At 62.7% G+C, this 454,643-nt stretch carries 402 protein-coding genes, 5 tRNA genes and 6 pseudogenes (1 of these 413 only partly in view); 211 read left to right on the top strand and 202 right to left on the bottom strand.

Annotation, left to right across the window (positions count from 1 at the left end):
* Window positions 1-1,709: the 5' portion of a PAS domain S-box protein gene (locus tag ACIPZB_RS02860; protein ID WP_400638922.1), read on the bottom strand. 679 nt of this gene lie to the left of the window's left edge; only the first 1,709 of its 2,388 coding nucleotides appear in the window; it begins with the start codon at window positions 1,707-1,709; its stop codon lies off the left edge, out of view.
* A 95-nt stretch (window positions 1,710-1,804) separates the two neighbouring features.
* On the opposite strand from ACIPZB_RS02860, the gene ACIPZB_RS02855 reads away from it, so the two are divergent.
* Window positions 1,805-2,803: an alpha/beta hydrolase family protein gene (locus ACIPZB_RS02855; RefSeq protein WP_400638921.1), complete on the top strand. Its 999-nt coding sequence runs from the start codon at window positions 1,805-1,807 to the stop codon at window positions 2,801-2,803.
* 113 nt (window positions 2,804-2,916) lie between these two features.
* Here ACIPZB_RS02855 and ACIPZB_RS02850 read toward each other — a convergent pair whose 3' ends face one another.
* From ACIPZB_RS02850 to ACIPZB_RS02840, 3 genes are read right to left on the bottom strand one after another with little or no spacing between them, the layout of a single operon-like run.
* Window positions 2,917-3,681 carry a TerB family tellurite resistance protein gene (locus ACIPZB_RS02850; RefSeq protein WP_400638920.1) on the bottom strand — a complete coding sequence of 255 codons (765 nt, stop codon included), beginning with the start codon at window positions 3,679-3,681 and terminating at the stop codon, window positions 2,917-2,919.
* A 1-nt stretch (window position 3,682) separates the two neighbouring features.
* On the bottom strand, window positions 3,683-4,354 hold the full coding sequence (murU, locus tag ACIPZB_RS02845) for an N-acetylmuramate alpha-1-phosphate uridylyltransferase MurU (protein ID WP_400638919.1): 672 nt from the start codon (window positions 4,352-4,354) through the stop codon (window positions 3,683-3,685).
* Entirely contained in the window at window positions 4,351-5,370 is a 1,020-nt protein-coding gene (locus tag ACIPZB_RS02840; protein WP_400638918.1) for an aminoglycoside phosphotransferase family protein, read from the bottom strand. The genes murU and ACIPZB_RS02840 overlap by 4 nt, the downstream gene beginning before the upstream one ends.
* A gap of 130 nt (window positions 5,371-5,500) precedes the next feature.
* On the opposite strand from ACIPZB_RS02840, the gene ACIPZB_RS02835 reads away from it, so the two are divergent.
* The 11 genes from ACIPZB_RS02835 to ACIPZB_RS02785 all read left to right on the top strand — a co-directional run bounded on the left by ACIPZB_RS02835 (window position 5,501) and on the right by ACIPZB_RS02785 (window position 19,512).
* Window positions 5,501-8,311, top strand: a complete 2,811-nt coding sequence (locus ACIPZB_RS02835; protein WP_400638917.1) for an LPS-assembly protein LptD — start codon at window positions 5,501-5,503, stop codon at window positions 8,309-8,311.
* Window positions 8,292-9,611, top strand: coding sequence for a peptidylprolyl isomerase (locus ACIPZB_RS02830; protein WP_400638916.1), 1,320 nt, complete (start codon window positions 8,292-8,294; stop codon window positions 9,609-9,611). The genes ACIPZB_RS02835 and ACIPZB_RS02830 overlap by 20 nt, the downstream gene beginning before the upstream one ends.
* On the top strand, window positions 9,608-10,597 hold the full coding sequence (gene pdxA, locus ACIPZB_RS02825) for a 4-hydroxythreonine-4-phosphate dehydrogenase PdxA (protein WP_400638915.1): 990 nt from the start codon (window positions 9,608-9,610) through the stop codon (window positions 10,595-10,597). The genes ACIPZB_RS02830 and pdxA overlap by 4 nt, the downstream gene beginning before the upstream one ends.
* Window positions 10,594-11,394: a 16S rRNA (adenine(1518)-N(6)/adenine(1519)-N(6))-dimethyltransferase RsmA gene (gene rsmA, locus ACIPZB_RS02820; RefSeq protein WP_400638914.1), complete on the top strand. Its 801-nt coding sequence runs from the start codon at window positions 10,594-10,596 to the stop codon at window positions 11,392-11,394. Before pdxA ends, rsmA begins: the two co-directional genes overlap by 4 nt.
* Window positions 11,395-11,571: 177 nt before the next feature.
* Window positions 11,572-11,952 carry a Co2+/Mg2+ efflux protein ApaG gene (apaG, locus tag ACIPZB_RS02815; RefSeq protein ID WP_008091198.1) on the top strand — a complete coding sequence of 127 codons (381 nt, stop codon included), beginning with the start codon at window positions 11,572-11,574 and terminating at the stop codon, window positions 11,950-11,952.
* On the top strand, window positions 11,952-12,818 hold the full coding sequence (locus tag ACIPZB_RS02810; protein ID WP_400638913.1) for a symmetrical bis(5'-nucleosyl)-tetraphosphatase: 867 nt from the start codon (window positions 11,952-11,954) through the stop codon (window positions 12,816-12,818). Before apaG ends, ACIPZB_RS02810 begins: the two co-directional genes overlap by 1 nt.
* Before the next feature lie 14 nt (window positions 12,819-12,832).
* On the top strand, window positions 12,833-13,162 hold the full coding sequence (gene glpE / locus ACIPZB_RS02805; RefSeq protein ID WP_400638912.1) for a thiosulfate sulfurtransferase GlpE: 330 nt from the start codon (window positions 12,833-12,835) through the stop codon (window positions 13,160-13,162).
* Window positions 13,163-13,445: 283 nt separating this feature from the next.
* Window positions 13,446-15,368 (top strand): PrkA family serine protein kinase, encoded by a 1,923-nt coding sequence (locus tag ACIPZB_RS02800; RefSeq protein WP_400638911.1) that lies wholly within the window; start codon window positions 13,446-13,448, stop codon window positions 15,366-15,368.
* 131 nt (window positions 15,369-15,499) lie between these two features.
* Window positions 15,500-16,771: a YeaH/YhbH family protein gene (locus ACIPZB_RS02795; RefSeq protein ID WP_008091189.1), complete on the top strand. Its 1,272-nt coding sequence runs from the start codon at window positions 15,500-15,502 to the stop codon at window positions 16,769-16,771.
* Window positions 16,768-18,336, top strand: a complete 1,569-nt coding sequence (locus tag ACIPZB_RS02790) for a SpoVR family protein (protein WP_400638910.1) — start codon at window positions 16,768-16,770, stop codon at window positions 18,334-18,336. Before ACIPZB_RS02795 ends, ACIPZB_RS02790 begins: the two co-directional genes overlap by 4 nt.
* A gap of 60 nt (window positions 18,337-18,396) precedes the next feature.
* Window positions 18,397-19,512 (top strand): multifunctional CCA addition/repair protein, encoded by a 1,116-nt coding sequence (locus ACIPZB_RS02785; protein ID WP_400638909.1) that lies wholly within the window; start codon window positions 18,397-18,399, stop codon window positions 19,510-19,512.
* Between the two features lie 150 nt (window positions 19,513-19,662).
* Here the strand turns inward: ACIPZB_RS02785 and folK are convergent, their stop codons facing one another.
* Entirely contained in the window at window positions 19,663-20,172 is a 510-nt protein-coding gene (gene folK, locus ACIPZB_RS02780; protein ID WP_400638908.1) for a 2-amino-4-hydroxy-6-hydroxymethyldihydropteridine diphosphokinase, read from the bottom strand.
* Entirely contained in the window at window positions 20,163-20,519 is a 357-nt protein-coding gene (gene folB, locus ACIPZB_RS02775) for a dihydroneopterin aldolase (RefSeq protein WP_400638907.1), read from the bottom strand. The genes folK and folB overlap by 10 nt, the downstream gene beginning before the upstream one ends.
* Window positions 20,520-20,593: 74 nt before the next feature.
* Between folB and plsY the strand changes: the two genes are divergently transcribed.
* Window positions 20,594-21,163 carry a glycerol-3-phosphate 1-O-acyltransferase PlsY gene (gene plsY / locus ACIPZB_RS02770; RefSeq protein ID WP_400638906.1) on the top strand — a complete coding sequence of 190 codons (570 nt, stop codon included), beginning with the start codon at window positions 20,594-20,596 and terminating at the stop codon, window positions 21,161-21,163.
* 6 nt (window positions 21,164-21,169) lie between these two features.
* On the opposite strand, the gene tsaD is transcribed toward plsY, so the two are convergent.
* Entirely contained in the window at window positions 21,170-22,195 is a 1,026-nt protein-coding gene (gene tsaD / locus ACIPZB_RS02765; protein WP_400638905.1) for a tRNA (adenosine(37)-N6)-threonylcarbamoyltransferase complex transferase subunit TsaD, read from the bottom strand.
* Between the two features lie 204 nt (window positions 22,196-22,399).
* Here tsaD and rpsU point away from each other — a divergent pair, with 204 nt between their 5' ends.
* From rpsU to ACIPZB_RS02735, 6 genes are all read left to right on the top strand, one after another.
* On the top strand, window positions 22,400-22,615 hold the full coding sequence (rpsU, locus tag ACIPZB_RS02760; RefSeq protein WP_003255575.1) for a 30S ribosomal protein S21: 216 nt from the start codon (window positions 22,400-22,402) through the stop codon (window positions 22,613-22,615).
* Window positions 22,616-22,910: 295 nt separating this feature from the next.
* Window positions 22,911-24,893 (top strand): DNA primase, encoded by a 1,983-nt coding sequence (dnaG, locus tag ACIPZB_RS02755; protein WP_400638904.1) that lies wholly within the window; start codon window positions 22,911-22,913, stop codon window positions 24,891-24,893.
* Between the two features lie 67 nt (window positions 24,894-24,960).
* Window positions 24,961-26,811, top strand: a complete 1,851-nt coding sequence (gene rpoD / locus ACIPZB_RS02750; RefSeq protein WP_400638903.1) for an RNA polymerase sigma factor RpoD — start codon at window positions 24,961-24,963, stop codon at window positions 26,809-26,811.
* 125 nt (window positions 26,812-26,936) lie between these two features.
* Window positions 26,937-30,680, top strand: a complete 3,744-nt coding sequence (locus ACIPZB_RS02745) for an EAL domain-containing protein (RefSeq protein ID WP_400638902.1) — start codon at window positions 26,937-26,939, stop codon at window positions 30,678-30,680.
* 16 nt (window positions 30,681-30,696) lie between these two features.
* Window positions 30,697-30,773: transfer RNA gene (locus ACIPZB_RS02740), tRNA-Ile, on the top strand.
* Between the two features lie 207 nt (window positions 30,774-30,980).
* Window positions 30,981-31,679 carry a hypothetical protein gene (locus ACIPZB_RS02735; RefSeq protein ID WP_400638901.1) on the top strand — a complete coding sequence of 233 codons (699 nt, stop codon included), beginning with the start codon at window positions 30,981-30,983 and terminating at the stop codon, window positions 31,677-31,679.
* Window positions 31,680-31,770: 91 nt separating this feature from the next.
* Here ACIPZB_RS02735 and ACIPZB_RS02730 read toward each other — a convergent pair whose 3' ends face one another.
* The 8 genes from ACIPZB_RS02730 to ACIPZB_RS02695 all read right to left on the bottom strand — a co-directional run bounded on the left by ACIPZB_RS02730 (window position 31,771) and on the right by ACIPZB_RS02695 (window position 37,982).
* Window positions 31,771-32,412: a DUF6998 domain-containing protein gene (locus ACIPZB_RS02730; RefSeq protein ID WP_400638900.1), complete on the bottom strand. Its 642-nt coding sequence runs from the start codon at window positions 32,410-32,412 to the stop codon at window positions 31,771-31,773.
* Window positions 32,413-32,427: 15 nt separating this feature from the next.
* Complete coding sequence (locus tag ACIPZB_RS02725; RefSeq protein ID WP_400638899.1) at window positions 32,428-32,937, bottom strand: hypothetical protein; 510 nt, start codon at window positions 32,935-32,937, stop codon at window positions 32,428-32,430.
* Between the two features lie 408 nt (window positions 32,938-33,345).
* Window positions 33,346-34,572 carry a tyrosine-type recombinase/integrase gene (locus ACIPZB_RS02720; RefSeq protein ID WP_400638898.1) on the bottom strand — a complete coding sequence of 409 codons (1,227 nt, stop codon included), beginning with the start codon at window positions 34,570-34,572 and terminating at the stop codon, window positions 33,346-33,348.
* A 411-nt stretch (window positions 34,573-34,983) separates the two neighbouring features.
* Entirely contained in the window at window positions 34,984-35,601 is a 618-nt protein-coding gene (locus ACIPZB_RS02715) for a hypothetical protein (protein WP_400638897.1), read from the bottom strand.
* A complete protein-coding gene (locus tag ACIPZB_RS02710; protein ID WP_400638896.1) occupies window positions 35,591-35,809 on the bottom strand; it encodes a hypothetical protein in 219 nt (72 codons plus the stop codon). The genes ACIPZB_RS02715 and ACIPZB_RS02710 overlap by 11 nt, the downstream gene beginning before the upstream one ends.
* A 113-nt stretch (window positions 35,810-35,922) precedes the next feature.
* On the bottom strand, window positions 35,923-36,141 hold the full coding sequence (locus ACIPZB_RS02705; RefSeq protein WP_400638895.1) for a hypothetical protein: 219 nt from the start codon (window positions 36,139-36,141) through the stop codon (window positions 35,923-35,925).
* A gap of 102 nt (window positions 36,142-36,243) precedes the next feature.
* The gene (locus ACIPZB_RS02700; protein WP_400638894.1) at window positions 36,244-36,669 is read right to left on the bottom strand and encodes a hypothetical protein; all 426 of its coding nucleotides are present in this window, start codon (window positions 36,667-36,669) and stop codon (window positions 36,244-36,246) included.
* The gene (locus tag ACIPZB_RS02695) at window positions 36,666-37,982 is read right to left on the bottom strand and encodes a tyrosine-type recombinase/integrase (RefSeq protein ID WP_400638893.1); all 1,317 of its coding nucleotides are present in this window, start codon (window positions 37,980-37,982) and stop codon (window positions 36,666-36,668) included. The genes ACIPZB_RS02700 and ACIPZB_RS02695 overlap by 4 nt, the downstream gene beginning before the upstream one ends.
* Before the next feature lie 127 nt (window positions 37,983-38,109).
* Between ACIPZB_RS02695 and ACIPZB_RS02690 the strand changes: the two genes are divergently transcribed.
* Window positions 38,110-38,184 (top strand) — tRNA-Ser (locus ACIPZB_RS02690).
* Window positions 38,185-38,632: 448 nt separating this feature from the next.
* A complete protein-coding gene (locus tag ACIPZB_RS02685; RefSeq protein WP_400638892.1) occupies window positions 38,633-41,515 on the top strand; it encodes an Eco57I restriction-modification methylase domain-containing protein in 2,883 nt (960 codons plus the stop codon).
* 59 nt (window positions 41,516-41,574) lie between these two features.
* Here the strand turns inward: ACIPZB_RS02685 and ACIPZB_RS02680 are convergent, their stop codons facing one another.
* Window positions 41,575-42,093: a serine acetyltransferase gene (locus ACIPZB_RS02680; RefSeq protein ID WP_400638950.1), complete on the bottom strand. Its 519-nt coding sequence runs from the start codon at window positions 42,091-42,093 to the stop codon at window positions 41,575-41,577.
* A gap of 150 nt (window positions 42,094-42,243) precedes the next feature.
* Between ACIPZB_RS02680 and ACIPZB_RS02675 the strand changes: the two genes are divergently transcribed.
* The 10 genes from ACIPZB_RS02675 (at window position 42,244) to ACIPZB_RS02630 (ending at window position 53,148) form a co-directional block, all read left to right on the top strand.
* Window positions 42,244-42,705 (top strand): Lrp/AsnC family transcriptional regulator, encoded by a 462-nt coding sequence (locus tag ACIPZB_RS02675; protein ID WP_008091161.1) that lies wholly within the window; start codon window positions 42,244-42,246, stop codon window positions 42,703-42,705.
* Between the two features lie 179 nt (window positions 42,706-42,884).
* Complete coding sequence (locus ACIPZB_RS02670) at window positions 42,885-44,567, top strand: flavin monoamine oxidase family protein (RefSeq protein WP_400638891.1); 1,683 nt, start codon at window positions 42,885-42,887, stop codon at window positions 44,565-44,567.
* Window positions 44,568-44,581: 14 nt separating this feature from the next.
* Window positions 44,582-45,376, top strand: a complete 795-nt coding sequence (locus ACIPZB_RS02665) for a carbon-nitrogen hydrolase family protein (RefSeq protein WP_400638890.1) — start codon at window positions 44,582-44,584, stop codon at window positions 45,374-45,376.
* A 169-nt stretch (window positions 45,377-45,545) separates the two neighbouring features.
* Window positions 45,546-47,834 carry a pyrroloquinoline quinone biosynthesis protein PqqF gene (gene pqqF, locus ACIPZB_RS02660; protein WP_400638889.1) on the top strand — a complete coding sequence of 763 codons (2,289 nt, stop codon included), beginning with the start codon at window positions 45,546-45,548 and terminating at the stop codon, window positions 47,832-47,834.
* Between the two features lie 158 nt (window positions 47,835-47,992).
* On the top strand, window positions 47,993-48,064 hold the full coding sequence (pqqA, locus tag ACIPZB_RS02655; RefSeq protein ID WP_003243383.1) for a pyrroloquinoline quinone precursor peptide PqqA: 72 nt from the start codon (window positions 47,993-47,995) through the stop codon (window positions 48,062-48,064).
* A gap of 80 nt (window positions 48,065-48,144) precedes the next feature.
* Window positions 48,145-49,056: a pyrroloquinoline quinone biosynthesis protein PqqB gene (gene pqqB, locus ACIPZB_RS02650; RefSeq protein WP_400638888.1), complete on the top strand. Its 912-nt coding sequence runs from the start codon at window positions 48,145-48,147 to the stop codon at window positions 49,054-49,056.
* Between the two features lie 155 nt (window positions 49,057-49,211).
* A complete protein-coding gene (pqqC, locus tag ACIPZB_RS02645; RefSeq protein ID WP_400638887.1) occupies window positions 49,212-49,967 on the top strand; it encodes a pyrroloquinoline-quinone synthase PqqC in 756 nt (251 codons plus the stop codon).
* Window positions 49,964-50,239, top strand: coding sequence for a pyrroloquinoline quinone biosynthesis peptide chaperone PqqD (gene pqqD / locus ACIPZB_RS02640; protein WP_400638886.1), 276 nt, complete (start codon window positions 49,964-49,966; stop codon window positions 50,237-50,239). Before pqqC ends, pqqD begins: the two co-directional genes overlap by 4 nt.
* A complete protein-coding gene (gene pqqE, locus ACIPZB_RS02635) occupies window positions 50,211-51,359 on the top strand; it encodes a pyrroloquinoline quinone biosynthesis protein PqqE (RefSeq protein ID WP_008091148.1) in 1,149 nt (382 codons plus the stop codon). The genes pqqD and pqqE overlap by 29 nt, the downstream gene beginning before the upstream one ends.
* Entirely contained in the window at window positions 51,325-53,148 is a 1,824-nt protein-coding gene (locus tag ACIPZB_RS02630) for a prolyl oligopeptidase family serine peptidase (protein ID WP_400638885.1), read from the top strand. Before pqqE ends, ACIPZB_RS02630 begins: the two co-directional genes overlap by 35 nt.
* A 206-nt stretch (window positions 53,149-53,354) precedes the next feature.
* Here ACIPZB_RS02630 and ACIPZB_RS02625 read toward each other — a convergent pair whose 3' ends face one another.
* Window positions 53,355-53,513 (bottom strand): YqaE/Pmp3 family membrane protein, encoded by a 159-nt coding sequence (locus ACIPZB_RS02625; RefSeq protein WP_008095322.1) that lies wholly within the window; start codon window positions 53,511-53,513, stop codon window positions 53,355-53,357.
* Window positions 53,514-53,652: 139 nt separating this feature from the next.
* Entirely contained in the window at window positions 53,653-54,933 is a 1,281-nt protein-coding gene (locus ACIPZB_RS02620; RefSeq protein WP_400638884.1) for an aspartate aminotransferase family protein, read from the bottom strand.
* A 211-nt stretch (window positions 54,934-55,144) separates the two neighbouring features.
* Here ACIPZB_RS02620 and ACIPZB_RS02615 point away from each other — a divergent pair, with 211 nt between their 5' ends.
* Window positions 55,145-56,068, top strand: coding sequence for a LysR family transcriptional regulator (locus ACIPZB_RS02615; RefSeq protein ID WP_400638883.1), 924 nt, complete (start codon window positions 55,145-55,147; stop codon window positions 56,066-56,068).
* A gap of 230 nt (window positions 56,069-56,298) precedes the next feature.
* Here ACIPZB_RS02615 and ACIPZB_RS02610 read toward each other — a convergent pair whose 3' ends face one another.
* The 10 genes from ACIPZB_RS02610 to bioB form a co-directional block, all read right to left on the bottom strand.
* Window positions 56,299-58,077: an acyl-CoA dehydrogenase C-terminal domain-containing protein gene (locus ACIPZB_RS02610; protein ID WP_400638882.1), complete on the bottom strand. Its 1,779-nt coding sequence runs from the start codon at window positions 58,075-58,077 to the stop codon at window positions 56,299-56,301.
* A 126-nt stretch (window positions 58,078-58,203) separates the two neighbouring features.
* Complete coding sequence (locus ACIPZB_RS02605) at window positions 58,204-59,487, bottom strand: diguanylate cyclase (RefSeq protein WP_400638881.1); 1,284 nt, start codon at window positions 59,485-59,487, stop codon at window positions 58,204-58,206.
* A 225-nt stretch (window positions 59,488-59,712) separates the two neighbouring features.
* Complete coding sequence (locus ACIPZB_RS02600) at window positions 59,713-61,845, bottom strand: cytochrome-c peroxidase (protein WP_400638880.1); 2,133 nt, start codon at window positions 61,843-61,845, stop codon at window positions 59,713-59,715.
* Between the two features lie 634 nt (window positions 61,846-62,479).
* Window positions 62,480-64,285 (bottom strand): phenylacyl-CoA dehydrogenase, encoded by a 1,806-nt coding sequence (locus ACIPZB_RS02595; protein WP_008095332.1) that lies wholly within the window; start codon window positions 64,283-64,285, stop codon window positions 62,480-62,482.
* Between the two features lie 305 nt (window positions 64,286-64,590).
* A complete protein-coding gene (locus tag ACIPZB_RS02590; RefSeq protein ID WP_008095334.1) occupies window positions 64,591-64,887 on the bottom strand; it encodes a hypothetical protein in 297 nt (98 codons plus the stop codon).
* A gap of 117 nt (window positions 64,888-65,004) precedes the next feature.
* Complete coding sequence (gene bioD, locus ACIPZB_RS02585) at window positions 65,005-65,685, bottom strand: dethiobiotin synthase (RefSeq protein WP_008095337.1); 681 nt, start codon at window positions 65,683-65,685, stop codon at window positions 65,005-65,007.
* Between the two features lie 10 nt (window positions 65,686-65,695).
* On the bottom strand, window positions 65,696-66,514 hold the full coding sequence (gene bioC / locus ACIPZB_RS02580) for a malonyl-ACP O-methyltransferase BioC (protein ID WP_400638879.1): 819 nt from the start codon (window positions 66,512-66,514) through the stop codon (window positions 65,696-65,698).
* The gene (locus tag ACIPZB_RS02575; RefSeq protein WP_400638878.1) at window positions 66,507-67,235 is read right to left on the bottom strand and encodes an alpha/beta fold hydrolase; all 729 of its coding nucleotides are present in this window, start codon (window positions 67,233-67,235) and stop codon (window positions 66,507-66,509) included. Before ACIPZB_RS02575 ends, bioC begins: the two co-directional genes overlap by 8 nt.
* Complete coding sequence (bioF, locus tag ACIPZB_RS02570; protein WP_400638877.1) at window positions 67,228-68,400, bottom strand: 8-amino-7-oxononanoate synthase; 1,173 nt, start codon at window positions 68,398-68,400, stop codon at window positions 67,228-67,230. The genes ACIPZB_RS02575 and bioF overlap by 8 nt, the downstream gene beginning before the upstream one ends.
* A 1-nt stretch (window position 68,401) precedes the next feature.
* On the bottom strand, window positions 68,402-69,460 hold the full coding sequence (gene bioB / locus ACIPZB_RS02565; RefSeq protein ID WP_008095345.1) for a biotin synthase BioB: 1,059 nt from the start codon (window positions 69,458-69,460) through the stop codon (window positions 68,402-68,404).
* Between the two features lie 89 nt (window positions 69,461-69,549).
* Between bioB and ACIPZB_RS02560 the strand changes: the two genes are divergently transcribed.
* From ACIPZB_RS02560 to rarD, 4 genes are all read left to right on the top strand, one after another.
* Window positions 69,550-70,287, top strand: coding sequence for a ComF family protein (locus ACIPZB_RS02560; protein WP_400638876.1), 738 nt, complete (start codon window positions 69,550-69,552; stop codon window positions 70,285-70,287).
* A 26-nt stretch (window positions 70,288-70,313) separates the two neighbouring features.
* On the top strand, window positions 70,314-71,078 hold the full coding sequence (locus ACIPZB_RS02555) for a TOBE domain-containing protein (protein ID WP_400638875.1): 765 nt from the start codon (window positions 70,314-70,316) through the stop codon (window positions 71,076-71,078).
* A gap of 139 nt (window positions 71,079-71,217) precedes the next feature.
* A complete protein-coding gene (locus ACIPZB_RS02550) occupies window positions 71,218-72,192 on the top strand; it encodes a serine/threonine protein kinase (RefSeq protein WP_400638874.1) in 975 nt (324 codons plus the stop codon).
* Window positions 72,193-72,256: 64 nt separating this feature from the next.
* Window positions 72,257-73,144, top strand: coding sequence for an EamA family transporter RarD (gene rarD, locus ACIPZB_RS02545; RefSeq protein ID WP_400638873.1), 888 nt, complete (start codon window positions 72,257-72,259; stop codon window positions 73,142-73,144).
* 383 nt (window positions 73,145-73,527) lie between these two features.
* On the opposite strand, the gene ACIPZB_RS02540 is transcribed toward rarD, so the two are convergent.
* Entirely contained in the window at window positions 73,528-74,046 is a 519-nt protein-coding gene (locus ACIPZB_RS02540; RefSeq protein WP_008095353.1) for a glycine cleavage system protein R, read from the bottom strand.
* Between the two features lie 456 nt (window positions 74,047-74,502).
* Between ACIPZB_RS02540 and ACIPZB_RS02535 the strand changes: the two genes are divergently transcribed.
* Window positions 74,503-76,680: a malate synthase G gene (locus tag ACIPZB_RS02535; RefSeq protein ID WP_400638872.1), complete on the top strand. Its 2,178-nt coding sequence runs from the start codon at window positions 74,503-74,505 to the stop codon at window positions 76,678-76,680.
* Window positions 76,681-76,808: 128 nt separating this feature from the next.
* Here the strand turns inward: ACIPZB_RS02535 and ACIPZB_RS02530 are convergent, their stop codons facing one another.
* The gene (locus ACIPZB_RS02530; protein WP_400638871.1) at window positions 76,809-77,252 is read right to left on the bottom strand and encodes a response regulator; all 444 of its coding nucleotides are present in this window, start codon (window positions 77,250-77,252) and stop codon (window positions 76,809-76,811) included.
* 190 nt (window positions 77,253-77,442) lie between these two features.
* On the opposite strand from ACIPZB_RS02530, the gene ACIPZB_RS02525 reads away from it, so the two are divergent.
* The 8 genes from ACIPZB_RS02525 (at window position 77,443) to ACIPZB_RS02490 (ending at window position 88,696) form a co-directional block, all read left to right on the top strand.
* A complete protein-coding gene (locus tag ACIPZB_RS02525; RefSeq protein ID WP_400638870.1) occupies window positions 77,443-79,380 on the top strand; it encodes a putative nucleotidyltransferase substrate binding domain-containing protein in 1,938 nt (645 codons plus the stop codon).
* Window positions 79,377-80,087 (top strand): PolC-type DNA polymerase III, encoded by a 711-nt coding sequence (locus ACIPZB_RS02520; protein WP_400638869.1) that lies wholly within the window; start codon window positions 79,377-79,379, stop codon window positions 80,085-80,087. Before ACIPZB_RS02525 ends, ACIPZB_RS02520 begins: the two co-directional genes overlap by 4 nt.
* A gap of 227 nt (window positions 80,088-80,314) precedes the next feature.
* Complete coding sequence (locus tag ACIPZB_RS02515; protein ID WP_400638868.1) at window positions 80,315-80,833, top strand: RNA polymerase sigma factor; 519 nt, start codon at window positions 80,315-80,317, stop codon at window positions 80,831-80,833.
* Window positions 80,830-81,786, top strand: coding sequence for a FecR domain-containing protein (locus ACIPZB_RS02510; RefSeq protein ID WP_400638867.1), 957 nt, complete (start codon window positions 80,830-80,832; stop codon window positions 81,784-81,786). The genes ACIPZB_RS02515 and ACIPZB_RS02510 overlap by 4 nt, the downstream gene beginning before the upstream one ends.
* A 220-nt stretch (window positions 81,787-82,006) precedes the next feature.
* Window positions 82,007-84,439, top strand: coding sequence for a TonB-dependent siderophore receptor (locus ACIPZB_RS02505; RefSeq protein ID WP_400638866.1), 2,433 nt, complete (start codon window positions 82,007-82,009; stop codon window positions 84,437-84,439).
* Between the two features lie 82 nt (window positions 84,440-84,521).
* A complete protein-coding gene (locus ACIPZB_RS02500) occupies window positions 84,522-85,634 on the top strand; it encodes a PepSY-associated TM helix domain-containing protein (RefSeq protein ID WP_400638865.1) in 1,113 nt (370 codons plus the stop codon).
* A complete protein-coding gene (locus tag ACIPZB_RS02495) occupies window positions 85,631-85,810 on the top strand; it encodes a hypothetical protein (RefSeq protein ID WP_400638864.1) in 180 nt (59 codons plus the stop codon). Before ACIPZB_RS02500 ends, ACIPZB_RS02495 begins: the two co-directional genes overlap by 4 nt.
* Window positions 85,811-85,882: 72 nt before the next feature.
* Window positions 85,883-88,696, top strand: coding sequence for a dermonecrotic toxin domain-containing protein (locus ACIPZB_RS02490; RefSeq protein WP_400638863.1), 2,814 nt, complete (start codon window positions 85,883-85,885; stop codon window positions 88,694-88,696).
* A gap of 102 nt (window positions 88,697-88,798) precedes the next feature.
* Here ACIPZB_RS02490 and ACIPZB_RS02485 read toward each other — a convergent pair whose 3' ends face one another.
* The 8 genes from ACIPZB_RS02485 to glnE form a co-directional block, all read right to left on the bottom strand.
* Entirely contained in the window at window positions 88,799-90,238 is a 1,440-nt protein-coding gene (locus ACIPZB_RS02485) for a lipopolysaccharide kinase InaA family protein (protein WP_400638862.1), read from the bottom strand.
* Entirely contained in the window at window positions 90,238-90,990 is a 753-nt protein-coding gene (locus ACIPZB_RS02480; protein WP_400638861.1) for a lipopolysaccharide kinase InaA family protein, read from the bottom strand. The genes ACIPZB_RS02485 and ACIPZB_RS02480 overlap by 1 nt, the downstream gene beginning before the upstream one ends.
* Window positions 90,987-91,721: a lipopolysaccharide kinase InaA family protein gene (locus ACIPZB_RS02475; RefSeq protein WP_400638860.1), complete on the bottom strand. Its 735-nt coding sequence runs from the start codon at window positions 91,719-91,721 to the stop codon at window positions 90,987-90,989. The genes ACIPZB_RS02480 and ACIPZB_RS02475 overlap by 4 nt, the downstream gene beginning before the upstream one ends.
* Window positions 91,721-92,527, bottom strand: a complete 807-nt coding sequence (rfaP, locus tag ACIPZB_RS02470) for a lipopolysaccharide core heptose(I) kinase RfaP (RefSeq protein ID WP_008095931.1) — start codon at window positions 92,525-92,527, stop codon at window positions 91,721-91,723. Before rfaP ends, ACIPZB_RS02475 begins: the two co-directional genes overlap by 1 nt.
* Complete coding sequence (locus ACIPZB_RS02465) at window positions 92,524-93,648, bottom strand: glycosyltransferase family 4 protein (protein ID WP_400638859.1); 1,125 nt, start codon at window positions 93,646-93,648, stop codon at window positions 92,524-92,526. Before ACIPZB_RS02465 ends, rfaP begins: the two co-directional genes overlap by 4 nt.
* Window positions 93,648-94,706, bottom strand: coding sequence for a lipopolysaccharide heptosyltransferase I (gene waaC / locus ACIPZB_RS02460; RefSeq protein WP_400638858.1), 1,059 nt, complete (start codon window positions 94,704-94,706; stop codon window positions 93,648-93,650). The genes ACIPZB_RS02465 and waaC overlap by 1 nt, the downstream gene beginning before the upstream one ends.
* Window positions 94,707-95,756, bottom strand: coding sequence for a lipopolysaccharide heptosyltransferase II (gene waaF, locus ACIPZB_RS02455; protein WP_400638857.1), 1,050 nt, complete (start codon window positions 95,754-95,756; stop codon window positions 94,707-94,709).
* 227 nt (window positions 95,757-95,983) lie between these two features.
* Window positions 95,984-98,917, bottom strand: coding sequence for a bifunctional [glutamate--ammonia ligase]-adenylyl-L-tyrosine phosphorylase/[glutamate--ammonia-ligase] adenylyltransferase (glnE, locus tag ACIPZB_RS02450; RefSeq protein ID WP_400638856.1), 2,934 nt, complete (start codon window positions 98,915-98,917; stop codon window positions 95,984-95,986).
* A gap of 383 nt (window positions 98,918-99,300) precedes the next feature.
* On the opposite strand from glnE, the gene aceE reads away from it, so the two are divergent.
* The 5 genes from aceE (at window position 99,301) to ACIPZB_RS02425 (ending at window position 108,016) form a co-directional block, all read left to right on the top strand.
* Entirely contained in the window at window positions 99,301-101,946 is a 2,646-nt protein-coding gene (gene aceE, locus ACIPZB_RS02445; RefSeq protein WP_400638855.1) for a pyruvate dehydrogenase (acetyl-transferring), homodimeric type, read from the top strand.
* A gap of 13 nt (window positions 101,947-101,959) precedes the next feature.
* A complete protein-coding gene (aceF, locus tag ACIPZB_RS02440) occupies window positions 101,960-103,597 on the top strand; it encodes a dihydrolipoyllysine-residue acetyltransferase (RefSeq protein WP_400638854.1) in 1,638 nt (545 codons plus the stop codon).
* A 276-nt stretch (window positions 103,598-103,873) separates the two neighbouring features.
* Window positions 103,874-106,555 carry a putative bifunctional diguanylate cyclase/phosphodiesterase gene (locus tag ACIPZB_RS02435; RefSeq protein ID WP_400638853.1) on the top strand — a complete coding sequence of 894 codons (2,682 nt, stop codon included), beginning with the start codon at window positions 103,874-103,876 and terminating at the stop codon, window positions 106,553-106,555.
* A gap of 165 nt (window positions 106,556-106,720) precedes the next feature.
* A complete protein-coding gene (msrA, locus tag ACIPZB_RS02430) occupies window positions 106,721-107,389 on the top strand; it encodes a peptide-methionine (S)-S-oxide reductase MsrA (protein WP_008095919.1) in 669 nt (222 codons plus the stop codon).
* Between the two features lie 3 nt (window positions 107,390-107,392).
* Window positions 107,393-108,016, top strand: coding sequence for a glutathione S-transferase (locus ACIPZB_RS02425; RefSeq protein WP_400638852.1), 624 nt, complete (start codon window positions 107,393-107,395; stop codon window positions 108,014-108,016).
* A 153-nt stretch (window positions 108,017-108,169) separates the two neighbouring features.
* Here ACIPZB_RS02425 and ACIPZB_RS02420 read toward each other — a convergent pair whose 3' ends face one another.
* The gene (locus ACIPZB_RS02420) at window positions 108,170-108,670 is read right to left on the bottom strand and encodes an ATP-dependent zinc protease (protein WP_008095917.1); all 501 of its coding nucleotides are present in this window, start codon (window positions 108,668-108,670) and stop codon (window positions 108,170-108,172) included.
* A gap of 182 nt (window positions 108,671-108,852) precedes the next feature.
* Between ACIPZB_RS02420 and ACIPZB_RS02415 the strand changes: the two genes are divergently transcribed.
* Together ACIPZB_RS02415 and ACIPZB_RS02410 are read left to right on the top strand one after the other, a co-directional pair.
* A complete protein-coding gene (locus ACIPZB_RS02415) occupies window positions 108,853-109,740 on the top strand; it encodes an acyltransferase (RefSeq protein ID WP_400638851.1) in 888 nt (295 codons plus the stop codon).
* A gap of 233 nt (window positions 109,741-109,973) precedes the next feature.
* Window positions 109,974-111,326 (top strand): APC family permease, encoded by a 1,353-nt coding sequence (locus tag ACIPZB_RS02410; protein WP_400638850.1) that lies wholly within the window; start codon window positions 109,974-109,976, stop codon window positions 111,324-111,326.
* A gap of 139 nt (window positions 111,327-111,465) precedes the next feature.
* Here the strand turns inward: ACIPZB_RS02410 and ACIPZB_RS02405 are convergent, their stop codons facing one another.
* The gene (locus ACIPZB_RS02405; RefSeq protein WP_400638849.1) at window positions 111,466-112,041 is read right to left on the bottom strand and encodes a DUF2780 domain-containing protein; all 576 of its coding nucleotides are present in this window, start codon (window positions 112,039-112,041) and stop codon (window positions 111,466-111,468) included.
* A 198-nt stretch (window positions 112,042-112,239) separates the two neighbouring features.
* Between ACIPZB_RS02405 and ACIPZB_RS02400 the strand changes: the two genes are divergently transcribed.
* The 3 genes from ACIPZB_RS02400 to ACIPZB_RS02390 all read left to right on the top strand — a co-directional run bounded on the left by ACIPZB_RS02400 (window position 112,240) and on the right by ACIPZB_RS02390 (window position 113,845).
* Window positions 112,240-112,989, top strand: coding sequence for an RHS repeat-associated core domain-containing protein (locus ACIPZB_RS02400; RefSeq protein ID WP_400638848.1), 750 nt, complete (start codon window positions 112,240-112,242; stop codon window positions 112,987-112,989).
* 296 nt (window positions 112,990-113,285) lie between these two features.
* Window positions 113,286-113,549, top strand: a complete 264-nt coding sequence (locus tag ACIPZB_RS02395) for a DUF3077 domain-containing protein (RefSeq protein WP_400638847.1) — start codon at window positions 113,286-113,288, stop codon at window positions 113,547-113,549.
* An 89-nt stretch (window positions 113,550-113,638) separates the two neighbouring features.
* Window positions 113,639-113,845, top strand: coding sequence for a hypothetical protein (locus tag ACIPZB_RS02390; protein WP_400638846.1), 207 nt, complete (start codon window positions 113,639-113,641; stop codon window positions 113,843-113,845).
* A 24-nt stretch (window positions 113,846-113,869) separates the two neighbouring features.
* On the opposite strand, the gene fdhA is transcribed toward ACIPZB_RS02390, so the two are convergent.
* The 7 genes from fdhA to ACIPZB_RS02355 all read right to left on the bottom strand — a co-directional run bounded on the left by fdhA (window position 113,870) and on the right by ACIPZB_RS02355 (window position 122,909).
* Window positions 113,870-115,069 carry a formaldehyde dehydrogenase, glutathione-independent gene (gene fdhA, locus ACIPZB_RS02385; RefSeq protein WP_008095899.1) on the bottom strand — a complete coding sequence of 400 codons (1,200 nt, stop codon included), beginning with the start codon at window positions 115,067-115,069 and terminating at the stop codon, window positions 113,870-113,872.
* Between the two features lie 268 nt (window positions 115,070-115,337).
* Window positions 115,338-116,195, bottom strand: coding sequence for a formyltetrahydrofolate deformylase (gene purU, locus ACIPZB_RS02380; protein WP_400638845.1), 858 nt, complete (start codon window positions 116,193-116,195; stop codon window positions 115,338-115,340).
* A 12-nt stretch (window positions 116,196-116,207) separates the two neighbouring features.
* Window positions 116,208-116,840: a sarcosine oxidase subunit gamma gene (locus ACIPZB_RS02375; protein WP_400638844.1), complete on the bottom strand. Its 633-nt coding sequence runs from the start codon at window positions 116,838-116,840 to the stop codon at window positions 116,208-116,210.
* A gap of 185 nt (window positions 116,841-117,025) precedes the next feature.
* Window positions 117,026-120,043, bottom strand: a complete 3,018-nt coding sequence (locus tag ACIPZB_RS02370; RefSeq protein WP_400638843.1) for a sarcosine oxidase subunit alpha — start codon at window positions 120,041-120,043, stop codon at window positions 117,026-117,028.
* Window positions 120,040-120,375 (bottom strand): sarcosine oxidase subunit delta, encoded by a 336-nt coding sequence (locus ACIPZB_RS02365; protein WP_400638842.1) that lies wholly within the window; start codon window positions 120,373-120,375, stop codon window positions 120,040-120,042. The genes ACIPZB_RS02370 and ACIPZB_RS02365 overlap by 4 nt, the downstream gene beginning before the upstream one ends.
* 14 nt (window positions 120,376-120,389) lie before the next feature.
* A complete protein-coding gene (locus ACIPZB_RS02360; RefSeq protein ID WP_008089646.1) occupies window positions 120,390-121,640 on the bottom strand; it encodes a sarcosine oxidase subunit beta family protein in 1,251 nt (416 codons plus the stop codon).
* Window positions 121,641-121,655: 15 nt separating this feature from the next.
* Window positions 121,656-122,909, bottom strand: a complete 1,254-nt coding sequence (locus ACIPZB_RS02355; RefSeq protein ID WP_008089648.1) for a serine hydroxymethyltransferase — start codon at window positions 122,907-122,909, stop codon at window positions 121,656-121,658.
* 324 nt (window positions 122,910-123,233) lie between these two features.
* Between ACIPZB_RS02355 and ACIPZB_RS02350 the strand changes: the two genes are divergently transcribed.
* On the top strand, window positions 123,234-124,274 hold the full coding sequence (locus ACIPZB_RS02350; RefSeq protein ID WP_400638841.1) for a low specificity L-threonine aldolase: 1,041 nt from the start codon (window positions 123,234-123,236) through the stop codon (window positions 124,272-124,274).
* 107 nt (window positions 124,275-124,381) lie between these two features.
* Here the strand turns inward: ACIPZB_RS02350 and ACIPZB_RS02345 are convergent, their stop codons facing one another.
* The 4 genes and pseudogenes from ACIPZB_RS02345 to ACIPZB_RS02330 all read right to left on the bottom strand — a co-directional run bounded on the left by ACIPZB_RS02345 (window position 124,382) and on the right by ACIPZB_RS02330 (window position 127,028).
* Complete coding sequence (locus ACIPZB_RS02345) at window positions 124,382-125,110, bottom strand: methyl-accepting chemotaxis protein (protein WP_400638949.1); 729 nt, start codon at window positions 125,108-125,110, stop codon at window positions 124,382-124,384.
* 135 nt (window positions 125,111-125,245) lie between these two features.
* Window positions 125,246-126,274: pseudogene (locus ACIPZB_RS02340) on the bottom strand (cache domain-containing protein); the annotation flags it as partial.
* Between the two features lie 224 nt (window positions 126,275-126,498).
* Window positions 126,499-126,801 carry a cell division protein ZapA gene (locus tag ACIPZB_RS02335; RefSeq protein ID WP_008089653.1) on the bottom strand — a complete coding sequence of 101 codons (303 nt, stop codon included), beginning with the start codon at window positions 126,799-126,801 and terminating at the stop codon, window positions 126,499-126,501.
* A complete protein-coding gene (locus ACIPZB_RS02330; protein WP_400638840.1) occupies window positions 126,798-127,028 on the bottom strand; it encodes a hypothetical protein in 231 nt (76 codons plus the stop codon). Before ACIPZB_RS02330 ends, ACIPZB_RS02335 begins: the two co-directional genes overlap by 4 nt.
* A gap of 253 nt (window positions 127,029-127,281) precedes the next feature.
* Between ACIPZB_RS02330 and ACIPZB_RS02325 the strand changes: the two are divergent.
* A pseudogene (locus ACIPZB_RS02325) lies at window positions 127,282-127,776 on the top strand (MCP four helix bundle domain-containing protein); the annotation flags it as partial.
* 75 nt (window positions 127,777-127,851) lie between these two features.
* A complete protein-coding gene (locus ACIPZB_RS02320) occupies window positions 127,852-128,907 on the top strand; it encodes a methyl-accepting chemotaxis protein (RefSeq protein WP_400638948.1) in 1,056 nt (351 codons plus the stop codon).
* 125 nt (window positions 128,908-129,032) lie between these two features.
* Here the strand turns inward: ACIPZB_RS02320 and gbcB are convergent, their stop codons facing one another.
* Window positions 129,033-130,133, bottom strand: a complete 1,101-nt coding sequence (gene gbcB / locus ACIPZB_RS02315) for a glycine-betaine demethylase subunit GbcB (RefSeq protein ID WP_400638839.1) — start codon at window positions 130,131-130,133, stop codon at window positions 129,033-129,035.
* 294 nt (window positions 130,134-130,427) lie between these two features.
* Here gbcB and gbcA point away from each other — a divergent pair, with 294 nt between their 5' ends.
* The gene (gbcA, locus tag ACIPZB_RS02310; RefSeq protein ID WP_400638838.1) at window positions 130,428-131,720 is read left to right on the top strand and encodes a glycine-betaine demethylase subunit GbcA; all 1,293 of its coding nucleotides are present in this window, start codon (window positions 130,428-130,430) and stop codon (window positions 131,718-131,720) included.
* A 30-nt stretch (window positions 131,721-131,750) separates the two neighbouring features.
* Here the strand turns inward: gbcA and ACIPZB_RS02305 are convergent, their stop codons facing one another.
* The 7 genes from ACIPZB_RS02305 to ACIPZB_RS02275 form a co-directional block, all read right to left on the bottom strand.
* Window positions 131,751-132,644, bottom strand: a complete 894-nt coding sequence (locus tag ACIPZB_RS02305; RefSeq protein WP_400638837.1) for an RHS repeat-associated core domain-containing protein — start codon at window positions 132,642-132,644, stop codon at window positions 131,751-131,753.
* Between the two features lie 640 nt (window positions 132,645-133,284).
* A complete protein-coding gene (locus ACIPZB_RS02300) occupies window positions 133,285-134,055 on the bottom strand; it encodes an electron transfer flavoprotein subunit beta (protein ID WP_400638836.1) in 771 nt (256 codons plus the stop codon).
* A 10-nt stretch (window positions 134,056-134,065) separates the two neighbouring features.
* Complete coding sequence (locus ACIPZB_RS02295) at window positions 134,066-135,298, bottom strand: electron transfer flavoprotein subunit alpha/FixB family protein (protein WP_400638835.1); 1,233 nt, start codon at window positions 135,296-135,298, stop codon at window positions 134,066-134,068.
* Entirely contained in the window at window positions 135,298-137,250 is a 1,953-nt protein-coding gene (gene dgcB, locus ACIPZB_RS02290) for a dimethylglycine demethylation protein DgcB (RefSeq protein WP_400638834.1), read from the bottom strand. The genes ACIPZB_RS02295 and dgcB overlap by 1 nt, the downstream gene beginning before the upstream one ends.
* 209 nt (window positions 137,251-137,459) lie before the next feature.
* Complete coding sequence (gene dgcA, locus ACIPZB_RS02285; protein WP_400638833.1) at window positions 137,460-139,520, bottom strand: dimethylglycine demethylation protein DgcA; 2,061 nt, start codon at window positions 139,518-139,520, stop codon at window positions 137,460-137,462.
* 15 nt (window positions 139,521-139,535) lie between these two features.
* Window positions 139,536-140,066: a DUF5943 domain-containing protein gene (locus ACIPZB_RS02280; RefSeq protein ID WP_008091518.1), complete on the bottom strand. Its 531-nt coding sequence runs from the start codon at window positions 140,064-140,066 to the stop codon at window positions 139,536-139,538.
* 77 nt (window positions 140,067-140,143) lie between these two features.
* On the bottom strand, window positions 140,144-141,121 hold the full coding sequence (locus ACIPZB_RS02275) for a dipeptidase (protein ID WP_400638832.1): 978 nt from the start codon (window positions 141,119-141,121) through the stop codon (window positions 140,144-140,146).
* Window positions 141,122-141,407: 286 nt separating this feature from the next.
* Between ACIPZB_RS02275 and ACIPZB_RS02270 the strand changes: the two genes are divergently transcribed.
* A complete protein-coding gene (locus tag ACIPZB_RS02270) occupies window positions 141,408-141,809 on the top strand; it encodes a lysozyme inhibitor LprI family protein (protein WP_400638831.1) in 402 nt (133 codons plus the stop codon).
* A gap of 151 nt (window positions 141,810-141,960) precedes the next feature.
* Here ACIPZB_RS02270 and ACIPZB_RS02265 read toward each other — a convergent pair whose 3' ends face one another.
* Window positions 141,961-142,905: a GlxA family transcriptional regulator gene (locus ACIPZB_RS02265; protein WP_400638830.1), complete on the bottom strand. Its 945-nt coding sequence runs from the start codon at window positions 142,903-142,905 to the stop codon at window positions 141,961-141,963.
* Between the two features lie 146 nt (window positions 142,906-143,051).
* On the opposite strand from ACIPZB_RS02265, the gene choX reads away from it, so the two are divergent.
* The 7 genes from choX (at window position 143,052) to ACIPZB_RS02230 (ending at window position 148,967) form a co-directional block, all read left to right on the top strand.
* Entirely contained in the window at window positions 143,052-143,996 is a 945-nt protein-coding gene (gene choX, locus ACIPZB_RS02260) for a choline ABC transporter substrate-binding protein (protein WP_400638829.1), read from the top strand.
* Between the two features lie 121 nt (window positions 143,997-144,117).
* Window positions 144,118-145,002 carry a 3-keto-5-aminohexanoate cleavage protein gene (locus ACIPZB_RS02255; RefSeq protein WP_008091510.1) on the top strand — a complete coding sequence of 295 codons (885 nt, stop codon included), beginning with the start codon at window positions 144,118-144,120 and terminating at the stop codon, window positions 145,000-145,002.
* Window positions 145,003-145,020: 18 nt separating this feature from the next.
* Window positions 145,021-145,986: an L-carnitine dehydrogenase gene (locus ACIPZB_RS02250; protein ID WP_400638828.1), complete on the top strand. Its 966-nt coding sequence runs from the start codon at window positions 145,021-145,023 to the stop codon at window positions 145,984-145,986.
* Window positions 145,987-145,996: 10 nt separating this feature from the next.
* Window positions 145,997-146,473, top strand: a complete 477-nt coding sequence (locus tag ACIPZB_RS02245; protein ID WP_400638827.1) for a thioesterase family protein — start codon at window positions 145,997-145,999, stop codon at window positions 146,471-146,473.
* 274 nt (window positions 146,474-146,747) lie between these two features.
* Entirely contained in the window at window positions 146,748-147,005 is a 258-nt protein-coding gene (locus tag ACIPZB_RS02240) for a hypothetical protein (RefSeq protein ID WP_400638826.1), read from the top strand.
* 400 nt (window positions 147,006-147,405) lie between these two features.
* Window positions 147,406-148,653 (top strand): DUF6861 domain-containing protein, encoded by a 1,248-nt coding sequence (locus ACIPZB_RS02235; RefSeq protein WP_400638825.1) that lies wholly within the window; start codon window positions 147,406-147,408, stop codon window positions 148,651-148,653.
* Entirely contained in the window at window positions 148,653-148,967 is a 315-nt protein-coding gene (locus ACIPZB_RS02230) for a DUF3630 family protein (RefSeq protein WP_400638824.1), read from the top strand. The genes ACIPZB_RS02235 and ACIPZB_RS02230 overlap by 1 nt, the downstream gene beginning before the upstream one ends.
* Before the next feature lie 61 nt (window positions 148,968-149,028).
* Here ACIPZB_RS02230 and ACIPZB_RS02225 read toward each other — a convergent pair whose 3' ends face one another.
* Both ACIPZB_RS02225 and ACIPZB_RS02220 read right to left on the bottom strand, forming a co-directional pair.
* Window positions 149,029-150,135: a GlxA family transcriptional regulator gene (locus ACIPZB_RS02225; protein ID WP_400638823.1), complete on the bottom strand. Its 1,107-nt coding sequence runs from the start codon at window positions 150,133-150,135 to the stop codon at window positions 149,029-149,031.
* A gap of 493 nt (window positions 150,136-150,628) precedes the next feature.
* A complete protein-coding gene (locus tag ACIPZB_RS02220) occupies window positions 150,629-152,005 on the bottom strand; it encodes an L-serine ammonia-lyase (protein ID WP_400638822.1) in 1,377 nt (458 codons plus the stop codon).
* Between the two features lie 442 nt (window positions 152,006-152,447).
* Between ACIPZB_RS02220 and ACIPZB_RS02215 the strand changes: the two genes are divergently transcribed.
* The 3 genes from ACIPZB_RS02215 to choV all read left to right on the top strand — a co-directional run bounded on the left by ACIPZB_RS02215 (window position 152,448) and on the right by choV (window position 155,501).
* Window positions 152,448-153,395, top strand: a complete 948-nt coding sequence (locus ACIPZB_RS02215; protein ID WP_400638821.1) for a choline ABC transporter substrate-binding protein — start codon at window positions 152,448-152,450, stop codon at window positions 153,393-153,395.
* 82 nt (window positions 153,396-153,477) lie between these two features.
* A complete protein-coding gene (gene choW, locus ACIPZB_RS02210) occupies window positions 153,478-154,326 on the top strand; it encodes a choline ABC transporter permease subunit (protein WP_171817228.1) in 849 nt (282 codons plus the stop codon).
* Window positions 154,323-155,501, top strand: coding sequence for a choline ABC transporter ATP-binding protein (gene choV, locus ACIPZB_RS02205; protein WP_400638820.1), 1,179 nt, complete (start codon window positions 154,323-154,325; stop codon window positions 155,499-155,501). Before choW ends, choV begins: the two co-directional genes overlap by 4 nt.
* Before the next feature lie 126 nt (window positions 155,502-155,627).
* Here the strand turns inward: choV and hisF are convergent, their stop codons facing one another.
* Genes hisF through hisB form a run of 5 tightly spaced genes read right to left on the bottom strand, consistent with a single transcriptional unit; the run spans window position 155,628 to window position 158,667 of the window.
* Window positions 155,628-156,398 carry an imidazole glycerol phosphate synthase subunit HisF gene (gene hisF, locus ACIPZB_RS02200; protein ID WP_008091498.1) on the bottom strand — a complete coding sequence of 257 codons (771 nt, stop codon included), beginning with the start codon at window positions 156,396-156,398 and terminating at the stop codon, window positions 155,628-155,630.
* A 10-nt stretch (window positions 156,399-156,408) separates the two neighbouring features.
* The gene (gene hisA / locus ACIPZB_RS02195) at window positions 156,409-157,146 is read right to left on the bottom strand and encodes a 1-(5-phosphoribosyl)-5-[(5-phosphoribosylamino)methylideneamino]imidazole-4-carboxamide isomerase (protein WP_003255731.1); all 738 of its coding nucleotides are present in this window, start codon (window positions 157,144-157,146) and stop codon (window positions 156,409-156,411) included.
* Between the two features lie 27 nt (window positions 157,147-157,173).
* A complete protein-coding gene (locus tag ACIPZB_RS02190; protein WP_008091494.1) occupies window positions 157,174-157,434 on the bottom strand; it encodes a DUF2164 domain-containing protein in 261 nt (86 codons plus the stop codon).
* Window positions 157,435-158,073 (bottom strand): imidazole glycerol phosphate synthase subunit HisH, encoded by a 639-nt coding sequence (gene hisH, locus ACIPZB_RS02185; protein ID WP_400638819.1) that lies wholly within the window; start codon window positions 158,071-158,073, stop codon window positions 157,435-157,437. It abuts the gene before it with no gap.
* A complete protein-coding gene (gene hisB / locus ACIPZB_RS02180; protein ID WP_008091492.1) occupies window positions 158,074-158,667 on the bottom strand; it encodes an imidazoleglycerol-phosphate dehydratase HisB in 594 nt (197 codons plus the stop codon).
* Window positions 158,668-159,030: 363 nt separating this feature from the next.
* Between hisB and ACIPZB_RS02175 the strand changes: the two genes are divergently transcribed.
* From ACIPZB_RS02175 to ACIPZB_RS02160, 4 genes are all read left to right on the top strand, one after another.
* Window positions 159,031-161,262 (top strand): AsmA family protein, encoded by a 2,232-nt coding sequence (locus ACIPZB_RS02175; RefSeq protein WP_400638818.1) that lies wholly within the window; start codon window positions 159,031-159,033, stop codon window positions 161,260-161,262.
* Window positions 161,259-162,326 carry an A/G-specific adenine glycosylase gene (mutY, locus tag ACIPZB_RS02170; RefSeq protein ID WP_400638817.1) on the top strand — a complete coding sequence of 356 codons (1,068 nt, stop codon included), beginning with the start codon at window positions 161,259-161,261 and terminating at the stop codon, window positions 162,324-162,326. Before ACIPZB_RS02175 ends, mutY begins: the two co-directional genes overlap by 4 nt.
* Complete coding sequence (locus ACIPZB_RS02165; RefSeq protein ID WP_400638816.1) at window positions 162,323-162,595, top strand: oxidative damage protection protein; 273 nt, start codon at window positions 162,323-162,325, stop codon at window positions 162,593-162,595. The genes mutY and ACIPZB_RS02165 overlap by 4 nt, the downstream gene beginning before the upstream one ends.
* Before the next feature lie 90 nt (window positions 162,596-162,685).
* Window positions 162,686-162,761 (top strand) — tRNA-Phe (locus ACIPZB_RS02160).
* 148 nt (window positions 162,762-162,909) lie between these two features.
* Here ACIPZB_RS02160 and ACIPZB_RS02155 read toward each other — a convergent pair.
* Window positions 162,910-163,203 (bottom strand): addiction module antidote protein, encoded by a 294-nt coding sequence (locus ACIPZB_RS02155; RefSeq protein WP_008091487.1) that lies wholly within the window; start codon window positions 163,201-163,203, stop codon window positions 162,910-162,912.
* A gap of 244 nt (window positions 163,204-163,447) precedes the next feature.
* Between ACIPZB_RS02155 and ppk2 the strand changes: the two genes are divergently transcribed.
* Both ppk2 and ACIPZB_RS02145 read left to right on the top strand, forming a co-directional pair.
* A complete protein-coding gene (ppk2, locus tag ACIPZB_RS02150) occupies window positions 163,448-164,437 on the top strand; it encodes a polyphosphate kinase 2 (RefSeq protein ID WP_400638815.1) in 990 nt (329 codons plus the stop codon).
* Window positions 164,438-164,590: 153 nt separating this feature from the next.
* On the top strand, window positions 164,591-165,034 hold the full coding sequence (locus ACIPZB_RS02145; RefSeq protein WP_008091483.1) for a hypothetical protein: 444 nt from the start codon (window positions 164,591-164,593) through the stop codon (window positions 165,032-165,034).
* 169 nt (window positions 165,035-165,203) lie between these two features.
* Here ACIPZB_RS02145 and gabP read toward each other — a convergent pair whose 3' ends face one another.
* Window positions 165,204-166,589 (bottom strand): GABA permease, encoded by a 1,386-nt coding sequence (gabP, locus tag ACIPZB_RS02140; RefSeq protein WP_400638814.1) that lies wholly within the window; start codon window positions 166,587-166,589, stop codon window positions 165,204-165,206.
* A gap of 651 nt (window positions 166,590-167,240) precedes the next feature.
* Between gabP and ACIPZB_RS02135 the strand changes: the two genes are divergently transcribed.
* From ACIPZB_RS02135 to ACIPZB_RS02115, 5 genes are all read left to right on the top strand, one after another.
* Window positions 167,241-168,014 (top strand): ABC transporter ATP-binding protein, encoded by a 774-nt coding sequence (locus tag ACIPZB_RS02135; RefSeq protein WP_008091479.1) that lies wholly within the window; start codon window positions 167,241-167,243, stop codon window positions 168,012-168,014.
* A 13-nt stretch (window positions 168,015-168,027) separates the two neighbouring features.
* The gene (locus tag ACIPZB_RS02130; RefSeq protein ID WP_008091477.1) at window positions 168,028-168,789 is read left to right on the top strand and encodes an ABC transporter substrate-binding protein; all 762 of its coding nucleotides are present in this window, start codon (window positions 168,028-168,030) and stop codon (window positions 168,787-168,789) included.
* Between the two features lie 55 nt (window positions 168,790-168,844).
* The gene (locus ACIPZB_RS02125) at window positions 168,845-169,537 is read left to right on the top strand and encodes an ABC transporter permease (protein WP_400638813.1); all 693 of its coding nucleotides are present in this window, start codon (window positions 168,845-168,847) and stop codon (window positions 169,535-169,537) included.
* A complete protein-coding gene (locus ACIPZB_RS02120; RefSeq protein ID WP_400638812.1) occupies window positions 169,537-170,226 on the top strand; it encodes an ABC transporter permease in 690 nt (229 codons plus the stop codon). Before ACIPZB_RS02125 ends, ACIPZB_RS02120 begins: the two co-directional genes overlap by 1 nt.
* Window positions 170,227-170,354: 128 nt before the next feature.
* Entirely contained in the window at window positions 170,355-171,560 is a 1,206-nt protein-coding gene (locus tag ACIPZB_RS02115; protein WP_400638811.1) for a methyltransferase, read from the top strand.
* A 218-nt stretch (window positions 171,561-171,778) separates the two neighbouring features.
* Here the strand turns inward: ACIPZB_RS02115 and ACIPZB_RS02110 are convergent, their stop codons facing one another.
* On the bottom strand, window positions 171,779-172,051 hold the full coding sequence (locus ACIPZB_RS02110; protein ID WP_400638810.1) for a DUF3077 domain-containing protein: 273 nt from the start codon (window positions 172,049-172,051) through the stop codon (window positions 171,779-171,781).
* A gap of 4 nt (window positions 172,052-172,055) precedes the next feature.
* Window positions 172,056-172,325 (bottom strand): hypothetical protein, encoded by a 270-nt coding sequence (locus ACIPZB_RS02105; RefSeq protein ID WP_400638809.1) that lies wholly within the window; start codon window positions 172,323-172,325, stop codon window positions 172,056-172,058.
* 576 nt (window positions 172,326-172,901) lie between these two features.
* Here ACIPZB_RS02105 and ACIPZB_RS02100 point away from each other — a divergent pair.
* From ACIPZB_RS02100 to ACIPZB_RS02070, 7 genes are all read left to right on the top strand, one after another.
* Window positions 172,902-173,153: a hypothetical protein gene (locus ACIPZB_RS02100; RefSeq protein WP_400638808.1), complete on the top strand. Its 252-nt coding sequence runs from the start codon at window positions 172,902-172,904 to the stop codon at window positions 173,151-173,153.
* 98 nt (window positions 173,154-173,251) lie between these two features.
* Window positions 173,252-173,327 (top strand) — tRNA-Thr (locus ACIPZB_RS02095).
* 163 nt (window positions 173,328-173,490) lie between these two features.
* The gene (locus tag ACIPZB_RS02090) at window positions 173,491-174,810 is read left to right on the top strand and encodes a tyrosine-type recombinase/integrase (RefSeq protein WP_400638807.1); all 1,320 of its coding nucleotides are present in this window, start codon (window positions 173,491-173,493) and stop codon (window positions 174,808-174,810) included.
* Window positions 174,811-175,737: 927 nt separating this feature from the next.
* Window positions 175,738-176,718 carry an integrase domain-containing protein gene (locus tag ACIPZB_RS02085; protein WP_173881352.1) on the top strand — a complete coding sequence of 327 codons (981 nt, stop codon included), beginning with the start codon at window positions 175,738-175,740 and terminating at the stop codon, window positions 176,716-176,718.
* Complete coding sequence (locus tag ACIPZB_RS02080) at window positions 176,715-176,990, top strand: hypothetical protein (RefSeq protein WP_173879240.1); 276 nt, start codon at window positions 176,715-176,717, stop codon at window positions 176,988-176,990. Before ACIPZB_RS02085 ends, ACIPZB_RS02080 begins: the two co-directional genes overlap by 4 nt.
* A gap of 144 nt (window positions 176,991-177,134) precedes the next feature.
* Entirely contained in the window at window positions 177,135-177,701 is a 567-nt protein-coding gene (locus ACIPZB_RS02075; RefSeq protein ID WP_173879237.1) for a Pycsar system effector family protein, read from the top strand.
* Window positions 177,702-177,712: 11 nt separating this feature from the next.
* Entirely contained in the window at window positions 177,713-179,107 is a 1,395-nt protein-coding gene (locus tag ACIPZB_RS02070; RefSeq protein ID WP_400638806.1) for a hypothetical protein, read from the top strand.
* Between the two features lie 843 nt (window positions 179,108-179,950).
* Here ACIPZB_RS02070 and ACIPZB_RS02065 read toward each other — a convergent pair.
* The 3 genes from ACIPZB_RS02065 to ACIPZB_RS02055 form a co-directional block, all read right to left on the bottom strand.
* On the bottom strand, window positions 179,951-180,673 hold the full coding sequence (locus ACIPZB_RS02065; protein ID WP_400638805.1) for an anaerobic ribonucleoside-triphosphate reductase activating protein: 723 nt from the start codon (window positions 180,671-180,673) through the stop codon (window positions 179,951-179,953).
* Between the two features lie 162 nt (window positions 180,674-180,835).
* Window positions 180,836-180,985, bottom strand: coding sequence for an anaerobic ribonucleoside-triphosphate reductase (nrdD, locus tag ACIPZB_RS02060; protein ID WP_008091449.1), 150 nt, complete (start codon window positions 180,983-180,985; stop codon window positions 180,836-180,838).
* Complete coding sequence (locus tag ACIPZB_RS02055; RefSeq protein ID WP_400638804.1) at window positions 180,960-182,711, bottom strand: ribonucleoside triphosphate reductase; 1,752 nt, start codon at window positions 182,709-182,711, stop codon at window positions 180,960-180,962. Before ACIPZB_RS02055 ends, nrdD begins: the two co-directional genes overlap by 26 nt.
* Before the next feature lie 226 nt (window positions 182,712-182,937).
* Here ACIPZB_RS02055 and ACIPZB_RS02050 point away from each other — a divergent pair, with 226 nt between their 5' ends.
* The 3 genes and pseudogenes from ACIPZB_RS02050 (at window position 182,938) to ACIPZB_RS02040 (ending at window position 185,490) form a co-directional block, all read left to right on the top strand.
* Window positions 182,938-183,153, top strand: a complete 216-nt coding sequence (locus ACIPZB_RS02050) for a DUF3079 domain-containing protein (RefSeq protein ID WP_400638803.1) — start codon at window positions 182,938-182,940, stop codon at window positions 183,151-183,153.
* A 153-nt stretch (window positions 183,154-183,306) separates the two neighbouring features.
* A pseudogene (locus tag ACIPZB_RS02045) lies at window positions 183,307-183,621 on the top strand (winged helix-turn-helix domain-containing protein); the annotation flags it as partial.
* A 207-nt stretch (window positions 183,622-183,828) separates the two neighbouring features.
* Window positions 183,829-185,490, top strand: coding sequence for an FMN-binding glutamate synthase family protein (locus tag ACIPZB_RS02040; RefSeq protein ID WP_400638802.1), 1,662 nt, complete (start codon window positions 183,829-183,831; stop codon window positions 185,488-185,490).
* Window positions 185,491-185,598: 108 nt separating this feature from the next.
* Here ACIPZB_RS02040 and ACIPZB_RS02035 read toward each other — a convergent pair whose 3' ends face one another.
* Entirely contained in the window at window positions 185,599-186,918 is a 1,320-nt protein-coding gene (locus ACIPZB_RS02035) for an OprD family porin (RefSeq protein ID WP_400638801.1), read from the bottom strand.
* A gap of 459 nt (window positions 186,919-187,377) precedes the next feature.
* Here ACIPZB_RS02035 and ACIPZB_RS02030 point away from each other — a divergent pair, with 459 nt between their 5' ends.
* Window positions 187,378-189,480: a TonB-dependent receptor gene (locus ACIPZB_RS02030; protein WP_400638800.1), complete on the top strand. Its 2,103-nt coding sequence runs from the start codon at window positions 187,378-187,380 to the stop codon at window positions 189,478-189,480.
* Window positions 189,481-189,664: 184 nt separating this feature from the next.
* Here ACIPZB_RS02030 and ACIPZB_RS02025 read toward each other — a convergent pair whose 3' ends face one another.
* From ACIPZB_RS02025 to ACIPZB_RS02015, 3 genes are all read right to left on the bottom strand, one after another.
* Window positions 189,665-189,862, bottom strand: coding sequence for a hypothetical protein (locus tag ACIPZB_RS02025; protein ID WP_400638799.1), 198 nt, complete (start codon window positions 189,860-189,862; stop codon window positions 189,665-189,667).
* Window positions 189,863-190,046: 184 nt separating this feature from the next.
* On the bottom strand, window positions 190,047-191,153 hold the full coding sequence (gene aguA / locus ACIPZB_RS02020) for an agmatine deiminase (RefSeq protein ID WP_400638798.1): 1,107 nt from the start codon (window positions 191,151-191,153) through the stop codon (window positions 190,047-190,049).
* Window positions 191,154-191,293: 140 nt separating this feature from the next.
* Window positions 191,294-194,194: an aminotransferase gene (locus tag ACIPZB_RS02015; protein WP_400638797.1), complete on the bottom strand. Its 2,901-nt coding sequence runs from the start codon at window positions 194,192-194,194 to the stop codon at window positions 191,294-191,296.
* Between the two features lie 191 nt (window positions 194,195-194,385).
* Here ACIPZB_RS02015 and rfbC point away from each other — a divergent pair, with 191 nt between their 5' ends.
* Genes rfbC through ACIPZB_RS01990 form a run of 5 tightly spaced genes read left to right on the top strand, consistent with a single transcriptional unit; the run spans window position 194,386 to window position 199,499 of the window.
* Entirely contained in the window at window positions 194,386-194,931 is a 546-nt protein-coding gene (gene rfbC / locus ACIPZB_RS02010) for a dTDP-4-dehydrorhamnose 3,5-epimerase (protein ID WP_400638796.1), read from the top strand.
* Window positions 194,928-195,788, top strand: a complete 861-nt coding sequence (gene rfbD, locus ACIPZB_RS02005) for a dTDP-4-dehydrorhamnose reductase (RefSeq protein WP_400638795.1) — start codon at window positions 194,928-194,930, stop codon at window positions 195,786-195,788. The genes rfbC and rfbD overlap by 4 nt, the downstream gene beginning before the upstream one ends.
* A 38-nt stretch (window positions 195,789-195,826) precedes the next feature.
* Window positions 195,827-197,641, top strand: coding sequence for an ATP-binding protein (locus tag ACIPZB_RS02000; RefSeq protein WP_400638794.1), 1,815 nt, complete (start codon window positions 195,827-195,829; stop codon window positions 197,639-197,641).
* The gene (locus ACIPZB_RS01995; RefSeq protein ID WP_400638793.1) at window positions 197,638-199,047 is read left to right on the top strand and encodes a sigma-54-dependent transcriptional regulator; all 1,410 of its coding nucleotides are present in this window, start codon (window positions 197,638-197,640) and stop codon (window positions 199,045-199,047) included. The genes ACIPZB_RS02000 and ACIPZB_RS01995 overlap by 4 nt, the downstream gene beginning before the upstream one ends.
* Window positions 199,044-199,499, top strand: coding sequence for a YiiD C-terminal domain-containing protein (locus ACIPZB_RS01990; protein ID WP_400638792.1), 456 nt, complete (start codon window positions 199,044-199,046; stop codon window positions 199,497-199,499). The genes ACIPZB_RS01995 and ACIPZB_RS01990 overlap by 4 nt, the downstream gene beginning before the upstream one ends.
* Before the next feature lie 114 nt (window positions 199,500-199,613).
* Here the strand turns inward: ACIPZB_RS01990 and cysQ are convergent, their stop codons facing one another.
* A complete protein-coding gene (gene cysQ, locus ACIPZB_RS01985; protein ID WP_400638791.1) occupies window positions 199,614-200,441 on the bottom strand; it encodes a 3'(2'),5'-bisphosphate nucleotidase CysQ in 828 nt (275 codons plus the stop codon).
* Window positions 200,438-201,004, bottom strand: coding sequence for an ADP compounds hydrolase NudE (gene nudE, locus ACIPZB_RS01980; RefSeq protein WP_015268611.1), 567 nt, complete (start codon window positions 201,002-201,004; stop codon window positions 200,438-200,440). Before nudE ends, cysQ begins: the two co-directional genes overlap by 4 nt.
* A 64-nt stretch (window positions 201,005-201,068) precedes the next feature.
* On the opposite strand from nudE, the gene yrfG reads away from it, so the two are divergent.
* On the top strand, window positions 201,069-201,731 hold the full coding sequence (gene yrfG, locus ACIPZB_RS01975) for a GMP/IMP nucleotidase (protein ID WP_400638790.1): 663 nt from the start codon (window positions 201,069-201,071) through the stop codon (window positions 201,729-201,731).
* A 90-nt stretch (window positions 201,732-201,821) separates the two neighbouring features.
* Here yrfG and lysM read toward each other — a convergent pair whose 3' ends face one another.
* The gene (gene lysM, locus ACIPZB_RS01970) at window positions 201,822-202,262 is read right to left on the bottom strand and encodes a peptidoglycan-binding protein LysM (RefSeq protein WP_400638789.1); all 441 of its coding nucleotides are present in this window, start codon (window positions 202,260-202,262) and stop codon (window positions 201,822-201,824) included.
* 174 nt (window positions 202,263-202,436) lie between these two features.
* Between lysM and fdhD the strand changes: the two genes are divergently transcribed.
* The 3 genes from fdhD to ACIPZB_RS01955 all read left to right on the top strand — a co-directional run bounded on the left by fdhD (window position 202,437) and on the right by ACIPZB_RS01955 (window position 206,413).
* Window positions 202,437-203,267, top strand: a complete 831-nt coding sequence (gene fdhD / locus ACIPZB_RS01965) for a formate dehydrogenase accessory sulfurtransferase FdhD (protein ID WP_400638788.1) — start codon at window positions 202,437-202,439, stop codon at window positions 203,265-203,267.
* Between the two features lie 5 nt (window positions 203,268-203,272).
* The gene (locus ACIPZB_RS01960; protein ID WP_400638787.1) at window positions 203,273-205,618 is read left to right on the top strand and encodes an FdhF/YdeP family oxidoreductase; all 2,346 of its coding nucleotides are present in this window, start codon (window positions 203,273-203,275) and stop codon (window positions 205,616-205,618) included.
* Between the two features lie 315 nt (window positions 205,619-205,933).
* Window positions 205,934-206,413 carry a glycine zipper domain-containing protein gene (locus ACIPZB_RS01955; RefSeq protein WP_008098994.1) on the top strand — a complete coding sequence of 160 codons (480 nt, stop codon included), beginning with the start codon at window positions 205,934-205,936 and terminating at the stop codon, window positions 206,411-206,413.
* Between the two features lie 54 nt (window positions 206,414-206,467).
* Here the strand turns inward: ACIPZB_RS01955 and ACIPZB_RS01950 are convergent, their stop codons facing one another.
* Complete coding sequence (locus ACIPZB_RS01950) at window positions 206,468-206,908, bottom strand: acyl-CoA thioesterase (RefSeq protein WP_400638786.1); 441 nt, start codon at window positions 206,906-206,908, stop codon at window positions 206,468-206,470.
* A 123-nt stretch (window positions 206,909-207,031) separates the two neighbouring features.
* Between ACIPZB_RS01950 and ACIPZB_RS01945 the strand changes: the two genes are divergently transcribed.
* Both ACIPZB_RS01945 and ACIPZB_RS01940 read left to right on the top strand, forming a co-directional pair.
* Complete coding sequence (locus tag ACIPZB_RS01945) at window positions 207,032-207,475, top strand: hypothetical protein (protein WP_400638785.1); 444 nt, start codon at window positions 207,032-207,034, stop codon at window positions 207,473-207,475.
* Window positions 207,475-207,747, top strand: coding sequence for a type II toxin-antitoxin system RelE/ParE family toxin (locus ACIPZB_RS01940; RefSeq protein WP_400638784.1), 273 nt, complete (start codon window positions 207,475-207,477; stop codon window positions 207,745-207,747). Before ACIPZB_RS01945 ends, ACIPZB_RS01940 begins: the two co-directional genes overlap by 1 nt.
* Window positions 207,748-207,800: 53 nt before the next feature.
* Here ACIPZB_RS01940 and ACIPZB_RS01935 read toward each other — a convergent pair whose 3' ends face one another.
* From ACIPZB_RS01935 to ACIPZB_RS01925, 3 genes are all read right to left on the bottom strand, one after another.
* On the bottom strand, window positions 207,801-209,342 hold the full coding sequence (locus tag ACIPZB_RS01935) for a phosphoenolpyruvate carboxykinase (RefSeq protein ID WP_400638783.1): 1,542 nt from the start codon (window positions 209,340-209,342) through the stop codon (window positions 207,801-207,803).
* A gap of 179 nt (window positions 209,343-209,521) precedes the next feature.
* Window positions 209,522-210,421 (bottom strand): Hsp33 family molecular chaperone HslO, encoded by a 900-nt coding sequence (gene hslO, locus ACIPZB_RS01930; RefSeq protein ID WP_400638782.1) that lies wholly within the window; start codon window positions 210,419-210,421, stop codon window positions 209,522-209,524.
* 282 nt (window positions 210,422-210,703) lie between these two features.
* A complete protein-coding gene (locus tag ACIPZB_RS01925; RefSeq protein ID WP_400638781.1) occupies window positions 210,704-211,105 on the bottom strand; it encodes an RNA-binding S4 domain-containing protein in 402 nt (133 codons plus the stop codon).
* 109 nt (window positions 211,106-211,214) lie between these two features.
* Here ACIPZB_RS01925 and ACIPZB_RS01920 point away from each other — a divergent pair, with 109 nt between their 5' ends.
* A complete protein-coding gene (locus ACIPZB_RS01920) occupies window positions 211,215-211,697 on the top strand; it encodes an ATP-dependent zinc protease (protein WP_400638780.1) in 483 nt (160 codons plus the stop codon).
* A complete protein-coding gene (gene rimK, locus ACIPZB_RS01915; RefSeq protein ID WP_008099005.1) occupies window positions 211,694-212,599 on the top strand; it encodes a 30S ribosomal protein S6--L-glutamate ligase in 906 nt (301 codons plus the stop codon). The genes ACIPZB_RS01920 and rimK overlap by 4 nt, the downstream gene beginning before the upstream one ends.
* A 133-nt stretch (window positions 212,600-212,732) precedes the next feature.
* Here rimK and ACIPZB_RS01910 read toward each other — a convergent pair whose 3' ends face one another.
* Both ACIPZB_RS01910 and ompR read right to left on the bottom strand, forming a co-directional pair.
* Window positions 212,733-214,046, bottom strand: coding sequence for an ATP-binding protein (locus ACIPZB_RS01910; protein ID WP_400638779.1), 1,314 nt, complete (start codon window positions 214,044-214,046; stop codon window positions 212,733-212,735).
* A 13-nt stretch (window positions 214,047-214,059) separates the two neighbouring features.
* Window positions 214,060-214,800 (bottom strand): two-component system response regulator OmpR, encoded by a 741-nt coding sequence (gene ompR / locus ACIPZB_RS01905; protein WP_008099008.1) that lies wholly within the window; start codon window positions 214,798-214,800, stop codon window positions 214,060-214,062.
* A 183-nt stretch (window positions 214,801-214,983) separates the two neighbouring features.
* On the opposite strand from ompR, the gene ACIPZB_RS01900 reads away from it, so the two are divergent.
* From ACIPZB_RS01900 to ACIPZB_RS01880, 5 genes are all read left to right on the top strand, one after another.
* Entirely contained in the window at window positions 214,984-217,308 is a 2,325-nt protein-coding gene (locus tag ACIPZB_RS01900) for a Tex family protein (protein WP_400638778.1), read from the top strand.
* Window positions 217,308-217,691: a PaaI family thioesterase gene (locus ACIPZB_RS01895; protein WP_400638777.1), complete on the top strand. Its 384-nt coding sequence runs from the start codon at window positions 217,308-217,310 to the stop codon at window positions 217,689-217,691. Before ACIPZB_RS01900 ends, ACIPZB_RS01895 begins: the two co-directional genes overlap by 1 nt.
* Window positions 217,692-217,936: 245 nt before the next feature.
* Window positions 217,937-219,529 (top strand): glutamate--cysteine ligase, encoded by a 1,593-nt coding sequence (gene gshA, locus ACIPZB_RS01890; RefSeq protein WP_400638776.1) that lies wholly within the window; start codon window positions 217,937-217,939, stop codon window positions 219,527-219,529.
* Complete coding sequence (locus ACIPZB_RS01885) at window positions 219,529-220,164, top strand: TetR/AcrR family transcriptional regulator (protein ID WP_400638775.1); 636 nt, start codon at window positions 219,529-219,531, stop codon at window positions 220,162-220,164. Before gshA ends, ACIPZB_RS01885 begins: the two co-directional genes overlap by 1 nt.
* An 85-nt stretch (window positions 220,165-220,249) precedes the next feature.
* Entirely contained in the window at window positions 220,250-225,721 is a 5,472-nt protein-coding gene (locus ACIPZB_RS01880) for a dermonecrotic toxin domain-containing protein (RefSeq protein WP_400638774.1), read from the top strand.
* Window positions 225,722-225,767: 46 nt separating this feature from the next.
* On the opposite strand, the gene ACIPZB_RS01875 is transcribed toward ACIPZB_RS01880, so the two are convergent.
* From ACIPZB_RS01875 to ACIPZB_RS01845, 7 genes are all read right to left on the bottom strand, one after another.
* On the bottom strand, window positions 225,768-225,983 hold the full coding sequence (locus ACIPZB_RS01875) for a molybdopterin-binding protein (RefSeq protein ID WP_008095172.1): 216 nt from the start codon (window positions 225,981-225,983) through the stop codon (window positions 225,768-225,770).
* A 43-nt stretch (window positions 225,984-226,026) separates the two neighbouring features.
* Window positions 226,027-226,839: an aliphatic sulfonates ABC transporter ATP-binding protein gene (gene ssuB / locus ACIPZB_RS01870; protein ID WP_400638773.1), complete on the bottom strand. Its 813-nt coding sequence runs from the start codon at window positions 226,837-226,839 to the stop codon at window positions 226,027-226,029.
* A complete protein-coding gene (gene ssuC / locus ACIPZB_RS01865; protein WP_400638772.1) occupies window positions 226,836-227,633 on the bottom strand; it encodes an aliphatic sulfonate ABC transporter permease SsuC in 798 nt (265 codons plus the stop codon). The genes ssuB and ssuC overlap by 4 nt, the downstream gene beginning before the upstream one ends.
* Window positions 227,634-227,643: 10 nt before the next feature.
* Window positions 227,644-228,792: an FMNH2-dependent alkanesulfonate monooxygenase gene (ssuD, locus tag ACIPZB_RS01860; protein ID WP_400638771.1), complete on the bottom strand. Its 1,149-nt coding sequence runs from the start codon at window positions 228,790-228,792 to the stop codon at window positions 227,644-227,646.
* A gap of 60 nt (window positions 228,793-228,852) precedes the next feature.
* Window positions 228,853-229,818, bottom strand: coding sequence for a sulfonate ABC transporter substrate-binding protein (locus ACIPZB_RS01855; RefSeq protein WP_008095164.1), 966 nt, complete (start codon window positions 229,816-229,818; stop codon window positions 228,853-228,855).
* Window positions 229,819-230,158: 340 nt separating this feature from the next.
* A complete protein-coding gene (locus tag ACIPZB_RS01850) occupies window positions 230,159-230,797 on the bottom strand; it encodes a peroxiredoxin (protein WP_400638770.1) in 639 nt (212 codons plus the stop codon).
* A gap of 168 nt (window positions 230,798-230,965) precedes the next feature.
* Window positions 230,966-232,297, bottom strand: coding sequence for an OprD family outer membrane porin (locus ACIPZB_RS01845; protein ID WP_400638769.1), 1,332 nt, complete (start codon window positions 232,295-232,297; stop codon window positions 230,966-230,968).
* A 503-nt stretch (window positions 232,298-232,800) separates the two neighbouring features.
* Here ACIPZB_RS01845 and tauA point away from each other — a divergent pair.
* From tauA to tauD, 4 genes are read left to right on the top strand one after another with little or no spacing between them, the layout of a single operon-like run.
* Window positions 232,801-233,772, top strand: coding sequence for a taurine ABC transporter substrate-binding protein (gene tauA / locus ACIPZB_RS01840; RefSeq protein WP_400638768.1), 972 nt, complete (start codon window positions 232,801-232,803; stop codon window positions 233,770-233,772).
* A gap of 19 nt (window positions 233,773-233,791) precedes the next feature.
* Entirely contained in the window at window positions 233,792-234,580 is a 789-nt protein-coding gene (tauB, locus tag ACIPZB_RS01835) for a taurine ABC transporter ATP-binding subunit (RefSeq protein ID WP_400638767.1), read from the top strand.
* Window positions 234,577-235,416, top strand: coding sequence for a taurine ABC transporter permease TauC (gene tauC, locus ACIPZB_RS01830; RefSeq protein ID WP_400638766.1), 840 nt, complete (start codon window positions 234,577-234,579; stop codon window positions 235,414-235,416). The genes tauB and tauC overlap by 4 nt, the downstream gene beginning before the upstream one ends.
* Before the next feature lie 47 nt (window positions 235,417-235,463).
* A complete protein-coding gene (tauD, locus tag ACIPZB_RS01825; RefSeq protein ID WP_400638765.1) occupies window positions 235,464-236,297 on the top strand; it encodes a taurine dioxygenase in 834 nt (277 codons plus the stop codon).
* A 107-nt stretch (window positions 236,298-236,404) separates the two neighbouring features.
* Here the strand turns inward: tauD and betT are convergent, their stop codons facing one another.
* Both betT and epsC read right to left on the bottom strand, forming a co-directional pair.
* A complete protein-coding gene (gene betT, locus ACIPZB_RS01820) occupies window positions 236,405-238,366 on the bottom strand; it encodes a choline transporter BetT (RefSeq protein ID WP_400638947.1) in 1,962 nt (653 codons plus the stop codon).
* A 309-nt stretch (window positions 238,367-238,675) separates the two neighbouring features.
* A complete protein-coding gene (gene epsC / locus ACIPZB_RS01815; protein WP_008094852.1) occupies window positions 238,676-239,608 on the bottom strand; it encodes a serine O-acetyltransferase EpsC in 933 nt (310 codons plus the stop codon).
* Window positions 239,609-239,878: 270 nt separating this feature from the next.
* On the opposite strand from epsC, the gene tcyJ reads away from it, so the two are divergent.
* The 9 genes from tcyJ (at window position 239,879) to ACIPZB_RS01770 (ending at window position 248,836) form a co-directional block, all read left to right on the top strand.
* The gene (gene tcyJ / locus ACIPZB_RS01810; RefSeq protein ID WP_400638764.1) at window positions 239,879-240,673 is read left to right on the top strand and encodes a cystine ABC transporter substrate-binding protein; all 795 of its coding nucleotides are present in this window, start codon (window positions 239,879-239,881) and stop codon (window positions 240,671-240,673) included.
* Window positions 240,670-241,338, top strand: a complete 669-nt coding sequence (gene tcyL, locus ACIPZB_RS01805) for a cystine ABC transporter permease (RefSeq protein WP_400638763.1) — start codon at window positions 240,670-240,672, stop codon at window positions 241,336-241,338. The genes tcyJ and tcyL overlap by 4 nt, the downstream gene beginning before the upstream one ends.
* A gap of 2 nt (window positions 241,339-241,340) precedes the next feature.
* Window positions 241,341-242,099 carry an L-cystine ABC transporter ATP-binding protein TcyN gene (gene tcyN, locus ACIPZB_RS01800; protein ID WP_400638762.1) on the top strand — a complete coding sequence of 253 codons (759 nt, stop codon included), beginning with the start codon at window positions 241,341-241,343 and terminating at the stop codon, window positions 242,097-242,099.
* Between the two features lie 259 nt (window positions 242,100-242,358).
* Window positions 242,359-243,600, top strand: a complete 1,242-nt coding sequence (locus ACIPZB_RS01795; protein WP_400638761.1) for an SfnB family sulfur acquisition oxidoreductase — start codon at window positions 242,359-242,361, stop codon at window positions 243,598-243,600.
* A 131-nt stretch (window positions 243,601-243,731) separates the two neighbouring features.
* Window positions 243,732-244,913: an SfnB family sulfur acquisition oxidoreductase gene (locus tag ACIPZB_RS01790; RefSeq protein ID WP_400638760.1), complete on the top strand. Its 1,182-nt coding sequence runs from the start codon at window positions 243,732-243,734 to the stop codon at window positions 244,911-244,913.
* On the top strand, window positions 244,913-246,298 hold the full coding sequence (locus tag ACIPZB_RS01785) for an LLM class flavin-dependent oxidoreductase (RefSeq protein ID WP_400638759.1): 1,386 nt from the start codon (window positions 244,913-244,915) through the stop codon (window positions 246,296-246,298). The genes ACIPZB_RS01790 and ACIPZB_RS01785 overlap by 1 nt, the downstream gene beginning before the upstream one ends.
* Window positions 246,291-247,091, top strand: a complete 801-nt coding sequence (locus ACIPZB_RS01780; protein WP_400638758.1) for a MetQ/NlpA family ABC transporter substrate-binding protein — start codon at window positions 246,291-246,293, stop codon at window positions 247,089-247,091. Before ACIPZB_RS01785 ends, ACIPZB_RS01780 begins: the two co-directional genes overlap by 8 nt.
* Window position 247,092: 1 nt before the next feature.
* Window positions 247,093-248,202 carry a methionine ABC transporter ATP-binding protein gene (locus ACIPZB_RS01775; RefSeq protein ID WP_400638757.1) on the top strand — a complete coding sequence of 370 codons (1,110 nt, stop codon included), beginning with the start codon at window positions 247,093-247,095 and terminating at the stop codon, window positions 248,200-248,202.
* Complete coding sequence (locus ACIPZB_RS01770; RefSeq protein ID WP_008096606.1) at window positions 248,192-248,836, top strand: methionine ABC transporter permease; 645 nt, start codon at window positions 248,192-248,194, stop codon at window positions 248,834-248,836. The genes ACIPZB_RS01775 and ACIPZB_RS01770 overlap by 11 nt, the downstream gene beginning before the upstream one ends.
* Window positions 248,837-248,947: 111 nt before the next feature.
* Here ACIPZB_RS01770 and dibA read toward each other — a convergent pair whose 3' ends face one another.
* Complete coding sequence (gene dibA / locus ACIPZB_RS01765) at window positions 248,948-250,843, bottom strand: phosphodiesterase DibA (protein WP_400638756.1); 1,896 nt, start codon at window positions 250,841-250,843, stop codon at window positions 248,948-248,950.
* A 147-nt stretch (window positions 250,844-250,990) separates the two neighbouring features.
* Between dibA and desA the strand changes: the two genes are divergently transcribed.
* Window positions 250,991-252,175 (top strand): delta-9 fatty acid desaturase DesA, encoded by a 1,185-nt coding sequence (gene desA, locus ACIPZB_RS01760; RefSeq protein WP_400638755.1) that lies wholly within the window; start codon window positions 250,991-250,993, stop codon window positions 252,173-252,175.
* Between the two features lie 141 nt (window positions 252,176-252,316).
* Window positions 252,317-253,303 (top strand): GGDEF domain-containing protein, encoded by a 987-nt coding sequence (locus ACIPZB_RS01755; protein WP_400638946.1) that lies wholly within the window; start codon window positions 252,317-252,319, stop codon window positions 253,301-253,303.
* 112 nt (window positions 253,304-253,415) lie between these two features.
* Here ACIPZB_RS01755 and ACIPZB_RS01750 read toward each other — a convergent pair whose 3' ends face one another.
* The 5 genes from ACIPZB_RS01750 to ACIPZB_RS01730 all read right to left on the bottom strand — a co-directional run bounded on the left by ACIPZB_RS01750 (window position 253,416) and on the right by ACIPZB_RS01730 (window position 262,101).
* Entirely contained in the window at window positions 253,416-254,660 is a 1,245-nt protein-coding gene (locus ACIPZB_RS01750) for an HDOD domain-containing protein (RefSeq protein ID WP_400638754.1), read from the bottom strand.
* Between the two features lie 136 nt (window positions 254,661-254,796).
* Window positions 254,797-256,074 (bottom strand): 4-aminobutyrate--2-oxoglutarate transaminase, encoded by a 1,278-nt coding sequence (gene gabT / locus ACIPZB_RS01745; protein ID WP_400638753.1) that lies wholly within the window; start codon window positions 256,072-256,074, stop codon window positions 254,797-254,799.
* A gap of 178 nt (window positions 256,075-256,252) precedes the next feature.
* A complete protein-coding gene (gene gabD / locus ACIPZB_RS01740) occupies window positions 256,253-257,695 on the bottom strand; it encodes an NADP-dependent succinate-semialdehyde dehydrogenase (protein WP_400638752.1) in 1,443 nt (480 codons plus the stop codon).
* Window positions 257,696-258,034: 339 nt separating this feature from the next.
* Window positions 258,035-259,711 (bottom strand): aryl-sulfate sulfotransferase, encoded by a 1,677-nt coding sequence (locus ACIPZB_RS01735; RefSeq protein WP_400638751.1) that lies wholly within the window; start codon window positions 259,709-259,711, stop codon window positions 258,035-258,037.
* A 17-nt stretch (window positions 259,712-259,728) separates the two neighbouring features.
* Window positions 259,729-262,101, bottom strand: a complete 2,373-nt coding sequence (locus ACIPZB_RS01730; protein ID WP_400638750.1) for a TonB-dependent receptor — start codon at window positions 262,099-262,101, stop codon at window positions 259,729-259,731.
* 156 nt (window positions 262,102-262,257) lie between these two features.
* Here ACIPZB_RS01730 and ACIPZB_RS01725 point away from each other — a divergent pair, with 156 nt between their 5' ends.
* Window positions 262,258-263,166, top strand: coding sequence for a LysR family transcriptional regulator (locus ACIPZB_RS01725; protein ID WP_400638749.1), 909 nt, complete (start codon window positions 262,258-262,260; stop codon window positions 263,164-263,166).
* Between the two features lie 113 nt (window positions 263,167-263,279).
* Here the strand turns inward: ACIPZB_RS01725 and ACIPZB_RS01720 are convergent, their stop codons facing one another.
* Together ACIPZB_RS01720 and ACIPZB_RS01715 are read right to left on the bottom strand one after the other, a co-directional pair.
* Window positions 263,280-264,185: a TauD/TfdA dioxygenase family protein gene (locus ACIPZB_RS01720; RefSeq protein ID WP_400638748.1), complete on the bottom strand. Its 906-nt coding sequence runs from the start codon at window positions 264,183-264,185 to the stop codon at window positions 263,280-263,282.
* 37 nt (window positions 264,186-264,222) lie between these two features.
* On the bottom strand, window positions 264,223-265,266 hold the full coding sequence (locus ACIPZB_RS01715; RefSeq protein WP_400638747.1) for an ABC transporter substrate-binding protein: 1,044 nt from the start codon (window positions 265,264-265,266) through the stop codon (window positions 264,223-264,225).
* Window positions 265,267-265,563: 297 nt separating this feature from the next.
* Between ACIPZB_RS01715 and ACIPZB_RS01710 the strand changes: the two genes are divergently transcribed.
* Both ACIPZB_RS01710 and ACIPZB_RS01705 read left to right on the top strand, forming a co-directional pair.
* Window positions 265,564-267,162, top strand: coding sequence for an ABC transporter permease (locus ACIPZB_RS01710; protein ID WP_400638746.1), 1,599 nt, complete (start codon window positions 265,564-265,566; stop codon window positions 267,160-267,162).
* Complete coding sequence (locus ACIPZB_RS01705; RefSeq protein WP_400638745.1) at window positions 267,159-268,022, top strand: ABC transporter ATP-binding protein; 864 nt, start codon at window positions 267,159-267,161, stop codon at window positions 268,020-268,022. Before ACIPZB_RS01710 ends, ACIPZB_RS01705 begins: the two co-directional genes overlap by 4 nt.
* A gap of 156 nt (window positions 268,023-268,178) precedes the next feature.
* Here the strand turns inward: ACIPZB_RS01705 and ACIPZB_RS01700 are convergent, their stop codons facing one another.
* From ACIPZB_RS01700 to ACIPZB_RS01680, 5 genes are all read right to left on the bottom strand, one after another.
* Entirely contained in the window at window positions 268,179-268,454 is a 276-nt protein-coding gene (locus ACIPZB_RS01700; RefSeq protein ID WP_400638744.1) for a DUF971 domain-containing protein, read from the bottom strand.
* Window positions 268,454-269,419 carry a HEAT repeat domain-containing protein gene (locus ACIPZB_RS01695; protein ID WP_400638743.1) on the bottom strand — a complete coding sequence of 322 codons (966 nt, stop codon included), beginning with the start codon at window positions 269,417-269,419 and terminating at the stop codon, window positions 268,454-268,456. Before ACIPZB_RS01695 ends, ACIPZB_RS01700 begins: the two co-directional genes overlap by 1 nt.
* A 24-nt stretch (window positions 269,420-269,443) precedes the next feature.
* Window positions 269,444-269,689 carry a ferredoxin family protein gene (locus ACIPZB_RS01690; protein ID WP_400638742.1) on the bottom strand — a complete coding sequence of 82 codons (246 nt, stop codon included), beginning with the start codon at window positions 269,687-269,689 and terminating at the stop codon, window positions 269,444-269,446.
* A 132-nt stretch (window positions 269,690-269,821) separates the two neighbouring features.
* Window positions 269,822-271,546 carry a fumarate reductase/succinate dehydrogenase flavoprotein subunit gene (locus ACIPZB_RS01685; RefSeq protein ID WP_400638741.1) on the bottom strand — a complete coding sequence of 575 codons (1,725 nt, stop codon included), beginning with the start codon at window positions 271,544-271,546 and terminating at the stop codon, window positions 269,822-269,824.
* The gene (locus ACIPZB_RS01680) at window positions 271,543-272,292 is read right to left on the bottom strand and encodes a GntR family transcriptional regulator (RefSeq protein WP_008096638.1); all 750 of its coding nucleotides are present in this window, start codon (window positions 272,290-272,292) and stop codon (window positions 271,543-271,545) included. The genes ACIPZB_RS01685 and ACIPZB_RS01680 overlap by 4 nt, the downstream gene beginning before the upstream one ends.
* Before the next feature lie 231 nt (window positions 272,293-272,523).
* On the opposite strand from ACIPZB_RS01680, the gene ACIPZB_RS01675 reads away from it, so the two are divergent.
* Together ACIPZB_RS01675 and ACIPZB_RS01670 are read left to right on the top strand one after the other, a co-directional pair.
* A tRNA-Arg gene (locus ACIPZB_RS01675) sits at window positions 272,524-272,600 on the top strand.
* Between the two features lie 133 nt (window positions 272,601-272,733).
* Complete coding sequence (locus tag ACIPZB_RS01670) at window positions 272,734-274,461, top strand: dipeptidase (protein ID WP_400638740.1); 1,728 nt, start codon at window positions 272,734-272,736, stop codon at window positions 274,459-274,461.
* A 113-nt stretch (window positions 274,462-274,574) separates the two neighbouring features.
* Here the strand turns inward: ACIPZB_RS01670 and ACIPZB_RS01665 are convergent, their stop codons facing one another.
* The 3 genes from ACIPZB_RS01665 to ACIPZB_RS01655 are packed head-to-tail and all read right to left on the bottom strand — an operon-like array spanning window position 274,575 to window position 278,569.
* Entirely contained in the window at window positions 274,575-275,408 is an 834-nt protein-coding gene (locus ACIPZB_RS01665; protein WP_400638739.1) for a hypothetical protein, read from the bottom strand.
* Window positions 275,405-277,006, bottom strand: coding sequence for a hypothetical protein (locus tag ACIPZB_RS01660; protein ID WP_400638738.1), 1,602 nt, complete (start codon window positions 277,004-277,006; stop codon window positions 275,405-275,407). Before ACIPZB_RS01660 ends, ACIPZB_RS01665 begins: the two co-directional genes overlap by 4 nt.
* A gap of 21 nt (window positions 277,007-277,027) precedes the next feature.
* Complete coding sequence (locus ACIPZB_RS01655; protein WP_400638737.1) at window positions 277,028-278,569, bottom strand: OmpA family protein; 1,542 nt, start codon at window positions 278,567-278,569, stop codon at window positions 277,028-277,030.
* Between the two features lie 249 nt (window positions 278,570-278,818).
* On the opposite strand from ACIPZB_RS01655, the gene ACIPZB_RS01650 reads away from it, so the two are divergent.
* Window positions 278,819-279,256 carry a CBS domain-containing protein gene (locus tag ACIPZB_RS01650; RefSeq protein WP_400638736.1) on the top strand — a complete coding sequence of 146 codons (438 nt, stop codon included), beginning with the start codon at window positions 278,819-278,821 and terminating at the stop codon, window positions 279,254-279,256.
* 7 nt (window positions 279,257-279,263) lie between these two features.
* Here ACIPZB_RS01650 and ACIPZB_RS01645 read toward each other — a convergent pair whose 3' ends face one another.
* From ACIPZB_RS01645 to ACIPZB_RS01635, 3 genes are all read right to left on the bottom strand, one after another.
* Window positions 279,264-279,902 (bottom strand): NADH:ubiquinone oxidoreductase subunit N, encoded by a 639-nt coding sequence (locus tag ACIPZB_RS01645; protein WP_400638735.1) that lies wholly within the window; start codon window positions 279,900-279,902, stop codon window positions 279,264-279,266.
* A gap of 72 nt (window positions 279,903-279,974) precedes the next feature.
* Entirely contained in the window at window positions 279,975-280,217 is a 243-nt protein-coding gene (locus tag ACIPZB_RS01640; protein ID WP_400638734.1) for a DUF2789 domain-containing protein, read from the bottom strand.
* Window positions 280,218-280,279: 62 nt separating this feature from the next.
* Window positions 280,280-280,738 (bottom strand): aminoacyl-tRNA deacylase, encoded by a 459-nt coding sequence (locus tag ACIPZB_RS01635; RefSeq protein WP_008099435.1) that lies wholly within the window; start codon window positions 280,736-280,738, stop codon window positions 280,280-280,282.
* A 97-nt stretch (window positions 280,739-280,835) separates the two neighbouring features.
* On the opposite strand from ACIPZB_RS01635, the gene ACIPZB_RS01630 reads away from it, so the two are divergent.
* Both ACIPZB_RS01630 and ACIPZB_RS01625 read left to right on the top strand, forming a co-directional pair.
* Window positions 280,836-282,182, top strand: a complete 1,347-nt coding sequence (locus ACIPZB_RS01630; protein WP_400638733.1) for a nodulation protein NfeD — start codon at window positions 280,836-280,838, stop codon at window positions 282,180-282,182.
* Between the two features lie 2 nt (window positions 282,183-282,184).
* Window positions 282,185-282,937: a slipin family protein gene (locus ACIPZB_RS01625; protein ID WP_043274085.1), complete on the top strand. Its 753-nt coding sequence runs from the start codon at window positions 282,185-282,187 to the stop codon at window positions 282,935-282,937.
* A 114-nt stretch (window positions 282,938-283,051) separates the two neighbouring features.
* On the opposite strand, the gene ACIPZB_RS01620 is transcribed toward ACIPZB_RS01625, so the two are convergent.
* Both ACIPZB_RS01620 and ACIPZB_RS01615 read right to left on the bottom strand, forming a co-directional pair.
* A complete protein-coding gene (locus ACIPZB_RS01620; protein ID WP_400638732.1) occupies window positions 283,052-283,684 on the bottom strand; it encodes a LysE family transporter in 633 nt (210 codons plus the stop codon).
* 196 nt (window positions 283,685-283,880) lie between these two features.
* The gene (locus tag ACIPZB_RS01615) at window positions 283,881-285,791 is read right to left on the bottom strand and encodes an ATP-binding cassette domain-containing protein (RefSeq protein ID WP_400638731.1); all 1,911 of its coding nucleotides are present in this window, start codon (window positions 285,789-285,791) and stop codon (window positions 283,881-283,883) included.
* A gap of 50 nt (window positions 285,792-285,841) precedes the next feature.
* Between ACIPZB_RS01615 and ACIPZB_RS01610 the strand changes: the two genes are divergently transcribed.
* Window positions 285,842-286,324, top strand: a complete 483-nt coding sequence (locus ACIPZB_RS01610; protein ID WP_400638945.1) for a TIGR02444 family protein — start codon at window positions 285,842-285,844, stop codon at window positions 286,322-286,324.
* On the opposite strand, the gene ACIPZB_RS01605 is transcribed toward ACIPZB_RS01610, so the two are convergent.
* A complete protein-coding gene (locus tag ACIPZB_RS01605; RefSeq protein WP_400638730.1) occupies window positions 286,300-287,379 on the bottom strand; it encodes an AlgP family protein in 1,080 nt (359 codons plus the stop codon). The two genes, ACIPZB_RS01610 and ACIPZB_RS01605, sit on opposite strands and share 25 nt — an antisense overlap.
* Before the next feature lie 223 nt (window positions 287,380-287,602).
* Here ACIPZB_RS01605 and ACIPZB_RS01600 point away from each other — a divergent pair, with 223 nt between their 5' ends.
* A complete protein-coding gene (locus ACIPZB_RS01600; protein WP_400638729.1) occupies window positions 287,603-288,268 on the top strand; it encodes an FKBP-type peptidyl-prolyl cis-trans isomerase in 666 nt (221 codons plus the stop codon).
* Between the two features lie 8 nt (window positions 288,269-288,276).
* Here the strand turns inward: ACIPZB_RS01600 and rsd are convergent, their stop codons facing one another.
* From rsd to ACIPZB_RS01565, 7 genes are all read right to left on the bottom strand, one after another.
* Window positions 288,277-288,747, bottom strand: coding sequence for a sigma D regulator (gene rsd / locus ACIPZB_RS01595; RefSeq protein WP_400638728.1), 471 nt, complete (start codon window positions 288,745-288,747; stop codon window positions 288,277-288,279).
* A gap of 230 nt (window positions 288,748-288,977) precedes the next feature.
* Complete coding sequence (locus tag ACIPZB_RS01590) at window positions 288,978-289,481, bottom strand: disulfide bond formation protein B (RefSeq protein ID WP_400638727.1); 504 nt, start codon at window positions 289,479-289,481, stop codon at window positions 288,978-288,980.
* 222 nt (window positions 289,482-289,703) lie between these two features.
* Window positions 289,704-290,942, bottom strand: coding sequence for a heme biosynthesis protein HemY (locus ACIPZB_RS01585; protein ID WP_400638726.1), 1,239 nt, complete (start codon window positions 290,940-290,942; stop codon window positions 289,704-289,706).
* The gene (locus ACIPZB_RS01580) at window positions 290,939-292,039 is read right to left on the bottom strand and encodes a uroporphyrinogen-III C-methyltransferase (RefSeq protein WP_400638725.1); all 1,101 of its coding nucleotides are present in this window, start codon (window positions 292,037-292,039) and stop codon (window positions 290,939-290,941) included. Before ACIPZB_RS01580 ends, ACIPZB_RS01585 begins: the two co-directional genes overlap by 4 nt.
* A gap of 45 nt (window positions 292,040-292,084) precedes the next feature.
* A complete protein-coding gene (locus ACIPZB_RS01575; RefSeq protein WP_400638724.1) occupies window positions 292,085-292,852 on the bottom strand; it encodes a uroporphyrinogen-III synthase in 768 nt (255 codons plus the stop codon).
* Window positions 292,849-293,790, bottom strand: a complete 942-nt coding sequence (gene hemC / locus ACIPZB_RS01570) for a hydroxymethylbilane synthase (RefSeq protein ID WP_400638723.1) — start codon at window positions 293,788-293,790, stop codon at window positions 292,849-292,851. Before hemC ends, ACIPZB_RS01575 begins: the two co-directional genes overlap by 4 nt.
* Window positions 293,791-293,978: 188 nt before the next feature.
* A complete protein-coding gene (locus ACIPZB_RS01565; RefSeq protein ID WP_008099465.1) occupies window positions 293,979-294,722 on the bottom strand; it encodes a LytTR family DNA-binding domain-containing protein in 744 nt (247 codons plus the stop codon).
* 309 nt (window positions 294,723-295,031) lie between these two features.
* Between ACIPZB_RS01565 and argH the strand changes: the two genes are divergently transcribed.
* Window positions 295,032-296,426: an argininosuccinate lyase gene (gene argH / locus ACIPZB_RS01560; RefSeq protein WP_008099466.1), complete on the top strand. Its 1,395-nt coding sequence runs from the start codon at window positions 295,032-295,034 to the stop codon at window positions 296,424-296,426.
* Window positions 296,427-296,545: 119 nt separating this feature from the next.
* On the opposite strand, the gene ACIPZB_RS01555 is transcribed toward argH, so the two are convergent.
* Window positions 296,546-297,208, bottom strand: coding sequence for a glutathione S-transferase (locus tag ACIPZB_RS01555; RefSeq protein WP_400638722.1), 663 nt, complete (start codon window positions 297,206-297,208; stop codon window positions 296,546-296,548).
* Window positions 297,209-297,319: 111 nt separating this feature from the next.
* On the opposite strand from ACIPZB_RS01555, the gene ACIPZB_RS01550 reads away from it, so the two are divergent.
* The 3 genes from ACIPZB_RS01550 (at window position 297,320) to ACIPZB_RS01540 (ending at window position 300,994) form a co-directional block, all read left to right on the top strand.
* The gene (locus ACIPZB_RS01550) at window positions 297,320-297,622 is read left to right on the top strand and encodes a hypothetical protein (RefSeq protein WP_008090823.1); all 303 of its coding nucleotides are present in this window, start codon (window positions 297,320-297,322) and stop codon (window positions 297,620-297,622) included.
* 69 nt (window positions 297,623-297,691) lie between these two features.
* Window positions 297,692-297,937: a TIGR02647 family protein gene (locus ACIPZB_RS01545; protein ID WP_400638721.1), complete on the top strand. Its 246-nt coding sequence runs from the start codon at window positions 297,692-297,694 to the stop codon at window positions 297,935-297,937.
* A gap of 192 nt (window positions 297,938-298,129) precedes the next feature.
* Window positions 298,130-300,994: a class I adenylate cyclase gene (locus tag ACIPZB_RS01540; protein ID WP_400638720.1), complete on the top strand. Its 2,865-nt coding sequence runs from the start codon at window positions 298,130-298,132 to the stop codon at window positions 300,992-300,994.
* A gap of 1 nt (window position 300,995) precedes the next feature.
* Here ACIPZB_RS01540 and rnk read toward each other — a convergent pair whose 3' ends face one another.
* The 3 genes from rnk to cyaY form a co-directional block, all read right to left on the bottom strand.
* The gene (rnk, locus tag ACIPZB_RS01535) at window positions 300,996-301,406 is read right to left on the bottom strand and encodes a nucleoside diphosphate kinase regulator (protein ID WP_008097797.1); all 411 of its coding nucleotides are present in this window, start codon (window positions 301,404-301,406) and stop codon (window positions 300,996-300,998) included.
* A 132-nt stretch (window positions 301,407-301,538) separates the two neighbouring features.
* Complete coding sequence (locus ACIPZB_RS01530) at window positions 301,539-301,751, bottom strand: DUF1289 domain-containing protein (protein WP_008097795.1); 213 nt, start codon at window positions 301,749-301,751, stop codon at window positions 301,539-301,541.
* A 1-nt stretch (window position 301,752) separates the two neighbouring features.
* Entirely contained in the window at window positions 301,753-302,085 is a 333-nt protein-coding gene (gene cyaY / locus ACIPZB_RS01525; protein ID WP_400638719.1) for an iron donor protein CyaY, read from the bottom strand.
* 188 nt (window positions 302,086-302,273) lie between these two features.
* Here cyaY and ACIPZB_RS01520 point away from each other — a divergent pair, with 188 nt between their 5' ends.
* From ACIPZB_RS01520 to ACIPZB_RS01495, 6 genes are read left to right on the top strand one after another with little or no spacing between them, the layout of a single operon-like run.
* Window positions 302,274-302,477: a lipoprotein gene (locus ACIPZB_RS01520; RefSeq protein ID WP_400638718.1), complete on the top strand. Its 204-nt coding sequence runs from the start codon at window positions 302,274-302,276 to the stop codon at window positions 302,475-302,477.
* A gap of 9 nt (window positions 302,478-302,486) precedes the next feature.
* Window positions 302,487-303,734 (top strand): diaminopimelate decarboxylase, encoded by a 1,248-nt coding sequence (gene lysA, locus ACIPZB_RS01515; protein ID WP_400638717.1) that lies wholly within the window; start codon window positions 302,487-302,489, stop codon window positions 303,732-303,734.
* 4 nt (window positions 303,735-303,738) lie between these two features.
* Entirely contained in the window at window positions 303,739-304,569 is an 831-nt protein-coding gene (gene dapF, locus ACIPZB_RS01510) for a diaminopimelate epimerase (protein ID WP_008097788.1), read from the top strand.
* A gap of 13 nt (window positions 304,570-304,582) precedes the next feature.
* Window positions 304,583-305,293, top strand: a complete 711-nt coding sequence (locus ACIPZB_RS01505) for a DUF484 family protein (RefSeq protein ID WP_008097786.1) — start codon at window positions 304,583-304,585, stop codon at window positions 305,291-305,293.
* Complete coding sequence (gene xerC, locus ACIPZB_RS01500; protein ID WP_400638716.1) at window positions 305,293-306,192, top strand: tyrosine recombinase XerC; 900 nt, start codon at window positions 305,293-305,295, stop codon at window positions 306,190-306,192. The genes ACIPZB_RS01505 and xerC overlap by 1 nt, the downstream gene beginning before the upstream one ends.
* A complete protein-coding gene (locus tag ACIPZB_RS01495) occupies window positions 306,189-306,884 on the top strand; it encodes an HAD family hydrolase (protein ID WP_400638715.1) in 696 nt (231 codons plus the stop codon). The genes xerC and ACIPZB_RS01495 overlap by 4 nt, the downstream gene beginning before the upstream one ends.
* A 137-nt stretch (window positions 306,885-307,021) precedes the next feature.
* Here ACIPZB_RS01495 and sutA read toward each other — a convergent pair whose 3' ends face one another.
* From sutA to glnK, 3 genes are all read right to left on the bottom strand, one after another.
* Window positions 307,022-307,351, bottom strand: coding sequence for a transcriptional regulator SutA (gene sutA, locus ACIPZB_RS01490; protein WP_008091863.1), 330 nt, complete (start codon window positions 307,349-307,351; stop codon window positions 307,022-307,024).
* A gap of 428 nt (window positions 307,352-307,779) precedes the next feature.
* The gene (locus ACIPZB_RS01485; RefSeq protein ID WP_008091864.1) at window positions 307,780-309,111 is read right to left on the bottom strand and encodes an ammonium transporter; all 1,332 of its coding nucleotides are present in this window, start codon (window positions 309,109-309,111) and stop codon (window positions 307,780-307,782) included.
* Between the two features lie 47 nt (window positions 309,112-309,158).
* The gene (glnK, locus tag ACIPZB_RS01480) at window positions 309,159-309,497 is read right to left on the bottom strand and encodes a P-II family nitrogen regulator (RefSeq protein ID WP_002555808.1); all 339 of its coding nucleotides are present in this window, start codon (window positions 309,495-309,497) and stop codon (window positions 309,159-309,161) included.
* A gap of 364 nt (window positions 309,498-309,861) precedes the next feature.
* Between glnK and ACIPZB_RS01475 the strand changes: the two genes are divergently transcribed.
* Window positions 309,862-310,125: an accessory factor UbiK family protein gene (locus tag ACIPZB_RS01475; RefSeq protein ID WP_008091866.1), complete on the top strand. Its 264-nt coding sequence runs from the start codon at window positions 309,862-309,864 to the stop codon at window positions 310,123-310,125.
* A gap of 28 nt (window positions 310,126-310,153) precedes the next feature.
* Window positions 310,154-310,582 (top strand): molybdopterin-binding protein, encoded by a 429-nt coding sequence (locus ACIPZB_RS01470; protein WP_400638714.1) that lies wholly within the window; start codon window positions 310,154-310,156, stop codon window positions 310,580-310,582.
* An 11-nt stretch (window positions 310,583-310,593) separates the two neighbouring features.
* Here the strand turns inward: ACIPZB_RS01470 and ACIPZB_RS01465 are convergent, their stop codons facing one another.
* A complete protein-coding gene (locus ACIPZB_RS01465) occupies window positions 310,594-312,618 on the bottom strand; it encodes a DUF4034 domain-containing protein (protein ID WP_400638713.1) in 2,025 nt (674 codons plus the stop codon).
* 255 nt (window positions 312,619-312,873) lie between these two features.
* On the opposite strand from ACIPZB_RS01465, the gene ACIPZB_RS01460 reads away from it, so the two are divergent.
* On the top strand, window positions 312,874-314,364 hold the full coding sequence (locus tag ACIPZB_RS01460; protein ID WP_400638712.1) for a YifB family Mg chelatase-like AAA ATPase: 1,491 nt from the start codon (window positions 312,874-312,876) through the stop codon (window positions 314,362-314,364).
* A gap of 123 nt (window positions 314,365-314,487) precedes the next feature.
* Window positions 314,488-316,275: a monovalent cation:proton antiporter-2 (CPA2) family protein gene (locus tag ACIPZB_RS01455; RefSeq protein ID WP_400638711.1), complete on the top strand. Its 1,788-nt coding sequence runs from the start codon at window positions 314,488-314,490 to the stop codon at window positions 316,273-316,275.
* 3 nt (window positions 316,276-316,278) lie between these two features.
* Here the strand turns inward: ACIPZB_RS01455 and ACIPZB_RS01450 are convergent, their stop codons facing one another.
* The 3 genes and pseudogenes from ACIPZB_RS01450 to ycaC (ACIPZB_RS01440) all read right to left on the bottom strand — a co-directional run bounded on the left by ACIPZB_RS01450 (window position 316,279) and on the right by ycaC (ACIPZB_RS01440) (window position 317,659).
* A complete protein-coding gene (locus tag ACIPZB_RS01450; protein WP_400638944.1) occupies window positions 316,279-316,563 on the bottom strand; it encodes a HigA family addiction module antitoxin in 285 nt (94 codons plus the stop codon).
* A 13-nt stretch (window positions 316,564-316,576) separates the two neighbouring features.
* A pseudogene (locus tag ACIPZB_RS01445) lies at window positions 316,577-316,738 on the bottom strand (type II toxin-antitoxin system RelE/ParE family toxin); the annotation flags it as partial.
* A gap of 291 nt (window positions 316,739-317,029) precedes the next feature.
* Entirely contained in the window at window positions 317,030-317,659 is a 630-nt protein-coding gene (ycaC, locus tag ACIPZB_RS01440; protein ID WP_400638710.1) for an isochorismate family cysteine hydrolase YcaC, read from the bottom strand.
* Between the two features lie 134 nt (window positions 317,660-317,793).
* On the opposite strand from ycaC (ACIPZB_RS01440), the gene ACIPZB_RS01435 reads away from it, so the two are divergent.
* A complete protein-coding gene (locus ACIPZB_RS01435; protein WP_008090523.1) occupies window positions 317,794-318,705 on the top strand; it encodes a LysR substrate-binding domain-containing protein in 912 nt (303 codons plus the stop codon).
* Window positions 318,706-318,842: 137 nt separating this feature from the next.
* On the opposite strand, the gene ACIPZB_RS01430 is transcribed toward ACIPZB_RS01435, so the two are convergent.
* From ACIPZB_RS01430 to ycaC (ACIPZB_RS01420), 3 genes are all read right to left on the bottom strand, one after another.
* Entirely contained in the window at window positions 318,843-320,684 is a 1,842-nt protein-coding gene (locus ACIPZB_RS01430; protein WP_400638943.1) for an amidohydrolase, read from the bottom strand.
* 276 nt (window positions 320,685-320,960) lie between these two features.
* A complete protein-coding gene (locus ACIPZB_RS01425) occupies window positions 320,961-321,251 on the bottom strand; it encodes a hypothetical protein (RefSeq protein ID WP_400638709.1) in 291 nt (96 codons plus the stop codon).
* Window positions 321,252-321,368: 117 nt separating this feature from the next.
* Entirely contained in the window at window positions 321,369-321,998 is a 630-nt protein-coding gene (gene ycaC, locus ACIPZB_RS01420; protein WP_400638708.1) for an isochorismate family cysteine hydrolase YcaC, read from the bottom strand.
* A gap of 352 nt (window positions 321,999-322,350) precedes the next feature.
* Here ycaC (ACIPZB_RS01420) and ACIPZB_RS01415 point away from each other — a divergent pair, with 352 nt between their 5' ends.
* The 5 genes from ACIPZB_RS01415 to ACIPZB_RS01395 all read left to right on the top strand — a co-directional run bounded on the left by ACIPZB_RS01415 (window position 322,351) and on the right by ACIPZB_RS01395 (window position 326,517).
* Complete coding sequence (locus ACIPZB_RS01415) at window positions 322,351-323,142, top strand: transcriptional regulator (RefSeq protein ID WP_400638707.1); 792 nt, start codon at window positions 322,351-322,353, stop codon at window positions 323,140-323,142.
* Entirely contained in the window at window positions 323,142-323,621 is a 480-nt protein-coding gene (locus tag ACIPZB_RS01410) for a hypothetical protein (RefSeq protein WP_400638706.1), read from the top strand. Before ACIPZB_RS01415 ends, ACIPZB_RS01410 begins: the two co-directional genes overlap by 1 nt.
* Window positions 323,622-323,732: 111 nt before the next feature.
* Complete coding sequence (locus ACIPZB_RS01405) at window positions 323,733-324,416, top strand: DUF3313 domain-containing protein (protein WP_400638705.1); 684 nt, start codon at window positions 323,733-323,735, stop codon at window positions 324,414-324,416.
* A 40-nt stretch (window positions 324,417-324,456) separates the two neighbouring features.
* Window positions 324,457-324,957, top strand: coding sequence for an outer membrane beta-barrel protein (locus ACIPZB_RS01400; protein ID WP_400638704.1), 501 nt, complete (start codon window positions 324,457-324,459; stop codon window positions 324,955-324,957).
* A 132-nt stretch (window positions 324,958-325,089) separates the two neighbouring features.
* Window positions 325,090-326,517 carry a mechanosensitive ion channel domain-containing protein gene (locus tag ACIPZB_RS01395; RefSeq protein ID WP_400638703.1) on the top strand — a complete coding sequence of 476 codons (1,428 nt, stop codon included), beginning with the start codon at window positions 325,090-325,092 and terminating at the stop codon, window positions 326,515-326,517.
* Between the two features lie 98 nt (window positions 326,518-326,615).
* Here the strand turns inward: ACIPZB_RS01395 and ACIPZB_RS01390 are convergent, their stop codons facing one another.
* Entirely contained in the window at window positions 326,616-327,902 is a 1,287-nt protein-coding gene (locus tag ACIPZB_RS01390; protein ID WP_400638702.1) for an NAD(P)/FAD-dependent oxidoreductase, read from the bottom strand.
* Between the two features lie 141 nt (window positions 327,903-328,043).
* Window positions 328,044-329,534, bottom strand: coding sequence for an aldehyde dehydrogenase family protein (locus ACIPZB_RS01385; protein ID WP_400638701.1), 1,491 nt, complete (start codon window positions 329,532-329,534; stop codon window positions 328,044-328,046).
* 136 nt (window positions 329,535-329,670) lie between these two features.
* On the opposite strand from ACIPZB_RS01385, the gene ACIPZB_RS01380 reads away from it, so the two are divergent.
* A complete protein-coding gene (locus ACIPZB_RS01380) occupies window positions 329,671-330,561 on the top strand; it encodes a LysR family transcriptional regulator (protein ID WP_400638700.1) in 891 nt (296 codons plus the stop codon).
* Window positions 330,562-330,768: 207 nt separating this feature from the next.
* Window positions 330,769-332,163: a VOC family protein gene (locus tag ACIPZB_RS01375; RefSeq protein WP_400638699.1), complete on the top strand. Its 1,395-nt coding sequence runs from the start codon at window positions 330,769-330,771 to the stop codon at window positions 332,161-332,163.
* Between the two features lie 120 nt (window positions 332,164-332,283).
* On the opposite strand, the gene ACIPZB_RS01370 is transcribed toward ACIPZB_RS01375, so the two are convergent.
* Window positions 332,284-333,210 (bottom strand): LysR substrate-binding domain-containing protein, encoded by a 927-nt coding sequence (locus tag ACIPZB_RS01370; protein WP_400638698.1) that lies wholly within the window; start codon window positions 333,208-333,210, stop codon window positions 332,284-332,286.
* A 156-nt stretch (window positions 333,211-333,366) separates the two neighbouring features.
* Between ACIPZB_RS01370 and ACIPZB_RS01365 the strand changes: the two genes are divergently transcribed.
* Window positions 333,367-334,755, top strand: a complete 1,389-nt coding sequence (locus ACIPZB_RS01365; protein WP_008100441.1) for a NorM family multidrug efflux MATE transporter — start codon at window positions 333,367-333,369, stop codon at window positions 334,753-334,755.
* 99 nt (window positions 334,756-334,854) lie between these two features.
* Here the strand turns inward: ACIPZB_RS01365 and ACIPZB_RS01360 are convergent, their stop codons facing one another.
* Window positions 334,855-336,522 carry a putative bifunctional diguanylate cyclase/phosphodiesterase gene (locus ACIPZB_RS01360; RefSeq protein WP_400638697.1) on the bottom strand — a complete coding sequence of 556 codons (1,668 nt, stop codon included), beginning with the start codon at window positions 336,520-336,522 and terminating at the stop codon, window positions 334,855-334,857.
* Between the two features lie 295 nt (window positions 336,523-336,817).
* Between ACIPZB_RS01360 and rep the strand changes: the two genes are divergently transcribed.
* Window positions 336,818-338,827 (top strand): DNA helicase Rep, encoded by a 2,010-nt coding sequence (rep, locus tag ACIPZB_RS01355; protein ID WP_317660358.1) that lies wholly within the window; start codon window positions 336,818-336,820, stop codon window positions 338,825-338,827.
* Window positions 338,828-338,898: 71 nt separating this feature from the next.
* The gene (locus ACIPZB_RS01350) at window positions 338,899-339,471 is read left to right on the top strand and encodes a xanthine phosphoribosyltransferase (RefSeq protein ID WP_008092892.1); all 573 of its coding nucleotides are present in this window, start codon (window positions 338,899-338,901) and stop codon (window positions 339,469-339,471) included.
* 120 nt (window positions 339,472-339,591) lie between these two features.
* On the opposite strand, the gene ACIPZB_RS01345 is transcribed toward ACIPZB_RS01350, so the two are convergent.
* The 5 genes from ACIPZB_RS01345 to dadA form a co-directional block, all read right to left on the bottom strand.
* Window positions 339,592-341,451: an acetyl-CoA hydrolase/transferase C-terminal domain-containing protein gene (locus ACIPZB_RS01345; RefSeq protein ID WP_400638696.1), complete on the bottom strand. Its 1,860-nt coding sequence runs from the start codon at window positions 341,449-341,451 to the stop codon at window positions 339,592-339,594.
* 227 nt (window positions 341,452-341,678) lie between these two features.
* Window positions 341,679-342,083, bottom strand: coding sequence for a cytochrome c5 family protein (locus ACIPZB_RS01340; RefSeq protein ID WP_043274129.1), 405 nt, complete (start codon window positions 342,081-342,083; stop codon window positions 341,679-341,681).
* Between the two features lie 154 nt (window positions 342,084-342,237).
* On the bottom strand, window positions 342,238-342,786 hold the full coding sequence (locus tag ACIPZB_RS01335) for a cupin domain-containing protein (protein WP_008101177.1): 549 nt from the start codon (window positions 342,784-342,786) through the stop codon (window positions 342,238-342,240).
* A 110-nt stretch (window positions 342,787-342,896) separates the two neighbouring features.
* Entirely contained in the window at window positions 342,897-343,970 is a 1,074-nt protein-coding gene (alr, locus tag ACIPZB_RS01330) for an alanine racemase (RefSeq protein ID WP_043274130.1), read from the bottom strand.
* 113 nt (window positions 343,971-344,083) lie between these two features.
* On the bottom strand, window positions 344,084-345,388 hold the full coding sequence (dadA, locus tag ACIPZB_RS01325; RefSeq protein WP_400638695.1) for a D-amino acid dehydrogenase: 1,305 nt from the start codon (window positions 345,386-345,388) through the stop codon (window positions 344,084-344,086).
* A gap of 156 nt (window positions 345,389-345,544) precedes the next feature.
* On the opposite strand from dadA, the gene dadR reads away from it, so the two are divergent.
* The gene (gene dadR, locus ACIPZB_RS01320; RefSeq protein ID WP_003258963.1) at window positions 345,545-346,033 is read left to right on the top strand and encodes a transcriptional regulator DadR; all 489 of its coding nucleotides are present in this window, start codon (window positions 345,545-345,547) and stop codon (window positions 346,031-346,033) included.
* A 2-nt stretch (window positions 346,034-346,035) separates the two neighbouring features.
* On the opposite strand, the gene ACIPZB_RS01315 is transcribed toward dadR, so the two are convergent.
* Window positions 346,036-346,389 carry a YkgJ family cysteine cluster protein gene (locus ACIPZB_RS01315; protein ID WP_008098240.1) on the bottom strand — a complete coding sequence of 118 codons (354 nt, stop codon included), beginning with the start codon at window positions 346,387-346,389 and terminating at the stop codon, window positions 346,036-346,038.
* Between the two features lie 167 nt (window positions 346,390-346,556).
* Here ACIPZB_RS01315 and ACIPZB_RS01310 point away from each other — a divergent pair, with 167 nt between their 5' ends.
* Window positions 346,557-347,849 carry an NAD(P)/FAD-dependent oxidoreductase gene (locus ACIPZB_RS01310; protein WP_400638694.1) on the top strand — a complete coding sequence of 431 codons (1,293 nt, stop codon included), beginning with the start codon at window positions 346,557-346,559 and terminating at the stop codon, window positions 347,847-347,849.
* A gap of 116 nt (window positions 347,850-347,965) precedes the next feature.
* Here ACIPZB_RS01310 and ACIPZB_RS01305 read toward each other — a convergent pair whose 3' ends face one another.
* Window positions 347,966-348,196, bottom strand: coding sequence for a DUF1127 domain-containing protein (locus ACIPZB_RS01305; protein ID WP_400638693.1), 231 nt, complete (start codon window positions 348,194-348,196; stop codon window positions 347,966-347,968).
* Between the two features lie 178 nt (window positions 348,197-348,374).
* On the opposite strand from ACIPZB_RS01305, the gene ACIPZB_RS01300 reads away from it, so the two are divergent.
* Window positions 348,375-349,805: a PLP-dependent aminotransferase family protein gene (locus ACIPZB_RS01300; RefSeq protein WP_400638692.1), complete on the top strand. Its 1,431-nt coding sequence runs from the start codon at window positions 348,375-348,377 to the stop codon at window positions 349,803-349,805.
* A gap of 59 nt (window positions 349,806-349,864) precedes the next feature.
* Window positions 349,865-351,415 carry a phospholipase D family protein gene (locus tag ACIPZB_RS01295; protein ID WP_400638691.1) on the top strand — a complete coding sequence of 517 codons (1,551 nt, stop codon included), beginning with the start codon at window positions 349,865-349,867 and terminating at the stop codon, window positions 351,413-351,415.
* A 103-nt stretch (window positions 351,416-351,518) separates the two neighbouring features.
* On the opposite strand, the gene ACIPZB_RS01290 is transcribed toward ACIPZB_RS01295, so the two are convergent.
* Entirely contained in the window at window positions 351,519-352,658 is a 1,140-nt protein-coding gene (locus tag ACIPZB_RS01290) for an MFS transporter (RefSeq protein WP_400638690.1), read from the bottom strand.
* 184 nt (window positions 352,659-352,842) lie between these two features.
* Window positions 352,843-354,336: an aldehyde dehydrogenase gene (locus tag ACIPZB_RS01285; protein ID WP_400638689.1), complete on the bottom strand. Its 1,494-nt coding sequence runs from the start codon at window positions 354,334-354,336 to the stop codon at window positions 352,843-352,845.
* A gap of 196 nt (window positions 354,337-354,532) precedes the next feature.
* Here ACIPZB_RS01285 and ACIPZB_RS01280 point away from each other — a divergent pair, with 196 nt between their 5' ends.
* Window positions 354,533-354,892, top strand: a complete 360-nt coding sequence (locus ACIPZB_RS01280; RefSeq protein WP_008091526.1) for a cupin domain-containing protein — start codon at window positions 354,533-354,535, stop codon at window positions 354,890-354,892.
* Window positions 354,893-354,998: 106 nt separating this feature from the next.
* The gene (locus ACIPZB_RS01275) at window positions 354,999-355,202 is read left to right on the top strand and encodes a hypothetical protein (protein WP_400638688.1); all 204 of its coding nucleotides are present in this window, start codon (window positions 354,999-355,001) and stop codon (window positions 355,200-355,202) included.
* Window positions 355,203-355,285: 83 nt separating this feature from the next.
* On the opposite strand, the gene rpmG is transcribed toward ACIPZB_RS01275, so the two are convergent.
* Both rpmG and rpmB read right to left on the bottom strand, forming a co-directional pair.
* Window positions 355,286-355,441 carry a 50S ribosomal protein L33 gene (gene rpmG, locus ACIPZB_RS01270; protein ID WP_003253507.1) on the bottom strand — a complete coding sequence of 52 codons (156 nt, stop codon included), beginning with the start codon at window positions 355,439-355,441 and terminating at the stop codon, window positions 355,286-355,288.
* Window positions 355,442-355,451: 10 nt separating this feature from the next.
* A complete protein-coding gene (gene rpmB, locus ACIPZB_RS01265; protein ID WP_008091535.1) occupies window positions 355,452-355,688 on the bottom strand; it encodes a 50S ribosomal protein L28 in 237 nt (78 codons plus the stop codon).
* 360 nt (window positions 355,689-356,048) lie between these two features.
* Here rpmB and ACIPZB_RS01260 point away from each other — a divergent pair, with 360 nt between their 5' ends.
* Complete coding sequence (locus ACIPZB_RS01260; protein WP_400638687.1) at window positions 356,049-357,638, top strand: ABC transporter substrate-binding protein; 1,590 nt, start codon at window positions 356,049-356,051, stop codon at window positions 357,636-357,638.
* Between the two features lie 130 nt (window positions 357,639-357,768).
* Here the strand turns inward: ACIPZB_RS01260 and radC are convergent, their stop codons facing one another.
* The gene (gene radC, locus ACIPZB_RS01255; RefSeq protein WP_400638686.1) at window positions 357,769-358,449 is read right to left on the bottom strand and encodes a DNA repair protein RadC; all 681 of its coding nucleotides are present in this window, start codon (window positions 358,447-358,449) and stop codon (window positions 357,769-357,771) included.
* Window positions 358,450-358,578: 129 nt separating this feature from the next.
* Between radC and coaBC the strand changes: the two genes are divergently transcribed.
* The 4 genes and pseudogenes from coaBC (at window position 358,579) to argB (ending at window position 362,695) form a co-directional block, all read left to right on the top strand.
* Window positions 358,579-359,790 carry a bifunctional phosphopantothenoylcysteine decarboxylase/phosphopantothenate--cysteine ligase CoaBC gene (gene coaBC / locus ACIPZB_RS01250; protein WP_400638685.1) on the top strand — a complete coding sequence of 404 codons (1,212 nt, stop codon included), beginning with the start codon at window positions 358,579-358,581 and terminating at the stop codon, window positions 359,788-359,790.
* Window positions 359,791-359,795: 5 nt separating this feature from the next.
* Window positions 359,796-360,251 carry a dUTP diphosphatase gene (dut, locus tag ACIPZB_RS01245; protein WP_400638684.1) on the top strand — a complete coding sequence of 152 codons (456 nt, stop codon included), beginning with the start codon at window positions 359,796-359,798 and terminating at the stop codon, window positions 360,249-360,251.
* A 131-nt stretch (window positions 360,252-360,382) separates the two neighbouring features.
* Window positions 360,383-361,759: pseudogene (locus tag ACIPZB_RS01240) on the top strand (phosphomannomutase/phosphoglucomutase); the annotation flags it as partial.
* Window positions 361,760-361,789: 30 nt separating this feature from the next.
* The gene (gene argB / locus ACIPZB_RS01235; protein ID WP_008091578.1) at window positions 361,790-362,695 is read left to right on the top strand and encodes an acetylglutamate kinase; all 906 of its coding nucleotides are present in this window, start codon (window positions 361,790-361,792) and stop codon (window positions 362,693-362,695) included.
* Between the two features lie 145 nt (window positions 362,696-362,840).
* Here the strand turns inward: argB and pyrE are convergent, their stop codons facing one another.
* Window positions 362,841-363,482 carry an orotate phosphoribosyltransferase gene (pyrE, locus tag ACIPZB_RS01230; RefSeq protein WP_008091580.1) on the bottom strand — a complete coding sequence of 214 codons (642 nt, stop codon included), beginning with the start codon at window positions 363,480-363,482 and terminating at the stop codon, window positions 362,841-362,843.
* Between the two features lie 80 nt (window positions 363,483-363,562).
* Here pyrE and ACIPZB_RS01225 point away from each other — a divergent pair, with 80 nt between their 5' ends.
* The gene (locus ACIPZB_RS01225) at window positions 363,563-364,342 is read left to right on the top strand and encodes an exodeoxyribonuclease III (protein WP_008091582.1); all 780 of its coding nucleotides are present in this window, start codon (window positions 363,563-363,565) and stop codon (window positions 364,340-364,342) included.
* Between the two features lie 123 nt (window positions 364,343-364,465).
* Here ACIPZB_RS01225 and ACIPZB_RS01220 read toward each other — a convergent pair whose 3' ends face one another.
* Window positions 364,466-364,834: a DUF4870 domain-containing protein gene (locus tag ACIPZB_RS01220; RefSeq protein ID WP_008091583.1), complete on the bottom strand. Its 369-nt coding sequence runs from the start codon at window positions 364,832-364,834 to the stop codon at window positions 364,466-364,468.
* A gap of 23 nt (window positions 364,835-364,857) precedes the next feature.
* Complete coding sequence (gene rph / locus ACIPZB_RS01215; protein WP_008091585.1) at window positions 364,858-365,580, bottom strand: ribonuclease PH; 723 nt, start codon at window positions 365,578-365,580, stop codon at window positions 364,858-364,860.
* Window positions 365,581-365,807: 227 nt separating this feature from the next.
* On the opposite strand from rph, the gene ACIPZB_RS01210 reads away from it, so the two are divergent.
* Window positions 365,808-366,671, top strand: a complete 864-nt coding sequence (locus tag ACIPZB_RS01210; RefSeq protein WP_400638683.1) for a YicC/YloC family endoribonuclease — start codon at window positions 365,808-365,810, stop codon at window positions 366,669-366,671.
* Between the two features lie 13 nt (window positions 366,672-366,684).
* Entirely contained in the window at window positions 366,685-367,305 is a 621-nt protein-coding gene (gmk, locus tag ACIPZB_RS01205; RefSeq protein WP_400638682.1) for a guanylate kinase, read from the top strand.
* 109 nt (window positions 367,306-367,414) lie between these two features.
* Here gmk and ACIPZB_RS01200 read toward each other — a convergent pair whose 3' ends face one another.
* From ACIPZB_RS01200 to ACIPZB_RS01190, 3 genes are all read right to left on the bottom strand, one after another.
* Window positions 367,415-368,953: an APC family permease gene (locus ACIPZB_RS01200; RefSeq protein ID WP_400638681.1), complete on the bottom strand. Its 1,539-nt coding sequence runs from the start codon at window positions 368,951-368,953 to the stop codon at window positions 367,415-367,417.
* An 84-nt stretch (window positions 368,954-369,037) separates the two neighbouring features.
* Window positions 369,038-369,817 (bottom strand): gamma-glutamyl-gamma-aminobutyrate hydrolase family protein, encoded by a 780-nt coding sequence (locus tag ACIPZB_RS01195; RefSeq protein WP_400638680.1) that lies wholly within the window; start codon window positions 369,815-369,817, stop codon window positions 369,038-369,040.
* 4 nt (window positions 369,818-369,821) lie between these two features.
* Window positions 369,822-371,165, bottom strand: a complete 1,344-nt coding sequence (locus ACIPZB_RS01190) for a glutamine synthetase family protein (RefSeq protein WP_400638942.1) — start codon at window positions 371,163-371,165, stop codon at window positions 369,822-369,824.
* Window positions 371,166-371,410: 245 nt separating this feature from the next.
* Between ACIPZB_RS01190 and ACIPZB_RS01185 the strand changes: the two genes are divergently transcribed.
* From ACIPZB_RS01185 to ACIPZB_RS01165, 5 genes are all read left to right on the top strand, one after another.
* Window positions 371,411-372,283: a LysR family transcriptional regulator gene (locus ACIPZB_RS01185; RefSeq protein ID WP_400638679.1), complete on the top strand. Its 873-nt coding sequence runs from the start codon at window positions 371,411-371,413 to the stop codon at window positions 372,281-372,283.
* Window positions 372,284-372,558: 275 nt separating this feature from the next.
* Window positions 372,559-372,822 carry a DNA-directed RNA polymerase subunit omega gene (gene rpoZ / locus ACIPZB_RS01180; RefSeq protein WP_008091595.1) on the top strand — a complete coding sequence of 88 codons (264 nt, stop codon included), beginning with the start codon at window positions 372,559-372,561 and terminating at the stop codon, window positions 372,820-372,822.
* 59 nt (window positions 372,823-372,881) lie between these two features.
* Window positions 372,882-374,990, top strand: a complete 2,109-nt coding sequence (gene spoT, locus ACIPZB_RS01175) for a bifunctional GTP diphosphokinase/guanosine-3',5'-bis pyrophosphate 3'-pyrophosphohydrolase (RefSeq protein ID WP_008091596.1) — start codon at window positions 372,882-372,884, stop codon at window positions 374,988-374,990.
* A gap of 23 nt (window positions 374,991-375,013) precedes the next feature.
* Window positions 375,014-375,394, top strand: coding sequence for a RidA family protein (locus tag ACIPZB_RS01170; protein WP_003253379.1), 381 nt, complete (start codon window positions 375,014-375,016; stop codon window positions 375,392-375,394).
* Window positions 375,395-375,449: 55 nt separating this feature from the next.
* On the top strand, window positions 375,450-376,172 hold the full coding sequence (locus ACIPZB_RS01165) for a hypothetical protein (RefSeq protein ID WP_400638678.1): 723 nt from the start codon (window positions 375,450-375,452) through the stop codon (window positions 376,170-376,172).
* Between the two features lie 125 nt (window positions 376,173-376,297).
* On the opposite strand, the gene ACIPZB_RS01160 is transcribed toward ACIPZB_RS01165, so the two are convergent.
* The gene (locus ACIPZB_RS01160; protein ID WP_400638677.1) at window positions 376,298-377,155 is read right to left on the bottom strand and encodes an NAD-dependent epimerase/dehydratase family protein; all 858 of its coding nucleotides are present in this window, start codon (window positions 377,153-377,155) and stop codon (window positions 376,298-376,300) included.
* A 190-nt stretch (window positions 377,156-377,345) separates the two neighbouring features.
* On the opposite strand from ACIPZB_RS01160, the gene exbB reads away from it, so the two are divergent.
* The 6 genes from exbB (at window position 377,346) to ACIPZB_RS01130 (ending at window position 384,065) form a co-directional block, all read left to right on the top strand.
* The gene (exbB, locus tag ACIPZB_RS01155) at window positions 377,346-378,317 is read left to right on the top strand and encodes a tonB-system energizer ExbB (protein ID WP_400638676.1); all 972 of its coding nucleotides are present in this window, start codon (window positions 377,346-377,348) and stop codon (window positions 378,315-378,317) included.
* A 3-nt stretch (window positions 378,318-378,320) separates the two neighbouring features.
* Window positions 378,321-378,749 carry a TonB system transport protein ExbD gene (exbD, locus tag ACIPZB_RS01150; RefSeq protein WP_008091608.1) on the top strand — a complete coding sequence of 143 codons (429 nt, stop codon included), beginning with the start codon at window positions 378,321-378,323 and terminating at the stop codon, window positions 378,747-378,749.
* Window positions 378,746-379,480 (top strand): energy transducer TonB, encoded by a 735-nt coding sequence (locus ACIPZB_RS01145; protein ID WP_008091610.1) that lies wholly within the window; start codon window positions 378,746-378,748, stop codon window positions 379,478-379,480. The genes exbD and ACIPZB_RS01145 overlap by 4 nt, the downstream gene beginning before the upstream one ends.
* A gap of 94 nt (window positions 379,481-379,574) precedes the next feature.
* Window positions 379,575-380,501 carry a LysR substrate-binding domain-containing protein gene (locus ACIPZB_RS01140; protein ID WP_400638675.1) on the top strand — a complete coding sequence of 309 codons (927 nt, stop codon included), beginning with the start codon at window positions 379,575-379,577 and terminating at the stop codon, window positions 380,499-380,501.
* A 3-nt stretch (window positions 380,502-380,504) separates the two neighbouring features.
* A complete protein-coding gene (gene recG / locus ACIPZB_RS01135; protein ID WP_400638674.1) occupies window positions 380,505-382,583 on the top strand; it encodes an ATP-dependent DNA helicase RecG in 2,079 nt (692 codons plus the stop codon).
* A gap of 78 nt (window positions 382,584-382,661) precedes the next feature.
* Window positions 382,662-384,065: an HDOD domain-containing protein gene (locus ACIPZB_RS01130; RefSeq protein ID WP_400638673.1), complete on the top strand. Its 1,404-nt coding sequence runs from the start codon at window positions 382,662-382,664 to the stop codon at window positions 384,063-384,065.
* Between the two features lie 119 nt (window positions 384,066-384,184).
* Here the strand turns inward: ACIPZB_RS01130 and ACIPZB_RS01125 are convergent, their stop codons facing one another.
* The 4 genes from ACIPZB_RS01125 to ACIPZB_RS01110 all read right to left on the bottom strand — a co-directional run bounded on the left by ACIPZB_RS01125 (window position 384,185) and on the right by ACIPZB_RS01110 (window position 386,550).
* The gene (locus ACIPZB_RS01125; RefSeq protein WP_400638672.1) at window positions 384,185-384,559 is read right to left on the bottom strand and encodes a helicase; all 375 of its coding nucleotides are present in this window, start codon (window positions 384,557-384,559) and stop codon (window positions 384,185-384,187) included.
* 148 nt (window positions 384,560-384,707) lie between these two features.
* Window positions 384,708-385,007 (bottom strand): HU family DNA-binding protein, encoded by a 300-nt coding sequence (locus ACIPZB_RS01120; protein ID WP_008091621.1) that lies wholly within the window; start codon window positions 385,005-385,007, stop codon window positions 384,708-384,710.
* 188 nt (window positions 385,008-385,195) lie between these two features.
* The gene (locus ACIPZB_RS01115) at window positions 385,196-386,344 is read right to left on the bottom strand and encodes an NAD(P)/FAD-dependent oxidoreductase (protein WP_400638671.1); all 1,149 of its coding nucleotides are present in this window, start codon (window positions 386,342-386,344) and stop codon (window positions 385,196-385,198) included.
* Between the two features lie 38 nt (window positions 386,345-386,382).
* Window positions 386,383-386,550, bottom strand: a complete 168-nt coding sequence (locus ACIPZB_RS01110) for a rubredoxin (RefSeq protein ID WP_008091623.1) — start codon at window positions 386,548-386,550, stop codon at window positions 386,383-386,385.
* A gap of 130 nt (window positions 386,551-386,680) precedes the next feature.
* On the opposite strand from ACIPZB_RS01110, the gene ACIPZB_RS01105 reads away from it, so the two are divergent.
* Complete coding sequence (locus ACIPZB_RS01105; RefSeq protein ID WP_400638670.1) at window positions 386,681-387,238, top strand: chorismate--pyruvate lyase family protein; 558 nt, start codon at window positions 386,681-386,683, stop codon at window positions 387,236-387,238.
* Window positions 387,238-388,128: a 4-hydroxybenzoate octaprenyltransferase gene (ubiA, locus tag ACIPZB_RS01100; RefSeq protein WP_400638669.1), complete on the top strand. Its 891-nt coding sequence runs from the start codon at window positions 387,238-387,240 to the stop codon at window positions 388,126-388,128. Before ACIPZB_RS01105 ends, ubiA begins: the two co-directional genes overlap by 1 nt.
* A 112-nt stretch (window positions 388,129-388,240) precedes the next feature.
* Here ubiA and ACIPZB_RS01095 read toward each other — a convergent pair whose 3' ends face one another.
* Window positions 388,241-388,612: a hypothetical protein gene (locus ACIPZB_RS01095; protein ID WP_043273100.1), complete on the bottom strand. Its 372-nt coding sequence runs from the start codon at window positions 388,610-388,612 to the stop codon at window positions 388,241-388,243.
* 174 nt (window positions 388,613-388,786) lie between these two features.
* Here ACIPZB_RS01095 and phoB point away from each other — a divergent pair, with 174 nt between their 5' ends.
* The 3 genes from phoB to ACIPZB_RS01080 all read left to right on the top strand — a co-directional run bounded on the left by phoB (window position 388,787) and on the right by ACIPZB_RS01080 (window position 392,401).
* On the top strand, window positions 388,787-389,476 hold the full coding sequence (gene phoB, locus ACIPZB_RS01090) for a phosphate regulon transcriptional regulator PhoB (protein ID WP_008091627.1): 690 nt from the start codon (window positions 388,787-388,789) through the stop codon (window positions 389,474-389,476).
* A 47-nt stretch (window positions 389,477-389,523) separates the two neighbouring features.
* Complete coding sequence (gene phoR / locus ACIPZB_RS01085; RefSeq protein ID WP_400638668.1) at window positions 389,524-390,831, top strand: phosphate regulon sensor histidine kinase PhoR; 1,308 nt, start codon at window positions 389,524-389,526, stop codon at window positions 390,829-390,831.
* Window positions 390,832-391,060: 229 nt separating this feature from the next.
* Entirely contained in the window at window positions 391,061-392,401 is a 1,341-nt protein-coding gene (locus tag ACIPZB_RS01080) for a hemolysin family protein (protein WP_400638667.1), read from the top strand.
* Between the two features lie 6 nt (window positions 392,402-392,407).
* On the opposite strand, the gene ACIPZB_RS01075 is transcribed toward ACIPZB_RS01080, so the two are convergent.
* From ACIPZB_RS01075 to ACIPZB_RS01040, 8 genes are all read right to left on the bottom strand, one after another.
* Window positions 392,408-393,310, bottom strand: a complete 903-nt coding sequence (locus ACIPZB_RS01075; RefSeq protein ID WP_400638666.1) for a M23 family metallopeptidase — start codon at window positions 393,308-393,310, stop codon at window positions 392,408-392,410.
* A gap of 170 nt (window positions 393,311-393,480) precedes the next feature.
* Window positions 393,481-394,368 (bottom strand): response regulator, encoded by an 888-nt coding sequence (locus tag ACIPZB_RS01070; RefSeq protein ID WP_400638665.1) that lies wholly within the window; start codon window positions 394,366-394,368, stop codon window positions 393,481-393,483.
* 93 nt (window positions 394,369-394,461) lie between these two features.
* Complete coding sequence (gene phoU / locus ACIPZB_RS01065; protein WP_008097227.1) at window positions 394,462-395,232, bottom strand: phosphate signaling complex protein PhoU; 771 nt, start codon at window positions 395,230-395,232, stop codon at window positions 394,462-394,464.
* A 63-nt stretch (window positions 395,233-395,295) separates the two neighbouring features.
* Window positions 395,296-396,129, bottom strand: a complete 834-nt coding sequence (pstB, locus tag ACIPZB_RS01060; protein ID WP_400638664.1) for a phosphate ABC transporter ATP-binding protein PstB — start codon at window positions 396,127-396,129, stop codon at window positions 395,296-395,298.
* Between the two features lie 72 nt (window positions 396,130-396,201).
* Window positions 396,202-397,872 (bottom strand): phosphate ABC transporter permease PstA, encoded by a 1,671-nt coding sequence (gene pstA / locus ACIPZB_RS01055; RefSeq protein WP_400638663.1) that lies wholly within the window; start codon window positions 397,870-397,872, stop codon window positions 396,202-396,204.
* Window positions 397,873-397,889: 17 nt separating this feature from the next.
* Window positions 397,890-400,178 carry a phosphate ABC transporter permease gene (locus ACIPZB_RS01050; protein ID WP_400638662.1) on the bottom strand — a complete coding sequence of 763 codons (2,289 nt, stop codon included), beginning with the start codon at window positions 400,176-400,178 and terminating at the stop codon, window positions 397,890-397,892.
* Window positions 400,179-400,317: 139 nt separating this feature from the next.
* A complete protein-coding gene (locus ACIPZB_RS01045; RefSeq protein WP_400638661.1) occupies window positions 400,318-401,316 on the bottom strand; it encodes a phosphate ABC transporter substrate-binding protein PstS in 999 nt (332 codons plus the stop codon).
* A gap of 247 nt (window positions 401,317-401,563) precedes the next feature.
* A complete protein-coding gene (locus tag ACIPZB_RS01040; RefSeq protein ID WP_400638660.1) occupies window positions 401,564-402,853 on the bottom strand; it encodes an MFS transporter in 1,290 nt (429 codons plus the stop codon).
* A gap of 355 nt (window positions 402,854-403,208) precedes the next feature.
* Between ACIPZB_RS01040 and ACIPZB_RS01035 the strand changes: the two genes are divergently transcribed.
* Window positions 403,209-403,607, top strand: coding sequence for an acyl-CoA thioesterase (locus tag ACIPZB_RS01035; RefSeq protein WP_003253317.1), 399 nt, complete (start codon window positions 403,209-403,211; stop codon window positions 403,605-403,607).
* 71 nt (window positions 403,608-403,678) lie between these two features.
* Window positions 403,679-404,575, top strand: a complete 897-nt coding sequence (locus ACIPZB_RS01030) for a D-hexose-6-phosphate mutarotase (RefSeq protein WP_400638659.1) — start codon at window positions 403,679-403,681, stop codon at window positions 404,573-404,575.
* Between the two features lie 125 nt (window positions 404,576-404,700).
* Here the strand turns inward: ACIPZB_RS01030 and ACIPZB_RS01025 are convergent, their stop codons facing one another.
* From ACIPZB_RS01025 to ACIPZB_RS01005, 5 genes are all read right to left on the bottom strand, one after another.
* Window positions 404,701-405,234, bottom strand: coding sequence for a DUF3299 domain-containing protein (locus ACIPZB_RS01025; RefSeq protein ID WP_400638658.1), 534 nt, complete (start codon window positions 405,232-405,234; stop codon window positions 404,701-404,703).
* Between the two features lie 48 nt (window positions 405,235-405,282).
* Window positions 405,283-405,528 (bottom strand): GlsB/YeaQ/YmgE family stress response membrane protein, encoded by a 246-nt coding sequence (locus tag ACIPZB_RS01020; RefSeq protein ID WP_400638657.1) that lies wholly within the window; start codon window positions 405,526-405,528, stop codon window positions 405,283-405,285.
* A 108-nt stretch (window positions 405,529-405,636) separates the two neighbouring features.
* Complete coding sequence (locus ACIPZB_RS01015; RefSeq protein ID WP_400638656.1) at window positions 405,637-406,719, bottom strand: 5-(carboxyamino)imidazole ribonucleotide synthase; 1,083 nt, start codon at window positions 406,717-406,719, stop codon at window positions 405,637-405,639.
* Between the two features lie 10 nt (window positions 406,720-406,729).
* Complete coding sequence (gene purE / locus ACIPZB_RS01010; RefSeq protein ID WP_003253304.1) at window positions 406,730-407,221, bottom strand: 5-(carboxyamino)imidazole ribonucleotide mutase; 492 nt, start codon at window positions 407,219-407,221, stop codon at window positions 406,730-406,732.
* A 231-nt stretch (window positions 407,222-407,452) separates the two neighbouring features.
* On the bottom strand, window positions 407,453-408,367 hold the full coding sequence (locus ACIPZB_RS01005; protein ID WP_008097252.1) for a LysR substrate-binding domain-containing protein: 915 nt from the start codon (window positions 408,365-408,367) through the stop codon (window positions 407,453-407,455).
* Window positions 408,368-408,549: 182 nt separating this feature from the next.
* Between ACIPZB_RS01005 and aspA the strand changes: the two genes are divergently transcribed.
* The 4 genes from aspA to ACIPZB_RS00985 all read left to right on the top strand — a co-directional run bounded on the left by aspA (window position 408,550) and on the right by ACIPZB_RS00985 (window position 413,485).
* Window positions 408,550-409,974, top strand: coding sequence for an aspartate ammonia-lyase (gene aspA / locus ACIPZB_RS01000; protein WP_043273933.1), 1,425 nt, complete (start codon window positions 408,550-408,552; stop codon window positions 409,972-409,974).
* A gap of 157 nt (window positions 409,975-410,131) precedes the next feature.
* Entirely contained in the window at window positions 410,132-411,124 is a 993-nt protein-coding gene (locus ACIPZB_RS00995; protein WP_400638655.1) for an AraC family transcriptional regulator, read from the top strand.
* A 214-nt stretch (window positions 411,125-411,338) separates the two neighbouring features.
* Window positions 411,339-412,382 (top strand): histone deacetylase family protein, encoded by a 1,044-nt coding sequence (locus ACIPZB_RS00990; RefSeq protein WP_400638654.1) that lies wholly within the window; start codon window positions 411,339-411,341, stop codon window positions 412,380-412,382.
* Window positions 412,382-413,485: a polyamine ABC transporter substrate-binding protein gene (locus ACIPZB_RS00985; RefSeq protein WP_400638653.1), complete on the top strand. Its 1,104-nt coding sequence runs from the start codon at window positions 412,382-412,384 to the stop codon at window positions 413,483-413,485. Before ACIPZB_RS00990 ends, ACIPZB_RS00985 begins: the two co-directional genes overlap by 1 nt.
* Window positions 413,486-413,620: 135 nt before the next feature.
* Here ACIPZB_RS00985 and ACIPZB_RS00980 read toward each other — a convergent pair whose 3' ends face one another.
* Window positions 413,621-415,147, bottom strand: a complete 1,527-nt coding sequence (locus ACIPZB_RS00980; protein WP_400638652.1) for a PLP-dependent aminotransferase family protein — start codon at window positions 415,145-415,147, stop codon at window positions 413,621-413,623.
* A 90-nt stretch (window positions 415,148-415,237) separates the two neighbouring features.
* Between ACIPZB_RS00980 and ACIPZB_RS00975 the strand changes: the two genes are divergently transcribed.
* From ACIPZB_RS00975 to ACIPZB_RS00965, 3 genes are read left to right on the top strand one after another with little or no spacing between them, the layout of a single operon-like run.
* Complete coding sequence (locus tag ACIPZB_RS00975) at window positions 415,238-415,867, top strand: FMN-binding negative transcriptional regulator (protein ID WP_400638651.1); 630 nt, start codon at window positions 415,238-415,240, stop codon at window positions 415,865-415,867.
* A gap of 12 nt (window positions 415,868-415,879) precedes the next feature.
* Window positions 415,880-416,326 (top strand): GNAT family N-acetyltransferase, encoded by a 447-nt coding sequence (locus ACIPZB_RS00970; RefSeq protein ID WP_400638650.1) that lies wholly within the window; start codon window positions 415,880-415,882, stop codon window positions 416,324-416,326.
* 7 nt (window positions 416,327-416,333) lie between these two features.
* On the top strand, window positions 416,334-417,005 hold the full coding sequence (locus tag ACIPZB_RS00965) for a GNAT family N-acetyltransferase (protein WP_400638649.1): 672 nt from the start codon (window positions 416,334-416,336) through the stop codon (window positions 417,003-417,005).
* Between the two features lie 184 nt (window positions 417,006-417,189).
* On the opposite strand, the gene oadA is transcribed toward ACIPZB_RS00965, so the two are convergent.
* Window positions 417,190-419,001, bottom strand: a complete 1,812-nt coding sequence (gene oadA / locus ACIPZB_RS00960) for a sodium-extruding oxaloacetate decarboxylase subunit alpha (RefSeq protein ID WP_008098225.1) — start codon at window positions 418,999-419,001, stop codon at window positions 417,190-417,192.
* An 11-nt stretch (window positions 419,002-419,012) separates the two neighbouring features.
* Window positions 419,013-420,428: an acetyl-CoA carboxylase biotin carboxylase subunit gene (locus tag ACIPZB_RS00955; protein ID WP_008098223.1), complete on the bottom strand. Its 1,416-nt coding sequence runs from the start codon at window positions 420,426-420,428 to the stop codon at window positions 419,013-419,015.
* 188 nt (window positions 420,429-420,616) lie between these two features.
* Here ACIPZB_RS00955 and ACIPZB_RS00950 point away from each other — a divergent pair, with 188 nt between their 5' ends.
* Entirely contained in the window at window positions 420,617-421,579 is a 963-nt protein-coding gene (locus ACIPZB_RS00950; RefSeq protein WP_008098222.1) for a LysR family transcriptional regulator, read from the top strand.
* On the opposite strand, the gene ACIPZB_RS00945 is transcribed toward ACIPZB_RS00950, so the two are convergent.
* Together ACIPZB_RS00945 and hexR are read right to left on the bottom strand one after the other, a co-directional pair.
* Window positions 421,521-421,739, bottom strand: a complete 219-nt coding sequence (locus ACIPZB_RS00945) for a PA3496 family putative envelope integrity protein (RefSeq protein WP_008098220.1) — start codon at window positions 421,737-421,739, stop codon at window positions 421,521-421,523. The genes ACIPZB_RS00950 and ACIPZB_RS00945 overlap by 59 nt on opposite strands.
* Window positions 421,740-421,988: 249 nt before the next feature.
* On the bottom strand, window positions 421,989-422,855 hold the full coding sequence (hexR, locus tag ACIPZB_RS00940; protein ID WP_008092286.1) for a transcriptional regulator HexR: 867 nt from the start codon (window positions 422,853-422,855) through the stop codon (window positions 421,989-421,991).
* Window positions 422,856-422,958: 103 nt separating this feature from the next.
* On the opposite strand from hexR, the gene zwf reads away from it, so the two are divergent.
* From zwf to ACIPZB_RS00915, 5 genes are all read left to right on the top strand, one after another.
* Window positions 422,959-424,401 (top strand): glucose-6-phosphate dehydrogenase, encoded by a 1,443-nt coding sequence (gene zwf / locus ACIPZB_RS00935; RefSeq protein ID WP_400638648.1) that lies wholly within the window; start codon window positions 422,959-422,961, stop codon window positions 424,399-424,401.
* Between the two features lie 87 nt (window positions 424,402-424,488).
* Window positions 424,489-424,806, top strand: coding sequence for a hypothetical protein (locus ACIPZB_RS00930; protein ID WP_400638647.1), 318 nt, complete (start codon window positions 424,489-424,491; stop codon window positions 424,804-424,806).
* Window positions 424,807-424,945: 139 nt separating this feature from the next.
* On the top strand, window positions 424,946-427,129 hold the full coding sequence (gene uvrD / locus ACIPZB_RS00925) for a DNA helicase II (RefSeq protein WP_400638646.1): 2,184 nt from the start codon (window positions 424,946-424,948) through the stop codon (window positions 427,127-427,129).
* A gap of 164 nt (window positions 427,130-427,293) precedes the next feature.
* Window positions 427,294-428,148, top strand: coding sequence for a Tim44 domain-containing protein (locus ACIPZB_RS00920; RefSeq protein WP_008092267.1), 855 nt, complete (start codon window positions 427,294-427,296; stop codon window positions 428,146-428,148).
* Between the two features lie 114 nt (window positions 428,149-428,262).
* Complete coding sequence (locus ACIPZB_RS00915; protein ID WP_400638645.1) at window positions 428,263-428,670, top strand: SMI1/KNR4 family protein; 408 nt, start codon at window positions 428,263-428,265, stop codon at window positions 428,668-428,670.
* 135 nt (window positions 428,671-428,805) lie between these two features.
* On the opposite strand, the gene ACIPZB_RS00910 is transcribed toward ACIPZB_RS00915, so the two are convergent.
* Window positions 428,806-430,566: a cation:proton antiporter gene (locus ACIPZB_RS00910; RefSeq protein WP_400638644.1), complete on the bottom strand. Its 1,761-nt coding sequence runs from the start codon at window positions 430,564-430,566 to the stop codon at window positions 428,806-428,808.
* 343 nt (window positions 430,567-430,909) lie between these two features.
* Here ACIPZB_RS00910 and ACIPZB_RS00905 point away from each other — a divergent pair, with 343 nt between their 5' ends.
* Window positions 430,910-431,395: an acyl-CoA thioesterase gene (locus tag ACIPZB_RS00905; RefSeq protein WP_008092263.1), complete on the top strand. Its 486-nt coding sequence runs from the start codon at window positions 430,910-430,912 to the stop codon at window positions 431,393-431,395.
* Here the strand turns inward: ACIPZB_RS00905 and pdxY are convergent.
* Window positions 431,392-432,264, bottom strand: a complete 873-nt coding sequence (gene pdxY / locus ACIPZB_RS00900; protein ID WP_400638643.1) for a pyridoxal kinase PdxY — start codon at window positions 432,262-432,264, stop codon at window positions 431,392-431,394. The two genes, ACIPZB_RS00905 and pdxY, sit on opposite strands and share 4 nt — an antisense overlap.
* Before the next feature lie 120 nt (window positions 432,265-432,384).
* Between pdxY and ACIPZB_RS00895 the strand changes: the two genes are divergently transcribed.
* On the top strand, window positions 432,385-432,777 hold the full coding sequence (locus ACIPZB_RS00895) for a DUF3301 domain-containing protein (RefSeq protein WP_400638642.1): 393 nt from the start codon (window positions 432,385-432,387) through the stop codon (window positions 432,775-432,777).
* Here ACIPZB_RS00895 and ACIPZB_RS00890 read toward each other — a convergent pair whose 3' ends face one another.
* Both ACIPZB_RS00890 and zigA read right to left on the bottom strand, forming a co-directional pair.
* A complete protein-coding gene (locus ACIPZB_RS00890; protein ID WP_400638641.1) occupies window positions 432,778-433,755 on the bottom strand; it encodes a CobW family GTP-binding protein in 978 nt (325 codons plus the stop codon).
* 102 nt (window positions 433,756-433,857) lie between these two features.
* Entirely contained in the window at window positions 433,858-435,048 is a 1,191-nt protein-coding gene (gene zigA / locus ACIPZB_RS00885; RefSeq protein WP_400638640.1) for a zinc metallochaperone GTPase ZigA, read from the bottom strand.
* 137 nt (window positions 435,049-435,185) lie between these two features.
* On the opposite strand from zigA, the gene folE2 reads away from it, so the two are divergent.
* On the top strand, window positions 435,186-436,073 hold the full coding sequence (gene folE2, locus ACIPZB_RS00880) for a GTP cyclohydrolase FolE2 (RefSeq protein WP_400638639.1): 888 nt from the start codon (window positions 435,186-435,188) through the stop codon (window positions 436,071-436,073).
* 3 nt (window positions 436,074-436,076) lie between these two features.
* On the opposite strand, the gene ACIPZB_RS00875 is transcribed toward folE2, so the two are convergent.
* Entirely contained in the window at window positions 436,077-436,604 is a 528-nt protein-coding gene (locus ACIPZB_RS00875) for a DUF3617 domain-containing protein (RefSeq protein ID WP_400638638.1), read from the bottom strand.
* A gap of 131 nt (window positions 436,605-436,735) precedes the next feature.
* On the opposite strand from ACIPZB_RS00875, the gene cls reads away from it, so the two are divergent.
* Window positions 436,736-438,175, top strand: a complete 1,440-nt coding sequence (gene cls, locus ACIPZB_RS00870; RefSeq protein ID WP_400638637.1) for a cardiolipin synthase — start codon at window positions 436,736-436,738, stop codon at window positions 438,173-438,175.
* 39 nt (window positions 438,176-438,214) lie between these two features.
* Here the strand turns inward: cls and cfaB are convergent, their stop codons facing one another.
* A complete protein-coding gene (gene cfaB / locus ACIPZB_RS00865; protein WP_400638636.1) occupies window positions 438,215-439,399 on the bottom strand; it encodes a C17 cyclopropane fatty acid synthase CfaB in 1,185 nt (394 codons plus the stop codon).
* Between the two features lie 202 nt (window positions 439,400-439,601).
* Between cfaB and lpdA the strand changes: the two genes are divergently transcribed.
* Window positions 439,602-441,002 carry a dihydrolipoyl dehydrogenase gene (gene lpdA, locus ACIPZB_RS00860; protein WP_400638635.1) on the top strand — a complete coding sequence of 467 codons (1,401 nt, stop codon included), beginning with the start codon at window positions 439,602-439,604 and terminating at the stop codon, window positions 441,000-441,002.
* A 104-nt stretch (window positions 441,003-441,106) separates the two neighbouring features.
* Window positions 441,107-442,156, top strand: coding sequence for an ABC transporter substrate-binding protein (locus ACIPZB_RS00855; RefSeq protein ID WP_400638634.1), 1,050 nt, complete (start codon window positions 441,107-441,109; stop codon window positions 442,154-442,156).
* Here ACIPZB_RS00855 and ACIPZB_RS00850 read toward each other — a convergent pair.
* The 11 genes and pseudogenes from ACIPZB_RS00850 to ACIPZB_RS00800 all read right to left on the bottom strand — a co-directional run.
* Complete coding sequence (locus ACIPZB_RS00850; protein ID WP_400638633.1) at window positions 442,117-442,665, bottom strand: histidine phosphatase family protein; 549 nt, start codon at window positions 442,663-442,665, stop codon at window positions 442,117-442,119. The genes ACIPZB_RS00855 and ACIPZB_RS00850 overlap by 40 nt on opposite strands.
* A gap of 38 nt (window positions 442,666-442,703) precedes the next feature.
* The gene (metE, locus tag ACIPZB_RS00845; protein WP_400638632.1) at window positions 442,704-444,992 is read right to left on the bottom strand and encodes a 5-methyltetrahydropteroyltriglutamate--homocysteine S-methyltransferase; all 2,289 of its coding nucleotides are present in this window, start codon (window positions 444,990-444,992) and stop codon (window positions 442,704-442,706) included.
* A gap of 261 nt (window positions 444,993-445,253) precedes the next feature.
* Window positions 445,254-446,192: a hypothetical protein gene (locus tag ACIPZB_RS00840; RefSeq protein WP_400638631.1), complete on the bottom strand. Its 939-nt coding sequence runs from the start codon at window positions 446,190-446,192 to the stop codon at window positions 445,254-445,256.
* A gap of 71 nt (window positions 446,193-446,263) precedes the next feature.
* Window positions 446,264-446,584: a DUF4870 family protein gene (locus tag ACIPZB_RS00835; RefSeq protein WP_400638630.1), complete on the bottom strand. Its 321-nt coding sequence runs from the start codon at window positions 446,582-446,584 to the stop codon at window positions 446,264-446,266.
* Window positions 446,585-447,010: 426 nt separating this feature from the next.
* Window positions 447,011-448,846: a glutamine--fructose-6-phosphate transaminase (isomerizing) gene (glmS, locus tag ACIPZB_RS00830; RefSeq protein ID WP_400638629.1), complete on the bottom strand. Its 1,836-nt coding sequence runs from the start codon at window positions 448,844-448,846 to the stop codon at window positions 447,011-447,013.
* A 2-nt stretch (window positions 448,847-448,848) separates the two neighbouring features.
* On the bottom strand, window positions 448,849-449,625 hold the full coding sequence (locus ACIPZB_RS00825; protein ID WP_400638628.1) for a DeoR/GlpR family DNA-binding transcription regulator: 777 nt from the start codon (window positions 449,623-449,625) through the stop codon (window positions 448,849-448,851).
* 251 nt (window positions 449,626-449,876) lie between these two features.
* A complete protein-coding gene (gene glmU, locus ACIPZB_RS00820; RefSeq protein WP_400638627.1) occupies window positions 449,877-451,244 on the bottom strand; it encodes a bifunctional UDP-N-acetylglucosamine diphosphorylase/glucosamine-1-phosphate N-acetyltransferase GlmU in 1,368 nt (455 codons plus the stop codon).
* A gap of 122 nt (window positions 451,245-451,366) precedes the next feature.
* Complete coding sequence (locus tag ACIPZB_RS00815) at window positions 451,367-451,786, bottom strand: F0F1 ATP synthase subunit epsilon (protein ID WP_008092237.1); 420 nt, start codon at window positions 451,784-451,786, stop codon at window positions 451,367-451,369.
* Window positions 451,787-451,829: 43 nt separating this feature from the next.
* Window positions 451,830-453,206 (bottom strand): F0F1 ATP synthase subunit beta, encoded by a 1,377-nt coding sequence (gene atpD, locus ACIPZB_RS00810; RefSeq protein WP_008092236.1) that lies wholly within the window; start codon window positions 453,204-453,206, stop codon window positions 451,830-451,832.
* Window positions 453,207-453,233: 27 nt separating this feature from the next.
* The gene (atpG, locus tag ACIPZB_RS00805) at window positions 453,234-454,094 is read right to left on the bottom strand and encodes a F0F1 ATP synthase subunit gamma (protein WP_008092234.1); all 861 of its coding nucleotides are present in this window, start codon (window positions 454,092-454,094) and stop codon (window positions 453,234-453,236) included.
* Between the two features lie 48 nt (window positions 454,095-454,142).
* Window positions 454,143-454,610, bottom strand: a pseudogene (locus ACIPZB_RS00800) (F0F1 ATP synthase subunit alpha); the annotation flags it as partial.
* Between the last annotated feature and the right edge of the window lie 33 nt (window positions 454,611-454,643).

Raw genomic sequence — 454,643 nt, 5'->3', positions numbered from 1 at the left:
TGGGTGATGTCCCAGACCACACCGTCCCAGACCACCCGGCCGTTGGCCAGGCGCCGGGCTTTGGCCTTGATGTCAGCCCAGCGCTGTTCGCCGTCGCGGGTCAGGATACGCCCCTGCCAGGACCAGTCCTGGCCACTGGCAATGGCCAGGTCCTGCACCTGGTGGTAGTTGGCCCGATCTTCGGGGTGGACCAGGTTACGCAAGCCCATCTGCGGGTGCTGGATCTGCGCGGGGGTGTAGCCGACCAGCGCCTCGCTGCCCTCACTGATGTAGGGGAATTCCGGGTCTCCTTCGGCGGGAGCAGGCTCCAGGCGAAACACCAGGCCTGGCACATTGCCAGCAATCCCCTTCAACCGCGCATCACTCTCACGCAACGCTGCCAGCGCGCGGTGGCGCTCGGTCACATCGGCGAGATAGACCACCAGGTACTCGGCATCGCGAAAGCGCAGGAAGCTCAGCGACAGCTCCACCGGCAGCAGGCTGCCATCGGCACGCAGGCAGTGAGTCTCGAACTGCCGCACACCACCTTCGCCGGTACGCGCGCCTTTCCACAACTGCAGCCAGCGGTCCATGCCGAGGTTGGGCTCGAAGTCGATCAATGGGCGTTCGAGCAACTCGGCCTCGGCATAACCGAGCATGCGTTCCACGGCATGATTGGCGTAGCGCACATGGCTGTCCCAGTTGACCCAGAGGATACCCACCGTGCTCTGGTCAATGGCGAACTGGCTCAGGCGCAGCGCCTCTTCGCGCACCTGCCGCTCGCTCAGGTTCTCCCTTGCTGCCAGCAGACTGCGCTCGAGCTGCCGCTGCTGACGGCGCTGCCAGACCATGGTGGCAAGCGCACACAGCAGCAACATGCCGAACAGCAAGGCGAGGTTCTGCCAGAAGCCGGTCGAATCACTCAGGCGCGGGTATCTGGGTTGCAACCAGCGTTGGTGAAGCTGCTCCAGTTCCTTGGCCGGCATGGCCTGCAGGCCACGCTCGAGCACATCGGCGAGCATCGGCCAGTCACGGCGCGAACCGACCCGCAGCAACTGCGGCAGGCCAATGTCGCCGGCCACCACCAGCTCGCTGAACTCGCTCTCTCGCGACAGCCGGCTGAGTTGGGCCTCGTCGAGTACCGCAAAGCTGGCCTGACCGCCGACCACCAACTGCAAGGCCTCGCGCTCGCTAGGCACGCCCTGCAGGTTGAGGTTGCCGTAATTGCCACGCAGGTAGTCGGCCAGCACGCTGGGCATGCGCACTGCCACACGCTCGTCGGCTTCGAGTTTTTCCAACTCCACGGCCATTGCCCCGGTGCGTGGCCCCACCACCAGTTGCGGCACACGCATGTACGGATCGCTGAACAGCCACAGGCGCAAGCTGGCCGGGGTCTGGGTCAGGCCGGGGGCGAAATCGATTTCGCCCGCCTGCAGGGCGTGCTCAAGGCTGGCCTGGTCGGCGAAGTTGCGCCAGGTCAGGTCCAGCTGGAGCGCCCCGGCCAATCCGTTCACCAACTCGACATTGGCACCGTAAAGCTGCTGCAGGCGGCGATCGAACTGGGCATAGGGCGCTTGCAGCACCACGCCGACGCGCAGGCTGCGGTGACTCTCCAGCCATTGCTGTTGGGCGGGTTCGAGGACCACCGCTGGCGCCACTTCCGGCCTTGCCAAGGCGATCAAGGGCAGCCACAGGCAGCCGATAACCCACAGGAGACGCAATCGCTTCATTCACACGCTCGTCTTGGCAAGGGCGGCCATGCAGCATGGCCGTCACGGGCAAATACTATTAGGCTGCCGGTACTATTCCGGCCTTGGGTTGATTCATGTTCACACTTTATCGCACGACGCTGGCAATGTGCTGCCTGGCCTCGCTCCTGCCCCTCGGCGCCCTGGCCGCCGACGGTGAAAAACCACCCGCGGCCGCCGAAGCTGCCGCCGCCCCCGCCCCGCGGCCACCCCTGCTCGAACGTAGCCAGGAAGATGCACAGGCGCTGGAGCGCCTGGTGCCCAAGGCCGAGCAACAGACCCTGCAGGCTGGCAACGAAAGTTTCCTGGCGCTGTGGAAGCCGGCCAACGACAGCGACCCGCAAGGCGCCGTGATCATCGTCCCAGGGGCCGGTGAAAACGCCGACTGGCCCAACGCGGTCGGCCCATTGCGACGCAAGTTCCCCGATATCGGCTGGCACAGCTTGAGCGTGAGCCTGCCCGACTTGTTGGCCGACAGCCCGCAAGCACGGATCGAAAGCAAGCCGGTAGCCGAGGTGCAGGAAGACCAGGGTGAAATAGCCCCGGCCAAGGACACGCCTGCAGACGCCAACGCCAATATTGCCCAGGCCACGGCGGCCGATACCGACACCGCGCAAAGCACCGACGCCGAGCAGGCCAGCGAGCAGAATGACCAGGCTGATGCCGAGCGCATCTTCGCGCGCCTGGACGCCGCCGTGGCCTATGCCCAGCAGCACAACGCACGCAGCATCGTGCTGATCGGCCATGGCAGCGGTGCGTACTGGGCGGCGCGCTACCTGAGCGAAAAGCAGCCAGCACAGGTGCAGAAGCTGGTGATGGTCGCCGCGCAGACGCCCGCACGGGTCGAGCATGACCTGGAAAGCCTGGCACCTACCCTCAAGGTACCGGCTGCCGACCTCTACTACGCAACCCGCAGCACCGACCGCAAGGCTGCCGAGCTGCGCCTGCAGGCCAGCAAGCGGCAGAAGGACAGCCAGTACAAGCAACTCTCCTTGATTGCCATGCCGGGTAACAAGGAGGCCGAGCAAGAGCAGCTGTTCCGCCGCGTGCGCGGGTGGATGGCACCGCAGGAATAAATTGCGCGGTCTGTACTGGCCCTATCGCCGGCAAGCCGGCTCCCACAGGAGTACCCACAGGCTTCAAGCCCTGCGCAGTACCTGTGGGAGCCGGCTTGCCGGCGATAGGACCCTCAAAGACCCCGTCGCTTGCGGATCAAGGCATAGGCCTGATGCAACTCACGCGTCCGCTCGGTCGCCTCGCGCACCTGCACCTCACTCGCCCCGCTCCCGGCCAGCTTGTCCGGATGGTGCCGGCTGACCAAGCGGCGATACGCCTGCTTGACCCGGTCGCCGTCGGTGTCGGCCTCTACCCCCAACAGCCGCAGCGCCGCCGCATAGGTCATCACGTCCGGGCTCACAGGGGCCTTGCGTGGCTCGTATTCCAGCGACATGGCCTGCACCTGCCGCCGGCTGAGGCCCAGCTTCTGCCCCCAGTCCAGGAGTAAATCACGCTCATGCTGGCCGGCCTTGCCGTCCGCCCAGGCCATGCGCCAGCACGCGCGCAGGGTGCCCTCCGCCGCATGTGGCTGCAGGCGAATGCGGCGTAGGTGCCCGTTCAACCGGTCCTTGCCCGCCTTGCCCCGGTTGAATGCGGCGATCGCACGCAGCCGCTGCGCCTCGGCCAGGTCCAGGCGCACCATTTCCTGCCGGGCCTGCCGGATATGCTGCTCGGCTACCCGCCCATCGCTCTTGGCCAACCGTCCGAGCAGCACGAACAGCAACTCCTCATCACCCAGGGCCGGGCGACCGCCCAGCCGTTCGCGCATGTCTTCCCAACCCTGCACCCGCAGGCGTCGGTCCATGGCCTGACCCAGCAGCCCCCCGAGCAGCGCACCGGGAATGCTGGCAACTGCGAATCCCGCGCCCAGCCCGATCACAGTGCCTGGCCACCACATCTCAAGCGCGCTCGCCGATCAGGCGCTCGGCCTCGGCCAGGCGCTCCAGGGTGCCGACATCGACCCAGTTCCCGCAGTAATGCTCGCCAGTGACCTGACCCGCCCGCATGGCCTGGCGCAACAACGGCGCCAGCTTGAAGGCGCCTGCCTGGCAGCCTTCGAACAAGGCCGGATGCAGTACCGACAGGCCGCTGAAGGTGAGGGTGCCGGGCGCATCGTCGCCATCCACTACGTGCTCCCCCTGCAGGCGGAAATCGCCACGCCCGTGGTGGCCTGGGTTGTCGACCAGCACCAGGTGCGCAAGCCCCTGCAGCGGCGCCTGCAGGCGGGTGAAATCGTAGTCGGTCCAGACATCGCCATTGACCAGCAGGAACGGCGCCTCGCCCAGGAGGGGCAACGCCTTGAAGATCCCGCCCCCGGTCTCCAGCGGCTCGCCCTCTGGTGAGTAGTGAATGCTCAGGCCAAAACGGCTGCCATCGCCCAGGTGGTCCTCGATCTGCTGGCCAAGCCAGGCATGGTTGATCACCACCTCGGTAACACCGGCGCCCGCCAGGGCGCGCAAGTGGTACTCGATCAGCGGCTGACCGGCAACCGGCACCAGGGGTTTGGGGGTGTGCAGGGTGAGCGGACGCATGCGCTCGCCCTTGCCTGCTGCCAGGATCATCGCTTTCATGCAGGTACTCCGGCCTTGAGCTCGGCGATCAGCTGACCCAGTTCCGCAAGCTCCGGACGGCGGCTGACCACTTCCTCTATATAGGCGAAGAAACGCGGCACGTCCGCCAGGTAACGCGGCTTGCCGTCGCGGTGGCAGATGCGGGCGAAGATGCCGATAACCTTCAGGTGGCGCTGCACGCCCATCAGGTCACTGGCGCGCTGGAAGTCTTCGAATGCCGGCTGCACCGGGATACCGGCGGCTTGCGCCTGGTCCCAGTAGTTGCGCAACCAGCCTTCGACTCGGGCCTGTGGCCAGCTGAGGAAAGCGTCCTTGAACAGGCAGGTGATGTCGTAGGTGACAGGGCCGTAGACCGCGTCCTGGAAATCCAGCACGCCGGGATTGGGTGCGCTCTGCATCAGGTTGCGCGGCATGTAGTCGCGGTGCACCAGCACCTTGGGCTGGGCCAGGGCGCTGTCGATCAGCAACTGGCTGGTGCGTTGCCAGGCAGCCTTCTGCTCGTCGGTAAAAACCTTGCCGAGCTCGCGACCCACGTACCATTCAGGGAACAGCTCGACTTCACGGCGCAGCAGCGCGTCGTCGTAGCTGGGCAGCGGCGCATCCATCGGCAGGCGCTGGAAGGCCAGCAGCGCATCGATGGCGTCGGCGAACAGTGGATCGGCGTTTTCGGCGTCGATGATGTCGAGGTAGGTCTGATGACCCAGGTCACCCAGCAGCAGGAAGCCGCGCTCAAGGTCCTGTGCGTGAATCTGCGGTACATGCACCCCCGCCCCGGCCAGCAGATGGTCGATGGCGACGAATGGTCGGCAGTTTTCCTGGGGGGGCGGTGCATCCATGATCACGAAGCTGCGGCCCGCGCCCTGCCAGCGGAAGTAACGGCGGAAGCTGGCGTCGCTGCTGGCGGCGGTCAGGCTGCCTTCAGGCACCTCGCCCCAGGCGTTACGGCGGAAAAGTTCATTGAGCTGCTCATCGAGCCAGACAGTCAGTTGTTGCAGGCGTGCATCGTGTTCAGGCATTACAAGGGTCTCCGACGGCCCTAGCCGTCAAGCGGGTCATGCTTTATTATCCAGCATCTTTTTCAGACCATCGAGAGGCGTGCGGCCCCACACGCGGGCAGATGGCACGCAGGAAGCCCGGACTAATAAGATGGCATTGAAATCCCCCGCGTTTCGTAGAAAGTTTCCGTTGCTGGTGACCGGCGGTCTGCTGGCCCTGCAACCTCTTGCCACCCCTTATGTGGTGGCAGCCGAGCAGTTCGACTGCCAAGTGTCCGCCTCCGGTGGTTGGGACTGCAAGCCCAAGTCCCCAGTGAACAACCTGCCCCCGCGCCCCGTACACGACGGTGCTGCGCTCACATCCGGCACCGAAGCACCGTCGGCAGAGACCGAAAGCGCTGAAAAGCCGATGCTGGTCACCGAAAGCAAGGGCCGTGGCCTGAAGTCGCGCAGCGAAGACTACAGCCACCTGGACTGGGTCCCGCGTGAAAAGCTCACCGCAGCCCAGTTGGCCGAAACCGGCCCGTACTGCGGGGGCGCGTACGTCGAGCCGACCCGTCCAGGCATGGCCGACACCACGCCGAAGGACGAATCGCCGACCTACATCAATGCCAAGGTGTCCAAGTACCAGCAGGAGCAGCAGATCGCGACCCTCGCCGGTGACGTGGTCATGCGCCAGGGCAGCATGCAAGTCGAGGCCGACGAGGCCAACCTGTACCAGAGCGAAAACCGCGGCGAGCTCAAGGGCAACGTCAAGATCCGCGACAACGGCTCGCTGGTGGTAGGTGACGAGGCGCAGATCCAGCTCGATACCGGCGAAGCCCAGGTCGACAACGCCGAATACGTGATGCACAAGTCGCATATTCGCGGTAACGCCCTGTACGCCAAGCGTGGCGAAAACGCCATCATCCGCCTCAAGGACGGTACGTACACCACCTGCGAACCGGGCAGCAACGCCTGGCAGCTGAAGGGCAACAACATCACCTTGAACCCAGCTACCGGCTTCGGTACCGCGACCAACGTCACCCTGCGGGTCAAGGATTTCCCGGTGTTCTATACACCGTACATCTACTTCCCGATCGACGACCGTCGCCAGTCCGGCTTCCTGCCGCCGTCGTTCAGCAGCACCAGCGATACCGGCTTCATGCTGGTCACGCCGTACTACTTCAACCTGGCGCCGAACTATGACGCCACGTTGTATCCGCGCTACATGGCCAAACGCGGCCTGTTGATGGAAGGCGAGTTCCGCTACCTGACCAAGTCCAGCGAGGGTCAGTTCGGCGGCGGGTACCTGAACGACAAGGACGACGATCGCAAAGACCAGACTGACTACGAAGATCAGCGCTGGATGGTCAACTGGCAGCACAAAGGTGGCTTGGACGAGCGCCTGATGACCGAGGTTGATTACACCGCTATCAGCGATCCGTTCTACTTCCAGGATCTTGAGACCGATCAGATCGGCGTCGAAAGTCATGACTTCCTGAACCAACAGGCTGCCCTGACCTGGCGTGGCGACACCTACACCGCTCGCCTGAATGCGCATGCCTACGAGATGGCGACCATCTCGCAGATCACGCCATACGACAAGCTGCCGCAACTCACCGTAGATGGCACCTTGCCTTTCAACCCAGGCGGCCTGCAATTCGGCTACCAAACTGAAGCCGTGCGCTTCGACCGAGACTTGAAAGACGACTTCGTCACCGATGAAGATGGCAACCCAGACTTCACCGCAGGTGCCGCTGGCCGTCGCCTCGACGAAAACCTCTTCGGCGTCGCCCGTGCAAACGGCAATCGTCTCAACGTCGCTCCGTCCATGAGTTTGCCGATGACTGCCAGCTACGGCTACATCACGCCGAAGCTCAAGTACATGTACACCCATTACGATCTGGACCTGGACAGCAAAGGCAAGAGCGACATTGCGGGTGCAACTGCCGCCACCCGTGATCTGTTCGGCGACTTCGACAGCAGCATCAGTCGCGACATCCCGGTCTTCAGCGTTGACAGTGGTCTTTACTTCGACCGCAATACCTCGTTGTTTGGCAACAGCTACCGCCAGACCCTCGAACCGCGCCTGTACTACCTCTATGTCCCGTACAAGGACCAGATGGACATCCCGCTGTTCGACACCAGCGAAAACCTGTTCAACTTCGACTCGCTGTTCCGCGACAATCGCTTCAGCGGCACCGACCGTATCGGCGACGAGAACAAGCTGTCGCTCGGCGTGACCAGCCGCTGGATCGAAGACAACGGCTTCGAACGGCAGAACATCAGCCTCGGCCAGGCTTACTACTTCAAGGACCGCAAGGTCCAGCTGCCAGGCATCGACTACCGCACCCGCCAGGATGCGCAGTCCGACGTCTCGCCATACGCGCTGCTGTACAACTACTACTTCAACCGCGACTGGCGCTTCAATTCGGACTTCAACTGGGACCCGGACAGCCGCAGCACCCGCTCGGGCAGCGCGATGTTCCACTACCAGCCTGAAGACAACCCGAACAAGGTGGTCAACCTCGGCTATCGCTACCGTAACGACACCATCGCCTACGACTCCACCACCGGTACGTGGAAAGTGGGTGGCGGTGACTACGGCACGCCGGGCGATCCGAACTACATCAAGGATTACTACAAGATCCAGCAGCACGACTTCTCGGTCATCTGGCCGCTCGTGCCGCAATGGAGCGTGATCGCCCGCTGGCAGCATGACTACAACCGCAACCGCACCCTGGAAGCCATGGGCGGTTTCGAATACGACAACTGCTGCTGGAAACTGCGCCTGATCAACCGTTACTGGCTCGACTACGACGACTTCAGCCAGGCCACCCCGCAGAACGAAAAAGGCGACCATGGCATCTTCCTGCAAATCGTGCTGAAAGGCCTCGGTGGCGTGGTAGGCAACAAGGTCGAATCTTTCCTCGACGAAGGCATTCAAGGTTACCGTACACGTGAAGACCAAGCTTATTGATCGTCTGCGCCCAGCGTTGCTGGGTGCGGTGTTGCTCAGTGGTGTGGCGCATGCCGCACCGCAACCCCTGGACCGCGTCGTGGCCATCGTCGATAACGACGTGGTCATGCAAAGCCAACTGGACCAACGCGTGCACGAAGTGCAGCAAACCATCGCCAAGCGCGGCGGCGGTGTTCCGCCGACCGGCGCACTGGAACAGCAGGTACTGGAACGTCTGATCGTCGAGAACCTGCAGCTGCAGATTGGCGAACGCTCCGGCATTCGCATCACCGACGAGGAACTGAACCAGGCCATGGGCACCATTGCCCAGCGTAACGGCATGTCGATGGATCAGTTCCGCGCCGCGCTGGCCCACGACGGCCTGTCGTTCGACGACGCTCGCGAGCAGGTCAAGCGCGAAATGATCATCAGCCGCGTGCGCCAGCGCCGTGTGGCCGAGCGTATCCAGGTGTCCGAACAGGAAGTGAAGAACTTCCTGAACTCCGACCTTGGCAAGATGCAGATGTCGGAAGAGTACCGCCTGGCCAACATCCTCATCCCGACCCCGGAAGCGGCCAACTCCGAAGCCATCCAGGCTGCGGCGCGCCAGGTCGGCGATGTCTACCAGCAGCTCAAGCAGGGTGCCGACTTCGGCCAGATGGCCATTGCCCGCTCAGCCAGCGAGAACGCCCTGGAAGGCGGCGAAATGGGCTGGCGTAAAGCCGGACAACTGCCACCGGACTTCGCCAAGCTGCTCAGCAGCATGGCCGTTGGTGACATCACCCAGCCAATCCGCATTCCCAACGGTTTCATCATCCTCAAGCTCGAAGAGAAGCGCGGGGGCGGTGAGAGCGTGCTGCGCGATGAAGTGCATGTGCGCCATATCCTGATCAAACCAAGCGAAATTCGTAGCGAAGCCGCGACCGAGCAACTGGCCGAGCGCCTGTATGATCGGATCAACAACGGCGAAGACTTCGCCGAGTTGGCGAAAAGCTTCTCCGAAGACCCGGGTTCTGCCCTCAACGGCGGCGACCTGAACTGGGTCGACCCGAACAGCCTGGTGCCTGAGTTCCGCGAGCAGATGTCCAACGCCCAGCAAGGCGTGGTGACCAAGCCGTTCAAGACTCAGTACGGCTGGCATGTATTGGAAGTGCTGGGCCGCCGCGCCACCGACAGCACCGAACAGGCCCGCGAACAACAAGCCCTGAACGTGCTGCGTAACCGCAAATACGACGAAGAGCTGCAGACCTGGCTGCGCCAGATCCGCGACGAAGCCTACGTTGAAATCAAGCTGCCTGGCGCCGACCAGGTCGCACAGTGAAGCCCCTGCGCTTCGCCGTCACACCCGGCGAACCAGCCGGCATAGGTCCCGACCTGTGCCTGCTGCTCGCCGTCGACGCCCAGCCACACCCCCTGATCGCCATCACCAGCCGTGACCTGCTCGCCGAGCGGGCCACGCAGCTGGGGCTGGCCGTCAACCTGTTGCCGGTGCTGCCGGGCCAATGGCCCGATCAGCCCGCACCCGCGGGAAGCCTTTATGTGTGGGACACCCCGCTGGCGGCACCCGTGGTGGCTGGTCAGCTGAACCAGGCCAATGCTGCCTTCGTCCTGCAAACCTTGACCCGTGCAGGTTCAGGCTGCATGAACGGCGATTTCGCGGGCATGATCACCGCCCCGGTGCACAAGGGTGTGATCAACGAAAGCGGCATCGCCTTTTCCGGCCATACCGAATTCCTTGCCGACCTGACCCACACGACCCAGGTCGTGATGATGCTGGCGACCCACGGCCTGCGCGTGGCCCTCGTGACCACGCACCTGCCGCTTCGGGACATCGCGGACGCCATCACCCCGGAGCGCGTGGAACGAGTAACGCGCATCCTGCATGCCGACATGCGCGACAAGTTCGGCATCGCCAACCCACGCATTCTGGTCTGCGGGCTCAACCCGCATGCCGGTGAAGGCGGCCACCTTGGCCGCGAAGAAATCGACATCATCGAGCCGACACTGGCCCGCTTGCGCAGCGAAGGCATTGACCTGCGCGGCCCGCTACCGGCCGATACCCTGTTTACCCCCAAATATCTGGAGCACTGCGACGCAGTGCTGGCGATGTACCATGACCAGGGCCTGCCCGTACTCAAGTACAAAGGCTTTGGTGCCGCGGTCAACGTGACCCTGGGCCTGCCGATCATCCGTACCTCGGTCGATCACGGCACCGCCCTGGACCTTGCCGGCACCGGCAAAGTCGACACCGGCAGCCTGCGCGTCGCCCTGGAAACCGCCTACCAGATGGCCGAGAACCGACCATGAACGAGCATTACCAACACCGGGCGCGCAAGCGCTTCGGCCAGAACTTCCTGCACGATGCGGGTATCATCGACCGCATCCTGCGGGCAATCAACGCCAAGACCGGCGAACACCTGCTGGAAATCGGCCCAGGCCAAGGCGCCCTCACCGAAGGGCTGCTGGGCAGTGGTGCACAGCTTGACGTAGTGGAACTGGACAAAGACCTGGTGCCGATCCTTCAGCACAAGTTCGCAGGCCGCGACAACTTCCGCCTGCACCAGGGCGATGCCCTGAAGTTCGACTTCAACCAGCTGGGCGTGCCAGCACGCAGCCTGAAAGTGGTTGGCAACCTGCCCTACAACATTTCCACGCCGCTGATTTTCCACCTGCTGAGCCATGCCGGGCTGATCCGCGACATGCACTTCATGTTGCAGAAGGAAGTGGTCGAGCGCATGGCCGCAGGCCCGGGTGGTGGCGACTGGGGTCGGCTGTCGATCATGGTTCAGTACCACTGCCGAGTCGAACACCTGTTCAACGTCGGCCCAGGCGCGTTCAACCCGCCGCCGAAGGTGGATTCGGCCATCGTGCGCCTGGTGCCCCATGAAGTGCTGCCGTACCCGGCCAAGGATCATCTGCTGCTCGAGCGCGTGGTTCGCGAAGCCTTCAACCAGCGCCGCAAGACCCTGCGCAACACGCTCAAGGGCCTGCTCGACAGCCAGGCCATCGAAGCCGCCGGCGTCGATGGCAGCCTGAGGCCTGAACAGCTGGACCTGGCCGCCTTCGTGCGCCTGGCCGACCAGCTGGCTGATCAGCAAGCCTGATTCAAGCTGTACCGGCCTATCGCCGGCAAGCCGGCTCCCACTCACCCAAGCGCTGTGGCGCTCCCTGTGGGAGCCGGCTTGCCGGCGACAGGGCCATAACAGGCACTTCACCTCCCCCTCCCCAATAGCCTAGACTGCATGGATCGCCGTATCCGCGTGCTTGCTCAAGGCCTTTGCATGTCCGACCCTCGCTATCAGATCGACGTCAGCGTCGTGACCCGCTACCTCAAAGAACAATCCGACCCCGAAAGCAGTCGTTTCGCCTTCGCCTACACCATCACCGTGCAGAACAACGGCTCGGTCACCGCCAAATTGATGTCCCGCCACTGGCTGATCACCAATGGTGACGGCGAAGTCGAAGAAGTGCGCGGAGCCGGTGTAGTGGGTCAGCAACCAACCATAGAACCCGGTCAGAGCCACACTTACAGCAGCGGTGCGGTTATCAGCACCCGTGTAGGCACCATGCAGGGCAGCTACCAGATGTTTGCCGAAGACGGTAAGCGCTTCGACGCCGAGATCGTGCCCTTCCGCCTGGCGGTCCCGGGAGCCCTGCACTGATGGCCACCTACGCCGTCGGTGACCTTCAAGGCTGCCTGCAGCCGCTGAAATGCCTGCTCGAACGGGTCGACTTCAACCCGGCGGTCGATCGTCTATGGCTGGTCGGTGACCTGGTGAACCGCGGCCCCGAGTCGTTGGAAACCCTGCGTTACCTCTACTCGATTCGCCAGTCGCTGGTCTGCGTACTCGGCAACCACGACCTGCACCTGCTGGCAGCCTGGCACAACGTCGAGCGCCTGAAGAAAAGCGACACCCTGCGCGAAATCATCGAAGCACCTGATGCCGACTTGCTGTTCGACTGGCTGCGCCAACAGAAGCTGTTGCACTACGACGAGCCACGCGGCATCGCCCTTGTACATGCCGGTCTTCCACCCCAGTGGACCCTGGGCAAGGCACTGGAGCTGGCAGCCGAAGTGGAAGACGCGCTACGTGATGACGGGCGCCTGAAACTCTACCTGGATGGCATGTACGGCAACGAACCCAACAAATGGAGCAAGAACCTCAGCGGCATCGAACGCCTGAGGGTCATTACCAATTATCTGACCCGCATGCGCTTCTGTACCGCCGAAGGCAAACTTGACCTCAAGAGCAAGGAAGGTGTGGGTACCGCACCCAAGGGTTACAAACCCTGGTACGCCCACAAAGACCGCCGCTCCCGCCACGTGAAGATCATCTTCGGCCACTGGGCCGCGCTCGAAGGGCGCGTCGATGAGCCCGGAGTGATTGCCTTGGACACGGGGTGTGTGTGGGGCGGCGCCATGACCCTGTACAACGTCGACAGCGGTGAGTACCACCGCTGCGAATGCGCCGACGACGGCAACCTGCGCCCGCCGGCACAACCCGTTAAACTCACCGATCACCCCTGAAGGAAGCCGTACCCATGAGCGAATTCAAACGCATCCCTCCCGAGCAGGCCCTGGCCCTGCGCGCGCAAGGTGCGGTCGTCGTCGACATTCGCGACCCGCAAGCCTTTGCCGCCGGCCACATCACCGGCGCCAAGCACCTGGATAACCACTCGGTCGCCGACTTCATCCGCAATGCCGACCTGGATGCCCCTACCCTGGTGGTCTGCTACCACGGCAATTCCAGCCAGAGCGCGGCTGCCTACCTGGTAGGCCAGGGCTTTTCGGACGTGTACAGCGTCGATGGCGGCTTCGAACTGTGGCGCGCCACCTACCCCACGGAAACCGCCCAAGGCGCTGCGGAATAATTTTTTCATCTTACTGCAGCCCGCGCCCCACGCGGGCTTGCGCCTAACCTGACGAACGGTCACCGGCAACTTCTCCGCCGCTTCCCCTTGACCTTGCGGATAACCAACTATTCTTAAGCGCAGGCCATCCAAAAAAAGGGGAGAGCCGGTACACCGGCGTGCGGGTCATCGGTAAGCGTTACAGGGTGTTCTGGGGGGTATACAGCAATCGGCGAGTCCGGTTGCATGCCAGCATCAGCTGACTGATCCGGCGTCGTCTCCACGTATCGAGCGAGGTGACGTCATGAGTATTTTTAGCCACTTCCAACAACGTTTTGAGTCTACGCGCCAGGAAGAACTTTCGCTGCAGGAGTACCTCGAGCTGTGCAAAGAGGATCGCAGTGCCTACGCATCGGCAGCTGAACGGCTGTTGCTGGCCATCGGTGAGCCGGAACTGATCGACACCTCAAGCAACTCCAGATTGTCGCGAATCTTCTCCAACAAAGTGATCCGCCGGTATCCGGCCTTTGCCGACTTCCATGGCATGGAAGAGTGCATCGACCAGATCGTCTCCTACTTCCGCCATGCCGCCCAAGGCCTGGAAGAGAAGAAACAGATCCTCTACCTGCTGGGCCCGGTAGGCGGCGGTAAATCGTCGCTGGCCGAGAAACTCAAGCAGCTGATGGAAAAGGTACCCTTCTACGCGATCAAGGATTCGCCCGTATTCGAGTCGCCGCTGGGCCTGTTCAATGCCACTGAAGATGGTGCCATTCTCGAAGAAGAGTACGGCATCTCGCGACGCTACCTGAACACCATCATGTCGCCATGGGCCACCAAGCGCCTGCAGGAGTACGGCGGTGACATCAGCAAGTTCAAGGTGGTCAAGCTTTACCCCTCGATCCTCAACCAGATCGCCATCGCCAAGACCGAGCCGGGTGACGAGAACAACCAGGACATCTCCGCCCTGGTCGGCAAGGTGGATATCCGCAAACTCGAGGAATTCCCGCAGAACGACGCCGACGCCTACAGCTACTCGGGCGCGCTGTGCCGGGCCAACCAGGGCCTGATGGAATTCGTCGAGATGTTCAAGGCGCCGATCAAGGTCCTGCACCCACTGCTCACCGCCACCCAGGAAGGCAACTACAACAGTACCGAAGGCCTGGGCGCGATCCCCTACTCCGGGATCCTGCTGGCTCACTCCAACGAATCGGAGTGGCACACCTTCCGCAACAACAAGAACAACGAGGCGTTCATCGACCGGATCTATATCGTCAAGGTGCCGTACTGCCTGCGCGTCAGCGACGAGATCAAGATCTACGACAAGCTGCTGGTCAACAGTTCGCTGGCCAAGGCCCACTGCGCGCCAGACACGCTCAAGATGCTCGCCCAGTTCACCGTGCTCTCGCGCCTCAAAGAGCCGGAGAACTCCAACATCTATTCGAAGATGCGCGTCTATGATGGCGAGAACCTCAAGGACACCGATCCGAAAGCCAAGTCGATTCAGGAGTACCGCGACGCCGCCGGTGTCGACGAGGGCATGAACGGCCTGTCGACCCGCTTCGCCTTCAAGATCCTCTCCAAGGTGTTCAACTTCGACCCGCACGAGGTGGCCGCGAACCCGGTGCACCTGCTGTATGTGCTGGAACAGCAGATCGAACAGGAGCAGTTCCCGGCCGAAGTGCGCGAGCGTTACCTGCGCTACCTGAAAGAGTACCTGGCACCGCGTTACATCGAGTTCATCGGCAAAGAAATCCAGACCGCCTACCTCGAGTCGTATAGCGAGTACGGCCAGAACATCTTCGACCGCTATGTGCTGTACGCCGACTTCTGGATCCAGGACCAGGAATACCGCGACCCTGAAACCGGCGAGATCCTCAACCGCATCGCCCTCAACGAAGAGCTGGAGAAGATCGAGAAACCGGCCGGTATCAGCAATCCGAAGGATTTCCGTAACGAGATCGTCAACTTCGTACTGCGTGCCCGCGCCAACAACAATGGCAAGAACCCGAGCTGGCTGAGTTACGAGAAGCTGCGCGTGGTGATCGAGAAGAAAATGTTCTCCAACACCGAAGACCTGCTGCCGGTCATCAGCTTCAACGCCAAGGCCAGCAAGGAAGACCAACAGAAGCACAACGACTTCGTCACGCGGATGGTGGAGCGTGGCTACACCGACAAACAGGTGCGCCTGCTGTCGGAATGGTACCTGCGGGTCAGGAAATCGCAATAAAGCGGCAAGCTACACGCCGTGCGCCCGCGGCTGGCTTGCCAGCCACGGGCTGCGGTGGCTGCTTTGCTGCATTGCACGTGCAGCAGCTCGTAGCTTGAAGCGTGCAGCTGTTCCCAGCTACCGGAGGGACCATGAGCTACGTTATCGACCGACGCCTGAACGGCAAGAACAAGAGCACGGTAAACCGCCAGCGTTTCTTGCGGCGTTACCGTGAACACATCAAGAAAGCCGTCGAAGAGGCCGTGAGCCGCCGCTCCATCATGGACATGGAACATGGCGAACAGATCAGCATTCCGGGACGGGACATCGATGAACCGGTGCTGCACCATGGCCGCGGCGGCAAGCAGACCATCGTGCATCCGGGCAACAAGGAATTCACCGCTGGTGAGCACATCCCCCGACCTCAGGGCGGCGGCGGTGGAGGCGGCCGTGGCAAGGCCGGCAATTCCGGCGAGGGCATGGACGATTTTGTCTTCCAGATCACCCAGGAAGAGTTCCTCGAATTCATGTTCGAAGACCTCGAACTGCCCAACCTGGTCAAGCGCCACCTGACCGGTGCCGACACTTTCAAGACCGTGCGCGCGGGGATCGCCAACGAAGGCAACCCGTCACGTATCAACATCGTACGTACCCTGCGCTCGGCTCACGCCCGGCGTATCGCCCTGACCGGCAGCAGCCGCGCGCTGTTGCGTGAGGCGCAGAAGGAGCTGGCCCGCCTCAAGGTGGAAGAGCCAGACAACTTCACCGACATCCAGGAGACCGAGCAGGAGATAGAGCGGCTCAAGGCGCGCATCAATCGCCTGCCCTTCCTTGATACCTTCGACCTCAAGTACAACCTGCTGGTCAAGCAACCCAACCCCAGCTCCAAGGCGGTGATGTTCTGCCTGATGGACGTGTCCGGCTCGATGACCCAAGCCACCAAGGACATCGCCAAGCGCTTTTTCATCCTCTTGTACCTGTTCCTCAAGCGCAATTACGACCGCATCGAAGTGGTGTTCATCCGCCACCACACCAGTGCGCGCGAAGTCGACGAGGAAGAGTTCTTCTACTCCCGGGAAACCGGCGGCACCATCGTCTCCAGCGCATTGAAAATGATGCAGGAGATCATGGCCGAGCGTTACCCGGCCAGCGATTGGAACATCTACGCCGCCCAGGCTTCCGACGGCGACAACTGGAACGATGACTCGCCGATTTGCCGCGAGATCCTCTCCAAGCAGATCATGCCGCACGTGCAGTACTACACTTACGTCGAGATCACCCCGCGTGAGCATCAGGCGCTGTGGTACGAGTACGAGCGAATCGGCGAGTCCTTTCCCGATACCTTCGCCCAGCAGCAGTTGGTTTCGGCCGGCGATATCTACCCGGTCTTCCGTGAACTCTTCCAGCGCAGGTTAGCCACATGACCGCCAGAGCACAGAGACGCCAACCCATTTCCACGGGGTCCGAGTGGACGTTCGAGCTGATCCAGACCTACGACCGGGAAATCAGCCGCCTGGCCGAACGTTATGCCCTGGACACCTATCCCAACCAGATCGAAGTGATCACTGCCGAACAGATGATGGATGCCTACGCATCCGTCGGCATGCCGCTGGGCTATCACCACTGGTCCTACGGCAAGCAGTTCCTCAGTACCGAGAAGTCCTACAGTCGCGGCCAAATGGGCCTGGCTTACGAAATCGTGATCAACTCGGATCCCTGCATCGCCTACCTGATGGAAGAAAACACCATGTGCATGCAGGCACTGGTGATCGCACATGCCTGCTACGGCCACAACAGCTTCTTCAAGGGCAATTACCTGTTCCGCACCTGGACTGACGCCAGCTCGATCATCGACTACCTGGTGTTCGCCAAGCAGTACATTGCCCAGTGCGAGGAGCGCCATGGCATCGATGCCGTCGAAGACCTGATCGACTCTTGCCATGCGTTGATGAACTACGGCGTAGACCGCTACAAGCGCCCCTACCCTATTTCAGCCGAGGAAGAACGGCGCCGCCAGAAGGAGCGTGAAGAGCACCTGCAAAAGCAGATCAACGACCTATGGCGCACCATTCCCAAGAGTGCGGAAAAAGGAGGCGAGCGCGATGATGCACGCTTCCCCGCCGAACCTCAGGAAAACATTCTCTATTTCATCGAAAAACATGCACCTTTGCTGGAGCCTTGGCAACGTGAAGTGGTGCGTATCGTGCGCAAGATCGCGCAGTACTTCTACCCGCAGCGCCAAACCCAGGTGATGAACGAGGGGTGGGCCACGTTCTGGCATTACACCCTGATGAACGACCTCTACGATGAAGGCTTGGTAACCGATGGTTTCATCATGGAGTTCCTCCAATCGCATACCAGCGTGGTGTTCCAGCCGGGCTTCGACAGCCCTTACTACAACGGTATCAACCCATACGCACTGGGTTTCGCGATGTACACCGACATCCGCCGGATGTGCGAAAACCCGACCGAGGAGGACCGCCACTGGTTCCCCGACATCGCCGGCAGTGACTGGCTGTCGACCATCAAGTTCGCCATGAGCAGCTTCAAGGATGAAAGCTTCATCCTGCAGTACCTGTCACCCAAAGTGATCCGCGACCTCAAGCTGTTCAGCATCCTCGACGACGACCAACGCGACGACCTGCTAGTACCGGCCATCCACGACGAAGCAGGCTACCGCACTATCCGCGAGCAACTGGCCTCCCAGTACAACCTTGGCAACCGCGAACCCAACGTGCAGATCTGGAGCATCGACCGCCGGGGTGACCGCTCCCTGACCTTGCGCCACCAGCAGCACAACCGCAAACCGCTGGGCGACTCCACCGAGGAAGTACTCAAGCACCTGCACCGGCTGTGGGGCTTCGATATCCACCTGGAGACCGTGCAGGGCGACCAGGTGGTCAAGACCCATCACATGCCACCGCGTGGCGAGCACGGCGAAGGCGGCGATTATGGCCGCATGGACCTGGCCGTCATTCATCATCTCTAGCCGCAAAGCACCGCCATTGCTGCCGACAGGGTATCCTGTGGGCAGTAATGGAGGCTGCACATGCACATCTACAAAGTCGGCGGCGCGGTCCGTGACCGCCTGCTCGGACGCCCGGTCAGTGATATCGATTGGCTGGTGGTCGGCGCTACCGTCGAAGAAATGCACGCCAAGGGCTATCGCCCGGTAGGTGCTGATTTCCCGGTTTTCCTGCATCCCAAGACGGGCGAGGAGTATGCCCTTGCCCGCACCGAGCGCAAGAGCGGACGCGGTTATGGGGGTTTCACCTTCCATGCCAGCCCGGACGTAACGCTCGAAGAAGACCTGATTCGACGTGACCTGACCATCAATGCAATGGCTGAAGACGACCACGGTAACGTCATCGACCCCTACCATGGCCAGGTCGATCTTGAGCAGCGTATTCTGCGCCACGTTTCACCGGCGTTCGCCGAAGATCCCCTCCGAGTACTGCGCGTAGCACGCTTTGCCGCTCGCTATGCGCCGCTCGGTTTCAGGGTCGCGGACGAAACCCTTGCGCTGATGCGTCAGATCAGTGCTTCCGGCGAGCTGCAGGCGTTGACCGCCGAGCGCAGCTGGAAGGAGATCGAGCGTGCATTGATGGAGGACCAGCCACAAGTATTCATCCAGGTACTGCGCGATTGTGCAGCCCTGCGCGAGCTGATGCCTGAGATCGAGGCCGGGACGGCTTCGCTGAGCGCGCTCGTCCTGGCTGCCAAGCACCATCAACCCCTGCACGTGCGCTGGGCCTGCCTGCTGTGCGGTCTGCAACCGGCTGCGATCAAGGCGCTCAACCAGCGCTTCAAGGCCCCGCGCGAATGCCAGGAGCTGGCCATGCTGGCAGGCGAGTTTGGTGAACGCAGCCAAGGCGCCTTTGAATTGGAGCCAGAGGCTCTACTGGAGTTGTTGCAGAAGTTCGACGTGTATCGGCGACCACAGCGGTTCGAGGACTTCATAGCCACGTGTGAAATGGATGCGCGGGGGCACGGCGCGCAAAGTTACCCACAGGGCGACTACTTGCGTGGCGCAGCGACGGCAGCCAGGGAAGTGGATGTGAAGCCCTTTGTGGCCGCGGGGCTGACCGGGCAGCAATTGGGAGAGGCGCTCAAGCAGGAACGGCTCAGAGCGCTGCAGGCCTACAAACACGCCCCAAAGCCCTGAAGCTTGCACGAGCCCTGTGGGAGCCGGCTTGCCGGCGATGAGGCCGGAACAGGCACAACACAACCGCCTTGAGTAGCCTGTTCGGACCCTATCGCCGGCAAGCCGGCTCCCACAGACCGTTTTCAATGCTTGTGGTGTGCCCCGCTCCATTCAAGCCGGGGTCAGCTGCAACCCGCGCCACTCGAACGCAACAGGCGCCAGCACCTGCTCGATGCGCGCTTCCTGCCACAACTGCGCCATGCGCTTTCCCGCCCCCGGATGCACCAGCTCAGGTGCCAGCAATGCCAAGGGCCACAGCACAAAGGCATTCTGCAGGATCTCGGCCCTGGGCAACACCAACCCATCGTAGGTACCGTGCAGATCGTCATACATCAGCACATCGATATCCAGCGGCAAACCCTTGCGATCCGGGGCATATCGGCCGTTGTCAGCCTCGATGAACTTGAGGCGGCGGTCCAGCTCCATCAGCGGCAGGTCGGTCTTGCCCGTCACCACGAAGTTGATGAACGGGCCACTCTTGATCCCTACCGCCTGGCTCTCGAAGGCCGGAGAACAGCGCATGTCAGTGAGTATGGCGGCCAAGGCATCGAGCCCGGCGCACAGGTGCCTGTGGCGGTCGATATTGCTGCCAAGGCCCAGGTAAACCGTGCTCAAAGGCATCCGCGCTCGATCTCCACACCAACACCACCGCGGGCTGCGGGGACTGCGCCCGGCTTGGTCAGCTTCAGCCGTACCCAAGGGATGTGGAATTCTTCCATCAGCGTCGCCACCAAGCGTTCGGCAAAGGTTTCCACCAGCTCGAAGCGCGCCTGCTCGGCAAAGGCCTGGATACGCGACGAAACGCTGGCGTAGTCCAACGCCAGGCTCAGATCATCTCCAGCCGCAGCTGGGCGATTGTCCCAGGCGAAACTCAGGTCCAGGCGCAGGCACTGGCGAATATCCCGTTCCCAGTCATAGGCACCAATGACGGTGTCGACTTCCAGGCCTTCGATGAACACTCTGTCCAAGCACTTCTCTCCACAGCACGACAAGGGCGACTGGCGCCGTTAGAATCAGGGCGTCCTCGCCCGGAATAGTTAGCATGTTTTGGTTACTGGCGCTGCTTGCCTACCTGCTCGGCTCACTGTCCTTCGCCATCGTCCTCAGCCGCCTTTCGGGCAGCCCGGACCCGCGTTCCAGCGGTTCGGGCAATGCCGGCGCCACCAACATGCTACGCCTGGCAGGCCGCAAGCTGGCGATCCTGACCTTGCTCGGTGACCTGTGCAAGGGCTTGTTGCCGGTGTTGCTCGCGCGCCTGGTCGGGCTCGACTTGCAGGAACAAGCCTGGGTCGGCATCTGCGCGGTACTCGGTCACCTGTTCCCAGTGTACTTCCACTTCCAGGGCGGCAAGGGCGTGGCCACTGCAGCCGGCATGCTCATGGGCCTGTACTTCCCTGCCGCGCTGCTGGCCATCGGTGCCTGGCTGCTGACCTTCTACCTCACCCGCACCAGTTCGCTGGCAGCGCTGATCGCCACGCCTCTGACCCTGCCATTGCTGGCCTGGCGCGAGCCTGAGGCCTTGCTGCCGATCAGCGTGCTCACACTGATGATCGTCTGGCGCCACCGCAACAACCTGCGCGACCTGTTCGCCGGACGCGAGCGGCACTTCTGACGCCCTTCACAGCGGGGGCAACTGCTCCATCGGCCAGCGCGCCTGCACGCTGATCGCCAGGTCTTGCTGCTGCCCGGCCAACAAGCGCTGGCAGCCGGCATAGGCGATCATCGCGCCGTTGTCGGTGCAGAACTGGGGGCGAGCGTAGTACACGTTGCCTTTGATACCGGCGAGCATGTCCTCCAGGGATGCACGCAACGCCTTGTTGGCGCTCACACCACCGGCGATCACCAGGCGCTTGAGGCCTGTCTGCTTCAGGGCGCGCTTGCACTTGATGGTCAGAGTCTCCACCACCGCCTGCTGGAACGCCAGGGACACGTCGCAACGGGTTTGCTCATTGTCGTCGCCAGCATTGCGGCACTGTTGCCAGGTGTTGAGGGCGAATGTCTTGAGGCCACTGAAGCTGAACTCAAGGCCCGGGCGATCGGTCATCGGCCGCGGGAACACGAAGCGTCCAGGCACACCCTGTTCGGCCAGGCGAGCGATTTCCGGGCCGCCGGGGTAATTCAGGCCCATCAGCTTGGCAGTCTTGTCGAATGCCTCACCAGCGGCGTCGTCGAGGCTCTCGCCCAGCAGCTCGTACTGGCCGATTCCATCGACGCGCACCAGCTGGGTATGCCCGCCAGACACCAACAAAGCGACGAACGGAAACTGCGGAGGGTTTTCCTCCAGCATCGGCGCCAGTAAATGACCTTCCATATGGTGCACACCGATCGCCGGGATATCCCAGGCGAACGCCAGGGCCTGGGCGCACGAGGCGCCGACCAGCAACGCCCCGACCAGGCCAGGACCCGCGGTGTAGGCGATGGCGTCGATCTCGGTGGCCACGCAGCCGGCCTCGTCCAATACCTGACGGATCAGCGGCAACATGCGTTTGACATGGTCCCGCGACGCAAGCTCGGGCACGACCCCGCCAAACACACGGTGCAGGTCAATTTGGCTGAACAGCGCATCGGCTAACAAACCGCGCTCACTGTCGTATAATGCGACGCCGGTTTCGTCGCAGGATGTTTCCAATCCCAGTACTAGCATGGGCTCGTCCCTTGTGGGGGCTGATTTCGAAGCCGCGCATGATAGTCCCCGTGCCGGGTGCCGACCAGCGGTTTTCGATCAGAGGCTTTGCATTCCGGCGTGCTAAGGGTTAACATCCGCAACCCTTGAAAACCGACGTTCTCCAGCACACCTTTGTTTTGCCAGGAGCACGTCTACCCCGGTAATGAATTAAGGTAGCCCTGGATGCCAGCCGTCAAAGTTAAAGAGAACGAACCCTTCGACGTAGCTCTGCGTCGTTTCAAGCGCTCCTGCGAAAAAGCCGGTGTACTGGCTGAAGTTCGTAGCCGCGAGTTTTACGAGAAGCCGACCGCAGAGCGTAAGCGCAAAGCAGCTGCTGCTGTTAAGCGTCACGCCAAGAAAGTTCAGCGCGAACAGCGCCGCGCCGTTCGTCTGTACTAATACAGACGTTCAACGCAAAGCTTCTGCCCTGCCCGGCTCACCGCCGGGCCGATGGCAGCGGTTTGTTTCAACCTTGAGCAGCTAGCCCAAGGCGTCCGCCGCAACTCGTAGTGGACAACCGCTTCAACGCGTCAGTACTGGTCTTCGACCAGCCGTGCACGTCCTGACTGACGAGCCCCCGGCAACTTTGGTGGCTACCGACGAGCACACATTCCCTCGCACTTCCCCTAGCAGCACTCCCCCCAACCGGCGCGCTAGCGATTAGACTTGCCAGTTGCCAGATGACGAGACTGCCATGGCCGGGCTGATTCCCCAAAGCTTCATTGACGACCTGATCAACCGCCTCGACATCGTCGACGTGGTGAGTTCACGTGTCCAGCTGAAAAAGACCGGCAAGAACTACTCCGCCTGCTGCCCGTTCCACAAGGAGAAGACCCCCTCCTTCACGGTCAGCCCGGACAAGCAGTTCTATTACTGCTTTGGCTGCGGTGCCGGCGGTAACGCCCTGGGCTTCGTCATGGACCACGACAACCTGGACTTTCCCCAGGCCGTCGAGGAACTGGCGCGCGCCGCCGGCATGGAAGTACCTCGCGAGGAGGGTCGACGCGGGCAGAAACCGCGCCAGCCAACCGACTCGCCGCTCTACCCCCTGCTGGATGCCGCCGCCGAATTCTACCGCCAGGCGCTGCGCAGCCACCCCACCCGCAAAGCAGCGGTGGAGTACCTCAAGGGCCGTGGCCTGTCAGGCGAAATCGCCCGCGACTTCGGCCTGGGCTTCGCCCCGCCGGGCTGGGACAACCTGCTCAAGCACCTGGGCGCCGACACCCTGCAACAGAAGGTGATGATCGATGCCGGCCTGTTGATCGAGAACGCCGAAAGCGGCAAGCGCTACGACCGCTTCCGCGATCGGGTGATGTTCCCGATCCGCGACAGCCGCGGGCGCATCATCGCCTTTGGTGGCCGGGTGCTCGGCGACGACAAGCCCAAGTACCTCAACTCGCCGGAAACCCCGGTGTTCCACAAGGGCCAGGAGCTCTACGGGTTATACGAGGCACGCAAGCACAACCGAAACCTCGACGAGATCATCGTCGTCGAAGGCTACATGGACGTCATCGCTCTGGCCCAGCAGGGCCTGCGCAACGCTGTGGCCACCCTCGGCACCGCGACCAGCGAAGAACACCTCAAGCGCCTGTTCCGCGTGGTGCCCAGCGTGCTGTTCTGTTTCGACGGCGACCAGGCCGGGCGCAAGGCGGCATGGCGCGCCCTCGAATCGGCCCTGCCGGCCCTGCAGGACGGGCGTCGGGCGCGCTTTCTGTTCCTGCCCGAAGGCGAAGACCCCGACAGCCTGGTGCGCGCCGAAGGCACCGATGCCTTCATGGCACGCATCAATCAGCACGCCCAACCTCTGGCTGACTACTTTTTCGAGCAGTTGAGCGTCGAGGCCGACCCTCGTTCGCTGGAAGGCAAGGCGCATATGGCGACCCTGGCCGCACCGTTGATCGAAAAAATTCCCGGCGCCAACCTGCGCCAGTTGATGCGCAATCGCCTGAAGGAAATCACCGGCCTCGATCCGCAGCAGGTCGAGCAGCTGGCCCAACACGCCCCCGCCGCCAGCAGCGTGCCGGACTATGACCCCGGCTTCGACTACGACGCGATGGCCAGCTACACCCCGGACTACGGCGACATGCCGGTGCACGACTACGCCCCGGCGCAGCAGGAACAGCAGTGGAAGCCGAACAAGGGTGGCGGCAAGAAACCGTGGAGCGACAAGCCCTGGGACAAGAACCGCAAAGGTGGCAAGCCGTGGCAACAGCGCGACGAAGCGCCGCCACGCACCCCAGCGCCGGTGGAACCGCCGACCCTGGCCGCCCTGCGCACCTTGCTGCACCACCCGCTGCTGGCCGGCAAAGTCGAGGACGCCAGCCATTTTGCCGACGAAGAACACCTTTACAGCCAGCTGCTGGTGGCATTGATCGAAGCCGCTCAGAAAAATCCTGGACTAAGCTCAATGCAGCTGATTGCACGCTGGCACGGCACCGAACAAGGTCGCCTGTTGCGGGCCTTGGCAGAAAAGGAATGGCTGATCGTAGCCGACAACCTTGAACAACAGTTTTTCGACACTATAACTAGCTTGTCCGCCCGCCAACGCGAGCGCAGCCTGGAACAACTGCTCAGAAAAGCACGTCAAAGCGAATTGACCGGCGAGGAAAAATCACAGCTTCTCGCCCTGCTGAGCCGGAATGTTCCCGCACAAACGCCGACCTCATCTGGCGCGTGAGGCCCATGCTCGGGTATAATCCTCGGCTTGTTTTTTGCCCGCCAAGACCTTCAGTGGATAGGGTGTTATGTCCGGAAAAGCGCAACAGCAGTCTCGTATCAAAGAGTTGATCACCCGCGGTCGTGAGCAGGGCTACCTGACTTACGCGGAGGTCAACGACCACCTGCCTGAGGATATTTCAGATCCGGAACAGGTGGAAGACATCATCCGCATGATCAACGACATGGGGATCAACGTATTCGAGAGTGCTCCGGATGCGGATGCCCTTCTGTTGGCGGAAGCCGACACCGACGAAGCCGCGGCCGAAGAAGCCGCTGCTGCGTTGGCGGCAGTTGAAACCGATATCGGCCGCACGACCGACCCGGTGCGCATGTACATGCGCGAAATGGGTACCGTCGAGCTGCTGACCCGCGAAGGCGAAATCGAAATCGCCAAGCGTATCGAGGAAGGCATTCGCGAGGTGATGGGTGCCATCGCCCACTTCCCGGGTACTGTCGACTATATCCTCGGCGAATATGACCGCGTCACCACCGAAGGTGGCCGTCTGTCGGATGTTCTCAGCGGTTACATCGACCCTGACGACAACATCGCCGCCCCGACCGAAGAGGTGCCGATTCCTGGTGCCAAGGCCGCGGCTGCGAAGGAAGAGTCCGACGACGAAGAAGAAAGCGAAGAAAGCAGTGATGACGAGGAAGAGGCCGAAAGCGGTCCGGACCCAGTCGTCGCAGCCCAGCGTTTCGGTGCAGTCTCCGACCAGCTCGCTGTCACCCTCAAGGTGCTGAAAAAGCATGGCCGCAGCCATGCCGAAAGCATCGGTGCCATGCAGGCACTGGCCGATCTGTTCATGCCGATCAAGCTGGTGCCCAAGCAGTTCGACGTACTGGTAGAGCGTGTACGTGATGCCCTGAGTCGCCTGCGTCAGCAAGAGCGCGCGATCATGCAACTGTGCGTCCGTGATGCGCGCATGCCGCGTGCCGACTTCCTGCGCCTGTTCCCGAGCAACGAAACCGACCAGACCTGGAGCGGTGACCTGGCCAAGCGCAGCACCAAGTGGGCAGCCGCCCTGGGTGAAAAGGACGCCGCCATCGTTGCTTGCCAGCAGAAGCTGATCGACCTCGAGACCGAGACCGGCCTGACTGTCGCCGAGATCAAGGAAATCAACCGTCGCATGTCCATCGGTGAGGCGAAAGCCCGCCGCGCCAAGAAGGAAATGGTCGAGGCGAACCTGCGTCTGGTGATCTCCATCGCCAAGAAGTACACCAACCGCGGCCTGCAGTTCCTCGACCTGATCCAGGAAGGCAACATCGGCCTGATGAAGGCGGTGGACAAGTTCGAATACCGTCGCGGCTACAAGTTCTCGACCTACGCCACCTGGTGGATCCGCCAGGCGATCACCCGCTCGATCGCCGACCAGGCGCGCACCATCCGTATCCCGGTGCACATGATCGAGACGATCAACAAGCTCAACCGAATTTCCCGCCAGATGCTGCAGGAAATGGGCCGTGAACCGACCCCGGAAGAGCTCGGTGAGCGCATGGAAATGCCTGAGGACAAGATCCGCAAGGTATTGAAGATCGCCAAAGAGCCGATCTCCATGGAAACACCGATCGGTGACGACGAAGATTCGCACCTGGGCGACTTCATCGAGGACTCGACCATGCAGTCCCCGATCGACGTGGCCACGGTCGAAAGCCTCAAGGAAGCGACCCGCGACGTGCTCTCGGGCCTGACCGCACGTGAAGCCAAAGTGCTGCGCATGCGTTTCGGTATCGACATGAACACCGACCACACCCTCGAAGAGGTGGGCAAGCAGTTTGACGTGACCCGTGAGCGGATCCGTCAGATCGAAGCGAAGGCGTTGCGCAAGTTGCGCCACCCGACTCGCAGCGAGCATCTGCGCTCCTTCCTCGACGAGTGATGACGAACCCCGGCCCAGGCCGGGGTTTTTCTTTTGGGATAAAGGCTCGTCGTGGCCACTCGCTACCCCACCGGGCCAAATGCCCGTCTACACTCGACTTCAGACCACCTGAATGCGAGGCCGATATGCCGCCGATGCCGGCCATTCTGTTGCTGCTCCTGACCCTGTGGAACACAACGGCCGGCGCCCTGACCCTGACAGACGAGGAAAAAACCTGGCTTGCTGCCCACCCGCAGCTGAAGCTGGGCGTCGACGCCTCATGGCCACCATTCGAGTTTCGTGACCAGGAGGGCCGGTACCAGGGATTGGCCGCCGATTACATCGCCTTGCTCCAGGAACGCCTGAGTGTATCGCTCAAGCCGGTCGAGCCCAGCAGCTGGACCGAGGTCCTCCAGCAGGCGCGGGAAAACCGCATCGACCTGTTGCCTGGCATCATGTCTACGCCGGAGCGCCAAGGCTACCTGGCCTTCACCCGCCCCTACCTGGACTTCCCGATCGTCATCCTGGCCCATGATGGCGGCCCGCAACCACGCACCCTGAAGGACCTTTACGGCCTGAAGATCGCCGTGGTGGAAAACTACGCCCCCCACGAGCTGCTGCGCACCCATCACCCCGACCTGAACCTCGTGGCCATGCCCAATGTCAGCTCGACCCTGCAGGCACTGGCCACCGACGAAGTGGATGCGGTAGTCGGCGACCTCGCTTCGAGCATCTGGAGCCTGCGCCAGCTCAAGCTCGACGGCTTGTACGTCAGCGGCGAAACACCCTATCGCTACCAATTGGCCATGGCCGCTCCGCGCGACAAGAAGATATTGGTCGGCATCCTCGACAAGGTCATGGCCGACATGTCCAGCGACGAAATCAACCAGATCCAGCAACGCTGGGTCGGCAACGTGGTAGACCAGCGCAGCTTCTGGCGCGACGTGCTGATGTACGGCCTGCCCGCCGTCCTGCTGCTGGTGGCCATTCTGGCCGTGGTCATCCGCATCAACCGCCGGCTCAGCTCGGAGATTTCCCGGCGCATCGCGCTGGAACAGGAGCTGCGCAGCAGCGAGTACCACTACCGGGGCCTGATCGAGAGCCTGTCGGCGATCGCCTGGGAAGCCGACGCCAACGATTTCACCTACAGCTACGTGTCGCCCCATGCCGAAGACTTGCTCGGCTATCCCTTGCACGATTGGCTCAAAGCCGGCTTCTGGCGCAGCATCCTGCACCCCGAGGACGCGTTGTGGGCCCAGGCCTTCTGCGAAAGCGAAACGGCTGCCGGGCGCGACCACAGCCTCGATTACCGGGTGATTGGCGCCGACGGCCAGGCCCTTTGGGTGCGCAATATCGTCAGCATGATCGAACACGGCCACCGGCCGGTGATGCGCGGGCTGATGATCGATATCAGCGAAACCAAGCGCACCGAGGACGCCCTGCGCCTGTCCGAGCAGAAGTTCGCCTCGGTGTTCCAGCAATGCCCCGATATTCTGCTGATCGCCCGCCATAGCGACGGCTGCCTGCTGGAAGTCAACGAAGCCTTCGAAGAACAGATCGGCCTTAGCCCAAGCCAGGTCATAGGCCGTACCGCGACCGAGCTGGATCTCTGGGGCGAGCGAGGGGCCGGCCCAAACCTGCTCGAGCGCCTGCATCAGGGCGGCATCCGCAATCTGGAAATGAGCTACCGCCGCAGCAATGGCCAGCTGTTCATCGGCCTGACTTCTGCAGAAACCTTCGAACTGGACGGCACCTTGGCCTTCGTCGTGGCGGTGCGTGACATCAGTCAGCTGAAAGAAACCCAGCAACAATTGCAAATTTCCGAAGAGAAGTTCGCCAAGGCCTTCCATGCCTCCCCCGACGGTCTGTTGCTGTCGCGTCAGAGCGATGGCTTGCTGGTCGAGGTCAACGAAGGCTTCTGTCGCCTGACCGGCTATGAACTCAATCCCTCGATCGACCAGACATCTTTCGACCTGGGGATCTGGGTCGACCTCAATGAACGCAAGCGCATGATCGACCAACTGGCCCGCGATGGCTTCGTGCGCGATTTCAGCTGCCATATCCGCCGCAGCGACGGGCAGATACGCCTGTGCGAGCTGTCCGCAAGGCCTCTTCCGATTGGCGGGGTCGATTGCATGCTGACCATCGCCCGCGACATTACCGAGCGCCACCTGATGCAAGAGAAATTGCAGCTGGCTGCCACCGTGTTCGAAAACACGGCCGAAGGTGTGCTGATCACCGACATCGACCAGCGCATCAGTGCCGTCAACCGCGCGTTCAGCGAAATCACCGGCTACAGCGAAATCGAGGCACTCGGGCAAACCCCGCGCTTAATCTCCTCCGGCCAGCATGACAGCGCCTTCTACGCCGCCATGTGGCACCAGCTCACCGCCGAGGGCCACTGGCAGGGCGAGATCTACAACAAACGCAAGAACGGCGAGTTGTACCCAAGCTGGCTGACCATCAGCGCCGTGCGTAACAACGAGCGCGCCATCACTCACTTCGTCGCCGTGTTCGCCGACATTTCCAGCCTCAAGCACGCCCAGGCCAAGCTCGACTACCAAGCCCACCACGATCCGCTCACAGGCTTGCCCAACCGTGCCCTGTTCGAGAACCGCCTGCAGGCCGTGCTCACCTGTTCGCAGACCTCCAACCGCCAGGGCGCCGTGCTGTTCCTCGACCTCGACCGCTTCAAGCACATCAACGACAGCCTCGGTCATCCCGTCGGCGACCTGCTGCTCAAAGGCATCGCGCAGCGCCTCAAGGAGCAGGTGCGCGACGTCGACACCGTGGCCCGCCTGGGCGGCGACGAGTTCATCATCCTGCTGCCTGGACTGCACAGGCCCAGCGATGCCAGCGCCATCGCCAACAAGCTGCTGGCCTGCTTCAGCGCCCCCTTCCAGGCCGGCGAGCACGAGTTCTTCACCAGCGCCAGTATCGGTATCAGCCTCTACCCGCAGGACGGCACCGACGTTGCCACGCTGATCCGCAACGCCGACGCCGCCATGTACCGCTCCAAGGCCAAAGGCCGCAACCGCGTCGAAGCCTACACCCGCGACCTCACCGCCCAGGCCAGTGAACGCATTGCCCTGGAGCACGAATTGCGCCGGGCCATCGAGCGCAACGAAATGAGCTTGAGCTATCAGCCCAAGCTCAGCCTCAAGACCCAGGCCCTGGTCGGCGCCGAAGCACTGATCCGCTGGAGTCATCCCACCTTCGGCGAGGTGCCTCCTGAGCATTTCATTCATCTCGCCGAAGAGAACGGCACCATTCTGCAAATTGGCGATTGGGTACTGGAGCAGGCCTGTCGGCAGATGCATCACTGGAAGATGGACTACCAGGCCTTCGGCCCGCTGTCGATCAACCTCGCCGGGGCGCAACTGCGCCACGGCGGCCTGGCCAAACGCATCGAGCAGCTGCTCAAGACTTACCAGCTCAAGGCTGGCGACCTGCAACTTGAGATCACCGAGAACTTCATCATGAGCCAGGCCGAGGAAGCCCTGGCCGTGCTGCACCAGCTCAAGCAGCTGGGCGTGCAGTTGGCCATCGATGACTTCGGCACGGGATACTCGTCGCTCAGCTACCTCAAGCGCCTGCCGCTGGACATCCTCAAGATCGACAAGTCGTTCATTCGCGGGCTTCCCGATGATCCACACGATGCCGCCATTGCCCGCGCCATCATCGCCCTGGGCCGCAGCATGCAATTGACCATCATTGCCGAGGGGGTGGAAAACCAGGCGCAGCAACGGTTCCTGGCTGCCGAAGGGTGCGAGCAGATCCAGGGGTACATCGTCAGCCTGCCGCTGCCGCCGGAGGAGTTTGCCGCTAGCTTTCTTCGCATAGCACTATCCGATCTTTCGGATGGCACGCTTTCGAAACCCTCGTTATAATCCGGGCGCTTACTGAGGGCCTATAGCTCAGTCGGTTAGAGCAGAGGACTCATAATCCTTTGGTCCACGGTTCGAGTCCGTGTGGGCCCACCAATAGAATCAATAACTTAGGCCAGCCATTGCGGCTGGCCTTTGTTGCTTATGGCGTCTTTGTAAGCACTTTGTAAGCATCCGGCGTAAAAGAAAACGATGCTAATAACCATACATGGCACATGCTTGCTTTTTTATAACCGCGCATGAATGCTCGCGCAGCACACCGAAAATGCCCGCGCCGTCGCTCATCACTAGTTAGGCGTCCTGATGAAGAACTTTTTTCTCGCTGCAGCGAAACTCGCCACCAGCATCTTCCTTGCGGGTTTGGCACTCACAATCGTGATCGCGATTTTCTTTTGGGGAACCAAAAGCTACGAGAAAAGCCAGGCGAAGCAGTACGAGACCATCAGGGAATGGTCTGAAGACCTCACCGCGAATCTCGGTTTTAAGATTCAGGTCAAGACAAAGGTAGTGTCCAATCAGCTTTTGCTATCCATGAATGTCGTCGGATATCCCGCCTACCTATCAGACCCTCGCCTAGCCGAACGAAACGAGAGGGCACAGATCATTGTCCACTTCGTCGACCAGGATGGTTTCAGAGTCTTCAGCAGGCCAATCGGGCTTTCCGCGTTTAGTTACGTCGTAGGCGCGAAGGGCGAGAAAATTGGCCTTCAGGCTCAACTGCAAGAATATGTCTCGGTTGAGGACTACAAGAGATTTGAGCATTTTCAGGTCGAATGGACCTTAGAAACACAGGCCCCGCCAGCACCTGCGCCTACACCTGCACCCGTCGCACAGAAGGAAAAGCGCCTCCTTGATCACTGCGCGCCAAACCTCTCGCGTGCGGAACGGCTTAAGCGACTGTCAATGCATGGAGAGCTACGGGAAACAGGCTCCGGCTCTTACTCTGCAGGGTTTCGGTCCGTGATCTTCTTATCCGATGGAACACTGCTGAGCTGCCATTGACGAGCTTCTTGCGGTGGCTCGAACCGCCACGGCATGAGCGTCCAGCGGGCCGATGTCTGGCAGGGCGAACTCGATGGCCAGCTGATAAAAATCAGTCCGCTTTGCGTACCTGCTTGCGGCCAGGCACTTTGACGCTGTGGTGCCTTGCCCATCGACGCGACTCAGCATTGACGTTGCCTGGATGTAGGTCCGGCCGGTGGGTCATCACATCAGCCAAGGTGAACGGCAGGCCACGAGCGTGCAGTTCGTCACATGCCGCCCACACCTGGCCGCACAGCGACTGAGGGCGAGGCGGTTTGATTACCCATTCCTCCTTGGGGATCAAGCGGCTGAGAGCCAGGCTATTCCCCTTCGACATTATCGCCTTAGCTTCCAATGCCTTAGCGTCGTACAGGACATTCAGCTCGGCCGTTTCCGGATTCAAGTGAACGATCACCATACGGTCCACCAGGTGCCAAGTTGCTTTGCGGAAGTGGATCATCTGCCAACAGTCCAGGCTAGTGACAGTCTTCACGCTAACACGCTCGCCGCTCGAGCTGAGCACGTCGTATCCGGCCTGATTGACTTGCTTGGCCATGGTGCCGCCGAGGGCCAAAGCCGCATATAACTCGCCCATGCGGCCGGTCAGGTCCGTCAGCTCGCCCAGCGGGAAGCCCCAAGACAGCTCCTCGAGGAGCCGGGCTTGGCGGTCACGGAGAGCAGCTTGCAGATGTTGGCGTGTTGGAGTGGTCACCGCGTTGACCTCTTCTTAGAATTGCGGCCCGATGCATTGGCCATTGAGCATTGTTCCGTAGCAACGAGCCACCGGCTGGCCAATGGTCGAACCATGGCAAGCGCCATTCACCACAGCGCCGATGCATTGGCTGGCGTCATACACCGGCTGGCCGTTTGGCGCCCGCCCTGGGGCTTTTGTATAGCCTTGTCCGGGCGTGAGGGTCTGCTCCGGGGCCGACGCGCCGACCTGCCTGTCGTAGTAGTGCGGGTCAGACGCCCAGCGCACAAATTCAGAATTCAGCACACTGGCGCAGCCACTCAGCAGCGCCAGTGCCGTCAGCATCAGCAGGGTCTTCATGTGTGAAAGGCGCGGTCCCCCGCACCACCTCCGGTCAGTTTGCCGTCCACCGGGGAAGTCGGTGATGATGCCATCATCGACCTCGATCTGGACCTTGACCTTGATCTCGATCAAATCGACCGGCGCGGCATAACGGCGCGACCAGGATGGACCCAGTGACACCGACCACCATGACAAGGTGAGCACCGTGATCCTCGACCGGGAAAGCCGCGATTCCCCGCCGCTTTTCTCGCAAGTGCCTGATTTGGTGAGAAATATGACAGCAGGATAAATACGATATCGGTTCAGAAACGCCCCTTAGCGCGGGCTGGCGATAATTTATCGCTATTCGGGCTCCTTTCGCTGACCGACCAAACCCGCGCCGCAGAGCCGTATATCGCCAAGTTAGAAATTTAACGCCTTGGAGGTGGCAGCCCCTCCCGCCAACTACCCTGCATCTGCCGTCCTAGACCGCCATTGCCCTTTTCCACCGCGCCACCCGCACGGAAAAGCTTGTTGGCAAAACCTTCGAAAAACCCGCGAAAAACACACCACTTTACCGCCGCCACCCTGCTTTCCCTGGCGCAGCCGTCTAGCTCGGAACACTCCAAACGGTCAGGTTATTTCCACTTCTAAAACACCGGCCAGCAGGCCAGCAAGTTCCAGACCGGCGCCCCCGGCATTGCCGGCACCCTGCCAGAGTGCCATCGCCTCTCGCTTCTGCCTGGACAGGTCCGCCTGCACATAGGTGGCCGAAAGACCCGGCATCGCGTGATTAAGCAGCAGTTCCGCAACTAGGTAGTCCACGCCCAGCAGCGCCCACCCCGCCCGTGCCAGCTTGCGCAGGTCATGGCTGGACCATCCTCCACCACTCACCGCCCGGATACACTCCTGCGCCGCCGATGACGACAACGGCTGCCCCCGATCCCCTGGGAACAGGAAGACACTGTGCTTCCACGCCTGAACGCCCTGATACCAGCCCAGCAGAGCCACCAGCGCAGGCGACAGCGGCAACTCCAACCGCGTCCGAGTCTTCGTCCTCTCCGCCGGTATCACCCAGACCGCCGCGCCCAGGTCGAAGTCCGACCAGCGGGCACGCCGCGTTTCCCCCACTCTCGCCCCGGTGGCCAGCATCAGCAGCGGCAGCAGTGCGGAGCTCGGCTTACTCGGGAGCAGTGCTACCAGCTCAGCCGCCAGCGCCGGCACGTCCTTCGGCAACAAACGAGCTTCTTTCGGCTTCAACGGACCCAAGCCGAAGTCGCTGACCTTCACTCCCTCCAAGGGATTGCTGGGCAGCAGACGCAACGCCTGCGCTGCGTGAATGGCCGCAACTAACATTCGGTAGCCGTGCACCACCGTGGCCGGCGCCAAGATCCGGCGCATCGGTTGTATCAGCAGCCGATCCACCAACTCCCGGTCGAGCGTGGCCAACAGCACAGGCCCCAGACGCGGTAGCAACCAATTGCCGACCATCGAGCGATAGCCTGCCTTGCGACTCCCCGACACCATCCGGTCATTCAGCAGCCGATTCAGATGCCAGGCCAGCAGATCGCCCACCGTGAGCAACGCCCCGCTCATCCTGGTCGGTTGCGCCCCGCCAGCCCGCGCCGAGCGGATAGCCGGCAAGGCGTCCTGGAAATCATTCCAGGTCATCACCGGCCAGTTGCCGGCCTTCTTCCACTTGCCGTCATGCCGCACATCCCAGGTACCTTGCCGGCGGTCCTGGCGGAATCGCAGGCGCACCCCCGGATACCTCGCATCGCGCAAGTCGCGCACGTCCTCATCTGCCGCCGCGCGCCTGATCGCTGCATCACTGAACTCGATGTATCGCGTCTCACCCATCGCACACCTCACCACCTGACCGACCAACTTAGCAGCCAGCCCGATCACGACCACGCCGCACGTACGCTTCTACCTGATCACCTTCGGCCTGCCGGTGAAGATGATGACGACACCTGCGACGTCGACTTCGACCTGGCGGTGAAGATACCCCGACGCCACCTTCGACCTCGCGGTGAAGACACCTTCGACGTCACCTTCGACCTCGCGGTGAAGGTACCCTCGACGCCACCTTCGACCTCGCGGTGAAGACACCTTCGACGTCACCTTCGACCTCGCGGTGAAGGTACCCTCGACGCCACCTTCGACCTCGCGGTGAAGACACCTTCGACGTCACCTTCAACCTGGCGGTGAAGACACCTTCGACCTGATGGGCAGCAGCATGCGGATTTTCTGGCGCCGCCCTCAAAACAGCTATTCACTGGTCAACCTGCTTTTGACTTCAGCAGTCGTGTCATCGTTTTCGAGCTTATTGGTGGGAATTAAGGCAACGCGGACAGCATTACCAGATAACCCTGTACGCTCTTGTACCCCCTCAATCTGAAGCCCTAGAGAAGAATTTAGAGTCGACGCGGTAAAGCTTTTTTCTTCTCTTTTCTTCTCTTCTCTTCTCTGGTCACGCTTTTCGGCGCAATTTGTCCGCACCTTGTCCGCAAGCTGTCCGATTCCAACGCGGACAGAATCAGACTTGCGAGATGCGCGCTTTCGCTCACTATCATTAGCCCGGCGCTTGGCAGATTTTCCGTTGTGAGTATCAAAGCTAGGCATTGCAAGGCCACCTCCTTCACATTCGACCAGCCAATCAACGGCGACCATTGCCGCTGAAAACCCAGACCAGCCAAGTACACCATCGAGAACTTTCAAGCTGTAGCCGGTGAGCACCCCGTCAACCGAATGCGTGTCGAATACGCACCAGGTTGCATGGAGCGCACCGACCACCCGCAATCTGTCCGCTTTCAATGCGGACACCATGCTGAACACTTTCGGGTGTGTCTGAAGGTCAACCCGCATCTTTATCCAGTCACCCGCCATGGCTCATCCCACCATTGTTGTGGAAGATGAAAGTGCTGTGCGGATGCGCCGCCGACAGAAGCATGTCGCCATCGGAGAGCAGGACGAAGAAGCCCGTTGGATGGCCCGGCTTGTCGCCCAATGCAAGGAAGCGAGTGATCTTCCCGGCAGGGCTCTGAACGTCATCGCTTGGCCTGTAGTGATCCTGATATCGGTCTGGGGTATTCATCACGAAGTATCCGAAGACTGGGTCGAATACCGGTAAAGGTGCGACGATGGACGCGCCCACCACTGAGGCAATCCAGTGCCGGGCACAGCCGGACGCCCTTACGTCCGGCTTTTTTATACGCGCAGGTTTTCTGGGCGGATGGCCTCCAGCAGCTCGCGGACGGCAGCCGTCGGCCATGCCAAGCGCCCGGCAATGCGAATGCACTTCACAGGGCCATCGTTGCGAACGGCCCAATTCCGCAGGGTCTGCGGCTGGCGGTTGAGGTAGTAGGCGGCTTCCGCCGTGGTGAGACTCGGACGTTCGATGGCGTCCAGGGACTTGAAAGTGTTCATGTACTGCTCCCGTTAGTACCGAATAATCCGGTGTACGGGTTCAACATTATTCACACACTCAGCGCCAAGTCACGGACACCCACTCCCGCAAGTGACTGTCCACTAAATGCCTTTCTTCAGCCGCGCCTTCTTACGATTGAGTGTTCGGACTACAGTGTCAGTATCTCGATCATCGGCACTGCCCTGCTCTCCCTCTACTTCGCCGTGATCCTTCAGCCGCTTCATGAGCTTCTGTCTATTCCTGCGGCGTAATTCTCGCAACGCAGACAGCAAGTCCGGCCCGGCGGGATCATCCACCAGTAAATTCAACAGCGTCTGCATGGCCTCGCTCTCGTCTTGGTTGATAGGTACCTCGTCGATCAACTTCCCATAGAATGAATCCCACAAGTCGTTCAGGCTTTCGATTGACCGAAACGGCTCAAGGCTTGGATGCAGTGTTCCATCAGCCTCAAGCGGCAACCTGAACTCATCAATTCCGGCACGCGCAACTTTCAACCGCATAGTGATGTATCGCTGCGCCTCGCTCATTGCACAGCCCTCAATCGCGACCCCTCGATGACAGGCAGCGGCACGCCGGCCTGCTCCAGCATCCACACCTCGAAACGCTCATGGTGCAGGCGCAACAGGTCGAGGGGGCGCACCTTGTAGTGCCGTTCCTGGGTCGCGCTCGGCTTATGTCCACCGATCTGTGCAATGACCCCGGAGGGTAACTCCAGCCACTCGGACAGGCTCACGAACGAACGGCGCAGATCGTGAGGCGTGACCTCGACTCCCGCCACGCTACAGGCACGGTCGAGTGCGTGGTTCACTTCAGAGATGCGCCCGGATTTGCTGGTGGGGCTGGAGAAGACCCATTGATTGCGCGTCGGCAGGCCGGTAAGCAGACGCTCGACATAGGGGGTCAACGGGATTGTCCGCGTGCCGTCGCGGCCACCCTTGCTGGCATCCTTGTCGCGGATCGTCAGGCTCGACCACTTCCAATCAATGTCTGACCACTTCAGGTCCAGCAGCTCACCCGGCCTTGAGCCGATCAGCAGCAGGGATTGCAGGTAGGCGGCGATAACGGGGTTATCCAGGCCGCGCACCGCAGCGAACCAGGCTGGTAACTGTTCCTTCAGTAGGCAGCCCTGCTTGGCTTCAGCCCGGCCCAACCTTTCCCTGGCACGCTTGGTGATGGCCTGGTCGCCAGCCACCACCGCCCGATACTCAGGCTCATCTGCAGCCCAGCGTAGGAACGCCTTCAGGCAGCGCATCGCTAGCCTTGCTCGGGTGGGCCGCGTGGCGCCCTCCTTCGTCGCCCAGCGTTCCAGGGCTTCGCCGCTCAATTCCGATAAGGGAAGCAGCATCAGTGCGTGCAGCGGCCCGGCCACCGTCTTTCCGGCACCTCGTTTGCGCTTCTCGCCACCGGCCTGTGCCAGTTTCAGATGGTCCTGGTAATGGGTATCACCCCAATGTGGTTGGCGGTCCTTCAGGTAGTTGGCCCAAGCCTGTCCCAACGTGACCGCCTCCAGCCGGGCCTGCTCCGATGCGGCAGCGGCTGCGGCCTCGTTGTCTTTCTTCAACTGGCGGGGATCACGGCCCGCGTCCAGTTCAGCCTGAAACCGACGAGCCACGACTTCCGCATCGGCAATGCTTTTTCCTGGCCAGTCACCAATGGTGATGCGGACCACCTTGCCCAAGTAGCGGCCTTGCCAGATGAACGCCTTCTTTCCCGCCGTTACACGGACGGCCAGCCCTGCCTGCGAAGCACTCCAATAGAAGTCCTGTCCGCCGACAACGGCCGGTGGCAACAGGTCATTGATGCGCTTCACCGTCAACGAGAATCGCTTGCTCTGCCCCATAACCACCCCGAATCTTTGTAAGCACTTTGTAAGCATCCGGTCGAAATTTTGCGGTATACCGGCGAATACTTCAAGCTCAAAAACACCAATGAATACTGGGCAGAAACCCTTAATCCATCAACGCTTCGGGATGATCTGGGATGACAAATTATGAGGACTCATAATCCTTTGGTCCACGGTTCGAGTCCGTGTGGGCCCACCATCAAATCAGGAGCTGCAGCGCTGCTGCAGTTTCGAGATTGCCTCATCAGATTCAGCGCTCGATAGCGCAGCTTGCCTCCCTGGCCATGCGCCTTCAGGCGCTTGATGCCCCGCGCTGGCATTCCCCTCAGCTGAACGTGCCGCGTACCAAACGCTTGCACCGCCACTAGCCTGACAAACTCGCAGAAATCTTCCAGGTCGCCCTGGTACGCCGGCGCGTGCCCGACCTGTCGAGGCTGGCGAACCACTCGACCGCTACCAATCGCCACGCTGGAAATACAGTTTCGGTCAGGTCGTGTCTTAGACAATAATGCTGCAGCGCTGGCAGTCGCCCTAAGAGCACCTGCCCATCATTTTCTGAAGTAGCTGAGTCTATCTCGAACACATCAAGGCGGCCTCACCCACAAAAGTAACCGAGGACCACCAACGCGTTAAGGAAGAAACCTGACATGGCCGTACCCGAAAAGCTGAGAGAACTGGTTTCACTGTATGAAGAAAACAGAACGGAATACCGCTCAGGTAAATTCAATGAAACACAGGCAAGAATCCAGTTCATCAATCCGCTGTTCGAGCTTCTGGGCTGGGATGTCAGCAACAAGAACGAGTACGCCGAGCTTTACAAAGATGTCGTTCACGAAGACGCGGTAAAAATAGGCGGAAGAACCAAGGCGCCCGATTACTCGTTTAGAATTGGTGGCGCGAGAAAATTCTTTCTCGAAGCGAAGAAGCCTGCAGTCCCGGTCACAGACGACATACCCTCAGCCTACCAACTCCGGCGTTACGGTTGGAGCGCCAAGCTTCCTCTATCGGTACTGTCCAATTTTGAAGACCTTGCCATTTACGATTGCCGCATCAAGCCGGAGCCCTCGGACAAGGCTAGCAAGGCACGCGTCAAGATCTACCACTTCAAAGACTACGTAGAGCACTGGGACGAAATCTATTCCATCTTGTCCAAGGAGTCCGTTCTCAGAGGCTCTTTCGATAAATTCTCCAACGACGCCCGCAAGAAAAGAGGCACGGCACAGGTAGATGATGCGTTCCTGGATGATATCGAGTCATGGCGAGAAGCCCTGGCCAAAAACATCTTCCAGCGAAACAAGACGCTCAGCATTCGAGAACTCAATACCGCCGTCCAACGAACGATAGATAGAATCGTCTTCCTGCGGATCGCTGAAGACCGCGGCATCGAGCCCTACGGAACCCTCGGCAATCTCAAAGGCACCAAGAACATCTACGCCGCGCTCTGTGATCTTTTTCGCAAAGCGGACGCTCGCTACAACTCCGGCCTCTTTCACTTTGATGAAGCAGACGGCTCCCAGGAAACACTCGATAACTTCACGCTAACCTTAAAAATTGATGATAAAGTCCTGCACGAAATCATCAAAGGACTTTACTATCCCGACAGCCCCTATGTGTTCAGCGTTTTGTCTGCGGACATCCTTGGGCAAGTCTATGAGCAATTCCTTGGCAAGGTAATAAGCCATAGCAAGAACGCCATTACGATCACGGAAAAGCCGGAAGTCAAAAAGGCCGGCGGGGTCTATTACACCCCCTCGTACATTGCCGAGTTCATCGTCGAAAACACCATTGGAAAATGGGTAAGCGGTCGCACCCCCAACCAAGTGTCTGGCAATGATGCGAGAGTCAAGGATTCTGCGCCCTTACGGATCATCGACCCCGCGTGTGGCTCTGGCTCCTTTCTCATCGTCGCCTACCAGTACCTGTTGAATTGGTACTGCACGAAATATGTAGAAGAAAACGCAGAAAAACACGCCAAAGGCAGAGATCCTAAGCTCTACTATGCGGCGGGCGGTGAGTGGCGCCTCACCATTGCGGAAAAAAGACGCATCCTGACCACGCATATCTTTGGCGTGGACATTGACCCACAGGCCGTAGAGGTCACCAAGCTGTCCCTCCTGTTGAAGGTGCTTGAGGGTGAGAACGGCGACGTCGTTTCCAGCCAGATGGACCTTTTCAAAATGCGCGTACTTCCCGACCTCGGGAAAAACATAAAGTGCGGAAATTCTCTTATCGGTGACGACTTCTACGAGCTTTTCGACGCCGACAGCTTGTCACTGGACGAACGACTGTCAGTCAACACGTTCAACTGGGACAGGGAGTTCTTCAAAGGATTCAAAGGGAAATTCGATATTCTAATCGGAAACCCTCCGTACCTTTACTCGTCTGCCGGCGAGAACAAGAAATATTTTTCAGAACACTACAAATATTCCCAATACCAAACCGACTTCTATCAGTACTTTATCGAGAAATCCTACGCGCTTGTCAAAGATAACGGTGTCATCTCTTACATCGTCCCAGACTCGTGGCTAAACTCTTCGAACTTTAGCAACCTTCGCAAGCTCATGGTTGAAGTCAACGGCGTCAACACGCTGGTGTTCTTCGACTACCTGGTCTTCAAGTCAGCCAGTATCGAAAACACAATCTTCATCGGCTCTCCGGCCCAGAGCAATTCAATTTCTGTCGTTCGATCATCGGCACCTGGCGTGTTTACTGACTACGCTGTCCTTGATACCTCGAAGGTCATAGCGCGAGGTATCATTGACCCCCGGTACACCGAAGCGGACGAGAAAATCATAGCCAAGGTGGACACGTTCTCTCCCGCCAGCGAGCGGTATGATATCAACCGCGGCCTGCACGCTTATCGCACCGACGGTTATGGGAAATCCGTCTATCAAGACGGCCCCCAAACAAGAGCTGATAAAGATAATCGCTCTTATCATTCCGAAGTCAAACTTAACGACACCTACCTGCCAGAAATTCGCGGCCGGGATGTCGGTTTTTTTGATTATTGCTACAGCGGAAGCTTCATTTCATACGGCGACTGGCTGGCCGAACCGCGCCCAGAGCGGTTCATGAGAGAACCCAAAGTCGTTCTCAGGAAGACACTTGGCAGAAGGCTATCTTGCGCGATTATTGAAGAGCCCGCTGCTGTGGACCAGGCACTGTATATCGCTATTTCCAAAAACAGTTCGGCAGACGATCTGAAGCTGCTTGCCGGCCTGGCAGGGAGTACGTTCGGCGCGTGGTACATCCGTACAAAGTATGCGATCTATGACCGCCTGCACCCCTGGTACACGAAAAAGAATCTTGCCGATTTCCCCATTCCGGAATCGACTTCATCGATCATCTCTGTCTATGAAAAGATCACTTCCAAGCGCGCCAGATTCAAGGAGTCAAAGCTTGAGCAGGAGCGAAACCTGCTTCTCGCGGACATTGAACGGCTTGAGACTTCCCTGGATGACGCCGTCTTCAATGCCTATGGCCTGACAGACAGCGAGAAAGCGGTCGTACTGTCAGGGGCTCTCGATTAAGGAAACCTTGCACATGACAAAGCCGTGCGAATGCGCGGCTTTTCTATTTCCGCCCAGATCTACTCTTTGCTGCGCAGCGTGGTTTGCCGAGGGTTGTAGAACGTGCTGTTGGCTGGGATGTCACGGGTTACCAGCGACATGGCGCCGATGACCACATTGTCTCCGATGTTGATGTGATCGGCGATGATGCAACTGTTGGCCCCCAGGCTGACGTTGTCGCCTATGTGCAGCGCGTAGTGTTCCAGGCCAAGGGTCTTGATCCCGATCGAGCAGTTCTGGCGGACGAAGAAATTGCGGCCAATGGTCACGTGCCGGGTAATTACCACGCCCGGCAAGTGGGCTATGCGCAGGCCGGGTGCGATCTGCGCACCAATGTCGATGTCCACGGCGTACTTCAGGTTCAAGCGCTGCTGCATGCGCCGGGCATGGCTACGGGCCAGGCCGCCGCGGGCGTCGAGGTATTGCGCCAGGCGGAAAGCGAAGAGATAGCGAAGTTTATTGTCCATGCGTGCACGTCGCAGAACATTGAACAACAGGCTGATGCGGCGTCCGGGCCCTTTCTTGTTGGAGACTTCCATCCTCCAACATTCGAGCAGGTCGGCGAACTTCACACCGGGACTCCACTGAAACGGTTCATTATGATGCCGCATAATTGGCCGTTATGCACTCGGCCTTGCCCTGTTCCCCTATGGCTGGCTAGGCTAGCCAGCCCACTGCAGAGACTCGCCATGCCGGATTCGCGCCCCATCACCCTCGACGAAATCGACCGCCAGTTGATCGCACTGCTACAGATCAACGCCCGCGAGAGCGTTGCCACCCTGGCACGCCAGCTGGGCATCGCCCGCACCACCGTCAACTCGCGCCTGGCGCGGCTGGAAAAGGGCAAGGTCATCACCGGCTATGGCGTGCGCCTGGGCCAGCGCCTGATCGGTGGCGGCCTGCAAGCCTACGTCGGGATCAAGGTGCAGCCGCGTTCCGGCAAGGAAGTGGTGCGCCGCTTGAGTGGCATGGGGCAAGTGCAGCAGCTGTGCGCGGTGAGTGGCGAGTTCGATTATGTGGCCTGGTTGCGCAGCGATACGCCAGAGCAGCTGGACCAGTTGCTGGACCAGATTGGCAGTGTCGAGGGCGTCGAGAAGACCACCACGTCGATCATTCTGAGCAGCAAGGTCGATCGCGGCCAGCCGGCCTAGCTCGCTCCTTTGGCGGAATCGTCAAGATCGATCGAACCTTCGTCGTTATGACGAAACAACTTACATTCAGCCATCACTCTGCATCTTAATTACGAACATCCCTCTTCATAAAATGACCCCCAGGCATCTCCTATACTCAGGCTCCGCCCTTCGCGCAGCCGCTCTGGCAAGGTCACTTCATGAACAAGAACAACCGCCACCCCGCCGACGGCAAGAAACCCATCACCATCTTCGGCCCGGACTTCCCTTTCGCCTTCGACGACTGGCTGGAGCACCCTGCCGGCCTGGGCAGCATTCCCGCCGAGCGCCACGGTGAAGAAGTTGCCATTGTCGGTGCCGGCATCGCGGGCCTGGTAGCCGCCTACGAGCTGATGAAGCTGGGCCTGAAACCCGTGGTGTACGAGGCGTCGAAGTTGGGTGGCAGGCTGCGCTCCCAAGCCTTCAACGGCACCGACGGCATCATCGCCGAGCTCGGCGGCATGCGCTTCCCGGTCTCCTCCACCGCTTTCTATCACTATGTAGACAAGCTGGGCCTGGAAACCAAGCCCTTCCCCAACCCGCTGACCCCTGCCTCGGGCAGCACGGTAATCGACCTGGAAGGCCAGACCTACTACGCCGAAAAGGCCAGTGACCTGCCCGAACTGTTCCACGAAGTGGCCGACGCCTGGGCCGATGCGCTGGAAAGCGGTGGCCAGTTCGCCGAGATCCAGCAGGCAATCCGCGACCGCGACGTAACGCGCCTGAAGGCACTGTGGAACAAGCTGGTGCCGCTGTGGGACGACCGCACTTTCTACGACTTCGTCGCCACCTCGCGCTCGTTCGCCAAGCTCAGCTTCCAGCACCGCGAGGTATTCGGCCAGGTCGGCTTCGGTACCGGCGGCTGGGATTCGGACTTCCCCAACTCGATGCTGGAAATCTTCCGCGTGGTGATGACCAACTGCGACGATCACCAGCACCTGATCGTCGGTGGCGTCGAACAGGTGCCGCAAGGCATCTGGCGCCATGTGCCAGAGCGCTGCAGCCACTGGCCCGAGGGCACCAGCCTCAGCTCGCTGCATGGCGGCGCGCCGCGCACCGGCGTCAAGCGCATCGCCCGTGCCGCCGATGGACGCCTGGCGGTCACCGACAACTGGGGCGACACCCGCCACTATGGCGCTGTCCTTGCCACCTGCCAGAGCTGGCTGCTGACCACCCAGATCGACTGCGAAGAATCCCTGTTCTCGCAGAAAATGTGGATGGCCCTGGACCGCACCCGCTACATGCAGTCGTCGAAGACGTTCGTCATGGTCGACCGGCCGTTCTGGAAGGACAAGGACCCGCAAACCGGGCGCGACCTGATGAGCATGACCCTCACCGACCGCCTGACCCGCGGTACCTACCTGTTCGACAACGGTGACGACAAACCGGGGGTGATCTGCCTGTCCTACGCGTGGATGAGCGACGCCCTGAAGATGCTGCCGCACCCGGTGGAAAAACGCGTGCAGCTGGCCCTGGATGCACTGAAGAAGATCTACCCGAAGACCGACATCGCCGGGCACATCATCGGCGACCCGATCACCATTTCCTGGGAAGCCGACCCGCACTTCCTCGGCGCCTTCAAGGGCGCACTGCCAGGCCATTACCGTTACAACCAGCGCATGTACGCACACTTCATGCAACAGGACATGCCCGCCGAGCAGCGTGGCATGTTCATCGCCGGCGACGATGTGTCATGGACCCCGGCCTGGGTCGAAGGCGCGGTGCAGACTTCGCTGAACGCGGTGTGGGGTATCATGAATCACTTCGGTGGCCAGACCCACCCGGACAACCCTGGCCCGGGCGATGTGTTCGACGAGATCGGGCCTATCGCCCTGGCCGATTGAGACAAGGAGGCAGCATGCGCATCGCTCTGTTCCAGGGCGCACCCAACCCGCTGGACGTGCCCGGCAACCTGCAACGGCTGCGCCACCAGGCGCAACGGGCGGCCGAGCGCGGCGCCCAGCTGCTGGTGTGCCCGGAAATGTTCCTGAGCGGCTACAACATCGGCCTGGAGCAGGTCGAGCGTCTGGCCGAGGCCGCGGATGGTCCTTCGGCCATGGACGTGGTGGAGATCGCCCAGGCCCACCGCATCGCCATCGTCTATGGCTACCCGGAGCGCGCCGAGGATGGCGCCTTGTACAACAGCGTGCAGTTGATCGATGCCCATGGCCGCAGCCTGTGCAATTACCGCAAGACGCACCTGTTCGGTGAGCTGGACCGCTCGATGTTCAGCGCCGGCGCCGACCACTTCCCGGTCGTCGAACTGGAAGGCTGGAAGGTCGGGCTGTTGATCTGCTACGACATCGAGTTCCCGGAGAATGCCAGGCGCCTGGCGCTGGCAGGCGCCGAGCTGATTCTGGTGCCGACGGCGAACATGACGCCCTACGATTTCGTCTGCCAGGTGACCGTGCGCTCGCGGGCGCAGGAGAACCAGTGCTACCTGGTGTATGCCAACTACTGCGGGGCGGAAGGCGAGATCCAGTACTGCGGGCAGAGCAGCATCATCGGACCGGATGGCAGCCTGCTGGCGATGGCCGGGCGCGATGAGTGCCAGTTGCTGGCGGAACTGGAGCATGAGCGGGTGGTACAGGGGCGCGAAGCGTTTCCCTACCTGACAGATCTGCGCCAGGAGCTGCATTGGCATAACGCCTGACGGCCCTATCGCCGGCAAGCCGGCTCCCACAAAGACCGCGCTGCTCTGCTCTCCTGTGGGAGCAACTTTCTAAAAGCTGATGCGATTCCTGTGGGAGCCGGCTTTCCGGCGATGAGGCCGGGCCTGCCAGTACAAATGGGTTAGCATGAACACCTGCCCCGGAGTTCCCATGCCTGACGCCACCCGCCATCTCACCCTCGCCAACGGCCTGCGTCTCACCCTGCGCCACACCCCGCACCTCACGCGTGCGGCGGCGGCATTGCGGGTGCATGCCGGCAGCCACGATGCGCCGCCCAAATGGCCTGGCCTGGCCCATTTCCTCGAACACCTCTTCTTCCTAGGCACGCCTCGCTTTCCGCTGGCCGATGGCCTGATGCGCTACGTCCAGGCCCTGGGTGGCCAGGTCAACGCCAGCACCCGCGAGCGCACCACCGACTTCTTCTTCGAGGTGCCGCCCGCCGCCCTGGACGGTGGACTGCAGCGCCTGTGCCAGATGCTTGCCGAACCCGACCTGACCATCGATCGCCAGCGCCGCGAGCGGGAAGTGATCCACGCCGAATTCATCGCCTGGTCGCGCAACCCGCAGGCCCAGCAGCAGTTCGCGTTGTTGCAATCGGTGGGTGCAAACCATCCGCTGCGTGGATTTCATGCCGGCAACCGCTACACGCTGGCCTTGCAGGATCCTGCCTTTCAGCGGGCTCTCGCCGGTTTCCATGAACGCTTCTATCGAGGCGGGCAAATCACCTTGAGCCTCTGCGGCCCGCAAACGCTGGACGCGCTCGAACAGCTTGGCCGGCAAGCCGCCAGCCTGTTCGCGCCTGGAGAGCCTGTAGCGCAGTTGCCACCGCCCGCTTTATCGACAACACCGACTACACAAGTCTTTGCCCATGACCACCTGCCCAATGGCGCCGAACAGGCACTGGAATTGCTACTTGCCTGCCTGAGCGACAACAGGCCAGGCGGCTGGCTCGACGCACTTCGGCTGCGAGGCCGGCTGCAAGGGTTCAAGGCGCAAATGCTGTACGGCTTCGCCGGGCAAGTGCTCTGGCACATCGACTTGCAGCCAAGTCCAGACGCCAGCGCCGATGAAGCCTGGGCCTTGCTACACGGCTGGTTCGGGTTCCTTCGCCAGCTTGACCCGGCGCAGCTCAATGCCGAGTTCAGGCTCTTGCAGCAGCGCCGTGAACGCAGCGCCAGCCCGCTGGAGTTGGCCCGCCGAGACAGTGCAGGCCAACCGTTCGCGGCGCTGGATAGCCAAGCTCTGCACGCGCTGCAGTCGCTACTCGCACAATTGCCGTGCCGCGAACAGGGGCAATGGCAACTGCCCGCCATCGATCCGCTGCTGCTGGACGCACTGCCTGCTGCCAAGGCATACCCTCTGCCCGCAGCTGTTGCGTTCTGCGACCAACTGCCTGCGGCGCGCCAGTACGCAGCGCTTTACTTGCGCTGGCATATACCTTCAGCACTGCGCCTGCCTCTGCACGCCGCGCTGGAACGCGCCCTGCGCCCTCTGCAGCAGCGTTGTGAGCGCGCCTCATTGCAGTTGCAATTCAGCGCCGCAGGCGAGTATTGGCAACTGCGCTGCGCCGGGCATCCGGCTGCGGTGATTCGCGCTGTAGAACTGGCACTGGCCAGCTTGCGCGTACCTTCACCAGACAGTTGGGACACGCCAGTGAATCAGGCCCCTGCCTTGATCCCGATCAGAGCACTGCTTGAGCGACTGCCTGATGCCGTACTGGGTACCGCCGCCGAACCCGCGCCCGCCGGCACCCTCGGGCAACAGGTACTCGAAGACGCATGGCAACACAGCCGCTGGCATGGGCTGTCCGTGGGCTTCGACCAGACCGCCCGCGATGCGCTTGGCGCCGTACTGCAAGGCTGCCCTGGCCATGCTGGCAAGCCGGACGCTTCGCCCGCGTGGCAGGGCCATCGCTGGCACCACGCCCAGGTCCCCGGCAACGAACATGCGCTTCTGCTGTTCTGCCCGCTGCCGGCTCGGCAGCAAGCCTGCGGCCGCCTGCTGGCCCAGCTGCTGCAGGGGCCGGTGTACCAACGTCTAAGGGTCGAGCTGCAACTCGGCTACGCGGTGTTCAGTACCTTCCGTCAGATCGAGGGCGTGGGCGGCCTGTTGTTCGGTGTGCAGTCGCCACACACCCGCCACGGTGAAATCATCGACCATCTGTGGACCTTGCTGCGCCAGGGCGTGACGCTCGACCCAAGCGCCCGCCAAGTACTGGCCGAGCAATTCGATGCAGCCGCCATGGCCAACGACGATCTCGCGCAATGGCTGTGGCAGACGCACCTCGCAGTACAGGACGACGAGCTGGCATCGCTGCGCGCGTCTATTCTGAGCACGCACCAGACAGATCTGGACGAGCTGCTTGATGCGATGCTCGACGAGCAATCCCCTTGGCTCTGCCTGGCCAATTCAGCCGCGGTGGCAGGACCCTGGCGCTAGGATTATTACATCGGCTGCAAGAGCGCTTTTCGAAGAATTAACCTTCCGGTACAAATTTTTCTTGTAAGATAGCGCAATCCCAGCCAATGGAACCTCCTGCGCAAGGTGGCATCCCAACAAGTAGCTGATCATCCCAACCCATTCGGAAGGAGTCTCCCATGTGGACCAAACCTGCATACACTGACCTGCGTATCGGCTTCGAAGTGACCATGTATTTCGCCAACCGCTAAGCCTTGCTTGCGGCTCGACGCCTCGGCCCGCCGGGGCGTCGTCGTTTTTCAGATATGCTTTTCGGATAAAGAGCCAAGCCATGTACATCCAGATTCTCGGCTCCGCCGCCGGCGGCGGTTTCCCCCAGTGGAACTGCAACTGCGTCAACTGCAAGGGCTATCGCGATGGCACCCTGCGCGCCACGGCACGCACCCAGTCGTCCATCGCCTTGTCCGACGACGGCGAGCACTGGATCTTGTGCAATGCCTCGCCCGACATCCGCGCCCAGCTCCAGGCCTTCGCGCCCATGCAGCCGGCGCGTGCCCTGCGCGACACCGGCATCGACGCCATCGTGCTGCTCGACAGCCAGATCGACCACACCACGGGCCTGCTCAGCCTGCGCGAAGGCTGCCCGCACCAGGTCTGGTGCACTGACATGGTCCATCAGGACCTGAGCACCGGCTTCCCGCTGTTCACTATGCTCAGCCACTGGAACGGTGGCCTGCAGTGGAACCGCATCGAACTCGAAGGCAGCTTCGTCATTCCGGCCTGCCCCAACTTGAGGTTCACGCCCTTCCCCCTGCGCAGCGCCGCGCCACCCTACTCACCGCACCGCTTCGACCCGCACCCGGGCGACAACCTTGGCCTGTTGGTCGAGGACACGCGCAGCGGTGGCAAGCTGTTCTACGCACCCGGCCTCGGCCAGGTCGATGACAAGCTGCTGGCGATGATGCACGGCGCGGATTGCCTGCTGGTCGATGGCACGCTGTGGGAAGACGACGAAATGCAGCGCCGCGGTGTCGGTACCCGCACTGGCCGCGAAATGGGCCACCTGGCGCAGAACGGCCCTGGTGGCATGCTCGAAGTGCTGGACGGTTTTGCGCACCAGCGCAAGGTGCTTATTCACATCAACAACACCAACCCGATTCTTGACGAAGACTCTCCAGAGCGCGCCGAAGTGGTCCGCCGCGGGGTGGAAGTCGCCTACGATGGCATGAGCATCGAGTTGTAATGCACGCGGTACCTGTAGGAGCTGGCTTGCCAGCGATGAGGCCAGCCTGGACAGTGAAGATACCAGGCAAGGGCTTCGCCCTTGATCGCCGGCAAGCCGGCTCCCACAGGTTGCTGCTCCCGCGAGGCATTTTCTGTTCTACAGGAGCCAGCTGAATGAACGACGCACTGCCACTGTCCCCGGCCGAATTCGAACAGGCCCTGCGCGCCAAGGGCGCCTACTACCACATTCACCACCCGTACCACGTGGCGATGTACGAAGGCCGCGCCAGCCGCGAGCAGATCCAGGGCTGGGTAGCCAACCGTTTCTACTACCAGGTCAACATCCCGATGAAGGATGCCGCGATCCTGGCCAACTGCCCGGACCGCGAAATCCGCCGCGAGTGGATCCAGCGCCTGCTCGACCACGACGGCGCGCCAGGCGAGGATGGCGGTATCGAGGCCTGGCTGCGCCTGGGCCAGGCCGTGGGCCTCGACCCGGACCAGCTGCGCTCCCAGGAGCTGGTGCTGCCCGGCGTGCGCTTCGCCGTCGACGCCTACGTAAACTTCGCCCGCCGCGCCAGCTGGCAGGAAGCGGCCAGCAGCTCGCTGACCGAGCTGTTCGCCCCGCAGATCCACCAGTCGCGCCTGGACAGCTGGCCGCAGCATTACCCGTGGATCGACCCCGCCGGCTACGAGTACTTCCGCACCCGTCTGGGCCAGGCCCGGCGTGATGTGGAACACGGCTTGGCGATCACCCTGCAGCACTACACCACGCGGGCAGGTCAGGAGCGTATGCTGGAAATCCTGCAGTTCAAGCTCGATATCCTCTGGAGCATGCTCGATGCCATGAGCATGGCCTACGAGCTGAACCGCCCGCCTTACCATTCCGTCACCCAGGAACGGGTGTGGCACAAAGGAATCGTCCTATGAGTCTTGATCGCAAACAGGTGCCGAACTGGCGCCCCGGCTATCGCTTCCAGTACGAGCCGGCGCAAAAAGGCCATGTGCTGCTGTACCCCGAGGGCATGATCAAGCTCAACGACAGCGCCGGCCTGATCGGCGGCCTGATCGACGGAAAACGCGACGTGGCGGCGATCATTGCTGAACTCGAACAACAATTCCCTGGTGTGCCCGAGGTCGCCGACGACATCGAGCAATTCATGGAGGTGGCCCGTGCCGAACACTGGATCACCCTCGCCTGAGGTGCCGGTCGGCCTGCCGCTGTGGCTGCTGGCCGAGCTGACCTATCGCTGCCCGCTGCAGTGCCCGTACTGCTCCAACCCGCTGGACTTCGCCGAGCAGGGCAAGGAGCTGACGACCGCGCAATGGTTCAAGGTCATGGCCGAGGCACGCGAAATGGGCGCCGCGCAGATCGGCTTTTCCGGCGGCGAGCCGCTGGTGCGCCAGGACCTTGCCGAGCTGATTGCCGAGGCCCGGCGGCTGGGCTACTACACCAACCTGATCACCTCGGGCATCGGCCTCACCGAAGCGCGCATTGCCGCCTTCAAGGAGGCCGGCCTGGACCATATCCAGATCAGCTTCCAGGCCAGCGACGAGCAGGTGAACAACCTGCTGGCCGGCTCGAAGAAAGCCTTTGCGCAGAAACTGGAGATGGCCCGTGCGGTGAAGGCCCACGGCTACCCGATGGTGCTCAACTTCGTCACCCATCGGCACAACATCGACAAGATCGACCGCATCATCGAACTGTGCATCGCCCTGGACGCCGACTTCGTCGAGCTTGCCACCTGCCAGTTCTATGGCTGGGCGCACCTCAATCGCCTGGGCCTGCTGCCAACCCGTGAGCAACTCGAGCGCGCCGAGCGCATTACCAACGAGTACCGGGCGAAGCTCAAGGCCGAGGACAACCCGTGCAAGCTGATCTTCGTCACCCCGGACTACTACGAAGAGCGCCCCAAGGCCTGCATGAATGGCTGGGGCAGCCTGTTCCTGACCATCACCCCGGACGGTACCGCCCTGCCCTGTCACGGCGCCCGGCAGTTGCCGGTGCAGTTCCCCAACGTGCGCGACCATGACCTGCGGCACATCTGGTACGACTCGTTCGGCTTCAACCGTTTCCGTGGCTATGACTGGATGCCCGAGCCCTGCCGCTCGTGCGACGAGAAGGAAAAGGACTTCGGCGGCTGCCGTTGCCAGGCCTTCATGCTCACCGGCGATGCCAGCAAGGCCGACCCGGTGTGCGCCAAGTCGGCCGACCACGGCATCATCCTCAAGGCCCGCGAGGAGGCGCAAACCGCCGAGCTCGCCATTGAACAGATGACCTTCCGCAATGAACGCAACTCCCGTGTCATCGCCCGCGGCTGAATTCAGCGCCGCTCAGGCCGTCGCCGCCGGCACCGACTTCGCCGAGCTCAAGGTCAGTGACCAAGGGCTGTTCTGGAACGAGTTCCGCCCGGCCGACGGCGCCTGCCGGGTCTGGCGCTGGCACGGACAACAGGCCAGTTGCCTGACGCCAGACGGCTTCAGTGTACGCAGCCGGGTCTACGAATACGGCGGCGGCAGTTTCTGCCTGGGTGGCGACGGGCTGCTGTTCGTCAACGAACAGGACCAGCAGGTCTATACCCAGCCACTGGAAGGCGGCGCCCCCCGCGCACTGACAGGCGATAGCGCCAGCCGCTACGGCGATGTGCAGTGGCACAGCGGCAAGGTGCTGGCCGTGCAAGAGCGCCATGGGCAGTCGGTGCAGCACCGTCTGGTCGCTTTCGACGAACGCACCTTGGAGGTACTTGCCGAGGGCGCCGACTTCTATGCCTCGCCCACCTTGAGCGGCGATGGCCAACGCCTGGCCTGGATCGAGTGGGACCGCCCGGCACAGCCCTGGACGGTCACGCGGCTGATGTGCCGAGCACGTGATACCGAAGGCAACTGGGGACAGGCGCGCTGCATTGCAGCGGCTGACGAATCCCTGCAGCAACCGCGCTTCGACGCTGCAGGCCAGTTGTACTGCCTGTCCGATCGCAATGGTTTCTGGCAGCCGTGGGGTGAAATCGACGGTCACTGGCAAGCCTTGCCTGCAGAGCCTGCGGACCATGCCGCCGCGCCCTGGCAGCTTGGCGCCTGCACCTGGCTGGCACTGGGGCCGCAAGCCTACCTGGCCAGCTGGTTCGAAGACGGCTTTGGCCAGTTGGGGATGCGTACCACTGATGGCCGGATGGAACGCTACGCCAGCGCCTATACCCGCTTTCGCAGCCTGGCCATGGATGGTGAACACCTCTACGCCATCGCCGCATCGCCCATCAGCCCGCCCGCCGTCATCGCCATCGAGCGCGCCAGCCACGAGGTGCGCATCCTGGCAGGCGGCGCCGACGTTTTACCGGCAGCCTGCATCAGCCTGCCCAAGCCGATCCACTACGACAGCGGCGGCGAAATTGCCCATGGATTCTTCTACCCGCCAGCTCGCGCGCAGGGCCCAGCGCCGCTGGTGGTGTTCATCCACGGCGGTCCGACTTCCGCCTGCTACCCAGTACTCGACCCGCGCATTCAGTATTGGACCCAGCGGGGTTTTGCGGTTGCCGACCTGAACTACCGCGGCAGCACCGGCTATGGCCGTGCGTATCGCCAGGCGCTGCACCTGCGTTGGGGTGAAAGCGATGTGCAAGATGCCTGCGCTGCCGTCGAGCACCTGGCTGCGCAAGGCTTGATCGACCGGCACAAGGCCTTCATTCGCGGCGGCAGCGCAGGCGGTTACACCACCCTGTGTGCCCTGGCTTTCCAGAATGTGTTCCGTGCAGGTGCAAGCTTGTACGGCGTCAGCGATCCCATTGCCCTGGGCCGTGCCACGCACAAGTTCGAAGGCGATTACCTGGACTGGCTGATCGGTGATCCGCAGCACGATGCCGAGCGCTATCGCCAGCGCACCCCGCTGTTGCATGCAGCGCAGATCAACGTGCCGGTGATCTTCTTCCAGGGCGAACTGGATGCCGTGGTGGTGCCGGAACAGACACGCTCGATGCTGGAAGCGTTACGGGCCAACGGCATCGAGGCCGAAGGGCACTTCTATGCGCAGGAGCGGCATGGCTTGCGCAAGGCCGAGAACCTGGCGCATGCGCTGGAGGAAGAGTGGAAGTTCTATTGCCAGGTGTTGGGACAGTAACGGCCAATCGCCGGCAAGCCGGCTCCCACAGAAGAGCGCAATACTCAAGGACTGTGAGATCCCTGTGAGAGCCTACTCCCACAGAAGAGCGCAACACTCAAGAACTGTGGGATTGCTGTGGGAGCCTGCTCCCACAGAAGCGTACAACACTCAAGAACTGTGGGATCCCTGTGGGAGCCGGCTTGCCGGCGATGAGGCCCTGCAGGCTAGCGCTTGGCGATGATGTACACCGCATGCACGATGCCCGGAATGTACCCCAGCAAGGTCAGCAGAATGTTCAGCCAGAACGCCCCACCGAACCCCACCTGCAGGAACACGCCCAGCGGCGGGAGGATGATGGCGATGATGATGCGTACGAAGTCCATGCGAGTCTCTCCTCAAAGGGTCTAAACAGAGACTAGCCGCGCCAGACAGAGGTTCCACAGGCAAAAAAAAACGCCCCTGGCCAAATGAAACAGGCCAAGGGCGATGCGCAGAAACGCCAGACGGTTCGTTGAATTCGTGTTACGCCGATACTTCGCGGCGGGCATGCTGTTGCGCATGCAGGCGGGTAAAGGCCCGGGCCAGGCGCAGCAGCATCTCTTCGATGTTGCCCTTGCTCACGGTCAGTGCCGGCGAAAAGCGCACCACATCCGCTTGCGGCGCATTGAGCAGCAGGCCTTCGTGCAAGGCCGCCTGAACCAGGTCATGGGCCAGGTTTTCCTGCAGCTGCAAGGCCCAGAGCAGGCCCTGGCCGCGCACCTCGCCCTGGCCATAGCGACCGGCCAGGCGGCTCAGGCCATCGCGCAGGTGGCGGCCACTGTCCTGCACATGCTCGAAGAAGCCCGGCTCCAGCACGGTGTCGAGCACCGCCAGGCCCGCTGCGCTCATCAGCGCATTGCCGTGGTGGCTGCCCTCCAGCTCACCGGGCTCGGCACAGCAGGCACTGCCACGGGCCAGCAGGGCGGCCAGTGGTACGCCGCCACCCAGGCCCTTGCCCAAGGTGATGATGTCGGCGCGCACACCATAGGTTTCCTCGGCCAGCAGCGCGCCACAGCGGCCGATGCCGGTCTGCACCTCGTCGAGGATCAGCAGGATGCCCAGCTCGCGGCACAACGTTTCGACACCCTGCAGGTACGCTTTGGTCGCCGGGATGACACCTGCCTCACCCTGAATCGGTTCGAGCATGATCGCCACCGTGCGCGAGTCGACTTGCGCATGCAGCGCCGCCAGGTCGTTGAATGGCACCTTGCTGAAACCGGGCAGTCCAGGTTCGCAACGGTTGCACGGCAGCGGGTCGGATGCCGAAAGCGCGCCCAGGCTGCGGCCATGACAGCCCTGGCTGGCGGTGATGATGTGATAGGCCCCGTTGCGGTGCCGCTGGCCCCACTTGCGCGCCAGCTTGATCGCCCCTTCACAGGCTTCGGCACCGCTGTTGAGCAGGTAAGCCTGCTCGCTGCCGGTGCTCTCGCAGAGGCGATCGACCAAAGCCAGCAGGCCGCGGTTGTGGTAACCGGCGCCCGGGTTGATCAACGCCTGGGCCTGATTGCCCAGTGCCTTGACCAGCACGCTGGGGCTATGGCCAAGGCTGTTGACCGCACAACCCTGGGTGAAATCCAGGTAGGCGCGCCCTTCGTTATCCCACAACCACGAACCCTGGCCACGCACGAATACGTGATCGGCACGCGCGCTGCCTGGCATCAGGCGCTCGCGAGACGGTGCCGGGGCGTCTGCTTCGATCACCGGCGCACGCATAGGCTCGGCAACCGCGGCAGGGGCCGAGCGGCGCAGGTTGAACAGGTTCATCAGGGCTCCAACCAATCACGGTAAAGGGCGGCCAGGGTCCGGTCTTGCTGCCGGCACTTGATAATTTTGCCTTGCCTATCAAAAGTGTTTTTCAAACGGGGTAACAATCCAGCCAATGCTCGCTGTAACCCGTTGCAATGCCGCGATAGACTAGGCTTCGGCAGCGCTTGCGGCCATTCCGTTTTTCCAGCTTTTTCGATAAGTGTTAGTTATGGATTTTCGCCAACTGCGTTATTTCGTCGCGGTGTATGAAGAAGGCCATGTCGGCCGCGCTGCCGAACGCCTGTCATTGTCTCAGCCGGCACTCTCGCAACAGATTCGCCAGCTCGAACACAGCCTCGACCTGAGCCTGTTCGAACGCAGCAACAAACGGCTGCTGCCCACCCTGGCGGCGCACACCTTGTACAACCATGCGCTGCCCTTGCTCGACGGGCTGCAACGGGCCCATGAGGCGATGCGCAACTTCAAGGGACAGTCACTGCGCACGCTGGCCATCGGCGTGCTGCAAACGGTACGGCCGAGCCTGGTGCCGCAGTTGCTGGAGCGGGTGCGCAAGGCTCAGCCGCACCTTGTGGTGCAGATCTATGAACTGTCGGGGCTGGAGATCGAGCGGCGCCTGCTCAATGGCAGCCTGGACATCGGCATCAGCTACCTGCCTCCGCGCCAGCCCGGCCTGCACGGCATGCTGCTGTACGAGGACGAGCTGCAGCTGGTCATCCCGGATACTCATCCATTGAAGGACTTCAAAAAGGTATCCATCCGTCAGGCCGCAGAGTTGCCCATGCTCATGCTGGGCGAGGAATTCCAGATCCGCCAGATCTGGAAGGAGCAGCTGGCCAGCCAGGGCCGCCGACCTCAGGTTCAGGCAGAAATGAACAATATGGCGGGGATTCTCGACAGCCTGGCCCACACCGCGTTGGCCACGATCCTGCCCGGGCGGGCCAAGGATGCCGCCGAAGATGACCAAGGGCTGCTGTGGAAGCCGTTGAGCGAACCACGCGTTCCGCTCAAGGTTGGCCTGGTGTTCCGTGACGCCCAGCGTCAGCAGGCTTCGGTGGAGTTGCTGCGCAATCTGCTGGAGGAAGAAGCCGATGCCAGGCCGCTGGGCACCTCGCCGCTGGATGTGCTTGGCTAAAACACGCGCACAAAGAAAACCCCGCCTAAGCGGGGTTCTCCAGACTGTTTCCCTGTGACATCCCTATCGCCCCGCCACCCTGGCAGGAAATCCTTCGTTGTCCCTGTTCTGTCCTTTGCGCTTCCTGCGCAACGTCCATGTAAGAAAGAGTAACTGTGGATCCAATCTGGGGCCAGTGGCGAAAAGTCACCACGTCATGTAGGAAAAAGCTTACATGCGGCCTTCAGCAATCAGAATTGCTCGGCGTCCAGCAGGTACAGCGACTCGCTCCCCGCCTTCACCGACGCCACCAGCGAGGTCACGCGCGGCAACAAGCGGGCGAAATAGAACCGCGCAGTGCCCAGCTTGGCCGAGTAGAACGCCTCATCGCCCTCGCCCGCCTTGGCTGCCCGCGCCATCAACGCCCACATGTAGGCATAGGCGACATAACCGAAGGCATTCAGATAGTCGACCGACGCAGCGCCGATTTCATTCGGGTTGCCCTTGGCCTGCTCCAGCACCCATTCAGTCAGCCCGTCGAGCTGGTCCAGGTAGGCCGCCAGCGGTTTGGCAAACTCGTCCAGCTCGCTGCCGGCAGTGGCAATGAACTGGCGGATTTCACCCGAGAACAGCCGGTAGTACGCACCACCGCTGGCTACCACCTTGCGCCCCATCAGGTCCAAGGCCTGGATACCGTTGGTGCCTTCGTAGATCTGGGTAATGCGCACGTCGCGCACCAGTTGCTCCTGGCCCCACTCGCGAATGTAGCCGTGGCCGCCGAATACCTGCTGGCCATGCACCGTGCACTCCAGCCCCTGGTCGGTGAGGAACGCCTTGGCCACCGGCGTCAGCAGCGCCACCAATTCTTCGCTGCGTTTGCGCGTGGTGGGGTCTTCGCTGTACTTGGCACTGTCCAGCTGCATCGCCACGTAGGTGGAGAAGGCGCGGCCCCCCTCGATCTGGGCTTTCATGGTGAGCAGCATGCGGCGCACGTCAGGGTGCACGATGATCGGGTCGGCGACCTTGTCCTTGGCCTGGGGGCCAACAGGAGCGCGGCTCTGCAAGCGGTCGCGGGCGTATTCCACGGCGTTCTGGTAGGAACGTTCCGCCGTGGCCAGGCCCTGGATGCCAACACCCAGACGCTCGTAGTTCATCATGGTGAACATCGCGGCCAGGCCCTTGTTCGGCTCGCCGACGATGTAGCCCACGGCCTCATCGAAGTTCATCACACAGGTGGCCGACGCCTGGATACCCATCTTGTGCTCGATCGAGCCGCAATTGGCCGGGTTGCGCGCACCGAGGCTGCCGTCCTCATTGACCAGGAACTTCGGCACCAGGAACAGCGAAATGCCCTTGGGACCTGCCGGTGCGTCCGGCAGCTTGGCCAGCACCAGGTGGATGATGTTCTCGGTCAGGTCGTGCTCACCGCCGGTGATGAAGATCTTGGTGCCGCTGACCTTGTAGCTGCCATCGGCCTGGGGCTCGGCCTTGGTGCGGATGATGCCCAGGTCGGTACCGGCATGGGGCTCGGTCAGGCACATGGAACCGGCCCACACGCCGGCATACATGTTCGGCAGGTACTTTTCCTTGAGTGCCTCGCTGGCGTGGGCGTTGATCGACAGACAGGCACCCGCGGTCAGCATCGGGTACAGGCCGAAGGCCAGGCTCGACGCATTGACCATTTCCTCGACCTGCGCGGAGATTGCCTTGGGCATGCCCATGCCGCCGAACAGCGGGTCACCGCCCACACCTACCCAACCGCCTTCGGCGTAGGTCTTGTAGGCCTCGATGAAACCAGCGGGCGTGCGCACGGCGCCATTGTCCCAGTGGCAGCCTTCTTCGTCGCCGGCGCGGCTGAGCGGAGCAATGCTTTTGCTGGTGACCTTGCCGGCCTCTTCCAGGACGGCCATGGCGGTGTCGGCATCGACCGCCTCGGCCAGCTCGGGCAGTTGTGCCCACTGCTCGGCCACGTTGAAGACTTCATTCAGAACGAAGCGCATGTCGCGCAATGGTGCTTTGTAGTCCGCCATGACAACCTCTCGCTAGTCGGGGTCGGGGGCGGTCCGAAGGGACCGCGGCTCGGGGTTGAAATCAAGTGTAACCGAACAACTTTTTAGAGACATAGGGTCATCAAGCGACCAATAAGTCATTTTCGGTCACGCAGTTCGTACCGCCCCACGCTGCGATTGTTGCCCATGAACCATGACGCAATTACGCCCGGCACCCTTGGCACTGTAGAGGGCCTGGTCGGCGGACTTGAGCACTTCCTCCGGGTTCCGGTGCTCGGCCTGGCGCTCCGCCACGCCGATGCTGATGGTCACCGACACCGTTCCGCCGCCGCTGCCAGCGCGGCGTTGACGCCCCGCCGAGTCGTCCTGCGGGCGGTTGTTCTGGTCGCGCAACTGCATGGCATAGTTGGCGATCATCTCGCGCACCGCTTCCACATGCGGCACGCATTCCTCTGCGGTCTTGCCCGCGAATACCAGGGCGAACTCCTCACCGCCATAGCGATAGGCACGCCCGCCTCCGGTAATTTTCGACAAGCGGCTGGCGACCAGGCGCAGCACCTGGTCGCCCACGTCGTGGCCGTGGGTGTCGTTGAATTTCTTGAAGTGGTCGACGTCGGTCATGGCGATCACATAATTGCGCCCCAGACGTTGCATGCGCTCATTCAAGGCGCGGCGCCCCGGCAGCCCTGTGAGCTCGTCACGGAAGGCCATCTGGTAGGCCTCATGGGATACCGCGGCAGCGATCATCAGCATCACCTGGCTGCACATGATGTTCAGGGTGAACGGCAGGATGAACGTCTTGGGCAGCATCCAGAAAATACCCACCAGGCCGATCAGCTGGGCGGCGTGCAAGGGCCTCGGCTCGCGCAGGTATTGCACCACCAGCAGGATGAAGACACCGACGAACAGCGGATAGACCATCTGGATCAGGCTCATCCACTGGCCATGCAGCGATGGCCAGCGGATCTCGGCCAACCAGGCCAGCAAGGCGTCGGGGAAACTCTGCTCCAACGCCACCGCGACGCTGCCAACCGCGAACAGCACGGCGAACCGGGCAAGCAGGTCCTGGGCAAGGTGGGTTCGCTCCTGCCAGGCACCGAACAGACCGAACAAGGCCGGTAACAGCAGGCAGACGAGGTGGAAGATCACCGCCGCGTCTTCCCGCACCCGTCCATTGTCGCGGTAATAATCGGTCTGGGTATCGAGCAGGAAATAAGCGATGTACACCGTGACCATCAGAAACAGTTCGCGCTGGCGACGGTATACGGCGCAATAAGCACCACCCAGCAATAGCACCAACGTGGGCAATACGTTGAACAGTGAAGTGAAGAAGACGTTGAGGTCTCTTACGTAAGCCGCCGCAAGCCCTGCCAGCAACAGAAACAACGAAGGCAGAAAGTGGCTAGCGCGTACAGCGTTTGGACGAAACAAGGGTAATCTCCAACCCGGCAGATCAATAATGGCATTGTGCCTCCACTTCATCGGCAGCGCACATGAATAGATGAGGACAAAGGTGATTAACGGCCGCAGGGGCGGAGGGCTTGAGCTTTTCTTGCAACTGGACCTCAGGGCTCGCGCTGCGTACCAAAGCATGAAAACCCGCCTACCACTGTGGGTAGGCGGGTTTTCATCACACGCCAGTGATGCAATGTGTCGTTACAAGTCGTTGTTGAATGGCAGCAGTGGTCCCTGCAGAGCGGAGCGACCTTCGGCCCCCACGGCATTGAGTTGGAAAATGGCGTCCTGCGCTGGCCGAGAGGGGGACGTCGAACCCTGCGCGACGGAGTTCTCATCGCCCTTCTCACCCTGTGGCAGCATCAGTGAGGGGTGATCGAACGGTGCCCGTTCCCACGCGACGCGCGGATCAAGCAAGCCGACCTCCATGAACTTGACCAGTGCATCCACTTCCTCCGGGGTCAGGTTCAGCGGGGTCATGTCCGGGTCAAGGTTGGAGCCGTTGTGCTGATTGACGGCCGGATGTTCGAAACCGCTGGTGTTGCTGGCGTCTTCGCCACGCCGGTCGCCGCCGCGGTTGTAGAACTCCATGACCTGTTGCAGCGTTGCCCGGCTGCCGTTGTGGAAATACGGCCCGGTCAACGCAATGTTACGCAGCGTCGGGGTCTTGAAGGCGCCATCGACCGAGTCGCGGAAACCGACACTGGGCTTGAGTGTCGCGTCGCAAGGGACCGCTGCGCTCAGCGGCGCCTCGAACGTGCAGACATCGACATCCAGTGGGTCAGGGATATTCCCGCCTTGCAGCAGCGTGTTGTATTGACGGGTGAACGACAATGGATTGCCCCAGGCGTCCGAAGCGCCCAGCGCCAGGTCTTCCGAGGTCGGGCGCACTCCGGTGTTGTAGAAACCGTTGTCGTAGAGCGTGGTCAGGCCGTCCGCCATGACCATGCGCTCGATGCGCTCACGAGGCTCGAACAGCAGCCGGCTGCCCGCATTGGTCAACTCCGCGCCACCATGGCAGGCAACACACTTGCCCTTGCCCAGGAACAGCTCCATGCCTTTCACCTGCTGAGCGTTCATGGCGCTGAGGTTGCCCTGCAGATAGGCATCCAGCGGTGCCTGGTCGGAGATCAACGTGGCCTCGTACATCTGAATCGCCAGCCCGAAGAACAGCGAGAAGTTCGCTTCCATCTGGCTGTAGGGCTGACCGCCCAGCGATACCTGTTGCGTGGCATTCCACAGGCGCGGCTGGAATGCGTTCTTGATCAGTTCGCGATAGGTCGGCCGGCGGGCACTGGAGACGGGCCCGAGCACCGAATCGGTGGGCGAGATTTTTTGCCCCCTGAGCATCATGGTATCGAGCATGCGCCGACCAATGTCAGCGAAGGTACGCCCGCCACAGGACATTTCCACCGCGCTGCCGGGAGGCCCCACGGCTTGCGAGGCCGCCGAGGCATCCTTGAGGGCCAGTCGTGCCTTGACTGCCACGCCACTGCGATCATTGGTCACGAAGATTGCGGCGTCCGGGTCGCGATTGCCGAACGGCGAGAAGCCGTTGAACACGTTATTGGCCCGACCATCCCAGAAGTTGCGGACGTTGAAGGCCGCATTGATGACCGAAGGCGCATTGCGCCCGGTGCTGCGCCGCACGTTGATACCGCCCACCTGGAAAATTCCGTCAGGTTGCCGTGTGCACTGGTCGAAGCGCGATTGCCGGGGTTTGACGAAGTTGGCCTCGATCACGCCTTGTGAGCCGATGACGTCATCCGTGGAATAGACAATCATCGAGTTGCGATCCAGAGGATTGGTCAGCACGTGAGTCGGGAAGTCCCCTTTTTTCAATGTGTAGTTCGGGCCGCCCTTGCCACCGGAGCGGGTGGCGTAGCTGGGCACGTCGCCAGGAATATCGGCGGCCGTGAAAGGCTTGTTGAAGATCGATGCAACGTTCGCATTGGTATTGGCCTGGCCGGGGTTGATCTGGTTGGTGACCCGGTGATCGACACCCGCGTGGTAATGGCAGGAAGCGCAGGCGGTGGTGCCGTCACTGCCGATCGCCATGTCCCAGAACAAGGCCTTGCCCAACGTGATTGCTGCCACGCGATTGGTCACGTAGTCGGACATGAGGTCGACCTTGCGACCATCCTCGGTACCAGAAGGATCCGGCGGGATCATGCCACGCAGTGAGTTCAGACTGGGGACTTCCGGCGCTGGCGCAGGGGGCTCGGCCGGGTCCGCGGCCCGTACGCTCATGAACGGCAAGCCGACAGCGGCGAGGGTCATCGCTATCGCGCAGGCCAGGCGGGGGATTCGCAACGTTCTCAGATATTCAGCCATGATGAACTTCCCGATTCAGCACGGAGTAGCCAGCTCCGTTATTTGCCTGTGTCGAGATGAACTCATCTGCTATCCATCTTGCAGCTTGCAGCTTCACCCACTTCAACTGAACGTTGTTTGGGCAGCGCAAGGCCTCGCTGGCAAGGTAATCTCTTGGCTCAGGTTATTTTCAAAACCGATCGTTCACGCACGCAGTGCGCTTAATGCCAACATAGCTGTAACAAAGTATTTCAGCTGAAAAAATCAGTATTTTTTTATACCGACTCATTCACGGGATCATGTCAATAAATTCTGACAACCCCGCTTCCTCAATTCCGGTGTTAGTTCCCCACCACTATTGGGTGCCATTCCCCGAAACCCCTTTAGCCAGCGCTCACAGAGGGCAAGCGAGCGCCGAAAATAGAAGCTTCAAGAATTTGGCAATGTAATTGCTAACTCATACTGATCGACAATCAATAGTTGGAGCCAGCCTGAACCCTGACTCAGATGTAATTCAATAAACATGAATAACTGCACGTGCGCGCAAGTTGTACTGCGTCAGCATTGGCTATTGGATTTTCCCTGCGCCATTTTGAAATCCCCAAAAAAAACGCCGCTCACTAGGAGCGGCGTTTTTTGAGTACTTCACTCGGGCTTAATAACCCAGCGAGAAGTCCTCTTCCTTCATGTCCATCAGGTTATTGGCACCCGACAGCATGGTCGCCACATGCGTACGGGTACGTGGCAGGATGCGCTGGAAGTAGAAGCGCGCGGTCTGCAGCTTGGCGGTGTAGAACGCCTCCTCGCTGGTGCCGGCGGCCAGTTTCTCGGCAGCCAGGCGGGCGATGTCGGCCCAGAAGTAGGCCAGGCAGGCATAACCGGAATACATCAGGTAGTCCACCGAAGCGGCGCCCACTTCTTCGCGGTCTTTCATCGCTGCCATGCCGACCTTCATGGTCAACTCACCCCACTCCTTGTTCAGCGCGGCCAAGGGTTCGACGAACTCCTTGAGTGCATCGACGCCTTCCTGGGCCTGGCAGAACTTGTGCACGATCTTGGTGAAACCCTTGAGCGCTTCGCCCTGGGTCATCAGCACTTTACGGCCAAGCAGGTCGAGTGCCTGGATACCCGTGGTGCCCTCGTACAGCATGGAGATACGGCTGTCGCGCACGTTCTGCTCCATGCCCCACTCGGCGATGAAGCCGTGGCCACCGTAGATCTGCACGCCATGGTTGGCAGCTTCGAAACCGACTTCGGTCATGAAGGCCTTGGCGATCGGAGTCAGGAAGGCCAGCAGGGCGTCGGCCTTCTTGCGCTCTTCCTCGTCCTGGCTGTACTTGACGATGTCCACCTGCTTGGCGGTGAAGTACACCATCGCGCGGTTGCCCTCGGCGAAGGCTTTCATGGTCAGCAGCATGCGACGCACGTCCGGGTGGACGATGATCGGGTCGGCGGCCTTGTCTGGCGCTTTCGGGCCGGTCAGGGAACGCATCTGCAGGCGGTCACGGGCGTATTTCAAGCCACCCTGGAAGGCCACCTCGGCGTGTGCCAGGCCCTGCAGTGCGGTGCCCAGACGCGCGGTGTTCATGAAGGTGAACATGCAGTTCAGGCCCTTGTTGGCTGGGCCGATCAGGTAGCCGGTGGCGCTGTCGAAGTTCATCACGCAGGTGGCGTTGCCGTGGATGCCCATCTTGTGCTCGAGGGAGCCACAGCTCACGCCGTTGCGCTCACCCACACCGCCTTCGGCGTTGGGCAGGAACTTCGGCACGATGAACAGCGAGATGCCCTTGGTGCCAGCGGGTGCATCAGGCAGGCGGGCCAGGACGATATGGACGATGTTATCGGCCATGTCGTGCTCACCAGCGGAAATGAAAATCTTGGTGCCGGACACTTTGTACGAACCGTCGGCTTGCGGCTCGGCCTTGGTACGCAGCATGCCCAGGTCGGTGCCGCAGTGTGGTTCGGTCAGGCACATGGTGCCGGTCCACTCACCGCTGACCAGCTTGGTCAGGTAGGTGTGCTGCTGCTCTTCGGTGCCGTGGGCCGAGATGGTGTTCATCGCGCCATGGGACAGGCCCGGGTACATGCCCCACGACCAGTTGGCGCCGCCGACCATTTCGCTCAGGGCCAGGCCCAGCGACTCCGGCAGACCTTGGCCACCATGGGCGACGTCGTGCGCCAGGCTCGGCCAGCCACCTTCGACGAACTGCTCGTAGGCTTGCTTGAAGCCGGTCGGCGTTTTCACGCCCGATTCGCTCCAGGTGCAACCTTCCAGGTCGCCGACACGGTTCAGCGGGGCCAGCACCTGCTCACAGAACTTCGCGCCTTCTTCGAGGATCGCGTCGACCATGTCGGGCGTGGCGTCCTGGCAACCCGGCAGGCTCTGATAGTGCGCCTCGTAGCCGAGCAGCTCGTCGCGGACGAAACGAATATCACGCAAGGGGGCTTTGTAATCAGGCATTGCGATGAACCTCTGTGATGAGTTCGGTAGGGAGACCGCTGATACCGACCAGCTCTTGGTGGCTTTCGGTCAAACAGTTGTTTGAAACTAACGTTTAGTACGACTGGAGTCAAGGAGGGGCAGTGGTGTCATTAACGCCACGAAAAATGGCATTCATGCCATTTCAGAAAAACGGGTGCTCAAAATGACTGTGGGAGCGGACTTGCCCCGCGAATGCGCCAGTCCAGACAGCATGAAGTTGTCTGGACTGGCGCATTCGCGGGGCAAGCCTGCTCCCACAAAGGGTGTCCGCCGTGCTTTCGAAATCAGGCGTAGGTGTCGATGAAGCGACCGAGCATTTCGTCGGACGCCTTGGCGACCTTCGTGCCGAGTTCGGCTTCGGTCTTGCCCAAGGCCAGCTGCACGGTGCTGGTGGCCAGGTCCATCTGCTGGCTGCGATCGACAGCTCGCAGGCGTTCGGCCTGAAAGTCGCTGGACTGGCTGGTGGCGGCTCGCTCGACGGTGGTGCTGGCGATCTGGCCGGCGGCCTGGTCGATTCGGTTCTGACCCGTGTGGATGGCGCTGAGGCCGGCGTAGTAGGCGGAGTTGCCGGTGATTTCCATGTCAGTACTCCAGTAACGCTGGATTGAAACAGACTGAATTAAAGCAGGCCAAGGCCAAAAAGGCCCGTTTAAATCCCTAATGGCCTAGTGCTAGCTGATAGACCAGGGTGATGCCTGCTAATCCAGCAAGTCCAGCTGCAGGTGCTCCGCCACCGCATCCGCCGTGGCCACCTTGAGCCTGGGCACACGCCCAAGGCAGGGTGCCGGCAGGCGTTCCGCCAGGCTGGCAAGGTTCTCTTCGAGTCTTGAAGTACGCGGCTCGATGATGTTGGCCACCCAGCCCGCCAGTTGCAGCCCATCGCGCGCGATCGCCTCGGCACTGAGCAAGGCATGGTTGATGCAGCCCAGGCGCACGCCCACGACCAGGATCACCGGCAGCTTCAGGGCAATCGCCAGGTCGGAGAGGTTGGCATGATTGGACAAGGGCACCCGCCAGCCCCCCGCGCCTTCGACCAGGGTGAAATCCGCCCCTTGGTCCAGTACATAGCGCATCGCGTTCAGCAGGGCCGGCACTTCCAGCACCACACCGGCCTCGCGTGCGGCCACGTGGGGCGCAATGCCGGGCTCGAAGGCAAAAGGGTTGACCGCTTCATACTCAAGCTTCAGCGTGCTTTCGTCGATCAAGGCCTGGGCATCGGCATTGCGCAGGCCTTTGGCGGTGACCGTGCAGCCGGAGGCCACCGGTTTGGCCCCCAGGGTGCTCAGGCCCTGCAGCCGTGCCGCATGCAGCAGCCCTGCCGCGATGGTGGTCTTGCCAACATCCGTGTCGGTGCCGGCGATGAAATAGGCTTGGCTCATGTCACTCCTCTCATGCCCGTGGCTTGCGCATCACACCATAGACCACCTGGTAGGTGGCTGGCAGCCCTTGGGGCTTACGAAACGCCTCGTATGCCTGCAGCAAACCTTGCATGCGGGCGCGCCCGGTCAGCCCGGAAGGCCGCCCTGGGTTGAGATTGTGGGCGCCCAGCGCCTTGAGTTCATGGGTCAGGCTGCGCACATCCGGGTAATGCAGCACATGCGCCCGTCGCTGCAGGCCGACCTGCTCGAAACCACTGGCCGCGCACAGGCGCTGATAGTCCTCGAACTGGCGGAAGCGGTTCACATGCACCATGCCATCCACTGCCTGCCAACTGGCACGCAACTCATCGAGCGTGCCGACACACAGGCTGCTGAAGGCCAGCACGCCACCGGGTCGCAACACCCGTTGGGCCTCGTTCAATACGCTGGCGAACTGACCGCACCACTGCACCGCCAGGCTGGAAAACACCAGGTCGACACTGGCATCGCGCAGCGGCAAGCGCTCGGCATCCCCGGCCACGTGATAGGCAGCGCCAGCCTGTTCGCCGCGGGCATGGCGCAACATGCCTTCGGCGATATCCACCGCCACACCGCTGGCAGACGCGAAGCGCTCGGCCAGCACCCGGCTGAAGTGGCCGGTGCCACTGCCCAGGTCGAGCCAGCGCGAGGGCGCCAGGTCGTCCGGCAGCTGCTCCAGCAGGCTCACGCCCACCGCGCGCTGCAGGGCCGCCACGCTGTCGTAGCTGGACGCCGCACGGGAAAACGAGGCGGCCACCTGGCGCTTGTCCGGCAGCGCACCGGGCAGGGTTGGACGGGAAAGGTCAGTCATCGCCACTCTCATGCAGGAAACTCTTGATGCCCGCCGCCAGCTCCTGAGGATATTCCAGCAGGAAGGCGTGGGAACTGTCTTCGACCAGACCGACTTCAATGTCGGGTAGCAGCTCGCTGAGGGCCTTGGCCGCTTCGGCCGGCACCAGCGCATCGCTGCCGGCGAACAGGTGCAGCTGCGGCCCGCCGTAGGCCTGCAACGCTTCACGGGTATCCAGCTTGGCCAGTACTTCAAGCCCGGTAGCCAGGTACAGCGGATCGGTATCCGGCACACCGACGCCCAGCTGGCGCAACAGCGTGCGCGGTTGTTGCGCGCCGTCGCTGCACAAGCTGCGAAAACGCTTGAGGGTCACCGACGCATGACTGCGGCAACCATCCAGGAAGGTGCCGAAGGTATCTTCGGCCATGCCAGGCCAGCCCGGGCGAGCCACGAAACAGGGGTTGCTGGCCAGGGTCAGCAACCCGCAACAATGGTCGCCACGCTTGCGCGCCAGCTCGCTGGCAAGCATGCCACCGAACGACCAGCCACCCAGCCAGGTATCGGAAGGCAGTTTGCGGTCAAGGTGGTCTACCCAGGCTTGTACATCGGCGTCGGCCAGCTCCGGCAGCGGCATCAGCTCGACCTGCAGGCGCGCATCCTGCGCCCGCAGGCTGGCGGCCAGCGGCTCCAGTGCGGCGGTGCCCAGCCCCCAGCCAGGCAGAAGGATCAGTCGGTTACGCATCGGCGGCCTCCAGCTGTGGATAACACTCGGCCAATGCATTCAACAATAGCTGTACCTGCGCCTCGCTGTGCGCAGCGCTCAGGGTCACGCGCAGGCGTGCGCTGCCGACAGGTACGGTGGGCGGGCGGATCGCGGTAACCAGAAGGCCACGCTCGCGCAGCATTCGCGACAGCCGCAGGGCCTGCGCACTGTCGCCAATCAGGATCGGCTGGATCGGCGTCGGGCTGTCCAGCAGTTGCAGTCCGATCTGCTCGGCGCCTTCGCGGAACTGCTGAATCAACGCAGCCAGGTGCTCACGCCGCCAGGTTTCGCGGCGCAGCAGCTCCAGGCTCTTGAGCGTGGCACAGGCCAGTGCGGGCGGCTGACTGGTGGTGTAGATGTAGGGCCGGGCGAATTGCACCAGCGCCTCGATCAGCTCTTCGCTGCCGGCGACGAAGGCACCTGAGGTGCCGCACGCCTTGCCCAAGGTGCCGATCAGCACCGGCACGTCATCGATGCCCAGGCCGTAGTGTTCGACGATACCGCCACCCTGAGCGCCCAAGGTGCCCACACCGTGAGCGTCGTCGACCATCAGCCAGGCACCGCGCGAGCGCGCGACCTTGGCCAGTGCCGGCAGGTCAGCGAGGTCGCCGTCCATGCTGAACACCCCGTCGGTCACCACCAGTGTGTTGCCGACAGCTTTGTCCAGACGGCTGGCCAGGCTGGCCGCATCGTTGTGCAGGTAGCGGCTGAAGCGCGCACCGCTGAGCAGGCCACCATCGAGCAAGGACGCGTGGTTCAGGCGGTCCTGGAGCACGGTGTCGCCCTGCCCCACCAAAGCGGTGATGGCACCGAGGTTGGCCATGTAGCCGGTGGAAAAAAGCAGGGCGCGCGGGCGGCCGGTCAATTCGGCCAGCGCCTCTTCGACAGCATGGTGCGGCGTGCTGTGGCCAATCACCAGGTGCGAGGCCCCACCACCGACACCCCAGCGCTCGGCGCCGGCCTGCCAGGCGGCAATGACCTCGGGATGGTTGGCAAGGCCCAGGTAGTCATTGCTGCAGAAGGCCAACAACGGCTGGCCGTCGACCACCACTTGCGGCCTCTGCGGGGTTTCCAGCAACGGCCGCTGCCGATACAGGTCTGCGGCGCGCCGTTCGGCCAGGCGCGCCGCCAGATCGAAGGCCATCTCAGGCAGACGCAGCGTCGTAGAACAGCTCGCTGCTGCGTTGCTCGACCAGCGCCTGCTCGATGGCGGCCTGGTGCACTTCGTCGGCATGCTCTTCGCGTGCTTCGGGCTTGATGCCCAGGCGAGCGAACAACTGCATGTCCTTGTCGGCCTGCGGGTTGGCGGTGGTCAGCAGCTTTTCGCCGTAGAAGATCGAGTTGGCACCGGCCATGAAGGCCAGGGCCTGCATCTGCTCGTTCATCTGCTCGCGGCCGGCGGACAGCCGAACGTGGGACTTGGGCATGAGGATGCGCGCCACTGCCAGCATGCGGATGAAATCGAACGGGTCGACATCTTCTTCCTCGGCCAACGGCGTGCCGGCTACCTTCACCAGCATGTTGATCGGTACCGATTCCGGGTGCTCGGGCAGGTTGGCCAGCTGGATCAGCAGGCCGGCGCGGTCATCGAGCGATTCGCCCATGCCCAGGATGCCGCCGGAGCAGATCTTCATCCCGGCATCACGGACGTAGGCCAGGGTCTGCAGGCGTTCGCTGTAGGTACGGGTGGTGATGATGCTGCCGTAGAACTCCGGCGAGGTATCGAGGTTGTGGTTGTAGTAGTCCAGGCCGGCCTGGGCCAGGGCCGCGGTCTGCTCCTGGTCGAGCTTGCCGAGGGTCATGCAGGTTTCCAGGCCCATGGCCTTCACCCCTTTGACCATCTCCAGCACGTAGGGCATGTCCTTGGCGGACGGATGCTTCCAGGCGGCGCCCATGCAGAAGCGGGTAGAGCCGATGGCCTTGGCCCGTGCGGCTTCTTCCAGCACCTTCTGCACTTCCATCAACTTCTGCTTTTCCAGCCCGGTGTTGTAGTGGCCGGACTGCGGACAATATTTGCAATCTTCGGGACAGGCGCCGGTCTTGATCGACAGCAGCGTCGAAACCTGTACTCGGTTCGGGTCGAAGTGCGCGCGGTGCACCGTCTGCGCCTGGAACAGCAAGTCGTTGAACGGTTGCTGGAACAGTGCCTTGACCTCAGGCAGAGACCAGTCGTGACGTGTTGTTGCAGTTGTGCTGGCGCTCATCGGCGTTTCCTTGTTTAGGCTGTAGCTGGCGCCGAGGCACAAGTGCCCGCCAGCGCATCACGGATAGCTCGCATAGTCATTGAAGGCCTATGAACTGTCAACCATGGTTAAAGTCTCTGGTTTACAAGTGTACGAATATTGATCACTCATGTTCGCTCTGCAACGAACCGGCCGAGCAGCCCTACCCGCTGTGTGGCGCTTGCGAGCACGAGTTGCCCTGGCTGGATGAATACTGCCTGCGCTGCGCACTCCCCTTGCCGATGGCCGGCCTCACCTGCGGCCAATGCAGCCGCCGCGCGCCCGCCTTCGATCAGGTCATCGCACCCTGGCACTACGGGTTTCCGCTGGACACGCTGGTCAGCCGCTTCAAGCACGACAGCCAATGGCCGGTGGGCCGCCTGATGGCCGAACTGCTGAGCCTGAACCTGCGCCATCGTTTTCAGGAAGGCCTGTTGAAGCCCGCCTTGTTGTTGCCTGTACCGCTGGCCAGGCGTCGGCTGCGCGAGCGCGGCTTCAACCAGGCCGGCATGCTGGCGCGCTGGCTGTCGAAAGGCTTGGGCATCCGTTGCAACGAGCGGTTGTTGCTGCGTACACGCGAGACGCCTGCCCAGCAAAGCCTGGATGCCAGGGCGCGCCGACGCAATCTGCGCCAGGCTTTCGCGCTGGCCGATGAGGTATCGCTCGCAGGCATGCACGTGGCCGTGGTCGATGACGTGCTGACCACCGGCGCCACCGCGCAGGCCATCGCCCAGCTGTTGCGCCGGGCCGGGGCAGGCCGGATCGATGTGTATTGCCTGGCACGCACGGCAAAACCGGGGCAAGCTTGACGGGTCAGTCCCAGATAGGCGCCATCATGTCCCTGCCCGCCCTGCTCACCCAACACATTGCCCGCCGCCCCCAGCGCATCGCCTTGCTGCAGCACGTCGCCGATCAAGGCTCGATCACCCGCGCCGCCAAGGCCGCCGGTATCAGCTACAAGGCCGCCTGGGACGCCATCGACGAACTCAACAACCTGGCAAGCCAACCCCTGGTCGAGCGCAGCACCGGCGGCCGCGGTGGTGGTGGTGCACGGCTGTCGGCCGAAGGCGAGCGCGTGCTGCGCCTGTATCAACGCCTGCAGAACCTGCAGGCACAGCTGCTGGAAGCTGCCGAAGAATCCAGCGACCTCGACTTGCTCGGGCGCCTGATGCTGCGCACCAGCGCCCGCAATCAGCTGCAAGGCCAGGTCAGCGGTCTGCGCCGGGAAGGCCGGCATGATCGGGTGAGCCTGGCCCTGGGCGGCGGGCTGGAGATCGACGCGTTGATCACCCATGACAGCACCGAGCGCCTGGAGCTGACACTGGGCACCGTGGTGGTGGCGCTGCTCAAGGCGGGCTGGGTGCAATTGCTGGGCGTACGCGACGACGCCGAAGCAGGTAGCAATGTGCTCAAGGCGACCGTCGAAGAGGTACTTGAAGACGGGCATGAACCCAGTGAAGTGCGCTTGGCGCTGAGCAACGGGCAGACGCTGTATGCCTTTGCCGAGGTGCAGTGGCTTGTGGAGCACCCCCTGCAGGCGGGGAGCGAGGTGCGTGTGCAGTTCCATCCCTCCAGCGTACTGCTGGGGGTACCCGTTTAGTCTGGCCGCGCTTCGCGCGGTTCGTGGGGCAAGCCCGCTCCCACAGGTACACACGGCGGGGATCCGGTAGGAGCGGGCTTGTCCCGCGAAGGGGCCGGCACTGATACCATGAGCCCTTGCAGCCCACCCCGGAGCACTCATGTCGCACCCCTTCTCCACCCTCACCCCCGACCTGGTTCTGGACGCCGTGGAAAGCCTCGGCTTTCTCAGCGACGCCCGCGTCCTCGCGCTGAACAGCTATGAGAACCGCGTCTACCAAGTAGGCATCGAGGATGCGCAGCCACTGATCGCCAAGTTCTACCGCCCGGGCCGCTGGAGCGACGCAGCGATCCTCGAAGAGCACCGCTTCAGCGCCGAACTCGCCGACCTCGAAGTCCCCGTGGTCGCCCCGCTGCAGCACGAAGGACAGACCTTGTTCGAGCACCAGGGTTTTCGCTTCACCCTGTTCCCCCGTCGTGGCGGGCACGCACCGGAACCCGGCAACCTCGACCAGCTCTACCGCCTCGGCCAACTGCTTGGCCGCCTGCACGCCGTGGGCGCGGCACGCCCGTTCGAACACCGTGAGGCATTGGCTGTGGACAACTTCGGCCACGCCTCGTTGGCCACCTTGCTCGACGGCGGCTTCGTCCCCAAAGACCTGCTGCCAGCGTTCGAGTCCGTAGCCCGCGACCTGCTCAAGCGCGTCGAAGACGCCTACGCCCGCACGCCCCACAAGGTCATCCGCCTGCATGGCGACCTGCACCCCGGCAACCTGATGCACCGCGACGAGGTCTACCACGTCGTCGACCTCGATGACTGCCGCATGGGCCCGGCAGTGCAGGACTTGTGGATGATGCTCGCCGGCAGCCGCGAAGAGCGCATGGGACAACTGGCAGAGCTGATCGATGGCTACAACGAGTTTCACGATTTCGATCCGCGCGAGTTGGCCCTGATCGAGCCGCTGCGCGCCCTGCGCCAGTTGCACTACAGCGCCTGGCTGGCGCGGCGCTGGGACGACCCGGCGTTCCCGCCGAGCTTCCCGTGGTTCGGTCAGCCACGTTATTGGGGCGACCAGATTCTCGCCCTGCGCGAACAACTGGCCGCGCTGGATGAACAACCGCTGAAATTGTTCTAGAAGCGCGCCTCGCTCTGTCTACAATAGGCGTCGCTTCAATTAGCTTCCTAAGCAAGGATTCTGCATGCACGCCGCAAACCCGCGCCACGGGTACATCCTGGGCCTTGGTGCCTACATCATCTGGGGCTTGTTCCCGCTGTACTTCAAAGCCATTCAGAACGTTCCCTCGGTGGAGATCATTGTCCACCGGGTGCTCTGGTCAGCCCTGTTCGGCTCCCTGCTGCTGCTGGTGTGGAAACACCCTGGCTGGTGGCGCGAGCTGCGCGAAAACCCGCAGCGGCTGGCCATCCTCGCCCTCAGCGGGTCGCTGATCGCCGGCAACTGGCTGACTTACGTGTGGTCGGTGAACAACGGTCGCATGCTTGAGGCCAGCCTCGGCTACTACATCAACCCACTGGTGAACGTGCTGCTGGGCATGCTGTTGCTGGGTGAGCGCCTGCGCCGCCTGCAATGGGTGGCCGTGGGCATGGCGGCGCTCGGTGTGGCGCAACAGGTATGGCAGGTTGGCAGCTTGCCGTGGGTATCGCTGGCGCTGGCGCTGAGCTTCGGCTTCTACGGCCTGATCCGCAAAAAGGCGCCGGTCGCGGCGCTGCCTGGGCTGGTGGTGGAAACCTGGATGCTGGTCCCGCTGGCGCTGGGCTGGCTGTTGTTGAACCCCACCGCAATGAGCGCCCAGCCGGCGTTCTACAGCAGCAGTGAGGCGCTATGGCTGATGGCTGCAGGGCCGGTGACGCTGGTGCCGCTGGTGTGCTTCAACGCTGCGGCGCGTCACCTGCCCTACACCACTTTGGGCTTCTTGCAGTACCTGGCGCCTACCTTGGTGCTGATGCAGGCGGTATGGCTGTTCGACGAGCACTTGTCACCCAGCAGCCTGGTGGCGTTCGTGTGCATTTGGGCCGGCCTGGCGCTGTACAGCGTCGATGCGTGGCTGAGTCTGCGCAAGCGAGCCTGATCAAAAAACGATCAGAACTGTGCAGGCCACGTCGTTCGTGGCCTGCACAGAGATCTCCAAAGGTTATCCACACCCTCGTCCCCGTGGTTTGTGCACAAGCCACTGAAAACTGGGTGTTTTTTGCTCAAATCGCGGGAGGGCTCGGCCTTGTTGGGCTGGCGAGGTGCGCCCCCAGCTTATCCACAGGGCCGTCCCCGTTATATCGGGATAAAACTCGGGGCCGCTTCGCGCCCCAATCGCCGGCAAGCCGGCTCCCACATTGCTCGCGGCGCTGCTCAACCTTGTGGGAGCAACTGTCTTGCTCAATTTCTAAAAGCTGGCGCGATTCCTGTGGGAGCTGGCTTGCCAGCGATGGGGCGCGAAGCGGCCCCGGCAATCCAGGGTCAATCTTCCGGCCGCAGCTTCAACTCCACCATCAAGTCATCTGCCAGGCTCTCCAACTTCTGCTGCAGCTCATCCAGCGACAAGGTCAGCGGCAGCGCCAGCAAGGCATCGGCATGGAACAACGGCTCACTGCTCATCGGTGCGGGGCGCACCTCGGTGGTGAAGCGCTCCAGGTTCACGCCGTGGTCAGCCAGCAAACGGGTGATATCACGCACGATCCCTGGCCGGTCATTGCCCACCAGCTCCATCGCGATGGGCTTCCAGGTGCAGGAGGGTTCGATGCCGCTTTCGGCGATCAACACCCGAATACTGTACTGGCTCAGCGCCTGCAGCGACTTCACCAGCTCATCGTAATTCTCCGCCGGCACCGCCACCCGCAAGATCCCGGCGAACTGCCCGGCCATGCGCGACATGCGGCTCTCCAGCCAGTTACCGTTATGGTCGGCAATGCACTGGGCAATGCGTTCGACCTGGCCGGCCTTGTCAGGGGCAATCACGGTCAGTACAAGATGATCCACAGGGCCTTCCTCTGCGTCAGGTCGCCTGAAACGGCGAAAATACGGGGGATCGACTCAGTATAGGCAAGGCGCGGCAACCTGCCGCAGGACAGTTCGCAGAACTAATCGTGTACTGTTTCAAGATTTATCTGGAACAATCCACCGGTTTTTTGCGAACATAGCCACTCCCAGCGTGACCCGACGCGACCACACGGTCGCAGAGCGGCGCTTTGAGTCTGATGTTTACCTGCCTGCTGCTTCATGTAGTATGCGCTGGCGCGGACTACAAAACGTCGTTTCGATGTCTGCCAAGGCGCCTGTGAAAATACGCCAACCGCCCGCCAGCCTGTCTGGCGAGCCGCACCCAGCCGCGCTCGTGGATGACGAGAGCAAGCACTGGTGCCGTGTTTAGAGAAGCGCTACAGGCTTAATACAGAAGAGCGAAAGCGAAATAGCTGAGCAGAGGTGAGGCAAGCAATGACTGGATACGTTCAAGTCGGTGGCCTTCAGGTCGCCAAGGCCCTGTACGACTTCGTCAACAACGAAGCGATCCCTGGAACTGGCGTCAAAGCCGATGCGTTCTGGGCCGGGGCAGAAAAGATCATCAACGACCTCGCCCCAAAGAACAAAGCCCTGCTCGCCAAGCGCGACGAGCTGCAGGCCAAGATCGACGCCTGGCACCAGGCGCGAAAAGGCCAGGCCCATGACGCCGTAGCCTACAAAAGCTTCCTCCAGGAAATCGGCTACCTGCTGCCGCAAGTCGAAGACTTCCAGGCCACCACTCAGAACGTGGACGAAGAAATCGCCCGCATGGCCGGCCCGCAGCTGGTGGTGCCGGTGATGAACGCCCGCTTCGCCCTGAACGCCGCCAACGCCCGCTGGGGCTCGCTGTACGACGCGCTGTACGGCACCGACGCCATCAGCGATGAAGGCGGCGCGGAAAAAGGCCAAGGCTACAACAAGGTGCGTGGCGACAAGGTCATCGCCTTCGCCCGCGCCTTCCTCGACGAAGCCGCGCCACTGGCGGCCGGCTCGCACGTCGACTCCACCGCTTACCGCATCGAAGGCGGCAAGCTGGTTGTCACCCTCAAGGGCGGCAGCAACAGCGGCCTGCGTGACGATGCCCAGCTGATCGGCTTCCATGGCGACGCCGCCGCACCGACCGCCGTGCTGCTCAAGCACAACGGCCTGCACTTCGAAATCCAGGTCGACGCCAGCACCCCGGTCGGCAGCACCGACGCTGCTGGCGTCAAAGACATCCTGATGGAATCGGCCCTGACCACCATCATGGACTGCGAAGACTCGGTCGCCGCCGTCGATGCCGACGACAAGGTCATCGTCTACCGCAACTGGCTGGGCCTGATGAAAGGCGACCTGGCCGAAAGCGTGAGCAAAGGCGGCAAGACCTTCACCCGCACCATGAACCCGGACCGCGAGTACGCAGCGCCCAATGGCGGCAGCGTTACCCTGCACGGTCGTTCGCTGCTGTTCGTGCGCAACGTGGGTCACCTGATGACCAACCCGGCGATCCTCGACGCCCAAGGCAACGAAATCCCCGAAGGTATCCAGGACGGCCTGTTCACCAACCTGATCGCCCTGCACAACCTCAATGGCAACACCAGCCGCAAGAACACTCGCACCGGCAGCGTGTACATCGTCAAGCCGAAGATGCACGGCCCCGAAGAAGTGGCGTTCGCCGCCGAGATCTTCAGCCGCGTCGAAGACCTGCTGGGCATGCCGCGCAACACCGTCAAGGTCGGCATCATGGACGAGGAGCGCCGTACCACGGTCAACCTCAAGGCCTGCATCAAGTCGGCCGCCGAGCGCGTGGTGTTCATCAACACCGGCTTCCTCGACCGTACCGGTGACGAGATCCACACCTCCATGGAAGCCGGCGCCGTGGTGCGCAAGGGCGCCATGAAGAACGAGAAGTGGATCGGCGCCTACGAGAACAACAACGTCGACGTCGGCCTGGCCACCGGCCTGCAAGGCCGTGCGCAGATCGGCAAGGGCATGTGGGCCATGCCGGACCTGATGGCTGCCATGCTCGAGCAGAAGATCGCTCACCCGCTGGCCGGCGCCAACACCGCCTGGGTACCGTCGCCAACCGCCGCCACCCTGCACGCCCTGCATTACCACAAGGTCGACGTGCAGGCGCGTCAGCGCGAACTGGCGTCGCGCGTGCCAGCTTCGGTGGACGATATCCTGACCATCCCGCTGGCTGCCGACACCAACTGGTCGGCCGACGAGATCCGCAACGAGCTGGACAACAACGCCCAGGGCATCCTGGGTTACGTGGTGCGTTGGATCGACCAGGGCGTCGGTTGCTCGAAGGTGCCGGACATCAACGATGTCGGCCTGATGGAAGACCGCGCCACCCTGCGTATCTCGGCCCAGCTGCTGGCCAACTGGCTGCGCCACGGCGTGGTCAGCCAGGAGCAGGTGCTGGAAAGCCTCAAGCGCATGGCTGCGGTGGTCGACAAGCAGAACGCTGGTGACGCCCTGTACCGTCCGATGGCGCCGAACTTCGACGACAACGTCGCGTTCCAGGCGGCTGTGGAGCTGGTGGTCGAGGGTGCCCAGCAGCCGAACGGTTATACCGAGCCGGTGCTGCACCGTCGTCGTCGCGAGTTCAAGGCGCGTAACGGCCTGTAAATTGTAGGGGGCTGTTCTGGCCCTATCGCCGGCAAGCCGGCTCCCACAGGTAAAACACAAGCCCTAAGGCTGGTGCTGCACCTGTGGGAGCCGGCTTGCCGGCGATAGGGCCAGAGCAGGCACCCACACTATTCGAGCTTCAACTCCTTCTTCACCAGCCCCAGCAACTTGCCCAGGTCCACCGGCTTGAGCAGGAAATCCACCACTCCCAGGTGCATCACGTCCACCGCCTCCTTCACATCGGTGTCGCCCGACACCACGATGATCGACAACGCCGCCCGCTCCGACTCACGAATCTGCCGGATCAGCTCCAGGCCATCCTTGGGCTCCATGCGCAGGTCGGTGATCATCAACGCAATGCGCGGCTCGTAGTGCAGCTTGAACATCGCCTCCTGCGCGCCATCGGCCACCATGCTGTCGATGCCCCTGCTCTTGAGGTACAAGCTCAAGGCCCCGCTGTTCACCGGGTTGTCATCGACCACCAGCACCACAGGTTTCGGCGCAACCGGCGCACTCACCACGGCCAAAGCTTCACGTTCGGCTTCACTCAGGATGTCGTCATGCTCAACCATGGTCGTCTCGTCAAAAAAATAGCCCGCTCAGTCGGTAGGACCGCACCTTGCGAAATTGATCACAGCCCGCTCATAGACTTACGTCCAATGGGCACCACACGGCCGCCAGCCGACCATGGGGGCCGAGAACAACAAGGCCGGCACCTATATATAGATATATATAGTTCGGCGTAGCGATACGGTCAGTTTCATGAGCAAAAAGGACGCCTACAGCCAGGCGGGCAGGACAGCCGTCCTGCAGAACATCCAGGGTACCCTGCAGTTTCTGCAGCGCTTCCCACCGTTCAACCAGATGGAGCACAGCCACCTGGGCTTTCTGGTGGAACAGTGCCAGCTGCGTTTCTACGCCAGCGGCGAAAGCATCCTCAAACCCGTGGATGGCCCGGTCGAGCACTTCTACATCGTCAAGCAGGGGCGCGTGGTCGGCGAACGCCAGCACCTGGTCAAGCCGGGCGTGGAAACCACCTTCGAGATCACCAGCGGCGAATGCTTCCCGCTGGCCGCCCTGCTCGGCGAGCGCGCTACCCGTACCGAGCACCTCGCCGGTGAAGACACCTTCTGCCTGCAATTGAACAAGGCAGCCTTCATCCGCCTGTTCTCGATGTCGGATGTGTTTCGAGATTTTGCGCTGCGCGGCGTCAGCAGCCTGCTCGACCAGATCAACCAGCAAGTGCGCCAACGTGCAGTGGAAACCCTCGGCACCCAGTATTCGCTGAACACACCGCTGGGCGAACTGGCCATGCGTCACCCCGTGGTCTGCGCCCCGGATACGCCGCTGCGCGAGGCCGTGCGGCTGATGCACGAGCATCAGGTCGGCAGCATCGTGGTGGTCGACCCGCAGCGCTACCCGGTGGGCATCTTCACCTTGCGCGACCTGCGCCAGGTGGTGGCAGCGGCCGACGCCGACCTCGGTGCGCCGATCGACCGGCACATGACCGCCCAGCCGTTCTACCTCAGCCCGCAAGCCAGTGCCTTCGACGCGGCCATGGCCATGACCGAGCGGCACATCGCCCACGTCTGCCTGGTGGACCACCAGCGCCTGTGCGGCGTGGTTTCCGAACGCGACTTGTTTTCCCTGCAACGGGTCGACCTGGTGCACCTGGCGCGCACCATCCGCCATGCGCCGCGCCTGGACACACTGGTATCGCTGCGGGGCGAAATCGGTCAACTGGTCGAACGCATGCTCGCCCACGGCGCCTCCTCGACCCAGATCACCCAGATCATCACCCTGCTCAACGACCACACGGTCTGCCGGGTGATTGAACTGGCATTGGCCGAGCGCGGCGACCCCGGCGTACCCTTCAGCTGGCTGTGCTTTGGCAGCGAAGGCCGGCGCGAGCAGACGCTGCACACCGACCAGGACAACGGCATCCTGTTCGAAGCCCGCGACAGCGCCGAAGCCGAGAGCATCCGCGCCCGCCTGCTGCCACTGGCCCAATACATCAACCAGTGCCTGGCCCAGTGCGGCTTCACCCTGTGCAAAGGCAATGTCATGGCCGGCAACCCCGAGCTGTGCCTGTCGCGCGCCGAATGGACACGGCGCTTCGCCGGCTTCATCCGCGAAGCAAGCCCGGAAAACCTGCTGGGTTCGAGCATCTACTTCGACCTGCGTGTGGTCTGGGGCGACGAACAGGGCTGCGAGCAGCTGCGCCAGAGCCTGCTCGAACAGGTGGCCGACAACCGTATCTTCCAGCGCATGCTGGCCGACAATGCCCTGCGCCAGCGGCCACCGGTAGGCCGTTTGCGCGACTTCGTGCTGACCCGCCAGGGCAACGACAAGGCCGCCACCCTCGACCTCAAGGTCCAGGGCCTGACGCCCTTCGTCGATGGCGCCCGCTTGTTGGCGCTGGCCAATGGCATTGGCGCCTGCAACACCTTGGAGCGCCTGCGCCAGCTGGTCGACAAAGGCGTCATCGAAGCACTCGATGGCGCAGCCTATGAAGAGGCCTACCACTTCATCCAGCAAACCCGCATGCAGCAACACCAACGCCAGAGCCGCGACAACCTGCCGTATTCCAACCGTCTCGACCCGGACAGCCTCAACCACCTGGATCGGCGCATCCTGCGCGAGTCCCTGCGCCAGGCCCAGCGCCTGCAGAGCAGCCTGGCCCTGCGGTACCAGCTATGAGCCTGTTCGCCTGGCTGCGCCCTGCCGCTGTGCCGCTGGACGACGCCCTGCGTGAGCGCCTTGCGCGCCTTCCCAGGCCTGCGCCGTTGGGCGTCTGTTCCTTGCGCGAACAACGCTGGGTCGTCCTCGACCTGGAAACCAGCGGCTTGAACCCCAGCCGCGATCAGGTGTTGTCGATTGGTGCCGTTGCCATCGAAGACGGGGCCATCGACTTTTCCCAACAGTTCGAGCGCACCCTGCACCGTCCGACGCAGAAGACCAACGCCAGCGTACTGATCCATGGCCTGGGGCCGAGTGCCCTGGCTGCCGGGTGCGACCCGGCCGAAGCCTTGCTCGATCTGCTCGAATTCATCGGCGCCAGCCCGGTGCTGGCCTTCCACGCACCGTTCGACCAACGCATGCTGGCCCGGGCACTCAAGCAGAGCCTTGGCTACCGGCTGCAGCAGCACTTTCTCGATGTGGCCGAACTGGCCCCGATGCTCAACCCCGATACCGTACTGCGCGAAGCCGGGCTGGACGATTGGGTCGCCCGTTTTGACCTGCACATCGAAGAGCGCCACCACGCCAGTGCCGATGCCCAGGTGACGGCGGAGCTGGCACTGATCCTGCTGAGCCAGGCCCGCCGTCAGCAGCTGGACAGCCCGTTGCAACTGGAACAGCGCTTGCGCGGATGGCGGCGGCGCAAGGCGCAGAGTCACGGCCTTTAGGCCCTATCGCCGGCAAGCCGGCTCCCACAGGTACGCCACCGCCCTCAAGGCCTGCGTTGTGCCTGTGGGAGCCGGCTTGCCGGCGATAGGGCCAGCACTGACAACCTCAATTTTCAGCCCCTGCATGCTGGCATTCCGATAAGCGTCCATTGCACGCCACCCCCCGCCTCTGCAACAATCGCGAATAATTATCGTTAGTTAATGCATACGTTCCGGGGGGACGCTGCGTGTCTTCAGCACAAAGCCCACATGCCGATCTGGTCGGTGCGCTGTATCGCGACCATCGCGGCTGGCTGCTCGCCTGGCTGCAGCGCAGCATGGCCTGCCGCCAGCGTGCCGAAGACCTGAGCCAGGACACCTTCGTGCGCCTGCTCGGCCGCGCACAGCTGGATACCCCCCGCGAGCCCCGCGCCTTCCTCGCTGCCGTGGCCAAGGGCCTGATGTTCGACCACTTCCGCCGTGCGGCGCTGGAACAGGCCTACCTGGCCGAACTGGCCCGTTTGCCGGAAGCCGAACATCCCTCCCCGGAAATCCAGCACCTGATCCTCGAAGACCTCAAGGCCATCGACCGTCTGCTCGGCAAGCTGTCGAGCAAGGCCCGCGCGGCCTTCCTGCATAACCGCCTGGACGGCATGGGCCATGCCGAGATCGCCGAGCGCCTGGGGGTTTCAGTATCGCGAGTGCGCCAATACATCGCTCAAGGCATGCGCCAATGCTATATCGCTCTGTACGGGGAGCCGACGTGAACGGCTCACCGGTTTCGTCCCGCGTCCTTGAAGCCGCCATCGCCTGGAAAATGAGCCTGGACGACGGCAGTGGCACGCACGATGAACGCAACGAATTCATGCGCTGGCACGCCGCCAGCGAAGAACACGCCCGCGCCTGGCGCCAGCTTGGCGCCCTCGACCAACGCGTCAGTGCCGCCGCCGGCCCGGCCCGCCAGGCACTGCTGCAATCGCGCGCCGGCCTGCGCCGGCGCATCGCCAAGACCGGCAGCGGATTGGCCGGCATGCTGCTGCTCGGCTCGCTATTGGCCTGGGTCGGCGGGCCATCGCTGTCGCCCAGCTACTGGCTGGCCGACCAGCGCACCGCCACCGGCGAGCTGCGGACCTTGCGCCTGGAAGACGGCACGCTGCTAAGCCTCAACAGCCACACGGCGGTCGACATCGATTACCAGGGCGATCAACGCGTACTGGTTCTGCACCAGGGTGAAATTTCGGTCGAAACCGGCCACCTGGACCCTCGCCCGTTGCTGGTACGCACCGACGATGGCCGCCTGCGCCCACTGGGCACACGCTTCCTGGTGCGCCGCGAAGATCGCGGCACGCGCCTGGAGGTGCTGCAGGCCTCGGTCGCCGCCATGCCGCTGAACAGTGGTGACGAGCAGATACTGCGCGAAGGCCAGCAAGTGCTGATGAGCTCCAATGGCCTGGGCCAGGTCGACCCGGTGCAGGCCGGTGCCGATGCCTGGACCCGCGGCATGCTGGTGGTGGACAACGTGCGCCTGGCCGACTTGCTGGCCAAGCTGGGCGAGTACCGCAGCGGGCACCTGGGCGTGGCCGATGAAGTCGCCAATCTGCGGGTCACAGGCAGTTTCCCGCTGACCGACACCGACCTGGCACTGGCCTCGCTGGTGCCGGCGTTGCCGGTGAAGATCGAGCGGCATGCGCCGTGGTGGGTGACCGTAGTTCCCAAGTAAAACCGTGTTGGCTTCATCGCCGGCAAGCCGGCTCCCACAGGGAAAGCACAGCTCTTGAGAGCAGTGACCTACCCGTGGGAGCCGGCTTGCCGGCGATAGGGCCAGAGCAGGCTGCAACCAAACCCAAACAATTCTCACTTTTTTTCAGATTACCCCTGTCACTTCACAAATCTCGCTCGGCAAGGAAGCAGAAAGCACTTATCCGTCGAGGAGCCGCTGCATGTCCCGCGCTGTTGATCGTTTCCTGCGTCCCAGCCTGATGGCCCTGGCCATCGCCGTGGCCGCACCATTGGCCAGCCCTGCCCTGTTCGCCGCCGAGCAATCGACGCCGCGCGCCTACAAGCTACCGGCCGGACCATTGGCCAACACCCTGAACCAGATCGCCAGCCAGTCGGGCATTGCCCTGGCCATCGATCCGGCATTGGTCAGTGGCCGCCAATCGGCGCCGGTCAACGGCCAGTACGACGGCCTCGGTGCGCTGCAAGCGGCCCTGCGCGGCACTGGATTGCAACTGGAGCAGAGCAGCGTCGGCAGCTATAGCCTGGTGGCGACCCCAGAAGGGACACTGGCGCTGCCGGAAACCACGATCGACGCCAACTCCAGCTACGAAAGCGCCTGGGGCCCCGTCGAGGGCTACACCGCAAAGCGCACGGCCGCAGGCACAAAAACCGATACCGCACTCGTCGAAGTGCCGCGCTCGATCTCCGTTGCCACCCGCCAGCAGATGAGCGACCGCGGCGTGCACAGCCTGGACGATGCCGTGCGCTACATGCCGGGGATCGTCTCCGCCAGCTTCGGCAGCGACACCCGTTATGACTGGATGCGGGTACGTGGCTTCGAACCGACCCAGTTCCTCGACGGCCTGCCGCTGCCGCGCGGTGTCTACGCCAACCCCAAGGCCGAAACCTGGAACCTTGACCGCCTGGCCCTGCTGCGCGGCCCGGCGTCCTCGGTCTATGGCCAGACCCCGCCCGGCGGCCTGCTGGACATGGTCAGCCGCCGCCCGCAGGCCGAAAGCGCCAACGAAATCCAACTGCAGTATGGCAGCGACAACCACCGCCAGATCAACTTCGCCAGCACCGGCAAGCTCGACGAGGAGGGCCAGTTCCTGTACAGCCTCAGCGGCGTGGTCCGTGATGGCGGCACGCAGATCGACCACATCGACGACAAGCGCTACAACATCGCCCCGAGCCTGACCTGGAATATCGACGAAGACACCTCGCTGACCTTCCTGACCCAGTTCACCCGCGACGATACCGGCGTCACCAGCCAGTTCCGGCCGATCCAGGGCACCAAGATCGACATGCCGTTCGGCGACATCTCGCACCACAAGAACCTCGGTGACCCCGACTACGATTTCTACGACCGCACCTACTACGCGCTGGGCTACGCCTTCGAACACCGCATCAACGACGTGTGGCAGTTCCGCCAGAACCTGCGCTATACCAAGTCGGACCTGGAGTTCCAGACGGTCACCGTCAACAGCTACCTGCCTGAGTTCGGCATGGTGGTGGACGACGAAGGCAATGTCGGTCGCGGCACCACCAACGTCGATGAAGACATCAGCCAGTTCGCGGTCGACAACAACTTCCAGGCTGATTTCGCCACCGGCGCCGTCAACCACACCCTGTTGCTCGGCCTGGACCACCAGCGCAGCAACACCAATTACCTGGCTATCTTCGGCTCGGCGCCGCCAATCAACGTCAACCACCCGGAATACGGCCTGCCGATCACCCGCCCGCCCCGCTCCGATGCGTTCTACGACTACAACCAGAAGACCTACCAGACCGGCCTGTACGTCCAGGACCAGATGGCCCTCGACAACTGGCGCCTGACCCTGGGCGGGCGTGAAGACTGGGTGCATACCGGCACCAAGTTCTTCAACAAGGGTGATGCCACCAACACTCAACGCGACAGCAATTTCAGCGGCAACGCGGCGATCAGCTACGTCTTCGATTCCGGCTTCGTGCCGTACCTGTCCTATGCCGAGTCCTTCCAGCCGGCCAGCAATGCCAGCGTAGACCCACAAGAGTCGTTTAAACCGACCGAAGGCAAGCAGTGGGAGCTGGGCATCAAGTACCAGCCGCCAGGCTCCAACACCTTGCTGTCGGCTGCCATCTATGACCTGACGCAGAAAAACGTCTCGGTCACCAACAACGTTGGCAACGTCACCGTCACCAGCCAGACCGGCGAAGTGAAAGTCCACGGCCTGGAGCTTGAAGCCGTGTCCGACGTCACCGACAACCTGAAGGTGATCGCGGCCTACACCCTGGCCAAGTCGGAAGTGCAGGACGGCCAGTACAAAGGCAACCGTCTGCAACTGATGCCCAACCAGCAAGCCTCGCTGTGGGCCGACTACACCTGGCACACGGGTGTGCTCGACGGCTTCGGTGTCGGCGCCGGCGCACGCTACACCGGTAATACCTACGGCGACCAGGCCAATACCTACCTGGGCAAGGCCGACGCCTACACCGTCTTCGACGCGTCCGTGCATTACGACCTGGGCCGCCTGGACAACAGCCTCAAGGGCGCATCGGTGGCGGTCAACGCCACCAACCTGTTGAACAAGGACTACATCTCCACCTGCGACGCGTTCTACTGCTACTACGGAGACCTGCGCAGCGTCGTCGCGAGCGCCACCTACAAGTGGTAAGCGTGTGACGTTGTGAGATTGCCGACCAAGCCGTCCCCCGTGGACGGCTTTGGTCTTTCTGAACATCGAGAAACAAAATGTAATGAAAAGCCCAACCATCCGCCGCTGGTCGGTGATCCACACCTGGAGCAGCCTGGTCTGCACCCTGTTCATGCTGTTGCTGGCCCTCACCGGCCTGCCACTGATCTTCCATCACGAACTGGAACACCTGCTCGGCGATGCCCCCGAGCTGCGCGAGCTGCCGGCGGCCACGCCCCACCTTGACCTGCAGCAGTTGGTGGTCAAGGCCGAACAGCACCGTCCTGGCGAGGTGATGCAGTACTTCGGCTTCGATGAAGACGAACCCAACGGCGTGATGGCGATCACCGCCGCCACCGCCGGCACCGAGCCCAACTCATCGCACACCTTCATGCTCGACGCGCGCACCGGCGAAGCCGTGGCCATGCCAGCCGCCAACGGTGGTTTCATGATGATCATGCTGCGGCTGCATGTGGACATGTTCGCCGGCCTGCCCGGCAAATTGCTGCTGGCCTTCATGGGTGTGCTGTTCGTCGTGGCGATCGTTTCCGGCACGGTGCTGTACGCACCGTTCATGCGCCGCCTGGACTTCGCCACGGTGCGCCACGACAAGTCCCGGCGCCTGCGCTGGCTCGACCTGCACAACCTGATCGGCGTGGTGACCCTGGCCTGGGCACTGACGGTAGGCGTCACGGGCGTGATCAGCGCCCTCTCCGACCTGGTCATCGCCGCCTGGCGCAACGACAGCCTGGCCGCCATGGTCGAGCCGTACCGCGATGCCCCGCCACTCACTGAACGCGCGCCGGCCACCCACTTGCTGGCCATCGCCGAGCAGGCCGCGCCCGGCATGCGCCCGGACTTCATCGCCTTCCCCGGCACACGCTTCTCCAGCGAGCATCACTATGCGGTGTTCATGAAAGGCGCCACGCACCTGACCTCGCACCTGCTGACGCCGGTCCTGATCGATGCACAGACTTTGGCAGTAACCGCCGTCGGCGAGCGCCCTTGGTACATGGACGCCATGGGCCTGTCGCAGCCGCTGCACTTCGGTGACTATGGCGGGCGGCCGATGCAGATTCTCTGGGCAGTGCTCGATGTATTGACCATCATCGTCCTCGCCAGTGGCCTTTACCTGTGGTGGGGCAAGCGGCGAAAAGGCAAGGGAGGCCGACCATGAGCCACCGTTCACAATCCACCTCGCGCCTGTTCACCTGGCCACTGCTGATAGCACTGCTGGGCGCCGTCGGGCTGTTCGCCGCGCTGCTCGGCGACGGTGGCTGGGACGTGCTGGCCTGGGTCGGGCTCGGCATTCCCGCACTGCTCAGCGCACGGGCTCTGTTCAGGCGCAGCTGAGGTAGCGGGCTAGCACCTGACAGGCGCCAGGCGTTTTCAGCATGGGCGACCTTGTCATCAGGACCAGCCCGCATGCGCCCTCTCGAACAACTCGAACGGATCGATCAACAGATCCGTGATCTACTGAAAAATCTCCCGGTACCACAGACCGACGATGCAGCCACACGCTCTCGCCTGCATGGCGACCTGGCCAGTTTCTGGAGCACACCGGACGGCGAAGGCCTGACGCCCCGGCAACACCTGCTGCGGCTGCGTAATGCCCAACTGGTCGCCGAAGCCCGGCTGCGCCTGGATGACCAGACCCTGACCGACGAGCAGGCCGCGCTGCTATACACCTGCCTCGCCTTTCCCCTGGCCGGTCAGCGCAGGCATTTGCCATTGGGCCAATGCTCGCAGGTGTACCGCATACTGATCGAAGGCTTTCATCCCAACTGGCGCAGTTACCTGCCAGGCACGCTGGTCGTCATCGGCGGTACCGAAGAAGGCCGGATGCTCACCGAGCAAGCCACGACAGGGCCGGTGCTGCTCTGTAGCCTGACCCAAGGCATCGAAGCGTTCGACACCCTCGCAGAGCTTCATCGGGAGCTGTGTGAAAGGCTCGAAGACCCCTTGCAGAGCCAGTCGCTGTTACGCCTCTACAGCGATGCCACTCAGGCCGAGCGTGCCCGCCAGGCACAGCGCCTGCGTTATGACTGGTACGCCGACAGCCTGCTCGAAGCGCAGATCGACGTGGTCATCGATGCCCAGCGCCAACGCTGCAACGACCCGAACCTTTGGCTCGACGCTACCCGCGAGCGGATGAACGCCGCCATGGCGCTGGATCGCGACATCGACAGCCAGGCCTTGGTGCGCACGCGTTACTCGCTACTGCTGGAAAAGAACCTCCCCAATTGGCTGCGCAATGCCGGCACTCAAGGGCTGAGTCACATCATGCAAACCATGCAGGAACTGGTGGTAGCAGCCGAGCGAGCGGCGGCTCCTGGCATTCTCGACATCCGGGCGTTCACCCAGCAACACAGCCTGCTCGCCTGGGCCAGAGCGCGCCTGGGTGAGCGCTTGCGCAGCGACCTGGGCATCGACAGCCCACCCGAACAGATTGAGGTCAGCGTGGTCCGCACGCGGCGAACCGGGGCCATACTGCATCCGTTCGCCACCTCGTCCTATATCGCCTACCACGGCTTGCAGCGGGTGGGCGATGAAATGATCGAAATGGTCAAGGAGACCCAATCGCTGGACCAACTGGCCCTGCGCAACTTGCCCTGGTTCGATACCGACTATTGGCTGACCGCACAGGTGACACACCGTCAGGGCAAGGCGCTGCCGCCTGAATTGTCGGCGGCTTATGTGAAGGGCCTGATCAGGGACCTGAACGTGGGTGGCAGTTACAGAGACTTCCTGCAAACCCAGCTGATCACGTCCAGGGCTGGCAAGTGGCGGTTGCGCAATCATGCCCTGGTCAACCGTGCGCGCCTGCGTGCCGAAGCGGCCAAGGCCCGTTATGCCGGGCACTTCGGCGACGACCCCTTCGAACATGGCTATCAATGGGCGAACGCCGTGATCGATTATCCGCACAACGCATTGCGTCCACTGGTGGCCGGCTATGCGATCAAGGTCCGGCAACTGCGCATCATGGGGCATACGCTGCAAGGCGTGCTCTTGATCAACACCACCGCCCAGCGCTCCTCCAGTTGCGTGTTGTACACCCCGGATGCACCGGACCGCAGGGCTTGGCGCCGATTCCGCAACACTCGCGAGCTACTGCGCACCCTACGCCAGCAGCCCCCTCTGAGCGACTACGTCGTCCAGCGTTTGCCGCTGCTGCCTGCCGCGCACGTAAGGCGCTTGTTGAGCAAAGGCAAGCTCAGCACATCCCTGAGAACCCCGGAGATCGAAGACGACCTGTTCTATGCCTGCTACATGGCCGAAGCCCGTGCCATGCTGGCCGATGCCGATGCCAACAGCAGGACGACCCGGGAAGTCGACGCGCAGTCGGTCCTCGACCTGTCCTGGCGCCTGCTCGACTTCATCAGCCTGCTGCTGCCCAGCCGGGCCTTGCTGGCCCTGTCCGTCGGGCGTATGACCATCGATATCTGGGACGGCGTCAACGCGTTCAAGCAGGATGATGCAGAAGGCGTGCTACGCCATGCCTACAACGCCCTCAGCCATGCCAACGACGCTGCCATCAGCTACGCCGGCTCCGGCTTGCTGCGACGCACCCTGCGCGGCATGCCCAGGCAACCGCCGTTACCCTTGCCCAAACGCTTCGAGGTGCAGGTGGATGTCAGCACCCTGCGCTACCGCATCGATGGCATCTACGGCGAAGGGGTGTACGAGCAGGTTTCGCCGTTTGGAGGGATGTCGCAGTATTTCGTCAAGGACAAGGACAACCGTCACTACAAGGTCAGCTTCGATGGCCAGCGCTGGCGGGCCATCGACCCCGAACAGCCGGATGCCTACTTGCAGCAGCCGGTAAGGCGCAGGGCCGATGGCCAATGGGTGATCGACTCACCGCTGCTCTGGCATGACGGGCTGCCGGATATGCAGCAGTTGCTCGATGGCTGCTACCTGAGCGAGGCGCTCGATGGTGTGCCGCTGGAAATGGAGCGAGGGCTGCATGAGGCTGAGGGGCAGTTGTACCTGCAGTTGCGCAAGGGGCAATTGCCGGTGCGTCGGCACCTGTTGCCGGATCGTTTGCATCTACCCATCCCGGCAGCACAGGAGGCGGGGGTGGTGCCTTGGGCGGTGTTGCGCTGGGAAGCGGGCAAGTGGCTGATACGCGTGCGCCAGGCCGGGCGCAGCAGCGGGTGGTTGCCATTGCCGGATGTATCACTGCCGCTTGGCTCAAAGACAGCGATCCGCCTGTGGGAGCCGGCTTGCCGGCGATGAGGCCGGGGCAGGCAAACCTGGACAGTCTGTACAGGCCCTATCGCCGGCAAGCCGGCTCCCACCGGGATCGCAGATACTCCCACAAGGATTTGTGTGTGCTCGCTAGTCCAGCTTCGGCAGCAACCTGTCGAGCCGCTGGTGCAAGGCGCTAGCACTCGGCCAGTTGCGCAGCAGCCGTGCCCGGTCCCGGGCATAGGCCGGCGCAAAGCTCAGCTGGGTGGCATGCTGGCACATGGCGTCGAGGTCGATCAGCGACCACTGGCCGTTCTGCCAGAACAGGTTATGGCCCTTGAAGTCGCCGTGGCTGATGCGCTCGCGGATCAGCTGCTGCATCACGTGCACCAGGGCATCGACCTGCTCCTCAGGCGCATCACCGTTTTCCACATAAGGCGCGAAGCACGCCGTCAGGTCCGGGCCATCGGCAAATTCGGTGACCAGGAAAGCCCGGCTGCGCAGGCCCATGACGCGCTGCTCCAGCACCGCCAACGGGCGCGGCGTGGCGATGTCGAGAAACTCCAGACGGTGCCCTTCGATCCAGGAATGCCAGGCGCGGCTGGGGCGCCAGAAGCGCTTGAACCAGTGCGCGGTGTTCTTGATGTTGTAGCGTTTGAGCACCAGGGTGCGACCGCCCACCTCGATGCGCGCCACACTGGCCGCACCGCCAGTCTTGTACAGGTGGCCCTGGTCGATCAGCGCATCGGCCTGCTCCAGTACCGGCAGCATGGCCTCGACTTCGCCACGGCGAATCGCGCGCAAACCGGACAGGCTGCGCTCGACGCTGAAGAGGGTGCATTCGCGACCGGCCTTTTCCAGGTAATCCTTCAGGCGCCAGTTGCGCACCTTGTCCACCTGCTTCTGCAGCGCTTCCATCGGCAGCGCATGCTCGGCGTTGGCCAGCAGGTAATGCACCAGCAGCTCTTCGATGAACGGCTCCAGGCGCTTGGGCAACTGGGCGAAGAACACGCCGAGGTTTTCCAGCACGCGCGGGCGCGACAACTGCTGGCCCGGCGTTTCGGCCTTGATGCCGGCGCCGTCGATCAGGTACAGATTGCCGCCGTGACGCAGCAGGTTGTCCAGGTGCAGGTCTTCCTGCCACAGGCCCTTGGCGTGCATCTGCGCGACGGCGGTCAGCGCTTCGCCGAGCACCAGGTGCTGCTCGTCCGCCAGTACCGGCAGGCCCTCTACCGCTGCCCAGGCATCGGCCAGGCTTTCGGCACCGTCAAGGAACTCGAACAACAGCCAGCCACCCTCGCCTTCCTTCAGGCCATCGGCCAGCAGCTTCGGTGTGGTCAGTCCTTGTTCGGCCAGCAGCTTCACCCCTTCCAACTCACGCTGGAAATGGCGCGCGGCGTTACTGCCCACCAACAGCTTGGCCAGCACCGGTGTGCCACGCCAGACGCCGGCGCCCACATAACGCTGGCCTGGCAATACGCGCAGTAGGCTGAGCAGTTGCAGGTCGGCGCTGCCGGCGGCATCGGCCAGGGTCACGGACAAGGGCAGCGATGGGCTGCGCCCGGTGGCTTTCAATTCAGACAAACGCATCAGCGGGCCTCTTTTTCACGACGGCGTTGCGTCAGGCGTTGCAGCCAGTTTTCGACCTGGGCGCCCTCGGCGGGCTGTACCAGGTAGGCGGCCAGCAGCTGGCGCACGTCCGCCTCGCTCCAGGCGCGAGCGCGACGCAGCAGCGGCTCCAGGTCCTTGAGCCGGTCACGCATGCCGAACAGCAGCGGCCGGGTCTTTTCCAGGTCGATCAGTTGGGCGTCCCAGCCGTCACGGCGACGACGCAGGAAGATGTGCTTGGGGTAGAAGCAGCCATGCACCTGGCCGGCGCCGTGCAGCGTGCGCGCCAGCAGGCCGCAGGCCTGGAGGATACCGCCACGCTCGGCCTCGGCCAGCTGCGGCCACTGGGCCAGCAGGCTTTCCAGGTCGCTCCAGTCGTCCAGCGCGCGGGTCAGCAGAATCGCCCGGTGCTGGCCGTCCTGCTTGCGCTCACCGTAGAACACCGCCTGCAGGGCCGGGATCTGCAGCTTCTGGTAACGGCTGATGTTGCGGAACTCGCGGGCGAAGGTCGGTTCGCCGAAAGGTCGGTGCAGGGTACGGGTCAGGTAGTCGCACTGGCGCTTGAGGTAGTAGCCTTTGCCTTCGAGCTCCAGGCGAAACACGCTGCTCCAGCCGCCACGGCCGGTATTGGGTTCGTCCACGGCATCGAGCTGCAGCGCCCACAGCGCCTCGAAGTCGTTGAGGCCATGGCGCTTGAGCAGCGCGAGGTCCGCGCTGGCCAGGTAATCGGTCATTCCCTTCCCTCGAAGAAACTCAGCACCTGGCGAATGCGCCGCTTGTCGCGCACGGTCAGGCGCTGGCGCCCGCGGTACTGCAGGTAGAAACGCAGACGCTGGGTCGCCGACAGGTGATATTTGGCGACCTTGTCCAGGCACGCCAGGTCCTTGATCATCCGGTGGCGCCACATGAAGCCACGCCAGAAGTCGCCGGTCGGGCAGTCGATGAAGAATAGCGTGCCCAGGTCGTCGACCAGCAGGTTGCGCCACTTCAGGTCGTTGTGGGCAAAGCGATGTTCGTGCATGACCCGGGTGTATCGCGCCAGCTGATGAGTGACATGCTTGACCCAGTGGCGGTCGGCCAGACGTGGGTCGTTGCGCTCGGCCAGCGCCGACAAGTCTTCGGTGTTCGGCAGCTCGCGGGTGATCATCGCGCCACGGCCAAAGGCCAGGCCTTTGCGTTCCAGGCCCCAGGCGACCACTTCGGCGGTGGGGATGCCCCACTTGGCGAACTGCTTGAGGTTCTGCCATTCAGCCTTGATCCGCGGCCGGCCCAGGTAGCGGCGCATGTGCTTGCCGGCACCGGTGTAGCGCTTGACGTAATAGTGGACGCCGCCACGCTCGACACGGATGACCTCGCTGAGCGGGTCGTGGGTCAGGCGCTCGCCCTGCAGGGCGAACACCGCATCGAGACTGCCGAAGTCCGCCGCCAGCTGCTCATAGCCCGGCGCCAGTGTCCAACCCGCCATCAGAGTGCATCCCCATAGCGTTGCTTGCGGTCGTAGAGTTTCTGCGCCTTGCGTTCGAGCCAGGCGAGCAGCGCCGCCTCGTCGACGAGGATCTGGCGCAGCGGGCGCTGGAAGTACCCGCGCAGGAAGCGCAGCTTGTCACGCTGGGTCAGGCCGATGTCCAGCGCCGAGAAGTACAGCGCGGCCAGGTCCTTGTCACGCCAGCGGCGGCTGATTTTCGCCCGGGTCTGGGCACGGTGCAGGTCGATGACCGACAGTTTGAAGTCATCCGCCGTCACCGGGCGGTCGGTGTGCAGGAGGAAGTGGCAGATGTAGCAGTCGCGGTGGTTGACCCCGGCGCGGTGCATGCCGCCGGTCATCTTCGCCACTTCGCCGATCAGCGCACGCTTGAGGCGCGGCTCGGGCGGCTGCTTGACCCAGTCGAGGCTGAAGTCTTCCAGGCTGACGGTCGGCGCCAGCTCCTCGGTGACGATGAACGAATGCTGGGTCGCCGGGTTGCTGCCGCGCTCGCCATAGGCGACCGCCGTCATGGTCGGCACGCCAACCTCATGCAGGCGCTGGATGGCCTGCCACTCCTGACCAGCACCGAGCACCGGCAGCTTGGCGGTGAGCAGGTTCTTGAAGATCTCGCCCCAACCGATGCCGCGGTGGATCTTGACGAAGAAACCTTCGCCTTCGACCACAGTACGCAGCGTGCGGCGCCCTTCCAGCTCGCGGTAGACCTCCCCTTGCAGCGCTTCCACGGCCTCGAAGGCATCACGCCCGGCCCACAGGCGCTTGAAGGGTTCGGCCAGTATCAACTTCATGCGGTCTCCTGCCCCAGGATCACGTCGGCAGCATGCTGCGGCATGCTGTACAGGTCAGCGGTCTCGGCAAAGGCCAGGCCGTTGCGCGACCACTCTGCACGCGTCTGCGGCTCTTCGAGCATGCGCTGCAGGTAGCGGTTGAGCTGCTCCTGCTCGAACGGCTCATCCAGCACCAGGCCGCAGTCGGCCTCGGCGATGTAATGGGCGTAGCCACAGACCTTGGACACCAGCACCGGCAGGCCGGCGACCAGGGCTTCGAGCAGCACCGTGCCGGTGTTCTCGTTGTAGGCCGGGTGGATCAGCAGATCGGCACCGAGCAGGAAGCGCGGGATGTCGCTGCGACCCTTGAGGAACTGCACCTGATCGCCCAGGCCCAAGGTGGCGCTCTGCAGCTGGAAGACCTTGGGGTCGTCCTGGCCGATGACCATCAGCCTGGTGCGCTTGCGCAGCTCTGATGGCAGCGCGGCCAGGGCCTTGAGGCTGCGGTCCACGCCCTTGGTCTTGAAGCCCGAGCCGATCTGCACCAGCAGCATGTCCTCATCGCCCAGGTTGAATTCCTTGCGAAACTCGGCGCGGATCTCGGCGGCATTGGCCGGCGCGCGGCGGTCCTGGGAAATGCCCGGCGGCAGCAGGTGGAAGCGCTCGACCGGCGTGCCGTAGTGCTTGATGAACAGCGGTTGCTGCACCTCGGAAATCATCAGCACTTCGGTATGTGCATCCTTGGCGAACACGGCCCGCTCGTACTCGGCAAAGTGCCGGTAGCGGCCCCAGCGCCGGTACAAACCGCCGCGCAGGGTCTGGGCCTTGTCCTCGAAGCAGCCGTCGGCGGCGTAGTACACGTCCAGCCCCGGCATCTTGTTGAAACCCACCAGCCGGTCGACCGGGCGCTTGGCCAGGTCTGCCGCCATCCAGGCGCTGAGCTTCTCGTTGCGGCGGTGGTTGAACAGCGCCTTTACTGGCGCCACCAGCACCTCGAAGCCCGGCGGAATATCACCCTCCCAGATCAGCGTGTAGACGCGAATCTGGTGGCCCCGCTTCTGGCACTCCAGGGCAATGCGCATGAAATCGCGCTGCAGCCCGCCGAAGGGGAAATATTTGTAAAGCACGAAAGCCAGTTGCATCAACGGACATCCTCAGCCAGCAGCAGCGCGCTCAAGCGGCTCGCCACATGCTCGGGATTCAGGCGAGTGAAGCACAATGGCCACTCGCGTTTGAGATCGAACCGGCGCAAATCGTCGGCGCTCGGTTTATAGGTGCACTTTTTCTGCAGGCACGGCGCGCAAGGGAAGTCGCTGGCCTGGTGGACCTGGACGCGGCCGTAGGCGCCGGTCAGACCCGGGTTGGTCGGGCCGAACAGCGAAATGGTCGGCACATCCAGCGCCGCGGCCAGGTGGCCCAGGCCAGTGTCCACCGCCACGCAAGCCTTGGCCGCTGCCAGCACGCGAGCGACGCCGGCAAGGTTCAATTTGGGCAGTACTTCACAGTTGTTCAAGCCCTGGGCGATGCGCTCGGCACGTGCCTTCTCGGCTGGGTTGCCCCACGGCAGGCGCACCTGCAGCTTGCGCCGGCCCAGGCGTTCGGCCAGTTCGCGCCAGTAGGCTTCGGGCCAGTGCTTGGTCGCCCAGGTGGTGCCATGCAGGAACACCACGTAGGGCGCAGCCGGTGGCAGCTGCAGGCGGTCGAGGTCCAGGCCGTAGTTGCCGATGCCTTCCGGCAAGTCGTAGGCCAGGGCCATGGCGAACAGTTGGCGCACGCGTTCCACCGCGTGCTGGCCGACCGCGACCGACAGGCGCCGGTCATAGAAGCGGCTGGCCAGGCCTTCGCGCGCCGAGAAGCGGTCGAGCCCGGCCACCGGCGCCTTGACGTAGCGGGTCAGCCAGGCCGACTTGACCAGGCCCTGTGCGTCGATCACCAGGTCGTACTTGTGCTCGCGCAGGCGTTGCTTGAAGGCCTTCCACTCACCGCTCTTGAGGGTCTGCCAGAGGTTCTTGCGCCAACGCCGAATGGCCACCGGGATGACCCGGTCGACCGCCGGATGCCAGCTGGGGATTTCGGCGAAGCCCTCTTCCACCACCCAGTCGAAGCGAATGCCGGGGATGGCATGGGCAGCATCGGTGAGCGCCGGCAGCGTGTGGATCACGTCGCCCAGCGACGAGGTCTTGATGATCAGTACCCGCACTTAGTCGACCTCGGCCACGGTATCGATCAGGTTCGGCCCGCCCAGGTTGTACAGCGCCGCGATCACCTTGCCAGGCTCCAGCAAACGCAGGCAGTTGTAGTGGCCAAAGCGGCAGGTACGGTCGAAGCACGGGCTGCATTCGATGCCCGTGCGCACGATCTCCACCTGCTCTGCCAGCGGTGGCGTGAAGCCTGGGGAAGTCGAGCCGTACACAGCGACCAGCGGGCGGTTCAGCGCTGCGGCCACGTGCATCAGGCCAGAGTCGTTGGACACCACGGCATTGGCGCAGGACATCAGGTCGATGGCCTCGGCCAACGAGGTTTCACCCGCCAGGTTGTAGGATTCTTCACGCAAGCCCGGGATCAGCCGGTCACGGATCTGCTCACCGACAGGGTGATCGTTCTTCGAACCGAACAGCCACACCTGCCAGCCTCGACGAATCATGGCATCGGCCACTTCGGCATAGTGCTCGGCGGGCCAGCGCTTGGCCTCGCCGAATTCGGCGCCTGGGCACAGCGCCAGCACCGGGCGGTCCAGTTCGAGGCCGAACTTGGCCATGGCGGCCTCGCGGCTCGGCGCCTCGATCTGCAGGCTGGGCCGTGGATAGGGCTGCGGCAGCTCGGCGTCCGGCGCGTAGGCCAGGGCCATGAAGCGCTCGATCATCAGCGGGTAGCGTGCCTTGTCCAGCTTGCGCACATCGTTGAGCAAACCAAACCGCATTTCGCCACGCCAACCGGTGCGCTTCGGGATACCGGCGAAGAACGGCACCAGCGCCGACTTCAGCGAGTTGGGCAGCAGGATCGCCTGGTCGTACTGGCCGGCCAGGGACTTGCCGATGCGCCGGCGCGTGGCCAGCTCCAGCGCACCGTGGCCGAGCGGGAAGCTCAAGGCCTGGCGTACCTCGGGCATGCGCTCAAGGATCGGCCGACTCCACTCGGGGGCCAGCACGTCGATCACGCAGTCGGGGTGCTGCTGTTTCAGGCACTGGAACAGGGTCTGCGCCATTACCATGTCGCCGACCCAGCTGGGGCCAATGATCAGTATTCTCATGCTTAGTCCAGAAACGCTCGGGGAGGCTACAGGCTGCGCTACAGCCTGGCCTCCCCTCTTTATATTCAGGCTATGTGGCGGACAGTGTACCACCGGTGGTGGGACATGGACCTTTGGGGCTGCTTTGCAGCCCTTTCGCGACACAAGGCCGCTCCTACAGAGTGAATGCAATCTCCTGTAGGAGCGGCCTTGTGTCGCGAAAGAGCCGCAAAGCGGCCCCAACAATCTCAAGTCAGCCCAAGCTCACCCCAGATCCGCCGCACCTCGCGGCGTTCATCGGCAAACAGCGTCGCGTCGATCACCCCCGCCTCCTTCTGCAAGGCCTGGCGGTGTGAAGCAGAACGAAACGCCTTGTACACCTCGCGCAGCAGGATCGTATCGCTGGCCGGCATCAACGCGGCCTGCTCCAGCTCTTCCAGAATGCGGATGTTATCGGTCCATCGAAGAATGGCCGGATGGTCGTGGGACCAGGCCAAAGCGGCGTATTGCACCATAAATTCGATATCGACGATACCGCCGGCATCCTGCTTGATATCGAACGCCATACCGTTGTCGAAAGCGTTGCTGGCAGTGCCAGCGGCCGTCGCCTTGGTGCCCAGGTTGTCGCGCATCTTGGCGCGCATCTCGCTGACTTCGCTGCGCAGCTTGTCGAGGTCGCGGGGCTGGCCCAGCACCTTGGCGCGCACACTTTCGAATGCCGTGGTCAGCTGCTTGCAGCCCACCAGCACCCGGGCCCGCACCAAGGCCTGATGTTCCCAGGTCCAAGCTTCGTTCTGCTGGTAACGCTCGAACGCGCCCAACGAACTGACCAGCAGGCCCGACGCGCCGGAGGGGCGCAGGCGCATGTCGACGTCGTACAGCTGGCCAGAGTTGGTCTGGGTGGTCAGCAGGTGGATGATGCGCTGGCCAAGGCGGGTGAAGAACTGTGCGCTGTCGATCGGTTTGGCGCCGTCGGTTTCGGCCTGCGGGTCGCCGTCATGGATGAACACCAGGTCCAGGTCCGAGCCATGGCCCAGCTCCAGGCCGCCCACCTTGCCGTAGCCGATGATGATGAACCCCGGGTCGCACAGGCTGCCGTCGCTGCGCTTGGGCTGGCCATGGCGGGACACAGTCTGGCGCCAGGCCAGGGCCAGCACCTGGTCGAGGATGGCCTCGGCCAGCCAGGTGAGGTAGTCGCTGACCTTCATCAACCGCAGGTTGCCGCTGATTTCCGAGGCGGCCACACGCAGGCTGTGGGCCAGCTTGAAGTGGCGCAGCGCCTCCATCTGTTGCTCAAGGTCGTCCTCGGGGATGCGCGTCAGTCGTTCGCGCAATTCGGCCGCCAGTTCCGGCGCCATCGGCGGGCTGAACAGCCGGCCTTCATTGAGCAGTTCATCGAGCAGCAACGGGTAGCGGGCGATCTGCTCGGCAATCCACGGGCTGGCGGCGCACAAGGTCAACAGGCGGCGCAAGGCGCTGGGGTTTTCGGTCAGCAGCACCAGATAGGCAGAACGCCGTGCCACGGCCTCGACCAGCGGCAGTACCCGCTCCAGTACCAGGTCCGGGTTCTCGTGCTCCACGGCCTGGGCCAGCAGCCGAGGGATAAAGGCATCCAGGCGCTCACGGCCGATGCGCTGCATCGAGCGCAACTGCGGGCTGCCATGCAACCCGGCCAGGCGCCGCAAGGCTTCGGCGGGTTTCTTGAAACCGGCCTCCTGCAGCTGCCGGCAAGCGGCTTCTTCATCTTGTGCCTGCTCCCACAGCGGCGACCACTCGCCGCCGACCACCAGTTCGCCTTCGCCGTCTTCGTCATCCGGGTCGGCGATCACCTGGCGGAAGTGCCAGTCGACACGGCCACGCCAGTGCATCAGATGGTCATGGAAACTCTGCCAGTCGGCATAACCGAGCATGTAGGCCACCCGCGCGCGATCAAGTTCGCTGTCCGGCAGCATTTGCGTCTGGCGGTCGGCAATGGCCTGGATGGCATGCTCGGTGTAACGCAGGAATTCATACCCCTCGCGCAGCTCGAGCACCACCGCCGTCGGCAGGTAGCCCTGGCCCTCCAGGGTCGCCAGCACCTTGAGCAAAGGCCGTTGCTGCAGGCTCAGGTCGCGTCCGCCATGGATCAGCTGGAAGGCCTGGGCGATGAACTCCACCTCACGGATGCCGCCGGCACCCAGCTTGATGTTGTCGGCCATGCCCTTGCGCCGGACCTCCTGCTGGATCAGCTGCTTCATGGTGCGCAGCGCCTCGATGGCCGAGAAGTCCAGGTAGCGGCGGTAGACGAACGGGCGCAGCATGCCCTGCAGCTGCGCCCCCGCGTCATGGTCGCCCGCCACTACCCGCGCCTTGATCATGGCGTAGCGCTCCCAGTCACGGCCCTGGTCCTGGTAGTACTGCTCCAGGGCGTTGAAGCTGAGCACCAGCGAACCGGCCGAGCCATAGGGGCGCAGGCGCATATCGACGCGGAACACGAAGCCATCGACGGTCACCGGGTCCAGCGCCTTGATCAGCCGCTGGCCCAGGCGGGTGAAAAACTCCTGGTTGTCCAGCGAGCGCTTGACCCCTTCGGTTTCGCCGCCTTCGGGGAAGGCGAAGATCAGGTCGATGTCCGACGACAGGTTCAGCTCCACCGCCCCCAGCTTGCCCATGCCCAGCACCACCATATGTTGCGGCTGGCCGCTGCGGTGGCCGATCGGCGTACCGAACTGCTGGCAATGGCGCGGGTACAGCCATTGATAGGCTTCGTCGATGGCCGCATCGGCCAGGTCGGACAGGTCGCGGCAGGTTTCGCCGAGCTCGGCCTGGCGGGTGATGTCGCGCCAGATGATGCGCAGTTGCAGGCGGTTGCGCTCGCGACGCAGGTTGCGCGCCAGCTCCTCTTCGCTCTGCGCTGCCTGTGCCGCGGCGGCGATGTGCGCGCGCAGCTCGCCCCCTACATAGCGGCGGTCCAGCTCACCGCTGGCCACCAGCGCAAACAGCATGGCCGGCTCGCGCTGGGCAAGGCCCAGGACGAAGTCGCTGGCCGCCGCCACCTGGTCGAATTGCTGCCGGTGGACCGGGCTCCAGGCCGTCAGGTCAAGTTCGGGGTGGCCAGCCAGCGCATCGAGCAGAAACTGCTGATTACGCGCGACCAGCGGTTGCAGGGTGGCAGGCAGTTCGAGCGGCAAAGGCAGGCGCATGGACTATCCTTGATCGGCGTGAATGAGAGGGTTGAATGCGGCCAAGAGGAAGCTGGACCACGGTTGGACTGTCGTACAAAAGTTGGAAATAGCTGAAAAAAACGAATCATTGGCATCAAACATCAAGAATCACCCGTTCGCGACACAACGCCAACCAACATGAACGTTTTTCCTCACAAGCCAAGGTGCGACCAAACGTCGCATTTGTGTAGTATTACTACTACCCCGCCCGTGTAAAAGCATGAAATACGAAAGCAAATGTAGTAAAACTACACGCCGCCGGTGCACACTCCGGTAATCCAAGAATTCACGACGTCTGCCCATAAGGCCAGTCGCAAACTCAGGCCCCCGATTCTGGTGGCCTTTCCGCCCTGGAGCAAGCCATGCAAGACCTCGATCCAATCGAAACCCAGGAATGGCTGGATGCCCTGGAGTCGGTCCTCGACAAAGAAGGCGAAGACCGCGCTCATTACCTGATGACCCGCATGGGCGAGCTGGCCACCCGTAGTGGCTCCCAGCTGCCATACGCAATCACCACGCCATACCGCAACACCATCCCCGTCACCCACGAAGCACGCATGCCTGGCGACCTGTTCATGGAACGCCGCATTCGCTCGATGGTGCGTTGGAACGCGCTGGCCATGGTGATGCGCACCAACCTGAAGGACTCGGACCTGGGTGGCCACATCTCCAGCTTCGCCTCCAGTGCCACCCTGTACGACATCGGCTTCAACTACTTCTTCCAGGCCCCGACCGAAGAACACGGCGGCGACCTGATCTTCTTCCAGGGCCACGCTTCGCCAGGCGTCTACGCCCGTGCCTTCATGGAAGGCCGCATCAACGAAGACCAGATGAACAACTTCCGTCAGGAAGTGGACGGCAAAGGCCTGTCTTCGTACCCGCACCCATGGCTGATGCCTGACTTCTGGCAGTTCCCGACCGTTTCCATGGGTCTGGGCCCGATCCAGGCGATCTACCAGGCGCGCTTCATGAAGTACCTGGAAGCCCGTGGCTTCATCCCGGCCGGCAAGCAGAAGGTCTGGTGCTTCATGGGCGACGGCGAGTGCGACGAGCCGGAATCCCTGGGCGCGATCGCCCTGGCCGGCCGCGAGAAGCTGGACAACCTGATCTTCGTCATCAACTGCAACCTGCAGCGCCTCGACGGCCCGGTTCGCGGCAACGGCAAGATCATCCAGGAACTCGAAGGCGTGTTCCGTGGCGGTGGCTGGAACGTCAACAAGGTCGTCTGGGGCCGTTTCTGGGACCCACTGTTCGCCAAGGACACCAACGGTGCCCTGCAGCGTCGCATGGACGAAGTCATCGACGGCGAGTACCAGAACTACAAAGCCAAAGACGGCGCCTACGTGCGTCAGCACTTCTTCAACACCCCAGAGCTCAAGGCCATGGTCGAAGACCTGTCCGACGACGAGATCTGGAAGCTCAACCGTGGCGGCCACGACCCGTACAAGGTCTATGCGGCCTACCACCAGGCGGTCAACCACAAAGACCAGCCGACCGTCATCCTGGCCAAGACCATCAAGGGTTACGGTACCGGTGCCGGCGAAGCCAAGAACACCGCGCACAACACCAAGAAGGTCGACGTCGACAGCCTGCGTCACTTCCGTGACCGCTTCGACATCCCGGTCAAGGACAGCGAGCTCGAGAACCTGCCGTTCTTCAAGCCCGAAGAAGGTTCCGCCGAAGCCAAGTACCTGGCCGAGCGCCGTTCCGCACTGGGTGGCTTCGTGCCACAGCGCCGCGCGAAGAGCTTCAGCGTGCCGACCCCGCCACTGGAAACCCTGAAGGCGATCCTGGACGGTTCGGGCGACCGCGAAATCTCCACCACCATGGCCTTCGTGCGGATCCTCGCGCAGCTGGTCAAGGACAAGGAAATCGGCCAGCGCATCGTTCCGATCATCCCGGACGAAGCCCGTACCTTCGGTATGGAAGGCATGTTCCGCCAGCTGGGCATCTACTCGTCGGTCGGCCAGCTCTACGAGCCAGTCGATAAAGACCAGGTGATGTTCTACCGCGAAGACAAGAAGGGCCAGATCCTCGAGGAAGGCATCAACGAAGCCGGCGCCATGTCGTCGTTCATCGCTGCCGGTACCTCGTACAGCTGCCACAACCAGCCGATGCTGCCGTTCTACATCTTCTACTCGATGTTCGGCTTCCAGCGTATCGGTGACCTGGCCTGGGCCGCTGGCGACAGCCGCACCCGTGGCTTCCTGATCGGCGGTACCGCCGGCCGTACCACCCTCAACGGTGAAGGCCTGCAGCACGAAGACGGTCACAGCCACATGATGGCGGGCACCATCCCGAACTGCCGCACCTATGATCCGACCTACGGCTACGAGCTGGCGGTGATCATCCAGGACGGCATGAAGAAGATGACCGAAGAGCAACAGGACATCTTCTACTACATCACCGTGATGAACGAATCCTACCAGCAGCCAGCCATGCCGGCCGGTGTCGAGGAAGGCATCATCAAGGGCATGTACCTGCTCGAGGACGACACTCGCGAAGCCGCGCACCACGTTCAGCTGATGGGCTCCGGCACCATCCTGCGCGAAGTTCGCGAAGCGGCGAAGATCCTGCGTGAAGAGTTCAACGTCGGTGCCGACGTGTGGAGCGTCACCAGCTTCAACGAACTGCGCCGCGACGGCCTGGCCGTGGAACGCGCCAACCGCCTGAAGCCTGGCCAGAAGCCAGAGCAGACCTACGTCGAGCAGTGCCTGGCTGGCCGCAAAGGCCCGGTTGTTGCCTCTACCGACTACATGAAGCTGTTCGCCGAGCAGATCCGTCAGTGGGTGCCGAGCAAAGAGTTCAAAGTCCTGGGTACCGATGGTTACGGTCGCAGCGACAGCCGCAAGAAGCTGCGTCACTTCTTCGAAGTCGACCGCCACTTCGTGGTGCTGGCTGCCCTGGAAGCCTTGGCTGACCGTGGCGAGATCGAACCGAAAGTGGTGGCTGACGCTATCGTCAAGTTCGGCATCGATCCGGACAAGCGCAACCCACTGGACTGCTGAGGAGTATTTTTAAGTGAGCGAACTCATTCGCGTACCTGACATCGGCAGCGGTGAAGGTGAAATCATCGAGCTGTTCGTCAAGGTCGGTGACCGTATCGAGGCCGACCAGAGCCTGCTGACCCTGGAGTCCGACAAGGCCTCCATGGAGATCCCGGCGCCCAAGGCCGGTGTCATCAAGGAACTGAAGGTCAAGCTGGGCGACCGCCTGAAAGAAGGCGACGAACTGCTGGTGCTGGAAGCCGAGGGCGCCGCTGCGGCGCCCGAGGCTCCGGCCGCGGCACCTGCCCAGGCTGCCGCACCGGCTCCGGCTGCTGAAGCTGCCCCTGCTGCCGCCCCGGCTGCAGCACCTGCCGCTGCCAGCGTGCAGGACATCCACGTGCCGGATATCGGTTCGTCGGGCAAGGCCAAGATCATCGAAGTGCTGGTCAAGGTCGGCGATACCGTCGAAGCCGACCAGTCGCTGATCACCCTGGAGTCCGACAAGGCCTCCATGGAGATCCCGTCGCCTGCTGCTGGCGTGGTCGAAGAAGTCCTGTGCAAGCTCGAAGATGAAGTCGGCACTGGCGACCTGATCTTCAAGCTCAAAGTCGCTGGCGCTGCCCCGGCTGCAGCACCGGCTCCGGCCGCTGCTGCACCTGCCAAGGCTGAAGCTGCTCCGGCTGCCGCACCTGCTGCTGCTCCGGCTGCCGCTGCGCCTGCTCCGGTTGCCACCGCACCGGCTGCCGGCAACAACGCCAAGGTTCACGCCGGCCCGGCGGTTCGCCAACTGGCCCGTGAATTCGGTGTCGAGCTGGGCGCGGTTGCCGCTACCGGCCCGCACGGCCGCATCCTGAAAGAAGACGTGCAGGTCTACGTCAAAGCGATGATGCAGAAGGCCAAGGAAGCACCGGCAGCCGCCGGCGCAACCGGCGGCGCTGGCATCCCGCCGATCCCGGCCGTGGACTTCAGCAAGTTCGGTGAAGTGGAAGAAGTGGCCCTGACCCGCCTGATGCAGGTCGGTGCCAACAACCTGCACCGCAGCTGGCTGAACGTGCCGCACGTGACCCAGTTCGACTCCGCCGACATCACCGAGCTGGAAGCCTTCCGCGTAGCGCAGAAGGCCGTGGCCGAGAAGGCTGGCGTCAAGCTGACCGTGCTGCCACTGCTGCTCAAGGCCTGCGCCTTCCTGCTCAAGGAACTGCCGGACTTCAACAGCTCGCTGGCGCCAAGCGGCAAGGCCATCATCCGCAAGAAGTACGTGCACATCGGCTTTGCCGTGGACACCCCGGACGGCCTGCTGGTCCCTGTGATCAAGAACGTCGACCAGAAGAGCCTGCTGCAACTGGCTGCCGAAGCCGCGGCCCTGGCCGAGAAGGCGCGCACCAAGAAGCTGTCGGCCGACGACATGCAGGGCGCCTGCTTCACCATCTCCAGCCTCGGCCACATTGGCGGCACCGGCTTCACGCCGATCGTCAACGCGCCTGAGGTGGCGATCCTCGGTGTGTCCAAGGCCACCATGCAGCCGGTCTGGGATGGCAAGGCCTTCCAGCCGAAGCTGATGCTGCCGCTGTCGCTGTCCTATGATCACCGCGTGATCAACGGCGCTGCCGCCGCGCGCTTCACCAAGCGCCTGGGCGACGTGCTGGGCGATATCCGCACCATGCTGCTGTAACACGCAGCCAACCTGCCTTCCTTCGGGGAGGCAGGTACCTTTTTCGAGCTGCCACGCTCGTACCTCAACCCCGTCGATTGGCGGGGCTTTTTTTTGCCTGCAAGGGCCTCATCGCCGGCTTGCCGGCGATTGGGCCCGAACTACAGTTTCCCGCCCCGCCGCCGAAAACATACACATGACACGCCACATGGCCGCTTGCCAGCCCTGGGGACATGATGCAACCTTGCCAGATGCGCCGCCGCCCAGGCCGCGTCTCCCTCTTCAAGCGAGTCTTCGATGAAAAGCCAACCCGATGCCGCCAGCCGTGTGGCGGCCGAGGTCGTCACGCAGCTTCCCGTGCCCTCGCGGCTCGGCATGCTGCGTTTCGAAAGGCTCAACGAAGCGACCTGGGCGATGCTCTACCTCGACCCCGCCTGCGAGCGCCAGTTCGGGCTGCCAGCCTCCGAGCTGTGCGCGCTGATCGACGCGCCGTATGCCAGCCTCATGGAACCGGAAGCGCGCTACCGGCTGCACGACGAAATCCAGCTGCAGCTCAACCGCCGCAGCTATTACCGTGTGCGCTACACCTTGCACGCACAGTCACGCACCCTACGCATACTGGAGGCCGGCGAAGCGTTCAAGCAGCACAACCGCCAGCTGCTGCGCGGGTTTCTCACGGTGCTCGATGACGAAGACGCGGAGCTGGAAGCCAACGACCTCGAATCACGCAACAACCGCCTCGAACTGGCCCTGCAACTCAACCAGCGCGCCCAGCAAGAGCAGCTCGAACACCTGGAGCGCGTGCGCGGCCAGCAGGACCTGATCCTGCGTCTGGCCCGCCAACGCTACAGCGCCGAGAACTCGCTGCTGGAAGCCGCGCAGTTGATCACCCGCAGTGCCTGCGAAATCTACAAAGTCGACAGCGCCAGCATCTGGCACCTGGAAGAGCAGCGCCTGGAGCCGATCAGCGCCTGGCTGCGCAACGAGCAGATCCATCGCCTGCCCGACCCTATCGACGCCAGCCGCTTTCCCGACTACCTGGAAGCCCTGCACGCCAGCCGCGCCATCGATGCGCACAACGCCAACCACGATCCGCGTACCCGTGAACTGGCCGAGAGCCTGTACGCCGACAACAACGCCATGCTCGACGCCAGTATCCGTGTCGATGGCCAGGTGGTTGGCGTGCTGTGCCTGGAGCAGACCGGCCAGCCGCGCACCTGGCAATCGGATGAAATCGCCTTCGCCGGCGAGCTGGCCGACCAGTTCGCCCAGGTCATCACCAACCACAACCGGCGCACCGCCGCCAGCGCCCTGCACCTGTTCCAGCGCGCCGTGGAGCAGAGCGCCAGCGCGTTCCTGCTGGTCAACCGCGATGGCGTGGTGGAATACGTCAACCCCAGCTTCACGGCGATCACCCAGTACAGCACCGAGGAGGTCCAGGGCCACCACCTGGCCGAGCTGCCAGCGCTGGAAAACCTCAGCGAACTGCTGTTCGATTCGCCGTCGAGCCTGGCCATGGGCAACAGCTGGCAAGGCGAGTTCAAGAGCCGGCGCAAGAACCTCGAACCGTACTGGGGCCAGCTGTCGATCTCCAAGGTCTACGGCGACAACCGCGAGCTGACCCACTACATCGGCATCTACGAAGACGTCACCCAGACCAAGCTGGCCCAGCAGCGCATCGAGCGCCTGGCCTACACCGACAACCTGACCAACCTGGGCAACCGCCCAGCGTTCATCCGCAGCCTCGACGAGCGCTTCGCCCGCGAAGGCGACAGCTCGACCTGCCTGCTGCTGGTGGACATCGACAACTTCAAGCGGATCAACGACAGCCTCGGCCACCAGACCGGCGACAAACTGTTGATCAGCCTGGCCCGGCGCCTGCGCAACAGCCTCAGCGCCAGTGGCGTGCTGGCCCGTTTCGCCAGCAACGAATTCGCCGTGCTGCTCGACGACACCAGCCTGGAAGACGGCCAGGGCGTGGCGCTGCAACTGCTGCGCACCCTCGACAAGCCGATGTTCGTCGACAACCAGTTGATCAACGTGACCGCTTCGGTGGGCCTGGCCTGCGCGCCGCTGCACGGCAGCGACCCGACCACCCTGATGAAGAACGCAGGCCTGGCCTTGCACAAGGCCAAGGCCAACGGCAAGCATCAGGTGCAGGTGTTCACCGAAGTGCTCAATGCCGAGGCCAGCTACAAGCTGTTCGTCGAGAACAACCTGCGCCGCGCCCTGACCCAGAACGAACTGGAGGTGTTCTACCAGCCCAAGCTGTGCCTGCGCAGCGGTCGCCTGCTGGGCCTGGAGGCGCTGCTGCGCTGGAACCACCCCGAGCGCGGCATGATCCGCCCCGACCAGTTCATCAGCGTGGCCGAGGAAACCGGCCTGATCATCCCCATCGGCAAGTGGGTGGTCCGCCAGGCGTGCTGCATGAGCCAGCAACTGCGCGAGGCCGGCATGGGCAACCTGCACGTGGCCATCAACCTCTCGCCCAAGCAGTTTTCCGACCCTGACCTGGTGGCGTCGATCGGCACGATCCTCAAGGAAGAAGCCCTGCCCCCGCACCTGCTGGAGCTGGAGCTGACCGAAGGCCTGCTGCTGGAGGCCAGCGAAGACACCCACCGCCAGCTCGACGAGCTCAAGGCCCTGGGCCTGACCCTGGCCATGGACGACTTCGGCACGGGTTATTCGTCGCTGAGCTACCTGAAGAAGTTTCCGATCGACATCATCAAGATCGACCGCAGCTTCATCAACGAGATCCCCGACAACCAGGACGACATGGAGATCACCTCGGCGGTGGTGGCCATGGCCCACAACCTCAAGCTCAAGGTGGTGGCCGAAGGGATCGAGACGCCGGAGCAGTTGGCGTTCCTGCGTCGGCACCGCTGCGACGTGGGCCAGGGCTACCTGTTCGACCGGCCGATTCCGGGGCGTGAGCTGGCGGAAAAACTCAAGCGCTATCCGCGCGGTCCAATGGACTGACAGCTGCGTTAACCTCGGGCACTATAGAGTCCATTCGGGCCTCATCGCCGGCAAGCCGGCTCCCACAGGTGCCCCACATTGCTCAAGCCCTGTGGTGTACCTGTGGGAGCCGGCTTGCCGGCGATGGCCCCAACACCTATCCAACTGACATACAGAGGAACGGCCATGGTCCTGCGTTCGGAAATCCTGGTGAACAAAAACGTCATGCCAACCGCCGAGCAAGCCCTGCCCGGCCGCGAAACCCCGATGACCCTGCCCGAGTTCCACTACGTGTTCGAAGGCACCCCGCTGCTCGGCCCGTTCTTCGAAGGCAGCATCGACTTCGCCATCTTCGGCCTGGGCTGCTTCTGGGGCGCCGAGCGCCGTTTCTGGCAGCGTGAAGGCGTGGTCAGCACCGTGGTCGGCTATGCCGGCGGCTTCACCCCCAACCCCACCTACGAAGAAGTCTGCTCGGGCCTGACCGGCCACACCGAAGTGGTGCTGGTGGTGTTCGACAAGGACCGGGTCAGCTACCGCGAGCTGCTGGCGATGTTCTGGGAGCTGCACAACCCGACCCAAGGCATGCGCCAGGGCAACGACATCGGCACCCAGTACCGCTCGGCCATCTTCTGCACCTCGCCGCAGCAGCTCGAAGAAGCCCAGGCCAGCCGCGACGCCTTCCAGGCCGAGCTGAGCAAGGCCGGCTTTGGCGAGATCACCACCGAGATCGACCAGGCACCGACCGTGTACTTCGCCGAGGCCTACCACCAGCAGTACCTGGCCAAGAACCCAGACGGCTACTGCGGCATCGGCGGCACCGGCGTGTGCCTGCCGCCCAGCCTGCAAGGCAACTGAGCCATGGCCACGATGACCCTGTTCCACTCGCCGTTGTCGCCGTTCGTGCGCAAGGTCATGGTGGTGCTGCACGAGACCGGCCAGCTTGACCGCGTGGCCCTGCAGCCGGTGAACATCAGCCCGGTCAGCGGTGACGAGCAGCTCAACCGGGGCAACCCGATCGGCAAGATCCCGGCCCTGCGCCTGGAAGACGGCACCGTGCTGCACGACAGCCGGGTGATCTGCGAGTACCTCGACCTGCAGCATGTCGGCCTGCCGCTGCTGCCCCGCGAGGGCTCGGCGCGCTGGCGGCGCATGGCCCTGATGTCGCAGGCCGATGCGATCATGGACGCGGCAGTGTCGTCGCGCTATGAAAGCTTCTTGCGACCGGAGGACAAACGCTGGGATGGCTGGCTGGAGGCGCAGGGCGAGAAGATCCGGCGCAGCCTCGCCAACCTGGAGCAGGAGCACCTGGCGGAGCTGATTTCGGGGTTTGATCTGGTTGCGATTGGCGTGGCCTGTGCGCTGGGGTATCTGGACCTGCGCCAGCCTGAGTTTGGCTGGCGGGAGCGCCAGCCAGGGTTGGCTGCCTGGTATGCCGAGGTGAGCAAGCGGCCGTCGATGGTCGCCACGGCACCGGTGGCCTGACAGACCGCTATCGCCGGCAAGCCGGCTCCCACAGGTTCCCCGCAGTCCTTGAACTGCGCGCTGTACCTGTGGGAGCAACTCAACTTCTAAAAGCTGACGCGATCCCTGTGGGAGCCGGCTTGCCGGCGATAGGGCCGGTACAGCCTAAAACCATCAGCAGTCAGGCTTGCCCGCGGTAAACCGCTTCGCCGGGTTCACCGCCGCCTTGAACTCGCGCAGCGCCTTGGCCCCCACCAGCAGCGGATAGTTGAAGCTGCTGCGGTCCACCAGGTTCACCTCCACGGTGCGCTTCTCATCCCCCAGGCACAGCTCCAGGTCGACCACCGGACGCTGCGAAAGCTCCGGCGCATCGCCCTCCTCCTCTTCGTCGGAGCGGTTCTTGATCTTGCTGATGCGCGCCAGCTTGTGCTCGTAGACCTTGCCGTCGGCATCCTTGGTCGCCAGGCGGAAGCGCACCCAGTCGTCGCCGTCACGGGTAAAACGCTCGATATCCTTGGCCGACAGCGATGCGGTGTAGGCACCGGTATCCATCTTGGCTTTCAGCGTTTCGCCAAGCTCAGGCAAGGCAATGTTCTCGTAACGACCATAGATTGTCGGCTCGGCAGCCATGACCGGCAGCGCCAGCAGCGATAACAGGGCAAGCATGGATTTCACAGGGCAGGCTTCCTTGTAAGGGTTCAGTGCTTAGACTGCACGGGCAGGATAGGTTCGCTGATACAAGGCTAAACAACATAATGTGAAACATTTGTCCCCGTCGCAGGCAATTGCACATTTGGCGTAGGACGCAGCCCTGCTTATCATTGCCACCTGCTTACTTTCACAACACGAGTTTCCTTATGCGTCGCCTGTTCACTGGCATTCTCACGACCACCCTGCTGCTGCTCAACACTGTGGTGTTGATCTGCCCGCTGCTGGTCTTCGCCCTGCTCAAACTGGTCCTGCCGGGCCGTGGGCGTGACTACGCCTCGTGGGCGGTGATGTGGGTGGCCGAAACCTGGTCGGAAATCGACAAGGCCATTTTCGCCCTGTGCATCCCGACCCAGTGGGATATCCGCGGCGTCGAGAACCTGCGCAAGGACACCTCGTACCTGGCCGTCAGCAACCACCAGACCTGGGTCGACATCCCGGCGCTGATCGAGAGCCTCAACCGGCGCACGCCGTTCTTCAAGTTCTTCCTCAAGAAGGAACTGATCTGGGTGCCGCTGCTGGGCCTGGCCTGGTGGGGGCTGGATTACCCGTTCATGAAGCGCTACAGCAAAGCGTTTCTGGACAAGCACCCCGAACTCAAGGGCAAGGACCTGGAGATCACCAAGGCCGCCTGCGAGCTGTTCAAGCGCCAGCCGGTGACCGTGGTCAACTACCTGGAAGGCACGCGCTTCACCGAGGCCAAGCACCGGGAACAACAATCACCTTATCGCTACCTGCTCAAGCCCAAGGCGGGCGGCGTGGCGTTCGTGCTGGCGGCGCTGGGCGAGCAGCTCGATGCGCTGCTGGACGTGACCATCGTCTATCCCGGCAACCAGGCGCCAGGCTTCTGGGCCCTGCTCAACGGCAGCATCAGTCGGGTGATTATCGACATTCGCGTGCGTGAACTGGACCCGGCCTTGTGGGCGGGGGATTACGAGAATGATCCGGCCTTCCGCCAGACTGTGCAGGCCTGGGTGAATCAGGTGTGGGAGGAGAAGGATCAGCGGATCGAGCAGTTGCGCTCGGAAATGCGTTGACCTGATCGGGCCCTATCGCCGGCAAGCCGGCTCCCACAAGTACACCACCGCTCTCAAGGCCTGCGCCATACCTGTGGGAGCCGGCTTGCCGGCGATAGGGCCCTGATACACACCCACTAATCCCCATTAAAACCCTGACTAATAGTCAACATTAGGAATACTTCTTTGTCACACCCCACCTAAGTGGATAAAAATCGATCAAAGCACAACTACAAAAAAGCCTGGATCGATCAATGGCCAACCCACCTAGCTCCGCCCCGCCCCAACTTCGCCGTGTCCTCGGCCTGCCCGCCCTGGTGTTCTTCGGCCTGGTCTACATGGTCCCGCTGACCATCTTCACCACCTACGGCATCGTCACCGAGCTCACCGGTGGCCGCACCGCCGGCGCCTACTTGGTTACCCTCGTGGCCATGCTGTTCACCGCCGCATCCTACAGTTTCATGGTCAAGCGCTTCCCGGTCGCAGGCTCGGCGTACTCCTATACCAACATGGCCTTCGGCCAGAACGTCGGCTTCCTGGCAGGCTGGTCGCTGCTGCTCGACTACCTGTTCCTGCCGATGATCAACTACCTGCTGATCGGCCTGTTCCTCAACATCGCCTTCCCGGCGGTGCCCGCCTGGGCCTTCGTGCTCGCCTCCATCGCCCTGGTGACCGTGCTCAACGTGGTCGGCATCAACTCGGTGGCCAAGACCAGCAACCTGATCGTCGGCGCGCAGATCGTGTTCATCGGCGTGTTCGTGGCGCTGTCGTGGCAGACCCTGGGCAACGGCCAGCCAATCGACTGGCTGACGCCGCTGCGCGGTGATGGCAGCGCACCCGGCTTCGGCCCGCTGATGGCTGGCGCTGCGGTACTGTGCCTGTCGTTCCTGGGTTTCGACGCTGTTTCCACCCTGGCCGAGGAAAGCCGCGACGCCCGCCGCGACGTGCCGCGTGCCATCATTCTCACCACCCTGTTCGCCGGCCTGCTGTTCACCGTGCTGGCCTATGTGAGCCAGCTGGTGCTGCCGGGCAGCACCTTCGCCAACGCCGATGCCGCCGCCAACGAAGTGATGTTCAAGGCTGGCGGGCAGTTCCTGGCCAACTTCTTCACCGCCGCCTATGTCGCTGGCAGCCTGGGTTCGGCACTGGCCTCCCAAGCAGCGGTGTCGCGCATTCTCTACACCATGGGGCGTGACCGGGTGCTGCCGCAGCGTACCTTCGGCCACCTGTCGCCACGCCTCGGCACGCCGGTGTTCGCCATTCTGCTGGTGTCGGCGTTTTCGCTGCTGGCGCTGGTGATCGACCTGTCCACCCTCGCCTCGCTGATCAGCTTTGGCGCGCTGGTGGCGTTCTCGGCGGTGAACCTGGCGGTGGTGAAGACCCACCTGATGGACGATAGCGCACAGCGCAACCTCAAAGGCCTGCTGTGCTATGGCGCGGTGCCGCTGGTGGGGTTGAGCCTGACGCTGTGGCTGTGGACCAGCCTGTCGGCGCTGACCTTGGTGATTGGACTGTGCTGGTTCGCGCTAGGGCTTGCGTATCTGGCGGTACTGACTGCCGGCTTCCGTCGCCCGGTAAGCTTGGTGGACTTCTCCGAAGCCGCCTGACTGGAAATGTGTGCTGGCTGCACCGGCCTCATCGCCGGCAAGCCGGCTCCCACAGGTACCCCACAGAGCTTGAATGCTGTGCTGTACCTGTGGGAGCCGGCTTGCCGGCGATAGGGCCAGCAGTGTCCCTACAGGACCCTCAGACCGAAGGCTGAGCCAGCGGCGCCGGCGTAGTCCACAGGCTACCCAGATTCTGCAACAACGACCCGGCAATCCCCTGTTGCCCCAGGTACTGCAGAATCAACGGCGCAAACTGGCCGATCATCCCGGTGTCCATCCCCAACGCCTTGAACGCAGTGTCCAGGTCGTTGCGGTTCTCGACGTTGTTGCCCAGGGCATTGCTCAGCGCCGACTGGCTTTCGCTGTTCTTGCCCAGCAACTCGCCCAGGCCACTCAAGCCGCCCAGCGCGTTGGCGCCCGACAGCAGGTCGAGGCCGGGCACGGCCTTGGTCAGCTGGCCATAGTCCTCGCTGCTCAGGTTATTGCGCGCCAGGCCCAGCATGGCCCCTGCCCCGCCCACGGCCTGCTCGGGGGTGATCTTCAATTCGCTCCCCAGGGTATTGAGCAGATTGGCCTGCCCCTCGGGCGCCTGCACCTGGCCCTGCTGGTTTTGGTTCTGCATGGCCGACACGGCGTTGGCGGCGTCGCTGAGGTTGAAGGCGAACACCGGGCTTGCGGCCAGGGTCATCAGGGTTGCCAGGGTGAATGCTTTCATTGGGAGGGACCTCGTGGGCCGGGATGGCCGGGGAAACGAGGCATTCGACTCGGCGTTCGGGGGTTTGTTCCGGGCCGGTTGTCGAGACTATCAAGCGGTCCCAGACAGGCGCATCGACCTGTTATTTCTACCAGTAGCAGCATGCGCCAGGTGTCGAGATACTGATGCCCATTTCAGCGCATCAAGCAGGCCAAGCCAATGAAGAAGGATGCTGATTCCACCCGTCAACCACATTCATATGCCTATACATCGTATGGCTATGCAAACAATGTAGCCGAGCACGAAAACCTGCTGGCGTTCAACGGACAGCACCGTGATACCTCAACGGGCGTCTACATGCTTGGCAATGGTCATCGTTGCTACAACCCTACGCTGCAGAGATTTCAATCCCCGGATGAATTGAGCCCGTTTGATGCAGGCGGCATCAATGCATATGCCTACTGCAATGGCGACCCGATAAACATGATAGACCCATCGGGACAGTCCGCCTTTAGTAGTTTAATCAAGGGCATATTAAACGCACTCCATTTACGGAAAAAAGGGGCGTCTAAATACCCGCAACACAGTGCATCACCAGCCCGCTCAGAAACATTTCTGGCTACCAATCATCGCTCTGAAGCGCCACTTAGTCGCTCTACACCAAGTTTGCCGGCTTATACAGAAGACGTACCATCCGGTCACACCACACAAGAAACCTCAAGAGCAATGACAGATGAACAGGCAAAAGTACAATCTCAAAAACTAGATCAAAAAGCCAAGAAATACGAAACAGCTGCCAATCAACAATGGCTTTTCCAAGTCTATGGGAAACAAATAAAAGGGGAAAAAGTAAACGCTAGAGATTTAGAGCGCATTAAAAAAATCAGAACAGCGCAGAAAAATCTAGAGGACAAAGCGCGTTTCATCAGAAATCACAAGCAGCAACCACCACCAAAATATCGGAAATGAATAAAACATCTAAACCTTTGAAAACCTATGGCTCTGCCTTCATGGCATCTATGCATGCGCTTGAGGCACTGCGGGCTCTTCTTGAGACCGCGCTGATCCAGGCGCAGATGCCAGTGGTGCCGCGGACTCTGCATTAGGGTTCAAGCTGTGTGTTGTCTGGTCTGGCCTCATCGCCGGCAAGCCGGCTCCCACAGGGATAGCCACTGGCCTCAGGTCCTGCGCAGGACATTGTGGGAGCCGGCTTGCCGGCGATAGGGCCAGGCCTGGCAATAAAGAACTTTCAGGGAGATCAAACAATGACCACCGAAGACACCAAGACCACCGTAGGCAAGACCTTCTTCTTCCAAGCCGAAGGCCAAACCCAACCGCTGTTCTGCATCGCCCCAGGCATCCCCTGCCAAAGCGCCCGCGAACAAGCCTCGGAGCTAATGGGCTACGTGCGCGACATGACCCTCACAGGCTTGATGGAAGGCGACCAGCAACTGATCTGGGCCTCCCACTACCTCAGCGCCATGGCCAAGGCGCTGCTGGATGACGCCGAGTTGGGAATGATGCACTGATACCCGGTACCTGATATTTCTGCCAGTTTCATAATCCCTGCAACTGTTCAGAATGAACGTACTCAACACCACTGCAGGGGACCGAAGCCATGAGCAACTCATTGTTCTTCTACCAAGGTGACAAGCTCATCACCGTAAAACAGGGTGATCAGCATCGCAGCATCTTCCGCCATGCGGACATGCCGCTGGCCGAGCAGCAATCGGACGACCCAGCGGGCAACGGGCTGCTGGTAACCGACGACAAGGGTTCTGTGCTGCAAGTATTGGACGCCGATAAAAACGAAGCCCCTCAATAGAGGGGCTTCTTCATTTCAATCACTTCACGCCGCACTGAAGGTCTTGTGCGGATCGATCACAAACTTCTTCGGCACACCCGCATCGAACTCACCATAGCCTTCCGGTGCCTGGTCGAGGCTGATCACTTGCACGCCCACCACTTCGGCGATGTTGATGCGATCCCACATGATCGCCTGCATCAGCTGACGGTTGTACTTCATGGTCGGGGTCTGGCCGGTGTGGAAGCTGTGCGATTTCGCCCAGCCCAGGCCAAAGCGAATGCTCAGCGCGCCGATCTTGGCAGCAGCATCGACCGCGCCCGGGTCTTCGGTCACGTACAGGCCAGGAATACCGATGTTGCCGGCAACGCGGGTCACCTGCATCAGCGAGTTCAGCACGGTAGCCGGGGCCTCGTGCTTGGCGCCTTCATGACCATGACCACGGGCTTCGAAGCCTACGGCATCGACGGCACAATCCACTTCAGGCTCACCGAGGATATCGATGATCTGCTCGTGCAGCGGGGTGTCCTTGGACAGGTCGACCACTTCGAAGCCCTGGGACTTGGCGTGTGCCAGGCGCAATGGGTTGAGGTCGCCGACGATGACGCAGGCAGCGCCCAACAAGCGGGCCGAGGCAGCCGCGGCCAGGCCGACCGGGCCGGCGCCCGCGACGTAAACGGTGCTGCCTGGGCCAACGCCGGCCGTCACGGCACCGTGGTAACCGGTTGGCAGGATATCGGACAGGCAGGTCAGGTCACGGATCTTCTCCATGGCCTTGTCGCGATCCGGCAGTTTCAGCAGGTTGAAGTCGGCGTAGGGCACCAGCACGTACTCGGCCTGGCCGCCGGTCCAGTCGCCCATGTCGACATAACCGTAGGCACCACCGGCGCGGGCCGGGTTGACGGTGAGGCAGACGCCGGTGTGCATCTCTTTGCACGAGCGGCAGCGGCCGCAGGCGACGTTGAACGGTACGGACACCAGGTCACCGATCTTCAGGCGTTCGACGTCACGCCCCATCTCGACGATTTCACCGGTGATTTCGTGGCCCAGCACCAGGCCGACCTGGGCAGTGGTGCGGCCGCGGACCATGTGCTGGTCGGAGCCGCAGATGTTGGTGGAGACCACCTTGAGGATGACGCCGTGTTCGATCTTCTTGCCGCGCGGGTCCTGCATTTTCGGGTAGTCGATCTTCTGTACTTCGACCTTGCCAGCGCCGAGATACACCACTCCACGATTGCCAGACATGCTCTTACCTCGCTTGATTTGTATTTATGCAGCGTTGGTTGAAGCGCCGCCATCCGTGGGCGGCATGGGGTACTGGGATGCAGGGAATTGTGGGCCTGATGGGGGATGTCGCAGTGACTGGAAACGACAGGGAGATGCCTTTTTACGGCAGGGGAAAAGGGGTTGGGCCAATCGCCGGCAAGCCGGCTCCCACAGGTACTGCGCCAGACTTGAGGCCTGTGGGGTACCTGTGGGAGCCGGCTTGCCGGCGATGAGGCCCGAGCGTTCGCTACAGAACCACAGTCCGATTGGCGTTAAGAAACACCCGCCGCTCGATGTGATACCCCACCGCCCGCGCCAGGGTCAGGCATTCGATATCCCGCCCCTTGGCAATCAAGTCTTCCGGATAGTGGCTGTGGTCCACCACCTCGACCCCCTGGGCAATGATCGGCCCTTCGTCGAGGTCGTTGTTGATGTAGTGCGCCGTGGCGCCGACCATCTTCACGCCCTTGTTGTACGCCTGGTGATAAGGCTTGGCGCCCTTGAACCCCGGCAGCAACGAGTGGTGAATGTTGATCGCCCAGCCATCCAGGCGCCGGCACAGCTCGGGCGACAGCACCTGCATGTAGCGGGCAAGGATCACCAACTCGGCGCCGCTTTCCTCGATCACCTGCAGCACCTTGCGCTCTTGCCCGGCCTTGTCCTTGGGGTCGAGGGCGAAGTGGTAGTAGGGAATCTTGTGCCACTGCGCCAGCGGCTCCAGGTCTGGGTGGTTGGACACCACCGCAACCACGTCCATCGACAGCTGGCCGATGCGCTGGCGATACAGCAGGTCGTTCAGGCAGTGGTCGGCCTTGGACACCATGATCACCACCTTGGGGCGGTGATTCGGCGCGGTCAGCTCGAAGGCCATGCCGAACGCTTCGCTGCGCTCGCCGAGGCCGGCACGAAAGCCCGCCTCGTCGAAATCGTCCGGCTGGCGGAATTCGACGCGAATGAAGAAGCGCCCCGACTGCCGGTCATCGAAGGAATGGTGCTCGGTGACGTAGCAGCGCTGCTCGAAGAGGTAACGCGTCACCACGTCGACGGTGCCGAGCATGCTCGGGCAGTCGGCGGTGAGAATCCAGGTATCCGGTGCCCGACTCATGTCATGTTCTCCTTAGGCCTCGATGCTCAGGCCGTACTCGGCCGAAGCGTCTTGCAGCCACAGCCACCAGTAGTCGGCGAAGCTGCGGCGAATCACCAGCTCCCAGGTGTCTTCGGCGGTGCGGCGGATCACCAGTTGCGACTTGGCGAACACGGTGCCCACGGCCTTGCCCACCGGGAAGTTGTTCGGATGAACATCATAGCTGGTGGATTTCATCAGCACTTCGCGCACGTTCGGGCCGCGCAGTTCCAGCAGGCTTTGCCCGCCGCTGACGTTGACCACCTGGATGTGCTTGCCTTCGAGGGCCGCGCGCAGCTTCTGTTCGACGGCGAACTCCTGGCCACCGGGGACGATCAGCAACCACTCGTCCGGCCCCATCCATTGCAGCGAGATCTCACTGTTGGCGACCACGGTCAGGGCCACCGGCAGCTCCAGGCCCAGGGCCTTGTGCACGCCTGCGGCGAACTCTGGGTCATGGCCGTCGCCACGCAGGGTCAGGTGACCGAGGAACTTCTTCTCGCGCAGGGTCACGCCTGCGTTCTTGCGGCCTTTGCCAACCAGGCTGGCCAGGTCGGCGTGGTGCAGTGGCGACTGGGCCTTGGCCTCGGCGCCGGGGTTTTGCTGGAAGACGTTGATAGCGCTCATTTCTAACCTGCCTTGAATTCTTGGTCGTCGAAGCGATGCAGACATCTGTCTTGTGGGGCCTTTGCCGGCCTCATCGCTGGCAAGCCAGCTCCCACAGGTACAGCATCAGCCTTCAGAACTGCATCGATCCTGTGGGAGCCGGCTTGCCGGCGATGGGGCCAGCCGGCTCACCACAGGGCCCGGAGTCAAACGTTCTGCCGCTCACCCTTCGGATCGAAGAACACCGAAGAAACGATCTCTGCCTCGATCACGCTGCCATCCGCCTGGGGCGAGAACACGCGCTCGCCCATGCGCTTGAGGCCGCCCTTGACCACGCCCATGGCGAACGAATAGCCCAGGGAGTTGGCCGCGTAGCTGGAGGTGACGTGGCCGACCATGTCCATCGGGATCGGCTGTTTCGGGTCGAACACCAGCTGGGCGCCTTCGGGCAGCCACTGGGTCGGGTCTACCGGTTTCAGGCCGACCAGTTGCTTGCGGTTCTCGCGCACGCAGTCTTCGCGGTTCATGCCACGCAGGCCGATCCACGAGAACGGCTTGTTGCGACCCACGCACCAGCTCATGTTGAGGTCGTCCGGGGTCATCGAGCCGTCGGTGTCCTGGCCGACGATGATGAAGCCCTTCTCGGCACGCAGTACGTGCATGGTCTCGGTGCCATACGGGGTCAGGTTGTACTGCTTGCCTGCCGCGATGACTTTTTCCAGCACGCCCATGGCGTAGTTGGCTTGCACGTTCACTTCGTAGGACAGCTCACCGGTGAACGAGATACGGAACACCCGGGCCGGTACACCAGCCACGGTGCCTTCCTTCCAGGTCATGAACGGGAAGGCGTCCTTGTCCAGGTCGATGTCGTCGGTCAGCTCGCTGAGCAGCTTGCGGCTGTTCGGGCCAGACAGGGTCAAGGTGGCCCAGTGGTCGGTGACCGAGGTGAAGTACACCTTCATTTCCGGCCATTCGGTCTGGTGGTACAGCTCCAGCCACTGCAGCACGCGGGCGGCGCCGCCGGTGGTGGTGGTCATGTAGAAATGGTTGTCGCCGACGCAGGCGGTCACGCCGTCGTCGAAGACCATGCCGTCTTCCTTGCACATCAGGCCGTAGCGGGCCTTGCCCACGTCGAGCTTGGTCCAGGCGTTGCTGTAGATGCGGTTGAGGAACTCGCGGGCATCCGGGCCCTGGATGTCGATCTTGCCCAGGGTCGAGGCGTCGAGCAGGCCCACGCTGTCGCGCACGGCCTTGCATTCACGGGCCACGGCGCTGTGGATGTCTTCACCAGCTTTGGGGAAGTACCACGGGCGCTTCCACTGGCCGACGTCTTCGAACTCGGCGCCGTTCTTCACATGCCAGGCATGCAGGGCGGTGAAGCGCACCGGCTCGAACAGGTGACCACAGTGGCGGCCGGCAACGGCGCCGAAGGTCACCGGGGTGTAGTTCGGGCGGAACATGGTGGTGCCCATTTCCGGAATGGTGATGCCAATCGAACGCGCGGCAATCGCCAGACCGTTGATGTTGCCCAGCTTGCCCTGGTCGGTGCCGAAGCCCAGCGCGGTGTAGCGCTTGACGTGCTCGACCGACTCGAAGCCTTCACGGGTAGCCAGTTCGATGCCGGCGGCGGTCACGTCGTTCTGCTGGTCGACGAACTGCTTCGGCCCCTTGCTGCCCTTGTCGTGCGGCACCTGGAACAGCGCCACGGTGGCCTCTTCCTTGCGTGCGACGGTTTTCGGCAGGGTGCCGGTGCTGGCCTTGAAGCCGGCCTCGGTGGCTGCGCGAACGCCGCCTTCGAAGCCATCGGCGATCACGTCGCCCAGGGCGTACACGCCGTTGATACCGCCCACGCATTCGCGCTTCTGCGGTGCATCACCCGGCACGAAGCCGAGGATGTCGTCACGCCAGACCGGGCGACCGCCCAGGTGCGAGGCCAGGTGAACGATCGGGCTGTAGCCGCCGGAGGTCGCGATCAGGTCGCACTCGAGGGTTTCGCCGGGGCTGGTGACTTTGTGTGCCTGCACATCGATGGCGGCCACGCGGGCGCCGGTGACGTGCTTGCTGCCCTTGGCCTCGACCACGGCGCTGGAGGTGAGGATGCGGATGCCCTTGGCACGGGCTTCCTCGACCAGCGAACCACGCGGGTTGTGGCGAGCGTCGGCAATGGCGACCACTTGCAGGCCAGCGTCATGCCAGTCCAGCGCGGCGCGGTAGGCGTGGTCGTTGTTGGTCGACAGCACCAGCTTGCGGCCCGGTGCCACGCCGTAACGGCGCACGTAGGTGGACACGGCGCCGGCCAGCATGTTGCCCGGCACGTCGTTGTTGCCGTAGACCAGCGGGCGCTCGTGGGCGCCGGCAGCCAGTACCACGCGCTTGGCGCGGACACGGTGCACGCGGTGGCGCACCTGGCCGATCGGTGCGCGGTCGCCGAGGTGGTCGGTCAGGCGCTCGTGGATGGTCAGGAAGTTGTGGTCGTGGTAGCCGTTGACCGTGGCACGTGGCAGCAGGGTCACTTCCGGCAGGCTGGCCAGCTCTTTGACCACGGCGTTCACCCAGTCAGCGGCGGGTTTGCCGTCGAGGGTTTCGCGGCTGTCGAGCAGGCTGCCGCCGAACTCTTCCTGTTCGTCGGCCAGGATCACCCGGGCACCGCTGCGCGCAGCAGCCAGTGCGGCGGCCAGGCCCGCAGGGCCGGCACCGACGATCAGCACGTCGCAGTGCTGGTTCATGTAGTCGTAGCTGTCCGGGTCGTTCTGCAGCGGCGCACGGCCAAGGCCTGCGGCCTTGCGGATGTACTTCTCGTAAGTCATCCAGAACGATTTCGGGTACATGAAGGTTTTGTAGTAGAAGCCCGGCGGCATCATGCTGCCGCCGACCTTGCCAAGGATGCCCATGACGTCGTTGTTGACGTTCGGCCAGCCGTTGGTGCTGGTGGCGACCAGGCCTGCGTACAGGGCCTGCTGGGTAGCGCGCACGTTGGGGATCTGGGTGGATTCGCTGGAGCCGATCTGCAGGATGGCGTTCGGCTCTTCGGTTCCGGCGGCGATGATGCCGCGTGGGCGCGAGTACTTGAAGCTGCGGCCGACGATGTCGACGCCGTTGGCCAGCAGCGCGGCGGCCAGGCTGTCACCGGCATAACCCTGGTAGGTCTTGCCGTTGAAGGTGAAGTTCAGGACCTTGCTGCGGTCGATACGGCCGCCGCTGGCGAGGCGATAGGTCTGGCTCATACTTTTTCCCCTTGGCCTTTGACGGTCGACGGTGCGCTGCTGGGCTTGCCGCCTGCGGTCACTTGCGGCTTCTCGCCAACCTTGTAGGTTTCCAGAATCTCGTAGGTCACGGTGTCGCGGGTGACGTTGAAGTACTGACGGCAGCCGGCAACGTGGTCCCACAATTCATGGTGAATACCGCGCGGGTTGTCGCGGAAGAACATGTAGGTGCCCCACTCCTCGTCGGAGCAGGCGTTGGGGTCCAGCGGGCGGGCGATGTGCGCCTGGCCAGAGGCGTGGAACTCTTCTTCGGAGCGCAGCTCGCCGCAGTGGGGACAGAAAATATGCAACATGACGGTGGCTCCGGTTAGTGGGCGACGGCGGCGGCGCCGTGTTCGTCGATCAGTGCGCCGTTGTAGAAACGGTCCATGGAGAACGGCGCAGCCAGCGGGTGCATCTCGCCCTTGGCAAGGCTGGCGGCGAAGACGTTGCCCGAGCCCGGGGTGGCCTTGAAGCCGCCGGTGCCCCAGCCGCAGTTGAAGAACATGTTCTTGACCGGGGTCTTGGAGATGATCGGGCAGGCGTCCGGCGAGGTGTCGACGATGCCGCCCCACTGACGGTTCATGCGCACGCGCGACAGGTTCGGGAACATCTCGACGATGGCCTGCAGGGTGTGCTCGATCACCGGGTACGAACCGCGCTGGCCGTAGCCGACCCAGCCGTCGATACCGGCGCCGATCACCAGGTCGCCCTTGTCGGACTGGCTGATGTAGCCGTGCACGGCGTTGGACATGATCACGGAGTCGATGATCGGCTTGATCGGCTCGGATACCAGTGCTTGCAGCGGGTGCGATTCCAGCGGCAGGCGGAAGCCGGCCAGCTTGGCCATGTGCCCGGAGTTGCCGGCGGTGACCACGCCGACGCGCTTGGCACCGATGAAGCCTTTGTTGGTTTCCACACCGATGACCGCGCCGTTTTCCTTGCGAAAACCGATCACTTCGGTCTGCTGGATCAGGTCAACGCCCAGGGCGTCGGCGGCACGGGCGTAACCCCAGGCCACGGCGTCGTGACGGGCGACGCCACCCCGGCGCTGAACGGTAGCGCCGAGGATCGGGTAACGGGTGTTCTTCGAGCAGTCCAGGTACGGGATTTCGGCCGCGACCTGGGCGGTGTTGAGCAGCTCGCCATCGACGCCATTGAGGCGGTTGGCGGAGACGCGGCGCTCGGAATCACGGATGTCCTGCAGGGTGTGGCACAGGTTGTAGACGCCGCGCTGGGAGAACATCACGTTGTAGTTGATGTCCTGGGACAGGCCTTCCCACAGTTTCATGGCGTGCTCGTAAAGCTGCGCCGACTCGTCCCACAGGTAGTTGGAACGCACGATGGTGGTATTACGGGCGGTGTTGCCGCCGCCCAGGTAACCCTTCTCGATCACCGCGACGTTGGTGATGCCGTGTTCCTTGGCCAGGTAGTAGGCCGTGGCCAGGCCGTGGCCGCCACCGCCGACGATGACCACGTCGTAGACCTTTTTCGGGGTCGGCGTGCGCCACATGCGCTGCCAGTTTTCGTGGTGGCTGAGGGAGTGCTTGAAAAGGCCGAAGCCCGAGTAACGTTGCATGGTCGTCTGCTCCACTCAGCGGTAAACAGGGAAGTCGGCGCACAGGGCCGAGACGTTCTTCGCCACATCGGCTTCGACGTCGGCGTCACCGAGGTTGTCGAGGATGTCGCAGATCCAGCCGGCCAGGGCTACGCACTGGGCGACCTTGAAGCCGCGGGTGGTGACGGCCGGGGTACCGATGCGCAGGCCCGAGGTGACGAACGGCGACTGCGGGTCGTTCGGCACGGCGTTCTTGTTGACGGTGATGTGCGCGCGGCCCAGGGCGGCGTCGGCATCTTTGCCGGTCAGGCCCTGACGGATCAGGCTGACCAGGAACAGGTGGTTGTCGGTGCCGCCGGATACCACGTCGTAGCCACGGTCGATGAATACCTGGGCCATGGCCTGGGCGTTTTCGATGACTTGTTTCTGATAGCTCTTGAACTCAGGCTCCAGCGCTTCCTTGAAGCACACCGCCTTGGCAGCGATCACGTGCATCAAAGGGCCGCCCTGGGCGCCGGGGAACACGGCAGCGTTGAGCTTCTTCTCGATCTCTTCGTTCGACTTGGCCAGGATCAGGCCGCCACGCGGGCCGCGCAGGGTCTTGTGGGTGGTGGTGGTGACCACGTCGGCGAACGGAATCGGGTTCGGGTACAGGCCGGCGGCGACCAGGCCAGCCACGTGGGCCATGTCGACGAACAGCAGCGCGCCTACCTTGTCGGCGATGGCGCGAAAGCGTGGGAAGTCGAGGGTCTTGGAGTAGGCCGAGAAGCCGGCGACGATCATCTTCGGCTTGTGCTCGACGGCCAGGCGCTCGACTTCGTCGTAGTCGATCAGGCCGGTGTCGGTATTGATGCCGTACTGCACGGCGTTATAGAGCTTGCCCGAGGACGACACCTTGGCGCCGTGGGTCAGGTGGCCGCCGTGGGCCAGGCTCATGCCCAGGATGGTGTCGCCGGCCTGCAGCAGGGCCAGGTACACCGCGCCGTTGGCCGAGGAGCCGGAGTGCGGCTGGACGTTGGCGTAGTCGGCGCCGAACAGCTGCTTGGCGCGCTCGATGGCCAGCGCCTCGACCTTGTCGACGTGCTCGCAGCCGCCGTAGTAGCGCTTGCCTGGGTAGCCTTCGGCGTATTTGTTGGTGAGGCCGCTGCCTTGGGCCTGCATCACGCGCTTGCTGGTGTAGTTCTCCGAGGCGATCAGCTCGATGTGATCTTCCTGGCGTTGTTCTTCGGCATTCATCGCCGCCAGCAGTGCGTCGTCATAACCCTGGATCTGGTCTTGCTTGCTGAACATCTTGTTTCTCCCGGCAGCGATCAGTTCTTGTCTTCAAGGCACTGTGGCCCTTTGTGGCGATGGTATGACTGGCCGGGGTGGGTCAGATGCCTGCGCACGCCTTGCAATGGCGCGTTTACGACATTGGCTCACCGGCTACCCAAATCCTTGTAGGAGCGGCCTTGTGTCGCGAAAGGGTCGCAAAGCGGCCCCAGCCTCCAGCGGCGTCACCTGAACCCTTGGGGCTGCTGCGCAGCCCGTTCGCGACGCAAGGCCGCTCCTACATAGGCAACCGTTTCAGCAATGGTTTAGAGTGCTGTTCTGCGTCGTTCAAAGGACAGTGCCATGACAGACAAGAGCCAACAATTCGCCAGCGACAACTACTCCGGCATCTGCCCCGAAGCCTGGGCCGCCATGGCCAAGGCCAACCAGGGCCACGACCGCGCCTACGGCGACGACCAGTGGACCGAGCGTGCGTCGGAATACTTCCGCAAGCTGTTCGAAACCGACTGCGAAGTGTTCTTCGCCTTCAACGGCACCGCCGCCAACTCACTGGCCCTGGCCTCGCTGTGCCAGAGCTACCACAGCGTGATCTGCTCCGAGACCGCCCACGTCGAAACCGACGAGTGCGGCGCGCCGGAGTTCTTCTCCAACGGTTCCAAGCTGCTGACCGCGCCCAGCGTGAACGGCAAGCTGACACCCGAGTCGATTCGCGAAGTGGCGCTCAAGCGCCAGGACATCCACTACCCCAAGCCGCGCGTGGTGACCATCACCCAGGCCACCGAAGTGGGCACCGTGTACCGCCCCGACGAGCTCAAGGCCATCAGCGCCACCTGCAAGGAGCTGGGCCTGAACCTGCATATGGATGGCGCACGCTTCAGCAATGCCTGCTCGTTCCTCGGCTGCAGCCCGGCCGAGCTGACCTGGAAGGCCGGCATCGACGTGCTGTGCTTTGGCGGCACCAAGAACGGCATGGCGGTCGGTGAGGCGATCCTGTTCTTCAATCGCGAGCTGGCCGAGGACTTCGACTACCGCTGCAAGCAGGCCGGGCAATTGGCCTCGAAGATGCGTTTCCTGTCTGCGCCGTGGGTGGGGCTGCTGGAAGAAGGTGCCTGGTTGCGCCATGGCGCGCACGCCAACCATTGCGCGCAGTTGCTGGCGTCGTTGGTGAGTGATTTGCCGGGGGTGGAGCTGATGTTCCCGGTGGAGGCCAACGGGGTGTTTCTGCAGATGCCGGAACAGGCGATCGAAGCACTGCGCGGCAGGGGCTGGCGGTTCTATACCTTCATTGGTAGCGGTGGGGCGCGGTTCATGTGCTCGTGGGATACCGAAGAAGCGCGGGTGCGTGAGCTGGCGGCGGACATCCGCGCCATCATCGGCGCCTGACAGATCGCTATCGCCGGCAAGCCGTCTCCCACAGGTACAGCGCCAGCCTCGAAGGCAGCGCAATTACCTGTGGGAGCCGGCTTGCCGGCGATAGGACCACCACCGATCTAAAGCCTGAACCCTCCCATCTGCCGCGCCAGATCATCAGCCAACCCACGCAATGCCCGGCACTCCTCCCGACACCCCTGCACCTCCGCCGCCGTCTCCCGCGCCAAATCCGAAATCCCCTGCACCGTCCGATTGATCTCCTCGGTCACCGCCGACTGCTCTTCAGTCGCCGTCGCCACCTGGTGGTTCATGTCGCTGATGTGCTCCACCTGATCCGTAATCGCCCCCAACGATGTCCCGGTACGCTGGCTGAACGCCACTCCACTGCCGGTCGCCTGCTGCCCCGCCTGCATCGAGGTCACCGCCGAACCCGCCCCTTGCTTGAGCCGCTGGATCATCTGCTGCACCTCATCGGTGGACAGCTGCGTGCGCCGGGCCAGGGTGCGGACCTCATCGGCCACCACCGCGAAACCTCGCCCCATCTCCCCTGCCCGCGCGGCCTCGATGGCGGCATTCAGCGCCAGCAGGTTGGTCTGCTCGGAAATACTGCGGATCACCGCCAACACTTCATCAATGGAAGCGACTTCATCGGCCAGCTGGCTCACCGCATCAGCCGCCTTGCCGATATCTCCCGACATGCCTTCGATCCCCTGAATCGACCGCCGCACCACGTCACGCGCCTGCAGGGCTTCGTCACGTGCCGATTGCGAAGCCTGTGCGGCATCGCCGGCATTGCGCGCAATTTCCTGCACGGTCAGGCCCATTTCATGCACGGCCGTGGCGACCATCTCGGTCATTTCCTGCTGCCGACCGGAGCGCTCGGCGGTGTTGTCCACCACCTGAGTCACCTGCTCGACCGCACGGTGCAGGCGCTCGGTGGTGCGCAGCACGTCGCCGATCAGCCCACGCTGGCTGTCGAGAAAACGGTTGAAGCCTCGGGCCAGGTCGCCCAGTTCGTCCTGACGAGCATCATCCAGGCGATGGCTGAGATCGCCCGCGCCGCTGCCAATCTCTACCAGGGCCGCGGTGACTCGGCGAATCGGCTTCACCAACCCGCGCGCCAGCACGACCACCAGCAACAGTGAGAGCAGCGCGACCCCACCGCCAATCAGGGTGGTCAGCCATAGGGCCTGGTTCATCTGTGCGTAGATCTGCGCCTCGGGCACCTCGGCGACCAAGGTCCAGTTCAGGTCGCGCAAGGGCAGGCTCAGGGCCAGGTAATCTTCGCCATCGCGCTGGAAGCGGCTACTGCGCAGGCCGTGGTCGCCACTGAGCAGCGCCTTGGCGGCGTTGGCGTCGAGCTGTTCGACCAGTTGGCGCTTGCCGCTGAAGGTCGGGTCGGGATGCACCTGGATCAGCCCGTCGTTTCGCACCAGGTACACCTTGCCGCGCTCGCCGAAGCTGAAGTCATGGATCAGCTTCGACAGCTCGCTCATGCGCAGGCCCATGCCCGCCACGCCCACCAGCTTGCCGTCTTTTTCCACGCGGTAATCGATGAACAGCGCCAGCTCACCGGTGGAGCCGTCGATGTCGATGTTGACCAGGCGCTGGGCACCACTGTCGATATAGCCGTAGAACCAGCTGTCCTTGGGGTTGTCGCGGCTGAGGGTGCGATCGAGGCCTTTTTCGTTGTAGTAGTGGCCGCTGTCGGTGGCGGCGAACATCGTGGTGAAGGCCTGGTTGCGCGCCCTGGCGGCCTCCAGGTACTCGATGAAAGGGGCCCGCTGGGCAGGGTCTTCACCCGCCGCCAACCAGTCGCGCAGCAGGGTATTACCGGCAATGTCGGCTGCGGCTACCAACGGTTGACCGAGCATGCGCTCGATATCGTTGCGGATGGCCTCGACGCTGGCCGGGAGCGCTGTGTCGAGCAGATAACGTTCGGTCAGGCGGTTGAGCGCCACCGTGAAAATCACCACCACCACCAGGATGCTCGCCAGCAGGGCGGCGCCCATGCTCGCGATCAACTGCCACTGGATGCTTTTACGCCAGATACGCATGCCCCGCTCCCCGTAATTATTGTTTTACGGGAAGTGTATACACTTGAGTATCCAGTTATTCCAGTGACTTGGGACAACCAGAAACAACTGTGGGAGCGGGCTTGCCCGCGAATGCATGGGTGAATTCACCATCGCATTCGCGGGCAAGCCCGCTCCCACAAGGGTTCGCAGGGTACGTCCTATTGTTCGGCGATGGTCCGAACGATAGCGTCCACCGTGGCGTCGATCTGCGCCTGGGTCCGCTCAAGCGTCTGCTGGTGTTCCTTTTGCAGTTCGACCTGCTTGGAACACAAGTTGAGCGCGGCCAGTACCAGCAGCTTGTCGCCGATCAGGCTCGGGTACTGACGCTTGGTCTCGGCCAGGGCGGTGTTGAGCATCCGCACCGCCTGCGCCAGGGTTTCTTCCTGGCCTTCGGGCGCCTTGATCGAATAGTCGCTGCCGAGGATCGATACGACATTGATCGGCTGCGCTTGCAGTCTCATGCGCCGACGACACCCGCACTGGCGCGGTCAACCAGCGCCTGGATGCGCGCAGCGGTAGCGCCGTTCTTCTCTTCCTGCTCCATCAGCGACAGCTGCAGGGTTTCGTTCTCTTCCTTGGCCTGGGCCAGTTCCTGGCCGAGGGCGGCGTTCTGCTCGGTGAGTTGAGCGTTTTTCTGCATCAGGTCGCTGACCAGTTGCTCGATTTGATTCAGGGATGCTTCAAGCATGGGGATATCTCGGGTTGTTGCAAAGGGCGCACACGATAAAGAAAAGTGTCAGCCATCGCCATTAAATATCGGATTCATAAGGCTTCTGCCTGCCAGATTGACAGGGTAAGTGGCACCTTGTTCCGACTTGGATCAACCGCCGGTCAGGTAAATCGATAGCTGGCTCACAATTTTTCCCGCGCGCGCTCAAGACTGCCCGGTCACGACCGATAGACCAGTACGTCTTATTTTGTCGCACGGATTTCTTCGCCCCATGTCTCTACGCAACATGAATATCGCCCCGCGTGCGCTGCTCGGGTTCGCCCTGATCAGCCTGCTGATGCTCGGCCTCGGCATTTTCTCGCTCATGCAGATGGGCAACATCCGACAGGCCGGTGTGGCCATCGAGAACGTCAGCGTCCCCAGTATCAAGACCCTGGACGAACTGACCGCGCTGAACCTGCGCCTGCGCACCCTCTCCTACCGCCTGCTGCTCAACCGCGAGCCGGACGTGCAGCGCGACACCCTCAGCCTGCTGGACCAGCGCAACGCCCAGATCGACCGCGCCCGCCAGGCCTACCTGCCGATGATCGGTGCCGCCGACGAGCAAGCAGCCTTCGACCAGTACACTCAGTTGCTCAACCAGTACCGCCAGCTGGAAGCCCGCATGCGCAGCCTGAACCAGGCTGGCCGCACCGACGAACTGCGTGACCTGCTCAACCGCGACCTGCTGGCCAACTCCGAGCAGATCAACAAGGTCATGGACACCCTGGTGCAGATCAACACCGCCCAGACCCGCCAGACCAACGAAACCGCCGCCAGCCAGTACGCTGCGACGTTTGCCTTGGTGATCGGCTTGCTGATTGCCGCCACCGTGCTGACCTTCCTCTGCGCCTTCCTGCTCACCCGCAGCATCGTCAAGCCGATCGAAGAAGCGCTCAAGGCCGCCGAACAGGTCGCCGACGGTGACCTGACCCACCTCATCCGTGCCGAAGGCACCGACGAAGCCGCCCGCCTGCTGCGCGCCATGGCCCGCATGCAAGACAAGCTGCGCGACACCCTGCAGTTGATCGCCGGCTCCGCCACCCAGCTGGCCTCGGCCGCCGAAGAGCTCAATTGCGTCACCGACGTGAGCGCCCGTGGCCTGCAGCAGCAGAACAACGAAATCGAGCAGGCCGCCACTGCGGTCACCGAAATGACCAGCGCCGTGGAAGAAGTGGCGCGCAATGCCGTGAGCACTTCCGAAGCCTCTGGCGAAGCCAGCCGTTCGGCCGGCGATGGCCGCGACCTGGTGATGGAAACCGTGGGCGCCATCGAGCGCATGAGTGGCGACGTGCAAGCCACCGCGCAGTTGATCACGCACCTGGCCGAGCAGTCGCGCGATATCGGCAAAGTACTCGATGTGATTCGTGGCCTGGCCGACCAGACCAACCTGCTGGCGCTCAATGCCGCCATCGAAGCCGCGCGTGCCGGTGAGGCGGGGCGCGGGTTTGCCGTGGTTGCGGATGAAGTGCGCGCGTTGGCCCATCGCACCCAGCAGTCGACCAGCGAAATCGAGCGGATGATCAGCAGCATCCAGGGCGGGACCGAACAAGCCGTGGAGTCGATGCGCACCAGCACCGAACGGGCCGACTCGACCTTGAACATCGCCCGCGGCGCGGGGTTGGCGCTGGACAGCATTGCCGGGGCGGTGGCGCAGATCAACGAGCGCAACCTGGTGATTGCCAGTGCGGCGGAGGAGCAGGCTCAGGTGGCGCGGGAAGTGGACCGCAACCTGGTGAACATCAATGACCTGTCGGTGCAGAGCGCGACTGGGGCGCATCAGACCAGTGCGGCGAGTGCGGAGCTGTCGCGGTTGGCTGTGGACCTCAATGGCCTGGTGGCCCGTTTCCGCACCTGATGATGCTGGGGCCGCTTTGCGGCCCATTCGCGACACAAGGCCGCTCCTACAAAGATCACGCGGTCACCTGTAGGAGCGGCCTTGTGTCGCGAAAGGGCTGCAAAGCAGCCCCATGCCTTCGCAGATCAATAATCGATCCGCACATCCCCCTTGGGCACCGAGCAGCAAGACAGGATGTACCCCTCGGCCTCATCTTCTTCAGTAATCCCGCCGTTGTGCTCCATCTCCACCTCGCCCCCCAGCTTGAGCACCTTGCACGTACCGCAAATGCCCATGCCGCAAGCTTTCGGAATCATCAGCCCGACCTTCGCCGCCGCCGCATGCACGGTCTCGCCCGGGGCGATGCGGATGCTCTTCTCGCTGCCAATGAACTCCACAAGGTTCAGGTCCGACGCAGCCACTTCCGGTGCGTCAGCAGCCTGCTCGGCATGCTCCACAGCGTCGGCCTTGGCTTCCGCCGGCGTCGCGCCGAACGACTCCTCGTGGTAGTTCTTCATGTCGAAACCGACCGCTTCGAGCATGCGCTTGACCGCCGTCATGTACGGCGTCGGGCCGCAGCAGAACACCGTGCGCTCCATGTAGTCGGGCGCAATCAGCTCCATCAGCCGCTGGTTCAGGTAGCCGCGATACCCCGCCCAAGGCTCGCCCAGGCCGTGCTTCTCGCAAATGATGTGCAAGCTGAAGTTGGGGATGCGCGAGGCCATCTGCTCCAACTCGCGGTGGTAGATGATGTCCTTCGGCGAACGGGCGCTGTGCACGAATACCATGTCGACATTGGCATTGGTGTCGTAGAACCAGCGCGCCATGGACATCACCGGGGTGATACCGACGCCACCCGAGAGGTACAGCACCTTGCCCGCCGGGAAGTCGATGGCGTTGAACAGACCCACCGGGCCATGCACCGGCAGCTCGGCGCCTTCGTGCATGGTGTCGTGGAGGAAGTTCGACACCAGCCCGCCGGGCACGCGCTTGACGGTGATCGAGAAGCTGTAGGGCACCGACGGCGAACTGGAGATGGTGTACGAGCGCATCACCGGCTTGCCTTCGATCTCCAGCTCCAGGGTGACGAACTGTCCTGGCTTGAAGAAGAACATGATCGGCTGGTCGGCCATGAAGCAGAAGGTGCGAACGTCCCAGGTCTCCTGGATGACCTTGACGCAGCGCACGATGTGGCGGCCGTTGGCCCAGGTCTGGGTAGTGACCGGATTGAGGAAGGTATCGGACATGTTCTTCTCCAGCGGCCGACAATTGGCCTTTTTATGGCTGGGATAATGCGCAAGCTGAACGCGACGTACATTCCTGCCTGCGACATCGGCGTGCTTATCGCGACCAGCCCCGTGCTACAAGGGCTGGCGCGTCGTAATTCAAATCGGCCATGTCGCCCATGGATACGGTTCGCGCCGCCTTCGGACGCACACTCCTCGGCAAATAAACACGCTGTTTCTCGAAGACAGCCTTGCGGCACCACAACAACGATTAGCCACCTTTTGCCGGCCGTACACGGCCCCGAGGAATACACGATGGACGTCACCGCAACCCTGAGCCTGGGCGATCCACTGGAACCTGCACGCAAGGCCACCGCCGAGATGCTGCAGACCCGCGAGCGCACCTACTCGCTGCCCCAGCCGTTCTACACCGACGAGCGTCTGTTTCAGATCGACATGCAGGAGATCTTCCAAAAGGAATGGCTGATCGCCGGCATGACCTGCGAGATCCCGGCAAAAGGCAACTACATCACCCTGCAGATCGGCAAGAACCCGATCCTCGTGGTGCGCGGTGCCGAAGGTAAGGTGCATGCCTTCCACAACGTCTGTCGCCACCGCGGCTCGCGCCTGTGCGTCAGTGAGAAAGGCAAGGTGGCCAAGCTGGTGTGCCATTACCACCAGTGGACCTACGAGCTGGACGGCCGCCTGTTGTTCGCCGGCACCGAGATGGGCGCCGACTTCGACATGAAGGCGTACGGCCTGAAGCCGGTGAACGTGAAAGTAGCCGGTGGCTACATTTTCATCAGCCTGGCGGAAAACCCGCCCGCCATCGACGAGTTCCTGGCCACCCTGGAACACTACATGGAACCGTACGACATGGAGAACACCAAGGTGGCGGTGCAAACCACCTTGATGGAAAAGGCCAACTGGAAGCTGGTACTGGAAAACAACCGCGAGTGCTACCACTGCAGCGGTTCGCACCCTGAGCTGCTGCAAACCCTGCTGGAGTGGGACGACACCAACGATCCGCGCGCCAGCCAGGAATTCAAGGACCACGTGGCCGCCTCGGCCGCCGCCTGGGAAGCCGAGAAGATCCCGTACCTGCACAAGAGCCACGGCCTGCGCAACCGCATCGTGCGCATGCCGCTGCTCAAGGGCACGGTATCGATGACCATGGACGGCAAGCAGGCCTGCCAGAAGCTGATGGGCCGCATCCAGAACCCGGACCTGGGCTCGATGCGCATCCTGCACCTGCCGCACTCGTGGAACCACTGCATGGGCGATCACATGATCGTCTTCACCGTGTGGCCAATCAGCGCCCAGGAAACCATGGTCACCACCAAGTGGCTGGTGCACAAGGATGCCGTCGAAGGCGTCGACTACGACCCGGAGCGCATGCGCAAGGTGTGGGATGCGACCAACGACCAGGACCGTCGCCTGGCTGAAGAGAACCAACGCGGGATCAACTCCACGGCGTACCAGCCGGGACCGTACTCGAAGACTTATGAGTTTGGTGTGGTGAACTTCATCGACTGGTATAGCGAGCGTGTGCTGGCCAACCTGGGGGCGGAGCCGGCGTCGTATTTGAAGGAAGTGCAGGCTCAGTAATCAAGACGTCGTCTGACACGGGTTTCCGTGTCAGACGGAGTATCTGCGGGAAACGGAGTTTTCCCGGGTGACGGAGTTCCTGCGGCGTATGTCTGGCATTGGGATAGAGGTCGGTCCTGGATTACCCGATCGTTGCCAAGCTCGGTACGCTTCCCCCGCTGTATAGGCGAGCCTGCCTGCATATTGCTGTGCTTGCCTACCCACGTAGCTCAGCGCCTCACCTGCCATCCTCAGGCCGGTCACTTCCACGAACGTACCGAATACGACGCTGCTCGCCGGTACGCCGGCCGACCCCATCAACTGCCAGGTCTCTTTCATGGCGTTGAAGTTGCCCATAAGGCCACCAACGATGTTCCCTCCAGCGTTACCTACACCTAACCCGTTACCAACGGTCAACGCGCCAACAGCCCATCCGCTCGAAGCGCCCTCTAGCAGATTGCCCGCAACACCGGTTACCGAGGTTCCCAAGAACGCCACGTTGCTGATGCGATTCGAAAGAGGCGTGGGCGTATAGGGTGACTCTGAATTAAATTGATTCTGCAAGCGTGATACCTCATTTCTTGCGGTTCTGGCGATCGCCCCTAAGCCGGTAACCGTACCTGAAAGAGCTCCCAGCAAGCGCTGCCAGAATTGCGCCCCCGGATCGATCCTATTGACCGGATCCCCGCCGCAGTATGCGTACGTATTCACTCCCCCTCGATCAAAAGGACTGAGGCTATCAGGACTCATGAATCGCATCAGGGTCGGGCTATAGAAGCGATGGCCGTTGCCTAAGGGATAATTGCCCGTGAGCGGATCACGACGCTGACCACAAAACTCTAGCGACGGTACTGGGGTAGCTTGCATGAACCCATAGGGTGAATAAGCCTGCAGACCCGGCAACACGGAACGCTGTAGATCAGTCGTCAGCAAGTAAGTAGCCATAGGTTATCCACAGCACGTGACTCGTGTGCATACCGTAGCGCTGACTGGCCGGACTGCCTACTGACAAAAATATCAGGCTAACCTTTGATCATTATTTGATCAGATCCGGCAAGGCACCATGTCTGTTGACCTGTAGCGGACTCCGTACACCTTATCCACAGAGACACCAACAGAGATTGTGAGCAACTGATTACAGCTCAGTCTTCAGGCTGTGGGTAACCCACCCAACGGCCTGATTTCCATAGATCAAGAGGATGGAAAGAAGGATTGAGCGTTTTTTGATCGAATTGGTGCAAGCCCTGATATTCGTGGCTTACAGCAGCTACCGAACATATTATCCACAGAGGCGCTAACAGCGATTGTGGGAAACTTTAACCCGTCTGGGCCGGAGGACTGGGCAAGCACGTGCGAGGGGACTGGTCATTTTTCGCTCAAAAGCTTGCAGGCCTTGGCAGACGGCGGCTGTAGCGATGGATGAACACTTTATCCACACCTTGGCGAACAGATTCGGTGGGCAAAGTTTGTCTGCACCGGCCTCATCGCCGGCAAGCCGGCTGCCACAAGTAAGATATTCACAATACTTGAGACTTGTGCAGGACCCTGTGGGAGCCGGCTTGCCGGCGATGAGGCCGCGACAGATTCAACGCAACACCCCCTCCTCCACCAGCAGCTTGAGAATCGCCTCGGCGCCCTCCTGTGGAGAAACATCCTTCAATACCTTGCCCCCCCCGCCACTGGCCTTGGCCGTCGCCGCCTTCATCCGGTCGGCACCGCTCTTGGCCTTGATCACCTTGAGCCGCTTGGGCCGTGGCCGCGCGGGCTGCAGCTCGGCTTCGGCCAGCAGATCATCCTCGACGATCGCCACATTGCGCGCCGCCAGCACACCCCGGCGCGCCGGCCCAAACGCACTCTGACGCGGCTTGGGCGCCGCGTTATCCACAGTCGCCAGGAACGGCAGCCGCACCTTCAGCCGCCGCCGTTGCCCACGGGGCAGCGCCTGCAGGACCTGGGCGCAGCCGTTTTCGATCGACTCCACTTCGGCCAGCCCCACCACCAGCGGCCAGCCAAGCTTCTCGGCCAGCAGGAACGGCAGCATGCCCGAACCTTCACCGGTTTCGGCCTGGCTACCGGTCAGGACCAACTGGGCACCGGCATCGCGCAAGTAGTCACCCAGCACAGCCAGTACATCCGCGCCAGCCGGCTGCTCCAGCACGTCGAGATGATCCAGACCCATGCCCAGGTAAGCCCGCAGCGCCTCTTCCCGCGGGTCGCCGGCATGCACCACCTGCAAGTTATCCCCAGCCAGCTGCAAGCCCAGCTCCACCGCACGCGCATCCTGCTCGGCGCGGCGGGCGCGGCCGGAACTGGGGTGGGCACTGATGGAAACCAGGCTGATGACTTTCGTACTCATGCTCATGCCCTTATGCCGCGTCGCGCTGGCCGCCACTGCGGAAATTATCCACAGCCTCGATCAGTGCCTGGAGAATCGCCGAACTGTCGCCAATCACCGACAGGTCGGCCCGTTTGATCATGTCGCAGCCCGGGTCCATATTGATCGCCACCACCTTGTCGCAGGCGCCGATGCCCTGCAGGTGCTGGATCGCGCCAGAGATACCCACAGCCACGTAGACCCGTGCCGTGACCCAGGTGCCGGTAGCACCGACCTGGCGGTTGCGCGGCATGAAGCCGTCGTCCACCGCCACCCGCGAGGCGCCTTCGGTGGCGCCAAGGGCCGCCGTGGCCTTGTGGTAGAGGTCCCAGTCCTTCACCCCGTTACCGCCCGAGACGATGAACTCCGCCTCGGCCATGGCGATGGTGGCCGGGTCGACGGCGACCGCGCCGAGGTCTTCGATGCGCGACAGGCTGCGCGCCACGCTTGTGGACAACTCCACCGGCAGCGCCTCATGACGGGTTTCACTGACCGGCTGGGCGCACTCTGCAGCGCCCAGGATCAAGCGTGGCACCGCACGCTGCAGGTCTTGCTGACCGGCACCGGCACGACCGATGCACTGGCCGTCCTTGACCTGCCAGACCCGCGTCGCCGGGCGCTCGCCCAGCGCGGCGCCAAGCCGACGGCCCAGTTCGCCGCCGCCGCTGCGGCTGTCGGGTAACAGCCAGTGGCGCGGGGTGAACTGGTTATCCACAGCCCGCAGGCCCTGGACAAGCTGCTCCGGTGCATAACCTTCGAAAGCTTCGCCTTCGATGACCAGCAAGCGGTCGACGCCGGCTGTGGAAAAGTTGTTTTCCTTGTGCTCGCCAAACACCACGGCCAGTACGGCGCCGTCGCTGCCGGCCAGGCTGTGGGCCAGGCCGAGCAGATCGCGGTCGTGGCTGCTCAAGCGGCCGCCGACCATGTCCGGCACCACGGCGATGTAGAACGCCGGCGCTGGCACCTGGTGCAGCGGCAATTGCACTTGCGCTGCCGCGCTGCGCCGCCCACCGACCCCGGTGCCCTGCTGGGCGCCGCTGCGGTCGATACGCTTGATGCCGTTGGGGCCGATGAAACCGGCGGCGATGGCATGGGGGTTCTTGCGCAGCAGGCCGTTGGGGCCCATCCAGCGGGTTTGTTGCGTCTGCATCGCCGCATGCAGCGGATGCAGACGGTTACGGGCGATCCACTCGGCGCGTGGGTCGCGGCGGATGATGTCGCTCATCAGTGCACCTCCGCAGGTTCACGTATGACCGTTGGCGACTTTGCGGTCGCGGCGGTTTCCTCTTCGATCAGCACATCGGCGACCAGCTCGGCGAGGTCCTTGATCTGTGGGCGCGGTTCGACCACGCCTTCAAGCATCGCGGTGCACTGCGGGCAGCCCACGGCCACCAGCTCCGCCTCGGTTTCGCGAATGTCGTCCATGCGCATGTCGGGAATACGTTGCTTGCCCGGGATGTCGGTGATCGGCGCACCGCCGCCACCGCCGCAGCAACGGGAACGGAAGCCCGAACGCTGCATCTCGCGCACTTCGATTCCCAGCGCCTTGAGCACTTCGCGCGGGGCTTCGTATTCGCCGTTGTAACGGCCCAGGTAGCAAGGGTCGTGGTAGGTGACGATGCCACCCTTGTGCTGCCCGAGGTTGAGCTTCTTGGCCGCGATCAGTTCGGCGATATAGGTGCTGTGGTGCTGCACCTGGTAATTGCCACCCAGGGCGCCGTACTCGTTCTTCAGCACATGGAAGCTGTGCGGGTCGCAGGTCACGATGCGCTGGAACTGGTACTTGGCCAGGGTCTGGATATTGCGTTTGGCCAGTTGCTGGAAGGTCGCTTCATCGCCCAGGCGCCGTGCCACGTCGCCACTGTCGCGTTCTTCAAGGCCGAGCACGGCGAAGTCCACGCCGGAGGCCTTGAGCACTTTGACGAACGAACGCAGGGTGCGCTGGTTGCGCATGTCGAAGGCACCGTCGCCCACCCAGAACAGCACCTCTGTGGTCTTCACCTCCGACAGCAACTGCAGGTTGAGGTCGGCGGCCCAGTTCATCCGCCCGCCAGGAGCGAAACCGCCCGGGTTGTCGGTGGCGATCAGGTTGTCCAGTACCTCGGCGCCCTTGTTCGGGGTCGCGCCCTTTTCAAGGGTGAGATGGCGGCGCATGTCGACGATGGCATCGACGTGCTCGATCATCATCGGGCATTCCTCGACGCAGGCACGGCAAGTGGTGCACGACCACAGCGTCTCGGCGTCGACCAGGCCGTTGACAATTGGCTGGTGCGGGCTGCCGCCGTGCTCGCCGATCGGCTTGCCTGGGTACGGGCTGCCGGCGAACTGCGCATCAGTGCCACCGGCCAGGCCGATGACCATGTCCTGGATGAGCTTTTTCGGGTTCAGCGGTTGGCCGGCGGCGTACGCCGGGCACATGGCTTCACATTTGCCGCACTGCACGCAGGCATCGAAGCCGAGCAGCTGGTTCCAGGTGAAGTCCACCGGTTTTTCCACACCCAGCGGCGCGTTCGGGTCTTCCAGGTCCAGCGGCTTGAGGCCGGTGGAGCGGCCGCCGCCGAAGCGTTCGGCGCGGCGGTGCCAGGCCAGGTGCAGGGCACCGGCGAAGGCGTGTTTCATCGGGCCGCCCCAGGTCATGCCGAAGAACAATTCCGACACGCCCCACAGCACGCCCAGGCCCAGCACGGCGACCATCACCCAGCCACCGGTGTTGGCCGGCAGGATGCCTGCGACCGGCAAGGTGGCGATGAAGAAGCTTGCCGCGAATACCAGCAGGCTTTTCGGCAGGCGCATCCACGGGCCCTTGGACAGGCGCGAGGGCGGATTCAGGCGGCGTTTGAAGACGAAGATGGCACCGCTGAACATGATGACCGTGGCCACCAGCAAGGCGTAGCCGAGGATCTTGCTCTGCAGGCCGAAGCCGTGCACCAGGATCGCCAGCACGGCCGACAGCACGAAGCCGCCCGCGGTGGCCACGTGGGTCTTGGACATGTACTTGTCGCGCTCGACAACATGGTGCAGGTCCACCAGGTAGCGACGCGGCATCGCCAGCAGGCCGCCGAGCAGGTTGACCTGCGATGGCCGGCCACGTCGCCACATGCGCACCCGGCGCAGGGCGCCGAGCACCGCCAGGCCAAGGGCAGCGAACAGCAGGATGGGTAGAAGGGTGTTCAACATGGGAGGCTCCCACAACAACAGCTGAATTCTTGCGCCGTCTCAAAGGCGGCGCGGACCCCTGTAGGAGCGGCCTTGTGTCGCGAAAGGGCTGCGCAGCGGCCCCAAAAATCTGTGCTGCTGCGAAGATCTTGGGGCCGCTTCGCGACCCTTTCGCGACACAAGGCCGCTCCTACAGGGGGGCCAGTCCCGTCTCTAGAGAGGCGGAGCGATCAGAAATCCTTGCACAGGCGCAAGGCGTCGTAGATCGCCGCATGCACGTTGCGCTGGGCCACGCAGTCGCCGATGCGGTACAGCAGGTAGCCCTCGCCCGGCTGGCTGAGGATCGGCTGCGGCTTGATGGCGAACAGCGCCTCCACGTCGATCTGGCCCTTGTTGCGCGAACCGTCCTTCAGCGCGTAGTACAGCTGCTCGTCAGGACGCACGCCGTTCTCCACCACCACCTGGTCGACCACGCGTTCTTCCTTGGCGCCGGTGTACTCGTTCTCGAGCACCGCCACCAGCTTGTCGCCCTCGCGGTAGACCTTCTCCAGCATCATGTCGCCGGTCATGATCACTTCTTTGGGGTACATGCTGCGGTAGTAGGTCGGGAAGGTCGTGCCGCCCATCGCCACGCCCGGCTTGATGTCGTCGGTGACGATCTCGACCTGGCTGCCCTTGTCTGCCAGGAAGTCCGCGGTCGACATGCCGGTGAACTCGCAGATGGTGTCGTACACCAGCACGTTCTTGCCCGGTGCGACCTTGCCGTCGAGTACGTCCCAGCTGCTCACCACCAGCCCTTCGGCGGCGCCCCAATGCTCGTTCTGCTCGACGAACGGATGGCCGCCCACCGCCAGCACGATGATGTCCGGGCGCAGGTCCTGGATGGTCGCCACGTCGGCGGCGGTACCCAGGCGCAGGTCGACTTTCAGGCGGGCGAACTCCAGTTGGTACCAGCGGGTGATGCCGGCGATCTGGTCACGCTGCGGTGCCTTGGCGGCGATGGTGATCTGCCCGCCGATCTGTTCCTTCTTCTCGAACACGGTCACGTCGTGGCCACGCTCGGCGGCCACGCGGGCGGCCTCCATGCCGGCAGGGCCGGCACCGACCACCACCACCTTGCGCTTGGCTCCGGTGGTCTTTTCGATGATGTGCGGCACACCCATGTATTCACGGGAGGTCGCGGCGTTCTGGATGCACAGCACATCCAGGCCCTGGTACTGGCGGTCGATGCAGTAGTTGGCACCGACGCACTGCTTGATCTGGTCGACCTGGCCCATCTTGATCTTGGCGATCAGGTGCGGGTCGGCGATGTGCGCGCGGGTCATGCCGACCATGTCCACGTAGCCGCCTTCGAGGATGCGCGTGGCCTGGTTCGGGTCCTTGATGTTCTGCGCGTGCAGCACCGGGACCTTGACCACTTCCTTGATGCCGGCCGCCAGGTGCAGGAACGGCTCCGGCGGGTAGCTCATGTTGGGGATGACGTTGGCCAGGGTGTTGTGGGTGTCGCAACCCGAGCCGACCACGCCGAGGAAGTCGATCATGCCGGTCGCGTCGTAGTAGGCGGCGATCTGCTTCATGTCCTCGTGGCTGAGGCCATCGGGGTGGAATTCGTCACCGCAGATGCGCATGCCCACGCAGAAGTCGTCACCGACCTCGGCACGCACGGCCTTGAGCACTTCCAGGCCGAACTTCATGCGGCCTTCGAAGGTGCCGCCCCATTCGTCGGTACGCTTGTTGACCCGTGGGCTCCAGAACTGGTCGATCATGTGCTGGTGCACGGCCGACAGCTCGACGCCGTCCAGGCCGCCTTCTTTGGCACGGCGCGCGGCTTGCGCGTAGTTGCCGATCACGCGCCAGATCTCTTCCACCTCGATGGTCTTGCAGGTGGCGCGGTGTACCGGTTCGCGGATACCCGACGGCGACATCAGGGTCGGCCAGTTGAAGCCGTCCCAGCGCGAGCGACGGCCCATGTGGGTAATCTGGATCATGATCTTGGCGCCATGCTTGTGCATGGCGTCGGCCAGGTTCTGGAAGTGCGGGATGATGCGGTCGGTCGACAGGTTGACCGACGCCCACCACTCCTGCGGGCTGTCGATGGCCACCACCGACGAGCCGCCGCAGATCGCCAGGCCGATGCCGCCCTTGGCTTTCTCTTCGTAATACTTCACATAGCGGTCGGTAGTCATGCCGCCGTCAGTGGCGTAGACCTCGGCGTGCGCGGTGCTGAGCACGCGGTTGCGGATGGTCAGTTTGCCGATCTGGATCGGCTGGAACATTGCTTCGAATGCCATGACGCTCTCTCCGGCTTACAACGGCTTGGTAACGAACAGGCCATCTTCGTGGCCTTCTTCCGACCCGCCATAGACCTGCTCGGCCACGGTGCGGATCTTGCTGCCGCGGGCAGCGAGAATCTGGTCCATGGCACCGGCGAACCAGCCGGTGAACATGTAGTCGACCTTGCGCCCGCACTTGCCATACACGTAGACGAAGGCCGAGTGCTTGAGCTTGACGCTGCAGGTGCCCTTGTCGAGGTCGATGTCCTGGATCTCGAACAGGCCCCAGCCACGTTGCGACAGGCGCTTCATGTAGTGCTCGAACACCGCCACACCTTCAAGGCCGTGGCACTCGGCTTCTTTCTCGCACCAGTGCCAGGCCGACTTGTAGCCGGCCTTGTAGAGGATCTCGGCGTAGGCGTCGGCGCCCAGCACTTCCTCGATGCCGATGTGGTTGTTGACGAAGAAATGGCGCGGCACATACAGCATCGGCAGGGCGTCGCTGGTCCAGACACCGGTCTCGCTGTCGACTTCGATTGGCAATTGCGGGGCGATCTTGGCCATGGAAACTCAACTCCATAAAAATTTTCATGTGGGTGCCCCGGCGTTGCTGGCAGGGGCTATCAGGCTTGGAGAGCGGCTTACTCGCCCCAGACGTCCTTGAGGACGTTGACCCAGTTCTCGCCCATGATCTTGCGCACTACACGCTCGGAGTGGCCGCGCTTGAGCAGGGTTTCGGTGAGGTTGGGGAACTCGCCGACAGTGCGGATGCCCAGCGGGTTGATGATCTTGCCGAAGTTGGTCAGGCGTCGGGCGTAGCCCTTGTCGTGGGTCAGGTACTCGAAGAAGTCCTGGCCATGGCCCTGGGTGAAGTCGGTGCCGATGCCGATGGCGTCTTCACCGACGATGTTCATGGTGTATTCGATGGCTTCGGCGTAGTCGTCGATGGTCGAGTCGATGCCCTTGGCCAGGAACGGCGCGAACATGGTCACGCCAACGAAGCCGCCGTGGTCGGCGATGAACTTCAGTTCTGCGTCCGACTTGTTGCGCGGGTGCTCCTTCAGGCCCGAGGGCAAACAGTGGGAGTAGCACACCGGTTTTTTCGATTCGAGGATGACTTCTTCGGAGGTCTTGGAGCCGACGTGGGACAGGTCGCACATGATGCCCACGCGGTTCATCTCGGCGACGATCTCGCGGCCGAAGCCCGACAGGCCGCCGTCACGCTCGTAGCAGCCGGTGCCGACCAGGTTCTGGGTGTTGTAGCACATCTGCACGATGCCCACGCCCAGCTGCTTGAACACGTCGACGTAGCCGATCTGGTCTTCGAAGGCATGGGCGTTCTGGAAGCCGAAGAGGATGCCGGTCTTGCCCAGTTCCTTGGCCTTGCGGATGTCGGCGGTGGTGCGCACCGGCATCACCAGGTCGCCGTTCTCGCGGATCAGCTTCTGGCTGGCGGCGATGTTGTCGACGGTAGCCTTGAAGCCTTCCCAGACCGACACCGTGCAGTTGGCCGCGGTCAGCCCGCCTTTGCGCATGTCTTCGAACAGTTCGCGGTTCCATTTGGCGATGATCAGGCCGTCGATGACGATGCTGTCGGCGTGAAGTTCGGCTGGGCTCATCAGGCTGTCCCCTTTTTATTCAGTTGGGCTGCGCCAAACCTTCTGCCGGCGCTTTGGGGCCAGCATATGCCTGCGGCTGGAAGCGCCCCGATGCAAAAACGACAGGGGGTTTGCCGAAAGCGTCAATGCGCGACATCAGGCCGTCTGGCCCGCCGTTCGGGGATGAGAGACAGTCTCGATAACGACTTGCGCAGGTCCTACATGAACATTTCTTCAGGAAGCTATCGTCTTGCCTTTGGCTGAGCGAGAATCCCAGCCATTCGTCAGTCTGTTAAGGGGAAAACGGATGAAATCAATGGCATGGCTGGTACTGCTGGCCGTCGTCGGTGGGGCGCAGGCTGGTGAGGAAGAAAGCACGCCTTGCGACAACGTTGAAAGCGACCAGCAGACTTACGCCTGCGCGGCGTTCAACAAGCAGACTGCCGAACGTGAGTTGAAGTCGGCCTATGACGACTTGATCCAGCGTATTCGCGACCAGTATGCCGACGAGGCGGATCAGGCCACGTCGCTCACGGGGCGCATGGATGCGGCCGAGAAGCTGTGGACGCAGTTGCGCGATGCCGACTGCAAGGTCGAGACTTATGCCGAGAAGCCGGGCAGCAAGGCCTTTGAAGCGGCGTGGAATACCTGCGTGGCGCAGCGTAGCGATGATCGCTCGGAATATCTGCAGACCATCGGGCAGCAATAAGTGCCGCTATCGCCTGTAGGAGCGGCCTTGTGTCGCGAAAGGGCCGCGCAGCGGCCCCAAGATCTTCGCAGCAGCACAGATTTTGGGGCCGCTGCGCGGCCCTTTCGCGACTCAAGGCCGCTCCTACAAGCCAGGATACGGTTGAATACCCTCAAACCGCCCGCGCCAACCGATCTTCCCGCGGACACCGCTCAAACCGCACCCGATAACACCGGGTGAAATACGACGCCGACTCGAACCCGCACGCCACCGCCACCTCCAGCACGCTCATGTCGGTCTGGCGCAACAGCTGTCGCGCCTTGTCCAGCCTCAGGCGCAGATAAAAACCGCTGGGCGTGTCCCCCAGATGCAGGCGAAACAGCCGCTCCAACTGCCGCCGGGTCACCTGCACCGCATCGGCCAGCACCTGGGTATTGAGCGGCTGCTCGATATTGCGCTCCATCTCGCCAATCACCTTCACCAGCTTCTTGTTGCTGATGCCATAGCGGCTGGCGATCTGCATGCGCTGATGGTCCTGGCGTGGGCGGATGCGCCCGAGCACGAACTGCTCCGACACCTGCACCGCCAGTTCGCTGCCATGGGCCTGGGCGATCAGGTCGAGCATCAGGTCGATCGAGGCGGTGCCGCCGGCACAGGTGATGCGCCGACGGTCGATCTCGAACAGCTCCTGGGTCGCCTGCAGCCGCGGGTAGCGCTCCTTGAAGGCGTCCAGCGCCTCCCAGTGCAACGTCGCCCGGTAGCCGTCGAGCAAACCCGCCTCGGCCAGCAGCATGGCCCCGGTGTCGATACCGCCGAGGATCACCCCGTCATGGTCGAAGCGGCGCAGGCCTTGCTGCAGCGCAGGACCGAAGTGCACCAGCGGGTCGAACCCTGCCACCACCAGCAACATGCGCCCGGGCGCCTCCTGCGCCAGCGCGCCATCGGCGTTCACCGACATGCCATTGCTCGCCTGCACCGGGCCACCGTCCAGGCTGAGCACGCGCCAGCGGTACAACGGGCCGCGAAAACGATTGGCTACGCGCAGTGGCTCCAGGGCGCTGATGAAGCCCATGGCGGAAAAGCCCGGCAGCAATAAAAAGTGGATGGTGTCCGGCATCGAATGCTCCACAGTGGAGGTGGTCGCTTGCGTGCAATTGTTGGTCGCCAGGGTGCGAATTTCCACCCCGCCAGCGGCGTAGCGTATCCACACGGTCCGCAGAGGCCGCCCACCATAACAATATGCACTGCCGATGGAGAGCCACCATGCACAGCTTGATCCGCCGCAGCCTGTTGTCCCTTGCCTTGAGCAGCATCGTCGCTACCCCGCTTTTCGCCGCAGAACCCGCGGCTTGCAAGAACGTGCGCCTGGGCGTGGTCAACTGGACCGACGTCATCGCCACCAGCGCCATGGCCCAGGTGCTGCTCGACGGCCTGGGTTACCAGACCAAACAGACCAGCGCCTCGCAGCAGATCATCTTCGCCGGCATCCGCGACAAACGCCTGGACATGTTCCTGGGTTACTGGAACCCGATCATGACCCAGACCATCACTCCGTTCATCGATGCCCAGCAGGTCAAGGTGCTCGACAAGCCGAGCCTGGAGGATGCCCGGGCCACCCTGGCGGTGCCGAAGTACCTGTATGACAAGGGCCTGAAGACCTTCGCCGACATTCACAAGTTCGAGAAGGAGCTGGGCGGCAAGATCTATGGCATCGAGCCCGGTTCCGGTGCCAACACCCAGATCAAGGCGATGATCACCAAGAACCAGTTCGACCTGGGCAAGTTCCAGCTGGTCGAGTCCAGCGAAGCCGGCATGCTCGCCGCCGTCGACCGCTCGGTGCGGCGCAAGGAAGCGGTGGTGTTCTTCGGCTGGGCGCCGCACCCGATGAACGTGAACATCGACATGGCCTACCTGGGTGAAAGCCAGGATGCCCTGGGGCCTGACGAAGGCCGTGCCACGGTATGGACGGTTACCGCCCCGGACTATGCCGACCGCTGCCCCAACGCCCACCGCCTGCTGGCCAACCTGAACTTCAGCGCCGAGGACGAGAGCCGGATGATGCAGCCGCTGCTCGATCACAAGGACGCCCTGGAGTCGGCCCGCCAATGGCTCAAGGACCACCCCGAGGACAAGGCCCGCTGGCTTGAGGGTGTGACCACCTTCGATGGCAAGCCTGCTGCGGACAACCTCAAGCTCACCGCCAACTGACAGGGCCTCATCGCCGGCAAGCCGGCTCCCACAGGGATATCGCTCACCAGGGTTCACCACGAACCCTGTGGGAGCCGGCTTGCCGGCGATAGGGCCACCACAGACACCACAAGGAACCGCCATGAACCACGACGTCATCATCACCTGCGCCCTCACCGGCGCCGGCGACACAGTCGCCAAGAGCCACCTGGTCCCCGTCACCCCCAAGCAGATCGCCGAATCCGCCGTCGAAGCCGCCAAGGCCGGCGCCACCGTGGTCCACTGCCACGTCCGCGACCCGCAGACCGGCCGCTTCAGCCGCGACGTGAACCTCTACCGCGAGGTCATGGAGCGTATCCGCGAAGCCGACGTCGACGTCATCGTCAACCTCACCGCCGGCATGGGCGGCGACCTGGAAATCGGCCCGGGCGAAACCCCCATGGAATTCGGCCCAGGCACCGACCTGATCGGCCCGCTGGAGCGCCTGGCTCACGTTGAAGCGCTGCTGCCGGAAATCTGCACCCTGGACTGCGGCACCCTCAACTTCGGCGACGGCAACGCCATCTACGTTTCCACCCCCGCGCAACTGCGCGCCGGTGCCAAGCGCATCACCGAACTGGGCGTGAAGGCCGAGCTGGAAATCTTCGACACCGGCCACCTGTGGTTCGCCAAGCAGATGATGAAAGAAGGCCTGCTCGAAGACCCGCTGTTCCAGCTGTGCCTGGGCATCCCGTGGGGCGCGCCGGCCGACACCACCACCATGAAGGCGATGGTCGACAACCTGCCGGCCAATGTCACCTGGGCCGGCTTCGGTATCGGTCGCATGCAGATGCCGATGGCCGCACAAGCGGTGCTGCTCGGCGGCAACGTGCGGGTCGGCCTGGAAGACAACCTGTACCTGGACCGTGGCGTGCTGGCCAGCAACGGCCAGCTGGTGGAACGCGCGGCCGAGATCATCACCCGCATGGGTGGCCGCGTCCTGTCCCCGGCAGAAGGTCGGGAAAAAATGAACCTCAAGCGCCGCTGATCCCTTCAGGAGCCCGATATGCACTTCATCACCGAGATCAAGACCTTCGCCGCCCTGGGTAGCGGCGTGATCGGCAGCGGCTGGGTCGCCCGCGCCCTGGCCCACGGCCTGGACGTGGTCGCCTGGGACCCTGCACCGGGTGCCGAGCAGGCGCTGCGCAAGCGCATCGCCAATGCCTGGCCTGCGCTGGAGAAACAAGGCCTGGCACCTGGCGCGGCGCAGGACCGTCTGAAATTCGTGGCCACCATCGAGGAATGTGTTCGCGACGCCGACTTCATCCAGGAAAGCGCGCCAGAGCGCCTGGACCTCAAGCTTGACCTGCATGCGAAGATCAGCGCCGCCGCCAAGCCCAACGCCATTATCGGCTCCAGCACCTCAGGCCTTTTGCCCAGCGAATTCTACGAGTCGGCCACCCACCCCGAACGCTGCGTGGTCGGCCACCCGTTCAACCCGGTGTACCTGCTGCCGCTGGTGGAGATCGTCGGCGGTAACCGTACCGCCCCCGAAGCCATCGAGGCAGCAAAGACCATCTACACCGCGCTGGGCATGCGCCCACTGCACGTGCGCAAGGAAGTCCCAGGGTTCATTGCCGACCGCTTGCTCGAAGCCCTGTGGCGCGAGGCGCTGCACCTGGTCAACGACGGTGTCGCCACCACGGGTGAAATCGACGATGCCATCCGCTTCGGCGCCGGCCTGCGCTGGTCGTTCATGGGCACCTTCCTCACCTACACGCTGGCCGGTGGCGATGCTGGCATGCGCCACTTCATGTCGCAGTTCGGCCCGGCGCTGAAGCTGCCCTGGACCTACCTGCCGGCCCCCGAGCTGACCGACAAGCTGATCGACGATGTGGTGGACGGCACCTCGGAGCAACTGGGCGACCGCAGCATCGCCGCGCTGGAGCGCTATCGTGATGACACCCTGCTGGCCGTACTGGAAGCCGTGAAAACCAGCAAGGCCAGCCACGGGATGTCATTCAGCGACTGAGGAGACCGCGATGCCCGCACTGATCACCTACCGCACCCCAGTCCATGAGGACTGGGTCGACTACAACGGGCATCTGCGCGATGCCTTCTACCTGCTGATCTTCAGCTACGCCACCGATGCGCTGATGGAGCGCATCGGCCTGGATGCCGACAGCAGGGGGCAGACTGGGCAGTCGCTATTCACCCTGGAAGCCCATATCAACTACCTGCACGAAGTGAAGCTGGGCACCGAAGTGTGGGTGCAGACGCAAATCATCGGCTTCGATCGCAAGCGCCTGCAGGTCTATCACAGCTTGCACCGGCAAGGGGTCGGCGACGCGCTGGCGGTCAGCGAGCAGATGCTGCTGCATGTCGACCTGGCGGGCCCGAAAGCGGCACCGTTCAGTGAGCGCAGCGCCGGGTTGCTGCAGGCACTGGTCGATAGCCAGCACGATCTGCAAGTACCTGAATACGTCGGACGAGTGATTGCCCTCCCCCCCGCTAAATAAACGGCAGGCAAAAAAATGGCCCCGGAAAGCCGTGAGCATCCGGGGCCAAGAGAGCGAGCAACATCCACTGTGCGTGAGCGAGGGTGACCAAACCCTCTAGTACCGTGAATGGCTTCAGTGTGCTGGCTTCTCAGGCCAGGGATTTAGCCGGGAACGACCTGTTCTTAGCCAAAGCAGCCATGGCGACAATCTGTGGTTGCGGGGCTGTCGTGCGCGTCACAGAATCGGTCGTGAATCAAGCAGCACTCTCTTCGCGATAAAAGGGACAACAGCCATGATGCATGCGGATTTGATTGATCAGGACGACCTGGCAGGCCACCTGCGCGCGCGCGGTTTCGACATCCCCGCCGGGGCCTCTGCCGAGCAGGCCTGCGAGGCGGTGGTACGCGGGCTGACCGAGCCCAATGCCCGTGCGCTCAAGGGCATGGTCGAACAGATGTATACCGGCAGCGCGACGATTCTGCCGGCGGTACGCCAGGCCATCGACAAGCAACTGCTGCCGGCGTTGGCGCAGTTCAACAAGCGCGTCTGACGCCTGTTTTTGAAATGAATTGATCGGCCCCATCGCGGGCAAGCCCGCCCCTACAATTACACCACCGTATTTGTAGGAACGGGCTTGCCCGCGATGGGCCGAAACTGATTCAGATTCTCACGCCCTCCAACCCGGCGTTGCTGCCTCACTGATATTCGCCCAGACAGGCAATACGATTAGTGATGCAAGCACATACGCTGCCTCTGCGACGATAGCCAGCTTCATACAAAGGCCACTATCAGCGATACGATGTGTACCGGCCTGTCAGACGACTCAGCCAGGCCACATAAACTAGTATTCATCCAGTGAAAGCCTTCACCCGCAAGGAGGTACGGGTAAACGATCAAGACGAGCGAAGATATTTACGCTGCGCAAGTACACTACAGGGACACAAAATTAAATGGATATTTTGCGACATGTTCCAACATGGGATGAAATCGAGCGAAACCTGAATGTAAGACTTGGCGAATTAAACCAAAGCATTTTGGCATCTTGGCACGAAAGCAGCCAAAGCTGGAATGGGTTTACGCGTCACGTATCCAATCAATTCGATCAAGCCTACGGAAACTTAGGCGGTGATCGAATCAACGCGGTGCGCCAAGCCCTTTATCGTGCGGAACCAATTTTCATAGGAAGAGTCAGGCAGCATTGGTCCACCCTTCATATAGACCAGATAATCGAAGTACTTCGAAAACTGGCAAAAGAAGTATCGTTAATTTTAGGTGGCAGCATTGCAATAGGCTCGATCATAGGAGGCGCCACTGGCTCTTTGGCTTTTGGTGCGGGCGCCGCCCCTGGTGCAATTGCAGGAGGGGCAATTGGTTTTGAAATTGGCAATCTCATACTTCTAAGCTTAGGCTTGTCGGCAATTGCAGAGTATTTTCTCACGGGAATACCGAAGTGTCTTGCCACACTGCAAGATGGTATCATTACTGCCTGGCGCTCTGAAGATGGAGTTCCTGGCGGGCTCGATCCCACCGGTGGTTCTGCAGCTCGTAGAGAACAGATGGTTAATCGTGCTGCCGACCAACTGGCGAGAGGCCAAGAGCAACTGGTCCAATTGCTACTCACTGCGATAGTTACGTACCTGTTACGCGGAACTGTCAAGGACGGTATTTCAAACAGCATGGAAGCAGTGACTGCTCGGAGCCTGAAATTCAGAGCTGAAGTAAAAAATAAAGAGCTAGTCCGTTGGTTGGACAAGAACCAGGCAGCGCTATTGGCGCACCCAGAGCTTCAACCACCATCCAGCGGGCTGCCCACGGCATCAGTGCTACCAAGGAAACCAGATAACCCGAAATGGGACAATGTTCGCTTCAGAGTCGATGGAGATTTTGGAAACCTTCCGGCGCTGCGGCAAATGTATGTCAGAGAGGTATTTGAGTTACAACAGCAGGTAAGTGCGATGAAGGCATCCGGCGCCACTTCTAAAGCAATCGCAGAATTTGCCTACTCTTCACGCACGACCCTCAAGCTCAAGTACAGAGAATTCACACCGCCCGACTTACTCAAAGTTATTGATGAGCGCAACATGGGGAAATACGGTGACAAGATTGGACCGACATTCGAATGGCTTGTGATAAAAGGCAAATCATTTGATCAAATCATCGAGAGTGCAACCCGCTCTGGCGGTGGAGACCTATTTTAATGAGTAGTCTAAAACTGGATGCCTTGGATGTAGAAATAATGCACTCTGGGCGAGCGTGCCTGAACCTGACCTCATGCATAGACTGGGAGGACTTTCCGAGCTACGCAAATGCAGTGCTGGACGTGCTCAATGGTAACATTGAAAAACGATCGGACTCGGTGGATGTGAGGATCTGGGAGGTAACTATCGAGAAAGAGAAGTTTCACCTTACCTTTGATGACTTCCCCGTTATGGTATCACTCGAGGCGATCACACCCAGAGGCGACATGTTAATTGTCGACTTCAAAAGCAAGCTGTCAAAAGTGTCGGTTTAGCAAGGCTCCCTAGCCTTCTCCCCCACAGGTATCTGCAATACCTGTGGGGGCCGGTGCTGTTTCAGAGCCTCACACTGGCAAAGGTCGACTCATTGCGCGCCTGGCTCAGCGCCGCCATCGGCCCGCTGTGCGGTGACAAGGCCATGGCCTGAGGAATCGGCATCATCGCCACCTGCTGCGCGGTGTTGGAACCGACACGCTCATCCCGCGGCGGAATGCCGAAATACTCGCGGTAGCACTTGGAGAAGTGCGGCGTGGACACAAAGCCGCACACCGACGCCACCTCGATGATCGACATCGGCGTCTGCTTGAGCAGCTGCCGCGCGCGGATCAGGCGCAGTTTCAGGTAATAGCGTGACGGCGAGCAGTGCAGGTACTTCTGGAACAGCCGCTCAAGCTGACGCCGCGAGACCGAGACGTACACCGCCAGCTCGTCCAGGTCGATCGGCTCCTCGAGGTTGGCCTCCATCAGCGCGACGATCTCCTGCAGCTTCGGCTGGTTGGTGCCGAGCATGTGCTTGAGCGGCACGCGCTGGTGGTCCTGCTCGTTGCGAATGCGCTCGTAGACGAACATCTCGGAGATCGCCGCCGACAGCTCGCGGCCGTGATCACGGCTGATCAGGTGCAGCATCATGTCCAGCGGCGCGGTGCCGCCGGAGCTGGTGAAGCGGTTGCGGTCGAGGGTGAACAGGCGGGTACTCATGTTCACCCGCGGGAAGGCCTCCTGCATCGCGGCCAGGCATTCCCAGTGCACGCTGCAGTCGAAGCCGTCGAGCAAGCCGGCACAGGCCAGCGCCCAGCTACCGGTGCACACCGCGCCAAGGCGACGTGACTGGCGGGCCTGAGCCTGCAGCCAGGTGACGTGCTCACGGGTGACCGAACGCTGAATGCCAACGCCACCACAGACGATCACGGTGTCCATGGGCGGTGCATTGCTGATGGCTGCATCCGGGGTGATCTGCAGGCCATCGCTGGCCCACACCTGGCCACCGTCGACCGTCAGGGTGTGCCAGCGATACAGCTCGCGCCCGGACAACTGGTTGGCCATGCGCAGCGGCTCGACGGCCGATGCGAGGGAAATGAGGGTGAAGTTGTCCAATAGAAGAAACCCGATGGACTGGGGTGCTGTGCGGTTCTGGGTTGGATTCCCGGAGGTGTACGACGTCATCGCGATTTCTCCTCACACAAATGCTGGGTGTGCCTCAGGCGGGCACTGATTTCTTGTTATGACCCCTCGGTCATTTTCCGAGGGTTTTGCCAATCTCAACGCAAACGCCGTGCCTAAAATTGAACGGCCATCCAAAAAAAACCAAAAACGACGCATTCATTCGGCAATTCCGGGGGTTGTAGTCGAGTGGGTCGACTTGCGCAAACACCCGGGCCAGCGCCTCTGCGTGTAACGGCTGAGCAATTCGGTGACAGGCGCAGTGCAGGTTGCCCAGAAACGACACTCTTGAGTGTCACCGACAACGCCCACACCGATCGCGACATCCGACAGCCGGCAGTGCTCCAGAACAGGGCGCCACCGAGTGTAGTGCCCCTTTTAGGAATGCGGCGGCTCTATCGCCGGCAAGCCGGCTCCCACAGGAACCCCACAGAGCCTGAGCGTTGTGCATTCCCTGTGGGAGCCGGCTTGCCGGCGATGGGGCCAGCCCAGGCTGTCAGCATTCGATGGCGCTGACCGCCAGGCCACCGCGCGAGGTCTCTTTGTACTTGTCGTGCATGTCGGCACCGGTGTCGCGCATGGTGCGGATCACCTGGTCGAGGGAAATGAAGTGCTCGCCGTCGCCCCGCAGGGCCATCTGCACGGCGTTGATCGCTTTAACCGCAGCAATCGCATTGCGCTCGATGCATGGCACCTGAACCAACCCGCCAACCGGGTCGCAGGTTAGCCCCAGGTTATGCTCCAGGGCGATCTCGGCGGCGTTTTCCACCTGTGCCGGCGTTGCGCCCAGTACTTCGGCAAGACCCGCCGCCGCCATGGCGCACGCCGAGCCGACCTCACCTTGGCAACCAACCTCGGCACCGGAAATCGACGCGTTCTTCTTGCACAGAATGCCCACGGCGGCAGCGCCGAGGAAGAAGTCGACCACGCTGGAGTCGTCCACCACATCGCTGAAGCGCATGTAGTAGTGCAGCACCGCCGGGATGATGCCGGCCGCGCCGTTGGTGGGCGCGGTGACCATACGCCCGCCGGCGGCGTTCTCTTCGTTGACCGCCAGGGCGAACAGGTTGACCCACTCCATGGCGCTCATGGTCGAGCCGATCACGTTGGGTTTGCCGATCTCTTGCAGGCTGCGGTGCAACTTGGCAGCGCGGCGACGCACATTCAGCCCGCCAGGGAGCGTGCCTTCATACTTGAGGCCGTTGTTGACGCATTCCTGCATGGCGCCCCACAGCTTGTGCAAGCCTGCGTGGATCTCCTCCTCGCTGCGCCAGACCTTCTCGTTGGCCATCATCAATTGCGACACGCTGAGGTCGTTTTGCTTGCACAGGCGCAGCAGCTCGGCGGCACTGTTGAAATCGTAGGGCAGCACCGTCTGGTCAGCATCCAGCACGCCACTGGCGGCCTGGGCGGCATCGACCACGAAACCGCCGCCCACCGAGTAATAGGTGTCGCGGTGCAGCTCGCCCTGCTCGCCTTCGGCAACCAGAGTCATGGCGTTGGGGTGGTACGGCAGGTTCTCGTCCAGCAGGCGCATGTCGCGGGCCCAGACGAATTCGATGGGCAGGCGGCCGTCCAGCAGCAGGGTGTCGGTTTCACGCAGGTCGGCGATGCGCGGGATGATCTGGGTCGGGTCGATGGCGTCCGGCCATTCGCCCATCAGGCCCATGATGGTGGCGTTGTCGGTGCCATGGCCGATGCCGGTGGCCGAGAGCGAGCCGTACAGCTGCACCTCGACCCGTTTCACCCGCTCCAGCTCGCCGCGTTCGCGCAGGCCCTGAACGAACAGGGCACCGGCACGCATGGGGCCGACGGTGTGGGAGCTGGAGGGACCGACACCGATCTTGAACAGGTCGAACACGCTGATGGCCATTGTCGCTTCACCTCTTGCTGGGCTTGTCTCTGCGCGCCATGCGCAGGGCGGGGCAACTGCTAGGCTGAAGCTGCGAGCCGCCACGAATGCACGCATCATCGGGGTTTTGCCGCCCTCTTCGCCGTCTGCAACCGACGTACTTTTGTCCAGCAGCGCCGCGCTGTTTTGCGCCGTCTGCGCGCCGCTTTCCAGCGCTCTGGTGACGCAAAAACGCGGCCGCGGAGGTGGAAAAATCCATATGCGACATCGCCCGTACTGGATACGACCCGTTGCGTACTGGTTACGACCCCACCAGTAGGCGTAAGCCCTGTGCTGGAGGATTATCGAAAGCGACTCGTATTGCACGGCCTCGCAACCTGCCCTCTGCAGGCCTGGTCGACCGGACCCTGAGAAAGCCCGGCGACCCTCGCGAACCCGAAGATAAAATCACAGGAGTCCATCCATGAAAGGTTCACCCTCGCTGTTGCTGGTTGCGTTGCTCTCAGCACCGTTGCTGGCCCAGGCCGCCGAACCCGAGCAGTGCCAGACGGTACGCTTCTCGGACGTCGGCTGGACCGACATCACCGTGACCACCGCAACCACCAGCGTCGTGCTCGAAGCCCTGGGTTACAAGACCCACACCACCATGATCTCGGTACCGGTGACCTACAAGTCGCTGGCCACCGGCAAGGACCTGGACGTGTTTCTCGGCAACTGGATGCCGACCATGGAGAACGACATCAAGCAGTACCGCGATGCCGGCACGGTCGAGACGGTTCGCGCCAACCTGGAAAACGCCAAGTACACCTTGGCCGTGCCCCAGGCGCTGTATGACAAGGGCCTGAAGGATTTCGCCGACATTCCCAAGTTCAAGAAGGAACTGGACAGCAAGATCTACGGCATCGAGCCCGGCAACGACGGCAACCGCACCATCCAGAGCATGATCGACAAGAACGCCTTCGGCCTGAAGGACGCCGGCTTCAAGATCGTGCAGTCGAGCGAGGCTGGCATGCTGTCGCAGGTCGACCGGGCGCAGAAACGCGGCGAAGCCATCGTGTTCCTGGGCTGGGAACCGCACCCGATGAACACCCGTTTCAAGATGCAGTACCTCACCGGTGGGGATGATTTCTTCGGCCCCGAATTCGGCAAGGCCACCGTTCTCACCAACACCCGCAAGGGCTACGTGAACGAATGCAGCAACGTTGGCCAGTTGCTGAAGAACCTGTCGTTCGAGCTCAAGGATGAAAGCACCATGATGGGCTATGTCCTGGACGACAAGATGAAGCCCGACGACGCCGCCAGGAAATGGCTCAAGGCCAACCCCGGCAAGCTGGACACCTGGCTGGCCGGCGTTACTACCGTGGATGGCAAACCCGGCCTTGAGGCGGCCAAGGCCAAACTGACGCAATAACGCAAGACGCTATGGCAACACCGCGGGGCGGGCCCATGCCCGCCTCGGACTGATTTCAATCATTTGCAGGTGGAAGCTCGCTATCATGCTTATCGATCAGAAAATACCCCTGGGGCAGTACATCGCCTCATTCGTCGAATGGTTGACCCAGAACGGCGCCAGCTACTTCGACGCCATTGCGCAAGGCCTGGAATTCATGATCCATGGCGTCACCAGTGCCCTTACCTGGTTCAACCCGTTCGTACTGATTGCCTTGTTTGCCGCCCTCGCGCACCTGATTCAGCGCAAATGGGCACTGACCGTATTCGTCGCCCTCTCCTTCCTGCTGATCCTCAACCTGGGGTACTGGCAGGAAACCATGGAAACCCTGGCGCAGGTCACCTTCGCCACGGTGGTCTGCGTGGCCATCGGCGTGCCGTTGGGCATCCTCGCCGCGCACAAGCCGTTGTTCTATACCGCCATGCGCCCGGTGCTCGACCTGATGCAGACGGTGCCGACCTTCGTTTACCTGATCCCCACCCTGACCCTGTTCGGCCTGGGTGTGGTGCCGGGGCTGATCTCCACGGTGGTGTTCGCCATCGCCGCGCCGATTCGCCTCACTTACCTGGGCATCTGCGACGTACCGCAGGAGCTGCTGGACGCCGGCAAGGCCTTTGGCTGCTCGCGGCGCCAGTTGCTGACCCGTATCGAACTGCCCCATGCCATGCCGAGCATCGCTGCGGGCGTCACCCAGTGCATCATGCTGTCGCTGTCGATGGTGGTGATCGCCGCCCTGGTCGGCGCCGACGGCCTGGGCAAACCCGTGGTCAACGCACTGAACACCGCCGATATCTCCCTGGGCTTCGAAGCGGGCCTGGCGATCGTGCTGCTGGCGATCATGCTCGACCGTATCTGCAAGCAACCGGAATTGCCGGTAAGGGGTGAGGCATGAGCATCATTCGCTTCGAAGACGTCGACGTCATCTTCTCCAACAAGCCGCGCGAAGCGCTGGCGCTGCTCGACCAGGGCAAGACCCGCGAACAGATCCTCAAGCAGACCGGCCTGGTGGTGGGTGTCGAAAAGGCCAACCTGGACATCAACAAGGGCGAGATCTGCGTGCTGATGGGCCTGTCCGGTTCGGGCAAGTCGAGCCTGCTGCGCTGCATCAACGGTCTCAACACCGTGAGCCGCGGCAAGCTGTTCGTCGAGCACGAAGGCAAGCACATCGACATTGCCCACTGCACCCCGGCAGAGCTGAAGATGATGCGCACCAAGCGCATCGCCATGGTGTTCCAGAAGTTCGCCCTGATGCCTTGGCTGACCGTTCGCGAAAACATCAGCTTTGGCCTGGAAATGCAGGGCCGCCCGGAGAAAGAGCGGCGCAAGCTGGTCGATGAGAAACTGGAGCTGGTGGGCCTGACCCAGTGGCGCAATAAAAAGCCGGACGAGCTGTCCGGCGGCATGCAGCAGCGCGTGGGCCTGGCCCGGGCGCTGGCGATGGATGCCGACATCCTGCTGATGGACGAGCCGTTCTCGGCCCTCGACCCGCTGATCCGCCAGGGCCTGCAGGATGAGTTGCTGACCCTGCAGAGCAAGCTGAACAAGACCATCGTGTTCGTCAGCCATGACCTCGATGAAGCGCTGAAACTGGGCAGCCGTATCGCCATCATGAAGGACGGGCGGATCATCCAGTACAGCAAGCCTGAAGAGATCGTGCTCAACCCGGCTGACGAGTATGTGCGGACCTTCGTGGCCCACACCAACCCGCTGAACGTGTTGTGCGGCCGCAGCCTGATGCGCACGCTGGACAACTGCAAGCGGATCAATGGCTCGGTGTGCCTGGACCCGAGTATCGACTCGTGGCTGGACCTGGGCGAAGGCGGCTCGCTCAAGCGCGCGCGGCAGGGGCAGAACGGGCTGGATTTGCAGAACTGGGCGCCGGGGGAGGATGTGGACCTGCTGGAGCGTCGACCGACGCTGGTGAATGCCGATATCGGCATGCGCGAAGCGCTGCGGATTCGTTATCAGACGGGCAACAAGCTGGTGCTGCAGGATAACGACAAGGTGGTGGGGATTTTGGGGGATACCGAGCTTTACCACGCACTGCTTGGCAAGAATCACGGGTGAAGCTATTGGGGCCGCTTTGCGGCCCATCGCTGGCAAGCCAGCTCCCACATTGACCGCGTTGTACACAGGACCATTGTGGGAGCCGGCTTGCCGGCGATGGGCTGCAAAGCAGCCCCAATCAATCGATCAGCGAACCACGATCCCGCGCGAAGCCATGTAGGCCTTGGCTTCAGGCACCGTGTACTCACCAAAGTGGAAGATACTCGCCGCCAGCACTGCACTGGCATGCCCTTCCAGAATCCCGTCCGCCAGGTGCTGCAGGTTACCCACACCCCCCGAAGCAATCACCGGAATCCCCAACGCATCGCTGATGGCCCGGGTAACCCCCAGGTCGAAGCCGTTCTTCATGCCGTCCTGGTCCATGCTGGTCAGCAGGATCTCACCGGCACCCAGGCCTTCCATCTTCTTCGCCCACTCCACCGCATCCAGCCCGGTTGGCTTGCGCCCGCCGTGGGTGAAGATCTCCCAGCGCGGTGTTTCACCCGGCCCGGACACCTTCTTGGCATCGATGGCAACCACGATGCACTGCGAACCGAAACGGTCCGCCGCCTCACCCACGAACTCCGGGTTGAACACCGCGGCCGTGTTGATCGAGACCTTGTCGGCACCGGCATTGAGCAAGTTGCGGATGTCCTGCACGGTGCGCACGCCACCGCCCACGGTCAGCGGGATGAACACCTGGCTGGCCATGCGCTCGACGGTATGCAGCGTGGTGTCGCGGCCATCGACGCTGGCAGTGATGTCGAGGAAAGTGATTTCGTCGGCACCTTGCTCGTTGTAGCGACGGGCGATTTCCACCGGGTCGCCGGCATCACGGATGTTCTCGAACTTGACGCCCTTGACCACCCGGCCGTTGTCCACGTCCAGGCAAGGGATGATGCGCTTGGCCAGTGCCATGGTTCAGTCCTCAGCCTTGGTAGTTGTCGCAGAAGGCCTGGGCCTCGGCGACATCGAGGGTGCCTTCGTAGATGGCACGGCCGGTGATGGCGCCGATGATGCCCGGGGCCTTGGCGTCCAGCAGGGCCTTGATGTCGCCCAGGTTGTGGATGCCACCGGAAGCGATCACAGGAATGCGGGTGGCTTCGGCCAGTGCTTTGGTGAATGGCACATTGCAGCCTTGCATCATCCCGTCCTTGGCGATGTCGGTGTAAACGATCGCCGAGACGCCATCGGCCTCGAAACGCTTGGCCAGGTCGATGACCTGCACCGAGCTCACTTCAGCCCAGCCGTCGGTGGCGACGAAACCGTCCTTGGCGTCCAGGCCGACGATGACCTTGCCCGGGAAGGCCTTGCAGGCTTCGGCAACGAACTCAGGCTGCTTGACCGCCTTGGTGCCGATGATCACGTAGCTGACGCCAGCCTTGACGTAGTGTTCGATGGTTTCCAGCGAACGGATGCCGCCGCCGATCTGGATCGGCAGGTTCGGGTAGCGCTTGGCGATGGCAGTGACTACCTCACCGTTGACCGGCTGGCCCTCGAAGGCGCCGTTGAGGTCGACCAGGTGCAGGCGGCGGCAGCCACCCTCGACCCACTTGGCGGCCATGCTCACCGGGTCGTCGGAAAATACCGTGGAGTCTTCCATGCGGCCCTGGCGCAGGCGCACGCAGGCACCGTCCTTCAGATCGATAGCGGGGATAATCAGCATCTTGGGAACCTGTCTATTTGTTGGGTTTCAGGGCTTCTCGAGTGCCCACAGGTCGCTTTCGATGCTCTCGAACCGCTCCTTGAGGTGCAGCTGAACATCGGCAATCGCCCTGTTGTAGTAATGGGGTGCAATCTCTTTGCTGAACACGTCGAGGACCTCGGCCACTTCGAACGACCCCAGTTGCAACTCGAAACGGTCTTCGAGAAAACGCTTGAGGGTATCGAGCGCCTCGCGCTCCTGTTCGGGGGCCAGGGTGATGACCGGGGCCTTGGTCTTCGACCTGCTCATTTACCAGCGACCGTCCCAGGCGACGAAGTTCTGCAGCAGCTGCAGGCCATGGGTATGGCTCTTCTCCGGGTGGAACTGCACGGCAAAACGCGAACCTTCGGCCAGCGCAGCGGCGAAGTCGACGCCGTAGTGGCCGCGACCGACCACCTGGCCCGGCTTGCCGGCATTGATGTAGTAGCTGTGCACGAAGTAGAAGCGCGCACGCTCCGGGATGTCGTGCCACAGCGGGTGGTCGATGGTCTGGCTGACCTCGTTCCAACCCATGTGCGGCACTTTCAAGTGCTCGCCGTCTTCTTGCAGACCCTTGCCGAAGAAGCGCACCTGGCCGGGGAACAGGCCGATGCAGTCGACGCCATCGTTCTCTTCGCTGTGGTCAAGCAAGGCTTGCATGCCCACGCAGATACCGAGGAACGGACGGTCCTGGCTGACTTCGCGGACCAGGCTGTCGAAGCCCAGGCGGCGGATCTCGGCCATGCAGTCGCGAATCGCGCCGACGCCTGGGAACACCACGCGGTCAGCCTCGCGGATTACCGCGGCGTCGCTGGTGACCAGCACCTTGCCGGCGCCGACGTGCTCCAGCGCCTTGGCCACCGAGTGCAGGTTGCCCATGCCATAGTCGATTACGGCTACCGTCTGCATTTACAGGCATCCCTTGGTGGATGGCATCTGCCCGGCCATCCGCTCGTCCAGGGTCACGGCCATGCGCAGGGCGCGGCCGAAGGCCTTGAACACGGTTTCGATCTGGTGGTGGGTGTTGTGACCACGCAGGTTGTCGATGTGCAGGGACACCAGGGCGTGGTTGACGAAGCCCTGGAAGAACTCCTGGAACAGGTCGACATCGAAGCCACCGACCGTGGCGCGGGTGAAGGGCACGTGCATCTGCAGGCCCGGGCGACCGGAAAAGTCGATGACCACGCGCGACAGGGCTTCATCCAGCGGCACGTAGGCGTGGCCGTAGCGGAAGATGCCTTTCTTGTCGCCAATGGCCTGGGCAAATGCCTGGCCCAGGGTAATACCGACGTCTTCGACGGTATGGTGATCGTCGATATGCAGGTCACCCTTGCATTCGATATCCAGATCGATCAGCCCATGGCGGGCGATCTGGTCGAGCATGTGTTCAAGGAAAGGCACGCCGATATCGAATCGAGCCTTGCCACTGCCATCGAGGTTGATCGAGCACTTGACCTGGGTTTCCAGGGTATTGCGCTCGACGGAAGCCTTACGTTCGACCATCACCAGCTCCGCAAAATCATTGGGCGAAAAGGGCTCCATTATAGGCCCAGAACGCTCAAGCTTGGAACGCGGATGACATATGGCAATGCACGGGGCTGCTTTGCAGCCCGATCGCCGGCAAGCCGGCTCCCACAAATACCCCACTGTTCTCAAGGGCAATGGAGCAACCTGTGGGAGCCGGCTTGCCGGCGATAGGGCCATTACGGCCTGCGCGGAACTGTCAAAACCCAGACTGTCGAAACCAGCACTACCTGATCCATTAGTAGGAAATGCCCTGTATCTCTTGTCGGATTCTCAGGGCCCACCCCGGCGGCGCTATACTCAGCCGCTTGAAATTCAAAAACGGACTACAAGGACTCGCCCATGAAAGCGTTCGGCAAAATCCTGGGACTGGGGCTTCTCGGGTTGCTGCTGATCATCGTGGCACTGGGCTTTGCCCTGACCCACCTCTTCGATCCCAACGACTACAAAGACGAGATCCGCCAGTTGGCGCGCGACAAGGCCCATGTCGAGCTGACCCTCAACGGCGATATCGGCTGGAGCCTGTTCCCCTGGCTGGGCCTGGAGCTGCATGAGGCCAGCATCGCCACATTGAACAAACCCACCGAACCGTTTGCCGACCTGCAGATGCTCGGCCTGTCGGTACGCGTGCTGCCCTTGCTGCGCCGCGAAATACAGATGAGCGACGTGCGCGTCGAGGGCCTGAACCTGAACCTGACCCGCGACGAGCAGGGCCATGGCAACTGGCAAGACATCGGCAAGCCGCTGCCGCCACAGGGTGGTGCCACCGCCAACGCACCTGCACCCGCTGAGCAACCCGCCGCGCCGTCGGACGGCGGCACCGAACGCACACTCAAGCTCGACATCGACAGCCTGACCGTGAACAACGCCCAGGTGCAGTACACCGATGCCCAGAGCGGCAAGAGCTACAGCGCCGAAAGCATCCAGCTGAGCACAGGCCCCGTGCATGAGGGCGCGAACATCGCGCTCAAGGCCAGCGCCTTCCTCGGTGCCAGCCAACCGAGCCTCAAGGCCCGTACCGAACTGACCGGCGAGCTGCGCTTCGACCGCAAGCTCAAGCGCTACAACTTCGAAGACATGCGCCTGTCGGGCGAGACCTCGGGCGAGCCAACCGGCGGCAAGACCGTAACCTTCGCTGCCCAGGGCCAGCTGCTGGTCGACATGGCGGCCAACGTTGCCTCGTGGAACGGCCTGAAGATCTCGGCCAACCAACTGCGCGCACTCGGCGAGCTGAACCTGCGCGACCTGGACAAGGAGCCGCAGCTCAGCGGTGGCCTGTCGATCGCCCAGTTCAACCTGCGCACCTTCCTCGACAGCGTCGGCCACCCCCTGCCCGCCACCAACGACCCGGCCGCCTTCGCCAAGCTGGAGCTGGTGACCCGCCTGCAGGGCTCGCCGAACAGCCTGACCCTGGCTGACCTTGCGGTAAAACTGGACGACAGCACCTTCACCGGCCGCGTGGCCGTGGAAGACTTCGCCAAACAGGCCCTGCGCCTGCAGCTCAAAGGCGACAAGTTCGATGCCGACCGCTACCTGCTGGCCAAGAGCGAAGAGGCCAAGGGCGCCACGGCCGCGCGCCAGAGCGAAGTGCAGCAGCAAGAGGCCAGCGCCGTGGCCAGCCCAGGCAACTCGCCGCTGCCAAACGCCCCGACCCAGGTGGCCTGGAGCAATGACAAGCTGCTGCCGGTGGACCGCCTGCGGGTGCTTGACCTGCAAGCCGACCTGTCCTTCGGCTCGCTGACCCTGGACAAGCTGCCAATCAGCGACGCCCAGCTGCAAGCCACCGCCCAGGGTGGCCTGGTAACCCTGCAAAGCCTGCGCGGCGGCCTCTACAACGGCAGCTTCGACGCCAAGGGCAGCGTCGACGTGCGCCCAGCGGTGCCGCAGGTTGGCGTGAACACCAAGATCACCCGCGTGCCGGTTGAACACTTCATCAAAAGCGAAGGCAAGGAGCAGACCCCGCCGGTCAAAGGCCTGCTGACCCTGACCAGCGATCTGACCGCGACCGGTAACAGCCAGAAGGCACTGGTCGACACACTCAACGGCAAGGCAAACTTCACCATCAATGATGGCGTGCTGGTCAACGCCAACCTGGAGCAGCAGCTGTGCCAGGCCATCGCCACCCTCAACCGCAAGACCCTCAGCGGTGAACCGCGTGGCAAGGACACTCCGTTCGAAGAGCTGCGCGGCAGCCTGGTGGTGCGCAACGGCGTGGCCAGCAACCCCGACCTCAAGGCACGTATCCCCGGCCTGACCGTCAATGGCCATGGCGACCTCGACCTGCGCGTGCTGGGCATGGACTACAACGTCGGCGTGCTCGTCGAGGGTGACCAGCGCGCCATGCCCGACCCGGCTTGCCAGGTCAACGAACGCTATGTCGGCGTCGAACTGCCGCTGCGCTGCCGCGGCCCGCTGGAGCTTGGCGCCAAGGCCTGCCGCCTGGACCAGGACGGCCTGGGCAAGGTCGCGGCGAAGCTGGCCGGCAACCGCCTGCAAGACAAGATCGATGAAAAACTCGGAGACAAAGTGAGTCCAGAACTGAAAGAAACGCTCAAGGGGCTGTTCAAACGATGAACCCTGAGCAGTTCTCCAGCGCCGTGCTGGCCTGGTACGACCAGCACGGCCGCCACGACCTGCCCTGGCAGCAGGGCATCACCCCGTATCGGGTGTGGGTGTCGGAAATCATGCTGCAGCAGACCCAGGTCAGCACCGTGCTCAATTACTTCGACCGCTTCATGCAGGCCCTGCCGACCGTGCAGGCGCTGGCCGAGGCGCCGGAGGATGAAGTGCTGCACCTGTGGACCGGCCTGGGTTACTACACCCGTGCGCGCAACCTGCAGAAGGCCGCGAAAATGGTCGTCGAGCAGTATGGCGGCGAGTTCCCGCGCAGTGTCGAGCAGCTCACCGAGTTGCCCGGCATCGGTCGTTCCACTGCCGGGGCCATCGCCAGCATCAGCATGGGCATCCGTGCGCCGATCCTCGACGGCAACGTCAAGCGCGTGCTGGCCCGCTACACCGCCCAGGCCGGCTACCCCGGCGAGCCCAAGGTGGCCAACCAGCTGTGGGCCACGGCCGAACGCTTCACCCCGCAGCAGCGCGCTAACCACTACACCCAGGCGATGATGGACATGGGTGCCACGCTGTGCACCCGCAGCAAACCCAGCTGCCTGATCTGCCCGCTGCAGCGTGGCTGCGAAGCGCACCTGCATGGCGAGGAAACCCGCTACCCCGAGCCCAAGCCACGCAAGGCGCTGCCACAACGGCGCACGCTGATGCCGCTGCTGGCCAACCACGAAGGCGCGATCCTGCTGTACCGCCGTCCTTCCAGCGGCCTGTGGGGCGGGCTGTGGAGCCTGCCCGAGCTGGATGACATCGAGCAGCTCGACGACCTCGCCTACCAGCACGGCCTGCGCCTGGCCGACAGCCGTGCGCTGGACGGCCTGACCCACACCTTCAGCCATTTCCAGCTGACCATCGAGCCATGGCTGGTGCGGGTCGACCCGGTCGGCACGCACGTGGCCGAGGCCGACTGGCTCTGGTATAACCTCGCCACCCCGCCGCGCCTGGGCCTCGCCGCCCCGGTCAAGAAGCTGCTCAAACGCGCGGCCGACGAACTGATTTCAGGAGACGCCCGATGACCCGCACCGTGATGTGCCGCAAGTACAAAGAAGAATTGCCAGGCCTGGAGCGCGCCCCTTTCCCCGGCGCCAAGGGCCAGGACATCTACGATCACATCTCGCAGCAAGCCTGGGCCGACTGGCAGAAGCACCAGACCATGCTGATCAACGAAAAGCGCCTGAACATGATGAACGCCGAGGACCGCAAGTTCCTCCAGGGCGAGATGGAGAAGTTTTTCGCCGGCGAAGAGTACGCCCAGGCGGAAGGCTACGTTCCACCAGCCGAATGACCCCAGAAATCGTAAGCGACGGAATTAATTTAAAATTTTTTCAAAAAGTCGTTGACGAGCGGTCTGGAAATCTATTTAATTCACCTCGTCGCCCAGATAGCTCAGTCGGTAGAGCAGAGGATTGAAAATCCTCGTGTCGGCGGTTCGACTCCGTCTCTGGGCACCACCTTCAAGCTTCTGGTGGTTGCAAAGTTACCCGAAGCGACAACAAGAAACCCGCCTAGTGCGGGTTTTTTGTTGTCTGTCACTTTTGCATCGAGAACAGCAGATCCCTGACTGAGATCTACTGCCTCCCGATATGCCTACCCCGCCACTCAGGGGCGTACGACTTCAGCGTGCAGCTTCACTCCGAGCGCAGCCATGACCTTCATGATAGTGGCCAAGCTGGGATTACCCTCCGCAGACAACGCCTTGTACAGCCCTTCACGTGTCAGGCCAGTGTCGCGCGCCAACTGAGCCATCCCACGCGCACGTGCGATATCGCCCAAGGCGGCAGCGAGCAATGCCGGATCATTTTCTTCAAGGCAGGCCTCTAGGTACAAGACCATGTCTTCTTCGGTCTTTAAGTGGTCTGCGGCATCCCACTTGCTCAGTTTGATATCAGTCATGGTGGCCTCCTAAAGCTTGCGTGCCAGCGAACTACCTTTTGTAGTTATCGGTTTGGATTAAAGTACGCCTGCGAAAAATGTGAACCATGGTTCACATCAGCTCAATCCACACCTGTTTCAAACTGTTTATGCATACCCTGCCACACCCCACCAATACCCCCCATCTTGACCAGCATCAAAAAGCCATCCCTCGCTCGACTCCACAATTGCAGGCGGACACTCGAACCCCCTCGCAAGGACCTCCATGAGCGAAGAATCCCCCCTCCTTCTCCCCGCCCCCGACTCACCCTCGACCAGCGCCTCACCCACCCCACGCGCTCGCCGCACCCGCCAGCGCAAGCCTGAAGCCAGCATCATCCAGGTCAGCCAGCAACCTGCCGCGCTCGAAGTCGCCAGCGCGCCCAGAGGCAGCCGCGAGGACAGCACCCGGGCTCGCTTGCCGGCCTGCTACCCGTACCCTACCCGCATGTGCCGCCAGGAATACGACAAGGCCAAGCATGCGCTGCAGATCGAGCTGCTCAAGGTACAAAGCTGGGTCAAGGAGACCGGCCAGCGCGTGGTCATCATGTTCGAGGGGCGGGATGCCGCAGGCAAGGGCGGCACCATCAAGCGCTTCATGGAGCACCTGAATCCGCGTGGCGCGCGGGTCGTGGCGCTGGAGAAGCCTTCCGATCAGGAACGAGGCCAATGGTACTTCCAGCGCTATATCCAGCACCTGCCCACGGCGGGTGAAATGGTCTTCTTCGACCGCTCCTGGTACAACCGCGCCGGGGTCGAGAAGGTGATGGAGTTCTGCACGCCGCTGCAGTACCTGGAGTTCATGCGCCAGGCGCCAGACCTGGAACGCATGCTGTGCAACAGCGGCATCCTGATGTTCAAGTATTGGTTCTCGGTGACCCGCGAAGAACAACTGCGCCGTTTCATCTCGCGCCGCGACGACCCGCTCAAGCACTGGAAGCTTTCGCCCATCGACATCAAGTCCCTGGATAAATGGCAGGACTACACCGCAGCCAAGGAAGCGATGTTCTTCCATACCGATACCGCAGCTGCGCCGTGGACGGTGGTCAAGTCGGATGACAAGAAGCGGGCACGGATCAACTGCATCCGGCATTTTCTGCATTCGCTGGACTATCCGGGCAAGGACCACAGCGTGGCGCATGCGCCGGATGAGTTGTTGGTTGGGCGGGCATCGCATGGGTTCGAGGAGGATGAAACGCCTGCGCCTGGCCGTTGAAATGTTGGGGCTGCTGCGCAGCCCATCGCCGGCAAGCCGGCTCCCACATAATCCCTGTGGGAGCCGGCTTGCCGGCGATGGGCCGCACTTGGGTTTTGCAGGCAACTGCGCTTCAATACGCGCACTTTTCAGACACACCCAAGGATTCGCCCCATGGCCACCAGCACCAAGCAACAGAAACGCGCCAAACGCGCCGCCAGCAAGGCCAAGCAGAACCGTATGGTCCGTAGCGGCCAGGCAGTCAAGGCCAGCGCCGGCGACAGCGCCAGCATTGAACAGGTCTTCAACAAGGCCATGGAGTCGGACAGCTACAAGGAGCTGTTCGAGAAGATGAAAGCGGCGCAGGAGACCAGCCTGGTCGCGATGATTTCGGTGTTCCTGGTCGACCCGCTGCTGGCACTGGTGCTCAAGGGGCACAAGGAAGAGCACGCCACCGACTACATCGTGCTGGTGTTCAACGCCTACCGCACGTGGCTGGATGGCGCTGACGAAGACACCACCATGGCCTGGCTGGAGAGCGACGAGTTCCAGGAGGCCTATATCGCAGCCTCGGAGCTGGTGGCCAAGCAGCAGCAACAGCAGAAGCAGTTTGGCTGAGGCCTCACGGGCCCTATCGCCGGCAAGCCGGCTCCCACAGGGATTTGCCCTGGCCTGAAGCGGGTGGGGTACCTGTGGGAGCCGGCTTGCCGGCGATAGGGCCGGTTCAGACAAACAAAAAGGCCGCGCCCTTCACAGGACGCGGCCTTTTCATTGCAGCCAGCGCGGATCAGTTATCCAGCGCCACCCGCCCAGCAGCTTCACGCTTGCGATGCACCAGCAAGCCCGCCGCCACCACACCAATGCTCAGCAGCGCAGTCGCGATGATCTCGGCACGGTGATCTTCCCGCAGCGCCATCACCACCAGAATGGCAACGATGAAGGCGATGGTTGCCCAGGTCAGCCCCGGGAACAGCCACATCTTGAAGTCGATCTTCTCGCCACGTGCCTCACGCTGGCTGCGCATGCGCAGCTGCGAAATGGCAATCACCAGGTACACCAACAGCGCGATCGCGCCGGAGCTGGCCAGCAGGAACTCGAACACCTGGGCCGGCGCCACATAGTTGGCGAACACGCAGAGGAACGCCGCCGCGGTCGACAGCAGCACCGCCACATGCGGGGTAGCCGCCTTGGTGGTGCGCTGGGCAATCGCCGGGGCATCACCACGCTTGCTCAGCGAGAACAGCATGCGCGACGAGGTGTACAGCGCCGAGTTCAGGCAGCTGGTCACAGCGATCAGCACGACGATGTCGACGATCAGCTTGGCATTCGGCACGCCGATACGGCTCAGCACGGTCTGGTAGGAACCGGTCTCGGCCAGCGCCGGGTCATTCCATGGCACCAGGGCCACGACCAGGAAGATCGACACCAGGTAGAACAGGCAGATACGCCAGATCACCGAGTTGGTGGCGCGGCTGATCTGCTTGCCCGGGTCTTTCGATTCGGCGGCAGCGATGGTGACGATCTCGGTACCCATGAACGAGAACATGGTGGTCAGCATCGCTGCCAGCACAGCGCCCAGACCGTTAGGCATGAAGCCCTGGGTGTCGAACAGGTGGCTGGCACCGCTGACCTGGCTGTTCGGTACGAAGCCGAACATGGCGGCGCAGCCAACCACGATGAAGCCAATGATCGCCAGCACCTTGAGCAGGGCGAACCAGAACTCGAATTCACCGTAGTTCTTCACGCTGCACAGGTTGGTCGCCGTCAGCGCCAAGGTAATCAGCAGGGAGAAGGCCCACAGGTCGACCGCCGGGAACCAGGCATGCAGGATCGCTGCAGCCGCGTTGGCTTCCAACGGGATGACCAGCACCCAGAACCACCAGTACAGCCAGCCAATGGTGAAACCGGCCCAGCGGCCAATGGAGCGGTCGGCATAAGTAGAGAACGAACCGGTATCCGGCGAAGCGATCGCCATCTCACCGAGCATGCGCATCACCAACACCACCAGGGTGCCCGCGGCAGCATAGGCCAGCAGCACGGCAGGGCCGGCGGCGGCAATGGCGTGGCCGGAACCAACGAACAGACCGGCGCCGATGACGCCAGCAATAGACAGCATGGTTACATGCCGTTGTTTGAGCCCCTGAGCGAGGTCATTGGAATTGTTACCGCTCATGAAAACTACCTTTGTAAGGAGTGGACCACCCGACTGAATACGAAGCGCGCCTGGGGTTGATTTAGGCGTCGCTGCAATCGGCGGATTCCATAGGGCAATAAGCGGGCCATGTGCTGAATGCATTCGTCAGATAAATCTGGCGACCCGTAAAGGGCGCGGCTTGCAGGCCATTCGGCCAATAGCTGGCCGAATGGTCGCCAAATCCACAAACAAACGTAGGATTACGGAAATACCCACTTACAAACGCACCAAAGGTGCCCCTCGGTAACACCTTTGCACTATTGCAAAGCAGAAAAAGTGCAACCTTTGGTACAACCTTAGACCTCATCGACCCTATCGCGGCTGAAGCCGCTCCTACAGGCGCCAGCGTTGTCTGTAGAAGCGGCTTTAGCCGCGATAGGGTCAAAACCGCTTCCCAGCCTTGCCCAAAGCTGGCACCATCGCGCCTTTTTTCATCAAGGCTCTGGGGCTGGGCGAGACCTTCGCGGACATCGGCGCGACGTTGCGCTGCAGCGATGCGACAAACTGCCCCGGCATTGCCCCGAGCCCCCTGCGACCCTGTTGGCCGCCCTGATGCCGCTATGCTAGCTTGGCGCACGCCAGGAAGGCCGCCAACAGCTGGGAACGCACCCGAACACATGAGGACCGCACATGGCCCAGGCCACGCCCGCGCTGGAAATCCGCAATCTGCACAAACGCTACGGCGAGCAGGAAATTCTCAAGGGCATTTCGCTGACCGCACGTGACGGTGACGTGATCTCCATCCTGGGATCGTCCGGCTCCGGCAAGTCCACCTTGCTGCGCTGCATCAACCTGCTGGAAAACCCGCACCAGGGCGAAATCCTCGTCGCTGGCGAAGCCCTCAAGCTCAAGGCCGCCAGAAACGGCGACCTGATCGCTGCCGACAACCGCCAGATCAACCGCCTGCGCAGCGAAATCGGCTTCGTCTTCCAGAACTTCAACCTGTGGCCGCACATGTCGATCCTCGACAACATCATCGAGGCCCCGCGCCGCGTGCTCGGCCAGAGCAAGGCCGAAGCCATCGAAGCCGCCGAGGCGTTGCTGAACAAGGTCGGCATCTACGACAAACGCCACAGCTACCCCGCCCAGCTTTCCGGTGGCCAGCAGCAGCGTGCTGCCATCGCCCGCACCTTGGCCATGCGGCCTAAAGTGATCCTGTTCGACGAGCCAACCTCGGCGCTCGATCCGGAAATGGTCCAGGAAGTGCTAAACGTTATCCGCGCACTGGCCGAAGAAGGCCGTACCATGCTGCTGGTGACGCACGAGATGAACTTTGCCCGCCATGTGTCCAGTGAAGTGGTCTTCCTGCACCAGGGCCTGGTTGAAGAGCAGGGATCGCCGCAGCAGGTCTTCGAGAACCCGACCTCGGCGCGTTGCAAGCAATTCATGTCCAGCCACCGCTAACGGAGCAACACGAATGCAGACCTACAAGAAATTCCTCCTGGCAGCTGCCGCCACGCTGGTGATGTCGGCCAATGCCATGGCCGCAGAGAAACTGCGCATGGGTATCGAAGCCGCCTACCCACCGTTCAACAACAAGGATGCCAGCGGCCAAGTCGTCGGCTTCGACAAGGACATCGGTGACGCCCTGTGCGCCAAGATGAAGGTCGAATGCGAAGTCGTCACCTCTGACTGGGACGGCATCATCCCGGCCCTGAACGCGAAGAAATTCGACTTCCTGATCTCCTCGCTGTCGATCACCGACGAGCGCAAGCAGGCCGTTGATTTCACCGATCCGTACTACTCGAACAAGCAGCAGTTCATCGCGCCGAAGAACGTCGACTTCAAGACCGACGATAAATCCCTCGAGGGCAAGACCATCGGCACCCAGCGCGCCACCCAGGCTGCGACCTGGCTGGACGATCACGGCGGCATGGACGGCAAATTCAAGGTCAACCTGTACGACGGCCAGGAAAACGCCTACCTGGACCTGACCTCCGGCCGCCTCGACGCCATCCTCGCCGACAAATACGCCAACTACGACTGGCTGAAGTCCGAGGCCGGCAAGAACTACGAGTTCAAAGGTGAGCCGGTCAACGACAGCGACAAGGTCGGCATCGCCGTTCGCAAGGGCGACGATGAGCTACGCAACAAGCTCAATGCCGCTCTGAAGGAAATTGTCGCCGACGGCACCTACAAGAAGATCAACGACAAGTACTTCCCGTTCAGCATCTATTGATTCGCCCCGACCGGTACGCCCTTGCGGCGTGCCGGTCCCTAGAACGACCCTGCCCATGAATATCGACCTGCACGGATTCGGTCCGGCCCTGGCGGCTGGCACCCTGATGACCGTAAAACTGGCGCTCTGCGCCTTGCTGCTGGGGCTGGTCCTGGGCCTGCTCGGCGCCTTGGCCAAGACTTCCTCGATCAAGCCACTGCAATGGCTTGGCGGCTTCTACTCGACCCTGGTTCGCGGCGTGCCCGAACTGCTGTGGGTGCTGCTCATCTATTTCGGCACCGTCGGGCTGATGAACAGCCTCGGCGCAGCCTTCAACATGCCTGGCCTGGAACTCAGTGCCTTCGCTGCCGGCGTGATTGCCCTTGGCTTGTGCTTTGGTGCCTATGCCACCGAAGTATTCCGTGGCGCCATCCTGGCTATCCCCAAAGGCCACCGTGAGGCCGGCCTGGCGCTGGGCCTGTCGAAGGCGCGCATCCTGTCGCGGATCATCCTGCCGCAGATGTGGCGCATCGCCCTGCCCGGCCTTGGCAACCTGTTCATGATCCTGATGAAGGACACCGCGCTGGTCTCGGTGATCGGCCTGGAAGAAATCATGCGCCACGCGCAGATCGGCGTGACCGTGACCAAGGAGCCATTCACCTTCTATATGGTCGCCGCCTGCATCTACCTGAGCCTGACCATCGTTGCCATGACCGGCATGCACTTCATGGAAAAACGCGCCGCTCGCGGCTTTGCGAGGGCCGAATAATGAATTGGGAAGTGATCATCAAGTGGCTGCCACGCCTGGCCCAGGGTGCCACCCTGACCTTGGAGCTGGTAGCCATCGCGGTCGTCGCCGGGTTGATCCTGGCCATCCCGCTGGGTATCGCCCGCTCCTCGCGGCACTGGTACGTGCGCGCCCTGCCCTACGGCTACATCTTCTTCTTCCGCGGCACGCCGCTGCTGGTGCAGCTGTTTCTGGTCTACTACGGCCTGGCGCAGTTCGACCTGGTGCGTTCGAGCAGCCTGTGGCCGTACCTGCGCGATCCGTTCTGGTGCACCGTGCTGACCATGACCCTGCACACCGCCGCCTACATCGCCGAGATCCTGCGCGGTGCGCTGCAGGCCATCCCCAAGGGTGAGATCGAGGCCGCCCGGGCGCTGGGCATGTCGCGTGGCAAGACGCTGTTCTACATCATGCTGCCACGTGCGGCGCGCATCGGCTTGCCGGCCTACAGCAACGAAGTGATCCTGATGCTCAAGGCCAGCGCCCTGGCCAGTACCGTGACCCTGCTGGAACTGACCGGCATGGCGCGAACCATCATTGCCCGGACCTACCTGCCGGTGGAGATCTTCTTCGCTGCGGGCGTGTTCTACCTGGTGATCTCGTTCGTGCTGGTGCAAGGCTTCAAGCTGCTGGAGCGCTGGTTGCGCGTGGATGCCTCCCAGGGCCGTTGAGACCGCACTGACTTCATCGCCGGCAAGCCGGCTCCCACAGGTACAGCACAGTGTTTGAATCTGTGGTGTACCTGTGGGAGCCGGCTTGCCGGCGATAGGGCCCTCCAACTCACCCAATACCTGAACCCATGCCCCCTTTCCTCCACAGCCACCACCTAAGCGACCGCTTCCAGGCCCTCGATCAGTTCCTGACCGAGCACCAACACCTGTGGAAACCCCGCCCCTTCACCGCCCTGCGCCTTGACTGGGAAACCCAATACCCCGAGCTCGCCGCCCACCTGCGCCAATGCCCCCTGGCCGACGCCGAAGCAGCCCTCAACCCGCAAGACCTCCCTGCGCCCTTCCCGCAACTGGCCCAGCAAGCCCAGCAGCTATCGGCCGTGGGCGACCTGCCCGACATCGGCCTACCGCCTGCCGGGCACCGCCTCGACGTCAACGTCCCAGGCCGCAAATGGCAGCAGATCGAAGCCTTCAGCCGTCGCCTGAGCTTTGGCCAGCAAACCCACCACTGGCTGGACTGGTGCTCGGGCAAAGGCCACCTCGGCCGTCGCCTGCTGCAGCCCGGCCAGCAATTGACCTGCCTGGAATACGACGCCGAACTGGTCAGCGCCGGCCAGGCCCTGAGTGACCATCACCACCTGCCGGCCACCCACGTGCACCAGGACGTCTTAGCCGCCGACAGCGCCCGCCACCTGGGCCGCGACAAGAGCGTGGTGGCCCTGCACGCCTGCGGCGACCTCCACGTACACCTGCTGCGCACCGCCAGCCAGCAAGGCTGCCGCCATCTGGCCGTGGCCCCGTGCTGCTATAACCGCATCCAGAGCGAGCACTACCAGCCGTTATCCACAGCCGCGCAGCGCTCACCCCTGCAGCTGTCGCTGCTCGACCTTGGCCTGCCGCTGAGCGAAACCGTCACCGCCGGCGGCCGGGTTCGCCACCAGCGCGACTGCTCGATGGCCCGACGCCTGGGCTTCGACTTGCTGCAGCGCCAGCAGCGCCAGTGCGATGAATACCTGCCCACCCCTTCCTTGCCCACTGCCTGGCTGCACAAGCCGTTCGAACAGTACTGCCGCGACCTGGCCGAGCTGCGCGGGCTTGAACTGACCTCTACCCCAGACTGGGCAGCCATTGAAGCTGCTGGTTGGCAGCGCCTGGCCGAAGTGCGCAACCTCGAACGGTTGCGCAACCTGTTTCGCCGGCCGCTGGAATTGTGGCTGGTGCTGGATCGCGCCCTGTTCCTCGAAGAACAGGGCTACAGCGTTCGCGTTGGCACGTTCTGCGACTATCCACTGACGCCGCGCAACCTCCTTTTGCTTGCCGAACGCGACCGTTAGCCGCAGGACAACCTGTGGATAAGTCTGTGAACAAGCTTTTGATGACTGCATCAAGCCGAGCGCTATTTAAAGCCGCTCGGTTATTCCCTCAGGTGCTTCAAGCCCAGTAAAAACAGGCGTTTGCGCAAAGACCAGCGGTGTTGCCCGTCGGCATGCCTTTCGCGCAAGCAGGTCATGCCTCTTGTGCATAAGCTTTTCTTGTGCATGGACGCAGGGCCTCAATGCAGGCGGTTCTTGGCCATCTCGATATCGTTCATCAAGGCCTTGGCCAACGCACTGAGATAGTCGGCTGCTCCCAGCAACTTGTGGTCATCTTCCATATCGCCTTCGCGGACCAGGTGCTTGATGTAGCCCAGCAGTATCGAAACCTGCTCGTAGGCATCGTCCAAGGGAATGCCTGGTTGTACGCGCAGCAGGTCGATGGGCGGGTTGCCGACCTCAAGGAAGGTTTCAACGCCCGCTGTCAGGAGGGCTGTGGGTTTGCCGTTCATGGTTCTACTCCCCTTCCTTGTCAGCGTTTATCCGCACTAGCGCATGCTCGGCCAGTACCCGTGCCGAATCGGTCGCGTGCGCAGCGTTGCCGAGGATGTTCAGACCGGGTTCGCCGGCGTGGAGGTGGCAGTACTCGTCGAGGGTGTCTGCGACACCGCCTAGCAGCTCGCAGGCGTAAACCAGGGCGTCGGGTGGGGTGATGTCGCTGTGGATGGAAAAGAAGGGGGAGTTGAGGATTTTATGGCGGGGTGGATCGGGGACGATCTTCTTCATGGCAGTAGCTCCAATTAGAACTGCCACAGTGACCTTTCTCACGGATCAAGGCGGCAGCCAGTACACGGGGTGAGAAAACCGAGGGAGCTACAAAGCTCGGCCAGACCGAAGTCTGCCCGTGTACGGCTGCCATAACAGCAAGCTCAGTAACTCCATAGCGGGTTCTCACACCCGGTCACCAGGAATTGGCGACCCCGGAACCGTATCCCTGGGCCACTCCCCCGCCAACAGTGAAACTTCGCTAGCGTGCGTAGGATAATTCGCTTTGTGATCTTTCCTGAAGCATTTGGTTTCAGGTTCAGAATCGCCTTACAGGCTGATGGCCCTATCGCCGGCAAGCCGGCTCCCACAGGTACAACACAAGCCTTGAGAGCGGTGCAATACCTGTGGGAGCCGGCTTGCCGGCGATGAGGCCAGAACAGCCACCCCAGCACAAAAGCGTTACACCCGCGCCCACATCACCGGTGTATCATCCGCAACCCAAATCATCAGAAAGCTACGTCGCACGCTGCCCCCAGCCTCGCGACCGTCTGGCGTTGCGCCAGAACCGACAATGGCCCACCGGACTAACCCATCGTGACCCACGCCAAACCCCTGATCCTCCTGGCCTGCACCCTGGCCCTGGGCGCCTGCGCCAGCGGCCCCACCAAGCCCCACGGCAGCAACCTGGACTGGAACACCCCCGGCATGCAGCTGGGCGGCGACAACGGCCTGCCCCTGCGCGCCGTCGAAAGCCCTTGCCGCAAGCGCGGCTGCGACAACGACAAGCTGTTTTTCAACCCCGCCAAGACCGAGCCGAACGTCAATACCATCCACCGCGGCTGGTAGGAAAATTCCCCTTTCAGACCGGTGACTTAGCTCATTTGCGCACAATCGAAAGGAAGTGGTTTACAGGCGCCAACCGATCGCTATAATGACGCCCCATTGCCGGTATAGCTCAGATGGTAGAGCAACTGACTTGTAATCAGTAGGTCCCGGGTTCGATTCCTGGTGCCGGCACCATTCAAGGTTCCATAGAAAGCTTTCAAAATCTCTGGAACCCCCGAAAAACCCGCCTTCTGGCGGTTTTTTTTGTTTTGGCGTTCCGTCGGATTCCGAGGGTAGCCAGCGATAATAAGGGTAGTTTTAAGGATAGAGGTCCGTTTCGATATCGGAGACTACCCTTATGGCCCGCACAACTGCCCCGCTCACAGACACCGCCTGTCGCACAGCAAAGCCCAGAGAGCGCGAATACAAGCTCTTCGACGGCGACGGTCTTTACCTGCTTGTGCAACCCAACGGCCGCAAAGGCTGGCGGCTCAGGTACGTGAAACCCGATGGCCGAGAAGGCCTGACCGCCCTCGGCAGCTATCCGGTGGTCGGGCTGGGCGACGCACGCCGCAAGCGCTTCGAGATCAAGCAGCAGCTCGCCAACGGCATAGATCCTATCCAGTACAAACAACAAACCAAGACTCAGGCCGTGATCAACGGCCGGACCTTCGAAAGCGTTGCGCTCGACTGGCACGCGAGCATGGTGCCCAAGTGGGCGCCTGGCCACGCCAAGACAGTGCTCAGCCGATTGAAAACTCACGTATTCCCTTTGATCGGTGCCAGAGCAATCGTTGAGTTGGACACCCACGACCTCATGCAGCCACTGGAAGCCGTGACGAAGCGCGGCACCATCGACGTGGCGCTCAGGATCAAGAACTACCTGCAAAGCATCATGCGCGAAGCCAAACGGCTGCGACTGATCACGGCGAACCCGGCTCACGATCTCGATGGCTCGATCAAGACACCACGGGTAACTCACCGACCTGCACTACCCCTATCGCGGCTCCCAGAGCTATTGGCATGCATCGAGGACTACAGAGGTCGCCCGCTCACGCGCCTCACGGTGATGCTGTCCTTGCATGTATTCGTACGCTCCAGTGAACTGCGCTTCGCCCGTTGGAATGAGTTCGACCTCAAGCGCGGAATCTGGGAGATCCCCGACACCCGCCCGGCACTAGACGGCGTGCCGTTTTCCACAAGGGGTACGAAGATGGCCGGGGACATTCACGTTGTACCCTTATCGCCGCAGGCAGTGGCCTTGCTTAAGCAGATCCACGCGATCACCGGCAAGTTCGAGCTGGTGTTCGCGGGGGATGCCAAACCGTGGAAACCGATGTCCGAGAACACGGTGAATGCAGCGCTCAGGACGATGGGCTACGACACCAAGGTGGATATCTGCGGCCACGGGTTCCGAGCCATGGCGTGCAGTGCGCTGGTCGAGTCCGGGCTGTGGTCGGAGACGGCTATCGAGCGGCAGATGAGCCACAAGGAACGCAACAACGTGCGCGCCGCCTATACCCACAAGGCCGAGTTCCTCGAAGAGCGCCGGATGATCATGACCTGGTGGAGCCGGTTTCTGGAGGAAAACCGCGAGGACCATGTGACGCCGCATGAGTTTGCCAAGCAGACGGGCGAGAACGTCACGCGCCTGCGCAGTGCCAAGAGGACCGAGTAACCCGCCGCACCACCACCTCAAACTCGCTATGAAGTTACCCACAGCACCCCATGAAGCTCCTCCGCGCGGGTCCATTCAAACGGGGCTGCAAAGCCGCCCCGTTTGAATGGACCATACCTAAGAAAAAAAGCTGGCACAGTGTAAGTCTGTGGAAAACCACAGATGTCCACCGGGGGATAGTTTTATCCACAGGCGCTAAATCCCTGAAATCGCTTTGCTTGACGAACATTGTCCACAGGCGTAGACCGGGAGTTGCAATCGCTGTCGATGACAGCACCCCAGGTGATCCGAACCTTAAAGGTCACGCCGCTCTGGCGGTGGTTCTCCCCAAGGGCGATTCGCATCCGGCAGCTCGCCCGGTCACTACCCATGTGATGGATGCTCTTACACATATGACGCTCGTGCGCCAGATACACCGTACCTCGCTGCCCAGCAGCAACCTATCCGCTTGGCCGACTACTGCGCCAACCTGTGCCCGTCTCTTTCTCTGGAAAGAGACGGGCACTTCTAGCACTGCTGCAGCCCCGATCGCACATGGCTTTGCGGCATTCCCCCTCGTGACAATCGGCGTGACAAACGCCGATGTCACCAGCAACAGCCATGTAGATGATGGTGCCGCAGACCAAGGAATGGACTGCACCTGACTGACAGTCAGGCATGCCCCGGTCATCGCATTGCTGCTTGCACATGGCTCAGGATCTTCAGGCTCTGGTCTCGTCAGCCAGTGCTGCCTCCACCCGCCCACCGGTAACGGTGCTCAGGAGGCCAGATCATGAGATGTCCTTGCTCCCGGACGTAAGGAGCCGCCAGTCCCGCGTAGAGCACATTCCCCACAGGTCGCAGGGGCCTTGATCCCTGATAACACTCAGCATTCTTGGCGGGATGACGTGGGGCGAGGATCGGAGAACGGTAGATGAGGTGACTGATATGGCATTGGTGGGTAGACGCAATGGTCGTAATTTCGGCTACGGCAGGCAATTGAGTTACGCAGGACCTCAGGCGCTGAAAGACATGTTCTGCGGCGGTCATTACGGCACGGTCAAGGCACACTGTGATCGGTGGCAGGCATTCGTGAAGTGGTGCCGCTCCGAACAGGGACCCGGTATCAATGACTCGCGACAAATCGATCGAAAGGTGCTGGCCGCCTATGCGGCGTATCTGCGTGGTGCGGTTGAGCGCGGTGACCTCGCCATCAGCACCGCACAAAACCGGCTATCCAGCGTTAACAGGACCATGGCAGCGCTTCGCGGTGATCAGTACGTGAAATTGCCCAACCCGAGCAAGGCGTTGGGTATGCAGCGCAGCGGGGTTCGTCACTCGGTGCCGCAGGGACAAGATCGCGAACAGGTTAAACAGATCGTCGATGCGCTTTGCCGGCATCATCAGCTACGAGCCGCTGCGATTGTTCTGTTGGCGCGAGCCACCGGTATGCGCTTGCGTGAGGCCATCTTGGCTGACTTGCCACGGCTAAGCCGTGAGGCTAACAACCTAGGCAAGATCAATATTCAGGATGGCACCAAAGGCGGCCGCGCCGGTGCCTCGGCGCCACGTTGGATAACCGTGGACGATCATATTCGTGGTGCACTTGAGTTTGCACGGCAGATTTCGCCTGCGGGTAGCCGTAACCTGATTGCGCCACATGAAAGCTACCTGAATGTTCTGCAAGAAATCATCCGCCCTGCACGGGGCATCCTGCAGGCACACAACCTCAAAGGCTTCCATGAGCTACGAGCGGCGTACGCGTGTGAGCGCTATGAGCAAGTCACCCAACACCGCGCGCCTATCAACGGTGGCCTACGTCGCGAGATAGATAAGACCCTTGATCGTGAGGCTCGTAGACAAATCAGCTACGAGCTGGGGCACGGGCGGATCGACGTGGTCGCGGCCTACATAGGTGGCCGGACATGAGTAAGCCATTCGATATGGAGTTGTTTTTAGCTGGCGTTCTGACCGGGTCGCACGCGACGCGGCAACGCCATATACGCCAGGCGAAAATCATCCAGGCTGCAATTGCAGATCGCTGGCAGCAAGACACACCTTGGGCTTGGCAAAGAAAAAATTTGGCATGGTTTATCGAACATCGCATGCGTCAACACAGCGACGCTACGCGATATTACTACTTGCTGACTGTCCGGCTGCTTGCTCGACGTTTAGGAACGTCATGGATTTTCAATCTCTGAAGCAGCGGATTAGTCAAGAGAGGAATACCCGTTAACCATCGGTAGACGTGGTGATGGCGTTGAGCTATTGTCGCTACAGCTTCGGTGTATTCTATGTATTACTGCTCTTATACCTAACCTCCCAGTTATATCATAGGGAAATCCATGACTGATTGTAAGCAGCAAGGTGATGACTTGAGCAAGGTAATAGAGCAAAAGATAAAAAACCAGTTTGAGGTAATCAAACGGATAGATGTCTACATTGGCACTACCAACACCAAATGTACGATTATCATGTCTTACTGCGCTGCAGTAATTGCGCTGATATTTGCTCTGCTTGGTAAGCTGGTAGTGGCAAATACAACCCCGATTATCGTATGCATTTGCTTGTTTGGTTGTTTTAGCTTGATTGCCGCTATTACCTGCATGCTAATGGCGTGTTTTACTATATTCCCCGTGACATTTAGTAGCCCTGATAAAAACAGAGGGGAGTCACTAATTTTTTATGGCGATATCGCAGGCACTAAAAACGGTTCTACTGGTTACGCTAAACGAATCATTGAAGTCACTGACGAAGACTATCTGAATGACTTGAGTGGCCAAGTATTTACTTTGGCGAAAATTGTCGATCGAAAATTTTGGCTCATTCAAAAATTATCTGTTGTCCTGTGTGTTCATTTTGCGTGCATCTCCGTATTTCTTGTGGCTTTTATTATTAAGTCATTTTCGTAGAGGGATCTGTGTTGAAGAGAAGTATTTCAAGAGAGTCTTTTGCCCGAATGTTGGATTCGGAAATAAAGAAGAGCAATAAAAAGAAGTCTTTCGCAATGGATGCTGCGCTGGGTCGCGCATCCATGGAAAGCTTGAATGAACATATTGAAAAGTCACTTGCCACATCAGATGCTTTTGATCAAGAATCAATTCAGCAGGATATTCGCACTTCATTTAAAAGGGACGGAGTTAACCAAAGTAAAATTGGAACTCACCCTGATTTTGTACACCTCGCGGAAACTGATGACCAAGAGAATCATTACATTTGCTCACTTTTTCTGGACATAAAAAACTCAACAAGGCTTACTTTTATATATGAACTTCATGAAGTCGTAGCTATCAAGAATACGATTTTAAAAGCTGCAGCTGAAACCGTGAGGGCCATGGACGGGCATGTTCATCGGTTTATGGGAGACGCCTTGCTAGCCTTTTTTGGAGGTAAAGCACAGGATAAAGACGACAGCATAATTAACGCTATTAACTGCGTTTCGGTTCTTGAGTCCTTGATGACGGGAACCATCATTCCTGTCCTTGAGCAAAAATATGTTCAGAATCCCAAGGCAGATTATTTGGGTTTTCGCATTGGTTTGGACTACGGCTCTCACGATGACGTGTTGTGGGCGTCTTACGGATTTAGAGGCGTTTACGAAGTAACTCCAACATCTTTCTTTGTGGATGTTGCAGCCAAACTTCAAGGTATCGCGGGTAAGAATAAGTCGATGCTTGGTCGAAGTATCATGGAAGAAATCGATCTCCCTGAGGATTACACAAGAATCAGAACTCGCACGCAAAAAAATAAAGACGGCGAGATAGAAACTATCTCTCTGCCGAATCTCCCTAAGTCATATACGGATGGAGAAGGACGGGTTCACACATACAAGGTGAGAGAGCTAAATCATGCTAAATATAGGGATTTGCTTCCATTTGCAACTGAACTAAAAGAATCGCATCCAAACTCGATGGTGGTGTCATGCCCTGGCATATCATTTAAGTGCTTCATTGTAGAAGGCAATACTTTGGTTGAGTATCCGTCGGTTTCAAGAATGCTTGACAAAAACCTCAGCCTTAAATTCAAAGTTACATTTGACAAGTCGGTCCACGCCAACCAAGACTTCCCTCTTGAACTGAAATTGACGAAGCGAAATTATGGTACAGAAGCTCAACTGAAAGGGCAGCGAGGGACTTTCCCCATTACAAAAACTTCAGTCATTAAAGACAACAACTATTTAACAAGTTTCTTTAGGGCTGACCCTCAAATCCATACGGATTCAACAGCGTATCGCGGGCTGCACACCATGGAAGCTGTGGTAACTGATGTCAAGGGAGATGTTATATTTAAAGACATTATTGGAGTATATATCAGATAGCTTTTGAGCGGCCTTTCCGAGTAATTTTGTTATTGGTTTTTGCTTGGTGTACGAGCTCAATCCAGGGCCGTTTTTGATCGACATTTACCTACGCCAAGCTCAGCGTGGGGCACGCCTGATGCCCCCGCAACCGTCCGGCGATTAACGAAGGGTTCGCAGTCATCTATCGACCATATGTTCAAAATCCGTTTTGTGCCGCCATCTCAATCATCAGGCGACTGCCAAAGGATAGTTTTAGGGATAGACTGAAAAATAATTCAGAAAAAATACATACAAATCATGTATTAAACCCACGCTTCGACTCCTGGTGCCGCACCATACGCAGTACCAAAAAAGGCTCACCGAAAGGTGGGCCTTTTTTGTTTTCAGTGTCCCGTCCTGAATCAGGCAGCTTTCGGCCCTAACGTCCCCCAGACTAAACAGGCCAGTGCCGATGTGCGCGGCACCGGTCCACAAGCACTGGCCGCGCTCCCCACAGGGCAAATTTGATTGGTGACCCGCCAGCCGCCAATAGAGTTTTCCTACGCAACTGCCGGAAATCGGTAACTTGTCCTCAATGAATCAAGGACTGCAGGATTCACAGCTTCAAGCTTGGGCCTATCATGAAGTGCGAGAACCTTGCAAATCCTACTACCCCCAAATAAGCTCTCACGCAATATACCCGCCATGCCTATGGTTGCTTCGGCAGCTAAGCACAAATTGTGCGGGTTTTTTATGCCCGGCAGCTTCGCATGAAGCCCTTCGACAAACCGGCCATTGATATGCAGGCCATGGGATTCCCCTTAAGCTGGAAAGAGGACCCATTCTGGCAATTGCTCGACTGATTCGATGGATCCTTGGTTCTCATGCTTCACGCAACTCAAACCACTCGAACAGTTGCCCCAGGTACTGCCAAGTGCTCTCTGCGTCAGCCGGCTGCGACGCATAACCTAGTCCGCCATCAAGCATCCGCCCCGCCCGCGCCAACTGCACCACAAACCTGCGCACCCCCACCCCCGCCAAGCGCTCACCCAATCGCTGCACCTGCTGCAGATCGAACAGCCCCCAATGCACCGTAGTACGGCACTCGTACTCCACCCCACTGGCCAGCAGCAACTCCAGGCTCGTCCAATTGGCCCGCCCACTGCCGCGCACGCCGGTGATCAGCTGGCAATCCTCTTCCAGCGCCTTGACGTCCAGGCCCACCCAATCGCAATACGGCAGCACCCGGCTCAACGAACGGGGGCGGATACCTGCGGTGTGAAGGCCGACCTTGAAGCCTCGCTCGCGGACCGCCTGCATGGCTGCAGGGAGTGCGGGTTGCAGCGTGGCTTCGCCGCCGCTGAATACCACGGCCTGCAACAGGCCCTGGCGGCGTTCGAGCAGGTCGGTCACGTCTTGCCAGGGTACGCCGGGCTCGGTGCCACGGTGGGTGAGCTCGGGGTTGTGGCAGTAGCGACAGCGCCAGGCGCAGCCTTGGCAGAACACCACGCAGGCGAGGTGGTCGGGGTAGTCGAGGGTGGTCAGGGGTTGCAGGCCGCCGATACGCAGGGCGCTGGCTTGGGATTTGGGGTTGGGGGTTGGCATGGGCGCTCCTGGGCAGGGAGGGAGAGCTGTGTTGCCTGGGCTGGCCTCATCGCCGGCAAGCCGGCTCCCGCAGGGAAATCACAGGCCTTGAATTCAGCGCTGTACCTGTGGGAGCTGGCTTGCCAGCGATGAGGCCAATTCAGGCAACGCAGAAACCGGCCATTAGCGCTGCTCGCGGAAATGTCGGCGCTCTTGGTGCTCGGACTGTTTGCCTGGGTTGAACGCGGCTACGGGGCGGTGATAGCCCATCACCCGCGTCCATACTTCGCAACGCTGGCGTTTTTCTTCAGGCAGTGGCTGGTTTGCATTCATGCTCATGCTCCTTTTGTGCGCTCAACAGCGCTTCATCACAACGCGGGCAAAACGCGTGTTCCCCCGCCAGGTAACCGTGCACCGGGCAGATCGAGAAGGTCGGTGTCACGGTCAGGTACGGCAAACGGAAGCGGCTCAGCGCACTGCGGACCAACTGCTTGCAGGCCTGGATCGATGAAATGCGTTCGGCCATGTACAGATGCAGCACGGTGCCGCCGGTGTATTTGCACTGCAGGGCGTCCTGCAGCTCCAGCGCTTCGAACGGGTCGTCGGTAAAACCCACCGGCAACTGCGAGGAGTTGGTGTAGTACGGCGCCTCGGGCGTGCCGGCCTGGAGCATGCCGGGGAAGCGTTTGCGGTCTTCGCGGGCGAAGCGGTAGGTGGTGCCTTCGGCTGGGGTGGCTTCGAGGTTGTAGAGGTGACCGCTGCGTTCCTGGAAGGTCACCAGGCGGGCGCGTACATGGTCGAGCACGGCCAGGGCGAAGGCCCTGCCTGCCTCGCTGTGCAAGCCTTCGCGGTCGCCGGTGTAGTTGCGCAGCATCTCGTGCAGGCCGTTCACGCCAATGGTCGAGAAGTGATTGCGCAGGGTCCCGAGGTAACGCCGGGTATAGGGGAACAGGCCGTTGTCCATGTAGCGCTGGATCACTTCGCGCTTGCGCTCCAGGCTTTCGAAGGCCAGTTCCAGCAGCGTGTCCAGGCGCGCGTACAAACCCACCGGGTCGCCGGGATACAGGTAGCCAAGGCGCGCGCAGTTGAGCGTGACCACGCCCAGCGAACCGGTCTGCTCGGCGGAGCCGAACAGGCCGTTGCCGCGCTTGAGCAGCTCACGCACATCCAGCTGCAGGCGGCAGCACATCGAGCGCACCTGGTTGGGCTGCATGTCGGAATTGAGGAAGTTCTGGAAGTACGGCAGGCCGTAGCGGGCCGTCATTTCGAACAGGCGCTGGGCGTTGTCGCTGTCCCAGGGGAAATCGTGGGTGATGTTGTAGGTCGGGATCGGGAAGGTGAACACCCGGCCCTTGGCGTCGCCGGCCATCATCACATCGATGTAGGCGCGGTTGAGCAGGTCCATTTCCCGTTGCAGCTCACCATAGGCAAAGGGCATATCCTCGCCGCCGATGACCGGAATCTGCTCGCGCAGGTCCTCGGGGCAGACCCAGTCGAAGGTCAGGTTGGTGAAGGGGGTCTGGCTGCCCCAGCGCGACGGCACGTTGAGGTTGTAGATGAACTCCTGCAACGCCTGGCGTACCTGCGGGTAATCGAGCTGGTCCTTGCGCACGAAGGGCGCGAGGTAAGTGTCGAACGAGCTGAACGCCTGGGCCCCCGCCCATTCGTTCTGCAGCGTACCGAGGAAGTTGACCATTTGCCCGAGGGCGCTGGTGAGGTGCTTGGGTGGCCCTGCCTCGACTCGGCCGTGCACACCATTGAAACCCTCGTGCAACAGAGTGCGCAGTGACCAGCCGGCGCAGTAACCGGCGAGCATGTCGAGGTCGTGCAGGTGGAGATCACCCTCACGGTGCGCTTCGCCAATGTCGGCGCGGTAGATCTCGTCGAGCCAGTAGTTGGCGGTGACCTTGCCGGACACGTTGAGCACCAAGCCGCCCAGCGAATAGCCCTGGTTGGCGTTGGCCTGCACGCGCCAATCCTGGCGCGACAGGTATTCGTTCATGGCCCCCGCCACGTCGATCGATCGTCCTCCGTGCGAACGGTCTTGCTCCCTCTCCATCTGGCCTCCAAGACACATCATCTAGTAGTAATTTGAGCTTTAACTACTATATGTTGTGCCGCCAACGGCAAACTGACCCATATCAAGGGTTTTAGCCACTACTGGCACCCGCCTCTGAACGACAGGGCGCAGCCTGAGCCCGTTGCAGCAAAGCTTGATTTCGATCAAGCCTGGCGGGGGTAGCGGGCATAGTCTGGAGGCACAAGGCGACTGCTGGAGGCCTGCCATGGCCAAGAAATTTCCCCTCAACCCCAGTCACCCCGAGCGCATTTGCTGGGGTTGCGACCTGTACTGCCCGGCCAAGGCGCTGGCCTGCGGCAACGGCGCGGACCGAACCATGCACCCGGTGGAGTTGTTTGGAGAGGATTGGGACAGCCTGGGTGAGCATCTGCAGGGTGAAACGGTTGGGACGACTACCAAAACCCCGAACACTCATTTGTGAATCTTTCGTATTTGCAGATGATTTTTTGTTACGATAGCCGGCATACCCTCCACGACCTCCCTGCCGGTGTTTTACCCGATGAGCACGACCTTGCCGGTCGTTGTCGATGACGACCACATTAAACCCCAATGCCAGGATGCTCCTGCCGAAGTACAGCGCTTTGCAGGCTTCACCCTGGAGCAGTCCACCCGCCAACTCACCCGTCCCGACGGCGTGTCGCTGACCCTGCCCCGCTCCGACTACCAAGTGCTGTGCGAACTGCTGGCGGCCAGCAACCGTGTGGTATCACGCGATCGATTGACGCGCAGCGCGTTCGGCCGCGAACACCTCCCCGACGACCGCTCGGTGGACATGTGCATCAGTCGCCTGCGCCAGCAACTGCGCCGTGCACCCGGCGCAGACGTGCAGATACTCACCCTGCGCAACGAAGGCTACCTGCTGAGCATCGGCTGCGCCGAGGTCGGATAGGGCTGCTTTGCAGCCCATCGCCGGCAAGCCGGCTCCCACAGGGACAGCGCAAGTCTTGAAGCCTGTGGTGAACCTGTGGGAGCCGGCTTGCCGGCGATGAGGCCAGCAGCAGCACCGCAGCCGTAATAGTGTTTTACCGATTCGCCTGGTTTTCCGACGGTCCAGTTTGCCTATCCTTGACCCGGTCATCCTGTCTGCGATGGACCCATGAAACACTCTCTACCCAGCCGCTACGCCTGCCTGGCCCTCTGCCTGCTCTTCACCTTCGCCAGCCTGCCGCTACTCGCCCAGCACGCCTGGCTCTGGCCACTCACCGTGGTCACCGCTCTGCTCAGCCTGGTCGGCCTCAACGACCTGCGCCAGAGCCACCACGCCGTGCGGCGCAACTACCCGATCCTGGGCAACATCCGCTACCTGATCGAAACCATTCGCCCGGAAATCCGCCAGTACCTGATCGAAGGCGACGACGACAAGCTGCCCTTCTCCCGCTCGCAGCGCTCGTTGGTCTACGCCCGGGCCAAGAACGAGAGCGCCGAGAAAGCCTTCGGCACGCTCAACGATGCCTACAAACCCGGCTTCGAGTTCATCAGCCATTCGATGCTGCCAGTGGCAATCCCAGACCCGGCGTCGTTCCGCATCGCCATCGGCGGGCCGAAGTGCCGCCAGCCCTACTCGGCGTCGATCTTCAATATCTCGGCCATGAGCTTCGGCGCCCTGAGCGCCAACGCCATCGCCGCACTCAACCAGGGCGCGCGCCTGGGCCGTTTCGCTCACGACACCGGGGAAGGCAGCATCAGCCCTTACCACCGCGAACATGGCGGCGACCTGATCTGGGAAATCGGCAGTGGTTACTTCGGCTGCCGTACCGATGACGGGCGTTTCGACGCGCGACGCTTCGCCGCCCAGGCCAGCGACCCGCAGGTGAAGATGATCGAGATCAAGCTCAGCCAAGGCGCCAAGCCGGGCCACGGCGGCATCCTGCCGGGGCACAAGGTGAGCGAGGAAATCGCCACCACACGCGGCGTGCGTGTGGGTGAGGACTGCATCTCGCCCGCCGCGCACAGCGCATTTCGCACGCCGGTGGAGCTGCTGCATTTCGTCGCCAGCCTGCGCGAGCTGTCCGGTGGCAAGCCGGTGGGTTTCAAGTTCTGCCTGGGCCATCCGTGGGAATTCATGGGCATCGCCAAGGCCATGCTGGCCACCGGTATCACCCCGGACTTCATCGTCGTCGATGGCAAGGAAGGCGGTACGGGCGCGGCGCCGCGCGAGTTCAGCGACAACATGGGCGTGCCCATGCGTGAAGGCCTGATGTTCGTGCACAACACCCTGGTGGGCTTGAACCTGCGTTCGAGCATCCGCATCGGCGCGGCGGGCAAGATCGTCAGTGCCTTCGATATCGCCAGCGCGCTGGCCCTCGGTGCCGACTGGGTGAATTCGGCGCGCGGTTTCATGTTCGCCATCGGTTGCATCCAGTCGCAGAGCTGCCACACCAACAAGTGCCCGACCGGCGTGGCGACCCAGGACCCGTTGCGCCAGCGCGCGCTGGTGGTGCCGGACAAGGCCCAGCGGGTTGCCAGCTTCCACCGCAATACCCTGCATGCCTTGGCCGAGATGCTGGCTGCAGCCGGCCTGGAGCATCCGTCGGAGCTCAAGCCCAAGCACTTGGCGCGGCGCATCAGTACCGGGCAGATCAGCCTGTTTTCGGACTTGCACCAGTTCCTCAAGCCTGGCGAATTGCTCAGCGGCTCGATCCAGAGCGAGTTCTATGCGCGGATGTGGCGGATGGCGCGCAGTGACAGCTTTGCGCCGGAGACGGGGGATGGGATGGCGGCGAAGGTCGTTCGCCAAGAGGAAGTGGAACCGGCTTAGGGCCTCATCGCCGGCAAGCCGGCTCCCACACGGGCGATGCTGGCCTGCTCTGTGTAGGAGCCGGCTTGCCGGCGATCGGGCTGCAAGGCAGCCCGCGAGGCCATCAGATCAGAAGATGCTGATCGGGTACTCGACGAATACACGGACTTCGTTGCCGTCGTCGTTGTAGCCGTTCTGCTGTACAGCGTTGTTGGTGCGAACGAACGAGCTGCGCAGCTTGATCGACAGGTCCTTGGCCGGGCCATCCTGCACCACGTAGCGGATCTGGTTGAAGATCTCGCGCTCTTTACCTTCGCCGAAGCCTTCTGGGTTGGCGGCGTTGCGGGTGTTGATGTTGTCACCCACCACGTAGGCCAGCTTGTAGGTCAGACCCGGGATGCCGTAGGCACCGAAGTCCAGGCCGTAGCCCAGCTGCCAGGAGCGCTCGTCCTCGGCGTTGAAGTCGGACCAGTAGGAGTTGGCCAGGTAGATGGTCGAGCCACCGTCACCCACGCCACCTTCGTTCTGGTACCAGCCGTAGTTGTAGCCGGTGCTGCCGGTGCTGCGCTGGTGCGCGAGGGTGAACGAGTGCGCGCCGTAGGCGTAGGTCGCGGCCAGGCTCCAGATGGTGTTGGAGTCGCCGTTGAGCTCGGCAGACTCGACGAACTTCTTGTCGATGTCCGACTTGTAGCCGTTGAAGTCCAGGGTCAGGGACTGGTCATTGGCGATCGGGAAGACGTAGTTCAAGCCCAGGTAGTGCTTCTTCATCACGTCTTCGTTGTCTGCGGTGTACAGCGAAGCGGTGAAGTTGTCGGTGAACTTGTAGCTACCGCCGAGGACGTTGATCGACTTCAGGCCGCCACCGTCACGACGCTCGGCGCTCTTGCGCGCCTCTTGAGTGAAGCGACCGGCGTTAAGCTCCAGGCCCTGAATTTCCTTGGAGGTCAGCAGGGTGCCGGTGAAGCTTTCCGGCAGCAGGCGCGCGTCGTCGTACTGCAGCACGGGCAGGGTCGGCATCTGGTCACCGTACTTGAGCACGGTGTTGGAGATGCGGAACTTCACGGCTGCACCGGCACGCGACAGGTCATGCGGGCTGCTGGCGTTGCCGTTGGCGTCCTTGGTGTTCTCCGGCTTGAAGAAGTCGATACCGGCGCCACCGTTGTGGCCTTTGCCGCCGTCCAGACGCACGGCGTACAGGCCGAATGCGTCGACGCCGACACCGACGGTGCCCTGGGTGAAGCCGGAAGAGAAGTTACCGATGAAGGCCTGGCCCCATTCCATCTGGTCATCGGTACCGTGCTTCTTGTCACGGTTGATGTAGGCGTTACGCAGGAGAACGTTTGCGTGACTGTCTTCGATGAAGCCTTTGCTCTCGGCCTGCTCGTTGGCCTGGGCCTGGGTCGCGGCGATCATCGCCATGGCGACCAGGCTGATCCTGGTTTTCAACATGTTGTTTTCCTTATTTCTTAATCAAAAACGCTCTGCAATATGACGCCAGGAACCAACGCCCCTACGTAGGTTCGACGCTATGCGGATCCACACTGAAAAGCCCGTGGCGGGCCTTGTACAGCAGCCTGGCCATGGCATGGCCAGCAGGCGTTGGCCGAATCCTAGCGGTGTGCGATTACAAATGTCAAAAAGTCGTGAAAAGCAGGTAGATATAACCTTGATCAAACGCAGGAACGGTGCATTTTCACGCAAGTTCGCGCCATAGGCGGACAATTTGTCTCTTGTCAGAAATCTCATTTTGATAGCAATGACAATTTCCCCGAAGGCCCCTACCCCCAATGGGTTAGTAACAAAGTGATACATACGTAAAGGCCAGCCTTTACGAATAGCCGAGCGACAGCAAATAACAAGCATTACCATTTGCATCCTTTTTCACCTGCCCCAGGTCTGGATGCCTCCATGCTTGCCCCTTGCCGCCTTTCACCCCTGACCCTCGGCCTCTCGCTGCTGTTCAGCGCCAGCCTGGCCAGCGCCGCCACCACTACCCTGCCCGAGCAGTCGGTAACCGCCGACAGCGAGCGCGAAGAAGACAACCCACGGGTCAAGGAGGTGAGCACCGCCACCCGCACCTCCACGCCGGTGCGCTACGTGCCACAAGCCATCGACACGGTGAAGGCCGCCAATGTCCTGGACTACGGCAGCAACACCCTGGGCAAGGCACTCGAAGGCATTCCCAACGTCAGCAGCGGCGCCGATACGCGCTTCGACAGTGTCCGTATTCGGGGCTTCGACGCGAGTAACGACTTCTACCTGGACGGCGTGCGCGACGACAGCCAGTACATTCGCGACCTGCACAACATCGAACGGGTCGAAGTGCTCAAGGGCCCGGCGGCAGTCCTGTACGGCCGCGGCAGCCAGGGCGGCATCGTCAATCGGGTAAGCAAGGCGCCAGAGCGTGGCCGGCGTTCCTCGATCGAAGCCCAGGGCGGCAGCGAAGACCTGCGCAGCCTGTATGCCGACCTCAGCGCCGACCCCAGCGACACTGTCAGCCTGCGCCTGAACCTGGGCAACCAGGACAACAACAGCTTCCGCGATGGCATCGATGGCAGCCGCCAGCTGTTCGCCCCCTCGATGAGCTGGCAGCTCTCGCCTGACTTGAACTGGCTGGTGCAGTACGAGTACAGCCGCTACAACCGCACCCCGGACCGTGGCATCCCCGGGGTCAACGGCCGCCCGGCGGATGTGAGCCGCAGCACCACCTACGGCGATACCCAGCGCGACTACATCGACGACCGCGCGCAGTCGTTGCGCTCGCGCCTGAACTACCAGCTGAACGAGACCTGGCAACTGCGCCATACCCTCGGCCTGTTCCAGCTCGACAGCGACTTCGACAACACCTACGTGACCGCCTACAACCCCGGCAACAACACGGTCACCCGCCAGCGCTGGCAGCAGGACCTGACCACCCGCAACCTGTTCAACAACCTTGAGGCCGAAGGCGACTTCGCCACCTGGGGCGTGGAGCACAAGCTGCTGCTGGGCCTGGAGCTCGGCCACCAGCGCCGCGACCCGACGCTGTACACCGCCGCACCGGTTTCAGCGGGCGGCAAGCCCGTGCCCCCTCTGGACCTGAACAACCCGAACCGCCACCTGCAGCACAACGGCGACATGGTGGTGTCGAGCGACAACCACAGCGTGGTCGACAGCCGTGGCCTGTACCTGCAGGACCAGATCCGCCTGAACGATGAATGGCAGATCCTCGCGGGGGTGCGCTTCGATCAGTTCGAGGTGGAAACCACCAACAAAGTGCGCGACCTCACCGAAAAGCAGGACAGCAACAGCACCAGCCCGCGCCTGGGCGTGGTCTATACGCCGTGGCGCGACCATTCGTTCTATGCCTCCTGGAGCAAGACCTTCTCGCCGGTCGGCGGTGGCCTGATCGGAATCACGCCTGGCGCCCCCGGCAACACCAACGACACCAGCCCCGAGGAGACCCGGCAGAAGGAAATCGGGGTGAAGAGCGATTGGCTGGATGATCGCCTGACCACCACCTTGGCCATCTATGAGCTGGAGCTTTACAACCGTCGCACGCGTGATCCGATCAACCCGGAGATCACCCTGATGAGCGGCCTGCAGCGCTCGCGCGGCATCGAGCTGACCGCCACGGGCAATATCGTTGGCAACTGGTACGTGCGCGGTGGCATCGGCCTGCAGGACGCTACCATCGTCGAGGATAACAACGGCTTGGAAGGGAACCGCATCAACGATGTGGCCAAGCGCAACGGCAGCCTGTTCGTGACCTGGAAACCGGAGCTGGGCTGGTATGCGGAGACCGGGTTGACGCTGGTGGGCGAGCGTTATGCCGATAACCAGAACACCACGGTGATGCCAGGGTATGGTCGATGGGATGCGCTGGTAGGCTTGCGTACCCATGATTGGGATGTGCGGGCAGCGTTGAGCAATATTACCGACAAGACCTACTACAGCTCGGCGACCAGTGCGGCGCAGATCCAACCGGGGGATCCGCGTAGTCTGGTGGTAACGGGGAGTTACAGCTTCTGAGGCTTGTCTGCACTGGCCCTATCGCCGGCAAGCCGGCTCCCACAGGTACTCCACTGCCCTTGAGAACGGTGGTATCCCTGTGGGAGCCGGCTTGCCGGCGATAGGGCCGGTACAGGCACCCCACAAACGAAAACGCCACCGCATTCACGGTGGCGTTTTGCATGGGGGCGGGCTCCTGCCCTGCTCAGTGCCACACACCCAGCAATGCTTCCAGCTCCGCTTCACTGATCAGGCCTTGTGGATAGCGGCCGTCAAGCAGACGTCGTGGGTCGGTCGTCCTGACCCTTTTGCTTCCCTGGTGTTTCAACCACTGCGTCAGCGTTCTGAGCGATTGGCGATTCACGGATGATGGGCGCAAAGCCGTCTCACTTGCTGCATTCATGTCTACACGTACTCCCTGGGCCCGTGAGCGGCTAATTTACGTCGTGATTGTTACAAGACGGATATCCGACCTGCAGAGTTAACTCCCTGAAATCAATACAAAACATATGCCATTTGGCATGCCGGACATCACCCATGACAAAAAAAGGCCCGTCATCTGACGGGCCTTCTTGTTCAACTCGTTCTCAGCGCTTGACCGGTGCCGGTTGCTGCTGGGTCAGGCAGTGGATGTTGCCCCCCCCCAACAAGAGCTCACGGCCAGGGATCATCACCACTTCGTGGTTCGGGAAGATCTTGGCCAGGATCGCTCTGGCCTGGGCATCTGCCGGGTCGTCGAAACTCGGCGCGATGATGCCGCCATTGACGATCAGGAAGTTCACATAGGAACCGGCCAGGCGCACCGAAGGGTCGCGCTCCTGGCTGCCGGCCACGTGATCGACGCCGGCGCATTCTGCTTCGGTGGCGAACAGCGGGCCCGGAATCGGCATCTTGTGCACCACGAACTCGCGGCCTTTGGCGTCGCGGCTGTTTTTCAGCACTTCATAGGCCGCGTGGCAGCGTGCGTAGTTGGGGTCGTTCGAATCATCGGTCCAGGCCAGTAACACTTCGCCTGGGCTGACGTAACAGCAGAAGTTGTCGACGTGACCGTCGGTTTCGTCGTTGTACAGGCCGTCCGGCAGCCAGACGATGGTCTCCACCGCCAGGTGCTCGCGCAGGATCGCTTCGATCTGCTCGCGGTTCAGGTGCGGGTTGCGGTTGCGGTTGAGCAGGCATTCTTCAGTGGTGATCAGGGTGCCTTCGCCGTCCACGTGGATCGAGCCGCCTTCGAGCACGAAGCCCTCGGTGTGGTAGCGCTGGCAACGTTCCATTTCCAGGACCTTGGCCGCCAGTTCCTCATCACGGTTCCATGGCGCGTACAGGCCGCCATCGAAGCCGCCCCAGGCATTGAAGCCCCAGTCCACGCCACGCACCTCACCCGCATCGTTGATCACGAAGGTCGGGCCGGTGTCGCGCACCCAGGCGTCATCGTTGCTGATTTCCACCACGCGGATGTTCGGCAGGTCGAGCTGGCGACGGGCGTTTTCGTACTGGCCGGCGGAAACGGCGACGGTCACCGGTTCGAACCGAGCGATGGCCTTGGCCAGGGTCACGTGGGCAGCCTGTGCAGGCTTGCCACCCAGGCGCCAGTTGTCAGACCGCTCGGGCCAGACCATCCAGACCTGGCTTTGCGGCGCCCACTCGGCAGGCATGTGGAAGCCGTCGGCGCGAGGCGTGGAGTTGAGGGTTTTCATCGGTAACCTCTGGGAAGAAGGGAGGGCATGGCGAATTTATACCCGATATATATCGGCAATAAAAGCTAACCAACCAACCGTTAAGGAATAAAAAAGCCGAACATATCGATAACAATCGACATGTTCGGCCTCACCGTTGATTACAGGTCTTCGGACAGGATGCGATCGATGCTGTCGACAAAATAGTCCACGCTGGCCCGCGTGGTACACATCGGCGGCTTGATCTTGAGGATATTCAGGTAATCCCCGGTCGGCTGCATGAAGATACCCAGGTCGCGCAGGCGGTTGCACAGCACCATGGTCTCCTCGGTGGCCGGCTCCAGGGTCTGGCGATCGCGCACCAGCTCCAGCCCCAGGTAGAACCCGGAGCCATGCGCCGCACCGGCAAGCGGATGTTTATCGACCAGCGCCTGCAAGCGCGCCTTGAAGTAGCGCCCGGTGTCGCGGGTGTTCTGCCACAGCCCTTCCTCGTTCATCACATCCAGCACCGCCATGCCGATTCGGCAACTGACCGGACTACCGCCCGCCGACGAGAAGAAGTAGCCCTCGGCCTCCAGCGCCTCGGCGATTTCACGGCGGGTGATCACCGCGCCCAACGGCTGGCCGTTGCCCATGCCCTTGGCCATGGTGATGATGTCGGGCACCACGCCCTGCTCCTCGAAGCCCCAGAAGTACTCGCCCAGGCGGCCATAGCCCACCTGCACTTCGTCGGCGATGCACACGCCACCGCGAGCACGCACCTTGGCGTAGGCCTGCTGCAGGTAGCCCGCGGGCAGCGAGATACCCCCGGCGTTGCCGTACACCGGCTCGCAGATCATGCCGGCCAGCTGGCGACCACGGGCATCGAGATCGGCGAGCTTGGCATCGACATCACGCAGGTAGTCGGCTGCGCTATCGGCGCCCCGGTAGCGCCCCCGGAAGGTATTCGGCGCCTCGACCGGGTGCACCCAGTCCGGGCGGGTTTCCAGGGCCAGTGGGTTGTCGGCGATCGAGGTGGATATGGCATCGGTGGCCACCGACCAGCCATGGTAGGCCTCCAGCACGCTGATCAAGTCGCGCCCACCGCTGTAGGCCCAGGCCAGGCGAATCGCCAGGTCGTTGGCTTCGGTGCCGCTGTTGACCAGGAACACCCGGTCGAAGCCCGCTGGCGCCAGTTCGAGCAGGCGCTCGGAAAACTCGGCAATGGCGGCGTAGTGAAAACGCGAGTTGGTGTTGACCAGCGACCATTGCCGCGCCGACTCGGCGGCCATGCGCGGATGGCCGTGGCCAAGCACCGCGACGTTGTTGAGCATATCCAGGTAGGCGCGGCCCTGCATGTCGATCAGGTAGTTGCGCCAGCCGCGCTCGATCTGCGGCGGCTGCGCATAGTAGTGCTTTTGCGAGCGGGCGAAGCTGGCGTCGCGGCGGGCCAGCAGGGCCTGCGGGTCGGCCAGCGGCTCGGCATCGCAATCGAAGCCCAGCAGTGCTGCCGGCGAGGGGCACAGGGCCAGCCAGGCCGCGGCCCGGGAAGGTGTGGCAAAGAACGGTGGCTGGATGTCGCCGTCCAGGCTCAACTGAACACTGAGGAAACCACAGCTGCTGCCCAGCGCCTGCCCCTTGGCCACGGCCTGGCCATCTGCCGGGGTATCTTCCAGGCCGCTCAGCCACAAGGACCACTGCGGCGTGCGCAAACACCCGCGGCCGTCGCCATGGCGCTGCCAGGTGCCCGCCTGCGGCGCCTGCACCGCCGTGCCGTTGGGCACATGCAGTTCGACGCCGAGGGCGCAGGTAGCAGGCTCTTCGGGGCGGTCGATATGAGTCTGCGACAGGCGGTACTGCCCGTGCAGGCTGCAGGCCGGAGCGGGTTGCGCCGTCAGCAGGTGCTGGTCGAAACCAGGCTGTTCCCAGTTACCAGCTTCGCAGTGGGTGCTCAGCACACCCAGGTCGACCCGATTGACCGCCTGCCCGGCCAGCTCCGGGAGCAAGGGCGCGCAATCGGCCAGGTCGGGCAGGCTCGGTTCGATCCCGGCGGCCTGCAGGATGGCGGCTTGCATCAGGGCAAAGGGCACGGCGGTGGCAGTGTCGAAGATCTCCCACTCGTGGGCGATATTGTCGCGGATGTACTGGTTGCCCGGGTCCACGGCCAGTTGCTGCTCGCTGCTCAGCACCAGTACCGCGGCGCGGTTCAGCACCAGCGGCCACAAGGCGCGCAGCTCGGCCTCGTCCAGCGGGTTGACGGCCTGGTAGGCACGCACCGCCGGCAGGATGCGCAGCGGGTCGCCTTCGGCATGGTGCAGCAAGGCCGCACAGGTTACCGACAGGTCGGCGATACGCCAGGTGCGCAGCAGGTCGCCGAAATCGATGACACCCTGCAGTTGCCACTGGCGTTCGTCATCACGGGCCCAGACGGCGTTGTCGTCGGTGATGTCCAGGTGCACCGCCTGGCTCGGCAGCTGCCCTGCCAGCGGCGCCAGCTGCGCGGCGGCCTGGGCCGTGGCCTGCTCGATGCGGGCGCGTTGGGCCGGGTTCTGCAGTACCGGCAGCAGGTGCTCGATCAGCGCCTCGGCGTGCTGCGGGTCCCATTGCAGGGTACGTGCAAGGCCCGGATGGTCGAAGTCGGCCAAGGCCTTGTCGACACGGGCGCAGAGCGCACCCAGTTCGGCCATCAGCCGCGTTGGCATGTGCTTGAGTCGAGTCAGCGGCTGGCCCTCGATATAATCGAGCAACCGTGCGCGCAGCGGTTGCCCGTCGATGTCCAGCGCCAGCAAAGCTTGCCCGTCGCGCGCCACACGCACGGCCGGCACCGGCACGCCCCGCTCGCGCAGGTACGCCAATGCGGCGTGCTGCGCCTCCAGCTCCACCTGGGCGTAACTGCCGTGGCAGACCTTGAGGACATAGCGCCCCTGGCCCGTGTCCAGCCGGAAGTTCAGGTCCTGCTGGCTGCCCAGGGCACACAGGCTGCCGGCAAGATCATAATGCGCCTGCAGCAAGGCATGGGCCTGCGCTTCGCTGAGCGAAGGGCTGGGCAGGCTGGAACGCTGGATCAGGGTGCTGAGGGGCATGGAGATGAAACCTCTTTTACTTTTCGCTTATCTCGCCACTGCCAAGGCCGATAAACAAGTGGCAAAGATGAAATGATGTTGATGCGCCGACGCGTAGACCCACCGACAATCTAGGCTGCAAAGGGCCAAGGGCGGCAAACTGCACATGACCGGTACGGTCGAATCCTGAGCTCACTGGTCAAAGAATCGCCATGAACATAATCGCCACTGAAATACCTGACTTGCTGATCATCGAACCCAAGGTCTTCGGCGATAGCCGCGGATTCTTCCTCGAAAGCTTCAACGCCCGCGAGTTCGCCAAGGCGACCGGCGTCGAGGCGCGCTTTGTGCAGGACAACCATTCACGCTCGCAGCGCGGTGTGCTGCGCGGGCTGCACTATCAGATCGACAACCCCCAGGGGAAACTGGTGCGGGTAACCCAGGGCGAAGTGCTCGACATTGCCGTGGATATCCGCCGCAGCTCGCCGACGTTCGGCCGCTGGGTGGCCGCCCGCCTGAATGCCGACGACCATCGCCAGTTCTGGATCCCGCCAGGGTTCGCCCATGGTTTCCTGGTACTGAGCGAGTCGGCCGACTTCCTGTACAAGACCACCGACTACTACAACCCCGCTGCCGAGCGCTGCATCCGCTGGGATGACCCGCAACTGGCCATCGACTGGGGCCTGGAAGTACCGCCCTTGCTGTCGGCCAAGGATCAGGCGGGTGCACTGCTGGCTGACGCGGACCTGTTCCCATGAAGATTCTTGTCTGTGGCCACAATGGCCAAGTGGCCCAGGCCTTGAGGACGCAGCTGGCCGGCCTGGGCGAAACGCACTTGCTGGGCCGCGACCAGCTGAACCTGGCGCGGCCCGAGGCACTGCGCGAAGCGCTACGCCGCCTGGCTCCCAACCTGATCATCAACGCCGCCGCCTATACCGCCGTGGACCAGGCCGAAAGCGAGCCGGATACAGCCTATGCGGTCAATGCAGAGGCCCCGCGCGTGCTGGCCGAAGAGGCCGTACGGCTCGGCGCGCCGCTGATCCACTATTCCACCGACTACGTTTTCGATGGCTACAAGGCAACGCCCTACACCGAAGCGGACCAGCCCAACCCATTGAGCATCTATGGCCGCAGCAAGCTGGCCGGAGAACAGGCGATTACCGCCGTGGATGGCGAACACCTCATCCTGCGCACCAGTTGGGTCTACTCGCTGTACGGGCGCAACTTCCTGCTGACCATGCAACGCCTGCTGCAGGAAAAACCGCAGCTGAAGGTGGTGGATGACCAGATCGGTGCGCCGACCTGGGCGGCGACCATCGCGGCCAGCACCCGCGCACTGATCGAGCGCTGGCAGGCGGGTCAGGCCGGCGCCTGGGGCACCTATCACCTGACGGCCCAGGGCGAAACGTCGTGGTTCGGCTTCGCCCAGGCCATCGCCGCGCAGCTCGAAGCCCGCGGCCTGCCCTGCGCCGAGCTGCTGCCGATACCCACCCGCGAATATCCAACCCCCGCACGCCGCCCGCTCAACTCGCGCCTGGACTGCACGCGCCTGGCCCGCGAATGGGACATCCACCTGCCGCAGTGGCAGCAGGCGCTGATCGACTGCCTCAAGTAGCGCATAATTGCGCCAGACTCTTCTGGCGCATTTACGCAATGATTGCAAAACCGACGCCCCCACGCCGTCCCCGCTGGCGCAGCCTGGCCTTGCTGGCGCTGTGCCTGACGCCACTGCTGTGGCCGCTGCATCACCTTGCCGAACGCTATTATCAGGACCAACTGGCTTCACAGAACCGCCAGACCCTCGACCTGTACGTGGCCAACCTGCTCGGCACCTTGCACCGCTATGAAACCCTGCCGCAGATCCTCGGCGAAATGCCGGCGCTGCGCACGGTGCTGGCGGACCCGCTCAAGCTGGAAGCGGTGACCAACGCCAACCGCCTGCTCAAGGACATCGTCCAGCAGACCGGCGCCGAAGTGATGTACCTGATGGACGTTCGCGGCAACACCCTGGCAGCCTCCAACTGGGACAAGCACGACAGCTTCGCCGGCCGCAACTTCGCCTTCCGCCCGTACTTCAACGAAGCCATGGACGGCCACCTGGGGCGCTTCTTCGGCCAGGGCACCACCTCGGCCAAGCGCGGCTACTTCTTCGCCGCCGCAGTACGCGACCGCGAGCGCATCGTCGGCGTGCTGGTGGTCAAGGTCGACCTCGACCACACCGAAACCCTGTGGGGCCGCACCCCCGAGCAATTGCTGCTGACCGATCACAATGGTGTGGTGATCCTCACCTCGCGGCCCGACTGGCGCTTCCGTGCCACCCGCGCACTGACCGAGGCCGAGCGCCAGGCCATCATCGCCATCCAACCCTATCCGACCCAGGCGCCGCAGCCCTTGGCGCTCAACCCCAACGCCTGGCTGACGCAAACCCGCGACATCAAGGAAACCGGCTGGCAGGTCAGCATCCTCGCGCCCAGGATGCTGGTGGATCGTTCGGTACAGACAGTCATGGCCATCGGCGGCGCTGTCCTGCTGGTGTTGATGCTGCTGGCCGGCCTGGTCATGCAGCGGCGCCGCCACTACATCGACCGCATCGACTTCGAGGCCCGCGGCCGCCAGGAGCTGGAGAACCGCGTGGCACAGCGCACCGCCGACCTCGAAGGCCTCAACACCCGCCTCAAGAGCGCCGTGCTCGAACGCGAGAACGCCCAGCAAGAGCTGGTGCGGGCTCAGGACGAGCTGGTACAGGCCGGCAAACTGTCGGTGCTGGGCACCATGTCGGCAAGCATCAGCCATGAGCTCAACCAGCCATTGGCGGCGATCCGCAGCTACGCGGAAAACGCCGAGATCCTGCTCGATCACCAGCGCACCGAGGAGGCCCGCGGCAACCTCAAGCTGATCGGCGAGCTGACCGGGCGCATGGCCTCGATCATCGCCCACCTGCGCGCGTTCGCCCGCCGCGACCGCCATGCCCCGGAAAGCGTGGCCTTGCAGCCGGCGCTGGAAGATGCCCTGGCGTTGTTGGCCAAGCGCCGACGGGCGATGGCCGTGGAGCTGATTCGCGACCTGCCGGACGCCACTTTGTGGGTGCAGGCGGGCGAAACACGCCTGCGCCAGGTACTCGGCAACCTGCTGGCCAATGCCCTCGACGCCTTGACCGAAAAGGCCAACCCGCGCCGCCTGTGGCTAAGTGCCGAAACCGGCGAGGGCTACGTCTACCTGTACATTCGCGACAACGGCCCGGGCTTCAGCCGCCAGGCCCTGGAGCATGCCAAAGAGCCGTTCTTCACCACCAAGACCCGCACCCAGGGCCTGGGCCTGGGCCTGGCCATCTGCGAAAGCCTGATGCGCGCCCTGGGTGGCGAACTGCTGCTGGCCAACCACCCGGAAGGTGGCGCCCTGCTGACCCTGCAGCTGCGCATGGCCGCGCCCGGCGCCAACCTGCAACCCACGGAGGACCCCTCGGCATGACGACCGAGACACAGATCGACAGCCAGGCCCAGGTGCTTCTGGTCGACGACGACCCGCACCTGCGCCAGGCCTTGAGCCAGACCCTCGACCTGGCCGGGCTCAAGGTGGTCGCCATGGCTGATGCCCAAGGCCTGGCCGAACGCCTGGAGCCTGACTGGCCTGGCGTGGTGGTCAGCGATATCCGCATGCCGGGCATCGATGGCTTGCAACTGCTGGAACAGCTGCATGGCCGCGACAACGAACTGCCGGTGCTGCTGATCACCGGCCACGGCGATGTGCCGCTGGCCGTGCAGGCCATGCGCGCCGGCGCGTATGACTTCCTGGAAAAGCCGTTCGCCAGCGATGCCTTGCTCGACAGTGTGCGCCGCGCCCTGGCCCTGCGCCGTCTGGTGCTGGACAACCGCAGCCTGCGCCTTGCCCTGAGCGACCGCCAGCAACTGGCCACCCGCCTGGTTGGCCATTCGCCGTCCATGCAGCGCCTGCGCGAGCAGATCGGCGCCCTCGCCGGGACCCGCGCCGACGTGCTGATCCTCGGTGAAACCGGGGCCGGCAAAGAGGTGGTGGCCCGCGCCCTGCACGACCTTTCCAGCCGCCGCGAGGGGCCATTCGTCGCCATCAATGCCGGCGCGCTGGCCGAATCGGTGGTGGAGAGCGAACTGTTCGGCCACGAGCCGGGGGCGTTCACTGGCGCGCAGAAGCGCCGCATCGGCAAGTTCGAATTCGCCAACGGCGGCACGCTGTTCCTCGACGAAATCGAGAGCATGAGCCTGGACGTTCAGGTGAAGCTGCTGCGCCTGCTGCAAGAGCGGGTGGTCGAGCGCCTCGGCGGCAACCAGTTGATCCCCCTGGACATCCGCATCATCGCCGCGACCAAGGAAGACCTGCGCCAGTCCGCCGACCAGGGGCGCTTTCGCGCCGACCTCTACTACCGCCTGAACGTGGCGCCACTGCGCATCCCGCCGCTGCGCGAACGGGGCGATGACATCCTGGTGCTGTTCCAGCATTTCGCCGACGACGCCAGTCAGCGCCACGGCCTGCCGCCGCACAGCCTGCAACCGGCGCAACGCGCCATGCTGCTGCGCCACGACTGGCCGGGCAACGTGCGTGAACTGCAGAACGCCGCCGAGCGCTTCGCCCTGGGCCTGGAGCTGGCCCTCGACGGCCAGGTCGCCGCTGCAGCGCATTCTGCGGCGCCGATGCTGCTGGGCAACCTCAGCGAACAGGTCGAGCAGTTCGAGCGCTCGCTGATCGCTGCCGAACTGGCCCAGCCCCACAGCTCCATGCGCAGCCTTGCCGAAGCCCTCGGCATCCCGCGCAAGACCCTGCACGACAAGCTGCGCAAACACGGCCTGCACTTCGAAGGTGGCAGCAGCGGGTCCGACGACCACGAGGAAAACCGCCCATGAGTTCCGATAGCCAATACCTGCAGTCCGTCCTGCACGGCGACATCCCGCTGACCCGTGAAATGGGCCTGGAGGTCATCGATTGGCAAGCCCACACCCTGCGCCTGCAGCTACCGCTGGCCGCCAACGTCAACCACAAGAGCACCATGTTCGGCGGCAGTTTGTACTGCGCTGCGGTGCTGGTGGGTTGGGGCTGGCTGCACCTGCGCCTGCGCGAGCTGGGGATCGATGACGGGCATATCGTCATTCAGGAAGGGCAGATCAGTTACCCACTGCCGGTGACCGGCACGGCAGTGGCGCGCTGCGCGGCGCCGGACGAGAAGACCTGGGAGCGGTTCGTGACGATGTACCAGCGCCGTGGCCGGGCGCGGCTGACGCTGGAGACCACGGTGAGCAATGTCGGTAGCGACGAGCCCGCTGTCAGCTTCAGCGGCCAGTACGTCTTGCATCGCTGATTGCAGGGCCGGCCCTATCGCCGGCAAGCCGGCTCCCACAGGTGCTCCACCGCTCTGGAGATTTGTGCGGTCCTTGTGGGAGCCGGCTTGCCGGCGATAGGGCCGGGCCTGCTATCAACGCTTGATGTGTTGCTCGATGAACGCCTGGCGCCACACAGCCGCTGCGGGCAAGGCCAGGAAGAACGGGTTGAGCAGCGACTCGCGCGCCGGATAACGGAACGGCTGCCCCTCCATGTCGATCACCTCGCCCCCAGCACCTTCCAGCACCCCCTGCGCCGCCGCGGTATCCCACTGCGAAGTCGGCGCCAGGCGCGGATAACAGTCGGCGCTGCCTTCAGCCAGCAGGCAGAATTTGAGCGAGCTGCCGATGTTCGCCAACTCCAGCTCTCCCACCGCATCCTTCAGACCTGCCAGCAACGCCTCCTGCTCCGGACTGGAATGGCGACGGCTGGCCACCACCGTGAAGCGGCCATCGGCAGGCGGCGTATTGCGCACCTGAATCGGCAGGGCATCACTGCCGGCCTCGGCGCGCCAGGCACCCAGACCGCGCCCGCCGAAATAGCAGCGCCCGCTGGTCGGCATCGACACCACGCCAAACAGCACTTCACCGTTCTCGATCAGGGCGATATTGACGGTGAATTCCTCGCTGCCGGCAATGAACTCCTTGGTGCCGTCCAGCGGGTCGACCAGCCACCAGCGCTGCCACCCCTGACGCGTGGCCAGGGGGATATTGCAGTCTTCTTCGGACAGCACCGGGATCTGCGGCGCCAGCGCCTGCAGGCCGTCGGCAATCACCCGATGCGCCGCCAGGTCGGCGGCGGTCACTGGCGAGTCATCGGCTTTGTTGGTCACGGCGACATCGGCGCGCCAGAACGGCAGGATCGCCTCGCCAGCCAAACGGGCCAGCTTGACCACTTCATGCATCAGTTGCAGGTCATTCATGCTTCGAGCAGCCCCCGCTGGATCAGCAGGTCGCGGGCCAGGTACAGCGCCGCCAACGCCCGCCCCTCGGTGAACTGCGGGTGCATGGCCAAGGCCGACAGCTCGCGCAGGTTGACCTTGTCGACCCGCATCGGTTCGGGCTCGTCGCCTTCCAGGCGCTCTTCGTACAGGTCGCTGGCCAAGACCACCTGGATCTTCTGGCTCATGTAGCCCGGCGACAGCGACAGCTCGGTCAGGTGCTCCAGCTGGCGTGCGCCAAACCCGGCTTCTTCCTTGAGCTCGCGGTCGGCCGCCGCCAGTACGTCCTCGCCCGGCTCGATCAGGCCCTTGGGCAGCGACAGCTCGTATTCATCGGTGCCGCCGCAGTATTCCTCGACCAACACGGCGTGTTCGGCGTCGAGCATGGCCACGATCATCACGGCGCCATAGCCATTGCCGCGGCCGACCAGACGCTCGTAGGTGCGCTCGTTGCCATTGCTGAAGCGCAGCTGTACGGCTTCGACGCGGAACAGACGACTGCTGGCGACGATCTCTCGGCTGAGGACGGTGGGTTTCTGGCGCATGGGGCGGCTCCTTGGCGTGAACGGGTTACTATACCGTGGCTTGCCGACTGAACGAGAGTTTCCCATGCCTGTTCTTCCCTGGTCTGCCATCGATACCGTCCTGTTGGACATGGACGGTACCCTGCTCGACCTGCACTACGACAACCGCTTCTGGCTCGAACACCTGCCCCAACGCTATGCCGAGCTGCACGGGGTGAGCCGGGCCATGGCGGAAATGGAACTGCAGCCGCTGTTCGAGCGCAATGCCGGCACCCTGAACTGGTACTGCCTGGACTTCTGGAGCCAAGAACTGAAGCTGCCGATCCGCGAACTCAAGCGCGAGATCGCCGACCTGATTGCCCTGCGCCCCGATGCCGATACGTTCCTGGCGGCGATCCGCAAGGCTGGCAAGCGCGTGGTGATGATCACCAATGCCCACCGTGATTCGCTGTCGCTGAAGCTGGAGCGGGTGGAACTGGCGCCGTACTTCGAGCGGCTGATCAGTTCGCATGACTACGGTTATCCCAAGGAGAGCCCGCAGTTCTGGGATGCGTTGCAGGCGGATATCGGCTTTGAGCCGGGGCGCAGCCTGTTCATCGACGATACCTTGGCCATCCTGCGCAGTGCGCGGCGGTTTGGTGTGGCGCATCTGCTGGCGGTGCGCCAGCCGGACAGCCAGGCGGCGCCGCGCGATACTCAGGAGTTCGCGGCGGTCGAGGATTACCGGGAATTGCTGGTGGGTCTGTAAGGCCCTCATCGCCGGCAAGCCGGCTCCCACACCGATCACCTCCGACCTTGTGGGAGCCGGCTTGCCGGCGATGAAGCCTATGACGATCTATCAGTCAGGAATACGCAGGACCTGCCCCGGATAGATCTTGTCCGGATGCTTGAGCATCGGCTTGTTGGCCTCGAAGATCTTGTTGTACTGGCTGGCGTTGCCATACACGACCACGGCAATGGCTGACAGCGTGTCGCCCTTCTTCACGGTAACGAACCGCGCAGCCTTGACGACCGGCCCGGTCACGGTGATCTGGTCATCGACACTGGCCACTCCAGCGATGTTGCCCGCCGCCAGGATGATCTTCTCTTTCTCCTCCTGGCTGGCCACCTCGCCCTTGAGGATGATCTTGTCACCCTCTACAGTGGCGGTGATGTTGGGGTTGCCCAGGCCGACACTCTCCACGTGTTTCTTCAGCTGCTCCTCGGCGTTGGCATTGCCGGGGGTCAGCAGGTCGATCAACTTCTCGCCGGCTTCCTTCACGAAACTGAACAGGCTCATGACGCGCTCCTTGTTGACGTTAACCTCGGAGCAAGGAGTCTAGGCCAGGATTGCCCTCCCCGCCCCACTGCGACCAATCGACGCGGTCTATCAAGGCATAGACCCTAGCGATTAGACGTGGGCGGCACACGGGCCTAGGCTGGTGCTATCGAAAAGCCGCCGGTCAGCCCTCCGATGCAAAGCAAACCCCCGGTCTGCGCGGTCTCCACGCCCCTGGAGCTGCCCGCCGCCAGCAATACTTACGACTACGTACAACTCAGCGATGGCGAGCGCGCCTGCACGCCGCTGGCCGAAGAAGTTGCCCTCGCCATCGCCTACAACGGCCTCAACCAGGCTGTCATGCTGGTCAGCCCCACCGACCTGGAAGACTTCGCGGTCGGCTTCAGCGTCGGCAGTGGCATTGTCGAGGGCCCGGCGGAAATCTACGACCTGAAGCTCTCCGGCAGTGGTTCGGCGATGTACGCGGACCTTGAGATTTCCAGCCGTGCGTTCTGGAACCTGAAAAATCAGCGCCGCCAGCTGGCCGGCACCAGCGGTTGCGGCCTGTGCGGGGTCGAGGCCCTGGAACAGGCATTGCCGGAGCTCACGGCACTGCCGGGCGCGCCCTTGCCACCCGTGCAGTGGCTTGCCGGTCTGCGTGAGCGCATCGACGCATTCACCCCGCTGGGCCAGCACTGCGGTGCGGTGCACGCTGCCTTGTTCATGAATGCGCAGGGCGAACTGCTGATGGGCCGCGAAGACATCGGCCGGCACAACGCCCTCGACAAGCTGATCGGCGCCCTGCTGCGCCAAGGCATCAGCAGCGAAGGCGGCCTGGCCATCGTCACCAGCCGCTGCAGCCTGGAGCTGATCCAGAAAGTCCTGCGCGCCGGCATCCAGACCCTGGTCAGCCTGTCGGCACCTACCGGCCTTGCCCTGCAGTGGGCGCGCAAGCACAACCTCAACCTCATTCACCTGCCCAAACACAGTGCACCGCGGGTCTATAGCCCAGCGGCGGAGTCGTAACAGCCGTGACCTCGTACCAAAACCTTCCGGACAACGCCCCAGCTTCCTCCCCTCGCTACCAGCCCTACCACGGCCCCGCCGGTGGTTGGGGCGCGCTGCGCAGCGTGGCCAAGGCCTGGGTTGGCAGCGACAATGCGCTGAAGAACATCCGCGCACTGCTCAAGACCAACCAGAATGGCGGCTTCGACTGCCCGGGCTGCGCCTGGGGCGACTCGCCCGAAAGCGGCATGGTCAAGTTCTGCGAGAACGGCGCCAAGGCGGTCAACTGGGAAGCCACCAAGCGCCGCGTCGACGCGGCCTTCTTCGCCCGCTACAGCGTCAGCGCGCTGCGCCAGCAGAGCGACTACTGGCTCGAATACCAAGGCCGGCTGACCGAGCCGATGGTCTACGACCCGCTCAGCGATCGCTATCAGCCCATCGCCTGGGACGCCGCCTTTGCCCTGATCGCCCGCGAACTGAACAAACTGACCAGCCCGGACCAGGCCGAGTTCTACACCTCGGGGCGCGCCAGCAACGAAGCGGCATACCTCTATCAGCTGTTCGTGCGTGCCTACGGCACCAACAATTTCCCCGACTGCTCAAACATGTGCCACGAAGCCAGCGGCGTGGCCCTGGGGCAAAGCGTCGGGGTCGGCAAGGGCACCGTCACCTTCGACGACTTCGAGCACGCCGATGCGATCTTCGTCTGGGGCCAGAACCCCGGCACCAACCACCCGCGCATGCTCGACCCACTGCGAGACGCGGTGAAGCGTGGGGCGCAGGTGGTGTGCGTCAACCCGCTCAAGGAGCGCGGCCTGGAACGCTTCCAGCATCCGCAGAACCCGCTGGAAATGCTCACCAACAGCGACCGGCCGACCAACACCGCGTTCTTCCGCCCGGCCCTGGGCGGCGACATGGCAATGCTGCGCGGCATGGCCAAGTTCGTCCTGCAGTGGGAACGCGAGGCCCAGGCCAAGGGCGAGCCTGCCGTGTTCGATCATGGGTTCATCGCCGAACACGGCCAGGGTGTCGAGGAGTACCTGGCCGCGGTAGACGCCACCCCGTGGCAGCACATCGAGGAACAATCCGGCCTGGCGCTGGCCGACATCGAGCTGGCCGCACGCATGTACTGCCGTGGCCGTCGGGTGATCATGTGCTGGGCGATGGGCATCACCCAGCACCGTCATTCGGTGGCGACCATCCAGGAAATCGTCAACCTGCAGATGCTGCGCGGCAACATCGGTGCGCCCGGCGCTGGCCTGTGCCCGGTGCGTGGCCACAGCAACGTGCAAGGCGACCGCACCATGGGCATCAACGAGCGCCCGCCGCTGGCACTGCTCGATGCCATCGAACGCCGCTTCGATTTCCCGGTGCCACGGCACAACGGCCACAATACCGTCGAGGCCATCCACGCCATGCTCGACGGCCGCGCCAAGGTATTCATCGGCCTGGGCGGCAACTTCGCCCAGGCGACCCCGGACACTGAACGTACCGCCCAGGCCCTGCGCAACTGCGCGCTCACCGTACAGATCAGCACCAAGCTCAACCGCAGCCACCTGATCCACGGCCAGCAGGCGCTGATCCTGCCGTGCCTGGGGCGCACCGACATCGACCTGCAGGCCGAGGGGCCGCAGGCGGTCACCGTGGAAGACTCGTTCAGCATGGTCCACGCTTCCAATGGCCAGTTGAAACCGCTCTCGACGCAAATGCGCTCAGAGCCAGCAGTGATCGCCGGTATCGCCGCCGCCACCTTGGGCAAGCAGCCGGTGGACTGGCACTGGCTGGTGGCCGACTACGACCGCATTCGCGACCTGATCGGCGACACCATTGCCGGTTTCAGCGACTTCAACCAACGCCTGCGCCAGCCCGGCGGGTTCTACCTGGGCAACAGCGCCGCCAAGCGTGAGTGGAAGACCACCTCGGGGCGCGCCAACTTCAAGGCCAACCTGCTGCCGGACACCCTGCTCGACGAGCGCGTGCGCGCCAGTGGCCAGCTGCCTGACCTGATCATGCAGTCGATGCGTTCACACGATCAGTACAACACCACCATCTACGGCCTGGACGACCGCTACCGTGGCGTGCGCGGGCAACGTGAGGTGCTGTTCGCCAACGAGGCAGACATCATCCGCCTGGGCTTCCAGCCGGGGCAGAAGGTCGACATCGTCTCGTTGTGGGGGGATGAGCATGTGCGCCGTGTGCATGGCTTCACGTTGCTGGCGTTCGATATTCCGGCTGGACAGGCGGCGGCTTACTACCCCGAGGTGAATCCGCTGATCCCGCTGGAGAGCATTGGCGAGGGCAGCCATACGCCGACGTCCAAGTTCGTTGCCATCAAGCTGGAGCGGGCGCGGGACGACGGGCGCATTCTTTAATCGATCACTGGCCCCATCGCCGGCAAGCCGGCTCCCACAGGTACACCACAGTTTTCTCGAATTGTGCTGTTTCTGTGGGAGCCGGCTTGCCGGCGATAGGGCCAGCTGCAGCACCGCCAAAAACAAAAAAAGCCCTGTTCCACGGGGGTCAGGGCTTCGTCACAAATGTTTCAGACCTGCAATATTCGAGAAAGTTTCATCACAAAAACAATAACTTAGAAAATTGTGTACAACCCGTGCTACTCGTCGGATTTCAATTGCCACGGGCATCCCAGAGCCTCAAATTCGCCTCGTCATCCCTATGAGGCTCTCTCGATGAAGAAGTACTCCTCGATTCTGTTGTTGTCTTTCAGCTTGCTCAGCGGCGTTGCCATGGCAGGCGGCAATACCGAGGCTGGCATTGGCGGCGCATTGGGTGGGGTACTCGGCTCCGTAGTGGGCAACTCCATCGGTGGTAGCACCGGCGGCGCCATTGGTGCCGGTCTGGGCGGTGCAGCAGGTGGTGCCCTGGGTGCCGACAAGCGCCAGCGTGGCGAGGCCGCCATCGGTGGCGCACTGGGCGCCGCAGGCGGTAACGTGGTCGGTCGCTCGGTGGGCGGTACCACCGGTAGCTACATTGGTGCAGCCGCGGGCGGCGGTATCGGTGGCGCGGCGGGTAACTACCTGGGCAACAGGGCCGATGAAGACGAGCGCCATGACGAGCGCAAATACTACAGCCGCGGCTACAGAGACGGTCGTCACTACGACCGTGGTCGCCACTACGGCCACCGCAAGCACAAGCATCACCATCACTGATACCGGGGCTAGCACCTCGGCAGCAAAAGCCCCGCCCTCACCGGCGGGGCTTTTTCATGCCTGCGCGTCGAGCTGCAGGCCGGACAGGATGGTGTGCAACGCTTCTGGCAACGGCACGGGCCTGCCGGTAGCGCGTTCGATGAACACCTGCACCACCGATCCCGCCGCACAGGCATCCGCTTCACCCGGGCGATACAGCGCCAACCGGTACTCCACCGTACTCCCCGCCAGGCGCGTCACGCCCAGGCCCACTTCCAGCAAATCCGGAAAGCCCGGCAGCGCGTAGAAGTCCGCCGCCGAACTGACCACGAAGGCCGCCAGCTCACCCTCGCGCAGGTCGAACTCGGCTTGCTCGACCAGGAACGCCTGGATAGCGGTTTCGAAGAAGCCGTGCACCGTGGCACCGGCGATGTGGCCGTTGTGGTCGTTGTCCTGGGGGCGGGTGAGGATGGGGTGGAAATGAGAGAAGGCTGTGCGGTCGGGGGATTCGAGCATGATAGTTCCACAATTGGTGACACCGTGAGGAAGCTTCCCACAGCAAGACAGGAAGGACTATAGTCGCAATCAACTATAGATTGCATAGCATGGTGCATCCCGATGAAACCGAGAAATGCCCCGATGCCAACCCATCAATTAGATCATGCCAACCTGAGCCGAATGGTGGAATGCGGCAGTGTCCTGGCCACCCACATCGTTGGCCAACCTGGAGGATGGGCAATCCAGGTTGACGTCAACCACCAGGAACATGTGCTTGTTGCCCAGCGAAGTGGAAACGTGCGGCTGTTCAAAAAGTTCGAAACGCTGGTGACCTATCTGCTCGACATCGGTATTGATCACTTCGAAGTCGACACCTCTGCCTTCGACCGTGATCAGACAAGTACCTACCAACGTCCTGATCGTGCACAGGCGTTGAGGCGAGCCCATGAAGCAGCGGCTTACGATGCCTGGTTTGCCGAGCAGGTCGACGCGAGCCTGCAAGACCCAACGCCCCCGTTGGAGGATGAGGAGGTACAGCGGTTGTTCGCAGCCCGCCGTGCCGAGCTCAAAGCCAGAATCCGCTGATGCGCCTGACGTGGCGCGCAATGGCGTGCAATGACCGTTTGCGCATCATGGAGCATATTGCCCAAGACAATCCCCAGGCCGCTCTGGCACTGGACGAACGCTTCGACGAAAAGGCCAGGCGAGCAGCCCTCAGTCCTTTCCTGTACAGAGCGGGCAGATTTCCCGGAACAAGGGAAATTGTAATTCATCCCAACTACGTGATGGTCTTTCGGGTTATGGAGGAATACGTAGAAGTCATCCGCATCCTTCACGCCAGACAGCAATGGCCTTGAGCACACAAAAAAGCCGCCCCAAGGGGCGGCTTTCTCGTTGCAACTGGCTCAGCTTACAGCTGTGGGCCAGCGGCCTTGATGGCGTCGGACACGTCGAACTTCTTGAAGTTCTCGGTGAACAGCTTGGCCAGGCCTTTGGCAGCTTCGTCGTAGGCAGCTTTGTCAGCCCAGGTGTTGCGCGGGTTGAGCAGCTCGGTCTCGACGCCCGGAACGGCCTTCGGCACGTCCAGGTTGATGATGTCCAGGTGCTCGGTTTCGGCACCGACCAGAGCACCGCTCTGGATCGCCGCGATCACGCCACGGGTGGTCGGGATGCTGAAGCGCTTGCCGACGCCGTAGCCACCGCCGGTCCAGCCGGTGTTGACCAGGTAGACCTTGGAGCCGAAGGCGTTGATACGCTTGATCAGCAGCTCGGCGTACTCGCCAGCCGGGCGCGGGAAGAACGGTGCGCCGAAGCAGGTGGAGAAGGTCGACTTGATGCCGCCACCCGAACCCATTTCAGTGGAACCGACCAGCGCGGTGTAGCCGGACAGGAAGTGGTAGGCCGCCTGCTCGTTGTTGAGGATCGAAACCGGAGGCAGAACACCAGTCAGGTCGCAGGTCAGGAAGATGACTGCGTTCGGCTCGCCGCCCAGGTTGGCTTCGGCGCGCTTGGCGACGTGCTCCAGTGGGTAGGCAGCGCGGCTGTTCTGGGTCAGGCTGACATCGGCGTAGTCGGCGTGCTTGTTGCCGTCGAGAACGACGTTTTCCAGCACTGCGCCATGCTTGATGGCTTTCCAGATGACCGGCTCGTTCTTCTCGGACAGGTCGATGCACTTGGCGTAGCAGCCGCCTTCCATGTTGAAGACAACGCCTTCGCCCCAACCGTGCTCGTCGTCACCGATCAGGTAACGGCTTTCGTCGGCCGACAGGGTGGTCTTGCCGGTGCCGGACAGACCGAAGAACAGGGTTACATCGCCTTCTTCGCCAATGTTGGCTGCGCAGTGCATTGGCAGCACGTCAGCGGCCGGCAGCAGGAAGTTCTGCACCGAGAACATGGCTTTCTTCATTTCACCGGCGTAACGCATGCCAGCGATCAGCACCTTCTTCTTGGCGAAGTTGATGATCACGCAGCCGTCGGAGTTGGTGCCGTCACGCTCAGGTTCGCATACGAAGTTGGCGACGTTGAGGATCTGCCACTGGTCGCGGCCAGCCGGGTTGAACTGCTCCGGGTTGATGAACAGGCAACGGCCGAACAGGTTCTGCCAGGCGGTCTGGGTGGTCATCTTCACCGGCAGGTAGTGCTCGGCGGCAGCACCTACGTGAACGTAGGAAACGAAGTGATCCTGGGCGTTGTTGAACGCCTCGACGCGGTCCCACAGGGCATCGAACTTGTCGGCCGGGAACTTGCGGTTGATCGGGCCCCAGGCGATGGCGTCCTGGGTGGACGGTTCTTCGACGATGAAACGGTCAGCCGGCGAACGGCCAGTACGGTGGCCAGTCTCGACTACCAGCGCGCCAGTATCGGCGAGCACGCCTTCACCGCGTTGCAGCGCTTCTTTTACCAGCTCATCGACGCTCAGGTCGGTGTACACGGTGTTGTTGGCTTGCGTCATGAGATACCCCATCCGGCCCGAGGCCGAGTGCTCCAAACGTTTTGTAGTTGTCTAAAAAAAACTACTACAGCGAAAAAAGTGGCCGGATTATGCCAGAAACGCCCAAAAAAAGTAGGCCCCTCCTGTCGTAACCGCGCTTTTGCGCAATTAGACAGGAGATTTACCTGTGATTAACCGTTTCAGTGGCGAGTTTCTGAGGCCGTGTCTGTACCGCCGCCGGCAAAGAGTTGCGCAACATCGTTGGCATCGAAGAAATAGCGCTCGTTGCAGAACTGGCAATCGATCTCCACCTTGCCGCCACACTCCTCCACCAGCTGCTTGGCATCGTGTTCGCCAAGACTGACCAGCGCATTGCCGGAACGTTCACGCGAACAGCTGCAGTTGAAGCGCAGTGACTGGATGTCGAACAGGCGCACGGCGTCTTCGTGGTACAGGCGGTGCAGCAGGGTTTCGTTGTCTTCGGCCCACTCTTGGGCTTTCAGCGTGCTGGCCAGGGCAACTACGTGCTGCCAGCTGTTTTCACGGTCTTCTTCGTCACGCTCGCGATCGATCGGCAGCTGTTGCAGCAACAGACCGCGCGACTTGCCGCCTTCGGCATTGAGCCAGAAGCGCGTATTGGTCTGCTGCGACTGGACGAAGTAATTGGTGAAGCATTCCGACAGGTTGGCGCCGTCGAGGTCGACAGTACCCTGGTAGCGCTGGCCTTTGACCGGGTCGATGGTCAGGGTCAGGTGACCGTCGGGCATCAGCTGCGCCAGCGTTGCATCGGCAGGGATCTGCTCGGCTTCGTAGCGGGCCATGCCACGGATGTCACGGTCGCTGGAGCACTCCACCATCAGCAGCGGGACCGGCCCGGCCGACCGCGCCTGCAGGATCAGCAGGCCGTCGAACTTCATCGCGCCTACCAGCAAAGCCGTAGCGGCCATCAGCTCGCCGAGCAGTGCAGCCACTGGCTGCGGGTATTGGTGACGCGCCAACACCGCAGCGTAGCTGTCATCGAGTGCCACCCACTCGCCGCGGATGTCGCGGTCGTCGAAGATGAAACGTTGGGTGAAATCGGTATCCGGCAAGTCGCTCATAGGTTTCGGCTATCTGAAAAGGGTGTCTAAATGATTACACGGACATGCGAGATACCGCACGCGGCAACCATCGCTCTACAGTGTTTCTGGTTATGGCCATTTGGCCAGATGTTGTGCATGACTTTCGACGAGTGGCTGTGCCACAGGCCTGATGCCTATGTGGTGGTTGATGCGCTGTTTTCCAAGTGGCATGCAGCCCTATCGCCGGCAAGCCGGCTCCCACACTGTCCGCGTCGCCCTCAGTTCCTGTGGGAGCCGGCTTGCCGGCGATAGGGCCGCCGCTCAATCAAAACTGCCATGCAGCTGATGGATCTGCCGCCGCTGCTTCTTGTTCGGCCGGCCATCGGTAGTCACACCCATGGCGCCGGCCTTGCGCATCTCTGCCGCCTGCTCACGGCGGCGCACACTGTCCTGGGTTTCTTCATACAGCGCCTGGGCCTCAGGCGCGCCCCTGCGCACCACCGACAGCGCCTTGACCACCACCGTGCGCTCGTCGAAGCCGGTGCGCAGGACGAACTCGTCGCCTACGCGCGGTTCCTTCCCAGGCTTGCAACGTTCGCCCCGGCAATGCACCTTGCCGCTTTCGATCGCCGCCTTGGCCAGCGCCCGCGTCTTGTAGAAGCGCGCCGCCCACAGCCATTTATCCAGGCGAACCTTGTCGTCGTCTTCGGCTTTTTGTGCCATCCCGTTACCTCGAACACTGTCTTTCATCGAACTGTACTACCGTAACGATCGGATGCAAAAAGATCGCGCCGTGCTTACAGTTCACCACCTTATTCTCAGGGTGTGCTTCGTGAAGACATTTGACCATCTGACTGTGATCGGCCTGCGTGAGTGGGTCGCCTTGCCCGACCTCGGCGTGGCAGGCCTGCGCGCCAAGATCGACACAGGCGCCAGCACCTCCAGCCTTCACGCCACCGAGATCGAGACGTTCGAGCGCGACGGCGAAGCCTGGGTACGTTTCACCGCCCACCTGGGTTCGGTGGTGCAGTTGCGGCACCGTCGTTGCGAGGCACCACTGGTCACCATGAAGACCATCAAAAGTTCCAATGGCCAGGCCCAGACCCGCTACGTCATCCGCACCTCGCTGGCGCTGGGCGACCGCGTCTGGGAAGTCGAATTTACCCTGGCTTGTCGCAAGAGCATGCGCTACCGCCTGCTGCTCGGTTCCAAGGCGCTGATTCACGGCCAGTTGGTGGTCAACCCTGGCCTCAAGTACGTTCAAGACAAACCGGCCTTTGCGGCCACCCTTTCTCCTGTCACAGGTGCTGCATGAAGATCGCTGTGCTGTCGCGCAACCCGCGTCTGTATTCCACCCGCCGCCTGGTCGAAGCCGGTATCCAGCGTGGCCATGAAATGGTAGTGATCGATACCCTGCGGGCCTACATGAACATCGCCAGCCACAAGCCGCAGATCCATTACCGGGGCAAGCCGCTCGAGGGCTTCGATGCGGTGATTCCACGCATCGGCGCCTCGGTGACCTTCTACGGTTGCGCTGTGTTGCGCCAGTTCGAAATGATGGGCGTGTACCCGCTCAACGAGTCGGTGGCCATCGCCCGCTCCCGGGACAAGTTGCGCTCGTTGCAGCTGCTGTCGCGGCGCGGCATCGGCCTGCCGATTACCGGTTTTGCCCACTCGCCGGACGACATCCCGGACCTGATCCAGATGGTCAATGGCGCGCCCCTGGTGATCAAGGTGCTCGAAGGCACCCAAGGCATCGGCGTGGTGCTGTGCGAGACGACCCAGGCGGCCGAGTCGGTGATCGAGGCGTTCATGGGCCTGAAGCAGAACATCATGGTTCAGGAGTACATCAAGGAGGCCGGCGGTGCCGACATTCGCTGCTTCGTGGTGGGGGACAAGGTGATTGCTTCGATGAAGCGTCAGGCCAAGCCAGGGGAGTTTCGCTCGAACCTGCACCGGGGCGGCGTCGCCAGCCTGATCAAGATCACTCCTGAAGAGCGGATCACCGCGATTCGTGCGGCCAAGGTGATGGGCTTGAGTGTGGCCGGGGTGGATATTTTGCGCTCGAACCATGGGCCGTTGGTGATGGAGGTGAACTCCTCGCCGGGGCTGGAGGGGATCGAGGTGACCACCGGCAAGAACGTGGCTGGGATGATCATCGAGCATCTGGAAAAGAATGGCGGGCCGAATCAGACCCGGACCAAGGGTAAGGGTTGATTCGAGGGCCCTATCGCCGCGGTTCGTCGCCACGACAAGCCGGCTCCCACAGGGTCACCACAATCCTCAAGACCTGTGGGATACCTGTGGGAGCCGGCTTGCCGGCGATAGGGCCGGAACAATCAACCAAAAATCAAACAGCATTGCGCGGTAGCAGCAACCCCAACGGCAACCTCACCCGCGCCTCGATCCCACCACCGGACCGATTGCGCAGCTCCACATTGCCGCCATGCTGCGCCGCAATCCGCTTGACGATCGCCAGTCCCAGCCCGGTGCCCTTGCCACCCCGGGCACGGTCCCCACGAATGAACGGGTTGAAGATGGTCTCTAGCTCCGACTCGTCGATCCCGGCGCCCCGGTCAAGCACGCTGAGCACCACATACGGCGCACTCTCGTCACCCGACACATAGGCCGCCACTTCGACCCCCTTGCCCGCGTGGTGCAGGGCATTGCCGATCAGGTTGCCCAGCATGCGCTTGAGCGACACCCGACGCAGCGGGAACGGCGGGATCGGTTCCAGGCACAGGCGCACACGTTCGTGCGGCTGGTTGAAGGGCGCTACCACTTCACGCACCAGGTCGGCCAGGTCGACCTCTTCCACCGGTTCGTCACGGCCATCGCGGATGAACGCCAGGAACTGGTCGAGAATGGCGTCCATGTCCTCGATGTCGCGCACCATGTCGTCGCTCAGCTCGCTGTCGCTGCCCAGCAGGGACAAGGACAAGCGCAAGCGCGTAAGGGGTGTGCGCAAATCGTGGGATACCCCAGCCAGCATCAGCTCTCGCTCACGCCCGGCCTGCTCGACATCCTCGGCCATCTGGTTGAAGGCCCGGTAAACCTCGGTCATCTCGCTGGGCGTGTCGCTGATCGGCAGACGCACACTGCGCCCCTGGCCCAATTGGCGGGCGGCGAACACCAAGCGCTTGAGCGGCTGGTTGAGCTGGCGCACGAAGATCCACGCCGAGGCGGTGGACAACAGGCCGATGGCCAGGAACCAGCCCAGTACGTTCCAGATCTTCTGCCCGCGCAACGGGTGGGGATACAGCGGTACTTTCAGCCAGCCAGGCCCCAGGCTCGGCGCGTTGACCCACAATGCCGGCGGCGCGTGAATGCGCAGACGCACTTCGGTGTCTTCACCCAGCTCGGCCTGCATCTGCCGTTGGTAGATCTCGCTGTATGGCCAGTGCTGCTCGCCTTCAGGTACGCCAGAGCCAGTCACCCGGATAAGGCCGGCGGCCTCGGCGATCTTGTCGCGGTTCTCTTCATCGGCGGCCCAATAGGCGCGCAAGGTCAGCGCTACGCCGTGGCTGTACTGACGATCGACCAGCACGTCCTCGTTCATCAGCAGGTAGACGAGGGTCAACGCCTTGGAAAACAGGACGACGATCAGCACCAGCCACAGGGTGCGGGCAAAGAAACTCTGCGGGAACCACAGCGGTGTCTTCATCAAAGGTGCAGCATCATTTGCCAGCGTTTCCGTCTGGGACGAACACATAACCCACGCCCCAGACCGTCTGGATGTAGCGTGGCTTGGACGGGTCCGGCTCGATCATGCGGCGCAGGCGCGAAATCTGTACGTCGATGGAGCGCTCCAGCGCGTCCCACTCGCGACCGCGGGCCAGGTTCATCAGCTTGTCGCGGGTCAGCGGTTCGCGGGCATGCATGACCAGCGCCTTGAGCACAGCGAACTCACCGGTGGTGAGCATGTGCACTTCGTCACCGCGCTTGAGTTCGCGGGTGGCCAGCGACAGTTCGTAGTCGCCGAAAGTGACCGACTCGTCCTCGCTGCCCGGAGCACCCGGCACACTAGGCGCCTGGCGACGCAGCACGGCCTTGACCCGCGCCATCAGCTCGTCGGGGTTGAACGGCTTGCCCAGGTAATCGTCGGCGCCCAGTTCCAGGCCCTTGATGCGGCTGAGCTCGTCGCCCTTGGCGGTGAGCATGATGATCGGGATCTGGTTGTTCGACTGGCGCAGACGCTTGCACGCGGACAAGCCGTCTTCACCCGGCAGCATCAGGTCGAGCACCACCAGGTTGAACACCTCGCGCTGCAGCAGACGGTCCATCTGTTCGGTGTTGGGGACCGCACGGGCGCGATAGCCCTTGCTGGTGAAGAAACGTTCCAGCAGGCTGCTGAGCCCCGGATCGTCGTCGACGATGAGAATCTTGTCACCTTCAGCGGTGTTGGGGGTGCCAGTCATGAATAACTCCTCTGATATCGCCGCGCATTATGGCGTAGCCATTACCCTGCGTGACGTGAGCATTGTTAGCAGATTTTTCCCCGGGCGCCAGTTCCTGGCCACAGGCGCTGGCCTGGCGCCATCACCGCAAGCCGATTTCGATCGGTATAATGCGCGGTTTTCAATCCTTGTCAGGTGGTTCACATGGACAGCATCAACAGCCGTATCGCCGAGGAACTGGGCGTTCGCCCGCAGCAGGTCGAAGCGGCCGTGGGCTTGTTGGACGAAGGCTCGACCGTGCCCTTCATCGCCCGTTACCGCAAGGAAGTGACCGGCAGCCTGGACGACACCCAGCTGCGCCACCTGGAAGAGCGTCTGCGCTACCTGCGCGAGCTCGACGACCGCCGCGCCAGCATCCTGTCCAGCATCGAGGAACAGGGCAAGCTGACCCCGGAACTGGCCCGCGAGATCAAGCTGGCCGACACCAAGACCCGCCTCGAAGACCTCTACCTGCCGTACAAGCAAAAGCGCCGCACCAAGGGCCAGATCGCCCTGGAAGCCGGCCTTGGTGCGCTGGCCGACGGCCTGTTCAACGACCCGCAGCTGAACCCGGAGAGCGAAGCCGCGCGCTTCGTCGACGCCGACAAGGGTGTGGCCGACGTCAAGGCCGCGCTGGAGGGTGCCAAGTACATCCTCATGGAGCGCTTCGCCGAAGACGCCGCCCTGCTCGACAAGCTGCGCAGCTTCCTCAAGCACGATGCGGTGCTCAGCGCACGCGTGGTGGCGGGCAAGGAAGAAGAAGGCGCCAAGTTCCGCGACTACTTCGCCCACGACGAGCTGCTGCGCAACGCGCCGTCGCACCGCGCCCTGGCGATTTTCCGCGGGCGCAACGAAGGCGTGCTGAGCGCATCGCTGAAAGTCGGCGAAGAGCTGCCAGGCACCCTGCACCCGTGCGAGGTGATGATCGCCGGCCACTTCGGCCTGGAAAACCGCAGCCGCCCTGCTGACAAGTGGCTGGCCGAGGTAGTGCGCTGGACCTGGAAGGTCAAGCTGTACACCCACCTGGAAACCGACTTGTTCGGCGAGCTGCGCGACAACGCCGAAGGCGAGGCGATCAACGTCTTCGCCCACAACCTGCACGACCTGCTGCTGGCCGCACCGGCCGGCCCGCGTGCCACCCTGGGCTTCGACCCGGGCCTGCGCACCGGCTGCAAGGTCGCCGTGGTCGATGCCACCGGCAAGCTGCTGGACCACACCACGGTCTACCCGCACGCGCCGAAAAACGACTGGGATCGCACCATTTCCATCCTCGCCGCCCTGTGCGCCAAGCACTCGGTGGAACTGATCGCCATCGGCAACGGCACCGCCAGCCGTGAAAGCGACAAGCTGGTGGCTGAGCTGGTGAAGAAGTACCCAGCCCTGAAGATCACCAAGATCATGGTCTCGGAAGCCGGCGCATCGGTGTATTCGGCGTCGGAACTGGCCGCCCGCGAGTTCCCGGACCTGGACGTGTCGATCCGTGGCGCGGTGTCGATTGCCCGCCGCCTGCAGGACCCGCTCGCCGAGCTGGTGAAGATCGACCCGAAATCCATCGGTGTCGGCCAGTACCAGCACGACGTGTCGCAAATGAAGCTGGCCCGGGGCCTGGACGCCGTGGTCGAGGACTGTGTGAACGCCGTGGGCGTGGACGTCAACACCGCCTCGGTGGCCCTGCTGACCCGCATCTCCGGCCTCAACAGCACCTTGGCACAGAACATCGTCGCCCACCGCGACGCCAACGGCCCGTTCGCCACCCGCGCCGCACTGAAGAAAGTCAGCCGCCTGGGCGAGAAAACCTTCGAGCAGGCTGCAGGCTTCCTGCGCGTGATGAACGGCGACAACCCGCTGGACGCCTCGGCCGTGCACCCGGAGGCCTACCCGCTGGTGCAACGCATCGCCGCCGATACCGAGCGTGACATCCGCTCGCTGATCGGCGACAGCGGCTTCCTCAAGCGCCTCGACCCGAAACGCTTCACCGACGAATCCTTCGGCCTGCCGACTGTCACCGACATCCTGCAGGAACTGGACAAGCCTGGCCGCGACCCGCGTCCCGAGTTCAAGACCGCCACCTTCCAGGACGGCGTCGAAGACCTCAAGGACCTGGAACCGGGCATGATCCTCGAGGGGGTGGTCACCAACGTCACCAACTTCGGTGCCTTCGTCGACATCGGCGTGCACCAGGACGGCCTGGTGCACATTTCGGCGCTGTCGGAGAAGTTCATCAAGGACCCACGCGAAGCGGTCAAGGCCGGTGACGTGGTCAAGGTCAAGGTCATGGAAGTGGACATTCCGCGCAAACGCGTTGGCCTGTCCATGCGCATGAGCGACACGCCGGGCGAAAAGGTCGAAGGTAACCGCGGCGGCAACCGTGGCAACGGTGGCAACCGCGCGCAGCAGGCGCCGCGTCAGCGTGAAACAGCCCCCGCCGCACCGGCCAACAATGCCATGGCCTCGCTGTTCGCCAACGCCAAGCAGCTGAAGAAGAAATGATGGAAATCCCCAAGGAGCTTGTCGAGAGCGCTTACAGCCAGCTGCTTGGCTGCCGCGTGCAACGCCTGGACACAGGCGTTGCCGAGGTGGCCCTGGCGCTCGAGCCGCACCTGCGCAACCGCGGCCAGAAGCTGCACGGCGGGGCGATCTTCAGCCTGGTGGACATCGCCATGGGCCTGGCCTGCTCGGCCAGCCATGGCTTCGACCAACAGAGCGTGACCATCGAGTGCAAGATCAACTACCTGCGCGCCGTCAGCGAAGGCGACGTGCTGTGCAACGCCCGCGTGCTGCACGCCGGGCGCCGCACCCTGGTGGTCGAGGCCGACGTAGTCCAAAGCGACAAACTGGTGGCAAAAGCACAAGGAACCTTTGCGGTTCTCTAGCTCACCAAGCGTTATCTACGGTATTTTTGGCAGCATCTGGGGGCAACTTTGCGTCCCATCGCCGGCAAGCCGGCTCCCACAAGGTCCACCGCTGACCTCCTGTGGGAGCCGGCTTGCCGGCGATGGGCCGCAAAGCGGCCCCGAATTCGGCGCCGGAACCGCGTAACCCAGGCGACAACGCCAGTTCCTTTTCCAACTACCCTTGTAGACCGTCAACGCTACCCCCATATTGGGGCGACTGACGCGTGAAGGAATCCATCTTGAGCGACCTCCTCAACCGCCGCCTGAGCCTGCTCAGCGCCAATCTTCCCCTGCTCGAGCAGTGCCTGCACGGTATTGAGCGCGAATGCCTGCGCGTAACCGACGAAGGTCGCCTGGCTCAGACTCCACACCCGGTAGCGCTGGGTTCGGCGCTGACCAACGAGCAGATCACCACCGACTATTCCGAGTCGCTGCTGGAGTTCATCACCCCGGCCCTGGCCGACCCGGCCAAGGTGCTCGAGAACCTCGAACAGACTCACCGCTTCGTCTACAGCAAGCTGGGCGACGAATACCTCTGGAGCCCGTCGATGCCGTGCACGCTGCCGGCCGAGGAGGACATCCCGATCGGCGAGTACGGTACGTCCAATATCGGCAAGCTCAAGCACGTCTACCGCAAGGGCCTGGCCCTGCGCTACGGCCGCACCATGCAGTGCATCGCCGGTATCCATTACAACTTCTCGCTGCCCGAAGCGCTGTGGCCACTGCTGCGCGACGCCGAAGGCAGCACCGAAGGCGACCGCGACTACCAGTCCTCGGCCTACATCGCGCTGATCCGCAACTTCCGCCGCTACAGCTGGCTGCTGATGTACCTGTTCGGCGCTTCGCCGGCGCTGGACAAAGGCTTCCTGCGCGGCCGCCCGCACCAGCTCGAAGAGCTGGATGCCGAAACCCTGTTCCTGCCCTACGCCACCAGCCTGCGCATGAGCGACCTGGGTTACCAGAGCAACGCCCAGGCGGGCCTCACGCCCTGCTACAACAACCTGGACAGCTACACCGACAGCCTGCGCAAGGCCGTCGGTACGCCCTACCCGCCCTATGTCGAGATCGGCACCCATGTCGATGGCGAGTGGGTGCAACTGAACACCAACATCCTGCAGATCGAGAACGAGTACTACTCGAACATTCGCCCCAAGCGCGTCACCTACACCGGCGAGCGGCCGATCCAGGCCCTGACCTCGCGCGGCGTGCAGTATGTGGAAGTGCGCTGCCTGGACATCAACCCATTCCTGCCGGTCGGCATCGACCTGGCCGAGGCCCGCTTCCTCGATGCGTTCCTGCTGTTCTGCGCGCTGGAAGAAAGCCCGCAACTGGACAACGGCGAATGCGGCCAGTGCACCAGCAACTTCCTCACCGTAGTCAAGGAAGGCCGTCGTCCCGGCCTTGAGCTGCACCGTGATGGCCAGCCGATCACACTGAAAACCTGGGCCACCGAACTGATCGGACGCATTGGCCAGCTGGCCGAGCTGCTCGACCAGGCCCACGGCGGCGATGAACATGCCAAGGCCCTGGAGGCGCAACAGGCCAAGGTCGACGACGCCTCGCTGACCCCATCGGCCCAGGTACTGGCCCGCATGACCGAGCATGACGAAAGCTTCGTGCAGTTCTCACTGCGCCAGAGCCGCATTCATGCCCAGACCTTCCGTGAGCAGCCACTGCCCCCCGAGCGCCAGCAGGCCTACGAGACCCTGGCCCGCGACTCGCTGGCCGAGCAATCGCGCCTGGAGCAGCAAGAGGTCGGCGACTTCGACTTGTTCGTGGGTGCCTACCAGGCCAGCATCCTGGCGATCAGCAACTAATGACCCGCAGCGCCACCCCACGCAAGCCACGCGCCAGCAGCCAGGCCAGGATCGAAGCGATCCTGGCGGCGGCTCGCGAATTGCTGGCCGGGCAAGGGGTGGCCGCGCTGTCGATCTACAGCGTGGCCGAGCGGGCGCAGATTCCGCCATCGTCCGTGTATCACTTCTTCGCCAGCGTGCCGGCCTTGCTTGAAGCACTGACTGCGGATGTGCACCGAGCATTTCGCGAAGCCCTGAGCGCGCCCATAGACAGCAGTGCATTCACCACCTGGCACGAATTGTCTCGGCTGGTCGAGCAGCGCATGCTGGCCATCTACAAAGAAGACACCGCAGCGCGTCAGCTGATCCTGGCCCAGCATGGGCTAAGCGAAGTGGTACAAGCCGACCGCCAGCACGACATGGAGCTTGGTGAGCTCATGCACAGGCTGTTTGATCGACATTTCCAGCTACCGGCCATGCCGGGCGATGTGGATGTCTTCGCCTTGGCCATGGAGCTGAGCGACCGGGTGTATGCTCGCTCGATGCAGTTGTTCGAACAGATCACACCTCGCATGGCAGAGGAAGGCATGCGCGTTTTCGAGGCCTACCTCGCACTCTACTTGCCGCCCTTCCTACCCAAGCGCACCCTCGGCTGAATACATAGATTTACCACCGAGCAAGGCGTAGCGACCGTTTCAATGAGGCATTTGCAAACATGCAACCTCAAAGAGACCTTTGCCCATGCCTACCCCCGAAAGCTTTCAATACGCCAACGTGCAGGCATTACCGCTTACCGACACGGATACCGTCGACCAACAGTTGGCCGGCAGGAGTAATCTGCTGGTGGCAGCCAAGCCCGCTTGGGTGCACGCCACCAGGCAGCTGCAACGGCTGTTGGACGCAGCGCCCACCTTGCAGCATGCGCTGCGGACAAGGTTGCGTGCCCACCTCGATTTGAACCCTGATGCCTGCGGCCTGCACCACGATGGCCGGCAAGTGACCCTGCTGAACTTCGCCGCCCGCCTGCTCGCCAGCCCGGTGCTCGGCAATGCCTTTTCCGCGTGGGCCACCTGGGGCTTCGACGACGCGTCACAACGCTCGCAATGGACCGCCAAAGACTGGATTACCGACCTCAATCCCGTCGTGAATGCGCTGAGCCTGCAGGCCGCCCGCAATTACTGGCAAGGCCGTATGCCAGGTACCGCCATCTCGCGGCAAAAACACGCAAGCGGCTTGCTGCGCCAACACTTCCTGAGCTGCCTGGACATCGCATTCGGCATCGGCAAGTTGGGTCTGGACGACTGGAAACAAGGCCGGCGGCCTGAGCTCAGCCACGCGCAGCTGCAATGGCGACTCCCTACCGGAACCCTGCTGACCAGTACCGCGGCACTGGCGCTGGCGCCGCGATCCGGCGATTCGGCTTGGCTGATCTACCTGCCAGGTATCAACAACGCCATCCTGCGCTTCGACAGCCTTCAGAGCATGCGCGACTGGATCTTGCTCAACCGTTCCTGGTTCTGGTCGGACCCAAGGTCGCCCATTGCCACCGGCACACGCGATAACGTGATCGTCACAACGATTGAAACCGATGGCTTCGAGACGCTGGTGGAAGACCATGTGCGGCAATGCCAGGTCATTTCCGACCATCTGCTGGAGCAGGCCTGTGAGCAAAGTGAAACCGACCCGCTGGACTGGAGCGACTTGCAGCGCTGGGAAGCCAATCGCAGTTCGATCATCCTGGCAACCCTCGCGCCGGCAACCGAGACTGCCATTGATGCAGTGACCGCGACCGATACGGCAATGGCGCAGGAGGAGGTTCATTTCGCTCACTTGGAGCAGTACCTGCCATCGGCCTGGCGCCAGGATCAGATCGAGCATCAGGAGACCTTGCTGGCGCAATACCTGGACGACGACACAGCGCCCACTTCGCTCAACTTCACCCTGTTGCGAGAGCGCCAGGAACAGCTAGACCAGTCGCAGGACGAACTGGACCTGCTCCTGCTTGAGCTACCCGATCAGGTAACCGATGCAGACCTGAAGGTGCTCAAGGGGGAAGAGACGCTGGAAGAGCTGATCAGCGAAAAGCTGTGTCAGGCCCTGCTGAAGGAGGCACGTCTGCAGAATACCTTGGGGGATCTTTCATCCACCCACCTGGAATGGATAGAAAAACTCGTCGACAGGCCCGAGCCAAGTCTACGGCGCCCCGTGCAAGCCAGCACGCTGGAACTGGTCGCCGGCGATCGCAAGTGGCAGCTGTGCGGCTACATGACATTTCGCGCCACGCCCAACGACGACACACAGGATGATTCGCTGCTGCTCTACCGGCCCGGCCAGCGCGGCGGCCTCATGGCCTTCGATGATCAGTGGCAGCTTGCCAGGCGCCTGCTGGCAACGCTCCAGGGAGCATGGCCCGATGCCCTGCTGGAATCGGCTGTTCCAACAGACAGCTCACGGCTGCTCGACGCCCTGGCAAGCTCAACAGCGGTCACGTTCACACACCCACCCATCCTTTCGCACTTCATGCGCGATTGCGTGAAAGCTGTCGTCAATGCGCTGCCTGCCCAGGCTACTCGCGAACAGATCCGGCAACGCCTGTGCAGCAGCGAGAACCGCGCCAGGGCCCAGGCCATGGCGCGGTTTGCGGAGCAGAACCGTACTGACCATATCCAGCAACAGCTAACGCCGCTGCAACACCTCGACAGCGAACAGCGGGCCGAGCTCGTCGCTCGAATGAAGGCATTGCAGGTATCACTGTATGCATCGGGAACGGTGCTCAAGGGCCTGCCAACGCAGCAAGCATTTTCGCGGGCCATGCTGCATCAACACCTGCGCAACGCATTCAAGCTGCAGGAAATACCACGGATCAGCCTTGATATCGCCGACAGCGTCACGACCAAGAAAGAGGTCGCCGGTCAGTCCGCCACAGGCGGTGCCGGTGCCAGAGTCGTACCGGTCTACAGCAAGGAGCGCAGCGATGTTGCCCTGGAAACATTCATGCTGCAGGCGTTGGATGATGATCGGCGCTTGCTGCTCAAAGACGCCAATGTGAAGTTCGAACCCTCAGGCAACGCCCTGCTGCGAGCCAACGTAACGCCAGCCTACATTGCTGAGCTGATCGAGCAGCTGGACATGGCTGGCAGCTACGAAAGGCACATAGTCGACACTTTTCAAGGTGCCAAGGAAGCATCCGATTGGCTCGTCCAACTGCGCCAGGAAACCCTCCGTGCACCTTATGAGGATTGCTTGAGGGTGCTTGTGCTGACCAGGCCGCCCAGCCTCGACAACCATGGCCAACACCTGCTGGAAACATTCTGCCAGGAACAGGTCGATGCATTGGCTTCCAGAACCATTGCCTACCACACCCTCATACTCAGACCCGGCACGGCAGCCGACGGCTCGAGCGACAGTGCAGGGCTTTCCGACACCTATGTGATCAAGGGCACCACCGGCCCCGTACTGCTCTACGTACCGAACGCTCCCGTCGGACACGTCATCAGCCAGCACGAAAGCACCGACGCGGCCTGCGAGGCGCTGCAACGCATGGCGCTGGACGACAGGATGGTCCGGTTTCTGGCGCTGCAGGCCGACGCTGGCGACCCAACCCAGCATGAAAGCTACATCAACACCGCATTGAAGAGCGCTTTCAGATTCATCGCTCTTGGCCCGGCACGCCGCGAACCGATGCCCACGCACCAGTGTCACCTGGACATGGGCGAACGGATCCGCAAGCACCGCGCCACCTCACGTAGCCAGGCCGACCTGACGCTGTCAGCACCGGACAGCTTTGATCATCATTTTTTCATGGGTTTGAAACTGGCGCTCTGCTTCGTGCCAGGCGCGGGTACGGCAATAGCGGCATACGATGGCTGGCATGCCGCGAATGCAGCAGTGCGCGCCTTCGGCCGTGGCGATGAAGAGGAAGGGCTGCAGCACCTGGTCAGCGTGCTGCAGTCGTTGAGCGACGCCATCGTTTCGCTCGCACTGCTGGGCGCCTCGTCCAAACCTGCGCCCTCGGCACGCCAACTGACGCTGCAACGCCAGCGGATCGACCCGCTTCGCCCGCTGGGCGGAATTCGCAAGCAGCGGCCCAACCCCTTTGCCGGTTACGAAGTCGAACCGCCGCTGGGGTCGCTGCAACGCTCCACCCATGTCAAAGGCGCAGGTGTGCTCAAGCTTGCAGGCACCGAGCAGCACTACATTGCACGAAACAACACCTGGTATGCCGTGGATTGGGATTCGACCTACGCGACCTGGAGGCTCAAGCCGCAGGGTACCCGCAGCTACCGTCAGGCTGTGCAGCTCAGCGAGTCGGGGACATGGGATACCCCCGGCAGGCTGAGCGGCCTGCTGGTCGAAAACGGGCTTGCTGGCGGCGGCGACGCACTCAGCAACCTCTACGCACAAGGCATTGCTGTCTGGCGCACTGCGCTTGGCCGGCAGCGGCCACAACTGACCGGGCTGGAACTGGCGCGCGAGATAGACGGTGAGCTCCAGCGCATCGCCGCAAGCATGCAATCAAAGCAGATAGCCTACCAAACAGCCATGCGGCCGCACATCGATGGGAAGGAGCTCAGCACTGCACAAAAGGTCGCCATTGCCAATACCCGCAAGCAACTGAGTGACGAGCTCAACGTGAACATCGCGTACAACGAACACAGCATTGCGCGCCTCAAGGAGCAACGTGCAACGCTGAACAGAGCGGATTTCAGAAGGTTCGTTGGCCTGTGTGAGCAAAACATCAATGAAATGAGCGTGCTCGACATGAAACTGGCGTCTGGGCGTTTTCTCCTTGCCAGTGAGCGGGTGCTGCAGGCCTCCAACGCCATGAGGACTGCAAGTGCCAGTGCCTCGGCCGCCTCATTGATCAAGCGCCTGGCGATCGAACTGCAGGTGGCAGAGAACGAACTGGCCGACACTTTGGCGATGATGGAGCGCATCGCCATTCGCCACCACGACCGGCGCAAGCAGTTGCAGGGCAGCGTATTGACCCAATACATGCACAACGCCGACGCGTCGGGCCTGACGCTTGATGTGGCCAACACCCGACTGACTCGGGCGGCGATCCTTTCAAATTCACTGTTCGACGCCAACGCTGTCGAAGATGTGAACTTGGATATCTTTCTGGATCTTTACCTCGACCAGGGTAGTGCCTTGCGCAGCACGCTCTTCAGCCATCTTGCCTTGCCCAAGGCAGGCCTCACCCGCGCTCAGGATCGGCATTTCCTGACTAATGCCCAAAGGCACTACCAGCATTACCTCAACCACCTCACCGCCTGGGAAGACACCTTCCAGGCCCTGATAGCCATGGACCAAGCCCAAACCTTCCGCCAACTCATGGGTCAACTGATCAAGGAGATCGATGACGACCTGGCCAACGTTATCCAGCGCCCCGCCGTCAAACCCGACCGCGGCCCTACCCGCCCGCGGTTGTTCGAAACCGAGGACGGGCCACGCATCGGTAGCGAGGTCAGCGAACACGGGCAGATACGCATGCACATCAACCGGCCCAATACGCAGCAGGCGCATTCCATCTACATCAAGAACGATGCGAACACCTGGCAGCTGGTCCGGCCCGCACGCGCTACCCCGACTCAGTCGCTGCCGGAACTTGTGAAGATTGCCAAGGCGCGGCTGAGCGATGTGCCCAAGCACCGGGCCAGGTTGCCCCAATACAAGACACCGGATGCGATACCCATCGACCTTGAAGACATTGCACAGGGCTACGCGCAGCAACTACGATTTCTTGCAAAAAGGATTCGTGAAAAAGCTGGCCCGGCGATCACCAGTGAGCACGACACCCTGGTGAAAAGGCTGGACACCAGCGCCGACGAACTGGACGCACTGGGTCGAACGCTACGTATCGAGCAGACCAAGGCGACCGGCAAGCCTTCGGTATGGCATCTGGATTACCTGCTGGAACAGCAAGCAGTTGAAGTCGCCTGGTCGCGCACATTGAAAGCGAAAGTGGATCGTAAAGGTAAACCCATCGAATACCTGGAAGAGTATCGGGTGAATGACAAGCAGACCAAGGAGCCTGTCTGGTATGCCCATTTCCACTTTCGTCAACGGCCGACGCAGGGCTTTACGCGGCTTGAGTCAGGCCATTTGAAACATCCGAGCGAAAGAAACCTTGGTGCCGGGGCCTGGCGGGGTAGCTTGAGTGAAGCTCAAGCCACCCGGATTTTCGGCAACCTGCGCCCGGTCAGCGACTGACGCGGCATCCTCGCCTGGGCTGCACGGCAGCCCAGGCATTAACTACTCACAGCTTGGCGATAGACACTTCCGTCGATTTGACGAAGGCAATCACCTCGCTGCCCACCTGCAGCTCCAATTCCTTCACCGAACGCGTGGTAATCACCGACGTCACGATACCCGAGGCCGTCTGCACATCGATTTCCGACAGCACCGGGCCTTCGAGGATCTCCTTCACGGTGCCTTTGAACTGGTTACGTACGTTGATCGCTTTGATGGTCATGGCTTTATTCCTTCTCTTGGGTTCAGTCGGGTAAGTGAGTCATTCAGTGCGCCCAGCGCAGTTGCGTGGGCAGAGGGGCTACAGGGTCCGGCTCGGGCGCAGTGCCAGGAGCCGACAGCACACGGTTGAGCACTTCGCTTTCCAGCGCAGCCAGGCGGTGCGAACCACGTGCCCTGGGCCTTGCCAGTTCGACATTGAGGTCCAGGCCGACTTCGCCGTCCTCGATCAAGACCACCCGGTCGGCCACCGCGACGGCCTCACTGACGTCGTGGGTCACCAGCAGCACGGTAAACCCGTGCTGGCGCCACAAGCGTTCGATCAGCTGCTGCATCTCGATTCGGGTCAACGCATCCAGTGCGCCCAGCGGCTCGTCCAGCAGCAGCAGGCGCGGCTGGTGAATCAGTGCGCGGGCCAGGGCCACACGTTGCTTCTGGCCGCCCGACAAAGCCGCTGGCCACTCGTTGGCGCGGTCAGCCAGGCCGACCGCCTCCAGGGCATCCAGCGCACGTTGGCGCCAGTCGCCACGCAGGCCCAGGCCGACGTTGTCTATCACCTTCTTCCAGGGCAGCAAGCGCGAATCCTGGAACATCAGGCGGGTATCCTCGCGGGCATCTGCCAGCGGCGCAGCACCGGCCAGCAGCTCACCGGCGCTGGGCTGGTCGAGCCCGGCCAGCAGCCGCAGCAAGGTGCTCTTGCCGCAGCCACTGCGGCCAACGATGGCGACGAACTGGCCGGCCGGAATGTGCAGGTCGATACCGCGCAGCACTTCACGCTGGCCGAACGTCTTGCGCAGGCCGTTGGACGCCAGCGGAATGCCCCGCAACAAGCGCGGCGGTTGTTCCTTGAGCACGGTCATACGCCCTCCTTCTTCGCCACTTGATAGGCCGGGTGCCAGCGCAGCCAGACTCGCTCCAGGCCGCGGGCGGCAAGGTCGGCTAGCTTGCCGAGCACGGCGTACAGGACGATCGCCAGGACCACCACATCGGTCTGCAGGAATTCGCGGGCATTCATCGCCAGGTAACCGATGCCGGCATTGGCCGAAATGGTTTCGGCGACGATCAGGGTCAGCCACATGAAGCCCAGGGCGAAGCGCACCCCGACCAGGATCGACGGCAGCGCACCCGGCAGGATCACCTGGCGGAACAGGCCGAAGCCCGACAGGCCGTAGCTGCGCGCCATCTCCACCAGCGCCGGGTCGACGTTACGGATACCGTGGTAGGTGTTCAGGTAGATCGGGAACAGCGTGCCGAGCGCGACCAGGAAGATCTTCGCCGACTCGTCGATTCCGAACCACAGGATCACCAGCGGGATCAGCGCCAGGTGCGGCACATTGCGGATCATCTGCACCGAGCTGTCGAGCAAGCGTTCGCCCCACTTCGACAAACCGGTGATGAAGCCCAGCGCCAGGCCGATGCTGCCACCGATCAGAAAGCCCAGGCCGGCACGCCAGCCGCTGATGGCCAGGTGGCTCCAGATCTCGCCGCTGCGTACCAGCTCGACACCGGCACTGACCACCGCACTCGGCGCCGGCAGGATGCGCGTCGACAGCCAGCCCGCGCTGACCGCCAACTGCCACACCGCCAGCAGCGCCAGCGGCAGTGCCCACGGCGCCAGGCGCTGGCTCAGGGTGGAGGACGTTGCACGACTCATGGCCCGGCCCTCAGCTCTGCGACACGGATTTGGGCAGGATGTCGTTGGCCACCATCTCGCCGAACGGGCTCACATAGCCGCCGGTTTTCGGCTGCTCCGGGCGCTGAATGTCGAGGTGAGGGAACAGCAGTTCGGCCACACGGTAGGACTCTTCCAGGTGCGGGTAGCCGGAGAAGATGAAGGTATCGATGCCCAGCTCGGCATACGCCTTGACCCGCGCGGCCACGGTCGGGCCATCGCCGACCAGCGCGGTACCCGCGCCGCCACGCACCAGGCCGACACCGGCCCACAGGTTGGGGCTGACTTCCAGGTTGTCACGGTTGCCGCCATGCAGCGCGGCCATGCGCTGCTGGCCGACCGAGTCGAAGCGCGCAAGCGACGCCTGGGCGCGAGCGATGGTGTCGTCGTCCAGGTGCGAGATCAGGCGGTCGGCGGCGGCCCAGGCTTCGTCGTTGGTTTCCCGCACGATCACGTGCAAGCGGATCCCGAAGCGTACTTCGCGGCCTTGGGCGGCAGCCTTTTCCCGTACTTGGGCAATCTTCTCGGCGACGGCAGCTGGCGGCTCGCCCCAGGTCAGGTACAGCTCGACCTGTTCGGCGGCCAGGTCCTGGGCGGCTTCGGACGAACCACCGAAATACAGCGGCGGACGCGGCTGTTGAATCGGTGGATACAGCAGCTTGGCGCCCTTCACCTGGATGTGCTTGCCGTCGTAGTCGACGTTTTCGCCTTCCAGCACCTTGCGCCAGATGCGGGTGAATTCGACCGAGGCCTCGTAGCGCTCCTGATGGTTCAGGTGCAGGCCATCACCGGCCAGTTCGTCAGGGTCGCCGCCGGTAACCAGGTTGAACAGCGCGCGGCCGTTGGACAGCCGATCCAGGGTAGCGGCCTGGCGTGCGGCCACGGTCGGCGAAATGATGCCCGGACGCAGGGCCACCAGGAACTTCAGGCGCTGGGTCACCGGGATCAGCGATGCTGCCACCAGCCAGGAGTCCTCGCAGGAACGCCCGGTCGGGATCAGCACCCCACCAAAGCCAAGGCGGTCGGCGGCCTGGGCGATCTGCTGCAGGTAGCCATGGTCGACCGCGCGGGCGCCGTCGGAAGTGCCCAGGTACTTGCCGTCACCGTGGGTAGGGAGGAACCAGAAGATGTTCAGGCTCATTGGAGTTGTCTCCTCAAGGGTGGCTCATGCCGGAGCGGCGCCCCGGCGCAGGCGTATCGATCAAGGCGCGCTGGCGACCTTGGCCGGGGGTGTCCAGATCACATCCTTGATGCTCAGCGGCTTGGGAATCAGCTTGAGCGCCTGGAAGGTGTCGGCGATTTTCTGCTGTGCAGCCACAACCTCAGGGGTCAGCGGGGCGGCACCGTAGCCTTGGCGCTTGACCGAGGTCAGGGTGATGTCGGCGGGCAGACCGAGCAGCGGCGAAACTTGGTCGGTCACCTGCTGCGGGTTGGCCTGGGACCATTCACCCACGGCGCGTACCTCTTCGATCAGGGTGTTGATCACGGCCGGGTGCTGGGTCGCGTAATTGCGGGTGGCCAGGTAGAACTGGTGGTTGTCGACCAGGCCCTTGCCATCACGCAAGGTGCGGGCCTGCAGCTGTTGCTCGGCGGCAGCCTGGTACGGGTCCCAGATCACCCAGGCATCGACACTGCCACGCTCGAAGGCGGCGCGGGCATCGGCGGGTGGCAGGTACACCGGCTGGATATCGCTGTAGGTGAGGCCGGCGTCCTGCAGGGCGCGGACCAGCAAGTAGTGGACATTGGAGCCTTTGTTGAAGGCGACCTTCTTGCCTTTGAGCTCCTTGACCGACTGGATCGTCGAACCCTTCGGCACGAGGATGGCTTCGCTGTGAGGCGCAGGCGGCTCGTATGCGACGTAGAGCAGATCGGCACCGGCGGCCTGGGCGAACACTGGCGGGGTTTCGCCGGTGACGCCAAAGTCGATGGAGCCGACGTTCAGCCCTTCGAGCAGCTGAGGGCCTCCGGGAAATTCGGTCCACTGCACCTGTACGCCCTGCTCGGCCAGGCGCTTTTCCAGCGTACCCTTTGCCTTGAGCAGCACCAGGGTGCCGTATTTCTGGTAACCGATACGCAGGCTCTCGGCCTGGGCTTGGGTAATGGCGCCGAAGGACACAGCCGCCGCAAACAGGGCGACCAGACCACGACGCAAGAAGACTGTGCGCATGGCGCTCTCCTGTGCGATTGGGTTCGGGTTGCACCTGCTTGCCTCGTTGGCGGGCGAGTAAGGTGATACAGCGGTAGGACGGGGATCAAACGATCTGTGGAAGTGACAGTACCAGCCTTCTCATATACCTAGAAATCATATTTTTTCATTTGTTTATTCCATTTAAATCTTTTGACCTTTAGGGCCTTATCGCTGGCAAGCCAGCTCCCACAGGGGGGGCAGCGCCGATCCCTGTGGGAGCCGGCTTGCCGGCGATGAGGCCCTTGCAGGCATAAAAAAAGGCCGTCGAAACGGCCCGAATATCCCTGCTATGGCTAAGAGCAATGCAACGAGGAATGCGTCAGCGGTTGGGTTGCGGAGTCAGCCGCAGATAGGGTTTGACCGCCCGATAACCTTTGGGGAAGCGCTGCTTGATTTCGTCCTCGTCCTTCAGCGAAGGCACGATCACCACCTCGTCGCCGTCCTGCCAGTTACCCGGCGTGGCGACCTTGTGGTTGTCGGTCAGTTGCAGCGAGTCGATGACCCGCAGGATTTCATTGAAATTGCGCCCGGTACTGGCTGGATAGGTGATGGTCAGGCGCACTTTCTTGTTCGGGTCGATGACGAACAGCGAGCGCACCGTCAGGGTGTCGCTGGCGTTCGGGTGGATCAGGTCGTACAGGTCGGACACCTTGCGGTCGGCGTCGGCGATGATCGGGAAATTGACCACCGTGTTCTGGGTTTCATTGATGTCATCGATCCAGCGGTGGTGGGAGTCGACCGGGTCCACCGAGAGGGCGATGGCCTTGACCCCACGCTTGGCGAAATCGTCCTTGAGCTTGGCGGTCAGGCCCAGTTCGGTGGTGCACACCGGGGTGAAGTCGGCCGGGTGGGAGAACAGCACACCCCAGCTGCTGCCCAGCCATTCGTGGAAGCGGATCTTGCCTTCGCTTGAGTCCTGTTCGAAATCCGGGGCGATGTCGCCGAGTTTGAGGCTCATGGGGTGCGGCTCCTGTGCTGTGTGCTGGCCTTGTTGGAGTTCAATGTGCCTGCATCCTGATCAAAATAAAAAGAATAAATACTGATTTATTTATAACCATACGGCATACGGAATTGCAGGCACAAAAAAGCCTCGCACTAGGCGAGGCTCTCTTCGATCAGCTACGGCTTACAGGAAGTTGTAAGTGTAGTTGAAGATCAGACGGGTCTGATCCTTGTCGGCCGGCGCTTGGCCTTCACCGCGGTAGACACCGTGACGCAGGCTGGCGCCCAGACCTTTGAGGGTGCCTTCCTGGATCACGTAGTCGATACGGGCGTCACGTTCCCACTCGTGGTAGGTGCCGTTGCCGGAAGTATTGCGGATATCGGTACCACGCAGGTACGCAATGGAAGCTTTCAGGCCAGGTGCGCCAAGGCGGGCGAAGTCATAGCTGTACTGACCGAAGGTGGTGTTGGTGCCGGCACGGGCGAACTGGTTGATCATGCTGTCGGTGAACAGGTAGAAGCTTGCACCGCCAGCACCTTCCAGGTTGCCATTGCCGTCTTCGACGTTACCTTGGTTCAGCCAGACGAAACCACCGTCATCGCTGACCTGTTGGTGGCCGAGCATCAACGCATGGCCACCCAGGGCGTAGGTGAACATGGCAGACCAGGTCTTGTTGTCGATCTCGCCAGCATGCTTGGCATAACCGCCGTTGTTGTTGAAGAAGTACTCGCCGCCGTCACCGTTCTTGCCATCGCTGCTGCTGTCAAAGTAGCGCAGGTCAGTCTTGAACGAAGAGTCGTCGGAAATCTTGTAGAGGTGGGTCGCACCCAGGAAGTGCTGCTTGTAGAAGTCCTTCAGGTTCGAGTAGTAGTACTGCAGGGTCAGGTCCGGAGTGAGCTTGTAGTCCAGACCGCCGTAGTAGAACTTGTTGCTGTCGACTGCGGAACCTGCGACAGACAGGCCAGTACGGTTGCTCGAAGCACGGCCCATGGCGTGAGTCAACTGACCGGCGTTCAGGGTCAGGTTGTCGATTTCCTTGCTCTGGATGGTGCCGCCTTCGAAGGTCTGCGGCAGCAGACGGCCGTCGTTGGCTACCAGGATCGGTAGGTTCGGCGCCAGGGCGCTACCGAAGTGAGCTTCCGTCTTGGAGAAGCGAGCCTTGGCGTTACCGCCAATGCGTGCCCAGTCGTGGACGGCGGAGCCATCGGAGTCGCTAGGGAAGAAGGTGTTGTTGGCATCCGGACGGCTGCCACGACCGCCATCCAGATGAATACCCCACAGCGCCTGGATATCGACGCCGAAACCAACGGTGCCTTCAGTGAAGCCGGACAGGTAGTCGAGCTTGAAGCCCTGACCGGTTTCGTTCTGGTCAGCGCCACCTTCACGGTTATCGTCGTTGAAGTACATGGTGCGCGAGCTCAGCGCCAGTTTGCTGTCTTCAACGAAACCTGCAGCAGCTGCTTGTTGGGCGAAAACCCCCAGTGCCACGGCCAGAGCCAGGCTGGACTTGTACATGTTTTGCTCCTCTACGTTCTAATTCTTGTGTATCTCTGGCGGCGGGATCTTCTGCCCCGCTTCGCCGTGGATGGGCGATTTAGTCCCAAAGCGTGACCAATAAGTCAATCGTTTCTAAACGTTTCGCGACTTTGGTCTAAGGACATCTCCTGCGCTACAGGATAATGACAATCCTATAAATCCAAAATGACTGTTTTATGAATTTGTAAGACTTTTAAGGAATATCAATGAAACCTTCACTGCGAAAAGTTGTATCGACGCCGTCAATCATACCTTTAGGTTATGTGCAAACGTTTGCCAACCCGCTACGCGCCAAGCCACCTTATGACGAGGGATCAAAGGCTAGCAGCGGTCTGGTGATCTGCCAGTCGTCATCTTCGACACCTTGCGTGGGTTAAAGCGTTTGGCTCCTAAGCTAATTCTAAAAAGTTATTTATTTTTGATTTCTTAGATCATCTAGTCTTCTCGCCATCAAAGCCCAATTGCCTGACGAGAGGTTCACCATGATCCCGCATGCCCCGCTGCGCCTGTTCGCCGCCCTGTCTCTCGCCAGCGCCAGCTGGTTGGCCCAGGCCGCCGACCTCACGGTTGCCTACCAGACCACCGTTGACCCGGCCAAGGTGGCTCAGGTCGATGGTGCCTATGAAAAAGCCAGCAAGGCCGACATCGCCTGGCGCAAATTCGACAACGGCGCCGATGTCATCACGGCGGTGGCCAGCGGCGATGTGCAGATCGGCTACCTGGGCTCGAGCCCACTGGCCGCAGCCGCCACCCGCAAGCTGCCGGTCGAAACCTTCCTGATCGCCACCCAGATTGGCGCCGGCGAAGCACTGGTCGCTCGTGACAGCATCAAGACGCCGCAAGACCTGATCGGCAAGAAAGTCGCCGTGCCGTTCGTGTCCACCGGCCACTACAGCCTGCTGGCCGCGCTGAAAAGCTGGAACATCGACCCGTCCAAGGTGCAGATCCTCAACCTTGCGCCGCCGGCGATCATCGCCGCCTGGAAGCGCGGCGACATCGACGCCACCTACGTCTGGGACCCGGCCCTGGGTGTGGCCAAGGAAAACGGCAAGGTGCTCATCACCTCGGGCGAACTGGCCAACAAAGGCGCACCGACCTTCGACGCCTGGATCGTGCGCAAGGACTTCGCCGACAAGCACCCGGACGTGGTCAAGGCCTTCGCCAAAGTCACCCTCGATGCCTACGCCGACTACCGCAAAGACCCCAAGGCCTGGCTGGCCAACCAAGACAACGTGGCCAAGCTGGTGAAGCTGTCCGGCGCCAAGGCCAGCGACATCCCGGTGCTGCTGGAAGGCAACGTCTACCCACTGGCCGCCGACCAGGCCAATGCCCTCGGCGCACCGACCACCAAGGCATTGACCGACACCGCCACGTTCCTCAAGCAACAAGGCAAGGTCGACGCGGTACTGCCGGACTACTCGCCCTACGTCAGCGCCAAATTCCTGCCTAACTGAACCTGATCCGGAGCCCGTCATGGCCTTGCTCGAACTGGAGCGCATCAGCGCACAGTACCCCGGCGCCAACACCCCGGTGCTGGCCGACATCAACCTGAGCCTGGGGCCTCGCCAACTGCTGGTGGCCCTCGGGCCATCGGGTAGCGGCAAGACCTCGCTGCTCAACCTGATCGCCGGTTTCGTCGCCCCCAGCGGCGGGCGCATCAGTCTCGATGGTGTGCCGGTGCAGGGCCCTGGTGCCGAACGCGGCGTAGTGTTCCAGGACGACGCCCTGCTGCCCTGGCAGAACGTGCTGGGCAATGTTGCCTTCGGCCTCGAACTTGCCGGCGTGCCACGCGCAGAACGTGAAGCCAAGGCGCGCGAAATGCTGGCCTTGGTCGATCTTGCCGGTTTCGGCGAGCGGCGCATCTGGCAACTGTCCGGCGGTCAGAAGCAACGCGTGGGCCTGGCCCGCGCGCTGGCAGCCGACCCACGGGTGCTGCTGATGGACGAGCCGTTCGGCGCACTCGACGCCTTTACCCGAGAACAGATGCAGGAACTGCTGCTGCAGGTATGGCAGCGGACAGCCAAGCCGGTGTTCCTGATCACCCACGACATCGAAGAAGCAGTGTTCCTGGCCAGCGAACTGGTACTGCTGGCGCCCAACCCGGGCCGTGTGGTCGAGCGCCTGCAACTGGAGTTCGGCCAGCGCTATGCCGCCGGCGAGCCAGCCCGGGCGATCAAGTCCGACCCACGCTTCATCGAAACCCGCGAGCATGTGCTGGCGCGGGTGTTCTCCCAACGTCAAAGCCTGCAGGAGCCCGCATGAGCAGCATCGATCTGCCGGTCGCCGGCAAGCGCGACGCCCACACCCGGCCAGCCGTCAAGGCCCGCCGTCCGCTTTCCACCCGCTGGATCAGCACATTGACCCTGGCCAGCCTGCTGCTGGTCTGGTGGCTGGTGACCGCTGCCGGCTGGATCGAACCGCTGTTCCTGCCCTCGCCCAGCGAAATCCTGGCCAAGGGCTGGACACTGCTCACCCAGGGCTACATGGACGCCAGCCTGTGGCAGCACCTGGGCGCCAGCCTGGGTCGTATCGGCCTGGCCTTGGCCGCCGCCACCCTGACTGCCATCCCGGTCGGCATCGCCATTGGCTACAACCGTGTGGCACGCGGCATCCTCGACCCGCTGATCGAGTTCTACCGGCCGATTCCGCCGCTGGCCTACCTGCCGCTGATCGTCATCTGGTGCGGGATCGGCGAGCTGTCCAAGGTGCTGCTGATCTACCTGGCGATTTTCGCCCCGATCGCCATCGCCACGGCCACCGGCGTGCGCACCGTCGACCCGGCCAAGCTGCGCGCCGCCCAGTCGCTGGGCGCCACTCGGGCCCAACTGATTCGCCATGTGATCCTGCCCAGCGCGCTGCCCGACATCCTCACCGGTATCCGCATCGGCCTGGGGGTCGGCTGGTCGACCCTGGTCGCCGCCGAACTGATCGCCGCTACCAGCGGCCTGGGCTTCATGGTGCAGTCGGCGGCGCAGTTCCTGGTCACCGATGTGGTGGTGCTGGGCATCCTGCTGATCGCCCTGATCGCCTTCGCCCTGGAGATGGGCCTGCGCGCCCTGCAACGCAAGCTGGTGCCCTGGCACGGGCAAAGCCATTGAACTGGACTGACCACGCCGGCAACCCGGCGCCTAGCACGAGATAAGCGATGAGCCTGACCATTACCCCACTCAGCCCGGCGCTTGGCGCCCAGATCAGCGGCGTGGACATCAGCCGCGAGATCAGCGCCGAGCAACGCGACGCCATCGAGCAGGCGCTGCTCCAGCACCAGGTGCTGTTCTTCCGTGACCAACCGATCAACCCGGATCAGCAAGCGCGCTTCGCTGCCCGCTTCGGTGATTTGCACATTCACCCGATCTACCCCAACGTGCCGGAAACCCCGCAGGTGCTGGTGCTCGACACCGCCGTCACCGACGTGCGCGACAACGCCGTGTGGCACACCGACGTGACCTTCCTGCCCACCCCTGCACTGGGTGCGGTGCTCAGTGCCAAGCAGCTGCCGGCCTACGGTGGCGACACCTTGTGGGCCAGCGGCATCGCCGCGTTCGAGGCGCTGTCGGCGCCGCTGCGCGAGATGCTCGATGGGCTGAGCGCCACCCATGACTTCACCAAGTCGTTCCCGCTGGAGCGTTTCGGCACCACGCCAGAGGACCTGGCGCGCTGGGAAGAAACCCGGCGCAAGAACCCACCGCTGTCGCACCCGGTGGTGCGCACCCACCCGGTGAGCGGGCGCAAGGCGCTGTTCGTCAACGAAGGGTTCACCACGCGGATCAACGAGTTGAGCGAGCTGGAGAGCGAGGCGCTGCTGAAGCTGCTGTTCGCCCATGCGACGCGGCCGGAGTTCAGCATTCGCTGGCGTTGGCAGGAGAATGACGTGGCGTTCTGGGATAACCGCGTGACGCAGCATTTTGCGGTGGATGACTACCGGCCGAATCGGCGGGTGATGCATCGGGCGACCATCCTTGGGGATGCGCCGTTCTGAAGGGCCTTGGGGGAGGCCTTTGGCCTCCAATCGCCGGCAAGCCGGCTCCCACAGAGGACAGTGCAGCGCTGCAAATCCTGTGGGAGCCGGCTTGCCGGCGATTGGGCCTACCTGACCAGATGCAGGTACTGCATGTGCCGCTCGTACTGGTCGAGGATGTCGTTGATGATCTGCTCCTTGCTGTAGCCCACCAGATCATAATTCTGGCTGCCTTCGCTCAAGTGCACCTCCGCCCGGTAATAGCGACGGTTCTTCAACTCCTGAGTCCCCAACCCACCCAGCGCGAACGATGGCGTGAAGTAGCCACGCATCTGCACCTGGTAGATGAACGGCTGCTCCTCGCCATGGCCGACCTTCAGGCTGACGTTGTCATGGCTCGGGTCATCCTGGGTCACCAGCACCAACCCCTTCTGCTCGAACACTTCGCGCACGTCGGCAATCGCCGGACGCACCACGTCGTCCATGAAGCGGTACACCTCATCCCGTGACGGGAAGTGCACGGCCTGGCTCAAGCGCTGCCGCCAACCACCACGGCCGCGACGGGACTGGGCAAACGGCGCCAGCGAGTGCATCTGCGCGATCTGCCGCTGGCTCTCCAGGTAGAAGGCCTTGTGCAGCCCCCACATCATGCACAGCAGGATTAGCGAGAACGGCAGCGACGTCAGCACCACCGCCGATTTCAGCGAATCGATGCTGCCGGCGAACAGCAGGCCGCTGGTGATCAGCGCGGTCATCACGCCCCAGAAGATACGCAGCCAGTTCGGGCCGTCTTCGTCGGCGTCACCGCCCTTGGCCGACAAGGTCGACAGCACCACCGTGCCGGAGTCGGCCGAGGTGACGAAGAACACGAAGCTGATGAACACCGTCACCGCGATGACTGTCTTGCTCCACGGGTAGGTTTCCAGCAGCAGGTACAGGCTCATCGACGGGTTGTCCAAGGCCGACTGCCCAAGGGCTGTCATGCCGTGGTTGATCACCTGGTCGAGCGCGCTGTTGCCGAAGATCGACATCCACGCCAGGGTGAAGCCCAGCGGAATCAGCAGCACGCCGAAGACGAACTCACGGATGGTGCGGCCACGGGAAATACGCGCGATGAACAGCCCCACGAACGGCGCCCAGGCAATCCACCAGGCCCAGTAGAACACCGTCCAGCCACCCAGCCAGTCGCGGTTCTCGCCGTAGGCGTACACGTCGAAGCTCTTGCGCGGCAAGGCCCCCAGGTAATCGCCGAGGTTCTGGATCAAGGTGTTGAACAAGTGCTGGGTGGGCCCTGCGAACAGCACGAACAGCAGCAGCGCGCAGGCCAGGAACAGGTTGATGTCGCTCATCACCCGCACGCCCTTCTCCACCCCGGCGACCGCCACGGCCACTGCCGCGCCCATCATCAAGGCGATGAGCATCACCTGCACCCACTGGCTGTGGCTGATGCCGAACAGGTAGTCGAGGCCGGCATTGAGGTGCAGCACGCCGAAGCCCATGTCGGCCCCCAGGCCGAACACCGTGGCGATGATGCCGAAGCCATCCACCGCGTAGCCGATCGGCCCGTTGATGCGCTTGCCGATCAGCGGGTACAGCGCCGAGCGCAAGGCCAGCGGCAGGTTGTGACGGTAGGCGAAATAGGCCAGCGCCATGCCGACGAAGGCGAACACGCCCCAGCCATGCAGGCCCCAGTGCAGGAACAGGATCTGCATCGCCTGGCGCCCGGCTTCCGCGGTACCGGCCTCGCCTTGCGGCGGCTGCAGCATGTGTGTCAGCGGTTCGGAGACGCAGAAGAAGAACAGGGTGATGCTGATGCCGGCGGCGAACAGCATCCCGGCCCACGACAGGTAGCTGAACTCGGGTTCGTCGTGGTCGGCACCGAGCTTGATCTTGCCGTAGCCAGACAAGGCGGTGACCACCACGAAGACCAGGTACAGCGTCATGGCCAGCATGTAGTACCAGCCGACCGTGTTGGCCGCCCAGTTCTGCGCAGCCATCAGCCATTCGCCGGCGGCTTGCGGGAAGGCGATGACCACCAGGCCGAAGAGAAGGATGAAACTTGCCGCGAAGTAGAAAACCGGGGGGTTCATGCGCATCTTGCCGGTGGCAAGAGAGGGGTTCGGTGCACTCATTTTGCGTGCACCTCGTCGATTGACGTGAGGTTCGGGTTGAACGGGTTCAGCAAAGGAATCCTCCTGTTGAACACCGGCAGCGGACCAGCGTTTTTCGTTGAACAAGCGTTCAAGTTAAACATGGATTGGATTTCAATGCGAACCGGGGGGCTGATCGGTGCATGCCTGTACCGGCCCTATCGCCGGCAAGCCGGCTCCCACAGAGACACCACCGAACCTGTAGGAGCCGGCTTGCCGGCGATAGGGCCAGTACAGCCAGTAAAGAACTCAGTTCTTGTCCTGGCAATCCAGCTGCAAATTCGCCTGGGTAATGTTGCTTTCAGCCGGCACACTGCGGGTCAGCCAAACGTTACCGCCAATGGTCGAGCCCTTGCCGATGGTGATACGCCCCAAGATGGTCGCCCCGGCATAGATCACCACATCGTCCTCGACGATCGGGTGGCGCGGCAGGCCCTTGTGCAGCGTCCCCGACTCATCGCTAGGGAAGCGCTTGGCACCCAGCGTGACCGCCTGGTAGATACGCACCCGCTCGCCGATGATCGCGGTCTCGCCGATCACCACACCGGTGCCATGGTCGATGAAGAAACTCTGGCCGATCTGCGCGCCGGGGTGAATGTCGATGCCCGTGGCCGAGTGCGCCAGCTCCGAACTGATCCGCGCCAGCAACGGCAAACCGGCCTGGTACAGGTGGTGGGCCAGGCGGTGATGGATGATCGCCAGAATCCCCGGGTAGCACAGCAGAACTTCATCGACGCTGCGCGCCGCCGGGTCGCCGTGGTAAGCCGCCAGCACGTCGGTATCGAGCAGCACCCGCAGGCCCGGTAGCGCCGCGGCGAAATCCTGGATCAGGCGCAGGGCCTGGCCATCGACTGCAACCGAGTCGCCCTTGCTTTGGCGTGCGGCGTAACGCAGCTCAAGGCGCGCCTGGGCCAGCAAGGCGGTCAGCGCCGCATCCAGGGTATGGCCCACGTAGAAATCTTCGCTCTCCTCGCGCAGGTCCACCGGGCCCAGGCGCATCGGGAACAGCGCCCCGCACAGTTGCTCGAGGATCTGCCGCATCGCCTCGCGCGAGGGCAACTCGCGCCCGCCCTGCTCGCCAATGCTGCGGCCATTGCGGCTGCGCCACTGCTCACGGGCACCGCGCAGGCCGCTGACGATGCTGTGCAACTGCCAATGCGCGGATGATGGTTGTTCGCTCACGGGGTTCTCCTGCCAGTGGGGCAATCTGTGGTTTTGCAATCCACTCTACGGCAAATCCGTCCCTTGGAAAAAACAACGCTTTATTCCATCCTGCGCTAAGTCAGGCATAAGCGGCGATGACGAACCGGGCATCCTCGCCTACCCTCAAAACAGCCGAATCCTGAACGTTTTCAAAAACGCATAAGAAAATAAGTTTTTATTATTTCCTGGCCTATGAAGCCAACTCTATAGTCGCCACCCACTACTTCCACAACAAGCGCGGGGCCTGACATGTCGAAATTCGCCAAACCGCTTCTCAACGCCAGCCTGGCCATCCTTCTGGGCGCCGGCCTGCTCAGCCAGGCATTCGCCGGCGAGCAATTGAAGACCATCCAGGAAAAAGGCGTGATCAACGTCGGCCTCGAAGGCACCTACCCGCCCTTCAGCTTCCAGGATGAAAACGGCAAGCTGGCCGGCTTCGAGGTCGAGCTGTCGGAGCTGCTGGCCAAGGAGCTGGGGGTCAAGGCCAAGATCCAGCCGACCAAGTGGGACGGCATTCTCGCCGCCCTGGAATCCAAGCGCCTGGACGTGGTGGTCAACCAGGTGACCATCTCCGAGGAGCGCAAGAAGAAGTACGACTTCTCCGAGCCCTACACCGTCTCCGGTATCCAGGCGCTGGTCCTGAAGAAAAAGGCCGACGAGCTGAAGATCAAGACAGCACAAGACCTGGCCGGCAAGAAAGTCGGCGTGGGCCTGGGCACCAACTACGAACAGTGGGTCAAGCAGGACGTACCGAAAGCAGAAGTGCGCACCTACGAGGATGACCCGAGCAAGTTCGCCGACCTGCGCAACGGCCGCATCGACGCCATCCTGATCGACCGCCTGGCCGCGCTGGAGTACGCGCAGAAAGCCAAGGACACGGAACTTGCCGGCGATGCCTTCTCGCGCCTGGAAAGCGGCGTGGCCCTGCGCAAAGGCGAGCCTGAACTGCTGGCGGCCATCAACAAGGCCATCGACAAGCTCAAGGCTGATGGCACGCTGGCCAAGCTGTCCGAGAAATACTTCGGTGCCGATGTCACCCAATGATCGCTGAAAGCCTGCAACTGGTTGCCGACTCCACGCCCTTCCTCTTGAAGGGCGCGGGTTACACGGTGCTGCTGAGTGTCGGCGGCATGTTCTTCGGCCTGGTGCTGGGCTTTGCCCTGGCGCTGATGCGGTTGTCGAAGATCCTGCCGCTTAACTGGCTGGCACGCATCTATGTCTCGTTCTTCCGGGGCACGCCGCTGCTGGTGCAGCTGTTCGTGATCTACTTCGGCATGCCGCAGATCGGCATCGAGCTCGATCCGATCCCGGCCTCGCTGATCGGCCTGTCGCTGAACATGGCCGCCTACATCTGCGAAATTCTCCGTGCGGCGATCTCTTCCATCGACCGTGGTCAGTGGGAAGCCTGTGCCAGCATCGGCATGACCCGCACCCAGGCCATGCGCCGCACCATCCTGCCGCAGGCCCTGCGCACCGCGCTGCCGCCTTTGGGCAACAGCTTCATCTCGCTGGTCAAGGACACCGCCCTGGCGGCAACCATCCAGGTGCCGGAGCTGTTCCGCCAGGCGCAGCTGATTACGGCGCGCACCTTCGAAGTGTTCACCATGTACCTGGCGGTTGCGGTGATCTACTGGATCCTCTGCAGCATCCTCGCGCACTTCCAGAACCGCATGGAAGCGCGGGTCAACCAGCACGACCAGGAGCACTGAAGATGATCGTCGTAGAAGGCCTGTCCAAGCAGTTCAAGGGCCAGACCGTGCTCAACGGCATCGACCTGACCGTGCAGCCCGGCGAAGTGGTGGCCATCATCGGCCCCAGCGGCTCGGGCAAGACCACCTTCCTGCGCTGCCTGAACCTGCTGGAAACCCCGGACGCCGGGCGCATCCGCATCGGCGACATCAGCATCGATGCCAACCGCCCGCTGGGTGGGCAGCAAAGTGCGATCCGCCGTTTGCGCCAGCAGGCCGGGTTCGTGTTTCAGAACTTCAACCTGTTTCCCCATCGCACGGCGCTGGAGAACGTCATCGAAGGACCGGTGATCGTCAAGAAGACCCCTCGCGAGCAGGCCATCGAGCTGGGCCGGCGCCTGATGGCCAAGGTCGGCCTGGCGGGCAAGGAAGACGCCTACCCCCGACGTCTTTCGGGCGGCCAGCAACAGCGCGTGGCCATCGCCCGTGCTTTGGCCATGGAGCCGGAGGTGATCCTGTTCGACGAACCCACCTCGGCGCTCGACCCCGAACTGGTCGGTGAAGTACTGGCGACCATCCGGGGGCTGGCTGAAGAAAAGCGCACCATGATCATCGTCACCCACGAGATGAGCTTTGCTCGTGATGTGGCGAACCGGGTGATCTTCTTCGACAAGGGGGTGATCGTCGAGCAAGGCGAGGCCAAGGCGCTGTTCGCCAGCCCCAAGGAAGAGCGAACCCGGCAGTTCTTGCGCAAGTTCCTCGGGACTGCGGCTTCGGAATAATCTACTGGCCCTATCGCCGGCAAGCCGGCTCCCACAGGTGCCCCACAATGCCTAAAGGTTGTGGTGTACCTGTGGGAGCCGGCTTGCCGGCGATAGGGCCAGTGCATTCACCACAAACCCCTCTTCTATATATATTCCAAAAGGTTAGTTCATAAACTTTTAATAAGCCTTTAGGGTATATAAACCGGACCACCGGACCAGCAAACGCTTGTCGCCCATCAGCTGAAGCGACGCATCCACTTTGTGAGGTTCGGTACTGATGTCCACCCTGTCAAAACCCCAATTCCACAGCGATCTCGACAGCTCGCCCCTGCTGCTGCCGGCCAAGGTACTGCGCAACGACGCCGAAGCCCTGCAAGCCGCCCGTGAACTGGCCGAAGCCGCCCGCGAGCAAGCCGCCCGCCGCGACCAGCAGCGCAAGCTGCCCTGGGCCGAGATCGAGCAATTCACCCGCAGCGGCCTGGGCAGCATCAGCGTGCCCAAGGCCCATGGTGGTCCCGACGTCTCGTTCGAAACCATCGCCGAAGTATTCCGCATCATCAGCGCCGCCGATCCGGCCCTGGGGCAGATCCCGCAGAACCAGTTCGGCATGCTGCAACTGCTGCGCGTGACCGCCACCGAGGCGCAACAGGCGCTGATCTTCCGCAGCGTGCTCGACGGCTGGCGTATCGGCAATGCCGGGCCGGAGCGCGGCACCAAGGACACCCTGACCCTGAAGGCGCGCATCACCCGTACAGGTGACGGCTATCGCATCAGCGGTGAAAAGTTCTATTCCACCGGCGCGCTGTTCGCCCACTGGGTCGCCGTGAAGGCACTGGACGATGACGGCCGCCAGCGCCTGGCCTTCGTCCGCCGGGGCTCGCCGGGGCTGCGTATCGTCGATGACTGGTCGGGCTTTGGCCAACGCACAACGGCCAGTGGCACCGTGCTGCTCGACCAGGTGCCGGTCGACGCCGACCTGGTGATCGACAACTGGCGCCAGCGTGACCTGCCCAATATCCAGGGCGCCGGCTCGCAGCTGATCCAGGCCGCCATCGACGCCGGCATCGCCGAGGCGGCGATCGACGACGCCATTCATTTCGTGCGCGAAAAATCGCGGCCATGGATCGAGGCCAAGGTCGAGCGGGCCAGCGACGACCCCTATGTGATTGCCGACATCGGCCGCCTGAAACTCGAACTGCATGCGGCCCAGGCCCTGCTGCGCAAGGCGGCGCGGGTACTGGACGAAGTCAACGCCACACCGATCGATGCTGCAGCGGCGGCACGGGCATCGATTGCCGTGGCCGAGGCCAAGGTGCTGACCACCGAGATCTCCCTGCAGGCCAGCGAGAAGCTGTTCGAACTGGCCGGCAGCCGCGCCACCCTTGCCGAATTCAACCTCGACCGCCACTGGCGCAACGCGCGGGTGCACACGCTGCATGACCCGGTGCGCTGGAAGTACCACGCGGTGGGTGCCTATTACCTGAACGGGACCTTGCCGGCGCGGCATTCCTGGATCTGATTTTTGGCCCTTGGGGCTGCTTTGCAGCCCTTTCGCGACACAAGGCCGCTCCTACAAAGACCCACGCCCCCTGTAGGAGCGGCCTTGTGTCGCGAAAGGGCCGCACAGCGGCCCCAGGCCTGGAGAACACCATGACAACAGCAATCATCACCCGCGACACCCAAGCCCTGGCCATCGCCGAAGAAATCGCCCAGCAACTGCGCCGCGACAGCGCCCTGCGCGACCGTGAACGCCGCCTGCCCCACGCCGAACTCGACCTGTTCACCCGCAGCGGCCTGTGGGCCATCAGCGTGCCCAAGGCCTTCGGCGGCGCCGGGGTCTCCAACGTCACCCTGGCCAAGGTCATCGCCCGCATCGCCCAGGCCGACGCCTCGCTCGGGCAGATCCCGCAAAACCATTTCTACGCCCTGGAAGTCCTGCGGGTAAACGGCACCCCCGCGCAGCAGCAACGCCTCTACGCCGAAGTACTGGCCGGCCAACGCTTGGGCAACGCCCTGGCCGAGCTGGGCACGAAAACCGCCCACGACCGCACCACCCGCCTGACCCGCGACGGTGACGGCTACCGCATCAACGGCCGCAAGTTCTACGCCACCGGCGCGCTCTATGCCCAGCGCATCCCGACCTCGGTGATCGACGAGCAAGGCGTGCAGCAACTGGCCTTCGTGCCGGCCGACAGCCAGGGCCTGCAAGTGATCGATGACTGGAGCGGCTTCGGCCAGCGCACCACCGGCAGCGGCTCGGTAGTGTTCGACAACGTGTTCGTCCGCATCGAAGACGTGGTGCCGTTCCAGTCGGCCTTCGAGCGCCCGACACCGGTCGGCCCACTGGCGCAGATCCTTCACGCCGCCATCGACACCGGTATCGCCCGCGCCGCCTTTGAAGACGCCCTGCACTTCGTGCGCACGCGCAGCCGGCCATGGGTCGACTCCGGCCTCGACAAGGCCAGCGACGACCCGCTGACCCTGAAAAGTTTCGGCCACCTGGCCATCCGCCTGCACGCCGCCGAAGCCCTGCTCGAACGCGCCGGCGAATACCTCGACCACGCCCAGGCCGACAGCAACGCCGACACGGTCGCTGCCGCCTCCATCGCCGTGGCCGAGGCTCGGGCGATCAGCACCGAAATTTCCCTCGCCGCCGGCACCACACTGTTCGAGCTGGCCGGCAGCCAGGCCACCCTGGCCGAGCACAACCTCGACCGCCACTGGCGCAATGCCCGCGTGCACACCCTGCACGACCCGGTGCGCTGGAAGTACCACGCTATCGGCAACTACTACCTCAACGACGAAAACCCACCACGCCGGGGGACCCTCTGATGGCCAAGCAGATCCTGCTCAATGCCTTCAACATGAACTGCATCGGCCACATCAACCACGGCCTGTGGACCCACCCTCGGGACACCTCGACCCAGTACAAGTCGCTGAGCTACTGGACCGACCTGGCGCGCCTGCTTGAGCGCGGGCTGTTCGACGGGCTGTTCATCGCCGACATCGTCGGCACCTACGACGTCTACGGCCAGTCACTGGACGTGACCCTGAAAGAGTCGATCCAGCTACCGGTCAACGACCCGCTGCTGCTGGTCTCGGCCATGGCCGCGGTCACCCGCCACCTGGGCTTCGGCCTCACCGCCAACCTCACCTACGAGGCGCCGTACCTGTTTGCCCGGCGCCTGTCCACACTCGACCACCTGAGCAACGGCCGGGTCGGCTGGAACATCGTCACCGGCTACCTGGACAGCGCCGCCCGCGCCATGGGCCTGGAGCAGCAACCGGAACACGACCGCCGCTACGACCAGGCCGACGAATACCTGCAGGTGCTGTACCAGCTGCTCGAAGGCAGCTGGGCCGACGATGCAGTGGTCGAGGACCGCGAGCGGCGGGTGTATGCCGAGCCGGAAAAAGTGCGCAAGGTCCATCACCACGGCGAGTTCTACAAGGTCGAGGGCTACCACCTGTGCGAGCCCTCACCGCAGCGCACGCCGGTGCTGTTCCAGGCCGGCAGCTCGCCGCGCGGGCTGGCCTTCGCCGGCAACCATGCCGAGTGCGTGTTCATCAGTGGCCAGGACAAGGTCGCCACCCGTGCCCAGGTCGGCAAGGTGCGCGCGGCCGCCCAGGCTGCCGGCCGCGACCCGCAGGCGGTCAAGGTGTTCATGGGCATCACGGTGATCGTCGCGCCCACCGAGCACGAGGCCCAGGCGAAGTACGCCGAGTACCTGCGCCATGCCAGCCCGGAAGCGGGCGTGGCGCATTTTGCCGCGTCCACCGGCATCGACTTTGCCGCCTTTGATCTGGATGAACCGATTGGCGCCAGCAAAGGCAACGCCATCCAGTCGGCCACCCGCCAGTTGCAGGAGAACGCCTGGACCCGCCGTCGCCTGCTGGAGCAGCACGCCTTGGGCGGGCGCTACGTGACCTTGGTCGGCGCACCGGAGCAGGTCGCCGAGCAGTTGATCGCCTGGATCGACGAGACCGGCCTGGACGGCTTCAACCTGACCCGCACCGTCACGCCGGAAAGCTTCGAAGACTTCATCGACCTGGTGGTCCCGCAACTGCAACAGCGAGGCCGCTACAAGACCGCCTACGCCGAAGGCACCCTGCGCGAAAAGCTGTTCGACAGCGACCACCCACACCTGCCTGCCGACCATATCGGCTCGACCTATCGCCACACCCCTGCCCCGACTGGAGTTGCACAGCATGCTTGAGAAACTGTTCCGGCCCGTCGCGGCCATCGCCCTTACCCTGGGCCTGGCCAACGCTGCAGCCGCCGCCGAGCCGCTGAAGATCGGCACCACCGCCGCCTTCGCCATCCCGCTGGAAGCCGCAGTCGAAGAAGCCCACAAACAAGGGCTGGAAGTGAAGCTTATCGAGTTCAGCGACTGGATCGCGCCGAATGTCAGCCTCAACAGCGGCGACATCGATGTGAACTACTTCCAGCACATCCCTTTCCTGGAAAACGCCAAGGTCGCAGCAGGCTTCAAGCTGGTGCCCTACGCCCCGGGCATCATCAACAACGTCGGCCTCTACTCGAAAAAGTACAAAAGCTTCGCCGAGCTGCCTGAAGGCGCCAGCGTGGCCATCGCCAACGACCCGATCAACAGTGGCCGCGGCCTGCAACTGCTGGCCAAGGCCGGGCTGATCACGCTCAAGCCGGGCGTTGGCTACAAGGCCAGCGAAGACGACATCGTCGCCAACCCGAAGAAGCTTAAGATCCTGCAGGTGGAGGCCGTGCAACTGGTGCGCGCCTATGACGATGCCGACCTGGTGCAGGGCTATCCCGCCTACATCCGCCTGGCCAACAGCTTCGACGCCACCTCGGCCCTGCTGTTCGATGGCCTGGAGAACAAGGAGTACGTGATTCAGTTCGTGATCCGCCCACAGAGCAAGGACGACCCGCGCCTGGCCAGGTTCGTCGACATCTACCAGCACTCGCCCGCCGTGCGCGCTGCGCTGAACAAAGCCCATGGCAGCCTCTACCAAGCCGGCTGGGAAGGCTGACATGAGCCAGGCCAGCGCCCTCAAGGCGCCCACCGCTCGAACCGCGCCGCCACCGGCTCGGGAGCAGGCCTTGCGCCCGGAGGTCAATGAAGCCCATGTGCGCTTCATTGGCCTGGGCAAGACCTACCCGGGCCAGGAGCAGCCGGCATTGCGAGGCATCGAGCTGAATATCCGCCGAGGCGAGATCTTCGGCATCATCGGCCGCAGTGGTGCGGGCAAGTCATCACTGCTGCGTACCATCAATCGCCTGGAGCAGCCCAGCCAGGGCCGCGTGCTGATCGACCAGGTGGACATCGCGCCGTTCGACGAGGACCGCCTGGTGGCGCTGCGCCGGCGCATCGGCATGATCTTCCAGCACTTCAACCTGATGTCGGCCAAGACCGTGTGGCAGAACGTCGAGCTGCCGTTGAAAGTGGCCGGCGTGGCCAAGGCAGAACGCCAGCGCAAGGTGCGCGAGTTGCTGGAACTGGTCGGCCTGCAGGAAAAGCACCACGTCTACCCGGCCCAGCTGTCAGGTGGCCAGAAGCAACGCGTGGGGATCGCCCGCGCCCTGGTACACGATCCTGAGATCCTGCTGTGTGACGAGGCCACCTCGGCGCTGGACCCGGAAACCACCGCGTCCATCCTCGAACTGCTGCGCGAGATCAACCAGCGGCTGAACCTGACGGTTGTGCTGATCACCCACGAAATGGCCGTGATCCGCGATATCTGCCACCGGGTGGTGGTGCTGGAACGCGGTGAGGTCGTCGAGCAGGGCGAGGTATGGCGGGTATTCGGCTCGCCCCGCCATGAGATAACCCGCACCCTGCTGGCACCCTTGCAGGCCAAGCTGCCCAAGGCGCTGCAGGCAAACCTGAGGGCCAGCCCGGCGGGCCGTGACAGCGCGGTGGTACTCAAGCTCACGGTGCTTGGCGAGCCGGCGCTGTCCGATCTTTTCAGCGACCTGGGCGGGCGCGTGCGCCTGCTGCAGGGCGGGGTGCAGACCATCGGCGAACATGCCCTCGGGCAACTGATTCTGTCGGTGCAGGGCTCACCGCACGACACTCATCAATTGCTGGAACGCGCCCGCCGCTGGGCCGAAGACGTGGAGGTACTGGGCCATGTGGTTTGATCGCTTGCTTGAAGGCTTGCTCGACACCCTGCTGATGGTCGGCGTGTCGTCGCTGATCGCCCTGCTGGTCGGAGTGCCGATGGCAGTGCTGCTGGTGACCAGCGACAAGGGTGGCATCTTCGAGGCGCCGCTGCTGAACCGGGTGCTGGGCGCCTTCGTCAACCTGTTCCGCTCGATCCCGTTCCTGATCCTGATGGTCGCGCTGATCCCCTTCACCCGCCTGGTGGTTGGCACCACTTATGGCGTGTGGGCCGCGGTGGTGCCGCTGACCATCGCCGCCACACCGTTCTTCGCGCGAATTGCCGAGGTGAGCCTGCGCGAGGTCGACCATGGCCTGGTGGAAGCGGCGCAGGCCATGGGCTGCCGGCGTTGGCACATCGTCTGGCATGTGCTGTTGCCGGAGGCGCTGCCGGGGATCGTTGGCGGGTTCACCATTACCTTGGTGACGTTGATCAACTCGTCGGCCATGGCTGGGGCGATTGGCGCGGGTGGGCTGGGGGACATTGCCTATCGGTATGGGTATCAGCGTTTCGACAGTCAGATCATGTTGACCGTGATTGCCATGCTGGTGGCGTTGGTGGCGCTGATTCAGTTGGGTGGGGATCGGTTGGCCAAGGGGTTGAACAAGCGCTAAGGCTGGGCCCGGTTCGCGGGCCAATCGCCGGCAAGCCGGCTCCCACATGTTCTCCACAGCCCTCAAGCACTGCGCTGTACCTGTGGGAGCCGGCTTGCCGGCGACTGGCCCTCAACCCCAACGCAGATCCTCAGCCGGCACCGGTCGCCCAAACCAATACCCCTGCCCCAGCTGGCACTGCTGCTCCAGCAGGAACCTGGCCTGCTCCGCCTGCTCGATGCCCTCGGCATGCACCTGCATGCCCATGCTCCGCGCCAATGCAATGATCACCCGCACGATCGCGATGTCGTCGTCATCCAGCGGCAGACCGGCAACGAAGCCCTGGTCGATCTTCAGCTTCTGCACCGGCAAGCGCTTGAGCCGCAGCAGCGACGAATAGCCGGTGCCAAAGTCATCGATCGCCAGGCTCAGGCCCAACTCGCGCAAGCGGTGCAATTGCTCCAGCGCCACCTCCGGATCTTCCATCACCGCGCTTTCGGTCACTTCCAGCTCCAGCAATGCAGGGTCCAGACCGGTTTCGTGCAGCACCTCGGCCACCTGCCGGTACAAGTCGCGCTGGCCAAACAGGCGGCTGGACAGGTTGACGGCGACGAACGCCAGATCGCGCCCCTCCTCCTGCCACTGGACCATCTGCCGGCACGCCCGGCGCAGCACCCAGGCATCGATGTCGGCGATCAAGCCAGTCCGCTCGGCGATAGGAATGAATTCACCCGGCGGCACCAGGCCCCGCTGCGGGTGCTGCCAGCGCACCAGCGCCTCGACCCCGACCATGCGCGTGCTGAACAGGTCGAACACCGGCTGGTAGAACACCCGCAGTTCATCCTGCTCCAAGGCACGGCGCAGCTCGCCTGCAGTTTCCACGCGGTGCTGGGCGTGGGCAGTCAGTTCTTCGGTGTACAGCGCGTAGCAGGCGCGGCCATTGGCCTTGGCCTTGAACAATGCCGAGTCGGCGTTGCGCAGCAGCTGCTCGGCGCCCAGCGCATCACTGGGGAACAGGCTGATCCCGACACTGGCACTGATGAACAGCCGATGACCTTCGAACTCGAACGGTTCGCGCAGACGCTCGATGATGCTCTGCGCCAGCTTGCCGGCCTGGCCGACCTCCTGGCAGTTCTCGGCCAGCATGGCAAACTCGTCACCGCCCAGGCGCGCCAGGGTCACGCCGTTGCCCAGCAGGTCGTGCAGGCGGTCGCCTACCAGCTTGAGCAACTGGTCGCCGATGGTGTGGCCCAGGCCGTCGTTGATGCTCTGGAAATGGTCCAGGTCGAGCAGCAGCAAGGCGCAGCCACGCTTGTTGGCCTCGGCTGCGGCCAGTGCCTGCTCGACGCGGTCGTTGAACAGCAGGCGGTTGGGCAGGCCGGTGAGCGGGTCGTGGTGGGCGAGGAAGGCCAGCTCCTGCTCGGAGTGCTTGATCGCGCTGATGTCGCTGAACACGGCCACATAATGGGTCAGCTCGCCGCTGTCGTCGCGAATGGCACAGATGGTCTGCCACTGCGGGTAGATCTCGCCGCTCTTGCGCCGGTTCCAGATTTCCCCGCTCCACTCGCCCTTCTCGGCCAGGGTGGTGTAGATCTGCTGGTAGAACGCCACCCCGTGGCGGCCCGACTTGAACTTGCTCGGGCGCTGACCGAGCACTTCGTCCTGCTGATAGCCCGTGATGCGCATGAAGGCGCGGTTGACGTGCACGATCACGCCTTGGCGGTCGGTGACCAGCACGCCTTCCAGGGTGCTGTCGAATACCGCTGCGGCCATGCGCAGGCGCTCGCGATCATCGCGACGCAGGCGCGCGCCGACACCGATGAAATTGAGCAGGCGAGCACGGGAAAAGAAGATCAGCAAGGCACTGACCAGTACCCAGACCACCACATTGATCTGCCGGCCCACGGTCAGCGCCAGGGGGTCATCGGTCAGGCTGCGCAGCGCCAGCTCGGCCAGCACCAGCCACAGGAACGAGAGCACCACGTAAAGCGCGGCCATGCGCAAGGCGTCGCGAACGGAAACAGACATGTCGGGGGGAAAAGCCCATGAAAAAGAATGGGGCATTATAAAGGCAGAAACATACCGTGACGTCCTATCTGAAAGGGTGACTGGTTTTATTTCCCGACCAAGGGATAATCAGACCCTTCCCCTGCATTTTCGAGGGTTTCCTTACCTATGTGGTACAACGGTCTACTCGACTTGTCGGTCTGGCAACTGGTCGGCGTCACCCTGCTGATGACCCATGTGACCATCGTCAGCGTCACCATCTACCTGCACCGCTACTCCGCCCACCGTGCGCTGGAGCTCAACGGCGCGCTCAAGCACTTCTTCCGCTTCTGGCTGTGGCTGACCACGGCGCAGAACACCCGCGAGTGGACTGCCGTGCACCGCAAGCACCACGCCAAGTGCGAAACCCCCGATGACCCGCACAGCCCGGTGCACAAAGGCTTGAGCACGGTGCTGCGCAAGGGGGCCGAGCTCTACCGCGAAGAAGCACGAAACCCTGAGACGCTGCGCATCTACGGCAAGAACTGCCCGGAAGACTGGATCGAGCGCAACCTCTATTCGCGCTACAAGCTCGGCGGCATTGTCCTGATGGCGGTCATCGACCTGCTGCTGTTCGGCACCCTCGGCATCACTGTGTGGGCCATCCAGATGATGTGGATTCCGTTCTGGGCCGCCGGCGTGGTCAACGGCCTGGGGCACGCGGTCGGCTACCGCAACTTCGAATGCCGCGACGCCGCCACCAACCTGGTGCCCTGGGGCATCATCATTGGCGGCGAGGAGCTGCACAACAATCACCACACCTACCCCAACTCCGCCAAGCTGTCGGTCAAGCGCTGGGAGTTCGACATGGGCTGGGCGTGGATACGCATCCTGTGCACGCTGCGCCTGGCCAAGGTGCAGCGCGTGGCCCCCATCGCCCATCGCGTCGAGGGCAAGGCCAGCCTGGACATGGACACCGCCATGGCCATCCTCAACAACCGCTTCCAGATCATGGCCCAGTACCGCAAGCTGGTGATCGGCCCGCTGGTCAAGCAGGAGCTGGACAAGGTCGACGCCTCGATGCGTCACCGTTTCCGCCGCGCCAAGCGCCTGCTGTCGCGGGAAACCAGCCTGCTGCAAGACCGCCACCATGTGCGCATCGAGTCCATGCTCGCCCACAGCCAGGCGCTCAAGACCATCTACGAGAAACGCCTGGCACTGCAACAGATCTGGGCCCGCACCAGCGCCAACGGCCACGACATGCTGGCGGCGATGAAAGACTGGGTACAGGAGGCCGAGGCCAGCGGCATCCATGCCCTTCGCGACTTCGCCGGGCAACTCAAGACCTACTCCCTGCGCCCCACCGGCGCCTGAAGCCGTTGATCGGCACGCCCCGTTCCAGGGCGTGCCGCTTCGGAACTTCAGCCCCTCCAACACACTCGAATCCGGCACATCGCCCGCGTGGCGGGCCGGTTCGTGGCCGCACGCTTTCCCGTCGAGAACCGCTCCGTGCACATGGCCAAGAACATCAATTCATCCCTGCCCGGCAATTCACCACCCGTAGCCGCCCAGACCCTGCTTGCCCTGCTCCACGCCCAGGGCGAAGTGGCCCGACTCAGCGAACGCGAGCAGCTCTACAGCGCGCTGCTGGATAGCGTCAACGCCGTACTCTGGGCGTTCGATTGGGAAACCCGCAAGGTGCTCTATGTCAGCCCCGCCTACGAGCGCATCTTCGGTCGCCCGGCCAACCTGGTGCTGGCCGACTACAACGAGTGGCGCGACAGCATCTACCCCGACGACCTGGAATATGCCGAGCGCAGCCTCGCCCAGGTCCTGCTCAAGGGCGCGGTGGAAGACCGCGAGTACCGCATTCTCAACGCCAGCGGCCAGGTGCGCTGGCTGAGCGACAAGTGCTACATCAACCAGCAGCGCGAAGGTGACCGGGTGATCATCGTCGGCATCGCCGAAGACATCACCGAGAAGAAGCAGCTCGAAGGCGAACTGCAGCGCCTGGCCACCACCGATGTGCTTACCCAGAGCAGCAACCGCCGGCACTTCTTCGACTGCGCCCGCCAGGCCTTCGACAGCGCCCGCGCGGGTGGCACGCCGCTGGCGTTCCTGCTGCTGGACATCGATGACTTCAAGCAGATCAACGACAGCTACGGCCACCAGGAGGGTGACCAGGTGCTGCAGCGCATCGCTGACACCGGCAAGGCCGTGCTCCGTCGTGGCGATTTGTTCGGGCGCATTGGTGGTGAAGAATTTGCCGCCGTATTCCCCGGTTGCACTGCACAGGTTGCCGCGCAGATTGCCGAGCGGCTGCAGCGGGAGATTCAGCGGTTGAGCTTCTGCCATGGCGGGCAGCAATACGGGGTGACGGTGAGCCAGGGGGTGACCGAGCTGACCGGTGAGGACGAATCGCTGGACAGCTTGTTTGGGCGGGCCGATGCGGCGATGTACCAGGCCAAGCGGCAGGGCAAGAATCAGATAGTGCGGGGGTAGCTGGGGGCGCGTTGCGCCCCTTTCGCGACACAAGGCCGCTCCTACAGGATATCGCGTACGTCTGTAGGAGCGGCCTTGTGTCGCGAAAGGGCCGCAAAGCGGCCCCAGGTTCTCAAGTCGAAACCTGTTCTTCAGAGCTCGGCGGCTCTTGCGGATTCTGTACCTTGCGCAACCGGCCAAGCTCCGGCAACCCAACCTTGAGCAACCGCGCCGTCTTGTTGTCGGCCAACCTCTCCAGCCCTTGGTCCGCCGGCAGCCGCGCCAATTGCCCAGCCAGGTTCATGGCCAGGATCTCGCGCGAATACACCCCACCGCCCAGCTGGTAGATCGCCGCGATCAGTTCACGCAGGCTCAGCGGCAAGCGCCAGCGGGTACGCAAGGCCGAGCCGAACGCTGCGCCGAACTCATCCAACGCCGACTCCACCCGCGCCTCGTCCAGCTCACCCCCGGCAAGGCGCCATTCCTGCAGGCAGCGCAACACCGCCAGGTCACCCAGGCAATGCAGAAGGCCCGCGCAATAGCACCGCTCCTGATCCAGTTCGAGCATGCGCGCCAGGGAACGGGCGTACTCGGCGGTATGCAGCGACAGGTTCCAGAAGTGCGCGGCGTGCTGCGCCAGCAAGGGGTCACTCAGGCGCGCGCTGCGCTTGAGGGTCAGGCCCAGGATCAGGTTCATGCTCTGGGTGCTGCCCAGCTTGTTCAGCGCCTGCAGCAAGGTTTGCACCGGCGCATCGCGGTGCAGGGCGGCGCTGTTGGCGGCCGCGATCAACACTGCAGTGATCTGCGGGTCGCTGCGCACTTCCTCCTCCAGCACCTTCAGGTTCAGGCCCTGAGGGTTGAGCGCGCGCTTGATCGCCAGCTGCACATCGGCGAACAACGGGCCTCCGTCGGCACTGGCCCGACGCTGTTCGAGGAAGGCCGGCAAGCTGGCATCCGGCTTCAAGGGCGGCACCGGGCAGGCGATCTGTTCGCCTACGGCCAGCAGCAGCTCCTCCAGGCGCTTGCGCAGGTTTTCCATGTTCAACGGCTTGCTCAAGTAAGCCGTGGGATGCAACGGCAGCGCTTCACGCACGCTGGCACTGTCGCTGCGGCTGCTCATGAGAATGAACGGCAGGCCCGGTCCCTTGGCGCGCACCTTGCGCAGCAGGTCGAGGCCATCGACACCTGCCAGTTCACGGGCGGCAATGATCAGGTCGGGTTTGCTGGCCAGGGCCGTCAGCGCCTGTGAGCCGTCGGCACATACTTGTAGCCGGGCATCGCAGCGCACGCTGAGGAGCATTTCGCGAAGCATGTCGCGTACCCACGGATCGCCTTCGGCAATCAGTACGCTAGGTGGTGTGGGGTCTGCAGCGCTCATGGCCAACTCCTAATATCCCTGACACGCAATCCGTCGCAGCTTCCAAGGCAAGTCCTGCCACAACCATAGCGTCAAGGGCCTTTGTTGGGCACAAAAAAAACCCGCCTAGGCGGGTTTTTTTATGAAGCGCGTCACATCAAGCGAGTTCAGCGAAGCACTCTTCGATGATGGCCAGGCCTTTGTCCAGCAGTGCGTCTTCGGCGGTCAGCGGAACCAGGATACGCAGGACGTTGCCGTAGGTGCCGCAGGACAGCAGGATCAGACCCTTGTCACGAGCCTTGGCAACCACTTGGGCGACGGCAGCAGCGTTCGGGGTGTGGGTGCCTTTCTCGAAGACTTCCACAGCGATCATCGAGCCCATGGCGCGAACGTCGCCGATGATTGGGTTTTTGGCTTGGATCTGCTTCAGGCCGGCAACCAGACGCTCGCCAACAGCCTTGCTGCGGTCGAGCAGTTTTTCTTCTTCGAACACTTCGATCACGGCCAGAGCCGCAGCGCAAGCGATCGGCGAACCGGCATAGGTACCGCCCAGGCCGCCTGGGGCGATGGCGTCCATGTACTCGGCCTTGCCGCACACACCGGCCAGCGGGAAGCCGCCAGCGATGGACTTGGCGAAGGTGGTCAGGTCAGGCGCGACGCCCATCTGCTCCATGGCGAAGAAGGTGCCAGTACGGCCAGCGCCGGTCTGTACTTCGTCGGCGATCAGCAGAATGCCGTGCTGGTCGCACAGGGCGCGCAGACGCTTCATCAGCTCTTTCGGAGCAGGGATGAAGCCACCCTCGCCCTGAACGGGCTCGAGGATGATCGCGGCGATGTCCTTAGGCTCGGCGTCGTTCTTGAAGATGCGCTCGATCGAAGCGATGGCGTCGTCAACGCTGACACCGTGCAGTTCGTTCGGGAACAGTGCGCGGAAGATGCCGCCTGGCATCAGGCCCATGCCAGCGGAGTACGGAACGACCTTGCCGGTCAGGCCCAGGGTCATCATGGTACGGCCGTGGTAAGCGCCGGTGAAGGCGATCACGCCAGCACGGCCGGTGGCAGCACGGGCGATCTTGATGGCGTTTTCAACGGCTTCGGAGCCGGTGGTGACCAGCAGGGTCTTCTTGTCGAAGTCGCCTGGGACCAGCTTGTTGATCTTCTCGCACAGCTCTACGTAGGGCTCGTAGGCCAGAACCTGGAAGCAGGTGTGGCTAACTTTGGTCAGCTGCTCTTGCACGGCCGCAACCACTTTCGGGTGCAGGTGGCCGGTGTTCAGTACTGCGATGCCACCGGCGAAGTCGATCAGTTCGCGGCCTTCAACGTCGATCACGGTCGAGTTCTTCGCGGTATCGACGAAGATCGGGTGGATCTGGCCAACGCCACGTGGGACGGCGGCTACACGACGTTGCATCAAGGATTCGTTGGTCTTGCTCATAATGCCCTCATTTGCGCCGGTCAGCGGCGCCTTTACTCGGGGGTGGCTGGGAGTGCCCTTGATCAGTATTCGTTGATCGACTGTCAAAGGTGCCCTGGCCACCAGGTACTGCTATGTCAAAAAGGCCAGCGAGACGTCGCTCTCGCGCCCCGCTGGCAGAGGTAAAACCTTTAGCGCATCAGATGCTGATGCACAGGTACTTGATCTCGAGGTAGTCCTCGATACCGTACTTGGAACCTTCACGGCCCAGGCCCGAGGCCTTGATGCCGCCGAACGGCGCGACTTCGTTGGAAATCAGGCCGGTGTTGATGCCGACCATGCCGTATTCCAGGGCCTCGGCGACACGGAACACACGGCTCATGTCACGGGCGTAGAAGTACGAGGCCAGGCCGAACTCGGTGTCGTTGGACATGGCGATGACTTCGGCCTCGTCCTTGAAGCGGAACAGCGGCGCCAGTGGGCCGAAGGTCTCTTCCTTGGCGACAGCGGCAGACTTCGGCACGTCGACCAGGATGGTCGGCTCGAAGAAGTTGCCTTCGATGATCTTGCCACCGGCCAGTACCTTGGCGCCCTTCGAAACGGCGTCCTCGATGTGCTCCTGGACCTTGGCGACAGCCTTGCCGTCGATCAGCGGGCCAGTGGTGGTGCCTTCTTCCAGGCCGTTACCGATCTTCAGCTTGCGCACTGCAGCGGCCAGCTTCTCGGCGAAGACGTCGTAGACACCGTCCTGCACGTAGATGCGGTTGGCGCAGACGCAGGTCTGACCGTTGTTGCGGTACTTGGAGATGATCGCGCCCTCGACCGCCTTGTCCAGGTCGGCGTCGTCGAACACGATGAACGGGGCGTTGCCACCCAGCTCCAGGGACACTTTCTTGATGTCCTTGGCGCATTCTTCCATCAGCTGGCGACCGATTTCGGTCGAGCCGGTGAAGGACAGTTTGCGTACCAGGGAGTTGCCGGTCAGCTCGCCGCCGACTTCGCCAGCGCTGCCGGTCACCACGCTCAGCACGCCAGCCGGGATGCCGGCACGGGTAGCCAGCTCGACCAGGGCCAGGGCGGAGTAAGGGGTTTGCGAAGCAGGCTTGAGCACCATGGTGCAACCGGCGGCCAGGGCCGGGCCGGCTTTACGGGTGATCATCGCGGCCGGGAAGTTCCACGGGGTGATAGCCGCGGTAACGCCGATCGGCTGCTTGATGACGATCAGGCGCTTGTCTGCCTGGTGGCCAGGGATGGTGTCACCGTAGATGCGCTTGCCTTCTTCGGCGAACCACTCGATGAACGAGGCGGCGTAGACGATTTCACCCTTGGCTTCGGCCAGCGGCTTGCCTTGCTCGGTGGTCATCAGGCGAGCCAGGTCGTCCTGGTTTTCGATCATCAGTTCGAACCAGCGACGCAGCTTGGCCGAACGCTCCTTGGCGGTCAGTGCACGCCAGGCCGGCAGGGCCTTGTCGGCGGCTTCGATGGCGCGGCGGGTTTCCGCGGTGCCCATCTTCGGCACGGTACCGATGACTTCACCGGTGGCCGGGTTGGTCACCTTGATGGTCTGGCCGCTGTCCGCATCCAGCCACTCACCGTTGATGAAGGCTTGCTGGCGGAACAACTGAGCGTCTTTGAGCTGCATGTCGGCTTCCCGAATTGTTGAATTATTGAAAAGCGCCCATAACAGGGCATCGAGCGTTTGAAATCTCAAACGAATGCTAAGCGGCTGCTGGGGTGTAGGACAATAGGCTGTTCGAAAAAAAGAACGAATGGTTGAACAGCCGGTAGGAAATTCATGGTTTTTTGGAGCAGCAACTGGCCCTATCGCCGGCAAGCCGGCTCCCACAGGGACCCCACCGAGCCTGAGAATCGTGGAGTACCTGTGGGAGCCGGCTTGCCGGCGACAGGGCCAGTACAGGTTAGACGAATGAACTGAAGAAAATGTGAAAGGAGGACCGACGGCCCTCCCGAAGGGAATGACTCAGAAGGCCTTGGCCAGGTCGATCACCAGCGCCCGGTACCCGACACTCCCCGGCTGGCGGCTATGCACCTTCAACTCCACCAACACCTCCTGAGTCCCCCGCCGCACCTCGTTGAGCACCGTGGTGGTCAGCTTCTCGGCCGTCAGGAAATTCACCGACGCCGAGTAGATGAACTGGGTATCGGTCTCCGGCCGGTACGTCACCACCGAGGTCACCGGGCTGTACCACTCGTCGCCACGCTCCTTGCCGTACTCCCACACCTGCTCGACCGTGCCCTTGGCCTCGTCGATCTTGTACTCCACCGCCCGGCTGTAGTTGCCGGTCAGCTTGGTCGGTGCGAAATCCCGCCCCCAGCCATTGTCGAACACCGTCAGCGTGCCTTTGCCGGTCAACCAGGCGGTGTGCTGGGTCCACGACCAGTCGAAGCCTTCGCTGGCAATCGGCTTAAGCACCTTGTCTTGCAAGCGCTGCGGCCAACCCTGTGGCGAAGCCAGAATCCACTTCACCTGCTTGTCACGACCAATCTTGGCAACGCCTTGATGGCGCGCTGAAACGATAATGCTGTCGTCATCGGCGTCGTAGTCGATGGCATTCACATGCGCCCAGTTGCGCCCAGTGCCGACGCCCGGCGTGTCGCCGAACGGCAGGTCGCCCTCGGCCAGTTCGTTGGCCAGGCGGTCGTCCTGTTTCTGTACACCCTCAGGTAACTGCAACGCAGCCTTGCCAAGGGTTTCCAGCAGGTCGCCACGGTAAGGGTCGAGGATCTGGTTGAGGTCCCAGAAGTCCAGGACATCTCCCGCTTCGTTGACCTCGATGATGTGGTCGCGGATCGAGCGCACGCGCTTGCCATCCGGTCGGCGGTAGTCGCTAGTGCCGACCCGCAGCAGGTAAGTGCCGTTGGCCGTCTCGCGGATTTCGTGGGAGAAGTCGGCGAACTTGTCCGGCAGGCTGCGTTGCCAGATGCGCCGGCCGAGCAGGTCGTACTTCGAATAGGTCTGGCCCTGGCCCCAGATCAGCTTGCCGTCGCGGGTCTGCTGGAAGCCCATGGTGCCGCCCAGGCCATCGCGGCGGTTGGAGTCGTGGATCTGCTCGATATCCAGGTACCAGCGCACGTCGCCATTGCTGTCAGCGATCCAGTTGTTGCCCACCTGATCCCACTCGGCGGCACCGCCAAGGCCATTCCACTTGAAGGCACGGCCACCGGGAATGTCACCTTGCAAGTGGTTGAACAGGTACAGGCGGTGCTCGAAACCGGGCGCGACCTTGACCGGCTCGACCTCCGGCAGCGCGGCGGTCTGCTTCGCCACCACCGGCAGGCGCACGGCCGGGGCGTAGATCTGGTAGCGCTCGCGAATGCGCTCGCCGTCCAGCTTGTAGGTCACTTCCACCTGGTTGACGTAGTCCGGGTACAGCCCGAACACCGGGATGCCGCCGTAGGTCCACAGCGAACGGTCGGACACCTCGTAGGCGATGTCCACGCCGCGCTCGCCACGGCCCAGCACGCGGACATGGGCCGCGCTCAGGGCGCGCCCACCGTCACGAATGATGGCGGTCAGCGGCGCCAGGCGATACGGGTTGACCAGCACATCGCCGAGCAGCGCTTCATCACGCTCGGGCACCTTGGCTGTGAGGCAGGCGCCTTCAGGCAGTGCAGGGGTTTCGGTCTTGGCATTCATGGCAAAGCTCCTTGTGCTCAGAAGTCGTAACGGGCGGTGGCGCCGAAGGTGCGCGGGGTACCGAGCACGCCGGCATAACCACCGTTGGCGGAGTTCCACAGGCTGGTGAAGTAGGTCTTGTCGCCGGCATTTTTCACCCACAGCGACAGGTCGAGTACGCCGTCGCCCTGGTCCAGGCGCACGCCGGTGGACAGGTTGACCAGCGCGTAGCTGGGGATCTGGCCGAAGTCGGAATCGTCGATGGTGCCCACCGCCTTGGAGCGGAACGCGTAGCTGGCGGTAACGTAGGGCTCGACGTGCTGGCTCAGCTGCCACTTGTACTGGCCGTTGAGGTTGGCGATGTACTTGGAGGCCCCGACCACCTGGTGGCCGGACAGGTCGCACGTGGCGGTGGCATTGGCCAGGCTCACTTCAGGTGGGCACGGGGCGTCGTCGTACTCGGTGTAGCGCACGTCGTTCCACGAGCCGTTGAAGTTCACCGTCAGGCCGCGAATCGGCAGCGCCGTGGCCTCGAACTCAAGGCCCCGGGAGCGTACGCGGCCGGCGTTGGCCAGGTACTGCACGCGGTTGATCTGGTCGTAGACGTTGGCCTGGTAGCCATGCACCTCGGCCCAGAACAGGTTGGTGTTGAGCTGCAGGCGGTCGTCGAACAGGCTGCTCTTGAGGCCGACTTCGGCGTTGTTGACCCGTTCGGTACCGACCAGCAGCGAGTCGGTGCCCAGGCGCGGCGCCGCACCGACGGTCAGGTTGATGCCCCCGGACTTCTCGCCATGGGTGAGCGTGGCATAGCCGAGCAGCTGCTCGTTGAAGCGGTAGCTCAGGCCGAGCAGGCCCGATGGGCTGAAGCTGTACTGATTGAGGTCGCCCGAGTCGTAGGCCCCCACCCTGCCCTTGCGCGCGGCGGCGGCGGCACCGGTCACTGCCGCGCCACCCGTTGGCGCATCGCGGGTCACCCAGGCGCTCTTTTCTTCATAGGTGCCGCGCACGCCGGCGGTGAAGTCCAGGCGGTCGGTAAGGTGCCAGGTGCCCTGGGCGAACAGCGCATAGCTGTCGGTGTCGATGTGCCCGTCGCCGAGGGTGTTGACGTTGTTCAGGGCGCCGACCGGGGTGAGGTTCCAGATGTCTGCCTGCGGGCCGTAATAGGTGAAGGACTTGTTGTCCAGATCCTGCTTGAAGTAGTACGCGCCCAGCACGTAGTCGAAGCCACCACCGGTGGGCGACGCCAGGCGGATTTCCTGGGAATACTGCTTGTCGCGCACCGATACCCCGGCGCTGTAGAACACCGGCACGTCGAGGCCATCGTCGTTGCGCGGGGTGAAGTCCCACCAGCGGTAGGCGGTGATCGAGGTCAGGGTGAAATCGTTGGGCAACGTCCAGTTGGCCTCCACCGAGGTGCCACCCTGGAACACCGTCACTTGCTGGTCGGCGTCGAAGTTGACCTTGCGGTGCTTGCCCGACACCAGCGTCGCGCCGGCCTGGGCCGCCAGGCTTTCATAGCGGTTGACGCCGTTGATGGTCGGCCCGGTGCTGTACAGGCTGAGGATGCCGTTGTCGGAGTCTTCTTCGTTGTACTCGCCGATCCAGCGCAGGTTGAAGGTTTCGCTGGGCTGAAACAGCAGCTGGGTACGAAAGCCCTGGCGCTTGCCGCCGTTGAGGTCTTCGCCGTTGTGGATGTTCTTCACATAGCCGTCGTCTTCGGTGTGATAGGCACTGATGCGCCCGGCCAAGGTCTCGCTGATCGGCCCGGAGAAACTGCCTTGGGTCTGCAGGTAACCGTCTTCACCGATGGACTGCTGAATGCTGCCCTCGCGGTGAAAGGTCGGCTTGCGCGTGGTGATGTTCAGCACCCCCGCCGTGGTGTTCTTGCCGAACAAGGTGCCTTGCGGGCCGCGCAGCACTTCCAGCTGCTCCACGTCGAGCAGGTCGAACACTGCCATGCCCGGCCTTCCCAGGTAGACGTTGTCCAGGTAGATGCCGACGCTGCCTTCCAGGCCGTCGCTGGCCGGGTTGTTGCCCAGGCCGCGAATCGAGATGCTCGACTGGCGCGCATGCACATAGGCCACGTTGGTACTGGGCACCAGCTGTTGCAGATCCTGCACACGGTAGATGCGCTGGGTTTCCAGGGTTTCGCTGTCGAGCACGCTGATCGGCGTGGGCACGTCCTGGGCGGTTTCTTCTCGACGGCGGGCGTTGACCGTGACGGTGCCGAGCTTGGCGTCCTGTTCCACGGCGGGGGTGGTGCTTGGCGATTCTTCGGCAAAGCTGGCACCGGAAGCCGCCAGCAACACGCCAGCGGCCAGAGGTTGCAGGGCGGACCGCGACACATGCGCAGGCCAATGGAAAATTCGGGACATGCAAATGCTCCTTGAGGCATGGGCCCTGGCGAGCATTTCCGTTGGCGGAACCGAATCGCGGTCAGTCGGGCTTATATTCTTTTAAGCGATATAAATATTTGTAATTCATATTTTGTGGAATAAGTGACACCCTTTATAAGGGGGCTCACCCTCTTCATCAATTGCATTCGACCGATAGTTTTCATGTAGAAAATGCATATAGATCTCCGTCAGCTCCGCCACTTCATCGCCCTTGTCGAGCACCGCAGTTTTGTCGCGGCGGCCGCCGCGGTGAACCTGTCGCAATCGGCCTTCAGCCGCAGCATCCAGACCCTGGAGCACAACGTTGGCTGCCGTCTGGTCGACCGCGCCAGCAAGGAGCTGTCGCCTACCCGTCAGGGCTTGCTGGTCCTGGAGCATTCGCGGCGGCTGGTGCATGGGGCGCACAACCTGGTCAACGAGATTCACCAGTTCAATGGTGCCACCACGGGGGTGGTGCGCTTCGGCTCCGGCCCGGCGCCGGCCGGCGGCCTGGTCCCTCGGGCCGTGGCGCGTTTCGTCGCCGAGTACCCGGCGGCGCGCACGTGCTTTCAGGTGGATAACTGGCAGGCCCTGAACCGCAAGTTGATCGCCGAAGAGATCGAGTTCTTCGTCGCCGACACCCGCCAGTTCGAGTCCGACCCGGACTACCGGGTGCACAAGCTGGCCGCCCAGCGCTGGCATTTCTGCTGCCGCGCGGGCCATCCGCTGACCGAGCGCAGCCAGGTCAATGCACGGGATCTGTTCGATTACCCGCTGGCGACCACCTTCCGCCCGCCGAACATCCGCAAGGTGCTCAGCGACCTCAGCGGCAGGCAGGACTTTCTGCCGACGGTGGAATGCGAGCATGGCTACGCGCTGCTGAATGTGGTGATGCACTCGGACACCATCGGCATTGCTTGCGGCGCCAACTTGCGGCCCTACCAGGCGGGGCTGGTGGCGCTGCAACTGGCGGATCTGGCGCCGGAGCAGGAGGAGTCGTTCTATACCCGTTATGGGGTGGTGAGCCGGGTGGGGTATGGCTTGTCGCCGTTGGCGCAGGGGATGGTCAGGCAGTTGATTGCCTGTGATACCGAGGTGTGATTGGCGGGGGCTTTGCCCCCGTTTCGCGACACAAGGCCGCTCCTACAGAAACCGCGCAGTCCTGTAGGAGCGGCCTTGTGTCGCGAAAGGGCCGCAAAGCGGCCCCTGTAATATCAGCCTTTACGCGTCGTCCGGCTCAACTGCCCATCGATCCCGACCGGCACCTCACCTGCCAACGTCACCCGCCGCACGATGCGCGCCTGGGTACCGTAGTCATCCACCGCATAATGCTGCGTCGCGCGGTTATCCCAGATCGCCACATCCCCCGCTTCCCAGCGCCAGCGCACGGTGTTCTCCAGGCGCGTCACGTGCCCCTGCAGCACCGCGAACAAGTGCTGCGAATCCGCCAGCGAATATCCCTTGATGCGTTTCACGAAATGTCCCAGCTGCAGCGCGCGCTCGCCACTGATCGGGTGTACCCGCACCACCGGGTGCTCGGTTTCGTACACCGTCGAGGTGAACACCTGGCGGTAGCGTTCGAGCTTGGCCGGGTCCACATCCGGCTTGAGGCTGGCGTAGTCGTATTCGTTGCTGTGTACCGCCCACAGCTTGTCCGCCAGTTCGCGCAGCGGCTCGGGCAGTTCCTGATAGGCCGCAGCGGTATTGGCCCACACGGTATCGCCGCCGGAAGTCGGCGCCACCACGCTGCGCAGGATCGAGGCCTTGGGGTAGGCATCGACGAAGGTCACATCGGTGTGCCAGGAGTTGGCCCGCTGACCTTCGGCGCCGTCGAGCTGAAGCAGGTAGCTGGTGCCATCGACCACCGGCACGGTGGGGTGGGCGACCGGCTCGCCCAGCAGCTTGGCGAAGCCTTCCTGGCTTTGATCGTCCAGGTGGGTCTGGCCGCGGAAGAAGATCACCTTGTGCGTGACCAGGGCGGCCTGGATCGCCTCGACCGTGGCGGCATCGAGGTTGGCGGACAGTCTGACGCCGCGAATTTCGGCGCCGATGCGGCCGGCGACAGGGTGGATATCGAGTTCGAGGATTTGCGGCGCGGTGGCCAGGGCGGCATTGCTCATGGTCGTGGTCCTTGCGGTCATTGTCGGGTCATGGGGTTCAGCGGGCGGCCTGCACGGCCTGTTCCTGTTGCAAGGCAGCATCGAGGAAACGCGGTTCGATCCACTGGGATACCTGGAAGCCGCGGCGGATCAGGCGCTCCCGGGCAGCCAGGTCGACGCCTTGCTGCAACTGGGCGACGAATTCGGCGTCCAGTCGTGGATCGAAGTAGTGGGCAAGGTCTTCCTCGGCCAGGTCGTCGGCGAGGATGCTGCGCGGCCAGTTGGCGTTGCTCGCCACCAGGTCGACGTAAGCCTCGCGGTTGTGTTCGTCGCGCAGCCAGTTGGCGGCTTGCTGCTGGGCAGTGACCAGGCGCTGGACCAGCTCGGGGTATTTGTCGATGAACGCACCGGTGCCCAGCAGGACAGCCTGGGTGCTACCGGCGCCTTCCAGGTCACGGGAGTTGACCGGCAGCTCGACCAGGCCGCGCTCACGCAAAGACAGCAGGGTGGAAAGGCCCCAGGTGGCATCGATCTGCTTGGCGGCCAGGGCGGCGTTGGCGGCGTTGAAGTCCAGGTTGATCACTTTCAGGTCACGCTCGGACAACCCTTGGCTGGCCAGGGCACTGGCGAACGACAGCTGGTTGGCAGTGCCACGGAACACCGCCACGCGCTTGCCCTTGAGGTCGTGCAGGTTCTTGATCCCGGAGCCCGGCACCACGCCCAGGTAGCTTTTCACCCCGCGCACACCGGCCGTCAGTACGCGGGTGTCGAGGCCATTGGCCTTGCCGACGATGGCTGCCAGGTCGCCCAGGTAGGCGAAGTCGGCCTGCCCATTGGCCAGTGCTTCGTTGACCACTGGCCCGGCGCCCTTGAAGAAGTGCCAGTCGATGCGGATGCCGTCCTTGGCGAACGCTTTCTCCAGCAGTTGCTGATCGCGCAGCACATCGACCACACCCCCGGCACTGTGCTTGCTGCCGGCGCTCAGGTCGGGCACGGCGATGCGGATGCTCTCGGGCTTGGTCGGCTCGGCCGCCTGGGCACTGAGGGCGAAGAAACCGACCAGCCCAAGGGCGGTGATCAGGTGGCGCAACGGGGTTTTCATGGCAAGGCTCCTTGGCAGGCTGCCACCGGCGATGGCCGGCGCTTTGGCCAGAAGCTAGGCAGGTCTGGGTAGAACCTACAAAGATCAAAACTTCATTTTTTAGTAACCAGAAGACATAAAGCACGAAGTGCGCGGCTCGGCGATCAGGTTGCGAAAAACGCATGGAAAATATGAGGAAAACGCAACGCACAAAGGGTTACGGATGCAGGGAGTGCATGCTCTTATCTCTTGAAAGTCACTTGAGAGAATTTTTAATTCCATAAGTGCATAACCTAGAAACGCTTCGAGAGATGGCCGATGAATGGAATTCTGAGTAGGGGTTGGGGGAGGCTTCGGGGGCCGCTGCGCAGCCCTTTCGCGACGCAAGGCCGCTCCTACAGGGCCAGGCGCGCTCTGGCTTGGGTGCTGCCGGTGCTGATCGCGCTGCTGTGGGTGGTGGCGAGCCGGCAGCACTGGATGAGCGAGCAGATCCTGCCGGCGCCCTCGCTGGTCTGGCAGAGCGCCGTGGAATTCGGCTCTGGGGAGCTGTGGGGGCACTTGTGGATAAGTTTGCAACGGCTGTTCTGGGGGCTGCTGGCGGGCATCGGCAGCGGCCTGCTGTTGGGCTCCTGGCTGGGCACTTCGCGTAACGCCCAGACGCTGGTGCTGCCCACTTTCGTGGCGCTGGCGCAGATCCCTACCCTGGCATGGATCCCGCTGTTCATGCTGTTCTTCGGCATCGGCGAGCTGCTCAAGCTGGTGGTGCTGGTAAAAGCTGTGGTGGTGCCGGTGACCTTGCATACCCTGGTCGGTGTGCGCGACGCCCAGCCCAAGCTGCGCGAAGCCGCCGCCGCGCTGCGCCTGCCGCGGCACCTGCTGTTTCTGCGCCTGTTGCTGCCCGCCGCCCTGCCCGCCTTCCTTACCGGTGTGCGCCTGGCCCTGGCCACCGGCTGGACCTCGCTGCTGGCCGTGGAGCTGCTGGCTTCCAGCGAAGGCATCGGTTACCTGATGGTGTGGGGCCGGCAGCTGTTCATGCTCGACCTGGTGCTGCTGTGCATCCTGGTGATCGGCCTGGTCGGGGCGCTGCTGGAGGGCGGCTTTTCAACCCTGGAAAAGCGCCTGTTGCACTGGCCGCAAGCCGCCACTGGCGAACAGCAGCGCGGGCCCGTGCCCAAAGGCTGGCAAAGCCTGCTGCTGCCGGCAGCCTTGCTGGCGCTGTGGCAAGCCAGCAGCAGCCTTGGCTGGGTCGACCAGAACATCCTGACGTCGCCGCTGGATGTCGTGCGCACGTTGTTCGCCGGCCTGGCCGATGGTTCGCTGCCGCAAGCCATGCTGCTGAGCCTGCAACGCACCCTGACCGGGCTGCTGCTGGGCGGCGGCGCAGGCCTGCTGGCTGGGCTGTTGCTGGGCCTTTCACACAACGCCGAGCGGGTGTTCGGGCCCAGCCTGTCGGCATTGCGCCAGGTGGCACTGTTTGCCTGGGTACCGCTGCTGACCGCCTGGTTCGGCCTGGGCGAAGGTGCCAAGCATGTGTTCGTCGGCCTGGCCGCCTTCTTTCCCCTGCTGATCGCCACCCAGCGCGGTATCGCCAGCCTTTCGCCGCAACTGGGCGAAGCCGCCCGCACGCTGCGCCTGAACCTGTGGCAACGCCTGCGCCTGCTGGTACTGCCCGGCGCGGCCCCGGCCATTTTCGCCGGCCTGCGCCTGTCGCTGATCTATGCCTGGCTGGGCACCATCGGCGCGGAGTACTTCATGCCGTCGGACGGCGGCATCGCCAGCCTGATGATCGGCGCGCAACAGCTGTTTCGCATGGACCAGGTCATGGCCGCCATGGTCCTGATCGGCCTGGTCGGCGCCCTGCTCGGCACCCTCGGACAACGCCTCGAATCGCGCACCACGCGCTGGAGAACCGCATGAACGCTTTCAACACATCGCACCTGCTGGCGGCCAATCAACCCGACACCACGCCCGCGCTGGTCAGTTTCGAAGGCGTCGGCAAGGTCTTCAGCGTCGATGGCCAACCCTTTGAAGCCATCCGCAACTTCAACCTGTCGATCAATGAAGGCGAATTCATCGCCATCGTCGGCGCTTCCGGCTGCGGCAAGTCGACCCTTTTGCGCCTGCTGGTCGGGCTGGACACCGACTACAGCGGCAGCATTCGCGTCGACGGCCAGGCCGTCAGCGGCATTGGTGGCGAGCGTGGGATCGTGTTCCAGGAGCACCGGCTGTTTCCGTGGCTGACGGTGGAGCAGAACATCGCCCTTGGCCTGGTCAACGAGCCGCTGACCCAGGGCGAACGTGCCCGCCGCGTGCATGAGTTCGTGCTGCTGGTGGGCCTGGTCGGCTTCGAGTCGGCTTACCCGCACCAGCTTTCCGGCGGCATGGCGCAGCGGGTGGCGATCGCCCGCGGGCTGGTGGCCAGCCCGCGCATCCTGCTGCTGGACGAGCCGTTCGGCGCGCTGGATGCGTTGACTCGCCAGCAACTGCAGGATGAGCTGCTGGCCATCCGTGAACGCGCGGGCATTACCACCTTGCTGGTGACGCATGATGCCGAGGAGGCCACCTACCTGGCTGACCGGGTGGTGGTGCTGGAGCCGCGGCCGGGGCGGATCAAGTCGGTGGTGGAGATCGATCTGCCACACCCACGGCTGCGCACGGGGGTGGCGCTGCACGGGTTGCGGGAGAAGGTGCTGCACCAGATCACCGGCGATGGTGGGTATCTACCGGTGCCAGCGCGTCGGGTCGAAGGGTTGAGGCCAGAGCTGATTGCATTGTGAAGGCCGCTGGCCCTATCGCCGGCAAGCCGGCTCCCACAGGTACTCCACAGATTTCAAGACTTGTGGGGTTCCTGTAGCTCCCACAGGGACACCACAGATTTCAAGACTTGTGGGGTTCCTGTGGGAGCCGGCTTGCCGGCGATAGGGCCGGTTGCTTCAGCCAAGATCGCGCAGGTAGTCCCAAGGATAAATGCCCCGCTCATGCCCATCACTGAACACCAGCTGCACCCCATACCCCTGCGGCTCGACCCGCTCGATGCGAACCTCGGCGGGCACCACGGCGATGCTTCCTGCCAGCCGCGCCGCACGGCATTGCGAGCACGGGCAGGCGCCGCGCAAGCGGGCATGGCTGAGCGTACGCTCGCCATCTTGCCATTGCAGCAGCAACTGCCCAGGCCCGCGCAGGTTGCGGATTGCCCCCGGCGCATTCATCAGACAGTACCGCGCAGTTGTGCCAGGGCAATGCGCACCGCCTTGCGCACCTCCGGGTCGCTGTCGGCCTCGGCCGCCTGCAACACCGGCAGGGCTCGCGCCTGACCCAGTTCGCCAAGCGCCAGGGCCGCCTCCTTGCGCAGGTTGGCGATGCCATGGCCGAGCAGCTCGCCAAGCGCGTCCAGTGCAGGGCCATAGCGCAGGCGCCCCAATGAACGCGACGCTCGCAGGCGCACCTGCCAGAAGTCATCGGCAAGCGCATTCACCAGCGCCGGGCCGGCCTGTTCCTGGCCCACTTTACCCAAGGTAGTGGCGGCCTCTTCGCGCACTTGCCAGGCCGCATCATTCAGCGCCGCCACCAACGCCGGCAGCACGGCGCTGTCACGGGCAAGCCCCAGTGCACCAATGGCCGCACGGCGCACTTCGGTGTCCGGCTCGACCTCGGCCAGCCTGGCCAGCGCCGGCAAGGCTGGCTGGTGCTTGAGCCAGCCAAGAATGCCTACCGCCTCGCGCCGAACGGCCGCGTCGTCATCCGCCAGCGCCAGCAGCGCAGGCGCGGCGGCCTCTTCCAGGCGCAGCTCGCGCAACGCACGCAGGGCACTGGCGCGCACGAAGGCCTCGGCGTGACTGGCCCACGGCAGGATCAGTTGGCCGGCTTCGGGGCTCTTGAGTTCACTGAGGCTCTGCGCAGCGGCCTGGCGCACGGGCTCGGCAGCATCGGCCAGCGCGGCGCACAGGGCCTGCACCACTTCGGGGTCTTCCCAGGCTTCGAGCAGCCGTGCGGCCTCACTGCGAACCTCGTCGGCCGCGTCGACCAGCAGCGCATCGGTGAGCCACGGCAGGGCCTGCGGGTCTTCGAGGTCGGCCAGTTCGATCAGGGCGATGCGGCGCACGCCAGCGTCGGTGGCCTCCAGGCGAGGCAGCAGGGCGAGGATGTCGGGGTTGTCAGTGTTGCGTTCAGTCATGGCGCGGTCCTTCGTTGCGAGGGTTCAACGCAGCAGGTAAGGGATGTCGACCTTTACCGCTCCGGTGGGGCAGTCCTTTTCGCAAGGCATGCAGTACCAGCACTCGTCGAAGGCCATGTAGGCCTTCTGCGTGGCCGGGTTGATGGCCAGCAGGTCCATGGGGCAGACCTCGACGCACACGGTGCAGCCTTTTTCGGCGATGCATTTGTCTTCGTCGATGGTGACCGGGGCGCTGCTGCGCAAGAAGATTTCTTGGGGTTGGTAGGCCATTTCACGGGATCCTTTATTCTGATTTGTCGGTGGGGCTGAGGGCCCTATCGCCGGCAAGCCGGCTCCCACACCGATCACCGCTGACCTTGTGGGAGCCGGCTTGCCGGCGATGGGCCGCACAGCGGCCCCGCTTCACGCGGCATCGGCCTTGACCCGCAGCCGGTCATAGGCCGTCTGCTCATCGGCATCCAGGGCAATCAGGTACGGCTCGACAGCTTTCTTGAAGCTGGTCATCTCACCGTCCTCGCCCTTCTTCAGGTGGCAATGGCAGAACCACTGGCCATCGTTGCGCTCGGGAAAATCGACCCGATGGTGGTACAGCCCCCAGCGGCTTTCCTCGCGGAACAACGAGGCGCGGGCGGCCATCTCGGCGCAGTCACGGATCACCGCCACTTCCATCGCCCGCATCAGCTCGTGGGGGTTGCTGGCCTTCATCTGGTCCAGGTCGCGCTCGATCTCGGCGAAGCGGGCCAGACCGATCTCCATCTTCTTGGTCACCTTGGGCGGCTGCAGGTAGTCATTGACCATGCGCCGCAGCTTGTACTCCACCTGTGCCGGGGGCAGGCCGTGCTCTCGCTGCAGCGGTGCGAACACCCGTTCGCGCTCACGCTCGACCTGGGCGACATCGACCTCGGCCAGCTCGCGCCCGGCCACGTATTGCGCGGCGTTGACACCGGCGAACCAGCCATAGGTAAACGCACCGAGCATGTAGTTGTGCGGCACCGCCGCCATGTCGCCCGCGGCGTACAGGCCTTTGACGCTGGTCTCGGCTTTCTCGTTGACCCACACCCCCGAGGCCGAATGCCCGGAGCAGAAGCCAATCTCGGAGATGTGCATCTCGACCATGTGCTGGCGGTAGTCGGTGCCACGCCCGGCATGGAACTGACCACGGCTGGGGCGTTCGTTGCTGTGCAGGATTTCTTCGATGTTCTGGATGGTCTCCTCGGCCAGATGGTCGAGCTTGAGGAACACCGGGCCGTTACCGCCTTCGAGCTCCTGGTGGAACTCCCACATCATCTGCCCGCTCCAGTAGTCGCACTCGATGAAGCGCTCGCCCTTGCTGTTGGCGGTGTAGCCACCCAGCGGGCCGGTCACGTAGGCACAGGCCGGGCCGTTGTAGTCCTTGATCAGCGGGTTGATCTGGAAGCACTCGAGGTTGGCCAGCTCGGCGCCCGCGTGGTAGGCCATGGCATAGCCGTCGCCGGCATTGGTCGGGTTCTCGTAGGTGCCCATCAGGTAGCCCGACGACGGCAGCCCCAGGCGCCCGGCGGCACCACAGGCAAGGATCACCGCCTTGGCCCGCACCACACGGAACTCGCCGCTGCGGCAGTCGAAACCGAGCACCCCGGCGGCGGCGCCTTCGCCATCGAGCAGCACACGGGTGCAGACCATGCGGTTGCTGATCTCGACGCGGGCACGCTTGAGCTGGCGGTACAGCACCTTCTTGATGTCATGGCCTTCCGGCATGGGCAGCACGTAGGCGCCCATGTGATGGACTTTCTTCACCGCGTAGTCGCCGGTTTCGTCCTTCTCGAACTTCACGCCCCAGCGGTCGAGCTGCTCGAGGGTCGCGAAACTGTGGGTGGCATAGGCATGCACGGTGGCCTGGTTGACGATGCCGTCATTGGCCACGGTGATTTCCTTGGTGTACTGCTCCGGCGTGGCGTGACCGGGGATGATCGCGTTGTTCAGGCCGTCCATGCCCATGCTGATGGCGCCGCTGCGCTTGACGTTGGCTTTGTCCAGCAGCAACACGCGCAGGCTCTTTTCCTGCTCCTTGGCCTTGATCGCCGCCATCGGCCCGGCGGTGCCGCCACCGATGACGATGATGTCGTAGTCCTGGGTCGGGATACTCATGCCTTGCCCCCCTTCTGGCGATCGATGCGCAGGCGGTACTGGAAGGCATCGCCGCGGTAGTACAGGTGTTCGAAGTCCAGCGGCGTGCCATCGGCGGTGTGGGTCAGGCGCTCGATGCGCATGATCGGCGAGCCTTCTTCAACCTCCAGTGCCTGGGTCAGGTCGCTGTCGGCCAGCACGGCATCGATGGCCAGGTCGGCGTGGCCGAGCGGGATGCCGCAGTCGTTTTCCAGCAGCAGGAAGATGTCGCGGGTGACCAGGTCGGCTTTTTCCAGTTTTTCGCCCACGGCCTTGGGCAGCCAGGTCAGTTCCAGCGAGACAGGCTCGCGGTTGATCAGTCGCACCCGGCGGATCTCGGTCACCAGGCTGCCCTCCTCGACCTGCAGCCGCGCCGCCACCAGTGCCGTGGCCGGTACATGGCGGAAGCTGCGCAGGCGGTTGATCACTTCGTAGCCCATCTGCGTCATCGACTCGCCCAGGCCCTGCAGGGTGCTGACGTTCTGGAACGCCTTGGGCTTGGCGACGAACGTCCCTTTGCCGTGGATCTTGAAGATCAGCCCTTCTTTCTGCAGGTCGCCCAGCGCCTGGCGCACGGTGATGCGGCTGACATCGAACGCCTTGCCCAGCTCGCTCTCCGAAGGCATGCGGCTATGCGGCGGGTAGGTGCCGTCGAGAATGCGCTCGCGCAGCAGTTCCTTGAGCTGGGTATAGAGCGGTACCGGGGACAGGGGGAGCAGTTCGGCCATGGGTTCCTTCGCTATTTGGCTACTTGTTATAACAAGTTGTGCTGAGATAGTAGCGGGCATAAGAATTGATGGGGAAATACTGTTATTGCATATGGATAGAGGGGTTTGTGGTGGCCGGGCGGGCCCTATCGCCGGCAAGCCGGCTCCCACAGGCCTGAACAAGCCGGAAAAAAGTCCGAAGATCAAGGCGATGGACGACATCGAATCAGATGGGTATCATGCGTGCGCGTTGCACTCGTAGCTCAGCTGGATAGAGTACTGCCCTCCGAAGGCAGGGGTCGTGGGTTCGAATCCCGCCGAGTGCGCCATATCAAGAAGCCCTGGGCCCACGCCCGGGGCTTTTTCGTTTGTGCGACATATCGCGTTCTGGCACTCCCGTGCCGCGGGGCATTGGTGATAGCGTGAGCAACCTTTTCACCTATCGCGAAGGAATGCGCCCCCATGCTCCTGAAAACACTTTCCGTAACCGTGCTGCTGGCCAGCGCGGGTCTGCTCAGCCTGCCTGCCCAGGCCAACCTTTCGCAGCAACAGTCCGCCGCCATCGTCAAAGCCTACGACGGCGCCGACCCGGCCAACTTCAAAGCGTTCCTCGGCAAGCTCAAGGGCAGTGAACTGGCCAAGGCCGACAACCTCGGTGCAACCCTCGACGCCTACCTCGCCAAAAAAGCCCTTACCGCCGACCAGCAGAACGAGATCAACCGTCTGCTCGGCCTGTACACCCGCATCAAGTACGGCAAGGCCGCCACCGAAACCCTGCGTGAACTGGTGGCCATCCCCACGTTCAGCGTCGATGGCGTCCCGCAGCATGAGAACCCCGAGTTCCACAAGATCGCCGACAAGATCAAGGCCCTGGCCGAAGGCTTTGGCCTGGCCTTCCGCAACATCGACAACCGCGTGTATGAGATTTCCCTCGGGACGGGCAAGGAAGTGGTCGGCATCCATGCCCACGCCGACGTGGTGCCGGTCAACCCTGACAACTGGAAGCTGGAAGACGGCACCCGCCTGGACCCCTTCAAGGTGACCCTGGTCGGCGACCGCATGTACGGCCGTGGCACCGAGGACGACAAGAACGGCATTGTCGTCGCCCTTTATGCGCTGAAGGTGGCCAAGGACGAACAGCTGCCACTGGCCCGGCAGTTCAAGCTGCTCATCGACACCACCGAAGAAACCAGCGGTGACGCCATCCCCTATTACTTCGCCCGCAACCCTACGCCCAACTACAACCTGGCGCTCGATGGCGGCTACCCGGTGGTGATCGCCGAGAAAGGCTACGGCACGGTCATGGCCAGCTTCAGCAACCGCCCAGGCAGAGGCGAAGGCGCAGAAATCATCAACCTTACCGGCGGCCTGGCCACCAACCAGATTCCGACCACTTCCGTGGCCACACTGGTAAGCGACAACCCGGCGCAATTGGCCGCGCAGCTCGAAAAAGCCGGTGCCGACTATGTGCAACGTAACGGCAACGACTTCAAGATCGACGCCAAGGCCGAGGGCGACAAGGTACTGCTCACGGTCACCGGCGTTTCGGCCCACTCTTCCGAACCGGAATCCGGGGTCAACCCGGTGGCGCGCATGCTCGGCTTCATCAACGGCCTGGGCCAGCAAGTGCCCCTCAAGCACAACCACTTCACCGATGCCGCCCGTTTTGCGGACGACAACTGGGGCCTGGACTACCTGGGCAACAAGCTTGGCATTGGTTTCAAGGATGAGTTCATGGGCCCGCTGACCGCCTCGCTGACCTTTGTCGGCGTGGATGAAAAAGGCCTGAAGCTGGCCGTCAACCTGCGCATCCCGAAAGGCAAGCCGCTGGCCACGATCAAGGACGAAATGGCCGACAAGCTGGGCCAATGGGCGCGCGGGAGCCACACCTCGGTGGCCTTCAACTACAGCCTCGACGAGCCGATGTATCGCAACCCCGAGGGTGAATGGGTCAAGGCCCTGCTGGACGTTGCCAGCGAGAACCTGGGCATGAAGCATGCGTTCGGCGCGTCGGCCGGCGCGACCTCGGTGCATGACTTGCCCAACGGCGTGCAGTTCGGTCTGGCCATGCCGGATGTGAAGTACACCGGGCACAACGACAACGAGTTCAAGACGGTTGAGCAGTTCATGCTCGACCTGCAGGTGGTGAGCGAGATGGTGGTGCGGATCGGGCAGATGCCGAAGCTCTGATTCGTCAGCACTGGCCCTATCGCCGGCAAGCCGGCTCCCACAGGTACTCCACTGTTTTCAGATTCAGTGGTGTACCTGTGGGAGCCGGCTTGCCGGCGATAGGGCCACAGCGCTTACCGCAGATCGGTACTCAGGCTCGGCGTACCAAACCCTTCCAGCGTCGCATTGGACGCATTCAGGTACTGCGCCCAGAAGTCGTTCAGCGCATCCATGGTCTTGCCGGATCGATACGCATGCTTCACCGCATCGGTAACCAGGCCTGCGCCGGACACATACACCCTGGCGCCTTGCAGGTCCGCGTACAGCCCCTTGCTCTGCGCAAGCTTGAGCTCGTTGCCGACATTGAGCTGCTTGATCTGGTTGGCCGCGTAGAAGCTGGTGTAGTCGGAATGCTCGAGCATGTCCGAAATCAGGTACACCACGCGCTCCTCCACCCCCTGCTCTTTGCTCATGTCTTCACCCACCCGGCGCAGGGTGTTCATGATCTCGCTCTTGGGGATGTCCTGGCGGGCCTCGCGCAGGCCCTTGACGAACAGGCCACCAAAGCCGGCCTGGAACGCTTTTTTCTGAGCCGCCAGGCACTGGTCCAGGCCACGCAGCTTGCGCATGTTCACATCGTCGCGCACATCGCCCTGCAACGGCATGTCCAGCTCGCCGGCATACACCAGGCGCTGATACTCACCCGGCAGGAACGCCGAGAAGGTATACAGCCTGACCCGGTCGCCCGCCTGCACGAACCGGTCGATCTGGCCCCAGCTGCTGCGTTGCAGATCTTCAGGCATCGGGATGGTCTGATCGATGATCACCACCAGCTCGCGGCCGGAGCCTGCCGGCTTGATGTCGACCAGGCCGTTGCGTGCGTAGCAGCTCTGCAGGTCGTTGCGTTCGGCGGCCAGCGCTGCACAAGGCAGCGCCAGCGCAAGGATCAGGGCCTTGGCAAGCCTCATGAGTGCATGCCCTCCTTTTTCGCCGGGAACAGGCCAAGCGCCTTGAGCGCCTGTTGTTGCTCGCGCACGTCGCGCAGTTGCGCCTCGCTGACATTCAGCGCACGGCTGGCGGCAGCCAGGCTTTCTTCCGGCAGGCCCGTGACATCGTGGAAGTCCGAAGCCTTGATTTCGGCCGCGGCGGCCGGGTCGACCACGGGGGCCTGCGGTGCAATCGGGGCGGCTACTACGGGTTGAGCCGCAGGTGCTGGGGCCGGTACTGGTGCTGGTGCAGCCACTTCGACAGCAGGCTTGGGCTTGACCGCCTGAGGCGAAACCTTGCCAGCCTTGTACTCGACGTAGGCGAGGAAGTTGCGATGTGCGGTGTTCTCCCCTTCCAGCGCGTGCAGCACAGCAGCGTCGGTATGGTCGCGGCTCGACAACGCGGTCTGCAGACGGCGCAGCTTGTCGTCGGCGTGGCTGGCGATGGCGTTGCGCTTCTGGTCCATCGCGTCGAGCATTTCCTCGGCGGTGGCATACTCGTGGGTCAGGCGCCAGGCGGTCGACGAGTGAGTGCCCGCGAAGTAGTAACGGCTGGCGAGCCAGATGCTGATGCCCTGAATGGCGATGTAGATCAGCGACAGCATGATGTAGGTGGTCAGGCTGGCCTGACGGATCGCATGCATCTTGTCGTCGAGGGTGGCGTTGTCAGCCTCGTCGTTGATGGCCTGGGACTCTGCCGGCAGGTCGAAAGGCGAACCGACGCTAGAGGTCTGCGCCGCCGTCTCGGCGCGCATGCCGTTGACCATTTCGGTCTCGATGCTGTCGAGGGTCGCCGAACGCACCACGAACGCACCCACGGCCATGGCCGCCACGAACACGCCGCAGACGATCAGCCAGACGAACTTGCGCGATACGTTGGAGTTGACGTCCTTCACCCGGGCCAGCAGTTGCTCGTAGTCCGGCTTGTCCGAGTCAGTGAAGGAGTCCTCCAGGTTGATCGCCTTGTTGGCCTTCAGCGAACGCGAGCGCTTGGACGGCTCTTCGCCTTGCCACCAGTGGCGGGCCCGGGCGATCAGGCTGTTGTGGTGCAGCGTGTGACCGGCGGCTTCGGCGAAGAACGCCGAGGCCACGGCGAGCAGGATGGCGGTACCCGCGGTCAGCCAATGGCGGTCATTGGTCGAGGCATCCATGTTCATCCAGCCTGCCAGTACGTAGGCAAAACCCATGGCTTCGATCAGTACCAGCATCAGCACCAGCACCAGTACCCAGGCCGGGCGCGGCGAGCGCCCCGCTTCACCGGCCTTGGCCAGGTAGTCGAGGGAGGCGTTGTAGCTGTTGGCGCCCTTCATGTACTTCTTGAACTGGCCAAAATACGGCTTGGCCAAGGTCACTTCGTGGTTGATCCAGCCATCGCTGTCGACCGAAGAGCGCTTGCGCGACAGGCGCGCCACCGTACCGATCAAGGGGAAGCTGTGCCACACACGGATCAGGAAGTACGACACCTCTTCCCAGTAGTTGCGCACGATCAGCGCAGTGACCAGCAGCGAAACGAGGCCGGCTGAGAGCAACTGATTGGCAAGAACCAGTGATTTGAGTGCAGCGAGCGATAAGTCTTCCATTCAGGACGTCCTTGACTGGGGTTACTTGATAACCGGGGTCGGCTTGTAGGGTGCAACGAAAGCGTCATTGCCGGCGGCATAGAACAAGGCGCCTTGGCTGACCTCGGCGTTGCCTTTGCTGAACACGATATCCATGCAGGAAATCGATGCCTGGCCGTCGCGGGTGAAGACCCGGTAGAGCACTTCGCTTTCGCCTTCGTAGGTGTTGGCCACGGCCTTCATGGTCCGTGGCTTGTGCTGGGTGGGCTGCTTGTAGTCTTCGACCAGCTGAAGGATCGGCTGGCGGTCGACCCTGGCGTTCTCGCGCAGAATCGATACCGGCGACACCGTCACCAGGTGGCCATTGACCAGGTTGGCCCAGACCCGGTTGTTGTAACCCGGCAGGTAGTCCTTGGTAGCGCGACGCTCCAGGGGCTGGTCGTTGACCATGCTCAGGACTTCGCCGGCATTGCGTGGCATGTCGGCTTCGCAACTGGACATCGGCATCTGCGCGGCATAGGCGCTGCTGACCAGGGTGAAACCGCTCTGTTTCGGCTTGATGCTCTGCGCCATGGTCCATTGGTAGCTGGTCACGGGCGTCCCGGCGAAGTCGACTTGCGGGCGAGCAGAGGCCGCCGCCTTGGCGGGGCTGGAACGGTCAGGGAGGCTGGCCACGGTCGTTTCGGGTTGTGCAGTCGCCTGCCGGGTGGGTTTCGACGCAGGCTTGCTGCGTACCTGGGCGGTGCTGGTGGCCTTGGGTTTGGCCGTGGTCGAGGTGCCATAGTGCAGGTAGCGCGTGTTGCCCGCTTCGGCCTGGGCCCGCATCACCAGAGCCTGTTCGTTGGCCAGTTCGACGATTTCCACGCGGCGGTTCTGGCCACGCAGCAGCGGGTCGCTGTTATCGGCAATCGGTCGCGAAGCCCCGGCCCCCTGGTAGTAGATTGCACTGGCGGGAATCCCCGCCTGCAGCATGACCTTGCCGACGGTCTTGGCGCGGCGCTCGGAGAGCTTCTGGTTGAAGTCGGCATTACCCACGGCATCACTGTGGCCGACGATCAGCATGCGACGCATCTGCGACTCTTTGGCTGCGGCCTGCTTGTCAGTGGCGGCAGGCTTGGCATACATCTGCGCCAACTTGGCCACGGCGCGCTGGCCGCTGGTGGTCAACTGGTCGGAGCCGGTGGCGAACATGCCGGTATCTTCGATCTGGGTCACCAGACCTGCCTGTTCTGGCACTGCGGTCACCACGGCGGCCGAAGCGACCGTCAACTGTTCGGTGGTGATCTTGAGGTTCTCTTCCTTGGCGATGCGGTCAAGCTCCTGCAGACGGGACTGCCAGACATAACCGACGACGCAACCCAGCGTGCCGCCGACTGCAACGCCCGGCAAGATTCCGTCCTTGCCCTTGAGGGCGTAACCGGCAGCGCCGCCGGCCACGACGCCAACGCCGCACAGCACTGGCATGCCGTAGTCCCTGCCAATGTCTTTCACGCTCTTGGAGATACTGTCCATCTGCTGAGTACTGCAACCAGCAGCGGTGATGAAGGCGCAGCTTAGCGCCGTGAGGCGAAACATGTTTTGCATGGCGGCTCCTTGCCGAAAAAGATCTGAATGATGGCAACTTGACATGCATTGTCACAGATTATTACCCCACCTGGGTATGCATTGCCGCCTCATCACAGCGCTTTTTTACCCATGCGCGTTGCACGCAATCGGTTCACCCATGACGTTTTTCAATTGACTCAATGCCGTTTCCTGCATTGCCGTGCAGGCCGGCGTGCCGGATGCTTTATTTACTCCGAGAGCTCGGTTTTTCCATCTGCAGAGGCCCGTATGAAGAACGTCGAAGAAATCCTCAAGACCAAGTCCCAGCACCAGACCGTGTACACCATCGGCCCGGATGACTCGGTGCTCGACGCGCTGAAACTGCTGGCGGAGAAAAACGTCGGTGCGCTCCCCGTGGTGGAGAACGACCAGGTGGTGGGAATCGTCAGCGAGCGTGACTATGCCCGCAAGCTGGTGCTCAAGGGCCGCTCTTCGGCAGCCACGCCAGTGCGGGAAATCATGAGCGCGCCGGTGGTCACGGTGGAGCCCAGGCAGAACCTTGAGTACTGCATGAACCTGATGACCGACCGTCACCTGCGCCACCTGCCAGTGGTCAATCATGGCGAATTGCTGGGCCTGCTCTCGATTGGCGACCTGGTCAAGGAAACCATCAAGGAACAGGCCAGCCTGATTCAGCAGCTGGAGCAGTACATTCGCGGCGAATGACCCCCCGCTAGTGGTAAGCGCGCTCCAGCTCGTCCAGCTGATGGTCGAAGCTGCGCAGGCGCGCCGACCAGGTGTACACCAGCACTTCCAGGTCGCGGTTGAGCACCGCCGTGTTGCCATGGCCGGTGCTCGACGGTTCGCACAGGTCGAGCTGGTAACGCTCGCGCGCCATGGCCGTGGCCACGCTGGAAAGGTCGCGGGCATTGGCCAGCCAATGGTGGTGGTGGTCGTGGATCTCGCGGTCGAGCGCTCGACACTGGCGTTTCAGCGCATCCAGGCTCTGCTCCAGGGGCGTACCCTTGAGTTCGCCCATCACCTCCTCGAAGGTGCGCCCGGAATGCCAGTAGCTGCCCCAGAAATAGCGGTCGAACACCGTCTCGACGCGGCGCAGGGCGACCTTGGTGTTCCAGATGGTCAGCAGCGTTCGCCCCTGCCTCACTTCACGTTTGTTCAGGTGCAACTGCTGCCAGGCAATCCACGTCAGCCCCATCAGCGCGACCGCCGCGGTCACCGCGGCCGCGGCGTACAGGAACTGCACAGCCTGGGTCATCTGCTGGGTTTGGCGGATACCGTAGAAATAACCGGCCGTCAGGGTGCCCAGGATCGTCACGGAGCACCAGAAACCTGGTGCGTAGGGATCTTTCATAGCGCGTATCCCCTTCTTGTTTTTCCTGAGCATAGCAACGGCCAAATCACTCATCAGGTGCCGCTCGGCGCTTTATTTTCGCGGGCGGCGTAATGCTTCGTTGAGTTGATCGAAAGGCTCCGCCCAATCAGCATCTTCATTGATGCTTTCTTTCAGGAAAGCGCGCTGGGAATCAGTCCAGAACGGCGCATCCACCAGCTTGATCTCGTTCTTCAACGGTGAGTGGCTGGTGATGAACTGGTCGATGCTCCTGGCGTCGTCGGGCAGGCCCAGTTGCTTGAACAGATCGGCGAATGGATGGATCGGTGCTTCCATGATTCCTCCTCATGTGCCGGGCAGGCCGTCCACGACGCCAACCCGGCATTGGTTTGTGCACATCAGCACAGCTCGCGTACTTCGGCTTGCGGTACCAGTTTCAGGTACTGCTCCATGCTCATGTGGATCAGGTGATCGTGATCGCCCGCCTCCAGGTAGACATCGCCCTGGCGGGTAAGACTCGAATCGAGCAGCATCTTTATCTGGTAGGCGTCACCCATTGCCGGAATGGCGCCGCGCTCGCAATCGCCGAACAGGTTCGGCAGGCCGCTTTCGCGGGTCAGTTGCCAGGCGCCGGACATGCGCACCTTGCTCATGTCCAGGTGCCGGTTGGCCGGTAGCACGGCCATGATGTAGTTGCCATGACGGTCGTCGAGCATGACCGACTTGGCGACCCGCTCTGCGGGTACCCCGGCCGTGCGCGCCGATTCGAGGCTGGTGGCCGAGTGTGGGTGGGGAATGATGTCGTAGTCGCAGTTGGCCTGGTCCAGGCGCTGCTGCAAGGTCTTGGCCATTCGCATGATGCACCTCCGGTTTCGCCCCCAATGTTCAAGTTTAGGCCGTACCCCGGCAGCCACGACTAAACTTCAATGATATAAACCCACGAGGTGACGACAGGTGCTCGCTCGCTGTTGCCGCTGGTTGATGCTGTTGCTGCTACTTGGCTGTGCACCGAGTAGCTTTGCAGCGCCCGGCACGGTCTGGGTGCTGAGCATCGACGACGCCATCGGCCCGGCCAGCGCCGATTACCTGGTTCGCAGCCTGGATCAGGCCAAGGACCAGGGCGCGCAGCTGGTGGTCATCCGCATGGACACGCCGGGCGGGCTGGACAGCGCCATGCGCCAGATGATCAAGGCGATCCTCGCAAGCCCGGTCCCGGTGGCCACCTTCGTCGCCCCCAGCGGCGCCCGCGCGGCCAGCGCCGGCACCTACATCCTGTATGCCAGCCACGTGGCGGCCATGGCCCCCGGGACCAACCTCGGTGCCGCTACACCGGTGCAGATCGGTGGTCCACCTGGCGCGCCAAAGGACGACAAGGCCAAACCGAGCGAGGATGAGCAAACCCTCGCCCGGAAACAGGTCAACGATGCCGCTGCCTATATCCGTGGTCTGGCCCAGCTGCGGGGGCGCAATGCCGACTGGGCGGAACAGGCCGTACGCGAGGCGGTCAGCCTGCCGGCCAGTGAAGCGCTGCGCCTGAAGGTAATCGATCAGGTGGCCGACGACCTGCCCGACCTGATGCGCCAGCTCGACGGCAAGACGCTCGTCGCCGCCGGTCAGTCGCACGCGCTGCAAACCCGCGACGCGACCCTCGTCGAACACTTGCCGGACTGGCGCACACGCCTGCTGGCAGTCATTACCAACCCCAGCGTGGCGCTGATCCTGATCATGATCGGCGTCTACGGCCTGCTGTTCGAATTCATGAACCCAGGCTCGGCGGTCGGTGGTGTAGTCGGTGGCATCTGCCTGCTGCTGGCGTTATATGCGCTGCAGTTGTTGCCGGTGAGTTTCGCCGGCGTGGCACTCATTCTGCTCGGCATCGCCTTCATGATCGCCGAAGCGTTCCTGCCCAGTTTCGGCGTGGTCGGTTTCGGCGGCATCGTTGCCTTCGTGGTCGGTGCACTGATCCTGGTCGACACCGATGCGCCCGGCTTCGGCATCCCGTTGGCACTGATCGCCACCTTGGCCGTGCTCTCGGCGCTGTTGATCGGCGGCGTGTTGGGCATGGCCATGAAAGCGCGTCAGCGGGCACTGGTCAGTGGCGATGCCGGCCTGGTCGGCAGCCTGGTCACCGTCACCCAGGTCACAGCTGAAGACCCCTTCTGCGGCTCTGTGCAGGCCCAGGGGGAACAGTGGCAAGTCCATTGCGCGACACCCCTGCAAACTGGCCAGCACGTGCGGGTCACGGCACGCCATGGGGTCATGCTGGAAGTGAGCGCCGCCGCAGCGGCGCAAGGGGAATGACGATGTTCATGCAATTGGGTTTTGGCGCCGTGCTGATCGTGCTGGCGATGCTGCTGCTCTCGGCGTTTCGCATCCTGCGCGAATACGAGCGTGGCGTGGTGTTCCAGCTGGGGCGCTTCTGGCAGGTCAAGGGGCCGGGATTGATCCTGCTGATTCCGGTGATCCAGCAAATGGTGCGGGTCGATCTGCGTACCGTGGTGCTGGATGTGCCGCCGCAAGATGTGATCACCCGCGACAACGTCTCGGTCAAAGTCAACGCCGTGCTGTACTTTCGCGTGCTCGACCCGCAGAAGGCGATCATCCAGGTCGAGGACTTCCTGGTCGCCACCAGCCAGCTGGCGCAAACCACCCTGCGCGCGGTGCTCGGCAAGCACGAACTGGATGAGCTGCTGGCCGAGCGCGAACAGCTCAACCTGGACATCCGCCAGGTGCTGGACGCCCAGACCGATGCCTGGGGCATCAAGGTGGCCAATGTCGAGATCAAGCATGTCGACCTCAACGAATCGATGGTCCGCGCCATCGCCCGCCAGGCCGAGGCGGAACGCGAGCGGCGGGCCAAGGTGATTCATGCCGAAGGGGAGCTGCAGGCTTCGGAGAAACTGATGCAGGCGGCGCAGATGCTGAGCCGGGAGCCGGGGGCCATGCAGTTGCGGTACATGCAGACGCTGGGGTCGATTGCCGGGGACAAGAGTTCGACCATCGTGTTTCCGATGCCGCTGGACTTGCTCAAGGGGATGGTGGAGAGGCCGAAATAGCTGGGGCCTCTGCGAGGCCCTTTCGCGACACAAGGCCGCTCCTACAGACGTTCGCGAACCCTGTAGGAGCGGCCTTGTGTCGCGATAGGGCTGCAAAGCAGCCCCAACAATCGGTCAGATCGGCGCGCGGCGCAACGTCGCCAGGAAAGTAGCTGCACCAATGAACAACCCGGCAAACGTGCGGTTCAGGCGTTTCTGCTGCTTGGGCGTGCGCAGCATGCGCAGAACCCGAGCCGCCAGCCCGGTGTAACCCGCCATCACCAGCATATCGACGGTGACCATGGTGATCGTGATCGCCACGTACTGCGGCAACAGCGGTGCATGCGGGTTGAGGAACTGCGGCAGCACCGCGAGCATGAACACCAGCGCCTTAGGGTTGCTGACGTTGACCAGGAAACCGCGGAACACCAGGCTCAGGGGCTTGCCGATCGGACGCACGCCCGATTCCTCGGTCATGTCCATCGGCAACGCACGCCATTGCTTGTAGGCCAGGTAGATCAGGTAGGCGACACCGAACCACTTGATGATCTGGAAGGCGGTGGCGGAGGCAGCGAGGATGGCGCCGACACCGGCGGCAATGATGGCGATCTGCACGATCAGGCCCAGCTGCAGGCCCAGGGCGTTCCAGTAACCGCGCCAGAAACCGTACTGCAGGCCGCTGGACATCGAGGCAATCGCCCCGGCGCCCGGTGAAAGGCTGATCACCCAGCACGCGGCAAAGAAGCCCAACCACACTTCCATCGACATCACACACCTCGCTCGACATATGTTGCAAAACGTTAAGCTAAGGGGTTGGTGAAAAAATGACCAGTGATTTCTGCAGAATTTCTGGCGCCTGTTCCGGCCCTATCGCCGGCAAGCCGGCTCCCACAGGGGAAATCACAGGGCGCATCTGTGGGAGCCGGCTTGCCGGCGATGGGCCAGCACTGACTACATCAATGAATCAGGACAACGCCTCAAGCTCAGCCTGCATGCTCTCCAGCGTTTCCAGGGCTTCCATCCACCCCTCTTCAAGCTCGCCTTCACGCTGCTTGAGCTTGGTCTGCCGCGCCAGCAGGTCACGCAGCTCATCCTTGCGTGCCGCCTCATACAAGCCACTGTCACCCAACGCCGTCTCGATCTCGGCCAGCTGCGCATGCACCTGGTTGAGCTCGGTCTCCAGCTTGTCGGCGACCTTCTTGTGCGGCGCCAGCTGCTGACGCAAGGCTGCAGCGGCCTGACGCTGGGCCTTCTTGTCGGTCTTGTCCGGGTTGACCGGGGCATTGCTCGCCGGCGCACTGCGCTGACGGAATTCGACCAGCCAGCGGCTGTAGTCGTCCAGGTCGCCATCGAAGGTGTCGACCTTGCCGTCGGCCACCAGCAGGAACTCGTCGGTGGTGCTCTTGAGCAGATGACGGTCGTGGGAAACCACCACCACGGCACCGGAAAACTCCTGCAACGCCATGGTCAGCGCCAGGCGCATTTCCAGGTCGAGGTGGTTGGTCGGTTCGTCGAGCAGCAACAGGTTAGGCCGTTCCCAGGCGATCAGTGCCAGGGCCAGCCGGGCCTTCTCACCACCGGAGAAATTCACCACTGGCTCGTCGACGCGATCACCGTGGAAGTCGAAGCCACCGAGGAAGTCGCGCAGGGTCTGCTCGCGCTCGGTCGGGGCAATACGCTGCAGGTGCAGCAGCGGGCTGGCCTTGTCGTCCAGCGAGTCGAGCTGGTGCTGGGCGAAGTAGCCGACGGCGAGGTTCTCGCCACGGACCAGGCGGCCCGACTGCGGCTCGAGCTCGCCGGCGAGGTTCTTGATCAGGGTCGACTTGCCGGCGCCATTAGGGCCCAGCAGGCCGATCCGCGCACCCGGCACCAGCTGCAGCTTGACCTTGTCGAGGATCGCCTTGTCGCCATAGCCGAGGCGGCCTTCGGAGAGGCTCAGCAGCGGGCTGGAAATCTTCGCCGACTCTCGGAAGACGAAGTCGAACGGCGAATCGACATGTGCCGCCGACAGCTCCTCCATGCGCTCCAGGGCCTTGATCCGGCTCTGCGCCTGGCGGGCCTTGGTGGCCTGGGCCTTGAAGCGGGCAATGTACTTTTCCATGTGCGCGCGCTGGGCCTGCTGCTTCTCGTAGGCTTGCTGCTGCTGCGCCAGGCGCTCGGCGCGGGTGCGCTCGAAGGCGCTGTAGCCGCCTTTGTACAGGTTGAGTTTGCGCTGCTCGACATGCAGCACATGGTCGACCACGGCATCGAGGAAGTCGCGGTCGTGGGAGATCAGCAACAGTGTGCCGGGGTAGCCCTTGAGCCAGTCTTCGAGCCACAGGATGGCATCGAGGTCCAGGTGGTTGGTCGGTTCGTCGAGCAGCAACAGGTCGGACGGGCACATCAATGCCTGGGCAAGGTTCAGGCGCATCCGCCAGCCACCGGAGAAGTCACCGACCTGGCGGTCCATCTGCTCATTGGTAAAGCCAAGGCCCGCCAGCAGCTTGCGCGCACGCGCATCGGCGGTGTAGCCGTCGGCGCTTTCCAGCTCACTGTGCAGGCGCGCCAGCGCGGTGCCGTCGTGGGCCTGCTCGGCCACGGCGAGCTCGGCCTGGACCTTGCGCAGGCGCGCATCGCCGTCGAGCACATAGTCCACGGCCAGGCGATCGAGGGTATCGACCTCCTGGCGCATGTGGGCGATGCGCCAGTCAGCGGGCAGCTGGCAGTCGCCGCCATCGGGCGACAGCTCGCCGCGCAGCAAGGCGAACAGGCTGGATTTACCGGCACCGTTGGCGCCGATCAGGCCGGCCTTGTGACCGGTGTGCAGGGTCATCTCGGCGCCTTCTAGCAAGCGCTGCGGACCACGCTGTAAAGTGAGGTTGGATAGTCTGATCATGATGGTCGCGGAGTCTACCAGCTTCCTCGGCCCGTAGCGTGAGTGGAATCATGTACACCGACCTGTGGAATCACGCCTTGGCCCTGTATGCACGGCCCGGTGTCGAAACGGCCTGTTTGCACGTGCAGGCACTGGATGGCGATGTCTGCCTGCTGCTGTGTGCGACCTGGTTGCAGGCGCGCGGCGTCGAGCCAAACCCTGCGCGCGCAGCCGCATTGCGCGCACTTGCAGAACCTTGGCAGCGGGAGGTGGTGACGCCTCTGCGCCGTCTGCGCCAGGCATGGCGAACGCCCGCGCAGCACGACCCGCACCTGGCGGCGCTGAGAGAGCAGGTGAAAGGGCTGGAACTACAAGCAGAGAGGACGTTGCTGGAGCGCCTGCAGGCATGCGCCCAGCAATGGCCCGCAGACGCGCACGCGAGCACGGGCGACTGGCTGGCCTGGCTGGCACCCGACCAGGCCCGTGGCCACGACGCGCTGGAACAGTTGCGCGTCGCGGCCGCAGGGCTTCAGGAGGCCGACGAAGGCGCCTGAGCCGAGGTGCTGGCGGGTGCCGAAGGTGCTGCCGGTGCAGCAGCCGAGTTGGTCACCGGTGCAGGGGCGGTCGAAGTAGCCGGTTTGGCTTCGGCCGGCTTGCTCGCAACCGGCTTGGCGGCGGGCTTGGCTGCAGTCCTGGCAGCGGGCTTGGCTGCGGCTGGCTTGGCGGCCGATTTGGCGGCTGCCGGCTTGGCAGGGGCTTTAGCAGCAGCAGACTTGGCGGCCGGTTTCGCAGCGGGCTTGGCCGCTGCAGGTTTTGCAGCGGGCTTGGCGGCAGCGGTTTTGGCGGCGGCAGGCTTGGCGGCGGGTTTAGCGGCAGCAGCTCTTGCCGGAGCGGCTTTGGCGGCGGCCGGCTTGGCAGCAGGTTTAGCCGCAGCAGCTTTGGCCGGGGCCTTGGCAGCGGCTGGCTTGGCAGCTGCAGTGCGAGCTGGAGCCTTGGCGGCAGCTGGCTTGGCAGCTGCGGTTCGAGCTGGAGCCTTGGCGGCGGCAGCCCGAGCAGGTGCCTTGGCCGGTGCCTTGGCAGCGGTAGCCCGAGCAGGTGCCTTGGCCGGTGCCTTGGCAGCGGGTTTTGCAGCCGCCTTGGCCGCAGGTTTGGCTGCAGCTTTCGCAGGTGCCTTGGCAGCGGCAGGTTTAGCCGATTTGGCCGCGACCGCGCGCTGGTCCAGTGCCTTGCCAGCAGCTTCGCGCACCTTGCCAACACCCTGGGCCAGTTTCAGGCTTTCCTGAGCATCGCGCTTGAGTTGCTGAATATAAGTACGGGTCTGCGTCTGGCGTTCTTTGAGCGCATCGAGCAGCCCTTCAAGTTCACCGATCGCTTTCTGCGCCTTGCCCTGGGCCTTGGCTTTGCCTGCCTTGGCCGCGTCCTGCAACTTCACGCGACCGTTATGCAGTTTTTCCTGGGCCTTGACGCGTTGCTTTTCCAACTTGGCCAGCAGTTTTTCCGCATCAGCCAGCGCTTGCGAGCAGGCATCTTCCAAATGTTCGAGCAGGCTGCCCGAAAGTTGCTGGAGCAGGTGTAATGGCGTACTTACTGGCTTCTTTTTAGCCGACATGGTTTACCTCCTGGCTGACGAGTTTGCGGCTCATACTATGCTTCTGCTGCTACTGCCGCTAGGGCATGTGACAGTATCACTCGTGCCGCGTTGCATGCCTGGGCAAAGTTGTTATCTTGCAGCTCCGTGAAAGTGTAGTTGCTTAACAAATCGCTGCTGATATTTACGCATAGCTGCCCAACAAGGCTGGCATACTTCATCGCTCATTGAGCTGGAGTTGAGCATGCCTCGTTATCTTGTATTTGGCCTGTGCCTGGTGGCGCCCTTCGCCCTGGCCGCCCCCGAGGCTGCCCCCAACGACGACCCTGACCTTGCCTACAGCCTTGGCGCCAGCCTGGGCGAACGCCTGCGCCAGGAGGTCCCTGGGCTGCAACTGGAGGCATTGGTCGAAGGCCTGCGCCAGTCCTATCAGAACCAGCCACTGAAACTCGACAAGGCACGCATGCAAGCGATTCTGCAGCAGCACGAAGCGCAGGCGGGCAACGCAGCCGAGCAGCCCGAAGTGACGCAGCTGCAAGCGATCGAAACGCGCTTCATGGCCAGTGAACGCGCACGTGCCGGCGTGCATGAGCTGCCAGAAGGTGTGCTTTACAGTGAGCTGAGCAGCGGCAATGGCGCACAGCCAAAAGCCAACGGCAAGGTACAGGTGCGCTATGTCGGCAGGCTGCCGGACGGCTCGGTATTCGACCAGAACCAGCAGCCGCAATGGCTCAGCCTGGATTCGGTGATCGAAGGCTGGCAGGTGGCGTTGCCGCAGATGAAAGTGGGCTCGAAATGGCGCCTGGTGATCCCTTCGGCCCAAGCCTACGGTGCCGAGGGCGCAGGTGACCTGATCGCGCCCTACACACCACTGGTATTCGAGATCGAGCTGCTTGCGGTAGGCGACTGATACAGGCCTCAGGCCTGGACCACGCCCTCTTCCTTGTGCGCGGTGTGCAGCACCTCGATCAGGCAGTCTTCCAGCTCGAAGCGCTCGTGCAGCAGGCTGCCGAGCTTGCCCAGTTTCTCGGCGAAGCGTTCGGTATCCGTGCACTCGCCTTTCTCGCAGTGGTCATTGAAGGCCAATGCGATCTGGGTGATGTCGTTGATCCTTGGGTTGATTTCTTCAGCCAGCTTCAAGGCCTTCTGGTCGCCGAATGCCTTGGCCTCGGTGACCAGTTGCTCGCTGACTTCGAAATGCCAGGCCGACACGTAATCGACCAACACCGCGCAAAAATCGCGGTTCTTGTCCTTGTCTGCAAAAGCCGGCTTGGCATCGCGCAAGGCGCGGAAAGCCTGAACCAGCTCCTCTCGTTCCTTGAGCCAGCGGTCGATCAGCTTGTGAACCCCACCCCAGCGTTCCTGGGCGTTCTGACAACTATCGAGCATGGCGATCTCTTCCCTTCTGGGTAGATGCCGCTGCACCTCGCACCACGACATGCAGCACAAAGGTGACATCAGCAGGACGGCATCGAGCAGTTGTGTTTTCAGTATGCGTGCTGGGAGATTATTCCCGCGCGTGCTGACCATCAAGGTACGCAGCAGACAAAGTTCATACAAGCGTTTAATACCCCTGCGCAGCACCACTGGTCGCGCTAGCGCCAAGGCCTTGCGCTGGGTCAAGTTTTGCCGAGGGTGCGGAAACGATACGCCAGCAAGAAGACCACGGGCGGCGTCGCCAGCAGCAGGAAAGCCAGCAGGCTCCATTCGGGCAGGGTCAGGTCAAGAAAGCTCCAGGTCAGCGAACTGCAGTCCGAGCCGCCCATCACCAGCTGTCGTGCCGCGTCACCCCAAGGCTGGTCGAACACGCGCCAGATCGACGACGGGCAAACATGGCTGGCAGGGTCAGCTCCTTGCAGCCAGACATGCCGCGCCGCCAAAAGCGCGCCAACTGCCGAACTGGCCAGCGCTGCTCTGGCATACCGCCGAACGCCCAGTGAACCGGGCGCATGCACCGCGGCGAACAGGCAGATCGCTGCATATACGCCCAACAGCACACGCTGACTGAAACACAGCGTGCAAGGCTTCAGCCCCAACGTCGCTTCCAGGTAGAAGGTCGCGACCAGCACAACCAACGAGGCCAGGCAGGCGGGAAGAAAAAACGTGCGCAGACGGGCCGACATGGGTGATGGAGGTCCGGTGGTGAATGAAGTGGCTTGAAACGGTAGAGGAAAGACGCGCTTTGTTTCAAGGCAAGACAGTGGCGAGAAGTCACTGAGCAGAGGGGGAAAACTCCAACCTAGCTGTAGGAGAATTCTTTGGAATGGTGATGGAGATGTAACCTGATTCGCTAGGGAAATTACCTGCCCCCAGGGCCCGCGCCTCAGCGCGGGCCCTGGGGTGGGTCATGCGCGTACGCCTTCTGGCAATGGCAATGCCAGCAGGCGCTCATCGAGCAGGCCCAGCCCTTCCTGGAATAGCTGGTTGCTACGTTCAGTCTCGCCCAGCCCCGCCAGCAACCTGGCAAGCTCGGCACAGGTTTCCGGGTTGCGCTCCATGCGCAGGCTGCTTTCCAGGTAATCGCGGGCCTTGCCCCACAGGCGGTTCTGCAAGCTCAGGCGACCGAGCGTGAGCAGCAGGCTCGGATCCTCCGGGTGATCCTTGAGCCAGGCTTCAGCCGTCTGCAATTGACGCGCCGGGTCATCGCCGCGCACCAAACCATAAAGGCGCGCCAGATGGCTCTCGTATTCGCGCTTGAGTGCGCCGCGCAGTACCTGCTCGGCTTCGCCCTGGGCCCCCACCTGACGCAACTGCTCGGCGTAAGCCAGTACCAACTGCGGCTCCTGGCGCTGCGCCGAGGTCAATTGCTGCCAAGCACGCTCCAGTGACTGGCGAGCGCTCTGCGAATCGTCGCCACGGGTGGACGCCAGGCTCAGGTTCTGGCCCCAGGCGCGCTGCTCCAACGCGGCAAGCTCGTTGACCGGGAGCACCTTGTGCTTGCGCAGGTCGGGCAACAGACGAATCAAGGCCGACCAATCGCCACGTTCCAGGTACAGGCGCTGCAGCAGGCGCAACACCTGATTGTTCTGCGGATGCCGCTCTTGCATGGCCAGCAGGGTTTCCAGGGCGCCATCGCTTTCGCCACGGTCCATCTGCAACTGTGCATGGGTCAGGGCAATGGCCAGTTCGGCCTGGGGCTGCCGCTCCAGGGCGCGCTCAAGCAGGCTGTCGCTGTCTTGTACGCGGCCCTGTTCATTGGCCGCGCGCGCTGCGCCGAGGTAGTACAGCAGCGGTTGGCGTTCAGCTTCGGCGGCACGGTGCAGGTGGCGCTGCGCGCTGGCCCAACGGCCCTCGGCAAGGTCCAGCTGGCCCTGTTCGATGGCAATGCGCACGCGTCGGCTACGGTTGCGCCGCGACCACGGGTTGACCACGCCACTGGAAGTCAAGACCAGGCCCACCAGGTAACGCAGCAGCCACACCAGCGCGACGATGGCGACCAGCGCAGCGAGCGCTGCCCACAGCCCGGACTGGTAGCGGAAGCCGCCATAGGAAATCAGCACGTAGCCACTGTGCTTGGCCACCGCGATGCCCAGCGCCGCGGCGATCACGATCGCCAGCACCGCCAGCAGGTAGACACGCTTCATGGCTTGCCCCCTTCGTTTTCGGCGGGCAGGTGGCGGCGCTGAATGTAGGCCTGTACCGCTGCCAGGCTCTCGCTCAAGTCAGGGGTCACCACCGAGACAGGCTGATCGGCCAGCGCGTTGAGGCTGTCGAGCATGGCCTTGCTCTGCGGGTTGTCCGCGTTGAAGTTGGCCAGCAGTACGCTGCGCGCGTCATCCAGGGCCTGGGTGTAGACCTTGGCCTCGCCGTTGAGCGCAGCCCACTGGGCTTGTTCGATGGTCAGGCTCAGGGCCAGGCGTAGCTGGTTGAGCGACTGCCCGGCCAGCAGCGGCCGCACATTCTCGTCAGCGTCGAAATCGATCTGGAAGTACTTGGAGATCTCGGCCCACCACTGCGACAGCCGGCTGGCACCATCGCCATCGGCGGTCAGAGCGCCGAGCGCATCGGCATTGCTGTCGAACTCCGGCGACTGGGCGCTGAGCTGCTGCACCAGGTCACGCTGGGCGGCCAACTTGAGGAACAGGCCGGTGCGGTCCGGTTGCTGGGTGCTGTTGAGTGTCGCCAGGCTGCGCGCCAGTTGCTCACGGGCGGCGAAGGCGCCAGGGTCGCTCTGCTCGCGAAGGATCTCGTCGGCGCCTTCGACCAGCGCCTTGGCACTGGTGATGTCCTGCAACGCCGAGAGGCGAAGGGTGGCCAGGCGCAACAGGTGCTCGGCCTCGGCCAGACGCCATTCCTTGCGGCTCTCGCCCAGTACGGTTTCAAGGCGCTGGCTGAGGCGTTGCTGGTCGCCCTGCAGTTGCGCCACCAGGCGGCGGCGGTCTTCCAGCTCGCTGGCGGCCGGCAGGCTGGCCAACTGGGCGCTGATCTGCTGCTCGCGCTGCTGCAGCGCGGCAGCGCGCTGGTTCAACGCCTCCAGGTGCTGGCCCTGGTTCACTTCACTGCCTTGCAGCTGCCGCACCTGCCAGACACCCCAACCGCCCACCGCAACCCCGGCAGCGCCTACCAGTAACGCCAGCACCGCCAGGCCGCTGCCAGAGCGTTTGGCGGATGGGGTGGTAACCGGTTGCGTCGGCTCCTGGGCCGACGGCTGATCATTGTTCGACAAGACAGTTTCGCTCACGTATCCATCCTTTGCATGGGGGCACTCCGCTCTGAGCTTAGCGCCTTAAGAGGCAGGTGCAGCGCTGCGCTGCACGGCTGCCAGCAAGGCCGTGGCACTGGCACCACGGCAATCCACAACCTGTTGCGCCCCGGCGGCCCGTGCCTGCTCGGCGACGCGCGGGCTTGGCACGAACAACGGCAGGCGCGCTATCCGCGGCCAATCGGCGGCGGCCAGCTGCTGCAAGTGCTCAAGACCCTGCCCACTGCTGACCACCAGGCCATTGAGGCGTTCCGCTTCGATGCGGCGCAGCAATGTGCCCGCCGGGTACTCCGGCAGGCAGCGACGATACAGTTCCAGATAATCGACACTAGCACCTTGCTCTGCAAGACGCTCGGCCAGCAGTTCGCGACCTCCGACACCGCGAACGATCAACACGCGCGCAGTGGCAACCGCCATGGCCTCTCGCAGGGCCGGGAGTGCAAGCAAGGCCTCGCTGTCGTCGCCCTGCCTGGGGAAGGCCACTTGCAAGCCTGCGTCATGCAGCACCGCCGCCGTGGCTTCGCCAACGGTGAACCAGCCTTTTTGCGGGGGCTGCAGGCCGTTTTGCGCGACGCGCTCAAGGAGCAGCCTGGCGGCCGGCTTGCTGACCACGATCAGCGCCTGATAGCTGGCCAGTGCGGTCAGCTTCTGGCGCTGCGCATACTCCAACTCGACCGGCTCGATCGCCAGCAAGGGCAGGCAACTGCTGGCCACGCCAGCGGCTGCCAGGCTCTGGGCCAGCGTCGCACAGTCATCGGCAGGCCGCGTCAGCAAGAGGCGCCAGGGGCTCACGGGTGCCCGGCCTCGCCGTAGACTTCCTTCAGAATGGCTTCAGCGCCCTGGCCCAGCAGGTCTTCGGCAACCTGTACACCCAAGGCTTCGGCGTTGCTGCGCGGGGCGCGGGCGTCGGCCACCAGCAGGGTGCCACCGCTGGGTTGGCCGACCAGTCCACGCAGCCACAGTTGCTCGCCTTCCAGCACTGCATAGCAGGCGATGGGCACCTGGCAGCCGCCGTTCAGACGCTTGTTCAAGGCGCGCTCGGCCACCACCCGGTCGGCGGTATCGGCATGGTGCAGCGGCGCCAGCAAGGCATGGATCTCGCTGTCCGCGCTGCGGCATTCGATACCCACCGCGCCCTGGCCGCCAGCCGGCAGGCTGTCGTCGACACTGAGGGTGGCGGTGATGCGCTGTTCGAAGCCGAGACGAATCAGGCCGGCAGCGGCGAGGATGATCGCGTCGTAATCGCCGGCATCGAGCTTGGCCAGGCGGGTGTTGACGTTGCCCCGCAGGAAATGGATTTTCAGGTCGGGCCGGCGCGCCAGCAACTGGGCCTGGCGGCGCAGGCTGGAGGTGCCGACGATGCTGCCTGCCGGCAGGGCATCGAGGCTGGCGAAGTGGTTGGACACGAAGGCGTCACGCGGGTCTTCGCGCTCGCAGATGCAGTACAGGCCCAGGCCTTCGGGGAAGTCCATGGGCACGTCCTTCATCGAGTGCACGGCGATGTCGGCTTCGTTTTCGAGCAAGGCGGTTTCCAGTTCCTTGACGAACAGGCCCTTGCCACCGATTTTCGCCAGCGGCGCATCGAGCAGCTTGTCGCCACGACTGACCATGGGCACCAGTGTGACCAGCAGGCCGGGGTGCGCCTGCTCGAGGCGGGCTTTGACGTATTCGGCCTGCCACAGGGCCAAGGCACTTTTACGGGTGGCAATGCGGATTTCGCGAGTGGACATGGAACGCCCCGATGCTTAGGAATGCTGTCGATGATAACAGCTCCGCCGGTGCCTGTAGGAGCGGCCTTGCGTCGCGAAAGGGCTGCGCAGCAGCCCCGGGGTCTGTGAGTTGAAGCATCAATTCTGGGGCTGCTGCGCAGCCCTTTCGCGACGCAAGGCCGCTCCTACAAAAGATGCGCAGAACCTGTTCAGAGCGTCTGCATCATCTTGCGCACGCCAGCCACGTGCCGTCGGCTGACGGTCAGGGCGTCACCGTCCAGGCCTTTGAGGAACAGCTGGAAATGCCCAAGCGGCGTACGCTGCAGGCGTTCGATGCGCTCGCGGGCGACCAGGGCGTTGCGGTGGATACGCACGAAACGTTCGCCGAACTCGTCTTCCAAAGCCTTGAGCGGCTCATCGAGCAGCACCTCTCCGGCTTCGTGGCGCAACGTCACGTACTTGTGGTCGGCAATGAAATAGATGACCTGCGGCAAAGGGATCAGCTCGATGCCCTTGCGCGTGCGCGCGCTGATATGGCTGCGCGGCCCCCCGCCTTCACTGCCTGGCCGGGTCAACGCCGCCAACTGGGTACGGTTGGGTTTCTCTGCCTTGCGCAACGCTTCGCGCAGGGCCTGGGGTTGAATCGGCTTGGTCACATGGCTGAGGGTACTGTCCTTGAACGCCTCGGCACCGTATTCATCGTCACCGGTACAGAACACCACCGACGGGGGTGCCTCGCGCTCGCACAGGCGAGCGGCGACCTGCAGGCCATCCAGGCCCGGCATGCCGATATCCAGCAGGACCACATCGGGCTTGTGGCTTTCGATCAGGGCCAGGGCCTCCTCGCCGTTGGTGGCGCTGGGCTCCAGCACGGTGTACCCCTCCAGTTCCCCGAAGAGCCGCGTCAGGCGTTCACGGGCCAGGGGTTCATCATCAACGATCAGGACATTCATAATTGCTCTGGATTCCTGAGTGAGTCTCGCACAGGTATAGCGTAGACAGATGCAGGTCGAGCGACACTGCGGTCACGCTCTAGACCAGTGCGAAGGCCAAAGATTCACTGAGCCGGCAGATTCACTGCCAGTCCTTTGTCCAACTGTAGACGGTCCGTGGAACACTGCCGTTCAATCGGTGAATATCCGCTTCGCCCACCTGTACCATGGTTTGCCGCAGATTTCTCTCGACCGGCGTCCTTCGGCGGCACGCCCAACCCTGCTATTATCGGCGGCACTTTTTCGTTCACGCCTTCAACGAGTGAATCCATGAGCACCGACAAGACCAATCAGTCCTGGGGCGGCCGCTTCAGTGAACCCGTCGACGCCTTCGTCGCCCGCTTCACCGCTTCGGTCGATTTCGACAAGCGCCTGTACCGCCACGACATCATGGGTTCGATCGCCCACGCCACCATGTTGGCGCAGGTCGGCGTGCTCAGCGATGCCGAACGCGACACCATCATCGACGGCCTGAAGACCATTCAGGGCGAGATCGAGGCCGGCAACTTCGACTGGCGCGTGGACCTCGAAGATGTGCACATGAACATCGAGGCACGCCTCACCGACCGCATCGGCATCACTGGCAAGAAGCTGCACACCGGCCGTAGCCGCAACGACCAGGTGGCCACCGACATCCGCCTGTGGCTGCGTGACGAAATCGACCTGATCCTGGCCGAGATCACCCGCCTGCAGCAGGGCCTGCTGGAGCAGGCCGAACGTGAAGCCGACACCATCATGCCGGGCTTCACCCACCTGCAGACGGCCCAGCCGGTCACCTTCGGCCACCACCTGCTGGCCTGGTTCGAAATGCTCAGCCGCGACTACGAGCGCCTGGTCGACTGCCGCAAGCGCGCCAACCGCATGCCCCTGGGCAGCGCCGCGCTGGCCGGCACCACCTACCCGATCGACCGTGAACTGACCTGCAAGCTGCTGGGCTTCGAAGCCGTGGCCGGAAACTCGCTGGACGGCGTCTCGGACCGTGACTTCGCCATCGAATTCTGCGCAGCTGCCAGCGTGGCGATGATGCACCTGTCGCGCTTCTCCGAAGAGCTGGTGCTGTGGACCAGCGCGCAGTTCCAGTTCGTCGACCTGCCCGATCGTTTCTGCACCGGCAGCTCGATCATGCCGCAGAAGAAGAACCCAGACGTCCCTGAACTGGTTCGCGGCAAGAGCGGCCGTGTGTTCGGCGCCCTGACCGGCCTGCTGACCTTGATGAAGGGCCAGCCGCTGGCCTACAACAAGGACAACCAGGAAGACAAGGAGCCGCTGTTCGACGCCGCCGACACCCTGCGCGATTCGCTGCGTGCCTTTGCCGACATGATCCCGGCGATCAAACCGCGCCATGCGATCATGCGCGAAGCGGCCCTGCGCGGCTTCTCCACCGCTACTGACCTGGCCGACTACCTGGTACGCCGTGGCCTGCCGTTCCGTGACTGCCACGAAATCGTCGGTCATGCGGTGAAGTATGGCGTCGACACTGGCAAGGACCTGGCAGAGATGAGCCTGGAAGAATTGCGCCAGTTCAGCGACCAGATCGAGCAGGACGTGTTCGCCGTGCTGACGCTGGAAGGTTCGGTGAATGCGCGTGACCACATTGGTGGTACGGCGCCGGCGCAGGTGCGTGCAGCTGTCGTGCGCGGCAAGGCGTTGCTGGCTTCGCGCTGATCTAGACCCTGGGGCTGCTTCGTAGCCCTATCGCGACGCAAGGCCGCTCCTACAGGGGTACGCGATTCCCTGTAGGAGCGGCCTTGCGTCGCGAAAGGGCCGCAAAGCGGCCCCTGCCCTCAGCGCTTACCGCTGCGAATCATCTCCAGGAAGGCCGGCATCGACGCCTCCTTGTCCGCCAGGATCTGCGCCATGTGCGGATTCTCGCGCATCTTCTCCAGCAACGCCTTGGCCTCCGGGAAGTCTGCGAGGAAGTCGACGTTGAGTACTTTCTTGCCCACTGCATAGGCCAGATCGACCGAGAAGCAGAACATCAAGTCAGCCAGTGTCAGCTCTTCACCCGCCACATAAGGTGCAAAGCGGCCATTGCGCTTGAGCGTGGCAAACCCCGCCAGCAGGTCGGCCCGTGCACGCTCCTTGATCAACGGTTCCACCGCCGCGCCGAAGAACGACTCGGGATAGCAGGTACGTGCCGGCAGCTCGATGTACAGTTCGATTTCCTTGAGCAGCTCGCGCACCTTGGCCTGCTCGAACGGGTCGGCCGGCAGCAACGCCTTGCCACCCCGGGTCTGCTCGATATAGTCGAGGATCACGCTGGTCTCGCTGAGAAAGCCGTGTTCGGTCTCCAGCGCCGGCACCTTGCCACGCGGGCTGATTTCCAGCGCCTGCGGCGCCTGGCCGCCATAGAACGTGACCTCCTCGAACGACAGGCCTTTTTCCAGCAAGGCCAGCTTGACCATGTTGTAGTAGTTGCTGACCGCGAATCCGTGAAGCTTGAGCATGGGTAACAGCCTCCAGGCCGTATGGGGATGGCCCGGCTTTTATAGACCGATCGGCAAGGCATGACCAGCGCGGGCGTGGCAAACTGTACGCCCCACATCAGGAGTAGCGCCATGAGCGAGCCCACCGACATCGACAATGACGACGACGAAGCCTTCGCCGAGGCAACGCTGACCCAGGCCATCGAGAACCAGATCGAAAGCGGCGAACCGCCGGCGGCCAAGGCCACGTTCAACAAGCTCAGCCTGGTCGGTTACGAGCGCGAAGACATCCTCAATCTCATGGCCCATGTACTCGCCATCGAGATCGACAACATGCTCGCCGAGGATCGCCCCTTCAACGCCGAGTGGTACGAAACCGCCCTGCGCGCGCTTCCCGAGCTGCCACCTGAGGCAGATCAAGGCGAGGACGAATAACCCGACTACACTCCAGGGTCAGGCACCGCTGGCGGTGCCGCCATCCTCGTCTGGAAGTCAGGAGTCGCCATGTCCTTCACCCCCGAACTGATCGCCGAACTGGAAGTACTCGCCCTGTTCACCCTGGACAGCAGCCAGGAAGGCATCAAGATTCACGCGAACGCAGCACCCGCCCTTGTCGCCGCGGCAAAACGCCTGCACGAGAAGCAGTTGACCGACCAGCCCGATGGCGGATACCTCACTAGCCTGGGGCATGACGCGGCAGAAAGCGTGCAACTGCTGCTGAACATCCTCAAGACCCCGCAGCCTGCGTAAACCTGTACCGGCCCTTTCGCCGGCAAGCCGGCTCCCACAAGGTCAGCGGTGATCGATGTGGGAGCCGGCTTGCCGGCGATAGGGTCCGCACAGGCGCTAGAAAAATGGCGTCAAGAACCCACATGCTGCTTATCCGAGTGCTCCACTCAGGTTAAACTCGCCTCAGCTCCCCAGCCTGCCCCTGAGTGCGCAATGAACCAGCCCCACGAAATCCGCCCAGACCTGCACGACGGCATCGATCGCAAGGTGCTGGCGAAGCTGCGTGCGCGGTTCCTGCAGCTGAACCAAGGCCGGCTCGAGCGCGCCCTGGAGGGGCTTTCGACACGCCAGCAGCAGGTGCTGACCCTTCTGCCATTGCTGTTCCACGTCAACCACCCGTTGCTGCCCGGCTATGTCTCCGGCAGCACGCCAGCGGGCGTATCAGGCTTCGAGCCCTCTGCCGATCTGGTCGCCGAAGGCCAGCGGTTGGCCCGTTCGTTCAGCTACAAGACGCGCCTGGGTAACCCCCACCGCCCCATCCACGGCCTGTTCCTGATGGGCAGCCTCGGCTCCCTGGCCCAGGCCGAGCAGAGCGACATGGACCTGTGGGTCTGCCACGCCCCTGGCCTGGCCGAAGGTCCGCGCGAAGAACTGCAGCGCAAATGCCAGCTGCTCGAATCCTGGGCGGCCAGCCTGGGCGCCGAAGCGCATTTTTTCCTGATCGACCCGCAGAGCTTCGCCAAAGGCCAGCGCGACGGCCAGCTCAGTTCCGACGACTGCGGCACGACCCAGCACTACCTGTTGCTCGATGAGTTCTACCGCACTGCGATATGGCTGGCCGGGCGCACGCCGCTATGGTGGTTGGTGCCGGTCTATGAAGAGCAGAACTATCAGCGCTACAGCGACACCTTGCTGAACAAACGCTTCATCCGCAGCACCGATGCCCTCGACCTCGGCCACCTGGCGCATATCCCGCCCGGCGAGTTCGTCGGGGCCGGCTTGTGGCAGCTGTTCAAGGGCATCGACTCGCCGTACAAGTCGCTGCTCAAGCTGCTGCTGACCGAGGTGTACGCCAGCGAGCATCCCGCCGTGCGCTGCCTGAGCCTGGACTACAAGCAGGCAGTGTTCGCCAATCGCCTGGACCTCGACGAGCTCGACCCCTATGTAATGGTTTACCGGCGGATCGAACACTACCTGCAGCAACGCGGCGAAACCACGCGCCTGGAACTGGTACGGCGCAGCCTGTACCTGAAGGTCAACAAGAAGCTCAGCGGCCTCGATCGCACCCGCAACAACGGCTGGCAGCGTCGGCTTTTGCAACGCCTGGCGGACGAATGGGGCTGGGACCAACGCCAGTTGGCCCTGCTCGACAGCCGCAGCCAATGGAAGGTGCGCCAGGTAGCGGTCGAGCGCCGCGAACTGGTGGCCGAGCTGAACCATAGCTATCGCTTTCTCGGCCAGTTTGCCCAAAACCAGAACGTCAGCAATCGCGCCGAACAGCGCGACCTGAATGTCCTCGGCCGACGCCTGTACGCGGCGTTCGAACGCCGCGCCGGCAAGATCGAAGTGATCAACCCCAGCATTGCCCCAGACCTCGCCGAAGACACCCTGACCCTGGTCCAGTCACCCAACCGAAAAGAGCCCGGCAGTTACCACTGGGGTCTGTACAACGGCAACCTGGGCGTGCACGAATGGGAGCATTTCAGCCCGATCAAGCGCTGCCGCGAACTGCTCGAACTGCTGGCCTGGGCCCACCGCAACGGCGTCATCGACAGCAGCACGCGCCTGGCGCTGCACCCAGGCGAAAGTGACCTCAGCGAATTCGAGCTGTTCAACCTGATCGGCAGCCTGCAGCAGAGTATCCCCCTGCCGCTGGAGCCGGTCAGCGAAGTGCGCCTGCTGCAACCCAGCGTGGCCGACGAGATCCTCTTGCTGGTCAACGTTGGCGTCGACCCGTTGCGCCACCACCGCGACCTGAACATCCTGATGACCACCGAGCGCACCGACTCGCTGAGCTACGCAGGCGTTCGCGAAAACCTGGTGTTGACGCTCGACCAGATCACCCTGAACAGCTGGAACGAAGTGCTGGTGCAGCGCTACGACGGCGAGCACGCCCTGCTGCGCTGCCTACGCGACTTCCTCAACAGTCTCGGCCAGCGCAGCCACCGCCCGCGGGTGCGGGTGCGTTGCTTCTGCCACAACCGCGCGCAAGCCATCAGCCAGCGGGTCGAGGACATTTTCGACACCGTGCAGCTGCTGCTGGACCAGGACCGAAACTACCGCTATCTCGTGCAAGTGGCGCAGCACACCCATGTGCTGGAGCTGCTGCCCGGGCAGGTCAACCTGACGACGCTGACCGGGCATGCCGCCGTGCTCGATTGCCTGGGGGAAGAGCGCAACGTCTACAGCCCGCTGCACCTGGATGCCAATGCCTTGCAGGACCACGACCTGCCGCTGGTGCTGGAACAAGGCCGCCCCGACTGCATCCAGGTGTTCTACCGCCTGCTCGACGGCTGGGCCGACCTTTATGTGCTGGATGAATACAACGCCCTGTGGCAGCAGCGTCTGCCGCTGCATGACGAAAGCCACCTGCTGCTGCCGATTCAGCGCTTTCTGCGGTCGGTGGTGATGCGCCGCGATGCGCGCTTGCCACTGGACTATGTGCAGCAGGCTTCGCTGCAGATCCACTACGCCCAGTTGCTGCCCTCAGGGCCAGGCAAGGCGCGCAGCAGCGAGGCCCGCCCAGCGCCACGCGATGGCAACGGCCAGCCGTACTACGAGGTGCAAGCCATTCTGCAGGCCGGCGCGGGTGATGAAGTGCATGTCACGCTGTATTGCGACCAGCAGGAGTTTTCCGAGCTGGAACATGGTGACGAACTGTATGCCGTGGTCGCCCGGCAGATCCTCGGCCAGCGCCGCAGTGCCGGGCACTACCGCTGCTATATCACCGACCTGGACCTGTCAGAGCTGCTCGAGGATGAGCAGGGTTCGACCCTGCTGTACTTGCGCTACAAGCGAGCGCTCGAGCAGGCGCTCAATGATGGGTTGGCGCAGTTGCAGGCAACCCTGGAGCCTTGAATCAGAGGTCGAAATCACCCGCCGCTTCCGGCTGATATTCAACTTCCAGCAGCTTCAGCTTGAGGGTCTTGCCCCCCGGCGCCGGCCAGTCGATCTGCTCGCCCACCGACAGGCCCAGCAACGCGCAACCAATGGGCGCCAGGATGGAGACCTTGCCCTCGCCGCCTGCATCCTTCGGGTACACCAGCGTCAGGTGGTAGTCCTTGCCGCTGGCCTCTTCGCGGCAGTGCACGCGCGAGTTCATGGTCACCACACCGGCTGGCACGTCCTCATGGCTGACCACTTGCTCGGCGCGGTCCAGCTCCTCCTGCAGGGCGAGCACACCCGGAGTACTTTCGTCGAGGCTGTCGATCAGGCGCTCGAGACGCTGTACGTCCAATCGGGTGAGGATGAGGGAAGGCTTGGTGCTCATGATCCAGTCAGGCTCCTTTTAACAGGCGGTTTTCGATGGGCAGATAAAGCAAAACCCCGCCCAAGGGCGGGGTTTGTGAATACTGTGGCGTCAGCGACGCATGCCTCGACACTACCACAGACGGGCAAATACTCAAGCCCGTGCGCGCAAGGCCTCGGCTTCACGGCAAATCTGCCGGCGCCGTTCATCGTCGGCCGAGCGCCATTCACGAATATGCTCGACGTGTCGATGGCAGCCGGTGCACACCTTGTGCTCATCCAGCCGGCAGACGCTGATGCACGGCGAAGGCACCGCGGGGCTGATGTTGCTGTACAGCGGCTTGGCTGGCCGCGCCTGGGCAGTCATGTCAGATCTCGTCGAAGTCCAGCTTCTCGCCGGCTCGCTCCCAGACGATGCGCTCGAGCATTTCGCCCAGCAGCTCTTCGCTCTTCTCGCACACCCACTTGCCGCTCTCTTCGTCGTAGTCGAAGTGGAAGCCACCGGAACGATCGGCCAGCCACAGCTGGCGCAGCGGCTCCTGGCGGCTGAAGATCAGCTGGCTGCCGTTGTCGAACTTGATGGTCAGGACGCCGGCGGAATTCTCCATGTCCAGGTCCATGCCACTCTCGTCGAACAGGTCTTCCAAAGCCTGTTGGGTGGCGTCGACCAGATCATGGAAACGCGCTTCGCTCAAACTCATTGCAGGAACCTCGAAATTGGCTGCATTACAGGCAAGCCGGGCAAGATACGGGCGCTTGGCGCTGAATGCAAAGGTTAGCCGCTGGCCCACAAGCATAGCCCGCCCGGCGGACCGGCTCTTGCATAGGCAATCCGCCGGTCGCTCGGTATACTCGGGCGCAATACTGCATATTTCAAAGGATTTCACCCATGAAGCGCCTGATTTCCTCACTTGCGGCGCTGGTCGCGGTTGCCTGCCTCGTTTCGGCCTGCGGTCAGAAAGGCCCTCTGTACCTGCCTGAAGATGGCAAGGATGGCAAAGGCAGCCACAAGTCGCATCAGCACCAGCACGCGCCGGCGGTACAGCCGCAGGACGAGCAGCCCATCGAGCCCGAGCAGTCGCCTGCTGAGTAAGGAAATCACATGAACGCTTTCAACTACCGCGACGGTCAACTGTTCGCGGAAGGCGTGGCCCTGTCGGCCATCGCCGAACGTTTTGGCACCCCCACCTACGTGTACTCGCGTGCCCACATCGAAGCCCAGTACCGCAGCTATACCGACGCCCTGCAAGGTGTCGATCACCTGGTCTGCTTCGCGGTCAAAGCCAACTCCAACCTTGGCGTGCTGAACATCCTGGCGCGCCTGGGTGCAGGTTTCGACATCGTTTCCGGCGGTGAGCTGGAGCGTGTGCTGGCCGCAGGCGGGCGTGCCGATCGCGTGGTGTTCTCCGGCGTCGGCAAGACCCGTGAAGACATGCGCCGCGCCCTGGAAGTCGGCGTGCACTGCTTCAACGTCGAGTCCACCGACGAGCTCGAGCGCCTGCAGGTTGTGGCCGCCGAGATGGGCAAGGTTGCCCCGATCTCGCTGCGGGTCAACCCGGACGTCGATGCCGGTACCCACCCGTACATCTCCACCGGCCTGAAAGAGAACAAGTTCGGCATCGCCATCGCCGACGCCGAAGCCATCTACGTGCGTGCCGCGCAGCTGCCGAACCTGGAAGTGGTCGGCGTCGACTGCCACATCGGTTCGCAGCTGACCACCGTCGACCCGTTCCTCGACGCCCTCGACCGCCTGCTGGTGCTGATCGACCGCCTCGCCGAATGTGGCATCCACCTGCGCCACCTGGACCTCGGCGGCGGTGTCGGCGTGCGTTATCGCGATGAAGAGCCGCCATTGGTAGCTGACTACATCAAGGCCATTCGCGAGCGCGTCGGCGACCGTGACCTGGCCCTGGTGTTCGAACCGGGCCGCTACATCGTGGCCAACGCCGGTGCCCTGCTGACCCGCGTGGAATACCTCAAGCACACCGAACACAAGGACTTCGCCATCATCGATGCGGCGATGAACGACCTGATCCGCCCGGCCCTGTACCAGGCCTGGATGGGCGTCAGCGCGGTCACCCCACGCGAAGGCGAAGGCCGTGCCTACGACCTGGTCGGGCCAATCTGCGAGACCGGCGACTTCCTCGCCAAGGACCGCCAGCTGAACCTGGCCGAAGGCGACTTGCTGGCCGTACAGTCGGCGGGCGCCTATGGTTTCGTCATGAGCTCGAACTACAACACCCGTGGCCGTTGCGCAGAAATCCTGGTCGACGGCGACCAGGCTTTCGAAGTACGCCGTCGCGAGACCGTCGCCGAACTGTACGCTGGCGAAAGCCTGCTGCCGGAGTGAACCCATGCTGCTGCGCTTTACCAAGATGCATGGGTTGGGCAACGACTTCATGGTCCTCGACCTGGTCAGTCAACACGCCCACATCCAGCCCAAGCACGCCAAGCAATGGGGTGACCGCCACACCGGTATCGGCTTCGACCAGCTGCTGATCGTCGAAGCACCGAACAATCCGGAAGTGGACTTCCGCTACCGGATCTTCAACGCCGACGGTTCCGAGGTCGAGCAGTGCGGCAACGGCGCGCGCTGCTTCGCCCGTTTCGTGCTGGACAAGCGTCTGACCGCGAAGAAACGCATCCGCGTGGAAACCAAGAGCGGCATCATCGTGCTGGACGTGCAGAACGATGGCCAGGTGTGCGTCGACATGGGCCCACCGCGCTTCGTTCCGGCCGAAATCCCGTTCGTTGCCGATGAGCAGGCGCTGAACTACCCGCTGGAAGTCGACGGCCAGGTCCACTCGATTGCCGCCGTTTCCATGGGCAACCCGCATGCCGTGCTGCGCGTCGATGACGTGCGCAGCGCGCCGGTGGAAACCCTGGGCCCGAAGATCGAAAATCACCCACGCTTCCCGCAGCGGGTGAACGCCGGCTTCATTCAGGTCATCGACCGCCATCGCGCCAACCTGCGCGTATGGGAACGGGGCGCGGGCGAGACCCAGGCCTGCGGCACCGGCGCCTGTGCCGCCGCCGTGGCTGCCATCAGCCAAGGCTGGATGGACTCTCCGGTATCCCTCGACCTGCCCGGTGGCCGCCTGAACATCGAATGGGCCGGCCCCGGCAAGCCCGTGCTGATGACCGGCCCAGCCGTGCGCGTCTACGAAGGACAGGTTCGTCTCTAAGCGAGTAACCGCCATGACCGATCAGCCCCAGGTTGTACCCCAGCAGTCCAGTGAGCTCGATGCCGAAGCGGTGGTCGCCTACCTGCGCGCCCACCCGACCTTCTTCGCCGAACACGACGAACTGCTGGTCGAACAGCGCATCCCCCACCAGCGTGGTGACAGCGTGTCGCTGGTGGAGCGCCAGCTCAAGCTGCTGCGCGACCGCAACATCGAAATGCGCCATCGCCTGTCGCAACTGATGGACGTGGCCCGGGACAACGACCGGCTGTTCGACAAGACCCGCCGGCTGATCCTCGACCTGCTCGACGCTGGCAGCCTGGAAGAAGTGGTGATGGCGGTCGAAGACAGCCTGCGCCAGGAGTTCCAGGTGCCGTTCGTCAGCCTGATCCTGTTCGGCGACAACGCCGCACCGGTCGGCCGCTGGGTCAGCAACGCCGAGGCCCAGCAGGCCATCGGTGGCCTGCTGGGCGGCGGCAAGACGGTCAGCGGCAACCTGCGCGAGAAAGAGCTGGCCTTCCTGTTCGGTGAGGAGCAACGCCTCGAAGTGGGCTCCAGCGCCGTCGCCGCACTGGAATACCAAGGGCTGCACGGCGTGCTGGCGATCGGCAGCCGTGACCCTCAGCACTACAAGAGCAGCGTCGGCACGCTGTTCCTCGGCTACATCGCCGAAGTGCTCGGCCGGGTAGTCCCGCGCCTGACCCAGACCCTGCGTCCGGTGCGCTGATGGAACGCCAGCTGGAAGCTTATTGCGCACACCTGCGCAACGAGCGCCAGGTGTCGGAACACACCCTGCTGGCCTACCGGCGCGACCTCGATAAAGTCATCGCGTACTGCCACAACCAGGGCATCGCGGGCTGGAGCGACCTGCAGATCCAGCAACTGCGCCAGCTTGTTGCCCGCCAGCACCACCAAGGCCAGTCCTCACGCAGCCTGGCACGGCTGTTGTCGGCTGTTCGCGGCCTGTATCGCTATCTCAATCGCGAAGGCCTGTGCCAGCACGACCCGGCCAGCGGCCTGAGCGCGCCCAAGGGCGAGCGCCGGCTGCCCAAGGTGCTGGACACCGACCGTGCCCTGCAGCTGCTCGATGGCGGCGTCGACGACGATTTCATCGCCCGCCGTGACCAGGCCATCCTCGAACTCTTCTATTCATCCGGCCTGCGCCTGTCCGAACTGACCCAGCTCGACCTCGAATACCTCGACCTCGGCGCCGGACTGGTCCAGGTGCTGGGCAAGGGCGGCAAGGCGCGTGTGCTGCCGGTTGGGCGCAAGGCACGCGAGGCGCTGCAGGCCTGGTTCAAGCTGCGAGGCATCGGTGGCCCACGCGACAACGCCGTGTTCATCACCCGCCAGGGCAATCGACTCAGCCCACGGGCCATCCAGATGCGGGTCAAGGCTGCCGGCGAGCGTGAACTGGGCCAACACCTGCACCCGCACATGCTTCGCCATTCTTTCGCCAGCCATGTGCTGGAATCGTCCCAGGACCTGCGCGCGGTGCAGGAAATGCTCGGCCACGCCGACATCAGCACCACGCAGATCTACACCCACCTGGACTTCCAGCACCTGGCCGCGGTGTACGACAGCGCCCACCCTCGGGCCAAACGCAGCAAGGGCACTGACTCATGAGCATCAAGCTGATCACCTTCGACCTCGACGACACCCTGTGGGACACCGCGCCGGTGATCGCCAGCGCGGAAGTCGTGCTGCGCGACTGGCTGCAGGCCAATGCGCCGATTCTCGGGGGCGTGCCGGTAGAGCACCTGTTCGCCATCCGTGAGCGCCTGGTGCAGGCCGAGCCCGGCCTCAAGCACCGCATCAGCGCCCTGCGCCGGCGGGTGCTGTTCCATGCCCTGGAAGCGGTCGGCTACAGCGAGAAGCACGCGCAGGAGCTGGCCAACGAAGGATTCGAAGTGTTCCTGCATGCTCGGCACCAGGTCGAAGTCTTCCCTGAGGTGCAGCCGGTGCTGGAGATCCTGCGCCATCACTACACCTTGGGCGTGGTCACCAACGGCAACGCCGATGTGCGCCGCCTGGGGTTGGCGGATTACTTCAAGTTTGCCCTGTGTGCGGAGGATCTGGGGATCGGCAAGCCGGATCCGGCACCGTTCCTTGAAGCGCTGAAGCGCGGCGAGGTCGAGGCAGGCGCGGCGGTGCATGTGGGCGACCACCCCGGCGATGATATTGGCGGGGCGCAGCGCGCCGGGTTGCGTGCGGTGTGGTTCAACCCGCAGGGCAAGGCGTGGAGTGGCGACAAGGCCCCAGATGCACAGATTCAGCGACTTTCTCAGCTGCCCGACGTTCTCGCGCGCTGGCGCTGACAGGGGCCGCTCTGCGGCCCAATCGCCGGCAGCCGGCTCCCACAGAGATCGGCGGCGCACTCTGTGGGACAGGCAAGACAAAATCATCGCCCACAAAAAAGCCCGCAGCGACGGCGGGCTTTTTTGCATTCAGCCACTCAGATAGGGCGGCTGCCGTACTTGTTGTCCGGCTTCTTGGGAGGATCGGCGACCACGTTGGCCTCGACTTCCTGAACCTTGCCACCACGCGCCAGGAAGTCTTCCATGGCCTTGGCCAGGGCGTCACGTTCCTTCTGCTTGGCTTCCATGCTCGGCATCTCGTCTACCGACACAGCCGCCTTGGATTTGCCCTTGGCCGCAGGGGCCGGGCTGCTGTCGTCTTCGCCAGCGTCTTCGACACCGTCGTCAGCCGCCGCTTCGAGGCCTTCATCACCCTCGTCTTCGTCGCCTACTTCGAGGTCATCATTTTCCAGATCGTCGTCGCTCATGTTCTACCTCATGACTTGCGAAAAGCAGGTTAGTTATAGACCAGTGCAGCCGTAGACCGGCAGCCACCAGTGAAAATTCAACTGGCCGTGGGTTGGCCACTGCCCTTGGGCCTGCGCTCCTGATGGGAGGCGGCACCCAGCAGGCCCTGCTCCTGGCAGGGCCTGACATAATCCTTGAACCCCTGCTGGCCACACGCTACTGGCAAGCCTAGCAAAGGCTGGGAAAGCGTGGGGACTGCTCGTCCAACACCCTTCGGCGCGCATTCTAGCGCGCCCGTGGAAAAAGCAAAGCGTCATCAATGCCTGGCTTCTTGTAAGTTTTTGGCCTGCGTCGCGAACGTGAGTGATAAACCGTTTGCACTGCAGGAAAAGGCAAAAAAAAGACAAAAAAATGCCCGGCAAGCCGGGCACGTTTTCCAGCGTCGCAGTTACAGGTTGTAGCCGCGTTCGTTGTGTTGAGCCAGGTCGAGACCGACCGACTCTACTTCTTCGTTGACCCGCAGGCCCATCACCACATCCAGCACCTTGAGGATCACGTAGGTGACGATAGCGGTGTAGACCACCGTGAAGATCACACCCTTGGCCTGAATCCAGACCTGCGCCCCGATGTCGGTGACCGCACCGAAGCCGCCCAGCGCCGGTGCCGCGAACACACCGGTGAGGATGGCGCCGATGATGCCGCCAACGCCGTGCACGCCGAAGGCATCGAGCGAGTCGTCATAACCCAGCTTGCGCTTGAGGCTGGTGGCGCAGAAGTAGCAGATCACGCCCGAGGCCAGACCAATCACCAAAGCGCCCATCGGGCCCACGGTACCCGCCGCCGGCGTGATGGCGACCAGGCCGGCAACCACGCCAGAGGCGATGCCCAGGGCACTGGGTTTGCCGTGGCCGATCCATTCGGCGAACATCCAGCCCAGCGCGGCGGCAGCGGTGGCGATCTGAGTGACCAGCATGGCCATACCGGCAGTGCCGTTGGCCGCCGCGGCAGAACCGGCGTTGAAGCCGAACCAACCGATCCACAGCATGGCCGCGCCCATCAGGGTGTAGCCCAGGTTGTGCGGGGCCATCGGCGTGGTCGGATAGCCTTTGCGCTTGCCCAGCACCAGGCAGCAGACCAGGCCAGCGATACCGGCGTTGATGTGCACCACGGTGCCGCCCGCGAAGTCGAGTACGCCCCAGTCCCACATCAGCGCGCCGTCACCGCTCCAGACCATGTGCGCGATAGGTGCGTAGACCAGGGTGAACCAGATGCCCATGAACACCAGCATCGCGGAGAACTTCATGCGCTCGGCAAAGGCACCGACGATCAGCGCCGGGGTGATGATGGCGAAGGTCATCTGGAAGGTGATGAATACGGCCTCAGGGAACAGCGCGGTGGCCGATGTCAGCCCCGAGGGCGTGACGCCGCTGAGGAACGCCTTGGAGAAGCCGCCGACGAAGGAATTGAAGTTGAGCACGCCCTTTTCCATACCGGTGGTATCGAAGGCCATGCTGTAGCCGTAGATGACCCAGAGAATGCTCATCAGGCCGGTGATGGCGAAACACTGCATCATGACCGAAAGCACGTTCTTCGAACGCACCATGCCGCCGTAGAACAAGGCCAGGCCAGGGATGGTCATGAACAGCACCAACGCCGTGGCCGTGAGCATCCAGGCGGTGTCGCCGGAGTTCAGCACCGGGGCAGCTTCCTCTGCCAGGGCAAGGCCCGGCATTACGAGGGACAATAGGGCTCCTAGCCCTGCGATCTTACGCAGAGTCATGTTGTTTTCTCCTGGGGCGTTGGGTTTGGTGAGGCTTTTTTCGGCGCTTAGATCGCGTCGGTATCGGTTTCGCCGGTACGGATGCGGATCGCCTGCTCCAGATTCACCACAAAGATCTTGCCGTCACCGATCTTGCCGGTGTTGGCCGCCTTGGTGATGGCTTCGATCACGCGATCGAGGTCCTTGTCGTCGATGGCCACGTCGATCTTCACCTTGGGCAGGAAGTCGACCACGTACTCCGCACCGCGATACAGCTCGGTGTGGCCCTTCTGCCGCCCGAAGCCTTTGACTTCCGTGACGGTAATGCCTTGCACGCCGATTTCCGACAGCGACTCGCGTACGTCGTCCAGCTTGAACGGCTTGATGATGGCTGTGACTAGCTTCATGAAACTCTCTCCCGATTTGGTGGACTTGCCCCAGGAAAACAAACCCGTCTCAAGTCTAAGCGCAGCGGTTGGCTTTGTAACGCGTCGTCGGCATCCGGCTCCGCGTGCGCACTGCTTGGTCACAAAGAACTGCATCAGTGCATGGCTCGCAATGGGCGTTGCAGAAACCTTGCCAGTTCCGGCAAAACGCGGGAAAACAAGGTGTTGCGTTAAATGGTCGGAATTGGCCAGTCGCCAGCATTGAAAAGATGCACAACTTCGGTGCGCGCCAACGACGCGGGCTGCTCGAAAAATGTGCAATCAAAGGCAGATTTTCCCCGTGCTACACTGCGAGCCATTTCTCCGATTCAGTGGACAGCCGCACATGCTCGCGCCCAAAGCCCTTCTCGATGCCCTGAGCGACCAGGCCTCGCGCCTTTTCAGCAGTGATACCGCCCAGCCCCGGGCAGAACTGGAAAGCCAGTTCAAAGTGCTGATGCAAGGTGCCTTCAGCAAGCTGGACCTGGTCAGCCGCGAAGAATTCGACAGCCAGATGGTGGTCCTGGCGCGCACCCGCGCACGCCTGGAGGCCCTGGAAAAACAAGTTGCCGAGCTGGAAGCCCGGATGGCGCCAGCCGCACAGGAATAAAAACCCGTCGGTTAAAGGAGTGACTCACATGAAAGTCAGTGCCCGCAATGTCTTTGAAGGTATCGTCAGCGCCGTTCAGCCCGGCGCGGTCAATGCCGAAGTCGAACTGACCCTGGCAGGCGGCGAAAAGCTGGTGGCAGTCGTGACCATGGCCAGCCTGCACAACCTCAACATCAACGTCGGCAAGCAAGCCGTCGCGCTGGTCAAGGCGCCATGGGTGGTGCTGATGACCGATGCCGATGGCTACAGACTCTCCGCGCGCAACGCCCTGCAAGGCGAAGTGCTGCGGGTCGGCGACGGCGCGGTCAATGCCGAAGTGGTACTGAAGCTGGCAGGCGGCACCGAAGTGTTCTCCATCGTCACCCGCGAAGCCGTGCAGGAGCTGGGCCTGGCCCCCGGTGTGAAAGCCACCGCGTTGATCAAGGCGTCGCACATCATCCTCGGCGCCAAGCCCTAAAAAGCTCGCACTCAGGCAGAAGCCCGCTGGCAGTCCGGTTCCGCACTGCCAGCCTTGGGCGGCAACTCCCTTGCATCCAGATCGCCCCGGAACAACGCCGCACCGCAGACAGTGATCAAGGTCTTCACTACGCTGTGCGAGTTCAGGATCTGCGCGCGTATGTGCTCGATGACAAGATCACCCGGCTGCAGCGCGACCGCACGATTCACCCATTCGATGGCGGCGAAGCGGCTCTGCTTGCGCGTACCTTGCCCCTGCATCCAGGCCAGCCCAAGCTCCGCGCAGGCACGCCCGGCGACCTCCGCATCCGGGAACTCGACCAGCCCCAGCAAATAAGCGACCCCCTCTGCGCGCTCGCGCGCATCGCCGAAGGTGCGTTGCAGGATGCCCAGTTGCAAGCGCGCACGGGCATCGAGTTGTTCATTGCCCAGGCAATCGAGCAACAAGCGCCTGACCGCCAGCATCGCACTGCGCTCATGCAACGCTTCGCCGCCACGCAAGTGTTGGCAGGCCAGGTCGTACTTGGCCATCTGGCTGCCTGACTGCGCGGCACACAACAACCAATGCTCCGCTGATGCGGCATCCCGGTAGTGTTCGGGGGTATTGGCCAGCCGGCCGCAGTGCAGCTCATAGAGCGCGGCGGCAGCGTCTGGCAACTTGCGCTCGGCGCATTGCTGGTAGAGGAAATACGCCGCTTCGTGCAGGTTCGCGGCCCAAAGCAGGCGCGGCACTTCGAGCACATCGAAGCCAAGGCCCTCGCGCCCGCACTGGCGATTGACCGCAGCGTGCAACCAGACGCGCGCCTGTTCGGCGGATTGTCGGAAACCCCACAACCCGAACTGGTGCCCCACGGCACGCAGTGCGCAAGCTGCTGCCTGCATGCGGCTTTCACACAGGCGCTCGATGGCATCGCGAAAGGCCGCTGTGGCGCCCTCGCCGCCGTGAAACAGCACGAGGCAGGCAAAGCTGTAAAAAGGCTCACCGATGCTCGACACGAAACCATGGTCAGGATAAAGCTCGACGCTGGCGACGAAGTCGTGCAGCGCGCCAGGGTAATCCTGCAGCGAGGCGTACCGCAAAGCGCCGCGCAAGGCCAGCAACGTGGCACGTTCCCTGGCCCTGAGGTCATGTTGCGTCCACGCCTCGAAGGTTTGCTGCCATGCCGCGATCTGTGGCGACTGGACGGCTCGCGGCAGCCAGAACGCCTCTTCCACAGCCAACCAGCGGATCGCATTGCGCTGCCGCTCGCTCCAGTACTGGCACAGCGGACCGCTGACGAGTTGGTCAATCGCGTCAAAGCTGCCGCCCCAGCGCGGCGTCAGGTAGCGAGCATAGGCTTCGATCGCCTCGTAGCAGCCAGGCCGCCAGGCCAGCGCATGACGAAGCCAGTAGTCCTTGGCGCCCTCCCCGTCAGGCCGGCGCGCATCGAGGCATCCTGGCAATGCCTGCGGCAGTTCCACCAGCGGTGCCAGGCCATGCTTGACCAGCAGGGGTGCCGCTGCCTCCTGCACTTCCACGTCAGCATGCGCGCTGGGACGGAAGCGCGCTACCTGGCCGCGAAACAGTTCGACCAGCCAGCCCGGCTCATGGAAATGCGCACTGATCTGCAGTATCCCGATAGCAGCAGCGACGGGTTGCGGGCTGCGTTCCATGGCCCGCAGGAAGTGCGCCGCGCCCATTTCACAGGCCTGCTCTGCAGCCAGCCTGCGCTCTTGCGAGACGTCATCGTCGGCAGCGCTGCCACGGATGTGGCACGCCCGGTTGAAGCAGTGAAAGCCCATCGCAACCTGCGGATGGTAGGCCTTGGGACAGGCGTCTATCCACGCCTTGAGCAGCTGTGTCAGCGCCTTGCTGCTGCCGACATCCCAGTCGACCAGCATATGCCCCTGGACCGCTTCCATGTACGCGGGACAGTCGCCGGGCGGCGCCTGCCGCCAGCGCACTTGAAGGCTATCGATGTAGCGGCTGAGTTCAGCGAATTCATTGGCCTGCACCCGTTCACGAATCTGTTGGCGGGCGCGAGTGAGCGTTTGCACGGGCAGTACCTTAAGTCCATTTTATGGATCACGTTGTCGTCCGGTGGCAACGGGATTAACCCTTGAACACTAAGCCATAGCTCGGCGCTTCGCAAAGTTATTGGATCCATTTTTTGCGAGATTATGTAAAAAGACAGGGAAAATCACTGGCTTGAAAAACCACGACGCACTCTTCTTGCGCGGCCCAGTCTCCTGCTCACTATGATTGCCAGAGCCGCAGGAAGCGGTGCCCTCATCAGTGACAGCGGAGCGTCCATGTCCCTTGCCCTCGTCCACAGCCGCGCCCAGGTTGGCGTGCAGGCACCTGCGGTCAGCGTCGAAACCCACCTGGCCAACGGCCTGCCCCATCTCACGCTGGTCGGTTTGCCGGAAACCACGGTCAAGGAAAGCAAGGACCGGGTGCGCAGCGCCATCGTCAACTCCGGGTTGAATTACCCGCAAAGGCGCATTACCCAGAACCTGGCGCCCGCCGACCTGCCCAAGGACGGCGGCCGTTATGACCTGGCGATCGCCTTGGGCATTCTTGCTGCCGATGCCCAAGTGCCGCTGGCGGGCCTGGCGGATATCGAATGCCTGGGCGAACTGGCGCTTTCCGGCAAACTGCGCCCGGTACAGGGCGTGCTGCCCGCAGCCCTGGCGGCGCGGGAAGCGGGGCGGGCGCTGGTGGTGCCACGGGAGAACGCCGAGGAAGCGAGCCTGGCTGGCGGGTTGCTGGTGTATGCGGTGGGGCACCTGCTGGAGCTGGTGGCGCACCTCAACGGTCAGGTGCCGCTGCCGCCCTTTTCCGCCAATGGCCTGGTCCTGCAGAAGCGGCCTTACCCTGACCTGAGCGAGGTGCAAGGTCAGGTTGCGGCCAAGCGCGCCTTGTTGCTGGCGGCGGCCGGGGCGCACAACCTGCTTTTTACCGGCCCCCCAGGCACGGGCAAGACCTTGCTCGCCAGCCGCCTGCCCGGGCTGTTGCCGCCGCTGGATGAGCATGAAGCGCTGGAGGTAGCGGCGATCCAATCGGTAAGCGGGCAAGCGCCCTTGAACAGCTGGCCGCAACGGCCTTTCCGCCATCCCCATCACTCAGCCTCGGGCCCCGCCCTGGTGGGGGGCAGCAGCCGGCCTCAACCCGGCGAAATCACCTTGGCGCATCATGGCGTGCTGTTTCTGGATGAGCTGCCGGAGTTCGAAAGACGCGTATTGGAAGTGCTGCGCGAGCCACTGGAGTCCGGCGAAATCGTGATCGCGCGGGCCCGCGACAAAGTGCGCTTCCCCGCGCGTTTCCAGCTGGTGGCAGCGATGAACCCCTGCCCGTGCGGCTACCTCGGCGACCCCACTGGCCGCTGCCGCTGCAGCACCGAGCAGATCCAGCGCTACCGCAACAAACTGTCCGGTCCCTTGCTGGACCGCATCGACCTGCACCTGACCGTGGCCCGCGAAACCACCACGCTCGACAACCGTCCCAGCGGTGAGACCAGTGCCGATGTGGCGGCCCGAGTGGCCACGGCGCGTGAGGTGCAGCAACAGCGGCAAGGTTGTGCCAATGCGTTTCTGGACCTTGAGGGGTTGCGGCGCCATTGTCCGCTGCAAGCTGCGGATCAGGCCTGGCTGGAAAGCGCCTGCGAGCGATTGAGCCTGTCCTTGCGCGCGGCGCACCGTTTGCTCAAAGTGGCGCGTACCCTGGCTGATCTCGAAGGGGCCGGTTCGATTGCCAGGGCCCACCTGGCCGAGGCGCTGCAGTACCGCCCCGCGAGCCCCTGAACTGTCACCTACAACGGGACAATGTTTCTCCCGACCAGCAGATTGTCTGGACCTGCCACCTTCCCCAGAATTGTCCTCCACACTGTTCTAACGCTGCCCCGGCAGCTCATGGAGTACGAGCCAATGCCACACGAAGGCAGCCTTCTGCAAACCGCGGTGATCTTCCTGCTCGCCGCCGTCCTCGCCGTCCCCCTGGCCAAACGCCTGCAGCTGGGTGCCGTGATCGGCTATCTGCTCGCAGGCGTGGCCATTGGTCCGCAGGCGTTGGGCCTGATCCGCGACACTGAAAGCGTCGCACACATCTCCGAGCTGGGCGTGGTTCTGCTGCTGTTCATCATCGGCCTGGAGCTGTCGCCCAAACGCCTGTGGCTGATGCGCAAGTCAGTGTTCGGCGTCGGTACCGCGCAGGTCCTGCTGACCGGCGCGGTGATCGGTGCCATCGCCTTGTTCGGCTTCGGGCAATCGCTGCCGGCCGCCGTGGTCCTTGGCCTGGGCCTGGCACTGTCGTCCACCGCCCTTGGCCTGCAAAGCCTGGCCGAGAGCAAGCAACTCAACGCCCCCCATGGCCGCTTGGCGTTCGCCATCCTGCTGTTCCAGGACATTGCGGCAATCCCGCTGATCGCGCTGGTTCCCCTGCTGGCGGCCAGCGGTCCGGACACCAGCCACGGCGACAGCCTGCAGCACGGCCTGAAAGTGTTCGCCAGCATTGCCATCGTCATCGTCGGCGGCCGCTATCTGCTGCGTCCGGTGTTCCGCACCGTGGCCCGTACCGGCCTGCCAGAGGTGTCCACCGCCACCGCGCTGCTGGTGGTGATCGGTACCGCCTGGCTGATGGAGGAAGCCGGCATCTCCATGGCGTTGGGTGCATTCCTCGCCGGCCTGCTGCTGGCCGACTCGGAATACCGGCATGAGCTGGAGTCGCAGATCGAACCGTTCAAGGGCCTGCTGCTGGGCCTGTTCTTCATCAGCGTCGGCATGGGCGCCAACCTGAGCCTGCTGCTGGAAATGCCACTGGTCTTGCTGGGGCTGACCCTGCTGCTGGTGGCGGTCAAGCTGGTACTGCTGATTGGTGTCGGGCGCCTGGCGGGTGGTTTGACCAGCGCCAGCGCGCTGCGCCTGGGCATGGTGCTGGCGGCCGGTGGCGAATTTGCCTTCGTGGTGTTCAAGCTGGGCAAGGACCAGGGGCTGTTCGATACCCAGACCTACGACTTGCTGCTGATGACCATCACCCTGTCGATGGCCATCACCCCGTTGCTGATGCTCGGCTGCGCCCGCGCCCTCAAGCGCCCGCAACCCACGCATGAAGTGCCCGAGCAATACAAGGCCATCGACGCGGGCACACCGCGCGTGGTGATCATCGGCATGGGCCGCATGGGACAGATCGTGTCGCGCATCCTGCGTGCGCAGAAGATCCCGTTCATTGCGCTGGAAACCTCGGTGGATGCCATCGAGATGACCCGCATGTTCGAACAGGCCCCGGTGTTCTATGGCGACCCGCTGCGCAGCGAAGTGTTGCATGCGGCCAAGGTGGGCGAGGCAGAGTACCTGGTGATCACCACCGACGACCCCGAGGTGACCACGCGCACGGCGGAACGGGTCAAGCGCCTGTATCCGCACCTCAAGGTACTGGCCCGCGCGCGCAACCGTCAGCATGTGCACAAGCTGGTGGACGTAGGCGCCGAGCCGATTCGCGAGACCTTCTATTCGAGCCTGGAGATGACCCGCCGGGCGCTGGTCGGCCTGGGGTTGAGCGATGCGCAGGCGGCGGATCGGATCGAGCGGTTTACCCAACATGATGAGGAGGTGCTGGTGGCTCAGGGGCAGGTGCGCAATGACCGCGCCAAGGTGATGCAGACAGCCAAGGAGGCACGGTTGGAGTTGGAGCGGTTGTTTGATTCGGATGCGGATTGAGGTTCAGGCAAACACCAGCCGCGCAATCTGAGGATGTTCGCGGTGAGCGGCCTGCCAGAGATCGTAAGCCGCCTGCTCGGCAAGGTACTGCCGAGCATCGCCGAGACCTGCCAGTTCAAGACGGTAAGCCAAGTCAGCGGATATGGCGGCACGACCATTGAGTACGGTGGAAAGCTGCCCCCGCGAATAACCGAGGTGACGCGCCAGACCCGAGACACTCATGCCTATTGCAGGCAGAACGTCTTCGCGCAAAGACTCACCGGGATGGGGCGGATTGTACATAGGTATGGATTTCAACGTCCTAGTGGTAGTCCAGATAATCGACAAGTTCCACGTCGGTACCAACGAAGCGGAACACCAGACACCAGTTGCCCGATACGTTCACTGCCCAAAAGCCATCCAGCTTGCCACGCAGCAAATGCAGGCGATATCCAGGACGATCCATGTTTGCAGGCGCTTGCGCGACCACTCCTGAAGAATTTCCGGATTGACCAGTCTGTTCTCAGTGATTTGATTTTGCGCGGTGACGCCGTCCGCTATCAACGTGGCATGTTTCTTAAAGTCTTCAAGCAAGAGATTGATGCCGTCTGCCATGGCCCTATCGCTGGCAAGCCAGCTCCCACAGCTACTCCACTGCATTCGAATCAGCGTCGTACCTGTGGGAGCCGGCTTGCCGGCGATAGGGCCGGTACAGGCAATGAAAAAGGCCGGCCCCCATTGGGAGCCGGCCTTTTCACTTACAACTACCGGACTATTACTGACCAGCAGTCAACGCGTTGTAGCTGGTGATCAGATTCCGATAATCCGGAATGTGGTTGGAGCAGAGCGCCGCCAGCCCCTCGACATCGTTGCGCCAGTCGCGGTGCAGCTCACAAGCCACGCCAAACCAAGTCATCATCTGCGCACCGGCCTGGCTCATGCGGTCATGGGCTGCGTCGCGAGTCATGGTGTTGAAGGTACCGGACGCATCGGCCACCACGAACACTTCGAACTCTTCTTCCAGCGCCGACAGCGCCGGGAACGCCACGCACACCTCGGTCACCACCCCGGCGATGATCAGCTGCTTCTTGCCGGTGGCTTTCACTGCCTTGACGAAGTCTTCGTTGTCCCAGGCGTTGATCTGGCCAGGGCGAGCGATGTACGGCGCATCCGGGAACAGCGCTTTCAACTCCGGCATCAGCGGGCCGTTCGGGCCTTGCTCGAAGCTGGTGGTAAGGATGGTCGGCAGGTTGAAGAACTTGGCCAGGTCGGCCAGGGCCAGCACGTTGTTCTTGAACTTGTCCGGCTCGATGTCACGGACCAGGGACAGCAGGCCAGCCTGGTGGTCGACCAGCAGTACGGCGGCGTCGTCTTTGTTCAGGCGGTTGTATTTGAAGTTGCTCATGGTCGGTGCTCCTAAGGGGTTTGGTTTCTTTCAGTAGTGAGTTGTTTCGCGTTGATGGACAAAGATTAAAATCATCACCTTTGCTGCGGTAGACTGCGAAAATTGCCCTTAGCGTTCCATCTGGAGAACGATCATTGGAAGATTTGAACTCCCTGTACTACTTCACCCAGGTCGTCGAACATGGTGGCTTCGCCCCCGCCGGGCGGGCGCTGGACATGCCGAAGTCGAAGCTTAGCCGGCGTATCGCCGACCTGGAGGATCGTCTCGGCGTGCGTCTGCTGCACCGCACCAGCCGGCACTGCTCGCTGACCGAGATCGGCCAGGCCTACTACAACCGGTGCCTGGCCATGCGCGTGGAAGCCGAGGGGGCGGCGGAGATCATCGAGCGCAACCGCAGCGAACCCCGCGGCCTGGTGCGCATCAGCTGCCCGACCACCCTGCTCAACGCCTGGGTCGGGCCCATGCTGACCCGCTACATGCTCAAGTACCCGCAGGTGGAGCTGTTCATCGAGAGCACCAACCGCCGCGTCGACCTGCTGCATGAAGGCTTCGACCTGGCGCTGCGCGTGCGCTTCCCGCCGCTGGAGAACACCGACATGGTGATGAAGGTGCTGAGCAACAGCACCCAGTGTCTGGTGGGGCACCCGCAGTACCTGGAGCAGTTGCCGGCAGGCTTCGACCCGCAGCTGCTCGGCACCCTGCCCAGCGTGCATTGGGGCGGCGCCCAGCGCGAATACCAGTGGGAGCTGTTCCAGGGCGAGGCTACCGGCCACAGCCTGGTGATCCCGCATACGCCACGCATGGTCACCGATGACCTGTTCGCACTGCGTCACTTCGTGGTGGCGGGTGTCGGCATCGCGCATTTGCCAAGGGTCGCGGTGCGCGAAGATCTGGCGCAAGGCCGGCTGGTGGAGTTGCTGCCGGGCTGGCACCCGCGCTGTGGCATCGTTCATGCCATTTTCCCGTCGCGCCGGGGGTTGCTGCCGTCCGTGCGGTCGCTGATCGATCATCTGGCCGAGGAGTTCGCCGTCAGCGACATGGCGTGAGCCAGTACTGGCCCTATCGCTGGCAAGCCAGCTCCCACAGGTTCACCGCAGGGTCAGGTTTTTCTGTGGGAGCCGGCTTGCCGGCGATGGGGCCACAACAGACAACAAAAAGGGGCCTTGAAGGCCCCTTTTTCACCTCAAAACGCAAAGCACGAACAGCCCAACGCCCCCCAGAAGCCCTGGAAGTCATTCACCGGCACTGTCGAATGCCGCGCCTTTTCATGGCTATGCGCATGCACCCCGCAAGGCCCGGCACACTGGTGCGCCATCGCCGCCAACGACGGCGTGCCCACGCGCCAGTGCCCCGGCACCTTGGCCACCGGCGACCACTCCGGCAGCACCGGCACCTGTGGCGGCCCGAGCTTGTCGAACTCGGCGGCGCCATACACGACCTTGCCATCGACGAGGGTCAGCACCGACTCGATGCCCTTGATCGCCTCTTCCTCGACGCTGAAGAAGTCCAGCGAAAGCGCCGCCAGGTCAGCCAGCTGGCCGACCTTGATCTGACCTTTCTTGCCCTGTTCGCTGGAGAACCAGGCGCTGCCCTGGGTGAACAGTTGCAGGGCGGTGTCACGGCTCAGGCCCTCCGGGTACAGCGCCATGCCGCCAACGGTCTTGCCGCTGACCAACCAGTACAGCGAGGTCCACGGGTTGTAGCTGGATACGCGTGTCGCATCGGTCCCCGCCCCCACCGGCACACCCATGTCGAGCATGCGCTTGATCGGCGGGGTCTGCTCGGCGGCCTTGGCGCCGTAGCGATCGACGAAGTACTCACCCTGGAACGCCATGCGGTCCTGGATGGCGATACCGCCGCCCAGTGCGCGCACGCGCTCGATGTTCTGCGCGGTGATGGTCTCGGCATGGTCGAAGAACCATGGCAGGCCATTGAACGGGATGTCGCGATTGACCTTCTCGAACACGTCGAGCATGCGCGAAATCGATTCGTTGTAGGTCGCGTGCAGGCGGAACGGCCAGCGCTGCTCGACCAGATGGCGCACCACCGGCTCCAGCTCTTGTTCCATGGTCTGGGGCAGGTCAGGCCGCGGTTCAAGGAAGTCCTCGAAGTCTGCCGCCGAGAACACCAGCATTTCGCCGGCGCCGTTATGACGGAGGAAATCGTTGCCGCCGTGCAGCTTGACGCTGGACGTCCAGTTCTTGAAGTCGGCCAGTTCTTCCTTGGGCTTCTGGGTGAACAGGTTGTAGGCAATGCGCACGGTCAGCTGACCTTGGTCTGCCAGTTCCTGGATCACCTGGTAGTCGTCAGGGTAGTTCTGGTAACCGCCGCCGGCATCGATGGCGCTGGTCAGGCCCAGGCGGTTGAGTTCGCGCATGAACTGGCGGGTCGAGTTGACCTGGTATTCCAATGGCAGCTTCGGCCCCTTGGCCAGCGTCGCGTAGAGAATCATCGCGTTGGGGCGGGCGATGAGCATGCCGGTGGGGTTGCCGAACTTGTCGCGCTGGATCTCGCCGCCCGGCGGGTTGGGCGTGTCCTTGCTGTAGCCCACGGCCTTGAGCGCGGCGCGGTTGAGCAGCGCACGGTCGTACAGGTGCAGCAGGAACACCGGGGTCACGGGCGCCGCCTGGTTGATTTCTTCCAGGGTGGGCATGCGTTTTTCAGCGAACTGGAACTCGTTCCAGCCACCGACCACGCGCACCCACTGCGGGGTAGGCGTTCGCGCCGCCTGGTCCTTGAGCATGCGCAGGGCGTCCGCCACCGACGGCACGCCTTCCCAGCGCAGCTCCAGGTTGTAGTTCAGGCCACCGCGGATCAGGTGCAGGTGCGAGTCGTTCAGGCCCGGAATCACCGTGCGCTGCCTGAGGTCGATGATCTGCGTCGCGGTGCCCTTGTGGGCCAAGGCCTCGGCGTCGTTGCCTACGGCAATGAAGCGGCCGTCCTTGATGGCAACGGCAGTGGCCGTGGGCTTTTCACGGTCGACGGTGTGCAGCTTGCCGTTGAACAGAATCAGGTCTGCGGTCATGGATCCTCCTTGGGTGGCGGCTTGGGCGGAACCGGCGGCGCCGGCGAATGGCAATGCGGACCAGAGCGCCCCAGCGGCGCCGAGCACGGTGCTGGCGGCGAGGAACTGGCGACGGCTGTTGTCATTGGGGTCCTGGGACATGGTCTTCTCCGTCTGGGTGCAGCGGCGCAGGCGCAACTGCAGCGCATGCCGGTTCAAGCATGGCGTTGGATTGATTTGCGGTGGGGCGGTTGAAGCCTAGCAACACACAGCAGTCGTGCTGCCATGAACGGTAGCTCAGCTCCGCAGCCAGCTGGCGCAGCGGCGGGTTACCCAAGGCATGATGAAGAACACCACGGGCAGGATGACGAACAGGTTGACGATCAGGTTGCTGGTGATCGTTCCGCCGATTTGCGGGAAGCGCACGAACAGCGGTGCCAACAGCTGCGGGATGATCAGGGTCATCGGGCAGATCACCAGGTAGGTCAGCACGGCCTGTTTCCAGCGCGGGGGCTGCGAATTGGCGCGAACCTTGTGCTGGATGACCTGAGTCACCACGTTACGGTCGTCATGGAATGCAGTGTTCATCGGCGTTCCTTGGGATGAGCATGCCCGCATCCACCGTGCAACGGCGGACGGGCCCAGGTGTGGATAAGTGTGCTGCGCCTGGCGGGCACCGACGGTCGGTGCCCTGGGCGTTTCGGCTTATTTACCGGCGTTGAAGGCGTTGTAGCTGGTGATCAGGTTGCGGTAATCCGGGATGTGGTTGGAGCACAGCGCCGCCAGCCCCTCGACGTCGTTGCGCCAGTCACGGTGCAGCTCACAGGCCACGCCGAACCAGGTCATCATCTGCGCGCCGGCCTGGCTCATGCGGTCATGGGCCGCGTCGCGGGTCATGGCGTTGAAGGTACCGGACGCATCGGCCACCACGAACACCTCGAACTCTTCTTCCAGCGCCGACAGGGCCGGGAACGCCACGCACACTTCGGTCACAACTCCGGCGATGATCAGCTGCTTCTTGCCGGTGGCTTTCACTGCCTTGACGAAGTCTTCGTTGTCCCAGGCGTTGATCTGGCCAGGGCGAGCGATGTACGGCGCATCCGGGAACAGCGCTTTCAACTCCGGAACCAGCGGGCCGTTCGGACCTTGCTCGAAGCTGGTGGTGAGGATGGTCGGCAGGTTGAAGAACTTGGCCAGGTCGGCCAGCGCCAGCACGTTGTTCTTGAATGCATCCGGCTCGATGTCACGAACCAGGGACAGCAAGCCAGCCTGGTGGTCGACCAGCAGCACAGCGGCGTCGTCTTTGTTCAGGCGGTTGTATTTGAACGAGGTCATGGGCGTAGCTCCTGAAGGGGTGACTCAATGTGTGTGGGGTGTTTCGCGTTGATGGACACACATTAAAATCATCACCTTTGGAGCGGTAGATGGCGAAATTCGACTCAAGCGTTCTATTTTCTGAACGATCGCCGAGCGCTGACCAGGCACAGGAGCTTCGCAGTCAAAGGAGGAGCCTTTCGCTGCGTAGTGCGGAATATTCAGAAGCCGACAATATATTTCAACTTTGAAATAATTGAGCCCCAATAGTTTATTAATTCAAACCGCCCAATACAAGTACGCTTCGTCGAGTTGCACCATTAGTTATCATCCCTATAATGGCCCGCTATTTTCACAACGCGCGAAGTGTTTCATGAGCTACTATTTTCGATTAAAAAATAGCGCCCTTGTGGAGTTCGATCCTGACCGCTACACGCTACTCATTAACCACTCAGATAGCCCGCCAGAAGAAATAACCCTGGCCCGAGCGGACGCCCGGATACTCGAACTGCTGCTGCTTGAACCTGGGGCCGTTTGCTCGCGCGAGGCCATCATGGCATTCGCCTGGGATGATCGGGTCGTCTCGGCAGGCAGCCTCAATCAGTCCATCTTCATGCTCAGGAACATCCTTGGCGATAACAAGGATCACGACCTGCTGATCACCGTGCCGCGACGCGGCTATCGCTTCAACAGCGATCAACTGGCGGCACCCGCCGACGAAACAGGGCCATCAGCCGAGCCGTCGAGCACTGCCTCCCCCTCGAACACACCCGTAGCGCTCGGCCAGCCGGCTGACAGGCAACGCCAGGGTAAATGGGTTCGAATTGGCTATCTGGCAGCAGCGGCGTTTGCAGGCTTTACCGTATGGCAACTGTATGCCGCGCATCAACTGCCGCATGACGTGGAAGTCGCCGCGATCAAACAAGGTGAATTATCAATCACTGCTGTTGGTAAAAGCAAACAAGAAGTAGACGCACTCAAGGCCGATGTTTTGAGTTCAGGTATTTGGTCACATCAGTTGCAAGGCGAGGTGTTTGTCAGCCGTACCGGCTCGCGCACCAATCTGTCCTGTATTCAGAAATCCGGGAAGGCCTACAACTTGGAGTTTGCCTTTAGCGAGGAGCGGCTCATCAGCATGTTTGGCAAGTGTCTAGGGGGTGAATGATGAGCCAGCATCACGCGGCATGGCGACATGCACTCATTATCACGGTGATCGTTGCGACCTGCCTGGCGGCATTGTTCATGACCCGGTCCGTGCCCTACGAAAACAGTCAGCCCTATCGATCCCAAGGCCATCACTTCATGGGTGGCGACATCCTGGACTTCAAGGAAAGGCTGACGATCAGTGAACCCAGTGCAGTCCTCAGCATGCTTGAGCGCCTGGGTGACAAGGAACGGCATATTGCCGTGGGCGCGTCACTGGTTGAAGCCTCACGCTGGCGAATAAAAATAAAGGTCGAAGATATTCAAGCCAGCAGCGAGGAGCAGCTGTTCGACGTCAGTCGCCATTCGGATCTGCTTTTTTCCCGCCAGTATTTCCGCCTGGGCTCGATTTTGAACCTGGTGGTGGTACCCACCCGCGGTGACGCGCTGTGCTACTACATCCTCGAGGTGGATCGCCTGCGCTGCATGAACCACCGGTGATCTGCGGCAGCCGCCAAGCACAAATGACAATTTTTGATTCCTGTTTTCTTCACCCGCAGCGCAAGTTGGGGAGACGCCAGTCACCTCAACGTGACGTCTACAGGAATCATCATGCCGTTCAAACTGCTCGCTGCTTTTTTACTCTCGCTAACGTTGGTCGGCTGCTCGATGGCACCCAGCATCGACACCGAGCTAACCACAACGGAACAAGCCAGCACTTCACTGCAGGTCATCGAACACGATGACAAGGCAGTCGCCTGGAAATCGTCCGCTGCACCGTTTTCTGCAAAGCATGACAAGGTCGTGTTCATCAATTTGCCGAAAACCTTTTCCCTCGACAGTGACGATCCACGACTGGCCAAGTTCGAAGGCGATGCCAACCAGTTGCGCTCGCACTTCCGTCGTCAGCTGGAACAGCAACTCACCGGCGCCGGTTATCGCGTAGTAGACAAGCCCACGGCCAAGGCCCTCACGCTCAACGTTTCGATTGCCAATATCAAACGCGCGCCGCGTGATCCCAGTGTCACCGAATACATTCCCATCGGCATGTTGATCGGCCTCTCCCTGCATGCCACCGGGGTTCGCGATGAAACCCTGTACCTGTTCTTCCAGAGCGAAGTCAGCGACAGCCAGACAGGCGAGATGCTTGGCCGCGCACTGGACCGCGCCGACGGCAAGAACATCGAACAGTCCGCGGCGCCGGTCGTCGAGGACATCTATCCCGCCCTGGATAGCGCTGCGCAGCAGATTCGGGAACGCCTGGACCGGGAGTTCCAGCCTAAGAAACCGGCCTGACCGGGCCATCTCCTCATTACTCAAAGCCAATGGATGACTGATGAAATTCGCAAAACCGCTTCTTGCTGCCCTGTGCATGTTCAGCACTTTCAACGCCTTCGCCGATGACCGTGGTTTCTACGTTGGCGGTGGTGTGACCAGGGTTGAAATCGATGAGCACCAGATCAGCGATGACGACAATGCCTATAAAGCGTTTGTCGGCTACCGCCTGAACCCTTACCTGTCCTTCGAAGGTGCTTGGGTCGACCTGGGCCACTTTGGCGGCGACGAAGGTAACTTCGATGGCCACTCGGTACAGGCTGCCGCTCACCTGGGCATGCCGATCGGTAAACGTGTGCGCGTGTTTGGCAGCATGGGTGTGCATGCCTGGGATGCCGACCACGACATCGCTGGCGACAGCAGCGACCTGGACATGACCTACGGGCTGGGTGTCGAGGTGGACATTCTGCGCAACCTGGGCGTGCGCCTGGAGCAGGAAGTCCTCAAAGTGGGTGACATCGATCTGGACCAGACCAGCGCCAGCGTCTACTTCATGTTCTGATGCCCTTGCGGCTCCTGTTTGCACAGCGAGCCGCTTCCCCCCGCCTCACCCTCTGCGTGTCACACGCCAAGCCAGTAGTAATTGCAGCGAACCTGCTCTTTACTAGCTACAGCCCACCGTGACGAGACGCGCATGTTCGCACTCCTCCAGCACTCCCCCTTGCTGATCGGCACCTGCCTGATCCTGCTCGACCTGATCCTCTGGCAACTCATCCCGGTCCAGCGCCGGGCTTGGCGTATCGGCGCGCGGGTTGCGTGCTTCCTGCTGTTCAGTTGGGTATTGATTGCCGCCGGCATGAGCCCATTGCAACCACCGCCATGGCCCGACGATGTGTCACGCAACCTGATGGCCACCGTGCTGGCGATCGGCTGGTGGCTGTTTGGCGCACGCACGGTGACGGTGGTCTTCGGCCTGCTGCTGGGCGCACGTGGCAGTCATGGCGGGAGGCTATTACAGGATGTGCTGGGGGCGTTGATCTTCCTGGCCGCGGTGGTAGCTGCCGCGGGGTACGTGATGCAACTGCCGGTCAAGGGCCTGCTGGCTACATCAGGGGTGATGGCCATCGTCATCGGCCTGGCGCTGCAAAGCACCCTGGCCGACGTCTTCAGCGGCATCGTGCTGAACACCACGCGGCCGTACCAGATCGGTGACTCGATCTCCATCGACGGCACCGAAGGCAAGGTGCTGGACATCGACTGGCGCGCCACGCGCCTGCTCACGGGCAGTGGCAGCCTGGCGGTGATCCCCAACTCGGTGGCGGCCAAGGCCCGTTTGCTCAACCACAGCCGCCCGGCCGACGTGCACGGGGTATCGATCAGCGTGGTGGTGCCGGCCAAGGTACGCCCCAGGCGGGTCTTCGATGCACTGGAAAAAGCCTTGCAGGGCACCAGCGCGATTCTTGTCACACCCAAGCCCAAGGTCACGGTCAAGGCCTCGACACTGGAGTCGGTGGAGTACGAAGCCAGCGGCTTCGTCGCCGACATGGGCGCCAAGGGTGAAGCGCGCAACCAGCTGTTCGACCTGGCCCATCGGCACCTCGAGGCCAGCGGCGTGATGTGGAACGTCGATCTGGCCCTGCCGCCACGCAGCCGTCAGCGCGAAGTGCTGGATGAGGTGCGGGTGTTCCGCTCGCTGACCGAGCAGGAGCGAGACGCGTTGAGCCAGCGTATGACCGCCGTGGAGTACTTGGCCGACCAGGTGATCCTGGGCGTTGGCGAGCAGTCCGACCACTTGCTGGTGATCGGCAGTGGCGTGGTGTCGGCCTCGGTGCGTGATGGCGACAAGCTGCTGGAAGCGGGCCGCATGGGGCCGGGCGAGGTGTTGGGGATCGAGGGCATCCTCGACGAGGATGATTCGTTCGCCGAGTTCCGCACGCTGACAGGATGCGTGCTGTACCGCATTGAAAAGGAGCAGGTGCGCAGTTGCCTGGTGCAACGGGGCGAGGTGCAGGCGGCGCTGAACAAGTTGCAGCGGTTCAGGCGCCAGAGCCGGGAGTCACTGTTGCTGCAGAAACCGACCGCGATCAAGAAAGGCGGCTTCCTCAGTTGGTTGCACAAGTAGCTTGAATGTCTGGACTGGCCCTATCGCCGGCAAGCCGGCTCCCACAAGGACCGCACCGAACCCTGTGGGAGCCGGCTTGCCGGCGATAGGGCCCGCGGTTACAGCACAACCCTCAGGCATTGCCCCGCGTGGTACAGCGAGAACCCGGACTCATAGAACGCAGTGCGCAACGAAGGTGCACTGACGCCCGTCATCGGCGAGAACGGAATCGGCAGGCTGTCCGCCTCGCCCTTGAGCAGGAACTCGGCAAAGGCGCGCCCGATCACGGTGCCCGTGGTGTTGCCTCGCCCGTTATAGCCAGTCACGGCCACCAGGCCCGGCGCCGGTTCGAACAGGCGCATCAGGTGGTCAGGGGTGAAGTCGATGCAACCGGTCCAGTGCATCTCCCACTCGACCTTGCCCAGCTCCGGGTAGTAATGGCTCTGGATACGATCAGCCCAGCTGCGCACGAACCACGCCGGCTTGTTATCGACCCGGCCAAGGCTGCCCAGCAACAGGCGACCCTGATCGTCGCGCCGAATGCTGCTGAGCACCGTGCGGGTATCCCACGAGCCCTGGCCGTGCGGCAGCACCTTGTCGGCGGCCGCGCCGTGCAGCGGCTTGGAGGCCACCTGGTAGTAGTAACCCCGGAAGAACTGCTTCTGCAGGTTGCTCCAGTCGCCTTCGGTATAGGCACCGGTGGAGATCACCACCTTGTCGGCGCGCACCGAACCGCGTGCGGTCTTCACCCGCCAGGCGTCGCCGTCACGCTCCAGGCCCTCGACCGAAGATTGCTGGAACAGCTTGCCGCCCAGGCGGGCTACGGCTGAAGCCAGGCCCTGGGTGTAACCCATGGGGTTGATGGTGCCGGCGCGACGGTCGAGCAGCGCGGCGGAAATCTTGTCGGTACCGCAGTATTCCTGGCATTGGGCGCCGGTCAGCAGCTCCACGTCGGCACCGCGGCGGCGCCACTGTTCATGGCGGGCTTCGAGGTCGGCAATGCCGGTGGCGTTGTGCGCCATGTGCAGGGTGCCTTTGTGCTGAGCCTGGCAGTCGATGCCCAGACGCTCGATCATGGCGAAGACTTCGCCTGGGGCATCGCCAAGCACTTTGTTCAGGCGACTGCCCTGCTTCTGGCCCAAGGTCGCCTCGACGTCGTCGGGGCGGATCCAGGTGCCGGCGTTGACCAGGCCGACGTTGCGTCCGGAGCCGCCGTGGCCGATTTTCCAAGCCTCCAGCAGAATCACCGACTTGCCCTGTTCGAGCAGGTGGATGGCCGCCGACAGGCCGGTAATGCCGCCGCCGATGACACAGACATCGGCCTTGTGCTCACCGGCCAGGGCCTGGGTGGCGACGGTCGGTTGGCTGACGAATTCCCACAAGCATTGTTGACGCAGTTCGGACATGGCCCGGCTCCAGCAGTGTTGTTCTTGTTGGGGCCACTGTGCGGCCCTATCGCCGGCAAGCCGGCTCCCACAAGGATCGCACCGAACCCTGTGGGAGCCGGCTTGCCGGCGAAACGGGGGCAAAGCCCCCGCCTGCGATCATCAGTCGAACACGATACCCTGCGCCAGCGGCAGCTCGCGCGAGTAGTTCACGGTGTTGGTCTGGCGACGCATGTAACCTTTCCAGGCATCCGAACCGGATTCACGACCCCCGCCGGTTTCCTTCTCGCCACCGAATGCACCGCCGATTTCGGCGCCGCTGGTACCGATGTTGACGTTGGCGATGCCGCAGTCGCTGCCCGAAGCGCTCTGGAAGCGTTCCGCTTCGCGCAGGTCGGTGGTGAAGATGCACGACGACAGGCCTTGCGGCACTTCGTTGTTCAGGCGCAGTGCTTCTTCGAAGTCGTCGTAGCCCAGCACGTAGAGGATCGGCGCGAAGGTTTCGTGACGAACCACGTCGCTTTGCGCAGGCATCTCGGCGATGGCCGGCGACACGTAGAAGGCGTTCGGGTACTGCTCAGCCAGCTGACGCTCGCCACCGAATACCTGGCCGCCTTCGTCGCGGGCCTTGGCCAGGGCGCCCTGCATGGCGTCGAACGATTGCTTGTCGATCAGCGGGCCGACCAGGTTGTCCTTGCGTGGGTCGCCGATGCGCACCTTGGCGTAGGCGGCTTTCACGCGGGCAACCACTTCGTCCTTGATCGAGCGGTGCACGATCAGACGGCGCAGCGTGGTGCAGCGTTGGCCGGCGGTGCCGACGGCGGAGAACAGGATGCCGCGAACGGCCAGGTCCAGGTCGGCGCTCGGGGCCAGGATCATGGCGTTGTTGCCGCCCAGTTCGAGGATGCTGCGGCCGAAGCGGGCGGCCACGCGCGGGCCTACTTCACGGCCCATGCGGGTGCTGCCGGTGGCGCTGACCAGCGGCACGCGTGGGTCGTCGACCATCGCCTCACCGGCTTCACGCCCGCCGATCACCAGCTGCGCCAGGCCTGCCGGGGCATCGCCGAAGGCTTTCAGGGCTTTTTCGAACAGTGCCTGGCAAGCCAGGGCGGTCAGCGGGGTCTTCTCCGATGGCTTCCACACCACCGAGTTGCCAGCCACCAGGGCCAGGGCGGTGTTCCACGCCCAGACGGCTACCGGGAAGTTGAAGGCGCTGATCACGCCGACCACGCCCAGCGGGTGCCAGGTTTCACGCATGTGGTGGCCCGGGCGCTCGGAGGCGATGGTCAGGCCGTACAGCTGGCGCGACAGGCCGACGGCGAAGTCGCAGATGTCGATCATTTCCTGCACTTCGCCCAGGCCTTCCTGGGTGATCTTGCCGGCTTCGATGGACACCAGCTCGCCGAGGTCGGCCTTGTGCTCACGCAGCACTTCGCCGAACAGACGTACCAGCTCGCCACGGCGCGGAGCCGGCACACTGCGCCAGGCTTCGAACGCGCTTTGGGCCTGATCGATGCGGGCGGTGGTCTCGGCCTTGCCGAGCAGTTTCACCGAGGCGATCTGGCTGCCGTCGATCGGCGTGTGAACAGGGTAGTCGCCCTGGGTGTAAGCCGTGGCGGCAACGCCAAGGCGCTCGAGCAATCCAGCAACCATTTGTGCTTCTCCTACATCGGGTGATGGGGTGGAAAAATGATGTGGATCAGTATTAATCCGATCACACCAGTGCAACAAACGACCTTTATTCCGCATATCATTCCGTCAGGTAATGATTCGAGCCACAGAGACCGCTATGTCCAAACGCCTGGTGCCCTCCATGACCGCCCTGCAGTGTTTCGAAGCTGCAGCCCGCCACCTGAGCTTTACCCGCGCCGCCGAAGAACTGCACCTGACCCAGAGCGCGGTCAGCAAGCAGGTGGCGCAGCTTGAAGACATGCTGCGCCACCACCTGTTCCTGCGCATCCGCCGACGCCTGCAGCTGACGCCGGCGGGCAGCCTGTACCTGGCCGAGGTCAACAAGATCCTGACCCAGGTGGACATGTCCAGCCGCTACGTACTGACCTACGGTGAGCAGACCGAGATATTGAAGGTAGCCACCCAACCGAGTTTCGGCGTGCGTTGGTTGATCCCGCACCTCAAGGGCTTTGGCAAGCGCCACACGAACATTCACCTGGACATCCGCAACGAGATGGAGCCGTTTGCCCTGCTGCAGGGTTCGGCGGATGTGGTGTTCTTCTATGGGCAGGGCACCTGGCCGGGGGCGACCTGCCTTGAGCTGTTCCGCGAAGAGGTGGTGCCGGTGTGCGCGCCGGAGCTGCTGGCCGGGCGTGAGCTCAAGGATGCCGGGGAGCTGGCCGAGCTGGTGCTGTTGCAAAGCACCTCGCGGCCTGAGGCCTGGCATGAGTGGTTCCTGGAGTTGGACTTGCACAGCGTCAGCGCTTACCACGGGCCGCGGTTCGATACCTTCTACATGGCCTTGAGCGCGGCGCAAGCTGGCTGCGGGGTGGCGCTGGTGCCGCGCTATCTGGTGGCCAAGGAGTTGAACGAAGGAAGCCTGGTCATTCCTTGGAATCATGCGATGAACAGTGCTGGGGCGCATTACCTGGCCTATGCCGAGCATGCGGCGGAGGTGCCCAAGGTGCGGGCGTTGGTGGGGTGGATTCGCGAGCAGCTTGAGGCTTGAGGGTGCAGGGGCCGCTTTGCGGCCCAATCGCCGGCAAGCCGGCTCCCACATAGGGAGCCGTGGTGAACCCTGTGGGAGCCGGCTTGCCGGCGATGGGGCCCTCAAGGTCGATCAAAAAAGGAATGACAGGCCCACTTTTTTTCGCTTGTGGCCATAGTGCATTCCCCGCTTTCATGTAAGCGTCCGAACCCAACCAGGAAGCTAGCGATGCCCGCCCACGATTTCGTCAGCCCCGACAGCATCCGCGCGCAGTTCTCTGCCGCCATGTCGCTCATGTACAAACAGGAAGTGCCGCTGTACGGCACGCTGCTGGAGCTGGTGAGCGAAATCAACCAGCAGGTCATGGCCCAGCAGCCAAAGGTGGCCGAAGCGCTACGCTGGACCGGCGAAATCGAGCGGCTCGATCAGGAGCGCCATGGCGCCATCCGCGTCGGCACCGCCGAGGAGCTGGCCACCATCGCCCGCCTGTTCGCGGTCATGGGCATGCAGCCGGTCGGCTACTACGACCTCAGCTCCGCCGGCGTCCCGGTGCACTCCACGGCCTTCCGCGCCGTGCATGAACAGTCATTGCATGTCAGCCCGTTCCGCGTGTTCACCTCGCTGCTGCGCCTGGAGCTGATCGACAACCCGCAACTTCGCGAGCTGGCGCACGCTATCCTGGCCAAGCGCAAGATCTTCACTGCCCGCGCCCTCGAACTGATTGCCCAGTGCGAACGCGACGGTGGCTTGAACGCCACGGATGCCGAGGCTTTCGTACAGGAAGCCCTGCACACCTTCCGTTGGCACCATGACGCCACCGTCACTGCCGAGCAGTACCAGCAGCTGCACGACCAGCACCGCCTGATCGCCGACGTGGTGGCGTTCAAAGGCCCGCACATCAACCACCTGACCCCACGCACCCTGGATATCGACGCAATCCAGCTCGGCATGCCAGCCAAGGGCATCCCGCCCAAGGCCGTGGTCGAAGGCCCGCCCACCCGGCGTCATCCCATCCTGTTGCGCCAGACCAGCTTCAAGGCGCTGCAGGAAAAGGTCGCCTTCAGCGACCAGCACAGCAGCGAAGGCAGCCATACCGCGCGCTTCGGCGAAATCGAGCAGCGTGGCGCCGCACTGACACCCAAAGGCCGCCAGCTGTATGACCGCCTGCTCGATGCCACCCGTGCAGCCCTCGGCGGCGCCCCGGCCGAAGCCAACGCCGAGCGTTACATGGCGCTGCTGCAGGAACACTTTGCCGAATTCCCGGATGACCTGGCGCAGATGCGTGAACAGGGTTTGGCCTACTTCCGTTACTTCGCCACCGAGAAGGGCCGGGCCGCACGTGACCAACAGGACCGCCCAACCAGCCTGGAAGGCTTGATCGCCGCGGGCCATGTGCACTTCGAAGCACTGGTGTACGAAGACTTCCTGCCGGTAAGCGCGGCGGGCATCTTCCAGTCCAACCTGGGTGACGATGCCCAGGCGGAATATGGCAGCAACGCCAACCGCGATGCGTTCGAGGCGGCCTTGGGGCTGCAGGTGCAGGATGAGCTGGCGCTGTATGCGCAGAGCGAGCGGCGGTCGTTGCAGGCGTGTGCGCAGGCGTTGAACCTGGGGGCGATGTAAGGCTCAGGATTGTCGGGGGCGCTTTGCGCCCCTATCGCCGGCAAGCCGGCTCCCACAGGGTAAGCAGCGCCGCAATACCTGTGGGAGCCGGCTTGCCGGCGATAGGGCCCGCCCAGACAGTCAAATAGCTGGCAGTATCTGCACATCCGGCAAGTTCATCGCCGCCGCCTCTTCCTGCAGAAACCCACTCAACCGCCGCAACCGCTCCCCACCCGGCCGGGTCCGCGGCCACACCAGGTAGTAATCCATGCCACTGGGCACCGCCGTCGGCCAAGGCAGGCTCAAGCGCCCCTGAGCCACATCTTCGGCAACCATCAGCAGGTCACCCATGGAAATCCCGTAACCACGGGCCGCCGCGATCATGCCCAACTCCAGGGTGTCGAACACCTGCCCACCCTTGAGCGAAACCTTATCGGTCAGGCCCATGCGTTCCAGCCATTCGCGCCAGTCACGCTTGTCCGGGGTCGGGTGCAACAGCTCGATGCCGGCCAACCGACGTTCATCCCACGGACCATCCTTGAGCAGGTCTGGTGCCCCTACCGGGATCAACAGCTCGGAAAACAACCGGCGCACTTCCCATTCCGGCGGAAACACGCCGTCGCTGAGCAGTACCGCGCAATCGAACGGCTCCTGGTTGAAATCCACATGGTCGACGTCCATCCAGGCGCTGGTCAGCTGCACTTCATTGCCCGGCTGCAAGTGCCGGAACTGGCTCAGGCGCGCCAGCAACCAACGCATGGTCAAGGTCGAAGGCGCCTTCATGCGCAGGATGTCATCTTCGCCGCGCAAGGTATCGCAGGCGCGCTCCAGGGCAGCGAAGCCTTCACGCACACCGGGCAACAACACCCGCGCGGCTTCGGTCAGCTGCAGGCTGCGGCCGCTGCGCACGAACAGGCGGCAGGCGAAATGGTCTTCGAGGGTACGGATATGCCGGCTGACCGCGCTCTGGGTGATCGACAGCTCAGCACCGGCACGGGTGAACGAGCTCAGCCGAGCGGCGGCCTCGAATGCACGCAGCGCATAGAGCGGAGGGAGCTGACGGGACATGAGGCACCTGGCATATGGGGGCAAGGGAGGAATGCCCAAAATCATATATGCATGAGTCCAACTCATGCCAACTATCGCTTTTATCCTTTTGTGCAAAGTTGACCAAAGCCTCAGAATCCACCCTCGCTCACCGAGTCAGGCACAAGGACACCCCCCATGCACGTCGCGCCCACCACAGAACTCAAGGCTTTGCTGCGCCTGGCCGGGCCGCTGATCGCCTCGCAGTTGGCGCACATGCTGATGGTGCTCACCGACACCCTCATGATGGCCCGCATCAGCCCGCAAGCCCTGGCCGGTGGCGGCCTTGGCGCGGCCGGCTATTCGTTCGTGTCGATCTTCTGCCTGGGTGTGATCGCCGCAGTCGGTACGCTGGTGGCGATCCGCAAGGGTGCCAATGACATCGAAGGTGCTACCCGTCTGGCGCAGAACGGGCTGTGGCTGGCCTGGGGCCTGGCCTTGGTGGCAGCCCTGGTGCTGTGGAACCTGGAACCGGTGTTGCTGCTGTTCGGCCAACAGCCGGACAACGTCGCCGCCGCCGCCGAATTCCTCACCCTGCTGCCGCTGGCCCTGCCCGGCTACCTGACTTTCATGGCGCTGCGTGGCTTCACCAGCGCCCTGGGCCGCTCGACGCCGGTGATGATCATCAGCCTGGTCGGGACGGTGCTCAACTACCTGTTCAACCATGCGCTGATCGAAGGCATGTTCGGCCTGCCCAAACTCGGCCTGATGGGCATCGGCATGGTCACGGCGGTGGTGTCGATGGGCATGGCCATCGCCCTGGCGCTGTACATCCGCTGGCACTCGGCCTACGACGCCTACCCGCTGCGCAAGGGCCTGTCGCGCCCTTCCCTGCCGGCCTTGCGCGAGCTGTGGCGGCTGGGCCTGCCGATTGGTGGCACCTACATGGTGGAAGTCGGCCTGTTTGCCTTTGCCGCCCTGTGCATGGGCGTGCTCGGCAGCACTGAGCTTGGGGCTCACCAGATCGCCCTGCAGATCGTCTCCACCGCCTTCATGGTACCGACGGGCCTTTCGTATGCGGTGACCATGCGGGTGGGGCTGTACTTCGGCGCCGGCAACCTGCTGGCGGCGCGCAGCGCCGGGCGGGTGGGGATCGGCTTCGGCGCGAGCATCATGTTCGGCTTCGCTGCCTTGTTCTGGCTGCTGCCGGAGGCGCTGGTGGGGTTGTTCATCGACCGCCACGACCCAGCGTTCGCGGCGATCTTCCAGCTGGCGGTGCAGTTGCTGATGGTGGCGGCCTGGTTTGAACTGTTCGATGGCGTGCAGACCATCGCCATGGGCTCGATCCGTGGGCTGAAAGATGCCAAGACCACGTTCCTGATCGGCTTGTGCTGTTACTGGCTGGTCGGGGCGCCGAGTGCCTGGCTGTTCACCTTTACCCTGGGGGGCGGTGCGGTCGGCGTTTGGTGGGGGCTGGCGTTGGGGCTGGCGTGTGCGTCGGTGGCGCTGACCCTGGGCTTTGAATGGCGGATGAAGCGGATGCTGGGCAAGGCCGGCGTTACCGCTGGAGCGACTGCCTCGGTTTGACGTCACGGCCCTATCGTCGGCAAGCCGGCTCCCACAGGTAATCCACCGCTCTCAAGGGCTGTGTTGTACCTGTGGGAGCCGGCTTGCCGGCGATAGGCCCTAGCAGACGCCTGCCAGCTTGCGCTCTGACACCTGCTGCAGATACTCCACCAGCTCCCCCACCGGCAGCGGCTTGCTGACCAGGAACCCTTGCACCTGATCACAGCCAAAGCCGCGCAGCAAAGCCAGTTGCTCCGGGCTCTCCACACCTTCGGCCACCACCTCCAGGTTGAGGTTGTGCGCCAGGTTGATCATGGCATGCACCAGCTTGCGGTTCTCCTCGCGCATCTCCATCTCGGCGACGAAGCTGCGGTCTACCTTGAGCAAGGTGATCGGCAAGCTGTTCAGGTGCACGAACGATGAGAACCCGGTACCGAAGTCGTCCAGCGAGAAGCGCACGCCCAGGCGCCCCAAGGCATCCATGGTCTGGCGCACCAGCTCGTTGCGGCGCATCACCGCCGTTTCGGTCAGTTCGAATTCCAGCCAGCGGGCATCGACACCGTGCTCGATGATCAGCCGGCTCAGGGTCGCCAGCAGCTGGCTGTCCTGGAACTGGCGGAAGCTCAGGTTCACCGCCATGTGCAAGGGCGCCAGACCGCTCTCGCGCAGGGCCTGCATGTCGCGCAGGGCCCGCGAGATGACCCAGTAGCCCAGCGGCACGATCAACCCGCTCTGTTCGGCCAGCGGTACGAATTCACTCGGCGGAAGCAGGCCGCGCTCGGCATGGCGCCAGCGCACCAGAGCCTCCAGGCCGACAATGCGCCCGTCGGCCAGGTTCAGCCGCGGCTGGTAGTGCAGCTCCAGTTCATCGCGGCGCAAGGCCCGGCGCAGTTCGCTTTCCAGGTCCGCCAGGCTGCGGGCGTTACGGTTGATCCGCTCGTTGAACACATGGAAGGTGCAGCCCTGGCTGCTCTTGGCCTGGCGCATGGCAATGTGCGCATGCCACATCAACGGGTCGGCGCCGCCCTGGGCGCGGGCATGGGCAATGCCCAGGCTGCAGCCGAGCAGCAGGCTTTCGCCGTCGATCCAGTAAGGCTCGGCCAAGGCCTCGACGATCCGATCGGCGATCCACTCGGCCCGGTTGGCATCACGACGGGTGTCGATCAACAACGCGAATTCATCGCTGCCCAGGCGCGCCAGCTGATCGCCCGCTTCCAGCTGCTGCTTGAGCCGCGACACCACCTGCAGGATCAGGCGATCGCCGCCCTGGTGGCCAAGCGCATCATTGACGTGGCGGAAGTTGTCCAGGTCCAGGTGGCCAAGCGCAATACCGCGGCCGTCGTTCTCGGCCAGGCGCGCCGTCAGCAGGGCCTGAAAGCCCTGGCGGTTGGCGATGCCGGTGAGGGGGTCTTGTTCGGCCAGGCGCTGCAGGGTGTCGACCAGCACACCGCGCTCACGCACATGGCGCAGGGAGCGGCGCAGGGCGTCGGGATTGAGCTGGTCAAGCACCAACCAGTCGCTGACGCCGGTAGGCGGTAGCGCAGGTTCATGGTCGAGCAGCAGGATGGTCGGCAAGTCGCAACGCCCCGGCGCCGGCTGCAAGGCCGGCGTCGCCAGGATCACGGCCTGGCGGTCATTGCTGAACAGGCTATCGACCGCTGCCCAGTTCGGCGCGGTCAGCAATACCGCCAGGTCGCCCAGCGGCAGCAGGCACTCGCGCAACAAGGCTGCCCATTCCGGCTCATCAGCCAACAACAGCAAACGCAGAGGTTCGACAGGCGTGGACAAGCGGGCTCCTTAGGGCAGGGTCGGTGACACGGGGGAGGTCGGGTATGCTACTGCATAAATGAAAATGATTTTCACTTTTAGACAGATCCCTTGCCCAAGCGCGCCGACGCATTTCGACGTGCATCCTGCGCGAAAGTCGCTCTTCCAGCAAATCCGATTTTTTCCATGAATAGCATTAGTTTGACTAATGATATGCGTGCAGAAAACGTTGACTCAGACGTCAGACGGTCGCGCCACAACCGCCCTATGCCTGTTAGAATGCGCGGCTATTTTCTGGCGACCCCCGGTTTCTAGCATGTCCCGACTCAATCCCAGGCAACAGGAAGCCCGTGACTACGTCGGCGGCCCTCTTTTGGTGCTCGCCGGTGCAGGCTCCGGCAAGACCAGCGTAATCACGCGCAAGATTGCCCACCTCATCCAGAACTGCGGCATCCGCGCCCAGTACATCGTGGCGATGACCTTCACCAACAAGGCCGCGCGCGAGATGAAAGAGCGGGTCGGGACCCTGCTGCGCCCGGGCGAAGGCCGTGGCCTGACGGTGTGCACCTTCCACAACCTGGGGCTGAACATCATCCGCAAGGAGCACGACAAGCTGGGCTACAAGCCAGGCTTCTCGATCTTCGACGAGTCCGACATCAAGGCGCTGCTGTCGGACATCATGCAGAAGGAATACTCCGGCGACGACGGCATCGACGAGATCAAGAACATGATCGGTGCCTGGAAGAACGACCTGATTCTCCCGGCCGAAGCCCTGGAAAAGGCGCGCAACCCGCGCGAGCAGACCGCCGCCATCGTCTACACCCACTACCAGCGCACGCTCAAGGCGTTCAACGCGGTGGACTTCGACGACCTGATCCTGCAGCCGGTCAAGCTGTTCCAGGAGCACCCCGAGGTGCTCGAACGCTGGCAGAACCGCGTGCGCTACCTGCTGGTGGACGAATACCAGGACACCAACGCCAGCCAGTACCTGCTGGTGAAGATGCTGATCGGCATGCGCAACCAGTTCACCGTGGTAGGCGACGACGACCAGTCGATCTATGCCTGGCGGGGCGCCCGCCCAGAGAACCTGATGCTGCTCAAGGAGGACTACCCCTCCCTGAAGATCGTCATGCTCGAGCAGAACTACCGCTCGACCAGTCGCATCCTGCGCTGCGCCAACGTGCTGATCGCCAACAACCCGCACGCGTTCGAGAAGCAGCTGTGGAGCGAAATGGGCGTGGGCGACGAGATCCGCGTGATCCGTTGCAAGAACGAGGAAGCCGAGGCCGAACGCGTGGCCATGGAAATCCTCACCCTGCACCTGCGCACCAACCGCCCGTACAGCGACTTCGCCATCCTCTACCGGGGCAACTACCAGGCCAAGCTGATCGAATTGAAGCTGCAGCACCACCAGGTGCCCTATCGCCTGTCGGGCGGCAACAGCTTCTTCGGCCGCCAGGAGGTCAAGGACCTGATGGCCTACCTGCGCCTGCTGGTCAACCCGGACGACGACAACGCCTACCTGCGGGTCATCAACGTGCCGCGCCGCGAGATCGGCTCGACCACCCTGGAAAAGCTCGGCAACTACGCCACCGAGCGCGGCGTCTCGATGTACGCCGCCAGCGAGGAGCTGGGCCTGGGCGAACACCTGGACGCCCGCTACACCGAGCGCCTGCAGCGCTTCAAGCACTGGCTCGACGGGGTGCGCCACAAGGTCGCCCTGGAAGACCCGATCGCCGCGCTGCACGAGATGATCCGCGACATCGACTACGAGAACTGGATCCGCCAGCAGACCGCCAGCGACAAGGCGGCGGAGTTTCGCATCAGCAACGTCTGGTTCCTGGTCGAAGCACTGAAGAACACCCTCGAGAAGGACGAAGAGGGTGACATGACCATCGAGGACGCCATCGGCAAGCTGGTGTTGCGTGACATGCTCGAGCGTCAGCAGGAAGAGGAAGAAAACGCCGAGGGCGTGCAGATGATGACCTTGCACGCGTCCAAGGGCCTGGAATTCCCTTATGTATTCATCATGGGCATGGAGGAGGAAATCCTCCCCCACCGCTCAAGCATCGAAGCCGACACCATCGAAGAAGAACGCCGCCTGGCCTACGTGGGCATCACCCGCGCGCGCCAGACCCTGGCCTTCACCTTCGCGGCCAAGCGCAAGCAGTACGGCGAAATCATCGACTGCACGCCCAGCCGGTTCCTTGACGAACTGCCGCCGGACGACCTGGCCTGGGAAGGCCTGGACGATGCGCCCGTGGAAGTGAAAGCCGCGCGAGGCAACAACGCCTTGGCCGATATCCGGGCAATGCTCAAACGCTGATCAACCATTACTCTTTAACTTTGCCGCTACCTCCGGGACGCGGCCACCTTTGCTACATCGAGGAAACAACAGTGGAAGCACTGCAGCAGAAGATTCGCGAAGAAGGCATCGTGCTTTCCGATCAGGTTCTCAAAGTCGACGCGTTTCTCAACCACCAGATCGACCCGGCGCTGATGCAGCTGATCGGTGACGAATTCGCCCGCCTGTTCGCCGACGCCGGCGTGACCAAGATTGTCACCATCGAAGCTTCGGGCATCGCCCCGGCAGTGATGACCGGCCTGAAGCTGGGCGTACCGGTGATCTTCGCGCGCAAGCACCAGTCGCTGACCCTGACCGAGAACCTGCTGACTGCCACGGTGTATTCCTTCACCAAGCAGACCGAGAACACCGTGGCCATCTCGCCGCGCCACCTCAACAGCAGCGACCGCGTGCTGGTGATCGACGACTTCCTGGCCAATGGCAAGGCGTCGCAAGCGCTGATCTCGATCATCAAGCAGGCCGGTGCCACCGTGGCCGGCCTGGGTATCGTCATCGAGAAGTCGTTCCAGGGCGGCCGTGCCGAGCTGGACAGCCAGGGCTACCGCGTTGAATCGCTGGCCCGGGTGAAGTCGCTGGAAGGTGGCGTGGTCACTTTCATCGAGTGAGCCTGTAGCGGCCTCATCGCCGGCAAGCCGGCTCCCACAGGAGTTACACAGAGCCTGAGCTTTGTGCCTTCCCTGTGGGAGCTGGCTTGCCAGCGATGGGCTGCAAAGCAGCCCCAACCCTCATCGGGTCGCCTCCAACCCCGCCAGCAGCAACCGCTGGTAAAGCTCTTCCTTCAAGCCCTTCGGGTCGTCCAGCTGCATCCGTGCCAGCTGTGCCAGATACCCTTCAGGCCCCGGCGCATCCAGGGCTGCCCTGCCCAGCTCCAGCACCTCGCTCAGCTTGAACTTGCTCTTCAACCAGTTCAGCGCCCGCAACAGATCCCGCTCTTCTGCCGTGAAATCCGTCCCCAGCGGATATTCCGGGAACAACCGTACATGCCTTACCCGAATGGCTTCCAAGCGCTCAGGCGTGTTGTCAGTGAATCGCCCATCCAATTCGAAGTCTCTGGCCAACTTGCCGGCCTTCTTGGCCTGCTCGATCAATTCACTCTGAAAACGTGAGTCACTGACCGCCAGCAACCGCGCAATCACCTCGCTGTCAGTCTGCCCGCGCAGGTCGGCGATGCCGTACTCGGTCACCACGATATCGCGCAGGTGCCGGGGAATGGTGCAGTGGCCGTATTGCCAGAACAGGTTGGAGCTCATCTCGCCGCCGGCCTCTCGCCAGCTGCGCAGCAGCAGGATCGAACGCCCACCCTCCAGCGCGTGCCCCTGGGCGACGAAGTTGTACTGCCCGCCCACACCACTGAGCACATGCCCATCTTCGAGCTGGTCGGCCACCCCTGCGCCAAGCAGGGTCATGCCGAACACCGTATTGATGAAACGGGCATCGCGGCGCTGACGACGCTTGAGTTCTTCCTGCCCGTACAACTCGTTGATGAAGCTGATGCGCGTCATCATGAACTGTGCCCGCTGCTCCAGCGGCATGTCGCGCAGGCGCTGGTAGAACGCCTGCGGGCCGAGGAAGAAACCACCGTGCACCAGCACGCCCTGCTCATCCGCCGGGCGTCGCACCACGCCGGCCTCGGCCAGCGCCAGCAGACCGTTGACGAACATTTCGCTGCAGCCGTACAGGCCCTGGGCGAAGGGCTCCAGCCCGCCTTCCCGGGCAATCAGTGTCTGCCACGGGGCTACCTCCAGGTCGTCCAGCAATGCGCGGTAACCCGCGTTGTCTGCGTGACGCGCCAGCAGCGCGGCGGCGACGGCATCGCCCATGGCACCAATGCCGATCTGCAGGGTGCCACCGTCGCGCACCAGGGTACTGGCATGCAGGCCGATGCAATGGTCCTGGGTGGTGACCGGCATGTTCGGGGTAGAGAACAGACGCCGCTGCTCCGCTTCATCGATCAGCAGGTCGAACGCGTCGATCGGCAGCTCCGCGTCGCCGGGCATGTAGGGCAGCTCGGTGTGGACCTGGCCGAGCATGAGGATGGTTTCACCGGCAGCCCGGCGCTTGGCGATCATGGGCTGCAGGTCGAGGGTGATATCGGGATTGCACGCCAGGCTCAGGTGAACGGGCTTTTCCGGCGTGGCGGCGACCAGCTGGGCGACCAGGTTCAGGCCCTTGGCATTGATGTCGCGGGCCGCGTGGCTGTAGTTGCTGCTGACGTAGTCCTGCTGCGCGGATTCGCTGTGCAGCAGGCTACCGGGCTGCATGAAGAACTGCTCGACGCGGATGTTTGGCGGCAGGCTGTCGTTGCGCAGGTCCGCGAGGTAGTCGAGTTCTTCGTAGTCGGCGAACACGCGTTCGATGAAGGGCTGGAGGAAGCGTCGTTGCAGGCCGTTGCCCAGCGGCGGGCGGCCGAGGCTGAGGGCGGTGTAGATCGTCAGCTCACGCTCGGGCAGTTCGCGTATCCGAGCGTAGAGGGCGTTGACGAAGGCGTTGGGTTTGCCCAGGCCCAGCGGCAGGCCCATGTGGATATGGGCTGGAAGGCGCGACAGGACTTGCTCGACTGCCTGATCGATGGAACAGAGATGCATCGGGGCCTCCTGAGTCTTGCGCGGGTTCAGGGGTTGGACACATGGCGGGGCTGGTTTGTTGCCTGTCCCGGCCTTATCGCCGGCAAGCCGGCTCCCACAGGGACTGCACCGCCCTCACGGCCTGTGCTTAACCTGTGGGAGCCGGCTTGCCGGCGATAAGGCCGGTACGGACGACACACAAACAAAGCCCGCCAAAAAAGGCGGGCCTTGTGCAATTCAGCTGTGACTCACAGCCCGGACATCTTCTTGATCGCTGCTTTCAGGTCGTCATCCGAGCAATCCGCGCAGGTGCCCTTCGGCGGCATGGCATTGATCCCCGTAATGGCCTTGGCCAGGATGCCGTCGAGCCCACCCTGGTGATCGGCACGTTCTTTCCACGCCGCCGTGTCGCCAATCTTCGGCGCGCCCAGCAGGCCGCTGCCATGGCAGGCATTGCAATGCTTGGCGATGACTTCATCCGGCGTCTTGGCTCCGCCCCCACTCGCCGCGGCGGCCACTTCCATGCCCTTGCACTCCTGCCCCTGAACGCACACCTGGCCAACAGGCTCCAGGCGCTTGGCAATGTCATCGTTGGTCGCTGCGGTTGCGCCCAGTGCCCAAAGGGCGAGTACGGCTGCTGGTACGGCCAGCATCTTCTTGATTTGGTTCACGCGAACACCCTCATGGTGGCTAATCATGCCCGCGGCCACGGTAATGCGAGCGTTGAAAAGTATAGCGGCAACCTGGAGGCCGTGAAACGACCCCACTCGGGAAAGGGGTATTGCTGAAACAATGCACTGCGCTGGATCAAAAATTCGACGGCGTGGCCGCGCTGATCAGCCGGGCGGGTTGGTCGAACGGGTTGCGAAAGCGGTGCGGGCGGGTGCTTTCGAAGTAGTAGCTGTCACCCTCTTCGAGGATGAAGATCTCGTTGCCCACCACCAGTTCGAGCCGGCCTTCGAGCAGGATGCCGGTTTCCTCGCCATCGTGGGTGAGCATTTCGGCACCGGTGTCGGCACCCGGGGGATAGACCTCGGTGAGAAACGCGATCGCCCGGTTGGGGTGCGATTTGCCCACCAGCTTCATGGTCACCGCACCGTCCGAAATGTCGATCAGCTCATGGGCCTTGTAGACGATCTGGGTGGGGCTTTCAGGTTCCAGTTCGACCGAGAAGAACTCGACCATGGACATGGGGATGCCGCTTAGCACCTTGCGCAGCGAACTGATCGAGGGGCTCACGCTGTTTTTCTCGATCATCGAGATGGTGCTGTTGGTCACACCCGCACGCTTGGCGAGTTCACGCTGGGACAGGCCCTTGAGCTTGCGGATGACTTGCAGTCGTTCGCCGACGTCCAAAGCTGGAGCCTCCTGAAACGGTGAGATGACGGGGTGGATGTGAACGATATCATGGCAATGCCGTTCAGTATTTACAACACACCGCCCCGCACACTGTCCGCTTCGGCGCCTTATTCGCCGTAATAGTCCAGCGGCACCCGCTTCAGGTTGCAGAAGATCTGGTAAGGAATGGTGCCGGCGTGCATGGCCACCTCACTGGCCAGCACCTGCTTGCCCCACAGCTCGACCGGGCTGCCGATGGTGGCCTCGGGCACATCGGTCAGGTCGATGCACAGCATGTCCATGGAGACGCGCCCGATCAGCTGGCTGCGCTTGCCGGCGACCATCACTGGCGTGCCGGTGGGCGCCTGGCGCGGGTAGCCGTCGGCATAACCCATGGCGACCACGCCCACGCGGGTCGGGCGCGGGCTGATGAACTTGGCGCCATAGCCTACCGGTTCACCAGCGGGCAGTTCACGCACGCTGATCACCCGCGATTGCAGGGTCATGACCGGCTGCAGGCGCTCGGCCTGGGCCTGTTCGACCTCGAAGGGCGTGGCGCCATACAGCATGATGCCGGGGCGCACCCAATCGCTCGGGGCCTGCGGCCAGGCCAGCACGCCGGGCGAGTTGCGCAGGCTGCATTCAGCGGCCAGCCCTTGGCGGGCGGCATCGAACACGGCGATCTGTTGGGCGGTGGCGTCGGCATCCAGTTCGTCGGCGCGGGCGAAGTGGCTCATCAGCACGATGCGCGAAACCTTGCCGCTGGCCAGCAGGCGCTGGTAGGCGTCGTGATAATCCTTGGGGTGCAGGCCAACCCGGTGCATGCCGCTGTCGAGCTTGAGCCAGACCGTGAGCGGCTTGCTCACCTGGGTTTTCTCGATGGCCTCGAGATGCCACAGCGAATGGACCACGCACCACAGGTCATGCTCAGCGATCAGTGCCAGTTCGCTGGCTTCGAAGAAGCCTTCGAGCAACAGCACCGGGGCCTTGATGCCAGCTGCTCGCAGCTCCAGCGCCTCCTCGATGCAGGCCACGGCAAAGCCGTCGGCTTCTTCCTCCAGCGCCAGGGCGCAACGCACGGCACCGTGGCCGTAGGCATCGGCCTTGATCACGGCGAGGGCTTTGGCGCCGGTCAGTTCACGGGCCAGACGGTAGTTGTGACGGAGGGCTTGGAGGTCGATCAGGGCACGGGCGGGGCGCATGGCGGCAGCCTTATGGTGGTTCAGGTTGAAAACAGTGTTGAATTCATCGCCGGCAAGCCGGCTCCCACACTTGTAGGAGCCGGCTTGCCGGCGATGAGGCCGGAACAGACGCCTTACTGCTGATGTACAGGCGCGGTCTGACCCTGCTTGGCCACTTCCCGGCTGTTGCCATAACGGGAGATGTCCAGGCCTTCGGCACTGATCTGCGGCTTCTTGCGCGCAATCAGGTCGGCCAGCAGGCGACCGGAGCCACAGGCCATGGTCCAGCCCAGCGTGCCGTGACCGGTGTTGAGGAACAGGTTGCGGAACGCGGTGGCACCCACGATCGGCGTACCGTCCGGGGTGGCCGGGCGCAGGCCGGTCCAGAAGTCGGCCCGGCTCAGGTCGCCGCCGCGAGGATAAAGGTCGTTGACGATCATCTCCAGCGTTTCGCGCCGGGCCGGGTTCAGCGATAGGTCAAAACCGGCGATTTCAGCCATGCCGCCGACACGAATGCGGTTGTCGAAACGGGTGATGGCGACCTTGTAGGTCTCGTCGAGAATGGTCGACGTCGGGGCCATGTCGGCGTTGGTGATCGGTACGGTCAGCGAGTAACCCTTGAGCGGATAGACCGGCGCCTTGATGCCCAGCGGCTTGAGCATCTGCGGCGAGTAGCTGCCCAGCGCCAGCACGTAGCGGTCGGCGGTTTCCAGCTTGCCATCGATCCACACGCCATTGATGCGGTCGCCGGCGAAGTCCAGGCGCTGGATGTCCTGACCGAAGCGGAATTCGACGCCCAGCTTGATGGCCATATCGGCCAGCTTGGTGGTGAACATCTGGCAGTCGCCGGTCTGGTCGTTGGGCAGGCGCAGGGCACCGGCCAGAATGTCTTTCACGCCAGCCAGGGCAGGTTCGACGCGGGCAATGCCGTCGCGGTCGAGCAGTTCGTAAGGCACGCCCGACTGTTCGAGCACGGCAATGTCCTTGGCCGCGGCATCCAATTGAGCCTGGGTGCGGAACAGCTGGGTGGTGCCGAGGCTACGGTTTTCGTAGCCGATGCCGGTTTCAGCGCGCAGTTCGTCGAGGCAGTCGCGGCTGTACTCGGACAGACGCACCATGCGCTCCTTGTTCACCGCGTAACGGCTGGCGGTGCAGTTGCGCAGCATCTGCGCCATCCACAGGTACTGGTCGACATCGCCAGTGAGCTTGATGGCCAGGGGGGCGTGGCGCTCCAGCAGCCACTTGATAGCCTTCAGCGGCACGCCAGGGGCAGCCCAGGGCGAGGCATAGCCGGGCGAGATCTGGCCAGCGTTGGCAAAACTGGTCTCCATGGCCACCGCCGGCTGGCGGTCGACCACGGTCACTTCGAAACCTTGCCGTGCCAGATAATAGGCACTGGCGGTTCCGATTACACCACTACCAAGTACCAGAACTCGCATCGTTTCATCCCTCGCACGCGGCGCACCGCAAAATTTTGTTGATATGGCATGGATGCGCGCAGTATATGAATTCAAAGCCAGTGCAATTCACTATATAAAAGCCTATATTTGGCGAGAATTCTCGGCAAAAACGCCTTTCACGGAGGGGCATCCCCTATGAGAACCCAGCACCAGAGCAAGCGTGAACTGGATAAGATCGACCGCAACATCCTGCGGATCCTGCAGAATGACGGGCGCATTTCCTTCACCGAACTGGGCGAGAAAGTTGGGCTTTCCACCACCCCTTGCACCGAGCGCGTACGCCGCCTGGAGCGCGAGGGCATCATCATGGGCTACAACGCCCGGCTCAATCCGCAGCACCTGAAGGGCAGCCTGCTGGTGTTCGTGGAAATCAGCCTGGACTACAAGTCGGGCGATACCTTCGAGGAGTTCCGCCGCGCGGTGCTCAAGCTGCCCCATGTACTGGAATGCCACCTGGTTTCAGGTGACTTCGACTACCTGGTGAAAGCGCGTATTTCGGAGATGGCGTCGTACCGCAAGCTGCTCGGCGACATCCTGCTGAAGCTGCCGCACGTGCGCGAATCGAAGAGCTACATCGTGATGGAGGAAGTGAAGGAAAGCCTTTGCCTGCCGATTCCGGACTGAGGTCAGACCAGCACCTGGCGGGTCGTGGCAATGAACCGGTGAACGAGCTGCTCGGCCTGCGGCTCGAGCATCTGTTCAGGGCCTCGGCCACGGGGGCAGGCCATGCTGGGCGTGGTGCCGAACAGGCGGCAGATCATCGGGCGCTCTTCGTAGACCGTGCAGCCATTGGGGCCCAGGTGCACGCAATCCAGGTGCTCCAGCGCAGCGTCCTGTTCGGCTTGAGTTTTGCGCGGCAGGCGGGCCATTTCTTCAGTCGACGTGGTGACCGGCCCGCAGCAGTCGTGGCAGCCGGGCTCGCACTCGAAGGATGGGATGAGTTCGCGCAGGAACTGGATCTTGTGGCGGTTGCAGGACATGGCGGGGTACAGATTGAAGGATGAGGGTGAATTATAGGGCCAATCGCCGGCAAGCCGGCTCCCACACGATCTGTGGGAGCTGGCTTGCCAGCGATGAGGCCAGTTGCCCCACCACAAAACCCCAGCTTATCCTCCCCGTTCTGCCCCCAATACCCAGGACCCGCCCAATGATCCAAAGCGCGCAGCACGCCGCCTCCTACTACGCCGCCAGCAGCGCGCCACACCCCGATCATCCTTATCTGCAGGGCGACCACAGCGCCGATGTGTGCATCGTCGGTGGCGGCTACTCAGGCCTGAATACCGCCATAGAGCTGGCCGAGCGAGGCCTTTCGGTCATCCTGCTGGAAGCGCGCAAACTCGGCTGGGGCGCCAGCGGGCGCAACGGCGGGCAGTTGATCCGTGGTGTCGGCCATGGCCTGGAGCAGTTTCTCCCGGTGATCGGTGAAGAAGGCGTGCGCAGCCTGAAGCTGATGGGCCTGGAAGCCGTGGAAATCGTCCGCGAACGGGTCGAGCGTCACACCATCGCCTGCGACCTGACCTGGGGCTACTGCGACCTGGCCAACAAACCCGGCGAGCTGCAAGGCTTTGCCGAGGATGCCGAAGAACTGCGCGGCCTGGGCTACCGCCACGAACTGCGGCTGGTGCAGAAGGACGACATCCACAGCGTGGTTGGCTCCGACCGCTATGTCGGCGGCTTGATCGACATGGGCTCCGGACACCTGCACCCGCTCAACCTGGCACTGGGCGAAGCGGCCCTGGCCAGTCGGCTCGGTGTGCGGCTGTTCGAGCAATCGGAAGTCAGCCGCATCGACTATGGCCCGCAAGTGAAGGTCCACACAGCCCAGGGCAGCGTGCGGGCCAAGACCCTGGTGCTGTGCTGCAACGCCTACCACAATGACCTCAACCGCGAGCTGGGCGGCAAGGTGCTGCCTGCCGGCAGCTACATCATCGCCACCGAACCGCTCGGGGAAGAACGCGCCCGCCAATTGCTGCCGCAGAACATGGCGGTGTGCGACCAGCGCGTGGCCCTGGACTACTATCGCCTGTCCGCCGACCATCGCCTGCTGTTCGGCGGTGCCTGCCACTATTCCGGCCGCGACCCGCAGGACATTGCCGCCTACATGGGGCCGAAGATGCTCAAGGTGTTCCCGCAACTGGCCGACGTTCGCATCGATTACCAATGGGGCGGCATGATCGGCATCGGTGCCAACCGCTTGCCGCAGGTCGGCCGCCTGGCCAGCCAGCCCAACGTCTATTACGCCCAGGCCTATTCGGGCCACGGCCTCAACGCCACCCACCTGGCCGCGCGCCTGCTGGGCGAGGCGATCAGCGGCCAGCAGAGTGGGCGCTTCGACCTGTTCGCCAAGGTGCCGCACATCACCTTCCCCGGCGGCAAGCACTTGCGTTCGCCGCTGCTGGCGCTGGGGATGCTCTGGCACCGGCTCAAGGAACTGGTGTAGGAGCGGCCTCGTGTCGCGAAAGGGCCGCGAAGCGGCCCCCGAACGTTTGCAGCGCGTCAAATATTGCTGGGGCTGCTTTGCAGCCCTTTCGCGACACAAGGCCGCTCCTGCACAGGTCAATCCCTCCAGAACGGCTTGCGTCCTTCCTCACGGGCCTGCTCCCAGGTCAGGCCAATATCGCGCAGCTGGCTATCGTCCAGCTGCAGCAAGGCCCTGCGGGTGTGCCAGCGATGCACCATCAAGCCCCAACGGCCAAGCCCTGCCGGTGCATTGAAAACCTGGGTCCGCTGCTCGGCTTCAAGCTCATCGGCCATCAGTTGCAAGCGCACATCGCTCATGCCACCCATCGCTGCGTTCTCCCACTCAGTTGATACCGTGGGGAAAGCATGCCCTTCGGCAACCCTGGCAATACAGATCCAATAGCGCCTTATTATTCCCATACAGAATTGGCGACGAGCCAGCTGAATGCTGTATTTTCGGCGCAACTGTACTGGTCGCAGCCCCACCATTGCCCAGGAGTATGCCGTGACCCTTTACCTCAACCTCGCCGAGCTGCTCGGCGCGCGCATCGAGCAGGGCCTTTACCGCCCCGGCCAGCGCCTGCCCTCTGTACGCGCCCTGAGCATGGAACATGGCGTCAGCCTGAGCACAGTGCAGCAGGCCTACCGCATGCTGGAAGACAGCGGCATGGTGTCGCCGCGGCCAAAATCCGGCTACTTCGTCAGCGACCACCGCCAATTACCTGCCCTTCCCGCCGTCAGCCGACCGGCCCAGCGCCCTGTGGATATCTCCCAGTGGGAACAGGTACTGGAACTGGTACGCAGCACCCCGCGCCCGGATGTGATCCAGCTCGGCCGCGGCATGCCCGACGTCGATAGCCCGACCCTCAAGCCCTTGCTGCGCAGCCTGGCGCAACTGAGTCGCCGACAGGACATGCCAGGGCTGTACTACGACACCATCCACGGCAACCTTGCCCTGCGCGAACAGATCGCCCGCCTGATGCTGGATTCCGGCTGCCGTCTGGGCCCGAGCGACCTGGTGGTGACCACCGGCTGCCACGAGGCATTGTCGTGCAGCATCCGCGCGGTCTGCGAGCCGGGGGACATCGTTGCGGTGGATTCACCCAGCTTCCACGGCGCCATGCAGACCCTCAAGGGCCTGGGCATGAAGGCGCTGGAGATTCCCACCGACCCGATCACCGGCATCAGCCTCGAAGCCTTGGCGCTAGCGCTGGAACAGTGGCCGATCAAGCTCATCCAGGTCACCCCGAGCTGCAACAACCCGCTCGGCTACATCATGCCCGAGGCCCGCAAGAAGGCCCTGCTGAGCCTTGCCCAGCGCTACGACGTGGCGGTTCTCGAAGACGATGTGTACGGCGACCTGGCCTACACCTACCCCCGCCCACGCACCCTCAAGTCCTTCGACGAAGACGGCCGGGTGCTGCTGTGCAGCTCGTTCTCGAAAACCCTCGCGCCTGGCCTGCGTATCGGCTGGGTAGCGCCCGGCCGCTACCTGGAGCGGGTGCTGCACATGAAGTACATCAGCACCGGCAGCACCGCTGCCCAGCCGCAACTGGCCATCGCCGACTTCATCGCCGGCGGCCACTACCAGCCCCACGTGCGGCGCATGCGCAGCCAGTACCAGCGTGGGCGTGACCTGATGAGCGACTGGGTGACCCGCTATTTCCCGCCCGGCACGCGCGTCAGCCGGCCCCAGGGGGGGTTCATGCTGTGGGTGGAGTTGCCCGAAGATTTCGACACGCTGCGGCTGAATCGGGCTTTACTGGAGCAGGGCGTGCAGATAGCGGTAGGCAGCATCTTTTCGGCCTCGGGCAAGTTTCGCCACTGCCTGCGCATGAACTTCGCCTCGCGGCCGACGCCGCAGATCGAAGCCGCCGTGCGCAAGGTAGGTGAAACCGCCCTTCGTCTACTGGATGAAGATACCGGCCAGGCGTAACTTTGCGCCGCCCGCCACGGTCCAACCCCATAGGCTTTGCTGTACAGGACGATCCACCCTTGACACTCCAGCGAGCCGTGCCTCTGCTGCTGGTGCTGCTCGGCCTTGCAGGCTGCGCCAGCATCGACATGCCCCGCGAAATCAGCCAGGCACTGCCTGCCAGCGATTCGGCGTTCGGCCGCTCGGTGCAGCGCCAGGCCGCGCCCTATGGCGGGCGCTCGGGCTTCCGTCTGCTGCCCAACAGCAACGAGGCATTCCGTGCCCGTGCCGAGCTGATCCGCAACGCTCAGGCAAGCATCGACCTGCAGTACTACATCGTCCATGACGGCCTGAGCACTCGGGCCCTGGTCCATGAGCTGCTGCGTGCCGCCGACCGTGGCGTGCGCGTACGCATCCTGCTCGATGACACCACCAGCGACGGCCTGGACGTCATCATGGGCACTCTCGACGCCCACCCCAACATCCAGATTCGCGTGTTCAACCCGCTGCAACTGGGGCGCAGCACGGGCGCCACGCGGGCCGTGGGTCGCTTGTTCAACCTGTCGCTGCAGCACCGGCGCATGCATAACAAGCTGTTCCTGGTCGACAACAGCATGGCCATCGTCGGCGGACGCAACCTGGGCGACGAGTATTTCGATGCCGAACCCAATCTCAACTTCACCGACATCGACCTGCTTGGTGTAGGCCCCGTGGCCGAGCAGCTGGGCCACGGTTTCGACCAGTACTGGAACAGCGCCCTGAGCCGGCCGATCGGCGACTTCCTCTGGCGTCTGCCGGACGCTGCCGACCTGCGTGCCAGCCGCCGGCGCCTGGAAGTGTCGCTGGCCGAGGCGCGGGTGCAGCGCAAGGCGCTGTATGACCGCTTGATGGCCTATCAATCACAGCCACGTCTGGATGTCTGGCGCAACGAGCTGATCTGGGCTCACAGCCAGGCGCTGTGGGATTCACCCAGCAAGGTGCTGGCAGACGACGAGCCGGATCCGCAATTGCTGATGAGCCAACAGTTGGCGCCGGACCTGACCGCCGTACACCGCGAGCTGATACTGGTTTCGGCCTACTTCGTGCCGGGTGAGACCGGGCTGCTGTACCTGACGGGCCGTGCCGACGCAGGCACCTCGGTGAAGCTGTTGACCAACTCGCTGGAAGCCACCGATGTGCCGGCGGTGCATGGCGGGTATGCACCCTATCGCCGGGCGCTTCTGGAACATGGCGTGCAACTGTTCGAGCTGCGCCGCCAGCCGGGTGACCCCAGTGCCGGGCGCATGAGTTTCCATGGCAGTTCGGACTCGAGCCTGCACAGCAAGGCAATCGTCTTCGACCGGCGCAAGACCTTCATTGGCTCGTTCAACTTCGACCCCAGGTCGGTGTTGTGGAACACCGAGGTAGGCGTGCTGGTGGACAGCCCGGAACTGGCCGAATACACCCGCGAACTGGCCATGCAGGGTATGGCGCCGGCACTGAGTTATCAGGTCAGACTGGTGAATGACAAGCTGGTCTGGGCGACGGAGGACAATGGCCAGCGGCACATGCTGACGTCGGAGCCTGGCGGGCTGTGGCGGCGGTTCAATGCCTGGATCAGCAAGGCCGTCGGGTTGGAGAAGATGTTGTAGCCGAGGGCCTCATCGCCGGCAAGCCGGCTCCCACAAGGACCCTGCAAAACCCTGTGGGCGCCGGCTTGCCGGCGATTGGGCCGCAACGCGGCCCCAAGATACTTCAGGCAGACGCCGGCTCGAACGCCCCACGCCGGCGAGTCAGCAACACCAGCCCCGCCGCCCCCGCCGCCATCAGCCACAGCAGCGCATGCCCGCTGACCCACTGGCTCCCCGCCCCTGCCAGCAACGGCCCGAGCAAGCAGCCAATGCCCCACAGTTGCGCCACATGGGCGTTGGCGCGCACCAGTTCATCATCCCGGTATCGCTCGCCGATCAACACCAGCGACAAGGTGAACAAGCCACCGGCACTGGCCCCGAACAGCACCCACAACGGCCAGATCGCTGGCGTTTGCAACAGCAACGGAATCGCCAGGCTGGAGCACAGCAAGGTCACGGCACAGCCGGTGAACAAGCTGCGCCGCGACATGCGGTCGGCCAGCGCGCCAATGGGCAATTGCAGCACAGCATCACCCACCACCACGGTACTGACCATGAACAGGGCGACTTCGGTGGTGAAGCCTTGCTGCAGGCAGTACACCGGCAGCAAGGTGAGAATCATCGCCTCGAAGGAAGCGAACAAGGCAATCGCCCAGGCGATCACCGGCAGGCGCCGGCAGAAGGCGAACAAGTCGCTGAAGGTCACGCTGCAGGCCTCGGTGCTAGGCGCACCACCGCGTCCGAGCAGCACCAAGGGGGCGCACAGCAACAGGCCGGTCGCGGCCCAGAAACCGAAATCGTCGTCGGAGCCAAGAAACCCCAGCACCAGTGGCCCGGCCAGCTGGCTCAGGGCGTAGCTGCTGCCATACAGCGCCACCAGGCGGCCGCGCCACTGTTCGACCACCAGTTGGTTGATCCAGCTTTCACCGAGGATGAACACTACGGTCAGCGACATGCCGATCAGCAAGCGCAGCGCCAGCCACAAGGGGTAGCTCGGCAGCAATGCCAGCAGGCCGATCGACAGGGCGCCGCCCCACAGGCACAGGCGCATCGCCGAGGGCACACCTACCCAGCCGGCCAGGCGGCTGGCCAGGCTGGCACCGAGCAGCACGCCCAGTGCCGGCATGGCGGCCATCACCCCGATGGCGAAGCTGCCATAGCCCCAGGCCTCCAGGCGCAGGGACACCAGCGGCATGCTCACGCCGAGCGCGAGCCCGACGCTCAACACCGATGCCAGTACGGCGAAGTAGGTACCCCAGCGCATTGCAGCCTCCCAGGCAGAATTCTTGAACAGCAGAAACGACAAAGCCGGGACGGTGAGAACCGGCCCGGCTGTGGCTGGGGCTGCTGGGCAGCCCATCGCTGGCAAGCCAGCTCCCACAGGGTTCAGTGCAGTCCTTGTGGGAGCTGGCTTGCCAGCGATTGGGCCGCGAAGCGGCCCCTCTGGATTACAGCTTGATCCAGGTCGCTTTCAGCTCGGTGTACTTCTCCAGTGCATGCAGCGACTTGTCACGGCCGTTGCCCGACTGCTTGAAGCCACCGAACGGCGCGGTCATGTCGCCGCCGTCGTACTGGTTGACCCAGACGCTGCCAGCGCGCACGGCACGAGCGGTCTTGTGGGCCTTGGAAATGTCCGAGGTCCAGATGCCAGCGGCCAGGCCATACGGGGTGTCGTTGGCAATGGCGATGGCTTCTTCAGCGGTGTCGAAGGCGATCACCGACAGTACGGGGCCGAAGATTTCTTCCTGGGCGATCTTCATGGCGTTGGTCACGCCGTCGAAGATGGTCGGCTCGACGTAGGTACCGCCAGTCTCTTCCAAGGTACGCTTGCCACCGGCCACCAGCTTGGCGCCGTCCTGATGACCCGCGTCGATGTACGACAGCACGGTGTTCATCTGCTGGGTGTCGACCAGCGCGCCGACAGTGGTCTGCGGATCCAGCGGGTTGCCTGGCTTCCAGCCCTTGAGGGCCTCGATCACCATGGGCAGGAACTTGTCCTTGATCGAACGCTCGACCAGCAGGCGGGAACCGGCGGTGCAGACTTCGCCCTGGTTGAAGGCGATAGCGCTGGCGGCCGCTTCTGCTGCAGCTTGCAGGTCCGGGGCGTCGGCGAAGACGATGTTCGGGCTCTTGCCGCCGGCTTCCAGCCAGATGCGCTTCATGTTCGACTCGCCCGCATAAACCATCAGCTGCTTGGCGATCTTGGTCGAACCTGTGAACACCAGGGTATCGACGTCCATGTGCAGGGCCAGGGCCTTGCCCACGGTGTGGCCGTAGCCTGGCAGCACGTTGAGCACGCCCGCCGGGATACCGGCTTCGATGGCCAGCTGGGCGATACGGATGGCGGTCAGCGGCGATTTTTCGGACGGCTTGAGCACCACCGAGTTACCGGTGGCCAGGGCCGGGCCGAGTTTCCAGCAGGACATCAGCAGCGGGAAGTTCCACGGTACGATAGCGCCGACCACACCCACCGCTTCGCGGGTGACCAGGCCGAGCTGGTCGTGCGGGGTCGGGGCGACTTCGTCGTAGACCTTGTCGATGGCTTCAGCGGTCCAGTGGATGGCATTGGCTGCGCCCGGCACGTCGATGGTCGACGAGTCGCCGATCGGCTTGCCCATGTCCAGGGTTTCCAGCAGGGCCAGCTCTTCGACGTTCTTGCGCAGCAGGTCGGCAAAACGGATCAGCTTGGCTTTGCGCTTGGCCGGAGCCAGTTGCGACCAGACACCGGAATCGAAGGTAGCGCGGGCGTTTTCCACGGCGCGGTTGGCGTCGGCCACGTCGCAGCTGGCGACCTTGGCCAGGAAGCGTCCGTCGACCGGGCTCAGGCAGTCGAAGGTTTCACCGGATGCGGCGTCGGTGTATTCGCCGTTGATGAAGGCACGCCCTTCGATCTTCAATTGCTGGGCACGTTGTTCCCAGTCTGCACGAGTCAGGGTGGTCATACGAAACTCCTCCTCTTGTTTAGGTGCAACGCCGCACTGAGGACTCACAGGCGTTGTCAGAATTCGAGCCGGGCGACACGCGCACACCGGCAAGCGATACCCTAAACCAGGCCGGGTAAACTATCAATATATTTGACACGAATGGCTCAAAAGCCTACTGATGTTCATTTTATTAAACAACAACAGGAGCCGCACCATGGATATCGCCAACATCATCGACTTTGCGCAGGTCCTCACCGAAGCTGAACGCTACCGCCCGGCGGCGGAAAAAATCCTCAAGGGCGAGCCGGATCAGGCGGTCTACAACCACTATTCCAGCCCATGCGGCCAGTTCGCTGCGGGTGTGTGGGAAGGTGAAGTCGGGCAGTGGACGGTGAACTACACCGAGCACGAATACTGCGAGATCGTTCAGGGTGTTTCGGTGCTGCGCGATCAGGATGGGGGTGCGAAAACGCTGCGTGCCGGTGATCGGTTCGTCATCCCGGCCGGTTTCAAGGGCACCTGGGAGGTGCTGGAGCCTTGCCGCAAGATCTATGTGATGTTCGAGCAGAAGTAACAATCGCGCGCACCGATGATCGATAGCGTTAATTACCGCCCTCGTAAAGCGCTTAGCGACAAGAATTGCTGCGTCCACTCAAGGACATCACTCAAGGAGATACAGCATGACCACCGACATCCTCGGACCGGCACGTCACATCATCGGCTCGCGTTACGTAGAAAGCGTCCAAGCCTATGTACTTGAACTGACAGGCCTGGAAGTGGTGAAAGTCGTCACCGGCATCGCGGACACTTTGGAATACCACCATAACCAGGTACGAATCGATGTGGATGAAGATGGCAACATCAGCGGCCTGAGACACGGTTGATCGCCTGGGAGCACGCCTTTCCCGGAAGCAAAAAAAACCCGCATCCTTTCGGATGCGGGTTTTTTTCTGGTCACCGGGATCAATTACTTGATCTTGGCTTCCTTGTACACCACGTGCTTGCGAACAACCGGATCGTATTTCTTGATCTCGATTTTGTCCGGAGTGGTGCGCTTGTTCTTGTCGGTGGTGTAGAAGTGGCCGGTACCGGCACTCGAAACCAGACGGATCAATTCACGCATGATGTTCTCCTTAGACCTTGGCGCCAGCGCGACGGATGTCAACCAGAACGGCGTCGATGCCGCGCTTGTCGATGATACGCATGCCCTTGGCAGAAACGCGCAGACGCACGAAACGGTTCTCGGATTCAACCCAGAAACGGTGGTGCTGCAGGTTCGGCAGGAAACGACGACGGGTTTTGTTGTTTGCGTGGGAAATGTTGTTCCCGGTTACTGGACCCTTACCAGTAACTTGACAGACTCTCGACATGACTCAGCCCTCTAAAACCACATGCCCAACCCGGCATGGGTTGGCCGCTTAATCTCTCAGTCTTTGGCGCCAGGCGCCGTGATTCTGGAGGTCTTATCGACCGGATCCGCTGATGCGACAGGCCGAGCCCCTAGAAAAGAGCGCTGCTTTATACCAGAAAGACTACGCCACAACAACAGAATATGAGCATCTGCTTGCTGCAAATGGCGCGCGAGCAGCATAGCGACTAGTCCGGCGAACTGTCGACCGCTCGTCGCCGATCCACTGAAAAAGAGGGTGGCCATTTCCTACAGTGCGCACTAGGGTAGGACGTTTCCAGACTGCACTGGCAGTTGGGCCACTGACAGCCAAGGAGTCACGATGCGTGCCGCCGCCCTTTCCTTATTGTTCACCTCTCTGCTTGCAGCCGGCCTCGCCCAGGCTGCACCGCTGAGCGTCTGCAGCGAAGCCAGCCCCGAGGGCTTCGATGTGGTCCAGTACAACTCGCTGACCACCACCAATGCCTCGGCCGATGTGCTGATGAACCGTCTGGTCGAGTTCGACGCAGCCCAGGGCAAGGTGGTTCCGAGCCTGGCACAGAGCTGGACAGTGTCGGCTGACGGGGTGGTCTACGACTTCAAGCTGCGCGAGGGCGTCAAATTCCACACCACGCCCTACTTCAAGCCGACTCGCGAGCTGAATGCCGACGACGTGCTGTTCAGCTTCCAGCGCATGCTCTACCCCGCCCACGCTTGGCACAAAACGGCCCCGGGCGGTTATCCACACGCCCAATCGCTGCAACTGGGCAGCCTGATCAAATCGATCGAGGCGCCGGAGCCGAACAGCGTGCGCTTCACCCTGAGCCACGCCGACGCCACGTTCCTGGCCACCCTGAGCATGGGCTTCGCCTCGATCTACTCCGCCGAGTACGCCGACAACCTGCTCAAGGCCGGCACCCCGGAGAAGCTCAACAGCCAACCGATCGGCACTGGCCCGTTCGTTTTCCAGCGTTTCCAGAAGGACGCCGTGGTGCGCTACCGCGCCAACCCCGACTACTTCGACGGCAAGCCCGAGGCCGACCCGCTGATCTTTGCCATTACCCCCGATGCCAACGTGCGTCTGCAAAAGATCAAGCGCGGCGAATGCCAGATGGCCCTGTCGCCCAAGCCCCTGGACATTGCCGAAGCCGGCAAGGACAGCAACCTCAAGGTCGCCAGCACCCCGGCCTTCATGACCGCCTTCGTCGCCATCAACAGCGAACACCCGCCGCTGGACAAACCCGAGGTGCGCCAGGCAATCAACCTGGCCTTCGACAAGCAGGCCTACCTCAAGGCCGTGTTCGAAAACACCGCCACCGCGGCCAATGGCCCCTACCCGCCCAACACCTGGAGCTACGCCAAGGACCTGCCCGGCTACCCGCTGGACCTGAACAAGGCCAAGGCGCTGCTGGCCAAGGCCGGCCTGCCGGAAGGCTTCAGCACCACGATCTGGACCCGCCCTTCGGGCAGCCTGCTCAACCCCAACCCGAGCCTTGGCGCACAGATGCTCCAGGCCGACCTGGGCAAGATCGGCATCAAGGCCGAGATCCGCGTGGTCGAGTGGGGTGAACTGATCCGCCGCGCCAAGGCCGGCGAGCATGACCTGCTATTCATGGGCTGGGCCGGCGACAACGGCGACCCGGACAACTTCCTCAGCCCGCAGTTTTCCTGCGCGGCGGTCAAGTCGGGGACCAACTTCGCGCGCTTCTGCGACAGCCGGCTGGACCAGTTGATCAGTGCCGGGCGCACCACCAACGACCAGAGCGTGCGCAGCCGCTTGTACCAGCAGGCGCAGACCCTGATCCAGCAGCAGGCGCTGTGGGTGCCGCTGGCGCATCCGACGGCGGCGGCCTTGCTGCGGCAGGGGGTCGAGGGGTATCAGGTGAGCCCGTTTGGGCGGTTGGATTTCAGCAAGGTCTCTGTGACCCGCTGATTTCACGCGTTGCAGGCCCGGCCCTATCGCCGGCAAGCCGGCTCCCACAGAAGCCCCCACAGGCCTCGAACCCTGTGCAGCCTCTGTGGGAGCCGGCTTGCCGGCGATAGGGCCAGTACTGACAGCACATTCAAGCCACAATCCACCCCTGCTCGACCATCGACAGGGGCTCACCGTCGCCGACGATGATGTGATCGAGCACCCGCACATCGATCAATCCCAACCCCCGCTTCAATGAGAGCGTCATGTGCACATCGTCCTGGCTGGGCTCGCTGTTACCCGAAGGGTGGTTGTGGCACAGAATCAGGGCCGCCGCGTTATGCATCAACGCACGGCGCACCACCTCGCGCGGGTAGATGCTGGCCCGGTCGATCGTCCCCCTGAACAGGATCTCGAAAGCCAACGGTCGGTGCTTGCTGTCCAGAAACAGGCAGCCGAACACTTCGCTGGCCTCGTGGCGCAACATGGCCTTGAGATAACGTCGCACCGCAATCGGGCTTTCCAGAGCCGCGGTGCGCTCGATGCCCTCATCCAAGTAGCGGCGGCCGATCTCCAGCAGCGCCTGCAGCTGGGCGTACTTCACCGGCCCCAAGCCCGGCTCGCGCAGAACGGCTTCACGATCAGCCTCCAGAAACGGCCTGAGGCCACCAAAACGCACCAGTAACCCACGCGCCAGGTCCACTACATTGCGGCCGGCAAACCCCGAGCCCAGCAACACGGCTACCAGCTCGGCATCCGACAGCACAGCCGCCCCGCGCAGCAGCAACTTTTCCCGCGGCCGCTCATCCGCCGGCCATTCCCTGATATTCATGCTTGCTCCTTTGACCCTACTACGGCACGTTTCGGCCCTGTGTTAATCTATTTCGCCTCGTACATGCGACGTTCTGCCGCAGGCAGTGTTTTTCGTCGCCGCCCGCTCTCACTGGAAAAAGGCAAGCCTATGCAGCGGCTGTATCGCAAGCGCATCGTTCTCGGCGTAGGGGGTGGCATTGCCGCCTACAAGAGTGCCGAGCTGATTCGCCGACTCCTGGAGCACGGCGCGCAGGTGCGCGTCGTAATGACCCGTGGTGGTGCTGAATTCATCACCCCGCTGACCCTGCAGGCGCTGTCCGGACACCCGGTGCACATGGATCTGCTCGACCCCGCCGCCGAAGCGGCCATGGGTCATATCGAACTGGCCAAGTGGGCCGACCTGGTGCTCATCGCCCCCGCCACCGCCGACCTCATGGCGCGCATGGCCCAAGGCATGGCCGACGACCTGCTGACCACCCTGGTGCTGGCCACCGATGCCACCGTGGCCGTGGCGCCCGCGATGAACCAGGCCATGTGGCGCGATCCGGCTACCCAGGCCAACCTCGATCTGCTCAAGAGCCGTGGCATCCAGGTATTCGGCCCGGCCTCCGGCAGCCAGGCCTGTGGCGACGTGGGCCTGGGCCGCATGCTCGAAGCCACCGACCTGGCCTGGTGTGCCGCCGAAAGCTTCCAGCGCCAGGCGCTGACCGGCAAGCACGTGCTGATTACCGCCGGCCCGACCCAGGAAAACATCGACCCGGTGCGCTACATCACCAATCATAGCTCCGGGAAGATGGGCTTCGCCCTGGCCGAAGCGGCCGCCGAAGCCGGGGCTCGGGTGACCCTCGTCACTGGCCCTGTACACCTGCCGACCCCCGACCGGGTCACGCGGATCGACGTGGTCAGCGCGCGGGACATGCTCGCAGCCTGTGAAGCAGCCATGCCGTGTGACCTGTTCATCGCCTCGGCAGCGGTCGCGGACTACCGCCCAGAGGTCGTCGCCACGCAAAAGCTGAAGAAGGATCCTACGACCGGCGACGGCATGCTGCTGCAGATGGTGCGTAATCCCGATATCCTTGCCACCCTCGCTGGCCGCGACGACCGCCCGTTCAGCGTCGGCTTCGCCGCCGAGACCGAACACTTGCTCGATTACGCCACGCGCAAGCTCAAGGACAAGAACCTCGACCTGATCGTCGCCAATGATGTGGCCAACCCCAGCATCGGCTTCAACAGTGAGGAGAATGCCCTGACCGTGATCGACCGCCAGCAGCACCAGACCCTCTTCGCGCAGACCAGCAAGGGCAAGATCGCCCGGCAACTGGTCGCCTTCATCGCCGAACGGCTCAATCAGGTTCAATAAGTTACATGCACGCTCTTCAAGCCAAGATCCTCGACCCACGCCTGGGCACCGAATTTCCCCTGCCGCAGTACGCCACCCCCGGCTCCGCCGGCCTGGACATGCGCGCCCTGCTCAAGGAGGACACCGTCCTCGAGCCAGGCCAGACCCTGCTGATCCCCACCGGCCTGTCGATCTACATCGGCGATCCAGGCCTGGCAGCGATGATCCTGCCGCGCTCTGGCCTGGGCCATAAGCACGGCATCGTGCTGGGCAACCTGGTCGGCCTGATCGACTCGGACTACCAGGGTGAGCTGATGGTGTCGTGCTGGAACCGCGGCAACACGCCGTTCACCATCGCCGTCGGCGAGCGCATCGCACAGCTTGTTCTCGTGCCTGTGGTACAGGCGCATTTCGACATCGTCGAGCAATTCGACGAGAGCCAGCGCGGCACCGGTGGCTTCGGCCATTCCGGCAGCCACTGAACCAGCTCACGAACGTTCAGGCCAAGGATGGCGAACTCTCTGACGAAACCACCGTCCAAGCGTTCAGTTTGCGCCAGCCCAGAAAGCCTTTGATTATGGAGTTTCCAGAGATGAACGATATGGCCCAACTGGTCCCCGCACTGCCTGACAGCATTTTCCGCGCCTATGACATCCGCGGCGTGGTCGGCAAAACCCTGCACGCCGAAACCGCCTACTGGATCGGCCGCGCCATCGGCGCCCAGACCCTCGCCCAGGGCGAGCCGCAGATCTCGGTTGGCCGCGACGGCCGCCTGTCCGGCCCAATGCTGGTCGAGCAACTGATCAAGGGCCTGGTCGACGCCGGCTGCCACGTCAGCGATGTCGGCCTTGTGCCGACCCCGGCGCTGTACTTCGCCGCCAACGTGCTCGCCGGCAAATCCGGCGTGATGCTCACCGGCAGCCACAACCCGTCGGACTACAACGGCTTCAAGATCGTCATCGCTGGCGACACCTTGGCCAACGAACAGATCCAGGCCCTGCTGACCCGCCTGAAAACCAACGACCTGACCCACGCTGAAGGCAGCGTGCAGAAGGTCGAGATCCTCGAGCGCTACTTCCAGCAGATCGTCGCCGACGTCAAGCTGGCCAAGAAACTCAAGGTGGTGGTGGACTGCGGCAACGGTGCTGCGGGCGTGATCGCACCGCAACTGATCGAAGCCCTGGGCTGCGAAGTGATTCCGCTGTTCTGCGAAGTGGATGGCAACTTCCCCAACCACCATCCAGATCCGGGCAAACCGGAAAACCTCGAAGACCTGATCGCCAAGGTCAAGGAAACCGGTGCCGACATCGGCCTGGCCTTCGACGGCGACGGCGACCGCGTGGGCGTGGTGACCAACACTGGCAACATCGTCTACCCAGACCGCCTGCTGATGCTGTTCGCCCAGGACGTGCTGTCGCGCAACCCTGGCGCCGAGATCATCTTCGACGTCAAGTGCACCCGCCGCCTGACCCCGCTGATCGAACAGCACGGTGGCCGCGCACTGATGTGGAAGACCGGCCATTCGCTGATCAAGAAGAAGATGAAGCAGACCGGCTCGCTGCTGGCTGGCGAGATGAGTGGGCACATCTTCATCAAGGAGCGCTGGTACGGGTTCGACGACGGCATCTACAGCGCCGCACGCCTGCTGGAGATCCTCAGCAAGGCAGGGCAGGACGCCGAAAGCCTGTTCGCCGCGTTCCCAGACGATATTTCCACGCCGGAAATCAACATTGATGTGACCGACGAGGGTAAATTCAGCATCATTGATGCTCTGCAACGCGACGCCGACTGGGGCGAAGCCAACCTGACCACCATCGACGGTGTGCGGGTCGACTATGCCCGCGGCTGGGGCCTGGTCCGCGCCTCCAACACCACCCCGGTGCTGGTGCTGCGCTTCGAGGCCGAAAACGACGCCGAGTTGCAACGTATCAAGGATGTTTTCCGTGCCCAGTTGCTGCGGGTTGCCCCTGAGCTGCAACTGCCGTTCTGACCGACTATCTGTTCCTGACAGGAGCCCTGCATGACCCTCGATCGCGATGCCGCTTCCCATGTAGCCGAGGTTTTGTCCGAAGCACTGCCTTACATCCGCCGCTTTGTCGGCAAGACCCTGGTGATCAAGTACGGCGGCAACGCGATGGAGAGCGAGGAGCTCAAGACCGGCTTTGCCCGTGACATCGTGCTGATGAAGGCCGTGGGTATCAACCCGGTGGTCGTGCACGGCGGCGGCCCGCAGATCGGCGACCTGCTCAAGCGCCTGTCGATCGAAAGCCACTTCATCGACGGCATGCGCGTCACCGACGCGGCGACCATGGACGTGGTTGAAATGGTCCTCGGTGGCCAGGTCAACAAGGACATCGTCAACCTGATCAACCGCCACGGCGGCAGCGCCATCGGCCTGACCGGCAAGGACGCAGAGCTGATCCGCGCCCGCAAGCTCACCGTGAGCCGCCAGACGCCGGAGATGACCCAGCCTGAAATCATCGACATCGGCCATGTCGGCGAAGTGGTCAGCGTCAACACCGACCTGCTGAACATGCTGGTGAAAGGCGACTTCATCCCGGTGATCGCGCCGATCGGCGTGGGCGCCAACGGTGAGTCGTACAACATCAACGCCGACCTGGTCGCCGGCAAGGTGGCCGAAGCACTGAAAGCCGAGAAGCTGATACTGCTGACCAACATCGCCGGCCTGATGGACAAGCAGGGCGAGGTTCTCACCGGCCTGACCACCGAGCAGGTCAACGAACTGATCGCCGACGGCACCATCTACGGCGGCATGCTGCCGAAGATCAAGTGCGCGCTGGAAGCGGTCCAGGGCGGTGTGAACAGCTCGCACATCATCGATGGCCGCGTGCCGAATGCGGTGCTGCTGGAAATCTTCACCGACAGCGGTGTGGGCACCCTGATCAGCAATCGCAAGCCTCGCTGATAGGTCTGCACTGGCCTCATCACCCTCCCACAAGGATCGCACCAAACCCTGTGGGAGCCGGCTTGCCGGCGATAGGGCCGGTAAAGGCAACACAAACAAAAAAGGCGACCCGCAAAGGTCGCCTTTCTTGTTTACCAGGCCGGAATCAGATCCCGTACTGCGCCCGATAGGCCTCCACAGCCGGCAGGTGCTGCTTGAGCTGCGGGTCATCGGCCAGGAACTCCAGCACCTGAGTCAGCGAAACGATGCTGACGACCGGAATGCCGAAGTCCCGTTCCACTTCCTGGATCGCCGACAGCTCGCCGTTGCCGCGCTCTTCACGGTTCAGTGCGATCAAGACGCCTGCGGCCTTGGCCTGCTGGGCGTTGATGATCTGCATGACCTCGCGAATGGCGGTACCGGCAGTGATCACGTCGTCGATGATCAGCACGTCACCGGCCAGCGGTGCGCCGACCAGGCTGCCGCCTTCGCCGTGATCCTTGGCTTCTTTACGGTTGAAGCACCATGGCACGTCGAGCTGATGCTGATCGGCCAGGGCCACGGCGGTAGTAGCCGCCAGGGGAATGCCCTTGTAGGCCGGGCCGAACAGCACGTCGAACGGAATCTTGCTGTCGACGATGGCTGCCGCATAGCAACGACCCAGTTGCGCCAGGGCGGAACCGGTGTTGAACAGGCCTGCATTGAAGAAATACGGGCTGGTACGCCCCGATTTCAGAGTGAACTCACCGAAACGCAGAACCCCACGATCGATGGCAAAACGAATGAAGTCGCGCTGATACGGCTGCATGGAAAGTCCCGGACACCACGGATTTAGCTAAATGGGTTGAGCTCGGGTATCATACACGCACGAGATTTTTGGGGCCATTTATGCGGATCATCAGTGTGAACGTGAATGGCATTCAGGCTGCGGCCGAGCGTGGATTGCTCAGCTGGCTGCAAGCCCAGAATGCCGACGTCATCTGCCTTCAGGATACCCGCGCCTCGGCCTTTGAACTCGACGACCCAGCTTTCCAGCTCGATGGCTATTTCCTTTATGCCTGCGATGCGGAGGTGCCCGCCCAAGGTGGCGTGGCGCTTTACTCGCGCATGCAGCCCAAGGCAGTCATCACCGGCCTGGGCTTCGAGACAGCCGACCGCTACGGGCGTTACCTGCAAGCAGATTTCGACAAAGTCAGTATTGCCAGCCTGCTGCTGCCTTCGGGCATGAACGGCGACGAAGACTTGAACCAGAAGTTCAAGTTGATGGACGACTTCGCCAAGTACCTGGACAAGCAGCGCCGTAAACGCCGCGAGTACATCTATTGCGGCTCGTTCTACGTGGCGCAGCAGAAGCTCGATATCAAGAACTGGCGTGACAGCCAGCAGTCGCCGGGCTTCTTGCCGCCCGAGCGTGCCTGGATGGATGCGATTACCGGCGACATGGGCTACGTGGATGCCCTGCGCGAAGTCAGCCGCGAAGGCGACCAGTACAGCTGGTGGCCGGACAACGAGCAGGCCGAGATGCTCAACCTGGGCTACCGGTTCGACTACCAGATTCTGACCCCAGGCCTGCGCCGCTTCGTGCGCAACGCTCGCCTGCCGCGTCAGCCGCGCTTCTCGCAGCATGCGCCGCTGATTGTCGACTATGACTGGACGTTGACTATCTAAAGTCCTCGGGGCTGCTGTGCAGCCCATCGACGGCAAGCCGGCTCCCACAGATACAGCGCAGGTCTCAAGGCCAGTGGCGTACTTGTGGGAGCCGGCTTGCCGGCGATTGGGGACACAGAAAATCTACTTGATCGGCCGCCAGATCAAGGGATACCGATAAGGCTTCCCTTCATTGGCCCTGACCGCCGCAATGACGATCAGGATCAGCACCGCCACCATCAGCATGGCGAACAGCACCAGCCCGATGAAAACGAACATCAGCAAAAAACAGACGAACCCGGCAACGGTCACGCTGATCTGAAAGTTCAGCGCCTCTTTGCCCTGGGCATCGATGAAAGGGTCTTGCTCGCGCTTCAGGTGCCACAGCACCAGCGGACCCAGCAGGTGCCCCAGGGGCACTACCAGGCCAAGCAGCGCACTGAGGTGACAGAACATCGCCCATTGCCGCACATCGGCATTGGGCGGGGTGACCGACAGTTGAGGATCGCTCATGCCCCGCACCTCCCTGGCTGGGTTCAGTCGGCCAGTGCGGCCTTCTGCAATTCGAAGATCTCGTCCATGCCCTTTTGCGCCAGCGCCAGCATGGCGTTGAAGTCTTCAGGCTGGAACGGCTTGCCTTCGGCAGTGCCCTGTACCTCGATGAAGCCACCGGCGCTGGTCATGACCACGTTCAGGTCAGTCTCGGCGGCGGAGTCTTCCAGGTAGTCCAGGTCGAGCACCGCTTCGCCCTGGTACATGCCCACCGAAACGGCAGCGATCATGTGCTTGAGCGGGTTGCCAGCCTTCAGGCCACCACGTTTCTTGATCACCGCCAGGGCATCGCACAGGGCGACCATGGCGCCGGTGATCGATGCAGTGCGGGTACCGCCATCGGCCTGGATCACGTCGCAGTCGATGTACAGGGTGATATCACCCAGCTTGCTCATGTCCAGCGCGGCGCGCAGGGAGCGGCCGATCAGGCGCTGGATTTCCAGGGTGCGGCCACCCTGTTTGCCACGGCTGGCTTCGCGCTGGTTACGCTCACCGGTGGAACGCGGCAGCATGCCGTATTCGGCGGTCAGCCAACCTTGGCCCTGGCCTTTGAGGAAGCGGGGAACACCATTCTCGACGCTGACCGTGCAGACGACCTTGGTGTCGCCGAACTCGACCAGTACCGACCCCTCGGCGTGCTTGGTGTAGTTGCGGGTGAGGCGGATCGAGCGGAGCTGATCGGCGGCGCGACCACTTGGACGTTTCATCTGGGATACCTGTACTGGGATTTTGAATCTGCCAGCATTATAGAGCCCGCTGCCCGGCGAAGACATGCCTATTGTCGCGCCCCGGACAGCCTGTCGCCTTTTCCCATCGTTTCAGCCGTGCTCTGTAACATGGCTGGATTGGGCGCCATGGCCCCCACTGCGCTACAATCCTGCGCCTTGCAGCCGTAAGGCTTCCCCCGTTCACTCCATCTACGCGAGGTACTCCCATGGTGCACAGCATGACCGCTTTTGCTCGTGTCGAGCGCGCAAGCAGCCAAGGCACCCTGGTCTGGGAACTGCGCTCGGTCAACCACCGCTACCTGGAACCCCACTTGCGCTTGCCGGACGCCCTGCGCGACCTCGAGAGCGCCGTGCGTGAGGGCCTGCGCCAGGGTCTGTCGCGCGGCAAGGTCGAATGCACCTTGCGCCTGCACGAAGACAGCAACGGCAAACCGCTGAAAGTCGACCGTGAGCGCGCCGCGCAGCTGGTCGCCGCCGCCGAAGAGGTGGCCGGCCTGATCAAGCAACCGGCACCGCTCAACCCGCTGGAAGTGCTGTCCTGGCCAGGTGTGCTGGTGGCCGATGCCAGCGACCCGCAGGCGCTGAATGCCGAAGCCGTGGCGCTGTTCGACGAGGCGCTGGCCGAACTCAAGGCCGGGCGCTTGCGCGAAGGCCAGGAGCTGGCCCGGCTGATCAACGAGCGCCTGGACAACATGGCCAGCGAGGTCACCACCCTGCGCGCCCTGGTGCCACAGATGCTCGCCGCACAGCGGCAGAAGATCATCGACCGTTTTGGCGACCTGAAGGCCGAGCTCGACCCGCAGCGCCTGGAGCAGGAGATGGTGCTGCTGGCACAGAAGAGCGACGTCGCCGAAGAGCTGGACCGCCTCAGCACCCACGTCAACGAAGTGCGCCGGGTACTCAAGTCCGGTGGTGCCGCTGGCCGGCGCCTGGACTTCCTGATGCAAGAGCTCAACCGCGAAGCCAACACCTTGGGCTCCAAGGCCTTCGACCCGCGCAGCACGCAAGCGGCGGTCAACCTGAAGGTGCTGATCGAACAGATGCGTGAACAAGTACAGAACATCGAGTAAGGCCTCCCCTACCATGAACCACAGCAGCGGCACCCTTTATATCGTTTCGGCACCGTCGGGTGCCGGCAAGACCAGCCTGGTCACCGCCCTGACCAAGGACGACCAGCAGATCCGCGTCTCGGTCTCGCACACCACCCGCGCCATGCGCCCGGGCGAACAGCACGGGGTCAACTACCACTTCGTGGTGCACGAGGAATTCAAGGCACTGATCGAGCAGGGCGACTTCCTCGAACACGCCGAAGTGTTCGGCAACTTCTATGGCACCTCGCGCAGCGCGCTGCAGCAGACCCTCGACCAGGGCTTTGACCTGATCCTGGAGATCGACTGGCAAGGTGCCCAGCAGGTGCGCAAGCTGATGCCCGAGGCGTTGTCGGTGTTCATCCTGCCGCCGAGCCAGGAGGCCTTGCGTCAGCGTCTGGACGGGCGTGGGCAGGACAGTGAAGAAATCATCGCCGGGCGCATGAAGGAAGCGGTCAGCGAGATGGTGCACTACGACGAGTACGACTACGTCATCATCAACGATGACTTCGGCGTGGCGCTGGAGGAGTTGAAGGCGGTGTTCGTGGCCAACCGGTTGCTGCTGAAGAAACAGCAACAGCGCAACAGTGGGCTGCTGAAAGAACTGCTGTCCTGATAAACCGAAAGGGGCTGCTTCGCAGCCCAATCGCCAGCAAGCTGGCTCCCACCAGATTTGTGTGGGAGCCGGCTTGCCGGCGATTGGGCCGCAAAGCGGCCCCTTTCAATTATTCCTGCAACTGCAAGGTCGCCTGCTGACGCAGGGTAGCCCCCAGGAAGTAAGCCGGCGCGCGCATCCGCGACAGCAGCATCAGCACGATCCCCAGTACCGAGATGATCGCCGCAATCACGAACACCAGGCCCAGACCACCCACATGCGAGCCACTGCCAAAGTCTGGCGAGGCGCTGTCGATCGCCGTACGCACGAAGATCACCGACAGGATCACCCCACCCACCAGCGGACACAGGCCACGCATGAAGAAGTGGCGCAGGCTGTCGAACAGGCTGTTGCGGAAGTACCAGACACAGGCAAACGCTGTCAGCGAATAGTAGAAGCAGATCATCATGCCCAGCGCGGTGATGGTGTCAGCCAGCACGTTCTCGCTCAGGGTACGCATGGTCACGTAGAACACGCCTGCAGCCACACCCGCACAGATGGTCGCGTAACGCGGCGTCTGTGAACGTGGGCAGACGCTGGCAAACTTCTGCGGCACCGCGCCGTAGTAGCCCATCGCCAGCAGGGTGCGCGCCGGCGAGACGAAGGTCGACTGCAGCGAGGCCGCCGTGCTGGCCAGCACGGCGATGGACATCAGGATCGCCAGCGGCCCCATGACCGGACCGGCCAGGTGGGCAAAGACGTTTTCCTGGATACGCGGGTTGTTCAGGCCCAGGCCGTCCTCGCTGATCCCGGCGAACTGCAGGGTAGCGATGGCGGTGACCAGATACAGGCCGAGAATCAGCAGGACAGTCCAGGTGGCCGCCTTGCCCGGCACTTCCTCGCTACCGATCGACTCTTCACTGACAGTCAGGCACACGTCCCAACCCCAGAAGATGAAGATCGACAACGACAATCCGGCCGCAAAGGCCGAGAACGACTCGACGCCGAACGGGTTGAACCAGGCCAGGTCGAACGCCAGCGGTGGCGGCGCGGTGGTTTCGCTGAACGCGGCGAAGGCAAAACCGATCAAGACCAGAAGCTGCAAGGCCACCAGGCCATACTGCACGGTCATGGTCGTGGTCATGCCGCGACAACAGATCCACACCGCCAAGGCAATGAACACGCAACACGTGCTGATGTTGATCAACAGGTTGTCGGCCAAGGTCGACAGCTCATGGTTGCCGGTGATCTGGGCGAGGAACAGGTAGAAGAAGTCGACCGCCACCCCTGCCAGGTTGGAGAGCACGATGGTGGTGGCGACCACCAGCCCCCAGCCGCCGATCCAGCCGATCATTGGCCCAAAAGCGCGGGCCGACCAGGTGAACGACGTGCCGCTGTCCGGCTCTGCAGAGTTCAGCTCGCGGTAACCGAGGGCGACCAGCAGCATCGGCAGGAAGCCGACGATGAAGACGGCTGGAAGGTGAGCACCGACCTCCCGCACGGTGGGGCCGAGGGCGCCGGTCAGGGTGTAGACCGGGGCAATGGTGGAAATGCCCAGCACCACGCTGGCCAACAGGCCAAGACGGCCCTTGGCCAGGCCTTTGCTGCGTTGAGTACTGCCCGAGTCGGCCGCGTCGGGTGGGCGGCCGGCTTCTGTGTAATTGCTCATGAGAAAATGCCGTAACTATTGGAATTGTTGTCACAGGCCCTGCAAGCAAGGCGCTTTCACTCATCGAAAGCTTGCGATTCGGGGTTAGTCATCCAGGACTTTCGTGTCACGCTCCTTCCGTGCAGCGTATGCATTGCAGGCCTCGCGAAACGCCTGGAATAGGCTCCGCGAAACCGGGTTTTCGGCGAAACGCCATTCCGGGTGCCACTGCACACCGAGCACGAAGCCCGGGGCGTCAGGCATCGACACCGCTTCGATCAGGCCATCCGGCGCCCGTGCTTCGACCCGCAGACCTGGGGCCAGTCGGTCGATGCCCTGGCTGTGCAGCGAGTTGACCTCGAACTGCGCGGCCAGGCCCAAGCGCTCGAACATCCCGCCAGGTGTAACGCTGACAAGGTGCCGAGGGCCGTATTGCACCTCCAGGGGCGCGTCTTCCGGTTCACGGTGATCCAGGTAACCGGGCAGCTCCTGCACGCGCTGGTGCAGGCTGCCACCCAGGGCCACATTCAGCTCCTGGTAACCACGGCAAATGCAGAATACCGGCACGCCGGCGGCAATCGCGGCCTGCAGCAACGGCAAGGTCAACCGATCACGCGCGAGGTCGTGCCGGGTACCTTCCGCGCTGGGGGCGCCATTGTAATGATGCGGCTCGATATTTGAAGGCGAGCCGGTAAAAAGAATGCCATCGAGCGGGTCCAGCAGCGCCTGGGTGTCGCTGCCCCCGTCACGCGCTGGCAGGATTAGCGGTAGCCCGGCAAACCCTGCCGCCTCGACATACTTGTCGCCAACCGTGTGCGAGGAGTTCTTCCCAACCTGCTGGCGGCAGGCGCTGATACCGATCAAGGGGACAGCATTTGCGCTCATGGGCTTACACCGTGTGCAGGTACCAGTTGTACTCGAGGTCAGAGATCGACACTTCGAACTCGGCTAGCTCGCTTTCCTTGCAGGCGACGAAGATATCGATGTAGTCCGGGCTGATGTACTGGTTGAGGACTTCGCTGTCATCCAGTGCACGCAGGGCGTCGCGCAGGTTGTTCGGCAGGCTCTGTTCCAACTGCTCGTAGGAGTTGCCTTCGATTGGCGCGCCCGGCTCGACCTTGGTGGTCAGGCCATGGTGGATGCCGGCGAGGATCGCCGCGAGCATCAGGTACGGGTTGGCATCGGCGCCGGCAACGCGGTGCTCGATGCGCACGTTTTCGCTGCTGTCGGTCGGCACGCGAACCGCCACGGTGCGGTTGTCCAGGCCCCAGCTCGGCGCATTGGGCACGTAGAACTGCGCACCGAAGCGGCGGTAGGAGTTGATGTTCGGGCACAGGAAGGCCATCGACGCCGGCATGGTTTCCAGTACACCGCCGATGGCGTGGCGCAGCGTATCGCTTTGCAGCGGGTCTTCGCTGCTGAAGATGTTCTTGCCGGTTTTCTTGTCCAGCAGCGAGATATGCACGTGCAGACCGTTGCCCGCCTGGCCCGGGTAGGGCTTGGCCATGAAGGTGGTGTCCATTTCATGGTCGTAGGCGACGTTCTTGATCAGGCGCTTGAGCAAGATCGCGTAATCGCAAGCCTTGAGCGGATCAGCAACGTGGTGCAGATTGACTTCGAACTGCGCCGGGGCGCTTTCCTTGACGATGGCATCGGCCGGCAGGCCCTGCTCCTTGGCCGCTTCCAGCATGTCCTGCAGGCAGTCGGCGTATTCGTCGAGGTCGTCGATCAGGTAGACCTGGGTCGACTGCGGGCGCTTGCCGGAAATTGGCGAACGCGGTGGCTGCGGGCGACCGTTGAGGTTGTCCTGGTCGATCAGGTAGAACTCCAGCTCGAACGCGGCGCAGATATCCAGGCCCAGGTCGTCGAACTTGCTCACCACCTGACGCAGCACTTCACGCGGGTCGGCGAAGAACGGTGCGCCATCCAGCTCGTGCATGGTCATCAGCAACTGGGCGGTCGGGCGCTTTTGCCAAGGCTCGTCGGACAGCGAGCCGGGAATCGGGAAGCAGATGCGGTCGGCATCGCCGATGTCCAGGCCAAGCCCGGTGCTTTCCACGGTCGAGCCGTTGATGTCCAGGGCGAACAGCGACGCCGGAAGGTTGATACCCTTTTCGTACACCTTGTGCAGGCTGGCCCGCTCGATGCGCTTGCCACGTACCACGCCATTCATGTCGGAGATCAGCAGATCGACGTACTGAGTGTCCGGATGGGCCTGGAGGAAGTCTTTCATCTCGCTGGAAGAACTGGCGCACGGGGTGACCGACGTCATGGTGTACATCCTTTGATGTGCTGCGGCGATGTGGGGATACGGCTGGCGCCACACGGGCGACGATGGTTGCAGCTGTTGTTCTTTTCACTTTTCCCATCGTGGGGATTGGTTACCCGACCGGGCGCATTGATTCCCAGGGGCGGTTCCACTATAAAATGGCCTCAACGCAACAGACATTGGCAATTCAGCAAGCAGAGCGTGCATCAATGCAATATCAGATAACCCACGCCGACCTCTCCCTGGTCCTGGCCCTGGAGCGCGGCCGCTCGCTGGCCAAGGCCGCCGAGCTGCTGAAAGTCGACGTTTCCACGGTGTTCCGCTCGATTCGTCGCCTCGAATCGGCGCTGGGGACTGCGCTCTTCGTCAAGAGCCGCAAAGGCTACCTGCCGACCGATACCGCCCAGGCCCTGGCTGAACAGGCCGAACGCGCCGAGCAGGCGCTGGATGCCGCGCGCATTGCCATGAGCAGTGGTGAACAAGTGGTCAGTGGCACCGTTCGTCTGACTTGTACCGAAGCGGTGATGCACAGTCTACTGCTGCCGGCGCTGGCGGACTTCATGCCGAATTACCCGGCCTTGTCGCTGGAGATGGGCACCTCCAACACGTTCGCCAACCTCAGCCGGCGCGATGCCGACATCGCCCTGCGGCTGACCAATACACCCCCAGAGCATCTGGTCGGGCGCTGCCTGGGCTCCACGTCTTATGTGATCTGCGGTCAGCCCCAATGGCGCGAACGCCTGACCGAATCAGCCGGCAGCGTGCCGTGGATTGCACCGGACGACTCGATGCAGGACCACCCCACGGTGGTCTGGCGCAACCAGCAGTACCCCGGACTGAACCCGCGTTATCAATGCAGCAGCATGTCGACCATCGCCCAGCTGGTGAGTACCGGGCTTGGGGTGGCGGCGTTGCCTGACTATATGGTCGATGCCTTGCCTGGCGTCGAGGCGCTGAGCGGGCCCTTGCCCGGTTGCGATACCCAGCTGTGGTTGCTGACGCGGCCGGATTGCCGGGCATTGCGCTCGGTGCAGACGTTGTTCGAGGAGCTGACGCCGCGGTTGCGGGACGCCATGTTGTAAGGGTGTTGTGTTTCCGGGGCCGGAAACGTTATCGTCGAGTTCAAGCATTCGAGGCGTCTGTTGCGGCCCTTTCGCCGGCAAGCCGGCTCCCACGGGGATCGCGGTGCTCTTGGAAATTGCGCGGTACCTGTGGGAGCTGGCGTGCCAGCGATGCAGCCACCGCAGGTCCACCCGGTAAAACAGCGCTTCCCTATTGGCTGGTGATTTTTTAAACTATCGAGTCCGCCTGCCCATATTGGGCTGCACGCCCATCGCATTTGCTACTGAGGAAGACCATGGCCCGCGTAACTGTTGAAGACTGCCTGGAACACGTGGATAACCGTTTTGAGCTGGTCATGCTCTCGACCAAGCGCGCCCGTCAGCTGGCTACCGGCGGCAAAGAGCCGCGCGTAGCGTGGGAAAACGACAAGCCGACCGTGGTCGCCCTGCGCGAGATCGCCGAAGGTATCGTCACCCCTGAGTTCATCGCTGCCGAAGAGATCGTCACCGAGGATCCGGTCTTCGCCGCGTTCGAGGACGAGAACAACGAGGCTGTCTGATCCATGCCTGGTCGACGTCGTGCGGCACAAGGCCCTCTTCCTCGGCAAGAGGTGAAACCATGCCGGGCATAGAAGTCTTGGCCGAACGGCTGTCGACCTACCTGGGCCCCGAACAGGTCAACCTGGTTCGCCGGGCCTACTTTTACGCCGAACAGGCGCACGATGGGCAGCGCCGCCGCAGCGGCGAGCCCTACGTGACCCATCCGCTGGCCGTGGCCAGCATCCTCGCCGACATGCACATGGACCATCAGAGCCTGATGGCGGCCATGCTGCACGACGTGATCGAAGACACCGGCATCGCCAAGGAAGCCCTCAGCCAGCAGTTTGGCGAGACGGTTGCCGAACTGGTCGACGGGGTCAGCAAGCTGACCCAGATGAACTTCGAGACCAAGGCCGAAGCGCAGGCCGAAAACTTCCAGAAGATGGCCATGGCCATGGCCCGCGATATTCGCGTGATCCTGGTCAAGCTGGCCGACCGCCTGCACAACATGCGCACGCTGGAAGTGCTGTCGGGCGAAAAACGCCGGCGCATCGCCAAGGAAACCCTGGAAATCTACGCCCCCATCGCCAATCGCCTGGGCATGCACACCGTGCGCGTTGAATTCGAAGACCTCGGTTTCAAGGCTATGCACCCGATGCGCTCGTCGCTGATCCACCGGGCAGTCAAGAGCGCACGCGGCAACCGCAAGGAAATTGTCGCCAAGATCGAACACTCGCTGGCCAACTGCCTGGCAGCCGACGGTATCCAGGGCGAGGTCAGCGGCCGGCAGAAACACCTCTATGGCATCTACAAGAAGATGCGCGGCAAGCGTCGCGCCTTCAACGAGATCATGGACGTGTATGCCTTCCGCATCATCGTCGACAAGGTCGACACCTGCTACCGCGTGCTCGGCGCCGTACACAACCTGTACAAGCCCCTGCCCGGCCGCTTCAAGGATTACATCGCGATCCCCAAGGCCAACGGCTACCAGTCGTTGCACACCACCCTGTTCGGCATGCACGGGGTGCCCATCGAAATCCAGATCCGCACCCGCGAAATGGAAGAGATGGCCAACAATGGCATCGCCGCGCACTGGCTGTACAAGTCCAACGACGACGAACAGCCCAAGGGCAGCCATGCCCGGGCACGTCAGTGGGTCAAGGGCATCCTTGAGCTGCAGCAGCGCGCGGGCAACTCGCTGGAATTCATCGAGAGCGTGAAGATCGACCTGTTCCCGGACGAGGTCTACGTCTTCACCCCGAAAGGGCGGATCATGGAGCTGCCCAAAGGCTCCACCGCCGTCGACTTCGCCTACGCGGTGCACACCGACGTCGGCAACAGCTGCATCGCCTGCCGCATCAACCGTCGTCTGGCGCCGTTGTCCGAACCGCTGCAGAGCGGCTCTACGGTCGAGATCGTCAGCGCCCCTGGTGCGCGGCCCAACCCGGCCTGGCTCAACTTCGTGGTCACCGGCAAGGCGCGCACCCATATCCGCCACGCGCTCAAGCAGCAGCGCCGCTCCGAGTCGATCAGCCTTGGCGAACGCTTGTTGAACAAGGTGCTGACCGGCTTCGACAGCAGCCTGGAACAGATCCCCCAGGAGCGCATCCAGGGCATTCTGGCCGAATACCGCCTGGAACTGATCGAAGACCTGCTCGAAGACATCGGCCTGGGCAATCGCATGGCCTATGTGGTCGCCCGTCGCCTGCTGTCGGCCGAAGGCGAACAGCTGCCGGCCCCGGAGGGCCCGCTGGCGATCCGCGGCACCGAAGGCCTGGTCCTGAGCTACGCCAAGTGCTGTACGCCGATCCCTGGCGACCCGATCGTCGGCCACCTGTCGGCCGGCAAGGGCATGGTCGTGCACCTGGAGAACTGCCGCAATATCAGTGAAATTCGCCACAACCCGGAGAAGTGCGTGCAACTCTCCTGGGCCAAGGACATCACCGGCGAATTCAATGTCGAACTGCGCGTCGAGCTCGAGCACCAGCGCGGCCTGATCGCGCTGCTGGCCAGCAGCGTCAATGCCGCCGACGGCAACATCGAGAAGATCAGCATGGATGAACGCGACGGTCGTATCAGCGTTGTCCAACTGGTGGTCAGCGTGCACGACCGCGTGCACCTGGCTCGTGTGATCAAGAAGCTGCGTACACTGACCGGCGTGGTCCGCATCACCCGCATGCGTACGTAGTCCGCCAACCGCAAGGAGTCATCATGAGCAAGACCGTCATCAACAGCGACAAGGCCCCAGCCGCCATCGGTACCTACTCGCAAGCGATCAAAGCTGGCAATACCGTGTACATGTCTGGCCAGATCCCGCTGGACCCGAAAACCATGGAACTGGTCGAAGGCTTCGAAGCCCAGACCGTACAGGTGTTCGAGAACCTCAAGGCCGTTGCCGAAGCCGCTGGCGGTTCGTTCAAGGACATCGTCAAGCTGAACATCTTCCTCACCGACCTGAGCCACTTCGCCAAGGTCAACGAGGTAATGGGCCGTTACTTCGAGCAGCCTTACCCAGCCCGCGCCGCCATTGGTGTTGCCGCGCTGCCGAAAGGCTCCCAGGTCGAAATGGACGCCATCCTGGTCATCGAGTGATGCCGCTGGTGACGGGCGCCCTGCCCGTCACCTTCCTGTTCAAGGTTACCCCATCATGCGTCAAGCACTGCCCCTCGCGCTGGCAGCCCTGCTTCTGAGCGGTTGCGCCAGCCACAAACCCGAAGATTTCAACGGCACCTGGATCAACCAGAATGCCATCAAGGCAGCCACCAAAAGTGGCAACCTGCGCCAGGCCCTGAACGAGCATGGCCCGGTATTCGAGTGGAAACTCGACGTGGCCAATCAACAAGCCAGCTTCAGCAATGGTTTCGAGGCCGCCGACGGCCAGTTGAGCGCCAATGACAAACAATGGCTGGCCAGCTTCCAGGGCGGCCAGACCGAACAGCTGGCACTCGATGGCAATGAATTGAAAACCACCGACTCGTCTGGCGTCGAACAGTCCTTCGTGCGCGCCAAGCAACCGGGCAATGCGCCACTGGGCGGCAGCTTCGAGAAAGCGCTGTACCAGGCGTACCTGGGCGGTGAGTGGAAGATTGTCGAAGGCCAGGGCACCGGTAGCAAGGTGCATTTCGCCGACAACGGCAGCGTGACCGGCTTGCCGGGCCCGGACCGCTACGCCCTGTGCCTGGCCGGCGACTGCGCCAGCATGGGTGGCAGCAACGACAGCCTGTGGCTGGAGCGCAACCAGCGTGGCGCACCGTTCATCTTCAAGCGCGAGGGTGACAAGCTGGAGATTTTCCAGGCGGTGAACCGTGCGAAGCCGGATGAGATGCCGCAATTGGCTGCCGGTAATCGTCAGTGGGTGCTGGAGCGCTAGCTTCAGGTCTGGGCTGATTTTACTGGCCCTATCGCCGGCAAGCCGGCTCCCACAGGAAACCCACAGCCCCTGAGCGCAGTGGTGTACCTGTGGGAGCCGGCTTGCCGGCGATAGGGCCGGTAGACTCAGCCTCTATCTTGCAGAATGGCCGCATAACCTTCCTTGTAGCTCGGATAGGCCGGCACCCAACCCAACGCCCGCACCCGTGCATTGCTACAGCGCTTGCTGCCAGTCCGTCGCACCCGCTGCTCATCCGACCACTCGGTAACGCCCATGTACGCCCGCAGCCAGGCCACCACATCGGCCAGCGGCGCCGGGTCGTCATCCACACCGATATAGCAATCGTCGAGCGCCACGCCATTGGCGTCGGCCTGTAGCAGGAACGCCAGCAAGCTTGCAGCGTCCTGGGCATGGATGCGGTTGCCATACAGCGGCGGCTCTTCAGCCACTCGATAGCCTTGGCGCACCTGGCTCAGCAGCCACTCGCGGCCGGGGCCATAGATCCCGGTCAAACGCACGACACTGGCCGGAATGCCACTTTCCAGCGCCAGCCGTTCGGCCTCCAGCATCACGCGCCCGGAATAACCCTCCGGCTCGGTGGCAGCGGTCTCGTCGATCCACTCCCCGTCCTTTTGCGCGAACACGCTGCTGCTGGAGACGAACAGCAAGCGCCGCGGGCGCTGCCCACGCGCCGCCAGCCACGCCAGCACATGGCGCATACCGTCGACATAAGCCGCTTGATACCCCGCCTCATCGTGCTGACTGGCCGCGACGCAATACACCAGGTAATCAGGCGAACGCTGTGGCCAGGCCTGAGGGATACGCGCATCCGAAAGATCGGCGGCGATAGCTGAAACACCCTGCGGGAGCTGCTCGACCGAGCGCCGCAGGCCGCTCACCTGCCAGCCAGAGGCCAGCAATTGCTGGGCGAGGCGACCGCCTACATCGCCACAACCCACAATCACAGCGGAAAGGTCTGACATCGAAATAGTCCTTTTCCCAAAGGATCAGACTATATGGATTACTCGATAGGCGGCTAGACCATAGGCGAAAAAAGCAACGAGATTACTTTTGTTAACAAGAATTACTTGCAATAATGCGGCCCTATCTGTTCTCGGCCTATCTCGAGGCCTTGGAGAACGTCCACTTTTTTCTTCATCAGGTCCGGCCAGCATGACACGTACTCAACCTTCCGCTTCGCCAACCCCGTCGCGCGCCTGGCGCGCCATCGCCGCGCTGATGTTCAGCCTGGTGCTGGCCCCAGTGGCCATGGCCGATGAGCCAACCGCCCATGCCAGCGCTCCGGCCGCCGCCACTGCTCCGGCTGCCCCAGCCGCCGAAGGTCAGGCGCCTGCTGCCGACGCCCAGGCAGCTGCTCCGGCCGATGCACCGGTAGTCGTAGACCCAGCTACCGAAGCGCTGGTTGAGGACACCTCCCTGGGCATGGCCCATGACCTGTCCCCATGGGGCATGTACAAGAACGCCGACGTGGTGGTGAAAGCCGTGATGATCGGCCTGGCCATCGCCTCGATCATCACCTGGACCATCTGGATCGCCAAAGGCTTCGAGCTGATGGGCGCAAAGCGTCGCCTGCGTACCGAGATCGCCCAGCTGAAGAAGTCCGCCACCCTCAAGGAAGCCAGCGACGTCTCCAACAAGGAAGGCACCCTGGCCCACACCCTGGTCCACGACGCCCTCGAAGAGATGCGCCTGTCGGCCAACGCCCGCGAGAAAGAAGGCATCAAGGAACGCGTCAGCTTCCGTCTGGAGCGCCTGGTGCATGCCAGCGGCCGTAACATGAGCAGCGGCACCGGCGTACTGGCGACCATCGGTTCCACCGCGCCGTTCGTGGGTCTGTTCGGTACCGTGTGGGGCATCATGAACAGCTTCATCGGCATCGCCAAAACCCAGACCACCAACCTGGCCGTCGTAGCCCCTGGTATCGCCGAAGCCCTGCTGGCCACCGCCCTGGGCCTGGTCGCCGCGATCCCGGCCGTGGTCATCTACAACGTCTTCGCTCGCTCCATCGCCGGCTACAAGGCGCAGGTGTCCGACGCGTCGGCGCAGGTCCTGCTGCTGGTCAGCCGTGACCTGGACCACCAGGGTAGCGAACGCGCTACCCCGCACATGGTGAAAGTGGGGTAAGCCATGGGCCTGCATCTCAACGAAGGTGGCGACGACCTCGCCGAAAACCACGAAATCAACGTCACGCCGTTCATCGACGTGATGCTGGTGCTGCTGATCATCTTCATGGTCGCCGCCCCCCTGGCCACGGTCGACATCAAGGTCGACCTGCCGGCCTCGACCGCCAAGCCGGCGCCGAGGCCCGAGAAACCGGTGTTCGTCAGCGTCAAGGCCGACCAGAAGCTGTATGTCGGCGACGATCAGGTACCTGCCCCCGCACAGCTTGGCCCGATGCTCGATGCCAAGACCAAGGGTGACAAGGAAACCACCATCTTCTTCCAGGCCGACAAGGGCGTGGATTACGGTGACCTGATGGAAGTGATGAACAACATGCGCGCGGCCGGCTACCTCAAGGTCGGTCTGGTAGGTCTCGAGACGGCAGCCAAGAAATGACGAAACCGCGCTCAAACATGGCGCGCTACGGTGGCAGCCTGGCGATCGTGCTGGGCGTGCACGTAGTCGCTGTGCTGCTGACGCTCAACTGGTCGGTGCCCCAGGCCATCGAACTGCCCCCGGCAGCCATGATGGTCGAGCTGGCACCCCTGCCCGAGCCCGCACCGCCACCACCACCCAAGGCCGCCCCACAGCCGCCGGCACCGGTCGAAGAACCGCCGTTGCCCAAGCTGGTAGAGGCGCCGAAACCGAAAATCGCCATCGCCAAGCCACCGAAGCCCAAGCCCAAGCCACAGCCGCCCAAGCCTGAGAAAAAGCCTGAGCCGCCGAAGGACGAGCCACCGGCCAAGGAAGAAGTGGTCGATACGCCGCCAAGCAACACGCCACCGCAGAAGTCGGCGGCACCGGCGCCGAGCATCGCCTCCAACAGCAAAGCGTTGCCGAGCTGGCAAAGCGACTTGCTGCGCCACCTGGCGAAGTACAAGCGTTACCCGGAAGACGCGCGCCGCCGTGGCCTGCAGGGCATCAACCGCCTACGCTTCGTGGTCGACGCCGAAGGCAAGGTGGTCTCGTACTCGATGGCCGGTGGTTCCGGCAGTGCAGCACTGGACCGGGCGACCCTGGAGATGATCCGCCGGGCCGGCACGGTACCCAAGCCGCCACCCGAGCTGCTGAACAATGGCACGATCGAGGTCGTGGCACCGTTCGTCTACTCGCTGGACCGTCGCTGATACTTTTGTTTCTGTCACAAATCAGCAAGTCTGATAACGTGCGTCTATCGATTGCAGCCGCTATGCTGGGCCCGCAACTTCATGGACGCACGTTATGACCCTCACAGAACTCCGCTACATCGTCACCCTCGCCCAGGAGCAGCACTTCGGCCACGCCGCCGAACGCTGCCATGTCAGCCAGCCGACCCTGTCGGTCGGCGTGAAAAAGCTGGAGGACGAGCTTGGTGTGCTGATCTTCGAGCGCAGCAAGAGCGCGGTACGCTTGACCCCGGTCGGCGAGAGCATCGTCGCCCAGGCGCAGAAGGTTCTGGAGCAAGCCCAAGGTATCCGCGAGCTGGCCCAGGCCGGCAAGAACCAGCTGACCGCCCCACTCAAGGTCGGTGCGATCTACACGGTCGGGCCCTACCTGTTCCCGCACCTGATCCCGCAGCTGCACCGCGTGGCGCCGCAGATGCCGCTGTACATCGAAGAAAACTTCACCCACATCCTGCGCGAGAAACTGCGCAACGGCGAACTGGACGCGGTGATCATCGCCCTGCCCTTCAACGAAGCCGACGTACTGACCCTGCCGCTGTACGATGAGCCATTCTGTGCCTTGATGCCCGCCGACCACCCCTGGACGGCGAAAAAGACCATCGACACCGCCATGCTCAACGACAAGAGCCTGCTGCTGCTCGGCGAGGGCCACTGCTTCCGCGACCAGGTTCTGGAAGCCTGCCCGACGCTGAACAAGGGCGGTGAAGGCGCCAAGCACACCACGGTCGAGTCCAGCTCGCTGGAAACCATCCGCCACATGGTCGCCTCCGGCCTGGGCGTGTCGATCCTGCCGCTGTCTGCGGTGCACAGCCACCACTACGCGCCAGGGGTGATCGAAGTTCGCCCACTGACAGCACCGGCACCGTTCCGTACCGTGGCCATCGCCTGGCGCGCCAGCTTCCCGCGGCCGAAGGCCATCGAGATCCTCGCCGACTCGATTCGCCTTTGCTCGGTGGCCAAACCACCCGTGGAACAATCGGCCTGATCCATGAGTGAGCTGTCGAAGGTCTCGGTCACCGCGCTCAAGGGCGTTGGCGAAGCCATGGCGGAAAAACTCGCCAAGGTAGGCCTGGAGAATCTGCAAGACCTGCTGTTCCACCTGCCCTTGCGTTACCAGGACCGCACCCGCGTGGTGCCCATTGGCCAACTGCGCCCAGGGCAGGATGCGGTGATCGAAGGCGTGGTCAGCGGTACCGATGTGACCATGGGCAAGCGCCGCAGCCTGGTGGTGCGCCTGGGCGATGGCAGCGGCGTGCTCAGCCTGCGCTTCTATCACTTCAGCAATGCGCAGAAAGAGGGCCTCAAACGCGGCACCCACCTGCGCTGCTACGGCGAGGCCCGCCCGGGTGCCTCGGGCCTGGAGATCTACCACCCCGAGTACCGCGCGCTCAACGGCGACGAGCCAGCGCCACCGGTCGAGCAGACCCTGACGCCCATCTACCCGTCCACCGAAGGGCTCACCCAGCAGCGCCTGCGCCTGCTCTGCCAGCAGAGCCTGGGCATGCTTGGCCCGCGCAGTCTGCCGGACTGGCTGCCCGACGAACTGGCCCGCGACTATCACCTGGCGCCGCTGGACGATGCGATCCGCTACCTGCACAACCCACCGGCCGATGCCGACCTCGACGAGCTTGCCGAGGGCCAGCACTGGGCCCAGCATCGCCTGGCCTTCGAAGAGCTGCTGACCCACCAGCTGTCGCAGCAACGCCTGCGCGAGAGCCTGCGCAGCCTGCGCGCGCCGGTGCTGCCCAAGGCCAAGCGCCTGCAGGCGCAGTACCTGGCCAACCTGGGCTTCCAGCCGACCGGGGCGCAGCAGCGGGTGGCCAACGAAATCGCTTACGACCTGAGCCAGGCCGAGCCGATGATGCGCCTGGTCCAAGGCGATGTCGGCGCCGGCAAGACCGTGGTCGCCGCCCTTGCCGCGCTGCAGGCCCTGGAAGCCGGCTACCAGGTGGCGCTGATGGCGCCCACCGAGATTCTCGCCGAACAGCACTACATCACCTTCAAGCGCTGGCTCGAACCGCTGGGCCTCGAAGTCGCCTGGCTGGCCGGCAAGCTCAAGGGCAAGGCCCGCGCCAGCGCCCTGGAGCAGATCGCCAAGGGTGCGCCGATGGTGGTCGGCACCCATGCGCTGTTCCAGGAAGAGGTGCAGTTCAAACATCTGGCCCTGGCGATCATCGACGAACAGCACCGTTTCGGCGTCCAGCAGCGCCTGGCCTTGCGCAAAAAGGGCGTGGCCGGCGAACTTTGCCCGCACCAGCTGATCATGACCGCCACACCGATCCCGCGCACCCTGGCCATGAGCGCCTATGCCGACCTCGACACCTCGGTGCTCGATGAACTGCCGCCAGGCCGTACACCGGTGAATACCGTGCTGGTGGCCGACAGTCGCCGCTTCGAGGTGGTCGAGCGGGTCCGCGCCGCCTGTGCCGAAGGCCGCCAGGCCTACTGGGTATGCACCCTGATCGAAGAATCCGAGGAGCTCACCTGCCAGGCCGCCGAAAGCACCTATGAAGACCTCGGCAGTGCGTTGGGCGAGCTGCGCGTAGGCCTGATCCATGGGCGCATGAAGCCCGCGGAAAAAGCCGCGGTGATGGCCGAATTCAAGCAAGGCAACCTGCAACTGCTGGTGGCCACCACGGTGATCGAAGTGGGCGTCGACGTGCCCAACGCCAGCCTGATGATCATCGAGAACCCCGAGCGCCTGGGTCTGGCGCAGTTGCACCAGCTGCGCGGCCGGGTAGGCCGGGGCAGCGCGGTGAGCCACTGCGTGCTGCTGTATCATCCACCACTGTCGCAGATCGGTCGCGAACGCCTGGGGATCATGCGGGAAACCAACGATGGTTTCATCATCGCCGAAAAGGACCTGGAGCTGCGCGGCCCTGGCGAGATGCTCGGGACGCGCCAGACCGGCCTGCTGCAGTTCAAGGTCGCCGACCTGATGCGCGACGCCGACCTGCTGCCGGCGGTGCGCGACGCCGCCCAGGCCCTGCTGGCGCGCTGGCCGGAGCATGTCAGCCCGTTGCTCGACCGCTGGCTGCGTCACGGCCAGCAATATGGCCAGGTGTGACGCCTGTCCCAGAATGGATCCAGCTTTGCGATCAGGCTGGTTATACTTCGCGTTTCAAAGAATTTGTGGATACAGACCATGACTGAAGTTGCCCTGGACACCGCAACCCCGCACGCCCCGTCTGTCATCCGGCTGTTGCTCGAAAAACTGGGCGTGGCCTACCGCGAGGTGCCAGATCTTCCGCAGTTGCCAGCCGCCGCACGCGTGCAGGCGATCCTGCTCGACGACGAGATCGGCGCGCTGATGGTGCTGTTCCCACAGACCAAGCTGCTCGACCTCAATCGCCTGGAAGAACTGACCGGCCGCAAGCTCCAGGCCGTACCCGTCGCACGCCTCAAGCAGATGCTCGACAAGCACCAGCTCAAGGCCCTGCCTGGCATTCCGGCACTGACCAGTTCGCCGTGCCTCTACGAAGGCAAGTTGCTCGATGCCGAACACCTGCTGATCCAGTCTGGCGAGGCGGGCCTGTTGCTGGAAATCAAGCGTGACGATTACAAGCGCATGCTGGCCAAGGCCAGCGCCGGCAGTTTCGGTCAACCGGTCAGGGAGATACGCCCTAACCTTGACCGGCCAGACGACGACTCCAGGGAAATCACCCAGGCCGTCCAGGCGTTCACCGCCCGCCGCATCCAGAAGCGCCTGGAAGAAACCATCGAGATCCCACCGCTGGCCGACACCGCGCAGAAGATCATCAAGCTGCGCGTCGACCCCAACGCCAGCATCGACGACATCACCGGCGTGGTCGAAACCGACCCCGCCCTGGCCGCCCAAGTGGTCAGCTGGGCCGCATCGCCCTACTACGCCTCACCCGGCAAGATTCGCTCGGTGGAAGATGCCATCGTTCGCGTACTGGGCTTCGACCTGGTGATCAACCTGGCCCTGGGCCTGGCGCTGGGCAAGACCCTGAGCCTGCCCAAGGATCATCCGCAGCAGGCTACGCCCTACTGGCAGCAGTCGATCTACACCGCGGCGATCATCGAGGGGCTGACCCGCGCCATGCCGCGCGCCGAACGCCCAGAGGCCGGCCTGACCTACCTGGCAGGGTTGCTGCACAACTTCGGTTACCTGTTGCTGGCCCATGTGTTCCCGCCGCACTTCTCGCTGATCTGCCGGCACCTGGAAGTCAACCCGCATCTGTGCCACACCTTCGTCGAACAGCACCTGCTGGGTATCAGCCGCGAACAGATCGGCGCCTGGCTGATGAAGCTGTGGGATATGCCTGAAGAGCTGTCCACCGCGCTGCGCTTCCAGCACGACCCTACGTATGACGGTGAATACGCCGCGTATCCGAACCTGGTGTGCCTGGCGACCCGTCTGTTGCGCACGCGGGGCATTGGCTCGGGGCCGCAGGAAGCGATTCCTGATGAACTGCTCGAGCGCCTTGGCATTACGCGGGAGAAGGCTGAGGACGCGGTGAACAAGGTGCTGGAAGCCGAGACCTTGTTGCGTGAGCTGGCTTCGCAGTTCAACGCACCGCATTAAGGCCGTTGGGGCTGCTTTGCAGCCCTTTCGCGACGCAAGGCCGCTCCTACAGGGGAACGCGGTGCCTTTGTAGGAGCGGCCTTGTGTCGCGAAAGGGCCGCAAAGCGGCCCCGGCGATATCAGCCCTTCTTCTTCGGTTTCAGGTACTTCATCAGCCCCTGGAACCACATCACCAGCGCCGGATTGCCCTTGATCTGGATGCTCTTGTCCTGAATCCCCTGCATGAACGCCAGCTGCTTGTTGCCCGCCTGCAGCGTGGCGAAGCCATAAGCCGCGTCCTTGAAGGCGATGGCGAAGGCCGGCTGCACGTGCACACCGCCTTTGCTGCTGATGCGCTGGTCACTGACGATGAAGTGCCGGGCGACCTTGCCGTCCAGCGTCTGCATCTGGAACACCAGGTCCTTGTCTTTGAGTTGCTGCTGAAACGCCGGGTTGTTGCGGCTGGCCCTGGCCATCAGCAGTCCCATGGCCCAGAGAAGAAAGCGGAACTTCATCAACGCGCCTCGAATGAAATATGACTGAAGTGCGCAGTCTATCCTTTTCCTGGACTAATTATGCAAGTTCGCCACACGATGTCTGCAGAACGCACAACGGGCGCCCGAGGGCGCCCGTTGTGCTGACACTGGGGATGTCAGGAATCGATCACTTGCCTTTCTTGGCCGGCTTGGCAGGTGTGTTGACGCTGTCGCGCAGGTTCTTGCCAGGCTTGAAGGCAACGGTGTTGCTGGCCTTGATTTTCACCGGCTGGCCGGTTTGCGGGTTTTTCCCGGTGCGGGCACCACGATGGCGTTTTTCAAAGGTACCGAAACCGACCAGCGTGACGGTGTCCTTGTCCAGGGCACCGGTGATGCTGTCGAGAATCGCGTTCAGCACCTGGTTGGCCTTTTCCTTGGTCAGATCGGCCTTTTCGGCGATGACGGCGGCGAGTTCTGGTTTACGCATAGTGAAGCCTCTTTGACGGGATTTCTTGTTGTTATTGCCGTGCTGCCATTGAAGCAGCGTTCAAGGCACCGCAGGCTCTAATCTGCGGCAGACGGAAGTGAGAATGGCACGCCCACCGAGGCCGCGCCAGTATCAGGGCGGCCATTGTGTGATCAACAACAGGATAAATCCGACAGAACGCCCGTCATTTACGCCATGAGGGCGGGCAACTGCCTATTCAGCGCCAGTTTTTCCATGACGGCGCTGCCGGTCAGGGCGTAACCCAGCAGTTGGCCGTCAGCAGCGTGGCAGAGCACTTTCAGGTCACTGCCCTGCCCTTCCACCTGCCAGGTGCCTTCACGTCCCTGGGGCGCAGGTGACACCACCAGGGGGCAAGCCGGCGTCTTCACGGTGATTGGCATCGGCCCATAGCTGACAGTTGTCGGGTTGCCAGCCAGGGTCTGGGCCAAGGCACGGGCGCAGGCCATCAGCGGCATCACGTAGAGCAGGTTGATGCCCTCGACTTCGGCACAATCACCCAGCGCGTAGATATTGCCGTGGGAAGTGCGCAGCTGGCGGTCCACCACCACGCCACGATTGATCTGCAGCCCGGCGGCCGCGGCCAGGTCCGTGCGTGGACGCAGGCCAATCGCCGATACCACCAGGTCACAGGCGATCACACTGCCGTCGGACAGGTGCGCTTCGAGCCCATCACCCTCCTGCTGCAGACAGGTCAGCACCGGGCCGAGGTGGAAACGCACCCCCAACCCTTGCAACCCGGCTTGCACCGCAGCGGCCGCGGCTGGGTGCAGCAGGGTCGGCATGATCTGCTCGCAGGGGGCCACCACATCGACCTGAAAACCGCCCAGGCTCATGTCATTGGCGAATTCACAGCCGATCAGGCCGGCACCGAGGATCAGCACACGCTGCTTGCCAGCAGCCGCGGCACGAAAACGTGCGTAATCCTCCAGATCATTGATCGGGAAAACCCGATCAGCACCATCGCCTTCGATCGGCACCTGCACGGTTTGCGCGCCCCAGGCCAGCACCAGGTCGCGGTACTCGACGGCCTCTTCACCGATCCACAGGCGCTTGTGGCCCGGGTCGATGCCGCTGATGCGGGTATGGGTGCGGACTTCGGCCTTGAGCTGCTCGGCCATGGCGCCCGGCTCGGCCATGCACAGGCCGTCGGCGTCCTTTTGCTTGGCGAAACCTGTGGAGAGCATCGGCTTGGAGTAAGAGCGACCGTCATCGGCCGTGATCAGCAGCAGCGGCGTCTCGCCATCGAGCTTGCGAAATTCACGGGCCAGGTTATAGCCCGCCAGGCCAGTACCGATGATTACCACGGGGGACGTCATGTCGTGCTTTCCTCTCGTATGTGCAAACAGGTTGGGGATCAGCCGATGGCGATCATTTCGAAGTCGCTCTTGCCGACACCGCAGTCGGGGCACAGCCAGTCTTGCGGCACATCTTCCCAGCGGGTGCCGGGGGCGATGCCGTCATCCGGCCAACCTTCGGCCTCGTCGTAGATCAGGCCACAGACAATACATTGCCACTTCTTCATGGGTGTCGTTCCTCGGTACAGGCTAAGGCTTTGTAATACGGGCTCAAGGCCCTTTCGCGGGCATTATGCAAGCAGTCGGGGCAATCATGCTAAGCTCGCCGCCTCTCTGGCTGTAACAAAGCATACCGACGTGTCGTACGAATCCCCGCAAGCAGCCGCTGTCGCGTGGCTGCCGTATTCACAGCTGGCGACCGATATCGACCAGCCTACCCTTGACTGGCTGTTCGACGAAGGCTCCCTGACTCGCCGGCTGACCCGCCTGTCCCACGATCACTTCAGCGTTACCCCACTGTTCGAGGGCTGGCAGCTGCTGCGCGAAGACGAATGCCAGGCACTGCGCATCGCTCCGAGCGCCGAAGGCTGGGTGCGCGAAGTGTACCTGCGCGGTCATGGCCAACCCTGGGTATTCGCCCGCAGCGTGGCCAGCCGCAGTGCGCTGGAGCGCGGCGGCCTGGACCTGGAAACCCTGGGCAGCCGTTCGCTGGGCGAGTTGCTATTCTGCGACCAGGCGTTCATCCGCCACCCCATCGACGTGTGCACTTATCCACAGCCCTGGCTGCCTGTCGAAGTAGCCCATGAAGGCTTGTGGGGGCGTCGCTCGCGCTTCGAACGCAACGGCCTCGACCTGCTGGTAGCCGAGGTGTTCCTGCCGGCACTGTGGCAAGCGGCCAAGGAGGAAAACCGCTGATGTACCTGCAACTGCTCAAGTCGCTCAACCGCGTGCATCCGCGGGCCTGGGACTTTGTCCAGCTCAGCCGAATGGACCGGCCTATCGGCATCTACCTGTTGCTGTGGCCCACCCTGACCGCCGTATGGATTGCCGGGCAAGGTTCGCCAACCTTGGCCAACGTGCTGATTTTCGGCCTCGGCGTGGTGCTGATGCGTGCCGCCGGCTGCTGCATCAACGACTTCGCCGACCGCAAGGTCGATGGCCACGTCAAACGCACCGCCGACCGCCCATTGGCCAGCGGCCGGGTCAGACCGCGCGAAGCGCTGGCGCTGTGCGCCATTCTGGTGGCCGTGAGTTTCCTGCTGGTGTTGTGCACCAACAGCCAGACCGTCTGGCTGTCGTTCGGCGCGGTGGCCCTGGCGTTCTGCTACCCGTTCATGAAGCGCTACACCTACTACCCGCAGGTGGTGTTGGGCGCCGCGTATTCCTGGGGCATTCCCATGGCGTTCACCGCCGCGGGCGGCGAATTGCCGGCCAGTGCCTGGCTGCTGTACATCGCCAACCTGTTGTGGACGGTGGGTTATGACACCTACTACGCCATGGTGGATCGCGACGATGACCTGAAGATCGGCGTGAAATCGACGGCGATCCTGTTCGGCGACTCTGACCGAGTGATCATCCTGACCTTGCAGCTGCTGTCACTGGGTTGTCTGTTGCTGGCAGGCAGCCGCTTCGAGCTGGGGGGCTGGTTCCACCTCGGGCTGCTGGGAGCGGTGCTGTGCTTTGCGTGGGAGTTCTGGTCGACGCGCAAGCTGGACCGGGAGTCGTGCTTCAAGGCGTTTCTGCACAATCACTGGGCGGGGTTGCTGATCTTCATCAGCGTGGTGCTGGACTACGCCCTGCGCTGAATTCATCGCCGGCAAGCCGGCTCCCACATGTCCACCACAGCCCTCAAGAATGGCGCAGTACCTGTGGGAGCCGGCTTGCCGGCGATTGGGCCGCAAGGCGGCCCCGGCAATCTCAAGGCTTGGCGATATGCCAGACATCCTTCACGCCATCACCGGTCTTGTCTCCGGCTTTCTTGTCCTTGATGAAGGTGTACAGCGGCTTGCCGTCATAGGCCCACTGCATCGAACCATCGTCTCGCGTCACATGGGTCCATTTGTCCTTCGGCGCTTCGTCGTCCTTCTTGACCATCAACGGCGGCCAGTTCTTGGCGCACTCGTCATTGCATACCGACTTGCCACCTGAATCCTTGTCAAAGGTGTACAGGGTCATGCCAGCGTGATCGACCCACATGCCATCCTTCTCCATGGCATGGTGGGCAGACGCTACCCCCGGAAGCGCCAGTGCAGCGAAAAGGGCCATCCAGCTCAGCGTGTGTCGTGTCATTGGAATCACCATCAATTCGGGGGTGGAATGAGTTCGAGTTGCCGTCGCAACGGCCCTGTGTAGCCTAGCCCAGTCACGCAATGTCGCCAGAACGGCCAACGCCCTGTCACACAGCTGCAATAATTCCGTTATCTAATGCGGGCCAGACACGATTTCCCAGGAGAGGTTTTGAGCATGGTTGGCAGGAACATTCTGATCGTCGACGACGAAGCGCCTATTCGCGAGATGATCGCCGTTGCATTGGAAATGGCCGGCTATGACTGCCTGGAAGCGGAGAATTCCCAGCAGGCCCATGCGATCATCGTCGACCGCAAGCCCGACCTGATCCTGCTCGACTGGATGCTGCCCGGCACCTCCGGCATCGAGCTGGCGCGGCGCCTCAAGCGAGACGAGCTGACCGGTGACATCCCGATCATCATGCTCACCGCCAAGGGCGAGGAAGACAACAAGATCCAGGGCCTGGAAGTGGGCGCCGACGACTACATCACCAAGCCGTTTTCCCCGCGCGAGCTGGTTGCCCGCCTCAAAGCCGTGCTGCGTCGCACCGGCCCGAGCGACACCGAAGCGCCGATCGAAGTCGGTGGCCTGCTGCTCGACCCGATCAGCCACCGCGTGACCATCGATGGCAAGCCTGCCGAAATGGGCCCTACCGAATACCGCCTGCTGCAGTTCTTCATGACCCACCAGGAACGCGCCTACACCCGTGGCCAATTGCTCGACCAGGTGTGGGGCGGAAACGTGTATGTCGAGGAACGCACCGTCGACGTACACATCCGGCGCCTGCGCAAGGCACTGGGTGAAGCCTATGAAAATCTGGTACAAACCGTGCGCGGCACTGGCTACCGCTTCTCGACCAAAAGCTGATCGAGCCCCCGGCGCCAAGCTGCACGTCGTTGTACAAGGACCGTCAATTGAACCAGAACTGGCACGCGACCCTGATTCGCCACCTGCTGTTGTTGATCACCGTCTGCCTGATCGGCGGCCTGGTCAGCGGTTACTACGGTTGGAGCCTGGCCATCGGCCTGGCGCTCTACCTGGGCTGGACCCTCAAACAGCTGCTGCGCCTGCATGACTGGCTACGCAACCACCAGCCCGACGAAGCACCGCCCGACGGCTACGGCCTGTGGGGTGAAGTGTTCGACAGCATCTACCACCTGCAGCGCCGTGACCAACGCGTGCGCGGGCGCCTGCAGGCGGTGATCGACCGGGTGCAGGAATCCACCGCCGCCCTGCGTGACGCGGTGATCATGCTCGACAGCGATGGCAACCTGGAATGGTGGAACCGCGCCGCTGAAACCTTGCTTGGCTTCAAGACCCCGCAAGATGGCGGCCAACCGGTGACCAACCTGGTGCGCCACCCTCGCTTCAAGGAATACTTCGAGTCGGAAAACTACGCCGAACCGTTGGAAATCCCTTCGCCGATCAACGATCGCCTGCGTGTCCAGCTGCACCTGACCCGCTACGGCAACAACGAGCACCTGATGCTGGTGCGTGATGTCACCCGCATTCACCAGCTCGAACAGATGCGTAAGGACTTCGTGGCCAACGTTTCCCACGAGTTGCGCACGCCGCTGACGGTCATCACCGGTTACCTGGAAACCCTGCTGGACAACGTCGAAGACGTGAACCCGCGCTGGGGCCGGGCGCTGCAACAGATGAACCAGCAAGGTTCGCGCATGCAGACGCTGCTCAACGACCTGCTGCTGCTGGCCAAGCTGGAGGCCACCGACTACCCCTCGGACAACCAGCCGGTCGCCGTCGATGCCCTGCTGCAGGCGATCTACAACGATGCCCAGGCGCTGTCCGGGCCGCGCAACCAGCGCATCACTCTCGAAGCTGCATCCGGCGTGAAGTTGAAGGGCAGTGAGTCGGAGCTGCGCAGTGCCTTTTCCAACCTGGTGTTCAACGCGGTCAAGTACACCCAGGACGAAGGCAGCATCCGTATCCGCTGGTGGGCCGACGCCCAAGGCGCGCACTTGTCGGTGCAGGACTCGGGAGTCGGTATCGACGCCAAGCACCTGCCGCGCCTGACCGAACGCTTCTATCGAGTCGACTCCAGTCGCGCGTCCAACACCGGAGGCACCGGGTTGGGGCTGGCGATCGTCAAGCATGTGCTGATGCGTCACCGGGGCAAGCTGGAGATCAGCAGCGTGCCGGGGCATGGGAGCACCTTTACTTGCCACTTTGCGCCCACGCAGCTGGCCAACGGCAAAGGCTGAAGGCGTCAGGGGCTGCTTTGCAGCCCTTTCGCGACACAAGGCCGCTCCTACAGGGGATCGCGAACGCCTGTAGGAGCGGCCTTGTGTCGCGAAAGGGGCGCAAAGCGCCCCCAAAGCCCCACCACCCTTTGCTTTTGTGGCCTCAGCCGCTACATTGGATCCCCTGTGCCAGCTAGAGCTGGCACTTTTTTCTCTCTATCTCAAAGACGGACCCCGTAAAAACTCCATCATGGACCCTTCCCCTGGTATCAGCCTCACCTCGCTCTTCGCCGATTTCGGCATGATTCTCTTTGCCTTGTTCCTGGTGCTGCTCAACGGCTTCTTCGTTGCCGCCGAGTTCGCCATGGTCAAGCTGCGCTCCACGCGTGTCGAGTCCATCGCCGAGCTGCACGGCTGGCGCGGCAGCATCCTGCGCAAGGTGCACAACCAGCTCGACGCCTACCTGTCGGCCTGCCAGCTGGGCATCACGCTCGCCTCGCTGGGCCTGGGCTGGGTCGGTGAGCCGGCCTTCGCCCATCTGCTCGAACCGCTGCTGGCCTACCTGGGCGTGGACACCCCCGAGCTGATCAAGGCCGTGTCGTTCTTCGTCGCCTTCTTCGTGATCTCGTACCTGCACATCGTGGTCGGTGAACTGGCGCCCAAGTCCTGGGCCATCCGCAAGCCCGAGCTGCTGTCGCTGTGGACGGCCGTGCCGCTGTACCTGTTCTACTGGACGATGTACCCGGCCATCTACCTGCTCAACGCCAGCGCCAACGCCATCCTGCGCATCGCAGGCCAAGGCGAGCCAGGCCCGCACCATGAGCACCATTACAGCCGCGAAGAGCTCAAGCTGATCCTGCACTCCAGCCGTGGTCAGGATCCAAGCGACCAGGGCATGCGCGTACTGGCCTCGGCCGTGGAAATGGGCGAGCTGGAAGTGGTCGACTGGGCCAACTCGCGGGAAGACATGGTCAGCATCGATGCCCACGCACCGCTGAAGGAAATCCTCGCCCTGGTGCGCCGTCACAAGTTCAGCCGCTACCCGCTGTACGACGCTGAGCGCGAGGAGTACACCGGCCTGCTGCACATCAAGGACCTGCTGCTGGAGCTGGCCGAGCTCGAACACCTGCCCGAAACCGTCGATCTCGAAGACCTGGCCCGGCCGCTGGAGCGCGTTACCCGGCACATGCCGCTGGCCCAGCTGCTGGAGCAGTTCCGCAAGGGCGGCGCGCACTTCGTGCTGGTAGAGGAAGCCGACGGCAACGTGATCGGTTACCTGACCATGGAAGACGTGCTGGAAGTGCTGGTTGGCGACATCCAGGACGAGCACCGCAAGACCGAGCGCGGCATCCTCGCCTACCAGCCCGGCAAGCTGCTGGTGCGCGGCGATACGCCGCTGTTCAAGGTCGAGCGCCTGCTGGGTATCGACCTCGACCACATCGAGGCGGAAACCCTGGCCGGTTTGATCTACGAGACCCTCAAGCGCGTGCCTGAAGAAGAGGAAGTGCTGGAAGTCGAAGGCCTGCGCATCATCATCAAGAAGATGAAAGGGCCGAAGATCGTGCTGGCCAAGGTGCTCAAGCTCGATTGACCTGCCTCACGGGTTGCCGGCGGTAAAGTCCGGCAACCCGCCAATTGGCCGATCGAACTGAAACGGTATCGACTCCAGCGCCAGGCCGACGTTGCGCTGCACCACGAAGTGCAGGTGCGGGCCGGTGCTGTTGCCGGTATTGCCGGACTTGGCCAGCGCCTGCCCCAGCGCCACCTGCTGCCCCTCCGCCACCACCACCGAGCCACGCATCAGGTGCAGGTACACGCCCATGGTGCCGTCCGCGTGCAGGATGCGCACGAAGTTGCCCGACGGGTTGCTCCCCCGCCCGCTCTGATCGTTCTCGACTTTCACCACCCTGCCGCCGCGCGCCGCGATGATCGGTGTGCCCTCGGGCATGGCGATGTCCATGGCATAGCGGCCCTTGGGGCCGAAGTGGCTGAAGCGCCCGTTGGGGCCTTGGGTCAGGCGAAACGGCCCGCCCTTCCACGGGAAGGGATAGCGGTAAGCCTGCGAGCGCTGGCCGGGGTCACCCATGGCGTACTGGAAGCTACTGGCGTATTGCAGCTTGCCACCCGGTGCCGCCAGCACCGAGCTCAGCACCTTGGTAGAGCGTGGCCCCACGACCGCGCGAATGCTGCGCGGCTTGTTGCCACCAAAGGCATTGGCCAGCTGGTCGATGCGCAACTCGACCTGCATCGGCACGTACAGCTCGTTACGCACCAGAAAGCGCACGCCGCCGGGGAAGGTCTCGGCCTGCAGGCGCACCTGGCCATCGATGCGCTCGAGCATGGGCTCGTTCAGCTCGAAGGTTTTCGCCCCGGGGCTGTAGCGGTCGGAGTACGAAGCCACGCCGAAGTTGTCGACGGTCTTGTAGAGCGTCACGCCCAGGCTCGACGCCGAGGCCGAGAGCAACGCACAGAACAGCAGCAAGCGGGCGGCGGCGGGCATGATAGTGGCTTTTTGACAGTTGTGATCTGTCGAAGCCTAGCAGCGCGATCCGGGAGTGGTAGGGCAGTTGGTCGGGTGGTTGTCTGCAAGGGCCGCCGGCAAGCCGGCTCCCACACAGAGCAGATCAGCACTGTCCCTGTGGGAGCCGGCTTGCCGGCGATAGGGCCCGCTCAGGCCCCGGGCGTGAAATGCTTCTGGGCAGTACCGCGGGCAATCAGCCGCGACAGGTAGTCGAGCTTCTGCGCGTCCTGGTCGACGAACTTGAAGGTCAGTTGCAGCCAGTCGCTTTCCGGCTTCGGCTCCAGCGCCGCGACGGCATGCAGGTAGCCGTTCAAGCGCGCCACCTCGGCGCTCTCACCCTGCTCCAGGTCCAGCACCGCCCCTTCGAGCACCTGTGGCAATGCTGCGCTGCGGCGCACCACCAGCAGCGCTTCCTTGAGGCTCAGGGCCTTGATCACGCAGGGCTGGATACCGCTTGCCAGGCGCAACTGGCCTTGACCACGCCCGGACTGCGCGGCGGACGCGGCGGTTTGCGGCACTGGCGCATTGAGCAACGGCTTGGCCGGGCTTGCCACCTTGGCCGCTTCCACCTTGCCGCCGGTCAGGGCGCTGAGCGAGTCATTGGCGAACGCCGAGTTCACCCGCGCCGGTGCGCCGCCCATCGCGCTCTCCAGCTTGCCGATCTTGCTCAGGGCCTTCTTCACCTTGGTCAACAGCTGCTCATTGGTGAACGGCTTGCCGACAAAGTCGGAAACACCGGCCTGGATGGCCTGGATCACGTTCTCCTTGTCACCGCGGCTGGTGACCATGATGAACTGCAGCTGTTTCATCTCGGGCTGCTGGCGGCACCAGGTGAGCAGTTCCAGGCCGGACATTTCCGGCATTTCCCAGTCGCACAGGACCAGGTCGAATGGCTCCTTGGTCAGCATGGCCATGGCCTTGCGGCCGTTCACCGCATCTTCGATGACCATGCCCGCAAAGGCATTGCGCAGACACTTCCTGACCAGGTCACGGATGAACGGGGCGTCATCCACCACCAGCACATTCACTTTACTCATCGATACTCCTCTTGAATCGCGGGTGCTTGCCTGCTGCTCAAGCACAAACGAAAACGCCCGGCCAAGGCCGGGCGTCGATGCTCGGGAGCAGTCTTATTTATCGTCCGGTTCAGCCGGAACATTAGCGATTTCGGCCTCTACACCCGCAGTGCCTTCGACTTCTGCCTTCATGCGCTTGAGACCCAGGTGGCGCACGTCGGTGCCGCGAACCAGGTAGATCACCAGCTCCGAGATGTTGCGTGCGTGGTCGCCGATACGTTCCAGCGAACGCAGGGCCCAGATCACGCTCAGCACCCGCGAGATCGAACGCGGGTCTTCCATCATGTAGGTCACCAGCTCGCGCAGCGCTGTCTTGTACTCACGGTCGATGGTCTTGTCGTACTGGGCCACCGACAGCGCCAGGTCAGCATCGAAGCGGGCGAAGGCGTCGAGCGCATCGCGCACCATGTTGCGCACCTGGTCGCCGATGTGGCGTACCTCGACGTAACCACGCGGCGACTCGCCTTCCTCGCACAGCTGGATGGCACGGCGGGCGATCTTGGTCGATTCGTCGCCAATGCGCTCCAGGTCGATCACCGACTTGGAGATGCTGATGATCAAGCGCAGGTCGGAAGCCGCCGGCTGGCGGCGCGCGAGGATGCGCACGCACTCCTCGTCGATGTTGCGTTCCATCTGGTTGATCTGTTCATCGACTTCACGCACCTGCTGGGCCAGGCCCGAGTCGGCCTCGATCAGCGCGGTGACGGCATCGTTGACCTGCTTCTCGACCAGGCCGCCCATGGCCAGGAGGTGGCTGCGCACCTCTTCGAGTTCGGCGTTGAACTGCTGGGAAATGTGGTGCGTAAGGCTTTCTTTGTTGATCATCGTTTGGCTCCGCGAAGCAGCTGCAAGCTTCAAGTGGTTCGTGTCGTTCCCTGGCAAGGCTGCTTAACCGTAGCGACCGGTGATGTAGTCTTCGGTCTGCTTCTTCGCCGGGTTGGTGAACAGGGTGTCGGTATCACCGAATTCGACCAGTTTGCCCATGTACATGAACGCGGTGTAGTCGGAGACCCGCGCGGCCTGCTGCATGTTGTGGGTGACGATGACGATGGTGTACTTGGATTTCAACTCGTAGATCAATTCTTCGACCTTGAGGGTCGAGATCGGGTCCAGCGCCGAGCAGGGTTCGTCGAGCAGCAACACTTCAGGCTCGACGGCGATGGTACGGGCGATCACCAGACGCTGCTGCTGGCCGCCGGACAAGCCCAGCGCCGATTCGTGCAGACGGTCCTTGACCTCGTCCCACAGGGCCGCGCCTTTCAGCGCCCACTCGACCGCTTCGTCGAGCACGCGCTTCTTGTTGATGCCCTGGATGCGCAGGCCGTACACCACGTTCTCGTAGATGGTCTTGGGGAACGGGTTGGGCTTCTGGAACACCATGCCCACGCGGCGACGCAGCTCGGCAACGTCTTCGCCCTTGCGGTAGATGTTGTTGCCATACAGGTTGATGGCGCCTTCCACGCGGCAACCGTCGACCAGGTCGTTCATGCGGTTGAAGGTACGCAGCAAGGTCGACTTGCCGCAGCCCGACGGGCCGATGAAGGCGGTCACGCGCTGCTTGGGGATATTCATGCTGACGTCGTACAACGCCTGCTTGTCGCCGTAGAACAGGCTCAGGCCGGGGACTTCGATGGCCACGGTTTCTTCGGCCAGGCGCAGGCTCTGCTTGTCGCGACCCAGGGCAGACATGTCGATGCCGTGGGTGTGGGATTCTTGCTGCATGGTCAACTCCATACGCTATCAATTCGTTTCAAAGGGCCGCCCGACTCACGGGCGGCACGCTTGCAATCAGGTTCAGCTGTCGAGGGCCTTGTACTTCTCGCGCAGGTGGTTACGGATCCACACCGCCGAGAGGTTGAGGGTAGCGATCACCATCACCAGCAACAGCGCGGTGGCGTATACCAGCGGCCGCGCGGCCTCGACGTTGGGGCTCTGGAAGCCGACGTCGTAGATGTGGAAGCCCAGGTGCATGATCTTCTGGTCCAGGTGCAGGTACGGGTAGTTGCCGTCCACCGGCAGCGACGGCGCCAGCTTCACCACACCCACCAGCATCAGCGGTGCCACTTCGCCGGCGGCGCGGGCCACGGCGAGGATCATGCCGGTCATCATGGCCGGGCTGGCCATCGGCAGGACGATCTTCCACAGGGTCTCGGCCTTGGTCGCGCCAAGCGCCAGCGAGCCTTCGCGCACGGTGCGCGGAATACGTGCCAGGCCTTCCTCGGTGGCGACGATCACCACCGGCACCGCCAGCAGCGCCAGGGTCAGCGACGCCCACAGCAGGCCCGGGGTACCCAGGGTCGGTGCTGGCAACGCTTCAGGGAAGAACAGCCGGTCGATCGAACCGCCCAGCACGTAGACGAAGAAGCCCAGGCCGAACACGCCGTAGACGATCGCCGGGACGCCCGCCAGGTTGTTCACGGCAATACGGATCAGCCGTGTCACCGGGCCCTGCTTGGCGTACTCGCGCAGGTAGACAGCAGCCAGCACGCCGAACGGGGTGACGATCACCGCCATGATCAGGGTCATCATCACGGTGCCGAAGATGGCCGGGAAGATACCGCCTTCGGTGTTCGCTTCACGCGGGTCGTCGCTGAGGAATTCCCAGACCTTGGCGAAGTAGCTGCCCATCTTGGTGAAGCCGGACATGGCGTTCGGCTGGATGGCGTGCACCACCTTGCTCAGGTTGATCTCTACTTCACGGCCGTTGCCGTCACGCGCTACCAGGCTGTCTCGGGCAAAGGCCTGGTGCAGGCCGCTCAAGCGGTCTTCGATGGCCTTGTAGCGGCTGTTCAGCTCGGCGCGCTCGGCTTCGATGTCGGCCTGGGCGGCGGCGTCCAGCTTGCCGTCCAGCTCCAGCTTGCGGCTGTGCAGGCGCAGGCGTTCGAGGCCATGGTTGATGGCACCGATGTCTTTCTTTTCCAGGGTCTGCAGTTCGGCGTTGAGCTGGTTGGCACGCTTGAGGCGCGTCTGCAGTTCGTTCCAGGCGGCAGGGCCTTCGGCAACCACGCGGCCTTCTTCCTTGACGCTGACCAGATAGCCGTAGAAGTTGCCCCACTCACGACGCTCCAGGGCAATCAGGTCGGCCGGACGCTGCTGGTCCACCAGCCACTCGCCGACGACCCAGGTGAAGTCGCTGCCGTTGAGGTCGCGGTTACCCACCTTGATCAGCTCGCGGGTCATGAACTCCGGGCCTTCGTCCGGCACCGGCAGGCCGGCACCCTTGAGGCGCGCCCGCGGTACTTCTTCCTTCTGTACCACTTCACCGATGACGATGTGGTCTGCCTGGCCCGGCACCTTGTAGGTAGCCTGGACCAGGTCGGCCGGCCAGAAGTGGCCAAGGCCGCGCACAGCGATCACAGCCAGCAGGCCGACGGTCATGATGACCGCCATGGCGACCGCGCCACCGCTGATCCAGACGCCCGGGGCGCCGCTCTTGAACCAGCCTTTGAGGGAATCCTTTTTCACGGATCTCTACCTTTCTATCAAAGCGACGAGTATTTCTTGCGCAGACGCTGGCGAATCAGCTCGGCCAAGGTGTTCATGACGAAGGTGAACATCAGCAGCACGAGCGCAGCGAGGAACAGCACGCGATAGTGGCTGCCGCCGACTTCCGATTCAGGCATCTCCACCGCCACGTTGGCCGCCAGGGTGCGCATGCCTTCGAACAGGTTCAGCTCCATCACCGGGGTGTTGCCGGTGGCCATGAGCACGATCATGGTCTCGCCCACCGCACGGCCCATGCCGATCATCAGCGCCGAGAAGATACCCGGGCTGGCGGTGAGGATGACCACGCGGGTCAGGGTCTGCCATGGCGTCGCACCCAGGGCCAGGGAGCCCAGGGTCAGGCTGCGCGGCACGCTGAACACGGCGTCTTCGGCGATCGAGTAGATGTTCGGGATGACCGCGAAGCCCATGGCGATACCGACCACCAGTGCGTTGCGCTGGTCGTAGGTGATGCCCAGGTCGTTGGTGATCCACAGGCGCATGTCACCGCCGAAGAACCAGGTCTCCAGGAACGGGCTCATGTACAGGGCGAACCAGCCAATGAACAGGATCACCGGGATCAGGATGGCCGCTTCCCAGCCATCCGGGACGCGCAGGCGGATCGACTCCGGCAGGCGGCTCCAGCCGAAGCCTGCCAGCAGGATGCCAACCGGCATGACCACGAACAGGCTGAACACGCCCGGCAGGTGCCCTTCCAGGTACGGCGCCAGGAACAGCCCGGCGAAGAAACCGAGGATCACCGTCGGCATCGCTTCCATCAGCTCGATCACCGGCTTGACCTTGCGGCGCATGCCCGGGGCCATGAAGTAGGCGGTGTAGATGGCCGCGGCAATGGCCAGCGGGGCTGCCAGGATCATTGCGTAGAACGCTGCCTTCAGGGTACCGAAGGTCAGTGGCGACAGGCTCAGCTTGGGTTCGAAGTCGGTGTTCGAAGCGGTCGACTGCCAGACGTACTTGGGTTCGTCGTAGTTTTCGTACCAGACCTTGCCCCACAGCGCGCTGAAGGACACTTCAGGGTGCGGGTTCTTCAGGCTCAGCGGCAGCAGCTTGCCGCCTTCTTCGATGAAGATGCGGTTGGCACGTGGCGACAGGGCCAGCACGCCGGCGCCTTCGGCCGCAGGCTCGACCAGCAGGGTGCGGTGCGCGGTGCTGTGGAACACACCGAGCTTGCCTTCGGCGTCCAGGGCGATGAAGCCCTTGCGACGCTCTTCGGCATCGATCTGCACGATTGGTGCCTTGCCCATCTGGAAAGTACGGATCTGCTTGAAGCGCTGCTCGCCATCCGGGTCGCGGGCCATGAACCACTGGGCCAGGCCGCCCTTGGAGTCACCGATGATCAGCGAGATACCGCCGACCAGCTGGGCCGTGGCGGTGATTTCGGTATCGGCGCTGTCGGACAGCTTGTAGCGACCATTCAGGCTCTTGTCGCGCAGGCTGAAGACATCAGCGGTGGCGCGACCGTTGATCACATACAGCCACTGCTGACGCGGGTCGATGAAGATGTTCTTCACCACCTCGGTCATCTGTGGCAGCTCGATGCGATTCTGCTCGGTGGTGACCTCGTCGGTCATCATGTTCTCGGTGCGCGTCAGTTCGAGCACCTGCAGGTGCGCACCGGTGGAACCGGCCAGCATCAGGGTATCGCCATTGACGTTGACGCTGACATGTTCCAGCGCACGGCCCTGGTCGTCGAGCGCGAACGGCTCTTGCCCATACGGGTAGTCGATACCAGGGGTGATGGTTTTCTTGTTGTCCGGGTAGGTGATCTTGTAAGTGTGGTGGAACACCAGCGCCTTGCCGTTGGACAGGCCCAGCACCACCATCGGGCTACCCGGCTGGTCGGTGCTGATGGAGGTTACCTGCGTACCTGCCGGCAACGGCAGGTCGACGCGTTTGAGTTCGTTACCGGTCTTGGTATCGAAGAACAGCGCCTGACCCTTGTCCGAAACGCGCATACCGACCAGGTTCTGCTCTTCAAGGGCGATCAACAGCGGCTTGCCGGCATCCTGCTGCAGCCAGGTGGGCTCCAGGGCCTTCTTGCTGGTCAGTTCGGCGCCCTGGAACAACGGCAGCACCACATAGGCCAGGTAGAAGAAGATCAGGGTGATGGCTGCCAGCACGGCAAGCCCACCCACCAGTACATACCAGCGGGTGAAGCGATCCTTGAGGGCGCGCATGCGGCGCTTGCGTTGCAACTCCGGCGTATTGAAATCAATGCGCACGGGAGGAGAATTTTGGGTCATTGTGGAGTTGGCCAGATCATTCATGCGCACACCCTAGCGGTCCCGTATGACAAAAACATGACAGTGCGTTGACGCAAAAAAGCCCGCCGCTCAGGAGCCCTGGCTTCGGACCAAGAATGCTTGGAAGAGGCCGGGCATTGGCACCGGCCTCTTCCTCAGTTAGTTACTTCTTTGCAACGTTACCGGCGTGGGACAGGCCCAGGTCAGCCAGGGTCTTGTCGACCACTTTGGCCGGCAGCGGGATGTAGCCATCCTTCACCACGACCTGCTGGCCCGCTTGCGACAGCACCAGCTTGACGAACTCGGCTTCCAGCGGCGCCAGAGGCTTGTTCGGTGCCTTGTTGACGTAGACGTACAGGAAGCGCGACAGCGGGTACGAGCCGTTCAGGGCGTTGGCTTCGTTGTCTTCGATGAACTCGCCGCCTTCTTTCTTGGCCAGAGGCACGGTCTTGACGCTGGCGGTCTTGTAGCCAATGCCCGAGTAGCCGATGCCGTTCAGCGAGGAGCTGATCGACTGCACGACCGAAGCCGAGCCAGGCTGTTCGTTGACGTTAGGCTTGAAGTCGCCTTTGCACAGGGCCTCTTCCTTGAAGTAGCCGTAGGTGCCCGATACCGAGTTACGGCCGAACAGCTGCACGGGCTTGTTGGCCAGGTCACCGGTCACGCCCAGGTCACCCCAGGTCTTGACGTCGGCTTTGGCACCGCACAGGCGGGTGGACGAGAAGATCGCATCGACCTGGGCCATGGTCAGGCCTTTGATCGGGTTGTCCTTGTGGACGAACACGGCCAGGGCGTCAACGGCGACCGGGATGGCGGTCGGCTTGTAGCCGTACTTCTGCTCGAAGGCCTGCAGCTCGACGTCCTTCATCTTGCGGCTCATCGGGCCGAGGTTGGCGGTGCCTTCGGTCAGCGCGGGTGGCGCGGTGGAGGAACCGGCAGCCTGGATCTGGATGTTTACGTTCGGGTATTCCTTCTTGTAGGCCTCGGCCCACAGAGTCATGAGGTTCGCGAGGGTGTCGGAACCGACGCTGGAGAGGTTGCCCGAAACACCGGTGGTCTTGGTGTAGGTCGGGATCGCAGGGTCGACAGCGGCTACCGCGTTGGCGGTCGCAACGCCAGCGGCGGCAAAGGTGAGGGCCGCCATCAAACGCTTCAGTTTCATGCCTTGCTCCTAGCAGGAATATTGGGGGTGTTGGATGGATCGGGGCCCAGTATCTGCAGGCCGCATGAACACGATATGACTTCAATATGACAATTGGATGAAAGGCCATCACTGGTAGCCCAGGATGGCCTTTCAAAATGTTGCAGAGCAGGTCTGGCCCCATCGCCGGCAAGCCGGCTCCCACAGGGTTCGGCGTCGTTCCTGTGGGAGCCGGCTTGCCGGCGATGAGGCCAGTAAGACCGACGCCTTAGCGTTTATTGACGAGCAGATAGAGGCCGACGATCAGACCGACGGCGCACAAGCCGGCAACATAGTAGGCCGGTGCCATCGGGCTGACCTTGAGCAGCGCGGTCACCACCATCGGCGTCAAACCGCCGAAGATCGCGTAAGCCACGTTGTAGGAGAACGACAGCCCACTGAAGCGCACCACCGCCGGGAATGCCTTGACCATCACGTAAGGCACCGCACCGATCACGCCCACGCACAGACCCGTTACGGCATACAGCGGGAACAGCAGCTGCGGGTGGGTCGGCAGGCTGTGGTAGAAGGTCCAGGAGCTCACCAGCAACATCAGGCTGCCGACGACGAACACGCGCCCGGCACCGAAACGATCGGCGAGGCTACCCGAGGCAACGCAGCCAAGGCTCAGCAGCACGATGGCCAGGCTGTTGGCCTTGAGCGAGTCGGTCGGGCTGATGTGATAGATGCTCTGCAGCAGCGCCGGGGTCATCAGGATGACCACCACGATGCCTGCCGACAGCATCCAGGTCAGCAGCATCGACAGGATGATCGGCCCACGGTGATCGCGCAGCACCGCGCGCAGGGGCAGCTCCTCGGCAAGCGCCTTGCGCTGCTGCATCTCGGCGAACACCGGGGTTTCATGCAGCCAGCGGCGCAGGTACACGGCAAAGAACCCGAACACACCGCCCAGCAGGAACGGCACACGCCAGGCGTAATCAGCCACTTCTTCAGGGGTGTACACGCTGTTGATCAGCGTCGCCACCAGCGAACCCAGCAGAATGCCCGCCGTCAGGCCGGCGGTCAGCGTGCCGCAGGCATACCCGGTATTGCGTGCAGGCACGTGTTCGGAGACGAACACCCAGGCCCCCGGCACTTCCCCGCCAATCGCCGCGCCCTGGATAACGCGCATCAGCAGCAACAGGATCGGCGCCCACATGCCGATCTGTGCATAAGTCGGCAGCAGGCCCATGATCAGGGTCGGCAGGGCCATCATGAAGATGCTCAGGGTGAACATCTTCTTGCGCCCCAGCAGGTCGCCGAAGTGCGCCATGACGATGCCGCCCAGCGGCCGCGCCAGGTAACCGGCGGCGAAGATGCCGAAGGTCTGCATCAGGCGTAGCCATTCGGGCATGTCGGCCGGGAAGAACAGCTTGCCGACCACGGTGGCGAAGAACACGAAGATGATGAAGTCGTAGAACTCCAGGGCTCCGCCCAGGGCGGACAGTGAGAGGGTTTTGTAGTCACTGCGGGTCAGCGGCCGCGAAGGCTGCTCGATACTGCTCGGCACGGAGGTCATCGCTGGTTGTTCTCTTGTAGGTCATGCAGGCCGCTTGCAACGCGGCTTCTGGATTGGGCGGACTGGCGAAGATAGCAAATTGCCGAGCTACGCCGAAAGCGACACAAAATCCCTACAGATATTCATGAATACGCGGTCGTCGCTGGTCGTTTGGCTATATATACTGGCCGTTCGTAGGAAAAGGTTGCTGTCGTCCTTGGGATATTGTGCGAAATCGCCGGTCTTGATGTCAGACGGTTTCGCAGAATTTCCCTATGGCCGTCCAGCGAAGCGATATCGGCGTAGTATCTTTTACAGCTGGATCGTTTTCCCTCGCCACACCAACGAAAGCGTCACGGGTCAGAGGCCCCACCGCATGATTGAACTCGAACAAGAAGATCCCATCCCGCAAGGCGACCTGGCCTTGCAGATCACCGCATTGCCACGCGAGACCAACGGTTTCGGCGACATCTTCGGCGGTTGGCTGGTTGCCCAGATGGATCTGGCCGGCACAGCCATGGCCAGCCGCGTTGCAGGTGGTCGGGTGGCCACGGTAGCCATCGACCGCATGGCCTTCCTGGTGCCTGTAGCCGTGGGCGCGCAACTGTCGTTCTATACCCAGACCCTGGAAATCGGCCGCAGCTCGATCCAGATGATGGTGGAAGTATGGAGCGATGACCCGTTGTCCAGCGAATGGCGCAAGGTCACCGAAGCGGTGTTCGTGTTCGTGGCCATCGATGGCAGTGGCCGTACCCGTTCGGTGCCTCGTCGCTGAGCCATGCGAGCGTTAAACTCATTGCAGGTCATCGGGTCGAAGACCCACGGACAATCAATGAGAAGAGCGCAATGGCTACCTTCAAGGTCGAAACCGAGCAACACGGCGAACTCAACTGCTGGCGCATCAGCAGCGACCGCGCCGAACTACTGATCGCCCAGCAGGGTGCGCAGATCCTCAGCTACCAGCGTGTTGGCGAGCCACCGCTACTGTGGCTGAGCGACCAGGCCATCTTCCGCCAGGGCAAGTCGGTGCGCGCCGGTGTGCCGGTGTGCTGGCCGTGGTTTGGCAACCTGCAGCGCAACCCGCAATCGGTTCAATCCATGTACCACGGTGAGCAGGCGCCTGCCCATGGTCTGGCGCGCACGCGTGACTGGCAATTGCTGGGCATCGAGGAGTCGGGCAGTGAGCTGCGCATCGAATTCGGCCTGCCCGAAGCCCAAGGCGACCTGCCGGATTGGCCGCATGACGTTGAATTGAAGCTGCTGGTGGTGCTGGGCGATGCGCTCGAACTGAGCCTGACCAGCCGCAACATGGGCAACACCCCTGTGACCATCAGCCAGGCCCTGCACAGTTACTTCGCGGTCAGCGACGTACGCCAGGCGCGGGTAGAGGGCGTCGAGGGGCTGGCGTACATCGAAACCCTGGCCGACTGGGAACAGCGTCAGCAACAGGGCGCGTTGACCTTTGCCGGTGAGACCGACCGAATCTACCTAGATACGCCGACCACGCTGAGCATCGTCGACCCACACTGGGGCCGACGCATCACCTTGACCAGCAGCGGCTCGCGTTCGGCGGTGATCTGGAACCCCTGGACCGAGCGAGCCAAGGAACTGGCGGACATGGCCGATGATGGCTGGCAGCGGATGCTGTGCATCGAGACGGCGAATGTCTGGGATGACGTGGTGGAGTTGCGGCCTGGGGCGAGCCATGCGCTGCGGGTCAGAATGGGTAGTGAAGCGATCTGAATGGTGTGCTGGCTTTACCGGCCCTATCGCCGGCAAGCCGGCTCCCACAGGTACTCCACAGGTCTCAAGTGCGGCGGTATCCCTATGGGAGCTGGCTTGCCAGCGATAGGGCCCTTACAGGCCCCTCAAAGATCAGCGTCCTCCACCACCCTGACCGTCCCCGCCTCCAGCGCATAGGCCGCATCCGCCAGGTCATTGCTGACCTTCTCCACCTTCAACGTCCCGCTGACCCACAGCGGCGTGTAGATATCGTCGATCTTCAGCCCCTTCGGATAACGCACCAGCACCAACTGGTTCGGCGGCGGCGGCGGTACGTGAATGCAGGCGCCCGGGTACGGCACCAGGAAGAACAGCGTGCTGTTGCCCTTGGCATCGCTTTCCAACGGCACCGGATAACCGCCCAGGCGGATGTCCTTGCCATTCATGGCCGCCACGGTCTTGGTCGAGTACATCACCGCCGGTAGCCCTTTGCTCTGCTTGAGGCCACCCTTGTCGGTGAAGGTGCCCATGGCCTCGGGTGAGTCGTGATCGATTTCGGGCATTTGCTCCAGCGCCTGCTGGTCCGACTCGGGCATCAGCTCCAACCAGTCGGTTTCAGGCAGCTCGGCATGGGCCAGGGTGCTGGCAAGCAGCAAGGGGATGAGGAAAAACGCACGCATGAAAATGCTCGGCAACTCGGTTGAATTGCCGGGCATTCTAACCAGTAATCAGCGCTTCTTGATGAATCCGTAGATCACCAGAACGATCACCGCGCCTATCAGCGCGCCAATGAAGCCCGCCGCCTGGCCTGCCTGATAGATCCCCAGCGCCTGGCCGCCATAGGTGGCGAGCAGGGAGCCGGCGATACCCAGCAGGATGGTCATGATCCAGCCCATGCTGTCGTCGCCCGGCTTGATGAAGCGGGCCAGCAGGCCAACGATGAGACCGATGAAGATAGTTCCGATGATGCCCATGGCAACCCCTCTGTGATGAAGATGGAACAAGCCAAAGCCTAGACAGCGCTTTGACTTGTTGCCATTTCTGAGGGCAAGCCGCTTGCAGAAGTTCGAACGAAAGCGCGATCAGTTGCTGATCAGTGCCTCTACTTCGGCAATCTTGCAGCGCAGAGTAGCCATGTCCTGGCAACGCAGGGTGGCGTGGCCGACCTTGCGCCCGACCTTGAAGGCCTTGCCGTAGTGGTGCAGGTGGCAGTCGTCGATGGCAACGACCTTGTCCACTGCCGGCACTTCACCGATGAAGTTGAGCATCGCGCTTTCGCCGACCTTGGCAGTCGAGCCCAATGGCAGGCCGGCAACGGCGCGCAAGTGGTTCTCGAACTGGCTGCACTCGGCCCCTTCGATGGTCCAGTGCCCGGAGTTGTGCACACGCGGGGCAATTTCGTTGGCCTTCAGGCCACCGTCGACTTCAAAGAACTCGAACGCCATCACGCCAACGTAGTCCAGCTGCTTGAGCACACGGCCGACGTAGTCTTCGGCCAGCGCCTGCAGCGGGTGCGCCTCACTGGCCACGGACAGGCGCAGGATGCCGCTCTCGTGGGTGTTGTGCACCAGCGGGTAGAAGCGGGTTTCGCCATCGCGAGCACGTACGGCCACCAACGACACTTCGCCGGTGAACGGCACGAAGCCTTCCAGCAGGCAGGGCACGCTGCCCAGCTCAGCGAAGGTGCCGACCACATCCTCAGGCTTGCGCAGGACCTTCTGGCCCTTGCCGTCATAGCCCAGGGTACGGGTCTTGAGCACCGCCGGCAGGCCGATGCTGGCTACCGCGGCATCGAGGTCCTGCTGCGAAAGAATGTCGGCGAAGGCCGGGGTCGGAATGCCCAGGTCGCGGAACATGCTCTTTTCGAACAGACGGTCGCGGGCGATGCGCAGCGCCTCGGCGCTTGGGTAGACCGGGACGAACTGCGAAAGGAACGCCACGGTTTCGGCCGGGACGCTTTCGAACTCGAACGTTACCAGGTCGACTTCGTCGGCCAGCTGGCGCAGGTGATCCTGGTCGCCGTAGTCCGCCCGCAGGTGTTCCCCCAGGGGCGCGGCACAGGCGTCTGGCGCCGGGTCGAGGAAGGCGAAGTTCATGCCCAGCGGAGTTCCCGCCAGGGCCAGCATGCGGCCCAGTTGGCCGCCACCGATTACACCGATCTTCATGGAGTCAGCCTCAAGCCTGGCGTGGATCAGGATTGTCCAGCACGGTGTCGGTCTGCTCCGTACGGAACTGCTTCAGCGCGGCGTGGTACTGCGGGTACTTGGCGCCGAGGATGCTCGCCGACAGCAGAGCAGCGTTGACCGCGCCCGCACGGCCGATGGCCAGCGTGGCAACCGGCACACCGGCCGGCATCTGCACGATCGACAGCAGCGAGTCGACACCCGACAGCATCGAGGACTGCACCGGCACGCCCAGCACCGGCAGGTGGGTCTTGGCGGCGCACATGCCTGGCAGGTGGGCAGCGCCACCGGCACCGGCAATGATCACCTCGATGCCACGCCCTTCTGCCTCTTCGGCGTACTGGAACAGCAAGTCCGGGGTGCGGTGGGCGGAAACCACCTTCACTTCGTAGGGAATGCCGAGTTTTTCCAGCATATCGGCGGTGTGGCTAAGGGTGGACCAATCGGACTTGGAGCCCATGATCACGCCAACCAGTGCACTCATCGTCGAGCCTCTCCTGCAAGCGCCTTCTGGCGCGCTAAAAGCAACAAGCCACGCAGGTGGACCGGCGTGGCTTGTCATACGGATTCTGAATCGACCAGGTTGGCCGAAGGCGCGGGATTATAGCGTATGGATGAGTAAACCGCCCAGCCCTGTATGCACATTGGCAGATCAAAGGCAAGCTGTCTCGCGGGACAAGTTTTTTGGGGGGTGCATGGCTTTCTCTTCAACGCCTCAAACAGCCCCTTCAACCTGAGCACTGGACTCCAGCTTGCGCCACAACAGCCGGACGTTGGCCTTGCGCACCAGGGCGCAACGGTACAGGCGTATTTCCAGCGGCACATGCCATTGACTGCCCCCGCAAATGGCCAGCTCACCCCGCGCCAGCTCGCCACGCATCGACAGATGCGGCACCCAGGCAATGCCCATGCCTTCCAGGGCCATGCTCTTGAGACTGTCGGCCATGGCGGTTTCATAAACCGTGGTGTAGCGCAGGCTGCGCTGGCGCAGCAGGAGGTTGACCGAACGGCCGAGGAACGCACCGGCGCTGTAAGCCAGCAACGGCACGCTGCTATCGCCTTCGAGGTCGAACAAGGGCTTGCCGTCGGCACCTACGGCGCACACCGGCAGCATCTCGGTGGTGCCCATGTGCAGCGACGGGAAAATTTCGGCGTCCATCTGCAGCGCTGCATCGGGATCGTAGAAAGCCAGCATCAAATCGCATCCGCCCTCACGCAAAGCATGCACGGCATCTCCGACGTTAGTCGCAACCAGGCGGGTGGCGATGTTCAAACCTTCGTTGCGCAACTGAGCAACCCAACGTGGGAAAAAGCCCGATGCGAGGGAGTGTGCAGCGGCCACCTGGATCACCTCGCCCTGCCCGCCTTCGAGGTGATGCAGGTGGCGAAGAACCTCACCCAACTGGTCGACAACCGTCCGTGCCGTTACCAGAAACAGCTGCCCCGCCTCGGTCAATTCAATCGGGGTGCGGGAACGATTCACCAAGGTCAGCCCAAGGGCTGCCTCCAGGCTGCGAATCCGCCGGCTGAAGGCCGGCTGAGTCACGAAACGGCGCTCCGCCGCTTGGGAAAAACTGCGGGTAGCGGCCAGGGCACTGAAGTCTTCCAGCCACTTGCTTTCGAGGTTCATGAAGCAGGTCTCCCGACGTGCACCAAATTGGAACACGCTCGTTTGTCAATTAGCGTCACACGAATCACTATGCCGTTTGTGCATAGGTTAGCGTGCAACAGCATTGGCCGCAAAATCCCCTTCAGGCCTAGGATTGGCGCCATTCCGGCATGTGCCGGGTCAAAATCGAGATGATATCCATCATGTCCTCCGCTGCATCGTTCCGCGTCGAAAAAGATCTGCTTGGTACCCTTGAAGTCCCTGCCGATGCCTACTACGGCATCCAGACTCTGCGCGCTGCCAACAACTTCCACCTCTCCGGTGTTCCGCTGTCGCACTACCCGAAACTGGTAGTCGGTCTGGCGATGGTCAAGCAGGCAGCTGCTGACGCCAACCGTGAGCTGGGGCACCTGAGCGATGCCAAGCACGCCGCGATCAGCGCAGCCTGCGCACGACTGATCAAGGGCGATTACCACGAGCAGTTCGTGGTGGACATGATCCAAGGCGGTGCTGGTACTTCTACCAACATGAACGCCAACGAAGTCATCGCCAACATCGCGCTGGAGGCCATGGGTCACCAGAAGGGTGAGTACCAGTACCTGCACCCGAACAACGATGTGAACATGGCGCAGTCGACCAACGACGCCTACCCGACCGCTATCCGTCTGGGTCTGCTGCTGGGTCACGACGCCCTGCTGGCCAGCCTCGACAGCCTGATCCAGGCCTTCGCTGCCAAGGGTAAAGAGTTCGACCACGTACTGAAGATGGGCCGCACCCAGCTGCAGGACGCCGTGCCGATGACCCTGGGCCAGGAATTCCGCGCCTTCGCCACCACCATGACCGAAGACCTGCAGCGCCTGCGCTCGCTGGCGCCGGAACTGCTGACCGAAATCAACCTGGGCGGCACCGCCATCGGTACCGGCATCAACGCCGACCCGGGCTACCAGGCCCTGGCCGTACAGCGCCTGGCCACCATCAGCGGCCAACCGCTGGTACCGGCTGCCGACCTGATCGAAGCCACCTCCGACATGGGTGCCTTCGTGCTGTTCTCCGGCATGCTCAAGCGTACCGCGGTCAAGCTGTCGAAGATCTGCAACGACCTGCGCCTGCTGTCCAGCGGCCCGCGCACCGGCATCAACGAGATCAACCTGCCAGCGCGTCAGCCAGGCAGCTCGATCATGCCAGGCAAGGTCAACCCGGTTATCCCGGAAGCGGTCAACCAAGTGGCCTTCGCCATCATGGGCAACGACCTGGCCCTGACTGTCGCCGCCGAAGGTGGCCAGCTGCAGCTGAACGTGATGGAGCCGCTGATCGCCTACAAGATCTTTGACTCGATCCGCCTGCTGCAACGCGCCATGGACATGCTGCGCGAGCACTGCATCGTCGGCATCACCGCCAACGAACAGCGCTGCCGTGAACTGGTCGAGCACTCGATCGGCCTGGTCACCGCCCTGAACCCGTACATCGGCTACGAAAACGCCACCCGTATCGCTCGCGTTGCCCTGGAAACCGGCCGCGGCGTACTGGAACTGGTGCGCGAAGAACAGCTGCTGGACGAAGCGATGCTCAACGACATCCTGCGTCCGGAAAACATGATCGCTCCGCGTCTGGTTCCGCTGAAGGCGTAACCCGACCGCTGCAAACAGTCTCACCAGGTCGAGGGACTAGACACCTCTCAACCTTTCAAGGGCCCGAGCGCACGCTCCGGGCCCTTTTTTTATGCCTGCCGCTGCCCGGCACACTACTTGCTCCATAATGCCTCCCAGGCAAACGGGATTACCGAGCATGCTGCATAGCCACCTGACCACCCTGAACGCGGTTTCGCTGATCCTCAACCTGTTTCAGGAAGACGGTTGCGAAGCGGCGGCGTTGCTGGCCGGCAGCGGCATTGGCCCGCAAGACCTTGGGCATGCCGATGCACGCATCACCACCCAGCAAGAGCTGCAGGTGTGCGCCAATGCCGTGGCGCGGCGCGAGGACATCGGCCTGGAACTGGGCCGGCGCATGCATGTGTCGTGCTACGGCATGCTCGGTTACGCGCTGCTCTCCAGTGCCACTTTGGGTGACGCCTTGCGCGTGGCGCTGCAGTATCCGGCACTGCTGGGAACAGTCTTCCAGCTACGCCTGATTGACGATGGCCAACGGGTCTGGTTCAGCGCCAGCGACTATGGTGACAGCCCGGCACTGGCCGCCTTCAATGCCGAGTTCTGCCTGGTTTCACTGAAAGTCATCTGTGACGATCTGCTCGGTCGCCCACTGCCGTTGCTCGGCGCCCGCTTCGAACATGCTCAACCGAGCTATCACACGCTTTATACCCGTGCATTCGAGTGCCCCTTGAGCTTCGCCGACAAAGACAATGCATTTGCCTTCGAGCGGCGCTGGCTCGACACCCCGTTGCCGCTGGCCGACCCGATTACCCACAAGGCCATGAGCGAGCGTTGCCGACGGCTGAACCTTGAATTCACTGGGCGCCAGGCCTGGCTAGGACGGATTCGCCAGCTGTTGCTGCAGCAACTGGATGCCGCACCGGGCCTGGAAGGGCTGGCGCGGCAGATGAACTGCTCGTCGCGCACCTTGCGCCGGCACCTGCAGGCACTGGGCAGCAGTTATCAACAGCTGCTCGATGACCTGCGCTTTGAAAGGGCCAAGCAGTTGCTGGCTGATGAGCAGATGCCGATCTATCGGATTGCCGAGACCTTGGGTTTCAGTGAGACGGCCAGTTTTCGGCATGCGTTCCAGCGTTGGAGTGGTGTAGCGCCAAGCCATTTCCGCGGCTGACTGTACGCCCTATCGCCGGCAAGCCGGCTCCCACAGGGATAGCGCCGCTCTTGAGGCTGGCGGGGTACCTGTGGGAGCCGGCTTGCCGGCGATGAGGCCGGTACCGGCCAGCGACCTTGGCCACATCGATCCCCTTTTGGCCGTTTGCGTCGTTCTCCACCTGCGGGTCGCCCATGAAAATGGGCCCACGCCTGTCCCCCCGGAGAACAACAAAATGCTGACAATCTATTCCGATGACCACCGCCTGCACCACGGCCGCTGCGAGCTGATCGACGGCAAGCTGATGCCCTGTTTCGAAATGCCTTCGCGCGCCGACCATGTGCTCGAACAAGTGAAAAAGCGCAACCTCGGCGAGGTCGCAGGCCCGACCGACTTCGGCCGCGCGCCGTTGCAACGCATCCACAGCGCCGACTACCTCGACTTCTTCGAGGGTGCCTGGGCGCGCTGGGCGGCGCTGGGGCATGAGGGCGACCTGCTGCCCTTCACCTGGCCAGCCCGCACCCTGCGCCAGGTCAAGCCGACCGGCCTGCACGGCGAACTGGGTTACTACAGCTTCGATGCCGGCGCCCCCATCACCGCCGGCACCTGGCAGGCCGCCTACAGTGCCGCGCAGGTTGCCCTCACCGCCCAGGCCGCCATCCAGCAAGGCGCGCATTCGGCCTTCGCCCTGTGCCGCCCACCAGGGCACCACGCCGCCGCCGAAGTCATGGGTGGCTACTGCTACCTGAACAATGCCGCCATCGCCGCCCAGGCCTTCCTCGACCAAGGCCGTGCGAAAGTGGCCATCCTCGATGTCGATTACCACCACGGCAACGGCACCCAAGACATCTTCTATCAACGCAGCGACGTGTTCTTCGCCTCGATCCACGGTGATCCGCAGGCCGAATTCCCGTTCTTCCTGGGCTATGCCGATGAAACCGGTGAGGGCGCCGGCGAGGGCTGCAACATCAACTACCCATTGCCGGCCGGCAGTGACTGGGCCGCCTGGAGCGACGCCCTGGAAGCCGCCTGCCAGCGCATTGCCGACTACGATGCCGATGTCCTGGTGATTTCGCTGGGCGTGGACACCTTCAAGGACGACCCGATCTCCCAATTCAAGCTGGACAGTCCGGACTACCTGGAAATGGGCAAGCGCATCGCACAACTGGGCAAGCCGACCTTGTTCGTGATGGAAGGTGGCTACGCTGTGGAAGAAATCGGCATCAACGCCGTCAACGTGCTGGAAGGCTTCCAGCGCGCCCAGCCAGGAGCCCGGTAATGGTCCGACTCAAGCGTCTGCTCGCCCCGTTCATCGCTGCCACCCTGCTCACCGGCGCCCTGCAGGCCCAGGCTGAACAGCGCACCCTGCGGGTCTACAACTGGTTCGACTACATCACCCCGCAGACGCTGAGCGACTTCCAGAAGGACAGCGGCGTCAAGCTGATCTACGACATCTTCGACACCAACGAAGCGCTGGAAGCCAAGCTGCTTACCGGTAACTCCGGCTATGACGTGGTGGTGCCGTCCAACGTGTTCCTCGCCAAGCAGATCGAAGCCGGGGTTTTCCAGCCGCTGGACCGCAGCAAACTGCCGAACTGGCAGCACCTGGACCCGGCCCTCATGAAGCTGATCGAGGCCAACGACCCCGGTAACAAGTTCGCCGTGCCCTACATGTACGGCACCGTGCTGATTGGCTTCAACCCGGACAAGGTCAAGGCAGTGCTGGGCGACAACGCGCCGGTGGACAGCTGGGATTTGATCTTCAAGGAAGAAAACATCGCCAAGCTCAAGCAATGCGGCGTGGCGCTGCTCGACTCACCTTCGGAGATCCTGCCGCTGGCCCTGCAGTACCTGGGCCTGGACCCCAACAGCGGTAAGCCGGACGACTACAAGAAGGCCGAAGCCCTGCTGCTTAAGATCCGCCCACACATCACGTACTTCCACTCCTCGAAGTACATGGCGGACATCGCCAACGGTGACATCTGCGTGGCCGTCGGTTATTCCGGCAGTTTCTCCCAGGCCGCCAACCGCGCGCGGGACGCGAAGAATGGCGTAGTGGTGGACATGCGCTTGCCCAAGGAAGGCGCGCCCATCTGGTTCGACATGCTGGCAATTCCGAAGAATGCCGCCAACCCGGAGGATGCGCATAGCTTCATCAACTATCTGCTGCGCCCGGAAGTGATTGCGCCGATCAGCGACTTTGTCGGGTATCCGAACCCGAACAAGGATGCGACCGAGAAGGTCGCCCCGGCGATTCGCAACAACCCGAACCTGTACCCGACCGCCGAGGCCATGACCAAGCTGTACACGCTCAAGCCATTGTCGCGTGACGCAGAGCGGGCACGGACGCGGGCGTGGAGCAGGATCAAGTCCGGGACCTGATGCTGCATCAATCTGTGCGATCCGTGTAGGAGCGGCCTTGCGTCGCGAAAGGACTGCGAAGCAGTCCCAGCAGATTTTGCAGGCTGCTGAAATCCTGGGGCTGCTTCGCAGCCCTTTCGCGACACAAGGCCGCTCCTACTTCCAGGCCTTGCGCAACCGCATCAAGGCTCCGGCAATCTCCCCCTCCGGCACCGCCGCAAACCCCAGCACCAGCCCTGCGCGCTTATCCAAAGGCACCGTGCTGTCTTCCATCCAGTAGCTGCTCAGCGGATTGACCTCCACCCCCACCGCCTCAGCCCGCGCAACCAGTTCCTGCTCGCGCGCAAAGTTATCCACATCCACCTTCACGTGCAGCCCCGCTGCCACTTCCGGCATCCCGCCCAGTCCCGGTACATCCACAGGCCACCCGGCTTTCAGCACATTACGCCGGCTCAATGCCGCCCGCCGCATGCGGCGGATATGCCGCTGGAAGTGCCCCTGGGCCATGAACTCGGCCATCACGCACTGCGTACCCACCTCGGAATGCCGCATCGCCAGCGCCCTGCCTTGGCTGAAGGCCTGCACCAGCCGCGCCGGCAACACCAGGTAGCCAAGGCGCAGCGCCGGAAAAGCGATCTTGCCGAAAGTGCCGACATACAACACCCTCCCCTGGCGGTCCAACGCCGCCAGCGGGGCCAACGGCGCGCCGCTGTAGCGGTACTCGCCGTCATAGTCGTCCTCGATGATCCAGCCATCGCCACGCTCGGCCCAGGCCAGCAATGCCAGGCGCCGGGCCAGGCTCATGGTCACCCCGGTCGGGTACTGGTGAGCAGGGGTGACATAGGCCAGCCGACAATCCTGCAGCTGCTCCAGGCAGCTGCAATCCATGCCTTCCTCATCCACGGGTACTCCGATCACTTTGCCGCCAGCGACGGCGAAGGTATGACCGGCAGCCCTGTAGCCAGGGTTTTCCACAGCCACGCCGTCGCCCGGCTGCAACAGCAACTGTGCACAAAGGCTGATGGCCTGCTGTGCGCCACTGGTGATCACAATTTGTTCAGCCGTGCAGGACAGACCACGTGAACGGCGCAAGTACGCCGCAATCAGCTCGCGCAGTGCCCGCTCGCCTGCAGGGTCACCGTAACCCAGCTGCGCAGGGTCGGGATTGCGCCAGAAACCCGCCTGCAGCTTGGCCCAGACGTCAAACGGGAACAGGTCGAACGCTGGAATTCCCACGCGAAAAGCACGCGGTGCACCGCTTCTTGGCAGCGGTAGATGGTTACTTTTCAGACGCTCCAAGGGCTCGCTGGAAAGGGTGTTGCTGGATAAATCCTCAGTATTTTCCGGCGAATTTGTGGATAAGCCTGTGGATAAACCCCGGGATAACCCTGTGGATAGTTGTGTGGATAGTTTTGCTTGCCGGCTGACATAGGTGCCATCCCCTACCCGGCTTTCGATGTAGCCCTCGGCATACAGCTGATCGTAGGCACGCACCACGCTGTTGCGCGAAAGCGCCAGGGTAGCCGCCAGGTCGCGAGTGGCCGGCAACCGCGTGCCGCTGCCCAGCCGCCCGTCCAGCACGCGCGCGCGCAACGCCTGATACAGCTGCTGACTCAACCCGCGACGACGGTCGAGAACGATCCCGGCAGGGTCGAAAGGCGACAGGAGGGGACGCTCGCTCATGGCATTGGACCTATGAAAACAACCTTTAATGGATCTTACTCTGAGCCAATAGCCTGCCTAGGATGAAGTCATTCGACAAGGAACCTGCGCATGTACAACAGCAAACCTCACCAGGAGCACGACCTGCACCGCCTGCACCAGCACATGCTCGACACCCGCCTGGCCGTGCTGGTCAGCCATGGCGAGCAGGGCTTGCTGGCCACCCACCTGCCGGTGCTGGTCGACACGGCGGAAGGCGAATTCGGCACCGTCTACGCTCACCTGGCACGTGCCAATCGCCAATGGCAGGACCTGGAACAGGGCGGTGAAGCCTTGCTGGTGTTCCCGGGCGCCGATGCCTATGTGAGCCCCAGCTACTACCCCAGCAAGGCCGAGAACCCCAAGGTGGTACCGACCTGGAACTACCAGGCCGTTCACGCCTACGGCCCTGTCGAAGTGATTCACCAAGCCGCGCCGCTGTTGGACATCGTCAGTCGACTGACCGAGCGCCATGAACAAGACCGTAACGAGCCGTGGAAAGTGGCCGATGCACCCCGCGATTACCTCGACGGCATGCTCCGCGCCATCGTCGGTATCCGCCTGCCCATCGCCCGCTTGCAAGGCGCGCGCAAGCTCAGCCAGAACCGTTCGGCGCAAGACATCGCCGGCGTACGCGACGGCCTGAGCAGCAGCCCCGATTACCTCGACAACCAACTCGCGGCGCAGATGCGCCAACTCTGAAGGAAAAGCCCCATGCCCAGCGTCACCCTGCGCCCTGTCGGCGCCAACGACCATGCTGCCTGGCTCGCCCTCTGGCAGGCCTATCTGCGCTTTTATGAAACCGAGTTGCCCGAGGCCGTCAGCACCAGCACCTGGCAGCGCCTGCTCGACCCCTGCGAACCGACGAACTCGGCCCTGGCCTGGGTCGATGGCAAGGCAGTGGGCATGGTCAACTGGATCTACCATCGCTCCAACTGGAGCATTGAGAACGCGTGCTACCTGCAGGATCTGTACGTGGACAGCGCCCAGCGTGGCCTGGGCATCGGCCGCCAGTTGATCGAACACGTCTATGCCACGGCCAAGGCCGCTGGGTGCATCAAGGTGCACTGGCTGACCCACGAAACCAATGCCACCGCCATCAGCCTGTATGAACAGGTTGCCGAGCGCCCGGGCTTCATCCAATTCCGCAAAGGGCTGTAGGCCGAACATGACTGACGCACTGAACTGGAAACCGGCTGCAACGCCTAGGGCAGAGCCGCTCGAAGGCCGTTACATTCGCCTGGAAAAGCTCGACCCGGCACGCCACGGTGATGATCTGTGGAACGCACTGCAGGGCCCGGCTTCCGATCCGGTCCTGTGGGACTACTTGCCCTACGGCCCGTTCACCGAGCGCGCCGCCTTCGACCGCTGGCTCGAGGGCAATGCCGCAGGCCACGACCCGCTGTACTTCACCGTCCTCGACCGCGCCAGCGGCCAGGCCCAGGGCGTACTCACGCTGATGTCGATCGTGCCCGACCACGGCCGCATCGAGATTGGCCATATCGCCTTCGGCGCCCCCATGCAGCGCACGCCCAAGAGCACCGAGGCGGTGTACCTGCTGGGCAAACTGGGTTTCGAGCTGGGCAACCGCCGTCTGGAATGGAAGTGCAACAACGCCAATGCCCGCTCCAAGCGCGCAGCGGAGCGGTTCGGCTTCCAGTTCGAAGGGGTGTTTCGCAAGCACCTGGTGGTCAAGGACCACAACCGGGATACGGCGTGGTATTCGATTACCGATGATGAGTGGCCGCAGGTGGCGGCGGGGTTCGAGCGGTGGTTGAGCGAGGAGAACCAGCAGGCTGAGGGGCAGGTGCGGACGTTGGAGCAGTGCCGTAGAGGCTGAGGGGTGTATTGGTTTTACTGGCCCTATCGCCGGCAAGCCGGCTCCCACAGGTACACCACAAGCCTTGAGGGCAGTGGGATCCCTGTGGAAGCCGGCTTGCCGGCGATAGGGCCATTAAATCCAGCACAAAAAAAGGGGAGCATCCGCTCCCCAGAGGTAAACCGCTTGTAGATGAAGGCTTCTGTCAGCCTTCGATCTCGATCAGGATTTCACCCGGCGTCACGCGATCGCCCTTGGCCACGTGGATGGCCACGACCTTGCCGGCGATGGCCGCCTGCACTTCGGTCTCCATCTTCATCGCTTCGGTGATCAGCACGGCCTGGCCGGCCTTGACCATGTCGCCTTCCTTGACCAGCACATCGACGATGTTGCCCGGCATGTTGGTGCTGACGTGACCCGGGGCGCTGGCCTGCTTGCGCTTGCTGCCACCGCCGCCGCCGACGAACTCGTTGAGCGGCTCGAACACCACTTCTTCCGGCATGCCGTCGATCGACAGGTAGAAGTGACGCTTGCCTTCGGCCTTCACGCCCACGCCGGTAATGTCGACGCGGTAAGTTTCGCCGTGCACGTCGATCACGAACTCGGTAGGTACGCCTTCGCCGCCATGGGCTGCGACAGCGCCGGCTTCCGGGATCGGCAGCAGGGCTTCAGGGGTCAGGGTGCCGGCTTCGCGCTCTTCGAGGAACTTGCGGCCAATGTCCGGGAACATGGCGAAGGTCAGGACGTCTTCTTCGCAACGGGCCAGGGCACCGATGTCGGCACGCAGCTTGGCCATTTCTGGCTTGAGCAGGTCGGCCGGACGCACGTCGATCACTTCTTCGCTGCCGATCGCCTGGCGGCGCAGTTGCTCACTGACCACACCTGGCGCCTTGCCGTATCCGCCTTGCAGGTACAGCTTCACCTCGTTGGTGATGGTCTTGTAGCGCTCGCCGGCGAGCACGTTGAAGAACGCCTGGGTGCCGACGATCTGCGAGGTCGGAGTCACCAGCGGCGGGAAGCCGAGGTCTTCGCGAACCCGTGGAATCTCAGCCAGCACTTCGTTCATGCGGTTGAGGGCGCCCTGCTCCTTGAGCTGGTTGGCCAGGTTGGAAATCATCCCGCCCGGTACCTGGTTGACCTGCACGCGGGTATCCACGGAGGTGAACTCGCTCTCGAACTGATGGTACTTCTTGCGCACGGCGTAGAAGTACAGACCGATTTCCTGCAGCAGTTCCAGGTCCAGGCCGGTATCGAACTCGCTGCCCTTGAGCGCCGCGACCATCGACTCGGTCCCCGGGTGGCTGGTGCCCCAGGCGAAGCTGGAGATGGCGGTGTCGATGTGGTCGGCGCCATTTTCCACAGCCTTGAGCTGGCACATGGCGGCCAGGCCGGCGGTGTCGTGGGAATGGATGAACACCGGCAGCGACTGCTCGGCTTTCAGCGCCCTGACCAGCTCGCCGGTAGCGAACGGCGTCAGCAGGCCGGCCATGTCCTTGATCGCGATCGAATCGCAACCCATGGCCTCCATCTGCTTGGCCTGAGCTACAAAGGCGTCGATGGTGTGCACGGGGCTGACGGTGTAGGCGATGGTACCCTGGGCGTGCTTGCCGGCAGCCTTGACCGCTTCGATGGCCACACGCAGGTTACGTACGTCGTTCATGGCATCGAAGATGCGGAACACGTCGATGCCGTTGACTGCAGCCTTGGCCACGAACGCCTTGACCACGTCATCGCTGTAGTGGCGGTAGCCCAGCAGGTTCTGCCCGCGCAGGAGCATCTGCAGGCGGGTGTTGGGCAATGCGTTGCGCAGTTTGCGCAGGCGCTCCCACGGATCTTCCTTGAGGAAGCGCACGCAGGCGTCGAAGGTGGCGCCGCCCCAGACTTCCAGCGACCAGTAGCCGACCTTGTCGAGCTTGTCGCAGATCGGCAGCATGTCTTCGGTACGCATGCGGGTGGCCAGCAGGGACTGGTGGGCGTCGCGCAGGATCGTGTCGGTTACGTGAATTTTCTTGGACATTATAAGGTTCCTCACAGGCCTGCGTGGGCGGCGATGGCGGCGGCGATGGCCAGGGCCAGCTCTTCGGGTTTGCGCTTGATCGAGTAGTTGGTCAGTTCAGGGTGGCTTTCGACGAAGCTGGTATTGAACTGGCCGCTACGGAATTCCGGATTGCGCAGGATTTCCTGGTAGTACGCGGCGGTGGTCTTCACCCCTTGCACGCGCATGTCGTCCAGGGCCCGCAGGCCGCGGTCCATGGCTTCTTCCCAGGTCAACGCCCACACCACCAGTTTCAGGCACATGGAGTCGTAGAACGGCGGAATGGTGTAACCGGTGTAGATCGCCGTGTCGGTACGCACGCCCGGGCCGCCGGGGGCGTAGTAACGGGTGATCTTGCCGAAACTCGGCAGGAAGTTGTTCTTCGGGTCTTCGGCGTTGATACGGAACTGCAACGCGTAACCGCGGTGGTGGATGTCTTCCTGCTTGACCGACAGCGGCAGGCCCGAGGCAATACGGATCTGCTCGCGGACGATGTCGATACCGGTGATTTCTTCGGTGATGGTGTGCTCCACCTGCACCCGGGTGTTCATCTCCATGAAGTACACCTCGCCATCGGCGAGCAGGAACTCCACGGTACCGGCGTTCTCGTAGTTCACCGCCTTGGCGGCGCGCACCGCCAGGTCGCCGATGTAGGCGCGCTGTTCGGGGGTAAGCTGTGGGCTCGGGGCAATTTCGACAAGCTTCTGGTTACGGCGCTGGATCGAGCAGTCGCGCTCGAACAGGTGCACCACGTTGCCAAAGCTGTCACCGAGGATCTGCGCCTCGATGTGCTTGGGGTTGACGATGCACTTTTCCAGGAACACTTCGGCCGAGCCGAAGGCCTTGGTAGCCTCGGAAATGACCCGTGGGAAGTTCTGCTCCAGCTCTTCGCGGCTGTTGCAGCGGCGAATGCCGCGTCCGCCACCGCCAGAGGTGGCCTTGAGCATGACCGGGTAACCGATGCGCTCGCCTTCGCTCAGGGCTTCATGGATGTCGGCAACGTTGCCTTCGGTGCCCGGCGTTACCGGTACACCGGCCTGGATCATGGTGCGGCGCGCTTCGGTCTTGTCGCCCATGCGGCGAATGACGTCGGCGGCCGGGCCGATGAACTTGATCCCGCGCTCGGCGCAGATCTCTGCCAGCTCAGCGTTTTCCGACAGGAAACCGTAACCCGGGTGCAGGGCATCACAGCCGGTTTCCACAGCAAGGTTGACCAGCTTGCGCGGGTTCAGGTAACCCTCAAGAGGCTCGGCACCAATGCTATAGGCCTCGTCGGCGCGCTTGACGTGCAAGGCGTGACGGTCGGCGTCGGAATAGATCGCGACAGAGCGAATGCCCATCTCGGCGCAGGCACGCACGATCCGAACTGCGATTTCACCCCGGTTGGCGATCAGGATTTTTTTTATCACTGGAGTCTTCCCAAAGCCGTAGGAACAGACGAGCCGGTTCTACCGGTCGGCGCGTGACCAGATGTTGCTGGCCAGTCGCACATTCACCCTAGCGCTCTAGGTCGATAAACAAAAATCAATATTTGTTAGAGGTAGTATTAGCAAAGGCTTATAGTTGAGTAACAAGGTTTTGCCGGAGCCTGAAAAAAATGCGTAAGTCATTGATGCGTATGACATTGCGTCAATTGCAGATCTTCAACGAGGTGTGTGATTTACGTTCCTACAGCCGCGCCGCGGAAGAAATGGCACTGACGCAACCCGCCGTTAGTCTACAGATCCGTCAGCTCGAAGAACTGGTCGGCCAGCCACTGTTCGAGTACGTGGGCAAGAAGCTGTACCTGACCGAAGCGGCCGAAGCGCTGCAACGGGCCAGCCGGGACATCTTCGGGCGCCTGGATAGCCTCGACATGCAGCTGTCGGACATGCAGGGCTCATTGCAAGGTCAGTTGAAACTGGCCATCGAATCCAGCGCCAAATACTTCGTGCCACACCTGTTCGCCGCCTTCAAGCAACGTCACCCGGAGGTCAACCTGACCCTGACCGTGGTCAACCGTGCCCAGGCGATTCGGCGCCTCTCGGACAACCGCGACGACCTGATCATCATGTCCATGGTGCCGCAGGACATGGGCCTGGAGTTTCTGCCGTTCCTGAACAACCCGATCGTCGCCGTGGCGCCACCGGACCACCCGCTGGGCAAGCTCGACAATTTGCGCCTGCAGGATCTGGAGCCTCATACCTTGCTGGTCCGTGAACAGGGTTCGGGCACCCGCAAGGCGTGCGAAGAGTACTTCAAGGACAAGCGCGTGCACTTTACCCAGACGCTGGAGGTCGCCTCGGCCGACGCCCAGCGCGAATGCGTGATCGCAGGGCTGGGCATCGCCTTGCTGACCCGCCATGCAGTGAACATGGAGCTGGCCACAGGCATGCTCCAGGAATTGCCGGTGGAGGAACTGCCGCTGTACCGCAGCTGGTGCGTGGTGCAGTCGAAAGCCAAGCGGCAATCGCCGGTAGCCTTGGCATTTCTGGCGTTCATTCGCAGCGAACGTGCGCTGATCAGCGCGATTGTTGAACGTTTTTCGGGGAAGTTGCCGCCGACGCCTGCCACACCGTGAGTTCTTGCAACTCGGGGTAATCAGCCAGTTCGCGTAGCAGTTGGCGTTGGTCGCAGTAGCTTTCGATCGCACGGCGATACTCCATGCGACGCTGATCCTTTTCCTGCTGCTTGCGAGTCTTGGCGCTGGGTTGGTAAGAGCCATCGAAGTCACGAGTCATTGTCTGTCTCCCTGATCGAGTGCGGGAGTTTCAGACTGGCTCTAGTGGTTTACCGTTTGGCTGTGGAACGGTGACAAAAACATGAAGTTTTCTAGGTCCCTTTCTGTGGGAGCCGGCTTGCCGGCGATGAGGCCAGGACAGACATGAGGAGGTAGCCTGTTCGGGCCCTATCGCCGGCAAGCCGGCTCCCACAGGGGAAATCAGGGACTTCAAGGCATGTAGTGCACCTGTGGGTCAGGCCGAAGGCCTTCAGTCATCCATCGCCTTGATCGATTTTGGCGACAGGCGCAGGCTGCGCAAACTGCGTTTCACGCTCTTGAGGTGATTGACCAGGCTCGGCCCGCGCGCCATGGCCACGCCCATGGCCAACACGTCGATCACCACCAGGTGGGCGATACGCGAGGTCAGCGGGGTGTAGATCTCGGTATCTTCGTGCACATCGATCGCCAGGTTGACGGTCGACAGTTCCGCCAGCGGCGTCTGGCTCGGGCACAGGGTGATCAGGTTGGCGCCGCTCTCACGCACCAGGTTGGCAGTGATCAGCAAGTCCTTGGAGCGCCCCGACTGGGAAATGCACACGGCCACGTCACCCGGCTTCAGGGTTACAGCCGACATCGCCTGCATGTGCGGGTCGGAATAAGCGGCGGCGTTGAGCAGCAGGCGGAAGAACTTGTGCTGGGCATCGGCGGCCACCGCACCTGACGCGCCAAAACCGTAGAACTCCACACGCTGGGCCTGAGCCATGGCGCTCACGGCCTGCTGCAACGCGTGCGGGTCAAGCTGCTCGCGCACTTCCATCAGGGTGTGCAGGGTCGTGTCGAAAATCTTCAGGCTGTAGTCAGCGACCGAGTCGTCTTCGTGAATGGCGAACTGTCCAAAGCTGGCGCCCGCCGCCAGGCTCTGCGCCAGCTTGAGCTTGAGGTCCTGGAAGCCCGAGCAGCCGATTGCCCGGCAAAAGCGCACGATGGTCGGCTCGCTGATGCCCACGCTGTGCGCCAGATCGGCCATGGAGCTGTGCATGACGGCAGCCGGGTCCAGCAGCACATGGTCCGCGACTTTGAGTTCCGATTTGCGCAGCAGGTGGCGCGATTGGGCGATATGTTGCAACAGATTCACGGGCTGGACTCGGTTATGATCGGCTGGCCGGGATGTAGCTTTCTTGTAGTTATACTACATGGACGCCAACCCGCCCAGTTAAACGAACGTGGAGAGTGGTGGTTTGACTATTCCTTGCGACATTCTGGTGTTCGGTGGCACCGGTGACCTGGCCCTGCACAAGCTGCTGCCGGCGCTCTATCACCTTTATCGCGAGGGGCGTCTGAACATTGCCGTGCGCATCATCGCCCTGGCCCGGCGCAATGTTTCGCGCGACGAGTACCTCAAGCTCGCCGAACGCCATTGCCGGGCCCAAATCGCCCGCAATGACTTCGAAGAAGAAGTGTGGCGGCGCTTTTCCGCACGCCTGGACTACTTTTCCATGGACGCGTCACAGAGCGCCGACTTCGGCCGCCTGGCGCGCTACCTCGGCGAGCCTGGCGGGCTCACCCGCATCTTTTACCTGGCGACCGCCCCCAACCTGTTCGTGCCGATTGCCAAGCACCTGCGCATTGCCGGGCTGGCCGACAGTGAAGCCCGCATTGTGCTGGAAAAGCCCATTGGCCACTCGCTGGAGTCGGCCATTGCCATCAACGAAGCGATCGGCACTGTGTTCGAGGAACGCCAGGTGTTTCGCATCGACCACTACCTGGGTAAGGAGACCGTGCAGAACCTCATGGCCCTGCGCTTCGCCAATGCCTTGCTCGAACCGGTATGGCGCAATGGCCAGGTCGACCATGTGCAGATCAGCGTCTGCGAAACCCTGGGCGTAGAAAACCGCGGCGGCTACTACGACCGCGCCGGCGCCACCCGCGACATGCTGCAGAACCACTTGCTGCAGCTGTTGTGCCTGGTGGCCATGGAGCCTCCGGCGCAGTTCGATGCCGAGGCCGTGCGCGATGAGAAAGTGAAGATTCTGCGCGCCCTGAAGCCGATCAGCGGCCAGGACGTGCAGGACAAGACCGTGCGCGGCCAGTACGGAGCTGGCCACATCGGCGGCCAGGAAGTGCCGGCCTACTACTTCGAAAAGGATGTAGATAACGACAGCGACACCGAAACCTTCGTCGCCGTGCAGGCACATGTCGACAACTGGCGCTGGGCCGGCGTGCCCTTCTACCTGCGCACCGGCAAGCGCATGACGCGGCGCTCTTCACAGATCGTCATGCAGTTCAAGCCAGTGCCCCATGAGTTGTTCAGTGGTGGCCAGGTCAACCAGTTGCTGATCCAGCTGCAGCCGGACGAACGCATCAGCCTGCGCATGATGACCAAGAGCCCCGGCAAGGGTATGCGCCTGGAGCCGGTGGACCTCGACCTCAACCTGGCCCAGGTATTCGGCCAGACACGTCGCTGGGAAGCTTACGAGCGCCTGTTGCTGGATGTTCTGGAAGGGGATTCGACGCTGTTCATGCGACGCGATGAAGTGGAAGCCGCCTGGGCCTGGATCGACGCCATCATCAAAGGGTGGGATGAGCACTTCCAGCCGCCCCGCCACTATGCGGCCGGCAGCAACGGCCCCGAGCAGGCCAACAGCCTGTTGGCCGGGCATGGCAGGCATTGGCATAGCTGAAACCCTGCCCGGTCCCCGTGCCACTTTGCATCAACGAAAGTAGCGCGGCGTCGTATGGCGCTACTTTCAACTGCAAAGGCATTCATCATGAGCAAAATCGAAAACCTCTCTGCATACAACAACGAAGTGCCAGGCCAGCCAGTCTGCTTCGAAGTACAGGGAACCGTGACCGTTGCCCACTCTGGTATCGAACCCGTTCTGGCAGAACCCGAGGTACGCCACAAAGGCGGCTGGGAAGTCCTGCAGCTCACGCTGGTGGACAATGGGCAACCGTCACTCCAGGCCCTGACCGAGAAACCCGTCTTTTTCCGGCGCGAAGGCGTTAGTTCATGGAAAAAACTGGAAATCATTTCTGCCGAAGGCTCGCAAATGGTTGAGATCGGGCACCGCGTAGCCGTCAACTGACGGCTGGCCATGCCAGATCGGCATCAGGTGTCGATCTGGCATGACGCGCTGCAACAAACCGATGAGCGACAGTGGCTTAAGGTGAATATTTATACAGTAGGTGTTTGCCCCGTAACCGGCCTCCCCCTAGAATGGCCGGATGCACACAGATGACCTCTCCCTCCTGCTCAACTCCCTCAACGATGCCCAACGCCAGGCTGTCGCGGCCACGCTCGGTCGTCAGCTGGTGCTTGCGGGCGCCGGTTCCGGTAAAACCCGCGTGCTGGTGCACCGCATCGCCTGGCTGATCCAGGTCGAGCAGGCCTCGCCGCATTCGATCCTGTCGGTGACCTTCACCAACAAGGCGGCCGCCGAGATGCGCCAGCGGATCGAACAGCTGCTGGGTATCAACCCGGCGGGTATGTGGGTCGGCACCTTCCACGGCCTGGCGCACCGCCTGCTGCGCGCGCACTGGCAGGAAGCCCGCCTGGTGCAGAACTTCCAGATCCTCGACAGCGATGACCAGCAGCGGCTGATCAAGCGGGTGATGCGCGAGCTCGGCCTGGACGAGCAGAAATGGCCGGCGCGCCAGGCGCAGTGGTTCATCAACGGGCAAAAGGACGAGGGGCTGCGACCACAGCATATCCAGGCCAGCGGCGACCTGTTCCTGATGACCATGCGCGACGTCTACAGTGCCTATGAACAGGCCTGCGAACGCGCCGGCGTGATCGACTTCTCCGAGCTGCTGCTGCGTGCCCTGGACCTCTGGCGCGATCACCCCGACCTGCTCAAGCACTACCAGCGGCGCTTCCGTCATGTGCTGGTGGACGAATTCCAGGACACCAACGCCGTGCAGTACGCGTGGCTGCGTTTGCTCGCGGGCGGGGGCGACAGCCTGATGGCGGTAGGCGACGACGACCAGTCGATCTACGGCTGGCGCGGTGCCAAGATCGAAAACATCCACCAGTACACCGCCGACTTCCCCGACGCCGAAATGATCCGTCTGGAGCAGAACTACCGCTCCACCGGTGGCATCCTCAAGGCCGCCAACGCCCTGATCGCCAACAACAGTGGGCGCCTGGGCAAAGAGCTGTGGACCGATCTGGGCGAAGGCGAGCCGCTGACGCTGTACGCCGCCTATAACGAGCACGACGAAGCACGTTATGTGGTGGAGACCATCGAGAGCCTGATCAAAGGCGGCAACGCACGCAGCGACATCGCCATCCTGTACCGCTCCAACGCCCAGTCGCGCGTGCTGGAAGAGGCCCTGCTGCGCGAACGCGTTCCCTACCGCATCTATGGCGGCCAGCGCTTCTTCGAACGCGCCGAAATCAAGAACGCCATGGCCTACCTGCGCCTGCTCGAAGGCCGCGGCAACGATGCAGCGCTGGAGCGGGTGATCAACGTGCCACCCCGCGGCATTGGCGAGAAAACCGTAGAGGCCATCCGCGAACATGCCCGCCACAGCCAGCTGTCGATGTGGCAAGCCATGTGTCAGCTGATTGCTGCCAAGGCACTCAAAGGCCGTGCAGCCAGTGCCTTGGGTGCCTTCATCGAATTGATCGAGAGCCTGGCCGGCAAGGTCGCCGACATGCCTCTGCACACGATGACCCAAACGGTCATCGAGCAGTCCGGGCTGATCATCTACCACCAGGAAGAAAAAGGCGAAAAGGGCCAGGCACGGGTAGAAAACCTTGAGGAACTGGTCAGCGCCGCGCGCAACTTCGAGGCCAGCGAAGACGACGCCGAGCTTTCGCCGCTGTCGGCGTTCCTCGGCCACGCCTCGCTGGAAGCAGGCGACACCCAGGCCGACGAGCACGAAGACAGCATCCAGCTGATGACCCTGCACAGTGCCAAGGGCCTGGAATTCCCCTACGTGTTCCTGGTGGGCATGGAAGAAGGCCTGTTCCCGCACAAGATGAGCCTGGAAGAGCCCGGCCGTCTGGAAGAGGAACGCCGCCTGGCATACGTGGGCATCACCCGCGCCATGCGCCAGCTGATCATGACCTATGCCGAAACGCGCCGCCTTTATGGCAGCGAGACCTACAACAAGGTGTCACGTTTCGTACGGGAGATTCCGTCGGGCCTGGTTCAGGAAGTGCGCTTGTCCAATAGCGTCAGTCGCCCGTTCGGTGGCTCGAAAAGCAACACGAGCAGCCTGTTCGCCAACGCCAGCATTCCGCAGACCGCGTTCACTCTCGGCCAGCGCGTGCAGCATTCGGTATTCGGTGAAGGGGTTATCCTCAACTTCGAAGGTTCCGGCGCCCAGGCACGGGTGCAGGTGAACTTTGCCGAAGGCAGCAAGTGGCTGATGCTGGGGTATGCCAAGCTCGAAGCCATTTGAGGCCTCCAATGCCGCTATCGCCGGCAAGCCGGCTCCCACAGGGGCCGGCTCAGCCAGGCTTGTAACATCCAGGCAAAAGCTCGAAACATTATGTCGCTGGTCATGTGCCCGGGAACCTGTGCACCATGACGCGCGTGCAATCCACAACAGGGGATATCCCACTTATGCAACGTTTTCTTAGCATCGCACTGGCGCTCTGCGTCGGCCTGACGCTGAGCCTGGACGCCAACGCCAAGCGCTTCGGCGGCGGCAAGAGCTCGGGCTCCGCGCCTATCCACCAGACCCGCCAGGCCACGCCAACCACGCCTGCAGCCGCGCCGACCGCTCCAGGCCGCGCACCGGCCGCCGCCAGCGGTGCTTCGCGCTGGCTGGGCCCACTGGCCGGCCTCGCCGCCGGTGGCCTGCTGGCGTCCATGTTCATGGGTGACGGCTTCGAGGGCTTCCAGATCATGGACTTCCTGATCGTCGCGCTCATCGCCTTCCTGGTGTTCCGCTTCATCGCCGCGCGCCGCCGCCAGCAGCAGCCGCAAATGGCCGCACCGGGCCATGCGCCGTTCCAGCGTGAAGCCCATGCCCAGCCTGCCCAGCCGTCGGTCTTCGGTGGTTCGGCTGCACCTGCCGCTGCAGCTGCTCCGGTGATCAACGCCCCGGCCTGGTTCAACGAGCAGAGCTTCCTGGCTGCCGCTCGCAACCACTTCCAGTCGCTGCAGCAGCACTGGGATGCCAACGAGATGGACAAGATCGCCGAGTTCGTCACGCCGCAAATGCTCGAGTTCCTCAAGCGCGAGCGCGCCGACCTGGGTGACGGCTTCCAGTCCACCTACATCGATAACCTCGATGTGCAACTGGACGGTGTCGACGATCGCTCGGACCGTACCGACGCTACCCTGACCTTCCGTGGCCTGTCGAAGACCTCGCGCTTCGACCAGGGCGAAGCCTTCAGCGAAAGCTGGCACATGGTTCGCGCCAAGGGCGAGAACCAGCCCTGGCTGGTCGCCGGTATCCGTCAGAACGGTTAACCGTCGCACGTTTGCACAAAAAACCCCGGGCCTGTCCCGGGGTTTTTGCTTTTGCCAGAGCGGCCTACTAGGGTATAACGCGCAGCGTTGTCATCAAGGTAGAGGATGTGAACCGTGGAAGAAGTGATCGAACAACTCCGTGAAGCCAATGAACCCGTACCGGTGCCGCTGGAGCTTCCCGACGAAGACCAACTGGTTGAGATCGAGGAACAGCTGTTCATCAACATTCCGTTCGTGTTCAAAGAGTTCCTGTTGACCGTCAGCGACGTGGTGTATGGCACGCTGGAGCCGGTGACCGTTACCGACCCGCAATCGCACACCTACCTGCCCGACGTAGCGGCCAATGCCTGGGACGCCGGTGTTCCGCGTGAACTGATCCCGCTGTGCCAGGACGGCGACAACTACTACTGCGTCGAGGAAGATGGCACCGTGGTGCTGTGGGAAGGCGACGCAGAAGAGGTCGGCGAAGACAGCTGGGAATCGGTGTGGCACTGGGCGCGGGATGTTTGGCTGGAAAGCTGATTGAGAACCAACCGCAGAAAGTGATGGCCACAAGCCACTCTCTCTCGTAGAATCGCCAGGCTTTCTGCGCCTGGCGACATCGCTACCGCTCCATCCCCTCGGACTTCGATGAAATCTCGCGCAGAGGGCATGCCCTCAGTGGGTATGGTCGCGGCTGTTTTCCAGCGTCTCCAGCAAGGCGATCTGCATACGCGAATGCACGCGGATGAACCAGCGCCACAACAGTGCCACCACCACCGCCGCCACAACCGCAATGATCAGCAACAGCTCGTTGGTCGGCAGGATGCTTGCGGACAGGGCCGAGAGCAGCAGGAATATCACCAGCAGCGACAACAGTGGAATCACTTCGGCGACCACGCGGCGCACACGCTGAGTATGACGACCCGCCATTTCCGGCTTGACCCCCATCTCCGCCAGCAGCATCGACAGCGCCTTGAGCTTGCGGTACGCCGCAATCAGAAACGGCAGCGACAGCAACAGTGCCGCCCCCCAGATCACCGCCTTCTGCTGGCTCACATCACTGACCCATTCATTCAGCCAATCACCGATACGGCCAGCGAAATAGCCGCCGCTGAAGAAGATCGCGATCACCAGTGCCAGGTTGACCCCTACCTGCAACAGGATGCGTCGGATCATCGCTGCCAACATGGCACTTTCACCTTGCGGTTGAATGCTGCGCAACCACTCGCCATAGAGCGACAAAACCCGAGAAAGCCGGCTCGGCATCACCTTGCCAAGCTTCAGGGACAGCGGGTCGGCGGCGCGGATCAGGTACGGCGTCAGCAGCGTGGTGATGGCCGAAACCGCCACGGCGACCGGATAGAGGAAGTCGCTGGTCACCTGCAGGGTCATGCCCAATGCCGCGATGATGAATGAAAATTCGCCAATCTGTGACAGCCCCATGCCCACACGCAGCGAAGTTCGCCCGTCGTTACCGGCGATGAAGGCGCCCATGCCGCAGGAGAGCATCTTGCCCAGCACCACCGCCAGGGTAATGACCACGATCGGCCAGGCGTAATCGAGCAACACCTGTGGGTCGATCATCAATCCAATGGCGACGAAGAAAATGGCGCTGAACAGGTCACGCACCGGCTCGATCAGCTGTTCGATCTTCAATAGCTGACGCGACTCGGCCATGATCGCACCGATCAGGAAAGCGCCCAGTACCATGCTGTACTCAAGCTTGACCACCAGCAGGCAGAAACCAAAACACAGGCCCAGCACGGTAATCAGCAACATCTCGTTGCTCTCGAACTTTGCCACATAGGCCAGCAGCCGCGGCACCAGCAGAATGCCGATGACCAGCGCGACGATCATGAACAGCGACAGCTTGCCCACGGTGGAGAACACTTCCCCGGAGCTGACCGATCCGCTGACCGCGATGCCCGAAAGCAAGGCAATGATGCCGATACCAAGAATGTCCTCGACGATCAGCACGCCAAAGATCAGCTGGGCAAAACGCTCGTTCTTCATCTTCAGGTCGTTGAGCGCCTTGACGATGATGGTGGTCGAGGAAATGGCCAGAATGGCGCCCAGGAACAGCGAATCCATGGTGCTCCAACCGAACCAGCGGCCGATCTCGAAGCCGATCCAGATCATCAGGACGATTTCCAGGAACGCCGCAATGAACGCCGTGGCCCCCACCTTGAACAGCTTGCGCAGGCTGAACTCAAGCCCCAGACAGAACATCAGGAAGATCACACCCAGTTCGGCCAGGATCTTGATCGTGTCTTCGTCGTGAATCAGCCCGAACGGCGGAGTGTGAGGGCCGATGATGAAACCGGCGACGATGTAGCCCAGTACAACAGGCTGCTTGAGGCGGTGGAAGAGGATCGTCACCACCCCGGCGACCAGCATGATCACTGCCAAGTCCTGGATGAAGCTGATGGCATGCATGGCGCGATTCTCCTTTCTCGATGCCCATTATCTGGATGACCAGGCAGACCGCTCCTCTGCCAGGCAAACCCGAGCGAGCAGCAAGTACATACTGTATTGAATGCAGGAAAGCCCATGTTGCATGGGCGTAGTCAGGTTAACATCGCACCCCGCCGCAAAATGCCGGCGCAATATGTAGAAACAGATCGGCCGGTTAACGGCCTGCGATGGCGTAATAGGCGTGACCATGGCGCGTCAGCCATCGTCCCGTATCAGAAGGCAAATTTCAAAAGGGGAAACAGAAGTGTCAGCAGATAACGACCCCGATTGGCCCGATTCAGCGCAACCTCACCGTGAGCACACTATGGAACCTGGAAACGCCCAGCTGAGCATGACCGTCCTGATGACCCCGGACAAGGCCAACTTTTCTGGCAACGTACATGGCGGCACCTTGCTCAAGTACCTCGACGAAGTGGCCTATGCGTGCGCCAGCCGTTATGCGGGTAGCTATGTAGTCACCCTGTCGGTCGACCAAGTGATCTTCCGCGAGCCGGTACATGTCGGCGAGCTGGTGACCTTCCTGGCCTCGGTCAACTACACCGGCAACACCTCCATGGAAGTGGGCATCAAGGTGGTCACCGAGAACATTCGCGAACGCTCGGTGCGCCATTCCAACAGCTGCTTCTTCACCATGGTCGCGGTCGACGACAATCGCCGCCCAGTGCCGGTCCCTGCGCTCCAGCCGCAATCGAGCGAAGAAAAGCGCCGCTTCCTTCAGGGCCAACAGCGCCGCCAGATCCGTCAAGAACTGGAAAAGCGCTATCAGGACCTGAAGACCGATTCGATTTAATACGCCAGGCGCTGCGCCTCGAAGCGCACACGCGGATGGGCGATGCGATCCTGGGCCCGCACCAGCTGCAGTTCGTAGCTGGCGCAGGCCTGGGTTTCCAGAAGCACCTCATGCACCGCCGCCGCAGTGAATTCGAATGCCTGTTGCCAGCTGTCGCCCAGCAGCACGCGCGCCAGGAACAAGCCCGAGGTCAGGTCGCCCACCCCCACCGGCTGACGCGGAAACGCCAGCAGCGGGCGGCGCAAGTGCCAGCTCTGGTCGCGGGTCACCAGCAACATCTCGAACATGTCCTGCTCCCGCCCCGGATAGGCCAGGTGCTTTACCAGCACGACTTGCGGGCCGCGCTGGAGCAGGCTGCGCGCCATGCTGACGCAATCCTCCAGGGATTGCGCACGTCGGCCGCAGAAGCTGTCCAGTTCCAGCTGGTTAGGGCAGAGGATGTCAGCCTGTGCCGCCGCCTCGTCGAGCAGGAACTCGCTGACTTCCTGGGGAACGATACAGCCCTTCTCCGGGTGGCCCATGACGGGATCGCACAGGTACAGCGCCTTCGGATTCACGGCCTTGATCCGCGCTACCCCGGCCAGGATCGCCCGGCCCTGTTCGGCGCTGCCCAGATAGCCGGACAGCACGGCATCGCAATGGCCAAGTTCGCCAATGTTGGAAATACCTTCCACCAGCGCAGGAATTTGCGCTGGCGCAAGCACTTCGCCCGCCCACTGGCCATACTGAGTGTGATTGGAAAATTGCACGGTATTGAGCGGCCAGACATTGACCCCGATACGCTGCATGGGAAACACCGCGGCGCTGTTTCCGGCGTGGCCGAACACCACATGGGACTGGATGGCGAGCAGGTGCGGGGTACGTTTCATGCGCAAGGTTTCCAAATCTGTTTCAAGGACTGTGCGTTGCGCAGTATGAACTCGATTGCCACCTGTACGACAGGCCAGAGACGCAGTTAAGCTGGTTCGACCTGTTTGGAGCATACGCAAATGTTGACCCTGGAGAATCTCTTCGTCCTGATGCTGGTGGCCACGGCAGGCGCTTGGTTATGGCACAACCATGGGCTGCGCGAGAAAGCCCTGGAGCGGGTCAAGCAACATTGCGCCAAACTGGACCTGGAACTGCTCGACGATGCCGTCGCGCTCAAGCGCATCGCGTTCATTCGCGACGCCAACGGCCGCAAGCGCCTGGCACGGGTGTATGCCTTCGAGTTCACCGTAACCGGTGAGCAACGCCACCCCGGTACAGTGACCCAGTTCGGTGCCCACAGCATGCAGATCGAACTGGCGCCCTACCCGTTCGAGATCAAGACGCCGCCCCGGGTCGATAACGTGATCGAAATGCAGCAGTGGCGCCAGGAGCACAATCGCTGGAGCAAATGATCAGCAAACCCGGCATTCATCCAGTGCCTGCTGCAGTGCTTGCTGGGGCTGCGGTTGATCGAAGATCAGCTCGATGCGGGTGTCACGGCGCCATTCACTGGATTGCCAATCCGGCAGGGTGCCATTCAGGCCATTGAACGATTGCCAACCTTCCAGGGTGTGGATAACACCTTTGGCCCGGCGCCATGCCCAGGCTTCGAGGAAGCTACCCAGACGCTGTGCATCAAAACGCTGTGATGGATGCCAGCGCCAGCCGATGCTCCAACCTCCCTCCCCGTCCTGGACTGAACAGATTGGCACACATGGATCTGTCCACAAACCACCTGTCGGCCTGCTGGGGATATGTATATCCACAGCGATGTTATCAACAGAATTGGCGCTTAATTCACCTGTGGATGAAAGTGGCAGTTGCTGAAAAGCAATTCGTCCGTGATTTGTCCACAACCCCCTTTTTTCATAAATTTCCTTACTTATCAACAGCTTACATTTTTCATCAACAGCCTCGCTCTTGTTCAGGACGACCCGTGCAGCGGCGTCCAATGCCTGTTGTTGAGCCTCGCAAAGGGGCTCCCCTCGCGCCAGCGCCTGGGCATCCACGACCATGACCAGTGGCTGCACGGCCAGCACGCCAAGCCAAGGGGCACGACCCAGCTGATCGAGCAGCTGCAAGGGGTGCCCAAGCCCTGAAGGTTCGATGAACAAGCGATCAGGACGCGCCTTTCGCAGCAGCCGACCCAAGCCGACCTGAAACGGCATACCGTTCACGCAGCACAGGCATCCCCCGGCCACCTCGGCGATGGCAACACCGTCCTGGTCATGGGCCAGCAGTGCCGCATCGAGGCCGATCTGGCCGAACTCATTGACCAACACCGCCCAACGCTCAGCCGCCGGGCGTTGAGCCATCAGGTGGCGAATCAGGCTGGTCTTGCCAGCACCCAGCGGGCCGGCGATGACATGGGTGGGGATGTTCTGCAGCATGCGATCACTTTCGAGGGGATTTGTCCCCACTATGCCCCGTCACGCCAGCCAGTCAAGGCTGGGATAGGTTTATACATATCCACATACCCACAGGCTGCCGACTTACCACGGCCCGAACGGATCCGCCATGCGCAGCCAGCCTTTAGGGCCCAACGCCATCTCGTCATCACTCAGCAGGCAGGCATCCAGCTCTGTGGATAACCTTTCGAAGTGGATATCTTGCCCGATGAACACCAGCTCCTGTCGGCAATCACCGCTCTCGTCATTCCAGTGCCTGAGGATCTCTGCCTTACCTTGTTCATCCTGCGGCCACTGCTCACGCGGCACGAATCGCCACCAGCGGCCGGCCAGGCCATGGCGCATCATGCCCCCCGCCTGTGACCAACTGCCGGCCTCCTGGTATTTGCTGGCCAACCAGAAGAAACCTTTGGAACGCAGCAGCCGGCCGTTCTGCCATTCGCTGTGGATGAAATCGAAGAAGCGTTGTGGGTGCAGGGGCCTGCGTGCTGCCCAGGTGTTCGCCGCGATGCCGTACTCCTCGGTTTCCGGCCTATGCTCACCGCGCATTTCCTGCAACCAGCCTGGCGCCTGCGCAGCCTGCTCGAAGTCGAACAACCCAGTGTCGAGAATCCGCCCCAGCGGCACCTGGCCCATCACCATCGGCACGATCTGAGCGCGCGCATTGAGGCTACGTAAAATGGCCGTGAGCTCTTCACGCTCGTGACGGCTGATGAGGTCGATCTTGCTCAGCAGCAGCACATCAGCGAACTCGACCTGCTCGATCAGCAAGTCGCTGATCGAGCGCTCATCGTCGTCACCCAGGGTTTCACCACGGCTGGCCAAGCTGTCGGCCGCCTGATAGTCGCGCAGGAAATTCACCCCATCGACCACCGTGACCATGGTATCCAGACGCGCCAGGTCGGACAGGCTGCGACCCTGCTCGTCGCGGAAGGTGAAGGTCTCGGCGACTGGCAACGGTTCGGCGATACCGGTGGACTCGATCAGCAAGTAATCGAAGCGACCTTCCCCGGCCAAACGCGCCACCTCTTCCAGCAAGTCCTCACGCAGGGTGCAGCAGATGCAGCCATTGCTCATCTCCACCAGTTTTTCCTCGGCACGGTTCAGGCTGACGTTGCGCTGAACCTCACTGGCATCGATGTTGATTTCACTCATGTCGTTGACGATCACCGCGACCCGCAGATGGTCACGGTTACGCAGCACATGGTTGAGCAAGGTGCTCTTGCCGGCGCCGAGGAAACCGGAAAGCACAGTGACGGGAAGACGATTGGGCATGGCGAGACCTCTTCAGACGGGCGCATTCGAATGATGCATTGCGCAATGTTATAAAGTAACAATACAATTTCGCCAAGCCGTATTCGTCGGAAGGGTTTTCGAGGATGCCGCTGAACATCCCATTGCCTGGTATTGCCATGAACAGCCTGACGCTCCCCGACATCGCCGCACAATCACAGCTGAACGCCACGCCTCTGGACTGGGTCGGCATGTGTGCAATCGCCCTGCCCATTCAGGTTGAAGGACGCCAAGTGGCGGCCATGGCCGATGCCGGGGTCAACTTGATAGATGGCAAATCGCGGGGCATTCATATGTCCAGGCTCTACCTGGCGCTGGAGCGTCTGGAACATCAAGCCCTGACGCCTCTTCTCCTGCGTCACTTGCTGGAGGCGTTTCTCGCCAGCCATGAGGGGCTTTCTACAGCGGCCCATGTGCGACTGAACTTCGAGCATCTACTGAAACGGCCAGCGCTGATCAGCCCTTTGGCCGGCTGGAAGCGTTATCAGGTGAGTGTGGATGCCAAGCTCGAAAACGAAATGTTCCACGTGGAACTATCCGTGCGTGTGCCTTATTCCTCTACCTGCCCTTGTTCTGCAGCATTGGCCCGGCAGTTGATTCAGCGCCAATTCGAGCAAGATTTTAAAGAGGATGAGTTGAATCGAGATGCAGTGCTGAGATGGCTGGGCAGTAGCCAAGGCATAGTGGCGACGCCGCACAGCCAACGGAGCCAGGCCAGCATCAAGCTACGCCTGCGGGACAACTTGGATGCTTTGCCGGTAACCGAGTTGATCGACACGGTTGAAGCTAGCTTGGGGACCGCCGTTCAGACCGCCGTGAAACGCGCAGACGAACAGGCCTTCGCCTTGGCCAATGGGCAGAATCTGATGTTCTGCGAAGATGCGGCCCGACGCCTTCATCGAGCGCTGCGGGCACTGGCCTGGACCACCGGCTTCACCCTGCGCGTGGAACATGCAGAAAGCCTGCATGCCCACGACGCAGTCGCCAGCAGCCAGTGGCAATGGTAGAGATCAGCTACGGGGTTTGACGGTTCCACAATCACTGCCGAGCCAGACGGCCCGGGTATTCATGCTGCCCTGTTGCTGCACACCGGAAGCATTGAAGTTACCGCTGACCTGCGTGGTGAATTCCTTGTCGCTCAGGAAGGTTGCCTGGCCGGTACCCTGGGCCTTGGGGCAGCTGAACTCGAACTTCCAGACATTCCCGGTTCGGTCGGTAATTTTCTGAGTGCAACCAGACTTCGGATCCTGCAACGGAATATCGTTGGTCTGTACCTGCTCCGGTGTCAGACACGAGCGCACGCCATTCCCCCCGACCGTGATGCCTTGCTTGGCCAGGACCCCTTCCATCATTGCCCGTTGCTCTGGCGGCAGGTTCTTAAGCTGCCCCAGCATGAACTGCATATCAGGCAACGGTTTGCCATCGACCTGCATATTGCTGGTAGTGAGCTCCCACAGGCCGGGTTGCAACATCTGCGCATGCACCAGCGGGCTGCTCAGGCCAAGGGCCAGTGCCAACAGTGGCAGACGAATCTTCATGAACCAACGCTCCTCGAAAAAGCCGGCCAACGGGCCGGGCTGAACCTTAGACGCCAAATCCGCATTCAGGTTGCAAGGCGGGTCTGGAACGTGTTCTGTTATCCGCTGTGTATTCGGCAAGCAGGATGCGTATGGATTACCACAGCCCCTACTTCTTCGGCTACGTGCTCGGCATCATTCATTTGCTTGGCGCCATCGCGGCGCTGCATGCAGTGTTCACCGTGCGCACCGCCCAGGGCGCAATTGCCTGGGCCCTGTCGCTGTTCTTCATCCCCTACTTCACGCTGATTCCTTACCTGATCTTCGGCGCTCGCTCGTTCTTCGCCTACATCCAGGCTCGGCGCCAGGCCAACCAGGAAATGCACGTGGCCATGGCCAACCTCAATTGGCGGCCCTGGGTAGAAGAGGCACTCACTGCCCGTGAGTCACAGAGCTACGCCGCGTTGCGCGCCATGCCAAAACTCGGCCGCATGCCCTGCCTGGCCAACAACCAGGTAAAGCTGCTGATCGATGGCAAGGCCACCTTCGATGCCATCTTCGACGCCATTGCCCAGGCCCGTGAAGTGGTACTGGTGCAGTTCTTCATCATCCACGACGACAACCTCGGCAAGGCCCTGCAGCAATTGCTGTTACGCAAGGCAGCCGAAGGTGTACAGGTGTTCGTGCTGTATGACCGGGTGGGCAGCCATGCCCTACCTGCCAGCTACAGCCAGGTACTGCGCGAAGGTGGCGTACAGATTCATGCCTTCGCGACCCGCCGTGGATTGTTCAACCGCTTCCAGGTCAACTTCCGCAACCATCGCAAGATCGTCGTGGTCGATGGCCTGGCCGGGTTCATTGGCGGGCATAACGTAGGGGACGAATACCTCGGCAGCCACCCGCGCCTTTCTCCCTGGCGGGACACCCACGTGCAGATCAGCGGGCCCGTGCTGGCGTGCCTGCAAGAGTCGTTCGCCGAGGACTGGTACTGGGCCACCCGGCAGTTGCCACCGCTGATACTGCCGGACACTTACCCAGACGACGGTGTGCTCTGCCAGGCGTTGGCCAGCGGGCCTGCCGATCCCCAGGAAACCTGCTCGCTGTTCTTTCTCGAAGCGATCCATTCCGCCACCCGGCGGGTGTGGATCACCAGCCCGTATTTCATTCCTGACGAAGCCGTGTTCGCTGCCATGCGGTTGGCCGTGCTTCGCGGAGTGGATGTGCGGGTGCTGATACCGGCCCGCCCGGATCACCGGATCGTCTATGCCGCCTCCAGCCTGTTCGCCTTCGAGGCGGTACGCGCAGGCGTGCGCATGTTCCGCTACCAGCCGGGCTTTCTGCATCAGAAGGTGGTGTTGGTGGACGACGAGGTCAGTGCGATTGGCAGCGCCAATCTGGACAACCGTTCGTTCCGGCTCAACTTCGAGATTACCTTGCTGACGGTCGACCGGGCGTTCGCCGATCAGGTCGAGACCATGCTGCTGGCCGACTTCGAGCAATCCAGGGAAATTACCGCAGAGGACAGCCTCGACACCCATCGCCTCCAGCAATTGGGGATGCGTATCGCGCGGCTGATTTCACCGATCCTGTAACGCGACGGGGGCCGCTATTGCGGCCCCCGTTCATTGCTTTCAGCGATAGAGGTCTTCACGTGTCCAGGGCAAATCATGGTGCCCATCGGCATGAGGCTTCACCGCCAGAATCTGATGCAGGTTGATCCACCCCTTCTGGAATGCATAGGCACAGCCCGCCAGGTAGAGCCGCCAGATGCGCAGGGTTTTTTCCGGCACCAGCGCCGCCGCCTTGTGCAACTGGTTCTCCAGGTTCTCGCTCCAGTGGTGCAAGGTCTTGGCGTAGTGCAGGCGTAGGCTCTCCACGTCCACCACCTCCAGCCCCGCCTCACAGATGCTTGCAGTGATCATCGACAGGTGCGGCAGCTCTCCATGGGGGAACACATAGCGGTCGATGAATTCGCCCGCACCTCGCCCCACAGGTCGGCCATCGATATGCTTGGCAGTGATGCCGTGGTTCATCACCACGCCACCCTCACGCACGGCACCGAACAGCTTCTGGCAATACAACGCCAGGTTGGCATGCCCGACATGTTCGAACATGCCCACGCTGACCACTTTGTCGAAGCGGCCATCCTGCGGCAGGTCGCGATAGTCGAGGATCTGCAGGTCGACCAGGTCGGCCAATCCCTCAGCCTTGACCCGCTGCCGTCCCAGCTTCAGCTGCTCTTTGCTCAAGGTGATACCGAAGACCTTGGCGCCGTACTCGCGTGCGGCGAACCGTGACAACCCACCCCACCCGCAACCCACGTCCAGCAAATAGTCACCTGCCTGCAGGCGCAACTTGCGACACAGGTGATCGAACTTGTCCTGCTGCGCCTGATCGAGGGTATTGTCCGGCTCGCGGAAGTAGGCACAGGAATAGGCCATGTCCTGATCGAGCCAGAGTTGGTAGAACGCGTTGGAAACGTCGTAGTGGTAGGAGATGGACTTGGCATCGGTGCTCTTGTCGTGAGCCACGCGCTGCGGAGGGGCTTTTTCTTCATCGGTCAGCAGCGCTTCGCTGAGCTCGTCGCACACCCGAATGGCTTCGCCAATATCGCCTTCCAGCTCCAGCTTGCCCTCGACGAAAGCGGTGCCCAGCTGGTCCATGCTCGGGTGCATCAGCTGATTGATCAGCTGAGGCTCCTTGACCAGGATGGTGACCTGCGGGCTAGGCCCCAGGTCGAACTGGTTACCGTCCCAAAGTTTAAGGCGCAGCGGCAGGTCAAGACTCTGCAATGCCGGCGGAAGTTGCGCGAGCATGAACGATCCTCCTTTCCATGTTTGGCATGGCGCCTGTGTAATTTCGAACGCCACCGAATCAGAGTAGTTCATTCGTGCGAGCTTTCCGCTAAACAAGACCATGGTCTAGAACTGAATGATCTTAACCGCGATTGTATACAATCCGCCTCGCTCAGCTTAACCTTGTGCCCCTCTCGCGCTTCCTCATCTGGAGTAGAAACCCATGAAATCCTATGACGTGGTGATCATCGGTGGCGGCCCTGGCGGCTACAACGCGGCCATTCGCGCCGGGCAACTTGGCCTCAGCGTCGCCTGTGTGGAGGGTCGCTCGACCCTGGGCGGTACCTGCCTGAATGTGGGCTGCATGCCATCCAAGGCGTTGCTGCATGCCTCCGAACTGTACGAGGCTGCCAGCGGTGACGAGTTCGCCCACCTCGGTATCGAAGTGAAGCCCACCTTGAACCTCGCCCAGATGATGAAACAGAAGGACGAGAGCGTTACCGGCCTGACCAAGGGCATCGAGTACCTGTTCCGCAAGAACAAGGTCGACTGGATCAAGGGCTGGGGCCGCCTGGACGGCGTCGGCAAGGTCATCGTCAAGGCCGAGGATGGCAGCGAAACGACGCTGCAGGCCAAGGACATCGTCATCGCCACCGGCTCCGAGCCGACGCCCCTGCCCGGCGTGACCATCGACAACCAGCGCATCATCGATTCCACCGGCGCCCTCGCCCTGCCGCAAGTGCCCAAGCACCTGGTGGTGATCGGCGCCGGCGTCATCGGCCTGGAGCTGGGTTCGGTATGGCGCCGCCTGGGCAGCCAGGTCACCGTGATCGAGTACCTCGACCGGATCTGCCCTGGCACCGATGACGAGACCGCCAAGACCCTGCAAAAAGCGCTGGCCAAGCAAGGCATGACCTTCAAGCTCGGCAGCAAGGTGACGCAGGCCAGTGCGACGGCCGACGGTGTCAGCCTGACCCTGGAACCGGCCGCGGGGGGTGCTGCAGAAACCTTGCAAGCCGACTATGTGCTGGTCGCCATCGGTCGCCGCCCTTATACCAAGGGCCTGAACCTTGAAAGCGTGGGACTGGAGACCGACAAGCGCGGCATGCTCGACAACCAGCACCATCGCACCTCGGTCCCGGGCATCTGGGTAATCGGCGACGTCACCTCCGGCCCGATGCTGGCGCACAAGGCCGAGGACGAAGCGGTTGCGTGCATCGAACGCATCGCTGGCAAGCCGCATGAGGTGAACTACAACCTGATTCCCGGAGTGATCTACACCCGTCCGGAGCTGGCCACGGTCGGCAAGACCGAAGAGCAGCTCAAGGCTGAGGGCCGGGCCTACAAGGTCGGCAAGTTCCCGTTCACGGCCAACAGCCGGGCCAAGATCAACCACGAGACCGAAGGCTTCGCCAAGGTCATCGCCGATGCCAACACCGATGAGGTGCTGGGCGTGCACCTGGTTGGCCCGAGCGTCAGCGAGATGATCGGCGAGTTCTGCGTGGCCATGGAATTCTCAGCCTCCGCCGAGGACATCGCCCTCACCTGCCACCCGCATCCGACCCGCTCCGAGGCCTTGCGCCAGGCCGCGATGAATGTGCAAGGCATGGCCATGCAGATCTGACCTCGACCAAGCTGCAGCTTGACGCTCCCCGAGGGGGCGTCAGGTTGCCAGCCCCCCTCGCGATGCCGACAATGGCCGCTGCCGCCCTGTCCAGAGATCGCCCCATGCTGCCCCGCTTCGCTGCACTGCTCACCGCGCTGAGCCTTTCCGGTTTCGCCCAGGCTGGCGCCAGCCACTACCCGCTGACGATCGACAACTGTGGTGTAGCGCAGACCTTTGCGCAGGCGCCAGAGCGCGCCGTCACCATCGGCCAGGCCGGCACCGAGCTCCTGTATGCCCTGGGCCTGGGCGGCAAACTTGCGGGCACCTCGCTGTGGTTCAACAACGTGCTACCAGAGTTCAAGACGCAGAACGACAAGGTCGAGCGCCTCGCCGACAACGAGCCGAGCTTCGAGGCCGTCGTCAACAAGCGTCCGCAGTTGGTGACCGTGCAGTTCGAGTGGATGGTCGGCCCCCAGGGCGCGGTCGGTACGCGCCAACAATTCAATGAGCTGAACATCCCGACCTACCTCTTGCCTTCCGACTGTGAAGGCAAGGACAACCTGGTCGGCGCCGACGGCACCCGAATACAACCGTTTCGCATCGACACCGTCTACAAAAGTGTCAGCCAGCTGGCAGAGATTTTTGACGTACAGGACCGTGGCGCCGCGCTGAATGCCGATCTCAAAGCCCGCCTGGATCATGCCAGGCAGCAGCTCGCAGACAAGGACCTGTCGAAAACCTCCGCACTGTTCTGGTTCTCCAGCGCCGACCTCGACACCGACCCCTACGTCGCCGGTCGCGAGGGCGTGGCTGATTTCATGCTGCAGACTCTTGGCGTGCGCAATGTCGTCGCATCCAATGAGGAATGGCCAACGGTCGGCTGGGAAACGTTGGCCAAGGCCAATCCGACCTGGATCATCATCGCCCGCATGGACCGCCGCCGCTTCCCCGCCGACGACCACCAGAAGAAGCTGGAATTCTTGCGCAACGACCCGGTGACCCGGCAAATGGATGCGGTGAAGCAAGGGCGCATCGTCATCCTCGATGCCGATGCCATGCAGGCTGGCATCCGCCTGTTCCGTGGCCTCGAAACCCTCTCGAGCGCTTTCGCCACCGGCAAGGCGCCCGCCGATCAGTCAGCGGACGTCAGTTTGATTCGCCACAGGCCGTAATGGCCAAGATGCAACGGCGACAGGGGTTGCACGTCGATGCGATGAAAAGCCGCCAATGGGCATTGCAGTACATGCAGCATCGCCGCTCGGATGATCATCGGGTGCGTCACGGCGACCCAATGGCCGGGTGCCGTGAAGCCTTCCAGCCAGTCAGCCACGCGCCGGCAAACGTCGGCAATCGACTCACCTCCATGGGGCGCTGACTGAGGGTCGTTCAACCACGCCTGCAAGAGCTCAGGCTCATCGCGCTGTAGCGCCTTCAGCGACACCCCTTTCCATCGCCCGAAATCGCAGTCCCGCAAAGCAGGTTCCACGGTAGGCCGCAGCCCCAACAGCCCCGCCGTCTGCATGGCGCGCAGCTCAGGCCCGGTCAGGCCAATCGAGCCCTTGGGCAAGACCAAGGGCTGAGCGGTTGTGAGCTGAACCCCGTCCTCATCGGCATGAAATCGCCCTGTCCGCTGCGCTTCGGTCGGTGCATGGCTGATCAGCGTGAGATGGGTGGCCTTCATGGATGAACCTTGATGAGCTTGGATCTCGACAAGGTATATCAAACCGTGGCGCGCAGTGCGCGGGCGGCGGCGACCATGTTCACCAGTGCCGCTTCGGTCTCCGGCCAGGCGCGCGTTTTCAAGCCGCAGTCCGGGTTGACCCACAGGCGCTCGGCAGGGATACGCTGGGCCGCCTTGCTCAACAGCTTGATGATCTCGTCCCTGGTCGGCACCCGCGGCGAATGGATGTCGTAGACGCCCGGGCCGATCTCGTTCGGGTAGTCGAACTTCTCGAAGGCCTCCAGCAGCTCCATGTCCGAACGCGAGGTCTCGATGGTGATGACGTCCGCGTCCATCGCGGCGATCGACTCGATCACGTCGTTGAACTCGCTGTAGCACATGTGGGTGTGGATCTGGGTTTCGTCACGCACACCGGACGCGCACAGGCGGAAGGCTTCGGTTGCCCAGTCCAGGTAGTGAGCCCAGGCGCTCCTGCGCAGCGGCAGGCCTTCGCGGAACGCGGCTTCGTCGATCTGCACGATCTTGATGCCAGCAGCTTCCAGGTCGACCACCTCATCGCGTATGGCCAGCGCCAGCTGGCGCGCCTGCACTTCGCGGCTCACATCTTCGCGTGGGAAGGACCACATCAGCATGGTCACAGGGCCAGTCAGCATGCCCTTCATCACCTTGTCGGTCAGGCTCTGGGCGTATTTGATCCACTCCACGGTCATCGCTTTGGGGCGACTCAGGTCACCGAAGATGACCGCTGGTTTGACGCAGCGGGAACCATAGCTCTGTACCCAGCCGAAGCGGGTGAAGACGTAGCCGTCCAACTGCTCGGCGAAATATTCGACCATGTCGTTACGCTCGGCTTCACCGTGCACCAGCACGTCCAGGCCGAGGTTCTCCTGAATCTCTACGGCATGGCTAATTTCGCTCTGCATGGCTTCGACGTAGTCGCCCTCGGTCAGCTTGCCCTGCTTGAACGACTGACGCGCCAGACGGATCGCCGAAGTCTGTGGGAAGGAACCGATGGTAGTGGTTGGGTAGGCCGGCAGGTCGAGACCGGCGCGCTGCTTGGCAATGCGCTGCTCGAAGGCCGATTGACGCTGGCTGTCGGCGGGCTTGATAGCCGCCAGACGCGCTTGTACCGCTACCTTGTGGATCCGCGGCGAAGTGGCGCGGTTGGCTTGAATGGCGCGGCTACGTTCCAGGGCGGCAACAACATCGGCAACGCCCGGCTGGTTGACGGCCTTGGCCAGCACGGCCACTTCCTGGCACTTCTGCACAGCAAAGGCCAGCCAGCTCTTGAGCTCTGCGTCGAGCTTGTCTTCACGGGCCAGGTCGACCGGGCTGTGCAGCAGCGAGCAGGACGGCGCAACCCACAGGCGATCGCCCAGGCGCTCGGCTGCATCCTGCAGCACGCTGACGGATTTCTCCAGGTCGGTGGCCCAGACGTTGCGGCCGTTGACCAGCCCCAGCGAAAGCACCTTGTAGGTCGGCAGGCGGTCGAGGATGGTCGGGTACTGGTCGGGGGCACGCACGAGGTCAATGTGCAGGCCGTCCACCGGCAGATTCGCCGCCAGACCCAGGTTTTCTTCCAGACCACCGAAATAGGTGGCTATCAGCTTTTTCAGCGGAGCACGCTGCAGGATGTTGTAGACGCGCTCGTAGGCGTTCTTCCACTCCTGAGGCAGGTCCAGCACCAGGATCGGCTCGTCGATCTGTACCCACTCCACGCCTTGGGCAGCCAGGCGGTTGAAGATTTCGTCGTACAGCGGCAGCAGACGCTCGACCAGTTCCAGCTTGTCGAACTCGGCACCCTTGGTCTTGCCGAGCCACAGGTAGGTCAGCGGGCCGATCACCACCGGCTTGACGGCATGGCCGAGGGCCTTGGCTTCGTCGACCTCTTCGAACAGCTGCTCCCAGCTCAGGGCAAACTGCTGGTCAGCGGTGAACTCAGGGACCAGGTAGTGATAGTTGGTGTCGAACCACTTGGTCATTTCCTGGGCGTGGGCACCGCCGCAGCAGTTATCCACAGCGCCACGGCCCATGCTGAACAGGGTTTGCAACGTGGGCTTCGCACCTTCGTGGCCACGGAAACGCTGCGGAATCACACCGAAGGTCAACGAGTGGGTCAGCACCTGGTCGTACCAGGCGAAATCACCGACGGGCAGCAACTCGATGCCAGCGTCCTTCTGCGCCTGCCAGTGGGCGGCACGTAGCTCACAACCAACAGCGCGCAAACCGGCTTCGCTCAGCTCGCCCTTCCAGAATGCTTCCTGAGCTTTTTTCAGCTCGCGGTCACGACCGATGCGCGGAAAGCCGAGGTTGTGTGCCAGTGCCATGGTGTTCTGTCCCTAACGAAGAATTCGATGAGGGAATTGTCAGGATTCAGTGCTCATGAGACAAACTCATTTTTTTTGCACACAACTATAGAATTTCTCATGATCGACCTAGGGTCGCTGAGGGTCAGAACAGGATGGGAGACGCGGCTGGCGCCTGTCGCAGGCGCAACAGGTTGAACAACAAGGGCGCCGTAGGGCGCCCTTGTTGTTTGCGGGAGGAGCAATGCTTTTCGGAAAAAACGTTAGTTCCGATTCAAGCAATCAAAGCGTCACGCTGTACAGCACCTCGCCAGCGGGGGAAACGAAGTCAGCACGCTGGGGCTTGATGTTGAGATAGCGGTCGTTATCTTTAGCACGCTCGGCATGCTCGACGCTTTTCAGGTAGCCATAAATGACAACGCTGGCCTCGGTGCGTACCGCTTCGATCTTGCGGGCGATCGCTTGATCTTCGACCGGAACAAATTGCAGTGCCGTGGCTTCGGTAAAGCCATAGTGCAAGCTGATTGGACTACCATTGAAATAGGAGCGTGCCGGCGGGAAACTGGAGCCGACGTTCATGCCCTTCTTGTCAGACTCGGTCAAATCGCGCTTGTCGGTGAACAAATCCGGGCTCAGGCTAAAGCCTTTGCGGTTGAAGTCGTAAGTCGCAATTTCAGCAAATTTTGGTTTGATTTCAAATTTGACGTAGCGAACACCGTTGATCTTGCTGCTCTCAGAGACCAACAATTCCTTGAAGTTCTTGGCCAGATCAATCTTGGCAAAGCCGTCTTTTTCAAACATGTATTTCTTTGACAGTTCGGCGATACCCTTGGGATAACCGTCGTACTGAGTATACACTTGCAATACGTCAATCAGTGTTTCGTCTGACTCATTGAAGCCATTGAATGCGATGTAAAGGTTACCCGGCATCCACGGCTTATGGATGTCCAAATAAGCTGAATCATCCGCCACCGGCAAATCAGGCAGCACGGTGCTGTTGGCTTCGTGCATGGCAATGGAAGCTTTGAAAGCCTCTTCTCGCTTTCTCTGGGCCTCTTCTTCAAGCTGCTTGTGTTTAAGCTCGGACTCTTCCTGCATGCGCTGAGCTATGGATTTCCCATCCTTGTCTGCAAAGTTTTCAGGCTCTTCGCCACAGCCAGATAGCAGGGATGTGGACAGCGCGAACGTGATGGCCAAAGTCAGTGATTTTTTACGAAGCATTCTTAGTTCCGTCTAGCTGAAGGGCTATTTGAATGTGCCCAGAGGTTTTGCATTGTCCAAGAGACAACTATTTACACTGCAACGCCGCTGTTGAATGCCTTGATACCTTTGACGCAGCGAATAATCATCCACACGGCCCATGCCAGAATGATGAAGTAGCCAATAATGAATACTGCCGTGACAGAACCGATTACCAGCCAGAGCAGTCCCCACCAGAACGTGCTGATCTGATGCTGGTAGTAAGAGTCTGTGAGGGTATCTTTTCCTTTATTGACATACGCCATGATCAGACCAATCAGCCCGGTGAAAGGGATGAAGAGACCGGCCAGATACAGGAAGTAGACATACAATGCAGTTTTGTCCTGCGGCGCCTGGTTCAGGTTATTACTCATTACGGAACTCCTTGTATTGTGTTTGCTTTTTCAAAGTCAGGCCCGCTAAACCATTACTCTTTTTAGTGAGGGTCTATTTCCGCTGGATTCCTGACGCCGGCAAATTGCCATATGGCGCGCGTCGGAATCTACACGAACATATGGCAAATGGCTACCATTCGGGAAGCCGAACCGGTCTATGACAACGTCATGACACCTCGTTCGAATTGAAGCGACCGAAGCTGAAGAGGGGCAAAGGAGAGGGCGAGCGTTTTAAGACTCAGTGGAAGGAAGCGGCGTACTACGACGCAGTCACCGAAAGGTGAGCAAGGAAGGTGGTGGAGCGCTCCTGTCACAGGGGAGGATAACCCCCCCCTGTAACCGTTATTACTGTCCTGATGCCGTATTAATTGTCTAAAACCAACGGACTTCAGAAACTGCCCAGTCTTACTCTACAGTCACCGACTTCGCCAGGTTACGAGGCTGGTCAACGTCGGTACCTTTGAGCACGGCAACGTAGTACGACAGCAGCTGCAGCGGAATGGTGTACAAGATCGGAGCCAGGGCGTCGGAGATGTGCGGCACCTTCACCACGTGGGTACCCTCGCCATTGCTCATGCCGGCCTGCTCGTCAGCGAACACCACCAGCTCACCGCCGCGTGCGCGAACTTCCTGCAGGTTCGACTTGAGCTTCTCCAGCAACTCGTTATTCGGTGCAACAGTCACCACCGGCATGTCGTTATCCACCAGCGCCAGCGGGCCATGCTTCAGCTCACCTGCCGGGTAGGCTTCAGCGTGGATGTAGGAAATCTCCTTGAGCTTGAGTGCACCTTCCATGGCCACCGGATACTGGGCGCCACGTCCGAGGAACAGGGTGTGGTGCTTGTCGGCAAACAGCTCGGCGATCTTCTCGACGGTAGCGTCCATGGCCAGCGCTTCGCCCAGGCGAGCCGGCAGACGACGCAGCTCTTCCACCAGTTCGGCTTCGACGCCAGCTTCCAGGGTACCGCGCACCTGGCCCAGGGCCAGGGTCAGCAGCATCAGCGATACCAGCTGGGTGGTGAACGCCTTGGTCGAGGCCACGCCGATTTCCGGCCCGGCCAGGGTCAGCAGGGTCAGGTCGGATTCACGCACCAGCGAGCTGATGCCAACGTTGCAGATCGCCAGGCTGCCCAGGAAGCCCAGCTCCTTGGCGTTGCGCAGGGCAGCCAGGGTATCGGCGGTTTCGCCCGACTGAGAAATCGACACGAACAGGGTGTCTGGCTGCACCACGACCTTGCGGTAGCGGAACTCGCTGGCCACTTCGACCTGGCAAGGAATACCCGCCAGGCTCTCCAGCCAATAACGGGCGACCATGCCGGCGTGGTAGCTGGTGCCACAGGCGACGATCTGCACATTGCGCACTTTGGCGAACAGCTCGGCGGCTTGTGGGCCGAAGGCCTGGACCATCACGTGGTCATTGCCCAGGCGGCCTTCCAGGGTGCGCTGGACCACGGTCGGCTGCTCGTGGATTTCCTTGAGCATGAAGTGGCGATAGTTGCCCTTGTCGGCCGCTTCGGCACCTTCGTGGTACTGCACGGTTTCACGCTGCACGGCATTGCCGGCCTGGTCCCAGATCTTCACCTGGTCGCGGCGGATCTCGGCGATGTCGCCCTCCTCCAGGTACATGAAGCGGTCGGTGACCTGACGCAGGGCCAATTGGTCGGACGCCAGGAAGTTCTCGCCATGGCCCAGGCCGATTACCAGTGGGCTGCCACTGCGCGCGGCCACCAGGCGATCAGGCTGTTTAACGCTGACCAGCGCCAGGCCATAAGCGCCGTGCAGGCGCTTGATCGCGGCCTTGAGGGCATCGGCCAGGTCCGGGATGGTCTTCAGGGTGTGGTGGATGAGGTGGACGATGACCTCGGTGTCGGTCTGCGAGGCGAACACATAACCCAGGCCTTTGAGCTCTTCACGCAGCGCTTCGTGGTTTTCGATGATGCCGTTGTGCACCACTGCCACTTCGTTGCCGGAGAAGTGCGGGTGGGCATTGCCTTCGGTCGGCGCGCCATGGGTGGCCCAGCGAGTGTGGGCAATGCCCAGTTGGCCAATCAGCGGCTCGGCGGCATTGGCAGCTTCCAGCTCGGCGACCTTGCCGATGCGGCGCAGGCGCTGCAGTTCGCCCTGCTGGGTGTAGACCGCCAGGCCGGCGCTGTCATAGCCACGGTACTCAAGACGCTTGAGGCCTTCGATGAGGATTGCGGTGATATTGCGCTCGGCTACGGCACCAACGATTCCACACATGATTATTGCTCCTGGCTGATCGCGGCACAGATCAGGTTGATGCCGCGGGCTTGAATATTTTCGCGTGCCGCTGCAGGCAGGCGTTCGTCTGTAATGAGGGTGTGCACGTTGCCCCAGGGCAGCTCGAGGTTGGGGATCTTGCGCCCGACCTTGTCGGACTCGACCATCACGATCACTTCCCGCGCCACCTCGGCCATCACCCGGCTCAGGCCGAGCAGTTCATTGAAGGTGGTCGTGCCGCGGGTGAGGTCGATGCCATCGGCACCAATGAACAGCTGGTCGAAATCGTAAGAGCGTAGTACCTGCTCTGCGACCTGGCCCTGGAACGATTCGGAGTGAGGATCCCAGGTGCCGCCGGTCATCAGCAGCACGGGCTCGTGTTCGAGTTCGCTGATGGCGCGCGCCACGTTCAGCGAATTGGTCATCACCACCAGGCCCGGCTGGCGGCCCAGTTCCGGAATCATGGCGGCCGTGGTGCTGCCGCTGTCGATGATGATGCGTGCGTGCTCGCGGATGCGCCCGACGGCAGCACGGGCGATGGCCTTCTTGTAGGCAGACACGGGCTGTGCGGACTCACCGAGCATTTCCTGCGGTACCGGTACCGCGCCGCCATAACGACGCAGCAACAGGCCATTGGCTTCGAGCGCAGCCAGATCCTTGCGGATCGTCACTTCCGACGTTTCGAATCGCTTGGCAAGCGCATCCACACTGACCTCACCCTGCTCGCTGAGCATGGCCAGGATGTTGTGCCGGCGCTGGGGGGTGTTTCGTTTCGACATTGGCGCTTAAGTTTCGATTCGAAAGATAATGGTTGCAATCAAAACCTAAGATGGAGGTTTCGTCAAGCTGGCGATGACCTGTGGATAATTTTTGCCTGCTCTGGCCCTATCGCCGGCAAGCCGGCTCCCACAGGGTCATGTGCAACGCGATCCCTGTGGGAGCCGGCTTGCCGGCGATAGGGCCCGCACAACCAATAAAAAAGCCGACCTATTCTCATAGGTCGGCTTCTCTCGAATCAGCTGTGTATAACTCAGCTCTTCTTGATTTTCTCCGGACGTTTCCACCCCGAGATATTGCGCTGGCGCGCACGCGCCACCGCCAGCTCACCCGCTTCAACGGTCTGGGTAATAGTCGATCCAGCAGCCGTCGTCGCACCGTCCTTGATATCCACAGGCGCCACCAACGAGTTGTTGGAACCGATGAACACGTCTTCACCCATAACGGTCTTGAACTTGTTAGCCCCGTCGTAGTTGCAGGTGATGGTGCCAGCACCGATGTTGGTACGTGCGCCGACTTCTGCATCGCCCAGGTAGGTCAGATGGCCAGCCTTGGCCCCTTCGCCCAAATGCGCGTTCTTCAGTTCGACAAAGTTACCCACATGGGCCTTGGCATCGAGCACACTGCCCGGGCGCAAGCGAGCGAACGGACCGGCATCGCTGCCTTCCCCCATCACCGCGCCTTCGAGATGGCTGTTGGCTTTGATCACCACGCCTTTGCGCAGGGTGCTGTCCTTGATCACGCAGTTGGGGCCGATCTGTACGTCGTCCTCGATCACCACCTTGCCTTCGAGGATCACATTGATATCGATCAGCACATCGCGACCAACGGTGACTTCACCACGCACGTCGAAGCGCGCAGGGTCCCGCAACGTGACACCCTGAGCCATCAGGCGGCGGCCTTCACGCAGTTGGTAGTGGCGCTCGAGTTCGGACAGCTGGCGGCGGTCGTTGGCGCCCTGCACTTCCATGGGGTCGTGCGGCTGTTCGGTAGCAACCACCAGGCCATCGGCGACAGCCATGGCGATGACGTCGGTGAGGTAGTACTCGCCTTGGGCATTGTTGTTCGACAAGCGGCCCATCCAGTCGGCCAGGCGCGCGGCAGGCAGGGCGAGGATACCGGTATTGCCTTCCTTGATAGCCTTCTGCGCTTCGCTGGCGTCCTTGTGCTCGACGATCGCCGTTACCTGCCCGGCGCCATCTCGCACAATGCGGCCGTAGCCGGTCGGATCCTGCAGCGTGACGGTGAGCAGACCCAGCTGGGTGTCACTGACCTTGGCCAGCAGGCGCTGCAAGGTTTCCACCTCGATCAGCGGAACATCGCCGTAAAGCACCAGCACAGTGTCGGCGGTAATGGCCGGCAGCGCCTGGGCAACGGCATGGCCTGTGCCCAGCTGCTTGTCCTGCATGACGAAGTTGAGGTCGTCGGCGGCCAGGCGCTCACGTACCAACTCGGCACCGTGGCCAATGACCACGTGGATTCCCTGAGGCTGAAGCTGACGTGCGCTGTGGATAACATGGCCAAGCATGGAGTTGCCCGCAACCGGGTGGAGCACCTTGGGCAGCGCCGAACGCATGCGGGTACCTTGGCCAGCGGCGAGAATAACGATATCGAGTGACATTGACTGGCTACCAATCCTGGGTGGTCAGTGAAATGACCGGGAGGGAAAATCGGAAAAAGAAAAAGGGTAGCCGAGGCTACCCTTTTACTCAATCGCTACGGAAGTGATCAGCCGTCGGCCGATTACTTGCCCCGGCGCATTTGCTGGACGGTGCGCAGCTGAGCTGCGGCCTCGGCCAGGCGTGCGGCGGCGGCGCCGTAGTCGAAGTCCGCGCCTTTCAGATTCAGGGCGTTCTCGGCAGCCTTGAGGGCTTCCTGAGCCTGAGCTTCATCCAGGTCTCCAGCACGTTGCACGGTATCGGCAAGCACCTTGACCATGTTCGGCTGAACCTCGAGGAAACCACCAGAGATGTAGAACACCTCCTGGGCGCCACCCTGCTTGGTCAGCGTGATCGGACCAGGCTTCAGATTGGTGATCAGCGGCGCGTGGCCTGGAGCGATACCAAGATCACCCAGGTTACCGTGCGCAACCACCATCTCGACCAGGCCGGAGAAGATCTCTCCTTCCGCGCTGACGATATCGCAATGGACTGTCATAGCCATCTGCTTGCCTCAACCTGATAGCGCCCCTTGCGGGGCGCAGGAATTACAGTTTCTTGGCTTTCTCGATCGCTTCGTCGATGCTGCCGACCATGTAGAACGCTTGTTCTGGCAGGTGGTCGTAGTCACCTTTGAGGATGCCGCTGAAGCCAGCGATGGTGTCTTTCAGAGACACGTACTTGCCTGGCGAGCCGGTGAAGACTTCGGCCACGAAGAACGGCTGCGACAGGAAGCGCTGGATCTTACGAGCGCGGGCTACCAGTTGCTTGTCGCTTTCGGACAGTTCGTCCATACCCAGGATCGCGATGATGTCCTTCAGCTCTTTGTAGCGCTGCAGAACATACTGAACGCCACGAGCGGTGTCGTAGTGTTCGTTGCCGATCACGTTCGGGTCCAGCTGACGGGAAGTCGAGTCCAGTGGATCGACCGCTGGGTAGATACCCAGGGAGGCGATGTCACGGGACAGAACGACGGTGGCGTCCAAGTGGGCGAAGGTGGTCGCTGGCGACGGGTCGGTCAGGTCGTCCGCAGGTACGTATACGGCCTGGACGGAGGTGATCGAACCTTCCTTGGTGGAGGTGATGCGCTCTTGCAGAACGCCCATCTCTTCAGCCAGGGTCGGCTGGTAACCTACTGCCGAAGGCATACGGCCCAGCAGTGCGGATACTTCGGTACCGGCCAGGGTGTAACGATAGATGTTGTCGACGAACAGCAGAACGTCGTTACCCTCGTCACGGAACTTCTCAGCCATGGTCAGGCCGGTCAGCGCTACGCGCAGACGGTTTCCTGGTGGCTCGTTCATCTGACCGTAGACCAGCGCTACTTTGTCGAGAACGTTGGAGTCCTTCATCTCGTGATAGAAGTCGTTACCCTCACGAGTACGCTCACCCACACCAGCGAACACGGAGTAACCGCTGTGTTCCATGGCGATGTTACGGATCAGTTCCATCATGTTTACGGTCTTGCCGACACCGGCACCACCGAACAGACCAACTTTACCACCCTTGGCGAACGGGCAAACCAGGTCGATAACCTTGATGCCGGTTTCCAGCAGGTCGTTGCCGCCTGCCTGGTCAGCGAACGAAGGCGCTGGCTGGTGGATACCGCGACGCTCTTCTTCGCCGATCGGGCCGGCTTCGTCGATCGGGTTGCCCAGAACGTCCATGATACGGCCCAGAGTGGCCTTACCAACTGGAACGGAAATGGCAGCGCCGGTGTCGACGACATCCAGACCGCGCTTGAGGCCTTCGGTGGAGCCCATCGCAATGGTACGAACCACGCCGTCGCCCAGCTGCTGCTGAACTTCCAGGGTGGTTTCCGCGCCTTGTACTTTCAGCGCGTTGTATACACTCGGCACGACGTCACGTGGGAATTCCACGTCGATGACGGCGCCGATGATTTGAACGATACGTCCGCTACTCATAGCTGGATCCTCTGAATATGTGAACCGTTAAACCGCGGCAGCGCCGCCGACGATTTCCGAGATCTCCTGGGTGATCGCAGCCTGACGCGCCTTGTTGTAGATCAACTGAAGCTCTTTGATCAAATCACCGGCGTTGTCTGTGGCGTTCTTCATGGCGATCATCCGGGCCGCTTGTTCAGCAGCGTTGTTCTCGACCACCGCCTGGTACACCTGCGACTCCACGTAACGCACCATCAAGCCGTCCAGCAGCTCTTTTGCGTCGGGTTCGTACAGGTAATCCCAGTGATGCTTGAGATCCTGATCCGGGGTTGCCACCAACGGTACCAATTGCTCGACCGTCGGTTGTTGGGTCATGGTATTGATGAACTTGTTCGACACCACGGAGAGGCGATCGATACGGCCGTCCAGGTAGGCGTCCAGCATCACTTTGACGGAGCCGATCAGATCATTGATCGATGGCTCTTCGCCCAGTTGGCTGATCGCGGCTACGACGTTGCCGCCAAAGATGCGGAAGAAAGTCGCACCCTTGCTGCCGATCACGCACAGGTCGATTTCGACGCCCTGTTCGCGGTTGACGTTCATGTCCTTGACCAGGGCCTTGAACAGGTTGGTGTTCAAGCCACCGCACAGACCACGGTCACTGCTCACCACGATATAACCGGTACGCTTTACAGGGCGCTCGATCATAAACGGGTGGCGGTATTCCGGGTTGGCGTTGGCCAGATGACCGATCACCTGGCGGATACGCTCCGCGTAAGGACGGCTAGCAGCCATGCGCATTTGAGCTCTGCGCATCTTGCTGACCGCCACTTTCTCCATGGCGCTGGTAATTTTTTGCGTGCTTTTGATGCTCGCAATCTTACTGCGAATCTCTTTTGCGCCTGCCATGTATCACCTATCAGGTTAGCAAGCGGGGGCCTGAGCCCCCGCTGCGGCTTACCAGGTCTGGGTGGCCTTGAACTTCTCGATACCGGCTTTCAGGCCTGCGTCGATTTCGTCGTTGAAGTCACCCTTCACGTTGATCTTCGCCAACAGTTCGGCGTAATCACGGTTGAAGAAGGCGATCAGTGCTTGCTCGAAGCTGCCGATCTTGGAGACTTCTACGTCAGTCAGGAAACCACGCTCAGCGGCGTACAGCGACAGGGCCATGTCCGCGATGGACATTGGCGCGTACTGCTTCTGCTTCATCAGCTCGGTTACGCGCTGACCATGCTCCAGCTGCTTGCGGGTCGCTTCGTCCAGATCGGAAGCGAACTGGGCGAATGCAGCCAGTTCACGGTACTGAGCCAGAGCGGTACGAATACCACCGGACAGCTTCTTGATGATCTTGGTCTGAGCGGCACCACCTACACGGGATACCGAAACACCGGCGTTCACTGCAGGGCGGATGCCCGAGTTGAACATGGACGATTACAGGAATATCTTAACTACGGTGAT

It is taken from the genome of Pseudomonas sp. NPDC089396 (assembly GCF_044749545.1).
Taxonomy (GTDB): domain Bacteria; phylum Pseudomonadota; class Gammaproteobacteria; order Pseudomonadales; family Pseudomonadaceae; genus Aquipseudomonas.
The sequence above is the reverse complement of the archived record's forward strand: the minus strand, read 5'-3'. Positions and strand labels throughout refer to the sequence as shown.

Excerpts from the sequence above, each read along its gene's own strand:
- ACIPZB_RS01315 (WP_008098240.1), bottom strand. The coding sequence starts at position 346,389 with ATGTCCTGCAACCGCCACAAGATCCAGTTCCTGCGCGAACTCATCCCA.
- rfbC (WP_400638796.1), top strand. The coding sequence starts at position 194,386 with ATGAACATAATCGCCACTGAAATACCTGACTTGCTGATCATCGAACCC.
- ACIPZB_RS02300 (WP_400638836.1), bottom strand. The coding sequence starts at position 134,055 with ATGAGTACGAAAGTCATCAGCCTGGTTTCCATCAGTGCCCACCCCAGT.
- ACIPZB_RS01305 (WP_400638693.1), bottom strand. The coding sequence starts at position 348,196 with ATGGGTGGCATGAGCGATGTGCGCTTGCAACTGATGGCCGATGAGCTT.
- ACIPZB_RS02435 (WP_400638853.1), top strand. The coding sequence starts at position 103,874 with ATGAAAAGCCAACCCGATGCCGCCAGCCGTGTGGCGGCCGAGGTCGTC.
- xerC (WP_400638716.1), top strand. The coding sequence starts at position 305,293 with ATGGAACGCCAGCTGGAAGCTTATTGCGCACACCTGCGCAACGAGCGC.
- ACIPZB_RS01210 (WP_400638683.1), top strand. The coding sequence starts at position 365,808 with ATGGTGCACAGCATGACCGCTTTTGCTCGTGTCGAGCGCGCAAGCAGC.
- ACIPZB_RS02600 (WP_400638880.1), bottom strand. The coding sequence starts at position 61,845 with ATGGCTGAATATCTGAGAACGTTGCGAATCCCCCGCCTGGCCTGCGCG.
- ACIPZB_RS02270 (WP_400638831.1), top strand. The coding sequence starts at position 141,408 with ATGAAATCAATGGCATGGCTGGTACTGCTGGCCGTCGTCGGTGGGGCG.
- ACIPZB_RS02225 (WP_400638823.1), bottom strand. The coding sequence starts at position 150,135 with ATGACGTCGTACACCTCCGGGAATCCAACCCAGAACCGCACAGCACCC.
- hslO (WP_400638782.1), bottom strand. The coding sequence starts at position 210,421 with ATGAGCGACTTGCCGGATACCGATTTCACCCAACGTTTCATCTTCGAC.
- ACIPZB_RS01070 (WP_400638665.1), bottom strand. The coding sequence starts at position 394,368 with ATGAGTAAAGTGAATGTGCTGGTGGTGGATGACGCCCCGTTCATCCGT.
- atpG (WP_008092234.1), bottom strand. The coding sequence starts at position 454,094 with ATGGCAGGCGCAAAAGAGATTCGCAGTAAGATTGCGAGCATCAAAAGC.
- exbD (WP_008091608.1), top strand. The coding sequence starts at position 378,321 with ATGGGCCTGCATCTCAACGAAGGTGGCGACGACCTCGCCGAAAACCAC.
- ACIPZB_RS01475 (WP_008091866.1), top strand. The coding sequence starts at position 309,862 with ATGCTCGCGCCCAAAGCCCTTCTCGATGCCCTGAGCGACCAGGCCTCG.
- ssuC (WP_400638772.1), bottom strand. The coding sequence starts at position 227,633 with ATGAGTCGTGCAACGTCCTCCACCCTGAGCCAGCGCCTGGCGCCGTGG.
- ACIPZB_RS02215 (WP_400638821.1), top strand. The coding sequence starts at position 152,448 with ATGAAAGGTTCACCCTCGCTGTTGCTGGTTGCGTTGCTCTCAGCACCG.
- ACIPZB_RS01395 (WP_400638703.1), top strand. The coding sequence starts at position 325,090 with ATGTTCGCACTCCTCCAGCACTCCCCCTTGCTGATCGGCACCTGCCTG.
- ACIPZB_RS02115 (WP_400638811.1), top strand. The coding sequence starts at position 170,355 with ATGCCCCCTTTCCTCCACAGCCACCACCTAAGCGACCGCTTCCAGGCC.
- ACIPZB_RS01200 (WP_400638681.1), bottom strand. The coding sequence starts at position 368,953 with ATGAGCAATTACACAGAAGCCGGCCGCCCACCCGACGCGGCCGACTCG.
- ACIPZB_RS02305 (WP_400638837.1), bottom strand. The coding sequence starts at position 132,644 with ATGGCTACTTACTTGCTGACGACTGATCTACAGCGTTCCGTGTTGCCG.
- ACIPZB_RS02130 (WP_008091477.1), top strand. The coding sequence starts at position 168,028 with ATGCAGACCTACAAGAAATTCCTCCTGGCAGCTGCCGCCACGCTGGTG.
- ACIPZB_RS02055 (WP_400638804.1), bottom strand. The coding sequence starts at position 182,711 with ATGGAGAGGGAGCAAGACCGTTCGCACGGAGGACGATCGATCGACGTG.
- ACIPZB_RS02145 (WP_008091483.1), top strand. The coding sequence starts at position 164,591 with ATGGCCACCAGCACCAAGCAACAGAAACGCGCCAAACGCGCCGCCAGC.
- ACIPZB_RS01045 (WP_400638661.1), bottom strand. The coding sequence starts at position 401,316 with ATGAAACTGAAGCGTTTGATGGCGGCCCTCACCTTTGCCGCCGCTGGC.
- ACIPZB_RS02695 (WP_400638893.1), bottom strand. The coding sequence starts at position 37,982 with ATGGGGCAGAGCAAGCGATTCTCGTTGACGGTGAAGCGCATCAATGAC.
- ACIPZB_RS01995 (WP_400638793.1), top strand. The coding sequence starts at position 197,638 with ATGACGACCGAGACACAGATCGACAGCCAGGCCCAGGTGCTTCTGGTC.
- ACIPZB_RS01695 (WP_400638743.1), bottom strand. The coding sequence starts at position 269,419 with ATGACTGAACGCAACACTGACAACCCCGACATCCTCGCCCTGCTGCCT.
- atpD (WP_008092236.1), bottom strand. The coding sequence starts at position 453,206 with ATGAGTAGCGGACGTATCGTTCAAATCATCGGCGCCGTCATCGACGTG.
- purU (WP_400638845.1), bottom strand. The coding sequence starts at position 116,195 with ATGAGTCGGGCACCGGATACCTGGATTCTCACCGCCGACTGCCCGAGC.
- betT (WP_400638947.1), bottom strand. The coding sequence starts at position 238,366 with ATGAACCCCCCGGTTTTCTACTTCGCGGCAAGTTTCATCCTTCTCTTC.
- ACIPZB_RS02085 (WP_173881352.1), top strand. The coding sequence starts at position 175,738 with ATGGCATTGGTGGGTAGACGCAATGGTCGTAATTTCGGCTACGGCAGG.
- spoT (WP_008091596.1), top strand. The coding sequence starts at position 372,882 with ATGCCGGGCATAGAAGTCTTGGCCGAACGGCTGTCGACCTACCTGGGC.
- ACIPZB_RS01550 (WP_008090823.1), top strand. The coding sequence starts at position 297,320 with ATGAGCGAGCCCACCGACATCGACAATGACGACGACGAAGCCTTCGCC.
- ACIPZB_RS02255 (WP_008091510.1), top strand. The coding sequence starts at position 144,118 with ATGAACCACGACGTCATCATCACCTGCGCCCTCACCGGCGCCGGCGAC.
- ACIPZB_RS01565 (WP_008099465.1), bottom strand. The coding sequence starts at position 294,722 with ATGAATGTCCTGATCGTTGATGATGAACCCCTGGCCCGTGAACGCCTG.
- ACIPZB_RS00920 (WP_008092267.1), top strand. The coding sequence starts at position 427,294 with ATGCAACGTTTTCTTAGCATCGCACTGGCGCTCTGCGTCGGCCTGACG.
- ACIPZB_RS02610 (WP_400638882.1), bottom strand. The coding sequence starts at position 58,077 with ATGGCGGACTACAAAGCACCATTGCGCGACATGCGCTTCGTTCTGAAT.
- ACIPZB_RS01020 (WP_400638657.1), bottom strand. The coding sequence starts at position 405,528 with ATGGGCATCATCGGAACTATCTTCATCGGTCTCATCGTTGGCCTGCTG.
- ACIPZB_RS02520 (WP_400638869.1), top strand. The coding sequence starts at position 79,377 with ATGAGCCTGTTCGCCTGGCTGCGCCCTGCCGCTGTGCCGCTGGACGAC.
- ACIPZB_RS02785 (WP_400638909.1), top strand. The coding sequence starts at position 18,397 with ATGCACATCTACAAAGTCGGCGGCGCGGTCCGTGACCGCCTGCTCGGA.
- ACIPZB_RS01505 (WP_008097786.1), top strand. The coding sequence starts at position 304,583 with ATGACCGATCAGCCCCAGGTTGTACCCCAGCAGTCCAGTGAGCTCGAT.
- ACIPZB_RS02110 (WP_400638810.1), bottom strand. The coding sequence starts at position 172,051 with ATGAACGGCAAACCCACAGCCCTCCTGACAGCGGGCGTTGAAACCTTC.
- ACIPZB_RS02275 (WP_400638832.1), bottom strand. The coding sequence starts at position 141,121 with ATGAGCCCAGCCGAACTTCACGCCGACAGCATCGTCATCGACGGCCTG.
- aspA (WP_043273933.1), top strand. The coding sequence starts at position 408,550 with ATGTCCTCCGCTGCATCGTTCCGCGTCGAAAAAGATCTGCTTGGTACC.
- ACIPZB_RS02475 (WP_400638860.1), bottom strand. The coding sequence starts at position 91,721 with ATGGCGGGTTGGACACTGGCGCCGGGCTATGAGCAGCTGGCGGCGGAC.
- ACIPZB_RS02360 (WP_008089646.1), bottom strand. The coding sequence starts at position 121,640 with ATGCAACGTTACTCGGGCTTCGGCCTTTTCAAGCACTCCCTCAGCCAC.
- folE2 (WP_400638639.1), top strand. The coding sequence starts at position 435,186 with ATGAACAGCCTGACGCTCCCCGACATCGCCGCACAATCACAGCTGAAC.
- ACIPZB_RS02705 (WP_400638895.1), bottom strand. The coding sequence starts at position 36,141 with ATGAACACTTTCAAGTCCCTGGACGCCATCGAACGTCCGAGTCTCACC.
- ACIPZB_RS01520 (WP_400638718.1), top strand. The coding sequence starts at position 302,274 with ATGAAGCGCCTGATTTCCTCACTTGCGGCGCTGGTCGCGGTTGCCTGC.
- dapF (WP_008097788.1), top strand. The coding sequence starts at position 303,739 with ATGCTGCTGCGCTTTACCAAGATGCATGGGTTGGGCAACGACTTCATG.
- dibA (WP_400638756.1), bottom strand. The coding sequence starts at position 250,843 with ATGTCTGTTTCCGTTCGCGACGCCTTGCGCATGGCCGCGCTTTACGTG.
- tauD (WP_400638765.1), top strand. The coding sequence starts at position 235,464 with ATGAGCCTGACCATTACCCCACTCAGCCCGGCGCTTGGCGCCCAGATC.
- ACIPZB_RS02250 (WP_400638828.1), top strand. The coding sequence starts at position 145,021 with ATGCACTTCATCACCGAGATCAAGACCTTCGCCGCCCTGGGTAGCGGC.
- ACIPZB_RS02230 (WP_400638824.1), top strand. The coding sequence starts at position 148,653 with ATGAGTAGTCTAAAACTGGATGCCTTGGATGTAGAAATAATGCACTCT.
- ACIPZB_RS02810 (WP_400638913.1), top strand. The coding sequence starts at position 11,952 with ATGGCCACCTACGCCGTCGGTGACCTTCAAGGCTGCCTGCAGCCGCTG.
- desA (WP_400638755.1), top strand. The coding sequence starts at position 250,991 with ATGTGGTACAACGGTCTACTCGACTTGTCGGTCTGGCAACTGGTCGGC.
- ACIPZB_RS02280 (WP_008091518.1), bottom strand. The coding sequence starts at position 140,066 with ATGGCCAAGATCGCCCCGCAATTGCCAATCGAAGTCGACAGCGAGACC.
- ACIPZB_RS02630 (WP_400638885.1), top strand. The coding sequence starts at position 51,325 with ATGAACGCAACTCCCGTGTCATCGCCCGCGGCTGAATTCAGCGCCGCT.
- ACIPZB_RS02245 (WP_400638827.1), top strand. The coding sequence starts at position 145,997 with ATGCCCGCACTGATCACCTACCGCACCCCAGTCCATGAGGACTGGGTC.
- mutY (WP_400638817.1), top strand. The coding sequence starts at position 161,259 with ATGAACCCTGAGCAGTTCTCCAGCGCCGTGCTGGCCTGGTACGACCAG.
- ACIPZB_RS01140 (WP_400638675.1), top strand. The coding sequence starts at position 379,575 with ATGACCCTCACAGAACTCCGCTACATCGTCACCCTCGCCCAGGAGCAG.
- rpoD (WP_400638903.1), top strand. The coding sequence starts at position 24,961 with ATGTCCGGAAAAGCGCAACAGCAGTCTCGTATCAAAGAGTTGATCACC.
- nudE (WP_015268611.1), bottom strand. The coding sequence starts at position 201,004 with ATGCGCCAGAAACCCACCGTCCTCAGCCGAGAGATCGTCGCCAGCAGT.
- ACIPZB_RS02035 (WP_400638801.1), bottom strand. The coding sequence starts at position 186,918 with ATGTTGAAAACCAGGATCAGCCTGGTCGCCATGGCGATGATCGCCGCG.
- ACIPZB_RS02335 (WP_008089653.1), bottom strand. The coding sequence starts at position 126,801 with ATGAGACTGCAAGCGCAGCCGATCAATGTCGTATCGATCCTCGGCAGC.
- ACIPZB_RS01425 (WP_400638709.1), bottom strand. The coding sequence starts at position 321,251 with ATGAACACTGCATTCCATGACGACCGTAACGTGGTGACTCAGGTCATC.
- bioC (WP_400638879.1), bottom strand. The coding sequence starts at position 66,514 with ATGACTGACCTTTCCCGTCCAACCCTGCCCGGTGCGCTGCCGGACAAG.
- ACIPZB_RS01945 (WP_400638785.1), top strand. The coding sequence starts at position 207,032 with ATGCCAACCCATCAATTAGATCATGCCAACCTGAGCCGAATGGTGGAA.
- ACIPZB_RS02155 (WP_008091487.1), bottom strand. The coding sequence starts at position 163,203 with ATGACTGATATCAAACTGAGCAAGTGGGATGCCGCAGACCACTTAAAG.
- ACIPZB_RS00875 (WP_400638638.1), bottom strand. The coding sequence starts at position 436,604 with ATGAAGATTCGTCTGCCACTGTTGGCACTGGCCCTTGGCCTGAGCAGC.
- ACIPZB_RS00950 (WP_008098222.1), top strand. The coding sequence starts at position 420,617 with ATGCGTAAGTCATTGATGCGTATGACATTGCGTCAATTGCAGATCTTC.
- coaBC (WP_400638685.1), top strand. The coding sequence starts at position 358,579 with ATGCAGCGGCTGTATCGCAAGCGCATCGTTCTCGGCGTAGGGGGTGGC.
- ACIPZB_RS01110 (WP_008091623.1), bottom strand. The coding sequence starts at position 386,550 with ATGAAGAAGTGGCAATGTATTGTCTGTGGCCTGATCTACGACGAGGCC.
- ACIPZB_RS02490 (WP_400638863.1), top strand. The coding sequence starts at position 85,883 with ATGCGCCCTCTCGAACAACTCGAACGGATCGATCAACAGATCCGTGAT.
- hisA (WP_003255731.1), bottom strand. The coding sequence starts at position 157,146 with ATGCTGATTATCCCCGCTATCGATCTGAAGGACGGTGCCTGCGTGCGC.
- ACIPZB_RS01555 (WP_400638722.1), bottom strand. The coding sequence starts at position 297,208 with ATGCTCAAGCTTCACGGATTCGCGGTCAGCAACTACTACAACATGGTC.
- ACIPZB_RS01730 (WP_400638750.1), bottom strand. The coding sequence starts at position 262,101 with ATGCTCGCCAGGGCCCATGCCTCAAGGAGCATTTGCATGTCCCGAATT.
- cls (WP_400638637.1), top strand. The coding sequence starts at position 436,736 with ATGGATTACCACAGCCCCTACTTCTTCGGCTACGTGCTCGGCATCATT.
- tauA (WP_400638768.1), top strand. The coding sequence starts at position 232,801 with ATGATCCCGCATGCCCCGCTGCGCCTGTTCGCCGCCCTGTCTCTCGCC.
- ACIPZB_RS02370 (WP_400638843.1), bottom strand. The coding sequence starts at position 120,043 with ATGAGCCAGACCTATCGCCTCGCCAGCGGCGGCCGTATCGACCGCAGC.
- dadA (WP_400638695.1), bottom strand. The coding sequence starts at position 345,388 with ATGCGAGTTCTGGTACTTGGTAGTGGTGTAATCGGAACCGCCAGTGCC.
- zigA (WP_400638640.1), bottom strand. The coding sequence starts at position 435,048 with ATGCCCAATCGTCTTCCCGTCACTGTGCTTTCCGGTTTCCTCGGCGCC.
- ACIPZB_RS02625 (WP_008095322.1), bottom strand. The coding sequence starts at position 53,513 with ATGGACTTCGTACGCATCATCATCGCCATCATCCTCCCGCCGCTGGGC.
- ACIPZB_RS01685 (WP_400638741.1), bottom strand. The coding sequence starts at position 271,546 with ATGAGTATCCCGACCCAGGACTACGACATCATCGTCATCGGTGGCGGC.
- ACIPZB_RS01220 (WP_008091583.1), bottom strand. The coding sequence starts at position 364,834 with ATGAGCGATCCTCAACTGTCGGTCACCCCGCCCAATGCCGATGTGCGG.
- ACIPZB_RS01755 (WP_400638946.1), top strand. The coding sequence starts at position 252,317 with ATGGCCAAGAACATCAATTCATCCCTGCCCGGCAATTCACCACCCGTA.
- exbB (WP_400638676.1), top strand. The coding sequence starts at position 377,346 with ATGACACGTACTCAACCTTCCGCTTCGCCAACCCCGTCGCGCGCCTGG.
- metE (WP_400638632.1), bottom strand. The coding sequence starts at position 444,992 with ATGGCACTGGCACACAACCTCGGCTTTCCGCGCATCGGTCGTGACCGC.
- rimK (WP_008099005.1), top strand. The coding sequence starts at position 211,694 with ATGAAGATCGCTGTGCTGTCGCGCAACCCGCGTCTGTATTCCACCCGC.
- ACIPZB_RS01590 (WP_400638727.1), bottom strand. The coding sequence starts at position 289,481 with ATGTCGGCCCGTCTGCGCACGTTTTTTCTTCCCGCCTGCCTGGCCTCG.
- ACIPZB_RS01600 (WP_400638729.1), top strand. The coding sequence starts at position 287,603 with ATGCCTCGTTATCTTGTATTTGGCCTGTGCCTGGTGGCGCCCTTCGCC.
- ACIPZB_RS01785 (WP_400638759.1), top strand. The coding sequence starts at position 244,913 with ATGGCCAAGCAGATCCTGCTCAATGCCTTCAACATGAACTGCATCGGC.
- rsd (WP_400638728.1), bottom strand. The coding sequence starts at position 288,747 with ATGCTCGATAGTTGTCAGAACGCCCAGGAACGCTGGGGTGGGGTTCAC.
- ACIPZB_RS02715 (WP_400638897.1), bottom strand. The coding sequence starts at position 35,601 with ATGGCGGGTGACTGGATAAAGATGCGGGTTGACCTTCAGACACACCCG.
- rpmG (WP_003253507.1), bottom strand. The coding sequence starts at position 355,441 with ATGCGTGAATTGATCCGTCTGGTTTCGAGTGCCGGTACCGGCCACTTC.
- ACIPZB_RS01400 (WP_400638704.1), top strand. The coding sequence starts at position 324,457 with ATGAAATTCGCAAAACCGCTTCTTGCTGCCCTGTGCATGTTCAGCACT.
- dnaG (WP_400638904.1), top strand. The coding sequence starts at position 22,911 with ATGGCCGGGCTGATTCCCCAAAGCTTCATTGACGACCTGATCAACCGC.
- ACIPZB_RS01030 (WP_400638659.1), top strand. The coding sequence starts at position 403,679 with ATGGCTACCTTCAAGGTCGAAACCGAGCAACACGGCGAACTCAACTGC.
- phoU (WP_008097227.1), bottom strand. The coding sequence starts at position 395,232 with ATGATCAACAAAGAAAGCCTTACGCACCACATTTCCCAGCAGTTCAAC.
- ACIPZB_RS01310 (WP_400638694.1), top strand. The coding sequence starts at position 346,557 with ATGATCCAAAGCGCGCAGCACGCCGCCTCCTACTACGCCGCCAGCAGC.
- ACIPZB_RS02670 (WP_400638891.1), top strand. The coding sequence starts at position 42,885 with ATGAACAAGAACAACCGCCACCCCGCCGACGGCAAGAAACCCATCACC.
- ACIPZB_RS01130 (WP_400638673.1), top strand. The coding sequence starts at position 382,662 with ATGACTGAAGTTGCCCTGGACACCGCAACCCCGCACGCCCCGTCTGTC.
- ACIPZB_RS02525 (WP_400638870.1), top strand. The coding sequence starts at position 77,443 with ATGAGCAAAAAGGACGCCTACAGCCAGGCGGGCAGGACAGCCGTCCTG.
- ACIPZB_RS01015 (WP_400638656.1), bottom strand. The coding sequence starts at position 406,719 with ATGAAGATCGGTGTAATCGGTGGCGGCCAACTGGGCCGCATGCTGGCC.
- ACIPZB_RS01470 (WP_400638714.1), top strand. The coding sequence starts at position 310,154 with ATGAAAGTCAGTGCCCGCAATGTCTTTGAAGGTATCGTCAGCGCCGTT.
- ACIPZB_RS01735 (WP_400638751.1), bottom strand. The coding sequence starts at position 259,711 with ATGAATGCCAAGACCGAAACCCCTGCACTGCCTGAAGGCGCCTGCCTC.
- uvrD (WP_400638646.1), top strand. The coding sequence starts at position 424,946 with ATGCACACAGATGACCTCTCCCTCCTGCTCAACTCCCTCAACGATGCC.
- ACIPZB_RS01750 (WP_400638754.1), bottom strand. The coding sequence starts at position 254,660 with ATGAGCGCTGCAGACCCCACACCACCTAGCGTACTGATTGCCGAAGGC.
- ppk2 (WP_400638815.1), top strand. The coding sequence starts at position 163,448 with ATGAGCGAAGAATCCCCCCTCCTTCTCCCCGCCCCCGACTCACCCTCG.
- ACIPZB_RS02590 (WP_008095334.1), bottom strand. The coding sequence starts at position 64,887 with ATGGAAATCACCGGCAACTCCGCCTACTACGCCGGCCTCAGCGCCATC.
- oadA (WP_008098225.1), bottom strand. The coding sequence starts at position 419,001 with ATGTCCAAGAAAATTCACGTAACCGACACGATCCTGCGCGACGCCCAC.
- ACIPZB_RS01405 (WP_400638705.1), top strand. The coding sequence starts at position 323,733 with ATGCCGTTCAAACTGCTCGCTGCTTTTTTACTCTCGCTAACGTTGGTC.
- ACIPZB_RS01935 (WP_400638783.1), bottom strand. The coding sequence starts at position 209,342 with ATGACGCAAGCCAACAACACCGTGTACACCGACCTGAGCGTCGATGAG.
- cysQ (WP_400638791.1), bottom strand. The coding sequence starts at position 200,441 with ATGAATGACCTGCAACTGATGCATGAAGTGGTCAAGCTGGCCCGTTTG.
- choX (WP_400638829.1), top strand. The coding sequence starts at position 143,052 with ATGCACAGCTTGATCCGCCGCAGCCTGTTGTCCCTTGCCTTGAGCAGC.
- tauC (WP_400638766.1), top strand. The coding sequence starts at position 234,577 with ATGAGCAGCATCGATCTGCCGGTCGCCGGCAAGCGCGACGCCCACACC.
- ACIPZB_RS01955 (WP_008098994.1), top strand. The coding sequence starts at position 205,934 with ATGAAGAAGTACTCCTCGATTCTGTTGTTGTCTTTCAGCTTGCTCAGC.
- ACIPZB_RS02675 (WP_008091161.1), top strand. The coding sequence starts at position 42,244 with ATGCCGGATTCGCGCCCCATCACCCTCGACGAAATCGACCGCCAGTTG.
- ACIPZB_RS01385 (WP_400638701.1), bottom strand. The coding sequence starts at position 329,534 with ATGGTTGCTGGATTGCTCGAGCGCCTTGGCGTTGCCGCCACGGCTTAC.
- ACIPZB_RS01375 (WP_400638699.1), top strand. The coding sequence starts at position 330,769 with ATGCCCGCCCACGATTTCGTCAGCCCCGACAGCATCCGCGCGCAGTTC.
- gabD (WP_400638752.1), bottom strand. The coding sequence starts at position 257,695 with ATGCAGCTCAAAGACGCTCAGTTGTTCCGCCAGCAAGCCTTCATCAAC.
- ACIPZB_RS01170 (WP_003253379.1), top strand. The coding sequence starts at position 375,014 with ATGAGCAAGACCGTCATCAACAGCGACAAGGCCCCAGCCGCCATCGGT.
- ACIPZB_RS00835 (WP_400638630.1), bottom strand. The coding sequence starts at position 446,584 with ATGAGTAATAACCTGAACCAGGCGCCGCAGGACAAAACTGCATTGTAT.
- ACIPZB_RS01285 (WP_400638689.1), bottom strand. The coding sequence starts at position 354,336 with ATGACCACCCTGACTCGTGCAGACTGGGAACAACGTGCCCAGCAATTG.
- tcyJ (WP_400638764.1), top strand. The coding sequence starts at position 239,879 with ATGTCGAAATTCGCCAAACCGCTTCTCAACGCCAGCCTGGCCATCCTT.
- ACIPZB_RS02390 (WP_400638846.1), top strand. The coding sequence starts at position 113,639 with ATGAGCAACTCATTGTTCTTCTACCAAGGTGACAAGCTCATCACCGTA.
- ACIPZB_RS01705 (WP_400638745.1), top strand. The coding sequence starts at position 267,159 with ATGAACGCTTTCAACACATCGCACCTGCTGGCGGCCAATCAACCCGAC.
- rph (WP_008091585.1), bottom strand. The coding sequence starts at position 365,580 with ATGAAACGTCCAAGTGGTCGCGCCGCCGATCAGCTCCGCTCGATCCGC.
- ACIPZB_RS01485 (WP_008091864.1), bottom strand. The coding sequence starts at position 309,111 with ATGACTCTGCGTAAGATCGCAGGGCTAGGAGCCCTATTGTCCCTCGTA.
- ompR (WP_008099008.1), bottom strand. The coding sequence starts at position 214,800 with ATGACTGGCACCCCCAACACCGCTGAAGGTGACAAGATTCTCATCGTC.
- tauB (WP_400638767.1), top strand. The coding sequence starts at position 233,792 with ATGGCCTTGCTCGAACTGGAGCGCATCAGCGCACAGTACCCCGGCGCC.
- ACIPZB_RS01715 (WP_400638747.1), bottom strand. The coding sequence starts at position 265,266 with ATGAAAACCCCGTTGCGCCACCTGATCACCGCCCTTGGGCTGGTCGGT.
- ACIPZB_RS01850 (WP_400638770.1), bottom strand. The coding sequence starts at position 230,797 with ATGAGCCTCAAACTCGGCGACATCGCCCCGGATTTCGAACAGGACTCA.
- ACIPZB_RS01025 (WP_400638658.1), bottom strand. The coding sequence starts at position 405,234 with ATGCGTGCGTTTTTCCTCATCCCCTTGCTGCTTGCCAGCACCCTGGCC.
- ACIPZB_RS02855 (WP_400638921.1), top strand. The coding sequence starts at position 1,805 with ATGTTCACACTTTATCGCACGACGCTGGCAATGTGCTGCCTGGCCTCG.
- rnk (WP_008097797.1), bottom strand. The coding sequence starts at position 301,406 with ATGAGCACCAAGCCTTCCCTCATCCTCACCCGATTGGACGTACAGCGT.
- ACIPZB_RS00965 (WP_400638649.1), top strand. The coding sequence starts at position 416,334 with ATGACTGACGCACTGAACTGGAAACCGGCTGCAACGCCTAGGGCAGAG.
- ACIPZB_RS01615 (WP_400638731.1), bottom strand. The coding sequence starts at position 285,791 with ATGATCAGACTATCCAACCTCACTTTACAGCGTGGTCCGCAGCGCTTG.
- plsY (WP_400638906.1), top strand. The coding sequence starts at position 20,594 with ATGTTTTGGTTACTGGCGCTGCTTGCCTACCTGCTCGGCTCACTGTCC.
- ACIPZB_RS02850 (WP_400638920.1), bottom strand. The coding sequence starts at position 3,681 with ATGTGGTGGCCAGGCACTGTGATCGGGCTGGGCGCGGGATTCGCAGTT.
- ACIPZB_RS01370 (WP_400638698.1), bottom strand. The coding sequence starts at position 333,210 with ATGTCCCGTCAGCTCCCTCCGCTCTATGCGCTGCGTGCATTCGAGGCC.
- ACIPZB_RS02560 (WP_400638876.1), top strand. The coding sequence starts at position 69,550 with ATGAACTGTCAACCATGGTTAAAGTCTCTGGTTTACAAGTGTACGAAT.
- ACIPZB_RS02235 (WP_400638825.1), top strand. The coding sequence starts at position 147,406 with ATGGATATTTTGCGACATGTTCCAACATGGGATGAAATCGAGCGAAAC.
- ACIPZB_RS01125 (WP_400638672.1), bottom strand. The coding sequence starts at position 384,559 with ATGAAGTTCCGCTTTCTTCTCTGGGCCATGGGACTGCTGATGGCCAGG.
- gmk (WP_400638682.1), top strand. The coding sequence starts at position 366,685 with ATGAACCACAGCAGCGGCACCCTTTATATCGTTTCGGCACCGTCGGGT.
- ACIPZB_RS01585 (WP_400638726.1), bottom strand. The coding sequence starts at position 290,942 with ATGAAGCGTGTCTACCTGCTGGCGGTGCTGGCGATCGTGATCGCCGCG.
- ACIPZB_RS01880 (WP_400638774.1), top strand. The coding sequence starts at position 220,250 with ATGCCTACCCCCGAAAGCTTTCAATACGCCAACGTGCAGGCATTACCG.
- ACIPZB_RS02030 (WP_400638800.1), top strand. The coding sequence starts at position 187,378 with ATGCTTGCCCCTTGCCGCCTTTCACCCCTGACCCTCGGCCTCTCGCTG.
- lpdA (WP_400638635.1), top strand. The coding sequence starts at position 439,602 with ATGAAATCCTATGACGTGGTGATCATCGGTGGCGGCCCTGGCGGCTAC.
- ACIPZB_RS01670 (WP_400638740.1), top strand. The coding sequence starts at position 272,734 with ATGCTCCTGAAAACACTTTCCGTAACCGTGCTGCTGGCCAGCGCGGGT.
- ACIPZB_RS01910 (WP_400638779.1), bottom strand. The coding sequence starts at position 214,046 with ATGAAGACACCGCTGTGGTTCCCGCAGAGTTTCTTTGCCCGCACCCTG.
- ACIPZB_RS02175 (WP_400638818.1), top strand. The coding sequence starts at position 159,031 with ATGAAAGCGTTCGGCAAAATCCTGGGACTGGGGCTTCTCGGGTTGCTG.
- ACIPZB_RS01875 (WP_008095172.1), bottom strand. The coding sequence starts at position 225,983 with ATGACCATCAAAGCGATCAACGTACGTAACCAGTTCAAAGGCACCGTG.
- ACIPZB_RS01710 (WP_400638746.1), top strand. The coding sequence starts at position 265,564 with ATGAATGGAATTCTGAGTAGGGGTTGGGGGAGGCTTCGGGGGCCGCTG.
- ACIPZB_RS02350 (WP_400638841.1), top strand. The coding sequence starts at position 123,234 with ATGACAGACAAGAGCCAACAATTCGCCAGCGACAACTACTCCGGCATC.
- pyrE (WP_008091580.1), bottom strand. The coding sequence starts at position 363,482 with ATGCAGCCGTATCAGCGCGACTTCATTCGTTTTGCCATCGATCGTGGG.
- ACIPZB_RS02745 (WP_400638902.1), top strand. The coding sequence starts at position 26,937 with ATGCCGCCGATGCCGGCCATTCTGTTGCTGCTCCTGACCCTGTGGAAC.
- ACIPZB_RS01895 (WP_400638777.1), top strand. The coding sequence starts at position 217,308 with ATGGAAATCCCCAAGGAGCTTGTCGAGAGCGCTTACAGCCAGCTGCTT.
- ACIPZB_RS02485 (WP_400638862.1), bottom strand. The coding sequence starts at position 90,238 with ATGCGTTTGTCTGAATTGAAAGCCACCGGGCGCAGCCCATCGCTGCCC.
- ACIPZB_RS02025 (WP_400638799.1), bottom strand. The coding sequence starts at position 189,862 with ATGAATGCAGCAAGTGAGACGGCTTTGCGCCCATCATCCGTGAATCGC.
- ACIPZB_RS02190 (WP_008091494.1), bottom strand. The coding sequence starts at position 157,434 with ATGAGCAGGTCGAAGACCAAGGCCCCGGTCATCACCCTGGCCCCCGAA.
- dadR (WP_003258963.1), top strand. The coding sequence starts at position 345,545 with ATGAGAACCCAGCACCAGAGCAAGCGTGAACTGGATAAGATCGACCGC.
- ACIPZB_RS01145 (WP_008091610.1), top strand. The coding sequence starts at position 378,746 with ATGACGAAACCGCGCTCAAACATGGCGCGCTACGGTGGCAGCCTGGCG.
- sutA (WP_008091863.1), bottom strand. The coding sequence starts at position 307,351 with ATGAGCGACGACGATCTGGAAAATGATGACCTCGAAGTAGGCGACGAA.
- glpE (WP_400638912.1), top strand. The coding sequence starts at position 12,833 with ATGAGCGAATTCAAACGCATCCCTCCCGAGCAGGCCCTGGCCCTGCGC.
- ACIPZB_RS01660 (WP_400638738.1), bottom strand. The coding sequence starts at position 277,006 with ATGGAAGACTTATCGCTCGCTGCACTCAAATCACTGGTTCTTGCCAAT.
- lysM (WP_400638789.1), bottom strand. The coding sequence starts at position 202,262 with ATGAGCCTGTTCAGTTTCGTGAAGGAAGCCGGCGAGAAGTTGATCGAC.
- ACIPZB_RS01545 (WP_400638721.1), top strand. The coding sequence starts at position 297,692 with ATGTCCTTCACCCCCGAACTGATCGCCGAACTGGAAGTACTCGCCCTG.
- ACIPZB_RS02835 (WP_400638917.1), top strand. The coding sequence starts at position 5,501 with ATGGCATTGAAATCCCCCGCGTTTCGTAGAAAGTTTCCGTTGCTGGTG.
- ssuB (WP_400638773.1), bottom strand. The coding sequence starts at position 226,839 with ATGACCGTGCTCAAGGAACAACCGCCGCGCTTGTTGCGGGGCATTCCG.
- gbcA (WP_400638838.1), top strand. The coding sequence starts at position 130,428 with ATGGACGTCACCGCAACCCTGAGCCTGGGCGATCCACTGGAACCTGCA.
- argH (WP_008099466.1), top strand. The coding sequence starts at position 295,032 with ATGAGCACCGACAAGACCAATCAGTCCTGGGGCGGCCGCTTCAGTGAA.
- ACIPZB_RS02125 (WP_400638813.1), top strand. The coding sequence starts at position 168,845 with ATGAATATCGACCTGCACGGATTCGGTCCGGCCCTGGCGGCTGGCACC.
- dgcA (WP_400638833.1), bottom strand. The coding sequence starts at position 139,520 with ATGGCATTCGAAGCAATGTTCCAGCCGATCCAGATCGGCAAACTGACC.
- rarD (WP_400638873.1), top strand. The coding sequence starts at position 72,257 with ATGCACGCCGCAAACCCGCGCCACGGGTACATCCTGGGCCTTGGTGCC.
- ACIPZB_RS02015 (WP_400638797.1), bottom strand. The coding sequence starts at position 194,194 with ATGCCCCTCAGCACCCTGATCCAGCGTTCCAGCCTGCCCAGCCCTTCG.
- ACIPZB_RS02685 (WP_400638892.1), top strand. The coding sequence starts at position 38,633 with ATGGCCGTACCCGAAAAGCTGAGAGAACTGGTTTCACTGTATGAAGAA.
- ACIPZB_RS01040 (WP_400638660.1), bottom strand. The coding sequence starts at position 402,853 with ATGACCTCCGTGCCGAGCAGTATCGAGCAGCCTTCGCGGCCGCTGACC.
- ACIPZB_RS01005 (WP_008097252.1), bottom strand. The coding sequence starts at position 408,367 with ATGAACCTCGAAAGCAAGTGGCTGGAAGACTTCAGTGCCCTGGCCGCT.
- ACIPZB_RS02550 (WP_400638874.1), top strand. The coding sequence starts at position 71,218 with ATGTCGCACCCCTTCTCCACCCTCACCCCCGACCTGGTTCTGGACGCC.
- ACIPZB_RS00980 (WP_400638652.1), bottom strand. The coding sequence starts at position 415,147 with ATGAGCGAGCGTCCCCTCCTGTCGCCTTTCGACCCTGCCGGGATCGTT.
- ACIPZB_RS01640 (WP_400638734.1), bottom strand. The coding sequence starts at position 280,217 with ATGGAAGCACCGATCCATCCATTCGCCGATCTGTTCAAGCAACTGGGC.
- ACIPZB_RS02480 (WP_400638861.1), bottom strand. The coding sequence starts at position 90,990 with ATGACCGATTACCTGGCCAGCGCGGACCTCGCGCTGCTCAAGCGCCAT.
- ACIPZB_RS01095 (WP_043273100.1), bottom strand. The coding sequence starts at position 388,612 with ATGACACGACACACGCTGAGCTGGATGGCCCTTTTCGCTGCACTGGCG.
- ACIPZB_RS02790 (WP_400638910.1), top strand. The coding sequence starts at position 16,768 with ATGACCGCCAGAGCACAGAGACGCCAACCCATTTCCACGGGGTCCGAG.
- ACIPZB_RS01795 (WP_400638761.1), top strand. The coding sequence starts at position 242,359 with ATGTCCACCCTGTCAAAACCCCAATTCCACAGCGATCTCGACAGCTCG.
- cfaB (WP_400638636.1), bottom strand. The coding sequence starts at position 439,399 with ATGCTCGCGCAACTTCCGCCGGCATTGCAGAGTCTTGACCTGCCGCTG.
- ACIPZB_RS01460 (WP_400638712.1), top strand. The coding sequence starts at position 312,874 with ATGTCCCTTGCCCTCGTCCACAGCCGCGCCCAGGTTGGCGTGCAGGCA.
- ACIPZB_RS02680 (WP_400638950.1), bottom strand. The coding sequence starts at position 42,093 with ATGGAAGTCTCCAACAAGAAAGGGCCCGGACGCCGCATCAGCCTGTTG.
- ACIPZB_RS00995 (WP_400638655.1), top strand. The coding sequence starts at position 410,132 with ATGCTGCATAGCCACCTGACCACCCTGAACGCGGTTTCGCTGATCCTC.
- ACIPZB_RS02665 (WP_400638890.1), top strand. The coding sequence starts at position 44,582 with ATGCGCATCGCTCTGTTCCAGGGCGCACCCAACCCGCTGGACGTGCCC.
- argB (WP_008091578.1), top strand. The coding sequence starts at position 361,790 with ATGACCCTCGATCGCGATGCCGCTTCCCATGTAGCCGAGGTTTTGTCC.
- ACIPZB_RS01195 (WP_400638680.1), bottom strand. The coding sequence starts at position 369,817 with ATGAGCGCAAATGCTGTCCCCTTGATCGGTATCAGCGCCTGCCGCCAG.
- ACIPZB_RS02135 (WP_008091479.1), top strand. The coding sequence starts at position 167,241 with ATGGCCCAGGCCACGCCCGCGCTGGAAATCCGCAATCTGCACAAACGC.
- ACIPZB_RS01665 (WP_400638739.1), bottom strand. The coding sequence starts at position 275,408 with ATGAGGCTTGCCAAGGCCCTGATCCTTGCGCTGGCGCTGCCTTGTGCA.
- gabT (WP_400638753.1), bottom strand. The coding sequence starts at position 256,074 with ATGAGCAAGACCAACGAATCCTTGATGCAACGTCGTGTAGCCGCCGTC.
- ACIPZB_RS02400 (WP_400638848.1), top strand. The coding sequence starts at position 112,240 with ATGAAGAAGGATGCTGATTCCACCCGTCAACCACATTCATATGCCTAT.
- ACIPZB_RS02345 (WP_400638949.1), bottom strand. The coding sequence starts at position 125,110 with ATGGTCGCCACGGCCGTGCATGAAATGGGCCTGACCGTGCAGGAAATT.
- ACIPZB_RS02080 (WP_173879240.1), top strand. The coding sequence starts at position 176,715 with ATGAGTAAGCCATTCGATATGGAGTTGTTTTTAGCTGGCGTTCTGACC.
- bioD (WP_008095337.1), bottom strand. The coding sequence starts at position 65,685 with ATGAGCCAAGCCTATTTCATCGCCGGCACCGACACGGATGTTGGCAAG.
- ACIPZB_RS01380 (WP_400638700.1), top strand. The coding sequence starts at position 329,671 with ATGTCCAAACGCCTGGTGCCCTCCATGACCGCCCTGCAGTGTTTCGAA.
- ssuD (WP_400638771.1), bottom strand. The coding sequence starts at position 228,792 with ATGAGCCTGAACATCTTCTGGTTCCTCCCTACCCACGGTGACGGCAAG.
- ACIPZB_RS01855 (WP_008095164.1), bottom strand. The coding sequence starts at position 229,818 with ATGCGCACAGTCTTCTTGCGTCGTGGTCTGGTCGCCCTGTTTGCGGCG.
- ACIPZB_RS00945 (WP_008098220.1), bottom strand. The coding sequence starts at position 421,739 with ATGACTCGTGACTTCGATGGCTCTTACCAACCCAGCGCCAAGACTCGC.
- ACIPZB_RS01625 (WP_043274085.1), top strand. The coding sequence starts at position 282,185 with ATGTTCATGCAATTGGGTTTTGGCGCCGTGCTGATCGTGCTGGCGATG.
- hemC (WP_400638723.1), bottom strand. The coding sequence starts at position 293,790 with ATGTCCACTCGCGAAATCCGCATTGCCACCCGTAAAAGTGCCTTGGCC.
- ACIPZB_RS02595 (WP_008095332.1), bottom strand. The coding sequence starts at position 64,285 with ATGCCTGATTACAAAGCCCCCTTGCGTGATATTCGTTTCGTCCGCGAC.
- ACIPZB_RS01415 (WP_400638707.1), top strand. The coding sequence starts at position 322,351 with ATGAGCTACTATTTTCGATTAAAAAATAGCGCCCTTGTGGAGTTCGAT.
- ACIPZB_RS01340 (WP_043274129.1), bottom strand. The coding sequence starts at position 342,083 with ATGCTGGCCGTACCAGCAGCCGTACTCGCCCTTTGGGCACTGGGCGCA.
- ACIPZB_RS01620 (WP_400638732.1), bottom strand. The coding sequence starts at position 283,684 with ATGTCGATGGAAGTGTGGTTGGGCTTCTTTGCCGCGTGCTGGGTGATC.
- nrdD (WP_008091449.1), bottom strand. The coding sequence starts at position 180,985 with ATGAATGCAAACCAGCCACTGCCTGAAGAAAAACGCCAGCGTTGCGAA.
- ACIPZB_RS01280 (WP_008091526.1), top strand. The coding sequence starts at position 354,533 with ATGGATATCGCCAACATCATCGACTTTGCGCAGGTCCTCACCGAAGCT.
- ACIPZB_RS02840 (WP_400638918.1), bottom strand. The coding sequence starts at position 5,370 with ATGCCTGAACACGATGCACGCCTGCAACAACTGACTGTCTGGCTCGAT.
- ACIPZB_RS01075 (WP_400638666.1), bottom strand. The coding sequence starts at position 393,310 with ATGCCCGCCGCCGCCCGCTTGCTGCTGTTCTGTGCGTTGCTCTCGGCC.
- ACIPZB_RS00910 (WP_400638644.1), bottom strand. The coding sequence starts at position 430,566 with ATGCATGCCATCAGCTTCATCCAGGACTTGGCAGTGATCATGCTGGTC.
- pdxY (WP_400638643.1), bottom strand. The coding sequence starts at position 432,264 with ATGAAACGTACCCCGCACCTGCTCGCCATCCAGTCCCATGTGGTGTTC.
- ACIPZB_RS02615 (WP_400638883.1), top strand. The coding sequence starts at position 55,145 with ATGGATTTTCGCCAACTGCGTTATTTCGTCGCGGTGTATGAAGAAGGC.
- fdhD (WP_400638788.1), top strand. The coding sequence starts at position 202,437 with ATGCAAAGCAAACCCCCGGTCTGCGCGGTCTCCACGCCCCTGGAGCTG.
- ACIPZB_RS02735 (WP_400638901.1), top strand. The coding sequence starts at position 30,981 with ATGAAGAACTTTTTTCTCGCTGCAGCGAAACTCGCCACCAGCATCTTC.
- ACIPZB_RS01290 (WP_400638690.1), bottom strand. The coding sequence starts at position 352,658 with ATGCGCTGGGGTACCTACTTCGCCGTACTGGCATCGGTGTTGAGCGTC.
- ACIPZB_RS01900 (WP_400638778.1), top strand. The coding sequence starts at position 214,984 with ATGGACAGCATCAACAGCCGTATCGCCGAGGAACTGGGCGTTCGCCCG.
- ACIPZB_RS01115 (WP_400638671.1), bottom strand. The coding sequence starts at position 386,344 with ATGACGTCCCCCGTGGTAATCATCGGTACTGGCCTGGCGGGCTATAAC.
- ACIPZB_RS02105 (WP_400638809.1), bottom strand. The coding sequence starts at position 172,325 with ATGAAGAAGATCGTCCCCGATCCACCCCGCCATAAAATCCTCAACTCC.
- dgcB (WP_400638834.1), bottom strand. The coding sequence starts at position 137,250 with ATGTTGAACACCCTTCTACCCATCCTGCTGTTCGCTGCCCTTGGCCTG.
- ACIPZB_RS01275 (WP_400638688.1), top strand. The coding sequence starts at position 354,999 with ATGACCACCGACATCCTCGGACCGGCACGTCACATCATCGGCTCGCGT.
- ycaC (WP_400638708.1), bottom strand. The coding sequence starts at position 321,998 with ATGACCTCGTTCAAATACAACCGCCTGAACAAAGACGACGCCGCTGTG.
- apaG (WP_008091198.1), top strand. The coding sequence starts at position 11,572 with ATGTCCGACCCTCGCTATCAGATCGACGTCAGCGTCGTGACCCGCTAC.
- ACIPZB_RS01770 (WP_008096606.1), top strand. The coding sequence starts at position 248,192 with ATGTGGTTTGATCGCTTGCTTGAAGGCTTGCTCGACACCCTGCTGATG.
- ACIPZB_RS02800 (WP_400638911.1), top strand. The coding sequence starts at position 13,446 with ATGAGTATTTTTAGCCACTTCCAACAACGTTTTGAGTCTACGCGCCAG.
- recG (WP_400638674.1), top strand. The coding sequence starts at position 380,505 with ATGAGTGAGCTGTCGAAGGTCTCGGTCACCGCGCTCAAGGGCGTTGGC.
- ACIPZB_RS00850 (WP_400638633.1), bottom strand. The coding sequence starts at position 442,665 with ATGAAGGCCACCCATCTCACGCTGATCAGCCATGCACCGACCGAAGCG.
- ACIPZB_RS02265 (WP_400638830.1), bottom strand. The coding sequence starts at position 142,905 with ATGCCGGACACCATCCACTTTTTATTGCTGCCGGGCTTTTCCGCCATG.
- ACIPZB_RS01225 (WP_008091582.1), top strand. The coding sequence starts at position 363,563 with ATGCGGATCATCAGTGTGAACGTGAATGGCATTCAGGCTGCGGCCGAG.
- aguA (WP_400638798.1), bottom strand. The coding sequence starts at position 191,153 with ATGAAAACCCTCAACTCCACGCCTCGCGCCGACGGCTTCCACATGCCT.
- ACIPZB_RS00930 (WP_400638647.1), top strand. The coding sequence starts at position 424,489 with ATGAGCAAAATCGAAAACCTCTCTGCATACAACAACGAAGTGCCAGGC.
- gbcB (WP_400638839.1), bottom strand. The coding sequence starts at position 130,133 with ATGTCCGATACCTTCCTCAATCCGGTCACTACCCAGACCTGGGCCAAC.
- tcyL (WP_400638763.1), top strand. The coding sequence starts at position 240,670 with ATGATCGCTGAAAGCCTGCAACTGGTTGCCGACTCCACGCCCTTCCTC.
- folK (WP_400638908.1), bottom strand. The coding sequence starts at position 20,172 with ATGCCTTTGAGCACGGTTTACCTGGGCCTTGGCAGCAATATCGACCGC.
- aceE (WP_400638855.1), top strand. The coding sequence starts at position 99,301 with ATGCAAGACCTCGATCCAATCGAAACCCAGGAATGGCTGGATGCCCTG.
- ACIPZB_RS02165 (WP_400638816.1), top strand. The coding sequence starts at position 162,323 with ATGACCCGCACCGTGATGTGCCGCAAGTACAAAGAAGAATTGCCAGGC.
- ACIPZB_RS02555 (WP_400638875.1), top strand. The coding sequence starts at position 70,314 with ATGTCCCTGCCCGCCCTGCTCACCCAACACATTGCCCGCCGCCCCCAG.
- ACIPZB_RS01790 (WP_400638760.1), top strand. The coding sequence starts at position 243,732 with ATGACAACAGCAATCATCACCCGCGACACCCAAGCCCTGGCCATCGCC.
- ACIPZB_RS01950 (WP_400638786.1), bottom strand. The coding sequence starts at position 206,908 with ATGCTCGAATCCCCCGACCGCACAGCCTTCTCTCATTTCCACCCCATC.
- ACIPZB_RS01410 (WP_400638706.1), top strand. The coding sequence starts at position 323,142 with ATGAGCCAGCATCACGCGGCATGGCGACATGCACTCATTATCACGGTG.
- ACIPZB_RS02700 (WP_400638894.1), bottom strand. The coding sequence starts at position 36,669 with ATGAGCGAGGCGCAGCGATACATCACTATGCGGTTGAAAGTTGCGCGT.
- ACIPZB_RS01260 (WP_400638687.1), top strand. The coding sequence starts at position 356,049 with ATGCGTGCCGCCGCCCTTTCCTTATTGTTCACCTCTCTGCTTGCAGCC.
- glnK (WP_002555808.1), bottom strand. The coding sequence starts at position 309,497 with ATGAAGCTAGTCACAGCCATCATCAAGCCGTTCAAGCTGGACGACGTA.
- tcyN (WP_400638762.1), top strand. The coding sequence starts at position 241,341 with ATGATCGTCGTAGAAGGCCTGTCCAAGCAGTTCAAGGGCCAGACCGTG.
- rpsU (WP_003255575.1), top strand. The coding sequence starts at position 22,400 with ATGCCAGCCGTCAAAGTTAAAGAGAACGAACCCTTCGACGTAGCTCTG.
- phoB (WP_008091627.1), top strand. The coding sequence starts at position 388,787 with ATGGTTGGCAGGAACATTCTGATCGTCGACGACGAAGCGCCTATTCGC.
- glmS (WP_400638629.1), bottom strand. The coding sequence starts at position 448,846 with ATGTGTGGAATCGTTGGTGCCGTAGCCGAGCGCAATATCACCGCAATC.
- gabP (WP_400638814.1), bottom strand. The coding sequence starts at position 166,589 with ATGAGCGGTAACAATTCCAATGACCTCGCTCAGGGGCTCAAACAACGG.
- waaF (WP_400638857.1), bottom strand. The coding sequence starts at position 95,756 with ATGAGAATACTGATCATTGGCCCCAGCTGGGTCGGCGACATGGTAATG.
- murU (WP_400638919.1), bottom strand. The coding sequence starts at position 4,354 with ATGAAAGCGATGATCCTGGCAGCAGGCAAGGGCGAGCGCATGCGTCCG.
- ACIPZB_RS02530 (WP_400638871.1), bottom strand. The coding sequence starts at position 77,252 with ATGGTTGAGCATGACGACATCCTGAGTGAAGCCGAACGTGAAGCTTTG.
- ACIPZB_RS00990 (WP_400638654.1), top strand. The coding sequence starts at position 411,339 with ATGCTGACAATCTATTCCGATGACCACCGCCTGCACCACGGCCGCTGC.
- ACIPZB_RS02240 (WP_400638826.1), top strand. The coding sequence starts at position 146,748 with ATGATGCATGCGGATTTGATTGATCAGGACGACCTGGCAGGCCACCTG.
- ACIPZB_RS00975 (WP_400638651.1), top strand. The coding sequence starts at position 415,238 with ATGTACAACAGCAAACCTCACCAGGAGCACGACCTGCACCGCCTGCAC.
- ACIPZB_RS01990 (WP_400638792.1), top strand. The coding sequence starts at position 199,044 with ATGAGTTCCGATAGCCAATACCTGCAGTCCGTCCTGCACGGCGACATC.
- msrA (WP_008095919.1), top strand. The coding sequence starts at position 106,721 with ATGGTCCTGCGTTCGGAAATCCTGGTGAACAAAAACGTCATGCCAACC.
- rsmA (WP_400638914.1), top strand. The coding sequence starts at position 10,594 with ATGAACGAGCATTACCAACACCGGGCGCGCAAGCGCTTCGGCCAGAAC.
- ACIPZB_RS02425 (WP_400638852.1), top strand. The coding sequence starts at position 107,393 with ATGGCCACGATGACCCTGTTCCACTCGCCGTTGTCGCCGTTCGTGCGC.
- ACIPZB_RS01725 (WP_400638749.1), top strand. The coding sequence starts at position 262,258 with ATGCATATAGATCTCCGTCAGCTCCGCCACTTCATCGCCCTTGTCGAG.
- ACIPZB_RS01190 (WP_400638942.1), bottom strand. The coding sequence starts at position 371,165 with ATGAAAGACTTCCTCCAGGCCCATCCGGACACTCAGTACGTCGATCTG.
- hisH (WP_400638819.1), bottom strand. The coding sequence starts at position 158,073 with ATGCAGACGGTAGCCGTAATCGACTATGGCATGGGCAACCTGCACTCG.
- ACIPZB_RS01885 (WP_400638775.1), top strand. The coding sequence starts at position 219,529 with ATGACCCGCAGCGCCACCCCACGCAAGCCACGCGCCAGCAGCCAGGCC.
- ACIPZB_RS01940 (WP_400638784.1), top strand. The coding sequence starts at position 207,475 with ATGCGCCTGACGTGGCGCGCAATGGCGTGCAATGACCGTTTGCGCATC.
- rfbD (WP_400638795.1), top strand. The coding sequence starts at position 194,928 with ATGAAGATTCTTGTCTGTGGCCACAATGGCCAAGTGGCCCAGGCCTTG.
- ACIPZB_RS01185 (WP_400638679.1), top strand. The coding sequence starts at position 371,411 with ATGCAATATCAGATAACCCACGCCGACCTCTCCCTGGTCCTGGCCCTG.
- ACIPZB_RS00840 (WP_400638631.1), bottom strand. The coding sequence starts at position 446,192 with ATGCTTCGTAAAAAATCACTGACTTTGGCCATCACGTTCGCGCTGTCC.
- ACIPZB_RS01050 (WP_400638662.1), bottom strand. The coding sequence starts at position 400,178 with ATGAATGATCTGGCCAACTCCACAATGACCCAAAATTCTCCTCCCGTG.
- ACIPZB_RS02795 (WP_008091189.1), top strand. The coding sequence starts at position 15,500 with ATGAGCTACGTTATCGACCGACGCCTGAACGGCAAGAACAAGAGCACG.
- ACIPZB_RS01690 (WP_400638742.1), bottom strand. The coding sequence starts at position 269,689 with ATGGCCTACCAACCCCAAGAAATCTTCTTGCGCAGCAGCGCCCCGGTC.
- glnE (WP_400638856.1), bottom strand. The coding sequence starts at position 98,917 with ATGCGCCTGCCTTTGCCGCTCGAACTGCCTGCCACCCTGCAACCGCTG.
- ACIPZB_RS01120 (WP_008091621.1), bottom strand. The coding sequence starts at position 385,007 with ATGCGTAAACCAGAACTCGCCGCCGTCATCGCCGAAAAGGCCGATCTG.
- ACIPZB_RS01680 (WP_008096638.1), bottom strand. The coding sequence starts at position 272,292 with ATGGCCGAACTGCTCCCCCTGTCCCCGGTACCGCTCTATACCCAGCTC.
- ACIPZB_RS01845 (WP_400638769.1), bottom strand. The coding sequence starts at position 232,297 with ATGTACAAGTCCAGCCTGGCTCTGGCCGTGGCACTGGGGGTTTTCGCC.
- ACIPZB_RS02415 (WP_400638851.1), top strand. The coding sequence starts at position 108,853 with ATGCGTCGCCTGTTCACTGGCATTCTCACGACCACCCTGCTGCTGCTC.
- ACIPZB_RS01035 (WP_003253317.1), top strand. The coding sequence starts at position 403,209 with ATGATTGAACTCGAACAAGAAGATCCCATCCCGCAAGGCGACCTGGCC.
- ycaC (WP_400638710.1), bottom strand. The coding sequence starts at position 317,659 with ATGAGCAACTTCAAATACAACCGCCTGAACAAAGACGACGCCGCCGTA.
- ACIPZB_RS01700 (WP_400638744.1), bottom strand. The coding sequence starts at position 268,454 with ATGAATGCGCCGGGGGCAATCCGCAACCTGCGCGGGCCTGGGCAGTTG.
- cyaY (WP_400638719.1), bottom strand. The coding sequence starts at position 302,085 with ATGAGTTTGAGCGAAGCGCGTTTCCATGATCTGGTCGACGCCACCCAA.
- ACIPZB_RS01635 (WP_008099435.1), bottom strand. The coding sequence starts at position 280,738 with ATGCGAATGGCCAAGACCTTGCAGCAGCGCCTGGACCAGGCCAACTGC.
- ACIPZB_RS02465 (WP_400638859.1), bottom strand. The coding sequence starts at position 93,648 with ATGCAACTGGCTTTCGTGCTTTACAAATATTTCCCCTTCGGCGGGCTG.
- ACIPZB_RS02720 (WP_400638898.1), bottom strand. The coding sequence starts at position 34,572 with ATGGGTGAGACGCGATACATCGAGTTCAGTGATGCAGCGATCAGGCGC.
- ACIPZB_RS02000 (WP_400638794.1), top strand. The coding sequence starts at position 195,827 with ATGATTGCAAAACCGACGCCCCCACGCCGTCCCCGCTGGCGCAGCCTG.
- ACIPZB_RS02355 (WP_008089648.1), bottom strand. The coding sequence starts at position 122,909 with ATGTTCAGCAAGCAAGACCAGATCCAGGGTTATGACGACGCACTGCTG.
- ACIPZB_RS01720 (WP_400638748.1), bottom strand. The coding sequence starts at position 264,185 with ATGAGCAATGCCGCCCTGGCCACCGCGCCGCAAATCCTCGAACTCGAT.
- ACIPZB_RS02500 (WP_400638865.1), top strand. The coding sequence starts at position 84,522 with ATGAAAAGCCCAACCATCCGCCGCTGGTCGGTGATCCACACCTGGAGC.
- ACIPZB_RS01610 (WP_400638945.1), top strand. The coding sequence starts at position 285,842 with ATGTACACCGACCTGTGGAATCACGCCTTGGCCCTGTATGCACGGCCC.
- ACIPZB_RS02505 (WP_400638866.1), top strand. The coding sequence starts at position 82,007 with ATGTCCCGCGCTGTTGATCGTTTCCTGCGTCCCAGCCTGATGGCCCTG.
- ACIPZB_RS02495 (WP_400638864.1), top strand. The coding sequence starts at position 85,631 with ATGAGCCACCGTTCACAATCCACCTCGCGCCTGTTCACCTGGCCACTG.
- ACIPZB_RS00855 (WP_400638634.1), top strand. The coding sequence starts at position 441,107 with ATGCTGCCCCGCTTCGCTGCACTGCTCACCGCGCTGAGCCTTTCCGGT.
- rep (WP_317660358.1), top strand. The coding sequence starts at position 336,818 with ATGTCCCGACTCAATCCCAGGCAACAGGAAGCCCGTGACTACGTCGGC.
- ACIPZB_RS02620 (WP_400638884.1), bottom strand. The coding sequence starts at position 54,933 with ATGAACCTGTTCAACCTGCGCCGCTCGGCCCCTGCCGCGGTTGCCGAG.
- ACIPZB_RS01775 (WP_400638757.1), top strand. The coding sequence starts at position 247,093 with ATGAGCCAGGCCAGCGCCCTCAAGGCGCCCACCGCTCGAACCGCGCCG.
- ACIPZB_RS02375 (WP_400638844.1), bottom strand. The coding sequence starts at position 116,840 with ATGAGCGCTATCAACGTCTTCCAGCAAAACCCCGGCGCCGAGGCCAAG.
- ACIPZB_RS01345 (WP_400638696.1), bottom strand. The coding sequence starts at position 341,451 with ATGCATCTCTGTTCCATCGATCAGGCAGTCGAGCAAGTCCTGTCGCGC.
- pqqB (WP_400638888.1), top strand. The coding sequence starts at position 48,145 with ATGTACATCCAGATTCTCGGCTCCGCCGCCGGCGGCGGTTTCCCCCAG.
- ACIPZB_RS00815 (WP_008092237.1), bottom strand. The coding sequence starts at position 451,786 with ATGGCTATGACAGTCCATTGCGATATCGTCAGCGCGGAAGGAGAGATC.
- ACIPZB_RS00905 (WP_008092263.1), top strand. The coding sequence starts at position 430,910 with ATGGAACCTGGAAACGCCCAGCTGAGCATGACCGTCCTGATGACCCCG.
- hisB (WP_008091492.1), bottom strand. The coding sequence starts at position 158,667 with ATGGTCGAACGTAAGGCTTCCGTCGAGCGCAATACCCTGGAAACCCAG.
- ACIPZB_RS02295 (WP_400638835.1), bottom strand. The coding sequence starts at position 135,298 with ATGAGCGACATCATCCGCCGCGACCCACGCGCCGAGTGGATCGCCCGT.
- ACIPZB_RS02395 (WP_400638847.1), top strand. The coding sequence starts at position 113,286 with ATGACCACCGAAGACACCAAGACCACCGTAGGCAAGACCTTCTTCTTC.
- ACIPZB_RS01645 (WP_400638735.1), bottom strand. The coding sequence starts at position 279,902 with ATGAAAGATCCCTACGCACCAGGTTTCTGGTGCTCCGTGACGATCCTG.
- ACIPZB_RS01655 (WP_400638737.1), bottom strand. The coding sequence starts at position 278,569 with ATGCAAAACATGTTTCGCCTCACGGCGCTAAGCTGCGCCTTCATCACC.
- ACIPZB_RS01080 (WP_400638667.1), top strand. The coding sequence starts at position 391,061 with ATGGACCCTTCCCCTGGTATCAGCCTCACCTCGCTCTTCGCCGATTTC.
- ACIPZB_RS02075 (WP_173879237.1), top strand. The coding sequence starts at position 177,135 with ATGACTGATTGTAAGCAGCAAGGTGATGACTTGAGCAAGGTAATAGAG.
- ACIPZB_RS01925 (WP_400638781.1), bottom strand. The coding sequence starts at position 211,105 with ATGGCACAAAAAGCCGAAGACGACGACAAGGTTCGCCTGGATAAATGG.
- ACIPZB_RS00895 (WP_400638642.1), top strand. The coding sequence starts at position 432,385 with ATGTTGACCCTGGAGAATCTCTTCGTCCTGATGCTGGTGGCCACGGCA.
- glmU (WP_400638627.1), bottom strand. The coding sequence starts at position 451,244 with ATGTCACTCGATATCGTTATTCTCGCCGCTGGCCAAGGTACCCGCATG.
- purE (WP_003253304.1), bottom strand. The coding sequence starts at position 407,221 with ATGAGTGCACTGGTTGGCGTGATCATGGGCTCCAAGTCCGATTGGTCC.
- ACIPZB_RS01160 (WP_400638677.1), bottom strand. The coding sequence starts at position 377,155 with ATGTCAGACCTTTCCGCTGTGATTGTGGGTTGTGGCGATGTAGGCGGT.
- tsaD (WP_400638905.1), bottom strand. The coding sequence starts at position 22,195 with ATGCTAGTACTGGGATTGGAAACATCCTGCGACGAAACCGGCGTCGCA.
- ACIPZB_RS01650 (WP_400638736.1), top strand. The coding sequence starts at position 278,819 with ATGAAGAACGTCGAAGAAATCCTCAAGACCAAGTCCCAGCACCAGACC.
- yrfG (WP_400638790.1), top strand. The coding sequence starts at position 201,069 with ATGCCTGTTCTTCCCTGGTCTGCCATCGATACCGTCCTGTTGGACATG.
- ACIPZB_RS02330 (WP_400638840.1), bottom strand. The coding sequence starts at position 127,028 with ATGCTTGAAGCATCCCTGAATCAAATCGAGCAACTGGTCAGCGACCTG.
- ACIPZB_RS01495 (WP_400638715.1), top strand. The coding sequence starts at position 306,189 with ATGAGCATCAAGCTGATCACCTTCGACCTCGACGACACCCTGTGGGAC.
- ACIPZB_RS02710 (WP_400638896.1), bottom strand. The coding sequence starts at position 35,809 with ATGAATACCCCAGACCGATATCAGGATCACTACAGGCCAAGCGATGAC.
- ACIPZB_RS01455 (WP_400638711.1), top strand. The coding sequence starts at position 314,488 with ATGCCACACGAAGGCAGCCTTCTGCAAACCGCGGTGATCTTCCTGCTC.
- bioF (WP_400638877.1), bottom strand. The coding sequence starts at position 68,400 with ATGGCCTTCGATCTGGCGGCGCGCCTGGCCGAACGGCGCGCCGCAGAC.
- ACIPZB_RS00890 (WP_400638641.1), bottom strand. The coding sequence starts at position 433,755 with ATGCTGCAGAACATCCCCACCCATGTCATCGCCGGCCCGCTGGGTGCT.
- pqqC (WP_400638887.1), top strand. The coding sequence starts at position 49,212 with ATGAACGACGCACTGCCACTGTCCCCGGCCGAATTCGAACAGGCCCTG.
- ACIPZB_RS01430 (WP_400638943.1), bottom strand. The coding sequence starts at position 320,684 with ATGACCGCAGACCTGATTCTGTTCAACGGCAAGCTGCACACCGTCGAC.
- ACIPZB_RS01540 (WP_400638720.1), top strand. The coding sequence starts at position 298,130 with ATGAACCAGCCCCACGAAATCCGCCCAGACCTGCACGACGGCATCGAT.
- ACIPZB_RS01165 (WP_400638678.1), top strand. The coding sequence starts at position 375,450 with ATGCGTCAAGCACTGCCCCTCGCGCTGGCAGCCCTGCTTCTGAGCGGT.
- pqqD (WP_400638886.1), top strand. The coding sequence starts at position 49,964 with ATGAGTCTTGATCGCAAACAGGTGCCGAACTGGCGCCCCGGCTATCGC.
- ACIPZB_RS02040 (WP_400638802.1), top strand. The coding sequence starts at position 183,829 with ATGAAACACTCTCTACCCAGCCGCTACGCCTGCCTGGCCCTCTGCCTG.
- ACIPZB_RS02220 (WP_400638822.1), bottom strand. The coding sequence starts at position 152,005 with ATGGCCATCAGCGTGTTCGACCTGTTCAAGATCGGTGTCGGTCCCTCC.
- ubiA (WP_400638669.1), top strand. The coding sequence starts at position 387,238 with ATGTACCTGCAACTGCTCAAGTCGCTCAACCGCGTGCATCCGCGGGCC.
- ACIPZB_RS01390 (WP_400638702.1), bottom strand. The coding sequence starts at position 327,902 with ATGTCCGAACTGCGTCAACAATGCTTGTGGGAATTCGTCAGCCAACCG.
- ACIPZB_RS02365 (WP_400638842.1), bottom strand. The coding sequence starts at position 120,375 with ATGTTGCATATTTTCTGTCCCCACTGCGGCGAGCTGCGCTCCGAAGAA.
- ACIPZB_RS00985 (WP_400638653.1), top strand. The coding sequence starts at position 412,382 with ATGGTCCGACTCAAGCGTCTGCTCGCCCCGTTCATCGCTGCCACCCTG.
- ACIPZB_RS02090 (WP_400638807.1), top strand. The coding sequence starts at position 173,491 with ATGGCCCGCACAACTGCCCCGCTCACAGACACCGCCTGTCGCACAGCA.
- ACIPZB_RS01365 (WP_008100441.1), top strand. The coding sequence starts at position 333,367 with ATGCACGTCGCGCCCACCACAGAACTCAAGGCTTTGCTGCGCCTGGCC.
- ACIPZB_RS02050 (WP_400638803.1), top strand. The coding sequence starts at position 182,938 with ATGGCCAAGAAATTTCCCCTCAACCCCAGTCACCCCGAGCGCATTTGC.
- alr (WP_043274130.1), bottom strand. The coding sequence starts at position 343,970 with ATGCGCCCCGCCCGTGCCCTGATCGACCTCCAAGCCCTCCGTCACAAC.
- pqqF (WP_400638889.1), top strand. The coding sequence starts at position 45,546 with ATGCCTGACGCCACCCGCCATCTCACCCTCGCCAACGGCCTGCGTCTC.
- dut (WP_400638684.1), top strand. The coding sequence starts at position 359,796 with ATGCACGCTCTTCAAGCCAAGATCCTCGACCCACGCCTGGGCACCGAA.
- ACIPZB_RS02405 (WP_400638849.1), bottom strand. The coding sequence starts at position 112,041 with ATGAAAGCATTCACCCTGGCAACCCTGATGACCCTGGCCGCAAGCCCG.
- hisF (WP_008091498.1), bottom strand. The coding sequence starts at position 156,398 with ATGGCACTGGCCAAGCGCATCATCCCTTGCCTGGACGTGGACAACGGC.
- ACIPZB_RS02065 (WP_400638805.1), bottom strand. The coding sequence starts at position 180,673 with ATGCCAACCCCCAACCCCAAATCCCAAGCCAGCGCCCTGCGTATCGGC.
- ACIPZB_RS00970 (WP_400638650.1), top strand. The coding sequence starts at position 415,880 with ATGCCCAGCGTCACCCTGCGCCCTGTCGGCGCCAACGACCATGCTGCC.
- ACIPZB_RS01530 (WP_008097795.1), bottom strand. The coding sequence starts at position 301,751 with ATGACTGCCCAGGCGCGGCCAGCCAAGCCGCTGTACAGCAACATCAGC.
- radC (WP_400638686.1), bottom strand. The coding sequence starts at position 358,449 with ATGAATATCAGGGAATGGCCGGCGGATGAGCGGCCGCGGGAAAAGTTG.
- ACIPZB_RS02410 (WP_400638850.1), top strand. The coding sequence starts at position 109,974 with ATGGCCAACCCACCTAGCTCCGCCCCGCCCCAACTTCGCCGTGTCCTC.
- pstB (WP_400638664.1), bottom strand. The coding sequence starts at position 396,129 with ATGCAGCAAGAATCCCACACCCACGGCATCGACATGTCTGCCCTGGGT.
- rpmB (WP_008091535.1), bottom strand. The coding sequence starts at position 355,688 with ATGTCGAGAGTCTGTCAAGTTACTGGTAAGGGTCCAGTAACCGGGAAC.
- ACIPZB_RS01780 (WP_400638758.1), top strand. The coding sequence starts at position 246,291 with ATGCTTGAGAAACTGTTCCGGCCCGTCGCGGCCATCGCCCTTACCCTG.
- ACIPZB_RS02535 (WP_400638872.1), top strand. The coding sequence starts at position 74,503 with ATGACTGGATACGTTCAAGTCGGTGGCCTTCAGGTCGCCAAGGCCCTG.
- rpoZ (WP_008091595.1), top strand. The coding sequence starts at position 372,559 with ATGGCCCGCGTAACTGTTGAAGACTGCCTGGAACACGTGGATAACCGT.
- ACIPZB_RS00825 (WP_400638628.1), bottom strand. The coding sequence starts at position 449,625 with ATGTCGAAACGAAACACCCCCCAGCGCCGGCACAACATCCTGGCCATG.
- bioB (WP_008095345.1), bottom strand. The coding sequence starts at position 69,460 with ATGAGCGCCAGCACAACTGCAACAACACGTCACGACTGGTCTCTGCCT.
- choV (WP_400638820.1), top strand. The coding sequence starts at position 154,323 with ATGAGCATCATTCGCTTCGAAGACGTCGACGTCATCTTCTCCAACAAG.
- fdhA (WP_008095899.1), bottom strand. The coding sequence starts at position 115,069 with ATGTCTGGCAATCGTGGAGTGGTGTATCTCGGCGCTGGCAAGGTCGAA.
- ACIPZB_RS02575 (WP_400638878.1), bottom strand. The coding sequence starts at position 67,235 with ATGCGTAACCGACTGATCCTTCTGCCTGGCTGGGGGCTGGGCACCGCC.
- lysA (WP_400638717.1), top strand. The coding sequence starts at position 302,487 with ATGAACGCTTTCAACTACCGCGACGGTCAACTGTTCGCGGAAGGCGTG.
- ACIPZB_RS01605 (WP_400638730.1), bottom strand. The coding sequence starts at position 287,379 with ATGTCGGCTAAAAAGAAGCCAGTAAGTACGCCATTACACCTGCTCCAG.
- ACIPZB_RS02120 (WP_400638812.1), top strand. The coding sequence starts at position 169,537 with ATGAATTGGGAAGTGATCATCAAGTGGCTGCCACGCCTGGCCCAGGGT.
- rfaP (WP_008095931.1), bottom strand. The coding sequence starts at position 92,527 with ATGAAGTTGATACTGGCCGAACCCTTCAAGCGCCTGTGGGCCGGGCGT.